This window comes from Haladaptatus pallidirubidus, assembly GCF_020700235.1.
Lineage (GTDB): Archaea > Halobacteriota > Halobacteria > Halobacteriales > Haladaptataceae > Haladaptatus > Haladaptatus pallidirubidus.
In genome coordinates, this window is record NZ_CP085302.1 from 55,541 (window position 1) to 516,913 (window position 461,373).

General features: G+C 53.2%; 451 protein-coding genes, 3 tRNA genes and 34 pseudogenes (2 of these 488 only partly in view). 245 read left to right on the top strand and 243 right to left on the bottom strand.

What is annotated here, in order from left to right:
• Positions 1-466 carry the final stretch of a zinc-dependent alcohol dehydrogenase gene (locus tag LIX15_RS21090; protein WP_227777325.1) on the top strand. Its footprint begins 572 nt before the window's first position, so only the last 466 of its 1,038 coding nucleotides appear in the window; its start codon lies off the left edge, out of view; it ends in the stop codon at positions 464-466.
• A 163-nt stretch (positions 467-629) separates the two neighbouring features.
• Here the strand turns inward: LIX15_RS21090 and LIX15_RS21095 are convergent, their stop codons facing one another.
• The gene (locus LIX15_RS21095; protein WP_227777326.1) at positions 630-1,547 is read right to left on the bottom strand and encodes an NAD-dependent epimerase/dehydratase family protein; all 918 of its coding nucleotides are present in this window, start codon (positions 1,545-1,547) and stop codon (positions 630-632) included.
• 356 nt (positions 1,548-1,903) lie between these two features.
• Positions 1,904-2,674, bottom strand: a complete 771-nt coding sequence (locus LIX15_RS21100; RefSeq protein ID WP_227777327.1) for an IclR family transcriptional regulator — start codon at positions 2,672-2,674, stop codon at positions 1,904-1,906.
• A 177-nt stretch (positions 2,675-2,851) separates the two neighbouring features.
• On the opposite strand from LIX15_RS21100, the gene LIX15_RS21105 reads away from it, so the two are divergent.
• A complete protein-coding gene (locus tag LIX15_RS21105; protein ID WP_227777328.1) occupies positions 2,852-3,496 on the top strand; it encodes an MBL fold metallo-hydrolase in 645 nt (214 codons plus the stop codon).
• Here LIX15_RS21105 and LIX15_RS21110 read toward each other — a convergent pair.
• The gene (locus tag LIX15_RS21110) at positions 3,486-3,926 is read right to left on the bottom strand and encodes a universal stress protein (RefSeq protein WP_227777329.1); all 441 of its coding nucleotides are present in this window, start codon (positions 3,924-3,926) and stop codon (positions 3,486-3,488) included. The genes LIX15_RS21105 and LIX15_RS21110 overlap by 11 nt on opposite strands.
• A 224-nt stretch (positions 3,927-4,150) precedes the next feature.
• Here LIX15_RS21110 and LIX15_RS21115 point away from each other — a divergent pair, with 224 nt between their 5' ends.
• The 5 genes from LIX15_RS21115 (at position 4,151) to LIX15_RS21135 (ending at position 9,568) form a co-directional block, all read left to right on the top strand.
• Positions 4,151-5,188 carry a Bug family tripartite tricarboxylate transporter substrate binding protein gene (locus LIX15_RS21115; protein WP_227777330.1) on the top strand — a complete coding sequence of 346 codons (1,038 nt, stop codon included), beginning with the start codon at positions 4,151-4,153 and terminating at the stop codon, positions 5,186-5,188.
• A gap of 325 nt (positions 5,189-5,513) precedes the next feature.
• Complete coding sequence (locus LIX15_RS21120; RefSeq protein ID WP_227777331.1) at positions 5,514-5,999, top strand: tripartite tricarboxylate transporter TctB family protein; 486 nt, start codon at positions 5,514-5,516, stop codon at positions 5,997-5,999.
• On the top strand, positions 5,996-7,495 hold the full coding sequence (locus LIX15_RS21125) for a tripartite tricarboxylate transporter permease (RefSeq protein WP_227777332.1): 1,500 nt from the start codon (positions 5,996-5,998) through the stop codon (positions 7,493-7,495). The genes LIX15_RS21120 and LIX15_RS21125 overlap by 4 nt, the downstream gene beginning before the upstream one ends.
• A gap of 520 nt (positions 7,496-8,015) precedes the next feature.
• Positions 8,016-8,351, top strand: a complete 336-nt coding sequence (locus LIX15_RS21130; RefSeq protein ID WP_227777333.1) for a hypothetical protein — start codon at positions 8,016-8,018, stop codon at positions 8,349-8,351.
• A gap of 104 nt (positions 8,352-8,455) precedes the next feature.
• On the top strand, positions 8,456-9,568 hold the full coding sequence (locus LIX15_RS21135) for a M24 family metallopeptidase (protein ID WP_227777334.1): 1,113 nt from the start codon (positions 8,456-8,458) through the stop codon (positions 9,566-9,568).
• An 11-nt stretch (positions 9,569-9,579) separates the two neighbouring features.
• Here LIX15_RS21135 and LIX15_RS21140 read toward each other — a convergent pair whose 3' ends face one another.
• The 3 genes from LIX15_RS21140 to LIX15_RS21150 are packed head-to-tail and all read right to left on the bottom strand — an operon-like array spanning position 9,580 to position 13,073.
• On the bottom strand, positions 9,580-10,740 hold the full coding sequence (locus LIX15_RS21140) for a metal-dependent hydrolase family protein (protein WP_227777335.1): 1,161 nt from the start codon (positions 10,738-10,740) through the stop codon (positions 9,580-9,582).
• Positions 10,733-11,899 carry a M24 family metallopeptidase gene (locus LIX15_RS21145; protein WP_227777336.1) on the bottom strand — a complete coding sequence of 389 codons (1,167 nt, stop codon included), beginning with the start codon at positions 11,897-11,899 and terminating at the stop codon, positions 10,733-10,735. Before LIX15_RS21145 ends, LIX15_RS21140 begins: the two co-directional genes overlap by 8 nt.
• Positions 11,892-13,073 (bottom strand): M24 family metallopeptidase, encoded by a 1,182-nt coding sequence (locus tag LIX15_RS21150; protein WP_227777337.1) that lies wholly within the window; start codon positions 13,071-13,073, stop codon positions 11,892-11,894. Before LIX15_RS21150 ends, LIX15_RS21145 begins: the two co-directional genes overlap by 8 nt.
• Positions 13,074-13,247: 174 nt before the next feature.
• Between LIX15_RS21150 and LIX15_RS21155 the strand changes: the two genes are divergently transcribed.
• The 4 genes from LIX15_RS21155 (at position 13,248) to LIX15_RS21170 (ending at position 17,243) form a co-directional block, all read left to right on the top strand.
• Positions 13,248-14,327, top strand: coding sequence for an ABC transporter substrate-binding protein (locus LIX15_RS21155; RefSeq protein WP_227777338.1), 1,080 nt, complete (start codon positions 13,248-13,250; stop codon positions 14,325-14,327).
• The gene (locus LIX15_RS21160) at positions 14,324-15,433 is read left to right on the top strand and encodes an ABC transporter ATP-binding protein (protein ID WP_227777339.1); all 1,110 of its coding nucleotides are present in this window, start codon (positions 14,324-14,326) and stop codon (positions 15,431-15,433) included. Before LIX15_RS21155 ends, LIX15_RS21160 begins: the two co-directional genes overlap by 4 nt.
• A gap of 185 nt (positions 15,434-15,618) precedes the next feature.
• On the top strand, positions 15,619-16,371 hold the full coding sequence (locus tag LIX15_RS21165) for an ABC transporter permease (RefSeq protein ID WP_227777340.1): 753 nt from the start codon (positions 15,619-15,621) through the stop codon (positions 16,369-16,371).
• Positions 16,368-17,243 carry an ABC transporter permease gene (locus LIX15_RS21170; RefSeq protein ID WP_227777341.1) on the top strand — a complete coding sequence of 292 codons (876 nt, stop codon included), beginning with the start codon at positions 16,368-16,370 and terminating at the stop codon, positions 17,241-17,243. Before LIX15_RS21165 ends, LIX15_RS21170 begins: the two co-directional genes overlap by 4 nt.
• A gap of 430 nt (positions 17,244-17,673) precedes the next feature.
• On the opposite strand, the gene LIX15_RS21175 is transcribed toward LIX15_RS21170, so the two are convergent.
• Both LIX15_RS21175 and LIX15_RS21180 read right to left on the bottom strand, forming a co-directional pair.
• The gene (locus LIX15_RS21175; RefSeq protein WP_227777342.1) at positions 17,674-17,820 is read right to left on the bottom strand and encodes a hypothetical protein; all 147 of its coding nucleotides are present in this window, start codon (positions 17,818-17,820) and stop codon (positions 17,674-17,676) included.
• Between the two features lie 47 nt (positions 17,821-17,867).
• Entirely contained in the window at positions 17,868-18,137 is a 270-nt protein-coding gene (locus LIX15_RS21180; RefSeq protein ID WP_227777343.1) for an SWIM zinc finger family protein, read from the bottom strand.
• Between the two features lie 181 nt (positions 18,138-18,318).
• Between LIX15_RS21180 and LIX15_RS21185 the strand changes: the two genes are divergently transcribed.
• The 5 genes from LIX15_RS21185 to LIX15_RS21205 all read left to right on the top strand — a co-directional run bounded on the left by LIX15_RS21185 (position 18,319) and on the right by LIX15_RS21205 (position 20,513).
• The gene (locus LIX15_RS21185; protein WP_227777344.1) at positions 18,319-18,672 is read left to right on the top strand and encodes an HTH domain-containing protein; all 354 of its coding nucleotides are present in this window, start codon (positions 18,319-18,321) and stop codon (positions 18,670-18,672) included.
• Positions 18,669-19,103: a type II toxin-antitoxin system VapC family toxin gene (locus LIX15_RS21190; RefSeq protein ID WP_227777345.1), complete on the top strand. Its 435-nt coding sequence runs from the start codon at positions 18,669-18,671 to the stop codon at positions 19,101-19,103. Before LIX15_RS21185 ends, LIX15_RS21190 begins: the two co-directional genes overlap by 4 nt.
• A gap of 181 nt (positions 19,104-19,284) precedes the next feature.
• On the top strand, positions 19,285-20,160 hold the full coding sequence (gene prf1, locus LIX15_RS21195) for a peptide chain release factor aRF-1 (protein ID WP_227777346.1): 876 nt from the start codon (positions 19,285-19,287) through the stop codon (positions 20,158-20,160).
• The gene (locus LIX15_RS21200) at positions 20,133-20,360 is read left to right on the top strand and encodes a hypothetical protein (protein WP_265338442.1); all 228 of its coding nucleotides are present in this window, start codon (positions 20,133-20,135) and stop codon (positions 20,358-20,360) included. The genes prf1 and LIX15_RS21200 overlap by 28 nt, the downstream gene beginning before the upstream one ends.
• A 79-nt stretch (positions 20,361-20,439) precedes the next feature.
• Positions 20,440-20,513: transfer RNA gene (locus tag LIX15_RS21205), tRNA-Thr, on the top strand.
• Positions 20,514-20,870: 357 nt separating this feature from the next.
• Here the strand turns inward: LIX15_RS21205 and LIX15_RS21210 are convergent.
• On the bottom strand, positions 20,871-21,374 hold the full coding sequence (locus tag LIX15_RS21210; RefSeq protein ID WP_227777347.1) for a GNAT family N-acetyltransferase: 504 nt from the start codon (positions 21,372-21,374) through the stop codon (positions 20,871-20,873).
• A gap of 388 nt (positions 21,375-21,762) precedes the next feature.
• Here LIX15_RS21210 and LIX15_RS21215 point away from each other — a divergent pair.
• The 5 genes and pseudogenes from LIX15_RS21215 (at position 21,763) to LIX15_RS21235 (ending at position 27,167) form a co-directional block, all read left to right on the top strand.
• Positions 21,763-22,125 (top strand): annotated as a pseudogene (locus LIX15_RS21215) (hypothetical protein).
• An 811-nt stretch (positions 22,126-22,936) separates the two neighbouring features.
• The gene (locus LIX15_RS21220) at positions 22,937-23,383 is read left to right on the top strand and encodes a hypothetical protein (protein WP_227777348.1); all 447 of its coding nucleotides are present in this window, start codon (positions 22,937-22,939) and stop codon (positions 23,381-23,383) included.
• A complete protein-coding gene (locus LIX15_RS21225) occupies positions 23,380-24,882 on the top strand; it encodes a UbiD family decarboxylase (RefSeq protein ID WP_227777349.1) in 1,503 nt (500 codons plus the stop codon). Before LIX15_RS21220 ends, LIX15_RS21225 begins: the two co-directional genes overlap by 4 nt.
• Positions 24,879-26,264, top strand: coding sequence for a UbiD family decarboxylase (locus LIX15_RS21230; protein WP_227777350.1), 1,386 nt, complete (start codon positions 24,879-24,881; stop codon positions 26,262-26,264). The genes LIX15_RS21225 and LIX15_RS21230 overlap by 4 nt, the downstream gene beginning before the upstream one ends.
• A gap of 3 nt (positions 26,265-26,267) precedes the next feature.
• Complete coding sequence (locus LIX15_RS21235) at positions 26,268-27,167, top strand: MBL fold metallo-hydrolase (RefSeq protein ID WP_227777351.1); 900 nt, start codon at positions 26,268-26,270, stop codon at positions 27,165-27,167.
• A gap of 21 nt (positions 27,168-27,188) precedes the next feature.
• Here LIX15_RS21235 and LIX15_RS21240 read toward each other — a convergent pair whose 3' ends face one another.
• Positions 27,189-28,604 carry a 3-hydroxy-3-methylglutaryl CoA synthase gene (locus LIX15_RS21240; RefSeq protein WP_227777352.1) on the bottom strand — a complete coding sequence of 472 codons (1,416 nt, stop codon included), beginning with the start codon at positions 28,602-28,604 and terminating at the stop codon, positions 27,189-27,191.
• The gene (locus LIX15_RS21245) at positions 28,601-29,776 is read right to left on the bottom strand and encodes a thiolase domain-containing protein (protein ID WP_227777353.1); all 1,176 of its coding nucleotides are present in this window, start codon (positions 29,774-29,776) and stop codon (positions 28,601-28,603) included. Before LIX15_RS21245 ends, LIX15_RS21240 begins: the two co-directional genes overlap by 4 nt.
• Before the next feature lie 222 nt (positions 29,777-29,998).
• Here LIX15_RS21245 and LIX15_RS21250 point away from each other — a divergent pair.
• Positions 29,999-30,829 (top strand): annotated as a pseudogene (locus LIX15_RS21250) (aldehyde dehydrogenase family protein); the annotation flags it as partial.
• 71 nt (positions 30,830-30,900) lie between these two features.
• On the top strand, positions 30,901-32,055 hold the full coding sequence (locus LIX15_RS21255) for an acyl-CoA dehydrogenase family protein (RefSeq protein WP_227777354.1): 1,155 nt from the start codon (positions 30,901-30,903) through the stop codon (positions 32,053-32,055).
• A gap of 319 nt (positions 32,056-32,374) precedes the next feature.
• Here the strand turns inward: LIX15_RS21255 and LIX15_RS21260 are convergent, their stop codons facing one another.
• The 6 genes from LIX15_RS21260 to LIX15_RS21285 all read right to left on the bottom strand — a co-directional run bounded on the left by LIX15_RS21260 (position 32,375) and on the right by LIX15_RS21285 (position 35,976).
• Positions 32,375-33,229 (bottom strand): enoyl-CoA hydratase/isomerase family protein, encoded by an 855-nt coding sequence (locus tag LIX15_RS21260; protein ID WP_227777355.1) that lies wholly within the window; start codon positions 33,227-33,229, stop codon positions 32,375-32,377.
• 300 nt (positions 33,230-33,529) lie between these two features.
• Positions 33,530-33,712 carry a PaaD-like zinc ribbon domain-containing protein gene (locus LIX15_RS21265; RefSeq protein ID WP_227777356.1) on the bottom strand — a complete coding sequence of 61 codons (183 nt, stop codon included), beginning with the start codon at positions 33,710-33,712 and terminating at the stop codon, positions 33,530-33,532.
• A 5-nt stretch (positions 33,713-33,717) separates the two neighbouring features.
• The gene (locus LIX15_RS21270) at positions 33,718-34,482 is read right to left on the bottom strand and encodes a Phenylacetic acid catabolic protein (protein ID WP_227777357.1); all 765 of its coding nucleotides are present in this window, start codon (positions 34,480-34,482) and stop codon (positions 33,718-33,720) included.
• Positions 34,479-34,688, bottom strand: a complete 210-nt coding sequence (locus tag LIX15_RS21275) for a phenylacetic acid degradation PaaB family protein (RefSeq protein WP_227777358.1) — start codon at positions 34,686-34,688, stop codon at positions 34,479-34,481. The genes LIX15_RS21270 and LIX15_RS21275 overlap by 4 nt, the downstream gene beginning before the upstream one ends.
• Positions 34,685-35,059, bottom strand: a complete 375-nt coding sequence (locus LIX15_RS21280; RefSeq protein ID WP_227777359.1) for a metal-sulfur cluster assembly factor — start codon at positions 35,057-35,059, stop codon at positions 34,685-34,687. Before LIX15_RS21280 ends, LIX15_RS21275 begins: the two co-directional genes overlap by 4 nt.
• The gene (locus LIX15_RS21285) at positions 35,056-35,976 is read right to left on the bottom strand and encodes a Phenylacetic acid catabolic protein (protein WP_227777360.1); all 921 of its coding nucleotides are present in this window, start codon (positions 35,974-35,976) and stop codon (positions 35,056-35,058) included. The genes LIX15_RS21280 and LIX15_RS21285 overlap by 4 nt, the downstream gene beginning before the upstream one ends.
• Positions 35,977-36,096: 120 nt before the next feature.
• On the opposite strand from LIX15_RS21285, the gene LIX15_RS21290 reads away from it, so the two are divergent.
• From LIX15_RS21290 to LIX15_RS21305, 4 genes are all read left to right on the top strand, one after another.
• Positions 36,097-36,393 carry a hypothetical protein gene (locus LIX15_RS21290; protein ID WP_227777361.1) on the top strand — a complete coding sequence of 99 codons (297 nt, stop codon included), beginning with the start codon at positions 36,097-36,099 and terminating at the stop codon, positions 36,391-36,393.
• A gap of 18 nt (positions 36,394-36,411) precedes the next feature.
• Positions 36,412-36,981 carry an amidohydrolase family protein gene (locus tag LIX15_RS21295; protein ID WP_227777362.1) on the top strand — a complete coding sequence of 190 codons (570 nt, stop codon included), beginning with the start codon at positions 36,412-36,414 and terminating at the stop codon, positions 36,979-36,981.
• A gap of 120 nt (positions 36,982-37,101) precedes the next feature.
• Positions 37,102-37,584 carry a GNAT family N-acetyltransferase gene (locus LIX15_RS21300; RefSeq protein WP_227777363.1) on the top strand — a complete coding sequence of 161 codons (483 nt, stop codon included), beginning with the start codon at positions 37,102-37,104 and terminating at the stop codon, positions 37,582-37,584.
• 2 nt (positions 37,585-37,586) lie between these two features.
• Positions 37,587-37,868 (top strand): 2Fe-2S iron-sulfur cluster-binding protein, encoded by a 282-nt coding sequence (locus LIX15_RS21305; protein ID WP_227777364.1) that lies wholly within the window; start codon positions 37,587-37,589, stop codon positions 37,866-37,868.
• Positions 37,869-38,303: 435 nt separating this feature from the next.
• Here the strand turns inward: LIX15_RS21305 and LIX15_RS21310 are convergent, their stop codons facing one another.
• Positions 38,304-39,956, bottom strand: a complete 1,653-nt coding sequence (locus LIX15_RS21310; RefSeq protein WP_227777365.1) for an acetate--CoA ligase — start codon at positions 39,954-39,956, stop codon at positions 38,304-38,306.
• A gap of 325 nt (positions 39,957-40,281) precedes the next feature.
• Positions 40,282-41,124 (bottom strand): acyl-CoA thioesterase, encoded by an 843-nt coding sequence (locus LIX15_RS21315; protein WP_227777366.1) that lies wholly within the window; start codon positions 41,122-41,124, stop codon positions 40,282-40,284.
• 223 nt (positions 41,125-41,347) lie between these two features.
• Here LIX15_RS21315 and LIX15_RS21320 point away from each other — a divergent pair, with 223 nt between their 5' ends.
• The 5 genes and pseudogenes from LIX15_RS21320 to LIX15_RS21340 all read left to right on the top strand — a co-directional run bounded on the left by LIX15_RS21320 (position 41,348) and on the right by LIX15_RS21340 (position 45,262).
• Positions 41,348-42,232: a 3-hydroxyacyl-CoA dehydrogenase family protein gene (locus LIX15_RS21320; RefSeq protein WP_227777367.1), complete on the top strand. Its 885-nt coding sequence runs from the start codon at positions 41,348-41,350 to the stop codon at positions 42,230-42,232.
• Positions 42,229-43,042: pseudogene (locus LIX15_RS21325) on the top strand (enoyl-CoA hydratase/isomerase family protein). Before LIX15_RS21320 ends, LIX15_RS21325 begins: the two are co-directional and overlap by 4 nt.
• Before the next feature lie 52 nt (positions 43,043-43,094).
• On the top strand, positions 43,095-43,880 hold the full coding sequence (locus LIX15_RS21330) for an enoyl-CoA hydratase/isomerase family protein (RefSeq protein ID WP_227777368.1): 786 nt from the start codon (positions 43,095-43,097) through the stop codon (positions 43,878-43,880).
• Positions 43,881-44,036: 156 nt separating this feature from the next.
• A complete protein-coding gene (locus tag LIX15_RS21335; RefSeq protein WP_227777369.1) occupies positions 44,037-44,621 on the top strand; it encodes a GPR1/FUN34/YaaH family transporter in 585 nt (194 codons plus the stop codon).
• Positions 44,622-44,755: 134 nt separating this feature from the next.
• Positions 44,756-45,262, top strand: a complete 507-nt coding sequence (locus tag LIX15_RS21340) for a gamma carbonic anhydrase family protein (protein ID WP_227777370.1) — start codon at positions 44,756-44,758, stop codon at positions 45,260-45,262.
• A 53-nt stretch (positions 45,263-45,315) separates the two neighbouring features.
• On the opposite strand, the gene LIX15_RS21345 is transcribed toward LIX15_RS21340, so the two are convergent.
• The 14 genes from LIX15_RS21345 to LIX15_RS21410 all read right to left on the bottom strand — a co-directional run bounded on the left by LIX15_RS21345 (position 45,316) and on the right by LIX15_RS21410 (position 60,727).
• On the bottom strand, positions 45,316-46,308 hold the full coding sequence (locus LIX15_RS21345) for an MBL fold metallo-hydrolase (RefSeq protein WP_227777371.1): 993 nt from the start codon (positions 46,306-46,308) through the stop codon (positions 45,316-45,318).
• Between the two features lie 1,221 nt (positions 46,309-47,529).
• A complete protein-coding gene (locus LIX15_RS21350; protein ID WP_227777372.1) occupies positions 47,530-48,483 on the bottom strand; it encodes an endonuclease/exonuclease/phosphatase family protein in 954 nt (317 codons plus the stop codon).
• Positions 48,484-48,774: 291 nt separating this feature from the next.
• Positions 48,775-50,157, bottom strand: coding sequence for a hypothetical protein (locus tag LIX15_RS21355; protein ID WP_227777373.1), 1,383 nt, complete (start codon positions 50,155-50,157; stop codon positions 48,775-48,777).
• 553 nt (positions 50,158-50,710) lie between these two features.
• Positions 50,711-50,917, bottom strand: coding sequence for an SWIM zinc finger family protein (locus LIX15_RS21360; protein WP_227777374.1), 207 nt, complete (start codon positions 50,915-50,917; stop codon positions 50,711-50,713).
• A 52-nt stretch (positions 50,918-50,969) separates the two neighbouring features.
• Positions 50,970-52,304 (bottom strand): S8 family peptidase, encoded by a 1,335-nt coding sequence (locus tag LIX15_RS21365; RefSeq protein WP_227777375.1) that lies wholly within the window; start codon positions 52,302-52,304, stop codon positions 50,970-50,972.
• A complete protein-coding gene (locus LIX15_RS21370) occupies positions 52,301-53,572 on the bottom strand; it encodes a M14 family zinc carboxypeptidase (RefSeq protein ID WP_227777376.1) in 1,272 nt (423 codons plus the stop codon). The genes LIX15_RS21365 and LIX15_RS21370 overlap by 4 nt, the downstream gene beginning before the upstream one ends.
• A gap of 161 nt (positions 53,573-53,733) precedes the next feature.
• Entirely contained in the window at positions 53,734-54,246 is a 513-nt protein-coding gene (locus LIX15_RS21375) for a SprT-like domain-containing protein (RefSeq protein WP_227777377.1), read from the bottom strand.
• 234 nt (positions 54,247-54,480) lie between these two features.
• Positions 54,481-55,200, bottom strand: coding sequence for a class I SAM-dependent methyltransferase (locus tag LIX15_RS21380; protein WP_227777378.1), 720 nt, complete (start codon positions 55,198-55,200; stop codon positions 54,481-54,483).
• Positions 55,201-55,228: 28 nt separating this feature from the next.
• Complete coding sequence (locus tag LIX15_RS21385) at positions 55,229-56,113, bottom strand: aldo/keto reductase (protein ID WP_227777379.1); 885 nt, start codon at positions 56,111-56,113, stop codon at positions 55,229-55,231.
• A gap of 843 nt (positions 56,114-56,956) precedes the next feature.
• Positions 56,957-57,583 (bottom strand): helix-turn-helix domain-containing protein, encoded by a 627-nt coding sequence (locus LIX15_RS21390; RefSeq protein ID WP_227777380.1) that lies wholly within the window; start codon positions 57,581-57,583, stop codon positions 56,957-56,959.
• A gap of 319 nt (positions 57,584-57,902) precedes the next feature.
• A complete protein-coding gene (locus tag LIX15_RS21395) occupies positions 57,903-58,301 on the bottom strand; it encodes a hypothetical protein (RefSeq protein WP_227777381.1) in 399 nt (132 codons plus the stop codon).
• 1 nt (position 58,302) lies between these two features.
• Positions 58,303-58,758, bottom strand: coding sequence for a multicopper oxidase domain-containing protein (locus tag LIX15_RS21400; protein WP_227777382.1), 456 nt, complete (start codon positions 58,756-58,758; stop codon positions 58,303-58,305).
• Positions 58,759-58,791: 33 nt separating this feature from the next.
• Positions 58,792-59,853 (bottom strand): multicopper oxidase family protein, encoded by a 1,062-nt coding sequence (locus LIX15_RS21405; protein ID WP_227777383.1) that lies wholly within the window; start codon positions 59,851-59,853, stop codon positions 58,792-58,794.
• Between the two features lie 295 nt (positions 59,854-60,148).
• The gene (locus tag LIX15_RS21410; RefSeq protein ID WP_227777384.1) at positions 60,149-60,727 is read right to left on the bottom strand and encodes an SgcJ/EcaC family oxidoreductase; all 579 of its coding nucleotides are present in this window, start codon (positions 60,725-60,727) and stop codon (positions 60,149-60,151) included.
• A gap of 697 nt (positions 60,728-61,424) precedes the next feature.
• Here LIX15_RS21410 and LIX15_RS21415 point away from each other — a divergent pair.
• Positions 61,425-61,498, top strand: a tRNA-Thr gene (locus LIX15_RS21415).
• Between the two features lie 197 nt (positions 61,499-61,695).
• Here LIX15_RS21415 and LIX15_RS21420 read toward each other — a convergent pair.
• Together LIX15_RS21420 and LIX15_RS21425 are read right to left on the bottom strand one after the other, a co-directional pair.
• Positions 61,696-62,121, bottom strand: coding sequence for a type I restriction enzyme HsdR N-terminal domain-containing protein (locus LIX15_RS21420; protein WP_227777385.1), 426 nt, complete (start codon positions 62,119-62,121; stop codon positions 61,696-61,698).
• Positions 62,122-62,344: 223 nt separating this feature from the next.
• Complete coding sequence (locus tag LIX15_RS21425; RefSeq protein ID WP_227777386.1) at positions 62,345-65,401, bottom strand: bacterio-opsin activator domain-containing protein; 3,057 nt, start codon at positions 65,399-65,401, stop codon at positions 62,345-62,347.
• 265 nt (positions 65,402-65,666) lie between these two features.
• On the opposite strand from LIX15_RS21425, the gene LIX15_RS21430 reads away from it, so the two are divergent.
• Positions 65,667-66,011, top strand: coding sequence for a DUF7344 domain-containing protein (locus LIX15_RS21430; RefSeq protein ID WP_227777387.1), 345 nt, complete (start codon positions 65,667-65,669; stop codon positions 66,009-66,011).
• 129 nt (positions 66,012-66,140) lie between these two features.
• Here LIX15_RS21430 and LIX15_RS21435 read toward each other — a convergent pair whose 3' ends face one another.
• Positions 66,141-66,308: a hypothetical protein gene (locus LIX15_RS21435; RefSeq protein ID WP_227777388.1), complete on the bottom strand. Its 168-nt coding sequence runs from the start codon at positions 66,306-66,308 to the stop codon at positions 66,141-66,143.
• Positions 66,309-66,378: 70 nt separating this feature from the next.
• On the opposite strand from LIX15_RS21435, the gene LIX15_RS21440 reads away from it, so the two are divergent.
• On the top strand, positions 66,379-66,654 hold the full coding sequence (locus tag LIX15_RS21440; RefSeq protein ID WP_227777389.1) for a hypothetical protein: 276 nt from the start codon (positions 66,379-66,381) through the stop codon (positions 66,652-66,654).
• Positions 66,651-67,091 carry a type II toxin-antitoxin system VapC family toxin gene (locus tag LIX15_RS21445; RefSeq protein ID WP_227777390.1) on the top strand — a complete coding sequence of 147 codons (441 nt, stop codon included), beginning with the start codon at positions 66,651-66,653 and terminating at the stop codon, positions 67,089-67,091. Before LIX15_RS21440 ends, LIX15_RS21445 begins: the two co-directional genes overlap by 4 nt.
• Before the next feature lie 15 nt (positions 67,092-67,106).
• Here the strand turns inward: LIX15_RS21445 and LIX15_RS21450 are convergent, their stop codons facing one another.
• A complete protein-coding gene (locus LIX15_RS21450; protein ID WP_227777391.1) occupies positions 67,107-67,331 on the bottom strand; it encodes an SWIM zinc finger family protein in 225 nt (74 codons plus the stop codon).
• 91 nt (positions 67,332-67,422) lie between these two features.
• On the opposite strand from LIX15_RS21450, the gene LIX15_RS21455 reads away from it, so the two are divergent.
• Both LIX15_RS21455 and LIX15_RS21460 read left to right on the top strand, forming a co-directional pair.
• Positions 67,423-67,803 carry a MarR family transcriptional regulator gene (locus LIX15_RS21455; RefSeq protein ID WP_227777392.1) on the top strand — a complete coding sequence of 127 codons (381 nt, stop codon included), beginning with the start codon at positions 67,423-67,425 and terminating at the stop codon, positions 67,801-67,803.
• Between the two features lie 17 nt (positions 67,804-67,820).
• Complete coding sequence (locus LIX15_RS21460; RefSeq protein ID WP_227777393.1) at positions 67,821-68,123, top strand: hypothetical protein; 303 nt, start codon at positions 67,821-67,823, stop codon at positions 68,121-68,123.
• Positions 68,124-68,315: 192 nt separating this feature from the next.
• Here the strand turns inward: LIX15_RS21460 and LIX15_RS34025 are convergent, their stop codons facing one another.
• The 5 genes from LIX15_RS34025 to LIX15_RS21475 all read right to left on the bottom strand — a co-directional run bounded on the left by LIX15_RS34025 (position 68,316) and on the right by LIX15_RS21475 (position 70,500).
• Complete coding sequence (locus LIX15_RS34025) at positions 68,316-68,417, bottom strand: hypothetical protein (RefSeq protein ID WP_486327113.1); 102 nt, start codon at positions 68,415-68,417, stop codon at positions 68,316-68,318.
• A gap of 60 nt (positions 68,418-68,477) precedes the next feature.
• Positions 68,478-68,567, bottom strand: coding sequence for a hypothetical protein (locus LIX15_RS33335; RefSeq protein WP_345411118.1), 90 nt, complete (start codon positions 68,565-68,567; stop codon positions 68,478-68,480).
• Positions 68,564-68,818, bottom strand: a complete 255-nt coding sequence (locus tag LIX15_RS21465) for a hypothetical protein (protein WP_227777394.1) — start codon at positions 68,816-68,818, stop codon at positions 68,564-68,566. Before LIX15_RS21465 ends, LIX15_RS33335 begins: the two co-directional genes overlap by 4 nt.
• Before the next feature lie 572 nt (positions 68,819-69,390).
• A complete protein-coding gene (locus LIX15_RS21470; protein WP_227777395.1) occupies positions 69,391-69,618 on the bottom strand; it encodes an SWIM zinc finger family protein in 228 nt (75 codons plus the stop codon).
• Positions 69,619-69,720: 102 nt separating this feature from the next.
• On the bottom strand, positions 69,721-70,500 hold the full coding sequence (locus tag LIX15_RS21475; RefSeq protein ID WP_227777396.1) for an IclR family transcriptional regulator: 780 nt from the start codon (positions 70,498-70,500) through the stop codon (positions 69,721-69,723).
• 363 nt (positions 70,501-70,863) lie between these two features.
• On the opposite strand from LIX15_RS21475, the gene LIX15_RS21480 reads away from it, so the two are divergent.
• The 3 genes from LIX15_RS21480 (at position 70,864) to LIX15_RS21490 (ending at position 74,135) form a co-directional block, all read left to right on the top strand.
• Complete coding sequence (locus LIX15_RS21480) at positions 70,864-72,066, top strand: YkvI family membrane protein (RefSeq protein WP_227777397.1); 1,203 nt, start codon at positions 70,864-70,866, stop codon at positions 72,064-72,066.
• Between the two features lie 110 nt (positions 72,067-72,176).
• Complete coding sequence (locus LIX15_RS21485) at positions 72,177-72,782, top strand: maleate cis-trans isomerase family protein (protein ID WP_227777398.1); 606 nt, start codon at positions 72,177-72,179, stop codon at positions 72,780-72,782.
• 171 nt (positions 72,783-72,953) lie between these two features.
• The gene (locus tag LIX15_RS21490) at positions 72,954-74,135 is read left to right on the top strand and encodes a M24 family metallopeptidase (RefSeq protein ID WP_227777399.1); all 1,182 of its coding nucleotides are present in this window, start codon (positions 72,954-72,956) and stop codon (positions 74,133-74,135) included.
• Between the two features lie 257 nt (positions 74,136-74,392).
• Here LIX15_RS21490 and LIX15_RS21495 read toward each other — a convergent pair whose 3' ends face one another.
• From LIX15_RS21495 to LIX15_RS21505, 3 genes are all read right to left on the bottom strand, one after another.
• Entirely contained in the window at positions 74,393-76,033 is a 1,641-nt protein-coding gene (locus tag LIX15_RS21495) for an aryl-sulfate sulfotransferase (protein WP_368410706.1), read from the bottom strand.
• A gap of 701 nt (positions 76,034-76,734) precedes the next feature.
• Entirely contained in the window at positions 76,735-78,030 is a 1,296-nt protein-coding gene (locus tag LIX15_RS21500) for an O-acetylhomoserine aminocarboxypropyltransferase/cysteine synthase family protein (protein WP_227777400.1), read from the bottom strand.
• A gap of 455 nt (positions 78,031-78,485) precedes the next feature.
• A complete protein-coding gene (locus LIX15_RS21505; RefSeq protein WP_227777401.1) occupies positions 78,486-80,240 on the bottom strand; it encodes an alkaline phosphatase D family protein in 1,755 nt (584 codons plus the stop codon).
• 677 nt (positions 80,241-80,917) lie between these two features.
• Between LIX15_RS21505 and LIX15_RS21510 the strand changes: the two genes are divergently transcribed.
• Positions 80,918-81,283, top strand: a complete 366-nt coding sequence (locus LIX15_RS21510) for a hypothetical protein (protein WP_227777402.1) — start codon at positions 80,918-80,920, stop codon at positions 81,281-81,283.
• A 2-nt stretch (positions 81,284-81,285) separates the two neighbouring features.
• Positions 81,286-82,071: pseudogene (locus LIX15_RS21515) on the top strand (RNA-guided endonuclease InsQ/TnpB family protein); the annotation flags it as partial.
• Positions 82,072-82,123: 52 nt separating this feature from the next.
• Here LIX15_RS21515 and LIX15_RS21520 read toward each other — a convergent pair.
• Together LIX15_RS21520 and LIX15_RS21525 are read right to left on the bottom strand one after the other, a co-directional pair.
• Positions 82,124-84,898 (bottom strand): nitric-oxide reductase large subunit, encoded by a 2,775-nt coding sequence (locus LIX15_RS21520; protein WP_227777403.1) that lies wholly within the window; start codon positions 84,896-84,898, stop codon positions 82,124-82,126.
• 636 nt (positions 84,899-85,534) lie between these two features.
• Positions 85,535-85,711: a hypothetical protein gene (locus LIX15_RS21525; RefSeq protein WP_227777404.1), complete on the bottom strand. Its 177-nt coding sequence runs from the start codon at positions 85,709-85,711 to the stop codon at positions 85,535-85,537.
• Between the two features lie 30 nt (positions 85,712-85,741).
• Between LIX15_RS21525 and LIX15_RS21530 the strand changes: the two genes are divergently transcribed.
• From LIX15_RS21530 to LIX15_RS33740, 3 genes and pseudogenes are all read left to right on the top strand, one after another.
• The gene (locus LIX15_RS21530; RefSeq protein WP_227777405.1) at positions 85,742-85,996 is read left to right on the top strand and encodes a hypothetical protein; all 255 of its coding nucleotides are present in this window, start codon (positions 85,742-85,744) and stop codon (positions 85,994-85,996) included.
• A 378-nt stretch (positions 85,997-86,374) separates the two neighbouring features.
• Positions 86,375-87,031, top strand: a pseudogene (locus LIX15_RS21535) (dihydrofolate reductase family protein).
• A 292-nt stretch (positions 87,032-87,323) separates the two neighbouring features.
• Complete coding sequence (locus LIX15_RS33740; protein ID WP_425556756.1) at positions 87,324-87,755, top strand: helix-turn-helix transcriptional regulator; 432 nt, start codon at positions 87,324-87,326, stop codon at positions 87,753-87,755.
• A 439-nt stretch (positions 87,756-88,194) separates the two neighbouring features.
• Here the strand turns inward: LIX15_RS33740 and LIX15_RS21540 are convergent, their stop codons facing one another.
• From LIX15_RS21540 to LIX15_RS21560, 5 genes are all read right to left on the bottom strand, one after another.
• Positions 88,195-89,109: an NAD(P)H-binding protein gene (locus tag LIX15_RS21540; RefSeq protein ID WP_227777406.1), complete on the bottom strand. Its 915-nt coding sequence runs from the start codon at positions 89,107-89,109 to the stop codon at positions 88,195-88,197.
• On the bottom strand, positions 89,106-90,209 hold the full coding sequence (locus tag LIX15_RS21545) for an SDR family oxidoreductase (RefSeq protein WP_227777407.1): 1,104 nt from the start codon (positions 90,207-90,209) through the stop codon (positions 89,106-89,108). The genes LIX15_RS21540 and LIX15_RS21545 overlap by 4 nt, the downstream gene beginning before the upstream one ends.
• Before the next feature lie 24 nt (positions 90,210-90,233).
• Positions 90,234-91,616 (bottom strand): vitamin K epoxide reductase family protein, encoded by a 1,383-nt coding sequence (locus LIX15_RS21550; RefSeq protein ID WP_227777408.1) that lies wholly within the window; start codon positions 91,614-91,616, stop codon positions 90,234-90,236.
• 2 nt (positions 91,617-91,618) lie between these two features.
• Positions 91,619-93,514 carry a glycoside hydrolase family 15 protein gene (locus LIX15_RS21555; protein WP_227777409.1) on the bottom strand — a complete coding sequence of 632 codons (1,896 nt, stop codon included), beginning with the start codon at positions 93,512-93,514 and terminating at the stop codon, positions 91,619-91,621.
• Between the two features lie 98 nt (positions 93,515-93,612).
• Positions 93,613-93,969, bottom strand: coding sequence for a four-helix bundle copper-binding protein (locus LIX15_RS21560; RefSeq protein ID WP_227777410.1), 357 nt, complete (start codon positions 93,967-93,969; stop codon positions 93,613-93,615).
• A gap of 541 nt (positions 93,970-94,510) precedes the next feature.
• On the opposite strand from LIX15_RS21560, the gene LIX15_RS21565 reads away from it, so the two are divergent.
• The gene (locus LIX15_RS21565; RefSeq protein ID WP_227777411.1) at positions 94,511-95,281 is read left to right on the top strand and encodes a hypothetical protein; all 771 of its coding nucleotides are present in this window, start codon (positions 94,511-94,513) and stop codon (positions 95,279-95,281) included.
• On the opposite strand, the gene LIX15_RS21570 is transcribed toward LIX15_RS21565, so the two are convergent.
• From LIX15_RS21570 to LIX15_RS21580, 3 genes are all read right to left on the bottom strand, one after another.
• Positions 95,278-95,796 carry a helix-turn-helix domain-containing protein gene (locus tag LIX15_RS21570; RefSeq protein ID WP_227777412.1) on the bottom strand — a complete coding sequence of 173 codons (519 nt, stop codon included), beginning with the start codon at positions 95,794-95,796 and terminating at the stop codon, positions 95,278-95,280. The genes LIX15_RS21565 and LIX15_RS21570 overlap by 4 nt on opposite strands.
• A 1,420-nt stretch (positions 95,797-97,216) precedes the next feature.
• Positions 97,217-97,513 carry a HalOD1 output domain-containing protein gene (locus LIX15_RS21575; protein WP_227777413.1) on the bottom strand — a complete coding sequence of 99 codons (297 nt, stop codon included), beginning with the start codon at positions 97,511-97,513 and terminating at the stop codon, positions 97,217-97,219.
• Between the two features lie 6 nt (positions 97,514-97,519).
• Positions 97,520-98,710, bottom strand: coding sequence for a DUF7344 domain-containing protein (locus LIX15_RS21580; protein ID WP_227777414.1), 1,191 nt, complete (start codon positions 98,708-98,710; stop codon positions 97,520-97,522).
• A gap of 552 nt (positions 98,711-99,262) precedes the next feature.
• On the opposite strand from LIX15_RS21580, the gene LIX15_RS21585 reads away from it, so the two are divergent.
• The 3 genes from LIX15_RS21585 to ddfA (LIX15_RS21595) all read left to right on the top strand — a co-directional run bounded on the left by LIX15_RS21585 (position 99,263) and on the right by ddfA (LIX15_RS21595) (position 100,812).
• Entirely contained in the window at positions 99,263-99,559 is a 297-nt protein-coding gene (locus tag LIX15_RS21585; RefSeq protein WP_227777415.1) for a HalOD1 output domain-containing protein, read from the top strand.
• A 158-nt stretch (positions 99,560-99,717) separates the two neighbouring features.
• Complete coding sequence (locus LIX15_RS21590; RefSeq protein ID WP_227777416.1) at positions 99,718-100,380, top strand: helix-turn-helix domain-containing protein; 663 nt, start codon at positions 99,718-99,720, stop codon at positions 100,378-100,380.
• A 156-nt stretch (positions 100,381-100,536) separates the two neighbouring features.
• Entirely contained in the window at positions 100,537-100,812 is a 276-nt protein-coding gene (gene ddfA, locus LIX15_RS21595; RefSeq protein WP_227777417.1) for a DdfA family disk-determining factor, read from the top strand.
• Between the two features lie 282 nt (positions 100,813-101,094).
• Here the strand turns inward: ddfA (LIX15_RS21595) and LIX15_RS32905 are convergent.
• Positions 101,095-101,307, bottom strand: a pseudogene (locus LIX15_RS32905) (SprT-like domain-containing protein); the annotation flags it as partial.
• Between the two features lie 132 nt (positions 101,308-101,439).
• Positions 101,440-101,649 (bottom strand): SWIM zinc finger family protein, encoded by a 210-nt coding sequence (locus LIX15_RS21605; protein ID WP_227777418.1) that lies wholly within the window; start codon positions 101,647-101,649, stop codon positions 101,440-101,442.
• A gap of 298 nt (positions 101,650-101,947) precedes the next feature.
• Between LIX15_RS21605 and LIX15_RS21610 the strand changes: the two genes are divergently transcribed.
• Positions 101,948-103,012: a zinc-dependent alcohol dehydrogenase family protein gene (locus LIX15_RS21610; protein WP_227777419.1), complete on the top strand. Its 1,065-nt coding sequence runs from the start codon at positions 101,948-101,950 to the stop codon at positions 103,010-103,012.
• A 458-nt stretch (positions 103,013-103,470) separates the two neighbouring features.
• The gene (locus tag LIX15_RS21615; protein WP_227777420.1) at positions 103,471-103,854 is read left to right on the top strand and encodes an ArsR/SmtB family transcription factor; all 384 of its coding nucleotides are present in this window, start codon (positions 103,471-103,473) and stop codon (positions 103,852-103,854) included.
• Positions 103,855-103,896: 42 nt separating this feature from the next.
• On the opposite strand, the gene LIX15_RS21620 is transcribed toward LIX15_RS21615, so the two are convergent.
• The 3 genes from LIX15_RS21620 to LIX15_RS21630 form a co-directional block, all read right to left on the bottom strand.
• Positions 103,897-104,256, bottom strand: coding sequence for a HalOD1 output domain-containing protein (locus tag LIX15_RS21620; protein WP_227777421.1), 360 nt, complete (start codon positions 104,254-104,256; stop codon positions 103,897-103,899).
• Positions 104,257-104,352: 96 nt separating this feature from the next.
• Positions 104,353-107,727: a bacterio-opsin activator domain-containing protein gene (locus LIX15_RS21625; RefSeq protein WP_227777422.1), complete on the bottom strand. Its 3,375-nt coding sequence runs from the start codon at positions 107,725-107,727 to the stop codon at positions 104,353-104,355.
• A gap of 208 nt (positions 107,728-107,935) precedes the next feature.
• Positions 107,936-108,193 carry a hypothetical protein gene (locus tag LIX15_RS21630; RefSeq protein WP_227777423.1) on the bottom strand — a complete coding sequence of 86 codons (258 nt, stop codon included), beginning with the start codon at positions 108,191-108,193 and terminating at the stop codon, positions 107,936-107,938.
• An 824-nt stretch (positions 108,194-109,017) separates the two neighbouring features.
• Here LIX15_RS21630 and LIX15_RS21635 point away from each other — a divergent pair.
• From LIX15_RS21635 to LIX15_RS21645, 3 genes are read left to right on the top strand one after another with little or no spacing between them, the layout of a single operon-like run.
• Positions 109,018-109,554, top strand: a complete 537-nt coding sequence (locus LIX15_RS21635) for a DUF7342 family protein (RefSeq protein ID WP_227777424.1) — start codon at positions 109,018-109,020, stop codon at positions 109,552-109,554.
• The gene (locus LIX15_RS21640; protein ID WP_227777425.1) at positions 109,551-110,006 is read left to right on the top strand and encodes a toxin-antitoxin system TumE family protein; all 456 of its coding nucleotides are present in this window, start codon (positions 109,551-109,553) and stop codon (positions 110,004-110,006) included. The genes LIX15_RS21635 and LIX15_RS21640 overlap by 4 nt, the downstream gene beginning before the upstream one ends.
• Positions 110,003-110,734, top strand: a complete 732-nt coding sequence (locus tag LIX15_RS21645; RefSeq protein WP_227777426.1) for a DUF8008 family protein — start codon at positions 110,003-110,005, stop codon at positions 110,732-110,734. The genes LIX15_RS21640 and LIX15_RS21645 overlap by 4 nt, the downstream gene beginning before the upstream one ends.
• A 385-nt stretch (positions 110,735-111,119) precedes the next feature.
• Here the strand turns inward: LIX15_RS21645 and LIX15_RS21650 are convergent, their stop codons facing one another.
• Positions 111,120-112,067 (bottom strand): diacylglycerol/lipid kinase family protein, encoded by a 948-nt coding sequence (locus LIX15_RS21650; RefSeq protein ID WP_227777427.1) that lies wholly within the window; start codon positions 112,065-112,067, stop codon positions 111,120-111,122.
• A 233-nt stretch (positions 112,068-112,300) separates the two neighbouring features.
• Here LIX15_RS21650 and LIX15_RS21655 point away from each other — a divergent pair, with 233 nt between their 5' ends.
• The 4 genes from LIX15_RS21655 to LIX15_RS21665 all read left to right on the top strand — a co-directional run bounded on the left by LIX15_RS21655 (position 112,301) and on the right by LIX15_RS21665 (position 115,519).
• The gene (locus LIX15_RS21655) at positions 112,301-112,984 is read left to right on the top strand and encodes a nucleotidyltransferase domain-containing protein (RefSeq protein WP_227777428.1); all 684 of its coding nucleotides are present in this window, start codon (positions 112,301-112,303) and stop codon (positions 112,982-112,984) included.
• Positions 112,985-112,987: 3 nt separating this feature from the next.
• Positions 112,988-113,482 (top strand): DUF8154 family protein, encoded by a 495-nt coding sequence (locus tag LIX15_RS21660; protein ID WP_227777429.1) that lies wholly within the window; start codon positions 112,988-112,990, stop codon positions 113,480-113,482.
• The gene (locus tag LIX15_RS32910; RefSeq protein WP_265338440.1) at positions 113,475-113,600 is read left to right on the top strand and encodes a hypothetical protein; all 126 of its coding nucleotides are present in this window, start codon (positions 113,475-113,477) and stop codon (positions 113,598-113,600) included. The genes LIX15_RS21660 and LIX15_RS32910 overlap by 8 nt, the downstream gene beginning before the upstream one ends.
• A 632-nt stretch (positions 113,601-114,232) precedes the next feature.
• Positions 114,233-115,519, top strand: coding sequence for an FAD-dependent monooxygenase (locus LIX15_RS21665; RefSeq protein ID WP_227777430.1), 1,287 nt, complete (start codon positions 114,233-114,235; stop codon positions 115,517-115,519).
• 162 nt (positions 115,520-115,681) lie between these two features.
• Here LIX15_RS21665 and LIX15_RS21670 read toward each other — a convergent pair whose 3' ends face one another.
• The 3 genes from LIX15_RS21670 to LIX15_RS21680 form a co-directional block, all read right to left on the bottom strand.
• Entirely contained in the window at positions 115,682-116,155 is a 474-nt protein-coding gene (locus tag LIX15_RS21670; RefSeq protein WP_227777549.1) for a hypothetical protein, read from the bottom strand.
• Positions 116,091-116,300, bottom strand: coding sequence for an ATP-binding protein (locus LIX15_RS21675; RefSeq protein WP_227777431.1), 210 nt, complete (start codon positions 116,298-116,300; stop codon positions 116,091-116,093). The genes LIX15_RS21670 and LIX15_RS21675 overlap by 65 nt, the downstream gene beginning before the upstream one ends.
• A gap of 197 nt (positions 116,301-116,497) precedes the next feature.
• Positions 116,498-116,725 (bottom strand): hypothetical protein, encoded by a 228-nt coding sequence (locus LIX15_RS21680; RefSeq protein ID WP_227777432.1) that lies wholly within the window; start codon positions 116,723-116,725, stop codon positions 116,498-116,500.
• A gap of 385 nt (positions 116,726-117,110) precedes the next feature.
• Between LIX15_RS21680 and LIX15_RS21685 the strand changes: the two genes are divergently transcribed.
• The gene (locus LIX15_RS21685; protein ID WP_227777433.1) at positions 117,111-117,476 is read left to right on the top strand and encodes a hypothetical protein; all 366 of its coding nucleotides are present in this window, start codon (positions 117,111-117,113) and stop codon (positions 117,474-117,476) included.
• A 430-nt stretch (positions 117,477-117,906) separates the two neighbouring features.
• Here the strand turns inward: LIX15_RS21685 and LIX15_RS21690 are convergent, their stop codons facing one another.
• Positions 117,907-119,193, bottom strand: coding sequence for a Cdc6/Cdc18 family protein (locus tag LIX15_RS21690; RefSeq protein WP_227777434.1), 1,287 nt, complete (start codon positions 119,191-119,193; stop codon positions 117,907-117,909).
• 2,020 nt (positions 119,194-121,213) lie between these two features.
• Between LIX15_RS21690 and LIX15_RS21695 the strand changes: the two genes are divergently transcribed.
• The 6 genes from LIX15_RS21695 (at position 121,214) to LIX15_RS21720 (ending at position 125,955) form a co-directional block, all read left to right on the top strand.
• On the top strand, positions 121,214-122,452 hold the full coding sequence (locus tag LIX15_RS21695) for an orc1/cdc6 family replication initiation protein (protein WP_227777435.1): 1,239 nt from the start codon (positions 121,214-121,216) through the stop codon (positions 122,450-122,452).
• A gap of 84 nt (positions 122,453-122,536) precedes the next feature.
• Positions 122,537-122,764, top strand: coding sequence for a hypothetical protein (locus LIX15_RS21700; RefSeq protein WP_227777436.1), 228 nt, complete (start codon positions 122,537-122,539; stop codon positions 122,762-122,764).
• A 651-nt stretch (positions 122,765-123,415) separates the two neighbouring features.
• Entirely contained in the window at positions 123,416-123,709 is a 294-nt protein-coding gene (locus tag LIX15_RS21705) for a nucleotidyl transferase AbiEii/AbiGii toxin family protein (RefSeq protein WP_227777522.1), read from the top strand.
• A gap of 318 nt (positions 123,710-124,027) precedes the next feature.
• Positions 124,028-124,240 carry a hypothetical protein gene (locus LIX15_RS21710; protein WP_227777437.1) on the top strand — a complete coding sequence of 71 codons (213 nt, stop codon included), beginning with the start codon at positions 124,028-124,030 and terminating at the stop codon, positions 124,238-124,240.
• A 361-nt stretch (positions 124,241-124,601) separates the two neighbouring features.
• Positions 124,602-125,540: a ParA family protein gene (locus LIX15_RS21715; RefSeq protein WP_227777438.1), complete on the top strand. Its 939-nt coding sequence runs from the start codon at positions 124,602-124,604 to the stop codon at positions 125,538-125,540.
• On the top strand, positions 125,533-125,955 hold the full coding sequence (locus LIX15_RS21720; protein ID WP_227777439.1) for a DUF7970 domain-containing protein: 423 nt from the start codon (positions 125,533-125,535) through the stop codon (positions 125,953-125,955). The genes LIX15_RS21715 and LIX15_RS21720 overlap by 8 nt, the downstream gene beginning before the upstream one ends.
• A 380-nt stretch (positions 125,956-126,335) precedes the next feature.
• On the opposite strand, the gene LIX15_RS21725 is transcribed toward LIX15_RS21720, so the two are convergent.
• The 6 genes and pseudogenes from LIX15_RS21725 to LIX15_RS21750 form a co-directional block, all read right to left on the bottom strand.
• The gene (locus tag LIX15_RS21725) at positions 126,336-126,653 is read right to left on the bottom strand and encodes a helix-turn-helix domain-containing protein (RefSeq protein WP_345412676.1); all 318 of its coding nucleotides are present in this window, start codon (positions 126,651-126,653) and stop codon (positions 126,336-126,338) included.
• Positions 126,654-127,052: 399 nt separating this feature from the next.
• Positions 127,053-127,331: pseudogene (locus LIX15_RS33340) on the bottom strand (arginase family protein); the annotation flags it as partial.
• Positions 127,332-127,538: 207 nt separating this feature from the next.
• Positions 127,539-127,727, bottom strand: coding sequence for a hypothetical protein (locus LIX15_RS21735; protein WP_227777440.1), 189 nt, complete (start codon positions 127,725-127,727; stop codon positions 127,539-127,541).
• A gap of 746 nt (positions 127,728-128,473) precedes the next feature.
• Positions 128,474-128,599: pseudogene (locus LIX15_RS21740) on the bottom strand (helix-turn-helix domain-containing protein); the annotation flags it as partial.
• A gap of 189 nt (positions 128,600-128,788) precedes the next feature.
• Positions 128,789-131,392 carry a heavy metal translocating P-type ATPase gene (locus LIX15_RS21745; RefSeq protein WP_227777441.1) on the bottom strand — a complete coding sequence of 868 codons (2,604 nt, stop codon included), beginning with the start codon at positions 131,390-131,392 and terminating at the stop codon, positions 128,789-128,791.
• A 104-nt stretch (positions 131,393-131,496) separates the two neighbouring features.
• Positions 131,497-132,096, bottom strand: a complete 600-nt coding sequence (locus tag LIX15_RS21750; protein ID WP_227777442.1) for a winged helix-turn-helix transcriptional regulator — start codon at positions 132,094-132,096, stop codon at positions 131,497-131,499.
• Between the two features lie 130 nt (positions 132,097-132,226).
• On the opposite strand from LIX15_RS21750, the gene LIX15_RS21755 reads away from it, so the two are divergent.
• The 7 genes and pseudogenes from LIX15_RS21755 to LIX15_RS21785 all read left to right on the top strand — a co-directional run bounded on the left by LIX15_RS21755 (position 132,227) and on the right by LIX15_RS21785 (position 139,631).
• The gene (locus tag LIX15_RS21755; protein WP_227777443.1) at positions 132,227-132,424 is read left to right on the top strand and encodes a heavy-metal-associated domain-containing protein; all 198 of its coding nucleotides are present in this window, start codon (positions 132,227-132,229) and stop codon (positions 132,422-132,424) included.
• Positions 132,425-132,589: 165 nt separating this feature from the next.
• Positions 132,590-134,875, top strand: coding sequence for a heavy metal translocating P-type ATPase (locus LIX15_RS21760; protein WP_227777444.1), 2,286 nt, complete (start codon positions 132,590-132,592; stop codon positions 134,873-134,875).
• 142 nt (positions 134,876-135,017) lie between these two features.
• Positions 135,018-135,329: pseudogene (locus LIX15_RS21765) on the top strand (heavy metal translocating P-type ATPase); the annotation flags it as partial.
• A 347-nt stretch (positions 135,330-135,676) separates the two neighbouring features.
• Positions 135,677-136,633 (top strand): prolyl aminopeptidase, encoded by a 957-nt coding sequence (gene pip, locus LIX15_RS21770; RefSeq protein WP_227777445.1) that lies wholly within the window; start codon positions 135,677-135,679, stop codon positions 136,631-136,633.
• 341 nt (positions 136,634-136,974) lie between these two features.
• Positions 136,975-137,406, top strand: a complete 432-nt coding sequence (locus tag LIX15_RS21775; protein WP_227777525.1) for an MOSC domain-containing protein — start codon at positions 136,975-136,977, stop codon at positions 137,404-137,406.
• A 2-nt stretch (positions 137,407-137,408) separates the two neighbouring features.
• Positions 137,409-137,678, top strand: coding sequence for a hypothetical protein (locus LIX15_RS21780; protein ID WP_227777446.1), 270 nt, complete (start codon positions 137,409-137,411; stop codon positions 137,676-137,678).
• Between the two features lie 282 nt (positions 137,679-137,960).
• Positions 137,961-139,631: pseudogene (locus tag LIX15_RS21785) on the top strand (transposase).
• Positions 139,632-140,244: 613 nt separating this feature from the next.
• Here LIX15_RS21785 and LIX15_RS21790 read toward each other — a convergent pair.
• The 4 genes from LIX15_RS21790 to LIX15_RS21805 all read right to left on the bottom strand — a co-directional run bounded on the left by LIX15_RS21790 (position 140,245) and on the right by LIX15_RS21805 (position 143,141).
• Positions 140,245-140,934 carry a helix-turn-helix domain-containing protein gene (locus LIX15_RS21790; protein ID WP_227777447.1) on the bottom strand — a complete coding sequence of 230 codons (690 nt, stop codon included), beginning with the start codon at positions 140,932-140,934 and terminating at the stop codon, positions 140,245-140,247.
• 803 nt (positions 140,935-141,737) lie between these two features.
• The gene (locus LIX15_RS21795) at positions 141,738-141,932 is read right to left on the bottom strand and encodes a DUF6199 family natural product biosynthesis protein (protein ID WP_227777448.1); all 195 of its coding nucleotides are present in this window, start codon (positions 141,930-141,932) and stop codon (positions 141,738-141,740) included.
• Positions 141,933-142,041: 109 nt separating this feature from the next.
• Complete coding sequence (locus LIX15_RS21800; RefSeq protein ID WP_227777449.1) at positions 142,042-142,416, bottom strand: hypothetical protein; 375 nt, start codon at positions 142,414-142,416, stop codon at positions 142,042-142,044.
• Between the two features lie 344 nt (positions 142,417-142,760).
• Positions 142,761-143,141, bottom strand: a complete 381-nt coding sequence (locus LIX15_RS21805) for a DUF1428 domain-containing protein (protein ID WP_227777450.1) — start codon at positions 143,139-143,141, stop codon at positions 142,761-142,763.
• A 501-nt stretch (positions 143,142-143,642) separates the two neighbouring features.
• Between LIX15_RS21805 and LIX15_RS21810 the strand changes: the two genes are divergently transcribed.
• On the top strand, positions 143,643-144,803 hold the full coding sequence (locus LIX15_RS21810; protein WP_227777451.1) for a site-2 protease family protein: 1,161 nt from the start codon (positions 143,643-143,645) through the stop codon (positions 144,801-144,803).
• A gap of 363 nt (positions 144,804-145,166) precedes the next feature.
• Here LIX15_RS21810 and LIX15_RS21820 read toward each other — a convergent pair whose 3' ends face one another.
• Positions 145,167-146,555 (bottom strand): outer membrane protein assembly factor BamB family protein, encoded by a 1,389-nt coding sequence (locus LIX15_RS21820; protein ID WP_227777452.1) that lies wholly within the window; start codon positions 146,553-146,555, stop codon positions 145,167-145,169.
• A 152-nt stretch (positions 146,556-146,707) separates the two neighbouring features.
• Between LIX15_RS21820 and LIX15_RS21825 the strand changes: the two are divergent.
• Positions 146,708-146,800: pseudogene (locus LIX15_RS21825) on the top strand (DUF1931 domain-containing protein); the annotation flags it as partial.
• Positions 146,801-147,041: 241 nt separating this feature from the next.
• Here the strand turns inward: LIX15_RS21825 and LIX15_RS21830 are convergent.
• The 6 genes from LIX15_RS21830 to LIX15_RS21855 all read right to left on the bottom strand — a co-directional run bounded on the left by LIX15_RS21830 (position 147,042) and on the right by LIX15_RS21855 (position 151,873).
• On the bottom strand, positions 147,042-147,278 hold the full coding sequence (locus tag LIX15_RS21830; protein ID WP_227777453.1) for a class I SAM-dependent methyltransferase: 237 nt from the start codon (positions 147,276-147,278) through the stop codon (positions 147,042-147,044).
• Positions 147,279-147,500: 222 nt separating this feature from the next.
• A complete protein-coding gene (locus tag LIX15_RS21835) occupies positions 147,501-147,935 on the bottom strand; it encodes a hypothetical protein (protein WP_227777454.1) in 435 nt (144 codons plus the stop codon).
• Between the two features lie 99 nt (positions 147,936-148,034).
• Positions 148,035-149,339: a TRAP transporter large permease gene (locus LIX15_RS21840; RefSeq protein WP_227777455.1), complete on the bottom strand. Its 1,305-nt coding sequence runs from the start codon at positions 149,337-149,339 to the stop codon at positions 148,035-148,037.
• Positions 149,332-149,898 carry a TRAP transporter small permease gene (locus LIX15_RS21845; RefSeq protein WP_227777456.1) on the bottom strand — a complete coding sequence of 189 codons (567 nt, stop codon included), beginning with the start codon at positions 149,896-149,898 and terminating at the stop codon, positions 149,332-149,334. Before LIX15_RS21845 ends, LIX15_RS21840 begins: the two co-directional genes overlap by 8 nt.
• Positions 149,899-149,942: 44 nt before the next feature.
• Entirely contained in the window at positions 149,943-150,992 is a 1,050-nt protein-coding gene (locus LIX15_RS21850) for a TRAP transporter substrate-binding protein (protein WP_227777457.1), read from the bottom strand.
• A gap of 92 nt (positions 150,993-151,084) precedes the next feature.
• On the bottom strand, positions 151,085-151,873 hold the full coding sequence (locus LIX15_RS21855; protein ID WP_227777458.1) for an SDR family NAD(P)-dependent oxidoreductase: 789 nt from the start codon (positions 151,871-151,873) through the stop codon (positions 151,085-151,087).
• 233 nt (positions 151,874-152,106) lie between these two features.
• Between LIX15_RS21855 and LIX15_RS21860 the strand changes: the two genes are divergently transcribed.
• Complete coding sequence (locus LIX15_RS21860) at positions 152,107-153,006, top strand: mannonate dehydratase (protein WP_497007441.1); 900 nt, start codon at positions 152,107-152,109, stop codon at positions 153,004-153,006.
• Between the two features lie 279 nt (positions 153,007-153,285).
• A complete protein-coding gene (locus LIX15_RS21865; RefSeq protein WP_227777460.1) occupies positions 153,286-154,047 on the top strand; it encodes an IclR family transcriptional regulator in 762 nt (253 codons plus the stop codon).
• A 12-nt stretch (positions 154,048-154,059) separates the two neighbouring features.
• On the opposite strand, the gene LIX15_RS21870 is transcribed toward LIX15_RS21865, so the two are convergent.
• On the bottom strand, positions 154,060-154,920 hold the full coding sequence (locus tag LIX15_RS21870; protein WP_227777461.1) for an SDR family NAD(P)-dependent oxidoreductase: 861 nt from the start codon (positions 154,918-154,920) through the stop codon (positions 154,060-154,062).
• Positions 154,921-156,171: 1,251 nt separating this feature from the next.
• Here LIX15_RS21870 and LIX15_RS21880 point away from each other — a divergent pair.
• Entirely contained in the window at positions 156,172-156,390 is a 219-nt protein-coding gene (locus tag LIX15_RS21880; protein WP_486327131.1) for a DUF7972 family membrane protein, read from the top strand.
• Between the two features lie 141 nt (positions 156,391-156,531).
• Positions 156,532-157,083 carry a YqaA family protein gene (locus LIX15_RS21885; RefSeq protein WP_227777463.1) on the top strand — a complete coding sequence of 184 codons (552 nt, stop codon included), beginning with the start codon at positions 156,532-156,534 and terminating at the stop codon, positions 157,081-157,083.
• 14 nt (positions 157,084-157,097) lie between these two features.
• Here the strand turns inward: LIX15_RS21885 and LIX15_RS21890 are convergent.
• Positions 157,098-157,388, bottom strand: a pseudogene (locus LIX15_RS21890) (transposase domain-containing protein); the annotation flags it as partial.
• Between the two features lie 217 nt (positions 157,389-157,605).
• On the opposite strand from LIX15_RS21890, the gene LIX15_RS21895 reads away from it, so the two are divergent.
• A complete protein-coding gene (locus tag LIX15_RS21895; protein WP_227777464.1) occupies positions 157,606-158,478 on the top strand; it encodes a universal stress protein in 873 nt (290 codons plus the stop codon).
• 694 nt (positions 158,479-159,172) lie between these two features.
• Entirely contained in the window at positions 159,173-159,535 is a 363-nt protein-coding gene (locus LIX15_RS21900; protein WP_227777465.1) for a hypothetical protein, read from the top strand.
• 308 nt (positions 159,536-159,843) lie between these two features.
• Here the strand turns inward: LIX15_RS21900 and LIX15_RS21905 are convergent, their stop codons facing one another.
• From LIX15_RS21905 to LIX15_RS21930, 6 genes are all read right to left on the bottom strand, one after another.
• Entirely contained in the window at positions 159,844-160,581 is a 738-nt protein-coding gene (locus LIX15_RS21905) for a hypothetical protein (protein WP_227777466.1), read from the bottom strand.
• A 1,567-nt stretch (positions 160,582-162,148) separates the two neighbouring features.
• Complete coding sequence (locus LIX15_RS21910) at positions 162,149-162,856, bottom strand: ABC transporter ATP-binding protein (protein WP_227777467.1); 708 nt, start codon at positions 162,854-162,856, stop codon at positions 162,149-162,151.
• The gene (locus tag LIX15_RS21915; RefSeq protein WP_227777468.1) at positions 162,853-163,656 is read right to left on the bottom strand and encodes an ABC transporter ATP-binding protein; all 804 of its coding nucleotides are present in this window, start codon (positions 163,654-163,656) and stop codon (positions 162,853-162,855) included. Before LIX15_RS21915 ends, LIX15_RS21910 begins: the two co-directional genes overlap by 4 nt.
• On the bottom strand, positions 163,653-164,768 hold the full coding sequence (locus tag LIX15_RS21920; protein ID WP_227777469.1) for a branched-chain amino acid ABC transporter permease: 1,116 nt from the start codon (positions 164,766-164,768) through the stop codon (positions 163,653-163,655). The genes LIX15_RS21915 and LIX15_RS21920 overlap by 4 nt, the downstream gene beginning before the upstream one ends.
• Positions 164,765-165,793 carry a branched-chain amino acid ABC transporter permease gene (locus tag LIX15_RS21925; protein ID WP_227777470.1) on the bottom strand — a complete coding sequence of 343 codons (1,029 nt, stop codon included), beginning with the start codon at positions 165,791-165,793 and terminating at the stop codon, positions 164,765-164,767. Before LIX15_RS21925 ends, LIX15_RS21920 begins: the two co-directional genes overlap by 4 nt.
• An 18-nt stretch (positions 165,794-165,811) precedes the next feature.
• Entirely contained in the window at positions 165,812-167,071 is a 1,260-nt protein-coding gene (locus LIX15_RS21930) for an ABC transporter substrate-binding protein (protein ID WP_227777471.1), read from the bottom strand.
• A 146-nt stretch (positions 167,072-167,217) separates the two neighbouring features.
• Here LIX15_RS21930 and LIX15_RS21935 point away from each other — a divergent pair, with 146 nt between their 5' ends.
• Genes LIX15_RS21935 through LIX15_RS21955 form a run of 5 tightly spaced genes read left to right on the top strand, consistent with a single transcriptional unit; the run spans position 167,218 to position 173,746 of the window.
• Positions 167,218-169,167 carry a 3-hydroxyacyl-CoA dehydrogenase/enoyl-CoA hydratase family protein gene (locus LIX15_RS21935; RefSeq protein ID WP_227777526.1) on the top strand — a complete coding sequence of 650 codons (1,950 nt, stop codon included), beginning with the start codon at positions 167,218-167,220 and terminating at the stop codon, positions 169,165-169,167.
• A 2-nt stretch (positions 169,168-169,169) separates the two neighbouring features.
• Positions 169,170-170,369, top strand: coding sequence for a thiolase C-terminal domain-containing protein (locus LIX15_RS21940; protein WP_227777472.1), 1,200 nt, complete (start codon positions 169,170-169,172; stop codon positions 170,367-170,369).
• Entirely contained in the window at positions 170,366-170,878 is a 513-nt protein-coding gene (locus tag LIX15_RS21945; protein ID WP_227777473.1) for a Zn-ribbon domain-containing OB-fold protein, read from the top strand. The genes LIX15_RS21940 and LIX15_RS21945 overlap by 4 nt, the downstream gene beginning before the upstream one ends.
• Positions 170,878-172,503 (top strand): long-chain-fatty-acid--CoA ligase, encoded by a 1,626-nt coding sequence (locus tag LIX15_RS21950; protein WP_227777474.1) that lies wholly within the window; start codon positions 170,878-170,880, stop codon positions 172,501-172,503. The genes LIX15_RS21945 and LIX15_RS21950 overlap by 1 nt, the downstream gene beginning before the upstream one ends.
• A 19-nt stretch (positions 172,504-172,522) precedes the next feature.
• The gene (locus LIX15_RS21955) at positions 172,523-173,746 is read left to right on the top strand and encodes an MFS transporter (RefSeq protein WP_227777475.1); all 1,224 of its coding nucleotides are present in this window, start codon (positions 172,523-172,525) and stop codon (positions 173,744-173,746) included.
• Between the two features lie 145 nt (positions 173,747-173,891).
• On the opposite strand, the gene LIX15_RS21960 is transcribed toward LIX15_RS21955, so the two are convergent.
• Complete coding sequence (locus LIX15_RS21960; RefSeq protein WP_345412705.1) at positions 173,892-174,239, bottom strand: GMC family oxidoreductase N-terminal domain-containing protein; 348 nt, start codon at positions 174,237-174,239, stop codon at positions 173,892-173,894.
• 304 nt (positions 174,240-174,543) lie between these two features.
• Here LIX15_RS21960 and LIX15_RS21965 point away from each other — a divergent pair, with 304 nt between their 5' ends.
• The gene (locus LIX15_RS21965) at positions 174,544-175,293 is read left to right on the top strand and encodes an IclR family transcriptional regulator (protein ID WP_227777477.1); all 750 of its coding nucleotides are present in this window, start codon (positions 174,544-174,546) and stop codon (positions 175,291-175,293) included.
• Between the two features lie 366 nt (positions 175,294-175,659).
• Here LIX15_RS21965 and LIX15_RS21970 read toward each other — a convergent pair whose 3' ends face one another.
• The gene (locus tag LIX15_RS21970; RefSeq protein ID WP_227777478.1) at positions 175,660-176,427 is read right to left on the bottom strand and encodes an IclR family transcriptional regulator; all 768 of its coding nucleotides are present in this window, start codon (positions 176,425-176,427) and stop codon (positions 175,660-175,662) included.
• A 526-nt stretch (positions 176,428-176,953) separates the two neighbouring features.
• A complete protein-coding gene (locus LIX15_RS21975; protein ID WP_227777479.1) occupies positions 176,954-177,853 on the bottom strand; it encodes a UbiA family prenyltransferase in 900 nt (299 codons plus the stop codon).
• Between the two features lie 216 nt (positions 177,854-178,069).
• Between LIX15_RS21975 and LIX15_RS21980 the strand changes: the two genes are divergently transcribed.
• Complete coding sequence (locus LIX15_RS21980; protein WP_227777480.1) at positions 178,070-179,611, top strand: class I adenylate-forming enzyme family protein; 1,542 nt, start codon at positions 178,070-178,072, stop codon at positions 179,609-179,611.
• 16 nt (positions 179,612-179,627) lie between these two features.
• Here LIX15_RS21980 and LIX15_RS21985 read toward each other — a convergent pair whose 3' ends face one another.
• Positions 179,628-181,040: an SLC13 family permease gene (locus tag LIX15_RS21985; RefSeq protein WP_227777481.1), complete on the bottom strand. Its 1,413-nt coding sequence runs from the start codon at positions 181,038-181,040 to the stop codon at positions 179,628-179,630.
• A 271-nt stretch (positions 181,041-181,311) separates the two neighbouring features.
• The gene (locus tag LIX15_RS21990; RefSeq protein WP_227777482.1) at positions 181,312-182,061 is read right to left on the bottom strand and encodes an ABC transporter ATP-binding protein; all 750 of its coding nucleotides are present in this window, start codon (positions 182,059-182,061) and stop codon (positions 181,312-181,314) included.
• Between the two features lie 142 nt (positions 182,062-182,203).
• Here LIX15_RS21990 and LIX15_RS21995 point away from each other — a divergent pair, with 142 nt between their 5' ends.
• The 8 genes from LIX15_RS21995 to LIX15_RS22030 all read left to right on the top strand — a co-directional run bounded on the left by LIX15_RS21995 (position 182,204) and on the right by LIX15_RS22030 (position 189,526).
• Positions 182,204-183,580 carry an acetate--CoA ligase family protein gene (locus LIX15_RS21995; RefSeq protein ID WP_345412712.1) on the top strand — a complete coding sequence of 459 codons (1,377 nt, stop codon included), beginning with the start codon at positions 182,204-182,206 and terminating at the stop codon, positions 183,578-183,580.
• The gene (locus LIX15_RS22000; protein WP_227777484.1) at positions 183,573-184,271 is read left to right on the top strand and encodes an acetate--CoA ligase family protein; all 699 of its coding nucleotides are present in this window, start codon (positions 183,573-183,575) and stop codon (positions 184,269-184,271) included. Before LIX15_RS21995 ends, LIX15_RS22000 begins: the two co-directional genes overlap by 8 nt.
• A complete protein-coding gene (locus tag LIX15_RS22005; protein ID WP_227777485.1) occupies positions 184,268-184,675 on the top strand; it encodes an acyl-CoA thioesterase in 408 nt (135 codons plus the stop codon). Before LIX15_RS22000 ends, LIX15_RS22005 begins: the two co-directional genes overlap by 4 nt.
• A gap of 99 nt (positions 184,676-184,774) precedes the next feature.
• On the top strand, positions 184,775-184,945 hold the full coding sequence (locus tag LIX15_RS22010) for a hypothetical protein (RefSeq protein WP_227777486.1): 171 nt from the start codon (positions 184,775-184,777) through the stop codon (positions 184,943-184,945).
• 115 nt (positions 184,946-185,060) lie between these two features.
• The gene (locus LIX15_RS22015) at positions 185,061-186,143 is read left to right on the top strand and encodes a cupin domain-containing protein (protein WP_227777487.1); all 1,083 of its coding nucleotides are present in this window, start codon (positions 185,061-185,063) and stop codon (positions 186,141-186,143) included.
• A 164-nt stretch (positions 186,144-186,307) separates the two neighbouring features.
• The gene (locus LIX15_RS22020) at positions 186,308-187,570 is read left to right on the top strand and encodes an ABC transporter substrate-binding protein (RefSeq protein WP_227777488.1); all 1,263 of its coding nucleotides are present in this window, start codon (positions 186,308-186,310) and stop codon (positions 187,568-187,570) included.
• 43 nt (positions 187,571-187,613) lie between these two features.
• On the top strand, positions 187,614-188,495 hold the full coding sequence (locus LIX15_RS22025; RefSeq protein WP_227777489.1) for a branched-chain amino acid ABC transporter permease: 882 nt from the start codon (positions 187,614-187,616) through the stop codon (positions 188,493-188,495).
• The gene (locus LIX15_RS22030; protein ID WP_227777490.1) at positions 188,492-189,526 is read left to right on the top strand and encodes a branched-chain amino acid ABC transporter permease; all 1,035 of its coding nucleotides are present in this window, start codon (positions 188,492-188,494) and stop codon (positions 189,524-189,526) included. The genes LIX15_RS22025 and LIX15_RS22030 overlap by 4 nt, the downstream gene beginning before the upstream one ends.
• A 65-nt stretch (positions 189,527-189,591) precedes the next feature.
• On the opposite strand, the gene LIX15_RS22035 is transcribed toward LIX15_RS22030, so the two are convergent.
• Positions 189,592-190,296, bottom strand: a complete 705-nt coding sequence (locus LIX15_RS22035) for an ABC transporter ATP-binding protein (RefSeq protein ID WP_227777491.1) — start codon at positions 190,294-190,296, stop codon at positions 189,592-189,594.
• A 107-nt stretch (positions 190,297-190,403) separates the two neighbouring features.
• Positions 190,404-191,282: a fumarylacetoacetate hydrolase family protein gene (locus tag LIX15_RS22040; RefSeq protein ID WP_227777492.1), complete on the bottom strand. Its 879-nt coding sequence runs from the start codon at positions 191,280-191,282 to the stop codon at positions 190,404-190,406.
• A gap of 215 nt (positions 191,283-191,497) precedes the next feature.
• Between LIX15_RS22040 and LIX15_RS22045 the strand changes: the two genes are divergently transcribed.
• Positions 191,498-192,649: a thiamine pyrophosphate-dependent enzyme gene (locus LIX15_RS22045; RefSeq protein ID WP_227777493.1), complete on the top strand. Its 1,152-nt coding sequence runs from the start codon at positions 191,498-191,500 to the stop codon at positions 192,647-192,649.
• 7 nt (positions 192,650-192,656) lie between these two features.
• Positions 192,657-193,622, top strand: a complete 966-nt coding sequence (locus LIX15_RS22050) for an alpha-ketoacid dehydrogenase subunit beta (protein ID WP_227777494.1) — start codon at positions 192,657-192,659, stop codon at positions 193,620-193,622.
• Positions 193,623-193,654: 32 nt separating this feature from the next.
• On the opposite strand, the gene LIX15_RS22055 is transcribed toward LIX15_RS22050, so the two are convergent.
• Together LIX15_RS22055 and LIX15_RS22060 are read right to left on the bottom strand one after the other, a co-directional pair.
• Positions 193,655-195,121 (bottom strand): YjiH family protein, encoded by a 1,467-nt coding sequence (locus LIX15_RS22055; RefSeq protein ID WP_227777495.1) that lies wholly within the window; start codon positions 195,119-195,121, stop codon positions 193,655-193,657.
• A 224-nt stretch (positions 195,122-195,345) separates the two neighbouring features.
• Positions 195,346-196,797 (bottom strand): aldehyde dehydrogenase family protein, encoded by a 1,452-nt coding sequence (locus tag LIX15_RS22060; protein ID WP_227777527.1) that lies wholly within the window; start codon positions 196,795-196,797, stop codon positions 195,346-195,348.
• A 484-nt stretch (positions 196,798-197,281) separates the two neighbouring features.
• Here LIX15_RS22060 and LIX15_RS22065 point away from each other — a divergent pair, with 484 nt between their 5' ends.
• The 3 genes from LIX15_RS22065 to LIX15_RS22075 all read left to right on the top strand — a co-directional run bounded on the left by LIX15_RS22065 (position 197,282) and on the right by LIX15_RS22075 (position 200,109).
• Complete coding sequence (locus LIX15_RS22065; RefSeq protein WP_227777496.1) at positions 197,282-198,697, top strand: DUF3179 domain-containing (seleno)protein; 1,416 nt, start codon at positions 197,282-197,284, stop codon at positions 198,695-198,697.
• A 366-nt stretch (positions 198,698-199,063) separates the two neighbouring features.
• The gene (locus LIX15_RS22070; RefSeq protein ID WP_227777497.1) at positions 199,064-199,549 is read left to right on the top strand and encodes a gamma carbonic anhydrase family protein; all 486 of its coding nucleotides are present in this window, start codon (positions 199,064-199,066) and stop codon (positions 199,547-199,549) included.
• A gap of 236 nt (positions 199,550-199,785) precedes the next feature.
• A complete protein-coding gene (locus tag LIX15_RS22075; RefSeq protein WP_227777498.1) occupies positions 199,786-200,109 on the top strand; it encodes a hypothetical protein in 324 nt (107 codons plus the stop codon).
• Between the two features lie 87 nt (positions 200,110-200,196).
• Here LIX15_RS22075 and LIX15_RS22080 read toward each other — a convergent pair whose 3' ends face one another.
• The gene (locus LIX15_RS22080) at positions 200,197-201,426 is read right to left on the bottom strand and encodes an FAD-dependent monooxygenase (RefSeq protein ID WP_227777499.1); all 1,230 of its coding nucleotides are present in this window, start codon (positions 201,424-201,426) and stop codon (positions 200,197-200,199) included.
• Positions 201,427-201,745: 319 nt separating this feature from the next.
• On the opposite strand from LIX15_RS22080, the gene LIX15_RS22085 reads away from it, so the two are divergent.
• Entirely contained in the window at positions 201,746-203,206 is a 1,461-nt protein-coding gene (locus LIX15_RS22085; RefSeq protein ID WP_227777500.1) for a YjiH family protein, read from the top strand.
• A 208-nt stretch (positions 203,207-203,414) separates the two neighbouring features.
• Here the strand turns inward: LIX15_RS22085 and LIX15_RS22090 are convergent, their stop codons facing one another.
• The gene (locus tag LIX15_RS22090) at positions 203,415-203,810 is read right to left on the bottom strand and encodes a universal stress protein (RefSeq protein ID WP_227777501.1); all 396 of its coding nucleotides are present in this window, start codon (positions 203,808-203,810) and stop codon (positions 203,415-203,417) included.
• A 492-nt stretch (positions 203,811-204,302) separates the two neighbouring features.
• Between LIX15_RS22090 and LIX15_RS22095 the strand changes: the two genes are divergently transcribed.
• From LIX15_RS22095 to LIX15_RS22115, 4 genes are all read left to right on the top strand, one after another.
• On the top strand, positions 204,303-207,380 hold the full coding sequence (locus LIX15_RS22095) for an FAD-binding and (Fe-S)-binding domain-containing protein (protein ID WP_227777502.1): 3,078 nt from the start codon (positions 204,303-204,305) through the stop codon (positions 207,378-207,380).
• A gap of 167 nt (positions 207,381-207,547) precedes the next feature.
• Positions 207,548-208,885 carry a CoA-binding protein gene (locus tag LIX15_RS22100; protein ID WP_227777503.1) on the top strand — a complete coding sequence of 446 codons (1,338 nt, stop codon included), beginning with the start codon at positions 207,548-207,550 and terminating at the stop codon, positions 208,883-208,885.
• Positions 208,886-209,533: 648 nt separating this feature from the next.
• On the top strand, positions 209,534-210,295 hold the full coding sequence (locus LIX15_RS22105) for an IclR family transcriptional regulator (RefSeq protein ID WP_227777504.1): 762 nt from the start codon (positions 209,534-209,536) through the stop codon (positions 210,293-210,295).
• Positions 210,296-211,102: 807 nt separating this feature from the next.
• Positions 211,103-211,552: a universal stress protein gene (locus LIX15_RS22115; protein WP_227777506.1), complete on the top strand. Its 450-nt coding sequence runs from the start codon at positions 211,103-211,105 to the stop codon at positions 211,550-211,552.
• Between the two features lie 1,596 nt (positions 211,553-213,148).
• Here LIX15_RS22115 and LIX15_RS22120 read toward each other — a convergent pair.
• The 16 genes from LIX15_RS22120 to LIX15_RS22200 form a co-directional block, all read right to left on the bottom strand.
• Entirely contained in the window at positions 213,149-213,952 is an 804-nt protein-coding gene (locus LIX15_RS22120) for an alpha/beta fold hydrolase (protein ID WP_227777507.1), read from the bottom strand.
• 388 nt (positions 213,953-214,340) lie between these two features.
• Positions 214,341-214,595, bottom strand: coding sequence for a hypothetical protein (locus tag LIX15_RS33745; protein WP_425556804.1), 255 nt, complete (start codon positions 214,593-214,595; stop codon positions 214,341-214,343).
• A 452-nt stretch (positions 214,596-215,047) separates the two neighbouring features.
• A complete protein-coding gene (locus LIX15_RS22130) occupies positions 215,048-216,112 on the bottom strand; it encodes a mannonate dehydratase (RefSeq protein ID WP_227777508.1) in 1,065 nt (354 codons plus the stop codon).
• Positions 216,113-216,508: 396 nt separating this feature from the next.
• The gene (locus LIX15_RS22135) at positions 216,509-216,739 is read right to left on the bottom strand and encodes an SDR family NAD(P)-dependent oxidoreductase (RefSeq protein WP_227777509.1); all 231 of its coding nucleotides are present in this window, start codon (positions 216,737-216,739) and stop codon (positions 216,509-216,511) included.
• A 496-nt stretch (positions 216,740-217,235) separates the two neighbouring features.
• Complete coding sequence (locus LIX15_RS22140; RefSeq protein WP_227777510.1) at positions 217,236-218,477, bottom strand: mandelate racemase/muconate lactonizing enzyme family protein; 1,242 nt, start codon at positions 218,475-218,477, stop codon at positions 217,236-217,238.
• Positions 218,478-218,500: 23 nt separating this feature from the next.
• Positions 218,501-219,061 carry a family 43 glycosylhydrolase gene (locus LIX15_RS22145; protein WP_345412737.1) on the bottom strand — a complete coding sequence of 187 codons (561 nt, stop codon included), beginning with the start codon at positions 219,059-219,061 and terminating at the stop codon, positions 218,501-218,503.
• Between the two features lie 130 nt (positions 219,062-219,191).
• Complete coding sequence (gene xacF, locus LIX15_RS22150; RefSeq protein ID WP_227777511.1) at positions 219,192-220,640, bottom strand: 2,5-dioxovalerate dehydrogenase; 1,449 nt, start codon at positions 220,638-220,640, stop codon at positions 219,192-219,194.
• A 96-nt stretch (positions 220,641-220,736) separates the two neighbouring features.
• Positions 220,737-223,055, bottom strand: a complete 2,319-nt coding sequence (locus LIX15_RS22155; RefSeq protein ID WP_227777512.1) for a glycoside hydrolase family 3 N-terminal domain-containing protein — start codon at positions 223,053-223,055, stop codon at positions 220,737-220,739.
• A gap of 332 nt (positions 223,056-223,387) precedes the next feature.
• A complete protein-coding gene (locus tag LIX15_RS22165) occupies positions 223,388-223,732 on the bottom strand; it encodes a hypothetical protein (protein ID WP_227777513.1) in 345 nt (114 codons plus the stop codon).
• Positions 223,733-223,813: 81 nt separating this feature from the next.
• Positions 223,814-226,030, bottom strand: coding sequence for an ABC transporter ATP-binding protein (locus LIX15_RS22170; protein WP_227777514.1), 2,217 nt, complete (start codon positions 226,028-226,030; stop codon positions 223,814-223,816).
• Positions 226,031-227,047 (bottom strand): ABC transporter permease, encoded by a 1,017-nt coding sequence (locus LIX15_RS22175; protein ID WP_227777515.1) that lies wholly within the window; start codon positions 227,045-227,047, stop codon positions 226,031-226,033.
• Complete coding sequence (locus LIX15_RS22180) at positions 227,037-228,035, bottom strand: ABC transporter permease (RefSeq protein WP_227777516.1); 999 nt, start codon at positions 228,033-228,035, stop codon at positions 227,037-227,039. Before LIX15_RS22180 ends, LIX15_RS22175 begins: the two co-directional genes overlap by 11 nt.
• 29 nt (positions 228,036-228,064) lie before the next feature.
• Positions 228,065-229,771, bottom strand: coding sequence for an ABC transporter substrate-binding protein (locus tag LIX15_RS22185; protein ID WP_227777528.1), 1,707 nt, complete (start codon positions 229,769-229,771; stop codon positions 228,065-228,067).
• 172 nt (positions 229,772-229,943) lie between these two features.
• Positions 229,944-231,038 carry a D-xylose 1-dehydrogenase Gfo6 gene (gene gfo6, locus LIX15_RS22190; RefSeq protein WP_227777517.1) on the bottom strand — a complete coding sequence of 365 codons (1,095 nt, stop codon included), beginning with the start codon at positions 231,036-231,038 and terminating at the stop codon, positions 229,944-229,946.
• Positions 231,039-231,442: 404 nt separating this feature from the next.
• Positions 231,443-233,671, bottom strand: a complete 2,229-nt coding sequence (locus tag LIX15_RS22195) for a glycoside hydrolase family 3 N-terminal domain-containing protein (RefSeq protein ID WP_227776992.1) — start codon at positions 233,669-233,671, stop codon at positions 231,443-231,445.
• Between the two features lie 154 nt (positions 233,672-233,825).
• Positions 233,826-234,710 (bottom strand): fumarylacetoacetate hydrolase family protein, encoded by an 885-nt coding sequence (locus tag LIX15_RS22200; RefSeq protein ID WP_227776993.1) that lies wholly within the window; start codon positions 234,708-234,710, stop codon positions 233,826-233,828.
• Between the two features lie 352 nt (positions 234,711-235,062).
• Here LIX15_RS22200 and LIX15_RS22205 point away from each other — a divergent pair, with 352 nt between their 5' ends.
• Positions 235,063-235,971 (top strand): HEAT repeat domain-containing protein, encoded by a 909-nt coding sequence (locus tag LIX15_RS22205; RefSeq protein WP_227776994.1) that lies wholly within the window; start codon positions 235,063-235,065, stop codon positions 235,969-235,971.
• 28 nt (positions 235,972-235,999) lie between these two features.
• Here LIX15_RS22205 and LIX15_RS22210 read toward each other — a convergent pair whose 3' ends face one another.
• Positions 236,000-236,233: a hypothetical protein gene (locus LIX15_RS22210; RefSeq protein WP_227776995.1), complete on the bottom strand. Its 234-nt coding sequence runs from the start codon at positions 236,231-236,233 to the stop codon at positions 236,000-236,002.
• 70 nt (positions 236,234-236,303) lie between these two features.
• Positions 236,304-238,394, bottom strand: a complete 2,091-nt coding sequence (locus LIX15_RS22215; protein WP_227776996.1) for an alpha-glucuronidase family glycosyl hydrolase — start codon at positions 238,392-238,394, stop codon at positions 236,304-236,306.
• Between the two features lie 169 nt (positions 238,395-238,563).
• Here LIX15_RS22215 and LIX15_RS22220 point away from each other — a divergent pair, with 169 nt between their 5' ends.
• Complete coding sequence (locus LIX15_RS22220) at positions 238,564-239,328, top strand: IclR family transcriptional regulator (RefSeq protein WP_227776997.1); 765 nt, start codon at positions 238,564-238,566, stop codon at positions 239,326-239,328.
• 1,197 nt (positions 239,329-240,525) lie between these two features.
• Here LIX15_RS22220 and LIX15_RS22225 read toward each other — a convergent pair.
• Positions 240,526-241,856, bottom strand: a pseudogene (locus LIX15_RS22225) (permease).
• A 371-nt stretch (positions 241,857-242,227) separates the two neighbouring features.
• Between LIX15_RS22225 and LIX15_RS22230 the strand changes: the two are divergent.
• Positions 242,228-242,584, top strand: coding sequence for a four-helix bundle copper-binding protein (locus LIX15_RS22230; protein ID WP_227777529.1), 357 nt, complete (start codon positions 242,228-242,230; stop codon positions 242,582-242,584).
• 131 nt (positions 242,585-242,715) lie between these two features.
• Here LIX15_RS22230 and LIX15_RS22235 read toward each other — a convergent pair.
• Positions 242,716-244,971, bottom strand: a pseudogene (locus LIX15_RS22235) (copper-translocating P-type ATPase).
• A 213-nt stretch (positions 244,972-245,184) separates the two neighbouring features.
• Between LIX15_RS22235 and LIX15_RS22240 the strand changes: the two are divergent.
• The 3 genes from LIX15_RS22240 (at position 245,185) to LIX15_RS22250 (ending at position 247,564) form a co-directional block, all read left to right on the top strand.
• Positions 245,185-245,676: a CBS domain-containing protein gene (locus tag LIX15_RS22240; protein WP_227776998.1), complete on the top strand. Its 492-nt coding sequence runs from the start codon at positions 245,185-245,187 to the stop codon at positions 245,674-245,676.
• A gap of 259 nt (positions 245,677-245,935) precedes the next feature.
• Positions 245,936-246,487, top strand: coding sequence for a hypothetical protein (locus LIX15_RS22245; protein WP_227776999.1), 552 nt, complete (start codon positions 245,936-245,938; stop codon positions 246,485-246,487).
• A gap of 75 nt (positions 246,488-246,562) precedes the next feature.
• Complete coding sequence (locus LIX15_RS22250; protein ID WP_227777000.1) at positions 246,563-247,564, top strand: sulfite exporter TauE/SafE family protein; 1,002 nt, start codon at positions 246,563-246,565, stop codon at positions 247,562-247,564.
• Between the two features lie 230 nt (positions 247,565-247,794).
• Here the strand turns inward: LIX15_RS22250 and LIX15_RS22255 are convergent, their stop codons facing one another.
• Positions 247,795-248,613: a DUF7972 family membrane protein gene (locus LIX15_RS22255; protein WP_227777001.1), complete on the bottom strand. Its 819-nt coding sequence runs from the start codon at positions 248,611-248,613 to the stop codon at positions 247,795-247,797.
• A gap of 284 nt (positions 248,614-248,897) precedes the next feature.
• Here LIX15_RS22255 and LIX15_RS22260 point away from each other — a divergent pair, with 284 nt between their 5' ends.
• On the top strand, positions 248,898-249,230 hold the full coding sequence (locus LIX15_RS22260) for an SHOCT domain-containing protein (protein ID WP_227777002.1): 333 nt from the start codon (positions 248,898-248,900) through the stop codon (positions 249,228-249,230).
• 122 nt (positions 249,231-249,352) lie between these two features.
• Here LIX15_RS22260 and LIX15_RS32920 read toward each other — a convergent pair whose 3' ends face one another.
• Positions 249,353-249,484, bottom strand: a complete 132-nt coding sequence (locus LIX15_RS32920) for a hypothetical protein (protein WP_265338428.1) — start codon at positions 249,482-249,484, stop codon at positions 249,353-249,355.
• Between the two features lie 163 nt (positions 249,485-249,647).
• Between LIX15_RS32920 and LIX15_RS22265 the strand changes: the two genes are divergently transcribed.
• From LIX15_RS22265 to LIX15_RS22275, 3 genes are all read left to right on the top strand, one after another.
• Entirely contained in the window at positions 249,648-249,845 is a 198-nt protein-coding gene (locus tag LIX15_RS22265; RefSeq protein WP_227777003.1) for a heavy-metal-associated domain-containing protein, read from the top strand.
• Between the two features lie 76 nt (positions 249,846-249,921).
• Positions 249,922-250,521: an AsnC family transcriptional regulator gene (locus tag LIX15_RS22270; RefSeq protein WP_227777004.1), complete on the top strand. Its 600-nt coding sequence runs from the start codon at positions 249,922-249,924 to the stop codon at positions 250,519-250,521.
• Positions 250,522-250,934: 413 nt separating this feature from the next.
• Entirely contained in the window at positions 250,935-251,288 is a 354-nt protein-coding gene (locus LIX15_RS22275) for a four-helix bundle copper-binding protein (RefSeq protein WP_227777530.1), read from the top strand.
• Positions 251,289-251,356: 68 nt separating this feature from the next.
• Here LIX15_RS22275 and LIX15_RS22280 read toward each other — a convergent pair whose 3' ends face one another.
• Together LIX15_RS22280 and LIX15_RS22285 are read right to left on the bottom strand one after the other, a co-directional pair.
• Positions 251,357-251,917, bottom strand: coding sequence for a DoxX family protein (locus LIX15_RS22280; RefSeq protein WP_227777005.1), 561 nt, complete (start codon positions 251,915-251,917; stop codon positions 251,357-251,359).
• A 133-nt stretch (positions 251,918-252,050) separates the two neighbouring features.
• Positions 252,051-253,454 carry a permease gene (locus LIX15_RS22285; protein WP_227777006.1) on the bottom strand — a complete coding sequence of 468 codons (1,404 nt, stop codon included), beginning with the start codon at positions 253,452-253,454 and terminating at the stop codon, positions 252,051-252,053.
• A 328-nt stretch (positions 253,455-253,782) separates the two neighbouring features.
• Between LIX15_RS22285 and LIX15_RS22290 the strand changes: the two genes are divergently transcribed.
• A complete protein-coding gene (locus LIX15_RS22290; protein WP_227777007.1) occupies positions 253,783-254,058 on the top strand; it encodes a hypothetical protein in 276 nt (91 codons plus the stop codon).
• Positions 254,059-254,208: 150 nt separating this feature from the next.
• The gene (locus LIX15_RS22295) at positions 254,209-254,976 is read left to right on the top strand and encodes a DUF8832 domain-containing protein (RefSeq protein ID WP_227777008.1); all 768 of its coding nucleotides are present in this window, start codon (positions 254,209-254,211) and stop codon (positions 254,974-254,976) included.
• 534 nt (positions 254,977-255,510) lie between these two features.
• Here the strand turns inward: LIX15_RS22295 and LIX15_RS22300 are convergent.
• Both LIX15_RS22300 and LIX15_RS22305 read right to left on the bottom strand, forming a co-directional pair.
• Positions 255,511-255,735 (bottom strand): annotated as a pseudogene (locus LIX15_RS22300) (transposase); the annotation flags it as partial.
• A 48-nt stretch (positions 255,736-255,783) separates the two neighbouring features.
• The gene (locus LIX15_RS22305) at positions 255,784-257,046 is read right to left on the bottom strand and encodes a hypothetical protein (protein ID WP_227777009.1); all 1,263 of its coding nucleotides are present in this window, start codon (positions 257,044-257,046) and stop codon (positions 255,784-255,786) included.
• Positions 257,047-257,243: 197 nt separating this feature from the next.
• On the opposite strand from LIX15_RS22305, the gene LIX15_RS22310 reads away from it, so the two are divergent.
• The gene (locus tag LIX15_RS22310) at positions 257,244-257,855 is read left to right on the top strand and encodes a TetR/AcrR family transcriptional regulator (protein ID WP_227777010.1); all 612 of its coding nucleotides are present in this window, start codon (positions 257,244-257,246) and stop codon (positions 257,853-257,855) included.
• 24 nt (positions 257,856-257,879) lie between these two features.
• On the opposite strand, the pseudogene LIX15_RS22315 reads toward LIX15_RS22310, so the two are convergent.
• Positions 257,880-258,058: pseudogene (locus LIX15_RS22315) on the bottom strand (transposase); the annotation flags it as partial.
• A gap of 20 nt (positions 258,059-258,078) precedes the next feature.
• Between LIX15_RS22315 and LIX15_RS22320 the strand changes: the two are divergent.
• The 8 genes and pseudogenes from LIX15_RS22320 (at position 258,079) to LIX15_RS22350 (ending at position 264,308) form a co-directional block, all read left to right on the top strand.
• Positions 258,079-258,333, top strand: a complete 255-nt coding sequence (locus tag LIX15_RS22320; protein WP_227777011.1) for an amino acid kinase family protein — start codon at positions 258,079-258,081, stop codon at positions 258,331-258,333.
• 35 nt (positions 258,334-258,368) lie between these two features.
• Entirely contained in the window at positions 258,369-258,608 is a 240-nt protein-coding gene (locus LIX15_RS22325; protein ID WP_227777012.1) for a hypothetical protein, read from the top strand.
• 206 nt (positions 258,609-258,814) lie between these two features.
• Positions 258,815-259,428 (top strand): annotated as a pseudogene (locus LIX15_RS32925) (CNNM domain-containing protein).
• Positions 259,425-260,030 carry a transporter associated domain-containing protein gene (locus LIX15_RS32930; protein ID WP_265338429.1) on the top strand — a complete coding sequence of 202 codons (606 nt, stop codon included), beginning with the start codon at positions 259,425-259,427 and terminating at the stop codon, positions 260,028-260,030. Before LIX15_RS32925 ends, LIX15_RS32930 begins: the two are co-directional and overlap by 4 nt.
• A gap of 248 nt (positions 260,031-260,278) precedes the next feature.
• Positions 260,279-262,087 (top strand): SLC13 family permease, encoded by a 1,809-nt coding sequence (locus tag LIX15_RS22335; RefSeq protein ID WP_227777531.1) that lies wholly within the window; start codon positions 260,279-260,281, stop codon positions 262,085-262,087.
• Between the two features lie 158 nt (positions 262,088-262,245).
• Positions 262,246-263,256, top strand: a pseudogene (locus tag LIX15_RS22340) (APC family permease); the annotation flags it as partial.
• 212 nt (positions 263,257-263,468) lie between these two features.
• Complete coding sequence (locus LIX15_RS22345) at positions 263,469-263,942, top strand: DUF7992 family protein (RefSeq protein ID WP_227777013.1); 474 nt, start codon at positions 263,469-263,471, stop codon at positions 263,940-263,942.
• A 249-nt stretch (positions 263,943-264,191) separates the two neighbouring features.
• Positions 264,192-264,308, top strand: a complete 117-nt coding sequence (locus LIX15_RS22350) for a universal stress protein (RefSeq protein WP_227777014.1) — start codon at positions 264,192-264,194, stop codon at positions 264,306-264,308.
• A gap of 170 nt (positions 264,309-264,478) precedes the next feature.
• On the opposite strand, the gene LIX15_RS22355 is transcribed toward LIX15_RS22350, so the two are convergent.
• From LIX15_RS22355 to LIX15_RS22370, 4 genes are all read right to left on the bottom strand, one after another.
• The gene (locus LIX15_RS22355) at positions 264,479-264,805 is read right to left on the bottom strand and encodes a hypothetical protein (RefSeq protein WP_227777015.1); all 327 of its coding nucleotides are present in this window, start codon (positions 264,803-264,805) and stop codon (positions 264,479-264,481) included.
• A 118-nt stretch (positions 264,806-264,923) separates the two neighbouring features.
• Entirely contained in the window at positions 264,924-267,200 is a 2,277-nt protein-coding gene (locus tag LIX15_RS22360) for an ATP-binding cassette domain-containing protein (protein WP_227777016.1), read from the bottom strand.
• 462 nt (positions 267,201-267,662) lie between these two features.
• Positions 267,663-268,388 (bottom strand): FkbM family methyltransferase, encoded by a 726-nt coding sequence (locus tag LIX15_RS22365; protein ID WP_227777017.1) that lies wholly within the window; start codon positions 268,386-268,388, stop codon positions 267,663-267,665.
• 519 nt (positions 268,389-268,907) lie between these two features.
• The gene (locus LIX15_RS22370) at positions 268,908-269,126 is read right to left on the bottom strand and encodes a hypothetical protein (protein WP_227777018.1); all 219 of its coding nucleotides are present in this window, start codon (positions 269,124-269,126) and stop codon (positions 268,908-268,910) included.
• A 243-nt stretch (positions 269,127-269,369) separates the two neighbouring features.
• Here LIX15_RS22370 and LIX15_RS22375 point away from each other — a divergent pair, with 243 nt between their 5' ends.
• Complete coding sequence (locus LIX15_RS22375) at positions 269,370-269,696, top strand: cytochrome P450 family protein (protein WP_227777019.1); 327 nt, start codon at positions 269,370-269,372, stop codon at positions 269,694-269,696.
• Positions 269,697-269,858: 162 nt separating this feature from the next.
• Complete coding sequence (locus LIX15_RS22380) at positions 269,859-270,095, top strand: hypothetical protein (RefSeq protein WP_227777020.1); 237 nt, start codon at positions 269,859-269,861, stop codon at positions 270,093-270,095.
• 474 nt (positions 270,096-270,569) lie between these two features.
• Here the strand turns inward: LIX15_RS22380 and LIX15_RS22385 are convergent, their stop codons facing one another.
• Entirely contained in the window at positions 270,570-270,935 is a 366-nt protein-coding gene (locus LIX15_RS22385; RefSeq protein WP_227777021.1) for a HalOD1 output domain-containing protein, read from the bottom strand.
• Positions 270,936-271,446: 511 nt separating this feature from the next.
• Here LIX15_RS22385 and LIX15_RS22390 point away from each other — a divergent pair.
• Positions 271,447-271,704: a hypothetical protein gene (locus tag LIX15_RS22390; RefSeq protein ID WP_227777022.1), complete on the top strand. Its 258-nt coding sequence runs from the start codon at positions 271,447-271,449 to the stop codon at positions 271,702-271,704.
• 45 nt (positions 271,705-271,749) lie between these two features.
• On the opposite strand, the gene LIX15_RS22395 is transcribed toward LIX15_RS22390, so the two are convergent.
• Positions 271,750-273,183: a C69 family dipeptidase gene (locus LIX15_RS22395; protein ID WP_227777023.1), complete on the bottom strand. Its 1,434-nt coding sequence runs from the start codon at positions 273,181-273,183 to the stop codon at positions 271,750-271,752.
• 309 nt (positions 273,184-273,492) lie between these two features.
• On the opposite strand from LIX15_RS22395, the gene LIX15_RS22400 reads away from it, so the two are divergent.
• The 4 genes from LIX15_RS22400 (at position 273,493) to LIX15_RS22415 (ending at position 276,073) form a co-directional block, all read left to right on the top strand.
• A complete protein-coding gene (locus tag LIX15_RS22400; protein WP_227777024.1) occupies positions 273,493-274,494 on the top strand; it encodes a Cdc6/Cdc18 family protein in 1,002 nt (333 codons plus the stop codon).
• Positions 274,495-274,566: 72 nt separating this feature from the next.
• Positions 274,567-275,241, top strand: coding sequence for a P-loop NTPase family protein (locus tag LIX15_RS22405; RefSeq protein WP_227777025.1), 675 nt, complete (start codon positions 274,567-274,569; stop codon positions 275,239-275,241).
• Positions 275,228-275,500 carry a DUF8156 family protein gene (locus tag LIX15_RS22410; protein WP_227777026.1) on the top strand — a complete coding sequence of 91 codons (273 nt, stop codon included), beginning with the start codon at positions 275,228-275,230 and terminating at the stop codon, positions 275,498-275,500. The genes LIX15_RS22405 and LIX15_RS22410 overlap by 14 nt, the downstream gene beginning before the upstream one ends.
• Before the next feature lie 192 nt (positions 275,501-275,692).
• On the top strand, positions 275,693-276,073 hold the full coding sequence (locus tag LIX15_RS22415; protein WP_227777027.1) for an AtzH-like domain-containing protein: 381 nt from the start codon (positions 275,693-275,695) through the stop codon (positions 276,071-276,073).
• 429 nt (positions 276,074-276,502) lie between these two features.
• Here LIX15_RS22415 and LIX15_RS22420 read toward each other — a convergent pair whose 3' ends face one another.
• The 5 genes and pseudogenes from LIX15_RS22420 to LIX15_RS22440 all read right to left on the bottom strand — a co-directional run.
• The gene (locus LIX15_RS22420; RefSeq protein ID WP_227777028.1) at positions 276,503-277,033 is read right to left on the bottom strand and encodes a DUF1697 domain-containing protein; all 531 of its coding nucleotides are present in this window, start codon (positions 277,031-277,033) and stop codon (positions 276,503-276,505) included.
• A 120-nt stretch (positions 277,034-277,153) separates the two neighbouring features.
• Positions 277,154-277,306, bottom strand: coding sequence for a hypothetical protein (locus LIX15_RS22425; RefSeq protein WP_227777029.1), 153 nt, complete (start codon positions 277,304-277,306; stop codon positions 277,154-277,156).
• A 133-nt stretch (positions 277,307-277,439) separates the two neighbouring features.
• Positions 277,440-277,619, bottom strand: coding sequence for a DUF4177 domain-containing protein (locus LIX15_RS22430; RefSeq protein ID WP_227777030.1), 180 nt, complete (start codon positions 277,617-277,619; stop codon positions 277,440-277,442).
• A gap of 98 nt (positions 277,620-277,717) precedes the next feature.
• Entirely contained in the window at positions 277,718-278,599 is an 882-nt protein-coding gene (epsC, locus tag LIX15_RS22435) for a serine O-acetyltransferase EpsC (protein WP_227777031.1), read from the bottom strand.
• Between the two features lie 139 nt (positions 278,600-278,738).
• Positions 278,739-278,858, bottom strand: a pseudogene (locus tag LIX15_RS22440) (DUF1801 domain-containing protein); the annotation flags it as partial.
• 120 nt (positions 278,859-278,978) lie between these two features.
• Here LIX15_RS22440 and LIX15_RS22445 point away from each other — a divergent pair.
• From LIX15_RS22445 to LIX15_RS22490, 9 genes are all read left to right on the top strand, one after another.
• Positions 278,979-279,344, top strand: coding sequence for a hypothetical protein (locus tag LIX15_RS22445; protein ID WP_227777032.1), 366 nt, complete (start codon positions 278,979-278,981; stop codon positions 279,342-279,344).
• A 206-nt stretch (positions 279,345-279,550) separates the two neighbouring features.
• Positions 279,551-281,179: a thermosome subunit beta gene (gene thsB / locus LIX15_RS22450; RefSeq protein WP_227777033.1), complete on the top strand. Its 1,629-nt coding sequence runs from the start codon at positions 279,551-279,553 to the stop codon at positions 281,177-281,179.
• 618 nt (positions 281,180-281,797) lie between these two features.
• On the top strand, positions 281,798-282,022 hold the full coding sequence (locus LIX15_RS22455) for a hypothetical protein (RefSeq protein ID WP_227777034.1): 225 nt from the start codon (positions 281,798-281,800) through the stop codon (positions 282,020-282,022).
• Entirely contained in the window at positions 282,019-282,171 is a 153-nt protein-coding gene (locus LIX15_RS22460; protein ID WP_227777546.1) for a hypothetical protein, read from the top strand. Before LIX15_RS22455 ends, LIX15_RS22460 begins: the two co-directional genes overlap by 4 nt.
• 283 nt (positions 282,172-282,454) lie before the next feature.
• Positions 282,455-283,963: an amidase gene (locus tag LIX15_RS22470; protein WP_227777035.1), complete on the top strand. Its 1,509-nt coding sequence runs from the start codon at positions 282,455-282,457 to the stop codon at positions 283,961-283,963.
• Between the two features lie 568 nt (positions 283,964-284,531).
• The gene (locus LIX15_RS22475; RefSeq protein WP_227777036.1) at positions 284,532-284,744 is read left to right on the top strand and encodes a hypothetical protein; all 213 of its coding nucleotides are present in this window, start codon (positions 284,532-284,534) and stop codon (positions 284,742-284,744) included.
• Positions 284,745-284,809: 65 nt separating this feature from the next.
• Complete coding sequence (locus tag LIX15_RS22480; RefSeq protein WP_227777037.1) at positions 284,810-285,184, top strand: helix-turn-helix domain-containing protein; 375 nt, start codon at positions 284,810-284,812, stop codon at positions 285,182-285,184.
• Positions 285,184-285,648 carry a type II toxin-antitoxin system VapC family toxin gene (locus LIX15_RS22485; protein WP_227777038.1) on the top strand — a complete coding sequence of 155 codons (465 nt, stop codon included), beginning with the start codon at positions 285,184-285,186 and terminating at the stop codon, positions 285,646-285,648. The genes LIX15_RS22480 and LIX15_RS22485 overlap by 1 nt, the downstream gene beginning before the upstream one ends.
• 63 nt (positions 285,649-285,711) lie before the next feature.
• Entirely contained in the window at positions 285,712-285,969 is a 258-nt protein-coding gene (locus LIX15_RS22490) for a DUF8118 domain-containing protein (RefSeq protein ID WP_227777039.1), read from the top strand.
• 329 nt (positions 285,970-286,298) lie between these two features.
• Here the strand turns inward: LIX15_RS22490 and LIX15_RS22495 are convergent, their stop codons facing one another.
• From LIX15_RS22495 to LIX15_RS33350, 5 genes are read right to left on the bottom strand one after another with little or no spacing between them, the layout of a single operon-like run.
• On the bottom strand, positions 286,299-287,501 hold the full coding sequence (locus LIX15_RS22495) for an ABC transporter ATP-binding protein (protein WP_227777040.1): 1,203 nt from the start codon (positions 287,499-287,501) through the stop codon (positions 286,299-286,301).
• A 2-nt stretch (positions 287,502-287,503) separates the two neighbouring features.
• Positions 287,504-288,418, bottom strand: coding sequence for a carbohydrate ABC transporter permease (locus tag LIX15_RS22500; protein WP_227777041.1), 915 nt, complete (start codon positions 288,416-288,418; stop codon positions 287,504-287,506).
• Positions 288,415-289,404: a carbohydrate ABC transporter permease gene (locus tag LIX15_RS22505; protein ID WP_227777042.1), complete on the bottom strand. Its 990-nt coding sequence runs from the start codon at positions 289,402-289,404 to the stop codon at positions 288,415-288,417. Before LIX15_RS22505 ends, LIX15_RS22500 begins: the two co-directional genes overlap by 4 nt.
• 27 nt (positions 289,405-289,431) lie before the next feature.
• Positions 289,432-290,442 (bottom strand): ABC transporter substrate-binding protein, encoded by a 1,011-nt coding sequence (locus tag LIX15_RS22510; protein WP_345412795.1) that lies wholly within the window; start codon positions 290,440-290,442, stop codon positions 289,432-289,434.
• Positions 290,439-290,648, bottom strand: a complete 210-nt coding sequence (locus LIX15_RS33350) for a hypothetical protein (RefSeq protein ID WP_345412797.1) — start codon at positions 290,646-290,648, stop codon at positions 290,439-290,441. The genes LIX15_RS22510 and LIX15_RS33350 overlap by 4 nt, the downstream gene beginning before the upstream one ends.
• Positions 290,649-291,123: 475 nt before the next feature.
• Here LIX15_RS33350 and LIX15_RS22515 point away from each other — a divergent pair, with 475 nt between their 5' ends.
• The 3 genes from LIX15_RS22515 (at position 291,124) to LIX15_RS34030 (ending at position 292,856) form a co-directional block, all read left to right on the top strand.
• Positions 291,124-291,294 (top strand): SWIM zinc finger family protein, encoded by a 171-nt coding sequence (locus tag LIX15_RS22515; protein WP_227777043.1) that lies wholly within the window; start codon positions 291,124-291,126, stop codon positions 291,292-291,294.
• 461 nt (positions 291,295-291,755) lie between these two features.
• On the top strand, positions 291,756-292,496 hold the full coding sequence (locus tag LIX15_RS22520; protein WP_227777044.1) for a mechanosensitive ion channel family protein: 741 nt from the start codon (positions 291,756-291,758) through the stop codon (positions 292,494-292,496).
• Positions 292,497-292,676: 180 nt separating this feature from the next.
• The gene (locus LIX15_RS34030; protein ID WP_486327133.1) at positions 292,677-292,856 is read left to right on the top strand and encodes a hypothetical protein; all 180 of its coding nucleotides are present in this window, start codon (positions 292,677-292,679) and stop codon (positions 292,854-292,856) included.
• 703 nt (positions 292,857-293,559) lie between these two features.
• On the opposite strand, the gene LIX15_RS22525 is transcribed toward LIX15_RS34030, so the two are convergent.
• From LIX15_RS22525 to LIX15_RS22535, 3 genes are all read right to left on the bottom strand, one after another.
• Entirely contained in the window at positions 293,560-294,414 is an 855-nt protein-coding gene (locus LIX15_RS22525; protein ID WP_227777045.1) for a ZIP family metal transporter, read from the bottom strand.
• Positions 294,415-294,897: 483 nt separating this feature from the next.
• The gene (locus tag LIX15_RS22530) at positions 294,898-295,341 is read right to left on the bottom strand and encodes a PIN domain-containing protein (RefSeq protein ID WP_227777046.1); all 444 of its coding nucleotides are present in this window, start codon (positions 295,339-295,341) and stop codon (positions 294,898-294,900) included.
• The gene (locus tag LIX15_RS22535) at positions 295,338-295,727 is read right to left on the bottom strand and encodes a hypothetical protein (protein ID WP_227777047.1); all 390 of its coding nucleotides are present in this window, start codon (positions 295,725-295,727) and stop codon (positions 295,338-295,340) included. Before LIX15_RS22535 ends, LIX15_RS22530 begins: the two co-directional genes overlap by 4 nt.
• Positions 295,728-296,038: 311 nt before the next feature.
• Between LIX15_RS22535 and LIX15_RS22540 the strand changes: the two genes are divergently transcribed.
• Positions 296,039-296,383 (top strand): SWIM zinc finger family protein, encoded by a 345-nt coding sequence (locus LIX15_RS22540; protein WP_227777048.1) that lies wholly within the window; start codon positions 296,039-296,041, stop codon positions 296,381-296,383.
• An 11-nt stretch (positions 296,384-296,394) separates the two neighbouring features.
• Here the strand turns inward: LIX15_RS22540 and LIX15_RS22545 are convergent, their stop codons facing one another.
• On the bottom strand, positions 296,395-297,489 hold the full coding sequence (locus LIX15_RS22545) for a S8 family peptidase (protein WP_227777049.1): 1,095 nt from the start codon (positions 297,487-297,489) through the stop codon (positions 296,395-296,397).
• 282 nt (positions 297,490-297,771) lie between these two features.
• Between LIX15_RS22545 and LIX15_RS22550 the strand changes: the two genes are divergently transcribed.
• The 3 genes from LIX15_RS22550 to LIX15_RS22560 all read left to right on the top strand — a co-directional run bounded on the left by LIX15_RS22550 (position 297,772) and on the right by LIX15_RS22560 (position 299,199).
• The gene (locus LIX15_RS22550; RefSeq protein WP_227777050.1) at positions 297,772-298,149 is read left to right on the top strand and encodes a DUF8118 domain-containing protein; all 378 of its coding nucleotides are present in this window, start codon (positions 297,772-297,774) and stop codon (positions 298,147-298,149) included.
• Positions 298,150-298,417: 268 nt separating this feature from the next.
• The gene (locus LIX15_RS22555; RefSeq protein ID WP_227777051.1) at positions 298,418-298,912 is read left to right on the top strand and encodes a helix-turn-helix domain-containing protein; all 495 of its coding nucleotides are present in this window, start codon (positions 298,418-298,420) and stop codon (positions 298,910-298,912) included.
• A gap of 26 nt (positions 298,913-298,938) precedes the next feature.
• Positions 298,939-299,199 (top strand): SprT-like domain-containing protein, encoded by a 261-nt coding sequence (locus LIX15_RS22560; protein WP_227777532.1) that lies wholly within the window; start codon positions 298,939-298,941, stop codon positions 299,197-299,199.
• Positions 299,200-299,481: 282 nt separating this feature from the next.
• Here LIX15_RS22560 and LIX15_RS33355 read toward each other — a convergent pair whose 3' ends face one another.
• Positions 299,482-299,712, bottom strand: coding sequence for a HalOD1 output domain-containing protein (locus LIX15_RS33355; RefSeq protein ID WP_227777052.1), 231 nt, complete (start codon positions 299,710-299,712; stop codon positions 299,482-299,484).
• A 277-nt stretch (positions 299,713-299,989) separates the two neighbouring features.
• Between LIX15_RS33355 and LIX15_RS33750 the strand changes: the two genes are divergently transcribed.
• The 4 genes from LIX15_RS33750 (at position 299,990) to ddfA (LIX15_RS22585) (ending at position 302,264) form a co-directional block, all read left to right on the top strand.
• A complete protein-coding gene (locus tag LIX15_RS33750; protein WP_265338430.1) occupies positions 299,990-300,337 on the top strand; it encodes a hypothetical protein in 348 nt (115 codons plus the stop codon).
• Positions 300,338-300,838: 501 nt separating this feature from the next.
• On the top strand, positions 300,839-301,201 hold the full coding sequence (locus LIX15_RS22575) for a DUF7344 domain-containing protein (RefSeq protein ID WP_227777053.1): 363 nt from the start codon (positions 300,839-300,841) through the stop codon (positions 301,199-301,201).
• 192 nt (positions 301,202-301,393) lie between these two features.
• Positions 301,394-301,741 carry a hypothetical protein gene (locus LIX15_RS22580; protein WP_227777054.1) on the top strand — a complete coding sequence of 116 codons (348 nt, stop codon included), beginning with the start codon at positions 301,394-301,396 and terminating at the stop codon, positions 301,739-301,741.
• Between the two features lie 223 nt (positions 301,742-301,964).
• On the top strand, positions 301,965-302,264 hold the full coding sequence (gene ddfA, locus LIX15_RS22585; protein ID WP_227777055.1) for a DdfA family disk-determining factor: 300 nt from the start codon (positions 301,965-301,967) through the stop codon (positions 302,262-302,264).
• Positions 302,265-302,430: 166 nt separating this feature from the next.
• Here the strand turns inward: ddfA (LIX15_RS22585) and LIX15_RS22590 are convergent, their stop codons facing one another.
• A complete protein-coding gene (locus LIX15_RS22590) occupies positions 302,431-303,009 on the bottom strand; it encodes a TrmB family transcriptional regulator (protein ID WP_227777534.1) in 579 nt (192 codons plus the stop codon).
• 26 nt (positions 303,010-303,035) lie between these two features.
• On the opposite strand from LIX15_RS22590, the pseudogene LIX15_RS22595 reads away from it, so the two are divergent.
• The 4 genes and pseudogenes from LIX15_RS22595 to LIX15_RS22610 all read left to right on the top strand — a co-directional run.
• A pseudogene (locus LIX15_RS22595) lies at positions 303,036-303,158 on the top strand (helix-turn-helix domain-containing protein); the annotation flags it as partial.
• 534 nt (positions 303,159-303,692) lie between these two features.
• Positions 303,693-303,905: an antitoxin VapB family protein gene (locus LIX15_RS22600; protein WP_227777056.1), complete on the top strand. Its 213-nt coding sequence runs from the start codon at positions 303,693-303,695 to the stop codon at positions 303,903-303,905.
• Positions 303,902-304,294, top strand: coding sequence for a PIN domain-containing protein (locus LIX15_RS22605; RefSeq protein ID WP_227777057.1), 393 nt, complete (start codon positions 303,902-303,904; stop codon positions 304,292-304,294). The genes LIX15_RS22600 and LIX15_RS22605 overlap by 4 nt, the downstream gene beginning before the upstream one ends.
• Positions 304,295-304,446: 152 nt before the next feature.
• Entirely contained in the window at positions 304,447-304,707 is a 261-nt protein-coding gene (locus LIX15_RS22610) for an SWIM zinc finger family protein (protein ID WP_227777058.1), read from the top strand.
• 192 nt (positions 304,708-304,899) lie between these two features.
• On the opposite strand, the gene LIX15_RS34035 is transcribed toward LIX15_RS22610, so the two are convergent.
• The gene (locus LIX15_RS34035) at positions 304,900-305,082 is read right to left on the bottom strand and encodes a DUF7987 family protein (protein ID WP_486327134.1); all 183 of its coding nucleotides are present in this window, start codon (positions 305,080-305,082) and stop codon (positions 304,900-304,902) included.
• A 189-nt stretch (positions 305,083-305,271) separates the two neighbouring features.
• Between LIX15_RS34035 and LIX15_RS22615 the strand changes: the two genes are divergently transcribed.
• From LIX15_RS22615 to LIX15_RS22635, 5 genes are all read left to right on the top strand, one after another.
• Entirely contained in the window at positions 305,272-305,451 is a 180-nt protein-coding gene (locus LIX15_RS22615) for a SprT family zinc-dependent metalloprotease (RefSeq protein WP_227777059.1), read from the top strand.
• Positions 305,452-305,852: 401 nt separating this feature from the next.
• A complete protein-coding gene (locus LIX15_RS22620) occupies positions 305,853-306,320 on the top strand; it encodes a VanZ family protein (protein WP_227777060.1) in 468 nt (155 codons plus the stop codon).
• Between the two features lie 235 nt (positions 306,321-306,555).
• Positions 306,556-307,065 carry a hypothetical protein gene (locus tag LIX15_RS22625; RefSeq protein WP_227777061.1) on the top strand — a complete coding sequence of 170 codons (510 nt, stop codon included), beginning with the start codon at positions 306,556-306,558 and terminating at the stop codon, positions 307,063-307,065.
• Between the two features lie 507 nt (positions 307,066-307,572).
• Positions 307,573-308,118, top strand: coding sequence for a hypothetical protein (locus tag LIX15_RS22630; RefSeq protein WP_227777062.1), 546 nt, complete (start codon positions 307,573-307,575; stop codon positions 308,116-308,118).
• Positions 308,119-308,246: 128 nt separating this feature from the next.
• Positions 308,247-308,528, top strand: a complete 282-nt coding sequence (locus LIX15_RS22635) for a hypothetical protein (RefSeq protein WP_227777063.1) — start codon at positions 308,247-308,249, stop codon at positions 308,526-308,528.
• Between the two features lie 891 nt (positions 308,529-309,419).
• Here the strand turns inward: LIX15_RS22635 and lrp (LIX15_RS22640) are convergent.
• Together lrp (LIX15_RS22640) and LIX15_RS22645 are read right to left on the bottom strand one after the other, a co-directional pair.
• Positions 309,420-309,878, bottom strand: a complete 459-nt coding sequence (lrp, locus tag LIX15_RS22640) for an HTH-type transcriptional regulator Lrp (protein ID WP_227777064.1) — start codon at positions 309,876-309,878, stop codon at positions 309,420-309,422.
• A 92-nt stretch (positions 309,879-309,970) separates the two neighbouring features.
• The gene (locus tag LIX15_RS22645; protein WP_227777065.1) at positions 309,971-310,153 is read right to left on the bottom strand and encodes a hypothetical protein; all 183 of its coding nucleotides are present in this window, start codon (positions 310,151-310,153) and stop codon (positions 309,971-309,973) included.
• Positions 310,154-310,295: 142 nt separating this feature from the next.
• On the opposite strand from LIX15_RS22645, the gene LIX15_RS22650 reads away from it, so the two are divergent.
• Positions 310,296-310,931, top strand: a complete 636-nt coding sequence (locus LIX15_RS22650; protein ID WP_227777066.1) for a dTMP kinase — start codon at positions 310,296-310,298, stop codon at positions 310,929-310,931.
• Between the two features lie 44 nt (positions 310,932-310,975).
• Here LIX15_RS22650 and LIX15_RS22655 read toward each other — a convergent pair whose 3' ends face one another.
• On the bottom strand, positions 310,976-311,212 hold the full coding sequence (locus LIX15_RS22655; protein ID WP_227777067.1) for an SWIM zinc finger family protein: 237 nt from the start codon (positions 311,210-311,212) through the stop codon (positions 310,976-310,978).
• Between the two features lie 293 nt (positions 311,213-311,505).
• Between LIX15_RS22655 and LIX15_RS22660 the strand changes: the two genes are divergently transcribed.
• The 5 genes from LIX15_RS22660 to LIX15_RS22680 all read left to right on the top strand — a co-directional run bounded on the left by LIX15_RS22660 (position 311,506) and on the right by LIX15_RS22680 (position 314,248).
• Entirely contained in the window at positions 311,506-311,859 is a 354-nt protein-coding gene (locus tag LIX15_RS22660; RefSeq protein ID WP_227777068.1) for an HTH domain-containing protein, read from the top strand.
• Entirely contained in the window at positions 311,852-312,301 is a 450-nt protein-coding gene (locus LIX15_RS22665; RefSeq protein WP_227777069.1) for a type II toxin-antitoxin system VapC family toxin, read from the top strand. The genes LIX15_RS22660 and LIX15_RS22665 overlap by 8 nt, the downstream gene beginning before the upstream one ends.
• Before the next feature lie 149 nt (positions 312,302-312,450).
• A complete protein-coding gene (locus tag LIX15_RS22670) occupies positions 312,451-312,657 on the top strand; it encodes a hypothetical protein (RefSeq protein ID WP_227777070.1) in 207 nt (68 codons plus the stop codon).
• Between the two features lie 114 nt (positions 312,658-312,771).
• Positions 312,772-313,065: a helix-turn-helix domain-containing protein gene (locus LIX15_RS22675; protein ID WP_227777071.1), complete on the top strand. Its 294-nt coding sequence runs from the start codon at positions 312,772-312,774 to the stop codon at positions 313,063-313,065.
• Between the two features lie 226 nt (positions 313,066-313,291).
• On the top strand, positions 313,292-314,248 hold the full coding sequence (locus tag LIX15_RS22680) for a WD40/YVTN/BNR-like repeat-containing protein (RefSeq protein ID WP_227777072.1): 957 nt from the start codon (positions 313,292-313,294) through the stop codon (positions 314,246-314,248).
• Between the two features lie 482 nt (positions 314,249-314,730).
• On the opposite strand, the gene LIX15_RS22685 is transcribed toward LIX15_RS22680, so the two are convergent.
• Both LIX15_RS22685 and LIX15_RS22690 read right to left on the bottom strand, forming a co-directional pair.
• Entirely contained in the window at positions 314,731-315,009 is a 279-nt protein-coding gene (locus LIX15_RS22685) for a helix-turn-helix transcriptional regulator (protein WP_227777073.1), read from the bottom strand.
• 109 nt (positions 315,010-315,118) lie between these two features.
• Positions 315,119-315,203 (bottom strand) — tRNA-Leu (locus tag LIX15_RS22690).
• Positions 315,204-315,567: 364 nt separating this feature from the next.
• On the opposite strand from LIX15_RS22690, the gene LIX15_RS22695 reads away from it, so the two are divergent.
• Complete coding sequence (locus LIX15_RS22695; RefSeq protein WP_227777074.1) at positions 315,568-317,004, top strand: S8 family peptidase; 1,437 nt, start codon at positions 315,568-315,570, stop codon at positions 317,002-317,004.
• Between the two features lie 13 nt (positions 317,005-317,017).
• On the opposite strand, the gene LIX15_RS22700 is transcribed toward LIX15_RS22695, so the two are convergent.
• Positions 317,018-317,251 (bottom strand): DUF2061 domain-containing protein, encoded by a 234-nt coding sequence (locus LIX15_RS22700; protein ID WP_265338431.1) that lies wholly within the window; start codon positions 317,249-317,251, stop codon positions 317,018-317,020.
• A 141-nt stretch (positions 317,252-317,392) separates the two neighbouring features.
• Entirely contained in the window at positions 317,393-318,700 is a 1,308-nt protein-coding gene (locus LIX15_RS22705; protein ID WP_227777075.1) for a cytochrome P450, read from the bottom strand.
• A gap of 163 nt (positions 318,701-318,863) precedes the next feature.
• Between LIX15_RS22705 and LIX15_RS33755 the strand changes: the two are divergent.
• Together LIX15_RS33755 and LIX15_RS33760 are read left to right on the top strand one after the other, a co-directional pair.
• A pseudogene (locus tag LIX15_RS33755) lies at positions 318,864-319,220 on the top strand (hypothetical protein); the annotation flags it as partial.
• Positions 319,221-319,436 (top strand): helix-turn-helix domain-containing protein, encoded by a 216-nt coding sequence (locus LIX15_RS33760; RefSeq protein ID WP_425556807.1) that lies wholly within the window; start codon positions 319,221-319,223, stop codon positions 319,434-319,436.
• 611 nt (positions 319,437-320,047) lie between these two features.
• On the opposite strand, the gene LIX15_RS22715 is transcribed toward LIX15_RS33760, so the two are convergent.
• Together LIX15_RS22715 and LIX15_RS22720 are read right to left on the bottom strand one after the other, a co-directional pair.
• Positions 320,048-320,215, bottom strand: coding sequence for a DUF1931 domain-containing protein (locus LIX15_RS22715; protein WP_227777077.1), 168 nt, complete (start codon positions 320,213-320,215; stop codon positions 320,048-320,050).
• 23 nt (positions 320,216-320,238) lie between these two features.
• Positions 320,239-320,412 (bottom strand): hypothetical protein, encoded by a 174-nt coding sequence (locus LIX15_RS22720; RefSeq protein WP_227777078.1) that lies wholly within the window; start codon positions 320,410-320,412, stop codon positions 320,239-320,241.
• Between the two features lie 281 nt (positions 320,413-320,693).
• Between LIX15_RS22720 and LIX15_RS22725 the strand changes: the two genes are divergently transcribed.
• Positions 320,694-320,960 (top strand): HalOD1 output domain-containing protein, encoded by a 267-nt coding sequence (locus tag LIX15_RS22725; RefSeq protein ID WP_227777079.1) that lies wholly within the window; start codon positions 320,694-320,696, stop codon positions 320,958-320,960.
• A 579-nt stretch (positions 320,961-321,539) separates the two neighbouring features.
• Here LIX15_RS22725 and LIX15_RS22730 read toward each other — a convergent pair.
• Positions 321,540-321,878, bottom strand: a complete 339-nt coding sequence (locus LIX15_RS22730) for a DUF7344 domain-containing protein (protein ID WP_227777080.1) — start codon at positions 321,876-321,878, stop codon at positions 321,540-321,542.
• A 478-nt stretch (positions 321,879-322,356) separates the two neighbouring features.
• On the opposite strand from LIX15_RS22730, the gene LIX15_RS22740 reads away from it, so the two are divergent.
• Together LIX15_RS22740 and LIX15_RS22745 are read left to right on the top strand one after the other, a co-directional pair.
• Positions 322,357-322,428, top strand: a complete 72-nt coding sequence (locus LIX15_RS22740; RefSeq protein WP_227777536.1) for a hypothetical protein — start codon at positions 322,357-322,359, stop codon at positions 322,426-322,428.
• A 243-nt stretch (positions 322,429-322,671) separates the two neighbouring features.
• A complete protein-coding gene (locus LIX15_RS22745) occupies positions 322,672-323,058 on the top strand; it encodes a hypothetical protein (protein ID WP_227777081.1) in 387 nt (128 codons plus the stop codon).
• A 57-nt stretch (positions 323,059-323,115) separates the two neighbouring features.
• Here the strand turns inward: LIX15_RS22745 and LIX15_RS22750 are convergent, their stop codons facing one another.
• The 4 genes from LIX15_RS22750 to LIX15_RS22765 form a co-directional block, all read right to left on the bottom strand.
• The gene (locus LIX15_RS22750) at positions 323,116-323,454 is read right to left on the bottom strand and encodes a hypothetical protein (protein ID WP_227777082.1); all 339 of its coding nucleotides are present in this window, start codon (positions 323,452-323,454) and stop codon (positions 323,116-323,118) included.
• A gap of 24 nt (positions 323,455-323,478) precedes the next feature.
• Positions 323,479-323,847 (bottom strand): DoxX family protein, encoded by a 369-nt coding sequence (locus LIX15_RS22755; RefSeq protein ID WP_227777083.1) that lies wholly within the window; start codon positions 323,845-323,847, stop codon positions 323,479-323,481.
• A gap of 147 nt (positions 323,848-323,994) precedes the next feature.
• Complete coding sequence (locus LIX15_RS22760; protein ID WP_227777084.1) at positions 323,995-324,645, bottom strand: helix-turn-helix domain-containing protein; 651 nt, start codon at positions 324,643-324,645, stop codon at positions 323,995-323,997.
• 120 nt (positions 324,646-324,765) lie between these two features.
• Positions 324,766-325,911 carry a hypothetical protein gene (locus LIX15_RS22765; protein ID WP_227777085.1) on the bottom strand — a complete coding sequence of 382 codons (1,146 nt, stop codon included), beginning with the start codon at positions 325,909-325,911 and terminating at the stop codon, positions 324,766-324,768.
• A 727-nt stretch (positions 325,912-326,638) separates the two neighbouring features.
• Here LIX15_RS22765 and LIX15_RS22770 point away from each other — a divergent pair.
• The 4 genes from LIX15_RS22770 to LIX15_RS22785 are packed head-to-tail and all read left to right on the top strand — an operon-like array spanning position 326,639 to position 330,997.
• Positions 326,639-327,931, top strand: coding sequence for an ABC transporter substrate-binding protein (locus LIX15_RS22770; protein ID WP_227777086.1), 1,293 nt, complete (start codon positions 326,639-326,641; stop codon positions 327,929-327,931).
• A gap of 5 nt (positions 327,932-327,936) precedes the next feature.
• Positions 327,937-329,118, top strand: a complete 1,182-nt coding sequence (locus tag LIX15_RS22775; protein WP_227777087.1) for an ABC transporter ATP-binding protein — start codon at positions 327,937-327,939, stop codon at positions 329,116-329,118.
• A gap of 44 nt (positions 329,119-329,162) precedes the next feature.
• Positions 329,163-330,137 (top strand): carbohydrate ABC transporter permease, encoded by a 975-nt coding sequence (locus LIX15_RS22780; protein ID WP_227777088.1) that lies wholly within the window; start codon positions 329,163-329,165, stop codon positions 330,135-330,137.
• Positions 330,137-330,997: a carbohydrate ABC transporter permease gene (locus LIX15_RS22785; RefSeq protein ID WP_227777089.1), complete on the top strand. Its 861-nt coding sequence runs from the start codon at positions 330,137-330,139 to the stop codon at positions 330,995-330,997. The genes LIX15_RS22780 and LIX15_RS22785 overlap by 1 nt, the downstream gene beginning before the upstream one ends.
• A 42-nt stretch (positions 330,998-331,039) precedes the next feature.
• Here the strand turns inward: LIX15_RS22785 and LIX15_RS22790 are convergent, their stop codons facing one another.
• The gene (locus LIX15_RS22790) at positions 331,040-331,771 is read right to left on the bottom strand and encodes a hypothetical protein (protein WP_227777090.1); all 732 of its coding nucleotides are present in this window, start codon (positions 331,769-331,771) and stop codon (positions 331,040-331,042) included.
• Positions 331,772-332,269: 498 nt separating this feature from the next.
• On the opposite strand from LIX15_RS22790, the gene melA reads away from it, so the two are divergent.
• The 5 genes from melA (at position 332,270) to LIX15_RS22815 (ending at position 334,983) form a co-directional block, all read left to right on the top strand.
• Positions 332,270-333,577, top strand: coding sequence for an alpha-galactosidase (melA, locus tag LIX15_RS22795; RefSeq protein ID WP_227777091.1), 1,308 nt, complete (start codon positions 332,270-332,272; stop codon positions 333,575-333,577).
• A gap of 114 nt (positions 333,578-333,691) precedes the next feature.
• The gene (locus LIX15_RS22800) at positions 333,692-333,934 is read left to right on the top strand and encodes an ester cyclase (protein WP_227777092.1); all 243 of its coding nucleotides are present in this window, start codon (positions 333,692-333,694) and stop codon (positions 333,932-333,934) included.
• Positions 333,922-334,077 (top strand): hypothetical protein, encoded by a 156-nt coding sequence (locus tag LIX15_RS22805; protein ID WP_227777093.1) that lies wholly within the window; start codon positions 333,922-333,924, stop codon positions 334,075-334,077. Before LIX15_RS22800 ends, LIX15_RS22805 begins: the two co-directional genes overlap by 13 nt.
• A gap of 167 nt (positions 334,078-334,244) precedes the next feature.
• The gene (locus LIX15_RS22810) at positions 334,245-334,529 is read left to right on the top strand and encodes an MFS transporter (RefSeq protein ID WP_227777094.1); all 285 of its coding nucleotides are present in this window, start codon (positions 334,245-334,247) and stop codon (positions 334,527-334,529) included.
• Between the two features lie 166 nt (positions 334,530-334,695).
• Positions 334,696-334,983, top strand: coding sequence for a hypothetical protein (locus tag LIX15_RS22815; protein WP_227777095.1), 288 nt, complete (start codon positions 334,696-334,698; stop codon positions 334,981-334,983).
• A 9-nt stretch (positions 334,984-334,992) separates the two neighbouring features.
• Here LIX15_RS22815 and LIX15_RS22820 read toward each other — a convergent pair whose 3' ends face one another.
• Both LIX15_RS22820 and LIX15_RS22825 read right to left on the bottom strand, forming a co-directional pair.
• Positions 334,993-335,220, bottom strand: a complete 228-nt coding sequence (locus LIX15_RS22820; protein ID WP_227777096.1) for a hypothetical protein — start codon at positions 335,218-335,220, stop codon at positions 334,993-334,995.
• A gap of 400 nt (positions 335,221-335,620) precedes the next feature.
• Positions 335,621-335,851: pseudogene (locus LIX15_RS22825) on the bottom strand (DUF7509 family protein); the annotation flags it as partial.
• A 692-nt stretch (positions 335,852-336,543) separates the two neighbouring features.
• On the opposite strand from LIX15_RS22825, the gene LIX15_RS22830 reads away from it, so the two are divergent.
• Both LIX15_RS22830 and LIX15_RS22835 read left to right on the top strand, forming a co-directional pair.
• A complete protein-coding gene (locus tag LIX15_RS22830; protein WP_227777098.1) occupies positions 336,544-336,768 on the top strand; it encodes a DUF8015 family protein in 225 nt (74 codons plus the stop codon).
• A 311-nt stretch (positions 336,769-337,079) separates the two neighbouring features.
• Positions 337,080-337,367, top strand: a complete 288-nt coding sequence (locus LIX15_RS22835; protein ID WP_227777537.1) for a hypothetical protein — start codon at positions 337,080-337,082, stop codon at positions 337,365-337,367.
• A 367-nt stretch (positions 337,368-337,734) separates the two neighbouring features.
• Here LIX15_RS22835 and LIX15_RS22840 read toward each other — a convergent pair whose 3' ends face one another.
• Positions 337,735-337,953: a hypothetical protein gene (locus tag LIX15_RS22840; RefSeq protein ID WP_227777099.1), complete on the bottom strand. Its 219-nt coding sequence runs from the start codon at positions 337,951-337,953 to the stop codon at positions 337,735-337,737.
• A gap of 341 nt (positions 337,954-338,294) precedes the next feature.
• Here LIX15_RS22840 and LIX15_RS22845 point away from each other — a divergent pair, with 341 nt between their 5' ends.
• Positions 338,295-338,714, top strand: coding sequence for a hypothetical protein (locus tag LIX15_RS22845; RefSeq protein ID WP_227777100.1), 420 nt, complete (start codon positions 338,295-338,297; stop codon positions 338,712-338,714).
• 635 nt (positions 338,715-339,349) lie between these two features.
• On the opposite strand, the gene LIX15_RS22850 is transcribed toward LIX15_RS22845, so the two are convergent.
• From LIX15_RS22850 to LIX15_RS33365, 3 genes are all read right to left on the bottom strand, one after another.
• Entirely contained in the window at positions 339,350-339,772 is a 423-nt protein-coding gene (locus LIX15_RS22850) for a hypothetical protein (protein ID WP_227777101.1), read from the bottom strand.
• Entirely contained in the window at positions 339,765-340,697 is a 933-nt protein-coding gene (locus LIX15_RS22855; RefSeq protein WP_227777102.1) for a ParA family protein, read from the bottom strand. Before LIX15_RS22855 ends, LIX15_RS22850 begins: the two co-directional genes overlap by 8 nt.
• An 870-nt stretch (positions 340,698-341,567) precedes the next feature.
• On the bottom strand, positions 341,568-341,780 hold the full coding sequence (locus LIX15_RS33365; protein WP_227777103.1) for a helix-turn-helix domain-containing protein: 213 nt from the start codon (positions 341,778-341,780) through the stop codon (positions 341,568-341,570).
• On the opposite strand from LIX15_RS33365, the pseudogene LIX15_RS22865 reads away from it, so the two are divergent.
• A pseudogene (locus LIX15_RS22865) lies at positions 341,710-341,946 on the top strand (transposase); the annotation flags it as partial. The gene LIX15_RS33365 and the pseudogene LIX15_RS22865 overlap by 71 nt on opposite strands.
• A 354-nt stretch (positions 341,947-342,300) precedes the next feature.
• Here LIX15_RS22865 and LIX15_RS22870 read toward each other — a convergent pair.
• Entirely contained in the window at positions 342,301-343,068 is a 768-nt protein-coding gene (locus tag LIX15_RS22870; RefSeq protein WP_227777104.1) for an IclR family transcriptional regulator, read from the bottom strand.
• 363 nt (positions 343,069-343,431) lie between these two features.
• Between LIX15_RS22870 and LIX15_RS32940 the strand changes: the two genes are divergently transcribed.
• Positions 343,432-343,557, top strand: coding sequence for a hypothetical protein (locus LIX15_RS32940; RefSeq protein WP_265338432.1), 126 nt, complete (start codon positions 343,432-343,434; stop codon positions 343,555-343,557).
• A 223-nt stretch (positions 343,558-343,780) separates the two neighbouring features.
• A pseudogene (locus LIX15_RS22875) lies at positions 343,781-343,951 on the top strand (methylmalonate-semialdehyde dehydrogenase (CoA acylating)); the annotation flags it as partial.
• Between the two features lie 84 nt (positions 343,952-344,035).
• Here the strand turns inward: LIX15_RS22875 and LIX15_RS22880 are convergent.
• Positions 344,036-344,848, bottom strand: coding sequence for an HpcH/HpaI aldolase family protein (locus tag LIX15_RS22880; protein WP_227777106.1), 813 nt, complete (start codon positions 344,846-344,848; stop codon positions 344,036-344,038).
• Between the two features lie 227 nt (positions 344,849-345,075).
• Here LIX15_RS22880 and LIX15_RS22885 point away from each other — a divergent pair, with 227 nt between their 5' ends.
• Positions 345,076-346,164, top strand: coding sequence for a Gfo/Idh/MocA family protein (locus LIX15_RS22885; protein ID WP_227777107.1), 1,089 nt, complete (start codon positions 345,076-345,078; stop codon positions 346,162-346,164).
• A 2-nt stretch (positions 346,165-346,166) separates the two neighbouring features.
• A complete protein-coding gene (locus tag LIX15_RS22890; RefSeq protein WP_227777108.1) occupies positions 346,167-347,396 on the top strand; it encodes a mandelate racemase/muconate lactonizing enzyme family protein in 1,230 nt (409 codons plus the stop codon).
• 12 nt (positions 347,397-347,408) lie between these two features.
• On the opposite strand, the gene LIX15_RS22895 is transcribed toward LIX15_RS22890, so the two are convergent.
• Positions 347,409-348,227 carry a sugar phosphate isomerase/epimerase family protein gene (locus LIX15_RS22895; RefSeq protein ID WP_227777109.1) on the bottom strand — a complete coding sequence of 273 codons (819 nt, stop codon included), beginning with the start codon at positions 348,225-348,227 and terminating at the stop codon, positions 347,409-347,411.
• 154 nt (positions 348,228-348,381) lie between these two features.
• Here LIX15_RS22895 and LIX15_RS22900 point away from each other — a divergent pair, with 154 nt between their 5' ends.
• From LIX15_RS22900 to LIX15_RS22930, 7 genes are all read left to right on the top strand, one after another.
• Positions 348,382-349,770, top strand: coding sequence for an extracellular solute-binding protein (locus LIX15_RS22900; protein ID WP_227777110.1), 1,389 nt, complete (start codon positions 348,382-348,384; stop codon positions 349,768-349,770).
• 47 nt (positions 349,771-349,817) lie between these two features.
• Positions 349,818-350,723: a carbohydrate ABC transporter permease gene (locus LIX15_RS22905; protein ID WP_227777111.1), complete on the top strand. Its 906-nt coding sequence runs from the start codon at positions 349,818-349,820 to the stop codon at positions 350,721-350,723.
• Positions 350,720-351,622: a carbohydrate ABC transporter permease gene (locus LIX15_RS22910; RefSeq protein WP_227777112.1), complete on the top strand. Its 903-nt coding sequence runs from the start codon at positions 350,720-350,722 to the stop codon at positions 351,620-351,622. The genes LIX15_RS22905 and LIX15_RS22910 overlap by 4 nt, the downstream gene beginning before the upstream one ends.
• A 52-nt stretch (positions 351,623-351,674) precedes the next feature.
• Positions 351,675-352,850 (top strand): ABC transporter ATP-binding protein, encoded by a 1,176-nt coding sequence (locus LIX15_RS22915; protein WP_227777113.1) that lies wholly within the window; start codon positions 351,675-351,677, stop codon positions 352,848-352,850.
• Positions 352,851-352,920: 70 nt separating this feature from the next.
• Positions 352,921-353,898, top strand: coding sequence for a TIGR03557 family F420-dependent LLM class oxidoreductase (locus tag LIX15_RS22920; protein ID WP_227777114.1), 978 nt, complete (start codon positions 352,921-352,923; stop codon positions 353,896-353,898).
• An 82-nt stretch (positions 353,899-353,980) separates the two neighbouring features.
• Entirely contained in the window at positions 353,981-355,723 is a 1,743-nt protein-coding gene (locus LIX15_RS22925) for a thiamine pyrophosphate-binding protein (RefSeq protein ID WP_227777115.1), read from the top strand.
• 5 nt (positions 355,724-355,728) lie between these two features.
• The gene (locus LIX15_RS22930) at positions 355,729-356,562 is read left to right on the top strand and encodes an aldo/keto reductase (RefSeq protein ID WP_227777116.1); all 834 of its coding nucleotides are present in this window, start codon (positions 355,729-355,731) and stop codon (positions 356,560-356,562) included.
• On the opposite strand, the pseudogene LIX15_RS22935 reads toward LIX15_RS22930, so the two are convergent.
• From LIX15_RS22935 to LIX15_RS22950, 4 genes and pseudogenes are all read right to left on the bottom strand, one after another.
• Positions 356,563-357,174, bottom strand: a pseudogene (locus LIX15_RS22935) (NAD(P)-dependent oxidoreductase); the annotation flags it as partial.
• Between the two features lie 18 nt (positions 357,175-357,192).
• Positions 357,193-357,453, bottom strand: a complete 261-nt coding sequence (locus LIX15_RS22940; RefSeq protein WP_227777538.1) for a Rossmann-fold NAD(P)-binding domain-containing protein — start codon at positions 357,451-357,453, stop codon at positions 357,193-357,195.
• A 119-nt stretch (positions 357,454-357,572) separates the two neighbouring features.
• On the bottom strand, positions 357,573-358,727 hold the full coding sequence (iolM, locus tag LIX15_RS22945) for a scyllo-inosose 3-dehydrogenase (RefSeq protein ID WP_227777117.1): 1,155 nt from the start codon (positions 358,725-358,727) through the stop codon (positions 357,573-357,575).
• A gap of 95 nt (positions 358,728-358,822) precedes the next feature.
• Positions 358,823-358,957 carry an SDR family oxidoreductase gene (locus LIX15_RS22950; protein WP_227777118.1) on the bottom strand — a complete coding sequence of 45 codons (135 nt, stop codon included), beginning with the start codon at positions 358,955-358,957 and terminating at the stop codon, positions 358,823-358,825.
• Positions 358,958-358,990: 33 nt separating this feature from the next.
• On the opposite strand from LIX15_RS22950, the pseudogene LIX15_RS22955 reads away from it, so the two are divergent.
• Positions 358,991-359,291: pseudogene (locus LIX15_RS22955) on the top strand (transposase); the annotation flags it as partial.
• Here the strand turns inward: LIX15_RS22955 and LIX15_RS33370 are convergent.
• The 5 genes from LIX15_RS33370 to LIX15_RS22970 form a co-directional block, all read right to left on the bottom strand.
• A complete protein-coding gene (locus LIX15_RS33370; RefSeq protein WP_345412873.1) occupies positions 359,225-359,707 on the bottom strand; it encodes a hypothetical protein in 483 nt (160 codons plus the stop codon). The pseudogene LIX15_RS22955 and the gene LIX15_RS33370 sit on opposite strands and share 67 nt — an antisense overlap.
• On the bottom strand, positions 359,626-359,838 hold the full coding sequence (locus LIX15_RS33375; protein ID WP_368410708.1) for a hypothetical protein: 213 nt from the start codon (positions 359,836-359,838) through the stop codon (positions 359,626-359,628). The genes LIX15_RS33370 and LIX15_RS33375 overlap by 82 nt, the downstream gene beginning before the upstream one ends.
• The gene (locus tag LIX15_RS33380; protein WP_368410701.1) at positions 359,816-360,424 is read right to left on the bottom strand and encodes a Cdc6/Cdc18 family protein; all 609 of its coding nucleotides are present in this window, start codon (positions 360,422-360,424) and stop codon (positions 359,816-359,818) included. The genes LIX15_RS33375 and LIX15_RS33380 overlap by 23 nt, the downstream gene beginning before the upstream one ends.
• Before the next feature lie 660 nt (positions 360,425-361,084).
• Positions 361,085-361,294, bottom strand: a complete 210-nt coding sequence (locus LIX15_RS33385; RefSeq protein WP_227777539.1) for a helix-turn-helix domain-containing protein — start codon at positions 361,292-361,294, stop codon at positions 361,085-361,087.
• A gap of 19 nt (positions 361,295-361,313) precedes the next feature.
• Complete coding sequence (locus tag LIX15_RS22970; protein WP_227777119.1) at positions 361,314-361,874, bottom strand: VOC family protein; 561 nt, start codon at positions 361,872-361,874, stop codon at positions 361,314-361,316.
• A gap of 37 nt (positions 361,875-361,911) precedes the next feature.
• On the opposite strand from LIX15_RS22970, the gene LIX15_RS22975 reads away from it, so the two are divergent.
• Positions 361,912-362,058, top strand: coding sequence for a hypothetical protein (locus LIX15_RS22975; RefSeq protein ID WP_227777120.1), 147 nt, complete (start codon positions 361,912-361,914; stop codon positions 362,056-362,058).
• Positions 362,059-362,133: 75 nt separating this feature from the next.
• Here the strand turns inward: LIX15_RS22975 and LIX15_RS22980 are convergent, their stop codons facing one another.
• On the bottom strand, positions 362,134-362,553 hold the full coding sequence (locus LIX15_RS22980; RefSeq protein WP_227777121.1) for a methyltransferase domain-containing protein: 420 nt from the start codon (positions 362,551-362,553) through the stop codon (positions 362,134-362,136).
• Positions 362,554-362,709: 156 nt separating this feature from the next.
• Between LIX15_RS22980 and LIX15_RS22985 the strand changes: the two genes are divergently transcribed.
• Entirely contained in the window at positions 362,710-364,032 is a 1,323-nt protein-coding gene (locus LIX15_RS22985; protein ID WP_227777122.1) for an RNA-guided endonuclease InsQ/TnpB family protein, read from the top strand.
• A 139-nt stretch (positions 364,033-364,171) separates the two neighbouring features.
• Here LIX15_RS22985 and LIX15_RS22990 read toward each other — a convergent pair whose 3' ends face one another.
• Positions 364,172-364,309, bottom strand: coding sequence for a hypothetical protein (locus LIX15_RS22990; RefSeq protein WP_227777123.1), 138 nt, complete (start codon positions 364,307-364,309; stop codon positions 364,172-364,174).
• Positions 364,310-364,466: 157 nt separating this feature from the next.
• Here LIX15_RS22990 and LIX15_RS22995 point away from each other — a divergent pair, with 157 nt between their 5' ends.
• Positions 364,467-365,762 carry a hypothetical protein gene (locus LIX15_RS22995; RefSeq protein ID WP_227777124.1) on the top strand — a complete coding sequence of 432 codons (1,296 nt, stop codon included), beginning with the start codon at positions 364,467-364,469 and terminating at the stop codon, positions 365,760-365,762.
• A 417-nt stretch (positions 365,763-366,179) separates the two neighbouring features.
• On the opposite strand, the gene LIX15_RS23000 is transcribed toward LIX15_RS22995, so the two are convergent.
• Positions 366,180-366,686 (bottom strand): hypothetical protein, encoded by a 507-nt coding sequence (locus LIX15_RS23000; protein ID WP_227777125.1) that lies wholly within the window; start codon positions 366,684-366,686, stop codon positions 366,180-366,182.
• Positions 366,687-366,752: 66 nt separating this feature from the next.
• Complete coding sequence (locus LIX15_RS23005) at positions 366,753-367,349, bottom strand: hypothetical protein (protein WP_227777126.1); 597 nt, start codon at positions 367,347-367,349, stop codon at positions 366,753-366,755.
• A 333-nt stretch (positions 367,350-367,682) separates the two neighbouring features.
• Between LIX15_RS23005 and LIX15_RS23010 the strand changes: the two genes are divergently transcribed.
• The gene (locus LIX15_RS23010) at positions 367,683-368,249 is read left to right on the top strand and encodes a peroxiredoxin (RefSeq protein ID WP_227777127.1); all 567 of its coding nucleotides are present in this window, start codon (positions 367,683-367,685) and stop codon (positions 368,247-368,249) included.
• Positions 368,250-368,332: 83 nt separating this feature from the next.
• On the opposite strand, the gene LIX15_RS23015 is transcribed toward LIX15_RS23010, so the two are convergent.
• Positions 368,333-368,653 (bottom strand): antibiotic biosynthesis monooxygenase family protein, encoded by a 321-nt coding sequence (locus tag LIX15_RS23015; protein ID WP_227777128.1) that lies wholly within the window; start codon positions 368,651-368,653, stop codon positions 368,333-368,335.
• 224 nt (positions 368,654-368,877) lie between these two features.
• On the opposite strand from LIX15_RS23015, the gene LIX15_RS23020 reads away from it, so the two are divergent.
• Positions 368,878-370,062 carry a trans-sulfuration enzyme family protein gene (locus LIX15_RS23020; protein WP_227777129.1) on the top strand — a complete coding sequence of 395 codons (1,185 nt, stop codon included), beginning with the start codon at positions 368,878-368,880 and terminating at the stop codon, positions 370,060-370,062.
• A gap of 114 nt (positions 370,063-370,176) precedes the next feature.
• Here the strand turns inward: LIX15_RS23020 and LIX15_RS23025 are convergent, their stop codons facing one another.
• Complete coding sequence (locus tag LIX15_RS23025; RefSeq protein WP_227777130.1) at positions 370,177-370,668, bottom strand: MOSC domain-containing protein; 492 nt, start codon at positions 370,666-370,668, stop codon at positions 370,177-370,179.
• A gap of 178 nt (positions 370,669-370,846) precedes the next feature.
• Here LIX15_RS23025 and sugE point away from each other — a divergent pair, with 178 nt between their 5' ends.
• Positions 370,847-371,167, top strand: coding sequence for a quaternary ammonium compound efflux SMR transporter SugE (sugE, locus tag LIX15_RS23030; RefSeq protein ID WP_227777131.1), 321 nt, complete (start codon positions 370,847-370,849; stop codon positions 371,165-371,167).
• A 5-nt stretch (positions 371,168-371,172) separates the two neighbouring features.
• Here the strand turns inward: sugE and LIX15_RS23035 are convergent, their stop codons facing one another.
• Positions 371,173-371,982, bottom strand: coding sequence for a TrmB family transcriptional regulator (locus tag LIX15_RS23035; protein WP_227777132.1), 810 nt, complete (start codon positions 371,980-371,982; stop codon positions 371,173-371,175).
• Between the two features lie 486 nt (positions 371,983-372,468).
• Between LIX15_RS23035 and LIX15_RS33390 the strand changes: the two genes are divergently transcribed.
• Positions 372,469-372,897 carry a PKD domain-containing protein gene (locus LIX15_RS33390; protein ID WP_227777133.1) on the top strand — a complete coding sequence of 143 codons (429 nt, stop codon included), beginning with the start codon at positions 372,469-372,471 and terminating at the stop codon, positions 372,895-372,897.
• A 391-nt stretch (positions 372,898-373,288) separates the two neighbouring features.
• Here the strand turns inward: LIX15_RS33390 and LIX15_RS23045 are convergent, their stop codons facing one another.
• Positions 373,289-375,034: a right-handed parallel beta-helix repeat-containing protein gene (locus LIX15_RS23045; RefSeq protein ID WP_227777134.1), complete on the bottom strand. Its 1,746-nt coding sequence runs from the start codon at positions 375,032-375,034 to the stop codon at positions 373,289-373,291.
• Positions 375,035-375,624: 590 nt separating this feature from the next.
• On the opposite strand from LIX15_RS23045, the gene LIX15_RS23050 reads away from it, so the two are divergent.
• Positions 375,625-376,770, top strand: a complete 1,146-nt coding sequence (locus tag LIX15_RS23050) for a S8 family peptidase (RefSeq protein WP_227777135.1) — start codon at positions 375,625-375,627, stop codon at positions 376,768-376,770.
• Positions 376,771-376,844: 74 nt separating this feature from the next.
• Here LIX15_RS23050 and LIX15_RS23055 read toward each other — a convergent pair whose 3' ends face one another.
• On the bottom strand, positions 376,845-377,357 hold the full coding sequence (locus tag LIX15_RS23055) for a hypothetical protein (protein WP_227777136.1): 513 nt from the start codon (positions 377,355-377,357) through the stop codon (positions 376,845-376,847).
• A gap of 1,846 nt (positions 377,358-379,203) precedes the next feature.
• On the opposite strand from LIX15_RS23055, the gene LIX15_RS32945 reads away from it, so the two are divergent.
• From LIX15_RS32945 to LIX15_RS23065, 3 genes are all read left to right on the top strand, one after another.
• Positions 379,204-379,329 carry a hypothetical protein gene (locus tag LIX15_RS32945; RefSeq protein ID WP_265338433.1) on the top strand — a complete coding sequence of 42 codons (126 nt, stop codon included), beginning with the start codon at positions 379,204-379,206 and terminating at the stop codon, positions 379,327-379,329.
• 9 nt (positions 379,330-379,338) lie between these two features.
• A complete protein-coding gene (locus LIX15_RS23060) occupies positions 379,339-379,575 on the top strand; it encodes a hypothetical protein (protein ID WP_227777137.1) in 237 nt (78 codons plus the stop codon).
• 578 nt (positions 379,576-380,153) lie between these two features.
• Complete coding sequence (locus tag LIX15_RS23065; protein WP_227777138.1) at positions 380,154-380,453, top strand: hypothetical protein; 300 nt, start codon at positions 380,154-380,156, stop codon at positions 380,451-380,453.
• A gap of 616 nt (positions 380,454-381,069) precedes the next feature.
• On the opposite strand, the gene LIX15_RS23070 is transcribed toward LIX15_RS23065, so the two are convergent.
• Complete coding sequence (locus LIX15_RS23070) at positions 381,070-381,288, bottom strand: hypothetical protein (RefSeq protein ID WP_227777139.1); 219 nt, start codon at positions 381,286-381,288, stop codon at positions 381,070-381,072.
• A 47-nt stretch (positions 381,289-381,335) separates the two neighbouring features.
• Here LIX15_RS23070 and LIX15_RS23075 point away from each other — a divergent pair, with 47 nt between their 5' ends.
• Positions 381,336-381,995 carry a thermonuclease family protein gene (locus LIX15_RS23075; RefSeq protein WP_227777140.1) on the top strand — a complete coding sequence of 220 codons (660 nt, stop codon included), beginning with the start codon at positions 381,336-381,338 and terminating at the stop codon, positions 381,993-381,995.
• A gap of 205 nt (positions 381,996-382,200) precedes the next feature.
• On the opposite strand, the gene LIX15_RS23080 is transcribed toward LIX15_RS23075, so the two are convergent.
• Positions 382,201-382,623 carry a CoA-binding protein gene (locus tag LIX15_RS23080; RefSeq protein ID WP_227777141.1) on the bottom strand — a complete coding sequence of 141 codons (423 nt, stop codon included), beginning with the start codon at positions 382,621-382,623 and terminating at the stop codon, positions 382,201-382,203.
• A gap of 83 nt (positions 382,624-382,706) precedes the next feature.
• Here LIX15_RS23080 and LIX15_RS23085 point away from each other — a divergent pair, with 83 nt between their 5' ends.
• Positions 382,707-383,420: an SDR family oxidoreductase gene (locus LIX15_RS23085; RefSeq protein WP_227777142.1), complete on the top strand. Its 714-nt coding sequence runs from the start codon at positions 382,707-382,709 to the stop codon at positions 383,418-383,420.
• Positions 383,421-383,570: 150 nt separating this feature from the next.
• Here LIX15_RS23085 and LIX15_RS23090 read toward each other — a convergent pair whose 3' ends face one another.
• From LIX15_RS23090 to LIX15_RS23100, 3 genes are all read right to left on the bottom strand, one after another.
• Entirely contained in the window at positions 383,571-384,515 is a 945-nt protein-coding gene (locus LIX15_RS23090) for a ring-cleaving dioxygenase (protein ID WP_227777143.1), read from the bottom strand.
• A 59-nt stretch (positions 384,516-384,574) separates the two neighbouring features.
• Positions 384,575-385,138: a VOC family protein gene (locus tag LIX15_RS23095; protein WP_227777144.1), complete on the bottom strand. Its 564-nt coding sequence runs from the start codon at positions 385,136-385,138 to the stop codon at positions 384,575-384,577.
• A 539-nt stretch (positions 385,139-385,677) separates the two neighbouring features.
• Entirely contained in the window at positions 385,678-386,046 is a 369-nt protein-coding gene (locus LIX15_RS23100) for a cupin domain-containing protein (protein ID WP_227777145.1), read from the bottom strand.
• A 119-nt stretch (positions 386,047-386,165) separates the two neighbouring features.
• On the opposite strand from LIX15_RS23100, the gene LIX15_RS23105 reads away from it, so the two are divergent.
• Entirely contained in the window at positions 386,166-387,329 is a 1,164-nt protein-coding gene (locus tag LIX15_RS23105; protein WP_227777146.1) for a low temperature requirement protein A, read from the top strand.
• Between the two features lie 174 nt (positions 387,330-387,503).
• Here LIX15_RS23105 and metG read toward each other — a convergent pair.
• A pseudogene (metG, locus tag LIX15_RS23110) lies at positions 387,504-389,168 on the bottom strand (methionine--tRNA ligase); the annotation flags it as partial.
• 160 nt (positions 389,169-389,328) lie between these two features.
• Here metG and LIX15_RS32950 point away from each other — a divergent pair.
• Positions 389,329-389,418: pseudogene (locus tag LIX15_RS32950) on the top strand (CDGSH iron-sulfur domain-containing protein); the annotation flags it as partial.
• Here LIX15_RS32950 and LIX15_RS23120 read toward each other — a convergent pair.
• Positions 389,412-389,660: pseudogene (locus LIX15_RS23120) on the bottom strand (dihydrofolate reductase); the annotation flags it as partial. The pseudogenes LIX15_RS32950 and LIX15_RS23120 overlap by 7 nt on opposite strands.
• A gap of 128 nt (positions 389,661-389,788) precedes the next feature.
• On the opposite strand from LIX15_RS23120, the gene LIX15_RS23125 reads away from it, so the two are divergent.
• From LIX15_RS23125 to LIX15_RS23135, 3 genes are all read left to right on the top strand, one after another.
• Positions 389,789-390,751, top strand: coding sequence for a ring-cleaving dioxygenase (locus LIX15_RS23125; RefSeq protein ID WP_227777147.1), 963 nt, complete (start codon positions 389,789-389,791; stop codon positions 390,749-390,751).
• A 436-nt stretch (positions 390,752-391,187) separates the two neighbouring features.
• A complete protein-coding gene (locus tag LIX15_RS23130) occupies positions 391,188-392,237 on the top strand; it encodes an enolase-like domain-containing protein (RefSeq protein WP_227777148.1) in 1,050 nt (349 codons plus the stop codon).
• Between the two features lie 437 nt (positions 392,238-392,674).
• Positions 392,675-393,877, top strand: a complete 1,203-nt coding sequence (locus LIX15_RS23135; protein WP_227777149.1) for an iron-containing alcohol dehydrogenase family protein — start codon at positions 392,675-392,677, stop codon at positions 393,875-393,877.
• A gap of 121 nt (positions 393,878-393,998) precedes the next feature.
• Here the strand turns inward: LIX15_RS23135 and LIX15_RS23140 are convergent, their stop codons facing one another.
• From LIX15_RS23140 to LIX15_RS23150, 3 genes are all read right to left on the bottom strand, one after another.
• Complete coding sequence (locus LIX15_RS23140; RefSeq protein WP_227777150.1) at positions 393,999-394,637, bottom strand: alpha/beta hydrolase; 639 nt, start codon at positions 394,635-394,637, stop codon at positions 393,999-394,001.
• A gap of 1 nt (position 394,638) precedes the next feature.
• Complete coding sequence (locus LIX15_RS23145) at positions 394,639-395,586, bottom strand: ring-cleaving dioxygenase (protein ID WP_227777151.1); 948 nt, start codon at positions 395,584-395,586, stop codon at positions 394,639-394,641.
• A gap of 62 nt (positions 395,587-395,648) precedes the next feature.
• On the bottom strand, positions 395,649-396,071 hold the full coding sequence (locus LIX15_RS23150; RefSeq protein WP_227777152.1) for a DoxX family protein: 423 nt from the start codon (positions 396,069-396,071) through the stop codon (positions 395,649-395,651).
• A 248-nt stretch (positions 396,072-396,319) separates the two neighbouring features.
• Between LIX15_RS23150 and LIX15_RS23155 the strand changes: the two genes are divergently transcribed.
• A complete protein-coding gene (locus LIX15_RS23155) occupies positions 396,320-396,658 on the top strand; it encodes a winged helix-turn-helix transcriptional regulator (RefSeq protein ID WP_227777153.1) in 339 nt (112 codons plus the stop codon).
• On the opposite strand, the gene LIX15_RS34040 is transcribed toward LIX15_RS23155, so the two are convergent.
• The 3 genes from LIX15_RS34040 to LIX15_RS23170 are packed head-to-tail and all read right to left on the bottom strand — an operon-like array spanning position 396,659 to position 398,092.
• Positions 396,659-396,817, bottom strand: coding sequence for an Rpo12/RPC10 RNA polymerase subunit family protein (locus tag LIX15_RS34040; protein ID WP_497007439.1), 159 nt, complete (start codon positions 396,815-396,817; stop codon positions 396,659-396,661). It lies immediately after the preceding gene.
• 55 nt (positions 396,818-396,872) lie between these two features.
• On the bottom strand, positions 396,873-397,070 hold the full coding sequence (gene spt4, locus LIX15_RS23165; protein WP_227777154.1) for a transcription elongation factor subunit Spt4: 198 nt from the start codon (positions 397,068-397,070) through the stop codon (positions 396,873-396,875).
• The gene (locus LIX15_RS23170; RefSeq protein WP_227777541.1) at positions 397,070-398,092 is read right to left on the bottom strand and encodes a transcription initiation factor IIB; all 1,023 of its coding nucleotides are present in this window, start codon (positions 398,090-398,092) and stop codon (positions 397,070-397,072) included. Before LIX15_RS23170 ends, spt4 begins: the two co-directional genes overlap by 1 nt.
• Before the next feature lie 214 nt (positions 398,093-398,306).
• Here LIX15_RS23170 and LIX15_RS23175 point away from each other — a divergent pair, with 214 nt between their 5' ends.
• Positions 398,307-399,029 (top strand): helix-turn-helix domain-containing protein, encoded by a 723-nt coding sequence (locus LIX15_RS23175; RefSeq protein WP_227777155.1) that lies wholly within the window; start codon positions 398,307-398,309, stop codon positions 399,027-399,029.
• 68 nt (positions 399,030-399,097) lie between these two features.
• Here the strand turns inward: LIX15_RS23175 and LIX15_RS23180 are convergent.
• The 4 genes and pseudogenes from LIX15_RS23180 to LIX15_RS32960 all read right to left on the bottom strand — a co-directional run bounded on the left by LIX15_RS23180 (position 399,098) and on the right by LIX15_RS32960 (position 401,890).
• Positions 399,098-399,775: pseudogene (locus tag LIX15_RS23180) on the bottom strand (IS6 family transposase).
• 196 nt (positions 399,776-399,971) lie between these two features.
• The gene (locus tag LIX15_RS23185; RefSeq protein ID WP_227777156.1) at positions 399,972-400,760 is read right to left on the bottom strand and encodes an HpcH/HpaI aldolase family protein; all 789 of its coding nucleotides are present in this window, start codon (positions 400,758-400,760) and stop codon (positions 399,972-399,974) included.
• Between the two features lie 120 nt (positions 400,761-400,880).
• The gene (locus tag LIX15_RS32955; protein WP_265338434.1) at positions 400,881-401,339 is read right to left on the bottom strand and encodes an alpha/beta hydrolase fold domain-containing protein; all 459 of its coding nucleotides are present in this window, start codon (positions 401,337-401,339) and stop codon (positions 400,881-400,883) included.
• 17 nt (positions 401,340-401,356) lie between these two features.
• Positions 401,357-401,890: an alpha/beta hydrolase gene (locus LIX15_RS32960; RefSeq protein ID WP_265338435.1), complete on the bottom strand. Its 534-nt coding sequence runs from the start codon at positions 401,888-401,890 to the stop codon at positions 401,357-401,359.
• A gap of 316 nt (positions 401,891-402,206) precedes the next feature.
• Here LIX15_RS32960 and LIX15_RS23195 point away from each other — a divergent pair, with 316 nt between their 5' ends.
• Complete coding sequence (locus LIX15_RS23195; RefSeq protein WP_227777157.1) at positions 402,207-402,350, top strand: hypothetical protein; 144 nt, start codon at positions 402,207-402,209, stop codon at positions 402,348-402,350.
• A gap of 514 nt (positions 402,351-402,864) precedes the next feature.
• Positions 402,865-403,233, top strand: a complete 369-nt coding sequence (locus LIX15_RS23200; protein ID WP_227777158.1) for a LysE family translocator — start codon at positions 402,865-402,867, stop codon at positions 403,231-403,233.
• An 87-nt stretch (positions 403,234-403,320) separates the two neighbouring features.
• Here LIX15_RS23200 and LIX15_RS23205 read toward each other — a convergent pair whose 3' ends face one another.
• The 3 genes from LIX15_RS23205 to LIX15_RS23215 all read right to left on the bottom strand — a co-directional run bounded on the left by LIX15_RS23205 (position 403,321) and on the right by LIX15_RS23215 (position 406,047).
• Positions 403,321-403,758 (bottom strand): SRPBCC domain-containing protein, encoded by a 438-nt coding sequence (locus LIX15_RS23205; protein WP_227777159.1) that lies wholly within the window; start codon positions 403,756-403,758, stop codon positions 403,321-403,323.
• Positions 403,759-404,517: 759 nt separating this feature from the next.
• Complete coding sequence (locus LIX15_RS33765) at positions 404,518-404,769, bottom strand: helix-turn-helix transcriptional regulator (RefSeq protein WP_425556826.1); 252 nt, start codon at positions 404,767-404,769, stop codon at positions 404,518-404,520.
• A gap of 474 nt (positions 404,770-405,243) precedes the next feature.
• Positions 405,244-406,047 carry an alpha/beta fold hydrolase gene (locus tag LIX15_RS23215; RefSeq protein WP_227777160.1) on the bottom strand — a complete coding sequence of 268 codons (804 nt, stop codon included), beginning with the start codon at positions 406,045-406,047 and terminating at the stop codon, positions 405,244-405,246.
• Positions 406,048-406,149: 102 nt separating this feature from the next.
• Here LIX15_RS23215 and LIX15_RS23220 point away from each other — a divergent pair, with 102 nt between their 5' ends.
• A complete protein-coding gene (locus tag LIX15_RS23220) occupies positions 406,150-406,344 on the top strand; it encodes an alpha/beta fold hydrolase (RefSeq protein WP_227777161.1) in 195 nt (64 codons plus the stop codon).
• A gap of 30 nt (positions 406,345-406,374) precedes the next feature.
• On the opposite strand, the gene LIX15_RS23225 is transcribed toward LIX15_RS23220, so the two are convergent.
• Positions 406,375-406,725 carry a DsrE family protein gene (locus LIX15_RS23225; protein WP_227777162.1) on the bottom strand — a complete coding sequence of 117 codons (351 nt, stop codon included), beginning with the start codon at positions 406,723-406,725 and terminating at the stop codon, positions 406,375-406,377.
• Between the two features lie 117 nt (positions 406,726-406,842).
• Between LIX15_RS23225 and LIX15_RS23230 the strand changes: the two genes are divergently transcribed.
• Entirely contained in the window at positions 406,843-407,178 is a 336-nt protein-coding gene (locus tag LIX15_RS23230; protein ID WP_227777163.1) for a cupin domain-containing protein, read from the top strand.
• 465 nt (positions 407,179-407,643) lie between these two features.
• Here the strand turns inward: LIX15_RS23230 and LIX15_RS23235 are convergent, their stop codons facing one another.
• Positions 407,644-407,862 carry a hypothetical protein gene (locus LIX15_RS23235; RefSeq protein ID WP_227777164.1) on the bottom strand — a complete coding sequence of 73 codons (219 nt, stop codon included), beginning with the start codon at positions 407,860-407,862 and terminating at the stop codon, positions 407,644-407,646.
• Positions 407,863-408,190: 328 nt separating this feature from the next.
• Complete coding sequence (locus LIX15_RS33395) at positions 408,191-408,469, bottom strand: hypothetical protein (protein ID WP_345413280.1); 279 nt, start codon at positions 408,467-408,469, stop codon at positions 408,191-408,193.
• A gap of 250 nt (positions 408,470-408,719) precedes the next feature.
• Between LIX15_RS33395 and LIX15_RS23240 the strand changes: the two genes are divergently transcribed.
• Positions 408,720-409,121: a PfkB family carbohydrate kinase gene (locus tag LIX15_RS23240; RefSeq protein WP_265338436.1), complete on the top strand. Its 402-nt coding sequence runs from the start codon at positions 408,720-408,722 to the stop codon at positions 409,119-409,121.
• 179 nt (positions 409,122-409,300) lie between these two features.
• Here the strand turns inward: LIX15_RS23240 and LIX15_RS23245 are convergent, their stop codons facing one another.
• The 5 genes from LIX15_RS23245 to LIX15_RS23265 form a co-directional block, all read right to left on the bottom strand.
• The gene (locus LIX15_RS23245; protein ID WP_227777166.1) at positions 409,301-411,001 is read right to left on the bottom strand and encodes an NAD+ synthase; all 1,701 of its coding nucleotides are present in this window, start codon (positions 410,999-411,001) and stop codon (positions 409,301-409,303) included.
• Positions 411,002-411,003: 2 nt separating this feature from the next.
• Positions 411,004-411,927 carry an adenine nucleotide alpha hydrolase family protein gene (locus tag LIX15_RS23250; RefSeq protein ID WP_227777167.1) on the bottom strand — a complete coding sequence of 308 codons (924 nt, stop codon included), beginning with the start codon at positions 411,925-411,927 and terminating at the stop codon, positions 411,004-411,006.
• A 121-nt stretch (positions 411,928-412,048) separates the two neighbouring features.
• Positions 412,049-412,408: a nitrogen regulatory protein GlnK1 gene (gene glnK1 / locus LIX15_RS23255; RefSeq protein WP_303657539.1), complete on the bottom strand. Its 360-nt coding sequence runs from the start codon at positions 412,406-412,408 to the stop codon at positions 412,049-412,051.
• Entirely contained in the window at positions 412,401-413,771 is a 1,371-nt protein-coding gene (locus tag LIX15_RS23260; RefSeq protein WP_227777168.1) for an ammonium transporter, read from the bottom strand. The genes glnK1 and LIX15_RS23260 overlap by 8 nt, the downstream gene beginning before the upstream one ends.
• Positions 413,764-414,024, bottom strand: a complete 261-nt coding sequence (locus LIX15_RS23265; RefSeq protein ID WP_227777169.1) for a hypothetical protein — start codon at positions 414,022-414,024, stop codon at positions 413,764-413,766. The genes LIX15_RS23260 and LIX15_RS23265 overlap by 8 nt, the downstream gene beginning before the upstream one ends.
• A gap of 554 nt (positions 414,025-414,578) precedes the next feature.
• Between LIX15_RS23265 and LIX15_RS23270 the strand changes: the two genes are divergently transcribed.
• The 6 genes from LIX15_RS23270 to LIX15_RS23295 all read left to right on the top strand — a co-directional run bounded on the left by LIX15_RS23270 (position 414,579) and on the right by LIX15_RS23295 (position 418,286).
• Positions 414,579-414,728, top strand: a complete 150-nt coding sequence (locus LIX15_RS23270; protein ID WP_227777170.1) for a rubrerythrin-like domain-containing protein — start codon at positions 414,579-414,581, stop codon at positions 414,726-414,728.
• 436 nt (positions 414,729-415,164) lie between these two features.
• Positions 415,165-415,515, top strand: a complete 351-nt coding sequence (locus tag LIX15_RS23275; RefSeq protein ID WP_227777171.1) for a universal stress protein — start codon at positions 415,165-415,167, stop codon at positions 415,513-415,515.
• A 117-nt stretch (positions 415,516-415,632) separates the two neighbouring features.
• Positions 415,633-416,106: a GNAT family N-acetyltransferase gene (locus tag LIX15_RS23280; RefSeq protein ID WP_227777172.1), complete on the top strand. Its 474-nt coding sequence runs from the start codon at positions 415,633-415,635 to the stop codon at positions 416,104-416,106.
• A 208-nt stretch (positions 416,107-416,314) separates the two neighbouring features.
• Entirely contained in the window at positions 416,315-416,563 is a 249-nt protein-coding gene (locus LIX15_RS23285) for a hypothetical protein (RefSeq protein WP_227777173.1), read from the top strand.
• 476 nt (positions 416,564-417,039) lie between these two features.
• Positions 417,040-417,465: an NUDIX hydrolase gene (locus LIX15_RS23290; RefSeq protein ID WP_227777174.1), complete on the top strand. Its 426-nt coding sequence runs from the start codon at positions 417,040-417,042 to the stop codon at positions 417,463-417,465.
• A 65-nt stretch (positions 417,466-417,530) separates the two neighbouring features.
• The gene (locus LIX15_RS23295) at positions 417,531-418,286 is read left to right on the top strand and encodes a potassium channel family protein (RefSeq protein ID WP_227777175.1); all 756 of its coding nucleotides are present in this window, start codon (positions 417,531-417,533) and stop codon (positions 418,284-418,286) included.
• A gap of 190 nt (positions 418,287-418,476) precedes the next feature.
• Here the strand turns inward: LIX15_RS23295 and LIX15_RS23300 are convergent, their stop codons facing one another.
• The 6 genes and pseudogenes from LIX15_RS23300 to LIX15_RS23325 form a co-directional block, all read right to left on the bottom strand.
• Entirely contained in the window at positions 418,477-419,076 is a 600-nt protein-coding gene (locus tag LIX15_RS23300) for a molybdenum cofactor guanylyltransferase (protein ID WP_227777176.1), read from the bottom strand.
• A 130-nt stretch (positions 419,077-419,206) separates the two neighbouring features.
• Entirely contained in the window at positions 419,207-420,544 is a 1,338-nt protein-coding gene (locus LIX15_RS23305; protein WP_227777177.1) for an MFS transporter, read from the bottom strand.
• The gene (gene nasA, locus LIX15_RS23310; protein WP_227777178.1) at positions 420,541-422,631 is read right to left on the bottom strand and encodes an assimilatory nitrate reductase NasA; all 2,091 of its coding nucleotides are present in this window, start codon (positions 422,629-422,631) and stop codon (positions 420,541-420,543) included. Before nasA ends, LIX15_RS23305 begins: the two co-directional genes overlap by 4 nt.
• A 117-nt stretch (positions 422,632-422,748) precedes the next feature.
• Positions 422,749-423,045 carry a DUF6360 family protein gene (locus tag LIX15_RS23315; protein WP_227777179.1) on the bottom strand — a complete coding sequence of 99 codons (297 nt, stop codon included), beginning with the start codon at positions 423,043-423,045 and terminating at the stop codon, positions 422,749-422,751.
• Positions 423,046-423,047: 2 nt separating this feature from the next.
• Positions 423,048-424,814, bottom strand: coding sequence for a nitrite/sulfite reductase (locus tag LIX15_RS23320; RefSeq protein ID WP_227777180.1), 1,767 nt, complete (start codon positions 424,812-424,814; stop codon positions 423,048-423,050).
• Positions 424,815-425,368: 554 nt separating this feature from the next.
• Positions 425,369-426,097, bottom strand: a pseudogene (locus LIX15_RS23325) (glutamine synthetase beta-grasp domain-containing protein).
• A gap of 125 nt (positions 426,098-426,222) precedes the next feature.
• Here LIX15_RS23325 and lrp (LIX15_RS23330) point away from each other — a divergent pair.
• The 3 genes and pseudogenes from lrp (LIX15_RS23330) (at position 426,223) to cobA (ending at position 428,282) form a co-directional block, all read left to right on the top strand.
• A complete protein-coding gene (gene lrp, locus LIX15_RS23330; RefSeq protein ID WP_227777181.1) occupies positions 426,223-426,681 on the top strand; it encodes an HTH-type transcriptional regulator Lrp in 459 nt (152 codons plus the stop codon).
• 245 nt (positions 426,682-426,926) lie between these two features.
• A pseudogene (gene fer / locus LIX15_RS23335) lies at positions 426,927-427,308 on the top strand (ferredoxin Fer).
• A gap of 131 nt (positions 427,309-427,439) precedes the next feature.
• Positions 427,440-428,282, top strand: a complete 843-nt coding sequence (gene cobA / locus LIX15_RS23340; protein WP_227777182.1) for a uroporphyrinogen-III C-methyltransferase — start codon at positions 427,440-427,442, stop codon at positions 428,280-428,282.
• 514 nt (positions 428,283-428,796) lie between these two features.
• On the opposite strand, the pseudogene LIX15_RS23345 reads toward cobA, so the two are convergent.
• Positions 428,797-429,787, bottom strand: a pseudogene (locus LIX15_RS23345) (ammonium transporter); the annotation flags it as partial.
• 457 nt (positions 429,788-430,244) lie between these two features.
• On the opposite strand from LIX15_RS23345, the gene gltB reads away from it, so the two are divergent.
• A complete protein-coding gene (gene gltB, locus LIX15_RS23350; RefSeq protein WP_227777183.1) occupies positions 430,245-434,765 on the top strand; it encodes a glutamate synthase large subunit in 4,521 nt (1,506 codons plus the stop codon).
• A 133-nt stretch (positions 434,766-434,898) separates the two neighbouring features.
• Here the strand turns inward: gltB and LIX15_RS23355 are convergent, their stop codons facing one another.
• Both LIX15_RS23355 and LIX15_RS23360 read right to left on the bottom strand, forming a co-directional pair.
• Positions 434,899-435,831, bottom strand: a complete 933-nt coding sequence (locus LIX15_RS23355; RefSeq protein ID WP_227777184.1) for an NAD+ synthase — start codon at positions 435,829-435,831, stop codon at positions 434,899-434,901.
• A 216-nt stretch (positions 435,832-436,047) separates the two neighbouring features.
• Positions 436,048-436,425 carry an SWIM zinc finger family protein gene (locus LIX15_RS23360; RefSeq protein ID WP_227777185.1) on the bottom strand — a complete coding sequence of 126 codons (378 nt, stop codon included), beginning with the start codon at positions 436,423-436,425 and terminating at the stop codon, positions 436,048-436,050.
• A 178-nt stretch (positions 436,426-436,603) separates the two neighbouring features.
• Here LIX15_RS23360 and LIX15_RS23365 point away from each other — a divergent pair, with 178 nt between their 5' ends.
• A complete protein-coding gene (locus LIX15_RS23365) occupies positions 436,604-436,846 on the top strand; it encodes a hypothetical protein (protein ID WP_227777186.1) in 243 nt (80 codons plus the stop codon).
• Between the two features lie 71 nt (positions 436,847-436,917).
• Here the strand turns inward: LIX15_RS23365 and LIX15_RS33770 are convergent, their stop codons facing one another.
• Positions 436,918-437,127, bottom strand: a complete 210-nt coding sequence (locus LIX15_RS33770; protein ID WP_390184790.1) for a serpin family protein — start codon at positions 437,125-437,127, stop codon at positions 436,918-436,920.
• Positions 437,128-437,243: 116 nt separating this feature from the next.
• Here LIX15_RS33770 and LIX15_RS23375 point away from each other — a divergent pair, with 116 nt between their 5' ends.
• Both LIX15_RS23375 and LIX15_RS23380 read left to right on the top strand, forming a co-directional pair.
• A complete protein-coding gene (locus LIX15_RS23375) occupies positions 437,244-438,386 on the top strand; it encodes an aminotransferase class V-fold PLP-dependent enzyme (protein WP_227777187.1) in 1,143 nt (380 codons plus the stop codon).
• 518 nt (positions 438,387-438,904) lie between these two features.
• Positions 438,905-439,078, top strand: a complete 174-nt coding sequence (locus tag LIX15_RS23380) for a flavodoxin domain-containing protein (RefSeq protein ID WP_227777188.1) — start codon at positions 438,905-438,907, stop codon at positions 439,076-439,078.
• Between the two features lie 53 nt (positions 439,079-439,131).
• Here the strand turns inward: LIX15_RS23380 and LIX15_RS32965 are convergent.
• Positions 439,132-439,326 (bottom strand): annotated as a pseudogene (locus LIX15_RS32965) (DUF8139 family protein); the annotation flags it as partial.
• 191 nt (positions 439,327-439,517) lie between these two features.
• Here LIX15_RS32965 and LIX15_RS23385 point away from each other — a divergent pair.
• Positions 439,518-440,324, top strand: coding sequence for a DUF8081 domain-containing protein (locus LIX15_RS23385; RefSeq protein ID WP_227777189.1), 807 nt, complete (start codon positions 439,518-439,520; stop codon positions 440,322-440,324).
• 679 nt (positions 440,325-441,003) lie between these two features.
• Here the strand turns inward: LIX15_RS23385 and LIX15_RS23390 are convergent.
• The 4 genes from LIX15_RS23390 to LIX15_RS34045 form a co-directional block, all read right to left on the bottom strand.
• The gene (locus LIX15_RS23390) at positions 441,004-441,531 is read right to left on the bottom strand and encodes a PIN domain-containing protein (protein WP_227777190.1); all 528 of its coding nucleotides are present in this window, start codon (positions 441,529-441,531) and stop codon (positions 441,004-441,006) included.
• Positions 441,528-442,061 (bottom strand): DUF7437 domain-containing protein, encoded by a 534-nt coding sequence (locus LIX15_RS23395; protein ID WP_227777191.1) that lies wholly within the window; start codon positions 442,059-442,061, stop codon positions 441,528-441,530. Before LIX15_RS23395 ends, LIX15_RS23390 begins: the two co-directional genes overlap by 4 nt.
• Positions 442,062-442,278: 217 nt before the next feature.
• Entirely contained in the window at positions 442,279-442,911 is a 633-nt protein-coding gene (locus tag LIX15_RS23400; RefSeq protein ID WP_227777192.1) for a SprT-like domain-containing protein, read from the bottom strand.
• A complete protein-coding gene (locus LIX15_RS34045) occupies positions 442,865-443,038 on the bottom strand; it encodes a DUF8118 domain-containing protein (protein WP_497007442.1) in 174 nt (57 codons plus the stop codon). The genes LIX15_RS23400 and LIX15_RS34045 overlap by 47 nt, the downstream gene beginning before the upstream one ends.
• A gap of 438 nt (positions 443,039-443,476) precedes the next feature.
• Here LIX15_RS34045 and LIX15_RS23405 point away from each other — a divergent pair, with 438 nt between their 5' ends.
• Positions 443,477-444,883 (top strand): FAD-binding oxidoreductase, encoded by a 1,407-nt coding sequence (locus LIX15_RS23405; protein WP_227777193.1) that lies wholly within the window; start codon positions 443,477-443,479, stop codon positions 444,881-444,883.
• An 83-nt stretch (positions 444,884-444,966) separates the two neighbouring features.
• Here LIX15_RS23405 and LIX15_RS23410 read toward each other — a convergent pair whose 3' ends face one another.
• The 7 genes from LIX15_RS23410 to LIX15_RS23445 all read right to left on the bottom strand — a co-directional run bounded on the left by LIX15_RS23410 (position 444,967) and on the right by LIX15_RS23445 (position 451,462).
• Entirely contained in the window at positions 444,967-445,425 is a 459-nt protein-coding gene (locus LIX15_RS23410; RefSeq protein WP_227777194.1) for a cupredoxin domain-containing protein, read from the bottom strand.
• 164 nt (positions 445,426-445,589) lie between these two features.
• Positions 445,590-445,952 (bottom strand): SHOCT domain-containing protein, encoded by a 363-nt coding sequence (locus tag LIX15_RS23415; protein WP_227777195.1) that lies wholly within the window; start codon positions 445,950-445,952, stop codon positions 445,590-445,592.
• Positions 445,953-446,259: 307 nt separating this feature from the next.
• Positions 446,260-446,490 carry a nuclear transport factor 2 family protein gene (locus LIX15_RS23420; protein WP_265338438.1) on the bottom strand — a complete coding sequence of 77 codons (231 nt, stop codon included), beginning with the start codon at positions 446,488-446,490 and terminating at the stop codon, positions 446,260-446,262.
• Positions 446,491-446,495: 5 nt separating this feature from the next.
• Entirely contained in the window at positions 446,496-446,666 is a 171-nt protein-coding gene (locus tag LIX15_RS23425) for a nuclear transport factor 2-like protein (protein ID WP_227777197.1), read from the bottom strand.
• Between the two features lie 553 nt (positions 446,667-447,219).
• Positions 447,220-447,462 carry an SWIM zinc finger family protein gene (locus tag LIX15_RS23435; RefSeq protein WP_227777199.1) on the bottom strand — a complete coding sequence of 81 codons (243 nt, stop codon included), beginning with the start codon at positions 447,460-447,462 and terminating at the stop codon, positions 447,220-447,222.
• Positions 447,463-447,900: 438 nt separating this feature from the next.
• Complete coding sequence (locus LIX15_RS23440) at positions 447,901-448,122, bottom strand: DUF2061 domain-containing protein (RefSeq protein ID WP_227777200.1); 222 nt, start codon at positions 448,120-448,122, stop codon at positions 447,901-447,903.
• A gap of 544 nt (positions 448,123-448,666) precedes the next feature.
• Positions 448,667-451,462: a PAS domain S-box protein gene (locus tag LIX15_RS23445; RefSeq protein WP_227777201.1), complete on the bottom strand. Its 2,796-nt coding sequence runs from the start codon at positions 451,460-451,462 to the stop codon at positions 448,667-448,669.
• 350 nt (positions 451,463-451,812) lie between these two features.
• On the opposite strand from LIX15_RS23445, the gene LIX15_RS23450 reads away from it, so the two are divergent.
• The 5 genes from LIX15_RS23450 to LIX15_RS23470 all read left to right on the top strand — a co-directional run.
• On the top strand, positions 451,813-454,119 hold the full coding sequence (locus LIX15_RS23450; protein ID WP_227777202.1) for a S8 family peptidase: 2,307 nt from the start codon (positions 451,813-451,815) through the stop codon (positions 454,117-454,119).
• A gap of 16 nt (positions 454,120-454,135) precedes the next feature.
• Complete coding sequence (locus tag LIX15_RS23455) at positions 454,136-456,358, top strand: S8 family serine peptidase (protein ID WP_227777203.1); 2,223 nt, start codon at positions 454,136-454,138, stop codon at positions 456,356-456,358.
• A 235-nt stretch (positions 456,359-456,593) separates the two neighbouring features.
• Entirely contained in the window at positions 456,594-459,914 is a 3,321-nt protein-coding gene (locus LIX15_RS23460) for a M14 family zinc carboxypeptidase (RefSeq protein ID WP_227777204.1), read from the top strand.
• 70 nt (positions 459,915-459,984) lie between these two features.
• Positions 459,985-460,422: a hypothetical protein gene (locus LIX15_RS23465; protein ID WP_227777205.1), complete on the top strand. Its 438-nt coding sequence runs from the start codon at positions 459,985-459,987 to the stop codon at positions 460,420-460,422.
• Positions 460,374-461,373: the 5' portion of an LVIVD repeat-containing protein gene (locus tag LIX15_RS23470; protein WP_227777206.1), read on the top strand. It continues 170 nt past the right edge of the window; only the first 1,000 of its 1,170 coding nucleotides appear in the window; the start codon lies at positions 460,374-460,376; its stop codon lies off the right edge, out of view. Before LIX15_RS23465 ends, LIX15_RS23470 begins: the two co-directional genes overlap by 49 nt.

A 461,373-nucleotide genomic window follows, 5' to 3' on the forward strand; every position in this document is an offset into this window, starting at 1 on the left:
AGTTGTGATTTCGGGAGTTGGTCGAGATGCAAACTACCGCTTGCCTCTTGCTCGGAAACTCGGCTTTGAGATCATCAACGCTGAAGATGATGATTTAGAAGCTGTTCGGAGAGACAAGACAGGCGGTGCTGGCTACGATGTCATATTTGATACTACAGGACATCCTTCTGGATTGACTACTGCTGTCGAAGAGGTGAGGAAAGGAGGACAAATCGTTCTGGTTGGTCAAACCGGTGAAACTACGATGGCCTACACACCCCTCGTACGTTCTGAAATCGACATCCAATGTACTTACGGAGCTCTATTCGATGATTTCGAGCGTGCTTTCCGTATGATCCAATCCGGAGACATTGATGCCGAGACTTTCATCGATGATCGGTTTTCACTTCTCAATGCTGAGGAAGCATTTGAGGCATTTCTCGCCAGCGAAACCGCAAAGCCCGTTTTCGATATCTCTGAACTCTAAATCGAGATCGACAAATCAGCGTAATAGATAGAGCCGATAACTGGTTGTGATTCTCGCGAGCTCTATTATTTTGCAAAGCCCACTAACTCAGTAAATCCATGAACCTCAAAATCGTTATAGATGCAAGACCGTCGAGCTCGGCTTCGTTAGATCGACAATGGTGCTACTCGGATGCGTGTTCGACCGCAGGCGGATGATCCCACTCAGAGGCATCATCCTTCGGGTCATAGCCGAGAACTGCCTGCGCATGTTCAATATCAAACCAGCGAGCAGCATTTCCGCTGACAGCATAGAATGTATCATAGACCACCGTCTCATCCTTGAGACAGCACTCGAGCAAATGTGCAAAGTCTCGCTGGGAAGTCCAAGAGGCTTTCAGACGTTTTACCATCTCTTCATACTCATCACTGCCACGTTCCCATGATCCTGTTTGTGATTGATCCCAGACTTCGTCTTCATCGGTCAATGTATGCTCATCAGTGCGATCAACGCCACGCTCAGCATCTCCGTATGGGTGATCATATTCCTCCGTTCGTACACTTGAAATACGGAGCGAATAGACCTGCTCTGGTGCTCCCTCACGTCGCGCATGTACTCGACAAATATTCTCACCGAATACTTTGGAAGCCCCATAATACCCATCCGGTTTCGGAAGCGTTTCGTGAGTGAGTCTGAGAGGATCAAATCGAGTTGGATAATCCTCTTCGAAGAGTTCTGGAGCATGATCTTCCTCATAGAGCCCCATCACCCGTTGTGAGGAGGCAAAGATGAGTTTCTGAACATTCGCATCTTTCATCGCTTTGAGGACGTTGTAAGTACCAATGATATTTGGATCGACGATACCTTCGAAGTCTGCACCAGCATCTGACTGCGCTGCTAGGTGAATTACTGCATCTTGGTCATCGAAGGCTGGGCGAATTGCGTCGTAGTCCGCGATATCAGCCACATGAGTCTCATATTCTGGATGATCACTACGATTGAGGAACGTAAACTCATACTGGTCCTCTTCCAGGAGATAGTTGAGAATTGCTTCCCCCGCTTCTCCAAACGGTCCCGTCACTAGGACTTTTTGCTTGCTCATCGACATGCTCAACGACGTACTTCTGTTATATATATTTTCGGTCGACGTGGGATTTCTTCGTACATATGCTGTCGGAGGGCATGTACCAGTTGTATACAAACCAGGCAATAAGGGCGCTGATAACCGAAAATACACCTTGAAACCAGTTATGATACTATAAGATGAGCACTATTGCGTCGTCAGGAGAAAGTGGTTAAAATCCCTATTTGGTGGCGGCTTCATTATTATTGAAGTGACCGACTGAGACTGATGGTCGATAACAGTCCATTACAAAGATAGTGTTGTAATGGATGCCGGGACTTGGATTACATTCATAGTTTTGTCATGGATTATGACGAGGAAGTTGTATAGGCTCTTTATTGTTTGATTTTTAATTCGATGAAATTCTGCTTATCGAAGAGTGCTGGTACGATTTCGTTCTCAATTCGTTCTTCACCCATTCGGCTAATTGGTCCGCTAGCGCTTATTCCACCGACTACCTCATTATTCTCCGATAATATTGGAACAGCTACTGCACATACTCCAGTAAAGTGCTCGCTACGGTTGACTGCGTATCCGCGATCTCGAATTTCTGCTAATTCTTTCTCAAGTGCTTGACGGTCTGTAATCGTTGTCTGGGTTAGTTGAGGCAGCCCGCGAAGGTCAAGAATCATATTTAATCTCTCTTCGGAAAGTCGAGAAAGCATTGCTTTGCCCAAGCCTGTTGAGTGCAAATACAGATGAGAGCCGAGAGAGGCATTATCGTCAATTGACGACGAGTTTCGTGACTTATACAGCTGAACCATATAACCATTCTCGATGGTACCAACATTCGCGTATTCTCCGATTGTATCAGACAGTTCGTCGACCTCGTCTTTTGCCGCTTGGAAAAGTGAAAGCTTGTCACGCAGTTCACCTCCGATACGAAGGAATCGAAGACTGCATCGGTATTCTCCATCTGATTTGATCACATATTCGTTCTCTACAAGAGTAGATAGATGAACGTGAGCAGTACTCATAGGAAGTTCTAAATCCTCCGTAAGTTCTGAAAGCGTTACCGGACCGTTCTCGCGAAGATATTCAATAATACGGAAAGATTGATCTACACTTTTGAGCCTTTGTCCGGACGTTTTCTCTTCATTGCCCATGCTCTATACTCGTGTATAGCCCTATTAAGCACACCGATTGTTTCAAGCATATTGAAGTGAACCTCGAAAAAAGATAAACTCTTCATTGCCTCAGACGACCGTACAACCACTTAGGATCGGGAGTTTCTACAATCTACCGGTAGTTTTATTTGATCCGGCAAGGCATGATTGCCTGTAATGAGTGCAGAACCAGTAATCGATGGGATTTACAAAATCCAGTTTGAACACGTTCGTGTTTACGTGCTAGAAGACGTTCCAAAAGGCAAGACGACACTTATCGATACAGCATTCGATGAAAACGGTGAAGAACTGGTTGATACACTTAAAGACGAGTTTGGGACAATTGATCGAGTGATCCTTACTCATGGCGACCATGGTCATCATGGTGGGCTTCCACACATTATGGAGGAATTTGACCCCGAATTGGTTGCAGCCGGTAATGAATCAAAACTCTATGAGGCAATCGACTATGAACCGGATGTACGCTTTGAAGACGGTGATATTCTCGAAGGGGATATCCAGGTGATCCAAGTACCGGGTCACACTGAAGCCACGTCCGCGCTACTATTGGCGAATCGAGATATTCTCATCTCTGGAGATTCGCTTGATGGTTCAGATCGAGCAGGGCTACCAGAGGGATATCTTCTCCCGCCGCCGGCGTTGTTCAACGATGATCACAAAGCGGCGGAGCTCAACCTTTATGATTTGCTCCAATATGACTTTGACACGGTGTTAGTGTTTCATGGCGCAAACGTCTTCGATAACCCAAAACAGAAACTAGATGATTTCCTCGTAGAACGTGAATGGGATCCTAGGCCTTAGTCGTGTTTTCTTTGATGCAAGTAACGACTGGACAGTTGGCCTCTAACAGCACCGATTGGGCAAAGCTCCCGAACAGTACTTTCCCAGTGGGCGATCTTTTTCGGGGGGTTACAACGATATACCGGGCATTTTGATCGTTAGCATACTCAACAATCTTATCCGCTGGATCACCAACTAACCCAACGGCTTCATACTGAATCGCTACATCTGATATTGCGTCTTGTACCATCTCTGCTGCTGCAGCGCGTATTTGATCCATGTCCAGTGGTTCGCCCGCTTGAGCATTGGTTTTACCCAAGTCCACAAACTCCGAACGAGTTAACGCGTGAACAACATGAAGCGATTCATCAAATGCTCGTGCTAATTGTGCTGCTTCTTCCACTGTATATGTTGCTCGAGTGGATCTATCCACTGCTGCAATGATTACCATATTCAGTGATATCCGTTATACCATATTACTGTTTCGCTAGATTGTGTTTTCGGCTAAACAAAGGAAGACTCGAGGGATCGAGATAAAATAGATTCCATTCTGATCACCAATCTCAAAGCTGTCAAATTAATATAAAACCAATATTGTCATTATTGGAATTCTGAATGAAATGTATCCTTTACGAAGAAAAAACTAAATAATAGTCCCTATACGATGGGAGTGAGATGGTTGGTAACCAGTCACCCCTTCGTGTAGAGAATGAAGAACCTCGCAAACACACAAGCGTGAGACGGCGTAATTTCATCAAAGCAGTTAGTGGAGTCGGAGTTGTAGGCACTGCGGGCTGTTTGGATAAGCTTTCGGAAGGTAGCGGTCAAAATTGGCCATCTGGACAGGTAGAGATCGTCGTTCCCTGGGCAGCCGGTGGAGGCTCGGATCGAACAAGTCGGGCTGTAGCTGATGCGGCTGAAAAGAACACAGAAGTCTCATGGAACGTAAAAAATCAAACGGGTGGATCCGGTTCAGTTGGGATGAGTTCAGTGGCTAATTCTCAACCCAATGGACTCACACTTGGGTGTACTGCACCCGAGATATGTCTGTTCGAACATCTAGAGATTGCTGAGTTATCTCCTAAAGATTTGACGCCAATTATGCAGTACACTCAGATGCCAGCAACTATTGTTGTACATGAGAATTCCAAATATAAATCACTAGATGAATTCCTTTCCTTTGCGAAATCAAATCCAGGGAAGATAAAGATGGCAAATTCGGGAACAGGATCCTCGTGGCATATGGCGGGTGCAGCATTTGTATCTGAAGCGGGGATTAACGTCCAACACGTTCCGTATGACGGAGCGAAACCAGCAATTACAGCTACACTAAATGGAGAAACTGACTGTGCGACTGTAGGAGCTGTTGAGGTAGCACCACAGGTTCGAGATGGGCCGCTTAAATCATTAGGTGTGATGTACGACGAAAAACTCGACTCACTTCCGCAAACTCCGACAATGAAACAGCAAGGTGTAGACATCGTAATTGGGTCTTGGCTTGCTCATTTCGGGCCAAAAGATCTACCAGAGGATGTCCGCGATTCTATCGTTGAAACATACAATACGGTGTATGAGGATCAGCAATTCAAGAAATTCATGGAAAATAATAATTTCCTGAGAGTCAAACGCGGTCCTGACGAATTGAAGAAATTCCTGGATCAAAAGTACAAATATTATGGTAAACTTGTTAAAGAGCTTAATATAAACAAGTGATGGAGTCGGAATACGTCGGTGGAATAGCGGATGATGTCTTTAGTGTAGTTTCTAAAATCACATGACATAATAATACAAGTTGATCAATTCAGATGATATCTGATTACCGGAAGACACCCCCTTACCAATACATTTATATAGTGCCCTGAGAGAGTTTGGCACGAAAGTACCTGAGACATGGCGAAGAGAGATACTCCGTTGAATACTCACCGTAACCAATCATCTGTGGCGTTAAGAGATGATACTGTACGAGATATTAACGAATTGATTTCCGACACCACAGTGTACTTGAGATGTGCAAATCGGGGAAAATTGAGGAATTCATATGATCATCAATAGAGACAAAATCAGGTCAAACCCGCTCGCATTAGTGTTTATAGTAATATCGATAGCAGTGATACTATTTGCTAGTCGATTTCCAGACAATGGTCAGGTAGGACCCGGTTTCTTCCCAATCATAATTTCAGCTGGAATAATTGTATTTGCAATTGTAGATCTGATCGTTGACGACGACACTGAACTTGAGATGATTGATTTCGATTTTAAATCTGCTGCTTTAGTCTTCGTACTTCTACTACTCTATTTGGGCTTAATGCCGGTATTAGGCTTTTTAATAGGGACAATGGTGTTTTTACCCATCGTACTCTACTATTCCGGCATTCGTTCAAAAATTACGATTATATCGATATCGATCTGCCTTCCAGTGGCATTGTTTTATATCTTTAGCCGGTTTTTCCTCGTTCGACTTCCTGAGGGAATCATACCGTTCTCAAGGTTACTACCCACTCTTCCCATTGGGGTGATCTTATGATAGATAATATCGTCCACGGTTTCATGACTATTCTGAACCCATTCACACTACTTCTGATGGTTTCAGGAATACTCCTTGGTATATTCATGGGCTCGATTCCAGGAATGACGGCAACAATGACTGTTGCAGTATTACTGTCGTTCACATTTACCATGGATCCCACAAATGGGATGATGCTACTGTTGGGAATTTACGGAGGTGCAGTGTATTCTGGATCTATCCCCGCAGTTTTGATTCGAACACCGGGAACCCCTTCAGCCGCAGCGACAATCTTTGATGGCTATCCCCTCTCTCAAAAAGGTGAAGCTGGAAGAGCAATCAGGATTAGTACGGTTGCCTCATTTGTGGGAGGAATCATTAGCGTACTCGGGTTGATGTTCTTTTCTCCTGTTATAGCAGATGCTGCTCTTCAATTTCGGTCACCAGAATTCTTCGCATTAGCTTTCTTTGGATTAACAATCATCGCCAGTGTGAGCGGTGATTCGCTCACGAAAGGAATGATGTCTGGATTGCTGGGAATGCTTGTTGCGACGATTGGTATCGATCCAATCACGGGATTTCAACGGTTCACGTTTGGGGTTCCAGAGCTACTCACCGGGATCCAATTCATTGCGGTAATGATCGGATTATTCGGGATTGCAGAAGGACTAAAATCATACTCTGAGGGGATTGACCGCGACGGCAAAAAGGTTGATCAAGAAATAGAGGGTGTCGTTCCGTCGCTCGCAGATCTAAAGTCGATCGCACCTGTATCGGTATTGTCTGGGATTGGGGGCGTCATTATCGGTGCTATTCCAGGTGCTGGCGGTGACATTGCAGCTTTCATCACCTATAACGAGGCAACGAGATGGATCAAAGACGCTACGCCATCATTTGGGGAAGGAAACATACGAGGAATTGCCGCAGCTGAGTCCGGAAACAACGCAAGCACTGGTGGTGCACTCATTCCAACACTCACGCTTGGAATTCCCGGTGATTCTGTTTCAGCGATTTTAATCGGTGCTCTTGCAGTGCATGATATCCAACCTGGGCCGGCTCTCTATCAAGACCAAACTGGGTTGTTGTATGAAATATTCATGGGATTCCTTCTCATCTATGTTTTTATACTAATATTCGGATTACTCGGCGCCCATTACTGGGTTCGTTTAATTAATGTTCGCGAATCCTTGCTTTGGCCAGCGATATTCGTACTCTGTGTAATCGGTGCAATCGCACTTCGAGGTAACGTCTTCGATGCGTGGGTAATGTTGGGTGCAGGTGCCATTGGATATGTTCTTCGACTGCGTGGATACCCCCTCGCACCGATGGTTCTTGGATTGATCCTTGCGCCGATCGCAGAAGAGAACCTCCGGCGCTCTCTCTCCCTGTCCGGTGGGTCGCTCGATATATTCTATCAGAGTCCAATCGCTCTCATCATTCTACTCTTGAGTGCCGGGACATTAATTCTACCAGTATTTAGAAAAGTGTCGCCAGAGCTGTCCGATATTATGAATTAATATAAATTCTATCGTTATGTAATTATCACGTTTATTGAAGTATACTCCTACTGTCCCATATATGTGGGAATTAAATAGTAATTTAGATAGCAGGGAAGTGATGTCACAATACTATTCAGTATATCAATCGTCCACTGAATAATATCATAGTAATTGAGCTTACCACATTCTGTTTAGATGCTAATAATAGAGTAAACTATTCGAAGATAGCTAAAGCAATACCATAATTGAATATTCTAAATTTTAATAGAATAGATGAGATAAAAATATCTACATATGGACAGTATGCAGATGGTTTTATATTGTATATAGACCACAATTCTAAGCGTGTATTTTATGTAAGATTATATCAAATTTGGATTCGAAGCTATCAGTGTAGTATTTCCTACTAGGGTGATCAAAAATGGCAAATTAATAGATTTCCGATCACTTTGCATCTGTCGGGAACACAAGCTCAGGGGAACCGCTAAACAATGAAAACGAGAATGAACGCGACGAGCAGGGACGATTTGCGGAAAGAATGAGTGATGACGATATTCTTCGGGTGATTCGTGCGTCCGAGTTTCCGGCAGTGACCGCTCGGTGGGTGGCGGATACGCTTGAGATGGAGCGGCGGCCAGTGCATCAGCGACTCGAGGAACTTCACGAGCGTGGCGAGTTGGAACGTGTGATTGAGTCCGCAGGTTGTTATCTGATGGATTCCGGAGGAATAGGTGCAATAGGTGCCCGAGTTAGTGATTGTCGGGTTTTCACCTTTCTGTTTTCAGCGTGGTTTCGAGCTGAGTCGATTACACAAATTGCAAACGACATTCTTTCTCCCCCTCAGGTGGCTCAAACAATTGACCTCCTTTTTTGATTGGTAACTTTTCTGCCGACCAAGTTCAGGTGAGTATGTGACTACTAGGGAGAACGGCTGCTCCGACACCCATATATACTAAACTATGTATACGTTATTTAATCATGGATGACATCCACTATCAAAGACAAGCTGCACTTTTTGAGCAGCTTCCCGAACAGATAGACACAGCAGTGCTCACTCCTAGTGAATCCCTACATTATCTAACGGGCCTAACGATGCATAAAAGCGAACGGCCAACGCTCCTGTTTTTCCGAAGGAAGAAACCACCGATAGCATTGTTACCCCGCCTAGAGGTGGGTCGTGTTCAAGATCGTCTTAGTTCTGAAGTACGGTATTTCACATACCAAGATTCAGACGATCCGATAGAAGCAGCGAGCAAAGCGTTCCAAGAAATTCAGACCGAACTAATGGAAAAAGGATCGGTTGCCGTCGAATATCGTGGTACGCGGCTAGTAGAATATCAACTTCTCGTCGACAAATGCCAATGGAGCCAATTACAGGATTTGGAACCAGCAATCTCCGCACTTCGGGCAGAAAAGGACGACAGTGAAATCGAACACATGCGCACCGCTGCGAAGATAATCGATGGTATTCTCGAAGAGACGATCGAACAAATCGAAATTGGAGATTCTGAAACAGAAATTGAACGTGAAATTCAAAAGCGGGTGCTCGATAGCAGTGCAGACAGGTATAGCGGTGGCATCGTCACCGTCGGTGAGCGGACTGCTCTGCCACACACCACGACCGGGACTCAAAAAGTAGCTGACGGTGATTTAGTGATGATCGATGCCGGTGTCGTGTACAACGGATATTATTCAGATATAACCCGGACCGTTGCAGTTGGTGAGATAGACGAAGAACTTCGATCGATCTATGAAACCGTTCAGCGTGCGGCGCAGGCCGCTCGTGAGGCAGTCTCTGCCGGTGTACCATATCAGGATCTTGACCGAGCTGCTCGGACAATGATCGGAGATGCAGGTTATGGAGATTTCTTCCCGCATCGGGTTGGCCATGGACTCGGGCTTGAGGGCCACGAGCCACCGTATCTAGCGGAGGGTAATGAATCGACCCTCTCTGTGGGGAACGCGTTCACGATTGAACCAGGGATCTATGTTGAGGGTCTCGGCGGCGTTCGCATCGAAGATGACGTCGTTCTAACCGATAATGGATCGGAGGTCTTGACACAGACAACTCGTGAACTCATTCACCTGTGACGGAAGAACAGTTAGACGAGTTCTCCATCTTTGACGACGACACTCGAGGAATTTGCTGAGATAATTCCTCGAAGCGGGTCATCATCGAATCCGACAATGTCTGCGGACGTTCCTGATTCGAGTGTTCCAATCTCCGGTCGGCTGAGCTCTTTCGCTGCATTGTATGTTGCAGCTGCTAAGGCCCTTTCCTCGTTCAGACCGTTTTCCACGAGGCATTGCAGCTCACGATGTAAGCTGGGATGTGGGGTACTTGGAGAACCAGCATCGCTTCCGGCAAGGAGTCGTGCATCTGCGTCGATGGCCCTCTTTGTAACTTCCCAGTGGTGATCGACAACGCGTTCAGCATTTGCACGAGCATACTCCGGGGCGGAACCAGTTGCGATCTCTCGATACACGAAGAGCGTGGGATCATACGCAATATCGTCTTCGACTAACTGCGAGAGTGTTTCCTCATCCATGAAGTTCCCATGTTCGAGAGTATCAACCCCAGCTTTTACGGCATTACGGATGCCTTCTATTCCAACTGCATGAGCAGCGACCGGAAGATCGAACCGAGATGCTTCATCCACTATCGCGGTAAGTTCATCGAGTGAAAGTTCGGCAGCACCCGGATCTTCACCGATAGCTTGGCCATACACGCCACCGGTTGCGCTTACTTTGATTACCTCGGCGCCAGCCCCGCGAAGCCGTCGGACAGCCTGCCGACATGCATCGACACCGTCACTCTCGATACCCCAGAATGGGTCATGGCCGTCCGAGATGATAATAGTCCGACCGCTGGCGATAGTTCGTGGTCCACTGACCTGTCCGGACTGAATCGCTCGCCCTACCGTAATGGCAATATCGTGTGGACTTCCAAGGTCACGAACAGTTGTCACTCCACTTCTGAGCTGTCGCTGAGCATTCTCGATCGCACGGATTGTCAGTTCACTTTCTGTTTCAGCAGTAAGCGTTGTTACTGGATCGTCAGTTCCATCCCAGACGAGATGAACGTGCATGTCGATAAGCCCGGGAGTGAACAGCGTCGCGGTCCGGATATCTCGCGCGTCTCCAGGCTGTTCTTCGAACTCACCGACAAGATCACCGTCGCGAATAGCTAACCATCGGTCATTCCGTCGGCCGCGTACTGCATCCCAGAGGTCACCATGGCAGAGGAGGTCGAACTCAGGCACGTCGAATCACATCTGCTTGTGAACGGGTAAGCCGCTCAGTACCGTTTTTAGTGATGACGAATGTGTCCGAGTGTCGAAGAGCCGCACCCTCGTCTTCGAAATAGAGCCCCGGTTCGATACTGATTACCATCCCTGGTTGCAGGTCGCCTGCTTCGCGAGCATTCAGTGCCGGCCCTTCGTGAATCGTAATTCCTTCTCCATGACCAGTTCGGTGGATAAGGTTTGAACCGTATCCTGCATCTCGAAGCACGTCTGCGGTCATCGAATCGATATCGGCGACCGATTCGCCCGGCCCGATCTGATCAATCGCGTCTTCTCGTACCGTAACCAACGTTTCCATTGCGGCTTCGATTTTTTCAGTGACGTCACCGGTCAAAACAGTTCGCTCCTCTTCACATATGTACCCCTGTATTGAGGGTAGCGCGATTCCGACGACGCTTTCGCCGTCTTCGATCTGACGTGCCGCAGAAATGCTGTGAGGTTCGAGGGCGTGTTCGCCGGTCAGCACGCTCGAAAACCCATATTGGCCGAGTTCGTTTGCCGTGCCGATATCGTACTCCGGATACAAATCGAGATACGTCTCGTAATAGGCGTCCTGAATTTCGTTTACAACCCGGAGTTCCGGCTTCTCAGCACGAACCGATTCGAGATATGCCTCCATTCCTGCACTGGCGAGGTCGCTAGCGCGTCGAATCATATCTAATTCCCAGTCCGTTTTCACCGCCCTGAGCTGCTGGAACTGCTCAGTTTCGTCGAGGAAGGAACAATCGGTGTTTTTGGCGACTGAATCGGGCCAGTGTGGCCGTGCAATCCTATAATCAGTGCCAACAGTCTCGATCGCCGTCTCTGAGATGGCTGTTGCGATAACCTCGAATGGATCGTCAGCGTCCTCATAGACGAGAAGCCGATCGACCCACGCAGTACGTTGTGCCTTTTGTAGCTCGAGATATGGCCCAACAAATATACTCTGTGTGTCAGTAACGAGGGCTGCAACCGGTCGGGAATACATACCAGCATACGCACCCGAGAGGTAGTACGAATTCGCGGGAGAGAGTGCTAGTAGCCCATCGACGTCGCGTTCCGAAATCACCCTTCGAATTCGGTCAAGTCGATCGTCATCGACGAATCGGGACCTCGGGTTCGGGGTTTGTTCACGCATGGGTTACCGTCACACTGTCGATATCGCGTGGATAGTAGGTGAGCGTCTCGACACCATCGTCGGTCACGACGACCGTATCAGAGTGGCGAAATCCGCCCACACCGTCGATGTAGAAGCCAGGCTCAACGGTATACAGTTCACCAACTCGAATTTCACCGTCGTAGTCGACATCGAGGAAGGGACGTTCGTGTCCCTCCATCCCGATATTGTGTCCGATATGATGCTGCGTCTTATTTGCAACACCCTGTTCTTGGTAGTAGCTCAGCACGGCGTCCTCCACGGCAGCGTACTCGACACCAGGTTCAATAGTGTCGATCGCAATTTCCTGTGATTCGCTCATTATCTCGTAATAGTCTCGCTGTTCGTCACTCGGTTCCCCAACGAACAATGTTCGTTCGAGTTCGGTCGTATACCCTCCGACGTTTGGTTTGACGATAGTAACGATGTTATCGCCATCTTCGATCGGGGTCGTTTGGTTGACGCTATGTGGTTGGCTCGTTATATCGCCCGTGGTGAATTTGCACTGCATCGGACTCTGCCAATCCATCATCTCGTATCGACTCCCGAGTGTATCGAGCATCAGTTTCGTCCCTTCCGCCTCAACTTCCGAACTGACGACGACCGGGCGACGTCCGACTTCGATTTTTTCCTGCAGAAGACGGTGACCGAGATTTGCCCAGACACTCGCTTCCCTGATGAGTTCGATCTCGTTTTCGCTCTTTACTTCCCGCATATCGGTGACATATCCTTCGACACCAACATCCGCATCAACGAGTTCGGAGAGCGTTGGACCAGTGTAGCCGTTCCGCCCGGGACTGCCGTCGTTATCCACAGCGATCGTACCGTTTGCAATATCCAACGACTCGCACATTTCGGCAACCCGTTCCATCGGTTTGCCCTGTGGATACTCGAAGTAGACAGTAACCTGGTCGATACAGAAATCAGAACGTTCGGCGTGTTCTTTTTCCAATCGAGGAACGACTATTTCGGTTCCGGTTTCTGAGATACCCAGCACACAGGGTCGTTCAGTGGGTAGATGATACATCCCACTGAGATAGTGGATGTTGAGTGCTGTGAATAGCACAACGCCATCGTACCCATCTGCATGGGCGCGCTCGAGAAGATTTACTTGCCGTTCGTCATATTCATCTGAAGGAATGTGAAGTGTTTGCATCCCTCATATAGGTATAGAGGATGGGTAATGAAATTTCCGCCGGGAGTATATTTTCTTTTATTTTATTACAATAATCATATAGTACACGAATTATTGCGTTCAGTCTGAGTAGATTAGGTGATTTATTCCTTATCCATTGGATTTATATGTACTAGTATGAATTGTTTCCTTGGTATGGATGAACAAAGCATACTCCGGCGTGAATATCTACGAAGGGCTGGTGCATTCGGTGCTACCGTTGGTGGGACAGGATTGGCGGGCTGTCTTGGTAGCGGTGGGAGTGGTGGCAAACCCAACGTCCTTCGGTTAGGTACGTGGGGTGGAACATGGCAAGATCTGATGATCAAAGCAGTGGTAAAGCCCTACAAAAAGGAAACAGGAATCAACGCTGAGTATGTGCTTGGGGATAATACAGACCGGCTGAACAAGATCATCGCCCAGAAAAAGAAACCCCCTGTCGACGTTTCTCAACAGGACGGGTCAGGTCTCGTTCGCGGGTCAAATGCAGGTCTTTGGAAGAGGTTGGACCCAGAACTCGTTCCAATGCTGGACAAAATCCCGGATAATTTTAAAAGCGATGACTGGGTAATGCAGATTTTCGCTGCAAGTGGTCTCCTATATAATCAAAAGAAGATAGATTCAAAACCGACATCTTGGGACGCGTATCTCGATCCTAAATACAAAGGGAAAGTAGGGCTGTTCACGGAAGATCCCACTCACGACCTGCTTGCGTTTTCGTTGGCGAAGACGCAGGGGGAATCATTCAAAGAGATCGACAAAGCGTTCGAGATGTACGAAAAAGTCGTCAAAGACATGAACCCCGAATTTATTACGTCAAGCGAAGAGTACGGCAAACTTTTCGCCCAGGAAAAGATCGTGCTTGGTCGCTACTGGTCGGCACGAGCAGCACAGTGGCAAAGCGAGGGCAAGCCCGTCACCAGTTCGATTCCGAAAAGCGGTGCGATGACTACTAATTTCGGTAATGCGATTCCAAAAAACATTCCGGACAATAAGGCAAAGTGGGCCGGAAAATTTATCGACTATACGCTTCGCGAACAGGCCGCAAAGGTCGTCGCAGAGGAGATGTACTATACGAATCCGAATCCAGACACAAGGTATCCGGATTCTGTTACAGATAAGCTTGTGAATTCTAGTGATCTCGAGAAGCTGAATGTACCTGATTTCGATTGGATTGCGAAAAACCGCTCTAGTTGGCGGGAACGTGCGAATAAAATCATCAATAAACACGGATGAATATGAATCAATCAGTTGTCAACCTGTCTGGCGTCACGAAACGTTTCCGCGATGTGACCGCTGTCAAAAATGTCGACCTCTCAATACGTGATGGTGAATTATTGACCTTACTTGGGCCATCTGGTTGTGGGAAAACGACGACGCTTCGGATGATCGCTGGGTTCGAGACGGCTTCCGAAGGCAGCATCGAGATCGATGGTCAAACGGTGACCGGAACACCGCCGTACAATCGTGATACGGGAATGGTGTTTCAGCAGTATGCGCTCTTTCCGCATATGACCGTCGCAGATAACGTCGCATTCGGCCTCGAAATGCAGGGGCGGCCACAAAGTGAGATTGATGATCGCGTCAGTGAAGTACTCCAAATGGTACGCCTCGAAGGATTAGAAGGACGATATCCGAAGGAGTTGTCCGGTGGACAACAGCAACGAGTGGCGCTCGCTCGAGCACTCGTCATTGAACCGTCTGTCCTCTTGCTCGACGAACCCCTGTCGAACCTCGACAAAAAGTTGCGAGAAGAGATGCAACTCGAAATCCTCCGATTACATCGTGAACTGGATGTGTCAATGGTTTATGTTACGCACAACCAGGAGGAAGCACTAACCATCTCAGACAGAATGGTGGTGATGAACGACGGGAAGATCCATCAAATCGGGACTCCAGAGGAAGTCTATCAGTCACCGAACGATGAATTCGTCGCCGATTTCATCGGCAATGCGAATCTTATCGATGGCACAGTCGATGCTGTCAATTCTGATGGCTATGCAGTTTCATTGGAAACAGGAGATAGAGTAGATTTGGGTCGACAGGCCAACGGCGACAGTATTGAACCTGGGCAATCAGTTACGTTATTGTTCCGGCCTGAGCGGTTCCATGTCGAACCTTCTGCAGATGGCGGCTCCATAGAGAACCAACTCTCCGGTACAGTTCTTGAGGCGACATATCTGGGCTCTCGTATGGAGTATTTTGTAGAAGTCGGGGATGATCAGCGACTTCACGTAGCACAGCAAAATTTGCAAGGAACGCACGAACATACGACAGGTGAGCGGATCAATCTCGGATTCGATCGTGAGTCGCCGTTTATCATACCACGAGGTGTCGCATGAGCGACCGATCAAATACTAGTACCCGATGGAAATTCGATACAAGACGGATACCCATACTCCACGAACAATTCCGCTCATTCATCCAACGACACAAAGACGAATCGTACGCGGGTTATCTACTTGCCGGGCCATATCTCCTGTATATGGCCTTTCTTTTTTTCATTCCTATTTTATATGTATTCGTCGTGAGCTTCTATCACAACGACCCCGTCGCGACAATGGTTCCAGGATTCACGCTCGATAATTATGCAACGTTTCTCTCTTCTGGACTGTATCGCGGAGCACTTCTGGTCACGGTGGAGATTAGTGTCGTCTCGACAGTGTTTACCATCCTCGTTAGCTATCCGATTGCGTATTTTATCGTCTTTTCAAAGTGGCGCTACTCACAGGTACTCGTTCTCCTCGTAATCGCGCCAATGCTCGTCGGGAACGTCGTTCGAGCATTCGGATGGTACGCGCTGATGGGCTCCAGCGGTATCATCAATCAAATACTCGGTGTGTTCGGCCTCCAGTACACACTGTTGAATACGAAACCCGGCGTCATCATCGCAATTTCATCTGTCCTCATGCCGTTCGCGATCCTCATTCTAATGAGTGTTCTCTATACCATCGACCAGGAACTCATCGAGGCAGCGTTCAATCTCGGCGGGAACCAGTTGCAAACGTTCCTTTACGTCACGCTACCGCTTTCCCTTCCGGGTGTGATTGGAGCAACGCTTATTTCGTTCGTATTGACGATGGGCACGTTCGCGACAGCAGTGTTCATCGGGATGCCAAAGGTTCCGATGATTGCCCCGTTCATTTACGACGCCGCAACGACTGACCTGAACTGGCCGCTCGCTTCGGCGATGTCGTTCATCCTACTGGCAGTCTCGCTCATTCTGGTCTACCTCTACACCCGAGTAACGGATATCCAAGTTGGCGGTGATGCTGTATGAGTAGCGACTCAGGCCGGTCACGGAAGTTCCATGGAACGAGTGTGCTCAACAAAATCGATCTCTCGAGAACCATCGGTGGCGTTTCATTGTCACAGCTGCTCTATGTGCTCTTGCTATCAGTCGTCTTTCTCTATTTGCTTTTACCCGTCATATTCGCGGTTCTCATCAGTTTCAATCCCTCTGATCTGTACGCTTTCCCACCGGATGGGTTGACCCTAAAGTGGTATCAAGCCGTATTCTCACGGTACACCTGGATATCGTCGTTCATGGTGAGCTTCCAATATTCGATTCTTGCAACGGTCATCGGTATTCTGCTCAGCTCGACAGCTGCCTATGCCATCGGTCGATTCGATTTCCGTTTCCGGAATTTACTCGACGCTGCGACGTTCCTTCCGTTGATGATTCCCCAGATCATCCTCGGTCTTGCATTGCTGCTTTTCCTGCAGCACTTCGGACTCGTCGGGAATCTCTTCGGTCTCTCGCTGGCGCTAGCGGTGTATACAACACCGTATGCGACACGCAGCATCCTCGCAGCAATGAATAACTTCGATCGAAGCACTGAGGAAGCAGCGATGAATCTCGGGGCAGATGAGATTCAGACATTCGTTCGGATTACATTCCCGTCCCTCTTGCCCGGCTTACTCACCGCTGCGATTTTCTCGTTTGTCGTGAGTTATTCAAATCTTCAGATTGCGGTGTTTCTGCAGGGTGCGGGTATGACTCCAATCCCAGTGCGAATCTTCGCGCAGATGCAATTCGGAGCAAGCCCAGTTATCGCGGCTGTGTCGACGATTAATATCGTCATTGTGTTACTCGCAATTCTCATCGTCGAACGCCTAGTTGGAGCGGCCGAGGCGCTCGGATACTCCTGATTTACTGTTCTTTCATTGTGACAGACTCTCTTGACATCGTGACTGATATGTCTCGAGCCTCTTTGCTAGTAAGGTTGTTTCATCGATTGTATGGGTAATTTTCGTGATATCACGCCACGTAGTCGTGTCAGAGACATTGACGAACGAGTGATTGGCAGTGAGCAGCACTCCCAGATTGTCCATCGGAAGTGAGAACAGCCACCCTGAGGTGGGACAAATGGACTCTGGACTGTCCGTTACCGACCAGCACAATAGATGTTGGTAGTGTTACAACCCGTGGGACTGTCATCCCTGCACTAACTGGAGATGGTCATATCCAACGATGACTGAAGGGACTGTCCAGTGTGCTGCGACGAGTTGTGAAGTGGACTGGTTTAGGCCAACGGACTGTCTTCCCTGAATCAGCAACGGGACTGTCATTGGGAGTGAGTCAATGGGACTGTCTGCAAGAACGAGAGTGAGTTAGAGTTGTATACATAGCTTTGTGGTCGAGCAGGGCGCGCTCAGTCGTCGGTGTGTCGTCGTCGCGTTCGGTCGGTGCATCTGCGCTTTCGGTGAGCGTTCGCTGGGCGGCCACATCGGATAGCGTTGTTTGGCGTGACATAAATGGAAAAAGTGAGTGGGTTAACAGCAGTCGGTGGTTGCGGTTTCGACGGCAGCCATGTGCTTACAGAACGCACTTTGGTGAACATGGTTTGGGCAGGTACACGCCATTGCGTCACCCGTCACGTCGTCCAGCGTCACGACGTAGTGGTGTTCAGCGGGCTTCTCGTGGCTCTGGTTGGTCACGTCGACCATTCCGGGGGATTCGACGCGGAAGCCGAATTGTTCCCACTGCGCGCGTTTCTGTGTCGTCTCATCAGATTCAAGTCCTGCGCTCGGTTTCGTACTCATGGTCTTTCAACGTAGGTTTCGGAAGACCGGTGCCGGGTGTTAGAGCACCCGGCGCGTTTCTACATGCCCGAGAGCACCGTTCTTCCCACCATATTGTATTCACCACATGGTCATAAGGGTTGGTATTCACCACATGGCATACACCAACAGGGCTATACTTCGGTAGTGTGTACTGTGGGGTATGTCCAAAGATCGCAGTGATTCAGGGCGGTACGTCGAGACAGTAACACTCGCCGACGTACTCGCTATCTTCGAGGAAGTAGAGGGGCCCGTTGTGACCTCTGGTGATGTAGCTGATGCCCTTGAGTGTTCACGAGAGACTGCTCGGCGGAAGCTTGGGCAACTCGAAGACCAAGGGCGAGTAAAGAGTCGTCAGACTGCCGGGCGAGTCGTCTGGTGGCTTGCCGATGAGGATTCAGTGCACGAGGTCGACCCGAGTGACCCAATCTTTTCACGGACGACCTACAGCTCTGGAGAACCGACTGATGCGTCCGAGCACGTGGATGACATCCTCTATGGAAATCGGTCGAAATGAGTCGTCCACTGCCGTTGTTCGTCGATACAGGCGGATTGTACGCTGCCTTTGACGAGGATGATGTGAATCACGAGCAGGCGAATACTGTGTTCGATGGAATAGAGGCCGGTGAGTATGGGCCGGTATTCACAAGTTGGTATGTACTCTCGGAGTTTTCGACGTTAATGTTGTACCAGATTGGGCATACAGCGGCAGTTGAGGCGCTTTCGACAGTTCGCCAATCACAGACGTTCAACATCCTGCCGGTGGGGAAGCAGACGTTTGACGCGGCGTGTGAGGAGTTCGAGCGTTTTGACGACCAGCAGATTTCCATTGTCGATCAAACGAGTGCAGTGCTTGCTCGAGAGCACGGGATCGAACATCTGTTCGCCTTCGACAGTGACTTTTCGACGATGGGATTCGAGCGGGTGCCAGTCGATACAGAAGCGTAACTCTCCAGAATTCTTTTAGCTGAGCAGTCCCTGTGTTGTGATATGCACCGCTCACATTCGTGCATCAACACGACCGTGCAGTCGATGAGCGGCATCTCTCTGTTTTCATAGCTGGTGGCAAGGGTCGTTGGATCGACCTCACGGAATTGCCAATCAACTACTCACAAGCCACCAGTATACAATGTCACAAACATACGATCTTCGCGAACAGATCGAGCAGCTCGAAGCGCTCACAGGGGATGGCACTGAACTCGTCACCGTTACCGTACCCAACAGCAAGTCGCTGGGTTCGATCCGAGAGCGAATTGCCCAGGAATACGCCAGTGCCGAGAATATCAAATCCGATCAGACACGAGACCACGTTCAGCAAGCGCTCAAGCGCGTCCAGCGGATTCTTCGTCGATACGAAAGGACACCGGAGAATGGACTCGTGGTCTATGCGGGTGTCGTTGGAGGTGAGTTAATCTCGACTACCTTCGACGACCTGCCTACTCCAGTTGCCGAGTCGACGTACCGATGTGACGATCACTTCGATCTCTCTCCACTGAATGAAGCAGTTACGCCGAATGAGACCTTTGGACTCATCGTCATCGAGCGTGGTGGTGCTGCCATTGGACGACTCGTTGGAGAGCGCATTATCCCGATTCGGACGTTCGAAAGCCAAGTGATGGGTAAATCCAGGGCAGGTGGACAATCTGCCCAGCGGTTCGAGCGCGATCGCGAACGACAAGTCCACGAGTTCTTCCAACAGGTCGGTGATATCGCTACCGACGCGTTCACTGGTGACGAGGGAACGGTCACTGGGCTTGTCGTTGGGGGAACACTTGCGACTGCGAAGCGGTTCGTCTCCGACGGCTACCTCGATCATCGGTTACGCAACCGTCTGCTCGGAACATACTCGGTTGAGTACGCGACCGTGCAAGGGTTGGACCAGCTTGTCAAGAAAGCAGATAAGCAACTGCTCGATGCCGAACAGCGGAAGGCCACAAGCGGCTTGATGAGTTCTACTCACGGCTTCGAGATGGCGATCTGGTTGCGTATGGATCCGATGATGTAGAGCGAGTACTTGAGTTCGGAGCGGTCGAATCGGTACTCATCGGATCGACAGTGCCACGAGACCAACGAGAAAAGTTGGAAGCAGCTGTCGAACAACAGGGTGGTGACGGGTATGTGGTCGCCAGTGACACCGAACGTGGATCGCAATTCGTGACTGCCTTCAGTGGTGTTGGAGCGCTACTTCGGTTCCCGGTAAAGTAAGGTGACCAGGCGAGTTCTAACCTCTTGGTTTTGAGATATGAACGAAAACCTTTGCCGGAGGTGAATCGATTCTAAGCGTGCCTTGGTAGCTCAGGCTGGCAAAGCAACTCCTTTGTAAGGAGTCGGTCGAGAGTTCAAATCTCTCCCGAGGCTTTCCGTTACGGTTTGGGCACTCGCATGTGAGAAACAAATTTCCTGAGATTGCTCGAAGTTAGTATATACTACTAACGATAGCATTTCTTAGTCGGTGTACTGTCTCCCTCGTCGTCGTTTTGCACGGTCGTTTCGGCTTTAACGTTCGTCATTTGTTTTAGGCAGATCTCAAGGGAAATCTGAGGTAGAAAAACATCTTTATTAGAATCCTTAGAGGAAATAGAGGATCTGATCTGGCAGCTCATGTGTACGATCGGACGACTCTTGTGGGACTGTAGGTTTCAATCCGACCGATGGGTTGCAAACCGATCCAAGTGGATGGCGTTCACTGTATTGCGTTCTGATACTGCTCTTGCGTTATAGTGTATCGGTGAGCATTTGCAATGTGCCGTTGTGTGGGCGGAAATTCCGAAAGAGCCCATCATACTGGCCATCGTATCGATCGATGTACTTTTCAATTGCACGCTGCGACCGCTGGTTTTCCTCGAGTGTGAAGACTGCAAGGAGGTCAAGATCGAGAGTTTCGAACACGAGTTCCGTAAGTACTGCCGCTCGCTCTTCAGAAAGCCCACGCCCCCAGTGGACATCTATTCCAGTTATTCCGACTATGGCAGGTTCTGAAGAGCCAGGTATACGGAGTATGTAGCAAAAATCTTCTTTGACTTCCCAGTTTGCTTCTGCCTCCTCGAGAAGGTCGTGCGTTTCCTTCGGTGTCGTATGTGGATCCCACGGAAGGTATTCTGTTACTTCCTCAATTCCGGGGTCGCTTGACCAGATTTCGTATAAGTCAAACAGATCAATTGTCTCGTGAGTGAGTCGTTCGAAGATGAGGTGGTCAGTCTCGATTCGTTCAGGGATCATAGCCTTATTTGATAGTGAATTACCAAGTATCTAAGGTTGCAATTGATATGAGTGAGTACGACGAGACCCGATTGCGAAGAAGGCAAATAACGATGATAGTATCAGAAAACTATAAGTGACCTAACCAAGCACTATTGTCTATGGTGTCTACTTCCCACTCTCGTTCTCGCCCACACCGTTGGGAAGTAGACAGTATTGCTGCTGTGAGCTGTCGGACATAACTTGGGAGAACTCACCCGCAATGCTCCCTCGCTTCCTCGCTTGTATTGGCTGAGAGCCATCATTCCACAAATCACCCCAACTTCGACGTATGCAGTACACTGAACGCAATACACCGAATCAACCCATAGACGACCAGTATCAACGTGGAGTGTTCCAGTGATACCCTATGCTTGATATTGCACTCTTCCGGGACGCACCAGACACGATCAAAGCAAGTGAAAAACAACGAGGCAAGGATCCCGGTCGTGTCGACACCGTTCGCGAACTCGATTAACAGTGGCGGGAGACACACCATCGATTGGACGGTCTTCGTCACGAGAAAAACAACCTAACAGATGAAATTGGAGCGAAGAAACAAGCCGGAGAGGATGCGTCCGATGTGATCGAACGAGTAGCAGAGTTGAACTCGACAATCGACGATTTCGAGGAACAAGAAGCAATACTCCGGTCGGAACGAAACGACCTCCGGTATGAGATTGGGAATCTCGTGCACGAATCGGTTTCCGAAGGTGCGAATGAAGTTCACTAGTCACGTACTGAGTATGGGAATTTACGTCCCATTCAAAGTCGAGATACCGGATTAGAACCTGACTCCGGAAAACTTCCAATTCAAAAATTGATGGTATAGATACGGTATAAGTGGCTAAATTGGCCACTATCTGCATCTTGACCAAGGTAATGAAATAAATCGGTTAAAGTATTTAATAATTAGATTCCAGTGGATGAGAGATATTTATTTATGCAAATAGACTGTTTCTGACTTCCAGAAATAGTGTATATTATGTACAATATCATAGAGAGGTTTAAAAAGACGTTTTGTAAATGAGATCCACAATATACAATTAGATATCCAAATCAACCGTAGGATTATGATAGGATTAGAAGTTTATTCCCGTATTAATATATAATAGGAGATAACTGATAGAGATGAAAATCGCTATCTTATCAATAGAACAGATCCCAAAGTATGAGCGATAAAACAGGTTCTTACGTCAAAAAACATTTTAAATAATCAGAAATTTTCCTGATGACCAGTAATAGTCTTGTACTTTAGATACAATATATAGAAGTTGTAAAAGTGTTATTTTCTATTGGCAATGGTAAGTGATACGGGGATCGCTTGTAACGGGTAGCTACATAACGGGTTTCGGGTTCTGATTATTCTTACCGTCTCGTCGTAGCTGTCAAGATCAACCTCCTGAGGAGTAGAAAGAACTTATATACTATCGCACGATGGTCATTGACATGGACTATATTTCTTCCAAAATCGCAAAAAGGTGGGAACGGTGACCGCTTACACTACCTCGGAGGAGTATCTCCCCGAGGATCCTAATGGGGAGGTGACTTTACAAGTCACAGATGGGGACACGAAAGAAATCTTCACAACACGAGCGCATATTGCACAAGATCCAGAAGAACTCGCCGATCCAGAGCCTCTTACCATCGTTCGAGGTCCACATGAGAGTGTCGAAGAGGAGTGGTTCATCGAGATTTTAGAAGCGGAAATCGATGAGATTGAAATCGACCAAGAAGTATTGAGTGAGTGCATTAAGCAAAGTCAGGAAAATTCAAATGTTGTCAACGCCCGATCGGATGAGCTTCGAGCGCTATTGCTCTATTTAGTCGAAACAGGTAGATACAACTCCGTCTCGGAAGCTGTCCGAGGTTTGTTAGAGGATCACCTAGCGGACAACTATCCGGATCTCGTGAAAGAATACGTCGACATCCGTACAGAGCTTGAGCGAGAAGAATTGTCATCTCAATTAGGAGGCGACAGAAACAAATGAGCGCAGATAGTTTCCGTGACTATCTCTCCCTCCTTGATACCACAAACGAGATGACGAGGATCTCCCAACCGGTGTCGTGGAATCTTGAGGCGAGCGCACTGACAATGATGGCAAATCTCACTGATGCCGAGATTCCGATTTTTGAGGCCATCGATGATCGAGAGTCAAGCGATGCACGGCTTGTTGGCGATCCATATCGTGGTCCAAGAGGCCGTCCATGGGACCGGGTAGCTGTCGCACTCGATTTGCCGACGGGACTAACCGGTGATCAGTACTACAAGACAGTTGTCGATCGTCTTCGATCACCGATTCCACCCACCACTGTTGATAGTGAATCAGCCCCTTGCAAGGAGGTCGTACGGACAGACTCTGAAGTCGACCTCTTTGACTTTCCATGGCCATATATTCACGAAGGTGATGGGGGACGCTATTCGAATCTACATACCGCGATTACAACCGATCCTGATTCGGAATGGACAGACTGGTCATACCACCGTGCGATGATCCATTCTCAAAAGAAAGCAAGTATTCTTCTCCTTGCTGGTGAACAAACGCCAAATCTCTATTATTACAAGTATGAACGACGCAACGAACCCATGCCAATCGCAATTGCTCTCGGATCAGAACCAGCGGTGTATTTCTCATCGGTGATGTGGATTCCAACTGGCCGTGACGAAGCAGACTTTGCAGGCGCGTTAAAACAGGAACCAGTTGAGCTCGTCAAATGTGAAACCAATGACCTCCGTGTCCCCGCCAGCGCAGAAGTCATCATCGAGGGGTCGGTGCAACCTGAAGAACGGTTAGACGAAGGACCGTTTGGAGATTATTTCGGATATATGAACGGTCCTCGACGATCAATGCCTGTATTGGAAGTCGACGCTATCACACACCGTAAACAACCGTATATCCCGTTTTGCGTGGAAGGGGCCGGTGTTGGTCATACACACAACTCAAGCTCAACGATGGAAGTGAGTTGTGTTGGGCCCGATGCAACGCTTGGGCTTCGAGCTGCGGGATTTGATGTGGAAAAATGTGTTCCCTGGCGATTCACTCCACGTACAGCGTATACCGTTTCCACTGAAAATCCACGGCCGGGCTATCTCCATGAACTCGCAAATTTCATCTTCACGACCTGGGGAATGCTCCACATCGACTTCTTTGTCTTCGTTGATTCTGACGTCGATCCACTAAATCAGCGTGCTGTTCTCGAAGCTATTGCTATTAATGCAGATCCAAATCAAGACTTCCACCAATTCGGAGTAGAAACAATGCCAAAGGTGCCGCTAAACATCTACCAAACACCTGAAGAAAAAGGAAACATCGAAACAGGAACTTCGAAGACGAAGACGGCAAAAGCATATATCGATGCTACCAGCGATCCTTCACAACCAACGTTACCGTATCTCGACGATGATCAGATCATAGATGAGGCACGAGAAACACTTAGCGAGGCAGGATTAGCGTTCAAAGCTGTATCCCCTCCGGAGACCTCACGATGAACGTTCGAAACCTAATTTCGATGCTCGAAGCAGAGGACGATCTTCTTCACATCGAACAGTCTGTTCACTGGGCCAATCAAGCACCGGCGATTGGGGCAGAAGCAGCAAAGGAAAACGGATCAGCAGTCCTTTTCGAAGAAGTCCCAGGAAAGACACGGTTGATGAGTGGCGTGTACGGCGGACCAGATCAAATGCTCCCAAGAAATCGAACCCCATGGTCACGACTCGCAATGGGGGTCGGATTGGATAATGATATACCGTATGATCAGTTCGCTCACTGGCTTACGAAGACACCAACCAACAATTCATTGCCCGACACCGAGTCTCTCAAGGCAAAGTCAGTGGATGTCGACCTTTACTCGCTTGGGTTACCGACACTTTCGGACGAAGCACCAACAATCACCCTTGGACTGTGTGCAGTAACTATAGACGAAAAAACGGAGTGGGCGCCAATCCACGCGTGCGTGGAGAGCCATGATAGTCTAATCGCCTCAATTCCTGCAGCACTCGAAAAGCAACTGCCTCACGGCACCGACGTTACTATTGCACTTGGCGTGCCCACCGCATGCCTCATCGCTGCGAAATTATCGTGGATGGGTGAGACAAAAACGGGGAATACCCTCGAAATGGCACGAGCATATAGCGATATAGCATTCGCCGATGAGCATGGTGACCTCATTCCTGCGAGTGCTGAGGGGGTCATTAGCGGAACAGTTGGTGAAATAACTGACCATCAACTACGCCCCAGAGAGGGATGGGAGAAAGCGATCGAAACTACGACGCTGAAAATTCGCGTTACCGATCTTGCGCTCCGTGAGAAAGCAATACTCCCCTTTTCACCGCTTGGCGCCCCTCTCGCAGACGATATTCATCTGGCAAGCATCGTAGAGTCAGTTCGTTTACTACGTCGACTGAATAACTACTGGGGAGTAAGTCCTGTAGAATGGATTCACCTACCAGCGGAAACACACCTTGGTATGTGTCTTGTAGCAACAGAGATTCTCTATGCAGGATTTGAATGGCAACTTGCTAATACCCTCTTTGCGTTTTCACGGTTGTTCGACAAAGTGCTCATTCTCGACGAAGATACACCTCCTGGAAACCTAGCGAGAGCATTTGACGATATGTGGATCAAAGCACATCCGTCTCATGACTGGGAATTCAGTGAACCACAAGCACCTGCCGCGACAGCAACTGCATACCGAAGTGATGGGACGACGGGATCAAGATTGTTTATTGACGCAACTTGGGATCCCCGATGGGATGACGAGTTCATCGCACCGCGGGTAGATTTCGAATCTTCGTATCCAGAAGACATTAGAGCGTTCGTACTCGATACCTGGGATGAGATGGGATTTTCAACGGATCCAGGAGGGCAATGACAGATGGAACGAATCGGTGTTGGAACGGGAAACCCTGAGGGAACGAATAGCTCATATGTCTTCCCAAAGCGCGAGGTGGTAATAGATCCAGGTCCACCCGGTGATACCCCGTGGCAACAGTTGAAAGACGGCCTTGCTAATGTCAGTTTGCAACCGACAGACGTCTCAACAATATTTGTCACTCATTGGCATATTGATCACGCTGGACTCGCTCCTCGGCTAGCCAAGGAAGCCAATGCTGACATTGCTATGCATAAAGCGGATGCACAACTCGTTGCAGAATATAGGGATGAACGAGAGCGCCGGCTTAACCGTGACATGCAGAGTCTTGAGCAGTGGGGAGTTCCAGAGGATATCATCCAGTCGGTGCGAAATCAAGATACACCTTCACCTCTTCCAGACCAAATTCCCGTTCGACAACTATCCGATGGGGACCAATTCAACGGGTTAGAGGTGATTCATACTCCAGGTCATACTAGTGGACACGCATCGGTGACAGTTGATGGGCAACTATTCGTTGGTGATGCTGTCCTCCCAACTTATACTCCGAATGTTGGTGGTAGCGATACACGAACTACACAACCCCTCCAAACATATTATCAGACACTCGAACGGCTCCGAACACGTGAAGAAATCGCTTATCCAGGACATGGGAAGAATGTCTCTCTTGGGGATCGGATTGACGAAATATTCGCCCACCACAAGAAACGATCAGAGCAAGTTTTAAGCCTTGTTCAGAAACGGGGTCCGGTGACTCCATGGGAAATCGCAACTATTCTCTTTGGCGAGATGAGTGGAATTCACGTTAAGCTCGGCGCTGGAGAAGCAGCTGCTCATCTTACCGCCTTAGCCGAAAAAGGAGATATTGATCTCGCTGCAGAGAATCCATATTCGTTCTCCTAACAAAGGTAGAAAACGGCAGTACTATGGTTCAACCGGACTGAATTTGACACCGTACCGGGGGACGCCTTCTTGTGAATAGATTCGCCGAATTAGCGCCTGAGCATTGTCACCAACAGCAACCGTAGCAGGATCAGTGTCCGTGAGCTGTGCTGGCAGTGTAATGCTATCTCCTTCTGCGAAACCAACTTCGACAATTGCAACCCCATATTCCCCATTTCGCCGCTGTTGTTCAGTAAACTCAGGTGGTGCCCCTCCTTGTCCAATGACCGTCACTGCTCGAACAGTACCTTCACGTGGGAGTTCGACCTGCTCGAATTCAACGCTACAGTGGCACTCTGGACAAGTTCCTTCCGGTGGAAACGCAAGCCCAGAACATTCTGGACATCGACCAGCTACAAGGCGATACCGTTGGTCGAGCGTTCGTCGCCATGAGGGAAGGCTAACGTGAGCACCCCCTCCAGAGACGTCGACAATTCCAATGTACCCCCGGTTTCGGAGATACCTCGAGTAAGAGATCTCTTCAGTATGGGATTTTTGCTCCCACTCATTGTCGATAGCTCCGCGGAACAGCATTGCAGTGACGCCACCACCACTCCCGAAAAATATGGCGAGAGTTCTCTCATCACCATCAATTGCAGAGAAACTCTCAGTCAGTGCGAGTGGTACACCGGCAGCACCAACATCGCCAAATTGATTCGCAATAATACCTCTACTTAGGGCTGTTTCGTCGATCGAGATACCACTCGTAATTTGAGAGGGAAAACGAGCATTGGGCTGATGAACCGCTGCTGCAGCTACGTTGCCAGGATCGTTATCGAATTGCGAGACGGCTTCTGTTACACACCGTTTGATCTCACTACGTTCATACGATGTTATCTCAAGCTCCTCGACTGATTCAGTACCTTGTTCACGATACCGAATGCCAGGAAGTTCATCGACAACAGTAGCTGTTTCGAGGTGCTCCACCTGTGCTGAGTCTGTGATGAGAAATGCCGCAGCACCGGCTCCGAACGGATGATCGATATCCGCTGGATCGCCGCGTGGTGCGTCTGCTGCAACGACGAGCGCAACTCCATCGGTTTGGAGCGCTGTGGATAGAGCTGATGCTCCCGAACGAGTACTTTGAGTAAACGTTCGTGTTGAAATAGTCTCGGAAAAGCCCAGCATATGAACGAACCGGGGGACAAGCTCTTCCTCTTCAAGAGGAGGAGAGGTCGTCGCAAAATGGACAGATGAGACAGTCTCAACATCAATCGAACTGTGATCAATTGCAGATTCAGCTGCGGCGACAGCCATTGTCAATACGTCCTCGTCCGCTGTTGGAACGCGCTTTGTCTTGATACCAGAACCATTGTATTGGCCCCACGAATCAGCGACGGTTTCGGAACTGATCTGGTAGCGAGGGAGATATCGGCCTACGGCTGTGATTCCTCTCATATTGCGTCCTCCTGCATTCGTTCAAAGACATGAACTGTCGCACTTCCCCCACTCCCTCCAACATTGTGAGCGAGCCCATAGCATGGCTCTTGGACTTGCGTGTGTGCCTCACCGCGGAGTTGTTCGAAGATCTCTACGATCTGGCCAGTACCAGTTGCACCAATGGGATGGCCTTTCGATTTTAGCCCCCCGCTTGTATTGACTGGCAATCGCCCAGTGGGATGCGTTACTTCTTCACGAAGGAGTCGTCCTCCCTCGCCACGGTCACAGAAGCCTAGATCTTCATACGCCATAATTTCTGCAATGGCAAAGCAGTCGTGAACCTCTGCAAGATCGATGTCATCAGGAGCAATTCCAGCATCATCGTATGCGCGTTCTGCCGCACGCCTGCTCGCGGGGATGTCTGTAAACGTATCCCGTTGGAACAGGCCAACTCGATCGCTCGAAGCACCCATACCTGAAACACGAACTGAAGCTTCATCGAGTTCGTTTGCTACCTCCTCGTTTGCAACCAGTACGGCACTTGCGCCGTCGGTCGTTGGGCAGCAGTGATACAGATTAAGTGGATCAGCGACGGTCGGCGCTCCCATAGCGTCTTCCAAGGTACACTCGAATCCCAGCTGCGCATTCGGATTTGCTGCTCCATTCCGATGGTTCTTGACTGCAACGCGTGAGAGATCCTCAATAGTTGTTCCATGCGCAGCCATGTGTACACTTGCCATCTGTGCATATACGCCAGCAAATGTTGTGCCAGAAAGACGTTCCCACTCAGTCTCGCCACTGACTCCGAGCCACCATTTTGTATGGTCTGAGCTCATATCGGTCATAATCTCGTATCCTCCTGCCAATACGAGATCTGCGATACCAGCTCGAACAGCGGTCACAGCATTTCTAAACGCATAGCCGCTGGCAGCGCAGGCATTCTCGACGCGTGTTGTTGGGATCCCATGAAGTCCGATATGTTCAGTAACCGCTGGACCGCTCAGACCAAGTTGTCGTCCACCTACTCCGAGCGTTCCAATAAACGCCTCATCAATACGATTTCGATCGATACCAGTACCGACGCTTGCAAGCGCACGATCAAATGCGGTTGCAAACAAGGATCGATAGCTCTCATTGGGGAAGGAGCCAAACGGTGATTGGCCTGCCCCGATAACATATGCCTCCGTCACACTCGTCTAAGGGGGATGAAAGGTAAAAAATATACTGGATAATCGCCCTGTTACAGTTGGTCACACAGGTTGATAATTAGATGGCATCTTGTTGAACACTGGTGGAAACGGGCAGTACTTGTCGATCGGATGGAATACTGTGTTTGTAAAAAAGCGAACAAGCGAACTTGGTCTTGAAGGATATATATCTGGAACCACAAGTGACTATAGAATCGAAGATCACCCGGTTCGGGTAGCGGCGCAGGTGCAGCTTTAGCATCACATCCTGACGTTGACTATGTTGCCTTCACTGGAAGTACCGGTGTCGGCAAAGGCGTGATGGAAAATGCAGCAGAAAACGTGACCGGAGTAACGCTCGAACTTGGTGGCAAAGGACCGAATATCGTGTTCTCGGATGCTGATTTCGAAGCTGCTGCAAAAGGCGTTCACAACGGGATTTTCATGAATGCGGGACAAATGTGCTGGGCAGGCTCGCGCTTGATTGTTCACGAGGATATCCATGACGAATTAGTCGATATTGTAGCGACCCGGGCAGAGGGAACGCCGCTCGGAAGCGGTATCGATGATGACGCTCGAATGGGTCCCGTTGTCAGCGATGACCAGCGCCAAGAAATCCTCGGATATATCGAAATTGGAAAGAAAGAAGGTGCAACACTTGTCACTGGCGGCGATGTTCCAGTCGAGAAAGAGCGGGGCTTTTTCGTCGAGCCAACCGTGTTCGATGATGTCACAAACGATATGACCATCGCTCGTGAGGAGATTTTCGGCCCAGTCCTCTCGGTAATAACGTTCGAAGATGAAAAAGAGGCACTTGAGATCGCGAACGATTCACCATACGGACTTCTGGCCGGGATCTGGACGTCTGATTTGACCCGCGCTCACACAGTCGCAGAGTATCTTGACTATGGGATGATAAGCGTCAATGAATATCCGGTGACGTTCCCACAGACTCCGTTTGGTGGATACAAGGAGAGTGGCTATGGTCGTGAACAAGGTCGTGAGGCAATCCACGAGTACACGCAGGTGAAAAATATCAACGTCAATCTCGGGTAAGCTAAAATCACACTTGAAAATCTTATTCTGAAAGGTGAGGTTTTATCCGCTGTACTGTACTATAGACGCGTATGGCTCTCATCGAGAGTGCATTATCAGCAGAGAACCGAGAGATACGTGCCCGAGCAGCGGAGTTTGCAACGGACGTCGTTGCCCCACGCGCAGAAGAGATTGAGGTGACTGACGAGTTCCCACGAGACGTGATGGAAGTCGCTGGAGACTACGACCTGCTTGGGATACTGTTACCGGAAGAATACGGCGGGTTGGACTCAGATTTCGTGTCATACTGCCTTGCTGTCGAAGAGATTGCCCAAGAGAGTGGTGCTGTTGCAGAGAGCATTCAGGGGCACACATTCGCCGCAGTCCCCATCGCGCAGTTTGGAACGGAACAACAATGCGACGAATATCTTCCTTCGATGATTGAAGGCGACACGATGGGGGCAATGCTATTGACCGAGCCAGGAGCAGGGAGCTCTCCATCTGAACTCTCCACTACTGCGGAAACACATGCCGGTGACTACATCATTTCCGGTGAGAAGGCGTTCGGGACAAACGCAGGGGTTGCTGACCTTCATCTCGTCGTTGCTCGTGTCCAACCGTCTCCCGATGACTCACACGGTGTGAGCGTCTTTCTCGTCCCGGGGACCAACAAAACATCCGGGTTCACATTCGATCGAACAGAATTCATGGGGATGCGTGGTCATGTGACGGGTGATTCGACGCTTGAAGGCGTTGTGGTACCGGACGATGGGCTCCTTGGCGAGATCGGGCAGGGCTTCCGTATTGCAATGGGAACAATAGATATGGCCCGAACAGGGCTCGGTGCCATTGGGAATGGAATTGCCAATGCAGCATTTGATCACGCAGTCGAGTATGCTGGTGAGCGTGAACAGGGTGGTCAACCTGTCGGGAGCTATCAGGCCGTTCAGGTTCTTATTGCCGAGATGGATGCTCGGCTCGACAGTGCTCGGCACCTTGTGTATAATTCCGCTGCAACGATCGCTTATGAATCGGGCGATACACGAACGTCGAGTAAGGCAAAATTCGTCGCTAGCGACGTCGCTGAGTTTGTCACGCGAAATGCCATGCAGGTTCATGGCGGGAAGGGCTACAGAAAGGATCTTCCACTTGAGCGCTATTATCGCGATGCGAAGATCCTTAGCATCATCGGAGGAACGACGGAAATCCAAAAGACGACTGTCGCTAGTGCCGCGCTTGGGCTTTAATGGTAAGCTAAAGGGATTCCGAGATGATGGTCCCTCTTACTTCCACAAAGGGCTACGACACTGGAGTAGGAATCGCGATTGTCATATTATTCTTTTTGATCTATGATTTTAGTGAGAATACTATCGAACGCCTACTCAGTGAATAATACGGTGTCTTAGCGTCCGATCGCGAGAAGAGGGACAAACACCCCAGGATAAGCTAGCTCTCCAATTATTCGCCAGTCGGAGAGCAGTTACTGAGCTACGATGTCCGGGAGCTTTTGACGGTATTTGATTGATGGATGATTACTGGGGTATTTGACTTCGTGGGATCACTGACTTAGCGTTCGGATTCAACCTGGGAAAGTTTCTTAACTTCTTTGTCACCGAGTTCAGCACCAACGAAATCCGGGTCGCGTTTTTCGAGGAATGCGGCAATTCCTTCTTTTGCACCCGGGGTGTCAAAGAGTTGGTTCTGGAGTTCGCGCTCGTGCGCTAGTGCGTCCCAGAGGGACAACTCCATACCTTCGTTGACAGCCAGCTTGTCGAATCCAACTGCCTTGTTCGGGAGTTGAGCGACCTCCTGCGCAAATTCGAGTGCTTCTTTTTCTGCGTCGCCTGCCGGAACCAATTCATCGAATAGTCCGATTTCGTGGCCTTCTTCTGGATTGAGTGTTTCACCACTGATCATCATTTTCAGCGCTTTCGAGCGACCAACATAGCGGGGAAGGAGTTGCGTACCTGCCTCTCCGGGGATAAGTCCGAGATCAACTTCGGGTACACCGATGTTGTACTCCTCATCGTTACCGATGTATCGCAAGTCGCATGCAAGTGCGAACTCGAGACCGCCACCCATACAGTGGCCATCAACGGCAGCGATGAACAGCGTGTCCGTCGTTCGCATCTTCATGATCGTCTCTTTGCTCGTCTGGCTCGCCTTCCCAATGTGGCTGGCACTTTCGTCCTGGAGCACATTAATGTCGAACCCGGTCGAGAAGAACCGGTCGTTCCCGCTGGCAAGAACGGCAACACGAACCGTTTCGTCGAATCGAACACTTTCAACAGCCGACTGCAACTCGATAATCATATCGAGGTCGTGTGCGTTTGCCGGCGGGCGGTCGATACGAAGGATACCAACGTGGCCATCCATTTCTGTGCTAAAGTTTTCTAGCTCTAAGTCTTCGAATGACTCCATACAATTATGCAGTTAACGCCCACCCACATATAGGTTTGGAAGGAAGATTGATGATGATTTCCAGTTCAAAAGATTAGCATCGAGGTGAGACAGCGAACAGGGCTCACTTGAGGGAAATCCAACCACGGTATGCGATCAACAACTCGGGATCTGAGTCGAAAATAGTACATCGGGAAACAATAACCCTGGGTCGACTAGTAGTGAGCATTATCAATTATCAAATGTAGAGGATGAATTCGAAGTAAAAGTGACAATATGTTACGTGCGCACGTGAGATTGGATGGGGGGTGTTGCGTTGTGTTATCGATTCGTATCCGGGCGCTTGCCGTCATACTTGAGCCGTTCAAACATCGTTTGGCAGTTTTTACAGTAGTACTGGGCTTTCGAGATCTCGGACCCAAACGCGGACTCTTGTTTGACGTCAGTTGACATACAGAAGGGGCAGGTCGGGGTGAACTCCTCCTGCGCCGTGGGGTCATTCATGATGCTCATTGCATGGCGAACTCATTATTTTGTTCCCCAGTTAGCGATTCGATAACGGACAAAGCGATCGCGTCGCTTCCCACGCGTCGTCGGGTCGAATCCCAATCATCTTGGGATGGACTCGTACTGTCGATAGCTGCAATCGACACTGCGGTATCGTTGAAAAGGTCTTCATAGTGTGAGAGGATGGCAGTCCGAAGTTCCACAGCAGACCGGTCAACAAACCCATTCTGTACCAGGGGATCTTGCTTATTAGTATACGACTCCGGACCAATGAACGATAAGACTGCTGGCAGTGTTTGTTCCAGGGCTTCTTGAAGTTCATCGGGTTGGCTCTCTGCAAGCGTCGTTAGACGCGCATCGTGGTAGTCGAGATGGAAGTATTCGTCTTCTCCAATCTTTTTGACGAGCCCGTTGAAATCATCTACGGTGATTGATTCGAGCATATACCATGCTGCGCGATCGGTAGTTGCAACGGCCACGATATACTCGAGCCAGGTTTCGTTCGATGAATCCAACGGTGGAGCGTTCTGAAATTCCTCTGGTTCACGAGCTCCTTCGAGCCAGTCAGAGTCTCGCCCTTGCTGTTCAAGCAGACGCATCAACTGTCGAATGTGCCCTGCTTCATCCTGGGCAGCACTGGCACCACCGATATTGTCCTCAAGAGACGGTCCCGCCAACATCCACTCGGCATAGCGGTGGGACAACAGGAGCTTCGTATCGGTGATTGATTGAACGTACTCCAGTGCTTCTGTAGACCATTCACTCACAGCTCTCCCTCCGGGGTTGGTATATCATGCTCGCCGGTAACCTCCAAGAGGTTCTCTTCCGCGACGACTGCCATGTAGTTCCAGTCCTCTTCATTGAACGTTGTTCTAGCGTACGATTTTGCCAAGCGACCGTTATCCGCTTCAACCCGACCAACGTGAATAATCTCGTCTCCTGGTTTGATCTGTGCAAACACTTCGTATCTCATAGACTGATTCCGGCGTTCCGCATTTTTTCTTGGACTTCTGGTTCGAGCATGTCTTTCGACCACACGGGATCCCAGACGATATCTATCGTAACGGATTCGACCCCTTCGACTGGACGAAGGATACTCTTGATATCAGTCTGGATGAACTCGTATGCCGGACAACCCATACAGGGGAACGTCATCTCGACTGTGACGTCACCATCTCTTTCGTTGACTTCGTAGATCATCCCCATCTCAACCAGACTAACCGGAATATGTGGATCGGGAATCTCGTCAATCAACGTCCAGAGTTCCTGCTCGAACGACGATGTTTCCGCATCTGGCCCAAGCGTGAATTCGTCAGTATTCGTCGGTGCGGTGTTTGTGCTCATGTGAGTGCCTCCAACTTCCCGGACTGGATCATATTGACGTACTTTTCGTTTGCTGGCCCACGAGACCGCCAGCGGTCGATGACATCAGACCACGAAATTGGCTCGTCAAACAGCCATTGTTTGTTTTCCTCGTCAAAGGCAACCGGAAAGTCGTACTCGAGGACGTATCTGCCTGCTTCATCGTCATAATGCGCTGGAACCTCGAGATCGAGTTCATTGCACAATGGAACCGTTCGTTCCATCCATGCTTGGCGGAGTTCGTCGTTGGTTAAGCCCTTGATTTGATAATCGATTTGATCGCTATGCTTTTTCTTGTCATCCGGGAGTCCAAACCATTCGATAGCGATCGGGAACATCCAGTCGACTGCTGACTGAAGTTTTTGTTTCGTCTTGTCGTTTTTCGTCGCAAGCCGGCGCATCCACGTTTCACCATGTCGGAGGTGGAATTGTTCTTCTTTGCTCACCTTGGTGAGGGCACGCTTCCACGGTGCATACGAGGTATTTTCGTGGATATCGCTGAGGAGCACGATCCCTGCTCGGTCAAACATCCCGTGTGCGGACACGAGTTCTGCGAAATTATCGATGTATTGGTCGAAGCCGTACGTATTGCGAAACTCATGGGGTTCGCGTCCGTAGACGAGCTCTTCACGGCTCATTCCGAGATCCTCGAGTAATCGGTAGGCGATATGACCATGGCCGAGCTCGTCCTGAATCACACTCACACAGGAGGTTCGAGCATTCAAACTCGGCGCATTCAATGACTGCTCGTAGTAGGCGGGAGCACTCATCAGTTCCGTGTCTCCGGACACTTTGAGGATCGTGATCAGCGCATCTCGATAACCATCCGTCATTTCGTCTGTCGATTCAATCATTCGGCCATTTTGCAGTTCTTCCTTGAACTGCCGTTCGCTAACCATCGTGATTACCTCGTATTCCCATTATTTACGGTAACATATAATACTTGCCATGCCATAGCATATTTCGACATATTTCTGTTCGACAATACATTTTTGAAGGAATGAGATGACGATCACAGTATGGTATCTGCTTCCCGGTCACCACCAAGTGGCACCATTGATACGCATGTTCACATGAATCCGTTCTGGTGGCTCAAAGACGGTGCACGAGCCACACTTAAAGAACACTCATCTAATTTCGAGCAAAAACCCACACTCGCCCGCAATCCGGACGAGTTTGTCGCGTATCTCGATTCACAGGATATCGCAATGGCAGCGACGATCAATTACGTCGCTCCAGGAATGGGCTATACGCATGCCGTGAACGAATGGGCTGCTGACTACCGCGATTTACATCTCGATCGGATTCTAGTATAAGGTGGATTCGACCCCCGGTTGACGGATGATCCGGACACAACGGTTGAACGTGCAACCGAGGATCTGGCATTGGATGGCATCAAAATCCATCTACCACAAGGCATCAACGCAAACGATTACCGCGAGGATCCAGATACACGCGGCCTCGCTGGGCTGCGAGTTCTCTATGAACGCTGTGAACAGGCTGGCATCCCGATAATGATACACACTGGAACCAGCATCATTCCAGACGCCCGTTCTCGATGTGCTGACCCGATGCCGATCGACGATATTGCAGTTGATTTCCCCAATCTTCCGATTGTGATGGCACATGGTGGGCGGCCAATGTATACGGATGAGGCGTGGTTTCTCCTATATCGCCATGAAAACGTGTTTCTCGACATCTCTTCGTTCCCTCCACAGAACTTGTTCGAGTATTTCCCTGAGATCAACCGTGTTGCAGACCGCGTCCTGTTCGGGAGCGATTGGCTAGGACAAATGGTTCCCGATATCGGAACCAATATCGAGGCGATTCAAAACCTCGAGCTGCCACAACATACTATCGATGCAATTCTGCGCGGCAATGCAGATCGACTATATGACCTATGAATGATCCCGCCCTGTTCAGCACCGTTTTGCATTGTCTGTGAGGGAGGAGTGTAACGCCTCATTTTACGCTTCGGTTTGAGGGGGATAACTTATTTACCCCACGTGTTCGATTTCATATTCATGGATGTAACAACCAGACATGCAGATGCTGAAGATGGTACAGCACTTCTCGACCTCTGGCACGGCTTTACCGACCATCTCTCGGAATACGATGATCGATATCGTCACAAGGAGAACGCAGACGAACGATGGCTCACCTACTTCGAGAATCAGTTAGTCGATTCGAAATACGGAACCGTCGTCGTTGCAGAATCTGACGATGAGCTTGTTGGTGTCGTCGAAGCCAGAATCATGGGCAACCACCCCATCTTCCGTCTCGAAGACCATGGCTATGTCAACGGTCTCTATGTGATTGAACCCTATCGGGATGAAGGGGTTGCAAAAGCAATGCTCGAGACTGCGGTGGAGTGGTTTCGCGCCTCGCCTCGGCATGTGAACTTCTATCGGATCAATGCGATCGAGGGCGATGAGATAGCACAAGAGACGTATGAAGCGCTTGGGTTCACGCCTGTCGAACACGTCTATGAAAAGCAACTGGAGTAATTATGGTAGAGAAACATGAAGTAGAATTCATTAACGAAGAGACCACCATCGAGGTTTCCGAGAACCAATCAATTCTGGAGGCCGCAGAGGAATCGGGCCTCGATCTCCCCTATCAGTGCCGCATGGGCGTTTGTGGTGTCTGTTCTGGGCTCGTCATTCAGGGCGAAGTTGATCAGACTGAAGCAATGTTTCTCTCTGACTCGGAGCAAGAAGAAGGATATGTGCTTACCTGCGTCGCTAAACCACGTTCCGATGTGAAAATAGAGACGAATACCGGTCCGTAGCAGCCTCATACGTAGAAAGTTTTGGTTTTTAGGTATCGTGGTGGAGAGGAGAGATTATGGCATATCCCTGTTTACAAAAAGTGTAAACATCAACTAAGGGCGTGATACTTTGTTTTGAGGGAGTTCCAAAGGCAGACATCCATTACATCATTAGTTTTGTAATGACAATATCGCAGTTCCATTACAAATCTAAGGCTGTAATTCAGAACAGTGGTAGAACCATTACAGAGAGGGGAGTGTGAAGAAGTGGTAAGTCGAAGTCCTTAGGAATAAGAAGATCCTTCCTTATTGAACACAATTTGCGTAAACAAGCTTGTAATCAAGGACTGTAAACACCAATGGGACCTTCAAAATCGGTACTATCCAGGTGTTTGAGAACGAACTACGGATGCTCTATTCGAAGAGTAAAATGGAACCGTGGAGTCGCTACTTCACTCAGACTGGATTTTCAGCGTGATCCTGTTCCTGTTCTCGGAGTTTTATTCGCTGTATCTTTCCCGTTTCAGTTCGGGGAAGTTTATCAACGAATTCGATTTCGCGGGGGTACTTGTACGGCGCTAACGTTTTCTTGACCGAATTTTGCAATTCGTCTATAAGGCCGCTATCCACGCTTATCTCATCGTTCGGCACGATAACTGCTTTAACGATCTGTCCCCGCTGTTCATGTGGACTTCCAATCACGGCAACTTCGCTCACCGCTTCGTGCTCTTCAAGAATTGCCTCAACTTCGGGACCAGGGATATTGTAGCCGCTAGAGATGATCAAGTCATCATGGCGGGATTTATACTCGAAACGACCATCCTCACGCTGAACGAAGATATCCCCTGGAAGGCTCCATCCATCATCGACAGCTTCTGTCTGCTTGTCTGGCCGATTCCAATATGTCATACCGGTTGGCCCACGTACAGCAAGTAACCCTGGTGTTCCTCGGGGGAGATCTTCACCCGTATCCGGATCGACAATCCTGCACTCATATCCTGGTACTGGGAACCCAGTAGCAGTCGGATCAATCTCATCAGTGTGGCGGTGGCTGACGAAGATATGCAGCATCTCAGTGGTTCCAATGCCATCGAGAATTTCGATTCCATACTCTTGCTTTATTTGCTCGAATGTATGCGGTGTGAGTGGCTCACCTGCGCTTACACCCAGTCTGAGAGAAGAGACATCGTACTTTTCTGGTCCATTCGGATGCTTCGATAAAATCTGATTGTACGCTGTTGGAATAGAACAGAATACGGTAATGCCGTGGTTTTCGATGGTTTCAAGCAGTGTTTGTGGGCTGGCATTCTCGACAAGACTCGTACTCGCACCGAACCGTAATGGGAACGTCACCAGATCGCCATACCCGTAGGCAAACGGAAGCGGTGGATTACCACCGAAAACGTCGTCCTCCGTTGGTTCAATACAATACCGAGCATATGTGTCGGCGGTTGCCAGTAGTTGTCGATGGGTATGGAACGTCCCTTTTGATTTGCCCGTCGTTCCACTCGTGTATAGCATGAGCGCAGGATCTCCCCGGTGTGTCTCGTGTCTACTGAGTTCAGGGGAAGTGTCGTTGATCAAGTCATTATAACTGTGAAAGTCATGACCGATACCATTGCGTTCGGCGACAATAATCTCCTCGAGCGTCTCGAGATCATCGTGGGCTGCCTCTATTTCATCCAAGAGGTCATCGTAGACAACGGCTGCGGTTGCTTCCGCATCGTTGATGATATAGGTGAGCTCTTTCGCTCGCAACAATTTCATCGATGGGAGTGGTACAGCGCCAATCTTCTGGGTCGCAAGGCAGGAGACGATCGCTTCTGGTCGGTTCGTAAATCGAACAACGACTCTATCACCTGGCTCAACCCCTAGTTCCAAGAGCGCATTTCCTAATCGATTAATTTGCTCTTGGAGTTCACTGTATGTGATTTTCTCGCTCTTAAAGTGGATTGCGACGTTATCCCCGCGTCCCTCGGTTACGTGTCGATCCACGAGTTCAGTTGCAGCGTTGATCGTCTCAGGGTAGTGAACCTCCGGTACTGCGTGTACCAAGTCAGGATGCTCCGCTTCATCCGGGAGATATGACTGTGGAATCTTGGCTTGCATAACGCTAGATTGATTATTATGGTTTCAGATAAAATACCTTCCGGTTGGAATCGTATTTTAATCCTGTGAAAACAACCATCTAGATCAAAACCTATCTGGATTAAACTCCCGAACCACAGTTTCCATACCGCCTGTAAGAACCTCGCTCCCGGCAAAACCCGTTTTGTACAGTGCACCCCAAGGGCGTTAGCTCATCCACATCGCGTCAAACACTGAGGATGTGGTTAAAGAAACGATAGCCATGAATCGCTTCAAGAATTATTTTCAATCTTAGGACATACCTGCAAACAGAAGATACACTCCTGGATTCAAGGTGCGAGAATTGTCACTCTTCAAATGGCGCGAGCATTGGCGCATCAAACAAAACTGGATGTCCCGACCGGTCGTAGCACCCATATTCGGTAATACCTTTGATATTCGTTTGACCACCGCTCGTAAACTCGTGCGCGATACAAATCGTTTCCTGATCAACTTCGAGGACATCAGACGAGACAGATAATGTCGACTCGAAATACACAGGCGACAAAAATTCCCAGCTCCAATTGCGAAGATGATACGGTTGCTTTTCACCTTGCAATTCGTTCTGGCTTGTTCCCTGCTCGCCGAGGAACTCTTCAAGCGAGATATCCGCAAACCGGGGATATTCTTCGAAATATGCTAACTCCGCTCCCTCAATATGGGGACTGCGGATCTCGAATGATGACGAAAACGAGGGCAGTTGTTCCCCGCTAGGAGTCTTTGTATGGACACCGACTGTGGCACTGCGATCAGCACAGGCCTCGATGAAATCCGAACGCGTCTTTTCAGGTAATGCCAAAGCAGTTCCAGCTGGTGAGATCGTGACGTGGATCATTTGGGCCGTTGCCAACCGCTCGCCATCACCGTCTACCATCTCATACAACAATTCAATACTCGAGTCGCCTACGCTTTGTGGCGTTGTTTCAACGGTTACTGTTTCACCGATCGTGGGATAACGGTCGACTGACGTATCGACAACCACTGGTGCGTATGGGATTCCATCAGCAGCAAGGATTTGTTCAAACGAATAGTCGAATGCCGCTGCAATTTTCTGAGTCGAGATCAGCTGCCAATCGAAAAACATTGCGCCATGGACGAGCGATCCTGCAAGTTCGCCGAATTGCACTGGATGATCAACGATAGTTTGCATGTTTCGAGACGTCGCGATCAATGATTATTAAGGTATGGATCCTGAAATTAGATATCAAGTTCTTGCTGTCGTTGGGACTTCTCTCCCGTGCGTGCAAAGGCCACCAGTACAACGGTACATACGCAGAGTACTGGAGCACGATCTGTGTCTCGATTCGGCCCGTTCTTGCAGGTGAGGCAGTGTAATATCAAAGGTTAAGTTGGCGGTAATACCTTTCATCGATATGCGAATGACAGTACTAGGCGCAGGTACAATGGGTCATGGCATTGCACAAGTCAGTGCAATGACTGGGCACGAAGTAGTCCTGCGGGACCTCGACGAGGAGTTAGTCTCAAAAGGGATCGACGCCATCCGGGTAAACCTAGAGGGTGGCGTCGAACGGGACAAAGTAACAAGAGAGGAGATGACATCGACACTAGACCGCATTGCCAGCAAAACAGATCTGCAGTCAGCAATTGAGGGTGCCGATCTCGTGGTTGAGGCGGTACCAGAGAAACTCTCCCTAAAAAAGAACGTCTTATCAGAGTCCGAGAAATTCCTCGACGAGGAAGCAGTACTCGCGACAAACACCTCATCGCTTTCTGTGACTGAATTGGCAAGCGCACTCGAACGCCCTGGCCAGTTCGTCGGGTTGCACTTCTTCAATCCAGTGCACATCATGGCGCTTGTCGAAGTTATTATCGCCGAACGAACAACCGACAAGACCCATACGCTCGTATTGGACTATGTTGCTAGTCTTGAGAAGACACCGGTCACTGTGCGAGACTCGCCAGGATTTGCCTCCTCTCGACTTGGAGTTGCTCTCGGTGTCGAGGCGATTCGAATGGTCGAAAAAGGAGTGGCATCACCGCAGGATATCGACACCGCGATGGAACTCGGATACAATCATCCGATGGGACCACTCGAACTGACGGATGTCGTGGGATTGGACGTGCGCCTCGATATTCTCGAATATCTTCGGGAGGAACTTGGAGAGCGGTTTAAGCCACCGCAATTGCTTAAACGGAAGGTGCGGGCTGGCAAAACCGGGAAGAAGTCCGGTGAGGGATTTTACGTTTGGGAAGATGGCGACCGCGTCGCGATGAGTGACGAATGGAGTATCCAATGACGAACAACACAGATATCGTATTGGCTGCGGACTATGAGTCGATTCAGGTAGAATGTTGTGCTGATGGCGGTATTACCACAATCACGATCAACCGCCCGCGCTCGCAATGCGTTAAATGGAACCGTTCGTGAGGAACTGGCAACCGTTTTGCCAGCCATCGAGACGTCTGGTAGTCGCGTCGTCGTCATTACGGGATCACCGGAGTGCAACGCCTTTGTCGCCGGCGCCGATGTGAGCGAACTTCGTGAACGAGGTATGTTCGAACAGCGGCGTGCAAGCGAGCGCCCACGAGTGTACGAAATCGTCGCAGAACTCACGACGCCAGTTATCGCCTCCATCAACGGGCATGCACTTGGCGGAGGACTGGAATTAGCCACTGCCTGTGATATTCGCATTGCTCAGTCCGGTGCAAAACTTGGGCAACCTGAAATCAATCTGGGTCTCATTCCTAGAGGCAGTGGGACACAGCGGTTGCCTCGACTCGTTGGTGAGGGGCAACCGCTGAAGCTTATTCTGTCGGGCGATCTTATCGATACCGAGGAGGCTGCCGAGATTGGTCTCGTTGATGAAGTCTGCACACAGGAGGATATCGAGCGTCGTGTAAACAGTCTCGCTGTGTCGATCGCGGAATAGGGTCCTGTTGCACTCGAATTTTCGAAAGAAAGTATTCGTGCGGCCTCACGAATGGGGCTCGATGCGGGTATTGATTATGAGACAGAACTGTTCGTCCAACTGTTTGCCACTGCTGATAAAGACAAAGGTATCGACGCCTTCTTCGAGGGACGTGAGCCACATTGGAAAGGGTGGTAGGGGCGATTTTCAGTAAGATCGTTCCCATAAAACCATATAGTTTGACTCTCGTATGACCACTATGCAGTTTGAAACGCTTGCTGTCGAGATATCCGATGGCATTGCAACGGTGGCGTTACGCAATGAGCCTGTGAATGCGATCAACCAGGATGTTCGCCATGAACTTGCAGACGTCCTCGAGATACTCCGCGAAGAACGAGTACGAGTCGTTGTTTTCCGTGGCGCTGAAGATGTCTTTTCTGTGGGTGCTGATATCGGACTCTTCGAAGAAGCCCAAAACTGGACAACACAGGAATTTCGGACAAACTCTCGCATCCTTGGCCGCGTATTTGAGGGTCTCAAACAACTCGAAAAACCAGTCATTGCAGCCATCGACGGCACCTGCGTTGGTGGCGGACTCGAGCTTGCATTATCCTGTGATGTACGAATTGCAGCACCCGATGCAACCTTTGGATTCCCCGAACACAATATTGGTCTGATTCCTGGACTCGGTGGCTGTTCTCGCTTTGTGCAATTCGTTGGCCCTGGCAAAGCAAAAGATTTCATCTTCACCGGAGAATTGTTTGATGGCGAACGTGCCCGTGAGTTGGGTGTCGTTGAACGGATCGCAGATGATCCGATGGATGCAGCCGACGACTATGCACGGGACCTTCTTCCGCAACCGCCACAGGCTCTCGGTTTAGCAAAGCGTGTGATTGATTCCAATGCGAATCAGAACCCACAAACAGCGAGTTTGCTCGAATCGCTTGCCCAGAGCACGCTTTTGCAAACCCAGGATCACGAAGAAGGAATCAAAGCGTTTCGAGAGAAGCGAGATCCCGAATTTACGGGGAAATAACAAGGAGTTCCATTTTTGGTCGGCTAGATGACGACAGTTGCGTAGTAGCTGTTGCGATCGAGGATAAACCATACTCCGTCGAAAGAGAACCAACAGATATTACCGTTACCACAATATATATTTACACTATTACCAATTATTGGGGCGTGTTGAATCATGACACAAAATAAGTCCGTCAATCCTGGAATCTTTCCCCTACTACTATTCGGGTATTCACTTGCCGTATTAGGGGCAGAACTACTCATCGCGCATGAAGCAGCAGGCGCATTAGTATTCGCTATCTTCATTGCAGCAGTTGGGGAAAGTATCGGTGGATTATGGGAAATTTCACAGGGCAAAACCTATCTCGGGTCAGTCGTCACGACATTTGGTATCTGGTTATTCGGCTTATTCATGCTTGAGACGGTCGGCCAAGTCTTGGGGTTAGTGACACCACAAGCATTGGCAACCTATTTTCTGGTTCTGCTCATTCCAATCGTTCTTCTGGGCTATCCAGCCTTCAAAAATCAACTGGGGTGGCAGATCCAAGGTGCGTTCGTGTTCTTGTTTCTGCTCGTGTTATTCGCTGGTGTAAACTTCATCCTCACGAGTTCGTTACTCAATCTTGCAGCCGGCGCGTCTGCATGGTTAGCGGCAATCTGCATCTGGTTGCTTGCCGCAGAAGACATCTTTGCCATTAATATCGGGTCAGATATCGAAACAACATCCGCAGAAATAGGTGAGACACAGCATCTCGAGTGAACAAACGATAGTTCCAACAAACACTGAACACGTTTTACACATAAAGCGTGGAGTAGGCGTTCGTCCTATTGAGAATAATAATACCGACTCTTTTCCCAATACTACTTTATTACTCGACCAATGTTACTCAGCATATGCAAGAATCTATCTTTGGTGTGAAACCAATTGTAGCAGAGTCTGCATTTGTTTCAAAGATGGCATACCTGATTGGCGATGTGACAGTGGGTGAACGATCCAGTCTGTGGCCGTTTGTGTGTTTGCGCGGCGGTGAACGGAGCAATCCGACAATAGTCGGCGAGGAGTGTAACGTACAAGAGTTTACGATGCTTCATGGGGCATCGATTGGAGATCAAGTCTCGATCGGGCATAATGCCGTTGTAGATTATGCAACCGTCGAAGATCATACACTCATTGGAATGCAAAGTACAGTCCTCGCCGGTGCAACCGTTGAGTCAAATTGTGTAGTTGCAGCAGGCAGTGTCGTTTTACAAGGTCAAACGGTTCCAAAAGGGCATTTAGCGTATGGAGCGCCCGCTCAAACACGACCGCTGACTGAGGATCAGCGAAACGAGATCTCACGAGTCTATCAACACTATGTGGATCTTGGACAGGAATATAAAGGCACTAATAGATATGAATAAGAGACATTTAACGTATGCGGATTATTTGTAGGATACAAAGCCCAGGTAATGGACTATAATTCAGCTGTATGATCGAAGAGATCGTCAAGTCGATCTGCTGCATTCGATTTTGTTGCATACATCCCTTCTCTCTCAGTCAGTAGGTTGTTATTGGTAAGATGGTTCAAATGGGCGTACGCCTCACCCGGACCATGGAGAATATGAATCCCTACCAGATCCCCGAATAGCTCTGCACTAACAGCCCATGCATCCATAGCAGAATTCTTAGATAAGATGTCGATAATGCGTTGACTCCGCTCATAGTGATGATTGATGATTTCCTGAGCACGAGCTGTGGGATCATTTATGACGTATCGATGTCCCGGGTAAGCACGTATGAAACCAGTATCTCGAATCCGGTAAAGTGTTGTAAGATATGATTCGAGCGGATCTGAAACGCGCACATCTGCCCCGCCAACGTTCGGTGTATAATGTGGTAAAAGTGAATCACCAGCAAACAGTGCCGTTCCATTATCGGTTTCGAATGCAAATCCAATATGACCAGCTGTATGTCCGGGCATATGGACGACAGTTAGCTGCTGATCTCCAAGCGTAATAATGTCGCCATCAGTGTGTGTTATTGGAGTAGGAGGTTCCCCACGAAGTTCATCATGGTGTTTCATGAAGTCAAGCAACTCGCGCTGTGCAGTCGTTGGCATTCCCCAGCAATTGAAAAATGCACGCTGTTGTTCGCGAAATTGGTCAACTGCTTCCGATTCTCGTGATATGAGTGGCGCATCAGTAGGATGAGCATGGACGACCGCCCCACTCTCTTGCTGGAAAGAGCCCGCAAGGCCAATATGATCCTCATGTAAGTGTGTCAATAGAATGTGGTCGAGATCGGCCACTTTCAGGCCGTGATCAGCGAGCCCTTTTCGAAGTGCCTCCTCTGTTCGAGGCATTGAGACGCCTGTATCAATGAGGGTGGTTTCGCTACCACGCAATAGGTAAGCATTGTTCTTTCCCTCGAACTCTGTATTGCTCAGCTGGATTGCGTCGATGTTCACGATTAGTGAGATGCCCTACTCCGTAATAATAGTCTGGGGATTACTAGGAATAGGTTGCCAGGTACAGTCTAATTAGATTACGTTGAGAAGTGAGCGATTTGTCGATTGGGTATTTGTAGATCTAAAACTACCTGTAATGTAGGAATTCTAATAGATGTTGAGAGCAGGGATTGATGACGAATTAAAATTCATTCAAAATGAAAATTCCGCATCCATATATAATAATTATTATTAAGATATATTTATAATCTGGTAGTACGTTAGATCATCATATGAAGGTCAATTGGAAATACGGATTAGATCACTACCATTGTCGCCCTTTATTATTGTATGTTAGTTACAATATCGACGGAGCAAGCTATTTCCCAATATTGTCGCTAAATTTTCAATTTGGCAATAATCCGGCGATCGGATTACCTAAGCAAACCGGGATAAAAATCAACGTTTAGTTGCGATATTTGTATTGAATTGCCAATATAATTGGTCAACCACCGATTCCTTCACTTGAAGATAACATCAGTTCATATATCAAAGAAAATAAATATTTTTACAAATATTTATATTAAGATATTAAATTTAGAATTAATTCATATATCTATGGATATTTTAAAGAATTGTTCTTCCTATGCACTACCACAGCCATTAAAGACGGCATTGATATTTATTTGAATATTTAAATAAATATTCTTTCAAATTTGAACTAACTCATTACGCATGTGCGCATTGAATTGCTCTAAACAATATTATTCGAATGCACTGATTCGATCCACACTCAGAAGCGCACGCTCACGGGCATTGTCTATCAGTGTGAGCATTCGGAAGCCGCACTCTCCTGTCGTGGCCCCGAACCCGGTGAGCACGTTCTGTACGTCGCCACGCCATCGAACGACCTGTACCGGCTGCAGTATAATTACTACGACGAGTACAAACACACCCACACAGAACTCGATCATTACGGACGTACCCCCTCCGGCAAGTATGCCTGGTTGCGCACGTACGCCTCTGTCGAGTGCATTGTCAATCCAACCGAAGTGAGCAGGCGTAAGTGGGTACGCACCCACGCAGTTGAACCCTCTCGACTACTGTGGGGTGTAACGAATCCTTCTTTTATCCTCGCAATTGCGAGGCGAAGAAGGATTCCTTTTGCGTTACACTGGTTGCGTGGAGTGCGTTACGACAGTGTAACGCTAGTGGCTTTCCAGAAGAGTAGTGCTAGTAGCTCTACTCTTGATGTCGATGTCGGGAGCTATATTCAAACTCTGTGACAACAGGTAAATGATCAGATCGATAGTTCCCTTCCTGCACGTCGAACGTTCGATACCAATCGACGGTGGCAGTACCGAGTGTGAAAATATAGTCAATCCGATCCTCAATATTGTTAGTAAATCCGTGATAGGTTCCCCATGGACCGTAAACAGTGTCTGTATCGGCTTCTCTTCGAGGATCGAATAGGAGATCCTCGGTATTACCATCCGTTCCAGTCATGATTTGGTACGGTTTCCGACTTGGTTTGGAATTGAAATCACCGGTGATCACGACATCTTCACCTGCTTCTACGCGATCACGTGCGCGCTTACGGATGAGTTTTGCAGACTCAGTCCGAGCGGTTTCTCCGACATGAGAGAAGTGAGTATTGCAAAACCACAGCCGTCCTCTAGTCTTCCGGTGGCGAAGACTCACCCACGTTGTCACACGGGGGAGATCGGCATCCCAACCGATACTTGGCTCATCAGGTGTTTCTGAGAGCCAAAACGCACCTCGCTCAATCGCTTCAAATAGGTCAGGATCCCATGCGACAGGCACCATCTCACCTTCTCGATCGCCATCTTCTCTCCCAACACCGTACCAATTGTATTCATCAACCTCTTCACGGAGGTCGTCGTATTGATTTGGCTGTGCCTCTTGTATGCCGAGAAGACCCGAATCGATATCAGTAATCGTCTTAGAAACGCGGCTTAACCGTTCGTCCCACGAATACTCATCGTCAGGATTATCATACCGAATGTTGAACGAGCATGCCTTAAGGAGAGTCGGGCGATTACTGGACGGGAATTGACTGTCGTATTGATTGGCCGTCTCAGTAGTTGCTGATCCAGTGCTTATTCCAAGTGCTGTTCCAATCGATGTGGCACCGATCCATTGAACGAACTTTCGCCGTGAGAAATCATTGAGCATAGCATCCTAATATATTTATTTAGTGATTAAATATTTTTATATTTGTTTTAAATATGTGTATTGTATCCCACAGACACGGTGCAACCGTATGAGGCTCCCGATAGGGCTTCCGATTGGCAAACGTTCTACGGGCGAGGGCATTAACACGATTATGAAGACTTCGTCCTGTCTCCCCAATGGACTCGAGCCCGGCGTGGTTAAGATATGCGACTCGATAGCGTCCTTCCTCGATTGATAGCAACGCGAAGTCATCCGACGTTAAGACCAAGTCAGCGAGACGCAGTAACGTCACTACCGATGATGAGATCTAACACTCGGGTGATGCCACCAACCTCGATCGTGTTCCGGAGTGAGTTCGTCGTTCACATGACCGTCAGTGGCGTAGACGATGAGGTTCGCGTCAGTGCCAGCACTATCACCGAGTGACGTCCAAATATCTGAGCTGGTATATTGTTGTTTGACCTTTCCGTTTGGATACTCACTAACAACTTTGTCACGGAGCGTCTTTACAAGTGCTTCCATGCCCTCATTACGGTACTCGCTTGGCATACTGATTGAAGTATCAGAGAGAATCAGCACGCGTGGAGCCTGTTCGTTCGCCGTCACCGCGACACCAACCGGGTCTTCCCCGTCTTCGACTTCGAACGCCATTGCAGGAAGTCCTTCCACTGGATCGCCTGCATCATCGAGTGCATGCACATTAAGCTGAATCTCGGGGAATCGTCCGCTATCAGCACTCACCCTGAGTTCAGAGACGGCACTCGCCCCGGTTCCTCCATCAGGCGCTACGAATGGCTCTCCATTACGGAGTACTGTGCCGTCCTCCTCAATGTGAAGCTGATCGCCAGCGCGAGTCACTGCGTCACCCATCACTGAGAGACCAGCCATCTCCTCTTGATTGAGATCCATTCCCTGCACCGTTAATGCGGGGATGAAAGTTTGGACGTCCTGGAAGGTAACAGTCGGTTGGTCAAACGGATCGATTCCTGGGAGGGTCTGGACAAGCAGTTGGCGGCCAACGAGTTCATCGGTACTCCACGAACCTGAAACGAGATCAACTGGTTCCTCGGGGTCATCAGCTGTCGCGGCCGAGAGCGTGACCTCGACTGGTAGCGTCTCGGACGCTTCAGGAGCCTCGTCTAGCCGTTCGATTGACTCACGAGTTTCGCCGAATGCTGCGTTGAGTGCAAACAGATCGGCGTAGTGTTCCGTTCCGTCAATGACGACACGTACGATTGGCAAATTTCCACTGTCCCAGTCAAACTCTTGCGGTGATAGATCCTCGTCTGGGAGTTGTTCGTAGAGTCGTTTGCCGAGGTGCTTGCTCTCATCACCATTTTTGTCGATTGCTTCGATAGCAGAATTCTCGTTTTTGGGTTGTTTCAGCCGCTCTTGCCATTCTTCGATCTGTGCGTTGTCAATATCCGGGGCAAAGCGTCGGTCAACGGGCCGCCATAACAGGCGCTTGACCTGGTCGGAGTCTGGTAGTCCGTCACCGGTTAGAATGTCGGCTTCCCAGCAGGCACGGCGATACAAAGTCGCTAACAGTTCGGCTTTTTCGCGAGGTGTCCCAGCTCCACCACGGAGTGTTCCACGAACGCCCCACCGAATTTGATCTCCGGAGTAGCTAAGCCGGTCGACCATGTCCGGATAGGTGACAATTTCGTCGCGCACAAACTGAAAGAGTGCTTCTGGATCACCCTTAGTGACCAAGTGGTTTGCGCGAGCGGGCAAATGATCCGGGCTTGTCCGAAGTGCTGTCTGAACTTCTTTCCAGATATCAAATGGGACGTGCTCATTATTGGCCCCACCTGTCGGATGAAGTATTTCATTACATCCTGCCACGCTTGTTGTGACACTTAACCCGAGCGTTTTCAAAAGCGTTCGTCTGTCGACTGGAAAAGTGTCGAAAGCTGTTGATTGACTGTCAACCGGTGTGTTTCTATCTGGTGTTAAAGTCATGATGTTGGTCTCTATGAACGTTAGATCCTATATATCGATATTCAAATAAGAACCAGGGCAAATTGTACTTATTGGTTGGGATAATTCCAACTATGGGAATATTTCAAACTGTGAAACGGAAATGAGAGTCGCCCAATAGCGCCAAGCTTGCTCACTTCCGCATTAAACCGAATTGGGAACAGAAGTTACCGAGAAAGACGATCGAACCGACGAGGTTAAGCAATTCGCTTTCACCATCATTGTAATCTCTCAGACCCGCCGATACTCACACTCGTCGCTTTCCCCGGTGGGAAGACATCGAACGACCATCACTCGACGGGGTTTCGACGGCGACCATGTGCTTACAGTAGGCATTACGGTGGACGTGGTGGGGGCAGGTGCAGGCCATCAGGTCTTCGGTCACGTCGTCCAGCGTGACGATGTATTGGTGGTCTGCGGGGTTGTCGTGGCACTCGTTGGTGACTTCAACCATTCCGGGGGCATCGACGCCGAAGAAAAATTGGTCCTACAAGCCCCGAGGAAACTCACTGCGATACTGCTGCGTACGTATCGAGATATCCCGAGCCGTAGTATTTCTTGTCGTATCCCTCGGGCACCTCGGCAACTTGTTTCAGGGTGCTTTTGAGTTGGTTCGCATTCATCTGTGGATTTACACTCTTCAGTAGTGCGACGGCGCCAGCGACCTGTGGTGCAGCCATTGAGGTACCTGCATACCAGTCATAGCCGTAGGTGGCTCCAAGATATTCACCAGCCTCATTGTATTCCGGTATGGCGACAGTGTTCAACACGAGATCATACTTCCAATTAACCCCGGTTCCGACCGCGTCTTCATCTACATTGCCACCGGGTGCCGCGAGATCCACAGCGTTCGTTCCGTAATTCGTGTAGTACGCGGGCGCATACGGCGGTTCTTCAAGTCCTTTGTCTCCCCACATGAATCCGATTGGGCCAGTCGCGCTCACAGTTAGGCCTCCGGCGGTCTCCGAGGAATCACGCTGGTCTTTGTCGAACTGGAGAGTTCCACCCCAGTTGCCACACGCATGGGTAAGGACCGTCCCCTGCCGGTTCGCGTAAGTGGTTGTTCGCTGCATCGATTTGCCCCAGAATTTGCCCCAGCCATCCTCGCGGAAGCGGAACGTCCACCCCAGGCTGAGATTCGCGGCGTCAGCACCAATTTCGGCACTGTAAACGATGGCCGCTAAGACGTCACCCATCCATGCGGAGAAACTAGCTGAATTGACTTCGGAGAATACACGCAGGTCAACGAGTTCTGTCGCTGGCGCAGAGCCGATGACGCCCGTATCGTTTTGATCGCTGGCTGCGATACTCCCGGCGACGTGTGTGCCGTGGGGGCCACCATATGGGCCGGGTGCGCCGAAGGAGTCTGGCGTGAAGTTCTTCGAGAGATCTGCGTTTACAGTGCCCTGTAATTCGGGGTGGCCTGCGCCAATGCCAGAATCGATTACGGCGACGCGAGTGCCTTCTCCGCGAGTGATTTCGTGGGTCGCCGGAATTTGCTGATCTTGCTTGTCCCACTGATACTCGTATAGGTCTTCCCCTTCTGGAGGATACACGACACGTTCTGACTGTCTGAAAACCGCGTCAGGTAGTCTGGGTGAGTACTGTTTGTCGCGGGCGTATTGTGCGCCGCTGAGTGCGTCTTCGGTTGCGTTCACGACAAGGAGATTCACCGGTGCAAGGTCGTGGATTATTTTGACGTTTCGTTCGCTGCTCAAGCTTTGTCGGTCGACGACGAATCGCTGGGTTGAGTCGGCTCCGACGAGTGATGATGTGAGCGCGAGCGTACCAAGGGTGGTTCCAGTTGTCTCGAGGAATTGTCGACGGTTGTAGTGTGTCATTGTTGTTGAATACCCTCCCCGTAAAGCGGAGTATCGAAGTAGGTTTCAGTGTCGTACTCGGCGAGTTCAGGGTTGTCGGCGAGTGCGGTGAACGATTCGAGGAATCCGACTTTCGTGAGTTCTAGCATTCGACCAAGGCCTTTCTGACCCAAGTCGTCTGTCTGGTAGGCAACTTCATACAGCATACCCGCGGCGCTGTCGCCTCCGTTCGCAATGTTCGGACAAAGCGCGTCGAGGTAGGAACCCCACAGTGGGTAGTACCCATAACGAGTGATGCTGTCGAAGATGCTGCTGCCACGTTCGGCTAATGCCTCGATTACGAGCGAGTTCAGCTTGATCGAGCGCGTGCTCGTTTCGTAATCGAGGAAGGGGTTGACGGCCTCCGTAATCGGTGTGTGGTCGTCCGGATAGAACGGTGAGCGATCGAGGTAGTCCTCACCATATGGCGCCATCACGCTCATCAATGTCTGTTTCTGGGGCTTGTTTCCGGTACCGGAGTCCGGATAGAGATTCCCGCCTTTATGATGATGTGTGATCGCATAGTCGGGGTTCGCCTCGTTGAACGACCTGGTCACTGCTCGGATTTCTGGTGTGAGCCGAAGTCCACTTGCAAACAGCGTGTGACCCTGGTAGGGCATATCGAGGTACCGTTGGTTGTACCACCACTCCTCCCGGTCATCTGTTCGAGGATTGAATTCTGACGGGGGCCGGATATTGAAGTCCCGGTTCATGTCATAGCCCGGGTCACCGGCTGGATAGGTGGAATGGTAATATGGCTTATATCTCGACTCCCCATTCCACGCTTGGGTGTTTTGTCGTCGGCCAACCCATTCAGCATCACCGTTGCCATCATAGTCGTAGTGGTACATCGCACCGTCTGGGTTGACTCGGGGAATGATGGTGAATGACAGATTCTCGAGAATGTGATCGACCTGCTGGGAGTTACTCATTCCAAGCGATTTGATCACTTTGAGCGCGACTTCTGTCCCGGTTGCTTCGTCGCCATGGATTTGTGTGATTAAGTGAACCTCTGTATCGCCATCACCGACTTTCACTTCCCAAAGTGGGTCGTTTCGTCCTGCGGAGCGGCCGATCTCGCGTAGTGAGACACGGTCGCTTTTTTGCTCGATCTTTGTGAGCTCTTTTGTAAGCTCAGCGTTGGTATGGAACGCATTGAGGTTGATCGATTTGGGGCTACCAAGTTTTGGCCCGCCGGGACGGTATTTCTCTCGATCGGTATTTGCGGTTGCTGTTCCAATTGTTGTCAAGCCAACTGTTAGGCTACCGGTTGTTTTAAGGAAATTTCTACGGTTCATTATGGTTGAGTGATGGGTGGGAAGAGAAGAGATGGTCTTGCGTACCACTTTCTCTTCACTAAATAATTAAAAATCATAACTACTTAATTCTATGTGAGTACATTTAAGCCTATTTAGTTAAGATAAAGCATAAGAAGGGTGAATTTAGATAGTTCAATGGCTAAAGTAGTCCTCTTCAACGGTCGTAGCAACTGGATCAAATTAGAGTGAGCGCAGTGCCGCGAGGTGTCGAGGGCGTCCGTCCAGCGGATGAATGTCGCTCCGTGATCCGCGTCGCCGAACTCGTGATACTGCCAGGCGTGGATGAGTTCGTGGCGCACGGTCGCACTGAACTGGTCCCAGCTGTGTTGTTCGTAGGCCGTCCGGGTCAGCGCAATCGTGATCTCCTCTGTTGCAGGGTCGTACTTCGTGACGCCTGCCTGTCGTTGAGCTCGGTGTGAGACCTCCCACTCAATCGCTTCAACCGGCAGATCTGGGAAATGCACAGCGGCGACGTTCGTTGCGTGCTGCTGTGCTCGGTCGAGGAGGGCTGTCGGTGTCTCGGGAGTATCGTCGGTCACTGCGTTCGCGCTTTCTGTGAGCGTTTGCTGGTCGGTGATCTCCGAGACCGTCAATTGGCGTGCCATGGAGAAAAAGGGCTGAAGCGGTGGTTAGTTCGGCAGTTCCTTCCGTCCCGTTCGCACGCACGGCCAGCACGGGAAGCCACCGAGTCATTACAGTCACAATTTTCTGGCTCAGCATCGTCCTACCATGAGTGTTAACCAAAGTCTCGACAAGATTGGCTATCAATGCTATCCTATGAGAAATTTTTATGCTAAACACGGCTATCGAGTAGCCGAGATTTCGGTCTTCAGGCTGATTCAAGCGAGCAATCGCAGCGCAACACAATACATCGTTCCGGCTGATTCTTCACCGATAACTGTTGCAATGCGTTCGGCTTCCGAAGCCAAGCACTCATCCAGTTCGTTTGGTAGTCGCGAACTCATAGAGAGTGTTGCACTAGTATGGGCCTCAATATGGCTCGCAGTCCATGGAACTGGTTCCAGTAAGATTTGTTTGCTGTCGAATTTCCAGCCGTACCCCATAAATAGTCGGCGAAGCACTACCTCTGGATAGAATGTTAGTGCCGGTCGACCCGTCGCTATCTCCGTCGCAGCATTCTCTAGGGCAAAGAGTTCACGGATGGCAGCGTCGTCAGGTGGTGGATTGTAGTCGTTGATTATGAGATGACAACCAGGAGCTGCGACCCGTGTCAACTCGGCTGCGACGAATTCAAGTGATGCAGGTTCAAGTACGTTGAAGAGTCCATGAGCGGTGATGATTTCGACCGAGTCATTATCGATCGGGAGGCGACAAAGGTCTGCTTCCAAAATGGCGGTACGCTCAGCTTCGTCGCTATCGATCCGCTCGTGGACAGCATTCGCGTGCTCAGGGTTATCTGTGACAGCGTAGACGTGACTGGCGTCGGCTGCGAGCAGACCGGCCGTCATGTTACCGAAACCCGCCCCGGCCTCGAGGCAGACTGCCCCCGTAACTGGCTGATCAGCAAGTGCAGACGTAACGGTCTGAGGGATATCCATGGTCGGGTCAGAAATGAACTTTCTGTGGTCAATGATGGAGCTGCTCAGGGACGGGACTTTGCTCGTGACGCACTTGCTCGATAAGTGAGCGCTGGGCAGCTTCTTCCATTCCGTCATAGCGCTCAGCCGCGTCCAGTACCATGGCGACTAGCTTTGGGTCACCTGGATTGATAACACTCGTTAATTCCTGTGCGGCGGCGAAGTCGAATCGCTTTTTGATTTCAGCAGGCGTATCAACCGGCTCGTACCAGTTAGCGTATGGACGGTCGTTTTCAGGAAGTTCAGCAGTCGAGGGCCATGGTCTCTTTGCGAAGGCTTTGATACCGAGCGTTCCGATGTCCGCATCGTTTGCACGATTGAGGACTGCTTCGTAGTCGTACTCGTCGTCGTCCTTGCCTGCGACCACTGGGTTCATTGGAAACATCACCGTTTCGAGATCATTGATGCGCTCGATGGCATCTTGGATGAGCTGTGGATTCCCATGACTTGTCAATCCAATGTGGTTAATGCGTCCCTCGTCCTTGGCCTCTCGAAACGCTTCGAGTGCGCCTCCATCGCCTAGTATCGTTTCCAATTCGTCGTCGTATTCGAGACCGTGAATTTGATACAGATCAATGTGCCCGACGCCAAGCCGGTTAAGCGACTGTTCGAGTTTGCGTTTCGCTCCCTCATATCCCCGTTCCTGTGTCTTACAGCCGAGAAATATCTTCTCGCGATGCTGGCGGAGTTTTGGTCCCAATTTGAGTTCTGCATCTCCGTAAGTCGGTGCGACATCGAAGTGGTTGACGCCATAGTCGAGCATGAGTTCGACCATCTGGTTCGCTCCCTCCTGCTCGAGCCAGTTGAGCGCGATGGCACCGAATGTCATGATGGAACTGTCGTGGCCAGTCGTACCCAAAGAACGCGTTTGCATAGTAGACGGTTGCTGCTAGTCCACAAAAGCGTATGGCTCGGAGAATTACTCGCCTTGTTTGGGTACGATCCTGATGATGGTAGATAGTGATTTGATGGTTGCGATGACAGACAAGAGAAACGCGATATTCGCAGCTAATATGCAAATAAAACGACTGATGATGATATTCTTCGGGTGGTTGGGAATTGAAGGCTCCAGCGATGACCGCTCGGTGGGTTGCGGATACAGTTGCAATGGAGCGGCGACCAGTGCATCGACGGCTCGAGGAGTTGCATGAGGATGGAGAGGTTGAGCGCGGGAAGTTGAGTCCGCGGGTTGTTATCTGGTGGGTTTCAGAGAACGAGTGAATAGATTCCCTAATTTATGAATTACGTCGAAAGGCATAGTGACAGACAGGACACTTTCGTTCAAGTTTATCAATCATGCAATCACTTGTCTTACCGGTCCATCCACAGTCAGGACATTGAGTGAGGCCAGTACCCATTTCATTACATAATGAACCCCCAGTATCAACTACTTTGGGAACGCAAGAAGTATCGTGATTCGACGACCAAATCGATGGGAATATCTCCTAAGATATAAGTACATATGAATATAATTGTAGAAATTTAACATCTCAGATCGAAGGCTGGATAGAGGCATTCTATTTTGCGATGAGTGTTCGACGAGATGACTCTCACCTATCTCGTTCAAGAGCCTAAGCCAGCGAATGTGGTTGCAATCATGGAATTGCTTGAATCCTCCAAGATGATCAAAATTATGAAACATTAAGTCTATAACCCTATTCAGTTGGAATTTTGGGATATAGCACGGTAGGTTCTCACTGTATGCGGGCGAACTAATCTACACGGGACCGTTCATGAATTCCTTAAGTATCGTGCCTTCTGCTCGGTGGAGGATACCGCTCGCTGTCGCTTTATTCACATTCAGGTCGGCCGCGAGGTCGGTTAGCGTACACCGGCGTGGCGAATCGTAATAGCCGCGATCGATCGCCGCCGTGACGAACTGGCGTTGTCGATCCGTGAGTAGTTCGTCCGGATCGGTCGACTGTAAAATCGAGACGATTTCGTACGAGATATCGGCGGCTTCGAGTTCGTCCGTAAATTGCGCCAGTTGGTCGTGTGTGGTCGTTGCTTCGGTGAGTACCCACCCGTTTCGGATGAGCATCGGAAACGGAGGCGGAGTAGCCGACTCACGTGCTGCACGACCGGGGGCAGGCTCTGACTGTTGGATGAATTGAACCAACAGTTCTCGGTCACTGTCGTGTAACACGTCATAGGATTGTACGTCCGGATCGGTCTCGAAGCATCGACGGGCGATCTCGTGATCAAGCCCGGTTATCTTGACGAGCGTCACGTGACCGTCCTCCGTAGAAAAGGAGGTCAAAAGCGTAAATTCGGCGGTCGGGTACTCGGTTGAGAGCGACGCAAGACTGCCGAACGCTTCTACTTTCATTCGAACAGTAGGCATAGTCTCTGCTACGCCGACCTCGCGTTTCAGCCTGCCGCAAACGTGGTTTCTAATGTTTATAGGATGCGATAGCTGCTCGGCTGTGAACGTGCAAAGGAGTTATCGAAGCACTGCTCCGATGTCGTCGGTGACTGGTCGATTCCCACGACGTTCGACTTGAGTGTCCCAACGGATACCTGTGGTCTCCTCAAACGAACGAAGGACGAGCTGATCAAGAACTACATATCAAGTATTGCTAGTGTTGTACCACACCCGGACGAATTGTTCGGACGCCGAAGCTCCGGCACGTCATCACGGCCCTGTATGCGATCATCTACGACTACTGCCGGACAGAGTGGACCAACAGGATCACGATACCGACTGCAGTGACCGCTGCTGTCAGTTCTATGACTCCTATCTGTGGATCCACTGCCCCGGTCACGTTCGGGAAGCTTACGAGCCGAGTAAGCACCCACGCAGACGCGATCAGGAGGTTGAACAGGATACCGAAACGAATCATCCACGTTCCAGGTCCAAACAGGAGTCTGACACCGAGCAGTCCCTGACCGATCGACACGACGAGGAAGAGTATTCCAGGGAGGAACGCGAACACGATTTTATCCGGCATCAGCCAGAGGTGAATCGCCTGGGAGGTGAACGCGAGTGCCGCTGCAGCGTACAGAATCATCGATTCGTTCTCGATAAGCGATATCTTACTAGTCTCCGTCATGGTCGCCATCTCAGCGCACCTCGAAGTTCGACATCATCATCATGTCCTCGTGCTCCAGGTTGTGACAGTGGAACACGTACTTCCCCCTGTACGGCCCGAATCGGGCGAGTACGCGAACGGTTCCGCCCTCGAGGAAGATGGTATCCTTCCACCCGGCGTCGTACGGACCAGGTGGGTCGCCGTCGCGAGAGAGTACCTTGAAATGAACAAGGTGAAGGTGGATCGGATGAGCGGGATCGCCGCTGAGCTCCCAGATCTCTGTCTCCCCGAGGCGCGGATTGGCATCGATGCGGTACGGATCAAACTCTTTGCCATTTATCGTCGACATTCCGCCGAACAGACCCGCGTTGAAATCGAACCGACGCGTGATCTCGGCATCGTCGGGGGTCTGCGATTCTCCCTTGGTCGCGAGCTGATCCGGAATCTCGCTTTCGTCGGCTTCCTCCCGCGTTACCTCGAAGCGCATCACGTCCGAGAGCCGACCATCACCACGGAGATTCTAGAGCGTCACCTCAGTTCCCACCGGATACTCCGAGAAGTCCACGATCACGTCGAAGCGTTCCCCCTGTGAGACGACGAGCGTGTCGTGGGAGATGGGTTCCGTGAGTAGTCCGCCATCGCTGCCGATTTGCACGATCGGCGCGCCGTTCGAGAGCGCCAGCTCGTACGCACGGGCGTTCGAAGCGTTCAGGATTCTGAATCGATACGCCGCATTGGCGACGTCCATCCGTGGCCACGGCGCGCCGTTCACGAGGTTCGTATCACCGAAGACGCCGCTGACCATCCGGAAACCAGTGCTCGCGAGCACACCAGGTTCGCCTAACAGAGTGGGGTCGATCGACGGGTAGTAGAGCTCACCGTCCTCTCTGAACGTTCGGTCGGCGATCATCAACGGGACGTCCCGCTCATCACTGGGCAACGGGAGGTCATCCTCGGCGTCGTCGCGGATGATGTAGAAGCCAGCAAGCCCCTTGTAGACCTGTGGCCCCGTGAAGTCCATTCGGTGATCGTGGTACCAGAGCGTCGCCGGCCGCTGGCCGTTGGGGTACCGGTACTCCTTCTCGCCGTGAGTAACGCCGCCGACGGTCCCAGCGACATGATGGTCGGGAATCTCATCATGATCGAGATCCGGCGGAAATATCAGATCCGTCGGGTAACCGTCGCTCTCGGGCGGCGTGACGCCGCCGTGGAGGTGCGTTGAGACCGGAACGGGGAGTTCGTTTTTCTGCGTAATCACGACCTCGCGGTCGCGTCTGGCCTCGATTGTCGGCCCGGGAAAGACGCCGTCGTAACCCCAGATCGTTGTCTCGTAGCCTGGGAGGATCTCGGTCGTCGCCGCTCGTTGCGTCAGCTCGTAGTAGTCGGTCGTCTCGTCGGTGTGCTCAGGTTTCAGAACCGGCGGCACCGGTAACGAAACCTGAAACCGCTCCACGTGCGGGCTCTTGATCCGCATCGGTTCGAGGACGCGACCCAACGGCCTCGAGGCCACCCCGAGTGGGAGACCGAATCCGACGCCGACCGTTGCTCCCGTTTTCAATATATCTCTACGGGTGAACGTCATCCGGTGCCTTCCTCGGTCCCTATCACAGTCGCCGGTATCTGGCGCGTTTGGTGGGATCGCTCCCCGCTCGAACTCAGTGTCATCAATCGTTCACAGGTCTCAAAAGCGATTCAACGTTTACGCAAACATGTTGCCGAACGCCGCGATTCTAGCGACAACATGCGTGTCGCACCGAGTTGTCGCTCCCTGAGTCGGTCGCACCGGTACCAAATACGTCTCGGCCACCAGTTGCCGTAATCAGACGATGACACTACATCCCTGGCAGTCCAAACGGATGGGCGATTCCAAAGCCAGCTTACCTCGTCGTCGGGTCGACCGAGTACCATGACGTCGAGTCCGTACCCAGCAGGGTCGCCTTCCAGAGCAAGTCCGAAAGCTTCCACGCGAGGACGGCAGCCAGGCCCTGTCCCATGCGTCGGATGCGCGTATTCTGAAATGCCGTAAAGTGCCAGTCGCCGTCTCGTTTCGTTGCGACGAGCGTCTGGATCGAATCGCGTTCCGAGACGGGAGTCGATTTGCCGGATGGTATCGTCCCCCCGACCGCGTGTAACACTGCCACGTCCGGCGCCGCGAACGCCACGTCCTCGACCTGTCCAACTAGTCGCGTTCCTTTGAGCCACCTGTCGAAGAGTTCCTGGTGGAACGAGTCGATCTCCTCGCGCCCATGGAGGTGAGTCCCGTCGAACCCGATGAGGTCGCCGTCTTCCGCGAAGACGCTCGCGAAGGCGGCACCGCTACCCTGATTCCAGCCGTCCATCAACTTCTGATACAATTTGCGGACGGCGGCTTCGTCGGCGCTCGCGGATTCCTCCTCTCCAGGGGTAGTTACGTTACTATTCGTCGAATCTCCGTCCGTGTCCGTTGATTTGATCATGTCGGTACCAGAAGTCCGGTTTGACGGTGAAGTTGAATCACGATGTCAGTGAACCCGGATCCTCAAGTGCCGTTGGTGCGACAGGGCTACCAGCGTTTCCGCAAACATGTTGCGCTCGCGGCGCACCAGCCTACCCCAGATTAACAGGCTGCAAACAGTTCATACTGCTCGATTACAAACCACACTCCGGGTATCGCTCTATGCACATCAGGGAGACAGTGCATATCGACCCGACAAGCTCGAAGAACTTCGTGAGATCGTTTGTGAGGGAGTCGACGAAGAGTAAGTAATTGCATTGAGATCGGAGTCAACATGACGAGCAGGGACGTTTAGGGTGAAAGCGAGTGAGGACGAGATTCTCAACAGTAGTATCAAGAATATTATTCGGGGCAATTTGTCGTAGAGAAGATCGAAAGGTGTGGGTTTTCTAAATCAACTCCGGGATCTCCGATCTGAAAGCTGAGACCAATACAGTCAGCATCTTGCTTAGAGAAATCAAAACTTCGCGCATCCTCTCGTGATTGGTTATCTTTCCAAGCAGAGACGATATACGGGGCGGGTTTCGACGAATAGCCTTCGAACATAATTCCAGTTGCTCCATTTGAGGGAGCGGCTTTCATCCGCTTTGAGGCTTACCAGACTCTGTGACCATCTTTTTCAATTAGTACATGAACTGTATGTGGTTGATACAAGTCGTGCCTTGATAGCTTAGGCTGGCAGACCAACTCCTTTGTAAGAAGTCGGTCGAGAGTTCAAATCTCTCCCGAGGCTTTCCACGAGTTCTGGATAACAGAGTACAAGAGGTGTCCGAAGTTAGTATGAGATACTAATCAAGTCCTGCCTGAATTCCGAAGCAAAAACCAGTAATTGAAATGTGTTGATATTTATCAGAGGGTGAATGGGATGAATTCGGATTGAGACGTGTAGATCCCGTTATTGCTCTTTCAAGCCGCCGAGTGAGATACTCTTCACACCATACTTCTGGCACGCACCCTGCGCACGCTCCGAGCATCAGGACGAGAGCTGTCTTTTCGACGGCGGAAAGTCTCAAATTGACTGCCGGTCGTTAGGAGTCCCCAATCCACTCCTTTCTGTCGCATGTAGCTCGTTAATTGGCAACGATCGGCATCAGTGAGTGTACTATCGCAACCTTTTGCTTCGATGAATACGACGGGGGCGGTTTCGATGAGCAGGGCGTGATCTGCGCGGGTGTTCCCTCGACCGATTTGCATCGGATATTCGAGTTCGACTTCTGGTGAAAACATATCCCACCCAAGCAGCTTGATGAGTGGCTGGATGAGTTTTACCTTCGTATTTTCCTCATCCATTTGCAGTGCTTGGTCGATTAGAGATTGGGACCGTTCGACGTACGCTGTGATCTCGGATTCACTCATCGATTAGTTAGTCCTCGCGTGCGTCAGCGACGAAGCGGTAGAGACCTCGATTGACCTTTTCAACCCATCCAGCATCGACAAGTCCGCGAAGATCCCGATTGATGTGCTGTCTACGGGTATCGAGCTGTTCTTCGAGGCGTTTTGGATTGGCATAGCCCCAAGGTTGTGTCTCGTCCAGTAAATTTGTCCACCATTTGGTGTTAACATGGTCACTTCCTTGCTTTTACTCGGTACTGTACGTCGTAGTTGAAAACACCAAGTCGAACACTTTCTGCTCAGCCTTCCGAAGATGCTGATGGAAGGTCGGTGGGGCCACACCCATCGATTCGGCAACATCCTCGCCAGACGTCTCACGAGGCCACTCAAAAAATCCCGCGTGATAGGCAACATCTAGGGTGGCATGCTGTCGGTCGGTGAGACCCGATACAAGATGTCGAAAGATGCGATGGGAATCGTCGTGCGACCGCGTAATCTGGCAGCGGCGGATCATCTTGGCCTGTGGATATGCCTCTTCAACGGCGTCGATGACTCGGTGGATGTCGACGCTCGGTGAGAGGTGTATCGTCATCTGGTAGTGACCATCTTCAATGACGGTCTGCTTGACGTGGCCACCGATGGACGCGACAACTGAGAGTACGGGTGGCTCAGTTAGCTTGAGTTCGAAGCTAGTGGGATTACCCTCCGAGTGTAAGGTAACCGTCTCCCAGTGAGGGAGCGTCTCGACGAGGCTGGTCAGGGCATCGATAGCAACCGGTGTTGCGGTGCCATACACGAGGAACTCGTCATTGCCGATCGGAACCGCGTTATCAAGTGTGATGGTGCCATTCATCTCGATCGGAACGTTAAGGACCGCGAACACATCCTGAAGCTGGAATTCCAGTTCGACAAGTTCATCGCTCATCAGCGCCCGCTTTCGATCGGTAGCAGCGATTGTATGGCCGATGATCTCACCGAGTTGAGCGATCTGCTCGCCTTCGCGTCCCTCGAACGCGAGTGGCCGCCCCGCATAGACACTCAGGACACCATAAACTGTATCCTCATGGACGATTGGGATTGCTACAGACGATCGGAAGCCGTACGATTCGATTTCGTCCCGCCAGGGGTCATACCGGGGGTCAGAATCGAGATCCTGTGTCGTTTGTATCTCGCCTGTCTGGAAGGCTCCGCCGATCGGACCCTTGCTCCGGTCATCGTCGGGATCGGCAGAGATAGTGATCCCGTCGAGGTCTTCCTCAACGCCAGCTTGAGCCCGCATATTCACTGTTTGGGTAGCGGGATCGATATCGCCGACCCAGGCAAATAGGTACGAATCGGAGTCGGCAAGGTGCTCACAGACTGTCGCCTCAATCTCCTTGCGCGTGGATTGGTTGATAACAGCGTCCGTGATCTCCCGAATTACTTCGTTGAGACTGTTCAGCGCTGCGAGTTCCTGGTTCCGGTGAATAAGTTCCTGTCTGCTGGCTACGCGTTCGTACGCAGCCTCGGCGTTGGTCGCCAACAACTTTACCAGACGACGAGTATTCCCGTCGAATCCATCGACATCGCGTGATCCAGCGACAAGAATCCCTTTTGTACCCAGTGGGACGAATAGCCCGGCACGCATTTCGGTCGCATCTGGGGGCACTTGGAGGTTCGGTGACTCAAGCACGTTCTCGTAGTATTGGGTGTCGCCACTACTGAAAACGCAGTCCGTGATACTACTGCCGTCGGACGGGAGCTCTGGAAACTTCTCACGCATGAAACCAGCCTCGTGAGACGTAGTCTCGGGAACGAGACGGTCATGTTCGGCATCGTAGTCATAGACCACGACACCAGGGAGATCAAGGACATCACTCGCCGTTTCGGTGAGAATTTGGCTGATTTCTGGTGTAGTGTCCGCTGTGAGGAATCCACGTGACGAGGTGTAGAGCGCCTGGAGCCGTTCTTGGTAATGGTTACGCTCAGTTATATCCTGTGACATCGCCATGGCAGCGAACACGTCACCATCGTCGGTAGTTAACGGGACCGTTCGAAAATCGAACGTTCGTCCTTGGACCTCCAACTCGAACGAGTTCGCCTTTCCATTGAGTGCAGCACGGTAGTTTGGTTCGATGAGCTCTAAAATGTCCTCAGGATACACCTCTTGCATCCGTTTGTCTTGAAGATCTTTAGCGTTGAAATCCAGTTTTTCAAAGCCCTGTCCTCCGACAATCGTATGTTGTAGATCATCGTTTAGGAGAGCGACTGCTCCGTTTGGGAAGTTCTCTACGAGCGTGCGGTAGCGCTGCTCAGATTCTTCGAGTGCCCGCTCACGTTCTTTGCGTTCAGTGATGTCTCGGAAGTAGACCGAGAGACCGCTCTCGGAAGGATAAGCCGTGACCTCAAGCCACGCTTCAGCTGCATCGGAATACTCCTCGAAGGTAACAGGGTTCTGGGTTTCCATTGTCTGTTCGTAGCGATCCCTAAATGAGCGATGGAGATCGCTAGAGAAGGCGTCCCAGACATATGTGCCCAGAAGCTCTTCTTCCGTCTTCCCGACGAGTTCTTCGGCGCGGTCGTTGAGGTACGTGAACCGCCAGTCCGCATCTAGTCCGCAAACAGCGTCGTTAATGCGGTCGAATACCTCGTTAAGTTCTGATCGTAACTCGGTCCGCTGGTGTTCGAGCTGCCGCTCCTTTTCCTTGAGGTCCGTCACGTCGTAATAGAGTTCGACCCGTCCGCCCGCATACTCCCCAGATTCGATGGGTTTACTTCGGTGTTCAAGGCAGCGCTCCTCGTGCTCGTCGCCCGCCATCACGTGGCATTCGAAGTGTTCAGTATACGTATTGTCGTCGTACGTTGCCAGAACCGTCTCCGTAAACACCTCTGAATCCTCGATGATCCATGTAATATGCTCGCCGATGAGTTCGCGTTTGTCTCTGCCAACGACCTGCTTGCGGTCAAGCCCAAAGTAACGTTCCGTCGTGCCATTGATCCAGGCGATATCAAAGTTCTCGTCGAGGACGAAGATGCCGACTTCGACGTCCCCGAGGACGTCGTCGATAAGGGACTCCGCAGCAGCCGACCAGTCAGGAGCCGTTTTGTCGACATTTATCGGCGATCGCCACCACACACGGGCGTTTGCGCCAGCCTTCTTCGTTTTGATCCTGTTTTGCTCGACAAGCCGTTCCAGCCGGGCATAGGTGCTCCGCCGACCGAGGTCGAGGACCTCAGCCACTTCCGGCGTCGTCCACGGTTCCCCGGAGTCGTCGAAGATTGCGAGTGTTTCCCGGAGACTATCGGTCAGTGATCCCGACTTCATCATCCTGTATAATGGACTACCAGTCTATGAAAGTTCCGTCGATGGAGTTACTCTGATGAGACAGTACCGATATCGACGGGTGAGCATCCTCAACAAATTCACAACAAAAATTACCATACTAATTCAGAAGCTGTTCCACCATCCTGATGAGAAGAACCTAATCACTTCTAGCGGTCCCTTACGGTAATCAAGTTCTTCCATCAAATACACACTGGCTGCAGCTGACCGAACCGGAATAATTCCAATGTGCCACAACTTAAACAACATGATGGATAAAAATTCGAGTACAGACGAATTGACTGCAAGCGATCTTCACAGCTTGCTTGCGGTGGAGCGACGCCGTCTGGTTCTCGATATTCTTACCGGGATCATCACCACTGTCGAACTCAGGGAACTAGCCACGGAGATCGCCGAGCGAGAAGACGGAACTGACGTCGCCGATGAGGACACCATAGAGCATGTGATAATCGAGCTTCATCACAACCATCTGCCCCGCCTCGACGATGCGGGCCTCGTCGACTACGATCCTGATAGCCATACTATCGATCCGACTAAGTTAAGCAATTATCAATTAGAAGATTATTTGACTGTCACCTCAGAGAAGGAGTAATACAGTAGCCACCTTCTGTGAGGACTGCCGCGATATACAGGAAGTCTCGATTTTCGAACGTTCGCTAGGCGGTAATATCCAAGAACGTCAATTGGTGTGCCATGGATAAAAAAAAGACTGAAGCAGTGGTTAGTTCGGCAGTTCTTTGCGTCCCGCTCTCACGCACGGCCAGCACGGGAAGCCATTCAGGCCGTCACAGTCGCACTCTACCGATTCAGTGTCGTCTTCGTCCGTCTCGTCGTCCGATGGGAACGCCGTGAGCGTTCCGTCATCAGTCGCATCTTCGACGGCGGCCATGTGTTTCCAATAGACAGTGCATACTCCTGAACAGAGTAGCATTTATTACTGAGTAGAAGAATCTACTAGCATGGCAACATCAGTGAAAATGGACGAGGGAACGAAGTCTGATTTGGAGGAACTCCAAGCAGAGATTCGTCTAAAAGTAGGAAAGCAAGTAACGCAGCAGGAAATCCTCGCCCGGATCGTTGCACACGCGGTTGACTCGAAAACTGATCTCATCGATTCGTTTCGCGATGAAATGCCAGCACTCGATCCAAGTGAGCGAGAAGCGTTCCACCAAGGAATGATCTCCTCTGGCGTAAAAACATCAGAATCGGATATCGACGAAGAGCTATACGGATGAGCATTCTTATCGACACTGGTGTTTTTTACGCACATCACGATGAAGACGCTGAACGCCATGATACTGCAGTTTCTGCAATGAATACAGTACTTACTGGTGAATACGGACAACCGTACACCAGTGACTATGTCTATGACGAAACAGTCACATTAACTCGAATGCGAACTGGTTCATTTGAGGCTGCAAAAACTGTCTCCGACCGAATTCTTGGATGCAAATCATTCCCAGAGATATTCGAGATGATCCAGATGGGGCACGACGACTTTAATGCGACAGTAGATACATGGATCCAATATCAAGACCACGATTTAAGCGTGACTGACGCAAGTCTCGTGACGCTCTGTGAACAATATGACATCGATTCTATCCTCAGTTTTGACTCAGACTTCGATGGAATTGTCCATCGAACAGATCCATCGAATATGTCTACGGAATAAGAAAAACGAGGAGAGTTAGCTCGGTAATTCTTTGCGACCCTCACGAACGCACGGCCAACACGGGAACCCACCGAGGCCGTCACAATCACAGTCTTCGGGGTCGGTATCGTCTTCGTCTGCAGACGGGAATGCGTCAAGCGTGCCGTCGTCAGTGGCGTTTTCGACTGCGGCCATGTGTTTGCAAAAGGCAGTGTGGTGGACGTGGTGCGGACAGGTGTAGGCCATCAGTTCGTCGGTCACGTCGTCGATGGAGACTGTGATTTGTGCAATGTTTCGTACCTGTGGTGTCCACTACAGCAGTCTTATTACGTTTGATTACATACTGTTACGTATGCCTGTCGACTTCGAAAGCTACCACCCAACAGAGCTACCGAATGAAAACACGAACGGACGGTACATCCTCGAGTTCCTTGCCGACGATCCAAACTTGGGATACCGTGCTGGTGAATTGGCCAAGGAACTTGATATCCCTCGTGGGAGTGTTGGAACCACATTGAGTCGACTTGAAACTCGGGGATTTGTCCGGCATAAGGGTGAGTACTGGGCAATCAACCCTGAAGCGTACGATGCTCACACGGCGAGCCTCATTGGATTAGAGACGATTTCGATGCAGTTCGAGGGCGACTATTACGACGAGAATCCGGACTGGGACGATGATCTTCCGGATCTTGACGAAGAGGAGCAAGAGAGTTCTTCGACGGAGGAGGAGTAATATATGACCGTGGTGCCGTGGTCGTTGCTTCTGACCCGTTTGGAAACACACCTCGACGGCCGTATCTGATTATTAGCGGTCAGGACCATCCGTTTACTGGGCAACAGTATATCGCGCTTGGAATCACCACGAAAGAGTATCCCGCAGGGCTCTCACTAGCGAACACATTCGAGGCAGGTACACTGAATCGAGAATCGTTTGTCTCTCCGTGGGCTGTTGTTTCGCTCATGGACATTGATATTGACCGTGCAGTTGCTCGACTTACAACGGAGTTTGTCGACACCGCAGTCGAAGCGATGATGGAGTACGTTTTCGCGTAATATTCACGGCCCTTTGTTGAGTGTCACTCGTCGTTGAAGTGGGCACCGCTTGTTAGTATGAACTACTAACCAAGGATTGCTCTAAAACTCGAAGTCAAAAGCGATAGCAAGAGCTTAAGCAGAAAGCAATAGCCTGCGAAAATTTTCCTCGTATCTATTGCTTATCGCGAGAACCACTTAAACGAGACTTGGTTAGTGATTCTCGCCCTCCTCAACGTATAGTGACCCACCGCACTTGCTACAGCTGTACTGCTCGGGGTTACGTACCGTCTTTGAGCGCCGATGCCGTGCAATCCGACCGCTGCAGTCCTCGCAAACAAGCCACCACTTGGGCGTAGTAAAGCGTTCGCAGTGTTACGAGGTATCGAGGGCATCCGTCCACTGGGCGAACGTTGCGTCGTGATCCGCCTCACCGAACTCGTGATACTGCCATGCGTGGATCAATTCGTGGCGTACGGTCGAACTGAATTGTTCCCACCCGTGTTGTTCGTAGGCCGTCCAGTCAACGCAATCGTGATCTCCTCTGTTGCAGGGTCGTACTTTGTGACGCCTGCCTGTCGCTGCGCTCGATGTGAAATTTCCCAGTCGATCGTGTCGACCGGCAGATCTGGGAAGTGCTCGGCGGCGACGTTCGTTGCGTGCTGTTGTGCTCGGCCGAGGAGGGCTGTCGGTGTCTCGAGGGAATCATCGGTCACAACAGTTAGATATCTCTAGAAAGAGAACGTGAGAGATTTTGGATTAACAACTGCCGAGGTTCCGGAAGTCGTTCTGGTTGCACTTTGAACAACGAGATGGTTTCGAGATAAAGGTGGTACCGCATTCTTCGCATTCAAAAATATCACCGGTCGCCCGTACCTGCTGTTCCGTCTGTCGAGAAGGTCTTTCTGAATTAAAGACACCGCGTAACCGATGTAGTATTTCCATAGCAATGCATAGACACTTGCTCCACATGCATAGGTTTTATCACCAAAATGCCATAATGGTCTCCATTATTACTGTATAGAATATTGTTAACGAAGTTGGCTCACTGATTATGAGATGCCGCTGAAACCCTCATAGTCGCACTCCTTAGATTTGTCATTCTCCACCCTCCAAGGAAAGCCCCACGCGTTCCAGGAAGTACTCGGCGACGATATCAGCCGCGTGCTGTTGGTGTCTCAGGAGTATCGTCGGTCGTTGCACCCGTATTTTCCGTGAGCGGTCGCTAGTCGGTGATCTCCGAGATCGTCAATTGGCGTACCACGGATAAAAAAGACTGAAACGGTGGTTAGTTCGGCAGTTCCTTCCGTCCTGTTCTCACGCACGGCCAGCACGGAAAATCACCGAGACCGTCGCAGTCGCAATCGTCTGGTTCGGCATCGTCTTCGCTGTCCTCCGACGGGAAGGCGTTGAGCGTCCCGTCGTCAGTGGCGGTTTCGACGGCGGCCATGTGTTTGCAGTAGGCGTTGCGGTGGATGTGATGCGGACACGTGCAGGCCATCAGTTCCTCGGTCACGTCGTCGATGGCAACGGTGTACTGGTGGGCTGCGGGGTTCTCGTGGCTCTTGTTGGTGACTTAGACGAGTTCGGGGATTTCGTCTTTGGGCCTTTTATTCCATCAAATGGAATAGGAACCATCATCAAGCTTCTGCTCAATGTTTTGGACTGTCTGATCGAGTTGTGAAGCAAACTCATTGATGGAATCATTGTTTATTCGATATTTAGGACTATCTAAACTAACCGCTCCACAAACGCGACCATCGGTATGCATGACTGGCTTTGCAACAGAAAAAAGGCCAGTAACAACTTCTTCATCGTTAATAGCATATCCTCGCTCTTGTGTCTCTTCAAGTTCCATATAAAGTTCATCAAGGGTTGAGATCGAGTACTCAGTTTCAGAAGGAAGTCCCCACCGGTCTATTACTTTCTCTACCTTTGATTTCGAAAACTCGGCGAGAATGGCCTTTCCAGACGCAGTGTTATGCATATAAAAAGTACGTCGATCACTAAGAAACGACGATTGAGTATTATAGAGTTCACTATAGAGTGAAAGTACTCGTCCGTGTTCCTCAACACTAAAATCAGCTATCTGATCAACTCGCTTATTAAGAGCATTAACCTCTTGCTCAGCAATTTCATAAATATCTTTACGAGAGATTACATACTCACCCAACTCAAAGAATTTTAGCCCCAAATGGTAGAATTCCCCTTCTTTAACGACATATCGATTGTTTCTAAGTGTGGTCAAATGGGCATGAACCGTACTTTTTGAGAGATCAAGTTCCTCAGTTAAGGTCCTCAATCGAATTCCATTATGAGCACGGATCTTCTCTACGATTGCTAAGGAAGTTTCGGTAGTAGATAGTGATGAAGGGGTTTTCCTATTTTGGTCGCCCATGGTCATGAGTAACATTGACCACCACTAATATGTTCGCTATACTCAAATCGACTTAAATAACGTAAATTGGTTGTGAGTATCTCATTCTTCGCATAGTCTTTCTCCTAGAAAACTGTGCTACCCTTATAGAAAGTTGCGTAGAGTTTTGCAGAGAGGAACTATTATATGGTTATTTCCTTAACGAACAAGAATTTCAGGCTCCAGTATTTAAGCGGGGGAATTAAATCGCGATTTTCCACTGGGTTAAAAAACGGCACGTATTTAGTTGTTCGACAGAGCAAAACCAAAATGGCGCTTTTTCCTAAGAATTTTCATAAAATGGGGATGAAAACTTTAATATCCAATACTCACGTGCTATGGGTTATGTTCGCACGCCTCACAGAGACCCGAATTGGACGAATTATAATCCCAGCAATTGTCTTCCAATCTGTAAGTATCGGTGGGGGATTTTCGACAGGGAGAGAAGTAGTAGAGTACGTAGCAAAATATGGTGCTCTGGGAAGTGTTTCGATACTTACCTATTTTACTGCCCTCGCTATTTGTGGAGCTCTGGTTTACGAGTTTTCGAGGAAATTCGATTTATACGACTATAAATCGTTGATGAAGAACCTCATTTGGCATGGCTGGCCTATCTTTGAGCTTATTTACGTAATCTTAGCAGTTGTCATCATCGCAGTTGTTGCCTCTGCAGGTGGCAATCTGATGAATCAAATCCTTGGTGTTCCAGTGTTTGTTGCAAATGTCCTTCTTATTGGGTTCATCTTCTTTGTTCTCTACTTTGGTCGAGGAGCTATTGAACGATTCAGTGTCGTTGGTACAACATTTATCTATGCGGTATATATTACGATGTTTGCCTACGTTCTCATAAACAATGGCGGACAGACCCTTGAGGTTCTGAGAAGCGGAAGTACAGCGTACGTGGACAACCCAAGTATTAGTGCTGCAATGAAATCTGCATTGATCTACGCCGGATATTCACTTATCGGTTTTATTCCACCACTGTTCTTAATTGATCGGATGGAAAGCCGTTCAGAAGCAGTTCTTTCGGGGGTACTAAGCGCATTCATGCTTGCCATCCCGCTCGCGCTATCCTACCTTTCTCTGTTGGCTTACTATCCCAGTGAGCGTGTTATGGGAGCGTCAGTTCCGTGGTTAGCAATGCTTGGTTCACCAGTTCTCTTAGTTCTCTATGGAGTGGCAATCGGTTGGACGCTGACCGAAAGCGGGGTGGGATTTGTGCACTCCATCACTGAGCGCATTGACGAAAATATCCGGGAGTCCGACTATCGATTCTTTGCAACAAGGGATGGGCTCTCAGCATTTGAGCGTGGATCGGTGGGGCTGCTTATCCTTCTCAGCGCAATATGGCTTTCTCGAATAGGTATTATCAGTCTTGTCAGTGAGGTGTACCCAATCTTGGCTGTCTTGTTCACCGCAGTTCTCGTTCTTCCGTTACTCACTGTTGGACTCTACCGACTCTCTAACCCAACGTGGAAACAGGAGTTTTGGCAAGGTTGGAGGAGTGACTCACAAAGTAAAGCAGCTGACATTGAACAGGTAGAATAATGTATGGGTGGAGGAATCGGCTTGGGGTCGTCGTGACGTCGTCTGATCGAACCAGTGAAGGAGAGTACTTCCGATACACGCCTGATGGCGTCTCTGTCCACGCCTCGCGAATGTTGCTCGAAGATGGGGTTGCTGATGCAGAAACATTGGAGCAGATGTCAAACGATGTTGAGCGATGTGCGAAGCTTCTGAAGACGACAAATGTTGATGTAATCGCCTACTCCTGTACTGCTGGCAGTCTGCTCAAAGGGGTGGGATTTGAAACGGAAATCGAACAGCGAATTGAAGACGTTGCAGGAGTGCCTGCTGTCGCGACTGCGGCGTCGATTAAGCGTGCATTTGATACGCTGAAGATGGAATCCATAGCACTTGCGACACCATATATTGAGGAACTTAACGAGTTAGAAGTAAACTTTCTTGAAGAATCCAACTATGAAGTGGTCGATATCCACGGATTAGGTTGCCGGACAGATGAGGAAATTTGCACTCACCGTCCAGAGACGGCGTATCAACAAGCGCGGAACATTAACTGCGAGAATGCTGATGGTATCTTCATTAGCTGTACTGGGTATCGGACGTTTGAGATTGTCGATCAATTAGAACGAGATCTTGACAAACCGGTCGTGACGAGTAATCAAGCGACACTTTGGGATGCACTTCGGACAATCGGCATCGATTACTCTGAGGTCGAACTAGGATCGTTATTTGAACACTAGTGTTGCTGTGTTGCTCTGGATCCGTGTTTCTGTAAATGCCGTTTTATTGAAAACCCATCGTCAAGGTCCACCACAACAATTCCAAGCACCATTCATACACAGAAATTGTTACCAACGTACTCAAAAAGTTTATACCGTTATTTACTGAATGCCTTTCTGTGTATCGTCATCATGGCGCAAACAATATTTGACCGCACCGAGTTCGACAGCCGTCTAGAGCGGACGAAAGAACGGATGCGCGAAGAGGATCTCGACGCCCTCGTCGTCTCCGATCCTGCGAACATGAATTACCTCGCAGGGTACGAAGGATGGTCGTTCTACGTCCACCAGGCCGTCGTGGTAACAACAAATCACGACGAACCAGTGTGGGTAGGTCGTGACCAAGACGCAAATGGAGCACGTGCAACTACCTGGCTCGACGAGGAGAGTATCCATGCATATAGTGATGATCACGTTCACTCGCCATACGACCTGCACCCAATGGACTACTTAGGGGAAGTTCTCGAGGACCTCGATGTGAAAGATGGTCACATTGGCGTGGAGATGGACGCGTACTACTTCACCGCAAAGGCCTATACACGCCTCCAAAAGAACCTCCCTGAGGCCACGTTTGAGGATGCGACGCTCCTCGTCAACTGGCTTCGAATCAAGAAGAGTGAGCGCGAACTTGAGTACATGCGAGAGGCCGCGCGGATCTCCGAAGAGGCAATGGTAGCCGCCCTCGATACCATCGAAGCAGGTGTCCCTGAGTACGAGGCTGCAGCCGCCATCTACGATGCCCTCATCCACGGCGCCGACGGCTTCGGCGGCGACTACCCTGCTATTGTCCCGCTAATGCCTTCCGGTGACCACACGGGAACGCCCCACCTAACGTGGACAGACCGTAAATTCGAAGAAGGTGACCCCATTATTATTGAGCTCTCGGGTTGTCGACACCGATACCACTCACCACTTGCCCGTACAACGTTTGTCGGTGACCCACCAAAGGCGGTACAGGAGACGGCAGACATCGTCGTAGAGGGGCTTGAGGCCGCTCTTGACACCGTCGAACCGGGAGTCACCTGCGAGGAAGTCGAGAAGGCGTGGCGAAATGTCATCCAACAATATGACATTGAGAAAGAGGATCGAATCGCCTATGCAATGGGACTTGGCTACCCACCGGATTGGGGTGAACACACTGCCAGCATGCGACCGGGCGATGAAACGATACTCGAAGAGAATATGACGTTTCATATGATCCCCGGTCTCTGGTTTGATGACTTCGGTGTCGAGATGAGCGAGACGTTCCGTGTCACTACCAACGGAGCCGAAGTACTCGCAGAGTTCCCGAGAGAGTTATTCACTGCGCGATAACACGGCCAATAAACGACCAGGAATAAAGCTGTAAGTTTTCGTGTAAAAGATGCAATTCAGAGAAAATGGACTGACGGCTACAATGACAGGAGAGAGTGCGCGATACTCGTGGTCAATTTGCAGAGGAAACGACTGACGACGATATTCTGACGGCGATGCGTGAGTCCGAGTTTCCGGCAGTGACCGCTCGGTGGGTCGCAGATACGATTGGAATGAAGCGGCGGCCAGTGCATCTGCGATTTGAGGACCTTCAATTATCAATGACGTAGATATTGAACACCCCCAATAAGAATCAAGGCGAGTGAGAGCAGTGACAAAGCTAACTGAGGAATACCGAACCAGAATGGTGTCGCTGGGACAATCGCTCGAAGGAGAACGAGGAGTGATGAGAGGACCGGGATGTCATTCCCTGGTGTAACGATTAATGACGTATCCGAACTGTATTGTGGTCCACCGACTGTTTCGCCCACCGGGAGTCGGTCCGCTTCATACGGGATCCGTGGTGTTCTTGTACTCCATACGACTTTGCCTTCGGAATTCACTTCGACGATCCGTCTGTTTAGCGTGTCGGTGATGAGCGTATTTCCATTTGGCAGTCGATCAGCGTCACGTGGCCAATTAAATTCGACGCCACTAGCACTTCCTACCGTCCAAACAGGACGCCATTCCCCACTCTCGGTACGGTGAAGTTCAACAATACGGTCATTGTCACTATCGGCAACGAGTACGGCACCGTCTCCTATCCACTGTGGATTGTGTTGATGATTAAGCACAGAGGGATCACCACAACGAACATCGCCATCATTGTCATAATCCGCTAACTGGCCCGATCGTCGACAGCTTTCATCAGAGCTTGTTGGAGTATCCTTGTTAATTACCTCGACAACACCTTTGCCTCGTTGAATGACCAATAATTGGTTTGTGTTCCGAATCGAAATCAGATATCGACCATCACCAATGACGTCGACATCGTTGATGTGCAGCCAGTCCGACTTTGTTGGATCACTTGGCGCATCGTAGAATGAACGCCCATTCCATTGCCACGTGACTGCCCCATTTTTTACCGTAAAGATGCGCTCGTGTTCCATATCGGTCATCAGGTATTCCCCTGACGGGAGGCGCTCGACATCGTGGACCTCACTATCCTTTTTGTCACGAACTGAGAAACTATATTCCGAGATGACATGGGGGGTGGGTGTGGGATCAATCACACGAAATCCGGAGCGTGAACATGGAGATTCATACGGAGCACATTTCTGATATCCCCCATCCATAAATCCTGCCAATACCGTTCCATTGCTCGTCTTCGTCACGTCGAAATAGCTACCTGCGCTGGCTTCGCGCCATGTCACATTCCGCCCAGTCAAAAGATACACACTTCCATACTCGTGCCAACCAGGCCCGCCACCTTGTGAACCTACTAAAGTTCGGCGGCTATCGCTATCACCGACGGAACCAATCTCTGGCGCAAGGGCCCCGCTGACTACTACAGTCAATACGAAAAGGATGACACCGATTACGACGAGCCAGGTACCTTGACGGCGGGGATTCATTATATTTCGTACTCTGAGATGTCGCAAAGGGTTTCCGATCCCTAATAGGTGATACAAAACCTGCAGGCAATAGGCCGATACCGAGCGATCATGACGGAGACCGATTGAGAGCACGTTCGTGATGAGAGCGACCCCTCGAACCAACAGCGTGATCAGGCCGTCTATCGGGTGAGTAAGCGAATCACCGAGAAACTCCCAAAGGACATTGCTGTGCTTGCTGAGCACCGACGCGACAAACTCGAAGAACTCCGTGAGATCGTTTGTGAGGAAGTCGACGAAGGGTAGATGGTCGTATCCAATGTGGGCACAGACATCTGTGACATCGTCCCCCAGAGTGAGCCCCATTGAAACGGGATAGACGAACTGAGGGGTAATTATCTACCAATAATAGTAGGAATTATTATTCTTATAGAGCGTCTCTTTGTCGTCAATGACGAACTTCGAATACCGATCACCACGAACCCCGCTTGGCCTACTCGTTGGAGCGTGGGCCATTTGGTCGCTTTTTGAGATTTAGACGAGCGGAATTGATTGACAGAGTGGTGGTGCTATCGCGACTGTTGGGGTATTCACAGCAGTCTGTCTCGGATGTCTCGTGTGGGCAATTGGTGCAACGACTGGTGATTCTTTGGAGCGACCGATCCCGTATCGGCGGCTTATGCAGCTCTTGGAATCGTGTTTCTCGGTGTACTCGCTCAATCACTACAATTAGACGTGGCACCGACTCGCAAACCAAAAATTCAGGCCCTCCTATACAGCAGAACTCCTTACCCCAAATCCACTGCCCGCTCTAATGCCGCCACACTCCGCGTCGATTACGAATAGTCCTCGCGTTACTTCGAAACACGATTTGTGATTACCAACTCACTCGGATCAACCGCTCCACGCTCAAGGCGATTAACCCACGACCGCAATTCCTCACAAACCGCCGCTGGATCTCGATACTCATCCACCGCTTGAATCAACGCTTTCTGTGTATCATCGATATTAAACCACTTGTCGATCCTTTCTGATTATCGGCTCGGTATCGGAACGACAAGAGCCGTCTATGTGGCGGCGTCAATAGCGTTCTCAAGATCAGCGATGATCTGTCCAGGGTCTTCAATACCCACCGAGAGCCGGACAAGATCATCTGTGACGCCGGAAGCGGCCTGTTCAGCGTTTGTAAGCTGTTGATGGGTTGTACTAGCTGGATGAATGATGAGTGTCTTTGCATCACCGACATTAGCGAGCAAGCTTGCCAGCTCTGTCGATTCAACGGTTTTTCGTGCAGCGTCGTATCCATCCGCGAGACCGAAAGTGATCATGCCACCATAGCCGCCCTCGAGGTATTCGGTAGCCGTATCGTGGGTTTTGTGGGAAGAGAGACCGGGGTAGTTCACCCACGCAACATCCTCATGATCCTGGAGGTACTCGGCTACTGCCATTGCGTTCTCGCAATGACGGTCCATCCGAAGGGAAAGTGTTTCGAGTCCCTGGAGAGTTTGCCAAGCGTCGAAGGGCGCTTGTTGGTTCCCAAGATCGCGGAGTCCACGGGCAATCGCAGCGTATGTGAACGCTTCATCCCCGAATGTTTCCGCGAAGTTGACACCGTGATATGCAGGGTTATCTTGAGCAATCTCACTGTATTTTTCTGGATAATCGCTCCAAGGGAATGTGCCACCATCAACAATCACGCCACCAATGGTGGTGCCAGAACCATGAAGCCATTTTGTAGTTGAATTCCAAACGAGATCCGCGCCATGTTCGAGTGGACGACAGAGGTAGGGTGTCGCAAAGGTATTGTCGACGAGTAAGGGAACGCCGTGGTCGTGAGCGATGTCGGCAATCTGCTGGATATCGGGTGTATCGAGGGCTGGATTCCCGATCGTCTCAAGATGGACGTAGGCAGTATTGTCGTCGATGGCTTCGTCGTATTCCTGATAGTCGAGTGTGTCAACGAATTTGGCTGTGACACCTCGGCGTTCGATTGAATGGGTGAAGTACGTGTAGGTGCCTCCATATAATGAGGAGGCCGTGACGATATTATCGCCAGCTTCAGTCAGCAGGAACGTTGCGAGGTTCAGCGCAGCCATCCCAGATGCAGTGGCAACGCCTCCTACACCGCCTTCAAGAGCGGCAAGCCGGTCTTGGAGTGTTTCAAGAGTCGGGTTCATTAACCGGGAATAAATGTAGCCAGGCTTCTCGAGCGCAAACTGGGTTGCTGCATCTTCACCATCTTCAAAAACGTATGAAGTGGTTTGATAGAGTGGCGGCGCTCGTGCCCCAGTCACAGGATCAGGATCTTGGCCTGCATGTAGTGAGTCAGTAGCGAATGAACTATCAGTAGGATCGTCGCTCATACATTCCCAGATGAAACCCGAGATATTATGTGAACGTATTAAGGGAAAGATTGCCGAGATCGTTGACAGCATTTTAGGCTGCCAATCGTAGTCACCAATTCGTTCAGATCAACCGCCCCACGCTCGAGTCGATCGACCCACGATCGTAGTTCCTCACAAACCGCTTCCGGATCGCGATACTCGTCTACCCCTCGAATCAACGCTTTCTGCGCATCATCGATGTACGACGGCAGACTGCACTGGCGACACTCGATGGCCCGATACTTGTACTCATCCTCACCAGCAACCTTCCCGAAGTACTTCGTCAACGCACCAGCATCGGAATCACGCAACGGAACAAACGCAATCACTCGGGTACTGTGAGGTGTAACGAATCCTTCTTTTGTGCATTACACTGACCGCTCGGAGTGCGTGACGACAGTGTAACGCTGGCTTTCACTGGACTGAGAACTCGCCTATTGACAGTACTCATCGGTCACGTCTTTGAGGTGCACAACCCCTTCCGGAACGCGGTAGGCCGCGACGACGGTTCGATCGGCGTCCGGCGAGTTCACGGTCTTGTCGACAGCGTAGCCGACGTACGTGCAGTCATCGCGGGTGAATTCGACGATCGAGTAGCCCCAGTTGTGGCTGTCAAAGAACTCGATATGTGGGTTCATCGCCGGAATAAGCCACGAAAACAACGGTTCGGTGAGCTTGTTTCGCCACCCGCGGGTCAGGTGAAGTGCCTCAGCAACGTTGAGCGAGGTGACCGCAGGCGTCATGAACTCGACGCCGCAACGCTCGCCTTGGGCGACGCCCTCGCCGCCCGTGACGCGACCAGGATAGGAGGTCTGCTGATACGCAGCAACGTAACAATGGAGGTCGCCGGTGAGCGTGACGAAGTTGTCCACGTCCGCAGCGGCAACCGTCTCCATGATACGCATGCGTTCGCGGGTATATCCGTCCCACCCGCCTTGAACCGGGTAGATCGAGAGCGGTCCAGACCCCAACCGAAATGGGACGGTCAGTACCTCGTCAGCCCACACCGTCCACGTTGTCTCTGATTCGGTAATTGTGTCAATGAGCCACTCGCGCTGCTCGATGCCGAGCATGGTTCGTCCGGGGGGTTCGCGGTGCGGGCCTACATTGTCGACTGTGGGGATGGCCTCGCGCGGTGGATCCCGGAAGAGTCGCTCGTCAGTCAAGATGAGCGTCATGAGATCACCAACTTTGAATGACCGCCAGAGCTGAAACCGGTCTTGAAGTTTCTCGCCGTTTGGGTCGTACTCGACGCGGGCAGGCATGAACTCCCACCACGCATGCATTGCGTCGGCGATAAGCGTGGTCATGAACTCCGGATCGTCACCACGTGGGTGGTCACCGGCAGGTGCGTCAGTCTCCTTGTCCCAGTAGAGATCGTTTATCATCTCATGGTCGTCCCATCCGGCGATAAGTGTGTGTGACTCCAATGCCTCCTGCAGGAACTGGTCGCTGCGATATGTGCGATACAGATATCGATAGTCCTCAAGATTCCAGACACGGTCGTTGCCACTCGGCAGCGACTTCTCGCGATTGGGGTAATCGGAGGAGCCAAGGCCTTTGAAATGGCCCGCATCAGACTCGTAGACGAAGTCACCGACGTGAATGAGGAAGTCCACGTCCTCTGAGGCAACATGGTGGTATGCGGGGAAGTAGCCGTTGAGGAAGTTCTGACAGGCAAGTACTGCAAACCGTATTGACTCCGGCGAGTCATCGGGATGTGGCAGCGTCCGACACCGGCCGATTCGGGAGGCGACGTCGCGGTAGATGAATCGATAATGATACTCGCGATCTGGTTCGAGGTACTCGTCGAGATCTACCTTCACCGTGTGATCGTGGGCTCGAATCCCTACTGTATCTGTGATCAGGCCGTTGTAGACGATATCATCCATCCCCTCGTCGTGCGCAACCTGCACGGCGAGTGATTCCTCGTCGGTGAACACATCGGGCGCGATACGTGTCCAGAGGATCACACCGGTCGAGGTCGGGCCGCCGCTCGCCACGGACTGTGGGAACGTTCTAGTCGGATCGACTTGGGAGTCGAACTCGAATTCGGGCCCGTTACCCGCGTCCATGGGGTTGGTCGCCACTGCCAAATCGTGCGAGTCAAGTTCGGAGAGCAGTTCTGAATGATCATCTTCCCCACGGGACGGCACATCCCGTCCGTCCAAGCCGATTCCGTCAGGCATGACTTCCGGTTTGCAATCGAGCGATTTCGTCGTTATGGCTATTATTTCGTCACAATTCGGAATGCCCATTTGTTTCAGTAGTATAAGAGTTACCTTACAGTCAGCCCGTGGTTTCGTTCGTAGTGTCGGTCACGACGGGTGTGACTACTCAGCGAGAAAATATTAACGGAGAAACTTGTTTCGAACCGACCGCACTCGTCGAGGAGGACTGGTACGTTGAGACGCTGGAAACTGCATCCAGCGTGGGGGGCGACCGAGAGAAGTGGAATCGGATTACTTCCACCCTACATTTGGCCAAGAAACATTGATTGCGACCGAGTCTGCATTGCTGGGTAATGGAAATAAATCTCGAATCATTCTCTGTGGAATGCACTGAGTGTGATATGGATGAGGATGCGGACGATTATTCGTCACTAGAGAAATTTGCCCGTAAACATGTCGAACACACTGGTCATAACATTCGATGGGTACAGGGTTCGGCAGTGCCAGAGGTCTCGGTATCAGAATCGACCGACTATCGCCTTCGATGTGAAACTTGCAACGAGTCGTGGTCATTCGACTCACGACATGAAGCTGAAGAGTTCCAATCGGACCACGCGGAGTATACCGACCATGAAACAGTTGATGAAATCGAGACAGAAGAATCTTGGACGGCCCACTGTGGCGATTGTAGGACAATGCAAGAGTTTGCAACCCAATCCGAGGCAAACGAGTGGCGAGACGACCATCGAACCGAAGACCATCGAACTGGAATCAGAACAGTATTTGGAACAATTCGTGAGCAACAGCCGGAGTCAGCACAGGCTGATCCAACTCTCGTCGAGACCGGACAGTCAAAATCGCAACGAGATCGAATAAAGAACATCAGAGAACTCATCTCCAAACTCGAAAATGAATGCGACGACGGAGCACCCGTGCCCTTCATCGTAATCGAAGCAGAGATGGTTGGGATGACACAATCTAAAGCACAAACAGAGCTTGAGAAGCTCAAACAGAAAGGAGAGGTCTACGAACCACGCTCAGGATTTGTACGAACGACATAGAGTCGATGGCTGAACGTAATCCAGACACTGTTCAATTGAAATTCGAGAATGGGAGCCTCGTTGAGCAGATGCCAGAAAAGTTCTACCTCCACGTCAGAACAAAGGCTGACGTGGACGCTCCCGAACCACGCGAGAACGGAACGGTTCTCGGTGTGGACCTCGGGATCGAAAACTTTGTCGTCACTTCGACCGGCGTGTTTTGGTCGGCCTCCGAACTTGACCACTGGCACCGTGAATACGAAAAGCGCCGTGCGTCGCTCCAACAGTGTGGGTCTCGCTATGCTCACGAGAATATGCAAGCGGTCGGTTTGAAAGAGACGGGCCGATTCAAACAGCTCTTGCACCGCGTTTCGAACGAACTGGTTGATGAAGCCGACGAACGCGGCTGTTCGCATATCGCGTTCGAGGACTTAACCGATATCCGTGACCGGATGCCCGGCGCGAAACGGCTTCACACATGGGCATTTCGGCGTCTGTTCTCCTACGTCGAGTACAAGGCCGAAGAACGCGGTATCACGGTTCAGCAGGTGAACCCGGCGAATACCTCGCGTCGGTGTTCGTCGTGTAGCTTCACTCACGAGGATAACCGTCCGTCGCAGGATACGTTTGAGTGTTTGAAGTGCGGCTATGCGAATCACGCGGACTACAACGCGGCGAAGAACATCGGTTACAGGCTCCTTGGCACGCAAACCGCTGGCGAAGGAGGCGCACCCGTAGGCGTGCGCTTGAACACCGGGATAGTGAACGCGAACGGCGTCACAGCCGTACCAACGTTGGTTAGAGCGTGAGTCCACGGTGAATTCCACGGCCGTTATGCCGTGGTAGCTTACTGCTTGTATCCTATTGGAGTAGCCGTCGTTCTATTCTTGCCGTTTCAATTGAATCCTTGCGTGCAGCATACAAGTGACGGACAGCACCAGCGGTGAACGCAAGCGCCCCCAGAATCATCGGCGTATCCCCGAATGTCCGCGCCCACAACAATGTCTGGATGTGTGGCTGCTCGTAGAATTCGAGGCTCCGCGCGGTGGCATAGCCATCCGTGTAGACCGCCCGAAGTTGGGCGAATCCGACCGGGAGCAACGATGCAACGACCATGATTGTGAGCCCAATGTTCATAAACCAGAATGATACCCGGAACCACGTCGGATCCCATACTGCCTCGGGCGTAACGACACGCAGAATGTACGTTCCAAGCCCAAGTGCAAGCAGACCGAACGCTCCGAATGTCGCCGCGTGGGCGTGAGCGACGGTGAGATAGGTTCCGTGTTCATAGTAGTTGATTACGGGGAGGTTGACGAAGAAGCCGAGTACACCGCCACCGATGAAGTTCCAGATACTACTACCCAGGATGAACAGAAGCGGGATTTTGTAGGGAAATGACTCACCCTGAGATTTTAACGACCGGTATTCGCCAATGCTTCGATACAGAACGAACACGAGTGGGACGAATTCAAGCGTTGAGAACGTCGTCCCAAGCGGCACCCAGAAATCAGGGAGGCCAACCCACCAGTAGTGATGCGAGACGCCGACGATACCCGCTGCCATGATCGCAAATACCTCAAAGACGATCGCTTTCTCAGCGTCCTCTTTTTCTAAGAGCTGCATCGATACGAGGGCAACAGAGATGATGGCGATTACGAAGAACTCGAAGATGCCCTCGACCCACATGTGGACGACCCACCAGCGCCAGAATTCCGTTACCGCCATGTTCGTCTCTGGAGTATAGAGCATGCTCGCGCCGAATAGCAGTCCGATCGAACCACCTGCATATACCAAGAAGTGTCCGAGCCCAGCGAGCGGTTCATCTAGTTGGCGAACACTCCGAAGTACTAATCCTGTCCAGCCAGCGAGCCCACCAAGCAACAGCAGTTTCCAGAGTCGACCCACCTCGAGATATTCAAGCCCTTCAGAACCAAGCCACCACCAGAGGTCGCCCTCTTCAGGTGAACCGAAGTTACCTCGTATTCCGAACCACACTCCTGCGAACGCGCCAACGGTCGTGGTTACGAGCAATCCAAGCAGCACCGACGCTCCCGTAGCCTGCCACGGCGGATCGCGATCGCTGAACAGCCCAGGGAGAAAGAGCCCCCCAGCAAGCCATAGGGTCGTTATCCAGAGAATTGCGAGGTTGAGATGCCACGTTCGAACTGTCGCAAATGGCAACAATGAAACGAGATCGATTCCGAGCATCTCTTCAATCCGGAAAAAGCCGGTTCGTTCGACGTAATAGTGCGCGAGAAGCGCCCCAGTAAGTACCTGCACGGCGAACAGCGCCCCAGCAACAGGGACGTACCACGCTGCAGCATACTGCGTTGGTGTGATCGACACCGAGTCAGGCGATGGAATGTCGATGATATCGGTCGTTGGTTCGGCGAAGTCAAGCGAGTGGTATGCCCACACCCCGAGACCACCGCCGAAGATAAGCAATAGGACGCTGATCGTGCTCCAGACCAACACCTGACCGGTGGGACGGTTCCCGACCGCAGGTTCATACGGCCAGTCGTTCGTATATGAGTGCGTTGAGTCTGGTCGGTTAGTGTGTGCGATCCACGCCGTCCAAACAGCGAAGTCGGCGATACGCTCGGCCTGTTCGGGCGTCTCAACGAATTCTGTCGGAATCCCCCGTTCGGGGTCACCTTCGTGGTACCGCTCGATGTACTGTTCACGAATTCGACGGTGGGCATACGCTTCAGCGGCTGAATATTGAATGGTCGATCCATCTGGAGCGTCGGCGTCAAGTTCTCGTTTGACGCGTTCTTCGATAGCGACTCTTTCAGCGTCATCGAGTGCCGTAACTGACTCCACTCCCTGTTTTCGTGCATAGTACTTCTGCATGAACTCAGCCTTGAGGTGCAGAGCGTCAGCTGTAAGATCGACTCCGAAATACGATCCGTTGCCGAGGATTGACCCCTGGTTCATTAGCCCATTGGCCTGGAACAGCTTCTTCCCCATCCGGACCTGTTCGACGGTGGCGACAATGTCTCCATTTTGGTCACGGATTTCATCGGGAATTGGCGGCGCATGCTGATAGGACTTCCACGCTCCCAGACCCATTCCTACGAGGTTGGCGATGAACAGTGCAATGAGCACTGTCGAACCAGTCAGCTTCGAGCTAAGTGTCTCGAAGTCAATATCCTCTTCTCGGATATCTCGTACGATCTCCGGAAAAGCACCGACGAGTCCCTTATCTGGAGATCCGTCTGCATCCTCACTTTGCATGGCAAGCAGGTGGGAGGCCAGTTTAACTAGGATGCGTTCGAAGGCAGGATCGATTCCTTCACCATTCGATAGTATAGCCATCACAGTAACTGCTACTGCCGTGGCGGGTGGAAGGTGTCGCTGCTCTGCGTTTACGTCGGTCGTCCGTGTTTCTTCCACCAATTGCGGTAGGTTCTCAACGAGCAGTTGTTCGACCTGCAGAGCCGTGTCAACAGCGTCTTGCTCTAGAAAGTCGTTGACAGAATGAACCCGATTCTCATTACCGTCAATCACGAACCGGGATAGCACCTCCGTCAGGGTACTCTCGACCGAACGATTGACGTCTGCCTTCGAATCTCCCGAGAGTTCGGCAGCGATACGTTCGAGCGATTGCGTCGTTTTCTCGGTGGTTCTCAAGGTTAATTGGTTTTGAACCTCCTCGAGGAGATGATCATTGAGACGGGATTTCTCTAAGTCATATCGACGCAAGAAGTTCTCAAGCGCACGATCATCCGAGAATTTGAGATCGTCACTCGGCTCGTACTGTTCTAAAAATTGGGTAACAGAGTACTCGATCGCATGAGACGTACGTTCGTTGATGAATTGATCAATCAGCGTTGGAATCTCGGCGACTGCTTCTGTCCTTGCACTGAATTTGTCCTTCAAATAGGTAGTTGTCTGTTCCCGTAGCGACGAGACTTGTTCTTGATCAGGGGTCAATACTTTACGTGAGAGACGTTTTTTGATGGACATGGTTTATAATATTATTTAATTTACCATTTTCCACAGACACTACTATGCAGCACCATGTAAACGTGTGGGTTGGATACAATCAGTACAACACTCAATTCAAACAGTTCCCACCCACGTCGGTGAACTAGTGGACTAACGAAAGGATGCGGCAAAGGCGCGTGCTCACGACCGACAACAACTCAGTAGGCTCGAAGACACGGTCGAGACTATGCAAGCCGACATCGACGACTTCACCGACGCAGAAGAGAAGAACAGTCGCGTGCGGGCGTCGGTCTCGCGACTGATCAATCTCGTGCGAGACTACGAGACTGAAGAGAGTGTTGACGGCGACTCGCCGAACCTTGTCGCAGAACCCTCGAATACAGCCAACTCTTCGAGACAGTCCAGCGCTCGGAACAGAATACTGACGTCAACTTCCGTGAGAAGCGCGCCGAGAGTCAACAAGTCGAGGACAAGTACCTCAATGTCCTTGAGCACGCGAAGAACGTCGCCAAGACGAATGACGTGATGGTTGCACGGTTGGGCTTTCGGGAAGTCATGACCCACTATGGATGTGCGTACAAGAACGACGGCTATCGGGTAATGGAGGAGATGGCCGAACGGGTGCCCGGCGTGTGTTACAAGGAATCTCGAACGTTGTCGATCGACGACGCCATGGGCGTTGGTGGTCATCACATTGAGATCACGTTCGCGCATCCTGATCTGGCGGGGTGGATGCGAGCCCACGAAGCTAACGCGGAAATAGAGAACAGAGGACGCTAATTATAGCGTTGTAATCACGGGGGTTCGCAGAACCCCCACTTGGGCGGAACCACCACACGAGATTCACACCGCACTGCCGGTGAAACATGGTGGTAGTAGTTGGTTGATTACGGTGGAGTGCGTCATTTTCTGCGAAACAGAGGGGGTCGCGTTCGCGATCCGCCTCTATTACAATGGTATAATTGACGACTCCCACTAGCTCGAGGACGGCCTGAGTGAGGACGTGCCGACATGGTCCGAGCCGACGAGTCAGCATCTGGATATCGTCCCCGTCATCTGTTAGGACGGGCGTGACAAATAGGAAGGATTGATTTGTCGGATAGACATTAACTTGATGAGCCAGAACGGTCTTTACTAGATTCAACGGTTTAGGTGCTTGTGGCGAGCGAGACAAACGCGAACGGGGAAACGGGGAAACTTGTCGTGGGAACATTCTTGACACTCGATGGAGTGATGCAGGCACCAAGAGGTCCGGACGAGGACCGTGACGGTGGCTTCGACCATGGTGGGTGGTCGGTCAACTACTGGGATGAAAAGATGGGCGAGGTCATGGACGGTCAGTTTGCAGAGACTGACGCGTTGCTGCTCGGCAGAAAAACGTACGAGATCTTCGCTGCGCATTGGCCTAATGTCGATGCGGAGGACGACCCCGCGGCGGAGAAACTGAACAGTATGCCCAAGTACGTCGCCTCCAGAACCCTCGACGGTGTGGAGTGGAGCAACTCATCGCTCCTCACAGGAGACGTCCGGAGGCTGTTGCTGATCTCAAGAAGGATCAAGGTGATACGATTCTGATACAGGCAGTCAAAATTTAATTCAGACACTGCTCGCCCACGATCTCATCGACGAGTTCTGGCTCTGGACATTCCCAGTGGTGTGGAGGAGGGGAAACGATTGTTCGAGGAGGGAACAATTCCTGCAGCCCTTGAACTGACGAAGGCGGAGACATCGAGTACAGGAGTTCAAATGCTTCGATACGAGCGATCGGGAGAGATTGAGCGTGGCTCATTCGCATTAGATGACGTACCGGAGTGAGTCTCGGTACTGACGCGAGCCCATCACCAGTATAACCGGAGCAAAATAGTAGCCCCCACGTGCTGTGTATTCAGTACAAGCTAGCCACTGCATTAGCCAGAGCGGCCAATTTCAAGTCTCATCATTCGTTACGAAGACCGATGATAGTCAGTGCGCTTGGAGTTTTCTTTTCGCTGACGCACGAGAAACTTTTGTGCACTATTTATAGGCACCAAGCAAGATGGCAGATATGTCAGTTTAGGATGGCCGATAGATTTGAGAAGGTTGCTCGTGTTACTCTGTCAAGACTGAAATGAGAGTGCTCGCGTTCTTACTGCTGTGGGTTGGGAGAGGAGTATTAGTCTGGGGACTCTGTTTGATTGGCAGTCTGTTTCTCATTGTCTGGTGGTTACAGGTTGATAGTCGAGTTCTCCGGAAAAAAGCCAATAAACAGTTAAGAACCGCATATCAAGATACTGAATTTACAAAGAGTGAGTTTATACAGATTACGGATCGGGAATACATTCGCCGGTTATTGAGGTCACATGATGGTGAGATGTACCAGACGGAAATCGTCGAATCAACCAATTGGTCAAAAACGAAAGTAAGCGTGAAACTTTCGGAGATGCAATCAGATGGGGAGATCACAAAGATTCGTCTTGGCCGTGAAAATCTAGTTGTGCTACCGGGAAGTGAGCCAGAGATCATCTCCGAGCAAAACAGTAGGACGGGACAGAATCATTAGCGGCGTCACATCACACTTGAGACGCCGTCACAAACTCAAAGAACCCTATCTTGGAAAATAAAATTTCTAACATGTATATGAATGACGAATCGACCTAATCGACCTCAGATAGCACGCAATTCTATCTCAAAAGCAAAAGCGTACTGGAGTTCCCCATGATAGATCAGCGCTCTCTCTCTCCAGCACGAAGCCGATTTTCTGCTGCCTAATAAGCGGAAGTGGAACGACTCCGGGACCCCGGATCAATCTGTGCGCATTTTGTGGTATTAGTCTTCCATACCCCAATGTTTCAGGACTTGCTCGGCCTGGACAAGGGTGCCGCGACCCGGCAGAGCCTTCTGGCCGTTGAAGTGACATGACGAGCGTCTCGGTGGAGATGATGACGATGATGTGGGTGTTGATAATGCTCAACCATATCATCCACAGTACTTCGTCGTGATCATGTGGATGTCTGGATCGAGCGACCTGTTTCCTTTTTTAGGTACGTCGAAAGGGAGAGTAAATCCGACTCATCTAGTCCGAACGCATCGACCTGGTTATGCTCGGTAACATTGGTCATCTCGAGCGCCCGTGCTTGGTTGATCCCAAAGGGTATCTGTGGGATAGGATCAACTGCGTACAACCCTATCCGAGTAAGGTGATCCGGTACTGAGAAAATTTTGACTGGCGTGCCCTCCGCTTGATAGAGCATCTGCGTCACTTCCCTAAACGTGAGGACTTCTGGCCCGCCGAGATTGTATGCCTTACCGACGTGCTTCTCATCTTCGAGCGCGTCAGCGGTTATCGTTGCGATGTCCCTGACCCAGATCGGTTGGAACGTTGGGTGGCTTCCCCCGTCCGGAAGAATCGTTACGTAAGGTGTTGTGTACTTTTTGACGAATGCGAATGTTTCACTTCCCTCGCCGAAAATAAACGAAGGACGGAGCACAACCCAATCGAGATTCGAATATTCGACGACCATATCACCGAGTCCTTGTGTTCGCCAGTAGGCAATCGGACTGTCTATTTCCGCCCCTAACGAACTCATTTCGACGTATCGATCGACATCGTGTTGGCTCGCCGCGTGGGCAGCGTTTACCGCACCACCGATACAAACTGTATCGTGAAATGTTCCGGGTCGAGGTTCGTTCAGTGGCGGAAGTGCAGTGAGGTTCACCGCGGCGTCTTTTCCCTCATATGCGTCGACGATTGAATTATAATCGGTCACGTCACCGGTCGTCGTCTCAACCTCATCGGGGAGAACCGTTGAGTCGGGAGAACGAGAGAGGGAGGTGACTGTGTGACCACGATCGACAAGTTCAGCACAGAGATGTCGTCCGACAAATCCGTCACCGCCGGTTACGAGAATATTCATTCTTCGTTCCCCCTGGAGGATATTGGTGAAGAGGTATCCTCCGCCACGTCTGATTTGGTCGATGAATTGGTTTTAGCATGAGCTCCTTTTGTATTTCGCCATCGCGAGAGGGCAGCGCTGATAAACGTGACCAGTGAAAGTCCGACGACGAGCAATTGTTTAGGATGCGTCGTCGCCCAGAGCAGGTAACTGCGACTCCGAGCGCGCTCGTCGAACTCCCCGTGCGCACCATAATCTTCCCCATCATCGACTGGTTCCCAGAGATTATACGCTCTGTCGGGGTTTTCGGTTTCATCAGTCATCTGTGAACCCCATCCGGATTGGGCTAACTTACGATCAAGTCGGCGAGGGATGATTCGATTCCCGAGTATTGCTTTCATAGTCGAACGTCCAACCCACAGTTCGTCGCGGTCGTGGTGGGCTGCCCAGACGATGGCGTCGGCCGCGACTTCGGGTTGATATATTGGAGGAACGGGCTGTGGTTTGTTCGGGAGATGACTCTTGACCCATTCGAACTGTGGCGTGTTGAGCGCTGGCATCTGAACCATCGACAATTGGATGTCGCTCTCCTCGTGAATCAGCTCTGTCCGTACTGACTCGGTGAATCCCTGGATGGCGTGTTTCGAGCCACAGTACGCCGACTGTAGCGGAATCCCGCGATAGGCGAGTGCCGATCCGACCTGGATGATCGTCCCTTCGTCGCGTGGAATCATTCGGTCGAGTGCGGTCTGTGTTCCGTACACACAGCCAAGATACGTGGTCTCGGTTACTCGTCGATACTCGTCGGCTTCCATGTCTTTCGCTGGCGAGAAAACCGAGGTCATCGCATTGTTCACCCAGATGTCGATCGAGCCGAATTCGTCCTCAACGGCGTCTGCTGCTGCTTCAACCTGCTCTGGGTCGGCGACATCGGTTGACACCACGAGCGCCTCGCTACCAGCATCCTCGACATCCTGACGGGCAGCCTCGAGCCCTGCTTCTCCGCGGGCGAGGAGTCCAATGTGTGCACCCTGTTCGGCGAACGCACGAGCAGTTGCTCGGCCAACGCCGGCCGATGCTCCTGTAATCACGACGACTTCCGGTTTGTTTTTCGTATTCATGTGGATTGTCTCCATATATTCGTATTAGACGATGTACTGTGGCCACCACTCCCCGTACTCGTCCCGAATCGTCCCCTGCGGGATACTGACGAGGATCAGCAACGCACCGACGACAACGCCGTTTAGTGCCGCGATCATCGGCGCGCCGAACAGCCACGGTGCTGCAATGGCCCATGCACCAAGTGGTATATTGATGAATCTGATTGCGCGTGCAGGTTCGGCCGTGGCGATCACAGCGAACGAGACAGCTAATGCACCCACGAGGTGACTGCTATCAGCGATTGATCCTTGCGTCCCGAAGATGGTCGGCGAAAGCATCAACCAGAATCCGAGCGCCATTCCCCCGAGGAGGTACCAGGGGATCGAGATGCCCCAGAACATTCCTGCGGGCCGATCACGATCCGCTCGTGTTTCACCCGAGATGCCAGCGTCGTCTTCGGAGAGATGGCCACCCATCCAGAACGCATGCCAGAGCGACACGCCCTCGGTCATACGGCGCTTGAGCAGCTGCATCATCGCGACCACTTCGTCGATAGAGAGCGAAATCATCCATAGCATGCCGAACGCCGAGAGTAGACACAGGGTGCACCACGTTCCGACGAGAATTGGTTGGAAGATGACTAACAGAATCTGCACGAATCCGAGCGGGATGACCACGATCCCGAAAAACGTCACCATCCACGGCATCGTCCGCCACCGGCTCTTATCACCCATGAACCCCATGAGCGACTCGAGCGCGTACGCGACAGCACCCAGACCAGCGTCTGATACGGGGAACGCCTCCGAGACGCGAGAATTGAGTATCTGCATGGTTCCGGTCCCGAAGACGGGGTCCCAGGCGAAGTTGATATACCCGAGTTGAAACGCTGCCATGTAGCGGGAGATGAAAAACCCGAAGAGACCCAGTGCAATGATTGGCGCGCGTTGGGCTGCCGTCGAAGGGTTGTATGACCAACCCGATGGGACAGCCGCGCCCTTCATTTCCATGCGCATCATGATGATGATCGAGAACGTGATCACCAGAATGCCCACCAAACTATCGTTTAGATACGCAGCAGCCGTTGGTGCGTGGAACACGAGTGGTGCCATCAACAGCCAGAGTCCTACGAAGCCATTCGCGTACGATGCCCAGGGGTTGTTCCGAACGAGCGTCAGCCCACTTAGTCCGATGAGCACGAGACCGGTGATGATGTCGCTCCAGGTCATCAATACACTCTCATATCCAAGAGAGAACGGACTGAAAATCAACCAGAGACCGAGCGAGATGACGCCGTATTGTATCCACGACTCTTTGAGTGGATGCCGGAGCATCATCTCTCCCGGCTCTTGCATCTCTTGGTCTGTCTTCTCGTCCTGCAGATCCTGTTCATCCGCTACGGCTGATTGATGGTCTTGATTGTCAGTCACGGTTACTCACGCTCGTTTTGTGATCGTGTCGTGGCATCGGTCGACAAATCGCGCTCAACAGTCGAATCTGTTCCAATGGCGTTTGGTTTCGGTTGATTTTCTCCCCTGGTCTCCCCGAGGTAGAGCGCGCTGGTAATAAGTCCGAGATGGCTGAACGCCTGTGGGTAATTGCCGAGAAGGATTCCTGTTTCTGGATCGACTTCTTCGGCGAGATGGCCGAGGGGACTTACATGTTGTAATACGTTCTGGAAGACCGTCGCTGCCTCCTCATCTCGGCCGGAGAGGGCAAGCGCATTAACTAACCAGAACGAACACAGGACGAACGTCCCTTCCTCACCGGGAAGTCCGTCATCGCCTTCGTAGCGATCAACTAGTCCATCGCTGATCATCAGTCGGTCGAGCGTCGCATCGATCGTCGCTTGAATGCGAGAATCGTCGGCCGGAAGGAAGCCCACGACGGGGATGAGAAGATTCGTCGCGTCGAGCGTGTCTTCGTCGCGAAACGCACGAACGAAACTGTTTGCTTTTTCGCTATAGCCCTTTTCTATAACGGCTTCTTTGATGGCTCGCCGACTCTCTTCCCAACGGTCGACAGGGCCATCGAGTTCTGTTTCCTCGACGATTTTGAGCCCCCGATCCACTGCAACCCAGCACATTACCTTCGAGTAAACAAAGTGGTGCTGGTCAGTTCGAACTTCCCAAATCCCAGCACCGGGTTCTTGCCATGCCTCACACACGTAGTTGATCAGTTTCTTTATCGCCTCCCAGTCCTGTTCGTCGATGGTTGCCCCGTAACGGGTAGTTTCGTAGATCCCGTAAATTAGCTCGCCATAAACGTCCAGTTGGGTCTGATCCGCCGCCGCGTTACCAATTCGGACGGGAGCAGAGCGGCGGTAGCCAGAGAGATGATCGAGCGTCCGCTCATCTGGGACGGATCCACCGTGCACTCCGTAGACCGGATGGATATCTCCGGGGTCACCACGCGAGCAGTGATCCAAACAGAGATCGAAATACGCTTTCGCTTCACTCAGGTGTCCCAGTTCAGTAAGTGCTCGCACCGTGGAGGCAGCGTCACGAATCCAGTTGTATCGATAGTCCCAGTTTCGTACGCCACCAATATCTTCAGGGAGTGAGGTCGTCGGAGCCGCACAGATCGCCCCAGTCTCGTGATTAATTAGTAATTTGAGAGTCAGTGCTGATCGCACGACGATCTGGTGCCACTGTTCAGCAACCGGACACGATTCAGTGGTCGAACATTCGTGTGCCCAGTCCCGCCAGGAGCGGATCAAGTCGTCCCGTATCTCCCGATGGTTCGCCGGCTCGATCGGGAGCTCGTGATCGTAACCGAGAATGAACCACTCTGTTTCTCCTTCGGTAAGCGTGACTGTAGCGCTCGCACCGTGGGTTGAGGCTTGTAGCGGAATCGTGCTTGAGAGAAACACTTCTTCGTCAGTTCCCGTAGCGACGACCCCGTGTCGTGCTGGTTCGACAGTCGGCACGAATCGAGCGTAATCGAGGCGCGGCTCGAAGTCAACCTGGAGGTCGATCTGCCCACTTTCGCATGTGATGTGCCGATAAATCGCTTGGTTGGGCGTTCGACTCGTCTGGGCAATCTTCGGAACAGGCATGAAATCGGTGACCGTTGCCTGACCTGACGCTGTTCGAAAGCGAGTTTGGAGGACATTCGTTCGGTCGATGTACTCCTGAACCGCCTCGAACGACGCCGTCGGTTGGATCGTGAAGTAACCACCTCGATGACTATCGAGAATTCGAGCAAAGATGCTCGGCGAATCGACGTACGGGAAACAACACCAGTCGATCGCCCCGTCTCGACCGACGAGAGCCACTGTTTCTAGATTGCCGATAATACCGTAGTCTTCGAGGGGTTTGTACTCCATAGGTGTTGTATAAATATTCTCGATTGTGTTCAAGCCAGTTTACTGATTCACTCGAATTGCCAGCGTTTCATGTGAGCTGGTAATAGTGGATAGTAGCGCTATGCCATCAGGTTTCGACAACTTTCGGCACACTCCCGGAGCACGTCGGCACAGACCTGGCAGTGGTCGGCATCGTGTTGGTCACATTCCTCTGCGCATTCTTCGGCCACACCCGCATTAATCTCCGCCAGCTCGGGACTGTAGCTGGAATCACGTGCCATGAAGCGGGCGTGCAGGGATGCGATGTCCGCGACGTCCCGACAGAGCCGAAGACAGCGAGCCATCGATTCGCCTTCGTCAGCGCACGCGTCAGCGCACCACTCGCACACTTCGGCGGCTTCGTTACAGAGTTCGATGCACTCGCGCTCTTCCTCGCTTAGGTGGTCGATCTTGGAAACGGTTTCTGAAAGCGACATTGCCTTCTTACATATGGTAGACTGGCTTTTGCCAGTGGTGGCTAACATTTCAAAGCCGGAAAGGCCGACCTCCTCTGTAATCGGTGATTGACCCCGTAGAGCCAAGCGACGGACAATCCGAATCGCGATCATTGATTTCCAGAGATCCCCTCAATCGAAAATTTGTGTCTTATCTACCTTGTATTCTAAATTTTCCCGCCAATTTTGTTTACGAGAGGTGGATCGATACCCACTAAGTTGACAGCCTCGAAGGAACAGTTTGCTCAGGCTCTTTACCGTGAGCGTCGAAGCATATGCTATTAGACGTGCTGGCGGTAGACATAAAAAACGCAGGAATACTGAGCAGGATCACTAATATTCTAAATGTTGCCAGCGCATACTTCACGTACGACGAGTTCCGGTAGCCAAAATACGTGACACCCGTTTTGAAGTAATACAATCACGTAGAACAAACTGCTCAAACTGTTCTAGCAGATCAATGTGTACCTGGGAGTGTTTCATTGCAATCAGTCAGATTTGCCTTCTTCGGCAATCTGTTTTTATGCCAGATGCACTCGCCAGCGTGGAGGACGCGTTAGACATCCCTGACGACGCAGACAATGAGGAAATCGCCGACGCTGTCGCACACTACCGAGAGCATCATCCCGTAATGAATCGATTGGCTGGTGCTCGCGAGGTCTACATCGAAAGTGAGCACACGACCGGCAATAGCCAACCCTCACAGACAGTCCGAAACGTCATGCAGGCGGTCAACGAAGGGAAACGATGCCTGCTCGTCTCGCGGGAACAGACAGCTAGACGTGTCCATACAACGCTCCTCAAGGAACCGAAGGGCTGTCACAAGAACCATTCCGTCGATGGCGAACAACGCTTCTACACGCTCACGGGAGACGTAGCGATCGACGGCGAGATCATAACTCGTCCTGGGAGCAGCGACAACGTCTGGGTGTATGAAGAGAGCAGTGGGGAGTATGTCCTCCGTGACGACAACAGAACAGAGCACGCTCGCTTCGAGAACGCTGAGGCGATCTTCGAGGATGCTACTGCCTACCCGATGGGCGGCGACCGATCGATAAAAGCGCCGATCATTCCCGACTATGACACGGACATGCTGGACATCATCGTCGTCAAAGAAGACGCAAAGACGCCAGCAGACTTGTTCCTCTACCGATCTGATGGCGACCATGTCCCGCTGGATATGCTTGCTACCGACGACGGGGAAGCTATCCAGACGATCGCTGACGACGAACACAGCCACGAGGAACCCGAGTCAGAAGATGACGGCGGAGATATCGTTGACGCCCTCCGTTAATTGACGTCGAGCAGGTCGCGCATCTTTGCGACGTTCTCGTCACTCACTGCATCACTTTTCGACGCCAGCAAGACGAGCGCTTTCTTGATTTTCTCCTGATCGTCCAACTGATTCTCGACTGTTTCAAGCCGATTCTCTACAGCTGCTACCCGCGCTGCTGTCTCGGTAGTTGGCGGTGGACTGAGCGCCGTGTCAGTCGTCTCGATGAACTCCTCGGCGAACTCGGTAAGTCGCCAGATCCGTGCTGGGCGGCCACCACCAGCGGGGTATTCTCGCTCCTCTGTGTCCTCGATCAGTCCCCACTCTTCCATCGTTACCAAGTGGTGATTAGCACTTCCTGTTGGCACGTCAGCACGCTCGCGAAGAATGGATGTGTTCAACTCGCTTTCATCTGCATTGGCGAACGCAGCAAGGATGCTCCGGCGGTGCTGGCTCCCCTGGTTGAGCTTCCGCTCGATAGTGTCCATCTGTGCACCCCTGTCCTCGTCGTCATGGTCAGATGTATCAGCTGGCATGAGTAGTCACAAGCAAGGATAACGGAGTGAGGAAACTATAATATTACGATTGTACCAAGTTGGTTTACCTAGGCCGAAGGAAGAGCTATGGGAACCAACCAATGGGCAAAAACTAGCGAAGCCGGGCTATCAGAGAGAATCATCAGAAACTGGAAACAAGTGTGTACGACACAACGCAGGGGGCTGGCACCCCCCGAATACAGAGTAGAATGAACCACCGAGAACCACAGACGAATCCAGGACAGCTGGAGCCAGTTGGCACCCCCAATCTATCACGAAGCAGATGATACTCAACACACGCGAAAAGGGGCACCCCAACAGACTACCAGCAGAGGTATCTGAGGTAATACGACGGAGCAGACAGCCAGGAGCAATAGCACCCGGACAGTCTACCAAAGTGAATCCTCGACGACAACCAGGACACGAAGAATGGGACAGTCCACTATCCAGAACAACCGGGAAGAAGAACATCGAAAGAGGAGACAGTCAGGCCGTGCCGAACCCAGAGAAGAACAGCAGAGTGACGAAAGGAGACAGTCCGACAGTGTGACGAGCAGAACCACGAAAAAGAGCGTACTGGCAGCAGGGACAGCTAGACAGCACTGGCGGCAAGCCGCCATGAGTAGTACTGGGCAGTGTACCGCACAGCGAGGAGACCGCAACAGCACAGCAATAGCACAATGACAGCCGAAGTGGAATGACGACCAACACAAGCGAGTGTGACCGTGATACCCTTGAGCCAGTGATAGCCGAGAAGAGTGGACAGTCTGGCCTGCCAGGATATACTGAGAAAGCCGCGAAGCGACTATGAGGGGTGCCAGTATCCGCACTGGAGTGGGGTGCCGATGAGCGACACGCAATCAACCAGTCTTGGTACACTAGTTGAGGTGCCAAGCAGCACGCACTTACGGAATGCCCGTGTGACGGCAGAGGTGGGGTGCCACATGGGCGCCATACTGGGGTGTCAACAGGAGAGCGACCGTCTTCCATAGAACGCACGAGGAGGCGGCAGTGAACAGCACTGCCAGACTGTCCACAGGACGTCAGGGGACCGCGCCTGAGCCGGTACAGGGCAGCATTTTGGACTGTCCAAGACTGAGCAGTACAGTAGAGATAAGCAGGCTAGAGCCCGGTGGACTGTCCTCTGAGTACTAGCAGGAGTAAGTCATATCTAGCGGCGGTGGGACTGTCAAGCGAGCGCTGTTACAACGGAACTCTGGTGTGTCACCAGCGGGACTGGCAGGAGCTTAGGCTGACTGTCTGTCCGGTGGAAAAGCAGAGGAAACCTGGTGTGTTTCAGCTGGGTGGGCACCCCTTCAGGTTTCATTCTATCGAGATAGAGTGAGCCTAGGTGGACGCCGAGTAATCTTAGAGACCTACCGATTGGGGAGTAGCGTGACTGTATTGGCGTACCGATACGTCAGTCATGGTCATCGCCGGTCAGTGGCTCGATCTGCAGACTATCTGGGGACACCGTCACCCGACAGCCAATGTATTCGAAAGTAACCGTTGGGCCAGAGATGGCTTCGGGGGTGTTTTCAAAGAGTGAATCCAACGCAACTGGATCAGTCCAGTTAGAGAGTGATTCTATCTTTGTGGCAGGCTGATGCAGTGCGTCGGCCATCGCCGACACCACGGCCATACTTGGCGGCTGACTGTAGTGTTGTTTGAAGACCGGTTCTATGTTGACGTCGGGTGGATATGAGTGGTCTTTCATTGATGATTAAAACAGCGATTGCGATTCAGAATCGTGATCTTCAGTCTGATCATCAAGTTTAGCGAATTGGGAGCGTATCATTTGCTGCAGCAAGATAACGAGTGTGTTATCAGCCCCTTCAGCGAAGATCGCTTGTTCTTTGTGGACGCCTGCATCGGACTTCTCCCCAAGTGTTCCGATCATAACGGCTTCACGGTCAGCGAATACGAGACGGCCAACGTTCTCCCCATCGACCGGAAGGTTAAGCCAGTTCGTCTGTGGTTCCCACAAGGTAACCTCTGGAGCATGTTCTCGAACGAATCCTTCGACAGTCGGATCAGCAGTCCCAAGGTAGACGTCTACACCGCGGTCGGCAGCTTGCTTGATACGGGAAAAACACCCGGCCTCAAGGAGACCAGTTGCCGTGAACATTAGGAAGAGTTCTTCGTCGGCCTCCTCACAAAGTGATTGGCCACACGAGACCGTCTTCTCTCGACCATCGATTGTCCAGATGTCTGCATCCTTTGGCGTGTCCGTCAGGGTCGCTCTGAAGTTTGAACCGAGCTCGGAGTGCATCCATGGAACACGAAGGAGTGGGTGACCCTCATAGACGACCGTTTCTTCGTCCGTATTATACTCGATGAGCCCTGCCTCCTGCAGATGTGGGAGATGAACGTGCTGGAGGGACTGGAGAACCTGCTCGACGTCCTCTGGTGGCCCGCCTCGTTGAGTCGAAGCGATGTCGTGTGCCAGCGTCTGGAGTTTGATCGGATGATATTGATGGCTGAGTACGTCGAGAATGGTTCGACGACGGGCATCTGCGAGCGCCCGAAAGAGTACATCGAGAGATGCGCTCTCCGCAGATACGTTATCCGTGATGGCTGCGAGGATATCGACATCCTGATAGGCTGGATGGTTGGTGAGTTCGACAGTGGTATCAGTGGTATTTTGCCGAATCAATCCCGCGGTGTCCAACTTCGGCAAATGGACGTGATGGATGGCGGTCAGTGTCTGCTTGCGTTCTTCGTTGGTCACTTGCTCCAGTGAGTGGTTTTTGTTGGCTGCCAGGCTGGTAGCGAGTTCATCTCGCGTTATAGACGCAGGAGCGTGGTCGTGAATGTATCCTAGAAGGTGGCGTCGCTCGCTACTTGCTAAGCATGAAAAGAGGGCGTTCAGGGAGCCGCCTCCCTTTTCAAGTCTGCCGTTCTTCTGACTCATTCTAAAGTAGGTTGCGAAGAGTATGAATAAACATTCGGGCTGAATAATCAGCTTGTATTTCGATACTGTACAAATTCGTCGGGAGTGGCGACCCGATGTCCGCACGGACTGAGAGAGACCCGCAACGGGCTAGACACCGTTATAGGCCCAACAACCCGCTGACAGTGGGGACACCGGTACTCAGCCATCATTGTTCGGTAGCCTCCTCGACGCGGAGCGACCCGCCGCAGTCGCCACAACTGTAGTTCTCAGGCTGTTTGACGACCTTCGAGCGCCAATAGCGTGCGAACCGTTCGTTACAATCCTCGCAAATCACCCACCAGTTTGGCGATTTGAACCGCTCACAGTACTGTGAGGTGTCGAGCGCCTCGGTTCACCGGTCGAACGTTCGCCCGTGGTTCGCCTCGCCGAACTCGTGGTATTGCTAGGCGTAGTTCAATTCGTGGCGCATGGTCGAACAGAACTGGTTCCAGCTGTAGTATCTGAGTGTTTCAGGAGGTTAGCCAGAGGATATTTGGGAACACCCTTCTGAGAGAGCAATAAGAGGAAATAATGGGGCAACCAGACGAAACCGAGCTGTACTATCCACACGAAGATCGATCACTGAGCCAAGCAGCCCTGAGTGCGTTGGACGAGACGCACGAGACAGCACTGAGAGACGCTGATTTCACTCTCTATGATCATATTGACCCTGACGCGCTCGATTCGTTGTTCCAAGCCGATGCCGATGCGCCAATCACTGTTACATTTGCGGTTGAAGAGTATGATGTGACGATTTGGGGCGATGTGGGAATTCACATCCACGTTCAAGATGACGGAGAGGATGCTCCCGGAAGAGATGAGACGTAACTCAGGCATTGATGGGAGAAATTAGATAGATTACGTGGGAGAGAATGATAATTCGTTTCAACGTGATTTTCTATTAAGTAGTCGCAGATAGGGTAGATCTAGAGGAACGATATTATGTTCGTGTCTCCATTCCTAAATCGGGGAAGGAGATCAAGGTAATGAGCGTGTTAGCAGAGTTCATCATTCCAGCAAACGAGTTTGTCTTGGCAGATACATTGTTGACTGTGCCGGAGATGTATATTGAAATCCAACGAGTCGTTACTGGAGAGCAGCATGTGACGCCGTATTTTTGGGCAAGTGGTGGAGATTTCACCACGTTTGAACGGGCGATCCGACAGGATTCGACGGTTCAAGAGGTACTCACCCTCGAAAATCATGACGATAACAAACGATTTTATCGTGTAGTGTGGCAGTCACAGTCTCCCAGTCTTCTCTCTGCACTTTCAGAAGCTAAAGCGACGATCATTGAAGCAGTGAGCGAAAAGGGCGAGATTTGGGAAATGAAGATACTGTTTCCGTCACATGAGACGCTTTCTCGATTTCATGACTTTTGTCTTGAACATGAGATTGACTTTGAGGTTGAACATATTTATCATGCAGAGAACCCGCAAGAAGCGGAATATGGAGTAACTGTTGATCAACAAGAAGCACTGGTGGCGGCGTTCCATGCTGGATTTTTCCGTGTACCTCGCGATAACTCACTGACGGAGCTAGCGGATGAACTTGGTATTTCTCGAAATGCACTGTCCGCGCGACTTCGTCGGGGGCAGCATAACCTTCTCTCACATACTTTGATTCACGACGAAGAGGCCGGTGAGTAGCCGGGTATATGCGCAAACGATTCTCTAGTACTCTACTTATAAACACTGGGAGAGCGACCACACTGGATACTTCTTTATGTGAACAGTAGCGCTGATGTCGGCTTCAATGGGACTATGACATCGAATACAAGAAAAACAGACACGGGAGAACAGAGAATGGAAGAGGACGATACTTTTGTTTACAATATAGAGGATGGAGAGTCAATTTCAGAAGCGATTCTGACCGCTGTCAGCTCTATTTCTGGTGTCGAAGTAACAAACTTAGAGCCGCTCTATACCGTTATTGATCCCGATGCGTTGAACGCACTCTTTGGCTCCTATAGCGATGGAACACCCCGAGATGGCAAGGGAATTGTTGTCTTTTCGTATGAATCGTACCAGGTGACGGTTCAGCCCGATCAAACCATTCTCGTGTCCGAGCCAAAAACGTAGACAGCTGGGGATTGATTTTACTACGTAGCGTACATCAGAGTCACTCGAAACCAGCCCGATCAGTGACCGTTGCCCTCCTCGACACGAATCGACCCACCGCACTCACTATAGTTGTACTGTTCGGGGTTGCGCGCGTTTTGAGCATCGATACCGGGCACCCCGACCACCGCAGTCCTCGCAGACGAGCCACCACTTGGGTACAGTGAATCGCTCACAGTGCTGCGAGGTGGCGAGAGTGTCCATCCATCGGGTGAACATTGCGCCGTGGTCAGCTTCGCCGAACTCGTGATACTGCCAGGCGTGAATGAGTTCGTGGCGCACGGTCGCACTGAATTGCTCCCACCCGTGTTGTTCGTAGGCCGCCCATGTGAGCGCAATCGTGATCGCCTCCGTTGTAGGGTCGTACTTCGTGACGCCTGCCTGTCGTTGCGCTCGGTGTGAGACCTCCAGTCGATTGTTTCGACCGGCAGATCGGGAAGTGCTCGGCGACGATATCGGCCGCGTGCTGTTGGTGTCTCAAGAGTATCGTCGGTCGTTGCAACCCGTATTTTCCGTGAGCGGTCGCTGGTCGGTGATCTCCGAGATCGTCAATTGGCGTACCACGGATAAAAAAGGCTGAAGCGGTGGTTAGTTCGGCAGTTCCTTCCGTCCTGTTCTCACGCACGGCCAGCACGGAAAACCACCGAGACCGTCGCAGTCGCAATCTTCTGGTTGGGCATTGTTGTCGTCCTCGGAGGGGAAGGTGTCGAGCGGCCCGTCGTCGGTTGCGGTTTCGACGGCGGCCATGTGTTTGCAAAAGGCGTTGCGGTGGACGTGATGCAGGCACGTACACGCCATCAGGTCCTCGGTTACGTCGTCGATGGAGACGGTGTACTGGTGGTCTGCGGGATTCTCGTGGCTCTCATTGGCGACTTCAACGAGTCCGGGGGCATCATATTGGCGGTGATCGAAATCGTACTTCCATCCTAATAGTTGATACTCTAGTCCAGGATTGAGTTTACTGGAGTCAACTGAACATTCCCATACTATGTTGCTGCAAACATAGATTGCGCACTAGCTCCACACCACGGTCCTCATCTCTCAATGTTCATTTAGTGAAAAGATTATTAAGAATGTCCGATGTGGTCTACTTGTTATGCGTGCAGCTGTCCTCGAAGAATATCAAGAACCGCTCGCGATTCACGACGTCGATGCCCCCAATCCAGAGGCCGAGGGTGTAGTCGTTGAGATGGAAGCATGTGGTATCTGTCGCAGTGACTGGCACGGATGGCAAGGTGATTGGGACTGGCTTGGCATCCAGCCCCCGAAGGGACAAATTCTCGGGCATGAACCTGCTGGTACAGTTGTGGAAGTTGGTGACGACGTTGAGAACATCACGGAAGGCGATCGAGTAACCATCCCGTTCAATATAGGTGATGGAACGTGTCATCAGTGTCGAACAGGGCACGGAAACACCTGTGAAAACGTGATGCCATTGGGATTTGCCGAGCCTGTCCAAGGAGCATTTGCAGAACAACTACATGTTCCAGCAGCTGATCATAACGTCGTCCAATTACCGGGTAGCGTTTCAGCAGTTGACATGGCAGGGCTCGGATGCCGATTTATGACCTCATTCCACGCGCTTGCCCACCAAGCAGATATTAATGCAGGAGACTGGGTCGCTGTTCACGGTTGTGGTGGGGTTGGCCTTTCAGCCGTTCACATCGCTGATGCACTCGGTGCAAATGTCGTTGCAGTTGATCTCGGTGATGAGAAGTTAGACAAAGCACGCGAACTCGGAGCGGTTGAAACGGTCAACGCAAGCGATGCTGACGATACTCCGGAAGCCGTGCAGGCGCTCGCTGGTGGTGGTGTTGACGTCTCGGTGGATGCGCTCGGTATTGAAACCACGTGTCGAAATTCCGTGATGAGTCTCGGTACCCGTGGTCAACATGTCCAAATCGGGTTGAGTACCCAAGATGAGCAGGGGACGGTTGCGCTGCCAACAGATATGATGGTCATGAATGAGATCGAATTTGTCGGGTCGCTTGGAATGCCTCCGACGCGGTATAATGAAATCTTCCGCATGGTGGAGACAGGGAAACTCGACCCAAGTGCTGTGGTTTCAGAAACTGTTTCACTCGACGATGTTTCTGATCGACTCGCATCAATGAGCGATTTCGAGACAATGGGTATTCCCGTCATCGATGAGTTTGCATGACTCGTTTCAAGTAATGAACTACCATTCTTTTTCTTAGCGCCACGAGCTGTCGTCCGGCAATAAGTCGTACCTCTTCCTGCTATTTTGGCCACTACCGCTACGGTGACAGCTTTAGTGGTACTTCGGTAGGATTGATGCCTTCAGTAGCGGCTTTGGTGGGTTCAGCGATTAGGTGTGGCTGCATATGGGCAAGTGGTGGCCGTCAGTACTTCAGTGTCGCACCAATTGCTACATTCACACTCTCTGTGAGCGTCCGCCCTATTACAACGTTGTAACTGACCATCCATTGACGACAAACGAGAATCGTATGATAGAACAGATGTCGATATCGACACTGGACTTGACGGGATACCGAGCCGATCCGTGTACGTGGCTTTCGTGATGCCCGTAAAAACACGCCAATTGCTTCCTGTGAGTTACCCAAGTAGTTTTGTAGAATCGGGTTAAGCTAGCAGATAATGACTGACTTTCCCACTGAAAACAACGATACGGGCCTACCATCCCAGAAGGAACAGACCGACCACCAGGACACCACATTCCACGACATCCTTGATTATTTCTTCGCGGCCCTCACTAACCGACGAAGACGCTGCGTGCTCGCCTATCTTTCCACCGAATCGTCCGACAGTGCGACGATGCAAGAACTGGTTGAGGATATCGCAGCGCGAGAACACGGCAATAAGACTGATTCTCTTGACGAGATTGAAATCACGCTCTTCCACCATCATCTTCCGAAACTTGCTGATTCGGGACTCATCGAGTTTGACAAACAGAGTAAAACAATCCGCTATCGTGATGACCCGCAGGTAGAATCGCTGTTGACGTATCTCGAGAAATACTAGCCCGAATAAGCTAAACGCTTATCCTTCGTTTGATGCCGGTGATTATACGTTCTGTGGCGGAGTGATTCGAATCTCGCCGTCCCAGCTAATTGCTAGTTCGCACGATGCGAATTTGAAGGTGACATACACCCCATCGTGGTCGGGTGCGTTGCGTCTGGGTTTGTCAAACAAATCTTCGAGCGCATCCGGATCGATCACATCGTATAATGGGCCGAACTCCCGAGGGGGATCTCCCGTGACTGCTGACACTGATCGAATAATCGTGGTCGTTAAATTCTCGACATTCTCTGTGTCGTATTGAGCGTAATAGGTCTCCGTCTCTGGATCATATCCAACCCGGTCTTCTCGGAGCGTCTGTTCAAAATCGACTGGCCTATTCTCACTGGAAACGTCCTCAGTCATTAGCACTATTTAGAGAGGGATGTTACAAGGACTTTCTACACCAATACTGAAATAGAAGTCAAAAGAGCACCTAAATACTGAAATAGAGAAATTGCGTCACTCCTCGTCGAATGTCAGCGCGAAGACCTTCTGCTGGGCTGCTCGGAGATGCTGTGTGAACGTCGGTGGAGAAACGTCCAGCATGTCCGCAATCTCTTGGCCTGTGTTTTCCCGCGGTGATTCGAAAAATCCGCTCAAATATGCAAGCTTGAGTACACCCACTTGGCGATCTGTAAGTGGTTCTTTGATCGCCATCTGTACATCCTGGACTGTTTCGGGCGACCGGTCACACGAGCGACGAGACGTGAGCTGTACCGAGGAATAGGTTCGCTGGAGATCATCAATGTAGCATCGAACGTCAGCGGCAGACGGGAGATCCACGACTGCAACCGCAGTATTTCTATCAAAAATGAGCGTACGTACTGCTCCCTTCTGCGTAGCAAGCTGTGATACAATCGTCGAAGTAGACACGGTTGCCTTGTACATGCATGCTTCATCGTCCTCGGCAACACACGTTAGCGCTGTAATCTCAGAGAGATCTGCTCCTGCATTCTGAATCTCGTTGCCCGACGTCTGATCTCCGGTGAAAAATATGTGTGAAAAACCATTCTTAGCGGGAACGATTCCCTTGAATTGGAGTTTCACATCAGCATCCCGAGCGAGTCGTGCGAGCACCGTTCCTGGCGCCTGAAACTGGAGCGTGAGCTCAACGACACTGTCCGTCTGTGCAGTCTCTTGTTTCTGGGCGGCATGAATTGCGTGGGCAACCGTTCGACCAAGTTCATCTAAGACATGCTGATTGCGTTCATTCGGCTGTGGCTGCGCAATATAGACAGTGAGAACGCCATATAGCGTTTCTTCATAGAGCAGTGGAATACTGATGCAGGAACGGGCACCTTCCTCGAGAATAGCCTCTCGACACGAACCAATTCGTCTATCGGTGGCGATATCCGCAACGACCTGTGGATCTCGAGTGGCGACTGTGGCAGCTACGGGATTCTGGTTTGTCGCACTGTCGTCGATGGTGATCGTACGATCCTCAACAATCCTACTATTGATACCAGCCCACTGTCGTGGTTCAATTGTTTCTCTGATCGCATCAAATTCGCCAATCCATGCAAACTCGAAGAGATCAGAGTCCGCTAGTCGCTCACAGACTGACTGATCGATCTCGGTGACCGTGTCAGCCCGCACGAGTGCTTGATCGATTTGCCGAATGAGGGTGTTGAGCTGATCGAGACGTTCTAATTCTTGGTTTTGCCGTTTCAACTCCTGTTCGCCTTCGGCGCGATCCCACGCCGTTTTGACGGTCGCGGCGATCGTTTCCACTAGGCCGATCGTTTGCTCGTCGAACGTTCCGGCCCGCGTCGAACCAGCACAGATGACACCGTGTCGTCCCAACGGCACGAGTACCCGACTTCGCAGTAGTGAGCCCGACGCATTCTCGGGTGTATCGAGGTCGTTATCGATGTCAATATCGTCGCCGATGAAGGTCTGCCAAACTTGCTCGGAGAACTGGTCAGGCAGTCGAATTGCAACGGGATCTATCTCTGAGTTCGTGTGACAGGCATTCTCTTGAAGCTCCCCAGTTGTCTCGTCGTAGTGCCAGAGTGCGGCGCATTCGACATTGAGGATATCTAGAACGAGTTCAGCGACGCGGTCGCTGATCGCCTCCGTATCAGCGTTAATGAGTTCTTGGTTCGCGGCATTGAGCCGTTCGAGGGAGGCGTTGGTCTGTTGCAACCGCTTTTCGCTCTCCTGGAGTGCTTGTTCTGCTTGGGTGCGCTGAACTGCCGCCCAAGTACGCTCGGCTGTTTCCTCAATCATCGCGATTTCGGTGTCTGTCCACTCTCGAGAAGTCGACTGGTTGACAATGAAGTATGCGGTGAGACGACCGTCCTTAATGAGAGGAACACCTATCCACGCACAGATGTCCATTTGCAGGTACCTAGTCTGTTCTTCGTCACCCAGCTCCGAAACAGTTGAAAAATCGTTTATCACCAGAGTTTCACCGGCCTGAAACCCTTCAGTGATGTACTGGCCATACTCATCGAGATAGTGTTTGCCGACTAAAGACGGAACATTACCGCGGTAATAGTCGGCGTGAACCAGATTCGTGTTTCCGTCCTCCAGCACTTCGCCGTATAGGGCGCGATCAACGTCCAGTTGCTCCCCGATGACGCGTGCAGCCTCGTGCTGCATCTCGACGGGATCAGCTATTGGGCGGAGTTCATCAATGAGTGTGACGCGGAATGCATCTAGTTCCGCCTGCTTACGCCGTTCCTTTTCTTGGTGCTTGCGCTCAGTGATGTCGAGGAGGGCGCCGTTCATCCGAATTTGATTGCCATTCGCGTCGTACTCAACTTCGCCACGTGCCAGAACCCACCGTTCGTTGCCGTTCACGTTCCGTACTCGGTATTCGGCCTCGAACTCGTCGGTTTCGTTGACAGCCGCCTCAAGTGCCTGTTGCATCTGATCCTTATCATCTTGGTGAATCGACGCGATGTAGTCATCAAGAGATGTGCCCGCAGCTGCTGTCTCGGAGTCAATACCAAATGTTTCCGCAACGGTTGTGTCGGCAGTAACCAGATCAGTCTCTAAGTCCCACACCCAGATCCCGACAGAACCTGCGGTGGTTGCGACCTCCAGTTGCTCTTTGGCCTCCCGCAGCTCCTTTTCAACTTCTTTACGCTCGGTAACTTCAATTACGATGTTAAAGACCCCCCCAATAGAGCCATCCGCAACCGGAATTGGATTGAAAGAATAGTCGAACCAGGCGTTTTCCATCTCTTCTCCGCGATCAAGGGGCAAGCGCTTTTCTTGTTCCTTGGCAACACTCTTTTCATCCATAACACGTTCAAACATCGGTTCAATCGACCCCCATATCTCCGGAAACACCTCTCGAGCAGGTTGTCCCAGTGCGTCCGGATGTTTGTCACCGATTAGCTCTCGCCATGCATCGTTGTACAGGAGTGTGTGCTCACACCCCCAGTAAATGCCGATCGCCTCGTTCGCACTCAACATAATGTTGACCGCTATTTGCAACTGTTGGGGCCAGTCGTCCATTGAGCCGAGTGCTGTCTCAGACCAGTCCTTTTTTCGGATTCGTTTGGCCATCTCACTACCGGACTGGAGAGCGATCAGTGGTTCGTCCACGTCTGGTGGGGTTTCAGTGATCCAGTCCTGGTTCAGTTTGCAGTTTGCTCGCTGTTCAGGGTCACGCGGAGGTTGCCACCACACCCGCCCGCGAGCACCAACTTTCTTCGTTTTAAGCAATCCGTCGTTGACAAGCGCGTCTAATTTGTTGTAGATTGTTCGGTCAGTACAGTTGAATTCCTCTGCAACCTCTGTGGTGGTCAACGGTGTGCCGGGTGGACCGAAGGTATCGAATACTTCAAGAACAGTGGCAGGAGAGGGTGCGGACGAACTCATACGACTACGTAACCATGGACGTGCAAAAATATTCTGCCAACAGAAATCAGTTAATACTGATTTGAAGATCAGCGAGTGAGAAACAGAAAGAGATGAATTCATGTACACCCAGAGGGTGAAGACCACGGTAATCGAATGCAGCTTCAGCAAAAGACGCCAAACTAGATTCAGTATACTGCCCTAGCTCATGCTCAATATCCGACTCATGCTATCCAAGTGATGACAACACATTCGCTGCCGCACGAACCACCAACTCCCGACAAAACTCGACATCATACTCGTTCAATTCCTCGCTGGCCAACATCACCCGCTCTCGCGAGTCCTTCGCATCATCAACAACCACATACGATACGCTCTGACCGGGCGCACGCGCCAACCCCAAATCAGCTGCCCGCTCTAGCGCCGCCACACTCCGTGTCGATTGCGTGTACTCCTCCCGCTTTTTCGAAACCCGATTCGTGAACACCAACTCACTCGGATCAACGCCCCACGCTCCAGTCGATCAACCCATGACCGCAATTCCTCACAAACCACCTCTGGGTCACGATACGCATCCATCGCTCGAATTAATGCTTTCTGTGCATCGTCGATATACGAGGATGTACTCCGCTGACGATACTCGATGACCACCGCTCTGCAAGCGACAGATGCACTGTAACGCTCTTCGAACATTGGGGAAGAGTGGTCAACGAAGACACCGCAAGGAAAGCTCCTCAAGACGAGTGACAACCTCAGGTCACTCCTCTCCACAGCCACAGACGAACATCTTGCCTGGAAACTGGTGTACCAGGCTTGCCGCCGTGTCGAACAATTGTCGAAAGGCCGTCTCACCTTCTTTCAGCACGACAAACACGGCTGGATGCTCAAGCAACACCGGCCGTTCTCGTCCACACAGGCTACGACCACAGAAGTGACAGCATCGCCAGGGATCACGTAGGTATTCCCGTCAATACACCCACCCCGAGAGAGATACACATCTACCACGAACCAAAACACCACGACACGAACCACTGCAAGCAACTATCGTCTACTGTGAAGCACGTCTTGTTTTGGGTTGATTTGCGGTTGGAGTGAGGACGGTGATGCGTGAAATGGTTCTGACGACGGTGCCAGTTGCTTCTGCTCGCGAGTGAATACGGGTGAGACTCACTTGCTGTACTCCGAAATAAAACTCGCCAGTGTTAGTATTCAATACTAGCTTCGTGGTCTTCGAGAAATTATCGATCCTCAACTATCACAGATATTTGCGAGTTCAAAACATATATTGTGAAACAGCACGTAACACTACCAATGACCGAGTTCGATCCCACTCCCAACACAGATGCCGTCGATACTGTCCGACAGCGGTGGCGGGAAAACACCGACACATTCGGGCGTGTTTACGATACGATTCTTGGAGTCACGACACCGACCCCCTATGCTGAAGTCGCAGAGACCGCAGAGTGCTCACCAAACGCCGCGAAAAAGCATCTCGAACGACTCGTCGAAATGGGTATCGCCCGTACTGACAACGAGAGTCGTCCAGCCCGATACGAGCGCAACGAAGGCTATCTCGAATGGCAGGAAGCCAGTCGTATCGCGACCGACCTCACGGTCGACGAGATCATCAAACGAGTTCAGCAACTGGAAGCCCACCGTGAGGAGTTTGAGGACAGATTCGAAACAACAGACCCATCCTCGGTCGAGGTCTTTGCACAGGACGACTACAATGCGATTCACGAACGAATGGAGGCGGTGAGCGAGTGGCATGCTGCTGAGCGAGATATTCGTCTCTACGAACTCGCCCGACAGCTGGCACAGAATGATGGCCATCTCGTACCAACATGAGTCCACCACCAACTGATAACGGTGGTGAGACAACAGGACCGCCAGATCGGCAGACGCTCCGGCTTCTAGAACGGATTCTGACCGACGAGCCGACCGTCGCAGCGACAGAGTTCACGCCAGATAGCTACGAACCACGATTACTTCGTTCACTACTCGATCCAGGTCGCTATCCGTCGACGGTCGACGCTGCTCGGCTGGATATTCGGTGGTTCACAACGGGTGACTTCTCGATCCACTACATCGAAACACACGATAACAAACACTGGGAATGTCGGTGGGATCGCCATCCCAACTCGCATAACGAGCGCCTCCACTTTCATCAGCCGCCAGACGGAGACGACGTTGAGGCTCTTTCACTCGAATCAGTGCATCCGTTAGATGTGCTCTCGACGGTACTTGCTGCCATCGAACAGCGTGTCACTCAGCAGTGGGAAGCGCAGTCGCAAGGGTGACTAAGCAAAAGGCAACCCCAATCGAAGAACTAGAAACGTCTACATCCGCAGCACAGGCCCATCAGGAGGCGATCACTCGCAAGACACAGGCCTGTAATGAACGCATCGACGAACTCCAAGCCCGGGAGTTCGAGAAAGGTGCCCACCTCCTCACCGACAACGTTGACGCTGACCGTATCTTCGTCGAAGGGAACAAACTCGAACGGATCACGAAAGACGACGGCAACACCTACTTCCGACTCCCTGGCGAGGAAGATGCGCTCGGTCGCGGTGGTGCAGTCGCCCATTCGACGGCTGATCTCCTGCCAATACAGCGGCTTGCTCGCTATGACGACGAAATGCTTGCGTCTGTGACGAATCGTAAGCCCGACGAACTCGCGGGGAAGGTGTGGGGCGAACGCGATGAGGCCGGTCGCTATTCACTCTGGTGGAGGGGCAGTGACGAGATCCGTGCCTATCTTGATGCCTCAGACCTTGCCGAGTGGATTCGGCTGAAAGAGTCTGGTGTGAGCAAGAAGTACAGCCAGGAACTTGCTCGCCGGACCATGGACGCAATGCATGAACTCTCGAATAGGCGCCTCGGGAAAATCAAACGCCAGCGATCAAAGAACGGATTGTGCTACCAGGAGACGCGGCTCGTCTTGAAAGCGGACGTCGAGCTTCCAGGAGAGGTCACGAGCAACGACACAGACGACAGTCCGACCACAGACGAGGTTGCTGGAGAGTAGCGTGGTCGGGATGAACTCACGCCCGAGAGGGACAACGAATCTAACACGAACCCCTACTCGAACGCAGTTGTGGACGTCCCGAATTGACACAGTTCGGGACAGACGCCGTACGGCTACTCGTAAGTACGGTAGTTGTATCGGCATCTATCGGCTAGAAGCCAGCGGGAGGGGGAGAGCTGGTACCGGCCACCGCGTCTATAGTCGGAACTGCGTGACCGGAGAATGAGCTAGCTTCAGCGGAAGTAGAGTACTGCAGGCGGTTCATAGCGTTCTTTGTGTTGGTTGTGCGGTTATCCCTACTGTTTGATGCTCCAAGTTCTTCGTCCATCATAGCAGAACAGCCAATGCATTCCCTGGTTTTCAGTACTGCCAATGAAAATAGATATCACTCTCTGGGAGCAGGCGTATACGTTGAACCAATACAGACTGTAAGTACTTGCGGATGAGTACGCAATAGCAGTTCGTCATGTGTCTGCTGTTCGCCATCGATACTGAACCGGATCGGCTCACGGTCTAACCGTCGGACCTCTACTTGATGCGCCTTTAGGTGATGCACATGCTCGGTGTCTTCACCGAGCAATCGATGACTCATTGCTTCGGCAGCGATATCGGTGGGTGGCATCTGCTCAATGATCACAACTTCAAAGAGACCATCTTCGACATTTGCCTGGCCTCCCTCTTTTGCAAAACGGCGGGTGTTCCCAATAAGGACGCACAACGCGTCTCCCGACCATGTCGCTTCTTTCTCATCCAAGACCGCCGTGAGGTTGAGATGGAGGCTCTCAAATTCTGTCGCTTCCCGAATGCCCGCAATAATAAATCCAAGCGAGCCAAAGCGCTCTTTCAATTCACTAGAGGTTGCTAAACTGGCTTCGGCAGTCAGACCAGCAATACACGACAGCACGAATGGTTCATCGTCGGCGAAACCAATATCGATAGAACGTCTCTTTCCTGTTTTGAGAACTTCGAACCCTTGTTCGAGATTTGTAATACCAATATTCGTCGCGAAGATATTTTTCGTTCCGACCGGGAGTACCCCAAGTGTGACTGAGTCAAGGGCATCTACTTCAGCGAGCCCTTGAACCACCTCATGAAGAGTTCCATCGCCTCCAGCAACAGCTAGCACCTCAACACCGTTTCCAACAGCTTCTTTTGTGAGAGAAACCGCATGACCTTCATGTTTTGTCTCGCGGATTGTATACCCGTGTTGTGCTCCCCGTTGTCGAATTGTATCGCGATGATCGGCTGTACCACTAGTGGGATTGAGAATAAGCCAGTGGTTAGTTGCGTTCAAGCATAGTGTGTCACTCGTCTCCTGGTCGTTTCCTGTCATTAGTGTCTGTTTTTATAGAACATCCTTGTGAATGGGTTCTCACGATCGGCGTGCGTACGCGAGGCGATTACAACAAGTCGAGACTTGATTGTTGGCATTGGGTGAGATAAAAACCCACTTATAGATGTACTTAAAGCACGCAGTTTGTAACGGGGTAGGAACGTGAACAGAGCAACCATCGAAGAGCAATTCGACCACAATGTTTTTGCATATTCTGCAAACACTTGTGAAGTATGCAAACACAGTCGGGAGTAATCCTCGATTTCCCGTTTCCAGAGGAGCGAGTATTCCGGTATCAAGCGATGCAGGACATTCTCCATCATCTCGTAAATGAACCTCACCAGGGCTTCACTCAGAAGGAACTCGCAGAGATAACAGAGACAGATATTTCAACGATTTCTCGGTCAGTCGATCTGCTCGATCAGTTGGGCGTCGTTACACAAGATACCGGCCGTCCTGCTCAGATCCAGATTGATCACGACCATCTTCAAAAACCGGATCCACTTCTCTCAGTCTCTCAGAGTGAGTTCCGGAAACCGATCGAAGCATTTCTTACCGAGTTACAGCAGCAGGTTACTGAATCAGATGACATTGAAACCCTCGTCGGTGTCATCCTTTTCGGCAGTGTTGCCCGCGGGACAGCCGACCGAAGCAGTGACATTGACCTCTTAGTCATTATTGACGGAAATCACACCTACGGACGACGGATTGCAAGCCAGATAGCACGCAGCCTCGAAGAGCAATCGTTCGCTGGTGATCGATATGAGTTCGAGGTACTTGTCGAAACACCGGAAAGCGCAACACAGTATGGCGCAAAACTTCGGGAGATCTTTGATGAAGGCCTCATATTGCACCAAAGTGAGGACTTTCGACATGTTCGAGCGGCGGTGTATGCTGATGAATCGGAGGAGATCTAACACATGCCGATTGAACTCGACGACATCGAACCATTGCTCACCGAGGCCGAAGAAGCGTTCCGGTGGGGAGGTCAGCAACCAGAAGACGGACTCGACATTTCTGATGCAGGTCTCATCCAGCTTCGCAAAGCATGTCGATCTCTCTCGGGTGCCTATCGACTGCTGTCGGATGGGTACTACACACTGACGATCGAAGCAGCATTCACATCGATCGAGAAGACGCTTCTCTTCTGGCTAATTCATGAAGGGCATCACGACCCTTCGAATCCACCGCAATCACATACAACCGCAATCCAGCGGAGCGCAGAAGTTGGATTTATCAGCGACGAAATTGCCACTCGATTGGTTGATCTCTGGCGAATGAATCGAGCGCAAACGTACTACCAGGATGGGCTGGCGACACAAGAACGAGCAACAGCGCTTCTCAAATTAGCAACCCACACACACAGCTATATTATTGACCTCGTCCGAGTTCGCCACGAGTGTGTCTGTGAGTGAGCTATCTGAAGTTCTAACCGCGGTCGGCGGGCATCATATCATCACGTTTGGGCATCCCGATTTAGCCGGGTGGAAGTGCGCCTACGAAGCGAACGCAGAACGAAACGGAGGGCGCTGATTAGAGCGTTGTAATCACGGGGTTCGTAGAACCCCCTCTCGAACCAAGCCACCACACGAGATTCACATCGCTTTGCCGGTGAAACACGGTGGTAACGGTTGTACGGTTACGGTGGAGTGCGTCTATTTCTGCGAAATGGAGGGGGTCGCATTTGCGATCCCCCTCTATTACAACGTTGTAACTGACGTCCTCCGTTGGCACCGAACGATGACAATGTGGTCAAAGAAGTATCGAGACGTGATCTGTGGCTATAAAGCGACTCTCGCTATCGATTGTATTGAAATCACCTATACAATCAGCTGCCGTTTTTTGTAGCCGTTCGCGACTGCTCTGGATAGTCAAAGCCGACAACAGTTCCGATGATAAATTAGAACTCACTAACAAACATCGAAATTGAACCCTGAGAAGACCGAACGAGTATAGTAATGACCGACTGTATTGATGATCGCCACCAGTAGAATCATCGGGACGGTCAATCAAGATACCAGAGACGAGATTCGAGAGTTCCTCCAGAAACATGAACAGATTTGATCTGATAAAATGATGTCGACAATCAGTTTCCACACCAACGAAACACGAGATCGAAGTGCATCTTCTTCTCTCCAAAAGATAGTACGAAAGAGGCTGCTTTGATGACTGATTCCACACCCGACGAATCAACTATCAAGACTGACATCGTCATCGTTGGCGCAGGACCAGCCGGGTGTGTCCTCAGCTATCTACTCGCGCGAAGTGGAGTCGAGACTGTCTTGCTCGAACGTCAGCGGAGTCTTGAGCGCGAGTTCCGTGGCTTTCTGTTCCAACCACTGGTATTGCGTGTGTTCGACCAAATGGGTGTGTTGGATCGCGTTCTCACACTGGAGCATACCAAAGTCCACGATATCGCAGTTGACGTCTATGATCGATCCTATCCGATTATGTCTCTCAAGGCAGCACCTGGTCCGTACAATTACGCGCTGTTAATGGAGCAACCACCGTTGCTTCAGGCGCTTATCGATGAGGTGTCACAGTTCAACTCGTTTACCTATTACAATGGAATGACAGCATCGGATCTGCTCCGTGAAGAGAATCAAGTCGTCGGCGTTGAAGCTACCGATCGGGAACATGACGAATCAATTAAAATTCATAGCCGTCTCGTCGTTGGTGCTGACGGCCGATATTCGACGGTTCGGAACGCGGCTGGCATCGACCCCGGACTGTTCGAGTCAACCCTCGAACTACTCTGGTTCAAACTCCCTGCGACGGCTATTGACGACCCGGTGTTGGCGAAAGTCGGCTCCGCCGGTGCACTGCTCTCCTTCGGGCTCGGGAGGGACGAGGCACAACTAGGCTGGCCTATTGAGAAGGGGTCATACCCTCAAGTAAGAGACCAAGGTATCGAGCGGTTACACGAACAACTTGTCGCCATCGATCCGAGTCTTGCCACTGTCCTTCCAGAACATCTCACTGACTTCCAGCAGTGTTCGCTGCTGCACATCGAACCAGGTATCAGCGACGAATGGAGACGTGATGGACTATTGCTCGTCGGTGATGCCGCCCACGTTGCATCCCCCGTGGGTGGCCAAGGGAATGGAATGGCGATCCAGGATGCAGTGATCGCCCATTCGGTGATCATGACCGCACTGAATCAGACTACGGGGTCGCTCCCTGCCGAAACACTCAGAAAGTACGAATCTATCCGACGACCGGCGGTTGAAAAGGTTGTGCAATTCCAGCGGCGAGCCGAGCGGCCGTTCTCCACATTCGTCAAATACGGCGACGTCGTCCCAGACGGGGCGAAACGCCCGCTGCTGCGGTCGCTCTTCTGGCTCATCTCCCGAACGCCGCTCCCGAAACGGGCACGAGACACATTCATGTGGGGTCCAGCGCCAGTCAGTGTCGATACGAGCTATTTGATGGAGGTTCCGCGAGAGGACTGAAGACAATCAACACTGACCACGACAAAGGTATCCTGACAGTCGTCATGCTTTCCAAAACACCAAACTAAGGATCTTCCGCAAACCAACAGCGATTCCTCTCGTTCGTTTCGCTTCAACCAACGTCCCGGTACCACGCTGTCTCGTTGTAATCATATGCCATCGTCAACCGAATGATGCCAAACTAGACTCGGTATACTGCCCTAACTCCTGCTCAATATCTGATTCACGCCATCCCAACGGCGACACCACACTCGCTGCCGTACGAACCAACAACTCCCGATAAAACCCAGCATCGTACTCACTCAGTCCCTCATTTGCCAACCTCACTTGCTCCCGCGATTTCTTCGAATCATCAACTACCACATACGACACACCCTGACCAGGCGCACGTCCCAATCCCAATTCAGCCGCCCGTTCCAACGCCCCCACACTCCGCGTGGACTGCGTGTAATCCCCCCGCTTCTTCGAAACTCGATTTGTGATTACCAACTCACTCGGATCGACCGCCTCACGTTCAAGCCGATCAACCCACGGCTGCAATTCCTCACAAACAACTTCTGGATCACGATGCTCATCCACTGCTCGAATCAAGCTGTTGCTCGGGGGTGCCATGTGCTGCTTGATGATAAACAGCATCCTCGCGGTCTTCGATAGATTTGACGACAAGAGCCGTTTTCCCCATCCGTCGACGACCGTATATCACACTCAAATTTGGAAATTTACTATTGTAGAGCTTCGTGAGTCGATCGAGCTCTGTTGTTCTGTTAACGAATGGTAGCATTGTTCGTCAATAGATTCGAGGGCAACATAAAGAGACCAATAAGGTAGCTAAAACTACGTTAGATGACGTCATCAATTTCGAATTGCCAAGTGCCGAGACGTCAAGTACCGATGAATCAATAGCAGCCATGTCGATATAGATCAATAATGTATACCACCATCATTAGCCCAGGTTAAACGAGAAAAAAGAGCGATCATTCAATAATCGGTCAGCCGGAGCTTTCCCTCAACCTCATAAAGATGGCCCTTCATGTAGAGTCGTTCGATGATATCCTCGGCAGCGGGCTGCTCAAGCCCCTCCTGTTCTTCGAGGATCGCGTACGCTTGCTCGTACGTGAGCTCTCCCTCGTCCGGGAGTGCGCGTGCGAGTGCATCGAGCGACTCTTGCGCAAGTGGGGAGAGTGGTGATTTCCCATTTGGAACCATTCGTACTCTCAAATTCGACCACCTCACGGGTAAACCCTCGGTCAGGTCTATTCGTGCCACTAGTTAGTTCATTGTGAGAAGGGGAATGAGCACGCGATATGGGGGAGGATGGGTTTTGGGATGAACACAAGGCCCCCACATCACTTACTGGGATACGCTCACTGCATTCCATTCTTTGGACGCCATGGATAAAGTCTTCAGCCAACCAGAGCGGAAGTGAAACTGAATACACAGAGGGGATTCACGGCCCCGACGTTTCTCACCAACCACGCCGATCCGAGAGCACATCTGCCAAGGCGAATATTCTTGAGTTAGTATTCTATACAAACCACTAATGCCCAATAACATCAAACGCTCCGGCGATGGCCTTGCTCTCTAGGTCACAATGCCCGCTCGAGCCGCTGGACTCGTTGAAGAGACCGACGAACCCACCCGTCTTGTAGATATCCGCGTGTTTCCCTTCGACGGTCTCCTCCTCGTCATCGACCTCGACCGAATCACTGATGAAAATATCGTCGAGCTCGCAACGTCAGCCGCGCTTGACACTGTCTTGATCCATCGTGTCGCAAACGCTTCCCTCCAAACCGCAGGCAATGGCTATCAGATCCAACTGCCGGGTGCTGCAGACGCTGGATTTCACGTTGGTGATCGAGCGCCTTGTACGCCAGCACCGAATCTGCTCGTGATTGCAGCGGAGGGATCTGAGCGAATCGCGGCGAATATGGCGACGATTCGGCGTGAGCAAGTGTGAAATCGTCCGCTCTTGGTTGGTATTATATACTAAGGAATAGACGGATCCAGCCGGTCAATCGAATTGACAATGGTGGCCGATCTCGAGAAAACACCCCGCATCGAATTACGAATGAAACTAGTTCCATGAAAAGAAGAGGATTCAAAGAATAGAGGGGATGATGTGAATATTCAAAGAAAATGCCGAATTTCGTAGCAGTTACGCCACCCGATACCGTCTCTTCCAAGTATATAAAGAGACACCCCCCACTACTTCCAGCATATGTCTGACGCACGTCAGACCTTCGTTTCCAACCCAACCATCTATTCCAAGTTTTAAGTTAGGCACCCCCCACCGTTTCCAGCTTCCGACTAAATAGCCAGGCATTCCACCATTTCGAACCTTTCCAAGACTTCAAGGTATATAAAGAAGACACCCCACCGTTTCCAACTCATTCACCGAGCGTCATTTGTCTATTCGCCTGTTCACGGAGATTATCTAAGTCGTTAATTTCACCGTCCTCTTCTTGTTCGAGCGCATCAATCACGGTTTCGAGTGGCGTGTCGAGCTTGTATTTATTTGGTCGGCCTCGACCGCGCTGATCTCGATTCACGTTTTTCAGTATCCCGTTATCACACATCTCAAGTAAGTGTTCGTGCGCTCCACGTCGAGTAAGGGGGTCACGACCGAATTCCTGAGCCACCGTTTTGTAGTACTCGTAGATGTCCCTCGTTTGTGCGGGCGTCTTTCCTTGGGCAGCGAGATTCGTTACAGCAAGCAAGACGTACTTTCGATGGGTGGTGAGCTTTCGAATACCAGTAGTTACCAGTTTTCGCTCGATAATCTCCTCAGCGTCACGGACGTGCTGCTCTTCGATACAATCGAGATCATCCGATTCTACGGCTTCGTTCTCTGCCAGTTCGGCTGCTTTACGCAGCAGTCGAATTGCTTGACGAGCAGACCCGCGATCACGAGATGCCAATGCTGCACACAGTTCGATAACCCCTGTCTCAGTCGTGTCCTCATAGAACGCTTGCTCGGCCCGGCGGGACAGAATCGAGATAAGATCGCTCTGTTCGTACGCGGGAAAGTGAAGCTCGGTTTCACAGAGCGTGTCCTTCACCCGAGCAGGAAGGTCATCTCTGAAATTGAAGTCGTTGCTGATGCCGATAATACAGAGTTCAGCCTCGAGTTTGTGCATTGTTTGCGCCCGAGTGAGCTGATAGAGGAGTTCGCTATCGCTGCCAAGCGTATTCACTTCGTCCAGCACGAGGATGATGTTGTCTGCAGCCTCATTGAGGTCATCGAAGAGTTCGTCGTAGACTTGTTCAGCAGGATAACCGGTCTTACTTAATTCGGGTTTATTGAGGTTGAGTGTCGTAAGTGGATATTCAGGATTGCGTGCCTCATTAATGAGTTCGATCGTCGACTGATACGATGTGTTTGCTGACGAGCAATTAACCTCGAGCAGATCAACGTCAATATCCTGATCCTCGGCAGTTTCTCGCAGATCGGGGAGGAGTGTCCGTGTCGCGACGGTCTTACCAACGCCAGAGTGCCCATACAGAAAGATATTATCGAGATCCCAACCCTTCAACAGTGGTCGAAGGAGTTTCACATACTCTTCGAGTTCTTCATCTCGTTCTTCCAGTTTCTTGGGTTTGTATTCCGGTTTCAGGACGCTTCGATCCTTAATAATGTATTCATCGAGAAATCCATCATCGTCAAAGTATCCCATGTGAGTTTTACTCACGGGAAGACGTAATAAAACCACCGCTTCCAACGTTTCCACCCCACACCACCACTTCCAACCCGTCCTCTACTTATAAAACACACTCCCCCCACTATTTCCAACTTCACCTTGAGAACAAACGGAGCTGTTTGATATTGAATGTATAAGAGGGCAAAGATTTATGTTTATTAAAAATAAACTATACCCGTACTGGGATCAAAATAGACGTTAGTGTAGCCACCGACTGTTGTTTGGGTTATAGCTCTCGCGGTCTCGTTGGATGTTGGTACTCGTTCTTTGCTGAAGTTGGAAGTAGTGGGGTGGGAGGGGATTATAAAAGATCCCGTGGTTGGAAACACTGGTACGGTTGGGGGTTCTTCACTTTGTGAGACCGGAATTCGACTTGAAATGGTGGTGGGATCCATACCATAGATTGCATTTTCCGAGATAACCGACGGGAGCCTGCGGTACTGCTCATACGTGAGCTCTCCTTGTTCGAGGTGTGGATATTGTGAGTTAGGATAGTATACTAATATCGGATTGCAGTATAATCATTGTCGGCAAAATACATACGATGGAGATGTGCGCTTGAATTGTATGACACTGAATGTGATTTAACAAGACATGCTTCCTGCACCTCCCCTAAACAGAGATACAGAACAAGAACCACATGAAAGTCCCATCTTCAACGGAATGAACGGACGGTAGCCTCGAGCGACTATGGACTGATAGTTAATAGCCTATACAACTCCCGTAGCGATATCACAACGAAAGAGAACTGATCAGATGGCTTTTCTCGAGTTGGAATATAATACTAATTAAATATCAATTTTATGATCGACCGACTATCCACTCGACGCAACAAATGGGAGGGAGAGAGCACTGGGAACAATGCTTTCGATTTTTGAGCTCCCCCCTAATGGTCGTCCAACCCTGAAGTCAGATAACATCCTCTAAAACCCCATTGTAATCAAAGTTACTAGTGGAATACGGATTAATTTGTAACATTTATGTTAAAACTTTTCCGGGTATGGTCTGGTATATCGCGCTCCAGTTGATAGAGGGGAAGCACTAGAAACGCCATTCTCTCTGTGGTCTTCATGTTCAAAGAACGACTTTCACGAAAACTTATCCCCGCCTCACAAAACCTATAATGATTGATATCGGATGTTAGAACTGGAATTGACAGTTGATCTTTCCACGGAAACCATTCATATCTATTTCTCGACGCTAAAAGGTCACGGGTTTGTCAGTCGCATGTCAGACCCCACCGTTTCCACTAATATGATTACATGACTCGACGAGCAATTTGAGGTTAGCACTCTCCCCCCACTGTTTCCAGTAAAACACGGAAGAAGCCGGAATCAATTTTTGCTATAAATAATTTCACGAGTGTATCTACTCTAGTAACTGGTTTTTCCGAGGCTACGGGGTAACTAGAAGACAAGGGATATAAAACTTTCCATTAATTTAGTGTTTTCTCAAAGAAGACAGACGCTTCTGGAACACTTTACTGGAAATAGTGGGGAGGGGGTGTTCCGAGTATCTTCACAATTTCACCTACTCGCCTGCTTTCGATTTCTTTTTCTCGGTTAATTAGTGGAAACGGTGGGGTGTGTCCCACTTATAAATAACCATTTACTGGAAATACTGGAACAAGGTGGTTCACGCTTCGATCTCTTGGCATCTTGTTTGCGCGGCTTTTTACTGGAAATTGTGGGATCAGTAGCCGCCTCGTGGCCTCAATTTTCACAGGAAATTATGGGGGTGTCTTGGTATCAGAAGTCAATAGACTACCGAAATGGCAGTTCCATTAACGTGAGAATTGCCGCTCAGAGGAAATGCAATCTACATTGAAGTTGCCAGTAGGAAGCTTCGCTTCTTAAGGCGAGCGAGGATCTCACTACTGGAAATGATGGGGTGTAAATCCATTAGTGGAACTCGCGCCCACCGGTGGTTATACTGGAAATAGCGGAAACGTCGGTAGAAACAATTATCATACATGGCTGACTTATTTGAGACCAGTATGGCTCCTCGATTCCAACCGGATGATACGCTCTACAAGCGACGGAATACACTAAAAGTAGAGTACGTTCCTGACGAGATCGTTGGGCGAGACAATGAAATTGAAGAGTACGAAGCCGCTCTACAGCCGATCATCAACGGGGAGTATCCCGACAATATCTTCATCTACGGTAAGACAGGCGTCGGAAAGACTGCGGTGACGAACTTTCTACTCAATGAATTGGAAGACTCCGCGGATCACTTTGATGTCGATATCTCAGTCGTCACTGTCAACTGTGACGGTCTCAGTACGAGTTATCAAGCTGCAATCACCCTCGTTAACAAATTCCGAGAACCCGAACATCATATCGCCGAAACCGGCCATCCACAATCCAAGGTTTACCGCCTTCTCTGGAACGAACTTAACAAACACTCAGGAACCGTTCTTATTATCCTTGACGAGATCGACCACATCACAGACGATACGTTCCTCTATCAGATTACTCGCGCCGATAACAACGGCTACATAAACAACATTCAACTCGGTCTTATCGGCATCAGTAATGACTCGACGTTCCGAGAGCATCTCGATGCAAAGGTGCAGTCATCGCTCTGTGAAACAGAGATTTCATTCCCACCGTACGGAACGGAAGAACTCCAAAAGGTGCTCGAGCAGCGAGCCAAAATTGCATTCCATCAAAACGCGCTCGAAGATGGGGTGATTCCACTCTGTGCAGCACTCGGTCGACAGGATGGTGGTGATGCTCGACGGGCAATTATGCTCCTTCGGAAAGCCGGTGATCTCGCTCGAACGGAGAATGCAGAAGCAGTCACGACCAACCACGTCGAACGTGCGCAGGAGAAACTCGAGGCCCAACAGAGCATGGACATCATGCGCGATCTTACCGAACATGAGCAACTCACCTTATACGCACTGATAACGCTCGCCGCCGAGAATGCAACCCCGGCCCGCTCACGTGTTGTGTACCAACGTTACAAGGAACTCTGTGAATTTCAAGGGCGTGATCCTCGCACGGCCCGTCGAATGCGGAGCTTCCTCTCCGATTTCGAGATTCTCAATCTTACTCTTTCCCAGATGGAACACCGTGGCCAAGATGGCGGCACGTATCGCGAACACGAGGTCAATCGCGACATCGCGACAGTCGTGGACGCACTGCAAACGGTTATCAGCGAGTTCGGTGCTCACCGGAGTATCATCGAGTATCTCCCTGATTCCGGTGAGGAATTTCCTGCGATGTAGCAATTTGTTTGAACACAGAACTGGCGAAGACAACTTGCATATCATCAGTCACGTTTTTTGGGCATACAGCTCTCCAACTCGGCGATGGAAAACTGGCATCTGTCGTCCACGACCGTCGATTGTTCGGATGCTGAGATTGATGGTTCATCGCTAAGCACTTCTCGGGAAATCGAGGGCGTCCCAGTCAGTGCAATTACGGATTTTCAAGCGCAAAACCTCGCCCTTCAGGGCAGGGATACGCGCGACAACAGGGCTACAACCGCAATCTACAGGTGGCCTAGCGTCGAACTGTGCGTCAAGCCAATCGCGTAAAGTATCATTTGGAAGACTCGGGGTCGCTTCCCGCTTATACGGACGGTTCCACGCTCATCACCGGCAAAGACGGTAGGGAGTGTGTGGTTGAGGTTTGTCCGCCGTCCTCACAGGACCCTTACCCGTTACTGGAGACGGGTGGCAACTCCCGCGCAAACGAGGGGGCGACAGCATACCAAAAAACACCGCGTTCGCGATTGCACCCCGCCATCTCCGGCGGGTTACGGTCGATGGCACGACCTGTGTCCGCCCACGTTCCAACTGTGGGTGGTCACCCGGTATTCGGACGCCTTCGGTTTGATAGGCGGTATCGGGTGCGGCATAAGCGGATACCGCGCTCCTTTCGGACGCCAAATACGCCTGACCCTCGGTTCAAGGGCCGACGTGTAGCGCACGAACCCAGTACTCCACGCAGGGAGAGGAAGTTGTCTTCGGGGGCAGACGGAACGCCCCGACGCCTCACGAAGGAATCTCGCCCCTTTAGGGCGGAAAGATATCAAAAATGTAATAAATCTGAAGGTGACGATGCCAGCCACACCAACGGAATTGACAACCAGTTCTGCAAGAACAGCGTCGTCTGCCATGGCGCAGGTGATGATGAGTCCTAAAACCTGTTAGACATATCCTGGAGTAGTACAGCAGCGAGAACAGATTCGGCGCGAACGACCCGTCTCGGCACCCTCATGGTACGAGGATGTTCCGGAGTTCGAAATTCTTGCGTACAATGTTGAGGAGATCTTCGCGGAGAAGCTCCGTGCGTTTTCCCAACGAGGCTCTGCTCGAGACCACTACGACTTTTATCAACTTTTGGAAACTGAATCAGTCGATATTGACTTCGACGCAGTCACTCCCGCCTTTGAGGCGAAGTGCGACCACTACGACCTTGTTGTCGATCTCGACATCGGGTTACTGACAAAACAGCGTGAGGATATTCTGCAACAGTAGAAAACCACACTCCCCGACTTGACGGGTGATCCACCACCGTTCGATATTGTCTGGGAGACGTTGGACTTGGTGGTCAGCAATGCATAATCGGATCCAATACGAGGATCCTTGACTAAAAAAATACAGCGAGAGTTCCACGGGTCAGGTAACCCATGGGTAAATCGCGTACCATTCCGCCATAAACCACACGTTCAAGAGTGTATAGCACGTTATTGCAACTGGAAGTCACCGTTAACAACCTCTCAAAACCGACTGCAACAAACTCGGTGAGACTGGTGGTGACGGGCGGTAAGTGAAGCCGCTGACCGTCTCGGTTCGGTGAGGTCGCTGTCAGACGGAAGTGCCGAGACGACCGAACACACCGAATCGGATGTTGTCGCTTCCACGCGACCGAAAGGGAGCGCGAAGGGAATTAAATTCGCCTGCGGCAGTCGGCCCCATTTTGGGACGACTCCCAAGATGGTGAAGCTACAGGAACCCGACCCGCGGTACTTCACCGTTCGTCAGTGCTGTCGATCAATCCTATTCTGAAATCGATTGATATTCGTAAATAGTGTTCTATTTCAGAATTGCTTACTATTTGCCAAATTTATACTTCCCTTGCTATCCTTTTCTATTTACGATCTTCTGATGCTCCGGGCTACCAATTCTATCTATGCTATTCTTGCTATTTTTGCTATTTTTGCTATTCTTGTGTATGTCTGCTGTTGTTACTATTCTCACTATTTCCACGGTGGATAGCAATTCCTATGCTTGGAACTATTCATGCTATTCATACTATTTTGTATATTTATGATATTTATAAATTCAAAAGAAAGTACGCTATTCGTATCGATTTGCCGATTCATTTCCCGTAGATATAAGTCATGAGAGGAATCTATTTCAGAATAGCATGGCTGAATCGAATAGTATGAATAGTACAGATAGGATAAATAGCCCAAATAGCCCGTACGAATCTGTGGATACGAGCGGGACGTCACGAGCCGTCTCAGTCTGTATGCTGAAGGGTGGCGTCGGGAAGTCGACCATCGCGGTGAACCTCGCGCGTCAGCTGGCTGCCCACGATCACGATGTCCTCCTCATTGATCTCGACCCGAATGGACATGCCTCGGTCGGTCTCGGGTTCGATGACCACTACCATGACACGGATGAGAGTATCGGTGAGGTCTTCTTCGACGATGCGGATCCTGCGTCAGTCATCTCCGATACCGACTACGAATTCGATATTCTTCCTTCAAGCGAGAATCTTGAGCAGGTTGAGCGAAAAATCGTCGTGGGCGATATCTTCCAGCCGTCTGCACTGTTGCAGCGCGAGGTCGTCGACCCACTGCTTGGTGACGATTACGACTATATCGTTACTGACTCGCCTGCCTATCGCTCGCGATTGACTGACAACGCACTCGTCGCGACATCCAATCTCGTTCTCCCACTTGCACCCGGCAACGAGGCCATGTCTGGACTAGAACGCACCATCGAGCGTCAGATTTCCCCGCTACGTCGACACATGGATGTCGACGTCCTTGCGCTCGTCCCGAATATGCTGAACAGTCGTATCGATCAGCAAACGCAGGATCGGCAGCTGCTCGAGCGATTGAACTCTCACGCCAGCCTGCAAGACCGCATTCCGAACTTTGCGCGAATCACGGACTGGGAGGCCGTTGACGCGGGCGACAGTAAGCCCACACCCGGTATCCGCGACCGAACTAACATCACGAAAGCATACGGCGAACGGCAACCGCTGTTGGACTACGACCCCGATTGTGACCAATTGACCTGTTTCAACGAACTTGCGCACATCGTCGAGGCTGGCAAGGTGATTCGCAATGAGTGACGATGACCCGTTTGCCGATCTTGGTGAGACGCTGGATGACGCAAACGACCAAGACGATTCTGTGTCATCACAGAAAATGGCCGAGTCGACGACTATCGATTCGACATCCGAGCAAAGCGTGACTCAGGACGAGGGCAACGACGAAGACCGAGATCCAATGGAGGACACTGCCTTTTCCTATGAGGCAGCTAGCCAGCGGCCGTTCTACGCGCGTGATGAAACCATCGAGGATTTTGACGCCTGGTTGAACTACGAACTAGAGCGTGAACTCAGTATCCGCGGCTATCAGAATATCGTTGTTCGTGAGATGACGGACGCGTTGCTACGCACGGTTGTTGAGGAAGACCTGGTTGAGGAAGTAGCCGAACGATTTGAGCAAGCACGAAATGATGCTATTTCAGAATCGGGTCAATAGCCTACTATTTTTAGCGCGAGGATGAGGGTTTCTAATCCGGATTATTGATCTTTATTGTGGTTATGAACGGACGAATAGTGTGACTCTCTTAAATAGCTTGAATAGCTTGAATAGTATGAATAGAATAGATAGCGTTTTCTCAAACCGCCATATACGTCCAGTATACTGAGAGACGTCGAGATGCTGCAGGTCAGCAGGCTTCCGAGCCCGCCCATGCATCCTCCTCGAAATCAGCAGTTGATTAGACACAACCAGAAGAACAATCGCCAGTGACTCCGTGCCCTCGAGTTAGTATCCCATACTAGCGTCAGTGTCGGCTTGAGTCACGCCGATGTATTATCGATTCACCACCAGCAGGTTGCTGTTTAGTGATTCGATAATTAGGTCACGTGAAGCTGTGTGAGTTGGGCAAGTACCGAGTCTGTCCATCTGTCCAGCTTCTGCTGTAGCCACTCCGTGGTTTCTGCGAGAGGTTGAGCAACATGAAGATACTTGACGCCACTACTAGTAACAGTGCGTGGATATCGAGTAACTAAGTCCTGATCATACAGTGGTTGCAGTTGCTTCCCAATTGTACTTTGATCACGGTCGAGACGTTCGGCGATTTCGGCTCTTGTGCTGTGTGGATGATCGAGTACAGTCAGATATACACGGAATGCTGCTTTATGAACTCCACAGACCGTGGCCATCGTCTCCATGAGCTCTAAATCGGATTTTTCATCTGAAACCGCACGGGACGACGATTACCCGTGTCAGGGAGAAGCTTGTCGAGCTTGGTGGCTCGGACGTGACCGAGAAAGAGCGCCTCGTGAGGCAGCCCCGACTGACCTCCGTCGTGAGTGTCCATCATGTGATCAGCGAACCCCCGTGATTGTTGATGAGAGCGATACTGAAGTGATCTTCTATTGTAAGGATTGTGGGACAGAGACGGGCCAGTATACCTGATTCGAGTTTCCGTCCATTGTCGAAATGCCTGTCCCCTGTCTGTAGCGATTTACACGATCCCAAATCGTGGTAGGATACCTTGATCGCCGTTCACTCGAAAGTGTTATAGATGGTTGTCAAGCGCGTCTACAACAACTTCTTCAGAACAAGCATCAGTTGTCTGCGTTATTTCTAAACGCCTTCCGTAGACACTCGACGATACGATCTGCACATTCACCCTTAGGGTCGAGATCCAGGTCGTAAATCGTGACCTCAAGCCCAATGCATGCTGGAGACGATAGCAATCTCGTGAGTAGTTCAGCAATATCATAAAAAGATGGACCGTCCTCCTCCGGACAATCCACAGCGGGCATCTCTCTCGCATCAACGACATCAACGTCTAAGTGAATCCAAAATCCGGTAGTATTCCGTGCTATAGTTCGCAGAACCTGATCTGCGAGTTGTGCTCAGTAGACGGAAAGCACTGGGAAGATCTGGATGTGCCTCAAGAAAAAGTGTATGCAGTCGGTGCGAAACCATCGAGTGGACGACTCTATGCCGGGACGCGACCCGCACACATCTACGTTACCGAATCCATTGAGACGTCCGAAACTACTTCTCCTGAATGGAGTGAACTAGATAAGTTTCAGGAACTGCCATCACGCAATAAGTGGCGGCTCCCTCGGCATGACAACCTCGCTCAAGTTCGGGACATCCATAGAGATCCAACAGATCCCAACCGAATCATTGCTGGTGTTGAAGTTGGCGGCGTCCATGTTAGTAATGACGGCGGAAGAATATGGATCGAACGAACAGACGGCGTTGACGAACATATCCACGAGCTCCATGTGGCCGGTCCGGAAGAATACGTCGCTGCTACGGGACACGGATTATATCGTACAAACGACGCTGGCCGGACGTGGATGCGATTAGATAAGGACGTCCCGCAGTCATATTTCAGAAGTGTGTTCTCAATCGGAGAAGATACGTACGCATCCGGAGCGCTCTCAAATTCGTCGACATGGGATGACGACGATGCTTCTCCTGTGCTATTTGCGTGTCGTGATGGCTCAATTGAACCGATCAGTATCCCTAATCCTGACGAAACCGTCACCGGGATGACCTCCGTTGACGGGAGTCTCCTGGTAGCGACACATCAAGGGAACCTATTCACGAAAAAACCAGGAAGTTGGGATAACGTAGGCAAGTTTTCTGTCCCCGGTTCACTCACTGGCAGGTACACTCCAATTACATCGTACTGTGGTTGAACAGTAGTCCGGTAGGTTGCAACGGTACGCAACTAGGATGGATCCAGACTATACAAATCCACGATTTCACGTGACCGACACTTTCTACTGATTTCGCCCGCGCACCATGCGACCCTCAACAGCACCGAGGGTTCGGATGGCTGGTAAGATTCGAATAAACGGTGTACAAATGCAGAGATGACTGTCGGTCGGGAGCGAACGTTTTTGGAGACAGTAAAGGAGGAATGGCGCCAACCCAAGCATCTCGACGCGAGGTCTTTCGAATGATCGTGGGGAAATCATACCACGACTGGCCAGCCTACGATTCAACAGCATTGTACGATCCCCCACACCGACTCGTCGGTTGCGTGAACCTCCATTGAGCTGGCGTGTAGGTCCGGATGCTCGATGAATAGGTCCATCACCTCGTTAACACCCTTGTCGTACTCGATGGTAAAGACAAATTCGCGCATGATCTCGAATATTCCCGCTCGACGCGTTTAATCTTGTTTGGGAGGGATCCCGTCCCCCGCATCAGTCTCGGGCAGGGCAGTTTCGACTCGTCGTGTGACGTTAGTATGTCGGCTCAGCACTCGTCGTCTCGACGGGAATGCGTGCACCGTTTGGCGGGAAATAGTGGACACCGTCGAGAGGGGGGACGTTCAGCGGAGGCGGCCGAGCAACTTGTAGTCGTGGTCAGGAGTATACCGGCGGAACAGCAGGCTGTTCGACAGCACCGACACGCTCGAGAACGCCATCGCAACGGCGGCGAGCACAGGCTGGAGCAGGCCGAGCGAGGCCAGCGGGATCATCGCCGTATTGTACCCCAGCGCCCATACGAGATTCTGCTTGATCTTCACGAGCGTCGCGTCCGAAATGCGGATTGCCTTCACGACGTCGACCGGATCGTCGCGCATCAGGGTGACGTCGGCGGCTTCGATGGCGACGTCCGTGCCCGAGCCAATGGCCGTGCCGACGTAGGCGACCGCGAGTGCGGGGGCGTCGTTGACGCCGTCGCCGACCATCATCGCTTTTCGACCGCCATCCTGAATAGCTTCCACAGCGTCCGATTTGTCCTCGAGCAGCACCTCCGCGCGAATGTTCTCGGGATCGATCCCGACCTGCTCAGCGACGGCGCGGGCGGTGCGCTCGTTGTCCCCGGTGATCATCATCACGTCGACGCCGCGCTCCTGAAGCTGGCTCACGGCGTCCTTCGCACTCGCCTTGACCGTGTCGGCGTCGGCGACCACGCCCACGAGTTCACCCTCGTAGGCGACCAGCATCGCCGTCTTGCCCTCGTTCTCGAGGCGCTCCATCGTCTCCTGAGCGGGCGCGGGGTCGATCCCGTTGTCACGGAGGAGCTTCCGATTGCCGACCAGCACCTCACTGTCGCCGACAGTCGCTTTGATGCCGTGGCCGGGGACGTTCTCGAAGTCGTCGGGGTCGGCCACGTCGATGTCGCGGGCTTTGGCACCATCGACAATCGCCCGGGCGAGCGGGTGTTCGCTCCCGCTCTCGGCGATCGCCGCGAACCGAAGCACGTCGTCCTCACTAAGCCGCTCAGCAGCAGTTAGTTGACCCCCATCAGTAGCGGAAGTTCCACCGTCTGCGACAGGCTGGCCGTCGCCGTCGAAGACGACGACGTCGGTTAGCTCCATCTCGCCTTTCGTGAGCGTCCCGGTCTTGTCGAAGACGACCGTGTTGACGTCCTTCGCGCGTTCGAGGACATCGCCGCCCTTGAACAGGACGCCATTCTGTGCACCGAGCGTCGTCCCGACCATCGTCGCGGCGGGCGTCGCCAGGCCCAGCGCACAGGGACAAGCGATCAGCACCGACGACGCGAACACGATGATCGCGAACTCGAAGACCGAGACGCCGCTAGCGGCGACGGGGCCACCTGTGACGAGGCCCCACAGCGGGAGCCACTCGACGAAGCCCGCGAGCGTCGCGGGAAAGAGGTACCAGACGACGCCCCAGAGGACGGCGTTCGCGATGACTGCAGGGACGAAGTACGCGGAGATGCGGTCGGCGAGGTTCTGGATGTCGGGCTGGCGGGACTGCGCCTCCTTCACCGTCTGCACGATCTGCTGGAGCGCCGTGTCCTTCCCGACCTTCGTCGCCTCGACGACGAGGACGCCGTTCTCGTTGATGGTCGACCCGACCACTTCGTCGCCCTCAGACTTTTCGACGGGGACGGATTCGCCGGTCACCATCGACTCGTCGACAGCTGACTGGCCGTCGACGACGACGCCGTCGGTGGGTATCTGTTCGCCGGGGCGGACCTTCATCCGGTCACCGATGTTGACGTCTTCGAGTGGAATCTCTTCCTTGTTCCCGTCCTCGTCGACGACGGTCGCGGTGTCGGCCTCTATCTCGAGGAGTTTCCGGAGTGCCTCGCCGGCCTGCCCCTTCGAGCGAGCCTCGAGGTAGTTGCCGAGCGTGATGAACACGAGGATGAACGCCGCCGTGTCGAAGTACAGCCCACCAGCGATTAGCTCAAGCAAGACCGCCACAGAGTAGACATACGCGGTCGTTGAACCCAGCGCGATTAGTACGTCCATGTTGGCGCGGCCGTTCGTGACGAGCGCCTTGTAGGAGTTCTTGTAGAACGGCTTGCCGAGCACCAGCTGCACGGGCGTCGCCAGTGCGAACATGATCCATCTAGACGGAAGGCCGAAGAGTTCGTCCCCTACGAACCCGAGTCCCAGCAGGTGGTCGGCCATGAACACCAGCAGGGGCAGGGACAGGACGGCGCCGAACAGCGTCAGCCGAAGTTGCCGACGGATCTCCTCTTGTCGGGCGGCCTCTCGGGCATCGTCTTCTGAGCCATCGTCGGTCTTAGTATCTCCTTGAGCGGACGAGTAGCCAGCGTCTTCGATGGCGTCGTAGAAGTCCCCTAGATTCGCCTCGGCCGGATTGTACGTGACCTGTGCCTCGTCGGTCGCGAAGTTGACGTTGGCGTTGACGACGCCCGGTGCCCGTTCGAGTGCGTCCTGTATCGTCTCCGAGCAGTTCGCACACGACATATCGGTGATCGCAATCGTGACTGAGTCGGTCACTGGCGTGTAGCCCGTCTCCTCAATCGCGTTGTATATCTCGCCGAGCGAGACCTCCTCGGGGTCGTACGCTGCCGATCCTTCGTCGGTAGCGAAGTTGATGTTCGCCTCTGAGACTCCGTCAAGTGAGCTGACGGCGTCGGAGATAGTTTGCGAACAGTTCGCGCAACTCATCCCCTGAATATTGATTTGGCTTTTTCGCTTACTCATTATCTATACATACGGGTCCCTTATTCAGTGGAGTTTCCCTTTCAGAGATTCAGCTATCGCGAGTCCAAAGTTTCGAATACAAAGTGTGGTGTGCCGTGCTCCACTTAATCAGCACCCTGTTGAAGTTGGTCGTATTTCTCCTCAAATCGGGTCGCACACGACGGGCAACAGAATTGATACAACTCTCCGTCGATATGGGTCGCTGTTCCCTCACTGTCGACCGTGTTCCCGCACTGGGCACAGGTGAGGGCAAACTCCGTTCCGCCCAAGTCGGGTGCCCAATCAGCCCCTGCCAGGAGTGTCACCCCGAAGTCGTCGAACGCTCCTTCGCCGAGGGTATCAGTAAGCCAGCTAGCGATGTCGTTATCCGGAACTCTGGCGTAGATGACCAGGTCGGCTTCGGCCGTGGTGAACACATGCTCGACTGCGCCGTCGTCCAAGAGTTGCTCTTTGATCGACGCAATGCCGGGGCCCGCTGAGGCGATATCGAGTGTAATCAGCACCGGAATTCCTCCCTGGAGTTGCGACCGATCGACATCGAGTGTGAACCGGTTGATGACACCCATCTCCTGTAATCTCTCTACTCGATCCGACACGGCCGGGGCCGAGAGACCGACGACATCGCAGATGTCACTGTACGGCCGACGAGCGTTCGACATCAGTAACTGGAGAATCTCAAGGTCGGTTTCGTCGAGGTTGCGCATGGTGGACCAACGATGGCAGGTAACTAAAGCACCACGCCATGACTCGCTTCGATTCCAAAGTTTGGCTACTTCCTCACCAGCCAATTCAAGGGGAAATCCGCAAAAAAGAGGGGGCCGTACGTATTCCTGTATGACGACGACTATCACCGTAGAGGGAATGACCTGTGGTCACTGTGAACAGACGGTAGAAGAGGCGATTCAAGGTGTGTCCGGCGTGACCGACGTGACCGTCGACCGGGCGGGCGAACAGGCGAGTGTCGATGGTGGCGCGGATTCCACGGCCCTCGTAGAGGCCGTCGAAGACGCCGGGTACACTGCTCATGTCTGAGAATAACACAGAACGTTCCCGGACAAAGGTTCCACTGTTCTCTTCCGAGTTCGCCCTCCCTGACCCTACCGTACAGTTTCAGGGCCCAGACAGACGATTGGGGGATGATAGTAATTACCAACCATTCAGGAAGCCGGCGAATCCACCTCAAGAGAGGGAATGATCATGGATGATCACAAAGATACAAATGAGAATCCCGCAGGAGGGGAAAACCATCAAGACAAAGGCAGTCATCACCAGCATGGACCCGGCGAGCACGATGAAGCGGTCAACGAGTCTGACGAGCAGCGGGTAGAACAGGAGTTATTGGAGGACAAAGCTCAAACTGCTGAGGAGGGTGAGGCAGCTCTACACGAGCAGCATGAGCACGCCGGACACGAGGGCGAAGTGGACACCCACGGTGCTCACGAGGGGCACGGCGAGGACCATGGTGGCATGCACGAGGGCCACGAGCAGATGTTCCGGTGGCGCTTCTTCGTCTCGACACTCCTGTCGATTCCTGTCCTCCTGTACAGCGAAATGCTGCAGGAGTGGCTCGGCTTTTCCGTCCCAGCGTTCCCGGGTAGCGAGTGGATCAACCCCGTCTTCGCCGTCGTCGTCTTCGCATACGGTGGGGTTCCGTTCCTCCAGATGTCGGTGCCAGAGCTGAAAGACCGCTCACCGGGGATGATGACGCTCATCTCGATGGCCATCACCGTCGCGTTCGTCTACAGCCTCGCCAGCGTGTTCTTCCCGACGCAGTCGGCGTTCTTCTGGGAGCTCGTGACGCTGATCGACATCATGCTGCTGGGCCATTGGATCGAGATGCGGTCTGTGCGGAGGGCTTCGAGCGCGGTCGACGAGCTGGCGAAACTGATGCCCGATACCGCTGAGCGGATCACCGACGACGGGGAGACCGAGGAAGTCCCTGTTAGTGAACTCTCCGAGGGGGACCTCGTGCTCGTCCGGCCGGGCGCGAGTGTCCCTGCTGACGGCATCGTTGAGGAGGGTGATTCGGACGTCGAGGAGTCGATGATTACGGGTGAGTCGAAACCAGTCTCGAAAGAACCCGGCGACGAGGTCATCGGCGGGACGATCAACGGCGATGGCAGTCTCCGCGTGCGCGTCGGTGCAACAGGCGAGGAGACGACGATCGCGGGCATCATGCGACTTGTCGAGGAAGCCCAGCAGAGCAAGTCTCAAACTCAAGTGTTGGCCGACCGCGCTGCTGGCTGGCTGTTCTACGTCGCCCTCGCGGCGGCAGTTGTGACAGCAATCGCGTGGACAATCGCGGTATCGTTCAATGCAACGGTTATCGAGCGCGTCGTCACGGTGCTCGTCATCGCGTGCCCGCACGCGCTCGGGCTCGCCATCCCGCTGGTGGTCGCGATTAACACGTCACTCGCCGCTCGTAATGGGATGCTCGTTCGCGACCGCATCGCGATGGAGGAAGCACGGAATCTGGACGCCATCATTTTCGACAAGACGGGGACGCTCACCGAAGGCGAGCACGGCGTCGTCGACATGGCGACCATCGACGGCGTCGCCGAGGACGAGGCGCTCGCGCTGGCGGCGGCCGTCGAGAGCGACTCCGAACACATGATCGCACGAGCCATCCGCGAGGCCGCCGAAGAGCGAAACCTCACCGCTCCTGACGCGACCGACTTCGAGGCGATCAAGGGCAGGGGTGTCCGAGCGAACGTCGACGGAAACGAGGTGTACGTCGGCGGGCCGAACCTGTTGACCCAACTCGATAGGGAGGTCCCCGACCACCTCCAGCGCTTCGCTGACGAAGCCGGCCAGAACGCCCAGACTGTGGTGTATCTCGTTCGCGAAGGAGAGTTGATCGCCGCATTCGCGATGGCCGACGTGATCCGCGAGGAGAGTTTCCGTGTCGTCGACGCCCTGCACGACTTGGGCATCGAAGTAGCGATGCTGACCGGTGACTCCCAGGACGTCGCCAACGCCGTCGCCGACGAACTGGGCATCAACACGGTGTTCGCGGAAGTACTTCCTGGGGACAAGGACAAGAAAGTCCAGGAACTCCAAGACCAAGGCAAGCTCGTGGGGATGGTTGGCGACGGCGTGAACGACGCGCCGGCGCTGACGCGGGCCGACGTCGGAATCGCAATCGGGAGCGGCACCGACGTCGCGGTCCAGTCGGCCGACGTCATTCTCGTCCAGAACAACCCGATGGACGTGGTTCGGCTTGTGAAACTCAGCAAGGCGAGCTACCGGAAGATGCAGGAGAACATCGTCTGGGCGGCCGGGTACAACGTCTTCGCACTCCCACTTGCAGCGGGCGTGTTGGCTCCGATTGGGATTCTGCTGTCGCCGGCCGTCGGCGCACTACTGATGTCGCTAAGTACGGTCATCGTCGCCATCAACGCGCAACTGCTCCGGCGCGTAGATCTGTCCCTCCCGGATCTTCCAGGAGTGACACCACCTACTGACGTTCAAACTGCAGACTGAAACTCTCCCGAATCGCTTCGGGAGGGCTTCTTTCGGTTGAGTCCGGTTGGTGGACAGGAATCGGCGAGTCTGTGTGATTTGGATGGATATCGCTATGCAGTCATCGATTCTACAGTTTCCAGATACTGACTTTCCCACTCCATTCGAGTCGGAGTCGCTGGCAATGGATCTCGTCGCGCTCGCGCTGGCCCTCAGAACGATGTTCGGCCCCGGCCGCTACATCAAGGAGAAGGCTTACCAGAGCCTCCGTCGGGACATTCTCAACCAGCACGTCCTGCTAGAGGCGGGTGCATTCGCCGGGTTGCTCGGCCTGTCCGTCTTCCCAGGGTTCCCGACCGTCCACTTCTTCGCGGTTTCCGTGTTCATCACCACCTACCACATTCTCTCGGAGTACACCAGCCTCATCGTCCGTACGCTGGCGTCGCAGACCGTCCAAAGCCTCCTCGACTTCCAACTCGTTTAAGAGATCGTCTGGGACAGTTCTTGCCCATGGATTCAGTCGAAACCACGCATTACAGCCATGTTAAACCCGCTGCAGTCTCAACTTCTAAATCCATACAGAAGTTGAGACTGGCGCTCCAAATGCATCAGAATTCTCCTCAAAATCAGGTCGGATCGTGATCGGAAGACCAGCAACGGTCAAAGCGAGAAAAATCACTCCCAGCTCGTCGTTCGCTTTGAGAGCTCCATCTTGAAAGCGAGTAAAAGTGACTGGCTACTTGCTGAATCTGACTTCACACTCGATTCAACCGAAGAAAGCGAGAGACATCTATATTCGGACTCAATTTGAAAATTCAGAGGATGGCCAATCTCTATTCACACGAAGAACCGTACGATCAGGGGATGTTAGATGTGGGCGCCGAAAATCAAATACATTGGGAAACCTATGGAAATCCAGATGGAAAGCCCGCTCTTGTCGTTCATGGAGGCCCCGGAGCAGGATGTAATCCTCGCTCTTGTCAGTATTTCGATCCAGACCGTTACAAGATAGTTCTTTTTGACCAGCGGGGATGTGGACAAAGCAAACCCCCTGCGAGCGACCCAGCTACGGATATGTGCTATAATACGACTAAATATTTACTCGCGGACATGGAACAACTTCGCCAACATTTGGATATTGATCGTTGGTTGCTTTTCGGAGGATCCTGGGGTTCCACGTTACTCTTAGCGTACGCTGAACAATATTCAGATCGTGTTTCTGAGATTGTTATCTCACCAGTCACTACTACCCGACAATCTGAGATCGATTGGCTTTATGATGGGTTGTCGCGCTTCCTACCGAAAGCGTGGGAGCAGTTCCGAGCAGGCGTTCCTGACAATAACAGCGACAACGACATCGTCGCCGCCTATGCACGTCTCATGGAGAATTCTGACTCGAAAGTGCGGATACAAGCCGCAAATAGATGGTGTGCATGGGAAGATGCAGTCGTTTCTCATGAGACGGATGAGGATGAACAACCCTTCAGCAGTGGCTCACTGAACTGGAGATTATCTTTCGTTCGTATCGCTTCGCATTATTTTTCGCATGGGGCTTGGCTCGATGAAAATCAATTATTACGCGATGCCAACCAGTTGATCGGTATCCCCGGCGTTCTGGTTCATGGTCGACTTGACCTTGCCGGACCGCTCAAAACTGCGTGGGAACTTGATCGTGTATGGTCCGATGCAGAATTAATTATTGTTGACAATTCTGGACACACTGGCGGCGAGAGTATGAGGATGCATGTACGCGAGGCGCTTGATTCATTCGCCGACTGATAGCTTATCTGGTGTGTAATAGATTACTATCGAAATAACGTAATGAAGGCAATCGACGTCCGGTTGCTACACAGGACTATTTCGACGCGGTGAATGCCAGTGGGTGTGCGCCAGTTCTGGCTTGAAGATGCATGCATTAGATGAGACCGTGAATCTCAATGCATACGATCGTGGTAGATGAGCCCTTGTTCGCTGGAGCCAGCTGTGGTTTGAATCGACTTCGCGAATCACGGATGCCTCATTTCTCCTTTCAAAATATATAACATCTATGTTCACGAAGCAAATTCATGGGAACTGGTAGAGTTACGCAGCTCCACATTGCTCCCGATAGTGGTGAGCCGATGCAAGCACGAGAAACCGTCGACGCAGTCGCCGAACGCGGACTCCGTGGCGACCGGTATTTCGAGGGGCGTGGTTTGTGGAACTTTCTCGACGAGGATCCGAACCGAGAAGTACAGGAAGCGAGCGATATCACCTTCATCGAAGCCGAAGCGCTGGCAGCAGTCGAACAGGATGCCGGAATTGAGCTCTCGATGGGCGCACACCGTCGAAACGTGACGACACAAAATGTCCCGCTCAACCACCTCGTGGGCCAAACATTCACGGTCGGTGACGCCATCTGCGAGGGAATCCAGCTGTGTGAACCATGTGGGTATATGCAGTCGCTCGTCGGAGAGGAGGGACTCTCGAATGCGCTCGTCCACCGTGGTGGGCTTGATGCGACTGTCGTCGAGTCTGGTCCGATCGCCATCGATGACGAGGTCCGGTGGTAACCATGGTTGTCATCGAGTTGGAGGAATCTATTTTCGTTGAAATGACGACGGGGGATTCTAAGCCGTGCAACTATACCATTATGCACGATGGAGAACAGGTCGCCCAGTACGAAACCAGCGCGGATCCGCGAACGGCGGGCGGTCGTGTTGGGCTTCGAAACATCGTCTGCAGGCATGTGTCCGATGTCGATAAAAACGCGATTGACGAGCGGCTATCAATTGAAATATCACAAAATGCTGAGGCTCTGTCGAACGAATTCGGGTCGAGATAATTCCCGTCCTCTTCGCGGTAGTGTTTGCAAGGCGTACTTTTTGCCCTCTTCTGATTCTATCCGTTGTTTGAGGGATAACGCTCCTCGAATAGTACTCAAGAGATTAGCACGAGCTCAGTACACCGTTTTTTCGGTAAGCCACCCTCTTCTTGGTACGCAACTTCATGCGCGTCGAATCTCGGTGGGCAAGTGACGGAGATGAATGAATCATTCCCTCTAGATCGGGTGTCTGACTGCGGATGAATAGTGTATTTTGGAACCCTCAAAAAGTATTTCGGGCGAATAGTCTCGACACGATTGTCACGGTGTGAGGTTTTCCGAACAATCGCGATGACATCGTACCGTGAGTGGCCAGCCTACGATTTGACACCATTGTATGACCGAAGTTCGCTTGGTGCTCTCGAAGAGGACGTTCGAACCGTCGCGAAGGTCTGGTTTGAGCACGACGCTCACAAGTCAGTCGAGCGCTTCGTGTCTGATCTTCCATTGGCGTACGTCGAGTTCCGGCCCCATGATCGGTATACTGGATCCACACGGTACAACATGGTATTACTGATGCGGCTATTTCTCCTCAAAGAACTCCATGGCTGGAATCACGAGACAGCACTCGTCGAGTATCTCCAGCAGCGACCATCGCTGTGCCATCGTCTCAATGTTGAATCGATACCCGACCAATCGACGTTGTGGCGAAGCTGGAAGTATCGATTTACCACGGACCTCAAAGACATGATGAAGACAGCCGCGAAGACGATCCTAATTAAGGCCGATCGAGCGGGCATAACAATTCCGCGAGAGCCACCGGACACCCAGACACGTCACGAATCAGACAAAGAACCAACACTTGATGGACGCACAGTTTTCGATCAAGTTCAGAAGATCACGGAGCACATCGGCCAAATCGTCTATCCGGGCTTTTCGTTGGATCGAGGCGAAGGCTGTGAGATTCACGAGCACGCGTTCTGGGACCTCCAGACCTATCTCAGTCTTCGAGAAAATCTGGCAGCGAATGAAGGCGCACGTAGCTTCGCTACGAGTCACAGCGTGACCGGACACCGCTGGGACACGCTCACCGCGAACATCTTCACAATCTCTCGATTGAGCGAATTCGTGAGATGTATCACCAGTCCCTCGACCGACTCTTAGAACGCGTGGCCGATACGAAGGAATTTCATCGAGCGGGAATCGTTGCGATCGATATCACTGAGGCCAATCCGTTTACTGGGGATCGCTCTGGCTACGAGAATGAGATCATCGGCACGAAGGAAGCAAGCGACGAGTACGCCTATCAGTGGGCAACAGTCCAGTTGGTCGGCAACGCGGTTCCACTGGTATTGGATGCACGACCAGTACGAAAAGGAGAGAACCGTTTGGAGATCGTTGAGGATCTGCTAGATTCCGCTGAGGAACTCGTCTTCGTCGATAACGTGCTGATGGACCGCGAGTTCGACAGCCAGCACGTTCTCGACGCGATCAGCAAGCGCGGGCTCACCTACGTCGTCCCAAAGCGGATGCAGACAAGCGATAAAGCGCAAGCGAAACGGCTCTGCCAGCGGGATCAAAACCGGTATGTAACCGACCGGAACCTCCATCTCGGGAGCAACGAGTGGCACAATACAACATTGATCTATCGCCGGAAAGAGGATGCCGAGTACACTGATCACCGCCAGTACTCGGTGTTCATGTCGAACGGAGGAGAGATATCTCAGCGAGTACGCGTATCGCTGGGAGATCGAACGTGGCTATCGGAGTATCAAGCGGTTCATGGCCGCAACAACGTCGAAGAACTTCGTCTTACGGTTTTTCTACTTCGTGTTTGCCTGTCTGTTGTACTCGATTTGGCGAGCGGTCGATTTGCTTGTGCAAGTCGCGTTAACCGGCGGGTACGAGCATTCGCCGGTGATAACGGCCGACAATACGCTCACGCTACTGAAGAAGGCGACGGGAATCGGGTAGAAAGTTACTCAGTCAGGCCGCACATTGCTTTTCCGAGTGGCGACACTGGTAGTAGTTTCGAGAAATTATTGAAATAGTTACTAACACAACAAGAATGGGTATTTGCGAGGCGATCTGAGGCAGTTTCTACGTACTGATTCGTCCAAAACCACGAATCACAGGCCTGCTAAGCACACTGTAGTCTCATCTATCCGACGTTTGTTCATTTGATGTAGCGGCATACGATCCATGAATCTGTGAATGGCTACTGCCGTACGTTAGAGGCCTTATACCCTTGATTTACATGGGAAGTGGTGGTGTCTGGATCACTGCTCCATAAAATTTAATAAGAAGTGAAATCGGCCAGGTCACCGCCTTCGGAAAAGCGTAAAACTTTGCTTGACACAGCAAAATGGGTTTCGGAGCCGATCTCACCTGCTCGAAGTGTTGGGCTTATCTGTGTGAAGCCTCCTATGGTTAGTATTCTATACTAATATCGAATCCAATTCGATTTGAGGTTGGCTAGGTCAATTTATCATGTATAGGTAAGTAAGAAATTTGTCTTTTGAAGTAGGATCCCCTCGGTTGCGCATGAAAACCCATCTTCCTGACTTCAGAGGGAATGGTGCTTGCTTTACAGAAGTATCGAACGGATAATTTTTGCTTCTGCCCGCCGAAGGTGATCCCCAATCGTTCCCCTTGAAAGTCCAAGTTCGGCGGCTAAGTCGCGTTGTGTTGCACGACGAGGGATATCATAGTAACCTGCGGTGAGTGCCGTTCGGAGGATTTCTTTCTGCCGATCGGTAAGTTGCCCCGCTGGGTCGCCCATGCGTGGTTGATACTCTCCTGCACGTTCGAGAGTCACGCCTACCTCCTCAGGAAAGCCAGCGATCAGTTGCCGGAGGGCTACATCCTCACCGAAGAGTGTGACTTCCAGCCCATCACTAGTCTCCTTCATTGGCCAGTCGATGCTGATGGCTTCGGTATTGATCCGTTCGAGAATGGTTGTTTCAGCTTCATCAGGCTCGTAGTGCATATATGCTAGCCACGTTTCACCACCTGTCACAGTGCAAGACTTGATCTCCGGGATCTCGTCTTCTATCGTTGCGAGACGATCAGCATCGCCTCTGAACCGTGCGACCCCAACGACGGTCCCATCGTCGAGAAGATTAAGATAGTGTATCGCTTCCTGTGTCGCGACGAGCGTGCCATCGATCCAGATCTCTCTCGGATCGTTGACGCCTCTCTGCATCTGTTGGTCGTTCTCCGACCGAATATATTCTTCTAAGACTATGACGACGGTTATGTATCTCATTTCTGCCATTGGTCATTTAATTGATCGGATTGGTCGGGTTGCCTCGAATCGTGTCTCAGGATGAAGCGCTCTTACCGCCATGATACATTGTAATAGTTCGGCTATTTATAAAGAGTGCGTGCATGCTCGGCGTTAAACCCGAGAATAACCGACCCCTTTCTCTCTCTGATGGAGACTCAAAATATCCGTACGTGGAATACGAAAACGGTTGTAATGACACTCCTCGGCGTCATCGTGACGCTTCTCGGAATGTTATGGTTGGTTCAAGGCCTCGGAATCATCCAGATAGACCCCATTTTGTGCGCCGGAGACTGTGAACCGATTACTGGAAGATCAGTAGAATGGACGGTCATCGGTGCAATAACATTGTTAGTGGGAAGCGTCCTTGTTCGGGCAGGGCTGAGAGGCGTAAATCGATGACGGTCCTCGAAGTGCTGACGAGGATAGTGAGTAATCAACCGGCAGAAGAATCCAAATCGCAAAGATCATCCTGACGGTACCGGAATCACCCAGATCGAACAAGTAGAAACTACTGGTGAGGCGATCAACTGATCAGTTCTCCCTGACTACAGTTTTTGGAAATATCGTCTAACCCACGATTAAACAGTCAACTTCTTAGGGATTCCGCCTTTTTCAAGATGCGTGATTGATTCTATAACCGAAGTAGAACGTTCGACGGCAGCGAGGTCGATTTCTCAAATTTGGCCGATGTAAGCGATTGACTGCTGCTGGGCAGTATAAGCGGCAGTGGAATTAGGAAACCAACGAATCGAGATTCAAGACAAACAGATCTCGAAGTGAACTTCACAATTTCATCGTATCGTCACAAACGCCATGATAAACCCGAGGAACACCAGAAGAGGCCCGCCGACATAGCGAACCATATTGATCGCTCCCTGTGTCGGTGTGGGATCCTTCGCACCTTGCAGTCGCTGGCGGGCAATCCGTTCCGGATACAGTATGAAAATAACGCCAATCGCGAAAAACACAAGACCCAGTGGATTCATATTTCTCTATATTTGCCTCCTGCAATAATACTGCTTCTAAAATCAACATTCATCGACTCAGTTGTGTATCCTGTTGCCACTGGATACCGAACGACTGTTGGACACTCCCTTAGTTCAGATTCACTTCGACCCCATCAGAAAACACCCGTATTATCGGTGTGTGTCGTTTTTTCCAATCTGCTGGGTTGAAAGTGGAAGCACTCGAAATACCGTCTACAGTTGCTTCGATCGTATATGTTTCTGCTTTTGTATTCGGCCATTTCTGCGAGAGTGATTTGTTTGCGGCGAGTGTGAACGTCTTCGAAAGCAATTGTTTGTGATCGCCTTCTATGGCTACTTCGACCTCAACCGAGGTGTGACGATCATTTTGGATTTTATATTTCTTTGGGATTCGTCCAAAAATCATTCCTTGTAGGCTTGCGCACCCAGCAAGCGTTCCGAGTCCGAGTCCACCTCCATATTTGAGTGCGTTTCTGCGGTTCATGGTAGTATATTTTATACTATTATAGAAGGAAATATTTTAGGATATGCGATACTCGTCCCCTGAAAGGCTATCTGTCTTGTAGTGAGTCCACGTCTGCTTAGTGCAACATAGGATAGTGAGACAAATGGGTTCCAACCAATCCACTCTTCATACACAGTGGACCAAGTTTACTGTCGCCTAATGTAAGCGGAAGTAGAACAATCCCGGGACCCCCGAATCAATCTGTGCGTACTTCGTGGTGCGTATCTCGCAACGCCAGTAGTTGCGAATATTTCGAAAACAGCAACCACATCGGTATTAGTATCAAGGTGTGGGCTGGTCTAATCCTCGAGTAGTCGCTTTCATCACTCCTCGTAGCTGACGATGGAGCGGAAGCCGCCGTACGCCATGCGCTCCTCGTCGAAGGGCATCTCCTCGTCGAAATGTTCTGGGTCCATCGCGGGATCATCCATCACCTTTGCGTTCACTTCGTCGCGGTGCTCCCGTGACTCGAACACAATGAACGAGAACACGACCGATTCATCGTCCCCGGTTTCAGTGAGCTGTGGGAACGTCCGCATCGACATGCCGTCCATATCTGGCTCCATGTCGTCTCCGACTCCTTCGACGTATTCGAGGGCACCATGTTTGATCCAAAGCTGTCCGGCCTCGTCAGCCATTTCGCGGTACGTATCGAGGTTATCAGTCGGAACCGGGAAGACGAATCCATCGACGTATCGTTCCATAACCTACGTACAAAGGACGCCAAAGAGCTTGAACGTTTGCTCGACTTACCGAGATATCTCGGTTGTAGATATCGCTCTGCTGGGTACACTCGCTCTAGTCAGGAGGAAGCCAGGCATTTACTCTCGTAAGTGGAAAGAGAGTCAGCCTCGGTAGCCCCGAATCGATCTGTATGCAGTTCGTATTGCGAGTGAGACACCAACCTATTTTGGAACGTCAGTCCCACTTATCGTCTGTTTCACTTAGACACCTAAATCGGCTGTCTAAGTAGGTATATACAATTTTCGATAAGAGACCAGAGATAAATCACCTCAATATCTTTTGCTTATTTTTGATTTAACGTTATCTGATTCAGAGAATGTTCGTTCCAAGCGTTAGAGACGATAGTGGCCGAGTATGGTGTTTTCACTGTCGAATAAAACTGCTGGAGGCGATACCGATCGAACCACCAACGTTCGATATTCGGGGGATTACCTGATAGGGCTTGAGCCCGTAGTAGATACATGGCGAGTCTCCGTCTCGGTTCGCTGTTCGGCATTCCGATTAGACTGGGCGTTTCGTTCTTGTTGGTCCTCCCACTGCTGGCTTACCTCATCGGTTCGCAGGTCGGTCTCACAGTGGATCTACTCAATGGGATCTTCGGGACGACGCTCGATCCTGCACCGCTCACCGCGGGGTTGTTCCCCTGGCTCTTGGGGGTGGGCGCTGCACTCGGCCTCTTCGCCAGCGTTCTCTTGCACGAACTAGGCCATTCACTTGTAGCACGCCGGTATGGCCTTGAGACTGAATCAATCACGCTGTGGTTCTTGGGCGGTCTTGCACAGTTTGCGGAGTTGCCTGACGACTGGCGACAGGAGTTCGCGATCGCCATCGCCGGCCCGGTCGTTAGCGTTGCACTCGGGGTCCTGTTCTACGGGTCGTTCGAACTGCTCGCTGGCAGGCTCCCCGCAGTTCGGTTCGTGATCGGCTACTTAGCGGTGCTCAATGTGGTGCTGGCGGCGTTCAATATGCTTCCGGGATTCCCGATGGATGGTGGGCGAGTCCTCCGCGCAGTGCTCTCGCGCAACCGGTCGCGCCTGCGGGCAACCCGCATCGCCGCTGCCGTCGGGAAGGGGTTCGCGTTCCTGCTCGGAATCGCTGGGGTCTTTACGCTTAACCTGTTCTGGATTCTCATCGCCTTCTTCATCTACGTCGCCGCAACGAGCGAGACCAGCCTGGAGGTTATGCAGGCGGCCTTCGAGGGACTGACCGTTCGGGAGATAATGACGCCGGCGGCCGAACTCGATACAGTGGCACCTGAGACGTCGGTCGATATCTTGCTTGACCGGATGATCCGCGAACGTCATACGGGGTATCCGGTCGTTGACAGTGATGACCTCGTCGGCATCGTCACGCTCGAAGACGTCCAAGAACGGGCATCCGAACACCGAGATGATGCGACAGTCAATGATATCATGTCGACGGATCTGGTGACGGTCCGACCCAACGGCGAGGCGGCGAATGCGCTCACGACCCTCCAGCAGGAGGATATCGGTCGGCTTCTCGTAACCGAAGGCGACGGCTCGCTCGCCGGTCTGATCTCGCGGACAGACCTGCTGACGGTCCTCGAAATCACCCAGACCAGTCAATCGACGGCCGCCACGCTACGGACGATCGAACGCTGAGTATGATTCCTCGGGCAGGTGTTTTAACCCGAGAGCGGAGGATCGACCTGGTTATTCAGGACTAACACGCAATAAGGACGGAACGGAACAAGGACGGAATGTTCAACGTCTGGCTCAGTCGGGAGGAATACCGCGCGATCCCCCGTGCCGCCGACTCGTTCGAACCCGAGATCGCCATCCGGTTGATGGGCGACTGTGGCCTGCGATTGACGGAAGTCCTCGGCGTCACGCCCTCGGATATATCGCGCATAGATGACGGCCGTCACTATGAGCTAGAGGTAACGAACGGCAAGGACACGACCGGGAGCTACGACGGTAGCAAGCAACGCGAGACGTGGCTGCCGGTCAAGGTCGAGGCGACGATCAATCGGACCCATGGTTGTCTGCGTCTCTCTGATCCGGCCTCTCTTCCGATGCCTTGTCGTTCTCGCCGTAATCATCACTGCACCCGATAACATAGAGAGCGCTATACTCGGTGTACTGATAATCCAGCGTTGATCCCTTGGGATAGGTGGCAGTGTACACTCGTCCATCCGCGACGATAGGCGCGTTCGCGGCAGGGCCGTACTCATCTAAGTCCCACTGCCCGAAGGTATAGCGCCACTTGCGCTCGCCGGCTTCCGCACTGAGCGCAACGACGACCGCATTACCAAGCTCTGACGCAGGGTCTGTCCGTCCGCCAGCATAGAGAACTCTATCGGCTACCGTGAGATCGCTCGTCAGCTCTGTCTCCGCCTCGTAGATCCATGCCTCCTCGCCAGTCTCTGCGTTGAGCGCTCGAATTGCATCAGCTCCATTGCTCGTTGTCCGGAAGAACACATGCCCATCACCGACGGTGAGTCGACCAGCCCAGAATCCGGAAGTACTGGTCGGGGAAGACCATTGTACCGACCCATCGCCCGGTGATCGCGCCTGAACGACGTTCTGATTAGAATCCCCTTCTTGGACAACACAATATACTAGCCTATTACTGACAGCCTGGATGAGGTGTTGTCTCGTCATACCGTCATTAGCTATCCTCCACAGTACTGTGCCATCGGCAGCGTTCAGCGCGGTTCCATCAGTGGTAAAGACGGTGCCATCTTTATAGCACACTTCACCCTGAACATCATCGGTCTGCCAGACGGTGGCGCCAGTGGTCGCATTGAGCGCCTGAACACTCGAGCCTGGATCCTCGGGTCTTTGCTCTTTTACTGTGTATACGCGGTCATTGACGACGATCGGGTTGGCCCACGCGACGTGATCATTTCGTTTCCACTTCGTCTCGCCAGTCTGTGTGTCGAGCGCGATAAGACCATCCTCATCTGAATCGGACTCCGGATTTACGTTCGTGGCAACGTAGAGCGTTCCAGCAGCCACTGTTGGCGTGTTCACTGCTGGAAGACCGTCTCGCATCCACTGGCGCTCACCCGTTTCCGGGTCGTACGCGGCAACATATCCTCCGCTCTGGCTGGGGCTGTTGTTTGTTGTCACGGCGAGATACAGTGTGCCGGCAGCAACAACTGGTTCAGCAGTTACCATTCCTCCATCCGGATCCATCTTCCACGCGGTCGCAACAGATGGTGATGGCCCGCTGTCTGCTGTAGATCCAGTTCGGCCAATGGTACCACGATATGTTGGCCACCCCGCGGAGGACTCTCCGTTGTTAGAGACGTCTGGTTCTTTAGAAAGTGCAAGACCACTTCCTGTGCAGAGCGCAAGCGCTGTGAGAGCAACTGTTTGGGAGAACGACCGTCGAGTGTTTGTGAGCATGGAGCAAGTACCAAAGTATTCGGTTAAATAATAAAACTTCTGCATTGAAGATATACTAGATACAGATGCTATTTACTCATCAAGAAAGTGTTGCGCTAGTCGAAATTCGGATTCGATTGATCTTCGTGGTATTATACTGTCTGGGTCACTGTATGGCCAATTTAATCGTTAAATCAGTAGTAAAAGAACATCTCGGAGACAAGAATGTTGCGAGCGACTTCTACGATGCACTTGACGACGAAGTCTGCACCAAAGATTGCGCATAGATTGAGTTGAGGGTCCCGGGGTGGTTCTACTTCCGCTTATTATGGAGTAGAAAATCGGCTTCATCCTGGATAGAGAACGCCTCGCTCATTGTCAGTTCGAGGGAAGTTCACTGCTTCGCCGCCCGTATACAGAGGAAAACCGGGTTTTGCTACTCCTTCTCGTACCGTTCTAGTCGCTGTTCCGCAAACATCTCCGTGAACTGGAGCCCTATGATTCTGTTTAGCTGGAACCCGTTATCAAACAACAGGTTGAGAGCACGAGAAAGCCGCCTAGTCTGAGAATGCGGGCGAACTTGGTGAATACCCTCTCCCAGTCCTCGACGTGATTAAGTGCGAGAGCGCTGACGACAAGATGGCGAGGATCCGCGAACGGCGCGGGAGCCTCGGCGTCCGGCTCCAGAACCGGTTCCGCGCTGATGCGTCGCCTGCCGGTGTGAGCGAGCGCTTCACGACTCATCACATCATATATCTTTATATCATAATATCTTTATATATTCATATTTGATAAGTATAGAAATCCAAAATTCGGTGTAGAACGGGGAGAAACGACCTCAAACATCGAAATATTCGAGATAATCGAAATTCGCCCGAACCGTCCGAAGTCGAGCAATAGTTGTTGAACCCGTTCAATCATCTGGTTATTCCATACGAAATGTTGTCCCGTTACACCGAATAGAAATCAGTAATCTATCTTTTCCAACTTATTAACATGAATTTGATATTTTTGACGAGAACGACTCGACTCGATTTCAGGCTTGGGTGCCGGGTCGAACCGGTTCGTCGCCTCGCGGTCGAGGAAGTCGACGACATAACTCGCCGCTTTGCCGAACGCTGACTCATAGTCGCCCTCCCACATCCACGCAGCCTCAATACCGGTTAGCAGCTCCTTTCGAAACTGACTCGACACCGAGTGGATACCGCTCAGCAGATCCTCCTCCTGGGCCAGTTCGTGGAGCCGCTGTCCCTCCAGCAGCGGACGAGTACGTCGTCGAGGAACCGCTTCGTTGCCGCGCCGCCGCGGTAGATGGTGTAGGTAAATCCGAAGCCGCGGCGGCCGTCCTCCGACTCTAGGTTCGCACCCCGGTGGGATCGCTCTCCCGTGGGTATCCGTCAAACGTTGCCATGATTGAATCTCGCCATCAACTGGAAAACCGTTTCCGTCAGCGCAGCCATCGCCGGGTAAAGGGACGAATGACCGAGCATAGTCGCCGCGTCAGCCACCCATCAGCTCAGTCGCCGGGTACATGACAATCTCTGGGAATAATATCGTAAAGAGCAGGGCGAGCAAGATTGGGACATAGTACGGGACGATCGCACGCATCACCTCTTCGAGGCTCGCATCGGTTACTTTCTCTAATACGAAGAGGATGACGCCGAACGGCGGTGTAAGAAGACCGAGCATCAGCGTCAGGATCATCACGATCCCGAAGTGGATCGGATCGATGTTCGCGATGTCGAGTATTGGGAGGAAGATCGGAACGAGAATCGTTATTGCGGCGATCGTCTCCATGAACGTTCCGACGATCAGCAGGACGCCGACCAAGAGCAGCATGACGACCGTGGGATCGGAAGAGAAGCCGGTGATCTGGTCGGCCATGAGGATGGGAAGCCGGAGTTGGAGTGCGACTAGCCCGTACATCGACGCGATGCCGACGATGAACGTCAGCGAAAACGTCTCGACCATGCTGTACTGGAGCTCCTCCAGCAGTTCGCCGAGCGTGAGTTCGTTGTAGATGAACGCGCCAAGGAGCACCGTGTAGACTACGGCGATCGCACCCGCCTCCGTCGCCGTAAAGAGGCCGGTCACGATCCCGCCCACGATCAGTACCGGGGCTAGCAGGGGGAAGACCGCGCTCTTGAGACACGACCAGAACCGCGCGAGGCTGAACGAGTCCTCGGTCTCGTACCCTCGCAGGTAGACGAAGACGAACACGAGCACCATGAGGAACAGCCCGATGAGGATCCCCGGTACCACGCCGCCCATGAAGAGCTGTCCAATGGACTCGCCGGCGAGCACCGCGTAGATGATGATCGGCACGCTCGGCGGGATAATCGGTCCGATGATCGCGGAGGAGCCGGTCACGCCAAGCGAGATGTCCTTCTCATACCCCTGATCGCGCATGGCCGCATACTCGACGCGGCCGAGGCCGGCCGCGTCGGCCACCGCCAGCCCGGACATCCCAGAGAAAATCATGCTAGCGATGATGTTGACGTGGGCGATCCCGCCGCGGAACTGGCCAACCATGGAGTTGGCCAAGTCGAAGATGCGTTGGGTCATCCCTATGCGGTTCATCAGCCGGCCCAAGAGCAGGTAGAATGGGATCGCCAACATCGTGAAACTGTTGAGCCCGTAGAGCAACTGCTGGGCGATGAGGCCGTAGTTAATGCCGTTGCCGTAGGGCGAGAGCATGACGATGACGACGGTGGATCCCATCGCGATCGCCACGGGGACGCCCAGCGCGTACAGTACGAGAAGCACCCCCAGCAGTAGCCCGCTGAGAACGAGCAGTTCACTCATCGATCGTCCCCTCCCTGAGTTCCGTTTCCGTCCCGTCTGTGCCGAGATCGGCGGCGATTCTTTTCATTGTGATTCCGAGGTCCGCGACGGCGTACAGTACAGTCAGCGCGATTCCGATGCTAATGCCGAGGTAGATGTAGCCGGATGTGACGAATCCGATACCCCCGATGGACGTCGACCAGGCGTCGACGGCCGTCACGGCTGTCGCTCGGAGGGCGACACCGAGAAATCCGATGATGACGAGGTCGCTGAAGATGCTGAGCGTCCTCCCGACGGTGGTGTTCCAGTCCTCGATCCGCTCCAGCATGAACCGTATCGAGATGTGTTCCCCGTTTCGGATGGCGACGGCCGCTCCGAAGTAAGTCGCGATGATGAACAGGAACTTTGCCGCCGGCTGCGTCCAATGGAGGAACCCCAGCGTCGGGATGTTGAACCATCGGACGAAGACCTGCACCGTGGTGAGAACGATAGTGAGAGTAAAAAAGACAGTAGCTGTGTACAATACAGCCCTATCGAAGAGGGTGTCTTTTCTCAGATCGAGTGATTGGTCAACTTCCATGATTGGTTGGTTTGGTCATCTCGGTGACGTTACGTTGCATGGCGCTACAGGTTCTGGATCGTCTTCCAGTCGAACTCCCAGGTGTTCTTGAACAGCCGGTTGACCGCGGGTTCGGCGGCCGACCGGAACGCCTCGTGATCGACATCCTTCACGACGGTCATCCCGTTCGATTTTAGTTCGTCGATGAGTTCCTCCTCGCGGTCCATCGCGGTCTTTGATGCCTCCTCCGTCGCCTTTCCCCCGAGTTCGAGGATCATGTCCCGGTAGGTCTGGTCGAGACCCTTGAAAAATTGTTCATTCATGTACATGTTTCCATTGGCCACTAGGTGCTGGGTGAGGCTGAGGTGGCTCTGCACCTCATTGAGGTTGAACGAGGAGATTTGCGAGGCACCGCCCTCAGAGGCGTCGGCTGTCCCCGTTTCGAGGGCACTGTACAATTCATCGAGGGCGATGGGAGTCGGCGACGCGCCGACTCCCTTCCAGATCGTCACCCACGGATCGAGTTCGGGTAGACGGAGATTCAGCCCCTTCACGTCTTTGGGGCCCTTTATCGGCTTGTTGGACGTAAAATTCCGGTTCCCGCGATAGATCTGCTGGCCGATGGGACGCTGATTCCCCTTCTTTTTCAAAGCGTCGTGAGCATCCTGCATCTTGTCGCTGTCCAGCACCGAGAGGAGCTGGTCGTAGTCCGAGATGACGAACGGACAGCCGAAGAACCAGTACGCGGGCGCGTACTGGAAGTATGGGAAACTCCCGGCAGCGTGGGCTTCAACGCCACCCTGATTGACGAGCTCGCCGATCTCGTCCTCGGAACCGTACGAACCGCCGGCACTGATCTCGACCGAGACGTCACCGTCTGACTCGGATTCGATCTTCTTCTTGAAGTTCTTCGCAGCCTTGACCAGGACGTGTTCGGGTTCGAACGTACTGGCGATGGTGAAATTCACGTTGGCGTCACCGCCGCCGCTGCCGCCAGAGTTATTTCCCGCGGATCCGCCGCTGTCGCCCGAGCAGCCTGCCATCGCGGCGATAGCGCCTGTGCTGAGTCCCTTGACTAACGATCGTCTACTGACACCGGAAACTCCATTTGACATGGTTCATCACACAGGTTCCGCCTTAATAATAAAAACCTTTTCCCTGTGGAAAATATCGCCACTGTTCTCCTGGGATGGCGCGTTCGACTCCACTACGCGCGGTTCTCGCGGTACCGCCACGCGTCCGAGACCCATCCACCGTCGGCCCGGAGCACCTCGCCGGTGACATAGTTGTCGTCCCGCGCCAAGAAACTCACGCAGTTGGCCATCTCCTCGACAGTGCCGTACCGCGCCATCGGCGTTCGCCTATGGATGTCGATGTCGGTGTACCCCGCCGAGTCCTGCGTCTGGTCCGTGATGTCCGTCTGGATGAACCCCGGCGCAAGCGCATTCACGCTAACGCCATCCTCCGCCCACTCCACAGCGAGGGTCCGGGTGAGGTTGATGACGCCCGCCTTCGCCGCGCAGTAAGGCGCTCGCATGTGGAAGCCCATCTCGCCCATCATCGACGCGACGTTGACGATCGCCCCGCTGTCGTCCTGGGAGAGCATCTGTCGCCCTGCGGCACGGCTGCCGATGAACACACCCGTCAGATCGACGTCGACCACCCGCCGCCAGTCCTCGATGTCGATCTCCTCCGCCGGGCCAAGCGTCGTCATGCCCGCGTTGTTCACCATCACGTCTAGCGAGCCGAAGTAGTCGACGGTCGCCTCGACCATCGCCGCAACATCATCCTCGTCGCTTACGTCGGCCTGCACCGCGACAGCCTCGCCACCCCGGTCAACGATCTCATCGACGACCGACTCCGCCCGTTTCTCCGAGGAGCGGTAGTTGACCACCACCGACGCCCCTTGTTCTGCGAGCTTGGTTGCAATCCCGCTTCCAATGCCCTTCGATGCGCCCGTGACGATAGCTGCGTCTCCTGCGAACGTGTCGCTCATTCGTGGTTCATCAAGGGCTTGCATGACGGGGTATTTCTATTTTTTCATCGTCCGGAGCGTTACGTTTGCATACCGAGGCCCCACACGCCCCCACCGCTGAACGAGCGAAGGCTTCGGCAGAAATCCGTCCAAAACAAAACTATTTAACCGTGGTTCCAATTCGTCACGCTATGGTCGACTTAGCGGTAGTCCTACCGCCACAGCCGGACGAGAGATGGCAGCTCGCTAAACAGATGGGCGTAGAAAACGCCGTCATACACACCCTGGAGATCGGCGACGGCAAGACCTCCTGGTCGTATCACGACTTGCTACATCTCAAGAACTGGTACGAGGACGCCGGGCTAAACATCAGTGTCATCGAGGGGAGCGTCCCATTGACTGACCGCGTCAGGCTCGGGCAGGAGGGGCGCGACGAGGACATCGAGGAGTTCAAGGAGTTTATCCGGTACTGTGGACAGCTCGACATCCCGGTCGTCTGCTACGACTGGATGGTCGGGATCCGCTGGGCACGCACGGAGGCCCACGTCGAGGCCCGCGGTGGCTCGGTGGTGACCGCGTACTCGAACGACCGGATGCACAGAGGCGAGGCGGAACCGACGGTCGACGTCTCGCGCGAGGAGATCTGGGACGCGCTGGAGTACTTCTTGCGAGAGGTGACGCCAGTCGCGGAGGCTGCTGGGGTGAAGCTCGGCCTCCATCCGGACGACCCGCCCCGGGAGTCGTTGGGCGGGATTCCCCGAATCGTCAACAGCCCCGAGGCGTACCAGCGTGTCCTCGACAGCTACGACAGCGAGCACAACGGCATCACGTTCTGCCAGGGCAACTTCGCCGCGATGGGTGTCGACCTTCCGGAGACGATCCGGCGGTTCGGCGACCGCATCAACTTTGTCCACTTCCGGGACGTCGAAGGCGACGCCGACAACTTCGTCGAGACGTGGCACGACGAGGGCCCCCACGATATGCTCGCGGCGATGGAGGCCTATCAGGACGCCGTCGACGACGACGTAGTGATGCGCCCCGACCACGTCCCCACGATGGTCGGCGAAGATAACACCAACCCCGGCTACCACACGAAGGGACGGCTGTTTGCAGTCGGCTACATGCGGGGCCTGCTGGAAAAGGCCCAACGGTAGACCGACTGACGCATTGTTTACCCATCGCGTCGACGCGCAGGCACGCCGTTTCTTTCCTCCCATTAACTGTGACGACTGTTCGTCGTTCCGCCGGAGTGGCCTCTCTCCTGTCCCCGGCCAGTGTTCACGCTCGTACGCCGCTTTGGTGACTGCCCTACGGCAGCCGCTGGCGGCCCGAAAAGTGACGAATATTAATTATTGACTCTGGGAGCGCGAGTCCATTATTGTTGGACAGCTTTCGAAAGTAATATTGAAGCTTTGGTACGTGATACATACACAATGACGAACGACCCGAACCGGATCAAGGCGGTCGAGAACATGTTCGAGATCGTCGAGAACGTGGGGAAGCTCGACGGCTGCGGGGTCCGGGAGCTGGCGAACCACATGGACCTCCCGAAGAGCACGGCCCACGTATACCTCAAGACACTGGAGGACGCTGGGTACGCGGTCAAGCGGAACGGGGAGTACCAGCTTAGCCTCCGGTTTCTAAACGTAGGGGGGCAGATCCGACACAACAACAGCCTCTACCAGGTAGGCCGCAACGAGATCGACGACCTGGCCCGGACGACGGGTGAAGTCGCCACCATCGGATGCGAGGAGAGGGGTTATCGGGTGATGTTGTACCGGACCGAGCCGACCGGTGCCATCTTCAACAACGCGCCGACCGGCGAATACACCCGGATGCACTGGACGGCGCTCGGCAAGGCGATACTGTCACAGAAGTCCGATAGGGAGATCACCGATATCGCCGACCGCCACGGGCTCCCGCGGGCGACTGAGCACACGATCGTCGACCGTGATACCCTGCTCGGCGAGATTGAGACCATCAGGTCGCAGGGATACGCCGTCGAGAACGAGGAGCGCGTCAAGGGCGTCAAGTCCATCGCCGTCCTGATCGAGAGCGACGGTGAGACTCCCGACGCCGCCATCTCCGTCGCCGGACCAAAACACGAGTACACCCCCGAGCGTATCCAGGAGGAGCTGCTCCCGGCACTCCAGAACACCGCAAACGTGGTCGAGCTCAAGACCAAACATTACTAAGTCCCACCACCCTCACGCGGTCGATCCGCCATCAACGTGTATCACCTCGCCGGTTAAGTAGTCAGACCGGTCCTGCGCGAGAAACGCCGCGAGATCGCTGACGTCCTCCGGCGTCCCGAGGCGGCCGTACGGGACGTTCTCGGCCCGATCCTTGACCCACGATGGATCCTCCGCCCTAACCTCCTCGTTCATCGACGTCTTCGTGGTTCCCGGGGCTATCGCCACTACCGAGACGCCATCGGGTCCGTAGTTGACTGCGAGTTGCCTGACCGCTGCGTCAAGGCCGCCCTTACTGGCGCAGTACGAGGGGAGTTCCGGGACGCCGACCGACCCTGCTTCGGAGGTAACGTGGAGGAGCGTCCCCTCCGTCTCCATCAGCGCCGGCAGGACGTGCTTGCTGACCCGGAGCGCGCCGAGGAGGTTCACGTCGAGCACCATAGTCAGATCCGTCTCGTCTGCTTCGTGAAGTCGTCCTCGCGCGATCGTTCCTGCGCTATTGACAGCCACGTCGATTGCTCCAAAGCAGTTGACCGCGGTTGTGACGGCTCGCTCGACGGTCTCGTCGTCCCGGACGTCGCACTCGATAGGCACGCACTCAGTCGGCAGCGACGCGGCGAGAGCCTCCAGATCGTCTGAGGACCGGGAGACTGCAGCCACGTTAGCCCCCCGGTCGGCATACTCCTCGACGATTGCCTTCCCGATCCCGCGGCTTGCTCCGACGACGAACGCGCTCTTTTCGTATAGGTTTCTCGACATCGTCCCCACGTCCGTCCGCCTTTGGAATAATCCCTCGGGTCGGACGGAATCGAGCCGCGGAGTCAGCCACGTCCAATAGCGCTGGACACGGCTAGCTCTGCGATCAAATCGGTCCAACCATGGCCGCCGAGGAAAGGAATTTGTACGCGCTCGTTCAGGGACACCATACGTCCCATGAGTACTATCGACGTGCTGGTTCTGCGAAGCGGAACCCACAGGATGCCCGCAGCGGACTACGCCGCCGCGCTGCGTGACCGGCTATCCGATCACCACATCGAGTAGCGAACCCCTATCGGGCGGAATGCGGACGCGGCCAGCGGTAACGTCGGCAGGGTACCGTTGAATCTCTTGTTGTCCACTATCGGTGGACATCGGGCTCTGCTACTGTCCTTGCCCCGTTCGCTTTAGTAGTGCGTACCGATGTGCTCTCCCGACAAGACTGTGTTTCGGTGACCCTCAACGGAAGGCCGGACGACCCTCTTCCATACATTACAAAAGTAGTAATGTAATATCTAAGCTGTAAGCCATTGCCGCCACCGATGGAGATTCGGTAGCTATAGAGGATCATATAATTAATTAAAATTGATAATTTTGGATTAATATTTGATATTTTACATACATGCACAATTCGTTTCCGTTAATTTACCAATGAAGAAACTGACTTTCAAATGCAGCCCGGTTGCGGCCGCTGTGAAGGGCAAAACACGGTTGTCTCGATCAGTTCAAGAACGGCGATAGAAGCGTCTATGGGCTAATTTAACCGACCTACGCGGATTGCGTCGCATTCGTCCGACGGACTCGGTGGTTAGACCGGGTTTGGTCGCCTTGCAACGCCGATCACGTCCGCTACTCGTAACCGAGTATACCACCAAGGACATGACGCGAGTAGTTATACCCGAAATTCGGCCTCAAGATCCTCGATTTGGCTGGTTTCCCGCTGGGAGTGGCAAGTTTTCGACGGTCGAACGTATCGGTTACTGATCGGGTTCCGAGATCGGTGATCGACCGACAATTTCGGACCACATTATAGAATTACAAAATATATGAATATATGATGTTTAGGTGCTACATGATGTCTCTATTATACTTCCCCTAATGGCTCTAGTCGTCACTACTCGGATGTGACCGTGGTTCGGGGTGTCGACACGTTGCCAACGGGATCAGTAGCTGTCAGGACTACCAATGGTATTAATCCCCATTTGCCGAACGACGATTACGGACTACCAGACCTGGCTACGGACATGACGTGCATTGAACTATCGACGACGACGACCACGTACTCGTTGATATCGATGCTAATGCGTCAGTTCTCTCGGAGCGCTCGGTGACTGGGGAATTATTCCATTCATATTCATCGCGCTCGCTAGCGTGCTGATGATAATCTACTTCGACGCGAGGGCGCTTCCCGGTGCGACCGTCGGCATCAGCAACGACGTATTGGTGGTGAGTCTGGCGACAACCATCGCAGTCGTTCCATTCGTCATCCTACTCGCGTATATCATCCGCATCGCGACGGTGGCGAAGCGGACACTCTCCATCGGGCCGTTCATCCTGCGAGAGACGAAGCGGAGCGACGACCTCAACTAACTTACCATCCTGTGTTCTATGATAAATATTGTCCAATTTAAACACCAGTGATTCTCTAAACAGAAAGATCCGGCAAGCGAGCGTCAAAGGGTAAACATTTATTATTTGTTCTCCGGCATAGTGTTTTGTGACCCTATTTTGATGAGCAATGAATTAGGTCGACATAGTATATTGAGCAGCTTTATTGATGGACTTGATATTGCTATTGAAACGGCAACGGGATGGCCAGGGATCGGGCTTGTATTCCTCTACTCATTCTTAATTGCTTTTCTATTACCAGGCCCCAGTGAAGTTGTATTGGCTGCACCGCTAGACCTTGGATTTCCGTACTGGACTCGCATAGGAATCATCATGCTCTCCAGTGCTTTTGGCAAGGCTCTTGGGAGCCTATTAGCATTTCATATTGGCCAGGAGGCCAAAAAAGCGGGGCCAATTGTTCGATGGTTGCGTCGTTCTCGGTTTGATATCATAGAATGGTCTGAAAAGCGGACGGTCAAGTTGGCACAAACCTACGGCTATTGGGGATTGGCAGGTGCTTTGTGTATCCCCTTTTTCCCAGATACAGTCTCGATCTATGCCTTCGCCATACTCGAAGAAGATTATTTTAAATTCGCTCTCGCTACGTTTCTCGGCAGTCTTGGCCGACTCTTGGTCACTGTTCTCTTTGTTGGAAGCGCATTTACAATACTTTGATCATGAGATCAAGTATCTATTGCGTCGTACACCCCAGACCACTCGCTATTAACATTTGATAGCGGTTTCGTTCACGGCGATCCGCGTCGACGGCGCCGACAGCAGGTTCGAGACGCTGTCAACCATCCGATGCACCCACTGAAAGATCGCTTGATGTGACCGTTTCACGACGAAGAGAGTGAGAATCGTTTTTATTTTCTGAGTGATCAATCAGTCGGGTGAAGCCGGACAACGAACGCCCTAACGAGCGTCACCGTCCGCTCTCAACATTCAAGGTTTGCCGTCTCCAATGTCTCGCTGAGCAGTTCTCAGTTAAGCGAAGCACTAGATCGACAGACTACTCGCTTCTCAAGCTGGCTTAGCTAGACAGTGCGGCGTATGTATCGTGTTGTCTTCCAAAGCACGACTGATAGCTTACAATGGGATACTTCGCCGTTGTCTTGACGCCAAACGCCGCGTAGAATGGGTTTCAGATCAGAGGGATGCAAACGCATTAGCGCTTACATCCCTTCTTATAGCAACATGTACAATGACATCCTTCTTCCCTTCGACGGAAGTGACGGCGCTATAGACCTGCTTCATCACAGCAGTGCTATTGCACAATGGGCAGATGCGACTATCCACGTACTCTTCGTTGCAGACACGACTCGCGACAGCATTGTCACAATCGAAGGTCAGGTAGTTGATGCACTGGAGGAGCAAGGCGAAGACGTCGTTGAAGAAGCAGCGGAGATCCTCAAGGAACTCGGCGTTGATCACGAAACCGATGTCGTTCAAGGTAATCCGGCACCATCGATCGCCAATTATGCTGCGCAGTACGGTCATGATTTGATTATCATGCCAACACACGGCCGCACAGGGGTCTCTCGCTACCTCCTCGGAAGTGTGACTGAAAAAGTTGTCCGGCTCTCTGCGATCCCAGTCCTGACATCACGAATACGTTTTGATGAACGGCTCGCATTCCCGTATGAAAACATTCTCATTCCTACAGACGGGAGTCGCGGTGCAACCCTCGCTGCTCGACACGGCCTCTCGCTCGCGGTGGCCCTTAATGCGACCGTGCATGCGCTTTCAGTAGTGGACGATACCTCGTTCGGCTTCGACGTTCGCTCTACAGCTTCCGAGCGGAGTGGTGAGAAGGCTGCGAACAATGCCGTTGACGATCTTCTCTCCGAAGCAGAGTCACATGGTGTCACAAACACCGTTTCCCACGTCGAGTCCGGGTCGCCGTTCGAGGAGATCCTCAGCTGTCTCGAATCGAATGATATCGACGCTGTCGTAATGGGAACCACGGGTCGGCGCGGAACGGATCGAATATTGTTTGGCAGTGTTGCCGAAAAGACGGTCAGATCTGCCCCCGTCCCGGTTATTACGGTCGGAGAAGGTGTCCAGTAGACAAAGATACGGACGGTAGGGCTATACCTACTTAAGGGAGATTATATCGCTAGAATGGACAAAATTCCTCGTTGAGGAACAGTTTCGGAATTAGTCGAGTAAATCGTATTGTGAATCATATGCAAGTCAGTATAGGGGTTCCGGGTGGTTTTACTACTACTTATAGATTTAGTAGAAGTGTAGAAACGAGAGTAACTATATGGGGGCCTCCTAATTCATAATATTTAAGAATAATATTTATGGTGGTGTAGAATCGATAGAAGATTGTCGAAGGCAAAGACTCAGCGGTCGCCTGTCTTCGATATTATCCAAAGGTAACTCACAGACGTGGATCACTGTTTATGACGGCACCAACCTGACTCTCCACGTCCTTTCCAAGAAGGCGAATTGTCGTACCAGCCATTATCAAAACAGGTGAATACTCCACCTATCTCTTGCCGTTACCTTATTGATATAATGCCGATTATTGTGTGAGTAAATGATATTTAACAGTTAATCTCCGTGCAGGAACTACTCGTCTTCTCAGCGGCCCCAGGCGTTACCCTGCTGCAGACCATTACGTGGATGGCGGGAGACAACGAATGAATGACGAAAACCGTTACACGCGACGAAGCTTCCTCGCGGGAGCAGGCGGCATACTTTGGGGTTGGTGGTAACAGATTCGGTGTTAGCACAGAACCAAATAAGGCGAACGATGATAGCGCGAAAGTCCGAGCTGTTCAAAGGAAAATACGTTGGACAGTTCATCATCGTCGCCGTTGCAAAGGAAAGACAGGTCAGACCAGAGGTAGTATCGACCTGCAATACCGCCAACTGGAGGCCGAAGAAGACGAGGGTCTATGACAGCGTCTTCGTCGATCATCTCGGGAACTCGACGCAATCCATCAGAACCGATATCTTCACGGATGGAACGAAATCGAAGATCGAAGTCGGACAACCATTCATCATTAATGAGGCTCGTTCCTGTACGGACAAGTATATCGTTCTGGAAGCGGAGTCAGTTCCAACGTATGCGGCAACTGGCGAACCTCGGGGACCGACAGCGACTCCACGCTAGATCCCATCTCGTGAAATCCCTTGGTGAACAGCTCTCGTTTGATGAGAGTCGTCTATCAGTAAAGGGCAATAGGGATTTTTGTGTGTCCATGGGCGTTCGAGAATATCAGTTATATTTGCAAATGTGCTCTCACTACTCTAATAACCATTATATATGCATTACGGTTTGCGCATAGATCAAAGAGGGGGTGTCAGGCATAATTTTCTTCCACTTATTACGGAGTAGAAAATCGGCTTCGTACTAATTAGAGAGCGTGTATTCAGCAGAAACGCTCTCCCCAGTACTAGTTCGAAAAAGTACTTCCCAAATTACTGGTTGGGCAAATCTACACGAATCGACTCATAGAGGGCCGGTTCTAACCCGCTGTCCCGGTACCCTGCGGCGAGATTGACGTCTACGGCCCAGAACCGGTCCTTGTCATCTTTGACGAAGTCAATCCCGACGCCACGAAGATTGAGTCGGGTGACGAGGCGGCGAAGACGTCGCGTAAGCGTCGGTCTGGGACGTATCTGATTCAGAAATCGTTTGGGGCCGTGGAGCTTCGAGGTGACACGCTTGGCCGCCGTTTGGACTCGCGCTCCATCGTTGACGGCGTAGTACTTGTAATCGATGGGCTCCGTGTGGATCCGCTCTTGATAGAATCCTCCCTCACCGTTCAGTTCGGGGTCGCCGTGCCAGATGTAGCAGGGCTTTGCAACGTACTCAAACTCGGGTTTTTCGAATGTTATTCGAGGAGTACGAAACCCGACCGTCTCAAGTGCTCGTAGCCCGATTAGCCGCGAACTCAATGCAATCGTTGCGACGAGGTTATTCCACAAGGGCGTCCCGGTTCGCCGTGCATACCTGAGAACGGGGAGATTAAGTGGAAACACCTGCTTGTTGACGAGCAGAGCGAGATCATCGATGTGGGTCGGAGAGAGTTCGGATCGCGGATCGAAGAATCGAACTGTCTGTCCTGCGTCCCGAAGTTGGCTGGCAACAGCAGTGAACACCGGCTGATCATCAGCACAGAGGATCCCGATTTGCTTCGCGTCGGCTGTCTTCATAGATAACAGATGTCTGTGTGGCAGGGAAGATAATCCTTTGACATAGTCTTGCACCAACGGATTCGAACGCACGCCACGACCGATTTTCAATAGTGACAGAGCCGTACAACGTGCAAAATATGCGCTCTCTATTCAGCACGCCATTTCTATCACCCTCTGAGAATTTCAACAGAGCCGTTACAGAGTAATCCACCACATTCGAAGAGGAAAGGGATAGGGCGAGACGATCAACTGTGTTTAGTAGGACTATTGTCTAGATATGATTCAGGCTAATTGACGAAAGCTCTTTTGTGGGGGTGTTTATCTCTCGATCCAACATATATTTGTAATATTGATTTATATTTGATATAGATAAATATACGATAGATAGTACCAACGATAGTGTCACAGACCGATTCACAATGACGCATAAAAAGGCATGAAGTCGGTTAGTAAGTGTTCGATATTCGCTGGCCAGAAATGCTATGTATCTGCTCGCGAAATACCTATGTGGTCTACTATGAGTGGGAAATTACCGAATCCAGATAACATCAGTGTCAATGAGATAATCAACTTGATTGAAAATATCCCCGAAAAGAAGCGCAAAAAGATGCTTTCCCAGATCAGCGGCGATGTCGGTAATAACCAGGAAATGTAGTTAGTATTGAGCGAAACCCGCTTTTTTCACTGAAGTTCCAAGCCAGAAATCCTATCCTTCCCGAGGTAAGCGGAAGCTGATAACTCCTCAACTTTGTTCAAGAATGGAAGCAACTGGCTAAACAAGCATTGAGGAAACACGTCGTAACCGACTGTATCTGGCTCGAAAATAACTACACCTACTGCGGGGTGACCGCCCGACGCTCGCTGATGACTGCAGTGTGTAACGTCTTAGACCGTGATCTAGACGGTCTTTCCAGCCATCCGTTGTTGGGTGACTGAGACATGCTTGTCAGTAATGAAGCGCTCGCACTTTGCGACCGTGCGAACCCAGACGTGAAACCGTGAATTTTGAGAATACGTTCTGATGTTGCCATCTCCAACGTCAAACGTACCTCCACAGCATTATGATCCCGACGCTGTACCCTATTCAACAAAGCACTGTGAACGGATTCCAGGGACGACTTTCCGCGAAAGATTTCTTTTCAATCGTCGTCGCTTGGTTGCGGACTCGGCATACCCTGTCGTGCGCTACTCATCCAACCCTCGATGTGTTCGGCGACGTAATCTCGTCCACCCACTCGAATGCACTGAGCGACGCATTTAGTTTCGAAACGACATCTTCCGGCTTTTTGTCTGGTCGCGCGCCATGTAGTAGTCGGTTCACTCGGCTTATGGTCTTCAAAAATACGAAGTGAATAGCGAACCGGATGAGTCGGACTGCTTTGCAAGCTTTTAAATCCTGATCGGTTTGTGGATTAGATTGTGCTTATAGACGCATAGATAGTTCAACAATATTCCAACGTGATCAGCGGTTTTGTCTTGCATCTAAAACCGGCGCGCTGTCATACGGCAACAACCGAATTGAACGTCCTCGATACATCGAAACAGAACGAACTCAAATCGACGCTCACACCTCTCGAACAGCGGTTTAGATGCCAAGGTACTTTTGACGGAGGGTATCATCCTCATGGAGGCGCTCGCTCGTGACTTCTTTGACAATGCGCCCCTCATCGAGAATGTAGTGACGGTCAGCGACCGCAAGCGCAACTGCCACGTTCTGTTCGACTAGTAGTACTGTGACGTTCTGTTCAGCATTGATATTCTCAATAATGGATTCGATGCGCCGGACGATGTACGGTGCAAGACCCTCACAGGGTTCGTCGAGGAGCATCATCTGTGGATTGGTGACGAGACTCCGGGCAATTGCGAGCATTTGCTGTTCACCGCCGCTCATATTTTTCGTCTGTCGGTTTTGCATCTCGTTCAATTCGGGGAATTGTTCCAACACTGTTTCGATACGAAGCGGGTTCAATGCGTAGTTGGCTGCAAGCTCAAGGTTTTCGATGACAGTTAATTCTCGAAAGCAGCGTCGTCCTTCCGGAACAAAGCTAAGTCCCAGCTTAGAAATCTCGTAGTTACGTCGTTCAAGTAGGTTCTGTCCATCGAATAGGATCGCTCCGCCGCTGATATACGGTTCATCAGCCCCCACGATGGAGCGCATCGTCGTCGTCTTTCCGGCTCCGTTACGTCCAAGCAGTGAGACGACCTCGTCTTCTTCGACGACCAGATCGATCCCAAAGAGAATCTGTCCTGTTTCGTAGCCGGCCGTGAGGTTGCGAAGTTCCAATAACGTCATAGCTCCTCCTTCATACCACCTAAGTACGCATTCTGAACGTCCTCGTTCCCCCGTATTTCAGCGGGAGAGCCGGTGGCGATGATGGCTCCCTGGTTAAGAACCGAGATTCGATCACTCATCGAGAGGACGATGCTCATGTCGTGTTCGATGAGCAGTACTGTGAGGTCAAGTTCAGATTGGAGCGAGGCGATGAGATCCGCCGTCGCCTGTGTTTCGTTCGGCCCCATTCCACTGGTCGGCTCGTCAAGCAGGAGAACGTTTGGCTCGGTTGCGAGCGCCATCGCGATACCGAGTCGTCGCTGATCCCCATGCGATAGGTTCCTCGCCTTTTCCTCACGGATATTGTCGATATTGACGCGTTCGAGGATAGAAAGTGCACTATCCTCGCAGAGCTGTTCGCCATCCCGGAATAGATCGAGACGGAATGTACCGGTTCGAGTAGTTTGTGCGACAACGCGGACGTTCTCGATAACCGTAAGGTCGTTGAACAGCTGATTCGACTGGAATGATCGTGCGAGTCCTAAGTGTGGGCGGCGCTCCTGTTGGAAATCGGTGATATCCCGTCCTTCAAGCCAGACTGACCCTTCGCTCGGGGCGAGGACGTGGGTGATCAGGTTGAACAATGTTGTTTTCCCGGCACCGTTTGGGCCGATAATAGCATGCAGTTCCCCGGGCTCAACGACGAGGTTGACCTCGTCGACGGCAGTCACACCGCCAAACCGTCGAGTGAGATTGACCGTTCCGAGAACTGCGTCGCGCGGGTCGAGTTCAGCCGTGGTGTCGATGGTGATATTTGTCATTGGAAGCTCCTGAGCCAGTTGTACGCTGATTCGATAACGCTCTTTGTCAGCCCCCATAATCCCTCACGAGGGGAGACGAGAACCGCGATGACGAACAGAAACCCAAGTAAGAATCGCCAGTAAGCCAGCACGCCTGAAAGTTCAACGCCTACGACCGGGAATTCCGCTAGCGGTAAGTAGAGCGTCTCGAAGTTGGTAAGATAGTCCTCAGCAAATAGCCACATGAACACGCCTGCGAGAGGTCCAAAAAAGTAGTTTGCACCTCCGAGGACGGTCATTAGTATGGCGTCGCCACTAGTCTGAACGGAGAGTAACGACAGCGTCGCACCTTGGTCGTTGATCTCAATGAGTGCGCCTGCAAGACCGGCGAACACCCCACTGAGCGTGAACGCCCACACCTTGTACCGCCGTGTGTTCATCCCCATTGCCCGCGCAAGTTCCTCGTTTTCGCGGATTGCGACCAACGATCGGCCGAATGGCGATCGGACGACCTGCCAGAGTGCGAGCATACTGACGAAGAAGACGAGTCCAACTACGTAGTACCAGTTGACGGAAAATCCCCCGAGGTTCACGAGCATCTGGCCTCGGTAGGTCTGGATGAAAGCAGGGAGCGTATCCCCCGAAAGACCCTGTGCACCACCGGTGAGATCCTCAGGATTGTAGTTAGCAATGAAATGAACGGATTTCGCAAACGCGAGCGTCAGCATGGCGAAGTAAATTTCGCCTTTGTGGACGATGAGTCGTGCGATGAGGTAGGCGATCACGCCAGCGACGGCGATGGCAACCGGCGCAGCGATGGCATACGGAGCGCTGAACTTGGCGATTCCAATGGCCACTCCGTAGGCACCGGCACCAAGGAAAATAGCGTGACCGAACGAGAGTATCCCCGTGTATCCCAACAGGAGATTGAACGAGGCAACGAACAGCATCCAGATGAGCATCGTGGTGGCGATCTGTCCGTAACCCAGTACCAACGGATGGCTCACCAACGGACGCAAAAGAACCACGATGAGAAAGAGTCCGATTGGAACCGAAAACCGTCTGATCGAAGATACGTCGAAGCGGTTTTCTGTTCGCTTGATCGTCTCGTTCGTCCGTGGTTCGTCGGTCATTCGAGGAATCCCTCCTGACCGAAGAGTCCGCGCGGACGCACGAGCAGGACGACGATCATCACGAGATATGGGACGAGGCCGTCGATACCGGGAACGGCGAGCCATTGAATTCCGGTCACAGTCGCCAAGGTTCGAAGGACGACTGGAGTCAGGTACTGAGCCTCTCCGATGAGGAGTCCGGCGAAGACGCTCCCAAATAGACTTCCTATGCCACCGACGGCGACGACGACGAACGCGAGGATGATGAAGTGTTCACCCATTCCAAGATCCATGCCGACCTCCGCTCCTCGAAGAACGCCTCCGAGACCGGCAATAAACGATCCTAGGAAGAACATCGCCATGAACCGAATCGGCATATTAATACCGAGGAACTCCGCCATTTCTCGGTCTAGCACTCCTGCCCGGATCGAGAGTCCGAAGGACGTTCGTTTGATGAAGAGGTACACGGCGAGGACGGTGAGTGCACCGACGATAACGGTAAAAAGCCGGAAGCGTGCGACAGTCGTTACTCCGAGGTCGGCGCTCGCACTCAACGCCTGTGGCAGTGGAACACCTTTCGGCCCGCCGCCCCAGAAGGCACGAACCAGCTCGGTGAACATCAGCGAGAGACCAAACGTGGCCAAGAGGCCGACGAGAGGATCTTCATCGTAGACGAACTGCAACACACCCCGCTCGATGATGATACCGACGAGTCCGATGATGATGGGGGCGATGACGAGGGCAACCCAGAAGGATAACCCTATTTGAGTCATGATTTCGAAGGTGACGTACGCCCCGAGCATCACTAATGCTCCGTGTGCGAAGTTGACAATTCCGAGGAGGCCGAGGATAATCGACAGTCCCAGCGCGATGAGTACGAGAATCATCCCGTAAACGAGACCGCCGATGGCCTGGTCGACGAACAGTCCGGGGTGGTCGACGAATGATAGTACGAGAAGCCCTCCGATGACGACGCTGGCAACTACTCCGAGAGGAGAGGCTTCGATCCCGGACAAACTCTGGCCGTTGAGCGATCTACGATTCATGATGGATCAAACACAGGACTAGAACGAACATCCGGTCGCCTCACAATCTCGTGCGAGTTTGTCTCCAGGCGTCGTCGACTTGATGTCAAACCAAAGCTTGTACGGATCGTCTTGCATCTTCTTGACCGACCGTCCAGTGACAGTGTGTACTGGCTGGATGAGCTGATGATCACAGGCGCGCCAGTAACACTTCCCCGGCTGAAGCTCGGCAGCGGAACTAGAAATCTCGTGACCTTCCAGTTCTTTGCGGATCGATTCTGCATCTTTTGCGCCTGCGCGAATAGCGGCCCGCACATGCTGATCGAGTGACGTGTATCCCATGTAGTGGCGGACAAAGGGACCCGTCTTGCTTTCTTTTGTAATGCGCTTGTTAAACTCGTCGGCCCCTTCGATGCCCGCGTACCATCCCATCGGCGAGACATCGAGCGCGGCCGCCGCATCCTTGTTGAGACCCCAAAGGACAAGATCTTCGAACTGATGGGCCATTATCTTCAAATCTTGGTGCATTCCCTTGTTCATCAATTGTTTTATCGCCAACCGTGCGTCTAGACCGGGATTGATGAGAGCGACACTAGACGCATCGGAGTTAGCGACGTTGTTGAGATACTGCGTGAAATCGTCGGCGGGGAACGGAACGGCGTCTTTTCCGACGACCGAGGCACCATTCTCTTCGAGGGCTTTCGTCAACACCTCTTGACCCGTGTGGCCCCATGTGTAATCCGAATAGAGGACGTACCAGCCGTCGGCTTCTTTGGCCATCTCCGGTGCTGCCGCTTGAACCTGCATCGTGTTAGAGGAATAAACACTGTACATGTATTTCTTGCACGCGGATCCGGTAAGGGTGTCTGAAGCACCCGAGGCGATGTACGAAACGCCGTTGTCGGAAGCCCATGTGCCCATCTTCGTACAAACTGCGGAGGAGACGCCGCCCTGCACGAAGTCGGCGTTATCCCTCGTCACGAGGCTCTTTATTCGCTTCAGTCCAGCACTTGGATCCGTTTCGGTGTCTCCTTTCACCAATTTAATGCTGACGTCAAATTCAGATTCGAGATCTGATTTTGCCAGTTTGGCACCCGCGATTTCGGCCTGACCCCACCCAGCAAATGGGCCACTGAGCGGCCCCATAACGCCGACGGTGAACGACGATGGGCCGTCGGATCCCCCGCCGTTGGAACCGCTGTTCGAGGAGTTCTCGGAACAGCCCGCGAGTCCAGCGATACCTATCGAACCTGCTGCTCCGACACGCTTGAGGACGTGCCGTCTGCTAGTATGTGGCATCCTAACGGTTAACGGGATGAGATGGAATATATATCTTACGGAATTGTTATAGAGTGTCTGACATCCATTGCAAGGAGAGTAATCTTCGCCGAAACGAACCACTCTAACCACAATATTCAAAAGTACCGTGAACAATCTCTTGAATGATGTTATCGGAGACCATAGACCGTGTCACCGTCCTCGGTGCCGGAAGCATGGGACACGGAATCGCAGAAGTATCGGCCATGGCCGGGTACGAAGTAGTGTTGCGCGACATTGAGGAGGAACTAGTCCAAGACGGATACGAGGAAATCGAGTGGTCACTCGGGAAACTCGAAGAGAAGGGACGACTTGACGAAGATGCCGAGACGATCCTCGACCGAGTGTCGACGTCGGTCAGCCTCGAAGAGTCCGTTTCCGACACGGATCTAGTCATCGAGGCAGTTCCCGAACAACTAGAGATCAAAGAAGAAACGTTCTCGACGGTCGACAAGCATGCGCCCGACCACGCGATTCTCGCGTCGAACACCTCGAGCCTCTCGATATCGGACATCGCCTCGGCGACTGATCGGTCGGAGCAAGTCGTCGGGCTACACTTCTTCAACCCGCCGGTAAAAATGGATCTCGTCGAGGTGACCTACGGCGAAGCGACGACCGACGAGACGGCCGAACTCACCTACAAGTGGGTCGAGTCGGTCGGCAAGACGCCGATCTACGTCCGCAAAGACGTCCATGGCTTCGTCGTCAACACCGTCCTCGTCCCCTTCATGGAGGAGGCGGCGTGGATGCTCTCGAACGGCGAGACGACGGTTCGCGAAGCCGACGCGACGATGGTCTATGAACGTGGCTACCCGATGGGTCCGTTCGAACTCAATGACTTCGGCGGCATCGATATCGCCTACCACTTCCGCGATGAGTCTGACCAACCCGCCCCGCCAGCCATCGAGGAAAAAGTCGAAAACGAGGACCTCGGCAAGAAGAGCGGAAAGGGGTTCTACGACTACGAGGACGGTAACGGCGTCGACTACGAGCCGGAGGACGTCGGGGGCTACGACGCGCTCCGCACTGAGGCGGTGATGATCAACAAGGCCGCCTGGCTCGTCGGTAACGACGTCGCGACGCCCGAGGAGATCGACATCGGTCTTCGGCTGGGTGGCAGCTTCCCCGAGGGGATGTGCAGGCGCGGCGACCGTATCGGCCTCGACATTGTCCTCAGGAAACTCGAGTCGTTGCACGAGGAATACGGCGAGAAGCGCTACGAGCCCGCCGATTACCTCGTCGAGCTCGTCGATGAGGGCTTTACCGGTGAGGACGCTGGAAAGGGTTTCTTCGACTACCGCGTCGATCCACCTTACCACTATCTCGAATGGGAGCTCGGCGACGACGGCGTCCTCAGTGTCACTCTCGACCGTCAAGAGCGAATGAACTCGATGTCCGAGGACATGTTCATGGAAATCGATCGCCTCCTGACCGACGTCAAGGTCGACGAGGTCTCGTGCGTCATTTTCACCGGTGCTGGCGAACGCGCGTTCAGTTCGGGTGCCGACATCACCGGCTTCACCGCCGGCGAACCCGCGGAGATCATGGACGTCGACGAGATGTTCCAGACCGTCTACGAGTTCCCCCGGCCGACGGTCGCGAAGATCGACGGCTTCTGCCTGGGAGCCGGCCTCGAACTCGCCCTCGCATGCGATATCCGCGTCGCGACCGAGGACTCGACGATCGGGACGCCGGAGACGACCCTTGGCGTGATCCCCGGCGGCGGCGCCACTCAGCGTCTCGTCCGCCTCATCGGTGAGGCCAGGACGAAGGAGATGGTGTATAGAGGGATGCAGTTCGATGCCGAACGGGCTGAGGAGTGGGGCGTCGTCAACCATGCCGTCTCCGACGAGGAGTTTGAGAATTTCGTTGACAAGATTGTCGACGACCTGGTCTCGGGGCCGCCGGTCGCACTCAAGGCCGCCAAGCGGGTCATTCAGGACGGCCAAGAGGCCAGCCTCGAGGCCGCCCTCGCGATGGAGAAACAGTCATTTGCCGTGCTGGCGACGACCGACGACATGCTCGAGGGTGTGAAGGCGTTCAGACAGAACCGCAAGCCGCAGTTCGAGGGTGAGTGATCATGCCCGTGACGACACGTAACGTCGCAATCGTCGGCGGCGGCACCACGGAGTGGGGCGAGCGCGACGCGACGTGGAAGGATCTCGCCCAAGAGGGTGGAAAGGCGACATTCGACGGCGTTCCGGATGTCGATCCTGAGGATATAGAGGGGCTGTTCGTCGGAACCGTCCAGCCCGAGCGGTTCTCCTACCAGTCGCACGTCGCACCGATGGTAGCTGAACTACTCGGGATCGAAGTCACCGAAATGACCGCCCGAACCGAACTGGCCTGTGCCAGTGGCCAAGCTGCGTTGCGCTACGCCTGGCTCGCGATCGCGGCCGGTCAGCTCGACACCGCGCTCGTGCTCGGGGTCGAGAAGATGAACCTCGGCCGCGACTACGTGCCGGAAATGCAATCGTCGATGGCCAACGTACTCGATCGGGAGTTCGACGGCGTCAACGGGCTCTCCGCGCCGCCGTTCTTCGCGTGGTACGCCCAGCGCCACATGCACGAATACGGGACGACCCGCGATCAGCTGTCGCTGGTCGCGGCGAAGAACAAGAGCAACGCCGCCAAGACCGACTTCGCCCAGTTCCGTTCCGAGATCGAACCCGAGGAGATCACCGAGTCGGCCAAGATCGCGCCGCCGCTACACCTCTTCGACTGCAGCGGTATCACCGACGGCGCTGCGGGCGTGATCCTGATGAATGAGGAGAAAGCCCGGGAAGTCACCGATACCGCAGCCTGGATCACCGGTAGCGGCCAGTCGTCGATGGCGGGCAACTCGATCAACAATCTGCCGTCATTCAGCGGCTGGCCCCAAGCCCGAAAGGCCTCACAGAACGCCTATGGGCAGGCTGGAATCGAAGATCCGCTCGAGGAAATAGACGTCGCCGAGATCCACGACTGCTTCTCTATCAGTGAGATCATCGAGTACGAAGAACTCGGCTTCGCCGAGCGCGGCGAAGGCGGCCAGTTCATCGAGGACGGCCGCAGTTACATCGACGGCGACATCGCGGTCAATCCCCGCGGCGGCTTGCTCGGCTGTGGCCACCCATTGGGCGCGACCGGCGTCTCGCAAGCCCTCGAGGTCACCCGACAGTTCCAGGGCGAGGTCGAGCGTGAGCGACAGGTAGACGACCCGACGACCGGACTCATCCACAATCTGAGCGGCAGCGGCTCGGTTCACAGTGTGATGATCCTAGACAGTGATCCACGATGACTAATACAGACACCAGCGATTTCGATGACGGCGAGCGAGAGCGCGTTTCGGTTCCCGACCGGATCGAGTTCCCGCGACTGCTCGACTTCTACGAGCTCCAGACCGAAGACCAGACGAAGATTCACAAGTTCTACGACAACCTCCGTGACGGGCAGCTGACAACGACGCAGTGTCGCGACTGCGACGAGATGCACTTCCCACCCCGGATCGTCTGTCCCGAGTGTACGAGCGACGACCTTGAGTACATGGACCTCCCCCACGAGGGCGAGCTGTTCGCCTTCTCCGAGGTTCGGGGCGGCCTCCCGCTGGGGCTACGCGAACACGACGTTCCCTACGTGGTGGCCGTCGTCGATCTCGGGCCCGTCAAGCTCTCGGGACGCGTTGACGACGCCTCGTACGGCGACCTCGAGATCGGCGACTCTGTCTCACTGAAGATCGTTGAGATCAACGGCCCGACGGACGAGGAACGCGTCTTCTACCGTTTCGAACCCACGGACGGCGATTCGTGATGAAGGACTACGAACTCACGCTGCAGGTCATGCTCGAGCGGGCCACTGACCTGTTCGGTCACAAGGAAATCGTTTCGGAACTGCCTGACGGAACGATCCACAGGTACATGTACGAAGAAGCGTACGACCGGATCGGGCAGCTGGCGAACGCGCTCGACGACCTCGGGGTAGAGCCCGGCTCGCGCGTGTCGGTAATGGCGATCAACCACTACCGCCACTACGAACTGTACTTCGGCCCCGCGTGTAGCGGCCGGAGTATCCACATGACCAACCACATGCTTCCGGACAAGCACTTAATCGAGATCGTCACCGAGGCCGAAGATGAGGTCATCTTCGTCGATCCCCAGTTCGTTGAAACCGTTGAGAACGTCGCCGACGAGCTCGAGACAGTCGAACAGTACGTGATCCTGGACAACGAGGTTCCCGAGACGGACCTTGAGCCCGCAATAGCCTACGAGGATCTGCTCGAGGGGCAAGATACTGAGTACAACTGGCCTGATCTCGACGAGGACGACGAGGCGGGGATCTGCTACACCTCGGGGACGACGGGACTGCCGAAGGGCGCAGCGTACTCTCACCGTGACCTCTACCTGCACTCGCTGACCCACGGCCACGTCGACGTCTTCGAGATCTGCGAAAACGACGCCGTGATGCCGGTCGTCCCAATGTACCACGTCAACGGCTGGGGGCTACCCTACTCGGCGACACTCTCCGGCTCAAAACTCGTCCTGCCGGGCGAAAACACCGACGCCGAGGGAATCGCCCGTCTCATCGACCGTGAGGATGTAACCGTCACCGCCGCCGTGACGACAGTCTGGCTCGACATGGCTCAGTACTACGATGAGAACGAGGACATCGAACTCGAGAGCCTCGATCGGGTTCTCATCGGCGGCACCTCACCGCCGGAGTGGCTCATGGAGAAGTTCGACAAGGAGATCGATGCGCCTATCCACCAAGGTTACGGCATGACAGAGGCGGCACCCCACCTCGTCAACACGATGACGACGACCGAAGTCCGGGAATTGTCGGAGAGCGAACGCTACCAGCAGCAGATGAAACCCGGGGTTTCGGCGCCCGGCGTGCGAATCCGCCTGCGGACGCCTGACGGTGAATCCGTCCCCCACGACGGCGAGTCGACCGGCGAGATCCAGGCGCGGGCGCCGTGGCTCATTGACGAGTATTATGCGCGTCCCGAGGAGACGAAGACGTCGTTCACCGATGACGGCTGGTTCAAGACCGGCGACGTCGGCGTAGTGGACAAGTACGGCTACCTCGAGGTCGTTGACCGCCTCGACGATGTCATTAAGAGTGGCGGCGAGTGGATCTCCTCGCTCGAACTTGAGAACGAGTTGATGGCTCACGACGATGTCGAGGAGGCGACAGTGATCAACATGGAACACAATAAGTGGGACGAGCGCCCGGTCGCCTACGTCGTCCAACGCAGCGAAATCACCGAGGACAAACTTAGAGAGCACCTCCTCGAGAGGTTCCCGAAGTGGTGGCTCCCCGATCAGATCGTCTTCATTGAGTCAATCCCGAAGACGACGACAGGGAAGTTCGACAAGAAGGTGCTGCGCGACGAGTTCGTGGCCGAACATGGATCGCTCCCAATCGACGAGGAGTGATCCATTATCTGGATTCCAAATGACGGCGTCTACCGAATCCCGTGACGAATCCGCGTATCCCCGCCGAGACGCTTCACCTCTCCGCCTTCTCGATCGTCCTGTATTCGTTATCGCACTCCTCGCAATCTCGGTGCTGGCGTCGGCCTACGAGATCTTTCCCGCTAGCATAGCGCCACTGATCAGTTCCGGCATGGGGATAGACAGGTCGATCGTAAGCTGGCTCGTGAGCGCCATGTTCGCCGTTGCGATCCCATTGAGCCTCCCGGCCGGGCGTTACATCGATCAAATTGGTTCACGTCGAGCGATTGTGATGGCGACAAGTCTCTTCGGTCTCGCCGGTGTCGGGAGCTGGTACTTCGCGTCGATCGGCGCGTACGCGCCGCTGCTCATCGCCAGAATAGTCGCCGGTGGGGGCTACATCTTGCTCTGGAATGCCGGTCTCAACGCGTTCGGCGAGTTCGAAAATCGGGCCACTTCGATGAGTTTGTTCGCTGCGAGCGGACCATTCGGGTTCGCCGTCGGCCAATTGACTGCGCCGTTACTGGCCGTCGGTGCGGGCTGGTCGAGCCCGTTTCTCGTTTATCCAGCGCTAATGATCGTCCCGGGACTTACGCTGCTCTCGACCACTGTCCCGAACTCGAAGAACCCCGACACTCCGCGATTCGATGAAGTCCATCGACTCCTCGCAAACGGCCCATTACTGCTTATCTGTGTCATGGGGTTCGTCTCGTACTCGCTGTACCTGTTCGTTAACACATGGCTTCCCAGCTACCTCGACACTGAACTCGGTTACACCGTCGTACAAAGCGGAGCACTCGTCGCCGTCTTCCCGCTCCTAGGAGCTTTCTCCCGAGTCTCTGGCGGGGTCATCGCCGACCGCCTCTTCGGTGGACGACGCCGGCCTATACTTCTCTGCTCGTTCCTGGTTTCCGGGCCACTCGTGGCGAGTTTCCTCGTCGTACGACGGATGGCTCTCCTCCTGGTGGTGCTATTCGTCACTGGCTACCTCATTCAGCTCAGCATTGGACTGTTCTACAGTTACGTTCCCGAACTGGTCGACGCACGATTCGTCACCGCGGCAATCGCCTTCCTCTCGGCAATCGGCCTTAGCGGCGCGTTCTTGACTCCGATCGTCGCGAGTCTGCTCGTCCAACACTTCGACCGCTACACGATCGCGTTCGCTTACGCCATCTGTCTGGCTGCGCTCGGGACGATCCTAGTTGTGATGTTCAACGAACATTAGTCCGTCTTTGCTATTCTAGAATATGATAATTCGGCGAGAAACGACGACTGATCTGCCTATCGATCCTCCCTATTCATGTCCGACGCCTTCTCGGCGATAGCGATTATGGACGCGTTGGTATTCCGCTCGTGATTCTTGAGATGATCTATGCGCCGACCGAACGTCGCTGACCTGCTTTCGAGTATTCGACGCCCATTGTCCGATCACCATCGAACAGTACGTGGGTCATTCGCGCATCGGTCTCCGCGGATAGGCTCGACCGGCCAGAGACGGGTTTCAGGTACGCTGCCGCAGCGCTGTGTCGCTGGCCGTCCTTCGGCGTGAGGTGAAAGGATCCGATCCCTGCTTGCCGTTCACCGTTAAAATCCGTGTTCCGTTCGAAGTGGACTTCCTCGCCCGCCTTGACACGCACCTGGGTCACGTCCGTGGACTCTGTTTTTCGAGGTTGAGCGGCTCGTCGGTACCGTGATACTCGGACGCATATGACGCACAAAGTACTTTTCTTCTAATCGTGGACAAACGAGAGGTATTCAGTTGCACGAAAATAGGGTAATCAACCGGTTTACGTCGGAAATTCGAAGAACACAATCTATCCGAAATATTCGAACGGTGCCGATGAGACATCCCTCATCAGGTTATAAAATCGGAATCCTCGTGATTACCCAATTATCGTTGAATTATCCCAGTTCTCATCGACGATCTCTCGTTACAATACTATGCTTGTAAAGTCAAACAGTCTTATCTGAATTCGTCCGAAATAACCGAACGATTATAAGAGCGAAAGCGGTAGTGATAGTATGGAACGAACATCCGCTCCGCTTCAAACGGTCGTCCGAGCCTTCGAAATCATTGAGCTACTGTGGGAGGAAAACATAACTGGGCCGTCAGATCTGGCCAGACAGATGGATATGCCTCGGAGTACGGCACACGACTACCTTCGAACGCTAGAGTCGACAGGGTACGTGATTAGAAGAGATGGACAATATCACGTAGGATACCGGTTCCTCGCCATGGGTAGTCGATTGAAACACAGAAACCGCCTATTCCATATCGCGAAACCGGTATTAGAACAGATAGCTTCCGAAACGGGTGAACTCGCGACCGTCAGCGTCGAGGAACGTGGTCGATGGGTTGTTCTCCACAATGAAAGCGGGTCACGGTCGTTGAACCTAGGCACATATCCGGGCCGACGGACGCCACTCCACTCACACGCTGCCGGAAAGGTCATACTGGCCCACCTTCCCGACGAAAATGTCGAGGAGATACTCGATACACACGGATTAGATCCGGTGACCGAAAACACGGTCACCGACGCCGAAACCCTGCGAGAAGAACTACAAACGATTCAGGACGACGGCTACGCTTTGGACTGCAACCAACAAATTCCTGGAATGTGCGTCGTTGCAGTACCCCTTCTCAACGACGCTAATGTACTCGGTTCCCTTTCTGTAGCGACCTCAACGGACAGGCTGAAAGATTCGGTCTATCGCTCTGAATTGATAGAACACGTTCGCCAGGGTGCGAACACGATCACCAACGAATACTAGCGGATCGCTGTAAAAGGACGTCGAAGTGATCAGAATATTCGCACTGCACCCGTTGGTCGGTCCATATGACGGAGTTTCTCAACTGAGATTTAGTCGGGATATTTCACGATGGCCGCTCTTCCTGATCTGGTAGAATTTCTTATTGTTACTTGTAGGAAACATACCGCCAGGAAATTCAACCGTTTTGTACTCTCTGTCCCCCGCAAATTCCCTAATTCATCTGCGGATTGCCACTACTGACCCGTTACGCATGGCTTCCTTCCAGGTAGCATTTGAAATACAATGGTTCGCTAATGGCGAACGATAGTAGATGCATCGAATTTCACCAGCCGTTGACACGGGTCAACCAACGAGATTGGACGGGAGTTACTGATACGCGAGATTAACCTCGATGTCATCCGCAGCTGTGATGAGATACTCTGCGAGTTTCTGCTCACGTTGATCCCGTTTGAAACGGTGTGCAGCGCCCGCTATCGATAAGGCTCCTTGGATTTCTCCATCGGAAATTAGTGGAACTCCGACCGCGTGAATTCCTGCGATGTCTTCGCCTTGGTTTACCGCATACCCTCGCTCGCGGATGTTTTCAAGTTCCGTCCGTAACGTATTAAGATCGGTGATAGTATTCTCCGTTTTCGTTGGGAGTCCGTGCTGATCGATGATATTGTCAATCTGTTCTGAAGGGAGGTTTGCCAGAATAGCCTTTCCACCTGAGTTATTGTGAAGATAGGTCCATGATCCAACAATGGATTCTTCACTAATCCCGGAGTCTCCCTTCTCCCCGTATAGGAACCAGCCGAGACCATTCTCTGGAATGATGAGCCAAACCATCTCGCCCGTTCTCTCCGCGAGTTCATGGATTTTCGACTTTGAAGCATGATAAATATCGTAGCTATCTCTGACGTACTCGCCGAAGTTTAGAAACTGGAGTCCGATGTGGTACGTGTCATTCCGTTTTACCACGTACCCGTGCTTGACCATCGTGTGGAGATGCTTGTGAATGGAACTTTTCGCCATATCTAGTTGCTTGGCGAGTTCAGTGACACCCGCACCGTCGGATTCCCTAAGCTGTTCAATTATAGCGAACAGCGTTTCGTCCGACTTGACCAAATTCGTTTCATTGGCGTTATTACCCATCGCCCAATGAATGGAGCGTTTTACACTTAAACGTTGGTGGCATCCACCGATTTTCGCAACGGGGGTTTTTGACGAACTGCCGACATTCTCGTTTTTCGTTTTGGAATTCAAATACGTGTTACTCTTGGGAGAATAATACAACGACCCACCTCATCTAGCGTTCGCTGACAGCGAATATTTGACGACTGTTGTCGAGGCACGCCCTGGAAATCAACTTGGCGATGGATTACAAACATAGCTCTGTAACGCCGTGTGTATGTCTCTCAAACTACCGAAAACCGAAAATCACGCCTTGAACTGAACACCCTGAAAAGGACAAAATTCGGTGGAATGGTAACACAGGTGTTCGCTGTGAGAGAACACATCAATCGATTTGTGAACTGGCTTCCGAAATCGCCGTAGTCAAACGATATTCTAAGAGAAAACAACCGAGTCGAGAGTTGAGCTGTGAGAAAAAAGGCATCAGTTAAGCTTCGCCAAACGGTAGTTGCAGTAAGACGTAGCAGCGGAACGATCCCCGCAGGTATCACACCCACAGGAGGGGGAGCTCGATGAGAGTGAATCGCAGAAGATCGAGAACCTGAATCACGCTACAATGTGTCGACCAGCAGTAGGTCGAAAAGAGGATCGCCGCGAATGGATACGTGAGAAACATTTGGACTCTGACTGTGCCGCGTCTCGACCCGACGAACCCTACACTAGCGGCGAACAGCGGGAGTACGCCAGCAACGGCCGTGATAGGCGGAAACAAGCCCGCGTTGACAAGCCCGACTACGAGCAATGAAGTCGAGAAGAAAAACGTAGCTGCAACCACATTCGCCGCATCGTTTCCGAGAAGAACGGGAACGGTGCGCTTTCCGATCGACTGATCGAATGTGTAATCGAGTCGGTCTGTGGATACCTTCACCCCCGAGAGAAGAACGACGAACATGACCGAAACACCAAGAATTCTAGCGGGTAGCTGCCCCGTTTGGACGAAATAGCCACCGACGACGGCCAGTCCTATACCGATTGGGTAATCGACGGTGACCGTGACCGGGTGCATATCGAGGTACGGCGCGTGCAGTAGGGCCAGTATCCACAACGGAGCCGTCACCAGTACAGCGGCGAGACTCGCATACCACCACAAGGCGACCATCGTTATTAGGAAACTAGCGCTCGTCATCCTTATCGCGACCTGATTTTCCCGAGGAGACAGGGTCGGTTGCTCTTCACCACGAACGTGGCCGTCGACGTATCCGTCTTTCAGGTGGGCCGTATACAGTGCGAGTCCAACGGCCCACCCGTGAAGTATCCCCGGAATGAGAGCGAACTCCTGGGCGAGCAAGCCCCCGAATAGGGATGTCGCGACAGCGGGAATCAGGAACACCGGCTTGACCTGCGACAAAAGCCCCCGACCGCTCGTACGGATGCGTTCAGTGTACATGGGAATCGTTGCGCGGCGCTGCACAAAAATCTGATCGTGATTGTTCGAGAATCCAGGTAGCGAATGGGGAAGATAGAGTCACCGATTTGCCGATTGCTCGGGTTGTATAAGAATGGCCCAGAATGGTGACGTTCGGTGGAAATAGACTGCCGTCACCGAAACGACCGTAACCATTAAGAGTAGAGATGGGCATGCTATAACATATCGTCTCATACCATGAAATACCTAGAGGCGTTCGAACGAACTGTTCGGACGCACGCTAACGATACGGCCATCGTCACTGACGACGGCGAGGAGTTCACTTATGACGAATTCGACCGGCGAAGCACCCAGCTGGCAAACGCTCTCGACGAGCGTATTCCCTCCGAGCAATGTGCGGTTCTTGCGGTCAACGGATTGCCCGCCGTAGAATCGATGATCGCCGGGCAGAAGCGCGGTGAAGCCACCGTACAACTACCCTTTAGGGGGAGTACTCTCGAACTGATTTCGATGGCGGAGACAGCAGACGCGGCAGGCTTGGTCTTCGACGATGCCAACGCGGATATTGGACTCGAGATGCTTGAGCAGGGTGAATTCGAGGTAGCCATTCACGCCGGGAAGCGGAATATCTCTCATGACGCTGTCGAATCGTACGAGGCGGTGCTCTCGGGAGTGGCCGAGGAGTTACGGGACGGGTTACCCGACGGTGACGAGTGTGCCGTCTTCTACACGAGCGGGACAACGAGCGAACCAAAGGCGGTCTGCTTCGACCAAGAGCAGATGTGGCTCGGAGCAACCCAGGTCGTCATGGAACACGGCATCGACATGACCGACATCGCAATCGTGACGACACCCTGGTACCACATGGTCACATCCGACGCGTGGCTCTACCCTCACCTCCTCGCGGGAGCGACGGTCGTTCTTCATTCGAGCTTCGAGCCAACGGAGGCACTCGAACTGATCGAGAAACACGATATCACGGGATTGCTCGCTGTCCCAACGCAATTAAACGGACTCAACGATGTCCAGGCCAAATTGGACTACGACGTCGATTCACTTTCGTATATTAGGACTGGTGGGTCGGTCGTCACCGAGGAGCTGATCGAGCGCACTGCTGCGCTACTTACCGAAAACGTCTACAACACGTACGGGATGACGGAAGGCGGGCCGAACTTGACATTTGCTCATCCGTCGGTTCAGGACGATCATCCAGGAACAATCGGCAAGGGGTCGTTCGTCTGGGAACTACGAGTGGTGGAGACGGCACCGTTGGATGAGCATCCGGATCCAACAGCAACTGTCAAGCCGGGTGAGTTGGGGGAAATCATCGTACGAGGTTCCGGACGGTCAGAGGGATACATCGATAACAAACGCGCCGAACGGAGGTCGTATTTTGGCGACTGGCTCAGGACGCGCGACGTCGCCCGAATCGACGAAGACGGGTTCCTCTACATCGTCGACCGCGTTGACAACATGGTCATCAGCGGTGGGGAGAACATCTACCCGACCGAAGTCGAACGAGCGTTGGGCTCTCACGACGACGTCCGGGAGGTTTGCGTTGTCGGACTAGACGACGACCACTGGGGACAGATCGTTACCGCCGTGGTTGTCACCAACGTCCCCGTCAATGAAGACGAACTTGACGCGTTCTGCAAGAATCACGAGTCGCTGGCCGACTTCAAGCGTCCGCGTCAGTACGCTATCATCACTGAGACGCTGCCGCGATCCGATACCGGAACGATACAGCGAGAGCGCGTCATCGAGCAACACTTCGGCTGACTGCACGCTATCGGCTTCAGAAGACGAGCGCAAACGCGACAGCTTGAATCGGGAGAAGGATGCCGAACGTGAGGAGCGATCCCAGCGCCGCCATCCGGATCACTTCTCCAGAGTCCGCCATATCGAGTCCGAGGATGGCGATGAGAACCGCCGATTGGTACGGGAAGAAGTAGCTGTTCAAGACGACGGCTTCGACCATCACGACCGGGAGGAGGGGAATGCCAGCGCCGGAAGTGAACGCCGTCAGTATCGGAGTCAGCACGCTCGCCGCCGCGAGCCCTTCCATCATGAAGACGAGGACGACCGATGCGATCGAGACGACCGTCAGCACGACGACGAGCGACGCGTCGCCTGAGAGATTCGATAGAATGGCCTTGGCCGCGAGGTCGGTGAACGCCGTTCGTTGCAACCCTTCGGCGATGGCGAAGATAGCCCCGAGAAAGAAAATGATGGAGAAGTCGGCCTCTGCTAGCGTCTCGGATTCGACGACGCCGATTTTGGGGGCAAACGTCAGGAGTGCGACGAGGAGTGCGCCGTACAGCGGGTGGAGGCCGTGGAAGGAGTCGGTTGCCCAGACGGCGACGCCCAGAAGGAGAAATCCCAGCATCCGTCTCTCGTCGGACGTCATCTCAAACGCGTCTTCGGACTCGGCAGGTCGAGCGATCGAGCGCGAGTTCCGCGGTCGATACAAGAAATAAGCGATGGCGATAATCGCAACGGTACGACCGACGCCCATTATCGGCCCCATCCACAGCAGCCATTCGGTCCAGCTAATGGAGACGCCCACGTTCGCCTCGACTATACCGGTGATGATGATGTTAGCGAGCGATCCCGTGAGGACGCCCGACGATCCGTAGAAGGTGGCGAAAAGCGGTCCCAAGAAGATGCCCACTTTCGCCCGACGTTCCTCGAACAGTTCACCGATGGAGATGAGGACGGGGCCGAGGATGAGCACGCGCACAACCGACGATGGAATCAGGACGGTGAGTAGTAAACTGGCGAACGACAGTGTAACGAGCAGATATCGATACGCGGCGACATTCTTGTCGAATCGGGCCGCCGGCATCCGCCTTAGCACCCACCGTTCGATGAGGTCCGCTAATCCGCTCGTTCGCGTCGCTTCCCCGATGAGGATGCCGAGTACGATAAGCCAAGTGGCGGGTGACCGGAAGCCGACAAGGGCAACCTCCGTCGAGAACGTAACGCCGATGAGACCGATACAGACGAGCCCAGTGAACCAGGGCTTGACGGGAGATCCGATCCAGAGGCTGACGCAGAGGACGGTGATGGCGACCATCCCCGCCGTGTCGCCGGAAACTGGCGCGTAGAGAAGGACGGCAACGGACACACCGAGTCCTACCGGAAGTGAGACCCACGACCGGTCGATGTCCGGTATCGAGAGTGCGGAGAGAGTGGACGAGTGATCCATGGTGGAAACCGATTACGTATCATCTCGCACCCAATCACAATTATCTTTCTGAAAGTAGCGACCCATGTGATCGGAACCCGTCGAAAAAAGTTCTAGTCGGAGTGCTCCTACACCTGATGGATATGATAACTGAGATCCAATCCGGATTGTAGGACGTGACCGTTCGACAGAGTGGCAACTCCCGCTACCGCGTGTTCCTGTTCGACGGTGCGCGACCGACGTTCGTCGAATTCAACGGCAAGCCGTAGTGAACTGGTTGGGTGACACACTATCAGTCGCCGCTAATTGGATTCGAGGCGTCACGGTTCCCGCTCTCGCCGAGATACGCCTCGATAACGCGGTCATTGTTCTGGATCTTGTCCGGGGTATCCTCCGCGATGAGCCGACCGTTGTCCAGCACGAAGATACGTTCACTAACGGTCATCAATGCGCGCATGACATGGTCGATGAGGAAGATGGTCTTTCCTCGCGCTTTGATATCGTAGATGAGGTCGATAATCTCCTCGGTCTCGTCCGAATCGAGTCCCCCCGCGACCTCGTCGAATAGGAGCACGTCGGGATCTGTGGCGAGGACGCGAGCGATCTCGAGGCGTTTGAGTGCACCGACGCTGAGGGTGTCGGGTGGATCATGGGCTGCGTCCGCAAGTCTGACAAACTCTAGCGCCTTGTAGGCGCGCTCCTCTGGATCGTCGGGGTCGCGACCGCCGAACTGCGCCCCGACGGTGGCGTTCTCGAGCAGCGTTAGATTCTCGAACGGTCGAACGATCTGGTGAGTCTTGACCAGACCCCGGTGACAGATTCGGTGGGGCGACATTCCGGTGATGTCGTCGCCGTTGAAGACGACTCGACCCTCCGTCGGTTCGTGGATGCCAGTGAGTAGCCGAAAGAGCGTTGTCTTCCCGGCCCCGTTCGGGCCGATGAGTCCGACGGACTCGCCGCGTTCGACGGAGAATGTCACGTCGTCCACGGCGACGACGCCACCGAATCGTTTCGTGAGTCCCTGTCCTTCAAGTAGCGCCATTCTGTGGGCGATTGGCGACCCATTCGCATAAACTTACTCCCGAATCGGGGCAGACGAGAACGATCAGTTCAGGTCGCAGATGGAAACGTTACGTCTGAGAATCGGGGAAAACGATATGGTGGTCATCCGAATAGAGGTAGCTGTGAATCTCCAGAGACTGTTCAACCCCGACAGTATTGCGGTCATCGGGGCCTCACAGACCGAGGGAAAGATCGGCTACGAGGCGATGGCGAACGTGACTGCGTTCAGTGGTTCCATCTACCCCGTCAATCCGTCTTCGTCGGGAATGGTATTTGGCGAATCGTTCGTCGCCTCCGTCACGGAAGTCGATGATACCATCGACCTCGCCTTGCTGTGCGTTCCCGGGCCTGTTGTTCCGGACGTACTCGAAGAGTGTGGCGAAGCCAACGTCGGAGGTGCCGTCATCTACGCCGGCGGCTTCGCCGAGGCCGGCGAGGAGGGTGAACGCCTCCAGGAACGCGTCGTCGAGATCGCAACTGAGCACGATATATCGCTTCTCGGGCCGAATACGAGCGGATTCGTCGTCCCGAGCGAGGAACTGTTTGCCTCGTTCGCGAGTGGCGTCGAGCGGATACGAGCAGGGAATGTCGCGGTCGTCGCTCAAAGTGGCGGCGTCGCTCACGTTCTCGCCTTCCAGGCTCGTCGCGAGAACTACGGGTTGTCGGCGATGGTCGGGCTCGGAAATCGTGCCAACGTCGATTTTCGGGAGGTCGTCTCGTACTTCGATGCGGATGAGCGAACTGACGCGATACTTCTGCACGTCGAGGGCACAGATGACGGTCGTGGATTACTCGAAACGTGTCGTGACGCCGAGACGCCGGTGGTCTCCTACAAGGTGGGAAAGACCGATGTCGGCGACTTCGCCGAGTCACACACCGGAGCGCTTACGGGGGAGCACGAACTGTACATGGCGGGATTCGAGCAGTATGGCGTCCTGACGGTCGAATCGACGAGCGAACTAATCGATGCGGGCGTCGCACTCGGACGTTCGCCCACCCCTTCCGGACTGAACGTCGGCGTCGTGACGGCACAAGCCGGCCCCGGAATCATCATTGCCGACCGCATTCAGCGGGCTGGCGGTAACCTCCCAGAACTGACGGCGGCGACCCAAGAGCGTCTTGAAGAACTCCTCCCCGGAATCACGTACTCCGGAAATCCCGTCGACACCGGGCGGCCCATGCCGGAGTTTGGCGAGGTCGTGTCCGCCGTCGCGGAGGACGAACAGGTCGATATCGTCCTCGTATATGAACTATTCGAGGAGGCGTTGGGCTTCCCGCTCAACAAACTCGACGGCTTAGCCGAAGGTGTCGACAAACCGGTTCTGTTCGCCACGGACGGCATGGAGGAAGATATGACAGACGACCTCGCATCGCTCCGTGCGGCAAACATCCCTGTGTTTACCTCGCCCGAGCGCGGCGCGGAAGCTGCTGCCCTGCTCGCTGAGTACGCCGTACTCTCCGATGCCGCCGATCGAACGGAGGTGAACGCGAATGTCTGATCCCATCGCAACGGCGCGGGCGGACGGGCGGACGATCCTGACCGAGGCGGAAAGCAAGTCGCTGCTCGCGAACGCTGACGTAATGACTCCTGCGTTCCGCATCGCGGAAGACGCAGAGGCGGCCGTCGAGTCTGCCGAAGCCATCGGCTATCCCGTCGTCGTAAAAGTCTCCGCTCCGTCGATCGTCCACAAGAGTGAGTGGGCCGACAGCGTCGGCGTAGCGCTCGGACTGGAGACCGGAGACGCAGTCCACGAGGCCGCTCAAACGATCCTCGATGCTGCGACAGCGGCGGAAATCGAGGCGAATGTCCTCGTCGAAGCGGCGCACGATACGGATTCAAGTACCGAGGTCATCGTCGGCGCCCTGCGAGATCCGTCGTTTGGTCCCGTCGTGCTGGTAGGGCTCGGTGGCGTCTTTACGGAAGTGTTTGCGGATACCAGTCACCGTCTCGCGCCGATCGACCGAGCGGAAGCTCGGTCGGCGATCGAAGAACTACAGGCAATACGCATCCTCGACGGCTACCGTGGAAGGCCGCCAGCCGATGTATCGGCACTCGCGGATGTCATCAAGCGCGTCGGGGATCTTGTTGTTGACTACAAAGCGATCGCGGAGGTGGACGTCAATCCTGTGCTGGCGACCGACACCGGCGCCGTAGCATTGGACGCCGCCGTCGTTCTTCAGGAGGAATGACCATGTACGAGCGAACTTGGACAGTGCGATTTTCGGACACCGATCCCTTCGGTATTGCCCACTACCCCCGCATCGTTGACGCCATCCACGAGACGTCCGATATGTTCATGGAAGCGATAGGCTGGCCGTTCTGGGAGATATCTCAGGAGTACGGATTCGGCCTCCCGCTCGTAGAGATGAACTTCGAGTTCGAGAACCCTGTCGAAGCCGGCGATGACGTCACCATCGAACTGACGCCAACGCTCGGGAACCGGAGCGTGAAGTTCGAGTACGTCGCACGCTGCGGCGGCAAAGTGGCGTTCTCCGGGTACGAACAGCGCGTCTGCGCTCGCACCGGCGGTGAGGGCGCGATCGAACTCCCCGAGGATCTCCGTGAAGCGATGGATGCGTACACCGACGACTGACCGCCGCTTCGACCACTCGGGTTCTCCCCACGTCGGACGGCCGATACAATCACAGCCGCGGACGATGCGCTTTTAGTACTTCCACCGTAATGGAATCACATGGCCGAATTCGACAACATCTACGCCGAGGAAAATCCGTTCGTCCAAGCGCACTTTGACTGCTTGAGCTGCGGCGGGAAGCTCTGGGAGTATGCAATCCAGGGGCAGATGGTCTGCGAAGACTGTCGGGCGGTCTTCCCTTCCGGGGAAATTTTCGATGCACAGACGTAGCTCTGCGGGAAGGCAACTTTCGACCTGCCGGCCGTCACACTCGCAGGCGAATGGGGTATCCCGACCGGTAGATGCGTCCACTACACTTATGGTGAATCTGCGATAATCATTGACTATGGCTCAGCAAGAACCAGAGGAACTCTTGGAGCTGAGTTCCGACACACAGAACATCCTAGAAGACCACGGTCTCCGCCCGCTCTGGGAGGTGGAGGACGACTTCGGAAACGTCTACGACGACCTCGAGGCCGACATCTGGAAGTGGCAGGACATCCAGACCGCCATCGATAGCATCGAGGAAGACGTCCCGATTGCCGACCTGCCACCAGGCTTCCAGCGGCGGGTCGCCGTTCCGATTAATACTGCGATCGGGAACGCGATCTCGAACACGATCTACGTCGGCGTCCAGACGGTCTCGCCGGGAGAAACCGCTCCCTCCCATCGGCACTCGGCCAACGCCCTTCGGTTCGCCATCGACGGCAACGAGGAGATGAAGACGGTCGTCGCCGGCGAGGAGTTCCCGATGGAAGACAACGACCTCATCACGACGCCCCAGTGGGAGTGGCACGACCACGTCAACGACTCCGACGAGACGGCCGCGTGGCTTGACGTCCTCGATCTACCGCTCTTCTTGGACTCGCTGAACAAGCGACAGGCTTTCGAGAACCACGAACTCGAACGCCAACCCGTCACGAAGACCCAGGGGTACTGGGACTCCCAGTACGGTCGCGGCCGTCCCGCGAATGAGAAGACGAATGGTTCAATCCCGGGGCCGTTCGAGGGCATCCGCGAGGCGACGCCGCCGTACCGTTTCGGCTGGGACGAGATGCTTGCGACACTCCGCCAGCGAGCGGACAACGACGACCCCGACCCGCACGACGGGTACAGCCTCGCCTATGTCAATCCGGCGACGGGGAAGGAGCCGCTGTTCCCGACGATGTCGTTTCGCGCGCAGTTGCTCAACGAGGGGCCGACGGATCCGCACTTCCACAACTCGACGGAAGTGTACTTCGTCATCGAAGGGGAAGGAGCGACCCATGTCGGCGACGAGGCGTTGGAGTGGAGCAAGTGGGATATCTTCGTCGTGCCGCCGGACGAGATCCATCACCACGAACCAGACGACGAGGCGATCCTCCTCGGTATGAGTGACCGTCCGGTGTTCGAGGCATTCAACTTCTATGCCGAGGCCCAACCGTCCTGACAACCTCCGCTGTGAGAAAACTGCTCTTCTTTGATTTCACGGGTTTGCACGGCGAGTAACTTAGGACTTGACTGGAGCGGTTCCACGGATCATATTACTCGTCGTTCCTTCGCGAGAGATTCATATACATTTATAACCGACTATTCGAATTGGAATAGCATAGCATGGCAGACACTACCAGGCAGAGTAGACGGAGCTATATCAAAGCGACCACCGCTACCGGGGCTGTCACATTCGGTGGCCTCGCAGGGTGCCTCGAAAGTATCGGGAACGGTGGCGGCGGCCAGGGCGGCTCTGATTCGATCGTCATCGCAGCCACCATCCCCGAAAGCGGCCAATTCTCGTCGCTCGGTCAAGATCTCAAGCGTGGCTACAACCTCGGTGTCAAGCAGATGAACGAGCAGGTGGATCAAGAAGTCAAACTCATCCTCAAAGATGACAAAAGCGACCCCGTGGAGGTTCGCAAGCAGCTCCAGCAAATCACGAGTAACAATGACGTAACTATGATCTGGGGAAGCTTCTCCAGCCTGCTCGTGACCGCCGGGAGCGCATACGCCGAGAATCAGAACGTCCCTTTCCTCGGCGCGTTCTTCGCCTACGAGCAACCGCACCGCAACGAAGGTTACGAGTGGACATTCTCCCCGTTCCCGAAATCGCGTGACGTAGCGCGGTCAACGAAGGGAATTCTCGGACTCATCCCAGAGAACGAACGGCCGACCAAAGTCGGAATTTGGGAGCCGAACTCGGGATGGGGTAACGAGCAGTCCAATGCCTGGGAAGAGACGCTTACCGAGGAAGGCTACGAGGTCGTTCTGCGGAATAAGTTCGAGATCGGGGCCAAGGACTTCTCGACGTTAATCTCCCAATCAAAGAGTAACGGGGTTGAGATCCTGCTCTCCGTCCCGACGCCTCCAGGTGGTATCACAGCCGTCAAACAGATGCGAGATAATGGATGGTCACCGAAAGTCCTGAAATTCGTTCGTGGCGCGGATCCGTCTGCCTGGTGGTCATCTCTCGGAAAAGACGGAGCCTACGCACTAATGTGTCCCGGCTGGGTGCCAGGATTGACGGGTAACGGCAACGAGGAACTGTGGAATTCGTACAGCGATGCGCACAACCTCGGCGAGAACGAACTTATCCCCGTCGCCGTCGGCGGTTCGTACAACGTCGCCCAAGTGGCCTCTCAGGCCGTTCAAGCCGCCAGTTCGACCTCCCCGAAGGACATCCAGAGAGCGCTACGGCAGGAGACGTTCAAGACGGTTATCGGCAATTTCAGCTTCGAGAAGAACGGCCTGCCGACAGAGGGTGAACTCACTGCGCCGACGGGGCAGTGGTGGAAGGGCGGCCAACGCTTGGCGTACCCGAAAGCGGATTCGGAGCGAGCGATCGACTTCAAGCGACCGATTCCGGCCTGGAACCAGAGATGAACTCGCTCTCTAATCATGTCCACAACATCCCTAACTCCAAACTATGCCGACAAATGAATTAATACTACAGACGTTCGTCAACGGTCTCCTCCTTGGAGGAATCTACGCCGTTGCAGCCCTCGGTCTGTCGCTCGTATTTGGTATCATGGATATCGTGAATCTCGCTCACGGACACATGCTCATGATCGGCGGTTACGTCGCAATCGTTCTGTTTACGGCGGTCGGTATCACCCCACTCGTCGGTATGGTCGTCGCGATCGGACTTATGTTCGTCCTTGGGATGGCACTCCAAAAAGTTCTGCTCGAGCACGTCGTCGATAAGGGACTCGAACAGCCAATCATCGTGCTGTTCGGACTGGCCCTCATGTTGCAGAACCTTGGGCAGTATTTCCTCGGCGGTGATTCCCAATCAACGAATCTCGGGATTCCCGGGAGCGGCTTAGAGATCGGCTCCGTGTTCCTCTCGTTTCCGAGGACAGTGACCTTCGTCATTGCGCTGATTCTCATCTTCGGGACGTGGATCTTCCTTCGATACTCCACAACAGGAGCGGCAATTCGAGCCACCGCACAGAACCGTACCGCTGCAAAGTACATGGGCATCGACACGAATCGCATCTACATCGTTACGCTGGGAATCGGGACGGCACTCGCGGGTGCAGCTGGGGCACTGCTCTCGATGCTGTTCCCCATCGATCCGTACGTCGGCTGGTCGTACCTGCTGAAAGCGTTCGCGGTCGTCGTCCTCGGTGGCGTTGGGAGTGTCATCGGGACACTTGTAGGAGGCCTTATACTAGGCATCTCGGAAAACCTCGGCGCGCTCTACCTCGGCGGCGGCTATCGGGACGTCATCAGTTTCTCTATCTTCCTTGCGGTGCTACTCTTGCGGCCCCAAGGGTTGTTCGGCTCGGGCGGGGGTGACACATGAACGCCCCGGAACGCCGTTCCGACGAACCGAAGTTCGGCTATCGACGAATACTTGCGGTGAGCGTACTCGTTGTGTTGCTGCTCGCTGTCGTGCCATTCGTCACGAACGCATCCATCACCGAGATCGCGTTCACCGGGCTGGTGTTCGTCATGCTCGGCGTTTCGTGGAATCTCCTCGCCGGCTACGCAGGACAGATCTCGCTGGGCCATGCGGCGTTCTTCGGTATGGGTGCGTTTGTCTCGGCCTGGGTGACGACACCCGCAAGAGCGGGCCTTCCCACGAGCCTCGAGATGCCGATTCTGGTCTCGCTACCCGTCGGTGGGCTTGCGGCGGCGATCATCGCGCTCGTCATCGGACCGATCATGTTCCGGTTACGCGGCCACTACTTCGCAATCGGAACGCTTGCACTCGCCGCCATTATACAGCTCCTCATGCTCGACCAGCGCCAGTTCACCGGTGGGTCGACCGGCTACTACATCGATAGCGATGTTCTTCCCGAGGTGATGTTTATCGTTGCATTATTCGCAACCGTCCTAACGGTGGCGGTCACGTACCAGATCACCCGGAGTTCCCCCGGACTCGCAATGAAGGCGATCCACAGCGACGAATCGGCAGCGAGTAGCCTCGGGGTCAACCCACTTAAATACAAAATGTATGCGTTCGTGGTATCATCGTTCTTCGCCGGGCTCACTGGGGCCCTCTACGCACAGTACACGCTGTACGTTAACCCCGAAACCACACTCGGTGTCGTCTGGACGATCGATACGTTAGTGATCGTCATCCTTGGTGGGATGGGGTCGATGGCGGGTCCTATCTTTGGTGCTTTTCTGTTCCTAGGGCTCGACAATGCTCTGACCCCGCTCGTCGGCGGACTCGCGACCAGCGTGGAGGGGTTCCTAATCATCCTGATTATAATCTTCCTCCCGAACGGCCTCTACGGGGTTATCCGCAAGCGATTCCTCGAAAAGTCGGACGAGGCGACTTCACTCAGTTCCGATCAGCCGACGGCAGGACATTCCGAGGAGCAATAACCGTCCGAGGTTCATTTCGACCCCACCGAGTTTCGACCACCTACCGTACGAGTGTCAATTTTCAATCAAGCACCGAGGTACGATGCTTCGACGCGTTCGTCAGTGGCGAGTTCCTCTGCAGTTCCGGACAAAGAGATACGACCCGATTCGAGGACGTATCCTCTATCCGCAACGCGGAGCGCATTGTAGAGGTCTTGTTCGACCAACAGCACGGTTGTTCCCTCGTCGTTAATGCGTTCGATGGCATCGAACACGTCATCCACGAGAACCGGCGCGAGACCCAGGCTCGCTTCGTCGAGTAAAAGCAGCTTCGGATCGCTCATTAGTCCGCGGCCAATAGCGAGCATCTGCTGTTCACCGCCGGATAGGGTTCCAGCACGTTGATTCGAACGTTCTTCGAGCCGCGGGAAAATATCGTAGATTCGTTCCCGTCGCTCTGCCAATCCGTCCCGATTGACGTAGGCGCCGAGTTTAAGGTTCTCTTCGACGGTACTATCGTTGAAAATCTCTCGGCCCTCCGGGACATGGGCGACCCCTTCCGGAACGACCACCTCCTGGTCAAGGTGGCCGATCGGCTCGCCTTCGAACCGCACTTCGCCGGCCAATGGCGAGCGGTCACCGCAGATGGTCTTCAACACTGTTGTTTTGCCGGCGCCGTTCGCACCGAGTAAGGCGACCGTCTCACCTTCCTCGACGGAGAGGCTCACGTCCCAGAGTACCTGTATGTTTCCGTACGCGACGTCGATTGCATCGATTTCGAGGAGCGACATCGATTGATAGTAGTATGTGGGTTCTGTCGTATAAGCCTACCTTCCGAGTGCAGAGACGCGAACGGAGCGCGAATCTGATCCCGAACGATCCCCGACGAGCGACGCCGTCAGTGCTGACCGCCCTTCTGAACGTTCACGTCCTCGAAGTGAACGTCGCGCGCCGTTACGTCGACGGTCATGGAGCCAACGTTCTCGATCTCAGCGTCGATGGTGTCGCCGTCCGACAGGGCGCTCACACCCTCGGGTGTCCCAGTTGTGATGACGTCTCCGGCTTCGATGGTGGTTCCGAGTGAGGCGTACTGCACGACGTCGGCACATGTATACACCATGTCGCTGGTGCTATCCCGCTGTTTGGTTTCGCCGTTGAGTTGGAGTTTCATGTCGAGGTTCTGCGGGTCGCCGACCTCGTCTGGTGTCACAACACACGGTCCGACGACCGTGAACGTGTCGTAGGACTTCCGGTTGGAGCGGTCTTGATCGCCGCGAACCGAGATGTCGAGCAGGATGGTGTATCCAAAGATCTCGTCCCAGACTTCGTCGGCGTCCACATCCTTGACGTCCGATCCCATCACGAACGCCAATTCAATCTCGTGATCCACGCGTCGATCTGAGAACGGGAGTTCGACGCCGTGGTCGGGACCGACGACGCTGGAGGGTGCTTTCAAGAAATATCCCTTATCCTCGATAGAGAACCACTCCTCCGTCGTGATGTCCTTGTCGGCGATAGCCTCCTCGATGTGGTTTTCATAGTTGAGAGGGGCAGCGATGACCTTCCCCGGCCGCTTTACGGGAGCCTCGACGGATATGTCTTCCAGATCGTAGTCGGGATCTGCGTCGGCATACTCGCTCGCATCGTAGTCGCCGTGAATGTACTCCAAGAGCGGGTCGCGGGCATCGAGTCCCAGCCTGTCGGTAAGGTTAACGACTCCGGTGCCGTCGTCGGTCAGCAGTCCTAGCCGGTTCTCGTCGAATCGAACGAATCGCATAGTTATCCGTGTGTATAGCACTGTTATAAATCTTGGCGGTATGCGCCGCCGTCGTCCGCTCGTCTCTGCTTCGAAAGGCGAATCGGCGTCTCGGCGGCGAAGCGTGGTGATCGGTACAGGACAATCGCCGAGCGCGAGCGTGTCGAGTTTAGGGGTGTTCCCGATGGATTTATCTCTTAGCCACTTGATTCCCGAACAAAGGTGGTCGACAAGCCATGGATGACGACAGTAGATTCGAAGTATCGGCCGGAGCGAAACGAGGGCGAGTCTCGCAGGGCGATATCGACGTGGGACTGTTCCAGATTCTAGCTCCTGACGGCTCGTACGACGCCAGGGCGGTTCCGAACCTCGACCATGACGCGTTCCAAGAGCTCTACCGATGGATGCTCCTGGAGCGAACGTTCGACGAACGGATGGTGAAACTTCAGCGACGTGGCCAGATCGGAACCTTCGGATCCGGCCGCGGGCAAGAGGCGAGCATCATCGGATCCGGGTACGCACTCGCGGACGGCGACTGGCTCCTCGGGATGGGGCGCGAAGCTGGTGCGATGTTCCTCCAGGGGCTGCCGATGCGAGATTTGATATTGTTCTGGCGCGGTGTTGAGGATGCGAACCGGGAGATGGCCAAACACGACCAGATGATAGCCATCTCTATCGGGTCGCACCTCCCGCTCGTCACTGGCGCCGCGTGGGGAATGAAGCTCGCCGACGCAGATTCCGTCGTGGCGGCGTACTTCGGTGATGGAGCGAGCAGTACCGGCGCGGTGCACGAGGCAGTGAACTTCGCTGGCGTCCTCGACGCGCCGGCGGTGTTTTTCTGTCAGAACAACCAGTATGCCATCTCGACCCCATTCGAGAAGCAGACGAATGCCTGCTCGATAGCGCAACGGGCCGTCGGATACGGAATCGATGGCATCCGCGTCGACGGAAACGACGTGCTGGCCGTGTACGAGGCCGTCTCCGAAGCGCGCAAAGCTGCCTGCGCCGGGAATCCGACGCTCGTGGAGTCGGTGACGTACCGTCGCGACGCCCACACGACCAGCGACGACCCGGGTCGGTATCGCGACGAATCGGAGGTAAAGCAGTGGCAGGAGCGCGATCCGCTTGTACGGTACGAGTCGTTCCTCCGCTCGGAAGGGCTTTGGAACGACATCGACCGGGAGGCACTCGTCGAAGGGATCAACGAGGAGTTCGACGACGCACTGGCAGCCGCAGACGAGTACGAAGAGCGGAGCGTAGACGAGATATTCGAGTATCTATACGACGACCTACCGCCGTACCTCCAGCGACAACTGGTCGAATTCAAGGTGTTCCTCGAGGAGCGGCCGGACGCGTACGATCACATTCAACAGAGGGTAAAGGGGTGACGTAGCCGTGCAAGAAACCATCGTTGGAGCGATCAACGACGCGCTGCACGCCGAGATGGCGACGGACGACAAGGTGGTGGTTTTCGGCGAGGACGTCGCCGAAAGCGGCGGCGTCTTCCGGGCAACCGACGGGCTGAAAGATCGATTCGGCAAGGAGCGAGTCACCGACACGCCCCTCTCGGAGATCGCCATCGTCGGCGGCGCGGTCGGCCTCGCGATGTACGGCTATCGCCCCGTGGCCGAGATCCAGTTCTCGGGGTTCCTCACCCCGGCGTTCGACCAACTCGTCACGCAGGCGAGTCGAATTCGCTGGCGGACGCGCGGCGAATGGACCGCACCGCTCGTCGTTCGGACACCCTACGGTGCAGGGGTCAAAGCGCTCGAACACCACTCTGAAAGCCTGGAGGGGGCGTACGGCCACGTCCCCGGACTGAAGGTGGTCGTCCCGAGCACGCCGCACGACGCGAAGGGACTCCTGATCGCGGCCATCCGCGACCCCGATCCGGTGCTCTTCCTAGAACCGAAGCACATCTACCGGTCGTTCAACGGGGAACTCCCCGAAGAGTCCTACAAAGTACCGATTGGAGAGGCCGCCGTCCGGCGCGAGGGAACAGAACTGACTGTCGTCTCATGGGGAGCCATGATGGAACCGACGATGGCGGCCGTAGAGAATCACGGCGTCGACGCCGAGGTGATCGACCTCCGTACCGTCTCACCGCTCGACCACGAAACGATCGTCGAGTCGGTGAAGCGGACGGGACGAGCGTTGGTGGTGCACGAAGCGGCGCGGACGGGCGGATTCGGTTCAGAACTCGTCGCTCGCATCAACGACGACGCGCTGTACTATCTGGAAGCGCCCGTCGAACGCGTTACTGGCTTCGACATTCCCGTCCCTCTACTCTCGATGGAAGACTACTACCTCCCCAATCCGCCTCGTATCGAAGAAGGGATTCGTAGAGTTCTCGAGCACTGAGTCGAGGCGGATAATTAGACTCCGACTCTACTCTAAGGAAGGAGATCGAGATAGTTCGCAGCGTGTGCGAGCGCTGCGACGATGGGGATCAAGAGCGCTGTGCGGAGCGCGAATATGACGATGAGATCGCGGAATCGGATGGGGATGTCGTTGAACATGTCCATCATCATCGGGGCTGATGCAGCGAAGAAGATTATCTGTGAGATTGCTACGATGGTGACGAAAAACCGGGCTATCGCGCTCGTCTCCGCAACAACCGCCGCCGCGGAGACCTGCTCGATGCCACTGATGAGTATTGCTGACGCGACCAGGTTCGAATTCGGAATCCCGAAGGCGGCGATGACGGGAGAAAGCGGCGCCGAAATGAGTTGAAACACGTCGGTCTGGGCGACGAGGAGGAGCGTAACGGTGCTGATCGCGACGACGGTGCCGAGGGTGATCGCCGTAACTTTCAGTCCGTCTATCAGTCCTATTATCGCCGTCGAACCGATGCCTTCGTCCTCCGCCTCATCCAACGCCTGTCTGATGGCGAATCGGACGTAGTCGGTCGGAGAGCCGGTGAAGGAGTCTTCCGGCGACGGTTCGACGATGTACTCATCGGGAATGTTGTTGAGTGGCGGAACGCGGACGAGGACGATTCCGCAGAGGATCACGGCGACGGCCCACGAAAGGAGGATGAGCGGGAATATCTGGAGGAGACCGACCGTCGAGACGATGACTCCGACGAATCCGATACTCACCGGCGCGAAGCAGGTTGCGATAATGAACACATCACGTTTGTGATAGCCGCCGCGGTGGAAGACGTTGTACGTCACGTAATAACCAACTGTGAACGCGCCGATCCAGGATGCGAGAGAGTCGAGCGCCGCGCGGCCGGGGAGTCGGAACAGCGGGCGCATGAAGGGACGGGCCAGCGTCCCGATGAACTCCAGCCCCCCAAGTTCGACGAGCAGGTTTACGAACACTGCCCCGAGCGGGATGATGACGACGATACTCAGGACGATCGTCCCCCACACGAGACCGCCGACGAGGTCGGCGTGCAGGACGGCCGGACCGAGTTCGAAGAACAGGAGCGCTGCGAAGAAAACCCCGAATATTCGGAGGAACAAGAAAAGCGGCGTCGTCTTCCAGTACTGGAGATCGATTCGTTCGGCGAAACGGTCGTCCAGCGAGATAACGCCTCGATTCCGTAGTTCCGCGACGGTCGACAAGATGCCGCCGGCTGTAACTAGCATGAGACCGGCGACGCTGGTAAGGGTGGGGAAGGTATCGGTAATCAACCCGGCGGCGATGTCGAATGGGACAGTAATCTGTCCCTCCCACGTGACGGGTACGAGGAAGAAGACCACTCCGAGACCGAAAGCGAACAGGAATCGTAACGCGGGAACCCACTCGAAGTCCGTCGTGTCGACGTCGTGTATCGTCTTCGCCTCCTCTCGATTTTCGTCTCGGTTCCATGTTCGCTGGTCGGAGGTCTGCCACGGCTTCTGACTGAACATGGTCGGATATCGCCACGGACATAGAAAAATGTTATATATTATCATGCAACATTTTACGGAGAGCTGTCGAAACGGTGTCTGGTGGAACCGGTCGAACAAAGGGATGATAGAGGAAAGCGATGCAGGCCGTAGTGTGTTCGAAGAGCGTTAAATTTTCTAACCACTCATTGGCTTATTACTCCACGATTGCTATAAGTAGGATCCACGAGAAAGGGTGGTTTCCGTCAGATGGGGTACTCTCGGCGCTCGCGCTGCACCGAAACCCACCGTTCTTCGGTGAACTCGCGGAGGATAGCTTCGCCGTTGTATCGACCGAGCCCCGAACTCTTCACGCCGCCGAACGGGACATGCGGTTCGTCGTTGATGGGCTGGTCATTGATGTGAACCATCCCAGCCTCGATTTGGTCTGCGACAGCTTTTGCCCAGGCGAGGTCGGTCGAGAGCACTGACGCAGTGAGGCCATATTCGGTATCGTTGGCGAGTTCGATCGCCTCGTCGTCGTCCGTGAAGGGAATGACCGGCGCGATGGGGCCGAAGTGCTCGTTGCAGGAGACGGCCATGTCGTTCGTGACGTTGGCCAACACGGTCGGCTCGACGAAGAGATCTTCGTGATTGCCCCCGGCAACGACATCCGCACCTGCTTCGACACTCGCTTCCACGTACTCGACCATCGCATCGCGCTGAGACTCGTTGATGATTGGACCGACGTCGCTCCCTTCCGCCGGGTCGCCTACGGTGAGTTCTTCGGCTCGCTCGGCCAGTCGCTCAACGTACTCGTCGTACAGCGAATCGTGGACGAGGTGGCGGTTGATGGAGATGCAGATCTGCCCCTGGTGGAAGAACGAACCGAAGACCGCGGCGTCGACGGCCAGATCGAAGTCGGCGTCCTCGAGGACGACGTACGGGTTGTTGCCGCCGAGTTCGAGCGCCGGCAGCGCGAGGTTCTCTCCCGCGTTCTGAGCGACTAGTTTGCCGACTTCGGACGAACCAGTGAACGAGACGACATCGGCATTCGGGTGCGACGCAACCGCGTCGCCGGCGTCTTGGCCGTGGCCGGGGACAACGTTGAGGACGCCCGGCTGGAGGCCGGCCTCTTCGAACAGGCGTGCGATGGCCAATCCCCCACCGATCGGCGTCTCTGGCGCGGGTTTCAGTACCACCGCGTTGCCGAGCGCGATCACGGGTGCCACGGCGCGCATCGAGAGGTGGAATGGTACGTTCCACGGCGTAATGATTCCGACAACACCGACGGGGTTGCGATGTACCTCATTGTCCCGACCCGGGATGGTGGAGTTGGCCATCGTACCCTGCGCGCGGGTTGGAAAGCTTGCCGCTTCCGCCATCATTCCCGGGGAGAGCATATCTAGTTCGATGTGCGCCTTCATCTGGGTGCTGCCACCCTCTCGAACGAGTATATCGCCGAGTTCCTCCTCATGTTCGCCGATGAGATGCATCGCTTTCTGGATAACTTCGGCGCGTGCTTGCGGCGCCGTCGCCGCCCAACGAGAGTGGGCGGCGACGGCGGCTTCGAACGCCTCGTTCACGTCGTCCGGGTTCCCAGCCGGTACCGTTGCAATCTCCCCCCGGGTCGCGGAATTTTCCACCGCGATGGAGTCGCCGCCACTCGCCGGACGGCGATTCCCGTCGATGTAGAGGTGGTTCCAGTCGGTTTCGATACTGAATGGCGAAACGTTCTATTGTGCCATGATAGCTCAGTCTTGTTAGGTGATATTGAATCCTTAGGATGGGTTAGCATAGGAGTGCGATACAAGCAATCGCACCGTATCGGCGTCGATTCGACTGATTTTGCCTCGACTGAGGTTCGCTTGGGTAGCAGAAACAAACGAACGGGGTAGAGGTAGGCCGTTGATCACGGAGGAAAGGTCGTTTTTCCGACCGAAGTGTCCGAGATTTCGCAGCGCGCATTGGCCAACTCAAATCCGACTTCACCACGCTCAGCGAACTCAGGACGAGAGAGGGGCTTTCGGTTGTGGAGCGAACCGCGAATCGAATGGAAGGAACGCTGGAGACGCTCGATCAATACGTTCCGCGGTACTGGACGAGTGAAGTCCGTCCGATTACTCGGATCACCTGCAGCGAACCAGCAAAACACCCCCGTACGAACACAAGTTTAAGCCGACTCCCGGCGCAACATAGCGCATGGCTTCGAATTCGACCGCGACAGACGAGGATCGACTTCGAGAACTAATCGACCAGCTGTTGGTTCGGGATGCCGACGCGCATAAATCGGCGCTCTCCGAATTGGCTGAGGTCGGCGATTCACGCGTCGTCCCGCACCTCGTCGAGGTGTTGGTGATCCACGAAATCGGAAGTAACTGGTCAGCATTCGGCTTTCCAGAAGTGCTGCGCGACCGCTCGCCGCCTCGCTACCTCGAACTTCCGGAGGCGTGCTGGCCCGGCGTCCGCGAGGCGCTTCAGTCGATCGCAGACCCAAATTTCGATTCGCAGTACGCATGGGTGGAGTGGGAGACCTGGTATTCTCAGCAGGATATTGAACCGCTCACGGGGTTCGACGAGTGGAAGCTTCGGCTCTACCGTTCGTTCCTTCCGCCGGTGGGTCGCCTCTTGGACGCGACACCCCGAGCGTTCGACCTACAGGATATTCGCTGGGGGAACTGCGACCAGTCGTTCCTCGCGGCGTGTAACGAACCAAAGTTCGTCCCCAGCGAGGCGGCGGCCGCAGACGAGTCCGACTCTGGAGGGTACCTCGATCCGGACGACGTCGTCTTCGGATTTGAGGTTGCCGGAACCACATATGCCGTGCCTCGATGGATTCTATTCCCACACGAGATGCTGAACGCAACCGTGGAAGGCGTTCCGTTGACGCTGACGTACTGTACGCTTTGCAATGCACCGATCTGTTACGACCGCCGCGTCGGCGATCGAACGCTTACATTCGGTAGCACAGGGATGCTACTCAGCGGCAACAAGGTCATGTTCGACGAGGAGACCGAGAGCCTCTGGAGCCAGCACCGCGGAACGGCAATCGCTGGCGAGTTCCTCGCCGACGGTACAGAACTCGATTTTAAACCGGTCACGCAGACGACATGGGAGGCATGGCGCGACTCCTACCCTGACTCGCTTGCGCTGTCACTCGACACGGGGTACGACTACGACTATCGACACTACGAGGGCAACGTCGGATTCTTCCGTCACTACTGGAACGACCCCGACGCCATCCAACCCGGAGTGCAAACCGACGATGGCGAACTGCCCGAAAAGGAGTCGGTGTACGGTGTGACCGTGGACGACGGAGCCGCCGTCCATGTCTATCCCCTCGACGCAATTCCCGACGACGGTGTTCTCATGGACGAAATAGCCGGTTGCGACGTCGTGGTTCTCGGCGATGTCGTCGGTGATATCGCGGTTTACGAGTCCCCACCAACACCCGTCGAGCGCGACGTTGACGAAATCGTCGATACGAACGGGACCCGTTGGCGAATCAGCCCCGAACGTCTCCATTCGAAACGGGGTGAGCGCGATCGAATTCCCGGGCGGCACGGCCTGTTCTTCGCCTTCCGGACGCAGTACGAGCGCGTCGAAGTCCGTCCGTGATTTCCCTCGACAAGTGATCGAGGACTCGACCGTCCATCAGTACTTGGCACCGCTCGCGATCGGCGGTCCGGATCGCAATCCGTAGGGGCCGTGTCGAGCCTCTCATCCGCAGGCACCCACTAGTCAGGAGTCTTCGCCGCAAGCCATTTTTTCGTCTTGGGGATCGGACTATCATCCTGGAGAAACTCGAGGGTCTGTCCGGCAGCGTTTTTGTTCCACTCCACCGCTGTCTCGCGCTGTGCCGCCTATGCCACGATATCCGCTTTCGCGACCACTTCCTTCGATTGAACCGCGACCGTGATGGTGGTTTCAGTGAAATGTAGACAGTCGGTGAAGTTAGGTCGCTGGATAGTCATTTGGACGACCATGCAAGAGGAATTCGAGGGGATGACCCCGACGATTGCCGAGAGCGCGTTCGTTTCGAAGATGGCCTACCTCGTCGGCGAGGTATTTGTCGCCGACCGAGCTAGCCTCTGGCCCTTCGTCTGCTTACGCGGTGACCGTGCTCCCGTCCACGTCGGAAAAGAGACGAACGTCCAAGAGTTCACGATGCTCCACGGAGCGGAGTTGGGAGACGAGGTCACGGTTGGTCACGATGCGGTCATTGATTTCGCGACGGTTCAGAACCATGCGCTCGTAGGGATGCAAAGCGCCATTCTTCGCGGGGCGATTGTGGAATCCAACTGCATCGTCGCTGCGAACACCGTCGTTTTGCAGGATCAAGTCATCCCTGAGGGACACATGGCGTATGGGACACCCGCAGAAACGAAGCCGCTTACTGAAGATCAGTTGGAACAAATATATCGGACTCATGAACATTACGTGAATCTCAGTCGGCGGTTCAAATCGTGATTGACAGTCAATTCGACGATTTCCGACAAGATGACGTTCACTCTCGTACCGATGAGAATCCCCAAACTACCGTAGTACGTCGCGAAAAGTAACCGAGAACGAGACCGGTATTGCATCCGACAAACGAGAAAGTGCGATTAGGGAAATGTATCTGCTCTTCGGATACCCTCGCCTCGTCACAGTCCTGACGACCGGGAAGGGGGTGGATTTACAAGGTCGCGACATCGAATGAGATCATGGTGCCAGAAACGGACATCGAAGCGGCCGTTGAGCAGCATGACGACCTCCCAGGCGCTGACGATGTGTACGATCACGATGAAGAGATTCCCATCACCGAACTTTTCGACGCCGCGTTCGTACAGACCCACACCGAGTTCGAATTGTTCGACGAATTAGTCGCAGCAAGTCCCAGTGATGCCGATTCCGCCGACGAACTCGAAACGATCCCCCATAGGGCATGGGACGAGTTCGTCGCCCAAACGACCGACTTCGAGGACGAAAAAGCGCTAGTAATGGCTGCCCGAGATCACTGGGTCGCCAAGAAATTAGATCTGGCCTGAACTGGGTACTCTTTTCGCCGTATCTTCGTCGACGTGCCTATTGGCTCACTGGCTGGAGCGTGAGAAAAAGCAGTCGCCAAACGGAGTTCAGTAGTTCCCGGTTGAGACGATTGGCGGGGTGCCGTGAGGACCGTACGGCGCATCGTCAAGCCACTCGCCAGCGGTTTCGAAGTGATCCGCCAGCGCGGCAGCTGCTTCCTTCCGCAATATCGTCACAGGGTTGCCGCCTTGGAGATACTCCAGCGCCTGACCGGCCGCGTTGAGATTGAACTCGGCGGCCTTTTCGCGGCGAGCCGCGTACAGCTCTATCTCGTCGCGGATGACGGCGTCGGTTTGGGCGTTGATCGCGGCCGCGATAGCCGAGGCCGCCTCATCCGCATCGGCAATACCGGAGTTCATACCGCGAGCGCCAAATGGCGCTAGCAGATGGGCCGCTTCTCCGGCTAGTAACACACGACGGTGTTCGTCCACGAAGGTATCCGCCATCACCTGGAGGAAGTAATAGCTCGAGACCCACTGCAGGTTATCCTCATAGCGCTCGCCCATGATATCGCGGACGAACTCACGCATCCGCTCGTCGCTGCTGAGTTCATCGGGGTCGTCGCCCTCAATACACTGGATGTCGAGCCGCCAGCCGCCGGTGAACGGGACGAGCAGCACGTTCCGACCGTCGGCCTCTGGGGCATCGTAGTGGAACACTCGCTCGAGTGGTAGCGGGTCATCGCCGACCTCTCCGACGTCTGCAATGATGAATGCATTCTCAGATTGATCTCCTTCAAAGTTCGCGCCGATCTCCTTGCGGACGGTCGATCCACCACCATCGGCACCGACCAAGAATTCGCCTACCCACTCGCGACCGTCAGCCGTTTCCACATGGACGCCAGTGGGAGATGTTTCCAATGTATCGACCTCGGCGTCCCAGTGAATATCGATCCCGGCCTCGTCCAGCGCGTCATGCATGTACTCTTCGGTCACGACTTGCGGGATGCTGGTGAAGTGAGGGATATCGCCTGAGCCGCCGGGCGAATCGTACGTCCGATCGAACACTTCCTTCCCTCTGAAAAGCGTTCGTCGCGTCGGCCAGACGAGCCCCTCGTCGACGAGGTCGGTGCCGAGCCCTGGATGAATTCGCTCGAGCGTCCGGAGCGTTGAGCCATGAACATAGATGGCGCGACTTCCGGATCGGTCGCGATCTTCAGACTCAGCCTCGAGGATTGTCGCCTCCACTCCGCGCGCGTGCAATGCTAATGCCGTTGTCATCCCAACCGGGCCAGCACCGGCTATCAGTACAGGCTCTCCTGTCGTATCGCCGCTCATAGGCGTATCGTTGGAGTAAATCGTGATAACAGTTGTGGTCATATCATCCACTCGGATCTGCCATTTATCGGTGAACCGTCTCGGGATTCAACCCCGAGTCACTCGACCTGCTCCGCCTATAGAAGTTCCTTCGCACAATAGCCTGTGAACGTGATTTCAGGTTCGTCTAGATCAACACAATTTGGATTTACTTCGTTCAAGCTACAAGCACTCAGCCATACATATAATATGTTTTATGATTCAATACGGGAGAACTTAAATTGTCTAAACTGGTTACTTGGCCGGTGATTTTATTACCTATGAAAAATACGGTCGAATCATGTTTGGTAGCTCCGCGTGGGAGAATGACGAGCATACGTCCGGCGATAGCGCTGAAGCAGACACGGAGACTATTAAGGATGTTAGTCTGATAAAAAAACGTCCGAAGCCAGTGTTGAAATTCATATTTGCGTTCGGCATCGGTTCGTTCTTCTTTCTGTTCCCGATACAGTGGAATGGTCAAACTACGATTCCGCTCGACGTGGTAGTCAGCATCATTCTGGAATCATTCCCAACCCTCATCGAGTACTTTACGTTCGGTTTGATACTTACTGGCGGTGTCCTGACAACCGTCTCAATGGCCAACTATCATGGAATCCTGTCCGTTGACGAAGGAACAGCCAATCGATTCGAGTTGAATTACTGGCGGACGTCGAATATTTTTTGGGTATTTCGAATTATCGGAATTTTCCTCGCGCTACCTATCCTTATCGGGAGTGGTCCCGAATGGCTACTCAGCGAGAAGACATCAGGTGTTGTCTGGGGAGGTCTCCTGTTGACGATTGCACTTGTGATTCCAATCGGCGCAGTGTTCGTCAACTTACTCGCCGAACTCGGCGGACTGCAATTCGTCGGCACGCTCTCCCAGCCGGTGATGAGGCCGGTATTCAATTTGCCCGGCCGTGCAGCGCTTGACAGCGCGGCGTCGTGGCTCGGCTCGTTCAGTATCGGCTACTACCTCACGCGAAACGTGTTCGACCGTGGCGGATACAACAAACGAGAGGTCTTCGTCATTTGCACCTGCTTCGCTACCGCGAACTTAGGCACGATTGGAGCGATCGCCGCTGTACTTGAGATTCTTCATGTCTTCCCGATCGTCGTCCTCCTGTACCTGCTCAGCGTGATTTTTACGGCGATCATTCTCGTTCGAGTCCCACCGCTTTCGACCGTCCCCGATGAATTCGTTGCGGAACCTGATCCGGAACCGGAGTTCAACGGACCTGTCGTTGACTACTTCCGATTTGCGTTCAACGAGGCTGTCAGAACTGCCGAAGAAGGCGCCTCAATACCACGATCTGCGATAGAAGGCCTCATTGACGGGCTGAAACTGACCGGAATGATGGTTGGTACGATTCTCACGATTGGGATGACTGCTGTGATTATCAACGAGTATACGTCGGTATTTGAGGTACTGGCGACACCACTTGTTCCCGTTCTATCAGCGTTTGGTATTCCTGACCCACAGATGGCCGCTACGTCGCTGATCCTCGGTGGTGCGGAGATGTTCATTGGCGCCACGTTTGCCGTCGGAACTGACCTGATTACGAGGGTCTACGTCGTAATTGTGGTAAGTGCGCAAGCGATCTTCTTCGCCGCATCGGCTCCGATGATGGTGGATATGTTCGACGATATCCCAATTCGATTCCGGGATCTCTTCGTCTTATTCGTGATGCGGACTGCTCTTCTCATCCCAATCACTGCAGCTCTCGTCCATGCTGCAGTGTTCGTCGGACTCTTGTGATCCAAACGTGAATGACTCTCAGTTCGGTTTGAGCGTGATCTGAGTTAACTGTACGAGCAGTTAGTCGAGTACAGGAAATATCAGTGACGATTGGTTATTTGACGACAGGAACGAACGGCACTCTGCGTCGCTTATGCCGTGAAAATCGCGACAAACAAACATCGTCGGTATACAGTCGGTAACAGCGTAAAGAATCTGTTTCTTTAATCTATTCGCTTGCAGAGCAGAACAGCACCGGCAGCTCCGAACGGAGTGTAACTTGCTGTGCAATGCTACCGAAAAGTGCTTTCCCGGTCGGAGATCGTTTTCGACCGGCGATGCTAATCATGTCGGCTTCGACGTCAACAACTGTATCGAGGATGTTCTGTACGGCATCGCCGCTTGACTGGATTACCTCCACGTCGAATCCTGCTTCCACAAGTGTCTCGGTTGCATAGGTGACAGATTTGAGATTACTGGCGTCTAAGTCGTTCCCATCGGCACGAAAGACGTGATAGACGAAAATTCGAACCTCATCCGTCTCAAGCGGCAGCGTAGTGATCGACGCTACCTGATCCGATACCCGTTCGACGTCAGTGTCGGCGCATAGTAGTATCGTTGTCATTGGTCGTCAAGTTGACGTTCGTATACGAACTCCATTATCGACCGATCGGCTCGTTTGGTCGACAGGAGCAGTACGCTGAACGTCGTTCATATACATGGTACCAACAGGTTTCAGCCATATAGTAGTTCGCATCGTGTGCCACCACATCGCCGAGAGTTATCTAAAAAATAATAGGTGGACAAAGTCTCGCTCAAACGAACCCCAACCTATCGTCGCGAACATTCACTACGACGTCAATATCGCAAATTCATTCCTCCAAGCTAAGTTGGTTTGCAACATGAAGTCGTCCTACACGAACACGCTAACTACTAACCCAAGCAGTTATCGTGACGATTTAGTGGAGCATCAGGTGCTCGCAGCCAATTGGGACAATCCAAATTTATGACAATCATATTTACTCCCCATGTAATGAATAATAATAATGGTCGCAACTCTGTCGAACGCTTTATTGTCGTGAAACGTGTGACGAACTATTTGAGTGCTTATCCGAGGATGACTACGAACTTTAATTCCGTACTCAACGCGAGAGACGATACCACCGATCAACGGGCTACGCACGATTTTGTCTCAGACGATGTAAATCGACCAGCACTCGTGAACGATATTCGCGAACGCATAGACGGTGACGCTCGGTTCGATACCTACACGCGGCAACTGTATGCGACCGATGCGAGTGCGTACAAGGTAACACCAATCGGCGTCGTTTTCCCAAAGTCGACCAATGACGTCGCCATGACCGTCACATACTGTGCAAAGCGCGAGATTCCGATTCTTCCGCGCGGCGGTGGGACGAGCCTCGCAGGACAGGCCGTCAACGAAGCCGTCGTGCTCGATTTCACTCGTTATATGGGCGGAATCAAAACAATCAAACCCGACAAACAGCTGGCCCGTGTTGAAGCGGGAACGGTTCTCGGCAAGCTGAACGAGGCACTCGCGCCATACGACTTGAAGTTCGCACCCGACCCGGCCGCTAGCAACCGGAGCGTAATTGGCGGTGCGATCGGAAACAATTCGTCGGGCGCACACTCGCTCGTCTATGGCAAGACCGATGCCTACGTCGAGGAATGTGAGGTCGTATTGGCCGACGGAACGGTCGCCACGCTCGGCGAGATAGCCGTCGAGGAACTCCGAGAATCTGCGGATTCTGACGGATCTCTTCTCGAGCAGGTGTACGCGGAAGTCGTTCGAATCATCGACAGCGAGAGCGAGAAAGTGCGAGACCGCTTCCCCGATATGAAACGCAACGTTTCGGGTTACAACTTCGACGTGCTCGTCGAGGAAGCCGAAACGGGAATGGTCAATCTCGCTCGCTTGCTCGCGGGAAGCGAAGGCACTCTCGCCGTCGTCACCGAAGCCGAAGTTTCACTTGAACCGGTTCCGGAGACGAAGGCGGTCTCGCTACTATTCTATGAGACCGTCCTTGACGCCGTGACCGACGTCCAGCACGTGCTCGAACACGACCCTGACGCGGTCGAACTTATCGATGACGTACTCCTCGGACTGGCACGGGAGACGACAGAGTTCGAAGAAGCGGCGTCTCTCGCCCCGAACGAGGCCGAAGCGGGGCTGCTCGTCGAGTTCTACGCCGATGATGACGATCACGGCCGCGAGCAGACTGCCGACCTCCTCGCAGACAGAATTCCAGGAACCGACACAGAAGTGATGCCGTCCGACGATCGACCAGCTATCGACGAGACGATCGCATTCGCTGGATTAGAGGCTCATGACGAGGACGAGCGCGAGATGTTCTGGACACTCCGAAAGGCTGGCTTGCCAATCCTCCTTTCCCGTACATCTGACGAGAAGCATATCAGCTTCATCGAAGACTGTGCGATTCCGCCGGAACATCTCCCAGAATTCGTCGAGCGGTTCCAATCGCTGCTCACCGAGATGGGGCGCGACGTCGATGCGGCGTTTTACGCTCATGCTGGCCCTGGTGTCCTGCACGTTCGCCCGCTCGTGAACACGAAAGCCGCCTCCGACCGCGAGGAGATGATCGAAATCGCCGACAGGGTGACTGATATGGTCGTGGAGTTCGGTGGTAGCGTCTCCGGCGAGCACGGCGACGGCCGGGCTCGCACCCAATGGAACCGAAAACTCTACGGTGACGACCTCTGGCAAGCCTTCCGCGACCTGAAGACCGCGTTTGATCCGGACTGGTTGCTTAATCCGGGGAACGTCTGCGGCGACCACGATCTGACCGAGCATCTCCGGTACGATGACGAATATGTCCATGACGCTGGGTTTGACCCATCGCTGAACTGGGACAATGAGAACGGTATGCAAGGGATGGTCGAACTCTGTCATGGCTGCGGCGGCTGTCGTGGCTCACAGGAAACCACTGGCGGTGTGATGTGTCCGACCTATAGAGCCGCAGACGAGGAAATCACGGCAACTCGCGGTCGAGCGAACCTCCTCAGACAAGCAATGAGCGGCGACCTTCCCGACGACCCCACCAATGACGAGTTCGTCACAAAGGTACTCGACCTCTGTATCGGATGTAAGGGCTGCAAGCGAGACTGCCCAAGCGGCGTTGACGTCGCGAAGCTCAAAACCGAAGTCATGCACGAGCGACACCAAGAACACGGGCCAAGCCTCCGCGATAAGCTCTTCGCCAACTTCGATATTCTAGCGTCAATCGGAAGCACATTAGCACCGGTGTCGAATCTTGTGCAATCACTTCCGGGATCGGGTACGATCGCTGAAAAGACAGTTGGGATCGCGAGAGAGCGGTCGCTCCCAGAGTTCCATCGTGAGACGCTCCAGGACTGGTTCGACGCACGAGGTGGATCGCGTGTCCTAGAGGGAGACGCCAGGCGGAAGGCCGTCCTCTTTGCGGACACATATACCAATTTCAGTCACCCCGAAGTCGGCAAAGCAGCGGTGCGCGTCCTCGAAGCAGCAGGAGTCCACGTCGACGTGGCCAACCGAACCGACAGCGGCCGTCCGGCGCTCTCGAAGGGGTTCGTCGATGCTGCTCGTGATACTATCGAGAAGAACGTGGCAGAACTTGAACCGCGCATTTGCGATGGCTGGGATATCGTCGTCGCTGAACCGTCTGACGCAGTGATGTTCCAGTCCGATGCACTCGACCTGTGCTCTAGCAAGGCGATCGAATTGGTCGCCGCGAACTCGTATGGCCTCTGTGAGTATCTGGACGCGTTCCGACTCGACGAGAACGTGGCGTGGGAATCACCTGCCGACTCGCTCGTCTACCATGGCCACTGCCACCAAAAGGCGGAGAAGAAAGACCATCACGCGGTCGGCGTCCTCCGTCGGGCCGGTTATACCGTTGATCCGCTTGACTCGGGGTGCTGCGGCATGGCTGGAACGTTCGGGTATGAGGCGGAGCACTACTCGCTAAGTCGTTCAATCGGCGAAATTCTGTTCAGTCAAATTGAATCGAGCGATGCCACGGTCGTCACCGCGCCAGGTACGTCCTGTCGAACCCAGCTTGGCGATAGTTCGATCGATCCTATCCCCTCCGATAGTTCACTCGCAGGCACATCGCTCGATAGCGACGAACCCCCGACACCAATAGAACTGCTCGCGTACGCACTTCCACGGTGATCGCTCTGTGATTCATCACGAGAACGGTCGACTGGCTATCGGGCGGGTAGTCCAGTATCATTTGATGAGACAAGTGTCAGGAGACCAACGCTCGATGAATACGGTGGCGCGGAGAGCAGTACGGCAAAACCCGGAAACTTAAGATACAACGTTCGGTTTAACCCAGTATGGGCGTGTCAACTCTCTTCGACCCAGACGGCATCGCCGTCATCGGAGCATCGAAAACACCGGGGAAGCTTGGGAACGACGCGATGTCAAACATCGAAGTGTACGATACCGAGATTTACCCCGTAAATCCGTCGAGTTCGGGGACCGTTTTCGGATACGAATTCGTCGACTCGGTCCAAGAAACGGACGCGGACTTAGCCTTCTGTTGTGTCCCTGGACCGTTGCAGCCAGAGGTGCTTGAAGAATGTGGCGAAGCAGGCGTCGATGCTGCCGTGATCTTTGCTGGTGGATTTGCCGAAGCCGGCGATGAGGGGAAAGAACTCCAAGAGGCAGTCGCGACGATCGCAGACGAGTACGATATTACGGTTCTCGGACCGAATACGGCTGGATATGCGATCCCACACAACGATCTTTATGGATCGTTTGTCCCACGCATCCGTGATGTCAACTCCGGGAATATCGGACTCGTTACGCAGAGTGCTGGCGTCGGCATTACCATGTCGTTTCAACTCACTCGTGAAGGATACGGTGTCTCAGCGATGTTCGGTCTTGGAAATCGGATGAATACGGAATTCGCCGACGTTATCCCGCTGCTCGACGCAGATCCGAGGACTGATGCAATCGTTATGCATGTTGAAGGGACGGAGGACGTTGATGCACTTCTTGATGCCTGTCAAAGCTCAGAGACCCCAATTGTCGCATACAAAGTCGGCAAGCATGACATCGCGGATCTCGCCCAAGCACACACGGCAGCTCCAGCACAGGAGAACGCAATTTATGAGGATGGATTCAATCATCCCGGTTTGGTCACCGTGTCTTCGACTACTGAGCTGATCGATGCTGGTAGAGTCTTGGCCGACTCGCCGACACCGAATGGAACAAACGTGGGAATTGTGACGGCTCAGGCCGGCCCCGGGATCATCATCACGGATTACCTCAAAGGTACAGATGCCACCTTCCCGAATCTGACCAATGAAACACGAGAACGGTTAGATGACATCCTTCCCGGAATCACGTATACGGAGAACCCTGTCGATACGGGTCGACCGATGCCGGAGTTTGGGGAGGTTGTCGACACAGTTACACGTGATGACCGAATCGATATCGTCCTTGTCTACGAGATATACGAAGATTCATTGGGCTACCCAGTTGATGAACTGTCGAAACTTTCAACAGAGGTTGACAAGCCGATTCTTTTTACCGTTGCTGGCCCCGATCACGCGCTTGAGGACGAACGACGAGAGATGGAGAATCTTGGAATACCGACGTTCAACACGCCTGAACGTGGGGCACAGGCTGTCGGAGCACTAATCGACTCAACCACAAAATCTGATTAGTGCAACTGCGACGTGAGCAGATCGTGAAACCGAAATGAAACGTATCGATCTGCTCAGAATGACGCTTGGATGATCTCGAGATGAATTTCATACTTGTTCTAACCAGTTTCAGGTACGTATGTACGCATTTAGCAAAATATTGGTGGGTTAATTGTTTGTGGGATTTCCAACTATTTCTCCTTACACTAATTTTGCGAGATACTCGCAATTAGGATCCGGCATGAGTACAGGAGTAAGTCTTCTACTGACTGGCTGTTCTACCAGGTCATTCGCTTATAAACTATGGCTTTACAGAGCTAGTATTGTAACATATCATCGGGTAAAATCGATAACCAGTAGAGTCAGCAAGAAGCAGCAATGACAGTATTGGGAGTATAATACCCCCACTCGTGGATGAGCAGCCTTCAACGGATGACTGAATCTTCATTTGCGATATAATCGAAATACCGATCCACTAATCAACACCATCAATCATGGTATACTACTAGGGTTTTACTGAACCCCTGTTCGTGGAGTTATTGATTCGTCTATCCTCATCCTCCACAATCCGACAATTCGGACGACTGCATTTATTGAAGGCAAATGGATGAGAGAAGTGATTGCGAAATAATCGCAAATTACAAGTAGACTTTGCAACTATTGCTGTATATGTCTGGTGATCCTATACCACTCAAAACAGTTCATAGGGCGTTCGAGATTATCGAGATACTCTGGGAACAAACCAGTGCTACTACATCCGAGCTTGCGGAACAGGTGGACATCCCAGAAAGCACCATCTATGACTATCTTCAAACTCTACAGTTGATAGGATACGTTACACGGACACAAGGTGAATATCGACTGAGTTACAAACCACTTACTATTGGAGGGCGGGTCAAGTATCGGAGTCGCTTGTTTAGAGTTGCACAAAGCGAACTCCAGCAGGTAGTTACAGCGACTGGAGAAGTGGCAGACATCAATATCGAAGATAATGGACAGGCAGTTATTCTCCACTATGAACGCGGAGATCAAGCGTTGGATCTTGGGATGTATCCTGGCATGCGGACACCGCTTCATACGCACGCTTCTGGAAAAGCTATCCTGGCACATCTTTCCGAAGCACGCGTTAACGAAATCATTGATAGACATGGATTGAAGTCAATGACTGATCAGACAGTCACTAATATTGACACCCTAAAGGATGAGCTAGAACGAATCCGGGAAAAAGGATATGCGGTCGACTGGGACCAGCAAGTCACCGGCATGGGCATTATTGCTGCTCCAATTCTTGTTAATGATGATATTTTAGGTGCTGTCGGCATAATTGCGCCAAGCGATCGTGTACGAGACGAATCATATCAGAGTCAGCTGCAACAAAGAATTCGTGAAGCATCAAGTTCGATCTCGGTAAATTATCAATATGGTCAATAATTTATAAAATAGCATTGTCTAGTTTGACTCCTTGTCGACAGATGTCAGATCGTTGAATAATTGATACAGTGGCTGCGGATTACAATAATGCACAAGTTGTTCAATCCATCATTGCTATTCGGCTGAGTACCGACTTGTGACAAATGGGACAATCAATCTGCACTTTGAGCGCGTGAGACCACCTTTTGGACAGAATACTCCATTTATAGTTGGGTTGGCCGATCAATCGAATTCCAAAGATTTCTGTTCGATAACCGTAGCCATAAACGAGAAACACAATGCCATAAAGATAGTGTTTCTGGGCTAGATCGGCCAGAAACGTATCTGCCGACTCAGTACTGTGCCAATCAGATACTTTGATGTCGAGAAGTAGTTTTGTTTCAACGTATATTGGAGAGTATACACAATACCATCCGCCATTGACTTTGACAGCGGTCTCATCGACCGCGACCTGCTCGCTTCTCAAGCTGGCTAAATTAGACAGTACCCTGCGTACAAATTTCTCACTGAAACGGTTGAGTAACTTTCACACATAGTTTCTTGGAAACCCCCGTCCCCTGTCCACTTTCGCTTACGGATTTAGGCGGAAGATATTAGTCTCCTCTGCTAAATACCGAGCGTTGACTGAGTAATTTAATGAAAAGTTTGAACAGACACAAACATGTTGACAACGTGGGTGCAGCGAGTCGAGGAACGCTCCCCAGTATCTGACAACGTGAAAATTAGCGGGCAGTTCAACTGAATTTTGCTGCGAACGCGTTGATCCGCCAGCAGCTATTTTCCGTGTGATCTCGTAATGGAACAACAATGTACGACCAAATACTGATCCCAACAGACGGGAGCGATGGGACAAAGACTGCAGTTAAACAGGCAATCACACATGCTCAAACCTATGATGCGGAGTTACATGTTCTGCATGTGATTGACCAGTCAGCAGTCGAGATCACTGCACCACCAACAATTGAGGGTATTTCGGCGGATGTCGTTCATGAGCAGCTTGATGAGCAAGGACAGTCGCTTATAAACGAGGTCACAGAAGAAGCGAACAAATCCGGTGTTTCCACAACAACAGAAATTGTCGAATATGGCCGTCCTCACGAAGAGATTCAGTCGTATGCAGCCGAGCAGGACATCGATCTTATCGTCATCGGTACGCACGGCCGATCTGGGCTCAATCGGCAACTCCTCGGAAGCGTTGCTGAAAAAGTTATTCGGACCGCAGAGGTTCCGATACTGGCTGTGCAGCTTGATGAATAATCGACTGGAGAATAGCTGCTGTGGATGGACGGTATTTGTGCTTTGTAGAGAGGCAAGTAGGTCGATTCCACTGCCCCTTAGATCTAAGGAGCAGTGAGTACCACCGCATTCGAATTCATACAGGCTTCAATTTGTGATACCACGTGGAAAAGACGAATGACGTATCTTCCCCGAGAATATGACAGGCTCAATGAATCACACCCCATTATTCCGCTAGTAATTCTCTGCACGTTAGAAGTTGCACCCGATGATGTAGTGTTCCCCAACGCATCACGCTCGAGAGCCGTCACATGTTCAGGTAGCTCCTCGCAAAACGTGATTTTCGCTTTGTAGGCATTTGAACTCCTTGCGTCATCGCATCCTCCTGAGCCGAATAACTGATTATCAGGATGCGCATCACTTTTGTCGTCGGTGATCACGATAGACAGGCGATTCTCAGATTCTTTGTACTTGGCACTCTCTACTGTTGCTACTTTACAAGTCCTCGATCCTACGAAGAGACGGCCAGTTATGAGCACTTGCTTCTTTTCGGCATTGAAGCTCACGGTCGGTGGTTTCTCTGGATCTCCCTAATGTTCCCTTGTCTCTGAGAATCTGAGACGACGTATATGTGATCACGCTACTACTCGACACGGGAGACGAGGTTTTGCTTCGTCCCTTACTGAGGCACCCACGAGTTGTGAAGGAGATCCCAGCTGTGAGAAGTGAAAGGACAGCTCAGCGTTTCATACTTTAATATTCATAGAATAGGGATAAGCTTCTCGATGAGTGAAATATTTTTTTAGATATGATTCCAGTAGATAATTTGGCGTGGTTTTGTGGAGTTACATAGCAATAACGCGATTTTGGATTATAATTCACGCTGAGAGAAATCACTACTCAATCGTGGTATGATATTCTAATAGATTGCCAAAATACCATTACAGCGAGGAGAATATATCAGAATATGATTAGTTCTCAAAAAACGATTGTTGCTCGAGGTTTTAGTTAATGATAAATAAGAGAACTCAATCTAGAACTCCCACAAATGATTTTTGTTTTTGAAGAGCGGTTGATCTGCACTACAAAATGCACACCGATTGATCTGGGAATCCCGAGATGTGTCTACTTCCGCTTGACCTTTTAGTAACAATAGATCGAGATCCGTTCTCAAGAGAGAAGTTATCTCTCAAAAACACCCATCAGATGCAGTATAATCACTCCGAGTCCAATCAAGGCAAACCAAATGAACGCATCAAGGCCAAAGAGATCTGGAAGTGGCGACCCACTGAGCTGAATCACGACTGCAGAAAGTAAGATCGACACGATACCAATCACAATGCCACGGAGACGGCGATGTTCAGTACTCATTGTTCCTATAATTCTTCCCAAGCTATATTATTTCCCTGTGTGTATTGCACTACGAACTGCACCGTGATCGAGAGAAGGGTACCGGGGGCGGTCTACTCCTGCTTATGAGGTTAGGGAGTAAAAATCGGATTCCTGCTGATTAGAGAGCGTGTATCTCTCTCCCTCTGTTTTCGGATGGTTGGCATGTTTACGTCGGTATAAAAATACGACGAGGCTGATTGCGACGCGACCACCGTCCATTTTGTGTTATTTGCTGAATTCAGTCAGTTCTTGGTTGAGTTTCTCTTTTTCCTCATAGAAGAGGGCATGACTACTCTCTTCGAAGGGAACGAGTTCTGAGTTTTCGATTCCGTCGTGGAGCTTCTCTGCTGTTAGCTCGAACGGACAGGCCTCGTCGTGAACGCCGTGACAGATGAGTGTCGGAACAGAGATGTCCGCGAGGTCGGACCGAAGATCTATTTCGCCGACTGCTTCGATAGAATCGGCCATGGCTTGCGGCGACGATTCCATGCTCATATTCTGGAGCCAATCTTTCAGCTCGGGGCTCGGTGCAGAGTGAAACATCGAGTCGCCGAAGTCACTACTTACCTTCGCCCGGTCCTCATAGCATCCCTGGGCAAGGTCCATGAAGGCGGCTTCATCGATGCCTTCCGGAAAGTCCGGTTTTTTGGCTAGAACAGGACTCGCAGCACCAAGCAGCGCCAATTTTGCCACGTGTTCCTCGTTATGTCGGCTCATATACCGGGTGACGACCCCACCGCCCATCGAAAAACCTGCGAGTGTCACATCCTCGACGTCGAGTTCGTCGAGAACTGCTTTGAGATCGTCAGCGAACATGTCGAAGTCGTATTCGCTCCACGGTTTACTTGACTGTCCGTAGCCACGGAGATCGATACCGATACACCGGATGTCCTCCCTCGGAAGTTGGATGTACTGATATTCGAACATCCTGTGGCTCAGTGGCCACCCGTGTACGAACACGACCGGAGTACCTGATCCCCAATCCTGAACGAACAAGTCCACCCCTTCCTCGACTTCAATTCGGGTCATGCTGACTAATATCTGGTCAACTGACGAGTATATATGTACTTTGGCAATGTTTATGACTAATTGACTGGCTTCTTTCCACAGAGAACATATATCTAGTTAATTGCGGTTGAAATTCCGCGTCTTAGGAGTACACGGGGGGTTGAACAATCAGTTTGCACTTAGAAGTGCTTCCAGCCACTCTCAACATGGAAGGGGGGTGCGAAATACGCCCTTCGAATTGCGCACTGATTTACTCGAGGGTATCGGGGGTTGAGCAACTTCCACTTAATAAATCATCGGCGTTGAATTAGACCTATTAAATACGTAGGTTGAAGAGGTGAGGTCTGATTGTATCACTGCCAGTTGTTGCACTATGGTACACTGCGGCCATCGTGTGGCGAAAAGATTGTTAACAGCAGTGAGGCTTGTGTTCCTCAATGAACGTCAGCCGCAGGTGGTCGTCGCTCAGAAACTCTATCGGCATCGCCATGTAGACCTCAGATTGCTGGACTGCCGAGAGGAGGGCCGTAAGGGACTCGTTCATCTCACAGTGAAGGTACACAAGGCCGTCTTCCTGGTTGGGGATATCGTAATGGAGAATGTTCGGGTTTCCTTGGAAACCCGGACGTTCGTGATCGTGGTCATTAAACCTCCCTTCTATCACTCAGTATTTTAATAATTATATTATCTACAATATACAATATCGGAGTAAGTGATAGGGGCCAGGTACGCCGTCAGCCAGCCGATATATCCATAAAATTTCGCTCGATACGAGCGATTTATGCCGAAAACCGCGAGAATCCGTTTATCTCCCTGAATAAGTATGTGGTTGTGTAGAGTCGGACGGCGACGCCCGTTAGGACGTTCACCGTCCGCTTATCATTGTGTTTGGTTAAGGCTGAAAGGCGAGGATAAGCAAATTTCGACTGGTCCAATGGCTGAAATCGTCCGCCTCAGCGGCCGTAGTGACTGTATTAAGTTTAGTAGAGAAGAGCAGACTCCGAGCAAGTTAATGAAGTTCGGTATTCGGTCCTGTCTTGCCAAATTATCGATTTAAAACACAATATATAGGGATGAGACAAAATTGGTTATTAGAATATAATTAGCAGTTGATCGTTATTCGTACCGAATGGTGTCAACGACGCCACGAAGGTAGCCGACAGTGAACCCACGTGCACGATGACGCCAATCGTCGTCTCCTTCTATCTTTGGGACATGGTCAGGAATGATTGCACCCTCAAAACCAACGTCGTCGAGGGTCTTGATCACTTCGACGGTGTTAAAATTACCTTCGTCGACGAAGGTCTCGTGGAACTTCGGGACAGTGCCGACGACATCACGGAAGTGAATGAATACGATTTGGTCGCGTTCAGCGAACCGGCGTACCACTTCGTTGGCGTTCTCCCCCATCTGAGAGAAACAACCCAGACAAAGCTTCAAACCGTGGTTATCGCTCGGAACAAGGTTCATAGCCCGTTCGAAATTTTCGACATTACGGAACAAGCGCGGGATGCCACCCATCGACTCAAATACCGGTGGATCGACTGGATGGAGCGCCATTTGGATCCCCGCCTCTTCGGTGACAGGGATTACTTCTTCTAAGAACGCTTCGTAGTTGGCCCAGAATTCCTCTTCTTCGTACGTTCGGTCAAGAGCCGGTGCAAGCGCGTCAGGATTATCGATTTCGTTGAGGTCGAACGCAGTCCCTGCCGCACCACCGCGCAGTTCAACCGGGGTGGTTCGCATTGGAACCACTCCTCGAGGGTTCCACTGGTAACCTAAGATGGGAATTTTTACTTCACCAAGATTATGAATTAATCGCTGTATTTGCTCGAGGGCTTCCTTTTTGCCTTCACGTCCAAACATGATATCGCCGTACAGAGAGTACGGAAGTGACTGAATTCCAGTGAGGGACAATCCGTGGGATTCGACTCGCTCACGAGCGGCCTCCAATTCTTCGACCGAGGGAATGGAATTGCGGCCTACGGCGACTGTATTTGCACCGTCTCGGTCATTGAACTCGTCTGGCTCTTCCTCCGTGTCGACGTGGTCGACGAAAATGTCCGTTGCGCCTAATTGGCGGATGTACCGGAGTCGGGATTCTGAAAGCGAACGCGTTCGAACACCGACTCGAATGTCACTGTCGGTAGCGGCACTGACGCGGGGAGAGCCTGCAACCATACGTGTAGTATCCAGTGGAGGGGGCATAAAAATCCAGGGTCCAGCCGGTACCGTCCGCTTCGTCACCAATCTACGGTAGAGTGGCAGTATTTGCTGAATGGTGGCACGAAGCCCTCTTCCCTAGCAAGTGTCCTTGATACGTGCAGGAGAATACAGCGATAATAACAATCACGTGGCGTATGATCTTAGTTGAACCTACCGATGACATGGCCTGCAGGATTGTAGAACCACACGAAAGATACAACGGTACTGTCTCCTCTTGTGTAAAGAAATCAAACAGAACGCCAGCACCGTCGCCGCAGCCAGTGGAGAACTCTTCATCATTTGTGGGAATACTGGTGAATGCGTAGTATTGACCGATGAGGTGCAGTCGCGACGCGCTCCATCAGCGTCCGTTCATCGGTCGTCGCTCGGAACTCGGAGCCGTTTTCGAGTTTTTCGCCCGCGAGCGGGGGTCTTGACGAACCCGGGAGCGACCGCGTTGACGCGAATCTCCGGAGCCAAATCTGCGGTGGCAGCGCGCGTGAGGCTGTTGAGACCGCTTTTGGCGGCGCAGTACGCGGCCCAGTTCTCGCGTGCTTGGTCGGCGGACATGGACGAGATGTTGACGATGCTACCCTCTTCCATCGTCTGCCCGATAAATCTGACGCGCGCGGAAGACCCCAGTGAGACAAACGTCGATATCTCGTTCCCACTCCTCAGTCATCTCGACCACCGACGCCTGTGCGACTGGCCCGGCGGAGTTTATGAGGATACTGACCAACTCGAGGGTCTCTCGGGCGACCGTATGGAGGTGCTCGATGGACGCTCAGTCGCGTACGTCGCAGGTGACTGCCGTCGTCACACCTCGGTCTCGAAGTTCCGTTGTGACGCTCTCAACGGCGTCTTCCGACCGACTCGTTCGACGATATCCGCACCCTCGTCGGCGAACTCAAGGGCGATTGCTCGTCAGATTCCGGTCGTACCGCCGATGACGACCGCGGTCTCACCGTCGAGTCTTCTACGTGGAGCAGGCTCGCTATCCATAGACGTAGGGTACCAATTCACAATGAAATTTATACTTGCCGAAAAATATACCTAACAGTGCGCTCGGACGGCACGACACGACAACTCAGGAGTTCGGTTACGCTTCGTCGAACAGGGTTTCTCCGTCGACCATGTGTTCTTCAACCGCATTGAGGTTGAGCGTGAGACCGATACCCGGCTTCTCCGGCACCGCCATCCGACCCTGTTGGATGAGGTCGTCTTCCTCGACCAAATCCTCCCACCAACCGAGTTGGTAGGAGTGGTACTCGACGGCAAGGGAGTTCGGGATGGCCGCCGCGACCTGCGCGGAGGCCATCGTGCCGATCGGCGAGGAGACGTTGTGCATCGCAACCGGGATGTAGTACATGTCCGCCATGTCAGCAATTTTTTGCGTCTCGCGCATGCCGCCAACGCGCGGGAGGTCGGGCGCGAGGATGTCGATGGCCTGTTCTTCGATGAGTTGGCGCTGGCCGTGTTTGCGGTAGACGTTCTCACCGACCGTAATCGGCGTCGTCGGTGCCGACTGCGTGACCTCGCGCTGAACGTCGTGATTCTCCGGCGGAATGGGATCTTCGAGCCACCACACGTCGTAGTCTGCAATGGCCGCCGCCAGCCGCTTCGCGCTCCCGGCCGTGAACGACCAATGACAGTCGAAAGCTACATCCGCGCGATCGCCGACCACGTCGGTGACGGCCTCGACGATGTCCACTTTGTGTTGGATTTCCGGCCCCCGGAGATGTCGATTCGCGCGGTCTTTCTCATGTCCGGAGGGAACGTCGAGGTCGAACTTCAGGGCGTCGTACCCGAGTTCGTCCACGACGCGCTCTGCTTCGCGGGCGTTGGATTCAGGTTCGGATTCGTCGCCGGCGTGGCAGTCACAGTAGATACGGACTTCGTCGCGGTACTTCCCGCCGAGCAGTTGGTAGGCGGGAACGTCGAGAATCTTTCCGGCTGCATCATGCAATGCAATCTCGATACCGGAGATGGCGGAGATGACTTTCCCCGAGATGGAACCCTCTCCGGACATCTTTTGGACGAGGTGTTCGTACAGGCGGTCTATATCGAGTGGACTCTCGCCGATGATGAACGGTGCCATGCGGTCGATGATTTCAGCGTCGCCACCGCCCCAGTAGGATTCGCCGGTGCCGACGATGCCGGCGTCGGTGTAGACGCGGACGAGAATCCACGGGTAGTTTCCGTCGACGATGGTCGTCTGCACGTCGGTTATCTCCACGTCTCGCGGGCCACTGCGTTCGGACGAGAGGCCCATCGTTTCCGCGGAGAGGTCGCGCATCGTATACTCTGCATTCGGGTCGCGAAGCTTGCGAAGGTTCGCCATGCATTCCACTTATTATGACCCGACTATTTCACGTTTGGCATAGATGCGAAGGTGTAGACACTGTCGCGCTCGTACAGGTGGGGTGCTTCGCAGAACGACCCCTCGATTCCGCACGTGTCGCCGACCGCTTCCATGACGAGATTGAGCGCCGTCCGCTGGATAGTTGTCTCGGCGAGCGTCGGGCCTGCGGCGTAGGTGAAGTAGGCGGTGCCGTCGTCGAAGAACAGGTCGGGGTCGAATCCCGGCGCGCCGATGTCGATCGGGTCGGACCATTCACCTGCGGGGTCGTCGGCGCTCACGACGAAGTGGCCGCCGCCATCGACGTGCGTCGTGACAAGGTAGAACGTGCCGTCGTGATGGCGGAGCGTCGGCGCGAAAATTCCGCCCGACGACCGCGTGTCACCGAGCACGAGTTGGCTCTCGCGCATGAGACAGTGCCCGAGGCGTTCCCCCAAGATGAGGTTGTCGCTGTGATAGAGCGGGACGCCGGGGAAGTAGTTGAACGAACTCGTCACGAGGTAGTAGTCGTCGCCAACCCGACTGTCGGGGTGACTACCCGGAAGGACTGGATTCTCGTAGGTCACGGCCGGGCGTACGCATCGGACCTGAGTAAAGATTCGGGGCCTGCAGTGCGAATCGAGCGGGCGAGCCGCTCCTCCCTGACGCACCGAGTAACAGTCGTGCGCGCGTGAGACGGTGTCCTATTGTCCTATCTCAGAAATTGTCGTAGACCGTTCGCTCGATGGTGTAGAAGTCGAGCCCGGCGTCGCCCTGCTCTCGCCACGTCTCGCTCGACGATTGCTTGAAGCCGCCGAACGGAACGTGGAGTTCGAGTCCGGTCGTTTTCGCGTTGATTTTCGAGACGCCCGCTTCGACCTCTCGAACGAATCGCTCGGCCTCAGTGTGGTCGTTTGTGACGATGCTGGCCGACAACCCGTACTTGGAGTCGTTCGCTGCGGCGATTGCCTCCTCGAAGTCGCTCACTGCGATAACCGCGAGAACTGGGCCAAACACCTCTTCTTGCGCGATGCGGAAGTCTCGCTCGACACCGCTGAACACGGTCGGCTCGACGTAGTAGCCGTCGCCGAAGCGGTCGCCGTCGGGCTGGCCGCCGCCGATTTCGAGCGTCGCGCCTTCGTTCTGTGCGACGTCGATGTAGTTGAGGGAGCCCTCCAATTCGGACTCGCTGACCTGCGGTCCCATGTCGTACTCGTCGCCGGGGCCGATTTCGATGTCCTTGGCGCGGGCGACCACGGCCTCCACGAACTCGTCGTGAATCGACTCGTGGACGATGGCACGCGAGCAGGCAGTACACGCCTGTCCGGTGACGCCGAAGGCACCTGCCGCGACGATGTCGGCAGCCTCGTCCACATCGGCGCCCTCGGTGACGACCGTTGGATTCTTGCCCCCAAGTTCGGTCTGCACGCGCTTGCCGTCGTCGGTGGCGCGGTCGTACACGAGGTGGCCGACTTCACCGCTCCCAGTGAAAGAGACGGCGTCGACGGCGTCGTGGGTGACGATCGCGTCGCCGACTTCGCTACCAGGGCCGGTGACGATGTTCCCGACGCCTGCCGGAAGACCGGCCTCGTCAAGCGCTTCGAGAATCGCGACTGCGACGCCCGGTGCCTCCGACGCGGGGTTAATGACAAACGTGTTCCCCGCCGCGAGTGCCGGCGCAATCTTCCAGGCGGGAATGGCGATGGGGTAGTTCCACGGCGTCACCAACGCGGCGACGCCGACCGGTTCGTTGACGGTGTAGAGGTTCGTCCCCTCGCTACTCGCGGATTTTACGCGACCGCCGATGTCGCGGGTCTTCTCCGCGTAGTAGTAGAAGATGTCAATCGCACGCTGTACCTCGCCGCCCGCTTCGGCGTGCGTCTTCCCTTCCTCGCGGGTGAGCAGCCGCGTCAGCTCGTCTTTCCGACTAGCGAGGTTCGCCGCGGCCTGTCGAAGAATCGCTCCTCGCTGGGGTGCGGGTGTGGTCGCCCACTCTGCTTGTGCCGCCGCTGCCGCTTCGACGGCCTCTCCCGCATCTCTCGCGTCGGACTGCTGGTACTCTGCGACGATCTCGGCCGGTTCAGCCGGGTCGGTGCACTCGAACGACGCTTCTGTCGAGGATTCGATCCATTCTCCGTTCACGTAGTTGTGAACTATCTGCGTCACGTATACTACGTCTCAGTAGAGGTACGAGATTCTTACGGTAGCGTCAAAGAGGCTGTTAAACAGGGATTCCTTCCGCCCAGCGCACTTCTCGGAGGATTACTCGACCTCGGTTTCAGAGAAGTATGTCCGTCCAGTCCGTGGGACGCGCTTCGAATCGCTCACCTCGACCGTCGCCGTCTCCGCAATCTCTGTCGCGGAGTGACCCACACGAAGTTCGAACGATCCCTCGGAAACGACGAGGTTCATGTCCGCGTCATGGTAGGCGAGTTGCGTGGCGTCCACCTCAAACGAGACGCGTTTGGACGCGCCAGCGTCGAGCGAGACTCGTTCGAACCCTTTCAGTTCCTGCACTGGTCGCGCTTGGTCGGGCGACTCCGCGTGGATGTACAGTTGGACGATGTCGTGACCGCTCCGGTCGCCGGTGTTCGTCACCGTAACCGTCGCCGTAACTGATCCCGACGGCGCGACCGTGTCGCTGGAGAGCGTCAGGTCGTCGTATGCGAAGTCGGTGTAACTCAGGCCGTGTCCGAACGGGTATAGCGGCGCGCTTTCGGTGTAGACGTGGTCGTTAGTCGCCGTGTTAGGTCGGCGGTTGTAATGTACCGGAAGCTGTCCGACCGACTGCGGGAACGAGACTGGAAGATGGCCACTCGGGTTGTAATCGCCGTAGAGCACGTCGGCGATTCCCGTACCGCCTTCCTCGCCCGGAAGCCACGCCTGCACTACGGCGGAGGCCGCATCGGCAGTCCACTCCAGCGCGTGGGGTTTCCCGCTGACCACGACGACGACGAGCGGTGTCCCCGTCTCGTGGAGCGCTTCGAGGAGTTCCTGCTGGACGCCGGGGAGGACGAGGTCGGTTACGTCCGATCCCTCGCCGCTCGTAGGGAGCGCGGGGTTCTCGACGTCCTTCTCGTCGGTGTCCGAGAAATCGACGGCAGACCGCGCACCGACGAACGCGAGGGTTACGTCCGCCGCCGCCGCAACCGCTGTGGCTGACTCGAAGCCGTCCGTACTCGGCCCGGTCGTCGTGCATCCTTCCTCGTATGCGACGTCTGCGTCGGCTCGTGCTCGGATAGCGTCGAGCGGCGTCGTTGCGTCCACCGTCACTTCCTCCGAGGGATAATGCGCCGGATAGGCGTAATCCCCCATCATTTCCTGGATGTCGTCCGCCTTTGGCCCAACCACGGCGAGCGAATCGAGATTCTCGAGCGGTAACAGGTCGTCTTCGTTCTTCAGGAGGACGATGGACTCGCGTGCGGCACGTTTGGTGAGCTCGGTAGCCGCCTGCGTACCGAACGCGGCGGCGACCGCCTCGACATCGACGGTCGGAGCGTCGAAGACACCTTTCTCGAACTTCATCTGGAGGACTCGCCGGACGGCGGTGTCAAGCGTCTCCTCGGCGAGTTCGCCGTTCTCGACGGCCGTCACGAGGTGGTCGCCGTAGCAGTCGGTGTAGGGAAGTTCCACGTCGATGCCCGCCTCCAACGCTTTCACGCCGGATTCGCGGTCAGAGTCCGAAATGCCGTGTTCCGCCTTGAGGAAGTCGATGCTGTAGTAGTCGGAGACCACTGTCCCGTCGAATCCCAACTCGCCGCGCAGCACATTGGTCAACAGCCACTCCGAACTCGCGCACGGGATGCCGTCGATGTCGTGGTAGGCGTTCATCACCGACTCCGCACCGGCCTCCTGGATGGCGGCCTCGTAGGGAAACATGTGTGTCTCTCGCAACACGCGGGAGCCGAGGTTGACCGAGGCCCGGTTCTTCCCGCCCTCTGAGGCACCGTGCGCGACGAAATGTTTCAACGTCGCGGAGATGCCCTCCGCAACCGACTCTCCTTGCAGTCCGGAGACGTACGCACAGGCCATCGCCGCGACGAGGTAGGGGTCTTCGCCGAACGTCTCCTCGACCCGTCCCCACCGCAGGTCGCGCGCTACGTCCAAGACCGGCGAGAGCGCGTGGACGGTTCCGATGGCTTCCATCTCGGAACGAATCGTCTTCGTAACATCAGACATCAGTGTCGGATTCCACGTGCTCGCCATCCCGATACCCTGCGGAAACGTAGTTCCTTCCGGCCCCATATATCCGCTTAGACACTCCTCGTGGGGGATCGCGGGGACGCCGAGGCGCGTCTCGCCGAGGATTTCCTGTAGCCCGTTCGTGATTCGCGCGGCGTCCGTCGGCGCGAGACTTCCTTCGCCGCCGAGGCGTGTCAGGTGGCCGATTCCGTCAGCCAGCAACTCCTCGGCGGTCTCGCGATCGAGCGCGCCGTCTTCGTCGAGTATCTTCTTCGCGTTGACGGAGCCGAGTTGGGCCGCTTTCTCGGTGAGTGTCATCCGCGAGAGCAAATCTTCGATTCGTCGGTCGGTTGGCATCGATGTGTCTTGGTACACGGCGGTCTCCGAACTCTCTTGCATCACACCTCGCGGATTTAGCGTGGTACGCCTTAACAATTCGGTACATCGTTACACGGTCGTGCCAACTCGGAGAAACGATTCGACCACGTCGAGCGAGAAGCCGTGGTCGACGAACCGATTGTACGTCTGCAGGAGCGAGTCGTACGCCCACCATTCGGTTCGCCCCAAAAGCGGACGACGGCAGTCGAAAGGCCGAGCTGTTTAGCGATTTGCCACCGTCAATCGGGATGAGGGGGAAGCATCCCCGTCGTGTCCATACCGACAGCTTCGGAAAACACGGTCAAATAGCTTGTGTGCCGCGAGCGAGTCAGCAGAGGGTGCAACCGCGGGAATCAGGTGCTCCCCTGCTGTTCGAGAATGTCCACGAACTCGTCCGCGAACTTGACCGTCCGCGTCGGTATCCCGTACCGTTCGGTTCCCATATCGTACTCTCGGAGTTTCGAAACCGTCGATTCCGTGTGATACATCGTCGTGACCGTCTCGCGCACGTCGATTCCGACCTTGCCGTCGTTGGTGTCGAGCCACGGCTGGGTTCGCTGCTTCTGGTCGTAGGTGATAGCGTACGTCTCACCGCTGACGGCGGCGACGATGTCGTCTACCGTGCCGATTTTGACCCTGTCGTCATCGGTGACAAGAAAGAGCGTTCCGTCCTCACATTCAGGCACGTATCGTTTCATCGGCTCGGTGTACTTCTCCTCGGGTAATAATACTCCTGTTACTCAGCGTGGGCTTTCCGAAAACGTGGAAACGGATCGCTGTCAGTTCTCTACAATGTCCTTTCGCTCTTCGTCCCCGCCGTCGAGCGGTTCGCTGTCCCAGTAGGCGTGATTCGGGTCTTCCCGGAAGCACGCCGCCTTCCCGTCCGCATCGTCGATGTTCTGTAATTCCGGCCGTTGCTCGCGACACGCTTCTCGGGCGACGGGACAACGCGTGTGGAATCGACATCCTGAGGGTGGATCGACGGGGTCGGGCACGTCTATCTCCCTGATCGGCGGGTCTTCGGCCTCCATTTCGTCGAGGTCGAGGTTCGGCGTCGCCCAGCGGAGCACCTCCGTGTAGGGGTGGCGCGGGTCGTGGATGAGCCGCTCGGCAGAGCCGATTTCGACGATTTCGCCGAGGTACATGACCGCGATGCGTCCGTCCCCGTGCTCGGCGAAGTACCGCGCGTTCGAGAGGTCGTGGGAGATAAACAGGAACGAGGTGTCGAACTCCGTCTGGAGTTCCAGCATCAAGTCCATAATCTCGATTCGGAGCGAGACGTCCACCGCGCTAATGGCTTCGTCGGCCAGTATTGTGTCCGGATCCATCAACAACGCCCTGGCAAGTGCGACGCGTTGTTTTTCGCCGCCCGAGAGCTGATGCGGGTATCGGTCGAGGAAGTCACCCGGTGGCGTCATGCCGACTCGCTCGATAAGCGAGTGAATCCGTGCTCGGCGTTCGTTGCTGCTGATGTTCGAATGCGTGTGCCGAAGCGGTTCCGAGAGGATATCTACGATGCGCCGATTCGGATTGAGCGCGCTTCCCGGGTCTTGATGGATTATCTGGAGTGCAGACCGAACGTCCTCGAACGGAATGTCCGCGTTGCCTGCCTTCGCCTCCCAGATATCGTGTCCGCGGTACTCTATCGAACCGCCGGTCGGTCGCTGGAGTCCGATCATCGTCTTCCCGAGCGTCGTCTTTCCGCAGCCGCTCTCGCCGAGGAGACAGACGAGGTCTTGCTCCTCGATATCGAGCGAGATGCCATCGACCGCCTGGACGACGTCCAGGTCTTTCGTGAACCGGTCGAACAGCCCTTGCTCCTTCTCGAAGTGGACTTCGACATCGTCCAGCGACAGCAGCGGCGGACCGTCGGTGTCAAGGCTCCAGCCGGACGTGGTCAGTTCGTCCTCGGCCGATTCGAGACGTTCTACCTCGGCACTCGTGTTACCGAAGTTGAGGGGTATCTCCTCGCGGGCTCGCTCCCAGTGGTGACAAGCCGAACGGTGGCGCCCACCGTCCTGAATCGGCGCGAACGGCGGGTCGTCACCCCGACACTCCTCGGTTGCGAGCGGACATCGCGGGTGGAATCGGCATCCGGATGGGACGTTCACCGGGGCCGGTCCTTCGCCTTCGATGGGTTGCATCTCCTTTAACGGTGCGTCCAGATTCGGCGTCGCGTTCAGCAACGCCCGCGTGTACGGGTGCGCCGAGTTGCCGATTACCTCGTCCCGCGGGCCGATCTCTGCGAACTGGAACGCGTAGATGATGGCCATCCTGTCGGCGAGCGACGCGACCAGCGGCAGGTCGTGCGTGATGAAGATAATCGTTAGGTCGTACGTCTCTTGGAGGTCGGCGAGCAGTTGCAGGATTGACCGCTGCATCAGCAGGTCGAGCGCGGCCGTCGGCTCGTCCATCACCAACACCTCCGGGTTGAGAACCATGCTCAACGCGATGAGCGCCCGTTGTTGCATCCCGCCGGAGAGTTCGTGGGGGTACGAATCGAGCACTCGCTCGGGTTCTAAGTAGAGGTTTTCGAGGAGTTCCCGGGCGAACTCCATTCCCTCGGAAACGTCCTTTTCGTGGGTCATAAGCGTCTCCTTGAAATGCGCCCCAATCTTCATCGTCGGGTTGAACGAACTCATCGCGCCTTGGAACACCATCGATATCTCCTCCCAGCGGAACTGTCGGAGTTCCTCGTCACTCAGTTTCAGCACGTCGATGGTCGAACCGTCCTCCCGGTGGTAGAGAATTCGCCCCGTGAGGACACCGGGGTCGGGGACGGCGTCGAGCAGTGCGGACGCGAACATCGACTTTCCGCTTCCGCTCTCGCCGACGATGCCGAGCACTTCCTCTCGCTCGATAGTGACATTCACGTCCTCCAAGACGTAATTCTCGCCGCCGCTGTAGGTGACGTTCGTGTCCTTGATTTCGAGAATCGGGTCGCTGACGTTGCTGTTCGACGCTGTTCTGTCGCTGGATAATCTGTTGGTAGCCATTTACATTATCTCCGTAGTCGATGTACTGCTCTCCTCCTCGATGGACTCTGACTCGCCCGTGAGTCGGGTTCGAACCCGTGGATTGAAGATTCGATCCATCCCCTGACTCACCAGAACGAGTCCGAAGGACAACCCGACGATGGCGATAATCGGAACGAGGAGCCAGTGGAGTGCCTGCATGGTGAACAGGCCACCTTGGTTGTAGGCGTTGTTCAACGTGACGCCCCAGTTCTGCCCGGTGTAGGGGAGCACACCGATGAAGTACAGCCCGACTGAGGCGAAGATGGTGTAGCGCGCGGCGAGCACGAAGTTCACCATCACGTACGGCATGATGTTTGGAAGCACGTCCTTGGCGATAATGCGCGGCGTACTCGTCCCCATCGTTCGCGAAGCTTCGACGTAGCTCGCCTCCCGGATAGAGAGCACCTGCGACCGTATCGAACGGCCCAGTCCTGCCCAGTAGTTGATGGTCAGGATGAGCCCGAGGAGAATCGGATTTTCGGGACTCAGCGTTATCGCCAGCACGATGACCAGTGGAAGTCCCGGAATCGCCATGAAGAAGTCGGAAATCGACGTGATGACGGTATCGACCGTCCCACCCTTGTATCCCGAGACGGTTCCAACGAGGATGGCGACGCCCGTCGCCCAGACTCCGCCTGCGACCACCATCAGAAGGATGAACGGCGTAGAGTCGATGATGAGCGCGAGCAAGTCAACGCCCGATAGGGTCGTCCCAAGCGGGTACGACCAGTTCTGGAACGGTTTGATGAGCCGACCTGCCTGATTGGGATTCGGTTCGCGCCAGAGTCCGAGCACTGCCACGGCCGCCATCAGGAGGTAGACGCTCAGGATGAGGATGCCGAGTCGCGTTCGCGTGTCTGACCACGCGACCACGGTTGGCTCGTACACCAACCGCCGGTACTTCTCTTTCAGTCGGTCGCGTCGGCTCATCTCGACCGACGAGGAACCGGAGCGCCAGTCGATGTCGTCCGACGTGGTGTCCGTCTCAGTAGCCATCGGAATCACCTGCGCTGATGCGGGGGTCGATGAATCCGTAGGTCATGTCCGCGATGAACACCGCGACGACCAGCGTCACCGTGATAACGAGGAAACATCCCATCATGAGCGGATAGTCGTTTGCATTGACCGCAGCTATCAGGTAGTCGCCCAGCCCCGGGTACGAGAATATCTCTTCAAGCACGACGGTTCCGCCGAGTCGGAACCCGACCAACAGGAGCAGCCCCGTGTACATCGGGAGGATGGCGTTCTTGGCGACATATCGCGTAGCGATTCTGGTGTCGGAGAGTCCCCGCAGTCTGGCGACTTCGACGTACTCCTCGCCAAGGACCTGTATTCCGTTACCTCGCATGTTGAGCGCCGTCGAGCCGATGCCGCCGATGGTGAACGCAAGGATAGGGAGCGTCGCGTGACGAAGGACGCTCACGTAGTAGTCCACTCCGATGGACGGAGTGAGTCCCCGCGTATGCGCACCGCCGGTGGGGAAGTATCCCCATTGAAACGCCAGCACGAACAGGAAGATAACGGCGAAGATATAGTACGGAACTGACATTAGGAATATCGATCCGCCCGAAATCCATTTGTCGAACATCGATCCTTCCCAGTACGCTTGAACTGCACCGATGAGGATGCCGACGACAAACATCAACACCGTCGAGGTCACGACAAGGAAGACCGTCCACGGGAGTGCCCGTGCGAGAACGTCCACGACCGGTTCGTTGAGCGAAATCGACTGCCCAAGGTCGAACTGGAGAACACCAGCCATGTAGTCGAAGTACTGTACGTAGAGCGGCGCGTCGGGCCTGATGTTCTGAAGCGCCTCGATACGAGCGTTGACTTGCTCGACCGGAATGCCCTGACGGATGAGTTGAACTCGGAGTTGCGTGAACGGCCCCCCGGGGAGCAGCCGAATCAACCCGAACGTGAGCGTTGCGACTGCGAAGATGGTCAGCGGGATTCGAGCTGCCCGTCTGAGGTAGTATTTCATTGTTGTAGCTTAGTAGCGAGGTACGCGGACTATCCTTTGTACTGCAGTTCACCCTCGTGAAGCCACCAGAACTGTGGCCACTTAACGCGCCGATTCGGACTGTTTTCGCTAGCCTCCGTCCAATCGTCGTTCGTCGTCCACGACTGCTCGAACTTGGACACCAACCCCAGGAACGGCAGTTCGATGTGGTTGTGCCACGCCGACTGCTGGACGAACTGTCGAGCCTTGTCGTCGTTCGGCTGTTGTGCGATTTTCTCCGTCACTTTCAGCGGATTGAGCGTCATTTCCCCGCCGTTTCGGCCGGGAACCGTCTGCTCGGTGTCCGCTTTCTTGCGGTAGCCGTGGCCGCCTCCGATGTCGGTCGCCCACAGCTGGTAGTACAACGGGAAGTACGGGAACGCCGACCGAGCTCCACCCGGAAGCCAGTAGAAGCTTCCCATCTTGAAGTTGCTCTTGGAGTACTGGCCGAACCAGTCGTTCGTCGGCTTCGTCGTCACCGAGAAGTCGAAGCCGAATTCGTTCAACTGGCTGACGACTGTCTGGGTCATCGTCGTCCAGTCGGTCCACCCGGCGGGCGAGTAGTACTGTCCACCGAGTTTGTTGCCATTGTCATCCGTCCACGTGCCACCCTGCTTGGAGTATCCGGCGTCTTTGAGGAGTTGAGCGGCTTTGTTTGTCTGTTTCGACTCGGGACCGTAGGTTTCGAAGTCGTCGTACCAGTCGCCGAGCCACGATTTCTGGTCTTTCGGCGCGATACCACACGGAATCGGTGCCACGAACTTCGTCCGCGGCCCGGCGTTGTCCACGAGCGCCTGTCTGTTGATGACGTGCGCGACCGCCTGCCGGACGGCCCGCTCTCCAAACTGCGGGTCGTTGTGGTTGAAGACGATGCCGTATCCCCACTTAGCGGGTATGTTGACTTCCACGACGTTCTTCGGGAATTTCTTGGCAATCTCAGGCGGCGTGAACAGGCTCGTCGCCGCATCGACCTTCGTCCCCGACATGAGCGCCTGATGCTGGGCGGTGTTTCCGCCGTAGCTCTCGATGAGGTACGTGCTGAAGTTGACGTTGTCCGCGTTGTAGAACTCGGGGTTCCGCTCGAACTCGAACGCCTGTTGGTCTTTGCTGACGAACGACATCGCTCCGCTGGCGACCGGGTCTTCCCACGCCCACCGCAAGAACTCCGCTTCGGACTTATTGAGCCACTTCTCGTGGGTTTCTTTCTTCGTGTCGACGAAGAAGTTCGTGAGTTCGAACTTGATAATCTGTGGATTGGTCGGCCCGGACAGCATCAACTTGGCCTTCTTTTTACCAAGGATTTCGAAGTCGTCGAGGTAGCCCCAGAGGGAGCTACCGGTCTTTTTCGCCAACTTTAGTTGGACTTCGAGGTCCTCGGTCGTCCAATCGTCTCCGTTGTCCCACTTCAAATCGTTTCGGAAGGTGAGCGTGACTTCCTGACCTTCTATCTGAAGGTCGTCGAGCGCACCGAGCAGGAACTTGCTTTTGTTGAACGAATATTTGACAAAAGGAGCGAAGACGGCTCTTCCGGCCGGCCAACTGAAGTTCTGACTCCCCGACGAGTTGAAGTGAAGGTCGACTGGGTTGCCGGTGTAGGCGTTGACGTACGTCGCGTTGTGAACCGAATCCGAATTCGGCCCGTCGTTGCCGTTATTATTGTTTCCACCAGAACAACCGGCGAGCGCCGCGATTCCCGACACTCCTGCCGCTGCTAACATCTGCCGACGACTGATTACGTCGGGATACGCATCCCGACGGTTGTCAGATGACATAACATGGAACACATTGACAAAGATAGGATATAAACATTATGGATAATAATTCAAACATCCCGACTAAAACCGGTAAGCGGGCGGATTCGCGCCGATTCGGATTTTTCCTGTCTCCGCTTCACTCGTCAGTTGCGGGTTCAACACCGACCGTTTCGCCGGTCTCGCCCGCTTCGTAGATAGCCGCTATCGCGCGCATGTCCGTCAGGGCGTGCGCTCCGTCCGCGTACGGCGACGCATCACTGAGTAGGCAGTCGGCGAAGTAGTCGAACTCCTCGGTCATTTGGTTCACCGGGGGTACCTGCACCTCGGCCGTCGTCTCCCCGCGCCGAACGGTCATAAACCGCGTCTGGTCGGGGTAGAAGACAGGTTCGAGTAGTATCTCGCCCTCGGTTCCGACGATTCGGAAGTGACTTGCTCGCTGGGCGTTCTGACTGGCGGTAGCACTGACGACCGTCCCATCGTCGCAGACGAGTTCGAAACTGGCGTGTTCGTCCGGCACGTCGCCGAACCCCGTGGACTCCGAGCGGAGGTGCGCTCTGACCGATACCGGGTCGGCGTCGAGGACGAACCGGGCGGTGTTGAGCGGGTAGATGCCGAGATCCATCACGGTCGCGCCGTATCCCGTCAAATCGGGGTCGAGCCGCCATTGGTCGGGATTCGGGATGACGTCGAGCAGTGGCTGTGACATGTGGCCGTGAATCTGCACCGGGTCGCCGATGTCGCCCGCCTCGATTATCTCTCGCGTCCGGCGGACGGCAGGGTCGGTCTGCATCCGATAGGCGACCATCAGCGGCGTACCGGTGTCGGTACAGCAGTTGACGACCTGCTCCGCACGCTCGACGGACGCTTCCATCGGTTTCTCGCAGAGCACGGGTTTGCCGAACTCCGCGGCGGCTTCCACGTAGGGAAGGTGGAGCGCGTTTGGCGTGACGATGTAAACGGCGTCATAGGCGTCCTGCGCCGTACCATCGAGGAACTCCTCGTAGGTCAGTGCGTGCGTGACGCCGTCGTGGTCGTCGGCGACGCTGGCGGCCTTCTCGCTCGACCCGCTCACGACTACCGCGTTCTCACAGAATGTCGATGACGCTATCGCGGGCATCGCTTCCTCTCTCGTCCACCACCCGAGTCCAATCAGCGCGAATCGAACCGTCCCTTCACTGGAGCGTCGCCAGTCGCGCCGAGTAAACTCATCTATCGGTAGCTCGAACGTCATATACAGTCCTGTGCGGGACACCTACAAATATCCTTGTACTGTGCCATCAGTTCGCGTCACCGGACATTGTCTGTCGACTCTCACGCCCGGACGAGGCCAGCGTCGCTCGCATTTCGACAAACGTCGTAGTAAGATACAAATACTGTCGAACTCTCGGTCGAGTCGATGCAATCAACCTGTCCCAGATGTCACAGTCGAGTCGAGCGCACGAGTCACGGCAGTGTCGTCTGCTCAGACTGTGGATACGCGCCTCGCCACGGTTCGGACTGACACCTCAACGCGACCGACGACCGGGACTGCTCTTCTCCGGGTAGCGACTGCTCTTTGCGTCTTCCCATCAGCACGGTTTCCAAAGTCCGCCCACTGTATCGGGCGTGCAAGTCTGTCGAACCCGCCGAATTCGACTACGCCGACTGATTGTCGATCCGAACCGACGACTCGTGCTCCTCGACAAACACGCGATACTCCCCGGGTTCGACAACGTGGCCGTCCGGCGGTCGGTAGTAGCCGAACGCCGACGCGGGAACTGACACGGTTTGCTCGACCGACTCGCCGGGGTCGAGTTCGACGCGCTCGAATCCCACCAGCGTCCGCTCGGGCCTGACGCGCGCACTCGTCTGCTGTCGGGCGTACACCTGTATCGTCTCGGTGCCGGTTCTGTTGCCGACGTTCGACAGGGAGACGGTTACGCCGACAGTTCCCTCGGTACCAACCGGGTCGGCGGGAAGCGTCACGGTCTCGTACTCGAACGCGGTGTAACTCAGCCCGTGGCCAAAGGGATACAACGGGTCGTACGAGGCCGGGTGTTCGTCCTCGCCAATCGGACGAGGATGGGCGAGGTAGTCGTGATGTTGGGGCAGGTCACCCATCGACTGTGGGATCGAGACGGGTAACCGGCCACTCGGGTCGTTTTCGCCGAACAGCGTTTCCGCCACGGCCACCCCGCCTTCGCTCCCCGGATAGTATGCCATAAGAATTGCCGATACGTGCTCGGCCATCCAGTCTACGATGAGTGGGCGACCCGTCACGAGGACGCCGACGACCGGAACACCGGTCGCCTGGACGCGCTGGACGAGTTCCCGCTGTGCGTCCGGGAGATGAAGTTCGGAACGGGTTGGCCACTCGCCAGTATCGACGCCTGCTTGCGCGGACGGCCCGAACTCGTGGAGATACCACCCTTCGCCGACCGCGAGCACCGCGACGTCCGCCGCGGCCGCCTTTTCGACTGCGGCATCGATGTCTCGCTCCTCGTTGAGAGTCGTCCCTTTCTCGTAGGTGAGCGAGCCACCGAGTCGTGATTCCAGCGCCTCCCGAATTGTCTTCCCCGGGACGCCGTCCGGACTTTGAACGCTCCAGCCTCCGAGTTGGTGGACGAGGTCGTCGGCGTTCGGTCCACCCACGAACACGTCCTCCTCGCCGGTGAGCGGGAGTAGTCCATCGTTTTTCAGAAGCGTCATCGACTGCCGGGAGACGTCGCGGGCTACCCGCCGGTGGTCTTCGTGTCCGAGTGTCTCGTGAGCGGTATCGAGTTCGACGTATGGGTCTTCGAACAGTCCCAGTTCGAACTTCAACCGAAGAATCCGTCGAACGCTCTCGTCAAGCGTTGCTTCGCCCACCGCTCCTTCCTCAACGAGGGAAACGAGGTGTTCGGCCGCCTCGACGTGACCGACCGACTCGACGTCGAGCCCGGCAACGCGCGACTGACGAACTCCGTCGCGGCGATTCGACGCAGTGCGGTGGTCGTCGTGCAGATGCCTGACACCGTTCCAGTCCGAAACGACGTGTCCCTCGAAGCCCAGTTCGTCACGGAGCAGTTCCCGGAGCAATCGTGAAGACCCGTGCGTCGGTTCGCCGTTTATTGAGTTGTACGACGGCATGACGGACGCCACGCCGGCGTCGAGCGCGCTCTCGAACGGGCCAAGGAATACGTTCCGGAGTTTGTACTCCGAGACGTCGACCGGTGAGGCGTCCTCCCCGCGGTCGGGTTCGCTGTAAGCGGGGAAGTGTTTGGCCGTGGCGACGACGCCGTCTGGGTCGCCGATGCCGTCACCTTGGTATCCCCGCACCTTCGCCTCGGCCATCGCCGCACAGAGTCGCGGACTCTCGCCGAACGTCTCGAAGATTCGCCCCCAGCGCGGGTCGCGGCCAACATCGCACGTCGGCGAGTAGTTTTGGTGGGCACCCACGCGACGTGTCTCGACGGCGGTTATCGCAGCGGCGTCCTCGACAAGTTCTGGATTCCACGTCGCCGCAGTACCCAAGTTGTTCGGGAAGACCGTGGCCCCAGCGACGTAGGCGTTGCCGTGGACGGCATCGGCGTTCAGGAGGAGCGGAATCCCTAACCGAGTCTCCTCGGTCGCAATCCGCTGGAGTTCGGTAGCCGCTGCGACGGCATCGTCTATGTCCTGTGCGTGCGCCCCGGCCCAACCAAACGGGGCCGCGAGGCCGAGATGATGGTCGCGGATGGCTCGCTTGATGTCGCCTACGTCCTGTTCCAAGCCTAACTTTCCGGCCCACGTCCCCACCAGCTGTCCAGCCTTCTCCGCCGTCGTCATGCTGTCGAGCAAGTTTTCGACCCTCTCTTCGGTCGGGCGGTCTGGCTGTCGATACGAATCGTCCGGTGGTTGTGTCATCGACTATTCAATCGGTAGTAAATAATAAAAAGGTTCGTCCGCGTTTTTCGCGGCGGTTCAACCCGCTTCTAATTCACTGGATACACTACTTTGAACGGCAGCGTCAATCTCGTGTTCATCGAAGCGTCATGCGGTACCGTCCTCAAGTCGGTCATCAGACCACGATGGTGTCGTTGACGAGCGTTCCGATTCCGTCGATTGTGATGGAGACGCGGTCTCCTTCGGTGAGGGTGAATGTCTCCGGAGGAACGAGTCCCGTTCCCGTGAGGAGGATGACCGTATCCGGCAGGTTGTTGTGTCGGTAGAGGTACTCGACCAGTGTTTCACAGGTCGTTGCCATCTCGTTCGTAGACGTCGAATCCTCGTGAACGAGTTCGCCGTCGCGTTCGATGGAGAGCGACATAGCGAGGTCGTGGGGGTCGCTGACCGTCCCCTCCGTGGCGACGCACGGCCCGACCGCGCAACTGCGGTCGTACACTTTCGCCTGCGGGAGGTAGAGGGGATTTTCCCCCTCGATGTCGCGGCTCGATACGTCGTTCCCGACGGTATATCCGACGATCTCGCCTCGGTGAAGGACGACGCCCAGTTCGGGTTCCGGAACATTCCATTCGGAGTCACCTCGAACGCCGATGGAGTCGCGCGGGCCGACCGTTCGAGAGGGTGTCGCCTTCAAAAACAGTTCGGGACGCTCGCCTTCGTACACGTCGAGGTAGACTTCTGGTTTGCCACTCTCCGCTTCGCGGGCCTTCTCGCTGATATAGTACGTGACGCCCGCGGCCCACACCTCGTCTGCGACGACCGGGAGACCAGCGGACTGTTCGACCTCGCCCGGGGGAACGGACTCGGCATCCGGAATCCGGTCGCGTGCAAGATCGTCGATCGAACGGCCGCTGACGTTCGCGGCACGCGCGAGGTCAGTGAAAGACCCCAAGTCGGCCGAGGTAGTCGTCAAGTCGTACGCGTCACCGTGGTCGTCCACGACGACGAGGGAGTCCATGGCTGGACACCGTTCTCCACTAGGGAGCCGGTAATAGCGCATACACACTCATTGTGGAAGGTGCCTAAGAGAGTATCGGCATTTGATGTTTAGTCTAGAAGTACTGAGTTTTTTTGCTCTCCTCGTCGCTTTCGACCGCCATCAGTCCGTCTTTCGTCGTCCTCCACCTCCTCCAGCGGTAGGAAGATGTCCGCCGTTCACGTCGGCTTTCTCGAGGCCATGCCGTTGTGAGAGGTGTTGCCGCGTAGGGTTCGCTCCGTGAAGATGCCATTGTCGGCGGTTATTCAGTGTCAGTTCCTGTCTACCACCAAGATATTTATTCTTTATATATGGACAATAGCGTCATCCGAACCGAACCCGCACGTATTTACGACACTGTCCGCATCTTCTCACCATGACTTCGGACTCACCGAGTCCACTCGATGAAATCACTCCTGCATCGGTCACATCCAACGATGTCGACGAAACTTCGGTTCGCACCGCACTCTCGTCTCTGAATCCGACGGTTCGACAGCGTGGCGTCGAAGTCTGTGAAACCCTCGCAACGGTGGACGTCAATGCAGTGCGACCGGTCCTCGACGACGTCGCAGCGCTCGCCGCCGACGACAACGTGGCAGTATCGTTGCGCGCATTCGCCGTTCTCGACGCCGTTGCGGAGCGCGAGCCGTCAGCACTGGACGGGAAGCTAGTCGGCACCGTTAGCGCGCTCGACTCCGAAATCGTCGACGCCCAACTAGCCGGAGCAACGCTCCTCGGGACACTCGTCGTGAAACGACCTGACCTCGTCGCCCCGTACGCTCGCCAGCTAATCGAGGCCATTCGAGCGACGGAACCAGAGCCCGAAGTCCGGGATTTCGGCGACGTCGTCGACGACGAGGTGACACGGCGAACGCTCCAAGAGCACGAAGCGGCCGAACGCGGACGGCGTATCTTCGGCCGTCGGACACTAATCAACGTCGTGGTCGCCATCACCGAGCAGGAACCGTCGTCGTCGTTCGACGTCGTTGACAACCTCGTCGTACTGTTCGAGGACGTAGACCCCAGTGTCGTCGGCGGTGCTATCGACGCGCTCGGTGAACTGGCGGCAGCGAATCCGAGCGTCGTCGCTCCTGTTGGTGACCGACTGCGCGACTGTCTCGACCACGACCACCGCGTCGTCCGAGCGCGGTCCGTCCGCGCGCTCGGCCGCCTCGGGGACGACGCAGCGGTCGAAAAACTGCGAGCCCTCGCGGAAACCGACGACGACGAAAATGTCCGAACGATAGCCGCAGAGACGGCAGATTTTCTCGTAAACGGACTGTAGGACGGTACGTTGGTGCGTCGGTGGTATCTCAGCTCTCCATCGCTCGCTGGGTACAGTACCAATAGGTCACGCTGAAGAAGACGAACGCACCGACAACCAGCACCGCATCGAGGACGAGGATTGGGAACGTGTTGTCACCCGGTTCGACGTACAGTGCCGACAGCCCAAGGAAGAGACCCATAGCGATGAGGAGGGCGAGTATCAGTTTCATCTGTCTCCGTTGTGCGCAGACGAGATCCAACAGCGCCGACGTTTTCGGCATGGTTCGAGGATAGTAGACGGGCGTCAAAAGTGCAGTGGTCGGTCGCGGGGGTACTCGAGTTTAGATAGCACTACGCACCCGATTCGTCCGAGGCGTCGGCAGACGGTACGCGACCGCGCTGGTCGGGAACGCTCGAGCGTTCGTAGAAGAACGCGACCAGCGTGTCGCGCCACCGCTCCGCCTGCACTACCTGCTCGTCGAATCGTTCTGCGATGTGGCGGAACCGTTCGTCGTCTATTTTTCCGTCGAGCGAATTCCACTCATCGCGGAGACGTTCGGCCTCCGCGGCCCCGGCGAAGCAGTTGTCGTAGAGCGTCTGTACTACCGTTCGTCCATCTTCGAGCTCGTACTCCCATGGCAGGTGGTGAAAGAACAGGAGCAGCTCGTTCGGGCATGTCTCGGGGTCGTCGTACCCCGCCGCGAGTGCGGCGGGGTACTGTTGGGTGTAGCCGTTCCCCTTCGAATTGCGGTCTTTGCCAATACCGTCCTCGGTAGCACCGTGGTAGCCGGGCCATTCCTCTGGACTTGGGTCGTAGTGGTTCTCCAAGCGAGCTTCCCCATTGTACATCATGTGCAGAAGACCGAGTCCGCCGGTGGTGTAGTCGATGACCGCTGGCCAACTGTCGTGCATGATGTCCGTAACCGTCTCGATCACCGCGGGATCGTCACCGAACGTCTGTCGAACCCACTCGTCGGTGATGGTTTCATCGTCGAGGTCGGGATTCCAAGCGAGACGACCGTAACCGTAGAGATTGGCCTGTGCAAGGTAGTGGCCCGTCCAGTTTGGATCATCTCCTGGGCCACTAACCCCCGCGATGCCGGTGCCCTCCTCGGTGAACAGGTTCTTGACCCGCCTGCCCCGTCCCTCGGGGTCAGTGTCGAACTCCAGTACTTCCTTCCACATCGGGACGTGATAGCAGGCGTGGACGTGCTGGCCTGTGTACTCGCCAGTTATCTGTAGCTCCAACCCGAGATTCGTCTCCGGCATCTGCCCGAAGACCGGCGAGACGGGTTCGCGAGGCTGAAAATCGATGGGGCCGTTTTTGACTTGGACGGTGACGTTCTCGTGGAACTCGCCGTCGAGCGGTTCGAAGGTGTTGTACTGCTGGACTGCCCGGTCTTCGTGCGAGTCGTAGACGAACGCGCGCCACCAGACGCGACCACTATGAGGTTCGAGTGCCCGCGCGAGCACGTTCGCTCCGTTGACGTGGTCGGCGTCGTAGTTGTACGGTCCCGGCTGACCCTCGGAGTCGGCCTTGACCAGAAATCCGCCGAAGTCGGGAATGCATTCGTGGATTTCGTCCGCTTTCGCGGCCCACCACTGCTCGATCCGATCGTCGCACGGGTCGGCAGTGTCGAGATCGCCGAACTTCTCAGGGGCACCGAAATTCACCGAGAGGTAGAGACGGATACCGTAGCGCCGAAACAGTGCGGCGAGACCGGTTAGTTTTTCCAGATACCGTGTTTCGAGGAGTTGCCACCCGCCTAACTCGTTCGTCGCTTCGTTGGCACCGTCGCGGTTCGGAATCTGCGTGTTGACGTTATTGACAACGATACCGTTGATGCCGACGGACGCGAGTAAGCGGGCGTAGTCGACGTAGCGTTCGCGGAGGTCGGGCAGTCGCTCGAAGTCGAATATCGACGGCCCGGCGTATCCGCGTTCGACCGACCGACGGAACGGGTTGTCCCAATGGTTGACAATTCGCTCGGCGTTCGTCGGTTCTCTGACTACGTCGAGACTGTCGAGGGGACGTCCGAGCGACATGTGCCGGAGGAGGTAAAACGTCCCGTACACCAGTCCTCGGTCGGTGGACGCCGTGACGACCACGATTTCGGCACCCTCCCAGTCGGCGGTACGGATGAGAAAGCCTTCGTCATCGAGCGATTCGACAGCCTCGGACGACACGCAGTCACTGACCACTTCCATCTCGGCGGGCGTGCCGACCGCCAGAAAACCGTCCGCCGACCGCGGTGGATGTTGCCAGAAGTGGGGTTCGCGTCCGAGCAACCCTCGAAATCCACGCCGCAGTTCGTCCCGAACGGCACCGAGTTCCGGTGCCTCGACGGATGCGTAAACGTTCGAACAGCGCTCTCGATATGACTTCGAGGTCCCGTTTTCGGCGTACCGGAGCCAACAGTCGTCGTACTTCCCTCCAGACATCTCGTGGACGTTGCGCACCCGCCTGTAAATCGTTGACGGTTATCATGCCATGTCTTCGCGCCTCCCATCTCTGATCGCCACTGTACTCTGGATGTGATTCAGTAATACTGAATCAATTGTTATATTTTGGAACAAATGTTTCAATAGCCGGTAACGAGAATGCTGTGGCATGGGAAAGCAGGCAAAACACGCCGTAAAGTCGGTGGAGAACGCATTCGAGATACTTGATGCGCTGAAAGAACTCAACGGCGCAGGGGTTTCGACGCTCTCCGACCACTTGGAGCTGCCAAAGAGCACGATACACAACTACCTGAGTACTCTCCTGCAGGAGGAGTACGTCGTCAAAGACGGTTCGACGTATCACGTCGGAATCCGGTTTCTGGAGTACGGTGCCTTCGCTCGCGTCCAGATGGACATCTACGACATTGCGAAAAAGGAGATTGATACGCTGGCGGAAACGACGGGGGAGTTGGCGAACTTGATGGTCGAACAGCACGGACGCGGGTCGTATCTTCATCGCGCCCGCGGAGATCGGGCAGTTCAGGTCGAAGCCCATGTCGGAACGCGCGTTCCACTCCACGGAACCGGCTTGGGAAAGGCGATACTCGCCCACCTTTCCGAAGAGCGGGTCAACGAAATAATCGAGATGCACGGTCTCACCGGCTTTACCCCCGCGACTATTACCGACAAGGCGGAACTGAAGTCCGAATTGGAAGAGATACGTGAAACGGGCGTCGCGTTCGACGACGAAGAGCGCCTCTCGGGTCTGCGATGCGTCGCCGCCCCGATTCTGAGCAACAACGGGCGAGTCCTCGGCTCGATTAGCGTCGCCGGTCCCTCGAATCGGATCCGCGACCAGCGTTTCTCTGAAGAACTCCCAAATCAGGTGCTCGAAGCCGTCAACGTTATCGAACTAAACGTCACTTACTCGTAGAGCGCCAATTGAGGTCTCTTATCCTGCAAATCGGTCGTACCGTGCGTGGTTCTCATCGGTAATCCTGCTCTGTTGCTGAACAGACGGATCACATTGTCGTACTACTGTTCAGCTAATATGAAAACCGTATTTTCAGTTCCACCACTTCAAACTTAAAGCATCAGATGTATCATTTACTACCCGCTTGCCCAAATTTTCCGATAATTATACACAAAACGCCCATTGGGGATCAATATGACGAGCGAATCCTCGACTTCGGCGTTCATAATCCTAGAATCCGATATCGTGCGTCTTCACTAGTGTCTGACTCCAATACGCAGTATCCATTCCTACGACTGAGTCATGCATCCTTTTATTTTGGTGGCTCCAAATTTCTTTACATAGCCAGTTTTGTAACGCCTCGAATTAGTGTTGTTCCACCGAGAAGTGAGATAGTGAGTAACAGTAGTTACTCATCTGTTGGAGGGAGATTACAGTACTACGACTGTAATGGATATCTATTCCATAACTATCTTACTTATGTGTTTATTGTCATTCTTAATTATATATGTATAATTAGTTATGTCTGATGTGTCGCAGTTTGTATCCACAATGCGTTGCGGGTCGTATCACTCGATTCCAGCGCTGTCACGGATTTTTATTATGAATTCGATTGTCTAGTAACACACAAGTTACTTGATCTCTAAAGATAAATTATCTTATATTATCTCTATTATAACAACCTTCTGATATGTTATAGTATTATCTGTTATTTTTTATTCTACTATTTATATAAAAATATAATTTCCAAATTTATAATTTATACTTTAATATATTATTAGTTATTGAGGTCACGAGAGATTTCGTCTTTCGATAGAGGCTCGTTACCCCATCAAGAATGCCATCTACCCTACCACCTTTATTGAAGTCAACCACTTGATGCAGCAGTATTCCGTTTGGTGGGAGGTACTGCCAACTACCGTCTAGTTCCTATTCGCCTAAAGTCATGTGAATCAAGGGGCACTAGTAGTTGCACATAAATCGGTTCTGAAGTACCGGGGGCATTGCATTTCCGCTTAGTATATTAGTAAACACTACCGCTTCCTACCGTAGCCAATAGTATACTCTTTTTATGGTCTACCAAATTACAGTCTATTACGATACAGAAAGGGGGCTATCGACTGAGGTTTCGATCATTCTCAATAGGAATCTGTGGGGTTAGTCCGCCGTATGTGGATGCTCGTCGTGACCGCTCTCGTCGCCGACCGATTCCGAGCGGTGCAGCCAGTAGAGGAAGATGAAGAACACGGTCGCCAGTACGTTCAAGACCATCTTGTAGTTCATCTCGATTTTCACCTCTGCGATCTTCACGCTCGAGGCGGGGGGGATGACCCCGGCACCGAGGAAGATGAAGTGGATGACGAACCCTGTGAGGACTGCGGAGACGAAGATCATCCCCGAGAGGATGGCTGCAAACGTCATCCCGTAGTACTCCCGATAGGCCTCCATGATCGGTGGGACGATGAGATCTGCGTAGATGTAGCTCAGCACCGACCCGAATGGGAGGCCATTCGAGAAGAGGATGGCGCCGAACGGTACATTACCAACCGAGCAGACGAACGTGGCGACGCCGACGATAGCGCCGAGCACTGCGGTCCAGAAAACATAGACGGGTAGACCGAACGTCGCGCCCGAGAACACCGATGTCCAGACTTGTTCGGGAATAAAGCCGGCGATGAGTCCCGCGAAGATGAACCCGATGGCGATCTCGTCCCAGAGCATCCCCCACTCTTTCCACTGCTTGTCGGCGAGTGCCTTCCACCCTGAGAGTGACGTCGATTGTTCTCGGATAGTCGTGTTGGCTTCTTCGGGGTCAAAGCTTTCCTTGCAGGACTGCGAGCAGAAGTAGTACGTCTGGCCGTCGTGTTCGGTGGAATAATCAGCTTCCTCGGGGTTTACTTCCATCCCACAGACCGGGTCCTGGACTGTTGGAGTGCCTTCGTTGAGGACGTTCTGGCGAGCCTGTTCGACGACGTCGTCGGGGACGATGTAAACGAACCCGAGCGCCATCAAGCCGATGAGCATGAACCCGCCGATGATATCCGCGAGCAGGAACTGCCAGCCCAATAGAATCCAAATCACGGCACCGATCTCGATGACGAGGTTCGTACTCGCGAACATGAACGCACCGATGGTCGCCGCCGCCGATCCACCTTTCTTGAAGAGGTTCTTCGCGGTCGCAATGGCGCTGTACGAACACGACGAGGAGACGAATCCGAACAGCGATCCGTAGCCGATCTCCCGCACACCGTGTCCATCGAGGAGGTCTGCGACTTCCTGGTTGGACGTCCATGCTTCGACGCCGCCCGCGATGGCAAACCCGATGACGAGTGCCCACCACGTAATCCACGCCATCGCCGCCGTCGTCGTCACGACTGGCGTGTGCTCTCGACAAAGAACGTTGCCAGTGGCTTCGACGTGGTGAAGACGCCGATTCCGACAGTTGCGAGCGCAATGAATGCGAGGATTGCGTACTCTCTTCGGTCCATACATACAACTTATGGGATAGTCCCCTTACGGAGTTTCGGCTAACAGAGTGTAATTGAGAGGCGGCCTGTGTTTTGGTTCATTAAACTCGTTGCCGTCGAGAGTCTAGTTTCTAGATCGAAGAAGTACATTTATTTATTATATCAAATATTTCTCGACTCGTATAAACAGATGCGTAAGGAGGGCTTTTTGTTTACATATAATTGATAATAGAGATATTGTCCAGTTTACCATGCACAGTACCGTTACATGGCATATTTTCCCTCAATACTTGACCGGATCACATGTCGCTTTTAGAACTTTGCTTACCGAACAGTCCTTTACAACTGAAGCCAGAAACGGGGAAAACGTGCCTGCTGTAGTACGGAGTGCAATGTCCCTTGCAGAAACGACGTCCAAGATCGACCACCTGAGCGAAGAACAACAAGAGTGTATCGAGATCTGCACCGAAGCAAGCGAAGTCTGTGAGTGGTGTGCCGATGAGTGTACTAGTAGCGAGGAGATGGCAGAGTGCCTGCGGCTCTGCCGTGATGTAGCCGATGTCGCGTCGCTACACGCTCGCTTTATGGCGCGCGACTCGAACTACAGCAGCCAGCTCGCCGAAACCTGTGCGGGCGTCTGCGAGGAATGTGCCGAAGAGTGCGAGCGCCATGACGCCGAGCACTGCCAGGTCTGTGCCGACGTTCTCAAAAAGTGCGCCGAGAGCTGCCGCAACATGATGAGCGCCTGAATGACCGAGCGCTCGGCATCGATCCACACAGCTGCTTTGTGCCAGTCTAATAGATCGGCCACTGATCGGAGCAAACCGTATCAATACGAGCTTTGGGGTGCGAAGGAGTCGAAGAGTGATGTAGTCTTCAATTAGTCGGCCGGTCGTGGACTCCCAGAAGGAGAAGTTCCTGGAAGCGATGGAAGATCGAGATCGACGCGACGGAGGAACTGGGCATTGATGGCGACGATGATCGTACTGAGTGACATCAAAAGTGCCCCGACGGCAGGTGAAAGGAGGATTCCAATCGGTGCGAGCACGCCCGCTGCAAGCGGAATCGCGAAGACGTTGTAGCCCGCAGCCCAGACGATGTTTTCCTGCATTTTCCGGTAGCTCGCCTTACTTAGCTTCACGAGTCGGACCACATCCATCGGATTGTTCTGGACGAGGATGACGTCAGCTGACTGGACGGCGACGTCCGTCCCACTTCCGATTGCGATGCCGACGTCGGCCCGCGCCAGTGCGGGTGCGTCGTTGACACCGTCGCCGACCATTCCGACAAGTTTACCCTGGTCCTGGAGTTCCTGTACCTTCTTGTACTTGTCTTCGGGCAAGACCTCGGCGAACACCGTGTCGATACCTAGTTCGTCCGCGACGGCGTTTGCGACATCTCGGGCGTCACCAGTTAGCATTGCGACCTCGATGTCCAGGTCGTGGAGCGCGTCAACGACTCGGTAGCTTTTCTCGCGGATGACGTCGGCCATCGCGAACGCAGCTATTAGTTCTCCTTCCTGCACGAGATAGACGACCGTCCGGGCGTTTTCGCCCGCTTTGTCGGCGAAATCCCGTAGATTAGCCGGAGCATCTCTGTCGAGATGCTCTAAGAGGTTCGGTCCTCCGACATAGACCTCTTGGCTCTCGACGGTTGCGCGAACGCCACGGCCCTTCATCGCCTCAAAGTCGTCCGCAGCAGGCGCGTCGATTCCCCGCTCGGCGGCGGCCTCCCTGATAGCCCCAGCGATCATGTGCTCGGAATCTCTCTCGACGGCGGCAGCGAGGCGGAGTGCATCCGCTTCATCAACGCTGTCGGCAGTTGCCGTCCCGACGACGCCATGTTCCCCCTCGGTGAGCGTTCCAGTCTTATCGAAGATGATTGCATCGAGATTCCGTGCCTCCTCCATGGCGATGCGGTCGCGGACGAGCATCCCGTTGCGAGCTGCTAGCGAGGTGTTGATTGCAACCACTAGGGGAATCGCAAGACCGAGTGCATGTGGGCAGGCGATGACGAGGACGGTGACCACCCGTTCGATCACGGTCGCATCGAACGTCGTCGCGACTGTCCACGCGACTGCGGTGAGTAGTGCGGCCCCGACGGCGACGTAGAATAGCCATCCCGCTGCGCGGTCGGCGAGTACCTGTGTCTTCGATTGACTCGACTGCGCCTCCTCGACTAGGCGCATGATCCCGGCAAGGGTCGTCTCGTCGCCGGTCGCGTCGATCCGTACCCGTAGGCTCCCATCACCGTTGACCGTACCGCCGATTACCTCGTCGCTGGGTTCCCTGGCGACGGGGTTGGGCTCGCCGGTGATCATTGCCTCGTTTACGTCCGACTCGCCGTCCTCGACGATGCCGTCCGCGGGAACGCTGGCGCCCGGGCGTACGAGAACGAGGTTGTCCTCCGAAAGTTCATTCACCGGTACCTCCTCGATGTCACCTGACCCAGTGATCCGCTCTGCAGTGTCGGGCATCAGTTTCGCGAGTTCGTCTAAGGCACTGGACGCCCGTCGGACTGACCGCATCTCGATCCAGTGGCCCAGCAACATGATGTCGATCAGTGTCACGAGTTCCCAGAAGAACGCAGACTGTGTCGGGAAGACGACGCTCGCCAAGCTATAGATGAACGCGACAGTGATCGCCATCGAAATGAGTGTCATCATCCCTGGCGAGCGATCTTTCAGTTCGGGGCTGGCCATCTGGAGGAACGGCATACCGCCGTAGGCGAAGACGATCACCGCGAAGATGGTATTTATCCACTGGCTCCCCGGAAATACCGGAACGGAAAAGCCGAGGGTCTCCTGGAGGAACGGACTTTAGAGAAGAACAGGAATCGAAAGGAGGGTCGAAACGAAGAATCGTCGACGGAACATCTGTTCGTGTCCTTCGTGCACCCCCTCATGATCACCGTGATCGTTGCCACCGTTGCCGTGACCCATCCCATGCCCATCGTGTTCTGCAATCTCTCGCTCGGCCTCGTCATCGTCATTGGCCTCTTCCTCAAGCATGGATTGCTCTACGCGGTCTTCCTCATTGGTTCCGACTGGCTCATCGTCATCTACGCTGTTGCGACCATGGTGAGAATTGGCCCCTGATGGAGGATCTCCGTTCTGTGAGTGTTCGTGGTCGTCCATGGCGAACTTATGGACGTACGATCCAGAGGTTGATGGATGTGTGGGCTTTACATCGAGTCGATCACAGTATATCGCAATGACCTCGTCAACCGTGAGTACGATCATCGTTGCGTTTGCCGACGACAGCGTAGACCAGTAGTGTGAACGCCGACTCGGCATGGCCTTTGAAGTCAGCCGAATAGTTTACTGTATTGCTAGCGTATGGCTGGTGCTATGGCCACCGAACGCACTGATCTCGGGATGACCGCCCGACGACTCGCACGGACGGACGTGGTCAGCGTCACGCCAGACACGCCCATCACCAAGACTGCCCAAATAATGCGCGACCGAACGGTCGGAAGCGTCCTCGTCATCGAAGGCGACGAATTAATCGGCGTCGTCACCGACCGGGACATCGCCGTAGAAGTCGTCGCCGACGGCTCAGCCAGTCTAACCCACGAAGTCACCGATCTCGAAATGCTCACTGCACAGGACGTGATGACCGCGGATCCCCAGTCCGTTGACGCAGACGCGAAAATCCAGCGTGTCCTGCGGGCGATGAATGACGCTCACGCACGCCGGATTCCAGTCGTTGACGACGACCACGTTGTCGGTATCATCGCGTTTGACGACCTAGTGCTCCACCTTGCCGGGGAATGCACGCACGTTTCCGCGCAACTCGACAGTCTGGCCGAAGTCATCCACGCCGAATCGCCATCGAACTGAGATTGCGACTCGACGTTCTCGTAGAAACGTTCGTGCAAACAAGATGGGTGGAATGATATGATTAGATACTCGTGTCCGATATTAGTTTGATTTATTGTCAGCTCTGGCGTAGTCATGAGGGGGGAATACTATGTTCGAGACACCACGACAAACAAAACAGACACGAAGACGATTCATCGCGACTGTGGGAGGGACTGTAATTGGGTTGGCATCCGGTGTGAGCGCACAAGAAACGACATCTCGTGACCATCAGCGAGGTATGTGTTGTTTCCGCTTCGGCGGCCGCGTCTCCGGATGGCAAGGACAGGGGCCACAGTCGATTACTGGACAACAAAATCCGACGCTCCAGCTTAAACCAGGAAGGACGTATGGAGTCATGTGGCAAAACCTCGATGGGCAGCCGCACACGTTCGCGCTGAGAGACTCGAATGGTGAGAACCTTCCCGTGATATTGCCAACTGTGCGAACCATGCAGAACGGCGGGCCGATGATGGGTGGTCAGAACGGGACGATGGTGGGCGGAGCGAATGGCACCATGATGGACAGGATGATGGGCGAACATCAAGGAAGGAGGCAACCACCCGAAGATGCGATTCGAGTTACGCCGCAGGTCGCTGAAGAAGGATCGGTACAAATGCTCGCATTCGTCGCGACGCGTGACATTGCTCAGTATATTTGTACCGTGCATCCATCGACGATGGTTGGTGACGTGACTCTGAGACCCGATCAAGGTAATTCCGGTGGACAACATGGTGGTAATGGCAATCACGGCGACAAGAGTGACAATACGGGAAGTCACGCACACGACTGACGATCCGAGCGTGTGTCGTCAGTCCACACCCTCGGAGTAAGACCCAATACCGTTGTGCTCGTAACTGATAGCGACATGGGGGGAATGAGCCTGTGGTCGTTCGAACCGGGAATCGCGTTCTTCGTTTTCTTCGGATTCACGGTTGGAATCCTCTTCGGCTTTTTCGGTCTCGGTGGGAGTTTCTTCGTCACGCCAGCACTGCTCGTTCTCGGCCATCCGGTCGAAGCGGCGGTTGGCTCCGGGCTGGTGTTCGTCTTCGGAACGTCGATTACGGCCGTCGTAACACACCGCCGTCTCGGCCACATAGACTACAAATTGGGAGGGCTCCTCGTCGCGGGGATGACGATGGGGTTAGAGGTCGGGAAGCGGGTGTTGTTCGAGCTTTCAGCCATCGGACTCGCAGACCTCATCGTTAGCACCGCATACGTCGGGTTGTTAGCGGCAGTCGGACTATTTGTGCTATTCGACGCTCGTAACAGAACTTCCGTGCAGGGAACAGTCGTAGATGCGAACGTCCTGCGACAAATTGGAACCGTCCACGTTCCGCCGATGCTATCGATTCGTGAAGAGGTTACCGTTTCCATATGGATAATGTTGGCAATTGCGTTCACGACGGGGATACTGGCGGGCGTTCTCGGTGTCGGCGGCGGGTTTCTCATTCTGCCAATCCTAATGTACGGGCTGAGTCTACCGGAAACGGTAGCGGTGGGGACTGACATCTTTCAGATCGCGATTTCGAGTGGATACGGGTCGTTTATGTACGCCAGAGCGGATGCGGTCCACCTCTCGGTCGTCGTCCCGTTACTCGGCGGGAGCGTCTTCGGCGCGTATCTTGGATCTCAGTTAACGGAGTTCGTTGAGGAGGCGAAGTTCAAGCAGTACTTCGCGCTCATTCTACTCGTCGACAGTGTGGCAGTGGCGAGCAAAACGATCAGTCACACCTACGGTGTCGTCGCCCTGCACGTCCTGAGTCTCGTTCTGCTCTTCGGAACTGCAGTGGTCATGAGTTCCATCGTTGTCTCGTTCGGAACTCGAAACGCCCTTCGAGAAGGCGATACTCTGTCGAAAAATAACTGAATAAACGAGGCGTTTTAGTTCTCGTTTCGACGTCGGACGTTTCGAACCGCATAGACCAAGATGGTCAATTGGACGACGACCAGCACTACCGTGAATCCCCAAAATGCGATGGCAGTAAATATCGAAGCACTGCCTAACCAGAGGCTAACCAGCACGAGCGTCACGAGGACGTATGCGAGTTCACGTATTTGTGAAGTCCATCTCGTATTGAATCGAGCTCAAAGCACTAATCAGAACTGGTGTTCTTCGTCTGACGCGGTGAACGGCGCAACCGACGCGTTGTGTTGGGCGACCAACGAGAGTCGGAGGACGAACGAGAAGAGGACGGCGAACGGCCTGAACCCTGCGGTAAGTACAATAGGGACGAGAACGTCGAGCCACCCGGCGACGAGTGGCGTCGTCTTCACGCCGCCATAAACAACGAGGACAACGGCTGAGAGGAGTTCTGCAGGTACGCCGACGTACAAGATGATTCGCGATAGATGTGAGAGTTCCTTTTTGACGTAGACGGTTCGGAAGTACTTGCGGGCGACGTCGATTTGTATGAAGTTCGTTCGAATCTCTCCGAACAAGTTTCGCTGGTCGTCAGTCAAGTATTCGTCGAATTCGACCTCTATTCGGTTGATTTCACGGAGTTGCTGGGCGTGATTTGTCCCGAGTGTCACCTTGATGACTGCGAAGATTTGCACTGGTTCTGTGTCGAGCGTCCGAAGAACCGTCTTTACATCCGTTAGAACATTGTCGGCGAACGTCTCGACACGTTCCTGTAAGCGGTCGTCTGTATTGTTTGCCACGCTCTCACGGAGTTCTTCGGTCCGCGCTTCGGTCGTTTCGTGCAGAAACCGCAAGAAGCTCCCCGGCAGTACCGGAGCTACCGATTGGTCGGCACGTTCTTGAGCGTCCTCACGGTATTCGAGCGCGTCTTCGATACGCCGACGTAACTCACCGGGTGCACTCAGTTCACGCGACAGGACGAGCTGGTTGATTGAGAGCACGACCGGAATCATCGTGAAATTCCCGCCGAGGAACGCACTGAATAGAAAGTACATCGGACTGGACGGCCGACCAGAGAGGATATCAACGGACGTCAGCAAAGAAGAGGAAAACTCCACCGAGAAACACACCGGCGAGAGTCACGCGGTTGCCGTCCACGAGCAGCCACCGGAGCGGTCGGTTGGACAAGCCATTACTAGGTCGTTGTTCTTCAGACATCAGTGGATGCTTTCACATTCGGCGCGGCCGACTAATCCATTCTGGCATTCTAATTTCACGGTTTTAGAGCGATTGCAGAACAGTCGATACCTCTTTTTGACTCTGAATGCTAGTGTTCCATATGACCGCGGCACACCAGAACAACTCGTGGTTTCGACTGATCGTCGTCATACTGGCTGTCATCTTGTTCGCGCCGATGCTGATGATGGTGTTCGCGTTCCCGATGATGGGTGGCTGGATGATGGGGCCGGGATACGGCGGTCAAGCGCCAGTCTGGGGCTGGGTGATGATGCTTGTCTCGCTATTGGTCGTGCTTGCACTCGGGTACGTCCTCTACCGCGCGCTCGCTGGCGGTGATGCAGCGCTCGAAGAACTGCGACTCGCCTACGCCCGCGGCGACATCTCCGAAGAAGAGTTCGATACGCGCCGGGAACGTCTCCGACGCGAACAATAGCGGCGACGACTCGCATCGTCCAGTTATTCGGCGACCAAGAGGTGCGTCAGGACGACGATCAACAGCGTCTGGTTAGCTTTGTCGAATAAACCGTAACTCTGGAAGTGTGGCATGCCGCTTGCCTACCAGCGGACAAGTTGCGCCGTGACGTACAGAATGTCGCCCATGTAGAGAAGTCGTCGGTTCACGTCGAGGAAGAGCAAGACGACTGAGCCGGTGGAGGGCGAGGAGTTCGCGTGGACAACAATCCTCACACACGGTCACAGATGATTGTAATCGGAATAAAGCATTTCGGGTTTTCTTTCTGGCTGAAAAGGCCTTCGAATCGCTTAGTTTTGAAACCTCGAATTTATCGACCGATGATGCACGGATTCGAAGCCGAAACGAGAAAAAGACGTTCGCCCGTATTATCGCGGTATGACGACCGAGCTTACCGTCGAAGGGATGAGCTGTAGCGGATGCGAACAGACAGTCGAATCGACACTCGAAGAATTAGACGACGTTGAGAACGCCGCCGCAGATAACGAGTCCAACCAGGTCAGGGTTAGCGGAAACGCAGACACAGATACCATTGCACAAGCCATCGAGAACGCAGGGTATACCGTGAAACGCTAACCATGAAATATCACACTGTTCCAAAGAAGCGACAAGCAATTGTACGAATTACCCCGAACCTCTCCCGATCTCATTAATGACCGAATTGGACTCCACCGATATTGAAATCCTGCAATTGTTGCTTGAAGACGCCCGTCGCCCGTATCGGGAGATTGCCGGCGTCGTCGGTCTGTCACCCCCGTCGGTGTCTAACCGGGTCGAACGACTCCAAGACCTCGGTATCGTTCGACGATTTACCGTCGAGATGGATCAAACTCAGCTTTCGAGAGCCGACGAACTGCTGCTGGTTCTCGACGTTCAAGCCAGTAAGGCAGAGAATATCCGGTCACAGTTGGTATCCATCGAAGGTGTCGAACACGTGTTTCAGACGGTCGAATCGCGTATCATAGCTAAAGTGATTCTCGACACGTCGGAAGTTCACGAGTTGTTCACCGACATCTTAGACGAGGCGGCAGTCGAGGACTACGAGGTCGAATCGGTGCTACACTCGTCGTGGCAACCAGCGCTCCGGAGCGGCGACGTTGGCATCCAATGTTCAATCTGTGGAAACCAGGTCAGTGGCGACGGTGAGACGGTCGAAGTCGATTCCGGCGACACGTATCATGTCTGTTGCTCGTCTTGTGCAGAAGAGATCGTTGAACAGTACGAATCACTGCAGGAAGCTGCCGACGAGTAATAGCTTCACGCTTTTTGTCTCCTCATCAGTTCGTGTATCTGCGATACGCCTCATAGGGGCGAGGATTTTGAGCGGAAACGCGAGGACGCCGAAGAGAGTCAGTTCATGCTTCGAAGTGGACACACCGCGGTATAAACGATGGAAATCAACGTCGCCGTTAACAAACCACCGAATATCTGTCCGCGGATTTCGGTTTGTAAACCTCCGGTCGGACTGCTTACTCCATGAAGGATGAAAATTCTCCACCGAGGCGAGTTTCGTTCCACGGTTTACGATCAATCTCGAGATTTGGCGCTCGTCGGTTGCGAATACGGCATCTCCACGAACCCGTCGACGGTCTGGATTACAGTCGCTGTTCCTTTACAATCGAAGCCACAATCCCGGAAAAGCAGCACCCCATAGTAATGGATGCAATGTCGCTTTCAGACACCGTCTCCGAAATCGATCATCTGAGCGAAGAACAGCGCGACTGCATCGAAATCTGTACCGAGGCCGCCGAAACCTGCGAGTGGTGTGCCGACGCGTGTGCCGACCACGGCGAAGACATGGCCGAGTGCATCCGCCTCTGCCGTGACGTCGCGGACGTCGCGTCGCTGCACGCACGGTTCATGGCCCGCGATTCGGACTACAGCAACCAGCTGGGTGAGCTGTGTGCCGATGTCTGTGAGGCGTGTGCCGACGAATGCGAGCAACACGACCACGACCACTGCCAACTCTGTGCGGACGTTCTCAGCGAGTGCGCCGAGAGCTGCCGCAGCATGCATTAATCACGCGGAGCCAGCCGAGCGACGAACGTCCGAATTCGAACACCGTTTTTTCGCGTCAAATATGAGATTCAGCCGAGAACGTATTCCAACTGAGGGTATCGGTCGAGCAAGGCTTGTCCATCAATTTCGTACTGTTCAACGATGGCGTCGAGACCGAGAATACGACCAGCACCGAACGCAGCGACCGAGAGGAACACCAGCAGGTACATGAAATCAGCGTTGATAAACCCGTGTTCGAGGTCCCAGTTGCCGAAATAGAACATGAGCATCAGGAAGGCACCGAAGAACGCCGCGAGACGGGTCAGAAGTCCGACCATCAAGCCGAGGCCGATAGCCAGTTCTCCCCACGGAACAGCGACGTTCACAAAATCGACGAACCACGGCGTCTTCCCCATCCACAGGAACAGCCCTGCAAGGGGGTTCCCGTTCGTCGCGGCGACGTTTACGAGGTAGCTCTGTGCGTCGAATCCGGCAAAAATCTTCTCAATGCCCGTGTAGAAGAACGCGAAGCCGATGACGAGGCGAAGTGCGAGAACGAACCACGCACTCAGCGAGTGGGCACGTCCTTCGACAGTAACGCCAGCAATCGTAGACCGGAACTCGTTGTACCGTGGTTGCGTATCAACCATTGCCAATACCTCTGGAGTACAGTAGTCTTGCAAGGAGTGTATAACTACCGTCGCACAGGGTGAACCGCCCCGAGGTCACGACCCGAGGCATTTGGCCTGCTCCGCCTGTAGAGATACAACCGGGATGTACCGTTCAATGATGTTCGTGGCTTTGAGAAGATCCCGCGCCAGAATTCTGTGGCTGTAGATGCGAGAACTCGGCTGGGTTGCGCTCAAACGACTGCTTACATCGATTCGAGCAGAAGTAGTACGTTTCCCCATCGTGGGTAACACTCGGGCCGCTATCATCGATCCGCATCCCGCAGACTGGGTCCCGGTATTGGCCGGGTGCGCCGAGCCCCCGGCGGTAGACGTAGAAGAGGAACCCCGAGAGCGCGAACGCGACGACATTGAGATAGAACGTGTAGTTGAGTTCGAAATATGTCTGTTCGGTGGCCGTCTCCCCGCCAGCGAGGTTCGGTACGATACCCAGGGCAGTGAACAACTCCTCCATGAGAAACCCGGTGAACGCCATCGTGACGAAGAACACGCCGAGGATGTACAGCATTACCTTCCAGCCGTAATACTTGCGGTAAACGTTCAGCACTGGAATCGTGATGAGGTCGGCGTAGACGAACGCGATGACGCCCGCGAAGCTGATGCCGCCACCCCAGAGTGCGACCGCAAACGGAACGTTGCCGATGCTGCCGACGAAGCTGATGACGGCGATCGTCACACCCATGATTGCATTTTCGGCGCTCACGAGCAGGTTATCCCCCTGTAGAAAGAGACTGTTCCAAACCCACTGCGGGACGAAAACGATGACGAAGCCGGAGATGAGGAAACCTGCGACGACGTCTTTCCATATCATCGACCACTCCTTGCGGTACTGATTCCCGAGTTTGTACCAGCCACCCCACGTCAACAGTTCCTCGCGCCAACCGCCACTACTGGCGGCCTCTTGTTGGTAGGTCTCCAGACAGCCAGCCGAACAGAATTTCAGCGTTTCACCGCCGTTGGTAACGAGTGAGTATTCGTCTTTTCCCTCCATTCCGCACGTCGGGTCCTCGGTGATACCGTGGTCGTGGTCGCGTTGATTCAGTTCCTCCCGAACGTCCTCGAAGAGGTTCTCCGGGAGCGTCAGGTGAACGATGAGAGCCATCACCGCGATAAGAATGAGTCCTCCGAGGAGTTCCGCCAAGAGAAACTCCCAACCGAGAAGGATCAAGATCATCAAGCCGAGTTCGATGATGAGGTTCGTCGATGCAAACATGAACGCGAGAACGTTGACCACGTGTGCCCCCTTCTTGAACAGTCCCTTCGCGATAGCGACGGCACCGAAGCTACAACCGCTACTGGCGGCACCGAAGACGGTTGCCTTCGCGAGTCCGGCGAGATCATCGTCGCCGAGTAGGCGTGCCATCCGCTCTTTCGAGACGTAGACCTGCACAAGACTCGTAATCATCAGCCCCATGGTGATCGCCCATGCAGCGGTCCAGAGGAAACCAATCCCGATTCGTAGCGATTCGAGGATTCCGTTGACGACAGTAGTCTCCATACATGGAGTATCACTGGCTTCGTTCTTCCTGGTTTCTCTTAAAAGTGTGATGTAAAAGGCAATCCACATAGCTGCTTTGTAAGATAATATCTAGCAAGACTGTCGATGCTGCGAGTGTTCGGCCAGAACATTTCCTCGCGAGTGACTGAACCCATTACTCTACTCGATGCAACCATATTCATCTAGAAACATTTGTACTGGACTATTACTTAGACCCGTTACTGCCTTTCATTTGGCTTCGAAGGGAGCAATGCCGAATCGGTGTTACGACGTGTGACTTCGAATATAAGCAAAAATGCAATTGAACTAGCTTGACGTATCTTCACCCATGAGCACCACGACTTCCAACCGCGGAGAGTATGAAATGGAAACCGCTCACGAAACGATAGAACTTGATGCGCTGGCACACAGTGGCGCCGCAGCAGTCGTTTCTGCCGTCGTCATGTTCCTTCCCGGTGTATTCGGAGCGGTCAGCGTCTACGAGGGAGTGGTCGAGATGATGGAGCAGTGGCACCTCTTCTTTGAACCAACCGTCGTCGGGACGGTGGCGGGCATGATTGAAGCAGCTATCATTAGCTTCGTCTTCATTTACGCCTTTGCATAGCTGTACAACATGCTTGTTCGGTAAGATGAAACATGGATCACGTTCCAGATACATCACCGACATAGCGGAATCGACATCGACGCGACTCCAGGAGGAGGGACGAGTAGACTCGAAGAAACCGGTAAACCAGTGGCAATCGAAGGGTGGGCCATGGAAGACCACACTAATCACGACGATACCGATTCTCCACGAGGCTACGGGTCAGGTGGACACGCTACGTTGGGGGGGTTATCAGTACACGCGGATGGATTTCGATTTGTACCGGTGACCACGCGCTTCAGTCCTGGTGAACCGTCAGACTGGAAGTTCCACATCGTCGCTCCAGATGGGACGATCAGAACCGAGTTCGATGAAGCACATGGGCAGCGGGGTCATCTGATCGTTGTCCGTCGAGACCTGACTCGATTCCAGCATCTCCATCCGACGCTCGAAAACGATGGAACGTGGCGTGTCGAAGCGTTCACTCTCCCTGACCCTGGCATCTACCGTGCATTTCTCGATCTGATGATCGACGGTCGACCGATAACACTTGGATTCGATATCTTCGCTCCAGGACCACTAGAAGTCGCGGCGCGCCCGGAAACCGCGCGCCACGCAACGACCGCTGAATACCATGTCGAACTCTCGTCTGACGAGGTTTCAGCTGGTGAAACTACAGAGCTAACATTCGAAATACGCCGTAATGGCGACCACGTTTCACGGCTGGATTCGTATTTAGGTGCACTCGGCCATCTCGTCGCCCTTCGAGAAGGTGACCTCGCCTATCTGCATGTCCACCCCGAAGAGACAAGTCCAGACAGCGGCCGTGTCAAATTTGGTGCTAAATTCCCGACTCCTGGGAGGTACCGCCTGTTCCTTCAATCAAAACCCGAGGGAACCCTCATTATAACCCAACATGATGTCCGTATCGATAACTGACAGCGATCATTCTGTTACGACTTCTAGATCAGAAGATTCGTCGTCAGATGGAGATGGAAGTTCGGCTCCGATTCAGGGTTCGGGCGATTACGAGTCGAGTGCAGACGACGAGCAAAGCTGCTGTTTGGTTTCATTCTTTTTTCAGCGGATTTGGAGAGTAGTGTTCGCGCATCGTTTCGTGGGATACCCCCGTCTCCTGTGCACTTCCGCTTAGGGCTAAATGGGGAAGTGATCCACACACCACCACGTCCAGTGTAAAACCTCACTTGAAGGCCTATAAACGTTGAATTCGACTGTTTTGAAAAACATACATTGTATGTTGCTATATTAAATTCTTGGTTTCGAAGATGAGACTACGCAGGCAATAGCAACCCCAGAATGCACGATTTGGGACAATCCATCCCTCTACAAGCGTCTCAAACTGAACCACAGACGCCGTCTCTAGTCATATTTCTAATGATTGGACGAATTAACGATGATTCGAACCAGAGCTGCCGCTGCTCACCCAGCGTTCATTGCCTTGAAACAGGGTTCCTAGCCGATTCCAGTCCGCTTTAGCAGCGTGAGCACCGTATTCGCCGTCACAACAGGTGACCGCTTGTACTCGCTAGTCAACTCGACCTGGACGAGTAAATCGACTGCACGACAGATCGAGTACAAGCGGCATGCGAATGCGAAGTAGTAGAATCGTAAAACGAAGTTCTTCGAGGTTGTGGCGGCCATGAGCCGCTTGATCGCTTTGTAGCCACTTTCGTATTGTGTTCATCATATCTAAATCCGCGCCACCATTCATTTCTAAGCTCGATGTCATTCCAGCTTACGCACCCTGTTACCAGTAGCGATCAACAGTCCAATGGCGACCAGTGCAAAAATCACGTTACCAATCCACGCAAGCGTATCCTGTGGTCGAATAAGGGACGTCAGTACAAAACCAGCGAAGATATAAGTCGGCAGTGTCCCCGCCACTAGCGCGAACTCGTGGCGGACGCTCCACTCTCGCCGCCTTGAGAGACGGAAAAGGACCAGTGCTCCCGCGAGGAGAAATACAGCACCGAATAGCACTCCGGCCCAGCTCTCCGGTCGCAGGAAGAACGCGTTTATCCAAACGAACGTGCCCGTGCCCAAGATCCATGGCTTCGGCACCCATCCATCGGCATCCTTCGGGCGTTTCTCGAAAAAGAACGCGGTGACGATAAGCGCGAGCGCCACAGTTCCAGCGCCGATCATCTGTGCGGGTGTTGCCAGGAATTCCTCAGTAACCTGTAGGTCTTGGAAAATGATCCAACAACCCAGGAGATATAAGAGGCCAGTTAGAGCCAGGCCGACGTTGCCTAGCCACGGCGTCGTCCTTCTTCTCGGTGTCAACATCTCTACAATAGCTATCGGGATACTGATACTCCAGATCGCATGGCCGACGATAAAGGCCATCGCGTTGTAGGCACTGATGCCGAGACTCGGGATGGGCGTGACACCCAATGATGGTACGTCAGTAAAAGTTTGATTGAAGAGCGACTGGTCAACCAGGCCTGCCTCGATCACGCCGTACGCTACGCCCAGCAGCACTATCGTCGGCCATCCGCGACTGGTTCGGCGCGTTACCTCCCGGATCAATAGCGCACCGCCGCCATAGAGGGGCACCAGAAATGGGAGGGCAACGAGTATGCCGAGTGGGATGTTGCCGAGCAGATACTCCCCGACCCACGGCGCGAGAACGAGCAAACCGAGAACTGGTGCGATGCGTTTCGTGCTCTGCCGGAGCGCCTTATATATGAACAATGGTCGTATTTTTCCTGCACCAGTGCGTTTCGCCCGATGAATCGCTTGGAGGTTCTTGATCGCCGAAGTGACGAGTAGCCCCCCAAGTACTATTCGGACGAGTACTACTATCCAAGCGACGGTCAGTGCTGCTGGTACCCCGATTTTTTCGAGCGTTTCTATTCCACGCTGACTCGGACCGAATGGCGGAGTGAATACCCCCCAGACTGCGAGGAGAAGAAATCCTCCAATCAGGAACTTGATGAGGCCGTTGATAACCTGTTTTCCCCATGCCGATTGATTTCTGCACTCCATCTGGAGGTGATTCAGTCATACATTACCCAGATTGTGTTTTGGCATGTAGTTTTCCATTTGGAAAACACCGTTCATGGCGGCATATTCAACTAGAATCTATTATATACTGGATGAAAATTAGCCAATATATTCGCTTCCGAGGAAACACGAACTACTCAATAGGAATCGACTCTTAGGTAGGAACAATCGGATACACGATGACAGCCCACCCTCCTGAATCGATTCCAGAAGAAACCTACGTAGACCTCGTTCAGGCGACGCTTGCTGCGTTAGCGAAGAAGGGATATGCGAATCTCCGAGTCCGTGACATCGACGCCGAATCGAACAAGAGTCGGCAACTCATCAATCACTATTTCAGCGGTAAGGATGAGCTGGTTACGGAGACGCTATCAGTTCTTATCGAAGCCGTCAAAGAAGAGTTGGACAGTACCAGCAACGGCGACCCAACAAAAAAACTGAACGAGGAAATCGACCGTGCATTACTCGGGACTGGAGAGGAGGATGAAGAGTTTTGGACCACCACAGCTGCGCTCTACGAACTACAGTCGCAAGCGCAGCACAACCCGCACCACCGAGAGATGTTCAACGAGTTCCTTGACTTGCAGGTTAATCACTTCAGTACGATAATACAAGAAGGGATCGACCAGGGAGTGTTCAATGAAGTTGACTCGTATCGGATGGCGAACGCAATAGATGACCTCATCGTCGGTGCGACAGTCAAAAAAATCCATCTCGGTCGGGACGATGCTCCTCTCGAAACACGAGAGATGATTGACGAACTCGTTATGTCGGAACTGAATCCGAAATAGTGGACGTCGTACACTGAAACACCTGCCGGTGAAGGGGTCGTCTTCAGTGATGTCGATCGCGACGATCCCTGCTCTGTCTCCGCAACTTCGTTCAGCAGCCTGTCGATAGTATGTCGATACATATCACGGATCTCCATGATAGTAAGGTTACGAATCTGGTCACGATGAGCGTGGCCTAACGGCGTCCGGTCTCGAGTCGACTGTTTAGTGCTGATTCGAACACTTGCCGAACGCAGAACCGTTCGACGAACTGACTCCGAGTCAATTGGTCTTCCTCATTCTCGATATCGACATGACCGTTGGAAGCAGTGTACCGATCGGCCTCCACGCTGCGAAGATGCTTCAACGGGCGCAATGCAGAACGATCGTTCTCAATGGAGGCGACCCCGAGTATATTCTTACTGCAGTCCGAACTGATGAGTTTGATGGGACGAAAATCATCCCGGATCAAGAGAACGATCCCCCACCATGGACATGAAGGGAAGTTATTCCAGTGGAGCACCAACTACAAGCATGTCCCACTATGAAGCGTCTTTCGAGATAGACTCGAAGACCGATTCGTACGCCGCTCGACGCATTCTGGAGCGGGTATATGATACGATTCGAGAAGAATCGCAGAATGTTCGAGAAAGGACGGACGACGCCGATGAACTCATGCGAGAGTTCCAGGTGCTTCGAGACGCAGCGAAGCGGCCCACGCCAGGACGGCTGACCATCACCTACGAACAATACGACGGCGAATTCGAGGACTGAGATCGCGAACTGCCTGCGGCAATCGGTCCGTCTCACTGTTGGATGCCTGCGTGTAGACATGTCGTGCTGACAGGACGAACACGGCCGATGCTCATCCGCTGCCTTTACTGGATGTCCACCTCCTACAAGTGTCCACACGTCCGTAATTGACTATGGTAGATCTGATTTCCCTGGGCGGACTGCTTCTCGCCTTCTTCCTCGTCGTCATGAACGGGGTCTTCGTAGCTGCGGAGTTCGCGTTCGTCAAAGTCCGGCCCACGCAGGTGAACGCGCTCGTCGAACGCGGCAAACCGGGGGCAGCACTCGTGCAGACGTCATCCAGAATCTGGATGACTATCTGGCTGTCAGTCAACTCGGCATCACGCTCTCCTCGCTTGGTCTCGGCTGGATCGGCGAGCCGGCCGTGGCAGCACTCATCGACCCCGTTCTCGGCCAAGTGCTTCCTGTGGGAGCGGTCCACCTCGTCGCGTTTGTCATTGGATTCGGCTTCATCACGTTCCTCCACGTGTTGTTCGGCGAACTCGCGCCGAAGACGTTCGCCATTCAGGAGGCCACGCGTGTCGCGCTCCTCCTCTCCCTGCTCATGAAGTTCTTCTACTACGTGTTCGTGCCCAGCATTATCGTCTTCAACGGAACAGCCAACTACTTCACCCGCCTCGCCGATGTCTCGCCGGCATCCGAAAGCGAGGAAACACACACCGAAGAGGAGATTCGAATGATCCTTACACGGTCTGAGGAGGCAGGACACATCGACGTCGACGAGATCGAGATAATAGAAAGAGTCTTCGAACGCGGGATACGATCGCTCGCGAGGTCATGATTCCGCGCCCGGACGTCGAGACCGTACCCGCCTCGATGTCGCTCCCGGACCTCCGGTCGGTTGCCGCGACGGGAATCTACACGCGCTATCTCGTGCTCGACGAGGAGGACCAGTCGCTCGGGTTCGTTCACGCGAAGGACATCCTGCGAGCGAGTGAAACCGAGACCGACTCGGACGATCCGATCACCGCGCGTGACCTCGCCCGAGCAGTCCTTACGGTCCCGGAAACGCGTCAGATCGACGCGATTCTCGCCGATTTTCAGACGCGTGGGGAAGGTCAAATGGCCGTCGTCGTCGACGAGTGGGGCGTCTTCGAGGGCATTGTGACCATCGAGGATATCCTCGAAGAGATCGTGGGCGATATCCAAGATGAATTCGATACCGCTGCGCAGGAGCCGTCCATCGAGAAGCGAGACGACGGAGCGTACGTCGTCGATGGAAGGGTCCCTATTCAGGACGTGAACGATCGGCTCGACACTTGGTTCGAGAGCGATGACGTCGAGACGATGGGTGGACTAGTCTTTAGTCGCCTCGGCAGAGTTCCTTCAATGGGCGATCAGATTGATGCGAACGGGTACGTCCTTCAGGTCGAGGCTGTCTGATGACACCCGAATCGAACAGCTCGTGATTCGAGCGGCACAGGCAGTACGGGAGACGGACGACGAGTAGGGAAAACCACCCACACCCTCCCAGCAGTCTCCGGCTCCCGCGAAACGGACATCTGAAAGAGATGCAGGTGTCTGTGTGGAAAACCAGTCCTTTTCCCTCCGGGGCACCTCCGTTCGGTATGAAGTTCTTTTCAGCATCTCTGTTCGTTCAGGGCTTAGCTTCCACGCCCGTAACGGCCGAGATGCTCGTCGTCTTCGCCCTCATTATCCTCGCGCTCGTGCTCTTTGCGACTGAACGGTTTCCAATCGACGTCACCGCCATCTTGGTGATGGTTCTGTTGATGGTGCTCGAACCGTGGACGCAGATCTCGCCTCGGGAGGGCATCTCCGGGTTCGCGAACCCGGCAACGATCACGGTCCTGGCGATGCTCATTCTGAGTACGGGTATCAACCGAACTGGCCTCGTCCAGTTGATCGGCCGGAAGATGGCTGCCTTCGCCGGGACCGACCGACGCAAGCAACTCGCCGCGACGGTCGGGGTCACTGGCCCAGTCTCGGGATTCATCAATAACACGCCGGTCGTCGCGATTCTGGTTCCCGTAATCGCCGATCTCGCACACGAAGGGAAAACGTCGCCGTCGAAGCTACTGATGCCGCTATCGTTCGCATCGATGCTCGGGGGGACGCTCACACTCATCGGGACATCGACGAACATCCTCGCGAGTGATATCGCGGCCCAGCTCGGTGCGGAGTCGCCCGGGCTCGGATTACATGCATTTGGAATGTTCGAGTTCACCAAACTCGGTGTCATCGTCTTCGCCGTCGGTGCCCTCTATCTCATGACGATCGGCGTTCGACTCCTTCCCAAACGGATTCCGGCTGACGAGGACCTCGTCGAGGAGTACGCTCTCCAGGAGTACCTCGCTGACGTCGTCGTCCCGGCGAACTCACCACTGATCGGCCAGACTGTCCGGGAGGCGCTCGGCGACGACGACCTGGATATCGACGTGTTACAGCTGATTCGCTACGGCGAGCAGTTCGACGAACCGCTCGCTCGAAAAGAGATCCACGAAAACGATACGCTCCGACTCAGGACGAACCGAGAGACACTCGAGTACATCATAGATGCGGAAGGGCTCACACTATCAGGCGGTCCGCGAACCGAGGACGACCTGCATCCGGAGGAGGAAGAACCTGTGCTCGTCGAAGTCGTCATCCCGTCGGGATCGTTTCTCGTTGGCGAAACGCTGGCGAGTTCATCGTTTCGACAGCGCTACGACGCGAACGTTCTGGCCTTTCGCACCCGTGGAGACATCGTCCGGGATCGGTTCGAGGACATCCGTATTCGCGTCGGCGACACGTTCTTGGTTCAGGCACCGCCTGATAGCCTTACGCGACTCGTCGAGAACGAGGATTTCATTGTCGCCCACGAGTTCGACGAGGTGACCTACCGAACCGAAAAGATCCCGTTCGCGGTTGGAATCATTGCCAGCGTGGTCGCACTGCCGGCACTGAACATTCTCCCGATCGTCGTCTCAGCACTTGCCGGCGTCGTGGCAATGATCTTCACCGGCGTCCTCAAGCCGACAGAACTCTATTCATCCGTCGAATGGAACGTGATCTTCCTCCTCGCCGGCGTCATCCCGCTTGGTATCGCCCTGCAACAGACGGGGGCTGCGGCGCTGCTCGGCGATGCCGTTGCTTCCACGGGGGAGTTCTTGCCCGTAATCGGTGTCCTGTGGGTCTTCTACCTCGCGACCGGGCTGTTGACGAGCGTCATCAGCAACAACGCGAGTGTCGTGTTAATGATTCCGGTGGCTGCCAACACCGCCCAGTCGATCGGGGCGAACGCGTTCGCGTTCGTCCTGGCGGTCACATTCGCAGCCTCGACGGCGTTCATGACGCCGGTGGGATACCAGACAAATCTCTTCGTCTACGGGCCCGGTGGGTACACGTTTTCTGACTTCCTTCGGGTCGGCGCGCCGTTGCAGTTCCTCCTGTCGATCGTCACTGTCCTCGGGATCGCGTTCTTCTGGGGCGTCCGTGTATGAGCTGGGTCCCCGGTTCGAAGACCACTCCCGAGCGCCTAACAGCGAAGCTGCCGTGAACGGCCGGAGGCTTTCGGGGCAGTCTCACTTCTCGTCTCTCGTCCGTACGGAACCGTCGATCCAGCCTGCGGTTTTATCCGACGACTGTGACAACTGTTCCTATGGCCGATCAGTCAGTCGACGCCGAACCCGCTGGCCGGAACATCGCTGGTGAGGCTCCCGTCGAAGAGCCGGAAGCTGTCACCGACGACACGACGGTCCACGACGACGTCGAGCTCGAACGGACCATTGGGCTGGTCGGCGGATTAGCGATCGGGATCGGTACCATGATCGGTGCGGGTATCTTCGTCTTCCCGGGGCTGGCGGCCGCCAACGCCGGTCTCGCAGCCACCCTCTCGTTCGCGATAGGCGGGTTGATCGCGTTGCTCGTGGCGCTACCGACCTCGGAACTCGCCACGGCGATGCCCCGGAGCGGTGGCGGCTACTACTTCGTCTCGCGGGGGATGGGGTCAGCCTACGGTGCGATCGTCGGGCTGGGGTTGTGGCTAAGCCTGATGTTCGCCGCCGCGTTCTATCTCGTCGGGCTCGGTCACTACGCGAGCGCCGTATTCGCCGAACTCGGTGTCGGACTCCCGTTCAGTCCCGTCATCGGGATTGGACTGCTGTTCGGGGCAGCTCTGACGGCGGTGAGCATCGGCGGCACGGAGAACACCTCGAAGATTCAGAACGTGGTGGTTGGAATCCTCCTCGTGGTGCTCACGGGCTTTCTTTCGTACGATGCTCTCGACGCTATGGGCGTGTTCGGAGGTGGAACCGTTCCGGAGCAGTTCTTTTCCAGAGGATACTTTCCGGTGTTGACGACCGCGGTGCTCGTGTTCACGTCGTATTTGGGGTTCGCCCAGGTCGTGACCGTCGCGGGCGAGATCAAACAGCCGGGTCGATACCTCCCGCTGGCGATGGTCGGCTCGGTCCTGATCGTCACCGTCTTCTACGTCGTGACGATCTTTGTCGCGACCAGCGCGTTCGGTGCCGACCGGCTCGGGCAGTTCGGGGAGACGGCAATGGTCGAGGTCGCCTGTGACTTGCTCGGCTTGCCTGGCGCGGTCGCGATCTTGGGTGCTGGGCTGTTGACGACGTTCTCAAGCGCAAACGCGTCGATTCTCAACGGCAGCACTAGGACAGTGAGACGCCACCCTCAACCTCATCCATTCTCTTGGCGAACAGGCGTACGGCGTCAGGACCGAAGCGCTGTGACGGAGTGTACAACGATGTGAGAGTCGCCCCGTCACGTGACAGGAACTTCCGGGAGTTCGACACCAGCGCAGACGCGGGGAATCAGGGAATCGTTACCCGACATTATTGTTCTGCTGGTGGAACGGTTCGTATGGCACTTGATGTAGAGGTACCGGAACCACCAGACCTCTCGAACCGAGGGATGCCGCGCGAGTTCGAGTTGCAGGAGGAGACGCTCGGATCAGAGGACTTCTACCGCGAGGATCTCGAAGACCTGCTCCAGGAGGGCGCATGGAAGGAAGGGTTCAACGAATGGGCCGAATACACGGACCTCGACGAAGGGCAGGTTCGGATCGTCAGCGATCTCGGGCTGTTTCAGGCGTTCGACTTCTACTGGGACCCGACCGAAGACCGGCTTCGCTTCGACGCTCCGACGATACCGGATGACTGGTGGGAGCGGGACACGACCGAGCCGCTCGATTCGAGCACGGTTTCGATGATCAACGCCGCGTTACAGGATCTCGGTCGAGCCGTATACGAGACGCTGGAGGACTACCTCGAGCGGAACGAGGAAGCCTCCGATTTTGGTTGGGGGAAAGACACGTACAGCAAACGAGGCGAGTGACCTCCCACGTGATTAATTGATGCCGCTAATTGAAGATGCCACTAGAGGAGCCCATGTACGACGATATTCTATCCCGACGGACGGAAGTATCGAGACCGATTAGGGCATCGACATCGCCGAGATGTACAATGCAACGGTTCACGCCTTCTACGTCGTGGACACGAACACCTACACCTACGAGGACGTTCTGCGGAGCATCGTCGGACTACTCAAGAGAGCGGGAACACCGCCCTAGACGAGATTGCAGAGATGGCCCGAGAACTCCTCGACTACGTTGACGAGAACGACGTGGACCTCGTCACGCTGGGCGCACATGGTCGCACGAGCGAGGTCCATCTCGGGAGTACCACTGAACGCGTGATTTGAACGTCTAGGAAACCAACGCTCTCGATCTGATGAGGGGGCCCGCGTACTGTTGTGAACGATCTGCTACATAGAACATCTCAATACACCGCTCCAAATTTCGCTGTCAGATTTCAGTTCCTTGTTTCACCAAATCACATCGGTCGCGTCACCTTGCATTTCTAAGCTCGATGTCATTCCAGCTTACGCACCCTGTTACCAGTAGCGATCAACAGTCCAATGGCGACCAGTGCAAAAATCACGTTGCCAATCCACGCAAGCGTATCCTGTGGTCGAATAAGGGACGTCAGTACAAAACCAGCGAAGATATAAGTCGGCAGTGTCCCCGCCTCCCCACCATGCAAAGGCTCACCGAACCCGAGCAATTCGACTGCGTCACCGAGTTCCGCGATGGTCTCGTCTATCGCTGCATCAAGGCTCGCGGATGAATCGAGGTCGAACGGGATTGACTCACCGGTTATCCATTCATCAATACTTATGTTGGAAGTGTTGTCGGACATGTGAACTTGATATGAGGTATCGTCTGTGTCTATATTTCGGACGAGTGATTATCTTAGTCTGTGGCGGATGGCACACTTACTGTGGCTTTCAGCATCGTGAGGGGTGATCCGGCCTGTATTACTGCACTGTTTTTCGTAGATACTCTGCTGTGAATGAGTGTTCTTCGTCGAGGAGTTGTTCTGGAGTTCCTTCGAAGACGACCTTCCCTCCACGTTTACCACCGTCCGGACCGATATCGATCACCCAATCGGCGTTCTTCACGATATCTAGGTTGTGTTCGATCACGATGACAGTATTTCCTTCATCCACTAATCGATTCAAAACTGAGAGTATTTGCTCTAAATCAGCCATATGGAGTCCAGTCGTTGGTTCGTCCAGTACGTAGACGCTCCCTGTCTTGTGCAATTCATTCGAGAGCTTGATGCGTTGGCATTCACCTCCCGACAACGTTGGAAGCGATCTCCCTAACGTGAGATAGCCTAAGCCGACATCGTTGAGCGCTTCGAGAATTCCCCGAATCGCCGTGTTCTCGAAGAATTCCAGCGCTTCGCTCACTGTCATTTCAAGGACATCGGCGATGGATTGGCCGCGTACGGTGTATTGAAACACCTCGTCTTTGTACCGCCGCCCTTCACATGCTTCACAGGTCGATTCGACGGTATCCATGAGGGCTAAGTCGGTCTCGACGACCCCCAGCCCATCACATTCGGGACATGCCCCGTCCGAATTGAAACTGAAGAGGGACTCGTCTGCCCCAGTCGCCGCCGCGAAGTGTTCTCGAATCTTATCCATCATTCCAGTATATGTCGCGACCACCGACCGCGTAGTGGTGCTAACCGCCTTTTGGTCCACACTGACGGCGTCTGGATGCTCCTCTAAGAAGAGGTCGAGAAGGGTGCTTTTCCCCGCCCCAGCTACCCCAGTGACAGCGGTGAGAACACCTTCTGGGACGTCGACCGAAATATCACGCAGATTATGCCGTGACGCATTGGATATCGTCAGTTGCCCAGTTGGTTCGCGGAACACCGATTTGACCGGCATCCGCTGATTCAGATGCCGTCCTGTGAGGGTATCTGCTTCGTAGAGACCATCCACATCACCTTGGTAGACGATCTCCCCACCGTTCTCACCGGCCTCAGGACCAATATCGACGATATGATCGGCGATATCGATGACATCAGGGTCGTGTTCGACGACCAGAACCGTGTTACCGTCCTCTCGTAGCTCTTTAAGCAACTCGTTGATTCCGTGAACGTCGCGAGGATGGAGCCCAATCGTCGGCTCGTCGAAAATATAGGTCAAGTCGGTGAGACTACTATTGAGGAACTTCACCATCTTGACCCGCTGGGATTCGCCACCAGAGAGTGTCCGAGTTTCCCGGTCAAGCGTGATATATTCAAGACTGACCGTTTGGAGATGCTGGAGCCTGTCCAATATCTCGGTTACTACCTTTTCGGATCCAGGTTCTTCGATCTTGGAGACGACGCCCATGAGTTCCTCAACGTCCATCGCGGCGAGTTCAGCGATATTGTATCCGTTAATCTCGCTGCTGCGAGCTCTTTCATTGAGGCGGGTTCCGTTGCACGCAGGGCAGACACCTTCTGATGTGACCTGCTCAATTGCTTCATGGGTCTGTTCGCTCAGTGAACTTGTGTCCCGATTGATGTAGCGACGGACAAACGTGTCGATTAGCCCCTCGTAACTGACGTCGACGGTCTCTCCGTTTGCAGTGGACTCAAACGTCGTCTCGCCGTGCAGAAGCAGTTCCAACTCATCATCGAAGTAGTTGGCTACTAGCTTGTCGCCGTCGAAGAGGCCCGCATCGACGTACCGCTGCCATTGTTGGCTCAGCAGGGAGAACTGGATGGCTCCTTCATTGAGGGACTTCGATGTGTCGAGGAACTTCTCAAGATCGGGAGTCACCGTTTTTCCGAGCCCGTCACATTCCGGACACATGCCTGTGGAGACGTTATATGCTCTTGGAACGTTAAATGAAAAGGCATAGGTGGGTCCGATATCAGGCTCGCCGAATCGTGAATAGAGGACCCTGAGGAGATCGAAAATATCGGTGAAGGTCCCGACTGTAGACCGCGAGTTCGCCTGAATTGGTTTCTGCTCGACGACAACGGCTGTGGAGAGGTTCTCGATCGAATCTGCATCCGGATAGCCGTACTTCGCCAGACCGTACTGGGTGAACGTAGAGAACAGTTCGTTGAGTTGGCGCTGTGACTCCGCAGCGATTGTATCGAATACGAGCGAGGACTTGCCTGCTCCAGAGACGCCTGTGAAGACCGTGATCTCCTTTTTCGGTATCTTGAGTGACACGTCTCGAAGATTGTTCTCCCGAATCCGTGTCAACTCGATATAATCAGTTCGAGTGTTGTTTCGCTCCATACCCACCTCTTCAACCCCGATACAATTAATGTTTACTATCGATCATGTTACGGGATTACCATGGTACCGTAATACCATGATAGACGGCAGCTACAAACTCTCTAAGCGTCGAATACCGAGTTCCAAAATAATGGTAATAAATCAGATAGGTAGTGGTTCGAAGAACGTCGCTTAGTACTCTATGCATTGAGGGCCACAGTCTCAAGTTTTAAGCAACACTCGGAAGTTCCAGAGGTTCAGAGTATGGATTCCTACAAATCATCCTGATTCTGCACGATGACGGGGTACCCCACAAATTCCGTCGTTAGTCCAACCTTGAGACGAACGGCGTTTCGGACTCAAAGGAGCTCGTTGCCAACTAGTGATTCGTCAGAGATGATAGATAGAAACGAAGTAGATATCACAACTGCATGAACGCCCGCTCTCATCCTACTGATGGCTTTCCTTGGTAATTATTGCATCCTATAGTGACCCAGTCTGACCCGACTTCTTGGCCTTGAGGAAGTTATCTCGGAGGTATTCCAACTCATCGAACCCATAACTTCTTAGAAGCTCCTCAACTTCCTGCTTACTACTTCCAAGACGTTCTAATGGTCGGTCATGGGTTACGATATATGCCAACCGCGTCGACGGCGACGAGAAGGTCGTCGAGGCGCCACGGAGTAGGTTGATTTCCTCGCCCACGATGTCCGACATGATCACCGTCGGCGATGGGACACCATCATCCGAGACGATCCCATCGAGCGTTCGAACGGGCGTTTCCGTCCCCCGCCCTGAATGGCGAACTTCGCCCATCCCACTAGGTGTGTCGTGTCGAGTATCGAACGCTATTGTCCCATCCGAATTTGAGATGGCGCAATCCATAATGATGGCGTCGATCCCATTCAACTCAAGGTTCGTCTTTAGGCTCTCCCGTGTCTGGGAATGGGGCTCAAAACAGACGATGCCGATCCTAGGGTACTTTCGACCGATTACACAGCTAGTGATGCCAATGTGAGCTCCAATATCGAAAAAGACCTCGTCCTCGTGCATTTCGGAAAACATATCCTCAAACATTTGATCATGTCCTTCGGCACCGTCGGGAAGGAATCGGTGTTCTCTCGCTGATGCCACACGGAACTGCACGTCGACCCCGCAGATCGTAGCGTGGATGGGGTCTTTGAACGAACGCTCTTCATCTCGGTCCATGATCGTGATGAGACGATACTAGAGGGTTCACGATATACCAATAAGGTTTCGCCACCATCTACGCAATAACTTCGCAGATCTATTAATCGGCTGGTTGGAGAGGTGTGGATATAAAATAAAACCACGCAACAATTCCATCCTCCGAGGTTGTGAGAAGGTGAGACTGCACAGCCAGTATAGAGGCCCCAAAATACACGATTTCGACTGAACCATGTAGTGAGATCGTCACCCGTTCCACAGAAGACCGGCAGGAACACCTCGATCACACGAACGTGGCTACATTCAAAGACTCATCACGAGAGTGAGAAGTCACACCTGTTGTGACCGGACACCAGAGCGAAACCACGAGGGAGCTGTAACATACCGTTACACTACTGAATAAAAAGGGCCTTTTTCCTGAGTTGTGACTCAAGTACGAAACGTTGGAGACGTGAGGAAGCGCCCTAAGACGCGGCCAGGGGCGGTCTACACGTCACGTCCCGTTCAACATATCATCGTTGTTCTGTTTTCTTCTCGTTCTCACACCCCGCTCCCGTCACGTCCGGTCACAACGGGTGTGACGCCACCCATGACCACGCTACCCTCGAAAAGATCGAACTTGTGATACCGCATTTCAGTCAGCCCTTTCGCTGTGTCCATGTCCATCGCCACGATCTCGACTTTCTCTTGTTTCTGACTCACGCGGCGCTCTTTGACCGTTATGTCCGAGCCACCGAGTTCGACGAGCGCGTCCCACACGCGAGTGATTGTCGTCCCGTGCGGTTTCTCGCCATCAATGGCGGTGATCGCTTCCTTCAGATCCGCCCGCGTCCAGAAGACGCCTGAGCCGTTTTTCCGCCGCGTGGCGAATTCGTCTCATCGCCGAACGGCTGTCACCGCACGCCATGAGTTCTTTTTGTTCTTCTCGTCTACGAGCCGCTTTTTCACTTGGTACGGCGAACAGTTTGCGTACAGGACCAGTGAGGACGTGGCTGGATCTATGTGGCTCATCCGGACTACTTTACACAGGCACTTGTGACCGAAATCAATGCCTTTGAAAAAAGCGATGATTTTCAGACTGCATTCGGGAATGGGATAATTGCGACGGAAGGTGACCAGTGGCGTCGGCAGCGGGACGTCCTTCAACCGTTTTTCACCCGAAAGCAGGTCGCAGAATACAGTGACCAGATGGTCGAAGCGACACAGCGACGCGTCGATACATGGTTGGATAGAGAGATTCTCGACATTGAAGACTCAAGTTTATCGCAGGTGCGTTCAGTTTCACTTCCGCTCTGGTTGGCTGAAGACTTTATCTACCGTTCTCCATGAATAGAATGCAGTCAGCGTTCCCAGCAGGCGATGTGGGTTCTTGTGCTCAACCCATCCTCCCATACCGTCTGCTCTTCCCCCTTGTCACAATGAGCTAGGTAGTGTCACAAGTAGACTCTGTCCGAGGGTTTACCTGTGAAGTGGTTGAATTTGAGAGTACGAATGGTTCCAAATGGGAAATCACCACTCTCCCCACTTGCGCAAGATGCGCTCGACGCGCTCGCAAGGAGACTCCCAGATGAGAGAGAACTCACCTACGAGCATGCCTATACGATTTTGAACGAAGAAGAGGATCTGGGACAACCTGCTGCCGAGGATATCATCGAACAACTCTACATGAAGGGCCATGTTTACGAAGTCGAAGGCAAACTCCGACTCACTGATTACGGATCTGAATAGCAAGGGCGGTCTCTAAGCAGTACTTTACGCCGGTTTATTTCTTCCCATAAGATCCAAATTCATCGAGAACATATTATTGTATGATTTAGGATGATGGAATCACTTCGCAACCAACTGCAAACTCTCCATGAGAGGGCACCAGCCCAGTATGGGCTTTTGAAATCGCACGCACAAGAGGTCGAACAGGTGCTTGCAACGAGTTCACACAATTACCCGACTGTGAAGCAATTGCTCGCAACCACCAAGACAGCAGAGATCACACCCCAGATGCTCGGAATCTTCTCTCACTTTGTGTTCAGCTTGGTATCCTTTCCACCTACAGCGAACGGAACAATAGCAACCGATATGATCTCACGCAGTACGATCATGGGCGAATGCACGAACTGACGCGGGTTCTCGCCCAGGATCCCTTCTCGTGATTTGTTTATCGATGCTTTCAGGATTGTGGGGAGAATCCAATACGTAATCTTCTGACTACTGTGGTGCATCGAGCGATTCGTGGATGAGTATGGTGTAGTCGCTCCGAACGGTTACAAGATAGTCCTTGATTGTGAATCGCACCTCAACGTCACTCTTTTTCGACGCGCTTGCTCCGATGATGTCTTCGAGCGCATCTGGGTTCACGTATTCGTACAGCGAGAGTGTTGTCTGGCCAGTCGCCGGCTCTATCACATCCATGAGTACATCGATAACGCTTGTAACAAACTCCAAGTTCGATGCTTCGAGGTTGATCGTCGCAGAGGCGACCAGTGCGTATTGAGGGGGTGAACGGGGGCCAGACTGTTCGGTCGTGGAGCCAAACCAGCTCGTTGTTTGCGTCGTCATTGATTCACTTGCCATACTTTCTGTTAGTTCTCCAGATAGTTGAGTAACCGCCGATTACTGTCATATTTTGCTACTTGCGAGAAAAAACCAACAATAATACCAGACCCTCATAAGTTAATTAATATATTTAATAAATATGTAATATATATGATCTATATCTAACAAAATTATTTTATTCTCGATAACGTTGGTGAAAATACGCTCTCACAACGGCCAGTACGACGCCATACTCTGACGCCATTACCTGACACTATCGCTGTGGCTGGTTGTGAGAGCTGACATTCCCTCCCTAACCTCCTTTCCCACGAGTTGAGTACATTTTGTTGTTCAGTGCCTTGTCTGTCGAGAGCCAGCAATTGAGTTAGTTCCAAACCCTCTATTTTCCCCTTTATTTTCAAATGACTAGGTTGCATTCCGCGTAACGGCGACGACGAATGACAATAGCTGTGACGGCTTGCTGAGTGACTCTCACTCATCGTATTGCCGCTTGTCAAACTCATGGAGAGTGGATTCCATTGACTCGTAATTGTCTGCCGTCGATGAGCCCGCGTCGTGGCCCGACACGCCATTCGCATTCGAGGAATTCGTGGACCGCGAGGAGCGACGACAGATGCGACTCGCAGGCGAACTTCACGAATCAAACGACTCCGAAGAGGAACGACTGTCGGACGAAGATATGTTGATGCTCACCGCGCTCCACGAACGAGGGGAACCGCCGGTGGTAACGTTGGCACGTAAGTGGTACTGTCTGGGTCCGAGTCGTCCCATATTCTCATTTCAATGAGTCACACCTGGAATGAGTTACCAATGAGTGGTTTCAGATGATTATTTATCTGAGCATCTGTAGTAGTCGATCTATCTCACCACGAACTTCTGAGACACAGGCTTCAGTGAACGATGCCAGTACTTCACTTCCCGCTTCATTTTGTCCATTGTCATAGAATTCACGAGCTTTCTCCTCTCTGTCAACAGCTTGATGGCGGAACTTTGATTCTAACTTGTCAAAACGACTGCGGACGATTCCGCGGTTCGTTTCAAAGTCCCGGCCGTATTCGTCTCCCTTCATGGCCATTAGTAGTTGTTTGAACTCCCACCAATACGACTCTTCTTTGGCCTCATCTTTGCTAACCTTGGTTGGATGCGCTACCTGGCGGGTTGCCGTTCCAGCGTTCGAAACTACTGACGGGACGGTTCCACTCTCGACGTAAAATGGGATATAGACACCAATGCAGGGGGGTCCAGGTGTCCACCACAGTTTCGCAAATTTTTCATCGGTTGGTGGCAACTCAAAAACAGCTGAGCTGACGCTATCTCCCCACGTAAATTCTGCCGGAGATGCGTGCATACAAATTGTCAGAAAATCTGGCAGTGTCGCGTTGAATTTCGGTCCATCGAGAAATGTTTCTTCGTAATGATCTCTAAGAATTTGTTGCATTAATTCGATATTGAACTCATTGTCGTCGGTGAGGGTATCTAGCAACTGCTGAGAACGTTTATACCTGATACGAGAGACTTGCAGAGCGGTCTCATGGTCGGTGTATGCGTCGGCGAAATCAAATGGTTCACGTCCTTCTGGCCACCAATCCTGTGCGATTGCGTTCGCGATCAAATCGTCCGATCCTCTCGTCCAGGAATGTCGAATCGACAGTTCGTTCGATATCGAATCCGATCCAGTCGAAATTCGTTTTGCTGCCCATCGCCGGCCAGCCGTTTCGAGAATCCATGCCTCATTCGGGTCAGCGATGAGATACGAATTGTCGTATGTACCGTCCTCAAGACCCTCTCCCGCGACCGCTGAACCGAACTGCCCGTATTCTTCGAGGAGATTGCTGATAACATCGACTGCTCCCTCGGCCGTTGTCGCTCGCTCCAGACCAAGGCGTACATACTCCATTCCTAAAATCCCCTTTTTCGGAGGTTCACCGTGATCCGCAGCGTCGAGTGCCGCCTTCCAAGGCTTCGTAAAGACAGCTTCATTTCCGATGACAACATGATGCTCATTGATTCCTAATTCATAGCCCCAGCACCAGTATGGAGCACTTCCAAGTGTCGCATACGTTTCTGATGGCTGTGAGAGGATACAGTTTGTGAGCTGTAACGTCGCATCTGAAGGTGGACTCTTCGCATCTCCGTAGACAATCGGCTGACACTCGAACGCAGGTCGATCGCTGTTTTTTCCAAAAATCAGGTTTCCGGAGCTTGTTACGTCGGATAGTGCGACTGCGTTATCACAGCTCAGTGGTCTCTTTATGGATTGAGTCATCGATGCAGCGTAGACTACTGGAAAGGCAGTATAAATTCTTGTTCTATGAGCACTTTTCACACAGTTCATTGATTCGACTGATTTCATCATAGTGAAAATCGCGTCTTTGGCCAAACACAATTCTACAGGCAGGCCGAGTGCCTCGGGGTCAAGCCCTGAGGTTTCCCGTTTCCACGATGCGCTTTGCAGATTCCGAGTGGGTATCCGTAGGGAGCGCAATTTCCACAGGCGTTGATTTGAGTCATATGTATCGGAAGAATCGGAAATTGCCCACTTCCGTTTATTATATCGGGCAGAATAGACACGAGCATGATTCACGATGCTCGTGTCCTGCAGCCACAATTCATTCCTGACGAAGTTGAGCATCGAAACCCGGAGGTCAACGCGCTCTCAAACACACTGAAACCCATCATGGACGGGCAGACCGGAGAAACCTCACTCTTGCTTGGGCCATCCGGCGTGGGGAAAACCTGTATCGCCAACTACACCGTCGAACGCCTGCGCGAGAACGTCCTTGACATCAACACCCAATACGTCAACTGCTGGCAAGATCACACCCGATTCCAAGTGCTTTACCGCATTCTCGAAGGTATCAGCAAGACCGTCGATATCCATCGCCGTTCCACGCCCAAAGACGAACTGCTCGATCGCCTTCAGGGGTACGACGGCCCACAATTCGTCGTCATTCTTGACGAAGTCGACCAACTCGAAGACAAGAGTGTGCTATATGACCTCTATCGGATGCGGAACATCTCGATGATTCTCATCGCCAATCGCGAAAAAGAACTATTCAGCCAGCTCGATGGGCGCTTGACCAGTCGTTTACAGACATGCGTCAGGATTCCGTTCGAGAAGTATCACCTCGACGAACTCGTTGCGATCCTCCACACTCGCGCTCGATGGGGACTTTCGGAAAATGCTATTGGAAACGAGAAATTGGCCCTGATCGCTGACGCCGCAGCGGGGGACGCACGGGTCGCTATCGGCATTCTCAGAAATGCCGCACGTCGTGCCGACCAGGCAAGTACCGATCAAATCACGACCGACATTGTGCGGGAAGCAGTCCCTGATGGTCGTCACGAAGTGCGCCAGAAAACCATCGATCAACTCAACACCCATCAGCGTGCCCTCTACGAGATTTTAGATGAAAAGGGTGAACTCAACCCTGGGGAACTCTACGAACTCTATCAGGAGCGCGTCGACGACCCGAAAACGAATCGAACCGTCAGAAACCATCTGCAGAAAATGGAACACTACCGACTCGTCATCGCCGAGGGAAAGAATCGCGCCCGTACCTACCGACTCCGTTGATTGTTTCTTTCGGAAGGATTGGAAACGACCCTGTCTTGCCTATGTACGATTCCAACGATATGTCTATCTGTGATGATACGCCACGTTCAATCAGAACTCCCAACCCTCGATAGTGGAATCACACTGCTCGAAACGGACGAGCGAGCAACCGGGGCGTTACAATCGCTTGTTCTCGACCAGTTACTTCTCGAAGATGGCTCAGCCGTCTGGGTGGACGCCCATGGCCACGGGACAACAGAACCACTGTCACGAATCGCCCCGTCGATGCGCGTTCTTGACCGCATCCGAATTGCGCGTGCGTTTACGCCGTGGCAACACCAGAGTCTCTGTCAAGATCTTGCGCCTGAACTCACGGACGAGACTACGATTGCCGTCCTCCCCGCGTTCGACTGGTTTTATCGGTCAGAGGATTTGTCTCGTGGTAACAGTGAACGGATGCTCGCGACGGCTGTCGATCTCATCAGCGAAATTGCGGAGACGTACGACATCTTTGTACTCGTGACCCAGCACACAAATGATACACTGACGGCACCGATTAGAGAGCGAGCAGACAACACCATCCGCTGTGAACAGACGCCGTACGGGCCACGTTTCACGGGCGAGGAGTACGAGACGTTGGTGTATCCACTTGAGAATGGGTTAGTGCAAACGACACTCGCGTATTGGAAGCGTATTCTCGCCAATCGGCATCCGGCGATGGTTGATGCTGACGTTTCTCCGGAGGTGAGCGCGAATGGGGCGTACTAATATGACGTATCGTGATTTGCTTCGGGCGATGGAGTCGCGGTGGCAAGAGTATCGGCGGGCACTCCGACACGCTGACCAGGTAGTATTCGATCGGCTCTTCGAATATGCTCGTGCCCATGCTGACGCGAGTGGCCTCCAGAATCACCGGTTCGTTGAGATTCCAGCGCTGATTTCGATGCTCATCGAGCAGCAAAAACAACTGGAGGATTTAGAAGATCGGCTTGATCACATCGAGGACGATTTGAACGATTGGGGATGAAGTTATGGTGTACAAAATCGACTACGTTGATGGCGACGTACTCACTTGGTTGTTAGATGATTCGGGTATGACCTGCAAGGTCGATGAATCATCGAGAGCATGGATTTCAATGATCTCTGTGGTCCATGAGGAAACTCAACGCTTGGATTGTACAGAAGAGATTTCAATCTGCGGCAGTATATTTCGTACAACATGTGTGCCAGAAATGCTGAAACGGTTGTTGAAGACTATTACGAAGCGCTTCGGCAAGGTGACCAGTTGTCTGTGTATTTCGCACCAGATGACTCATTAGTCAAATTTGGCATTTCTGAGCAACTTACTGGCTACGAAGAAGTAGCCGAGGGTCTTCGTGAGCAAACCTGCCACTCTAAAGAATGGAGAATAACGAGCCACGACTTGCGAGTAACTGAACGAGATGATTACGCTTGGTTTAGCGATACCGTGGATATGGCATGGACGGATACCACGACCGGTATCCGTCGTAGTTTTAGTTCTCGTTGGAGCGGCACACTAGAGAATCAAGATGGCTGGAAATTCGTTGCAATGCACGTGAGTGCTCCTCATACGCTCTGACCAACCTAAATCGACAAGCTCGAGACAAGCACAGAACGCTTTTTCTCCGGATGGGAGCTACTACACCACGAATCAGGTGATCCGTGGTTGTTGACTCTATATTCCACCTTGACCAGTCACACCCGTTGTGACCGGCACTACGAATGAAATCACGGTTCCGATGTAAAATACTATTACACTGCTACTGAAATAAAAGGGTCCTCTTCCGTAGTTGTGACTGAGACAGAGTGCGTCAGGAACGTGAAAAATGCAGTTCAGCCGCAACCAATCCGCGGTTTCCCATCACGTCCATCCAAACCAGCGACTATCGAGACGTTCTTAAACCGTGGATCCTTCACCCTTAGTCACAACGGGCGTGACACCACCCGTGAATGCTTTCTCACCGACGATACCGTCCACATAGTCTTGAGACTAGTGTCGCTTATGCTGTTAGTCTTGGAGTTCCAAGACCGCCGTTACCACGTTCCAGGCTCGACGCGTAACTGGCATTCCTAACTTCTTACCCGTGTCGGTGAACCGGCCGTCTCCCAATTTCGCCTTGTTAAGCTGGCTATAGACATTGCGACCGCGGATTTCGAATGATTCCGCTTCGCTCTGGGCATCTAGTAGTTTCTCGCGCTGTTTGTCTGTCGGTTCCTCGTTCAGGAACGTGACATAGCGTTTGATGAAATCGTTATCGGGCTCATCGAACGGCTGATTGTCAACAACGTCCGCGAGCTCAGCAGATGTCCTGACCATGACGGCGATATCATAGCCGAACGTATCGGCAATGGCATCCGAGACGTCGGAGCGGATCGTCTCCTTGTTAACATCCGTTTCGAATACGACATTTCCACTCTGAATATACGTCTGGACGTTTTCGTAGTTGAGCGACTCGAACAGTGCCCGCAGATCGGTCATTTTCATACGGTTATGAGCACCGACATTGATGCCGCGAAGGAAGACTATGTACGTCGTCATGGGGTGATTCCTCAGGATAAATCGGTACGCTTAGGTGATAATCGTATGGCTGAACGATTCAGGCACCGTCGGTCCGGGACACCCGAGAATCCTATGTACTCTCATGGACAGCCACTAACGTTATACTGTCGTAACGCCCCCCGTGTCTGGGGTGTCCTCCGACATCCCGACCGTGTTGTCTGCTGCTCTCGTGAGTTGAGTTGCGTCCGACTGGGCGTCCTTGGCTGCAACCGAGTCCAATCGATCGTCCTGCCGGGCGCGTTTCTTTTCCAACCATATCTGCGACCCACCGAGCGGTCACTGCCGGAAACTCGGACTCACGAATCACACAAAGAATATCGTCAACACTCATTTTCTATCCATCTGGCTGCAGTTGACAACGCTACTGGCAGCTTGAAACGGTGTGTTACCGAGATCGACGTAGAATCAGGTCCGTACTGCCACTCCAATTGATCGTCGCCTGATCGAGTTCCCACCCCTCCTGCGCAAGGTGGTTAAGATATGCTTCAGTCGCTCGTCGATCGGCTGCCATTCCAAACCATTTAGTTGACGATTTGATCACTTTGTATTCATAGCGAGTAGTCATAGTAACCAAATGATGAAAAGCAATCGTCTATCTTGAGCCTATCTGTTTCCGCTCTCGGGTCGATCTTCCATGTGTAGATGGGTTGTCGAAGAGATTGGTTAGTCCTTGGTCTCGCGGCCGTTCGATTTGCGTTCTTGGTCGGGATGGTTAGAGACGTACACCGTGGTGTTCGCAGGGATATCCTCGGTAATCCAGGAGTTTGCGCCGATGCTGACGTGATTGCCGACGGAGATGGCGCCGAGGACGTTCGTCCCGGCACCGATGACGACATGGTCGCCAATGTCCGGGTGGCGCTTATACCCTTTCTTGAGTGCGTGGTCGGTATCCTCCTCTTCTTCGAAGTGGAGGGCACCGAGGGTGACGTTCTGGTAGAGCCGGCACCAGTCACCGATAGTGGCGGTCTCGCCGATGACGACGCCGGTGCCGTGGTCGATGAAGAAGTAGTCTCCGATCTCGGCGCCAGGATGGATGTCGATGCCTGTGTCGCTTTTCGCGGCTTCGGTGAGTTCACGGGCGTACTCTTGCCTGCTCTCCTTGTACAGTTCATGAGCGACACGCTGAGCAACGATGGCGTGGAATCCTGGATACGCTCGGATAACCTCAAGGTAGGACTTCGCAGCAGGGTCGCCTTTATATGCGGCTTCGACGTCGCGTTTGAGGCGCTCTCTGATATTGGGAAGATCGTCGATGACGGCACTAATGCAGTCCTGGGAGTGAGTGTGGGGAGCATACAATTGGCAGCCTCGCATGAGCTGCTCGCCGAGCTCGGTGAGGATCTCTTGAACGTCATCGGGGTCAGTGTGGCCTGCGTAGGCGTTCCAGCAGCTTGGGAAGAGGAGGCGGTGAAGGAGGGAGAGTTCAGTGCGCGCGTGCGAGGTCTCAGGGGCGGCCCGTGGCTCGTGGACCGGAAAGGGAGGCTTGTCGGCCTCGTAGGCGGCGACTAAGCTGTGGTGAGCGTTGCCGGTGTAGCGATACTCCATCACTCTTTTTGTACGGAGCTAGCTGGGAAGAAGCTGTGGGAGAGGAGGAGTCACTGAAGTTGGTCGCCTTGGGCGCGAACAGAACGAGCATCTCGCCAGAGACTGCCGTGGGCAGGGGCGCCACGGTCAGCCGTGGGGTCTAGGACTCGTTTAGGACCGCAGTGGCGCGGACAAGGGACTTGAACGCTTTCTCGTCGATTTCGTCTCCTTCGTGGATGTCAATGGCGCGCCTGACGTTGCCGTCGAGGCTAGCGTTGAAGACTGGATTCTCGTTCAATAGATCTGCAGCGCTAGACACAATACATAATGATGACAGCAATCCTCTTGAAATGATCATCAGTCGTTATTCTTTTATGACAGAGGGATCAGAACCAGACGTATGGTTGACGACAATACTGAAACAAGTGACGAACGCACACAAGAAACTCCAGATCCGAAAGACAATTCCGAGGAACAATCGTTCCGGAAGCGTGTCGAAGAAATGCGTGAACAACGCGCTGAAGAGGGAGAAGGCGAGCGACCTGACAGCCCCTTCGGTGGTAGTGGAGGCCCTGGTATGGGCGGCGGCAATCCAATGGCACAGATGATGGGTGGAATGATGGGCGGCGGCCCCGGAAACCCACCTAGTGAGAGCGAAAGTGGCGGTAATGAGGAACTCGTCAAGGAAGCTCGCCAACTCCGCGATGAGGTCCGTGATGTCACTCGACAACTCCAGCGTATCGCCGATGCAGTCGAAGATAGCTAGATTGAGACTAGATTCAATCGGGGCTAAGAACAGTAGGACGCAGGGCTGACGACAAATCGACACCCCCGGTGGTTCCCAGTGTTGGAGTTCCGCTGTCCCAGTGGACGTTTTTGTGATAATTTCAGGGTTAAGAACGTGAAACCGGTGCTAGTTCTACTCGACCAAAACTTTTATTTGGAATTGCATTCAGTCACCAAAACGTATCTATGAGTGATCGAATGCAAGGGCAGCCGATGATCGTCATGTCTGAGGATTCTCAGCGCGTCAAAGACAAAGACGCTCAAGAGCATAACATTAGTGCGGCCCGTGCGGTCGCTGACGCAGTCCGTTCAACCCTCGGTCCAAAGGGCATGGACAAGATGCTTGTCTCTGACACGGGCGATGTCACCATCACAAATGATGGTGTGACCATCCTCAAAGAGATGGATATTGATAACCCGACAGCTGAGATGATCATCGAAGTCGCCGAAACCCAAGAGAATGAAGCCGGTGATGGCACCACAACAGCAGTTGCCATCGCAGGAGAACTCCTCAACAACGCTGAAGACCTTCTGGGCCAGGATGTCCATCCTACCGCCATTACCAAGGGCTTTCACCTCGCCAGCGAGATGGCCTGCGAGGAGATTGACAATGTTGCCGAGAGCGTCGACTCGGGTGACGAAACCCTTCTGCGACACGTGGCCGAAACATCGATGACTGGTAAGGGTGCCGAACTCGATAAGGAAGCACTCGCTAAACTCGTTGTTGACGCAGTCCAACAAGTCACTGTCGACAACACGGTGGACCTCGAATACATTAAAATCGAGACACAGACCGGGCGAACGGCCAGCGAATCCGAGCTACTGACAGGGGGTGCCATTGACAAAGATCCCGTCCACAACTCCATGCCGACAAGCGTCGAAGATGCGCAAATTCTCCTGCTCAACGATGCCATCGAAATCGAGGAGGCCGAGGCTGACACGGAAGTCTCCGTTACTGATCCCGACCAACTCCAGAGTTTCCTGGACCAAGAAGAACAACAACTCAAAGAGAAAGTTCAGCAGATCAAAGAGACCGGTGCAAACGTTGTGCTCTGCCAGGACGGTATCGATGCCATGGCCCAGCACTATCTCGCCAAGGAAGACATCCTAGCAGTGCAGCAGGCGAAACAGAGCGATCTGGGCTTCCTCAAAGAGGTGCTAAGCGCGACCATCGTTACCGACCTTGCGAATGTGACTGCGACCGATCTCGGCGCTGGCAGTATTACACGGAATACAAGCGATGACTTGTTCTATATTGAAGGCGATGACGCTCATGGTGTGACTCTGCTATTGCGTGGCTCTACCGATCACGTGGTTGACGAACTCGAGCGGGGCATCACAGACGCTCTTGATGTGGTGGCTCAAACCGTCTCCGACGGTCGAGCCGTTGCAGGTGGCAGTGCCATCGAGATCGAAGTTGCGCGACGCCTTCGTAACTCTGCTGAGAGTGTTTCGGGACGCGAACAACTGGCAGTTGAAACGTTTGCCGACGCGCTCGAACTCATCCCGCGTGTGCTTGCGGGGAATGCAGGCCTCGATAGTATCGATACGCTGGTTGAGCTTCGGAGTGCGCATGAGGATGGCGAGACATATGCGGGCTTCGATGTCGAGAGTGGCGAGGTTACTAATACGTACGAAACAGGGGTTGTCGAACCTGCGCATGTGAAAGAGCAAGCCATTTCAAGTGCGACGGAAGCTGCCAATCTTGTCCTCCAAATTGACGACATTATATCCGCTGGCGATTTATCAACCAACAAGGGTGACGATGGAGCTGGCGGTATGGGTGGCATGGGCGGTATGGGCGGCGCAATGTAGGCTATATGCTAAACCTGCCGCATACGTCAAATATATGGATTTTTACTAGAAACTGTCTCGGTCGATTGCAAACGGTACATGATTGTCGATTGGCGAATCAAGCATCAACTCAATTCGGTTTCTGTGAAAGTTTGTAGTTCTTCGAAAGGGACGCCCCATGTGTCGAACCGAAGATGGAATCACATTTAATTGATATATATCGAAATCCTAGCGAGTGAACCAACTAACGCTAGTATAATATCTTATCCAGCATTGTCCATTGGACTCTCTCTCCTTTTGGAATAATAGATAGGACGGATGCTGTGTATTAGCACTCCAACTCATATCGTCACTTCCGGTCTCATCGTGTCGTACCTGCTGGTATACTTAGAGTGGTTTATAGACGAGGATCGTCTCGTTGCTGCGGATGACGGTGAGATACTCCTCGAACGTGAACCGAACCTCGACGTGACTCCGCTTCTCTGCACTCGTCGTAAGCAGGTTACCGAGGGTGTGCCAAAACGCGCCGGGTGCTTAGGACCACCCAGCACCGGTCTTCCGAAACCTACGTTGAAAGACCATGAGTACGAAACTATCCACGGAACTTGAATCTGACGAGACGGCACAGCAACGCGCACAGTGGGACAATTTACCTTCGATGTCGAAGCCCCCGGAATGGTCGACGTGATCAATGAAAGCCACGAGAACCCCGCTAACCACCACTACGTCGTCACAATAGACGACATGACGGGCGACGCAATGGCGTGCACCTGCCCGCATCACACTTACCACACCGCCGACTGTAAGCACATGGCCGCGTCACGACCGCCACTGCCGATAAGTCACTCAGCGCCTTCCCTATGACAGACACCACAAGTAACAGCACCGACCAGCGAACGCTGACGGAAAGCGCGGATGCAACGACCGAAGTACTCCTAAGACATCGACAGCCCTCCTCAATTGAGCACAACAGCATGCAACGAACGGCCCTCCTCGACCGCCGAGGAGGGTGAGTTCGTGCAGTTGTAGTCAGTCGCGAAGAACTGGGACGAGGGACGCGTTTCGGTGACCGTGACTGGGTGGAGCGGTATTTACGTTCTCGAACGCGGTCGCTGGTGGGAGTAGTTGGGTAGCGTGAGTCTTATAATGTGTGCCGAACCGATCCAAGCCCCGCCGTGCTCGCTTTCCTGCGTGCAGCCAAGTCTGAAGTAAGAGAGTGTTTTTCTGCCTTCAAGGAGTGGGAGCAAAAAACTGACTGTTAAGATGCTTGATCACTATCTACTCTCGTGGTAGAAAATGACAATCGATAATTTTGAACCAGAAGAGGCGACTATCGCTCAAATTCATCGTGGATTCGAATCTGGCACTATTACAAGCCGAGACCTCGTCGAGCATTATCATCAACGCATCGATGCCTACGACCAGAATGGACCTGAACTAAATTCAATTATAGAGATCAACAACGCTGCAGTTGATCGGGCTGAGGAACTCGATAAGAAGTTCAGTGAAGAAGGGGAATTCACAGGACCACTTCATGGCATTCCCGTTCTCGTAAAAGATGCCTTAGAAACTACTGACATGCCGACTACATTCGGCTCAGATGCTTTCAAGGGATATATGGCCGAGAAAGATGCAGAAGTCATTCAGCGTCTCCGAGAAGCTGGTGCAATTATACTTGCTAAGACAAATCTTCCAGACTGGGCCACATCTTGGTTTGGTTTTTCATCTGTTATCGGACGAACAAAAAATCCATATGACCTTGACCGTGACCCAGGCGGATCAAGTAGCGGGACCGGAGCAGCTATTGCCGCAAATCTTGGAGCAGTAGGAATCGGAACGGACTGTGGCGGGTCGATTCGAGTACCAGCCTCATTCGACAATCTCGTTGGGATCCGAATGACTCCTGGATTGATCAGTCGTTCAGGTGTAAATCCGCTTGTCTCACATCAAGATACCGCTGGCCCAATGACGCGAAGCGTTCGAGAGACAGCGCAGCTTCTTGATGTGATTGTCGGCTATGATGAAGAAGATAAACTCAGCGCAAACAATGAGCTCACCGAGATTGATGGCTCGTATCTCAATCATCTCAAAGCAGATGCATTGAACGGTGCACGGATTGGAGTACTTCGAGGTAGTTTCGGGGACGAGAACAATCCAGATGCTGCTCCAGTAAATACTGTCATTGATGATGCGATCGTAACGATGCGTAATTCAGGTGCTGTAATCGTTGATCCGGTTGACATACCGAGACTAGCTGATTATCTTGAAGAAACTATGCTATATATTCTTCAGTCAAAACGCGATCTGGATGAGTTTCTGGGAGAAATAGACGGTCCGGTTGACTCGGTTGACGAATTATACGAAAACGGTGAGTATCATGAACTGCTAGATTTGTTCATTGGATTTGCGGAGGATGGACCAGATGATCTCAAAGATCATACAGAATACTGGCGGCGGCTCAATGCACAACAAACGTTTCAACAAGAGATTCTGAACGTCTATGCCGAATATGATCTTGATGTAATAGTGTACCCTGATGTCCAAGTCGTGCCTCCAACAGAAAGTGAGATTCGCGAGGAAAAATACGAGACCATGACATTCTCCACGAACACAGTCATCGCTTCACAATCGTTGTGTTGTGCAATGTCAGTGCCTGCAGGGTTCACCGATGATGGACTACCCATCGGCATGGAAATCCTCGGAAAGCCCTTCGACGAATCAACGCTGCTCGAACTCGGCTACGCATTCGAACAAGCTACCGATCACCGACGACCGCCAGAAACGACGCCACCACTATCAGATTGAGCTAACCCCGGCAAAAGCCACTAGATTCAGCGTTGATCCACAGTTTTCTCTTCTGAAAATTCACTCGAATCTAATTTTCATCTTATAATTGAACTTCCGACGCCCACTACTTGAGCGTGTCCGACTCGATTGAGCTACCCATGGTTAAAGCCATGAGATTTAACCGGGACTTCCTCGTTGCTCTGCCAGCTTGAGCTACCACGTCGCCGTTTTCATCTAGTCGTCCGACAGATGAAACCTGGAGACGCGAGTGGTCAGATTCGACAGAAACCAAAGAAATATCAAATACTGATACCTGGAAACGGATGTCGAGCACCACTCGTTGTAGCAGTTGCGAGCATGTTCGACGAAACGTGGGTACCCATCCACCATAGGGTTGCTTTCCTTATCGGCCCACGTTTTCCTGAGACGAAGCGATGATGCTATACTAAGTACAGAAACTCGCACAGGCCGACCAATTTTCCTTCCACGTTGATGCCCCGGACTCATCAAAGTCACCAACGAGAGCCACGAGACTCCCGCAGACCACAAATACACAGTCTCAATCGACGATGTAACCGGCGAACTGATGCCCTGCACGTGCCCGCTCCATGTTCACCGGGACGCCTGCCGCAAACATCTGGCTGCCGTCGAAAACGCAACTGACGACGGGACGCTCGACGCCTTCCCTCCAGAGGACGACAAAGAGGATGCCGAACCCGAAGACTATGACTGCGATGGTCTAGACGGCTTTCCATGCTGGCCGTGCGTGCAAACGGGACGGAAGGAACTACCGAACTAACCTGCTTCAACTACCATTTGCGTATTCCAATACGGTTAAGGCAATCGGAGCACTATCAACCGGATATGAGCGACCAATCACGTACAGATTCCGGCCACTATGCCGAAACAATTACGCTTGAACGCGTATTCCGTGTCTTCGATCAAATCGAGGGTCCGACAATCACTTCGCGTGACGTTGCCGACGTTCTCGACTGTTCAACGGAGGCCGCTCGACAAAAACTCGGCCAGCTACATGAACAAGGGCGTATCCATCGACGCAAATCAGGACGAACCGTCCTGTGGTGGCGGGCGGATGATGCCCAAGCAGCGACCGAATTCGATCCCGATGATCCACTCTTTGCAGAGCCACCATCCTTTGCAAGTGAGGAACCAACGGATGCTGCAAACGTCGACGAATATCTCTATGGTCCAATCGAAGCGAACTCTGACGACGAATAATGCCGCCAAGTACATCTACCGCTGACTCTGCTCGTTCTCTCTTTGTTGATACCGGCGCGCTCTTTGCCGTCTTCAATCCAAACGACGAGCGACATAATGCTGCTCGCATCGTCATGCAGAAGATTCGAACAGGTGAGGCTCCATACCGTCCGCTCTATATTAGTAGCTTTGCGGTCGGCGAACTCGCAACACTGATGCTTCGGAAACTGGGCCACATTGCAGCTGTTGAGGGAATTCAACGCATTCGTGAATCACCAAATTTGACAATTCTCTATCCTGGGCCAGCTGCGTTCGCAAACACGTGTGCGGAATTTAGTCGATATGATGATCAGCAAATATCCTTTGTGGATCACATGACTGGTGTGTTGGCAGATGAACGAGATGCTACTCATGTATTCGCCTTCGATAGTGATTTCCGAACCCTCGGGCTCACAGTTGTCCCTGAGGATGTTGGTATCTTGTGAACTGTACTAGCTCACAGAGCGAATTCACAGTTGCTCATCACAATCGGTGATTTTCTAGTTTACATGACCAACGGGTCGTTGGCTTGCACGTGCCCGCATCCTGTTTACTCCCAATCCTCCTACAAGCACACGGCTGTCGCCAAAAATGCAACTAACGACGGGACGCTTGAGACCTTCTCATCGGACGACAACGACGACGAGCGTGTCAGTGGCCCGTACACCGGCTACGACAAGTACGGCACCGTCGATCACACCTACTGGACGTGTGAGGACTGTGGCGCGGAAGCCACTTGGAAAGGTGCACTCACCGACTGCTACTAACCTACTCACTTTTTCCTATTTATGTCACGCCAAACGACGCTGACCGATGTTGCCCAGCGAACGCTGACCGAGTGCGTAGATGCGCCCGATGAGGACGGCAATCAACCAACAACCGAGCCACACCGGGCACACAGGTGGTCTGTGGACGCCATACAAATTCTGCATAGATAGAGTGTGTGGATTGCTATCATTCTTCGGGCGAATGGGATTCTAAGCCCCTATTCTCGCTTCAGTGTAAGCGCGTTCTGCACACAGATGACTGCTCAATGACGCTTTGGAATATCACCGAGAGCCACCGGCAACTGTCCTACCAGTGAACACGGTTCGCGTCATTGACTGTCGGATTCATCCCCGCCCCGAAGTGCGGGACTTTTGCCTCGAACGTTCGCCATCGGCAGATCGTCCGTCAAAACCCTGTATCTGAGCGTTTCACCCGTTTTCGCGTCAAAGATACTGATGTCGTCCTCCGGCATCTGGACGATGACTGGCTCACCGGCGCTGATCTGCTTGAATCCATCAACAGCGGCGATAAACGTATCAGGGCTCATAGTATCGCTATCGAACGTGAGATAGACAATATTCTCGTTACCCATTGGTTCGACAACATCCACAACGGCTTCGAATGTGTGTTCTCCACCGCGGTCCTCGGATACGATGATGTCCTCCGGACGGATTCCGAGTACGACGGTAGCTCTGTCACCGATAGCATCTCTCGTTTCCTCCGAGATGGGATATTCGAATCGGCCATTAGCAGTCATTGAGATGAGTCGTGACCCTTGTACTTCCAGCTCGAAAAAATTCATCGATGGACTGCCAATGAACTCGGCGACAAACTGGTTTGCGGGCGTATGGTAACACTCAAGCGGTGTTCCGATTTGTTGAAGTTCACCATCATTTAGCACAGCGATACGATCGCCCATCGTCATCGCTTCCGTCTGATCGTGGGTGACGAACACGGCCGTCACGTGGAGTTCTTCTTGAATACGTTGCAGCTCCGTGCGCATGTGGGCACGGAGTTTCGCGTCGAGGTTCGAGAGTGGTTCATCGAGTAAAAACACTGCAGGATCGCGGACGATAGCACGTCCGAGTGCAACCCGCTGTTGTTGTCCGCCGGAGAGTTCCTTGGGTTTTCGATCGAGCAACTCGCTAATATCGAGCAGTTCCGCAGTCTCTCGTACCTTCCGTTCGATTTCAGTGTCCGAACTGTTCGTTGACTCCTCAAGACCGAACCGCATGTTCTCTCGGACAGTCATATGGGGGTACAGCGCATAATTCTGGAACACCATCGCGATTTTCCGATTCTTTGGAGATTCATCATTGATGACGTCGCCATCAAGGCGAATCTCCCCGCTGGTGAGCGATTCTAACCCGGCGACCATCCGTAGAATCGTCGTTTTTCCGCACCCCGACGGGCCGACGAGGACGAGAAACTCGCCGTCAGCGATGTCGATGGACACGTCGTTGACAGCGATAACGTCTTTCCTGCTATCTGTGAACGTTTTCGTGATGTGGTCGAGTGTAAGTCCTGCCATGATTACGTTTCTCCCGTAACACCTTCTGCAAACTGTTCGCCAAACAAGATGTAGATGAGCAACGTCGGAAACGCGGCAATGAACGCGCCGGCCATCTGGAGATTGTACTGTTGTACCATCGACCCCTGGAACGTATTCAGTGCGAGGGTAATGACTTCGTTTTGTGGATTTGAAACGAGCACTAACGCAAACAGTAGATCGTTCCAGATCTGCGTGAACTGATAGATGAACACGACGGCGAACATCGGTTTCGAGAGCGGGAGGATAATCCGCTGGTAGATTCTGAACACAGAAGCACCGTCCAATCGAGCCGCCTCCAGCATTCCCTCGTCGAAGTTTGAGTAGTACGATCGAAACAGGATGGTACAGATAGGAATGCCATACGCTGTGTGGGTAACGATGAGTTCGATCAGCTCCACTCGGCTGGCGAACAGGGGAACCGCGGAGAGGAACGCCGCTAAGTCAACGATCGTCCAAAATCTCGTCAGCGGTACGAGTACCGATTGATACGGAATGAAGACGCCGGCGACGAACAGCAGGAATACCATTGTCTGACCACGCCAGTCGAGATTCGTCAAGCCGTATCCCGCAAGCGAGCCGAGCAATCCCGAAAACACCGTCGCTGGAACGACGAGAATGAGGCTGTTCACTATCGCCCCACGCATGTTACCGAGTGGTCCCTGTAGCCGCCCCCAGGCCTGAAACCACGGTTCGAGGGTGATACTGGTGGGCGCTGGCGGTACGAACGGCGTCGACGCGAAGAACGCTGATTGCGTCTTAAACGCGGTTACGAATCCGCTTTCCAGCGGTGCCAGATAAAACACCACCATCCCGGCCAGTACCACGTACAGGACGGCGCGCCACGAGGTGATAAACGCGATCCACTCGCGAAGCTGTGGGCCTTCTCTGAAGCTCATAACTCACCTCGCTGATGTTGATAGAGCAGGTACGGGCCGATAATAACGAGCGCCATGACGAAGAGAACGGTTGCAATGGCGGAGCCGTAAGCCCAATTCGTTGAGCTGAACGCTTCCCGAAACATCATCACGGCCAAGATGTCGGCCGACGGCCCCGGCGTATCTCCGAACATGACGAACAGGAAGTCGAACGCTTTGAGCGCGAACACCATCAACACGATTGCCCCACTCAGTGTCGACGTTCGAAGTTGCGGAATAATCACCCGCCGATACATTCGAACCGTACTTGCCCCGTCGATTCTAGCGGCTTCGAATTGTTCGGTCGGAATCGCTCGAAGACCAGCCAGATAGACGACCATACAGTAGCCACTGAACTGCCACATGAGAGCAAAGATAACCGCCGCAAGTTTCGTTCGTGGATCGCTAATCCAATCGGTGGCGAAAAACCCGAGTCCGACCGACCGGAGCAGGACGTTGATCATTCCGTCCGTCGGATTGTACATCCACGCCCAGAAGATGGCGGTGACCACGAACGAGAGGCTCATCGGCAACAAGTAGATCGTCCGGACGGTGTTTTTACCACGGATGTCCTGGTCGACGAGGATTGCGAGAACGAGTCCTACTGCCAACGATACGGCCGTGAACCCAACGAGCAGTACGAACGTATTGCGCGCGGCACTGATGAACGAACCGTCCGAAACCATCCGACCGTACATCTCGAAATCGAGTGAGCTGTAGTTGGGCGATCCGAAGCCCGCCCAGTCCGTCAGCGAGATAAGCGCGTTCCAGCTCACCGCACCGTATACGAACAGGCCCACCAGCAGAGCCGGTGGGAGCCAGAACGCGAGTCCGCGAACGAAATCGCCCTCAGTCGCTCCTCGCAGGTTCGAGATTCGCGTCGACTCCGCAGGGAACGCCCCGCCGTCAGGTCGAGCGTCGTCACAGTCGGAAAGCCGACCACGAAGTCGATTAAGTGCGTTCTTCATGGTGTGATCGAATTGAGGGAATCGGAGTTACGCCTGAAACGCGTTTCTGATGCGCGTAGCGGTAGCGTTGACGTTCCAACTCTCGGTGAAGCTCGCGAATGCCTCTTCCATATTGCTTTTCACCTCGGGGACCACGGCCGACCCGTGGGCGATGGTCGTCGGCTGGTTCTCGGAATTCCTGAAGTCCCGAATCTGCGACTGGAGAAACGGTCCGAATGGATCCGTTGGAACGTCCGTTCGAGCTGGAATCGATCCCTTGATCGGATTGAAGCGTCGCTGTGCGTCGACGGTCGCACAGTAGGTAAGAAACTTCTCGGTCGCATCCGGTGACGGATTGTTCTTGGGGTACACGAACGAATCCATCACCATCGAGTACACCCCGTTCGTCCCAGGGAACGGCACGTGGTTCCACTGTTGTCGGTATCCAAAGTTTTCGGCAGCTTCGTACTGGCCGGCCGCCCAATCTCCTTGCTGGTGGAACGCAGCCTCCCCGTTTATCACCTTGCTGTTCGCCTGATCCCATGAGATGGAACCGGCGTCCGCGTTGAAGTGCTGGCGATACTGCTTTACCTGCTGGAGCGATTGCCTGATTTGATCCTGATGCTGACCGGCGTTTCCGCCAGTGAGGTTGAGGAACGCTTCGCTTCCATGCTGACCAATGAAAACGGTCTCCCAGAGTTGGAGCGTCGTCCACGCTTCCTGGGTCGAGTGAGCCAGCGGCGTCGCGTTTGTTTCCGAAGCGACCGTATTGAACGCGTCGTTCAGCGCCGCCGGATTGTTGAGCGATTGTGGATTGACGCCCGCCTGCTCAAGGACATCTGCGTTGTAAAACAAGTTGTTCAGGCGGTGGATGTTCAGTGGGACTGAGACGTAATTACCCGCTGGCTTGGCAGCGTTCCTGACGCTCTCAAGATACGCATTTTGAACCTGTTGTGTCCACACACTATCGCTGATGTCATTGAGGACGTTTCCTTGAACGTATGGGGCGAGCGACTGCCCCGGCCAAATCTGGAACGTGCTTGGTGGATTTTGATTCAATACCCGTTTTGAATTACCGTGTCGAGAGCGCTCCCCGCTCCTCCTGGCGCAGGATTGTTCCGAACTTGAATATTCGGATATCGTTGTTGGTATCCATCGAGCAGTGCCTGTATCGCTTGCTTTTCTCCGCCAGCCGTCCACCAATGGACGATTTCCAGTGTGTTGGAACCGCCCTGTTGTCCGCGCGCCGTACAGCCGGCAAGCATAGAACACCCAATGGCGCTCGTGCTCCCTACACCTTTTAGATACGTTCGACGTGAAATTCTGTTTCTCTCTTTAGTCGATCGACCCATTTTCGAACCCCCCTTCCCCACCGCGTTTGGGGAATGATAACACATAAAATCCCCCATGTGCAAATACCTTACGGCTATCAGTTTAAAACAGACAAAGCTGCGCCAAGCGATGTTTTTATTTCTAATCTTAAATTAAAATACATATCTACAATTCATATGATAAATAGAAAAGCAGATATGCATGTTTTAAGGTCACACCCGCATTTTTAGGTTTGCCGGAAGCGAGATGATACGAATGTTTCGCTGAACACAGGGTGCTTAACTATAAATCGACGGTCACTACGTAAACCGCCTTGGGGCGCAACCCCAAGGTGGTTAGGGTCTGTTTCATCAACTTTACCCACACTTCTAGTAGAGACGACGAAACCATCGGCCTAATGACCTGTACTTGCCTGCACCACGTTACCGAAGTACGTTCTGCAAGCACATGGCCGCCGTCGAGGACACAACCGAGGACGGGACGCTCGAGGCCTTCCCCTCGGCGGATGACGAGAAGGACGAGGACGAGAGTGAGACGGCAGAGTGTGATTGTGATGGCCTCGGCGGCTTCCCGTGCTAGAAGTGCGTAAAAACGGGTGGGAAGGAACTGCCAGCCTAATCTCATCTCCCGGTTCTCATTTATATCACGCAACCGATTATTTCCGACGTAGCTGCCCAGCGAACGCTCACTGAATGCGCGGATGGTTCGAGCGTCATGCTGTATGTGCTTCGAAAGAGCTGCAAACGCGACAAATTTTATCAACAACTTTCCAATTGAGGGTAATGGTTCGTATCTCAACGCGGAAACAGGGCAGTAGTCTCCAGAATAACTGGCTTTTCCGGCTACTTCAATCTGGGTTTTCACTATCTGTAATCTACAACAAACTAAAACTCTCTGTCCATTCTCCGACAATACCATCCGTGAAACAACCACAGATCCATTCCTCATTACTCGTTCGCTGCCACGATTTAGGTAGCCAACAACAAACCGGCTGTAGCCCCACTCATTAGTGAACCACGCGATTGCGTGGGGGCTAAACAATGACACATCACGACATCTTCACTAGTACGATCTTACAAGTCAGTGGGCTTCCAGGATGGCTGCAAGACCCTATTTCGGGGTTTATCGCATTGCTTCCGCGCCTCGTCGGTGCGCTCGTCATCTTGCTCATCGGCTGGGTGATCGGACGCGCCGTGGCAGCGGTCGTTCGCAGAATCGCAAATAGAATCGAACTCGACAGAATGGTGCTCGATACGCCGCTCGGACGAATGATGGGTGGCACCGAAAGTGCGGTATCCGGGACGTTCGGTAAACTCGCGGCGTGGTTCATCTATGCGCTAGCGATCCTCGCCGCGGCGAACGTATTAGCGATCGCGACGCTTTCGCAATGGGTTGCCACCGCCGTCTCGTACCTTCCGGCGCTGATTGCCGGACTGCTCGTCATCGTGCTGGGATTCGTGGTCGCTGATTTCATCGGTGACACGATCATGCGAACTCGGGCGGCGACACACACTGCGTACACACAGTGGTTTGCGACAGGAACCCGAGTGTTCCTATACTTCACCGCCATCGTCATCGGCCTCGACACAATGGGTATCGACGTGGGTATTCTCTACCTGTTCGCTCGAGCTCTTGCGTGGGGCCTCGCGGCCGCCATCGCCATCGGCGCGGGTGTCGCGTTCGGTTGGGGTGGACGGGACTACGTTGCCGAGCACATCGACGGATGGATGAGCAGCGCGAGTCAGGGAACTCCGAGTCCGCAACCGGGCGACGACGATTGAAGAGAAGCCCTTCGCTGATGGATTTCGGCGGATCTGTCACGGAACCCACCACAAGGAGTACGATCCTCGCGGATATCTTTGTCGATCTCCACACCGCTGCTCGCGCCAACCCGCTTTGTTTCAGCGTCGGAAATGGATTTCAATTAACTATCCCTCTGGCACTGACTCCACTCAGAAACGGTGGACGCGGGGCAGAGCGATCGGTTGAGAGCTAACAAAACACACCCATCGACAGCTGGTGTCACAAAATACGACTCTGCGACGGATGAGATTACGATCTCGCTGACGTGGAACGCCTATGAACAACACGGGTGGGAACAATTCAGTTCGACGGTGCGCCACGAACTCATTCACGCATGACAGTATCACGAGTTCGGGAAGGCGAATCACGGGCAAACGTTCGACCGGTGGACCGTTATGCTCGACACAACGCAATACTGTGAGCGGTTCACATCGCCGAATTGGTGGGTAATCTGTGAGGAGTGCGGTGGGACACTCGCGCTACCAACGCTCGAAAGTCGTGAAACACCCCGAGAAGTACAGTTGCAGCGACTGTGGCGGGTCGTTGCGTGTCGAGGAGGCTGCCGGACAATGAGGACTGATTACCGTTGTCCCCGCTGTCTGCGGGTTATTGGAACCATAACGGTGTCTGGCCCGTCGCTGGTTCATCTAAGTCCGTGCGGGCATCAGATTGCTGCCCCTGACGAAGTGCTTGAGATGGATGATCTGCACCCACCACGCCCTGATGTGTGGGTGATGGATTTCCTCGCTGAATCTCACTGACTCCTGCTGACGTTTTCGGCTCTCCTTCACTCTTTCATTCGTTTCTGGTTGGTACAGTCGCTAACACAGGTTAGTAAATTATACTAACCTACACAGTTCTGCTGAATCTCTCAGAGCGTGACAGGAATGGTGTGCTGAATGAAGAGGATGTCTTCAGCACAGAGATGGACGCCGATATGTCTAGACCTGTATTTAATGCCTGACTCCTATCAATTGAAATCATTTCTACAGAACCGCCTGCAGCGATCCTGATAGGTGAATCTCTGCGACCGTGATGCCGTTATCCAGCCAATGCAATGTCCAAGTATAGCATGACGATGACGCCAGTCATGAGTCCGAGCGTGGCCACGCGTTCGTATCCGCTCCTGTGTGTTTCCGGGATTATCTCGTCGGAGATGACGAACAACATCGCACCGGCGGCAAAGCCCATGGCGTACGGCAAGAGGGGTTTGACAGTCGCGACTGCGACAGCGCCAAGGACTGCTAACGGGATTTCGACGATACCCGCCCGAATGCCGGCGACGACGGCGTACAGCCGGCGATCGAGACCAGCATTGATGGCCGCAACCGACACCGCCAGCCCCTCCGGAACGTTCTGGAGGCCGATGGCAACCATCAGGGAAAGTGCACCGCCGAGCTGGGCCGGGTCTGCGGCGGCTGCACCGAAGCCAACGCCGACGGCCAGTCCCTCTGGCATGTTATGCAGCGTAATAGCGAGAATGAACAAAACTACCCCGGCGAGCCGTTCGTCGGTAACTGGGAGTGTTTCGACGGATCCCGACGCGTCCGCCCGCCGGCTCCCCGTCAGCAGGTAATGGGCGTGGGGAACCACCATATCCGCCCGATCGAGAAACAGCGCACCCAGGCCAACGCCGATCAGCGTCGGGATCGGATTCCCACCGGAGTAGTCCTCGATGCCGGGAATGATGAGACTCGTGAATGCAGCCGCTAACATCACGCCGGCGGCGAAACCGAGCATACTGTCCAGTACTCGCTCAGACGGGTTTCGCCAGACGAGAACGAGTGACGCACCAAAGAGGTTCATTGTGGCAATGATAATACCGCCTGCAAGGGCCTGTATCACCGGGGATGTCCCTACAATTCGGATAAAAATCTCTGTGAACCCAGATTGCATTGTTCAACTAGTGCGAGTGTTATGATTTGTAGCTATCCCTGCTGCCATTCTAAGTCTTCTTACGTAGGGGTTCCGCAACTCGGTGGATAATCGCGGCAGCAACCTGCCAATGTATCGTATGTACTTCGACCAGCAGGAGATCTTCGAACAACTCGGACTCGTGGACGAATGAGACCGACTCTCTGACACATACCCTCTACTTACGGATTTCAGCTCAATTCGAACGGGCTCGAGATAGATTAACATTAGTGATGAATATGCGCCCTGTATTCAGTCCAACCGCTAGAATCTATCACCTATTAAGGGTTTCAACAAGGCCAGGTATCTCTAATAGACAGTTAAACCGCACAAAATTGAGGGGTGGCTGACTGCTAGGCTGATGCGTTTGTCGCGAACTTTTTGCACGCCATTACCAATAAACTGAAATCCATCGAAGTATTGAGGATATATAAGTGAGGACGAGAAAGAACCAGCTTGCGTAAACTACAGCTGCTCAACGTCGTCCGTCCGGTGGTTGAACACGGCGAGGCCATTGATTTCGTCAAAATGATTGTCTGCAGTGATGAGACACTGGTTCCGATTCCGGGCGATGCCTGCGAGAAGTACATCAGTCGAGCCAATTTTTCGCCCTTGTCCTGTCAGTTCGGCCTGGATTCTCCCCGCTTCTTCAGCATCGGCAGGATCAAATCCGATACGATTCGCCCACTCAAGTTCGCTGTTCACTCGTTCAACGCTGTCATGCGGAGAATCGGAGAGAATAGCGCCGTGATACAACTCGTACAGAACAATTGTCGGAATTTCAACCGTCCCTTCGCTGTCATCTACAGAGTGGTTGAGAAGTGTCTGTGTAGCTGGCAGCGCCTCGAAGTAATCAACAATAAAACTTGTATCGAGAATTGCTGGTCCCTCTGTCTGGCGTGTGTTCATTCGTCACCCTCATCGCCGAGCTCATGCCGTTCGCGACGCTCCCGAAATCCTGCGTCAAGTTCTTCGCCCGCTTGCTGCACAGCCTCGGCGAATCCTGTTCCTTTGAACGCGCCGAACCCTTTCATGTAATCTGATTGCTTTTCAGGTTCGTCATCTTCGTCTGGGAGCCACCAGACCTGTGCTCTCGCGCCAACCTGCATATTCTCGATAACACCCCGTGCATGGAGCGATTCAAGGCGATCAAGGACAGTTCGTTTGCCGATTGGGATTTCGTCGGCGACCATCCGAGTTGTGAGAACTGGCGTCTCGGCGCGCCGGAAGACGCGTAAAATTTCTTCTTCTGTGACCCGTGGCTTTCGTCCGGGGCCGTCAGTACTTTCGCCCATGTCATGAGATACCCCTTCCTCCACTATAAAACCACTCATGGTGAGAGGAAACACCCGTAAGTAAGCATAATAACTTCAATAGGCAGTATTAAGCTATCTCCTATCATAGGAGTTAATGAGGAAGAACGGTGCCTCTCAGGGCGTGACGGTCAGAGAAACGCGCCGGGTGCTGGAACACCAGGCACCGGTCTTCCAAATACCACTCTGGAAAGACCATGTGTACAAATCAATCCACAGCCTGTGACGCTGACGAGACGGCACACAAGCACGCATAGACCGAACAGTTCTCCTACAGCATTGAAGCCCCCGGAATGGTCGAAGTGACCAACCAGAGCCACGAGAAGCCTGTAGAACACCAGTACACAGTCTCCATCGACGATGGAACCGACGACCTAATGACCTGCACGTGTCCGCATCACGTCCACCGCGCCGCCTACTGCAAACACATGGCCGCCGTCGAAAACGCAACCGACGACGGAACGCTCGACGCATTCCCGTCGGACGACGATGAAACAGACAAGCGTGAGACGGCAGAGTGCGACTGTGACGGCCTCGTGTGGCTTCGTGTGCTGGCCGTGCGTGCGGGCAGGCCGCAAGAAACTGCCGAACTAACCACCGCTTCAGCCCGTAACTTCAATTCTGTCAGTGACTATTAAATATGGATATTTTATAGTACTTTATCTACTTCTTGCTCAGATGTATCTGCTGTTTCTTTACCGACTGTTGCTTGATAGTCAACAATTCCGGCACCATCTTTCGGTTGATCCTCAATGTCTCGAGCCCCTGATTCGAATGATTCGAGGACACCCTTGGGAGACCAGTCGTCTTTTGTGTCTATGTACTTCGCAACCATTCCGGCGACCTCTGGCGAGGCAAACGACGTTCCGGAAGCTTTCACCCACCGTCCATCCAGCTGTTTTCCCATGTTTGTTCCACTGGCTTGTGCGAGACGATTGTCTTTCCCTATTGCAGTAACATCTGGATTATCACCATTTGGATTGTACGAGGAGAATTCGGCCATTTTTCCGTCCTTCGTACATGCACCGATACTAAATGCTCCTTTTGCTGTTGCTGGGCTGCCACTCTTTGCCCCCGAATTTCCTGCGGCAACAACATCTCTTACTCCTTTCTCTATGAGTTTCGAATGAATCTGATCAAGTTGCTTTGACTGTTTTTGAGCGCCCCACGACATATTGACGACATTGTATCGATCATGGTTCTTATGGAGCCACTCATATGCTCGAAGAATAATGTTCATCTTCGTTTTCCCTTCACTCCCAAATATTCGGAGTGCAATGAGATCCGCTGCAGGTGCAAGGCGTGTTACTTGCCCAGCAACCGCTGTCCCATGACCAACTGCATCATCACTTCCTCCAGTTTCTGTCACATCGACTTGCGTTACTGCCGTGTCTTCGAACACTGGATGGCTCGTATCGATCCCTGAATCCATGATTGTGATAGTCTGTTGTTCACCAGGAGCCGCTGATTCTGGGATATTGTGGAGCTTGCGTACATCTTCGATGGTCGCTACGTCCGTCGGCTCTTCACTGATGAAATCTGGTTCGTATCGAAGTGTTGCGCTAATGTTGTCTTCAATGCCGACGATCTGTTCATCCGCTTGTAATTTTGATTCATGCTTTTCATCAAATTCCACATACGCTGCTGATGTAATGCATTCCCCGAAATCGTACGTTTCAATGATCTCGCAGTTCGTTTTGACTGTTTTTGGTTCGTCTTCGTAGAATATGATCTTTTCTGGCATCTCCTCTCTCCATCATGGTAATTGGCAACGTTACATAAAATATCTTTCCCATGGGGTGAAATTAATAGAAACGTTAATAATCGATGAACCATCATCCGTAACAATAGTTGAACGTGCAAATGGAGTAGATGGATACTGAGCGGCGCTTTTCAGACTGGAGATTTCCGTGTAGTGGATGCGATGATCCTTACTGCTCAGGAAAAGTGGTGTCTTTGAGCGTTTGAAAACGTGCCGGGGTGGTGGCACATCCCGGCACTGATCTTCCAATTGGACCAGAACACCATGAGTCCAAAGCTATCCGCAGCCCGTGACGCTGACGAGACGGCACAGAAACGCGCACAGGCCAAACAGTTCGGCTTCCGCGTCGAAGCCCCCGGAATGGTCGAAGCCACCAATGAAATCCACGAGAACCCCGCTGACCACCACTACGTCGTGACGCTGGATGACGTAATGGGTGATGCGATGGCTTGCACCTGTCCGCACCACGTCCACCGGAGCGCGTTCTGCAAGCACATGGCTGCGGTCGAGAACGCGACTGATGACGGTTCGCTCGACGCATTCTCATCGGACGAAGACAAAGACGAGCGTATCAGTGGCCCGTACACCGGCTACGACAAGTACGGTGACGTCGATCACACATTCTGGAATACGCAAATATGAGTGGACACTACTCAGTGACCTTCTTTCGCACGATTAACTTTCGAATCTCCCACTGACTGTCGATTACTGCCCACATATCAGCATACTCAGTGTGAATTCGGAGCCGGAGTCTCGATCTCGATAACCGTAGCAGTCATGCTTCTCCTAAAGAAGATGAAGAAAAGATACCCGTTGACTTTATCTCACCACTATTGACACTGTTGACAGTCAGCTCAGAAAACAAGTAACGCCCAGATAGTTTTTCCGACATAGCTGTTTAGAGTGACCTATGGACGAACAGAATGGGCCCGATCAGACCAGTGATCAAGAAACGCTTGACCGCACACACAAGGCTGTGCTTAATGCAGACAGTCCTGCGATCACGACTGAAGAGATTGCTGACCACACTAATGAAAGTACCGAGGCTACTCGTGTGACCCTCACAGAACTTCACGATCAGGGCCGTATCGAGCGACTGGAGATTCACAACTTGGGAGTCATCTGGTGGGCCCCACGACCACTGGATGAGGTATTAAAATCAGTCGATACGGACACGATCCTCAAACGATTGAGCGACGAATTGGAGACTGCAATCTCGCTGGGTGATGGTACTGTCTACGAAAACGGTGATAAGCATCCGTCAGAGGACTTAGACCGTGAAACGGATAAAACAACATCCTCGACGGAAAAGAACACGGCCGGATTGGTTCCGAGTAGTGAGGAATCCGGCGAGAAACGTCAACAGTTGAAAGACGGTGATGATCTTGACGATGTTTCGGAATAGCGTACGCGACTGCGCACTTCGGGGATCTGCCAGTCGACGCACTTGAGTGGGATGTATCGCACCGCGCGAAACGGCAGACAGACGTCACCAAGTACGACCCTGCGACGGATGAGATTACGATCTCGCTGACGTGGGATACCTACGACTCGCACGGCTGGGAGCAATTCAGTTCGACGGTGCGCCATGAACTGATTCACGCATGGCAGTATCATGAGGTCAACGAGGCGGACCACGGGCAAACGTTCACCCGTTGGACCGACGCCCTCGACACAACGCAGTTACTGTGAACGGTTCACATCGCCGAACTGGTGGGTGATCTGTGAGGACTGTGACGGGCGACTTGCACGCTACCAACGCTCGAAAGACGTGAAACACCCCGAGAAGTACAGTTGCGGGGAGGTGGTGGTTCACTCCGAATTGAGGCGGGTGACGATCAATGACCGGCGAACACTGCTATCATTGTTGCTCTTGCTTTGAAATCGAATAGATGCCTAAGGTTAGTATTATATACTAACTACAGCGATTCCTCTTTCTGCTCTTGACCCGCCTGCGAGACCTGATTCTGACACTTATGGTTCGACGCGAATTCTACGATCGGACGTGATTTCGACCGAATACCCACAGTACCGAAATGCAACCGATTCCCGATCACTCGGCGGATCAAGAACCCGAACGAGCTCGTTAATATCGACTACTGCACTCAGTGTTCCAAGCTGATCAGGCTGACACTCCTCTAATGTAGCCACTGCTTGCTTTACACTCATAGTCGGCTGTTGGGATGGATCTGCGTATGTTTCCATATTCTTTCTACGCTGTCTAGCGGTAACTACCCCCAAGATTTTCACGCCAAGTTATCGTCTCAGTGAATTCTGAAGGGAAGGACATGCTGTAAAACAAACCTGTGTGATTGTGAGCCAACGCCGCTTTTAACCGGAGTGAGCACCTATGAGATACTCCGAGCCAGCACACACTGTGCGTCCACTGTCGTTTACGATAGTGGTATTCCACTAATGGCGTATTTACACGTGATTAGCACCCATGTGGGGCGCATCACAGAGTCTCACTCGCCCACACATCATGACCGATCACACCAAGAGCGATACGTCCAACCAGCACCGAGAACACGCTGACCAAACAACGCATCAATTTACCTTCGATCCCAAGACAGACTCGGTCAGCGGAACACTCGTCAGCGCCATCGCCACGCTGAATAACGCCGACCCAAGCGAATTGGCGATTCTGTCGACTTTGTTGACCCAGAAGCTCTTGATAGACTCTTTGAGCCCCGCCATGACGGGACTCTCCGGAACACCAATAGGCAAGTACAATTCAGGTATGAAGACTATACTGTTCGTGTCCAGACTGGCGGTGCCATCATCCTTTCACATCCTACTGAATCCAGCAGTAACTGACGGTGATGGCTGATGGCTCACGATACACTTGAGTTGTCGGTTATATCACAGTGGCACTATTTTGGCTTGTAATATTTCGCCACGTTCCAAGACGACTGATTAATCCTATAACCGACGTGGAACATACGGCGGCGGCGAGATCGACTTTCCGAATTCACCAGATTTGAGGCAGTTGACTGCCTGTGAGCAGTATATGCGGCAGTGAAATAACTCCAGTTTTTTCCGCTAAACGCGTCGGTGTTCATGGCACAGAGCTTATCTTTGGCTCACTATGATCCGTCTCGCGCTGTGGTGCACTCTCAAACGGAAAGTTCCTCATCCGTAGTAACAACCACCACCACCCTTTTCCGTCCACGCCGTGTTAAACATTAACACAGTCATCAAGGTGCTCTGTGTGTTCATCTCCCACGAACGGAGGGAGTGCTGAACGCAGGTCGTTGTGTCACTGGGACACGGTTCATTCGCGTAGCGGGTACGCGGAACATGACATCATCATGCGTTCCGCCATCCAACCATGACCAACTCACCAAACGTCAGCGATGACACTACTGCACAGCTCGATCAGATATTCGATATCCTCGCCCATAACCACCGTCGCCACGCTCTCTCGTATCTTATCGCGAGGGACGATGGTGTAGCGTCTATCACCGAACTCTTGGAGTGCGTGGGAGAGAGTGCTCCCGACGGAGTCACTGGCGACACCGACTCCGAATCGACGAAGAACCTGCAGCTGAGCTTGACACACATCCATCTCCCGAAGATGGATGCCGCTGGCATCATTGACTACGATACCCGAAGTGAGACCGCCCACTATCACGAAACCCGGCGTCTTGAACAGTATCTTGCTCTCGCCGAGAAAATCGGAGTACAGGGCTGATGTACTATGGGAGACCGTCAAGCCGACAAGACGGATATTGACATCATCCCACAGTGTACCAGCTGTTATTGTACCGAGAACCCTCGACGTCAACCAACTGATTCAGCCACAAACCACTAGTCCATCTCCGAACTCTCCGATACCAATGACAGTCACCGTGGGTCGATTATCGTGGCTAATCGCTCAAATATAATGTACGATCTCAGTTCTGGCATTCAGGGGTGTGTCCGTACACCGAAATCCAGCCATCATTACCGACTTCAACTCGATACTGCCAACCGCATCACGACGCTCTCCGGCAACCGTCGACCCGAAGAACGAATCTTCCAAGGCGGCGATATCAACATATTCGTAGAGTATCGGCTCTTTCAGCGCGACCTTGACATCCTGTACGGGGCTGGTGTTGTCGAATATAAGCAAAACGGTCGTGCAAAGCGGCCAGTACTTGCTCACAAGAACGTATTCGTCAAACCCGTCGTGTTCGAAGGTGAGCCAATGGAGGACATAAACAACCACACTGACGAGATAGCTGCTGACTAAGACAAATTTGAATTTTTACTGTCGAACGGATTTGAGGAATCGAATACTTCCGCTAACCACCATAAGCGGTAGTGAATATCACCTAGTATTTCCGATTTACCCGATTAGTATGTGCTCCGTTAGCCGAGAATGCTGAATTTCCGATTCAGATATCAGCTGCAAATCTCTTGTTACCCAGATTATCACAGAATGTTTTTAATAACCGCTCCCAAAGTGCTCACGCATGAGTGATGAGGAGTCGCCGAGTTCTGATGCTATCCCACACGAAGCAATTCAAACCCAGTATGAATGGTCAGCAATTGAACCGAGCACCGCTGTCGTCGAAACCGTTGCCCAGGTAGCACACTGCGACCAGCAGGAGCTCAGTCCACTTTACGAGTGTATTGATCCCGACGCCTTAGATGCGATTATTGCACCACCGCTGGCACAGAACACCGATACGACTGTATCGATCTCCTTCACCTACACTGGCTACTCCGTCACTGTCCACAGCACTGGCGCCGTTCACGTTGCTCCCAGCTAATAACTCTCGATGCTGTCGCACCGAAGACTAATCGTTCACAGTCGTATCGGGATCTTGTCGCGGTGGTAATCCCGTCGCCATCAATCGCCGAGCAATCACCACGATTCCATTGTCGAACCCTCTCTCAAACACTGCCTTTTCCGTCTCAATCCCGCCAGTGTCCGTTTCATGCACCGAACTCACGAGAATCGTGTTCTTGTCGATTAACAGCAGGCGACTGATCGTCGTGTCGTCGTTGGCCGAGTGGCGAGCTGTGCAACCACTCTAACCCGGAGACGAACACTTCTGCATCGGGCAATGGCTCTGCAAGCTGCTCTCGAACGCTTTTAGTTTGCGCGCCAATCAGCACATCAAGACCGGTGTCCAACGCTTCTTGGAGCTGTTCGAGTAACTCCTCGGTAACGATCTCGTCACGACCGATAATGAGCACGATCTCTCTCCCAGCGGCATCAATGAGTTGTTGAGTACGATTCGTAATCGCAGTGGTCCCCGAGAGCGCCCAGACTTCGTGTGTGAGTTCCTCATCACCGCCGTTCGATTCTGCAGGTTCGATCGCGGTCACTGCCTCGATAAGTGTGTCCGTTCGCGTTTCGTATTCTTGGCGCAGTGTCTCGGCGGCCTCCTCGATTGGCACAGCGCGGAATTGCTGGGGATTCGAATGCTGGATTTCGACAAGCCCTTTGGATTCTAACACTCGAATCGCATCATAGACGCGTGTTCGCGGTACGTCGGAAGTCTCGCTGATCTCTTTGGCCGTGTGGGTACTTCGAGTCCCCGCGCGTCCAAACCGGCAGGGACCTCTCGGAAGCGCTCGACATCACGCAGTCGACGTTCTCCCACCACCTCCGAGAGGGCGAACGGCGGCTCTGTGAGCTGGTATTCGACTCGGCCTAACCATCTACTTCCGACTGTAAATCGGTCTGGCAACGCCGTTCCAGAACTCTCGGTGACCAGCGTCACTCGGGTGTCTTCTAGATAATACCCGTCGAGTCACGACGTGACCGAAGAGGTTCGAGTACACCCTTTCCCTTCCGTGGCTTCAACAGGCGCCCATGGTTCACCGAAGCGGAGGAATCGTGAACGCTGAACGTCTCTCGTCAGAACACTCACTGGACGACGTACTGGACGTGCTCGCGAACAGGACAGAAGGAACTGCCATAACTACTGCTTCAGCCCTCTTTATCTATGTCTCGCCAATTGACGTTCTCGGACATCAGCGACCAGTAAACGCGCACGAAATTCACAGATGCGACAATTCACAATACCCTCGACACATCAGTGCTCTACTTGATCCTGTGCAACGCATTTGGTAGATCCCCCGGTATCCGAGGAGTGAGCGATGTCCGTTCCCATCGATTCCTTCCTTGGATTTCATTGATGTCGGTTTCACCGAAACATCCTTGTATACTGTGACGTATACAAACTTGTATGAGTAAAAGTATCCGTGTCGATGAGACCACACATGCTGCTCTTGCAGCATTAAAAGGTGAAGATGAGACGTTTGACGACTTGCTCTCGCGTCTCGTCAGAGAACGACGTGAAACCATCAGCGAGGGCGCCGGCCTCTGGGAAGGAACTGACGCAGCTAGTAAAGCTCGCGAGGCACGTAAAGAGATGAAACAGAGTGTTGGTCAGAAATGACGCTATACGACAGCAGTCTGCTCATCAATTATCTCGATGGCGATGAGGTGACGGTGCAGTATATCAATGATCACCTTGATGAACGTGCAGTTGCGCCGCCCTTAGTGATGTTTGAGGTTTACCAAGGAGAGGTTTTCAAGGCGGGATCACCAGACTTTGACGCCGTTGAGAGTGCCCTTGAGTGGGTAACGATCATCGATGAGACGCCACAATTGGCACGTGCTGCTGCTGAACTCCAAGCAGACCTTCAACAGCATGGAGAGACGCTCGCAGCACGCGATGCATTCATCGCAGGGGCCGCAAAAGGCCTCAATGAAGGACTCGCAGTGGCTGATTCCGATTTTGATGTAGAGGGGATTACCCGACTAGTGAACGTCGATTTTATCTAACTCAGGCAGTAGTGATCCTCTGTCAGTACTCCTCAACACCAAGTGGTGTACAATGGTCTCTCATCAAGCGAATTTTACTACTACTGGTATAAACAGATTCGTTCAATGCATTCATATTTGTCTTCGACGTCAATGCTCCCGGACTTATCAAAGTGACCACCGAGAGCCACGAGAATCCCGCAGCCCACCACTATTTGGTCTCCATCGACAACGTGACTCACGAACTGATGGCCTGCACCTGCCCGCATCACGTCCACCGCAACGCGTTCTGCAAGCACATGGCTGCCGTCGAAAACGCAACCGACGACGGCACACTTGCGTTCCCGTCGAAGGACGACAACGATGCCGAACCCGAAGACTGCGACTGCGATGGCCTCGATGGCTTCTCGTGCTGGCCGTGCGTGCACACGTGACGAAAGGAACTGCCGAACGAATCACTGCTTCAGCTGTTTTTATCCATGGCACGCCAATTGATGTTCTCGGATATCACCGACCAGCGAACACTGACTGAAAGCGCGGATGCATGACCAATAGATACGACGTAATTCCGATGACGGAGACAGTACTCCTTGATGTCGCCAAGTACAGCTAATGCGCGACTGAGGTCATCCACTGTGCGTCGCAAATCTTGGGAGGCCAACGCCGACAACAAGCAGTACAAAAAACGAGATCATGAATGCTGTATCTTGAGCGATCCCGTTCGATTCCAGTAAGACGTTGACCGCGTACGCTGCAGGGAGGGCTACGACAACAAAGGCAATTGTTATCCAATTTTCACGGCTTACCATCTATATATCCGAGTATTCTACTCAATAATAATAATAATAATTTTCGGTTAGTAACGATCTCATCACAGAACTGGCTATTCCCTGTCCTACTCAAATAGCGACCAAGTAATAGGTTCAACAGCACTGTCTTTCAGTACCACGAGTTCGGCGAGGCGGATCACGGACGAACGTTCTACCCGCTGGACGGACATGCCCGACACCTCACAGTACTGCGAGCGGTTCAAATTGCCAAACTGGTGGGTGATTTGCGAGGAGTGCGGTGGACGATTCTCGCGCTACCAGCGCTCGAAGGTCGTCAAACAGCCCGAGAAGTACAGCTGTGGCGACTGTGGTGGTGCGCTGCGCGTCGAGGAGGCTGCTGACGAATGACGAGCGAACGCTGCCCGGAGTGCGGACAGGAGATAATGGCGACGACGATTCGTGGTCCATTGTCCATCTTGCTATCGCCGTGTAGCCATGAGATTGCCAACGAATCGTAGTTACTCGAAGACAGCAAGCTTGATCCGCTGGCACCCGGCGAGTGGCTCGTGCGGCTGCTCGCCATCGCTGACGACTGACGACGCCAGAAATAGTAGTAGCCCTGCCCTAACTGTCGGATTCTTGGACGTATTTTGTTTTCGGCCACCGAATTATCTGCAGTCCAATCGTATCTGTTGAGAGGAGTCCCTTCGTGGGAATTGTGCTTACTGAACAAAGCCTCGGTAGGAGTGTCGGATGCTTTGGAACGAGATCAATGCATTATTACATATACGATTGTGATGGGTAGCGTAATGTCCCCTGTCCGTATCCCGCTTGCGTCCAACTGGATCCGGTACGGTATGGTGTTGCTCGTCGCAGTAACGATCGTTTCATTGTCCGTTGCAAATCCTGATGACATTGGAATGGAATCTACTGACGGAACACAGTCCTACGGTCCATTCGGCATCGACTACGGTCCACTCGGCTGGATTGAAAGCGACACATGGGCGCACGGCATGGGATACGCGCTGTTCACCGCAACACTCGCATATGCATTTGTTGCCCCTGTCCAACCCAACCATCGACGACTCGCACTAGCTGTCTGTCTCGCCATCGCTCTCGGCGTCTGCATGGAACTTGTTCAGGCAATCCTCCCATATCGAGATGCTAGTGGGATTGAGGCCCTCATGAATACTATTAGTGCCTGTCTCGTGGCCGGTGTCTGGTGGCAACTGCCAGATACAATCCAATTCGGAAGCAACAATCGAGTACCGAACTGAGAAATCTTCCCATCTATCTCACGCCAAACGAAGCGATCCAGCGAATACATATCGAACCTTCAAATACACCAACAGTGAAAAGCGAACATAGCGGCTCAGTGCATGTCGTGGATAGAAGTGGTCCATAGCGTTCTGACTGTGTTCGTATTGCAGAGCGACGGTGTCCGTAATTACGGACCAACTGACGATTGTTCTTATGGTAACAATTAAATGGATTTGTGGTTACTATCTTGATATGCCTCTGACGCCCTACCATCTCGGTGTAGGTGTGTTTCTTGGTGTCGCGCTCTTGCGCTGGCTCGACTTCCCAACGCTCTGCATTGCAACGATGATCGTGGATATCAGAGCAATCGCTATCTATTTCGGCCTGTTTACTGGAAATCTCCATGGTCCCCTCCATACTGTGCTTGGCGGCACGCTCTTAGCTGGCCTCCTTGCTGCGATTATGTTTAAAACCAAGCCACTCTGGAACCGACTCAGTGCACTCTTCGGCCTCGCACAAAAGCGGTCTCTCTATCGAATCGTGACCGCGAGTCTCATTGGGATTTACAGCCATCTCATTCTCGATGCAATCATGCATGCAGATATGCAGCCGCTCTATCCACTCACAGGAAATCCCTTACTGGGTGTCCTACATCTCTCTGATGTCTATATCATCTGTGTTGCTGGATTCTTTTTTGGAGGGATTTTCTATCTGATTCATCTATATCGCTGGAAAACGGGCAGATTCCATATGAGCTATTAGCACCTACTTGACTGACTGATGTGCCGCATATCGTTACTCAAATTCTATCGAGCCAAGGATCGAGCAAATATCTCGTAACGTACAGTTGCAGCGTCCTCCGCGCTGTCCCATCGACATGGCGATTCGCGCTCGTTGGCGCACTCGCTTCACTTCTCGTCACCGTTTTTGTGAACTGGCTTCCGAATTCCAAGGCAGATATGGCGGGTGGCATCATGATTTTTAGTGCGTTTATCGCGGAAGTTCTAACTGGACTACGTTCGACAGACCCAGATGCCGCTGGATTTCGTGCTGGTGGTGTGTTAAATATATATCAAGGGTATCTTGGCAACTCAGGCTGGTAGAACACCTCCTTTGTACGGAGTCGGTCGAGAGTTCAAATCTCTTCCAAGGCTTTCGCTACGAGGTTTGGACTGCCATGCAAAAAGGCGTTCATGCATGAGTGGATAGCTGGTGTTAAGTCAGTTGAATCACAAAATATTTAACATCTTATTCCTGATAAGTACTGTAATGGCTGTCTCTCAACTCCGTACGCCGTTGCAAATCGATCCCCGGTTCGTGAAAGCAGCAACAATACTTGGTGGACTGATGTTGCTACTCATTCCACTGGCAAATACGATCTTTGCTCACTATCCACCATATCTTCACGTCGTTGGCCCACTACTGCTTCTGCCTGGCGTAGAACAATTGTACACCCAAAGTAAGAATAGTTATACCACCGTGGAGAAGGCTGGATTTTGTCTATTAGCACTTGGTCTTATCATCGGGGCAGTTGCGATGGGAGTATTCGGGTACATGTTCGTGATTGAAGTCGGGTACATGATCATCTTGCTCTTAACAGCCATGGCACTGATTGGGATCGCCCTCGTCGTACTTGGGTCTGGCATTGTTGGCCGGACGCTATGGCGCGCTCAAACCGTCCCACAATGGCTGGCAGCGTTTTTCGCGGTTGCTCTGCTCTGTGATTTACTTATTAGTGCGTATATTACGCTCTCATTTGGGAGTGGAATCGCATTCTATGGGCTTGCTTGGGTCTCTCTCGGCTGTTATCTATAACTTGCCCTCTCAACAGGCTACTAATCGGTGAATTAGCCATCACAACCAAACGAGGAACCACTACAAAGGCTTTGTATGTCGCTCGAGATACCAAGTCGCAATCTTTTTTAAATGAATACACTGCAATCATGAGCCCTCCAGAAGTTGAGGCGAATAGCCGTGGATCTGACGGACTTAACGGACAAGAACTCTATGTCGTAATTCGCAAGGCAGTCGAGGATGCGATTCTGGAAATAATCGGCACGCTTCTGTTACTCGGTGTCGCACTTGCTCTCGTCTGGGCAGGGATCGCGATTGCATTTTCTGGAACAACCTTCGGACTAGTGGCAGGGATTGTTGCTATCGGTTGTGGGGTCTATTTCGGTGCTGCAACACTAAGGATCATTCTACCGATACAAAAGTGGTTCTGAACAGATTGCACTGGTCAGATACTTCCCGATTTACGTTAGTACGAGATACTAACCACAGTCTCCGTTCTAAACCGAGAAGAGTAATGATGAAGGGTGAGACAGAGAGCAACGGTCCGCGAAAATCTTCCTTATATCACCACGTTATCGCGAGAACTACTTAGACAAGGATAGACCAGCAATCGTTCATTTACGGTTTGATCTCACAAACCTGAAGCATGAATTCTCATAGCACTGCTGATACCTTTAGGGTAATTTTCGTAGATCGGAACACCTACTATCTTGTATTCCGTTGGTCAAGTTATGAGTCTGCTTTTTCGATATTTTCTATCTAGTATTCTGTTCATGCTTTTCGCCTATTTTAGCATCGTCATCTTTGAGGCGATCATTAGAGGAAAGATTCGGTGGGTAAAGTACGTTGTGCCAGCAGTCGGCTGTGGAATCGGTTTATACATCGCCCATCGATCTGACTTTCGCCTTGAATTCTAAGATCTTTCGAGTTAGATCCTCGACGTGATCAGACATCGTATCATTTTCCGATTCATCGTTGCGCTTGTTATCCTCCGAAGAAAAGACATTGAGCGTACTATCGTCAGTCGCCTTCTCGACGGCGGTGGGTGGCAGATACGCTTGGGATCGAGCGGCCCTCCGCACATCGACGGCTTGAAGCGTTGCATGAGGATGGCGAGGTTGAGCATGGGAAATTGAGTCCGCGGGTTGTTATCTGGTGGATTCCAGAGGAACAATAAAATGGATTGCCGCGCTCATCGTTCTCGTGGGAATCGGGATCGACGACGACATACAAGATTGCCACACGAGCGCGTGTTTAGAATGGACATAGACAACAATGTCCATCTGCTTGAGTGACCTCTTCCCTCGAGTGGCTTTACAATCTTATCTCTCCTTTCCAATTTTGAACTGGTCGTGTTCGCTAGCCGTGTTCAGAACCACGCTAGTGTTGCTTTCATTAATGTCTGCATCACTAAGGAGCGTTTTGATCTGTTGATTCATTTCATCGGTATCTGTATATTTGCCGATCGCAACGATGTCATGGTCACCGGTGACTTCGTAAACGCTGATCATCTGCGGTTGATTTTGCAGACGAGCAGTGACGTCCGGAAGTGCTGTCCCTTCCACTTTGAGTTGAATAACAGCTGTTACATCGTAGCCTAACGAATCATAATCAAGCGTCGGGGTGTAGCCAGTAATGATGTCCGTGTCCTGTAAGTCTTCGAGGTGATTTGAGACCGTTGCTACCGAGACATCCAAATCTTTGGCAATACCACGGAGACTCGCTCGACCGTCATTCAGTAAGACATTGATTAATTCTGAATCTAAATTTTCGTAGGTCATTACACGTGTGATATCGTTCCAGACGCTTACTTCTTGACTAATGTCTAAATACTGCCGGTTGAAAATCAACTCGGTAAGAGAGAGGACAGAGATTAGTTCGGCAGTTCCGTCCGTCCTGTTTGCATGCATGGCCAGCACGGAAAATCACCGAGACCGTCACAGTCGCAGTCTTCCGGTTCGGCATCGTCGTCGTCCTCCGATGGGAACGCAGTCAGTGTGCCGTCGTCCGTCGCGGTTTCGACAGCGGCCAACGCGAGATGAGTCATGAGCGCCATTAAGCGATAACACAGAATTCCAATGAGACGAAAGAAATCGAGGTCTTCAGCACTGATGAAATAGAATATAGCGGTGAAACCTATTCATAGGCTACAAATGGTTATTGCTCACTAGAGCGACAATCATACGTAGGAATGAGAAATGCAGCGGAAAGCACTCATCGTTGCGATAGTTGGGCCTGATGGCAGTGGGAAAACTACCCAGGCACAATTGCTTACCACAAGACTACAAGCAGCGGGATACGATGCCGATTACGTCCATGCTCTCTACTATTTTTCTGACCGTATTCCATATGCTAATCGACTCCGTAAGCAAGTAGGACCACGAACAGCACGGACAAAAAGACAGACCACTTGGAGCCCCCTCTATCTCCTTCAACGACTCTCATTTGCTACATTCGGTTATCTATTTGCAGTAGGGACAATCGCGCTGGTCTCACGGTTTTCATCTAACCAGATTGTAGTTTTTGACCGATATTACCACCAATTCCTCTACGACGTGTATGGGCAAGCGAGTCGTCCACTATCACAATGCCTTCCACAGCCATGGCGAATCATCTATTTACAAGCAGACATAGAGACATTGAGATCTCGCCAAGATACTGAAGATCGGATGGTCAACGAGCAATATTACGAAACAGTAAATGAGCTATACGCGACGTTAATGACAGATACATGGATGCAAATGCCCGCCAATCTGCCGATTGTTATGCTCCACGATCAAATCTTCGACGCCGTTCACCACGATCTCGACTGTAATGGCGTTCGGCTTGCCTGAACTATAGTAGACACCAACCGTCTCGTCAATTCGCGCACGCACTCCTAGCAGGGGAAACCATTAACGCCATCGCGATCGCACTCTGCTGGCTCACCATCGTCTTCGTCCTCTGAGGGGAATGCGTCGAGCATCCCGTCGTCAGTCGCGTTCTCGACGGCGGCCATGTGCTTGCAAAACGCACTTCGGTGAACGTGGTGCGGACAGGTGCAGGCCATCGCATCGCCCATTACGTCGTCCAGTGTCACGACGTAGTGATGCTCAGCGGGGGGTTGTCGTAGCACTCGTTGGTCACGTCGACCATTCCGGGGGCTTCGACGCGGAAGCCGAACTGTTCGGCCTGCGCGCGTTTCTGGGGCCGTCTCGGCAGATTCAAGGGCTACGGGCGATTTCGTACTCATGGTCTTCTAGCCGTGGCATTAGGAAGACCGGTGCCGGGTGCTACAACACCCGGCGCGTTTCCACACGCCCGAGGGCACCATTCTTCCTGCCAATTGCTACGTACCAAATGGTTATAAAGCGTGTCCTCTTGCTTCGCACCAATAGGCTTACATCGGTCAATATCCTACAGGTAGATATGAGCCGAGAGCGGAATCGAGATACTGGGCGGTTCGTCCAGACTCTCACCCTGGACGCCGTTCTTCGAGCGATGCGTGAAGCCAGTGACCCAGTTGTGACGGCGAAAGAACTGAGTGAGCGACTGGATTGCTCGTCAGAAGCCGTCCGACAGAAACTAGTCCAGCTTCACGATCAAGGATTAATCGAACGCCGGAAGGTTGGGGCGGGGGCAGTCATTTGGTGGATCGACGATGATGCGGCGGAACCGAGCGGTATCAATGTAGACGATCCATTTTGGTCGCTGAAATCAGCTGCTGGTGAGCCGGTCGCGGAAGACGAGATTGACGATATCCTCTACGGTGGGGATGAGTGAGCAGCCACAGCCGCTGTTTATCGATACAGGGGCATTCTTTGCGTGGGTAAACACCCGTGCTGGACGCCACGAGACTGCGCAGTCTGTGTTCGATGCGCTTCGCTGCGAAGCGATTCCGTATCAGCCGTTGTTTACGAGTCGGTACGTACTCTCGGAGCTAGTCACACTCACCAGTCGAAAGGTCAATCATAAGATAACTGCCGATGCCCTCCAGACGATTCGACGCTCGGAGAGTTTCAATATTCTTCCCGTTGGAGAGGGTGTGTTTGCTGCGGCGTGTGATGAGTTCGAGCGCTATGACGACCAGCAGATCTCATTTATTGATCACACAAGTACGGTGCTTGCTCATGAATACGACATTGAGCATATCTTCACCTTTGATCGGGGTTTCACCACCCTCGGGCTGACTTGTGGTCCTGCAGATATCCATTTCTCAGAGTGATTTTGGTCTGAAGTCCGAGAGGGGCTCTAGATACAAGTGATTTGGAACTATAGCCTACGCAGTAACGACTCGAAGAACAGCAATTCCAAGAGAGTTGGTGTAGGGGCATAGCCTCTAACACTGATAGAGATCTCATGCCACGAGCTCGCGTGAAAATCAAACCTCCAGATGATGTGATCGCAGAGTATTCGACGCAGCATCCAGACGAGGAGTATTGGATACTAACTGGTCATCCAATAGAAGACAATCTAGCTTTCATAATAGCAGCAGAAACAGCGGATATCGCGGGGTTCGTCCAGTACTTCGCTGATAGTTCAAAGGTGATCTCGTATAACGTACACGATATTGAACACTAAGGAGGAATAATCGAATTCACTGTGCCTGAGCCAGCACTTCATAAAGCAATATTATCTTCCGGAAATCTCCCAACATATCCACTCGTCGTTCGCAATGGATGGGTGATCAGCGAAATGATCACCTCGCATGACCGCCTTTCTGACCTCAAACAGGCCTTCGAGCAGAATGATCTCCCGTATGAAATCACCTCACTTACCCAATCGCTTGAGCCGACCGCCCTGCTAACAGACAAACAACGGGAATTCGTTGTTGCAGCGATTACACAGGGCTATTACGAACAACCTCGCCGCTGCTCACTCACCGATCTCGCGGAATCAATGGATGTCAGCAAATCCACAGCGAGTCGGATACTACACCGTGCCGAGGGGAAGATTATCAGCCAGTTCATTGGCGACCCCGCGATGTAACGAAACCAGAACGGTACCAATGAGGTCTCTTCTGCGATCTGAAGGTGTTTCGGGCATCGATGGATCGCCATTGAACCCGATAACCCATGTATTGGAGTCGAACATGTTTCACCTAGTTCCACATGTTCGCCGTTGTTCCCATCTCATTGTGCTGTAAACTGAGTACTGTTCATGACGACGTACTTCGCGACGATGGAAAACTGTGTGATCGACATTTCTGAACAGGATGGGCAATGGCAAATCGAGCGCTATCTTGAGGACATTCCGTATTGTCTCTACATCCAACGAACACGATACAGTTTATGTCGGTACTCTCGACGATGGTCTCTTCCGGAGTATTAATGACGGAATGTCCTGGGATACAGTGGGCGGAGAGATCGATTCGAACCGAATTACCGCACTTGCAACCGACCCGAACGGTCGTATCTGGGCAGGAACGGAGCCAAGCAATATCTATCGGTCCGACGACGGTGGTGAAACATGGACAAAGAAGTCTGGTATTTCGGAGTTGGCATCGGAATCGGACTGGAGCTATCCACCACGACCAGAGACACACAATATTCGATGGATCGAACCAGATCCAACCGATTCGGACCGAGTGTCTGTTTGTATTGAACAAGGCGCACTAGTGCATACCACTGATGGTGGTGAGACGTGGCTTGATCGAGTGGCAGAGGCACCGCGAGATATCCATCAACTTCGAATGCATTCAGCGGTACCTGGGCGGCTCTATGCGGCAACTGGAGATGGGGCTGAACGGCACGGAAGAGGATATGCTGAAAGCCATGATCACGGTGAAACGTGGTACTATCCGAACGACGGGATGGAAAAGCAGTATCTGACGAGTGTTGCAGTAGACGCTGCGAATCCAGATCGAGTGCTTGTATCCGCGTCGACACCTCCAAAGCAAATGGATGATTTTGAGGGGCTCTCATCTGCAGTGTATCGTCGTATGTCAGATGGTTCGTGGGAAAAATGTATGTCGGGAATGCCGGACGAAGCAGGTCTTACACCGCCAATGATCGCCGCAAATGGGCCGATATCCGGTCGATTTGTCGCAATCGCTAATCGGGGTATTTTCAGAACAATTGACTACGGCGATTCGTGGAAGAAGATCACGATAAATTGGCCAGACGAATTTACGGAGCAGCATCCTCGAGCCATTGCCCTTATCGAGAGATGACAGTTGTGGTGGTTCTATCCCCGCACTAATCTCGTGGTCGACACAGGGACGTTGCTGAAAAGGGAATGTTTCAGATTGTCAAAGCGGCAATCAGTGAAATTCGGTATATTCGCTTCGACACACGGGAGATAGTGAACTGATGGCTACGATGACAGACGAAAGAGAGCGTGATACGAGTGGGCAATTTGCAGAGGAAACGACTGACGACGATATTCCTGAGTCTGTGTTTCTAGTAATGACCGCTCGGTAGGTTGCAGATACGGTTAGAATGGAGCAATGGCCAGTGCATCAGCGGCTCGAGGAGTTGCATGAACGTGGTGAGTTGGAACGGGGGAAATTGGGCCCGCGGGTGGTTATCTGGTGGATTCCAGAGGCAATAGATACAGTAGGTGCCTGAGTTAGTAATCGCGATTTTCCACCCTTCCAGCTTGGTTCTGATTTAATTACTTAGATTTATCATATTTCTCGTCTATTGTACGTGATTAGTCGAAGGTGAGAGAATAGCAGCGTTTTCGTGCATCGGCAAATGAGAAGCGTGAGTCGACGAGATCGTGTTCTTCGAGTCGAGTGAGTGCGTAGCGAACCGTTCGTGGTGGAAGCAAGGTTTTGTCGGTGAGTTCAGCCTGCGTGAGCGTATCGTCGTTGTATTCGAGTACTTTCACAACCAGTTTCGCACTTGGTGGGAGCTCAGAAAGCACGTCGGTCGGTGGTTTTATATCTGGATTGTCTGTGTCTTCTGACGTTTGTACACGTTGTTGCATTGGACAACAAATGTGACCAACAACTCAAGACACCTTTGATATGGCAGAGACGTCTGTCGGGTTGAAACTGATTTCCCATAGATATCGTTCGGATTGAGTGTAATGGGAATGCGAGGGATGGGATTCGAACCCATGGACGTCTACACGAGCGGGTCTTAAGCCCACCGCCGTTGGCCTGGCTTAGCAACCCTCGCGCGTCAGTCGACTACGTCGGTCAGAATAAGTGATTTACTAATTATGGGAGAGCGCTAAGAGATGGCTTTGTGCCAGGAGCAGTCAATTAATCTCTTTGTGACGAGCGAAATTGCGGAAGAGCTCGGGTGGTCACGTCGGTCAACGGAGACCACGTATTGATGCTCAGCGGGGTTCTCGTGGCTCTTGTTAATCACGTTGATTATACCAAGTGGTCTGTTAAGCGATATCCAGTGAGATTATGTTTCGCCACCAATATTATGTAAAAGTTAAAATAAATAGAGAAATTTATATAGAAGGAAAAGTAAGAATCTATTTTCCTTAATGCTAACATTTATTGTATTAGATTTCTATATGACGAAGGCTATGATAAAAAATAGTCGGAGGAAATTCCTCAAACTAGTGGGTACAACTTTCGGTGTGAGCATTGTAGGAACAAACACTACAGCAGGAAAAACAAAAAAGGATTCACGATTTCTCATCGATCTACGCGAGATATCGCGTTCTGAGGTGCCAAGTGACGTCAAAATCATTCACGATATCTCCCAAATCGACCTATTAGCCGCCCGCGGCGACGCAAGTTCGGTCGGCGACGCAGCAGCAACAACCCCGGATATCACTGTTTACCAAGACACCTCCGGTCCAATAGTCGAACGTAACGGGCCGACAGTCGATGGGAAGGGTCGAAGTCACAACCACGATGGTCCACCTAAAAATAGCGAATATCAGTGGGACAAACGTGTCCAGGATGTGGATGATCTAACTGATAAACCCGGCGGTGGGAAATTCATTCACGATACAACGAAAGGAGCAGGAACTCGCGTGGCTGTTGTCGATACTGGCGTCTATGACGCTCATCCTGACCTCACCGGAGTGGTTAACGACGAATTATCGGAGAATTTCACTACGGACCAATACGATTGGCGGCCGAACGGAGCAGGCGACCATGGCACGCACGTTGCTGGAATTATTGCGGCAACAAATAGCAACAGCGGGCCTGACGGTGGCGTTCTTGGCACCGCGCCGAAAACCGAAATCATTTCACATCGAGTGTTTTCCGGCGTTGAAGAGGAAGGCGCAACGACTGGGGATACCGTTGCGGCGCTTGCTGCCGCCGCAGATAAGGGGTGTGACGCTGCGAATTTCAGCGTCGGCTACATCAACTACAATGTTGAGGAACATCCCGAACTTCTCGATATTAAGGAAATCTATCACCGACTTACGAAGTATGTCCGTGCGAAGGGCATGGTCTTCGTGAATTCTGCAGGCAACGACTCGATTGACATGAGCAAAGAGAAGTTGCTGAGTCTCCCGACTGAGGTTGAGGGGATCTTTGGTGTTTCTGCAACTGGTCCAATCGGCTGTGGGTGGGATGGCAAACATAGCGACAACGAGGAGAAATGGCTCACGGGCAATCGGCTGGAAGAGCCAACAACCGAACCCGCATTCTACACGAACTACGGGAATGCAGTCGATGTCAGCGCTGCTGGCGGAAACGCCGACCTCGAAGCGCTCGATGGCGGTGTCAAGGGAGCGGAACGGGATCTCGTTTACTCAACTATCTACGAGACTGACGAGAGCGGAAACACTGTTGCAGGCTATGGGTGGAAAGCAGGAACTTCAATGGCTGCGCCGCAGGTTACAGGTGCCGTCGCATTAGTCCGTTCGCTTCGACCGGACGCCAGTGTCGAAGAGGTCGAAACTCTCATCCAGGCGACCGCGAGTGATGCGCCTGGCGGTAAGACTTACCATGGGGCAGGGCACCTTAATCTGAAGCGTCTCGTCAAGCGCGCCCAAATGTAACAGGTAGTCGTTTTTATTTTGTGCAGAATTTATTTAAATCATTTATTGTATAATGAGTTAGTGACTGGTCTCTTCTCGAGATGAAGCGATTCACCTTACCTTTCTGCCCGGATTTGCTTCCTTTCCTACGACGGCATGCCGAGAGTGATGTGATCCAGGCTCTTTCGTATACGTAGTAGATAATTGTCTTGACTGCGCTAATTGCAATGCCGATGTTGAGTGCTTCATTTATATTACCAACAAGCACCCACGTGATTCCAATCGTGAGCGCAAGAATGAGTAGTCGATAAATAACTATTTTAATGGCAAAAATTAAATAATTCTGGTGGGGGAGTACGGTAAATCATTAGTTCGTTCTTCGGAATTCAATAAGTGAGGGAATGAAATGTCATGATTTATGTACTATTGCACCGATATCTGCTTCAGGTTGTAAGGAGATTTTAGGAGCAAACGTCAGCGGCTCTGTGACGGAGACATCTAAGTCAACGTGGTGTACCATCGTCGCTAAGGACACAACCAGTTCCAGGCGGGCAAACCGCATCCCGATACAGTGACGTGGCCCTCCACTAAAGGGAAAGTATGCGTACTCTGGACGATTCGATTCGCGCTTCCATCGTGACGGGTCGAACGTCTCTGGCTGCTCCCAGAAGCGGTCATCACGGTGAACTACCCACTGTGGCATCATCACCTGTGTTCCTGCAGGAAGCTCATAGCCGCCAAGTGTGACCGTTTCAATCGCCTCTCGGTTGACACCCCACGTCGGTGGATACAATCGGAGCGTTTCCTTGATCACATTTCGTGTCCGTTCAAGCGCATCAAAGTCGTCACCGCTAAGACTCCCATTCCTGATTACGTTTTCAGTCTCCTCGGCAAGCGATTCCCGAATCTCGGGATGACGACTTAGTTCATACCAGGCATAGGTAAGCGCCACTGCCGACGTATCGTGTCCTGCTAGCAGTAACGCCGTCATATTATCCCGAACCTCTGCCATCGTAAGGTCACCTCGCTCGTGAGCCTCCAACAGGACCGAACCGACATCATCACCGGGAGAGCGGTCGGCGATCACACCCGCAATATACGCATCTAAGTCCTCGACGGCATGATTAATGCGCCGTTGTGTGGGTGTGGGTACCCATTTCGGGAGGAGCCGCCCGAACCGACGGGGATCCGTTTGATCGAGGAACGCATCCGCAGCATTCCGTACTATTTCCTCATCGCCTTCGATATCGATACCTAGTAACGTATCGCCAAGGATTCGAAGCGTCAGAAGCCGCATTTCGTGCAACACGTCGATTCGGTCGTCCGCCTCCCACCGATCAACGTGATTTACAGTTCGTTCAGCCATCTGTGAGCCATATCTCTGAATATTCTCCCACGCGAATGCTGGCTGGAGGCCGTTCCGAAGCCGCTTCCAACGATCGCCTGAATTCGCTGTCACAGCCTGGTCCTCAATTCCGTTAAACGTCTCCCGTTGCTGACGACCAATGGTGAATACCTCTTTGTTCTGCATCAGCACGTATTCGATGAGTTCCGGTTCAGTCACCATCCACAAAGACTGCCCCGGGAAATTCAACCGAACGACATTCCCTTTCTTCGCCCACTCCCTCATTGCACCGAAGGGGTCGCGCGAAAATGCAAGACCGTTTCCAAGCAATGGTACACCATTGGGAGTCGGTGGGTCCCTCGTACCGTCCATAGATAGAGATACACTACCCGCACCTATCAACGTAAACTGCCACATCTAAGCCGGCTTTTTATATCCATTCATGCTTTGACTCTAAGTAATGCGATCTGTAACTGTCAATATGCGGGCGGCGGGCGGGATGATCCACCCTCTTGGCAAATGATTAGCCGACGACGAGCGGATTACGCGCGAAGCACTCCACGCTATTGAGTCACTAGATGACGGCACGATTGTGATGTTGATTGAAATCAGGGGGGATCTCGATCGATACCGAGAGATCATGACGGAGACACAATCAGTCCACGAATACTCGATTTCCGGCGACAACTCGGGGTACTGTTACTGTCGCGTCGAGATGTCTCCTTTGATTGAGCTACTTGTCGAGCGCCAACGAACCGAGGAGTTCATCGTCGAATTTCCGATTCCGATAACCGACGATGGAGGATATCAAATCACGATGGTTGGTCGTGCAGAAGCCTTTGCGAACGCTCCATCCACGCCGCCTGATGGTATTGAAATGGAACTTGTCTCGATGAGCCCGTACCAGTCCCACCCAAAACACGTTTTCTCAGAATTGACTGAACGACAGCACGAAGTTCTAAAGATAGCGATTCAACTGGGATATTATCAAAATCCCAGACAGACGTCATTACAGCAAATTGCTGATGACATCGGGATTACTGCAAGCACCGTTGGCAAACACCTCCGAAGTATCGAGAAACAGGTCTTCTCAACGTACGTTCAATAGATGAACAATACGACGAGATACTCGAAAGTCGAGCCAATCCTTTCAGGAGGAACCAAGTATAAGGATCGCCAATCGAGTGACTTCGACCTGCAGATCGAGACGAAGCAACTGGCAGAGTAGCGGAACCGCACCAGTCTCAGCCTTTCATATCCGCAAACTCTTCGATAAGTTCGCACATCTACTTAACGGCTTTTTTGTCTTGGCTATCAAAAACTAACAATGCTCATCTGCTGAGTCCATCCTCTGTATTCAGCGCGCGATTCGTATCATCTGTTAAGGATTTCAACAGAACCAGATATCTTCCGTGTCCCTCTCTCACTTCGCAGAAAATCAGTTCTTGGTGCCGTCTTTGTTGGGGTCGAGCACCTCGAGGTCGTCTTTGAAATATTACCGGCGAGCAGTTCAAGTCAAATGGCTGAATTCACACATGTGAAGTTCACCACCAGATGGGATTGTGCTCGCGAGTGCATCATGACAAACGAAATTCGAACGAAGAAGACCGAGGCTCGTCGGGTGATATGACTTCGAACGGGATAGCGGTTCCTAGAGAAATGAGTTCTGTGTAGCGACGAACTAAAAACAGGTTGATGCTACGTTAAGGCGATGAGTAGCTACAAGTCGCGCGGTTGGACGGTTTTGCGATCATTTTCGTCAGCCCGGCGGGCGGCGTTTTCGAGGACTGATGCGACTTCGTCATCGAGTGCATCGTAGAAGTCACTCGCCACATTGTGTCCTTCAAGCTGTTCTTTCACTGCCGCTTTGACAATCAAATCGACCATACAAGCGCCCAGACGGGATAATACTACAAAAGACCAGTGGCGGAATAGTTGAAAAAGGACCAGTAAGTCGGATCACTGATGGCGATATTCTGCGGGAGATTCGTGAGTCCAAGTTTCAGGCTATGACCGCTCGGTGGGTTGCGGATACGGTTGAGATAAAGCGGTTGCCAGTTCATCAGCACCTCGAAGAGCTTCATGCCCAGAGTGAGTTGGAACGGGAGAAATTGAGTCCGCAAGTGGTTATCTGGTGGATTCCCAAGGAAGAATAAGATAACATCTTTAAAGATAAACTTGATGAGGAGGCATTGACAACCACCGAAGTGAAGAACTAGTTGTGGAGATTGAAGCTGACTCTGCCACCACGGATCGCGAGATGAGCGACGGACCCACCCGACAAGTAGAAGTTTTGACATTTCATCTCGTGACCGTGCTAGCCATATAATTATTATATCCACCACAAGAGTCCTCCCAGTAGTGTATGACTATGTGGGTGTCAACTAGACCCGAAAGACGTTCCGATGGGGGTATAACACCAGTCCATGAAATCGTCATCAAAGCTCTCGAACAACATGACGGAATTGACTTAGACTCGGGAGAGTGGACACTGTATGATTACATCGACCCCGACTCCCTTGACGATCTCTTCAGCAAGGAAGGGAATACCGTTACGTCAGTGGAGTTCACGGTTAAAGGGGCGACCGTTACAGTCTGGCAAGATGGCGAGGTGCACGCGAAGGTGGAGTAGAAGACCCCCTGTTCGATGTTGATTTCCCCACGAAGGGAAAGTTTGACCGAGCAATATCTCTCAGAGAGTTCTCTCTGCAGACAGTCGCGAAAGGGAGGAAAGCCGTATGGAAATGGTGTGCGAATCGTTCGTTTCGGGCCGGTATCAGTGTAGTCTTCGTGAAAAACCAACGTACACCGAATAATATCAATCCCACAGGAATAGTTCGATGTTTACCAAGGATACCCGAATATGCCCGACTGAAATCCATTCTCAGACTCAGAATGATAATGAACTACCGTCTACGATGACAGACGAGAGAGCGCAATACTTGCGGCCAGTTTGCAGAGGTTACGACTGATGATGATATTCTCAGTGCAAGAGGTGAGTCGGAGTTGCCCGCTGTGACCGCTGAATGTGTGGCAGATACGCTCGATATTAAGCGGCTATCCGCGCATCAATGCCGTGATTCGGGTAAACGAAGTCAGATTGTCTGCGATTTCGACGAGAGGTAACCAAACTAGTCACCGATGGATGAGTCGATTATGTTTGTATAATGCGTCGTCGAAACTGGAAGCTCCGCCTGTTAGGGTGGGAAAATCACGGATACCGTTCAGGACGTTCGATGGCCTTGGCGACGGAGATAATGGCGCTCACTTCCGGGGGAGTTCCCGTTACCTCAATCTCCTCTACTTCGGGATCATACCTGATATACTCCGCGCCAGATGCTTTTGGCAGGTGGTTATGACGGAGATCAACTTCGATTCGATCGAATTTTTCCTCGGGAATAGATACGGTTCCAGGATTCGATTCCCACTCTGCGACTTGCTCGGCAACCTCATCAATGGAAACCGGTCTCGTTTGTTGTTCAAGATAATATAATGTGTACCGTCGCCGTTCTTCACTGAGTAGGCCAAAGACTCGGTCTAATGCTACCATGACTCACAGTAGCTTACTCAGAGCGATAAACATTCTGTTATTGTTACTTTCGGAATAGAACAGATGAAAGCCATTATTACCGTATCTCCAGGTTCGTCGGCCTATACGGAATCTGTCTCAGTGGTAAACTTCGTATCTCAGGTAATGACGGGAGCGAAAATAACTGAAAGATGAAATGTATCCCGGATTTACTGTCGAGTGACCGAATTGCCAGTGGTGGAAGCCGACGACATTCATCCTCAGGCGAAAACCACTCTCAAACGACAGCAGTACCAGCCACTCCCGCATAGCAACCGTGGCCTTCGCCTCTTTCGCTTGGTCACCCAATCGCGAAGCTGTAGAATCGTAATCCACCGCCAGTAGGCGCGACAGTCGATCGAACGATTCCCGGGCCTGACGGCTCCCTCGCAACGCGGTTATATTGTCCAGACGAGTCGGGGCCATTTCCAACCGTCGTGTTCTTCCACGGAAAGCCGGTGTGACGGTTCTCGCCGAGGAATTAGATATCTCCCACCAGTCCATCTCCGAATGCTTACGGCGTGGGCATTGAATTCTCGTCGAAAATGTACTTATTCTTGGCGAAGGAGAGGATGACTCGAATTAAAACTAAGGATATTCTTACAACGATCTGTGAGTCGTGTTTCCGGCTGTTTCTGCTAGGTGGTAGCGGAGACACTTGGGATTGAGCGACCGTCGCCAGATCATTATCGTAAGAAGTATGCAAATATATGGAACTCGATGTGAGAAACGAAGCGACCTATAGTACTATACTTAATGTTGACGTAAGAGATGTATGCCAGAACTTGATGTCGAATTTGAGAAGAACAGAGCAGAAGTAGCAGCATACCTGCGAGATATCGCTAATAAATTGGAGACAACTGACTCCGATAGTGCTGAGGTTAACCGCGAGCGCACTGAATCCTCACACTCTCCTTCTTCGGAGCCGAATACCGAAACGACAACATCTACTTCGACAGCAACGAACGAACGGAACCAGAAAGTCACGATTATAGCAGGGAATGACAGTGCAACCGTCAATCCGCCAGAAACATTGAATTTCGGTATAATTGTTGACTCGGATTCTTCATTGATGGAGTCGGGTGTCGAAGAAAGCATTACACTTAGCATGAAATGGGCAAGTGAAGAGGTTAAAGCGGATCAAGATTTAAGCGTTCACTGATCTGAGCAGTTCTTCGGATAAGGCAACTATAGCGGTCGTTTTGTCCGAAAAGAGATTTCAACCGGTTTTTCTGGTAGCTGTGGAAATGCCAAGAATTCGGCTTGTAATAGTTGTCTTTGATATTGTTAACATGGACGAGAGAGGAATTCGGGCTTTAAACTCGGGCAATGGAGTATAGATTGAGGGTTCATGCAGTTTTGAAATCGTTTTCGAGAATTGATAGCGACCGGTTTCGAACTCATGATCTTTCCAGGTTGGAATGACATGTGCTGGGTGTACCAGCACCCGGCGCGTTTCCATACGCCCGAGGGCACCGTTCTTTTTACCAAGTACTATATGAAATACGTCAGTAAAAATATCAATATGCAATGTAGTGAGGCTGCGGTCAACCACCATCTCGCAGGTGCCCGTGCTCTCGTGCTATAATGCGAGTAACCTGGGAATCGTGACGACGAGTCCGGCTACGAGGAAGATCGCTGCTGGGACAGATGCCGAAGGTGGATCGTCGACCCGGACGAGGTGTGTCAAGATGGCCCCGATCATTGTCACGGCGATCAAGAGGCCACCGAAAACACCGAGTATAGGTGCAAACACGAGCCCAACGAGTAGCCCGAGACCGCCGATAACTTCGACACCTCCAGTCACAACGAGGAACCACTGTGGGTACCTGAATTGATTGAATTGCGTTGTATGGAAGTCAGTACGGAGGAACTTCACGCCACCAGAACCCAGCATGATGAGTCCAAGTAGTCCTTGTACGACGAGGATGGCTGTTTCAATTGTGCTCATAGGCATTTGTGACTAAGGCAGCAGCGGGAATCAGGATGCTCCACCATATATGGGGTAAGCTATATACGGAGAGTCAACTCGTATAGCGAGTTGAGGCCGAATAATAGAGTCTCTAACACCGAGTGAGGACTACTCTCGTGAGATAGTTCACGGGACGAGTTCAGCAAATATCGTCGCCTGTGCTTTTCGGAGGTGTTCGCCCACCGTTTCAGGCCTACATCCGAGTTCTTTGCCGATATCTTTGTATGTGGCTGTTCGTGGATCTCGAAAGTAGCCTAGTTTGAGTGCAACCGTTACCGCCTCCTGTTGGCGTTCGGTCAATTGTTCGAACAGATATGTCGTTGATGGATTATACTCACCGATGGCTTCGACAGTGAAGTCGAAAGTCTCGGGTATCTCTGTGAGCACCGTCTGAATCGTCTGTTGCTCTCCCAGCAGCGTTACCCGTAGGTCGTCGTCTTCGGTATATGTTATCGGAGTATCGACGACGAGTCCGTGTGTCTGCACAATGGAATGGAACGTTGTAGCAGTCTCGCTCCATTTCTGGTGAACGTACGCATAGAGGCTGTTATCCACCTCGGAGAGATCATACGCCAGAACATCAGAATGAGCATCCAATAGGGCTTCCGCTCGCTCGCGCTCTCCGTCAAATTGGACGAGAAGCACACCGGTTCCGTCGTCGAGCATCCGTATGTGATCCAGTGCTCGCCGTTTCACTGCCGAATCGTCGACAAACGCTTGCACGGTAGGATCAAATGCAGACTCCGTTGGCGTGAGAAGTATTGTCACAAATCTCATGCTAAAGAGAATGATCTGCAGCAGCAAATGGTTTTAGTGAGGCCACTGTGCCTCGATTCTGTCGTCGATCCCGTGGCATTCGATGTCTTGGTAAATGTCCCTATCCAACAGGCCCTGAGATCAGTTTCCTCCCGTTATCGTCCTACCCAGCCCGCAGTGCCGACACCGGCCGCGTCTGCGGTAGTAGTACGCGAGCGTTGCCGCCCCGAGTGCAACTCCCCAGATAGGCCACAACAGTACCGGCCCAATGGCTGCCCAGCCATCAGTAAGCGTGAAGAAGGAATTACCGAGCACCGTTTTGCGTACGAACATTAGGCCGGCCATAGCCACTAAAACGGAGACCAACGAGGCAGGAACGACGGCCAACCAAATGGAAACCCGCTTTCCACCCAAAAGTGGGAGCCAGCGGGGGAAGATCTCGCCCCATGGCTGGATGAGTCCAAGTGTGAAAATCGCGCCGCCAACAGCTACCGTGCTAAGTGCTACCCCTGACCAGAGCCCCCCACCGGCCTGGCCCGTGCGAAGGATTTCCTCGGAGATACCTAACGGGATGCCCAGTTCCCACGCTAAACGTGTTGTGGCATACACGAGGGGCACAATGGCTGCGACGGCGGTAGCCCATCTTCCCCACCGGGCCGCCGCGGCTGGCGTCGTCCAACCGGTGTCAGTGTCGCTGCGGCCGCAATTCATACAAGCGTTTCTGCTCCGACGCTGGTAGGCGACGGCCGCTGCAACCCACAAGAACCCACCGCCAGTGAGGACGAACTGGTTCATCACGGGCCAGGGTATGGCGTCGAAGAAGTTCTCTGACGGCCAGCCGAAGGGCGCGCCGATCAGCACAATCGGTACGAGGGCCGTGACGAGGAGTCCGCGGGCATCCGGCACCACCAGCAATAGCACGGCAGCGAAACTCCACGCGATGCCGAGCAGCACTGTCCGCGAGAATCCGCGCCCCCACGTCCAGGCCATCGCAAGACCCACCACCGCACCGACCAGCCCCATCGCAGCGATCACTGGCGCAGCAGTCTCGACCTGTACACCCGCAAGGATAGACAACGCAGCCCCTTCCGGATCGTTCGCAGCCCCGAATGGAAATCCACTACCACCGAACGTCCAGTATATTCCGAGCGCGCCGTATATCAACGACCAAGCGCTGGCTGCATATGCGGCCCACGCTGGCCACCGTAGTAGTGTGTGAGAGACCCTTCTCGCGCTGTTTGCCATCTTGTCGCGGAAGAGGTCAGTCATCAATCGTTTCCTTGTCATCTCTTATCAAAGCTGATCTGGTTTGCACAGCGTCAACCGTGCCTGTGTAGAGATAATGAACAGTTTCATTCATTATGGTTAGCTCTCTTGTAGACACAAAGAAATCTGGAAAGAGCAAGAAGATGATGCCGAAGTTCTTCGGCAGTTTTTAAGTAATTAACGTTGTTTGTCTTTCTAAGAGATGGTAATCGGAGGATAGAGACCGAGCTTCTTCGCAGAATAATGATTTACCGACAAGCAGAATTCCGCGTATCGACGCCCATCCGTACGAGAAATTACCCATGAGATACGTGACTGTTTTAATAGATCCGAGCGAGCAGAGATTTGTCTCTGCTTTTGCTACTCTGAGTAGAGATGTCGTAGCGGTGCTCGACCGTCCATTCCCTGGAATATTTGGAGGGAGAAGATGATCGGTATCGTGTGCGGCTGACGGAACTCGTTTAGTAGCAACATGAGTCGGTGAACACGGTGTGGCATACGCTGTACTCGTTCCTATACTCGGGGGAGGTCACTCGCTTAAACTCAACTAAATTCTTTAAGATTGTCTTCTTTCCGAAGTTTTATTTTATATCACATTCAATCGGTCATGAATCATGCTAATTGGTGGCAGTAACCTCCTCGGTTCTCGCTATCGGCTCACCGAGAGGGGAGCAGAGTGGGGAAACAGAAAGTATTCGAGAAATTATGAATCAGCGTCTTTGTTGCGCACTAGAGCGTGCCCAGGTCAATGAGCGACGGTAGACGGATCAGCAGGCGGCAATTCACCGCGGTGACCGGCACGGGCATTGCGAGTGCCCTCGCTGGCTGTTCAGCGGGCGTATTTGGCCAGTCTAACACCGTCGGGCCTCCGACGCTCACCGTTTCCAGCTGGGGCGAAGGGGTCGAACGGGAGATTGTCGAAAGAATTCTCGACAACTACGACCAGGGCCACCAGAACGTAAACGTCGCGTACCAGAGCATTCCCAACGATCAGTACAGCCAGACGCTGAAGACACGGTACGCGGGTGACACCGAACCGGACGTGTTCTACATGGCTACGGAGCGAGCGCCCCAGTACATGGAGAGCGACGCAGTACTGGATCTCACTCCCTACCTCGAAGACGACCCAAACTACGCGGTCGACGACCTGCTGGACAACCTGATTTCGGCGTTTCAGCACAACGGGAAGACGTATGGTATTCCGAAAGACTTCACTTCCATTGGGATGTACTACAACGCCGCCCACCTGAAGCAGGCTGGCGTCGGGTTACCGAAGACCTGGGATGACCTGCGATCGGCGTTCGAGGCCATCAAACGAAAGACCGACGTCGAGTACCCGCTCGGGTTTTCCGACCAGCCAGGGAACACGCTGTACCCGCTCATCCTACAGAACGGTGGGGCGGTGCTCAACGAGGCCGGAACACGGTGCGTTGTCGGTTCGACCGAGGCGGTCGAGGCTTTAGAGTTCCTCGTCGGTCTCCACGACGACGGGCTCGGGGGAAGATACAGCAACGAGATCAGTGCCACGTGGACCGCGCCGTCCATGGGCGAGGAGCTCTCGACGGCCGGAATGGCGGGAGCGTGGTGTATCCCGACCTTCGAAGAAGAGTACACGAAGACGTTCGAGTCAATCGATATGTTCGATCCGACACCGACCCCACAGGGTGGCCAGCAGGCCACTACTCTACTCACGGTCGCCTGGGCGGCCTCGGCAACGCCAACAAACAAGCAGGCGGCGGCTCAACTCGTCAAAGCACTTACGAGCAAGCAGGGGATGTGGGACTGGTCAAAGACCAATATCGCACTCCCTTCACGTCAATCGTTGCTCGACAGACCATATTACAACGACCAGCCGATCCTCCGCAAGCTCGCGTCCTTTACCGACGGCGGGAAACCCTTCCGGTTCGGGTTGCACCACGAGCGGCTCCACAACACGATCATGTCGGAAGTCGAGGGCGCTCTCGCCGGCGTTAAATCGCCTGACAGCGCGCTGAAATCGGCTGAACGACTCGTCAACAACAACGTTCTCGAATCAAACTAACACCAATGGCAAACGCACAACTCGCACACGTAACGAAACGCTTCGGAGACGGCGGCGACACTGTCGTCGCGGTCGACGATATCTCACTCGATATCGAAGACGGGGAGTTCCTCGTGCTCGTCGGACCTTCAGGGTGTGGCAAGAGTACTACCTTGCGGCTCATCGCCGGGCTCGAAACCGTCTCGGAGGGAGAGATCCGCATCAGCGATCGCGTCGTCAACGACGTCAAACCCAAGGATCGGGACATCGCGATGGTCTTTCAGAATTATGCCCTCTATCCCCAACGCACAGTTCGCGGGAACATGTCCTTCGGGCTGAAGATGACGACCGACCTCTCGGAAAGAGAGATCACGGACCGCGTCGACCAGACCGCGGAGATGCTCTCGATCTCCGATCTGCTGGATCGGAAGCCGGGAGCACTCTCGGGAGGGCAACAACAACGGGTCGCGCTCGGGCGTGCGATCGTCCGTGACCCGGCACTTTTTCTGATGGACGAGCCACTGTCGAACCTCGACGCGAAGCTCCGGACGCAGATGCGAACCGAACTCCAGGAGCTCCATCAGGAACTCGGTACTGCAACTGTGTACGTGACCCACGACCAGACCGAAGCCATGACGATGGGCGACCGCATCGCCGTGCTCGACGGCGGCGAACTCCAACAGATCGGAACGCCACTGGAGTGTTACTACGAACCGGCCAACCGGTTCGTCGCTGGGTTCATCGGCAGTCCTTCGATGAACCAGGTAGGGGGACGTTTCACTGGCGACGCGATCGACGTGGGTGCGTTCGAATATCCGCTCACCGACGAGCAACGAGAGGCCGTCGAGGAGGGGATCACCGGCGATACGGTGACGCTCGGGATCAGGCCCGAGGACGTGACGCTCACCGATGACCACGATTCACGAACGATTGAGATCGCGGTCAGCGTCGTTGAGCCAATGGGAAGCGAAAACCTCCTGCACCTCGAAAAAGACGGCATCGAACTCAGTGTGTCGGTGTCGGGCAACCAACTCGTCACCGGCGGCGACACGGTACGGGTCCAGTTCCCCCCTGATCACGTCCACGCATTCGACGGTGAATCCGGGAAAGCGCTCTTCAATCGTGAACGGAGCGAACAGCGGCCCCCAGGTATCCTTGGCAATGAGGAGCAAGGCGGGGACGCAGTTGCAGACGGGGGGGAGCGCTGATGGCGACCGAAGACGAGCGTACGGGTTCAGGGTTCGGGGGAGCATTGTCCTCCGTTCGGGAGGCAATTCCGAGTATCGGCTCGGACGATCAGAACAACCTCGCGGGGTATCTGTTCTTGCTGCCGAATATTGTAGTATTTAGCGTGTTCCTGCTTGGGCCTGTCGCGTTTGCGTTTTACCTGGCGTTTCTCGACTGGAACATCTTCTTAGGTCGCGGCGAGTGGGCCTGGACCACCGTACTGGGCATTCGGCTTCCACTCGGGAACTTTATCGAGGTTCTGACACCATGGCCGTGGGAAAACAACTGGGCATCGCTGCGCAGTCCTTCCTATAATCTCTGGTGGTTCTCGCTTCGCAATACCTTCATCTACGTGATCGTGGTAGTCCCGACGCAGATCATTGGAGCCTTCTTCCTGGCGCTGGCGCTTGACTCGCGAATCCGCGGCAAGAAGGCCTTTCGTGCGGCGTACTTCATGCCGGTTATGCTCACCTCCGCGGCCAGTGGCGTCATCTGGCGCTGGCTGCTCGCGACGAACGGCGTCGCCAACCAGATCCTCCGCCCGCTCGGACTCGCCCACGGGTGGGCAAGCGATCCCGGAACAGCGCTTTGGGCGCTGACGCTCATCGGCATCTGGGGCGGCATCGGCTTCAATATGATCTTCTATCTCGCCGGCCTCCAGAATATTCCCGAGGAATTGTACGAGGCCGCCCGCATCGACGGCGCGAGTGGGTGGGACCGAATTCGCCAGGTGACCTGGCCGAACCTCAGGAACACCCACTTCTTTGTGATCGTTCTCTCAATCATCGGTACTTTCCAGGTCTTCGGCATCGCGCTCGTGTTCGCGGAGGGCGGTCCGTACTACGCAACGACGACGGCCGTCGTCCACATCTACAACACCGCGTTTGTCTACACCGAGTACGGCAAGGGCGCGGCGATGGCCTTCATCCTCTTTTGTATCCTGTTCGTCTTCAGCTACTATCAGTATCGGTTCAACCAACAGGAGGAGGTGGACTACTGATGGCGCGTTCCAACTACGACTATCCGGGTCACTCACGGTCGGGGACGGCCTACTGGACGAAGACGACGCTGCTGTACGCGGGCGTTATCGCCACAGCGTTACTCTGGTCGCTCCCCTTCTGGTGGACGCTCGCCACCTCCCTCACGTCTGATCCGAGTACGACCTCAGTCGCACTCGCGCCGAAAGACCTGACGTTCGAGCACTTCAGTGCACTGTTCGAAACCCAACCGGTCGGGAAGTGGTTCTTCAATACAATCATCTTCGCTGGATCGGTCACGGCCTTCAACCTCGTATTTGACAGCTTGGCGGGATACGCGCTGGCGAAAGTCGACTTCATTGGTCGAGACAAACTCTTTCTCTTATTCGTCTCGACAATGATGATCCCGGGAATGGTAACGTTGATTCCTGTCTACGTGCTGCTCTCGGAACTCGGCTGGGTGAACACGTACCAGGGTCTCATCGCGCCGTTGATCGCCCAGCCGATCGGCATCTTCTTATTGCGCCAGCACTTCAAGAGTATGCCCTCGGCGCTTGGCGAGGCGGCACAGATCGATGGCTGCAATGAATTCCAGATCTTCTACAAGGTGTATCTCCCGTTAGCGAAACCCGCGCTCGCGACGCTTGGTATCTACACGTTCATCACGACATGGAACAACTTCGAGTGGCCGCTGATTATCGCAAGCGATAGTTCGATGTATACGCTTCCGATCGCGCTCTTTTCGGTGCGAAACGAGTACTTCACCGAATGGGGCATTGTCATGGCTGCGGCGGTCGTGGTGGTAATGCCCGTCATCCTCGTGTTCCTTTCCGCACAGCGGTACTTCATCGAGGGCATGACGCTCTCGGGCATGAAGGGCTGAGGAACGACCGACCGGTTTCTTACTTCGCATACGACTCACCGACTATCTCGCGTACGCTGCACGGATCGTCTCGGCGCCGTCGCCGAACAGTTCCTCGAACCCGATCGTTTCCGAGACAGCGAGTACGGCGGGACCGAGGACGATGAATGCCGGCGGAAAAACTCGGAGGAGAAACAATACGACGGCGAACCACGCAAGCTGAAGGATCGTGTACCATGGGTTTTCGATGAGGCTGTACGCGGCGCGTTCCATGGTTTCCCTGAACCCCGGGAGGTTCATCGTGGATGAACGCATACGGATGCTCGCTGCACGGAACTCCCATCCGAGAACTATAACGATGACATAGAAACTAACGAGCGTCCACAAAAGAAAAATTCCCGAACCACTTGCTGTACCAAGAGCCAAATACACGAAACTCCCGACCCCTACAAGCAGGAGTGCGAGACTGTACGGTATTCCCACGAGAATATTGTCAAACCACGTCTCGGCAAACAGGTCAAGAAGCTCTCGTTCATTGATTGTCTTTCCACTAGATTCGGTACTGACAACGGTGATCCATATCTCTACGAGCGCAATCAGAGATGCGCCAATGGTGACCAGCGGCAGAGAGCCGAGAACGAAGAGGACGCTCGACCATCCGAGAGTAAGCGCTTCCGAATAACAGATACGGCAGACAGCACGAACCACGGTCCCTGGGTGGACATCTCCATCAGCCATTGCATTGAATTTTTGATGAAGAGTCTTATAGCCCCTCGATCCTGTGAAGAGAAACAATTTCTCGGTTCAGGAGCAAGATCGGTCGAGTCTTTCCTCATTTTCGGCAATTTTATTTGTTCAATATATGGTACTATAGCGCTAGAAAATATCATGCTCTCGATCGGACCAAGACGCCAACCGAACAGACCGATTAGCGGAGGTAACAATCAATATCGCTGGGCTATCGAATGAAATTGTCGTATTGAGTCACATTTTCACTAGGGATGAGTATGCCGAAATGCTAGATCGACCCGATTACGATACAGGGACCAAGAAGGTGTCTCCGAACAACGTAGCCAGTCGCTATGGTTTTGTTCGAGAACTCGCCATAAACTTGACAGCGCCGGAATCGACCACATCATCGGTGGATTAGTACAGGAGACCAACCCCAACCTCGTCATCATAGGTAGCAACCCACCATCAACGAACGCGTTTCCCATCTAGTTCATACAGAATCTTATTTGAAATACTTCACTTCCCGAGAGTTTATTACCCTGAGCCTGACTACATAGGTTGATGCCTAAAATAGTCTTTCTCGGAGCAGGTAGTATGGTCTTTGCAACCAAGCTCGTAGGAGATATTCTTTCGTTTGACGAATTAAACGATAGTACAATCTCTCTGATGGACATCGACGACCAGCGTCTCGAACAGACCACAAGAGTGGCTAAAGCGATGGTTCATAACGAAGGTCTCAATGCCACTATCGAAGCAACGACAGACCGTGTTGAAGCACTGGAGGGGGCAGATTACGTCCTGAATATGGTAAATGTCGGTGGGACCGAACCGTTCGAAAATGAAATCCGTATCCCCGAGACGTACGGTGTCAAACAATCTATCGGCGATACTATCGGTCCTGGGGGTGTCTTCCGTGGTCTCCGGACAATTCCGACAATGCTTGACATCGCTAACGATATGGAGGCTGTTTGTCCCGACGCGCTTCTTTTGAATTATACGAATCCGATGTCGATCCTCTGTGGAACAATGTTCAAAGCGACAGATATAGAAACCGTTGGGTTGTGTCATAGTGTTCCTCACACCGCAAAAGCGATTGCTGATTATATCGATATTCCCCAGACAGAAATCGATTATTGGGTTGCTGGCGTCAACCACGTCGCGTGGTTTCTCGAAGCCACACATCAAGGACAATCGATCTATCCTGCTCTCCGGGAAGCAATGAAAGACCCCGATATCTATGAGCGTGACACTGTTCGCTTCGAAATGATGAAACATTTTGATTACTTCCCAACAGAGTCCTCCCATCATATGTCCGAGTACGTCCCGTACTTTCGGACCGATGAGGATGTGATCAAGAGAATGAGGGGAACGGATTCCGCCGAACGGATGGCTACAGGAACATATCTCGAAGGTTGGAAAAGACGCTCTGCCGAGCGTGACGACCCAAATCTCTCTGTTGATTTAGAAAACGTCAGTGTCGACCGCTCCGAGGAGTATGCATCACGACTCATCCACTCTATTGAAACCGATACCCAACGAAGACTTAACCTCAATGTCAGCAACAAGACTGCAGCTATACAGAACCTACCGGAAGACGCGTGTGTTGAGGTCCCTGTTCTTGTTGATAGTACTGGACTTAGACCGTGTTCAGTTGGTGAACTCCCAATCCAGATAGCAGCCTTTTGCCAGCAACACACTACGGTCCACCGATTAACAATCGAAGGGGCTCTAGAAAATGATCGCACAAAGGTTCACCAAGCGATTAAACACGACCCGTTGACAGCAGCTGAATGTACGTTGGACGAGATCCACGAAATGACTAACGAATTGATCGTAGCCAACACTGATTATCTGCCTGAACTCAGCTGACTCAGTACGCTGAGGTTCGTCAAGTTCAATCTCTTGAATCTGTCTATCAAGACAGTCGGTGAGAGAATAACGGGGTGGTCAGACAGCACCAGAGATCCCGTCATCTCATCTTCGGTGGTTCGGGGCCACGATGACACTCGTGTACCGGAAAACATCGCGACGGAGCGGAACATTGAATTGATCGATGACCTATTTGCCGAGCATTTCGTTGAGCACGGGCCATTCAGCCAGCGAACAGAAGGACAAGAGGCAGCGAAAGAGGACATGGACACATTCCTTGATGCGTTTTCCGACTTCGAAGCAATCGTCGAGGATGTTGTTGCTGAGGGTGATACAGTGGCCATGTGGTTGCAGTAGGCGTTGCAGTGAATGTGATGCAGGCAGGTGCAAGTCATCAGTTCTTCAATCACGTCGTCTCCGTCGATGACGTACTGTTGATCGGCGGGCGTCTCGTGGATCTGATTGGTGACTTGTTTTCGCTGATGTCCCTCTCATGCTAATCGGGGTTTGATAGGTTCTTGTCTCCCGTTATTTATTAACGTAAAATAAGCAACTTGTAAAGTAGGACAATAGCATATACCCGGCAAATACTCCCGCCACCCGAATGTCTATTCGGCCATCTAGGATGGATTAGTTGCAGATGCCTTGGGATCGAGAACAGTCTCGAATGCTTGTTGTTGCAAGTATTTCTATATTACTCTCGATCCTAGTCTGGTTCAACTATTCTGCAGTCCTCCCCCTTATCGTGGAGGAATGGAACCTTTCGGGTATCAACGCTGGGATCATTTTCGGCGCGTTCCAAGCCGGGTACCTTATCGCGATTATCCCTGCTGGAGTGTTTGTTGATCGCTATTCGCCGCGCTGGATAATTGCAATTGGTGCAACAACAACAGGTGTCGCGGGTCTCGATTTTGCTATTATGGCAACGGGATTTTGTCACCGTCCGCAGTAACGACACCATCCTCATCTACGAACCACTTAAGGCATTACAGTAGCTCAAGACAGCAAATGCTGAATCCGCGCTCCAATTCTTCGAGATCGAATTTCCATCGTTCTTGAGCTCAAGGACTGCCGGGGCAGGAAAGCATAATCCACCACACTTCCAGAGATACTACACGATGATCAATAGTGTTGGGCAAGAAGTCGACATGCTTGAACGCCATCTACACGTCCTTCAGATGGTTGTCGATAACGAACCAATTGGGATTGTGAAAATGTCGAACGAATCTGGTCATGCCCATCATGAAATCCGCTATTCCCTCCGGATACTCGAGGAAGAGAACCTAATCAACCCAACACAGCAAGGAGCCGTAAGCACTGATCAGACACCCTCGTTTATTGAAAACCTCGATGAGCAAATCGACGAGATGCAAGCGAGGATCGCTGCAATGAAACCCGGCGAGTAAACACTGAATTTAGTAATCAGTGAGTCGGAGTTTGCCTTCGACTTCGTAAACATGGCCCTTCATGTAGAGTTGTTCGATGATATCCTCGGCAGCAGGTTGTCCCAGATCCTCTTCTTCGTTCAAAATCGTATAGGCATGCTCGTAGGTGAGTTCTCTCTCATCTGGGAGTCTCCTTGCGAGCGCCTCAAGAGCGTCTTGGGCAAGTGGGGAGAGTGGTGATTTCCCATTTGGAACCATTCGTACTCTCAAATTCAACCACTTCACAGGTAAATCCTCGGTCGGGGTTTATACGTGCCGCTATCTCGTGCGTTGTAGTAAGGGGAATGAGCACGCGATATGGGGGAGGATGGGTTTTGGGATGAACACAAGACCCCCACATCACTTACTGGGATATGCTCACTGTATCCCATTCTTTGGACGCCATAGATAAAGTCTTCAGCCAACCAGAGCAAAAGTGAAAGTAACGGCGGGCGTACGTCTACCCTCGATAAACATAATTGATTTTCTCATCCACGGTTCGAATTATCTGATAATTATTTCCCAACCACAATTGACGAGACGAACGACCGGAGGTTAGAATACAATACTAACCAATAACGACCAACGAAATCAAACGCTTCGATGAAGGTCTCACCCTTTAATTGAGTTGGTCAAGCGATCCATAGAGTTCCTCGTTCTGGACATGAGTACAGAATTGCGCACAAAGTCGGCAGCAGTCTTCAGCATCTGTGAACGTCCGGACGCTGGTGTCCCACCGAGCGTGCACCGATCCAAGCATCGCACTCCGAACCGTCGGTTCAGTCGCGACTATGAGCCGACGTGTTCGTTCTGGTGGCACCGCGTCGGACGCTGAACCTTGCATCGTATCAGAAGGCATTAGAGTACGCGATCCGGTTCGGTTCGTTAGTGATTCATATCGAGAATATAAGTCTGTGAATCGGGCAGGTTGTTGTTCCTCTGCAAGGAGTGTTGCAAGAGCGTAGGCAGCATATCGTGCCTGTTCACCACGATCGGCAAGGCCCTTAACAATCGTCTGGCGTTCAACTATCTCGTATTCCGCTCCGTCAACTAAGCAATGCTACCTACCAGGTGTTCATCCAAAGGTACGTACCTTATTACCGACAGATAATCAACAACGAGTGTATTCCAATTGTTGTTTCGCGTTGCGTCTTCTTGGACACTCTACAATTGGTGTGGGGGAAGAAATAGCCGAGTTAACTTACATCGTCTCACAACGGACTATCGCAGTTCTATGTATAAAATTATGAGCGCATTGAAAGCAGACGATAGGACGACGTCTGCCATTGGCGTGGATGACAGGTGAACTAACCTGAACCGGCTTGTTTACAAGACTATACGACGACAATATCACGTGGTATGGTAGCATACTTAACCGTTGCTATCAGACAGCATCCCTTCTGACTGAAAGATGCAACAAAACTAGCTGCCATTCATAAGTTATTAGTTTCTTCTATAGATGTTATATAGCAATAGTTGAGAACTTCTATAGTAGCTATGCAGAACATTTATGTACCTATATCCTATTTTCTAGAATAAATTATGACTGGATATTGTGATCTCATTCTCGGCCTGATTCCACTCGCATTGATTGGTGTCACCGGCGCAGTCAGCACTGCTGGACTTTCGCTGACAGCAGCCGTCCCAGTCGGTGCAACCGTTTCTGTCCTCCTTATCGGACATGCACTCTTTGTCAATGGACCCGTTGCTTCGGCGCCTGAATCGACACCGGCTACTCCCTCTCTTCAGACGAACCAGGCAGAATAAGTTCGCATCTCTGCGGTCTGGGTTTCAGTATGTGTATTCGAAGGTCCAAATGGCGATATCTGAAACCAAATCCACTCGATCGCAGTCGACCTACCGGTGGCTAGTTCGAGCAAAAACCGACGATGAGATTCGATTCACTGTCGAGGATTATTTCGTCGTTGTCCACAGCAATAACAGTATCCTCGTCTACGAGCCATTTGATGTCCGAAGTAACGAGGTGGTTTCGGGCTGAATCATTACGACAGCTTTCTCGAGCCAGATACAGACAGGTGAGAAGGGTTAACCCACAGGACTCCATGAGACCAGGTATGATGATTGATAAAATCATACAAGAGGTAGATATGCTCGACCGACATCTGGATGTCTTCCAGATGGTTGTTGACAACGAACCGATCGGGATTGTAAAAATGTCTAACGAGTTGGGCTATGACCACCATGAAATACGCTATTCACTTCGACTACTTGAAGAGGAAAGTCTGATCGATCCCACGCAACAGGGTGCAACCACGACTGATGAGACAGAGCCGTTCATCGGAAATCTTGATGAGCAAATCGACGAAACTAGAGCAAGACTCATCGCAATGAAGAGTGGTGAGTGAAGAGACCAATCGTGCGTTGATCATCCATCGGGTTCTAAAAGCCGCCGGTCACCCGACCCGCGGTCGTTTACTCAGAATCAAGTATCTCTGCTAGATGATAACATGGCCAATAATTATTATATATAGATTATCGAAGTTACACCTGTGGGGAAGGAGAATGTCCATATTCGACACGATCATCAAGCGGTACCGGTCGCCAACAGTGGAAGAGCCACTTTATGAATGCATTTTGTGTAGTGAAACAGCTACTGCGGCAACGCCGCATATTGTCTGTCCCGAGTGCGGGGGAAAACTCGAACGAATCGACCTTCTACATCAAGCATAACTCCGAGTCTCGATTCGCGGAAATTTTCCATCGATCGCATCATTAAAAATCCGTGAGTCGGAACTTCCCCTCAACCTCGTAGAGATAATCCTTCATGTAGAGTCGCTCGACGATATCCTCGGTAGCGGGTTGTCCCAGATCCTTTTCCTCATTCAAAATCGGATAGGCATGCTCGTAGGTGAGCTCTCTCTCATCTGGGAGTCTCCTTGCGAGCGCCTCAAGGGCGTCTAGCGCAAAATAAGGTGAGTGATGATTTCCCATTTGGACCCACTCGTACTCTCAAATTCAACCACTTCACAGGTAAACCCTCGGGCAGGGCCTATTCGTGCCACTCGCTAGTTCATTATGATGAGGGGAATAAGCAGATGACGGGGGATGCTGGGTTGGGATGAGTATTAAGCCCCCACATCGTCTGCTGAGAACGCTGACTGCATTCTATTCATGGAGAGCGATATATAAAGTCTTCAGCCAACCAGAGCAAAAGTGAAACTGAAGGCAGGCAATAGAATTCATGTCCCCACAGTTCTCACCAACAATGTTGCACCAAGAGCGTTGGCTGATAAGGCAAACACTCTTAGGTTAGTTTACTATACTAATCAGTAATGCCCAACACAATCAAACGCTCCGGCGATGGCCTTGCCCTCCAGGTCACAAAGCCTGCTCGAGCAGCGGGACTCGTTGAAGAGACTGACGACGAGACACCCCGCCGTGCTAATATTCGTGTGTTCGCATTCGACGGTCTCCTCCTCGTTATCGATGTTGACCGTGTTAAAAACGAAAACATCGTTGAGCTCGCGACATCAGCGGCGCTCGACACTGTCTCGATCCATCGTGTCGCAAACGCTTCACTCCAGATCGCAGGGAATGGTTATCAAGTCCAACTGCCGGGTGCTGCAGATGCTGGATTTCAGGTCGGTGATCGAGCACCCTGTACGACAGCGCCAAATATGCTCGTGATTGCAGCGGAGGGATCCAAACGCGTGGCGGCAGATATCGTGACGATTCGAAAAGAACAGGTCTGAAAGAGGGTGCATCGTAGGTTAGTATGTAATACTAACCACGTCGCAACCATTTTCCCTTTTGTCTTCCTGCGATGCACTCTGTTTCCACACAGTAAAACTAACAGCAGGCGTCTGCATATAGAGAAGTCACGCCCTCAAGCTGCGCACTAACCATACGGACTACTGGATAACACTGTAGCAAGTATACAACTGATGAGGTGAACAGCCTTGGGTTAGTATATTATTCTAACTCTGTTGCTAAACTGATTCAGCAATCGATAGACTCCTCTTCGAAGTATGGAGAAACCTCTTGTTCGGCTCAAATCGCGTCATAGTTGGATAGGAACCTCTCAAAAGGCGGTTTATTAGAAAGAATAAACAAGTTTCGCGGACTGGAAAGGAGGAGGGACGGGGGGTGTCTGCAATTCCCAGGCGGTATATTGGCCACATTAGGGGGAAGGGAATAAACGTTCATACGTTAGGAAGACACGTTACCATCAACCAAAATAGAGAATCACCTTCTATGAAAGATTCTCTTCTTCTAGTCTAGAAAAAGGGCTAGTAATGTAGCATTATATCTTTGGGTAGCGGCCATATACTCCTATATCTGAGAGTGGCGTCATAATAAAAATGTGACTAATCGGAAGGTAAGCTTCTTAGAGATCGAATCCACGATTTTCGATCAGACGCTCTGCGAGGTCTTCTGAGCTGATCCGCTCGAGTGCTAACTCGATAAATGCCTGATCGATCTCGTACCGTTTGTCGTTTCTAACATTATACTCTCTCTTTAGATCCCCCTTCGCGTCGTACATAAGATCCTCATACCCAAAGACCTCTGCTTCTTTGAAGAACATTGCAAACTGTTCGCGATTCCAAGTTTTTGAATTACTATTTGCGATTTCCTTTTTTTGGTCTTGTGTAGCCTCCGGCTCTTCAGCTATTCCAGACATTTCTGTCTTCGAGACTTGGGATTCTTTTTTATCCACAGCACGAGTCTCTGATTCACGCTTTGATTTTTTTGGTTGATGCCTTTTTTCCTCTTTTTCATCTTGAGTGACAAAGTCGTCAAATTCACTCATCGGTAACTCCCCCTCGCTCAATAATCCAAGCTAGCTCGTCCAAATGTTTGAGCGTTAGTCCGTCATTCTGACTTATCGAATCTTGTGTTTCGATATATCGTCCGAATGGCATATTTTCCTCTTCGAGTGCATTCTCAAGATTCGAATTTTTCCGCAGTCCAGGTTTTGGAACGTCCATCTTACCAGAATCGATAGCATCCCAATCTTCTGGTGGGATACGAGCAAATGAGGGAAGATATTTAGAGAACGTTTCTGACCGATTTAAGTTTTCGAGTAGTCGTCTATCGGCTTTATCATGTTTAATGTACTCCGTTATCATGTTCGGTACGATTGCGAGAATTTTGAAGTCTAACTCGTCAGGCATCTCACTAATAACCCGATCATAGGTTCGTTTAAACCCTGATCGATTCATATCACCTGGTGGAATTGGAATTATAGTGCGGGCAGCTGCTCCGTATGCTGCCTTCGCAATATGACTCCACTCTCCTCCACCGTCCATGATAATATAATCGTATTTTTCATTCTCGAGGAGCGGTTGGACAAAGTTCCTTTTGAGGAGTGTAATGCTGTTATCGCTCAATTCACTCTCGAGAGTACTCAGTTTAACCGAGGCAGGGACAAAGTCCCATTCCCAGTCTGTAGGGTAAATGTACTCCTCGAATTCGCCGTATTCGTGAATAATTATATTCGTAAGATCGTGGGTTGGATCGGCGAATACGTCTTCGTACCCAAGACTTTCTGTTATATGGCCGTTTGGGTCAAGATCAATAAACAGAACATCGTGACCACGGACAGACAACCGATCAGCGATATTCAGTGCGAGAATGGACTTCCCAACACCTCCTTTCAGCATATTCACGCTTACTGCTTGTCCGGTAATTGGTTCTCTTTCCACATCTTTAACTTCAACTGTTTCACTGTTCATATTGGTAAGTTGATGGATTGATGGTTGTCGAACTTCAGATTTTAACAACTCGCGTGCGAGATGCGCCAGGTCTGTTTCTTAGCGCTACCATATTCTCATACAACTCGTTGGGATCAGATGATAAAACTTCGTCAGACATAAGTCAGCAAAATGAGCTGTGTTCGTAGAATTAGCAACCTCTGCACACATCTCTAACTCCGTGAACACTGCAATGTTTGTAAAGTCAATACCGTCTGCTAAGCTTACTGAGCTTACTGAGTCTACTTAGTTGGCTGTCTTAGTAAAGTCAACTAAGTAGACTCAGCTGTCATCCCTGTTTTGAGTAATTCCGTCGCGCGGTCAATAATTCACCATTCACACTCAAATTGACATCTGATCGTTTTCATCATTCTCTTTTAAAACCCGCTGTATTCTCTACCCGACTCTTGTTTAATTTGATCAGGTTCTCGCTCGAAGTTCCTACTTGAGAATTACATACGTCTGCTATGCCAACTTAGTAGACTTCGTCTACTGTGCTCAGTTAGCTGACTCAGCAATTTACTAAAGTGGTCACACTTTTAACTATGTGTTCTCTCCTCGATGCTTTATACTTGATATATTCCATAGTGCTATATGATATTCGATCAAAGGATGTTTTGATGCGTGCCTTTTATACAGATAATGGAACGAAAATTGCCGAACCCTATGCAGCTGTTGAGGAAAGAGTCACGAAGATGGCCCGTTCACCAATCTAGTGGCTCTCAGCATGTCTCCACAGCACAGTTGGCAATCAATGTTTGAAGATTTTGGTACCACAATAGGTAGCGGATTACAAGTTCGACGAGAAGAAATGCTTGATGACGCGTTCTCCTACGCGGTGAAGAACGCCACTCAGGGGAACTTACTAACACCTAACTCATCTGCGAGTGTGGTGAGCGAACACTCACGGGGGTCATAGTATCCTGGTTCAATAGCGTTAGTCATAACTGTCCGTTGATGGTCACTCAAGAGCGCACTTGGCTCGAGTAACTGGATCGAAATGGTACTGTGCGACCGTGAGTTCGATTCGATACTAGTGTTCCAGACGCTTTCGAACCACAACATGAATTACCTCATCTCGAAGCGAATCTACAGTACGGAACGAGAGATGATCGAGAGGATGGAAGAGAATGGACAGAAGGTAGTTGTTGAGTCGGCGTCGGTACATGTTGAAACTGGCTCAAACTCAATGCAGTTCTTGTACGCCCCGTCTACAAGTGGTGAGGGTACAACAAGCGAATTCGAGCCATTATCTACTCTCTAAATGGCCGAAAACTGGCTATCATCAGAGGTTATGGGTGATTATATGGACAGTGCAGAATTTCATCTGTGTCAAAGCATTCGAAGTGGTGCTCGGCACACTCTTCTTTCGGAAACTTGGAAAGCCCTCACATGGAATTACAAATTTAGTTCTGTAATGTCTTCTTGGAGAACCCAACCAATTAACATCACTTGTTCCGTTTCTCCATATCCACTCGAAATACAACGTGGTTAGTCATTCTCGTTCGCAAGAAACGAACGGGGTCGAGGCGTCGGAATCGAATTTCCGGAACGAACGAAATGACGTTCGTACGAGACGAACGAGTTAGGAGAATTTGCTGTTGATCTCGATGACGTTGGCGGACCGTTGGACCATTTGGGGAAGTTCCTCTTCAAATCGTTCACCGGTCATCCGACGAGAGGGCGCTGAAACACTGACTGCACCTAGAACATCGTCGCCAGACCCCAATACTGGGGCAGAGACGCACTTCAATCCACGAATTTTCTCTCCGTCGTCTATTGCGTATCCACGCTCCCGAATGGCTCCTAACTCCTCGAATAAATCCGCCCGATCCGTGATGGTTTTCTGCGTGTACGCATGCATCCCGTGCATGTCGAGAACTTCGTGTACTCGCTCGTCCGGGAACTGTGAGAGTATCGCTTTGCCGAGCGAAATGCAGTGGAGGTACTCGCGCCTCCCGATAGTCGATGCTGATTCAATTGCATTCTCACCGCGGACTTTGTAGAGGTAGACCGCTTTACCGTGTTCTTCGGTAGCGAACTGAGCAAGTTCGCCACTATCGGCCGCGAGATCGTTGAGTTCGTCTGTGATCACGCTGTAAATTCCGAGGCGGTCTTTGACTGTCTCACCAAAGTCGATGTATCGCAGACTGAGGCTGTACTCACCATTTTTAGAGACGAGGTATTCGTTCTGTTTGAGTGTCGTGAGATGGCTGTGTACTGTCCCTTTCGAATGACCGAGTTCGTTTGCAATTTCTGTAACCCCTGCTCGCTCCGTCTCCTGGAGATACTCGATGATGTCCAATGTCGTTTGAACTGCTTGAACGGTTCGTGGCTCAGTTTTTTTTGACATAGCAACCCATTTGGGATAATCATATATATTCGTTCGGGCATGCCGAACTACTCACTATCGATCACATCTGAGTGGTTCCCAGTCCTTGATTCTACGGACCCTCAATCAGTAGAGATGGTGGGTCGAAAGGCCTGAACTCGGTCAACTTTCACTATATTAGGAGACATTTCACGTCGATGTTGTCGTCTCCTGTTCGTAAGATCCAAACGAGTTTACTCTGTCAATTGTTGACTAGGATCATAAATTATTTCGATACGACTCGTGACTGCCACCCCGTATGTCTGGTAAGCAAGAGCAGTCACTAGAGATGCACCAATCCCAAGTATCGTTCGAAATTTTGTCGACGGTGGATAGAGCGATAAAATGGAGGGCGAACAACATAGCGTTCGCAACCCTGCGACAGGGGAAGAACTCGCATTAGTTCGATTCTCAACCTCATCAGACGTAGAGCAAGTTGTCGAAGTCGCCGCAGAGGCGTTTAACGACTGACGTCGAACGCCACCAATCGAACGCACTCAATATTTATTCGACCTCAAATCTGAACTCGAAGCGAGATAAGAAAATATCGCGCAGGCGCTGTCGTGCGAACATGGTAAGACACTCGCAGAGGCGCGTGGTGAGATTCGTCGAGGGATCGAGAACGTTGAAGTTACCGTTGGTATCCCCGAATATGGTCCGCGAACAGTCCGGTGTGGTTGAGGACGTGGCGACCGAGGTCGACGCTGGAAATATCGGCGTCAACGTCGGCGTATTCGCACCGATGGGATTCTTCCACTTCGGTGGACGGAAGGACTTATTCTTCGGTGACCTCCATGCACAGGGTGAAGACGCTATCAACTTCTATACTGAAAAGACGGATACCATCGAACGCTGGTATAACTGACTTTCACAAACCTGTTCCCTTGCTCACTCTTTTCTTCGACGAGTCACGGTCTGAACTTGTGTGAGCTTCAACGGACGAATTAGTCTAGTTTTCGAAACTATCTGCTGCTTGTGATTGTGTTGTATTCTCCGAGATGACATTGTCATATTCCGCCCGTGCCGCGGAAATCGCATTTGTGAGTGAAGAGGTATCTTTTCCAACGATCAAGAAGTCGAATCCTTGCTGAATTCGAAGTTCCACTTGGTCGACGTTCACGGTGAGTGTCCCGATTGGAATGTCTGCCTCGTGAGCGGCGTCCACGACTCGTTCGAGAACCTTGTTGAATTTCTTTGAGTCCCACTGACCAAACCGTCCGATCGCAGCTGAGAGGTCGGCAGGTCCGACGAAGAGTGCATCGACACCGTCAACAGCTGCAATCGATGGTGCATTTTCAACGGCCTGTTCGGATTCGATCTGTACGATGGTGACATGACTGCCGTTTGCGCTCTTTACGTAATCTTCGAAAGAGTCACCCTCGTCAGCAGCACGGCCGGAGGCGATGCCGCGGATTCCGTCTGGAGGATACCGCATCGCAGTGACGAGGTCTCTCGCTTCTGTAACCGTATCGATCATTGGTACCATGATTCCGTCAACACCGATGTCCAGCACACGCTTTATCCGAACTGGGTCGTTCCAGGGGACACGGACGACTGTCTCAGTGGGCGAGGAGGTTGACTCAATCGCTCGAGACATGTTCTCTACAGTTTCCAGTCCGATTGTCGTGTGTTCGGTGTCGATAAGAATGAAGTCGGTTTCGTTCGCTGCGGAAACCTCCGCTACCCGGGGATGCCCGATAGAGAGCCAGGTTCCCATCGGATACGTTCGATCTTCGAATTTCGATTTGAGGGCGCAATTCATTGTGATCTATGAGGGGGGATTGTGCTTGGTGTGGACGTGTTGATGCTCGTCTTCTGTCGGCACCGTAACCTCTGGATACCGGCTTGTCTGCAACAGTGGCTCATACATTGGCTCAATCATCCATTGCCAGTGGTTGAACATAAAAACACGGGTAATTAACAGATAAATGAGGTGAATTACGGATGAACCCCATGCATTAATAAGTAATGTTAACATATGCCGAAACGATGCGATTCGGAGTTATCGGCTGTGGGACAATTGCTCAGGTGATGCATCTACCTTACCTGGCAGAACTTCCCGAAACCACGATTCACGCTCTCGTAGATCCCGCCGAGAATCGGGTCGAGGAACTGGGAGAGCGATACAACGTCCCACATCGCTACCAGACAGTCGATGAATTGCTTACGAACGCCAGTGATCAAGTGGACGCAGTCATCGTCCTCACGCCAGCACACGCACACGCAGACGCGGTGGTAAAAACACTTGAAGCCGAAATACACACGCTTGTCGAGAAACCCCTTGCAGCGACTCTCGAGGACGCGAACCGGATGATTGAAGCTGCGAATGCATCTGATGCAGTTTCGATGGTCGCATACATGAAACGGTTTGACCCCGCATACGAACAGGCCCACGAACGCCTCAAAGCGTTCGATGACGTCGACGTCGTCACGGCATACGATGTGGACCCAGATCATGGCCGGATTATCCACGAAGTGTACAATATCGTTGGTGCTGACCTCCCCGACGGATTCGTCGAGGAAAGTGTGACCGAGCGTCGAAACCAAATTGCGCAGGCTATCGGTACCGACGGCGACGAGCTCATCGATGCATACGATTTCCAGCTCGACCACGTCTGTCACGACATCAACGCGCTTCGAGGGCTGTTCGGTGAGGTTACAGATATCTCGCACGTCGACATCTTCTCCGAAGGACGATACGCAATAGCCCACCTCGAATATGAAAACAACGTTCGCTGTGTCCTCGAGACGGGTGATTCGGACCGAAAGTGGTTTGAACAGTTCATCCGCGTTGATGGTCCAGAGGGGATGTTGAAACTTGATTTCTCGAACCCGTTCATCCAGAATACGCCGACAGAGCTCCGTTTAAAACGTGGGGTGGAGGAACTGGAAGACACGACGCTCACACCCTCGTACGACGAACCGTTCAAGCAAGAACTCGAACACTTCCTCGAGTGCTCACAAAGCGGTGACCCGGTTCGAACACCTTTCGAGGAGGCTCGTGACGACCTACGAGTCATTATCAATCTCTTTGATACGTATCAGCAAACCGAACTCGAATCTAGACACGCACACTAATCATGTACGAAGACTTCGCCGCCGACCTTGCCGTGACAATGTGGGCGGATTTCGACGAAACACCTACTCGGACGACCGACTCACCAACAATCACCAACCTCGACACCGTTGTCATCGACGGAAACTTCCCGTGGACCATCGTGACTATCGAAGCCGAGGACGGGACCACCGGAATCGGTGAGTGCTATCCGTCCCCTGGTGTCCACGAGGTAATTACTGACTACCTCAAACCGGTCCTTAAGGACGAGAACCCACTCGACGTCGAACGGCTGTACTACCTGATGAGAGAGAGTCTTTCGGGTCGTGGTTCGCAATGGGGAATCGGTACTATCGCGATCAGTGGTGTGGAGATTGCACTCTGGGACCTCGCAGGCAAGATTCTTGACCAACCAGTATACCAACTTCTCGGTGGAAAGATGCGTGAGTCAGTGGAGGTCTACGCCGACTGCCACGCAGGAGAGGCAATGGTTTCCTCTGCACAGGAGGGTCAATCGGCTGAAACGTACGAACCAGATGCATACGCTCGTGCCGCCCGTGCGACTGTCAACGACGGGTTCGGGATCGTCAAATTTGACCTCGACGTTCCGTCGGGCCGCCGTGTCAATCGTAAGTCCCGACACCTCGACGGACCAGAGATCGAACACAAACAACAAATCGTGGAAGCGGTGACCAACGAAATCGGCCACGACGCCGAAGTCGCCGTCGACCTGCACTGGAACTTCAGTCCTGAGACGGCCACCCGTCTCTGTCAAGCAATCGATGGGTACGGTCTCGCTTGGGTCGAAGACCCACTCCCACCCGAAAACGCTGACGCGACGACCATGGTCGCAGAGCAGGTCAACGTCCCGATATTAACGGGTGAGAATCTGTATGGCCGCCATGGGTTCAGAGAATTGATTGCCCAACAGGGTGTGAGCTTCCTCGCCCCCGACGTTCCGAAGACTGGTGGTATCGCCGAGACGAAGAAGATTGCAGAGATGGCCGAGGCGTACTACCAGACGCTTGTTCCACACAACATTGGAAGTCCAGTCGCGACGATGGCGACAGTCCATGTCGGTGCGACGGTGCCAAACTTCCACGCTCTCGAGTACCATGCTCGGGAGATCGAGTGGTGGGACGACCTCGTGGATCAGGACGAGCCACTTATCGAGGATGGTCACATCGAGGTACCCGACAGTCCAGGGATGGGCATCGAACTGGACTGGGACGTCGTCGAACAGTATAAAAAATAAGCGTCTTCCCGGTCAGTCGTTCGTGACGTCCCGCCAGTAATCGAGGTTCTTTTTTGCGTGGATAAGAGGGTCAGTGGTCTGATTTTCTATTTCAATAGTGATGTGACCGTCGAATCCGATGTCGTCGAGGGTGTCACGGACCGCACTGAAGTCCAGCCGGCCTTTACCGAGGTCGGTGAACGCCCTGAAGTAATTGATCACATTATCGAGGTGGAACTCTGCATTGGAGAGCGCCTCGATATGGGAATCAAAGTCTGCCGGCGGTGCAACGTCTTTGAGGTGCACGTATTCAATGTCGTCTGCAAAGCGTTCGATTCCATCTGTAACATCACCGGACGGATAGTGTTCGCCGTATGGGTAGTGGTGTGCGGTGTCCCAGACGAGCTTGAGGTTTGAGGGACTTCGCTTGAGCCACGCCGAAATCTCGTCAGGTTGCTCGATATGTGTCGCACCGTGGTGGTGTAAAAGGGGTGTCACACCTGCATCATCGGCGGCGTAACAGATCCGGGTTATCCACTCATCGAGTGTTTCGTCGTCGACGTGGCCCCGCTGTGGTGGAAGAATACCAATGAATTCCGCATCGAGTCTCGACGCAGTATACGCGCCATCGACGACACGTTCACATGTCGCGTCTGATTCGAGCCACTCGCCCATGATGAGATAGAGGTCGAGTTCTTTCTCGTCGAGCAGGTCGCGGACAGACTCGTAGCCAACTGCACGAACTTTCTCGAGTCCGATCTCAATGCCGTCGTACTGACAGGCACCGATATCACCAATTCCACATGAAAGCGATTCCTCATCGTACAGGATTGTCGTGTAACCGATTCCCATACTATGCAGAGACTGATTAGGGAAATTTATAGATTTGGGGGACCGATTCAATGATTTTTATACGGTAAGAAGAAATAATGATATTTCGACACCAACAGATTGGTTCGTAATGGCTACACAAATTTTATTACTATAGAATATGACAACCATATGCATGACTTCGAAAGACCCCTCTGATTATTCAGGGGACCAGATAGCGTTTCGTACGAAATCCCATACCAATCGTGCTTCTCGACGTGCATTCCTTAGTGCGGCAGGAGCGTCTGGACTCGCTGGACTCGCTGGGTGTACTGGATTCCTTCCCGGTGGTTCGTCGAACTCGGATAGCGGTCCGAATAAGATATCCGTTGCAGCAGTCGAAGGATCAGGACGACTCTTCAAACGACTTGTCGACAAGTACGTCAGAGACGACACAGGCGTCCAGGTTGACGTCTCGTTGTTCCCATACGCAAACCTCTTCGAGAAGACGAGCAGTGTGCTCACCACGCAGGGAGACTCGTTCGACCTGGTCTTCATGGACGATCCCTGGTTCCCACAGCTAGCACAACACCTCGAACCTATCCAGCAATGGCTTCCAGAGGATATCCCGAAAGATAAGTATATCCAAACCACCCTCGACATCGCGACGTGGCCAGCACCAAAGGGCCCGGTCGTTCCGTCTGCGCAGGGCATGGAGGAGAAACTCCGTGGACTCGTGGTCGTGGGCAACACCCAATTGTTCGCCTACAACGCGAAGTACTATAAACGGGTCGGAGAGCGTGAACCGAAGACGTGGGATGACGTCTACCGTGCAGGGAAGAAGATTTCCGAGCAGATCGACGGTGTAAATGGGTACATCATCCGTGGAAAGCGCGGAAATCCTATCAATGCGAACTTCTTCGGACTCGGTAACTCACGCGTAGGCGATATGTTTGACAAGAACTGGCGTTACCAGTGGGACGGGTCGAAAGGCGTGGACACACTCGACTTCTACGTCAATAACCTGAAGTCCATCAGCCCAGAGGGTGTGTCGTCGTTCGATAGCGACCGAGTTCTCAGTAGTCTCAGCGACGGGAGTGCCGCACAGGCACCAGCTTGGCCTTCGGCAGCGTCTCTCTTGCTCGACCCTGAAAAGGCAGAGGAAGCTAAGAACATTAAGTTCACACCGATTCCAAAGGGAATGCGACAGGCACCACAGCAGGGCAACTGGATCGCTGGCATCAACAAATATATCAGTGATGACAAGAAGAAGGCCGTCGGCAAGGTTATACGGTCGGCAGTGTCGAAGGAGGCTCAGGCCAAATACGTCGGTCTCGGTGGTGTCCCCTTCCGACACGATACATTTAAAAACAACATGGATGCTCAACCGTGGTTCAACGCACTGTATACGAGCCTACAAAATGCTAAGTGGCGGCCCCGAACCCCGCTCTGGAACCGTATCGCCGTTACGCAAGGGAAAAACCTGAATAGTGCTCTGACCGGTGACGTGAGTCCAAAGAAGGCACTTACGAGCATCAACGATGGAGTAGAGTCCATCCTCAATGATGCCGGATACTACGAATAAGACAAGAGTGATCCATAATGGCAACCGATACATCAAACCAAACTAACATGCAGTCCGACGTTGAGGGTGTACTGCAGTCGGATGATAGTACTTCCGAGCGTGTGCTCCTCTGGGTCGACGAGCAACTCAAGTGGTTGTTAACCCTTCCTGCAGTAGCCATCCTTTTTGCGCTCACGTTCTACCCCCTGTTGCGAGCGCTGCAGATGTCGACGCAGCAGTTTCTTCCGACAGGGACGACGTTCGTCGGGGCAGAGAACTTCGTTAAATTGCTTTCCAACGAAACATACCACACGTCGTTACTTGTGACGGGCAAATTCATCCTACTGGCGGTCGGAATCGAGTTTTTGCTCGGTTTCGCGATTGCCCTACTTCTGAACAAGAGGCTGAAGTTCCGTGGGCTCTGGCAGACGTTGATTCTCATCCCGATGATCCTCTCTCCGACGGTCATCGGACTCATCTGGCGGCTACTATACACGCCCGACGGGTTACTCGACTTCCTTGCTGGTGGAAACGTCGGCTGGATTAGTGAGCCATCGATGGCGCTCTACTCGGTAATTCTCACCGACGTCTGGCAGTGGACACCGCTCGTCGTACTCGTTATCTTTGCAGGCCTCCAGTCGATTCCCAGTCACGTAAAAGAAGCAGCGATAATGGACGGCGCATCTCCTTTCCAGCGGTTCCGTGACATCACGTTACCGTACCTGAGTTCGCTTATCGTCCTAGTGCTGATCATCCGTATTGTCGACGCACTTCGTGTCTTCGCGAAGGTGTACATCTTGACGCGTGGTGGTCCCGGCGACTCGACGAACGTCATCAGCATGGAAATGTACCGGACTGCATTCCGGTTTAGCAGCTTCGGGGAAGCGTCGGCAATGGCCATTTCGCTGCTGGTCATTGTACTGGCCCTCGCGATGACATTCGTGAAGACAGCAAACATTGAGTTCTCGTCATGAGTACCGAACAATCCAAACCGTACCAGGAGAAGTCGCAGCTTGCACAGATCAGAGAGCAGCTAGTGGAATCAGGACTTGCAACAGTCCTCAAGTACACTGCACTCGCAATATTTCTTGTATGGACGCTTTTTCCGGTGTATTGGCTCGTCACTGCCTCGCTGAAGACGCGCGAGTCACTTCTCGCGTTCCCACCACACTGGGTCCCGACCCAACTGGCCTTCGCCAACTACATCGACCTCTTCGTCTCACGTCCAGCATTCGTTCAATTCATCTTCAACAGTGTCATTATAACTATGGTCACGACAGTTATCGCGACGCTAGTCGGTGCGTTCGCCTCTTACGGGTTTGTCACCTTCGAGTTCCCGTACAATCTGGACTTCCATCTGCCGTTTTATATCCTCTCGACGCGGTTTATGCCGCCGATCGTCACGATCATTCCATTGTTCATCATTTACCGGAACATAGGGCTCGTGAATTCGATTCACGCGCTTATCCTCACGTACGTGATGTTCAACATCCCGTTTGCCGTGTGGATGATGAAGGGATTCTTTGAGGAGATTCCAGACAGCATCGTTGAGTCTGCAATGATCGACGGACATACCCATGCCGGAGCGTTCTTGAAGATTGTCCTTCCACTGGTGAAACCAGGTCTGATTGCCTCTGCAATCTTCACCATGATTATCACGTGGAACGAATTGTTATTCGCGATTATCCTCACTCACGATGAGCGTGCGATGACTATCCCGGTCGGACTGGCGTCATTCATCACGAAGTACTCCGTCCAGTGGGTGCACATGAGCGTTGCGGCGACGATCGCACTGGTTCCAGTGCTCGTCTTCTCATTCGTCGCGCGGGATCAACTCATTCGGGGATTCAGTATGGGTGCAGTCGAAAAATGAATCGAATAGGCGAAACACTGATACCAATCAAACGTACACATAACGATAGACAATGGTTAGCGTAACGTACGAATCCGTCGAAAAGCGATACGGAGAGACCCTCGCTGTCGATAACGTCGACATCGACGTCGAAGATGGCGAATTCGCGGTATTGCTCGGCCCATCCGGGTGTGGAAAAACGACCACCCTTCGCTGTCTGGCAGGATTGACGACCCCGACTGCTGGCAGCATCTATCTTGGAGACTATGACGTCACGGACGTCCACCTGAAGAATCGGGACATTGCGATGGTGTTCCAGAACTTCGCACTTTACCCCCACATGAACGTTCAGGAGAACATTGGATATCCGCTGAAGGTCGCTGGTCAAGACGAGAAAACCCGAAACGAACGCGCCAGAGAAGTCGCCGAGATGGTCGAAATCGAAGAGCTCCTTGACCGCGATGTCGACCAACTGAGCGGGGGGCAACGACAGCGTGTCGCTCTCGCTAGAGCGATGATTCGACGTCCGTCTGTCTTCTTGATGGACGAACCGCTGGCTAGCCTTGACGCGAAGCTGAAGATTAGCATGCGGAGTCGAATCAAGGTGTTACAGCGCGAATTGGGTATCACAACGTTGTATGTCACGCACGATCAGGAGGAGGCGATGACGCTTGGTGACAAACTCATTATTATGGACGGTGGGGAGATCCAGCAGATTGGAACCCCCGACGATGTCTACCACGAACCCAACAACCAGTTCGTCGCTGGCTTCATTGGTTCGCCCTCGATGAACTTCATCGACGTTGAGTGGAGTGACGAACAAACTATTGCGCACTCCGGGGGAATAAGCGATTTCCAGGCCGAACTGGACCAAACGGTGGCCGCTCGATACGACGAGTATGATTCGTTCAGATTAGGTATTCGACCACAGTACTTCGCTGCCCACACGACGCCGACAGAAAACGCTGTTCCCGGTCGTGTACGAGTTACCGAACCACTCGGCGACGAACAACTCATCGACGTCGTCGTCGGGTTAGCGGACGGTGAGTCACTCGACATCACCGCGAAGATTCCAAACAACATCACCGTCAGTCGGAACGACGACATCTGGCTGTCGATACAAGATGCGCTAGTTCACGGATTCGATATCGAATCAGGTGACCGAATCGAAGAGGCTGATGACGCGCGGTACAGGGTTGCAGATTCGCCCTCCACCGATGGACGGCGCTCAGAGACGGTCCATGACTAATAGTTGGGTCGTCTTAAGGGCATAGATCCTCAATTATTAACGTGACAAGACATTATCACAGGACGAGACAATGGTCGAAATCGATTTCATGGCACATCAAGAGCAGTATAGCCCAAGGCAGCTATTGGACTTTGCAGAACTGGCTGAGGACGCTGGATTCGATATGGTTTGGACGTCAGATCATTTCCATCCGTGGTTCCATACGGACGCCGAGGCGGGCTTCGCGTGGTCATGGATGGGTGCAGCAGGAGAGCGTATTGACATTCCTGTCGGTACATGTGTCACACCTGCGACCGGGCACTACCATCCAGGCGTCATCGCACAAGCGTTCGCAACCCTCCAAGAGATGAACGACGACAAGGTCGTCCTCGGTCTGAGTACAGGTGAAGCAATGAATGAAACTCCGTTGGGCTTCGACTGGCCAAAATACCCTGAGCGGCGAGACAGACTCGAAGAGTCGCTCGAAATCATACGCGGTCTCTGGGAGAATGACAACTTTGTAGATTACGATGGTGACCGTTTCGAACTGGATGATGCGAAACTGTACACGAAACCCGAGACGGACCCGGAGATACATATCGCAGCGAACGGCCCCTCGACAGCAGCGCTGACCGCCGAGTACGGTGACGGTCTCATAACAGTCAAGAAGGGTTCGGAGTTCACTGATCGGATGTACCCTGCTGTGAGACGGTACACCGAGGAGGCTGGACGGGATCCAGACCAAATCGAGACAACCCTACTCGTGATTGCATCGTACGGCGAGACGTACGAAGACGCCGTCGAGAGCACTCGTCCATGGTGGGCGACGACTCAAAACGTCTTCGACCGCGCTATCGCCAACCCGCTCACTATCGAAAAAGAAGGCGACAAGGCGACTCGAGAACAAGTCGAGTCGAAATTCTTGATTGCCGATAGTGCTGAAGCGATCGTGGATCAACTCGAAGAGTACGCAGAGATGGGATTCGACAGAATCGCGGTTGCAAATACGAGCCCCGACCCGGAAGCATTCTTCGAGGTGATGGGGGACGAAGTCGTGCCGTCTCTCTAAATTCAATATCATGGTTTTTCTCCTCAGTTAGCATCGACAGACCGAATATTTATGTGAACTGCTCTCAATCTGCAAGTTAGGTATGCCCCAGCTGAATGGTGGCGAGATTATCGCCAAATATCTCGAGAAAGAAGGTGTAGAGTACCTCGTTGGAATCCCGGGCCACGGCAGTACAAACCTGCTTGATGCGTTCAACGACTCCGATGTAGAGGTAATCCAACCACGGCACGAGCAGGGTGCGACACACCTTGCAGACGGATACGCGCGAACGAGTGGAAAACCACTTGCTGTCTTCACCTCGATTGGTCCCGGTGCGACGAACACAGTGACAGGTGCGGCAACCGCCTACGTGGACTCTATCCCGATGGTCATCTTTACTGGTGCCCCACAGACACACGAGTACGGTCAGGGCATCCTCCAAGAAATCGACCGACAGAAACCGGGTGACTTCCCGAGTGTGATGGAACCGGTTACGAAGCAGAGTTTTGTCGTCGACAACGTCGAGCAACTCCCACGGGTTCTCAGACGTGCGTTCCAGATCGCCGTCACCGGTCGACCAGGCCCAGTTCACGTCGACGTCCCGATGGACGTTCAAGGAGCGGTCGCAGAAGTCGAGATTCCCAACCCCGCGACAAGTCGAACACACAGTCGTCCCGGCGGCGACCCTGAGTCGGTCTCTGAAGCCGCAGATCTCCTTGCAGAGGCAGAGCGTCCAGTCATCGTCCCGGGAGGTGGAACGATGATTTCCGGAGCCTGGAACGAGGTGCAGAAACTTGCAGAGCATCTCCAAGCCCCAATCATTCCCACGTTCCAGGGGAAAGGGATCATCCCTGAAGACCACGACCTTTTCGTTGGGTACGCGGGATGGATCGGAAGCACTGCCGGTAACGAACTCGCCAGTAATGCTGATGTTATCCTCGCTATCGGGTGTCGGTTTTCTGACCTCCACACCTCTTCGTTCGAAGCGGGCGTGAGCTTCGAGATTCCTCCGAGCAAATTGATCCACGTCGACATTGATCCGAACGAGATCGGAAAAAACTACCCAGTCAAGGTTGGTATCCAGGGCGATGCGACGGTCGTCACGAATCAAGTGTACGATGCTCTTCGTAACCGAATTGACCCTATCGAGAACGAAGATAACGATTACTACAGAGAGATTCAATCTCTGTGGGACGAGTGGCAGCAACAGGTTGAGCAACACTTGACGGATGACGTCCCGATGAGTATCTCTCGTGTTCTTGCGAGTCTCAGGGATTCCCTCGACCGAGACGGAATAGTTGTCTCGTCCGCAGGTCAGCCACAGGAGACGACGAATCCCCAGTTCCCGGTGTACGAGCCACGGACGAACATCTCGTGTGGTGGCTTCTCGACGATGGGCTTCGGAGTATCGGCTGCGATCGGTGCGAAGCTAGCGGCGCCAGACCGAGACGTCGTCGACATCGAAGGCGACGGTTCGTTCTTGATGTGCAACCAGGAAATCGCCTGTGCGGTCGAACATGATGTCGACGTCACGTATCTCGTCCTCAATAATCATGGCTGGAAATCCATTCGAAATCTCCAAGTCAACAAGTACGGGTGGGACCGTGTACTCGACACTGAATTCGATGAGGAGTCGGATGTTGACTTTATGAAGTTCGCTGACGCGTTTAACGTCGGATTTGCAGAGCGCGTTATCAAACCAGAGAATTTGGACAATGCCCTCTCAGATGCGGTTGCGTATGACGGTCCTGCACTCGTCGAAGCCATCGTCGAACCAGACAATCCTAACTCTGGAGCAATAGTTACCGGTGAATGGGATCTCGCCGACCTCGAATCGGAGGAGTGATCAGGATGGTTGTCTCGAGAACTGACCAGCACCTATTCGAGAACGCAGCGTTCCAAATCGGGTTGGGTACGTATAGTTTGACTGGAGACAAAGGGACAGAAACTATTCAGTCGGCACTTGAATACGGGTATCGACATGTCGATACGGCACGCCTCTACGAAAACGAACGAAATGTGGGTGATGCCCTCACCAGAGCAGACGTCGATCGAGAAGACGTCCTCGTGGCGACGAAGGTCGGTCACTTCGAAGAACCCGAGAAGACACCGACATACATTCAGGAAGCCGTAACAGCAAGTCTCGACCGACTTGGTGTCGATACCATCGACCTCCTGTATCACCACTGGCCACATGACGAGTCAGAGGTCGAGACGGTGTTACCAGTCTTCGACGAACTCGTTGACGAGGGTCTAGTTGCAAGCGTGGGAGTCAGTAACTATCCAATTCGGTACCTCGAGATGATACCAACGCTTATCGATGCGCCCCTCGTCGCTAACCAGGTCGAGATGCACCCATTGCTCCAGCAGCAGGAACTCTACGCGTACCTTCATGATCAAGATATTACTCTCGTCGCGTACTCTCCACTCGCGCAGGGGAAGGTGTTCGACGTCCCAGAACTCGTGAGGATCGCGGAGAAGCACGAAACCACCGCTGCGGCTGTGAGCCTCGCATGGCTTGCACAGAAGGAGGGAGTCGTCCCGATTCCCCGGTCGAGCAAGGACGCTCACATCCAACAAAACCTAGACACGCGCACGCTGTCGCTGGACGCAGAAGACTTCGAGACCATCGAATCTCTGAATAAGAATGAGCGACTCGAAGACCCATCGTGGATGGACTGGTAATTAGACAGGTCGTTGACCCCGCGCTTTGGCGATTCCCCCTTGAAGTACCCGCTTGACATCCCTTGCAGCCTTCCGTCGTCGTTCTTCGTCTGCTTGTTTCGAGTACCAGGCTACGCGGGGGGTAAGAATTACGTTATCTAAACTGCAAAGTGGACTATCGAACATTAATTCATCAGACTGGTCGGCAGGTTCGTACTGGAACACGTCTAGTCCCGTATCCCCGACTTCGCCACGCTTGAGTGCTTCTGAAAGCGTTTCCTCATCGACGAGCTCTCCACGAGCGACGTTCAAGAGTACTGCGTTAGACCGGAATCGACCGAATGAATTTGTATCGATTAGATTTGTTGTCTCTTCGGTTAGGGGTGTATGGAGTGAGACGACCGCTGCTTTTTCGATGAGATCTTCGAACGTCGTCTTCGAGACGCCAACGGATTCCATTTCTTCAGTATCCACTTACCTGTCTGCGGTGGCAACGTCCATTCCGAACGCCTGAGTTCTGGTTGCAACGCGGCGTGCGATGGTTCTAAACCTAACTAGACCAAGTGTACTTCCACGCAAACGCGAGATGTTCTCTGTCGAAAGTTTCCAGTCCCACAGCCCATCATGCAAGCCGTCGTTGTAATCGACGACTCATCGCTTCGTCGCAAGCATGAGTGCCATGGTGCGGTCGGCGACATCATTCTGACAGTACTCGGATGTATGGACGACGTGGATGCCGTATTCTGCAGCATATGCACTGTTGACAGCGTCTAGTCCGATCCCAAAGCGAGCAATCACGGTACAGTTTTTGAGTCGGTCGATTGCATCACTTGAATACGGAATCGCCAATAGTCGATCGATGACGATGTGCACGTCACCCAGTTGTTCTTCGAACTCGAATTCACTGTCGATGTCGACGGGGAGTAAGTCGACGTCTGTCCCTTGAAATACCGATTTTTCGACAGAGAGGTCGAATGTACTTCCGCGGTGATACCGACGACAGGAGAACTAGTACTACTATTTGACATTTTTCAGACCTCGATGAGTACTTTCCCGTCCACTCGTTTCGATGCCTGTTCGATAGCTGTGTCGGCTTCTTCGAGGTCGAAGATCGACGTGACGAGCGGGAGATTGTCAAGTTTTCCCGCAGCCATTAACCGGATTACACCAGTAAAGATTCGGTCCCCTGTGTGACCTTCTGCACCGTAAACCTGGGCTGCATTCGCCTGATATTGTCTAAGGTCGACTGATGCTGGCTCCCCTGCATTGCTGATATGGACGACGTTTGCAGTCTCAGCAAGCGTCTCATCGATTGCGGGGTAGGTCTGGGCGACGGCACCTGCCGTCTCTACGTGAACGTCGACCCCCATCCCGTCCGTCACCTGTGCAACTGCCTGTGTAGGGTCGGTCTCGACCGGGTTGAACACGTATTCGAATCCGAGTTCACGAGCGAGGTCACGCCGTTCATCGGAGGGTTCGAATGCGATGACAGCACCCGCTCCTGCCGCACGGGCGACATTCATTCCGGTGAGGCCAATCGGTCCGACACCGTGGAAGGCATAGTAGTCACCGGGCCGGATTCCTTCAGCACGGCCAAACAAACCGTTATAGGTAATAGTGGTCGGTTCGATGGTCGCAGCGGCCTTCAAGATGTCATCTTTTGATTTGTACGCTTTTTCAAGGGGCGACACGTCCCACAACAATATCTCTGGCACCGCGACGTACTCTGCAAACGCACCAGGAATGGTGAATCCCAGTTGCTCGAAGTTCTCACAGTGTCCGTTGAATCCGTTTCGACACATGTGACACCGGCCACAATATGAAGTTACCTCGGACGTGACGAGGTCACCTTTTGAGAAGGACTGAACATCTTCTCCCGTCTCGACGACCTCCCCCGAGAACTCGTGACCGATGACGTTTGGGAGATTTACGTATGCAGAGTAATGCATGTACCTGTCGCCGTCAGCATGCGTCATCGAGATGTCGCTCCCACAGACACCGGTATATCGAACTTTCACCAGTACTTCGTCTGATTCGGGTGTCGGCTTCTCTCTGTTTTCGATGTGAAGGGCTGGGTGCTTCCACGTCTGTGACCCGTTGTTTGATTTGTGCGTATCTGCCTCTGTCTCTGAACATTCGTACTCAGGACGTGGGTCCCACTCGCCGTCGAGAATTACAGCTTTCATTGTGATGTATGCAACAGAGTCCCATAGTGGTATAATTGTTACTGTCGCTTCAAGGATGTCCGATGAAAACATTTTCACCAAACTCAACGCCCCGGTTAGAACAGCTGCCACCCGCCGTCGACGTAGACTATCTCACCAGTGATGTAATCTGCCTTGTCAGTGGCAAAGAAGAGCGCCGTTCCCGCGATATCAGATGGTCGTTCTGCGCGACCGAGTGGGACCGGCTTCATCAGACCTTCATCTTTAACCGTCTGTATCTTTTCTCTATCAACGAAATCCGCCAAATGCACCGCAAGGCGGTTGGTTAATTACTTGTCCGTGTTGCCGAGACGGATGCATATTATCGGGCTGGAATCGTCGCGATCGATACGACAGAGTATGAGCCATTCACTGGAGACCGCACAGGGCATGAAGAGGAGATCATCGGGACGAAAAACGGTGAGTACGCCTACCAGTGGGCGACGATCCAACTCGTCGGCAATGCATTACCGATTGTCTTAGAAGCTCGGCCGGTTCGGAAAGGCAATTCTCGGGTGGAGATCGTCCAAGATCTCCTGCCGAATATCCAGACTATACAGATAGTAACTACCGCCGTGGATACCGTCGTTCCGCTCATCGTGCTTGATGAATCCTTTCAGTCGAAGCTGACTGATACGGTCATGAATCGTTCGGTTAGAGACGATATCCGTGTCGATAAGATTTACAACGAGTTGGTACCGTTCGTAGATATCCGACCGTTTGCATGGTGTTTTGCCTTCTGCCTCGGGCTGGAGTAAACTGAATAACGTCAGTTGGCTTTGCGTCGGAGGGATTCGAGTTCGTCCTGCACTTTTCCCTTCTCGATGAAATCTCGAGCCTCGCGAACGTAGCTTTCGCCAACCTCTGAATCGTCTCTCGTTCACGCCAAATCTCCCGCTTTGTATAGCAACTTCAGTGCTTGTCGTGCACTCCCCGATTCTTCCGCCGAGAACGCCGAACACAATGGAATCGTATCACCGTCTAAAATACCATCACGAAATGCTTTTTCTGCACGCTGCTTGAGGATATTCCGAAGTTGGTTCGCATCATATGGCGGGAAGTGGATCTCTTCATCGCACAGGCTGTCCTTCACACGCGCATTCAATATCACGAAACGTGAAATCATTCGAAATCCCGACAACACCGACTAACGTATCCTCAACACTCTCATTATCGTTCGCTCGTGGCAGTTCGTAGAGGATATCATCGTCACTGCCGATCGAATCAATCTCGTCTAGAACGACTAGCAAGTGGGTTGCATCTAAGTCGTTGATGTGATTCCACAGCATTTGGTACACTTGACTGGCGGCATACCCTGTTGATGGAATTTTCTCAGATGTATCTCGGAATTGGTTCACGAGATCAACCGAGACCTGATAACTGCTGGACGCAGATTTGCAGTTCAAGTTAACCACCTTGATATTGAGATCGTCATAGTTCTCTTGGTCGGATAGCAATTGGTTCAATACGAGTCGTGTTGCGAGAGTCTTCCCGACGCCAGTCTGCCCGTATAAGAAGATATTTTTCGGCGGGGCAGCGTTGATGACGGGACGAAGTGCTTCTTGGTACTCGGACAATTCCTCGTCACGCTCGACCAGTTCTTCAGGACGGTAGTTATCACGGAGAACGGCTTCGTTGACGAAGATTGGGTCATCCCGCGTGAATTCCTTCAACCCCATTGGTTCTGATTTGATACTATGACAGAACAGTATATAAAACCCGGCGTTCACGAGCATCATGAGCTTCACCAGCTTCACGAGCCACTACTCTATTTAAATACAGTCCCTCTCCGATTTTCACGAGAAGGTCTCCAAAAACCACTGGGGTGCTACTACAGGAATCTGTTACCCTCGATTTTGGTTGGAGACGATTCGAGGAGTAGCCATAGAAAGAGTATTGGAAAAGGAAAGATTTAAGCATTTATTTGTTATACTAGTCCGTAGTAGATCTAGTCTAACGGAGGATGGACTAACGAAACAAGTGTTTTCAGCACCATCGGACATTCTCAAGGGAGAGCTCGTGAAAAGTGGTGTGTGGGTGTCCAGACAATCATGCTAGAATGTGGCATGGGCTCGTGAAATCCGGAGTGTCAGACACGCTGCTGTCTGCTACATTTACCATATACACCGGTATGATTCACGTTAGGACACTATACTAACGTTGAACTACCAACCTGATCTGACCAGTATTTTGGAATGATAGTAGTGATTTACCGCTTCGAGGAGCTATTCAGCTGAAGAATTAGCTACCGTGAAGTTGCCTAATCTGGTTCACAACTGCGGCTGTCCACTCGTCTACTTCATGCTGTAGCCACTCCGTAGTTTCTGCGAGTGGTTGCGTTATATGAAGATATTTGACGCCCCCACTAGAGATGGTGTATGATACCGCGTCACTAATTCTTGGTCATAGAGCGGTTGCAGTTGCTTCCCGATCGTGCTCTGATCACGGTCGAGACGTTCGGCGATTTCGGCTCTTGTGCTGTGTGGATGATCGAGTACAGTCAGATATACATGGAATGCTGCTTTATGGACTCCACAGACCGTGGCCATCGTCGTCGTGAGTTCCAAATCAGTCTGAGTGATCGGGTCTGTGTGTCCACGAGGGCGCGGGACCGTATAATCGCTCGTCAGTATCGTCAGCGTACGGCATTCTCTCGGGCGCTTCGAGGAGTTCGAGATACAATCCCCAGTTCACTCGACAAAATATGTAGGTCAAGCCCTCCGTTGGTCCGTCGTCATTTGTTTGCGGGCCATCAAGCATCGTAACGTCGTCTCGGTCAGCCAATCCATCTATTGCCACATCGATATCCTCTACCTGGAGGCCGAGATGCGTCGCGCCGATGTCGGCGTTGTTCGGTGGCGTATCGTCCTGGTCGGGAGCATCCCACTCGAACAGCTCAAGATTCATTGTTGGGCCGCATCGCAACATTGCAAGCGAGGCTGTCGCGTCAGGATGCACATCCAATCGTCGCTCCATTGAATCACCATCGGAATCTCCGAACGGCCCTTTCCGATAGAGCAAGTCACACCCGATGGCATCAACAAAGAAGTTAACTGCCTCATCGAGATCGGGAACGGTGATTCCAACGTGATGGACGTTTTGTACCGTCAACGGATGGTCGTTTGTCATAGTATGTGTCTCAGATGGTGGAGAGTATCGGTTACTTTTGAAGGAGAACGATCCCGTCACCGACTGCATTCACTGGCTCTGCGAGGAGGACATCGAAGCCAACGCTTTGGGCATGGTCAACGAGCCATTTTCTACTAATCAAGTATTCGTCATCACGAGTGAGGACATTATCACCGGCTTCTAACTCATGCTCTCGGGAGAACTCGCCGTCCTCCTGGGCGTGTTCGATGGCAGCCGGGTCGATACCGTCGAGTGCGGATCAAAACGTGGACGCAAACGCCTCGACGCCCCGATTTGCCCACCGTATCTGAGTCTCGCGGTTGGCCGCTGTATCACGAGCGTCGTTCTTCAAGAACGTCTCAGCGATGCAAATATGACCGCCCTCAGGTAAGGCCGTAAAGCAATCTTCGAGAAAGTCAACTTTCTGGTCGAGTGGATCGGGGATGTGGTGGAAGGAATACAACAGCACCACCATTTCCGGGAGTGAGGTGACTGTTTTCACGTACTCGGTCATATCGGCTGTTTCAAACGATAGGTTTGACACCCCGAGTTTTTTCGCGTTATTCCGTGAAACCTCGGTGACTGTCGCTCGATTATCGATTCCGAGTATCTCTGTTGTTGGCATTTCTTCAGCCAATCGGACAGAGGTTTGCCCTGTTCCAGATCCCATTTCGATCATACGAAATCGAGGAGAATACCTGCCCCTTGAGGGTCAGGATGAATCCGACACTACTCTACACCAACCACCGTTCGATTGCCCGGCATGATATTCTACGTTCTAATCCAAACTTTCACAACACGACGCTCCATAACCTGTTATGAAGACGTTTCACGAATGCATATTCATCGTACTTACCGTGCGAAAATCCGCAACCACTCACAAGTGGAGCGGATGCTCGACCTGCACGGATGGAGTGCATCGAAACTGTGGAACGTTGCGAACTATCACTCCCGCCAAGTGTGGGATGACACGGGCGAGATTCTCGATGATTCTGACTTGAAACGCGAGTTGAAGACTCATACAACCTACAAAGGACTCCATTCACAGTCCAGTCAGCGCGTTCTGGAGGAACTCGCTGAAGCCTTCAACTCGTGGTACGGTAAACGCAAGAACGACTCTCGTGCGAATCCGCCCGGCTACCGCAAGAAAAACTACTACGACAACGCTGGAAACCGCGTCCACCAAGAACACCCGCGTTCCACCGTAACGTGGAAACAGAAAGGTATCCGTCACGACACCAAGCACAACCACGTCAGGCTCTCGAAAGGCGCGAACCACAAAGACCACCCGAGAGACTGGGACTACATCCTTGTTGAATATGAGACACGTCCCGAAGTCACGGTTGAAAACCTACAACAGGTTCGGGCCGTCTACAGCAAGTCGAAGGAGCGTTGGGAACTTCACCTCGTGTGCAAACACGAAGTCGAGATCCCCGACTCTCCCGGTAATGAGACTGCTGGCATCGACCTCGGCATCTGTAACTTCGCGGCGGTTGCGTACAGCACCGAGGAAGCCGACTTGTACCCCGGCAACCAACTGAAACAGGACGGATACTACTTTCCGAAAGAAATCGCTAAATGCGACGATTCAGGCGGTTCTGAGGCCACCAGACTTCACCAGAAATGGTCGGAGCGCCGAACCCACTTCTTCCACAGCCTCACCAAACACATCGTAGAGAAGTGTATCGAGCGTGGCGTGGGCCGCATCAACATCGGGAAGCTCGCGGGTGTCCGTGAGGATGAGAACGGCGACTCGAAGAACTGGGGTCGCCACGGAAACCTTGACCTGCATGGATGGGCGTTCGACCGTCTCACCAGCATCCTCACGTACAAGGCGAAAGTCAAGGGTATCGAGGTCGTGGAAGTGTCTGAGCGCGACACCAGTAAGACGTGTTGCGTGTGCGGTAGGGAAGATGATAGTCAGCGTGTTGAACGTGGCCTGTACGTGTGCGAGGATTGTGATGCGGCGTTTAACGCGGACGTGAACGGAGCGGAGAACATCCGCCTCAACATCAACGAAACAGAAAGTAACTCCGAGTCTGCGCCCGATTCGGGTGAAGATAGGAGTACCGGCTGGTTGGCACAGCCCGGAGTCTACCTTCACGACTTGTCCTACGGATTCTCACCGAGGGAACAAGTGGTGGACTGCAAACCCTAATCTCCCAACGCTCGGGATTCCCGCATCTTCAGACGTGGGAGGATGTCAATTCTTGCTCAGTGGACAAAATTGTCCGCCTGAGTGACTCTGAGACGGGTCAGCGTGCGACGTATGCACGATGACACACCACACGCAATATCTACAATACGACGACATTGAGGCCAAAACTAACCAGCAGTGCATCACGCCGGACGATTTGAAAACGAACGGCGTTATTTTTCTCCGTCGTCATCCCCACGAAGGTGTCGGCAGCCGTGAGAAGGACATGCTGTACCATAAAACCACACGAGGGCGTCGGCTTTCCGACGCCCTAAGCCGGGTCCATGGACCCGGCTACCCTGATACTACTAGTACTGTACTCACACTAGTGAGTGTGAGTGAGGGGGCTGCTCCCACTGGCCAGTGGGAGCAGCCCCCTTCATGAGGTGGTTTTGATGAATGGCACGGGACACATCGATTTGTTTGTGTTCAAACGAGCAATCGAAAGAGTCCACGAATACATTCAAAACAGATACGACGTAGGAACGTCTGAGTCGGACTATTACGTACGTATCGTGGTCGAAAATGCGATTGAAGAGTGGTGCGACGAAGATCCGAACGCGGAGATTGAAGATCTCATCCACAATGCTATGGACGCACTCGGTGGCGACGACAGCGAAGAAAAAGATCGTTTGTTTTCGAACCTGTCGGTGGCGCCCGACGAGAAGACGCGCCTCGATCGCGACGTGCGAGAATCAATTGAGACCCTGTTTAACGAGGATTATGCGAAACGTGCGCCTGAGACAGACACGAAAGGCGAGTATCTCTCGCGTATTCTTTTAGAGTTCGTTACCGACGGTCGGCGTGATCGTTTGCGGCGGAAGATGAATCAGATCGATCTGTTCGCGCGGTGTGAGAGTGGTGATGCGAGTTCGGTCGAGCAAAAGGTGGCTAGTATCCGTTCGGAGCTTTCGGATAAATTCGATAATGGGTATCCGGCACAGCGTGACGACCTCGTTGCGGCCGTGAAAATGCAGCCACAAACGAAGACGAAAAAGACCCGTGAGAAGTTAGTCCGGAGAGTCCTCGATCATGACACGGTTGAGTATGTGGAGAGTCCGACGACAAAGGACGTGTTCATGCCGCGTGAACAGGCTATCCAGGGGATGGAAAACCTTGGGCTGCCCGGCATCTTAGATGGACCGAAGTATGACCGTCTTCAGGCAGGGTACGAGTTCGCGGACCTCTCAAAGGATGACAAAATAGAGGGAATCAAAGTCGCACTCGTGCGGCTCGCGATGCACGCTGATTTGGGTGGGACATTTCGTCTGACCGCAGAACAGATTCGACAGCGTGTCTTTGGTATTGCCGAGTCTGTGCGCGTCGATACGATTCGTCGGTACATGAACGAAATAACCGATGAAGAAGGGTTCACAGAAACTCAGACGGAAGAGAATAGTACGAAAGCCGTTCGGGTACACGTTCCAACGATCATCAAAACAGATGTCGATCTTCTCGAGAAGGCCAATCTCGCGAAGGAATATGATTACGAAGACGCACCGGATACGGGATTAGTTGTGAACATTTCGTCTCTGTTCGACGCCGAGAACGGTGAGAGTAACACCGAGAGCAAGTCTCTCTCTGATGAGCCCCATCCATCGGAACAGTCCGATGACAGGCAGAGTGCGGTGCGTGAGGTAGATGCACGCTTTGATGAACTCATGCAGGGAGTCTCGGTAGACTGTAGTTAAATGGAACCCCCGAAGGGTTATTGGCCAAGAAGCCGTGCCAGCGGGCCGCGAGAGTCGCTCTCACCGGATTCTTCGGGTCACAATGCAGTTTCCTCCCGTGCCTTGTTTGCGTACTTCTGTGCTCCCTGCGCTTCGGAGAGACGTGCATTTAGGGTTTGTTTGTCAGCTTGGAGTTCTTCGATCCGCTCATCTTAATAACTCTCTCTAGAGGGTTATTAAAAACAACCAGAACGGCGGGTTTTCCGGGGGACTGTCCACACTTTTCCGCAGCAATTCCCGCCAAGCAGATTCTCCGCGCTTCTAGTACCACTCGCCAGCCGTCGAAGAGTGGTAGGTTACTTGAGTTCGATTAGAGGAGAACGTGAAATATATTTAGAACAGACGTGAGAAGAGGTGAACGATGAGTGTTGACTGAGACTACGTCGCTCGGAGGTGACCAGTAGAGGGTTCGTAGACCTCGCCATTCTGTTTCAATTCATCGACTTTTGCGTTTATCTGGCGCTTGGATAAACCGAGATCGCCCGTAACTGCGTAGATAAGTGCTTCTGGGATTCCATCTGGAGTCACATTATCAAACTCCCTAATCAACTCTATCAAATCATCAGTAGCGACTGTGGTCTTCTCGTCGGTCACTATCTCGGTGGCTTCGTGGTCTGTATATGTTGCGTGTTCGGCCATGAACACTTCCACTTCGGATTCCGAACTGAACTCCCACGTCTCCGCACACTCATCACAAAATACGCTCCATTGCGTACGCTCGGCGAGATTGACGGCAAGATCGGCGCGTTCCCATTCCGGTTCGTGGCTAGTATGTTCTCGATGCTTGCTGTAAAAGAGTGAGGCGGCAGATACATCCTCAAATTCTCCATCCATATCACACTCAGGACAATTAATTACGAACGCTGGCTCACTGTTTTCCGACATGTGACTATCCTATCCCGGTTTCGGTATAATTGTTCTTTTTGTCGTTTGATTGGAATTAGTGGACGGTTATCGTCCGAGGAGACGAGCGAGAAAACCGCGTGAGTCATCGTCTTGGCCGTCTGAGGAGTTGCGAACTTTCAATTTCCCTTGAGCCTCATTATATCGCGCCTTTGCACTGTCTCGCTCCTCACGCACTCGCTTAAGATCACGCTCCAACTGGTCAACCCGCGCCTCTAACCGAATCTTCTCCTCACGATCCTCACGAAGCGCGTCGATGCGGTCGCGGAGTTCCGAGACCTCCTGCTCGTGTTCCGTCTCTAGTTCGTTCACCTTCTGTTCGTGTTCTGCTTGAAGTTCACGGACCTTCTCCTCCAATCGATTCACCTCCTGCTCGTGTTCGGCTTTTAGTTCACTTAGCTTCTGTTCGTGTTGTGACTCCAATTCATTTACCTTCTGTTCGTGTTCTCTCCGAAGGCTGTCTAATTGCTCCTCGTAGCTGTCTCGGATTTTTTTGCCTTCGTTTCGTGATTCAACCACATCACGGAGGTATTCTGTTCGTGTTGTATCTGACTCCTCTGCCTCTTCTTCAACGGATGCAAGGACATCCTCAGCGAGACGGAGCGTGATCTGATCCATGTCACAGAGAACACGCACGACCTGCATCAAAGCGCGTCAGACATGTGACAGCTGATGAGAAGAACACATCCGCTTCGAGCCGAGATGATCGACGATCAACGGAGGTTCGTTAGTAGATTATTCTAATCTGATCATGTGGTGGTGTCGCCAGAAGTTGAGACTACTGTTCTCAATGCATAGAGAACCGGTTTGGTATCGAATTGTTGATACAAACCACTATGATTTGTACAAGTGCTGGCCTCCCGCTTATTGCGAGCCGGCAATTAAACCATGTCCATATAGACTCCAAAATATTGGACTAGGTTCGACATTTATAGAAACTACAAACATTTATCTATGTGATGTGATTTTTATAGAACGATGTCCAGTGACTTCCCACTTCCGGACGATTTACCAGTACCGGATGACGACGGAGCGGCCGACCATCTCCAGGGGATGGAGATGCCCAACGTATCCCTCCCAGCGACCGACAGCACGACGATTAACCTCCAAGAACTGCCTCCTCGAACGGTTATCTACATTTATCCACTGACCGGGCGGCCAGACAAGGACGTGATCCCAGACGGGTGGGAAGACGTCCCGGGTGCCCGTGGCTGTACTCCTGAGTCATGCGGGTTTCGCAGTCATTACGATGCACTTCGAGATAATGGAGTTGGGGAGGTATTCGGACTGTCTACGCAGTCAAGTAAGTACCAACGTGAAGCTCATGACCGTCTGAACCTCCCCTTCGAGATGCTGAGCGATGCCGAGTGGAAGCTGACAAACGAACTTGACTTGCCGATGTTCACAATCGAGGGAGACGAGTATCTGAAGCGATTGACACTGGTGATCTCTGATGGACGTATTGAACACGTCTTCTATCCGATTTTCCCACCAGACGAACATGCGAACGAAGTGCTAGAGTGGGTAACGGATAATCCCCGCTAAGAGGCCAGTAGAACTGTTGCTTCCGTTTAGCCAACCGATTCAAACCGATAGCAATCTTAGGCTCCCAACAGAGCCTCGGTTTACTATTTGGGTGGGTCTGCGTCGTCACCGAAGCCACTCCCGTACGTTTCGAGCACTTCTGTAACGGTGACCTCGTACGCGTCGTACCACTCAGTCCACCGCTGTTTCGCCCGTTTGTGGTCTGAATCCACTCCAAATGACTCGAGCGCACCCAGTGACTCCCAGTAATACACAACGAGAATCTCCTCACTTTCCGGGGCGTTCCACGTGCGTTTACCGAGATATCCATCTGTATCTTCAGCAGCCGCTTGTATCGCGTCGTTCAACTTCTGAAACTCCTCATCGTACTCTCCCGGGTCAAGGCGGAACGTAACAAGATACATCACTACTTATTCTCACCCACGCCGATAAGATGATTCCCTTCCGTGGACACACACTTTCGCCATTGGATATTCGCTGACCTACCGTCCTTCTCGCGTTTTCGTCTCTGGCCAGTCTCGCCTGGAACCCCACAACTATCCAGTGCTTCAGAGAATACTCTTATGGACAACCCAACCATATCGAAGGCCTGTACCACCCTCCGAGTGAATCCTGTGGTGAATTGCCTATGACACAACACAATAACCAGTCAATCGAGAACCGATTCGCAACCATTGCTGTCGGCGCCGCTGAGTCTGAGAAGCGCCCCCACAGAGGTGACACGAACGACGTCGTCCCGCCAATCAACCTCTCGACCACGTTCGAGTGGGGTAGCGGGGACAATGCCAACGAACACGACTACTCACGTGAGAGCAACCCGACACGGGCGGCCCTCGAAGAGCAATTAGCTCGCCTCGAAGGCGGCGAACATGCATTGGCGTTCGCCTCAGGGATGGCCGCTACTTCGACGACGATACTGTCGCTGGTCCCGCCGGGTGGCCACCTCGTCTCCTCGGACTCCATCTATAGCGGCACCGAAAAACTGCTCACGGAACTCGCTGCCGGACACCTTAACGTTGATGTAGACTTCGTTGATGCTCGCGACCCCGAAAACGTTGCGGCAGCAGTCGATTCAGAGACCGACTTGATTTGGGCAGAGACACCGACCAACCCGCTGATACGGCTGTGTGACATTCAGGCGATCGCTGATATCGCCGATGATCACGGCATCCCGTTCGGAGTTGACAGTACTTTTGCGAGTCCGTATTTCCAAGCACCGCTCGAGCTAGGTGCCGACATTGTCGTCCACAGCACCACCAAGTACCTCAACGGACATTCCGACTCGATCGGCGGTGCTATCATCACCAACGACGAAGTGGCCTTTGAGCAGTTAGCGTTCGCGCAGCGGGTCGGACTTGGAAATATGCTCTCGCCGTTTGACTGCTATCTGGTCGCGCGAGGGGTGAAGACGCTGCCGGCGCGGATGGACCACCACGAGGCCAACGCGATGGCGGTTGCGCAGTTCCTCGAGAGCCACGATCGGGTGGCGCGTGTCTATTATCCGGGGCTGGAGAGTCACCCACAACACAACCTTGCGAGTGAGCAGATGTCGGGGTACAGCGGGATGTTATCGTTCGAGTTTGACGGGACGCTCGTCGAGCTTGAAGCATTTATTGAGGGGCTCGAGGTGTTTACACCGGGGGCGAGTCTTGGTGGAACAGAGAGTTTGATTGAGGTGCCGTCATTGATGATTCCCGACGAAATTGGCCATGGGGAGGCAACGGCGGAAATTCCGGAGACGCTGGTCCGGGTGTCGGTTGGCCTCGAAGACGCCGATGACCTTTGTGAGGACCTCCGGACAGCGCTGCCGTAGGCGCGCATTCTCTTTTCTACTCAACTATCCCGATCCGCAAGGGAGTCGATCGTCTACTGGTCGTGGCAGCCGTGAAGCGGGAATACGAATCGTTTTCACCCGAAAAAGTACGGATTACTCAAGCGGTTCGATGATGTCTCCGGGACGAATTATCCCATTGTCAAGAATATCCGCTCGGAGTCCTCCACGGTGTGTGAGTGCCTGCAATACGCCATCGTGAGTGATGCGCTGAAGATGATTACATGGTTCACACAAGCGATCCCCTCGACAGATGGCCTCACCGATACGGAATCGTTGCCCAACGAGATGATTGAGCGCCACATCCCGAGTCTCGATGTTCCGTCGGTGTTCTCCTGGTGCGAGTTCGATTCCCGCTTCACGTTCGATTGCTGTAACAGCCTCCTGCTCGATCAACGTAAGGTCGTATCCATCGTGTCGTGCCTCATCTGGCTCCCAGTCGACGAAAGTTCCCGTTTCAATCTCGCTAAAGTAGCGATCACCTCGGAGACCTTTCTTGGCAATTGCTTCAACGTTGGTCTGTTCTTCCATCTCAACTTCGGCTTCAGGTGCAGTAAAAATCCGTTCGACGGTGCCACTTCCGGTCATGTGTGCTATGCTGTTTGACAAGAATATAAGCGTACGGGTGGAGGTATTGTTGGCCAGGTAAATGGCAACAAGTCACTTTACTGGTGTTGGTGGACGTATTCTGGATCTCTCAATAAACACACAACAAGATGCGATAAAATTGACAATGATTATTCTCTTGTCCTCCAAGTTTTTAGCCATGTCATGGACGTATCTCCTCATCGCTGCCATCTTTGAGGTTGGCTGGGCGGTCGGTCTTGAGTACACTGAAGGGTTCACTCGCCCTGTTCCGAGTGTATTGACTATTCTCGCGATGATTATCAGTATGGGACTGCTTGCACAAGCGGTCAAAACGCTCCCGATTGGAACGTCCTATGCTGTTTGGACGGGCATCGGAGCGGTTGGGACTGCCATCGCCGGGATTCTCCTCTTCGGAGAGCCACGAAATGTGGCCCGGTTTCTCTTCATTGGGTTCATTATCACTGGTGTTGCCGGACTGAAACTCACTGGCGGTCACTGACCAGTTCAGCTACTTTCAGTACTGGAGGCAGCTTCCCATTGGGGTTGCCATTGATTCTGGACGAACTGGACGATGTTCTCATTGGTCACTTGGACCGTCCCAAGAATCGAATTTTGGTCAAATGGATTCGCGACGTATACACAGATATTTTCCATATCTATAGCATCATAGGTATTGTAAAGCGTGGTGGTCGTCCGAAGCTCAAAGTTTTCGTGCGCATTGAGCAGCTGGTCTAGTTCTGCAACGAGTGAGGGAGGCATTTCCTCAGCAAGTTGGTTCGTAAATAGAAACCGAACGCTGACACCACGTTCGAGCGTATCGGCGAGGCGGTCAATCGTCTGTGTATATACTTCCTCGAAGCCGAAGAGTCCACCAGCGGTCGTGGTTGCGGTGATTATGAGGCTATTGGTAGCGGCATCCAATCGATCAGCCAATAGCTCTGCAATTTCATCCTGACCAACGGTCGCAGGCCAGAAATGACCTTCTACCGGAGCGATGGTTTCCAATTCGGTAAGAACTTCTGCTGCGACCGTTTCGTACTGCGTTTGTTGTCGGTGAAGATCACGGCGACGAGCCGTGAGCAAGCGGTCAACAGTGCGGTCAGGTTCGACAGCAACGTATGTTCGTGGGTGGCGGTCTGGTTGCCGACGGATAACGTTCTGTGACTCAAGACTGGAAAGAACGTCATAAATCCGGCCCATCGGGACCTCACTTGCCTCTGAGACTTCTTCTGCGGTACCAGATCTGAGCGTCAACAGCCCTCGATATGCTTTTTCCTCATAACTTGAGAGTCCGAGATCACGAAGTGAAGTCATATCCTGTTCTCGATTCTACGATGTGATAAACTCTGATATTATGGGCCGGATTTTGATATCGCGGCATATAATTTATCAACAGCTGGGTGGCTGATTCTGGCAGATAGAGCGGTTCTATCGGGGAATTACACTGGAAGTAGTGGTGTGTGGTGTACTTCCTAATATTCTATAATAGGAAGTAGAGTACCCCCGGGACCCCCGAATCGATCTGTGCGGAGTACGTGGTGCGGATCTTTCATATGGGGGAGTAGGAGCGCGGTTTTAGCGTTTTCTCAGGGTTGCTTACCCAGTTTATCTCTATAGCATATAAAGGATCGGCACCGAATCGCTCGAAAACGTCGGAGTGCAGTGGTGGTAGCTGGAAATCAGCAATCATCGTTAAGATGTGGAACGTTGTCGTATAGCATTGGGAAAGGGAGAATGAGCAACCAAGAATGACTCTCACGGCGAAAAGTACTCAGAACACTCGGTGGAGCCAGTGCAGGAGTGGTCGGACTAACTGCAGCAACTGGAACTACTTCAGCACAATCGATAACGGGCTCGGTTTCTCCAACTGAAGTTCAGGTTGGGGAGACCGTTACAGGGACTATCAACTATCCCCACCCAGATACTATTCGTGTTGAAATTATATGGGGTGACGGAACCATAGACGGAGCAGGTGGAGATAGTGCAACTTTCACCCACTCCTACAGTTCACCTGGTACGTATACTGTTGTTGGTCGTGCTTTGGGTCGGGAGATTCGTGTCGAAAAAGTCCTCGGTACAGTAACGGTCACACCGGGCCGAAGTGGTGATGCCCCGGGCCAGAACAGGGTCGAAGTCTGCCACAGGGGAAGAACAATAGAAGTTCCATCGACAACTCTGGATCAACATCTGGCGCATGGGGACACAGAAGGTCCGTGCCCAGAGGAGTAAGTCTCGTTTTATAACTGCTACATTCACGCTCTATATCCGTCGGTAAAATCATGCCGCTACCGGCCACTGACGACACCAGACGGCAAAAGCAAGGAACCGGCATTTGATTACAATATTGCGTTTTCGAGGCTTCACGACGAATTGCGGCAAGAATCACAGTGCTCGCAATCGCGGTTAGATCGCCATATCTTGAATCATCGCCATGCGATCATCGATAATCGCCATGTGGTTCTCATTGATACTCTCGTCTGAAAGTGGAAAGTCTACCAATTCAGTACTACTGTAATATGAGCAATTCCCGCCGACCGCGACCGCAATCCAGCCAGCGCGCGGCACGCTACGCGTCTGGGAGCACAAAAAGGCTGTTAGTTACTTCGTCAGTATTGATCGATTAGCTGATCGTCGTCCCATCAACGAGAGACACCCACGCCGATGCGCTCCCATCGTAGAACGCAGGACCGACCGTGTTTGAGTTGGTTCCATCGTGATAGGCTTCGTTTCCTGCTTCGGCTTTGAGCCCTCGCACGTCCACAGGGCTCTCTGGAGTGTTGTCGTAGATGTAGTCCGCGACTAGATGGGCGTCATACCACTCCTCCCCGCCAACACCCTTGATGTAATTACCCCGAATTTCCACATCCGTGTAAGTCCCCGCTGTAGATTCTGTCACAAACACACCTCGCTGATGCTTGGGGGAATCTGAAGCGGAGACAATATTATTGTCGCAGAGGCGGAGTCGCTTCAAGGACTTCCCGTCGATGGGGATGAACACACCAGAATGAAAGTTACCATCTCTCTGATTGTTGTTCTTGATGAGATTGTCGTGGAGGTACACGTCGGTCAGCGAGTCGAAATTCGTCCGAAGTTCAATCCCCGAATTGTATCCTTTTTTTACCGAACAATTGGCAAACTCGACAACACTCGCTCCATTGATAATAACGTTTGATTCCCCGTCAGCCACCCCATTTCCAACAATAGCGCAGTCTTTCACTGAAACATCTTCGGAGAATCTCCCGTCGATGAACACCCCTGCACCTCCATTATCTGCGATCAAACAATCAGACACGGAGAATCGACGAGAGCGGAACTGTGTGCCATCAACTGTTTGGTCTTGGTCGGCGCGGATTTCGATGCCCCGATGGCTACCGTTGATGATCTGACATCCGTCAATTGTGATATCTCGGATGTCGGTTTTGTTGGTGAATGTGCTAATATTCGTCGCTTGTCTCTCACCGTCAAGGATGCAATTCGATATTGTAACGTTCTGAGCCCCGTGAATGTGGATATTATGCTCGTTACTGTCTTGGAAATGGCAATTGACAACTTCGATGTTGTGCGTGACAGACGGGTCTTGTTTACTGGTTAGCTCAAGTCCGTCACCCGTTGCGTTGAACGACCAGAGGTTCGAGAACTTGTGGTCCGTCCCGATAGCTTCGATATTGTGCATATCGGAGAGGTCGGATATCTGATCGGGACTCTGATTCTGCATATTGCCATCAACCATGAAGTTCGTGAGATGACACCCATGAACCACATTGGGGTTATCCATGATCGCCTTCTTCCCAATGTCTATAATCGCCTTCCCTTTGTCAGAGTCTGTTATTCCATCAGGGAGGTAAATGACAGTGGACTTCCCTTGACCTTCGAGAGTGATGTTGTCCTTATTTAGATATATCGCAGGGTCCCCCGCCGTCCCATCTAATACCTCATACACACCCTCTTCCAACACAACCTTCCCACCACTGCTTGGGAGTGCGTCGATGGCGGCCTGAATCCCCGGACAATCGTCTTCGGGGTCGGCGTGCTGGACATTGTTTAGTTCGTCTGTATATATCGAGTTCACACCGAAATCGATTAGTGACCATGAGTCACCGTCATCAAGGAATAAATCTCCAGTGTCATAGGCGTGGTAGTACCGGCCATCGACTCCCGCATCTGGCCTTTCAGTCAGCTGACCAGAGTAGAACTGCGTCCACAAGTCCGATTCTGATTCTACCTCCTGAGCGGACGCAGGCATCGAAGCGGTAAGCAAGCTACCTACGCCGAGAGCACCGAGTAACATCCGGCGAGAAATCCCCATGTCCGCGCTTAGATTCTCATTCTGTTCATCTGTTTTATCTTTACCGTTGTCTGCCGTCATGCATATTTATTATTCTAATATTGGTGTAAAATAGTTCCTGTTACAAAATCTACAAAACTATTCTAAGCTTGTGTTAAGTTGTTATTTATTGATATTTACCCCACCTTGCCGTCACGATAATACCGATAACCACGACATTCTGGCATAAGCGAATTAGTGTCAGAAAATTCATATAGAGGATTGGCTAACAGACAGTCAGAGAGGTAATTGTTGTTATTGCTGCCCGCGACCGCCACTGCCCTGCCGTCGCGCCTCCGGCGCTCTGGCAGGATAAGATAATACAGCCCCTGTAACGTGGGTGTCAATATCCACTTAGAAGACGTTCTTTAGGAGAGAATCAGGGGGCTCTCTCATCAATGTATCTGGAATCGATCTCCCTCCTCGAGAATGAGAATAAGGCCACCCATCACCGAGACCGAGATGCGGAAACAGAAAATGTCGTACACACTAGGGGGAGTTGATAACGTAGCTGTGGTTCTTACGCAGTGGATTGACATCCAAAAAACCATTAGCAAAAACAATATTATACGCTTTAATACCAGCAGTTGATGAAATAACTTCTTAATCTAGTAGCTAATCCTAAGATATGGATGCTCAGGAAAGTTAATGGTGTTTCGAGACGGAACATACTCAAAGGAGCCGGCAGTTCCCTTTCAGCACTCAGCATAGGAGGGTTTGCAACGGCGAAACTAGACGAGACTGTCGAAGTAAATATCGGCTACAAGTCACAAGCGGGCCGGCAAGCTGCACAGAACGCAGCCAGCGACGTTGTTCGTGAGTTTAAGTTTGACGCACTCACAATTCGCGCCCAAAAACAAGCAGTAACAGGGCTCCAACAACGCGATGACCTCCGCTACGTTGAAGAGAATGGAACAGTCAAGGCACTCGCACAGACACTCCCATGGGGTGTTGACAGAGTTGACGCAGAAGTCGCTCATTCTAACGGTGAGACGGGCAGCGGTGCCGACATCGCCATCATTGATACTGGTATCGATAGCACTCATCCCGATCTGCAGGCAAACCTTGGCACCGGTCAATCTTTCGTGACGACAGGAGGGTATCCAGCGTGGCAAGATGATCATGGGCACGGTACGCATTGTGCAGGGATTGCAGATGCAGTAAACAACAGTCAAGGAGTCGTCGGCATCTCCACGGAGGCGACACTCCACGCAGTCAAAGTGCTCACCGCCGCTGGATCTGGGACGACTTCTGATGTCGCTGCAGGGATCGAATACACGGCTGACCAAGGGTGGGATGTCGGCAGTCTGAGCCTCGGTTCTGATTCTAGTTCCCAGACGCTCAAAGACGCGTGTCAGTACGCACAGAACAAGGGTGTTCTACTTGTTGCGGCAGCAGGTAATTCCGGGCCATGTACTGACTGCGTTGGCTATCCGGCTGCAAACTCATCAGTTATGGCCGTTAGCTCAGCGAATAAAAATGACGGCCTCTCGTCGTTCTCCAGTCAGGGTTCAGAAGTCGAGATTGCTGCCCCAGGAAGTAACATCTATTCGACGTATGTCGGAGGAACATACTCGACACTCTCAGGGACCTCAATGGCGTGTCCACACGTCTCCGGCGCCGCTGGGCAGCTCATGGCAAACGGCTACACCAACGACGAGGCCCGACAACAGCTGAAAAGCACTGCTGAGGATATTGGTCTCTCCACGAATGAAAGTGGCGCAGGTCTCTTGGACGTGGCCGCCGCACTTGGCTTTGACTCCAGCGATAGCACCTAAGCTCCTATCCATTTTCGCCGTAAGCGGAAGTAGAACCACCCCGGCAATGGTATCAAAATCCTTGCGTGAAACCTTCAGAGCTGCGCTTGGTCAAGGATATCGATACCACGTTTTCCGGCAACCATCACCAATTTGAGCGCAACATCCTTGCTGTATTCACGAGCATCACCGATCAAGCCACGTATACGAGACTCATCTGGATCTTCGGATTCTGCTTCTTCCTCGAATTCGTGAACGATTTCACGTAGTTTCTCTTTATTCGAGTCTGGCATCGCCAAATGGTTCACCAGATCCAGAGTTGTTTGTACATCTACCTCCTGGTTAGCTTCCTGCTGCTGTGAGATATTGATGACTTGCATTCCACTATTCCCTGCTTCCTCAAACTCTCCTGTATCTATATTGAGCGCATCAGCCAGAGTGAGAGTATTCATTTTAATTGTTTGGAGCAGTTTAGGCGCCCGCCCCATTGAACGTGGATTGAAATTGGCGGATCCAACCAGCTCTACGGGTTCCATTTGTTGGATGGTTTCGTTGTTCGGATGCTGTTCTTTAAAATCGGGGAGCAGACTATTGAACCGCTCAGCCATGGAATCGGCACCCGCAAATGACCCACGTTCCTGCTGTTTGTCGCATTCATCGTACAACCGCTTCAATTATTTAATTAGGAATTTATCATCCATAATATTCCAATATGTAATGGGAATATTAATAATTTCCGGGACGTTGTTAGATGACTGTCCGGTAGTCAGCTTCACACACCCAGCGGTACCGTGGATGCATGGCTTCCGCATTCGGATCTATGCGCATGCATGAAGACGGGAAAAACTGATGTGCATTCGCGTGCAAACGTCTACTGTCGAGCGTCGCACTGCTCGACGGCGGTAACAAGAAAAGTGTGACGTTGGGGGTGAGTGATGTGGGTGGAAGCGTGTCACTCACCCCGTTTCCTTCGCGCAAACCACACGCCAACAGCGACGAGTATCCAGCCAGCTTATTGCTGACTGGCAATGATCGTCGCCCCAGCGGTGATGAGCGCGACGGAAACACCAGTGGGTGGTGTGCCGTCCTGCATTTCTTTCGTCCGCCGTTTCCGACGGACACGCGGGGATTCTCACGGATAGAGCATAAAACACCGGCAGACGGAGGTTAGTATAGTATACTAGCTTTCTATCGGCTTTTAGAGAGATTGGCCACTTTCAAAACTGTCGAGTTCATTTGACATCTGTATAAACATGGCGATGACGTCGGGGTCGGTTTCTGGATTCATCGGACATTCGGTGTGTTCACTACTCCATTGTTTTCTAAGCGAAAGTGGATGAGAATGGGTGACAACGGAGGCTAGTATAGCATGCTAACTTTCTTGAGCCACCGTCTGCTACCGATGGTATGGCTACCGCCAACCACGCGGCAAGTGTGTGTCAGCGGATTCGACAACTTTCTGACGACGGCTTTTCAACAGGTGAGATTGCCGATAGAGTCGAACGGTCAAAGGGGATAGTTCGGTATCACCGACGTGGCGCATGTGATTGTGAGACGACGCGTGCGTGCCCTTTCTGCGATGAACCCGTGTACCGGTTCGGGGACCACCTCCCGTGTGATGAATCGTCGCGACTGAGTTAGGATATCATACTAACCTTCGAACGCGCTACTTATCTTCTCTTCCAGTTCTTCTTGTCACAGTACCCGCTGAATCTCAAGGAGTGTTGCAACGGGGGGTGTCCGCTTTCGATATGGTCTCAAATTTGGTATCAAATTGGTATCAAACCGTGAGAAGCGAATACTAGAGGGGGAAATTAGCCCTGTCATGGTAGTGGTTCATGCTGCCGCTGGGGGCGTCAGCACGTTCTCGGATTTGTGACGTGTTGAGCGCGTTGCTGTCAGCGCTAGCGAGCGCGCTCAGGATGTTGCGGCGATGCTCATTGCCACGATCTAATTTCTCTTGAATCTCATCGGCTTCTGCGGGGGGCAGGGTGACGGATGTATCAGATGGCATAATCAACTACATGCAAGGCTAATGAACTTCACCAACAATAATATTCTGGTTGAATTCAATTGAACTAAGAAACACCGATTGCTGTGCATGGAGCAGTGAAAGACACCAAAAAATAACGCCATGGGGCTGTCCCACAGTTCTATCAGAAAATGGAAATGAGAGTGCGCGACACAACGCGGGGCAAGGACGCCCCCGAGAAGAGTGGGAAATTCTGGCGGCGCAATAGAGAAAATGACGAGTGCGACAGCAGCGAAGGGCACCCCAACTTATCACGAAAGTGATGCTGGAGAATATGACGTGAACAGGGGCACCCCAGCAGGCACAGAACAGACGAGAACCCGACGAGCGAACAGCCGTCAGCAGCGAGCGAACAGAGGGGACAGTCCACCCGAGAACACGAGGTGAAAAAGAGCAGAGTGAGGCCGTGGGACAGTCAGGCCATGCCGGACCCAGAAGAAACAGAGAGAAACAGAAAGGGGACAGTCCAGCAGCGCGACCAGCAGAGCAAGCAACGGAGTGCACCGACTGAAGACAGGACGACAACAGAGAGGACGAAGGCAAATTGAGGAGCAGCGGTGAACAGGGACCGAGAGCGCTGGCGTCCAGGACAGCACGAAGACCGTAGCAACCGCGGCAGGCGAGAGGCAGTGAGTCACGGCCTGAACAGCACGGAGAGCGACGAGACAGCCGACAGTGAGAGTGCAACCACACCGGAATTCCTGAGAAACATCGCGAGCAGCAGCACCCCGAGACAGAGTGATGACCACGAGAAAGAACGTAGCACGACCATACAGGACAGTCACTGGGCATGACAACGCCGGACAGTCCACTTCTGGCCGGAACAGGCCCGACAGAACGCTGTGCGTCTAGTGTGGGGTGCCACCTCTGCACCCGAACAGAGGGGTGCCGACGAGCGACACATCTCTACTCACAGCCTGAGGCATGGCCGGGTGCCAACACCAGCACGCTCCATCTGGGTGCCGGTATGGCGGCCTAATCTGGGTGCCAGCTTAAGCGCACCAGTGGGGTGCCAGCGTGGGTAACACACCACAGTTTCAGTGAGCACACCACACGAGAATAACAGCGACGACAGTGGGCAGCACCGTCAGCATGTGGGACTGTCCACGAGCGACACAGCCGGGTGTCTGCACCGGCCACCACGCGACGGGGGACTGTCAGATCTGGCGACCAGCACACCAAGACTCTAGCTCTAGCTGCGACGTCGACGGCACAATGCACTAAGTAAGAACCATCACGCACAGTAGAACCAACTGTCCGTCGGGCAGGGCACCAATAAAGATAGCTATTAACTAAACGCTGCTAAGCTTGCAAAACTATCTTGTAGACACCAATCAGAAAGCTCATTTTTAGCCGTCTATTGTATTATTCTATGAAAAGCCGAATTGCGGATATATTTCGAAGAGAAAAAGAACATAATGAAGAGTTATCCGAAGAAGTTGAAGAAGTCATGAATCATGCTCTCCAAGACACAGAAGTTTCTGTTTCAGATTCTAGTGTTTATAACAATAGAATTTCTGTTGATATAGACTTGACAAAAATTACGGAAAGATTGAATGAATGCGATGAATTTGATGGAATGGTAGTAGCTCAGAAAATTCCACCCAAATTTGACATTAAAAAAGACTACAGACCTGATGGAGGCCAAGAAGGAAATGGGCACCCCAACTAAATATTAGCAAGATCACAAATCCAATAGGCCGTTCTCTTATATGGGGGATTTTTTCTCCAAGTAATGAGAGGCCAAACGAAAATACAGGGTCTGATACTGAGAGACGGATCCTATATGCAGAGAGAGACTTCCTCCACCATTTTGAACGGGCAACCAAATATTATGGATTCCTTGGTTTGCTTATTCCGTTTTTATTATTTATTCTAGATATAATTCTTTGTGGCCCGATTCCAAATATACTACCAGCACTAATAATGGAATTAGTCGGAGCATGGGTATTAGCACGGGCTGTACTCTTGGGACCCAGTCAGATGCGGAACATATCATCGTCAGCATATGGAGGGTCCTCACCTTCCTTCCGAAAGGCTCTGGCAACCGACGCAGCTGATGGGATATGGGGCGTGAGTCTATTAGTATCTGGAATAATTCTTCAATCCATTATATCGGTTGGAATTATTGTACCACAGGCATGGTTTTGTTAATATATTAATATGAATGGGAGAAATATAAGTCAGTTATCCATATATCAGGGCGCAGTGGATGCAGATTTCCCATTTCGAGGAAGGCCCTGGGAACAGCGCTGGACTGTCAGCCCAGCACGTTCCACAAGGGACTGTCACCCGGAGCGAACCAAGATGGAGGGGAGAAGCACGAGTGCGACTGAATACGTCCAGATTACTCCGGAAATCTGGTGTCCTCCACTGGGAAAACGGGCTGTCCATCGGCTATTGTAGCCTGACTGTCCCACCCGCGATAGCAGGAGCGGTTCATTCGACGCGATGCTGACCGGTCGGCGGAGCGTTCGGCACACTTCCAGTCGCTCGCCGTCGAACATTGTTCGCCACCCCCAACGTTGAACTAAATACAGAGACGACCTCCAGTATGCATCGCTCCCTCCCCATTCTCGGCCTTGCCCTGCTCATCGTCTGTGCGGGCTGTCTCGGTGGGCTTGCCTTCGGTGACAGTAGCAACGACACTACAACCACGACCACCAGGCCACAGACACAGACAGAAGCTCCAGCAACGACCACAGCGCCGATGACGACCAGTACCACCCGCACGACAGCACTGACACAGACGACCAGCACGGCAACTCAAGCAACGACAGTGCCAACACAGACCACCGCACGAGTCGAGACACCCACGGGGAGCCAGCGCTTTGAAGCGCGGGTGACGAAAATCGTCGATCCGACGACCGTCAAAATCGAACGCAACGGTAAGACCCAGACCGTCGATTTGATCGGCGTGCGCGTCCCGAAGAATGGAACGATCCACAAACGGGCGATGCAGACGACCAAATCACAGTTAGACTACAGCGTTGTGACTGTCGTCACTGATCCAAAGGTCGCGAAGGACAGTGACGGCCACCTACAGGCGTATGTCTATACCGGCAATTGGCTCTACAACACCCAACTACTCCGGACTGGATACGCACGGGTGGCAGACGGCCAGTTCAGCAAGCGAGCGGAGTTTGAGCGAAAACAGCAGGAGGCCAAGCACGGTGGCTACGGCCTGTGGAACATAACTACGACAACAGCCTAACCCCTCTCATTCGACCATATACTCTGCATCGAATACTCACTACCGCCTGTTGCACTAAGCAGAACTAAGAGATTTTGACAAGCGTAGCGAAGTTGTGCACTTCCGTCTCTATTTTGGGCGGTAGGAGATCGATCACCTAAGAAAGGAGAGCAGATATTCAATCGAATCTCCATAGTTGCTGACGAGATATGACACATATCTCTGATTAATCCATCGGATGACGAATGAGTTGACCGTGCTCAACCTTCATACAGTGGTCTTGCACGACGTCCAGTCCAGCTGCTTCCGCCTTTCGTGCAACCTCATCGTTCCGAATTCCAAGCTGCATCCAGATCGCTTTCACGTCATCGCGAGCCAGTGCCTGCTCGACGATCCCTGGGATTTCTTCGCTCGGACGGAAAATCTCGACAGTATCAATGGTCTCCTCGACGTCGGCGAGTGAATCGTACGCTCGCTCGTCGAAAATATGGTCTGCGGTCGGATTCACTGGTATTATTTCGTACCCGTGGCGCTGGAGATACGCCGGGACGATGTGCGCGGCTTTCTCGTACGACGTCGACGCGCCGACAACTGCAACACGATTGTATTCAAGAATCTGCCGAAGGCCGTCATTGTCCTCGACTGGCATACGCAGACTACTGGATGTCGGGAAATCAGTGTGTCGCCCGAGACCGCCTCACTTTATTCGGCGCAGTCGTGTAGCCTGAGCTGATGTTGACACAATTCGACTTTACTGACCAAGTTATTCTCGTGACGGGAGCAAGTGGCTCGCTTGGTACGGCGACTGTCAAAGCATTCCATGATGCTGGTGCAACCGTCTGTATGAGTGCTCGCCATCCCCCGGAAGAGGACGATGCTGCCGCACTCCTCGATACTGATCACGTTCACTTCTATAGTGGTAACTTCACGGATGAAGACGAGGTTCAGAGGGTCGTAAATTCGGTTATCGACGATCACGGTCGGTTTGATGCACTCTGTACGCTCATCGGGTCGTGGCGAGGTGGAACCCCGCTCGATCAGACCGGGGTCGACGAGTTCGACTTTCTTATGGACGTTAATCTCAAGTCTATGTTTCTGGCCTCGAAGCATGCTGTCCCCTATTTGCGTGACTCTAACGGGAATCTCGTAAGCGTGAGTGCCCGTTCCTCGCTAGAAGGTGGTGAAGGAGATGGTCCGTATCGGGCAGCGAAGGCCGGCATCCGTCTCCTGACAGAAACGATTGCGGAGGAAAATCGTGGAAGCATCCGTGCGAACGCAATCATGCCCAGTATCATTAATACACCGGCAAATCGGGAGATGCTACCGGATGCAAACCACGACGACTGGCCAACACCGGGCGAAATTGCTAAAATGATCTTGTTTCTTTGCAGTGATGCTGCGAGTGTCACGAGCGGGGCTGCTGTCCCCGTGTATGGTGATGTCTGAATTTCGTCGTCGTTAATCGCGTGTCCCAAATCCTCATCACGCCGACTGGTGACGACATCATCGGGCTATTCAAACACGCGCACCGGTTCAAGAATCCGAGCAGCAACATATGATTCCTCATTGCGACACCCACGGAAGATCGGTGTTCCCTCACTTTGTCTCCGAAACAGGAGACAAATCGAGTGGCTGGAGTTGACTTTCAATCATCTCGCGGTCTTCTTCGAGCCACGGAGGGAGAAACAGCGACTGCCCGAGTGTGTCGAGATCGGCATCGGCTGTGAGTCCCGGCTGTTCCGTTGCGAGTTCGAACAGGATCCCACCAGGCTCACGGACATACAGCGAGTGGAAGAAATGGCGATCCTTCACCCGTGAAACGTCGTATCCACGCTCCCGAAAGAGGTCGTGCCACTCATAGAGTTGATCCTCATCCGGGACACGCACAGCGACGTGATGAATCGAGCCTGCACCTTCGCGGCCGAATTCGGCGTCTTGGTTAAGAAGGTCGACGACCGTTGCACGGTCACCCGGTGCCCGATACCGGACCCGGTCGTCCTCTTGCTCAATAAGTTCGAACCCAAGCGTGTCGAGAACGCTTGCGGTAGCGTAGACGCTCGCCGAGAGCAGTGTCACGCCGTAAATACCCCGAATGGTGTGTTGTGGTGGGACTGTCTCATCTGCCCACGGTTCTACGGATGACTCGCTGGTGACCAGTTCCAAGTTCGTCCCGTCCGGGTCTGAAAATCGAAGGACCGTCTCGTTGAATCGTTCGGACGGCCCCTCGACGGGGGCATCGTGTGCTGTGAGTCGGTCGTGCCAGTAGGATACCGAATTCGGTGGAATCGCCAGTGCAGCGGTACTAATTTGTGGCTTTCCGAGGCGTCCATCGTCTTCAGCTGGATACGGAAAGAACGTTAACGCAGTGCCGGGTGACCCGGTTTCGTCACCGTAGAACAGATGGCGCGTAAACTTCTCGTTGAAGTTCACCGTTTGCTTGATGAAACGGAGACCAAGCACGTCTCTGTAGAAGGTGAGATTCTCCTGTGCGTTACGAACGATGCCTGTGATATGATGAATTCCGGGCGTATCTGTGAGCATGGATAGGTGGTAGTTCGTGTGCTGTCGTAAAACGAATTAGTTCTGCGGTGACCGTATGCCTACTCGAGTCCGCCGGTACTGGACTGGGCCTCAGGGAGTGATCTCCGTTCGATGGGAAGACCAAGTTCCTCGAGTGCAGCCTTGAGGTGTTCTGGCTTGGCGTACTCCGCGCCGGCTTGGAGACGTTTCTGCTGGGTGAGTGCGAGAGCCTCACCGCGTCGGTCGTCAGGAATCTCGAATTTGTCGGTCGCGAGTTCAATGACGAGGCCGTTGTGGTCGCTCGTATACCGCGAGTGGAAGATGCCTCTGTCGAATTCGTTGTAGTGATGGCTATGTTCTTCGAGTCCAGTACGAACCTCTTCGAGGTGTTCAGGCTCGTACCGGAACACGAGGTGGTGGATACCACCAATTGGCGTTCGTAACCGTTCGGTGTTCGACTCACGACCTTCTTCGACGAAGAACGTGAGCATCTGGCCGTCACCGGTATCGAAGAACAGGTGGGTGACGTTTGGAGCATCGAGGTTTGGCTGTTTGAGGACGAATGACATGTCGAGCACGTCACGGTAGAACGCGATCGTGGCCTCGATGATCGATGATCTTCCACGTAACGAATACACTGCCATGTATCGGTGGTTCAATACGAATGACAGTAATTTTGATATCGCCGCATTTGAGACGACGCATGGAGTCCAGTGCACCTTGCTTGAATCCTATCTACGTCAGCATGGCTGGACACAATCATAGCTCATTTGAAGATCTATGTGAGACGGAGATTGGATTGGGATAAGCATACACGGAGATTATTCCGCAGCCCGAGTGGAGACAGATTGTTCGACGTTCCGCTATTCGGCTTGGAGGATCGTGGAGGACCATCAGCCGCCAGAAATCCCGAGTTAAATCATTGAATTGGATGCAGATACGTCGCTATGTCGTGCTGTATGTAGGACTCCCATATGTTCCACACTAACAACAATGTTACCTGGTATCCACGTTGCCTCCAAGCATTTTACCTATTCGACGGTGAACGTTCCATGGGAGTCCAGCTATGACAGATGATCAATCCACGACCGAAAATTTGAGAGAGGAGATACCGTGGTAGATACAACCCCGAGTGAACAGTTACTCACGCGAGAGAACTGTGCGATTACGTTCATCGATCAATTCAGACTTCGTCAGGTTTGGTAATTTCATGTCCACCAGACGGTCCTTGATCCTCGGGTGACCGAGCTGGGGCAATCAAACACAATGTTTTCGACGGTTCGTCGCCGACAACTTCGAATTTGTGTTCGGTGTTAGCCGGTGTAACGATGGTATCGCCGGGTGTAGCGTGATACTCTTCGTCGCCGATCTCCCAGTGCATCTCTCCAGTACGCATGAAAATAATATGGGTTTCATCGTGCGTGTGTGGTTCGCTGGCCTTATCTGGGCCATGAGTTCGTGCGTCGATCTCACAGTCTTCGAGTATGATGTGCTCGTCCCCCTCTTCAATCGCAATGAACGGGTGGTACTCTGTTGTGTCGGATTCAGTCATTGATGTCCTCCGGGTTCATAAACTGCTTCGTAGAGCACGTGACGTGTCTCATTAGGTCTTCTGGCAAGGCGACTAGGCTGCCAAGCGTTGAAGTCACAGTCTCACACATTAGAGAGTAGATGGGTACAAACGGAGCGATTGATACCGAGTCAAGCGACAATGCTGCTATCCAAGAGCAAGACGTCACCCCGCTGGAGTTATTTTTCGATCTGGTGTTCGTGTTTGCATTTACGCAGGTCACTGGATTTCTCGTCGACCATCTCACCTGGGGCGGTATGGTACGCGGCGCAGCGTTACTCGCGGCACTGTGGTGGGCGTGGGTCACCTATTCGTGGCTCACTGGAGCTGTTCCTGCTGAAGAGAGACTCCCCGCTCGGCTGGTGATTCTCACTGCGATGAGTGCGATGCTCCTCGTCGCGCTCTCCGTACCTGGTGCGTTCGGCGATGATGGAGTGCTCTTTGGTGTCGCCTACTTTGTCGTCCGGGCGCTACACGTCGTCCTCTATGCAGTTGCCACCCCACCCGAAACGCGCAATGCAGTTCTCCGGGCTGCGCCGGGGTTTCTCGGTGGACCGGCATTACTCGTGGTGGCTGGTTTGTTCGACGGTGTTCTCGTAGGTGTCCTCTGGGCCATGGCACTCGCGATTGACTACGGAATTGTGTTCGTCCGCGGTGTCGAGGGATTCCACGTCAACGTGGGCCACTTCGTCGAACGTCACCGGCTTGTCCTCATCATCGCACTGGGTGAGTCGCTCGTGGCGATCGGTGTCGGAGCGGAAGGGATACCTCTCGGTACCGATGTTGTCCTCGCAGCCCTATTTGGAATCATTCTTGTCATCGCGCTATGGTGGCTCTACTTCGACTATGTCGTCCTGGCTGCAGAGCAAACACTCGCTGCGGCCAGCGGCCACGATCAAACACGGATGGCACGTGATTCGTATAGCTATATCCACCTCCTGATGGTGGGAAGCATCATTTTCATCGCGCTTGGCATCGAACAGACGCTCGCACACGTCAGTGAGCCGCTCGGGACAATTGCGACTGTCGCTCTCTTTGGGGGTGGTGCCCTCTATCTGTTGGGGCACAACGCCTTCCGATATCGTGACCACGGGAACATTAGCCTCGAACGGCTCGTCGGGGCGATCATCGCCCTCGTGTTGATTCCTGTCGCGGTGCAAATTCCCGCGCTCGTGGCCCTCGGGAGCATCACTGCGTTGTTCGTCGGAGTTGCAGCGTACGAGACGGTACGGAATGAACACCGGAACAGGCTCCGTACAGGCTGAAACAATTTCCACCACGGAAAGTACATTTAGTAGGATAAGACAACCTACTTCTAATTGCCTGCCCCAATATACTTGAGTTCAACGAGAGTAAATGTGCGAACATCGCTCCTCTGAGTAGCTCTCGGGAGTGATTAGCCTTCATAGCATGACGATATAAACCTACTTCTCGGTACGCTGTGCTCGGAGCTGTTCATTGAGGGCTGCAATCCTATCGTCACTGATCGGTTCGAACAGTTCGTTTAACTCTCCAAATTCAGAGGATGGTGGTTCTAACACGGTGTCGAGCGTGGCAGTATGAACGGAATTGGTCTCGCCTAACTGTTCCCAGAGCTGGGCGGATTTCTCTGGCATCACTGGCTCAAGAAGAATTGCGATCGCCTTGACGAGCTGGACGCACCCACGGATTACCTGCATTGCTCGCTCAGGATCGCTGTCAGTGAGCGTCCATGGTTCGTGACGTTGGAGATATTGATTGCCGAAGCGAGCGAGCCTGATACCTGCGTTCATCGCTTCGCGCGTCGAATACGCGTTGATGCCATCCTGAAACTCCGAGCAAGCTTCCTCGATTCGGTCACGGATTTCGATCCCAAGTGCCTCGTCGGGTGTCCCGCCGTAGTTCCGAGCGGCGAACAAAAGCGTTCGGTAGCAGAAGTTGCCGACCGTCCCGATTAGCTCATCGTTGACTCGTTCTTGGAAATGCTCCCACGAGAAGTTCAGATCTTGCTGGAAGCCAGTACCTGTCGTGATGTAGTATCGGTACAGATCGGGATCAAGTCCAGCATCGAGATAGTCATCGACCCAGACCGCGTACTGCCGACTGGTCGAGAAGGCTTCCCCATCGAGGGTCATGAAGCCACTCGCCATCACCGCTCGTGGTTCGGTGTAGTCTACGCCGTGCAGCATCGCCGGCCAGAAGACGGTGTGGTGTTGGATGATGTCGCGGCCAATAACATGGATGAGTTCACCGTCACCCTGCTTCCACGCCTGTTCCCAATCGAAGGTTGCTGTCCCTACGCGGTCGGAATACTGCTTGGTGCTGGCGATGTACTCGATAGGGGCATCAACCCAGACGTAGAGAACGAGGTCGTCGTTTCCGTCACTAGGATAGTCGATTCCCCAGTCCAAATCACGGGTGATATTCCAATCTTTGAGTTCGTGCTCGATCCACTCGCGAGGCTGATTTTTCGCGTTACTTGTTCCCTCAAGTCGATCGATGAATTCGCGGAGATAGTCTTCGAACTCCGTGAGTCGGAAGAACTTGTGTTGACGAGTTCGGTACGTTGCTGGATTGTCGGTAAGGATACTGTGCGGTTGTTCGAGTTCTCCGGGCTCGAGATGACGCCCACAGTTTTCGCATTCGTCGCCACGTGCGGTGGCCCCGCAGTACGGACACGTCCCTTCGATATACCGATCGAGCAGCGGTTGATCGAGTTCGGCATCCCACGCGACATCGATTTCCGTCTCATAGATGTATCCGCGTGCATCGAGGTCTCTGACGATCTCTCGTGTGAGTGCTGTGTTCACCTCGTCGTGTGTGTGGCCGTAGTTATCGAACTCGATATGGAACCGTGGGAATGTGGTCTGATACGTTTCGTGCCATCGCAGCGCAAATGTTTCAGGAGAGATACCCTCTTGTTGTGCGTTCACGGCAATTGGTGTGCCATGCATGTCCGACCCCGACACAAACGCTGTCTGTTGACCGAGTGTCCGGAGTGCACGGGCCAGGACGTCTCCGCCGACGTAGGTGCGGAGGTGACCAAGATGTATATTCCCGTTCGCGTACGGTAAGCCGCAGGTCACGACCGCTGGCGTTTCGGTGGGAAAGGGTTCGTGACTCATATTCTTGACCGAGCTGTATATCGCAAGATTTCCGTATTAATCATGGGGCGTTACACCAATCCGTTGTGATTTCCTCGGACATCGCAATTCGGTGTGATGGACACCAAGATTGACATCGACTCCAATACTACAGATAGACAGAATCGACGGGAGGCTCAACATGGAGGAAGATATCCACTACTATTCCGGGGAAACGATCGAGGTGAGCTACGACGTGAATCGATGCATTCACGCCAGAGAGTGTGTTCGTGGGCTTCCAGATGTGTTCGACCCTGATAAACGACCGTGGATTGACCCTGGAAGGTCTTCGAGCATCGATTCGAACGTGATCCGTCCGAGAATAACGGGATCATCGGCGATTCGAGACCGATATTGCGGTCTATCTTCGGAGATACTCCACGGAAGTTCACCATCTTTTCCAATGACACGATTCTCAGCAAGAGCAGCAACTGATACTAGTTCCCGGGATTTCTCGTTGCAATAACCCGTGATTAGACTTACCCATTGTGTCTATCATGACCGTCACACGTAGCATCGCAACGGGTAGAGACGTTACTGTCACCTACTGCTTCGAGTGTTAGCGGAGATATAAACAGTCTCACCACGACAAAGAGAGCACAATGCCACCAACTACACCAGGACTGCATCACGTAACCGGAATCGCTGGTGATCCCGAGCGCAACGCTGAGTTCTACGTGAAAACGCTCGGGCTGCGCTTCGTCAAACAAACCGTCAATCATGACGACAAGTACACCTATCATTTCTACTTTGGTGATGGCGAGGGAACACCAGGGACGAACATCACATTCTTTCCATGGGGTGATCGAGGACGACAAGGGAAGTTCGGTGCAGGACAAACACTGACCACAACATACTCTATTCATTTAGAGTGTCTTGACTACTGGCTCGACCGACTGGAATCCCAGGACATCGACGTTTCTGGTCCGACCGAACGATTTGGTCAGACAGTCATTGAGTTCGATGATCCAGACGGGATTACGCTCGAGCTCGTTGCATCTACCGACGCTCCTCATGGCCATCAATGGGAGGCGAGTCCCATTCCAGCTTCTCACCAACTCCAAGGCTTCCACAGTGTTACACTCGCCGTCAGTGACATCGACCCGACTGCCGAGGTCTTGACCACGGGGCTCGGCTACGAGTTCGAAGCCGAAGATGGACGCTATCGGTACCGCTCAGCTAGTGGTGGTCCAGGATCGATCATTGACCTTGTTGAAACGGATCAACCGCGTGGCCAGATGGGAACCGGCACCATTCACCATATAGCCTACAAAGCCGAAGATACTGCTGAACAAGAGCAATGGCGTGACCACCTCGCTGATCAGAATCTGCACGTCACCGAAATTATCGACCGTAAGTACTTCCACTCGATCTACTTCCGTGAGCCAGGTGGTGTCCTCTTCGAGATCGCAACAATGGGACCTGGATTCACCATTGATCAGAACCAGGATGAGCTCGGCAAGGAGCTTGCACTTCCGGAGTGGTTGGAGGATGAACGAAACGAGATCGAATCTCGTCTTCCGTCGTTCGACAACCCATCCATCGGTATTGACTCCGAAAATTAGAATCACCCTCGGAACCACTTCTCGAACGTACAGCTGTTATATTCATCTTCTGTTCGAGCAACGGTCGCACGCTATGCGTGGACACCACTGGATTACGATGTTTGTGACAGCAAACACTACATCGACCTCATCGACTGAGTCCTGGTAAGCCCCTTTATCATCAAGTATTCTCTCTACAACAGCGATACTACGATCCACGAGTGCCTATGCCTTCTCGCAAAGTGCAGCATGGGTCACCCCGTGAATATCGAATTATAACCAGTTGGATGTGAGCAGTCCATCGACGAGAGAGCATGTGAACACGGAATAGCGGTTGAATGCCGAAACTCTTTGGCGTACTGGAGACCTGAAAACAAGTAGATGGCATGCATGTTATCAGGTTCGGCAACTGTCCGTCTTACCTTTTAATGAGCCGAAGTCGTAGTGTGGCTCGACGATGCTATACGACAATGTCGCCGATCTCGATCTCCAGATCGATGAGTATAAGCTCGAACAACACGAGCGAGACACGTCTAGCGGGTTCGTCCGGGCGACAACTGTCGTCTCGTTGCACGGCGATGGTGAGACCGGGCGGGGTGAAGACGTTACGTACGACAACGATGCCCATGACACACTGCACAAGTCTTCCAAGGAATTCCCTCTTGCGGGGAAATACACGCTCGATGAGTTCTCGACACAACTTTCCGAAATCGATTTCTTCCTCGGAAACGATCCAAACCAATCGATTTTCCGAAATTATCGTCAGTGGGCATTTGAAAGTGCAGCGCTGGACCTCGCACTGAAACAGGCCGACACTAATCTCGCTACCCAACTCGACTACGAATATAATCCAGTTCGATTCGTCGTGAGTACGCGACTCGACGACCCACCAACTGGTGACCGTATCATCGATTGGCTCGACCGGAACCCCGAGCTAGAGTTCAAACTTGATCCCACATCTGACTGGACCGACGACGTCGTCGATCGGTTGGCCGCAACTGGTGCCGTTCTGACGCTCGATCTGAAAGGCCAGTACCACGGGACGACTGTCGATCAACCGGCTGACCCCGCCCTCTACGAACGGGTCGTCAAGGGCTTCCCGGACGCGCTCATCGAAGATCCAGAACTGAACGATGAAACACGGCCGTTGTTCGAGGGACAGGAAGGACGCGTGACGTGGGACTATCCCATCCGCAGCGTGGAGACAGTTGAGGAACTGCCGTGGGATCCCGAATGGCTCAACATCAAACCGTCTCGGTTCGGATCGGTGCAGTCGCTGTTCGATACAATCGATTATTGTCAAGATCACGATATTCAGATGTTTGGAGGGGGGCAGTTCGAACTCGATATCGGCCGTGAGCACATTCATGCGGTTGCATCACTGTTCTACCCGGATGCACCGAACGACGTCGCTCCGAAAGCGTACAACGATCCGAACCCGAGTGGTGACCTTCCCTCGAGTCCGCTCGCGCCCCCCATGAATACTCGGGGGCTCTCTTGGAAGTAGTGAGTATCAGGAGGCAACTCGAACAACGAGTACGGGAATAGTTGGAAAATACTGGCTGAGCGTCAGTGTCTGGGAGGTGGGTTTAAAGGCCGAGGATGTCTCTCGCCTGCGTGGGCATTCGGTTGGACGAACCGTTCGGCAGCCATATAGTATGCTTGCCGTTCATCGAACTACTGATCGTTTGAGGCTTGGCGATATTCTAATTACGGACACTCAGATAAGAGCATACTCCTGTGAACACGAAACAGTTTGATGGCGTTGGAGATATGTGATATCACGGACGCCACGTCGTAGCTTCTGGGCCCGTAGAACCCATACGTTGTCAGAATCGTAGTATCGCATACTATGGCATTAGCACACACTGATGACAATTGGCCGACTCTGATCTCGGGTATACAACAGTACAACGCTGCGACTCTCGAACAGGAGGACCTCTAATGAGGGATCAAAAGAGGTTCCGCTTCGAGTACACACCGAGTGTGCTCAGATATGGGACCGGCTGTGTCGACGACCTCGCAGCAGAACTCGATATCCAGGGGTCCAACCGCGCACTCGTCGTGTGTGGGTCAACGGTCGGATCCACACCCGAAGTAATCAACCCAGTGAGGGACGGTCTGGGAGAGAAGCTGGCGGGTGTGTTCGCCGAGACAACACCGGAAAAGCGACTCGAAACCGCATACGATGGCCTCGAAGCTATGGAGGCCCACGACGCTGATGTTCTCGTTAGCCTCGGCGGTGGGAGCAGTCTCGACATCGCGAAAGTTATCAGTGTCCTCGCTGCTGATGACCGCAAACCCCAAGATATCGGCCGGGAACTCGGCGAGACCGGGACGATTTCTATCCCGTCAGATCCGTTACTACCAATCGTCGCAATCCCGACGACTCTAGCGGGTGCAGATTTGTCCATCGGGGGCGGTGTGACTGCCGCACCGACGTCCGGGCTCGTAGACTCGTCGACAAGTGGAGGGATTTCTGATCCCCAACTGATGCCGAAATCCGTCTTCTACGACCCGGAGATGTTCGCTACGACCCCCAAACGGATTCTCGCGGCGTCCGCGATGAACGGATTCGATAAGGGACTTGAGACAGTGTACGCTCGGAATGCGACGCCGATAACGGACGCAACAGCCACCCGAGGACTCCGACTACTCGATGAGGGCCTCCGCCAACTCGGTAACCAAACCGTGACCGAAGAAGTCCTCGAACCGGTCGTGGAGGGGACTCTCTTGGTTCAGTACGGCATTTCGAGACCCGAGGAATCAACGCTCTCGATCATCCACGCGTTCGGACACGGGCTGACTCGCACCTACGACGTCCAGCAGGGGACCGCACACGGTATCGTTGCCCCGCATATACTCGAATACCTCTTCGAAAACGTCGATGGCCGGCGGGAGTTACTTGCTGAAGCGTTCGCTGTCGATGACCATCCAGATACGGCAGCTGCGATTGTCGAGTCCGTAGAGCAGATTCGTGACGCACTCGGGCTCCCTGCGCAACTTAGGGATATCGACGGTTCCGACCCGGCTGAATTCCCCGAGGTGGCAGAAGCGATTCGTACCGATCCCATCATAGCGAACGTGCCGCGTGGACTAGATCCGACGACGGAGGAGATCGAGGGTGTGTTGGAGGCCGCGTACTGATGTGAGTCAAGAGTACAGACAAAACGTAGCCATTCGTCTAGTGCGTTGGGTCCAAGGAAACAACTGGACGAGGGACAGAAACCCAGAGACATGACAACTCGTTCTGGAGAAAGCGGTTGTCCTACTCGACGAGTTCCGCAACCATCGTAGAGACGTGATCGACCTCGTCTTGGTTGATGCCATGACCCATCCCCTTGTAGAGTCGCTTGCTCACGTCACCATGTAGCTGCTCGAAGATCTCAGCCGATTCGTGGACCCGTTCTTGGGGAATGTGCGGATCAACGTCGCTGCAGCCGAGGAATACTGGCATCTCTTCTAGATTACCGTCGTAGTCATCAGGATCAACAGCCTCGCCGATGAGCCCACCGCTCAACACGGCGAGTCCACCGTAGCGTGTTGGGTTACGCACGACGAACTCGCTGGCGAGACACGCACCTTGGGAGAACCCGAGTACCATGATTCGATCCGTCTGAATTCCCGCCTCATTGGCTTTGCTCACAGCATCATCGATGGCCTGTAAGCCAGACGTTCGTCCTGGCTCGTTCGACTCGACAGGGGCAGTGAACGCGTTCGGATACCATGTATTTCGGGCTGCCTGTGGCGCGAGATACGCGACCCCGTGCTGGTGGAACTCATCACCCATCTGAACGATGCTCTGTGCGGTCGCACCGCGTCCATGAACGAGGACTAGCGCGGCCCCGGCGGCATCGAAAGGGGCCCCAGCCGTCACGAGAGGTTGGTTCTGGTGTGGTCCAGTCATCTTAGTTCGCTCCTATCGGAGTGGCGGTTTCAATCTCTGGAAGACGTTCTTCGAGCATCGTCCTATCACTCTCTAACCACGGCGGCAACTTTAGCTCCGTTCCCAGGTCCGAGACGGACTCGTCGCGAGTGAAGCCCGGCCCTTCCGTCGCGATCTCGAACAGGATGCCACCGGGCTCTCGGAAGTAGATCGACTTGAAGTACTGCCGATCCTTCTGTGACGTCACGCGGAGCCCGATTTCCGAGAGTGGCTCACGCCATTCCTCTTGGGTCTGCGTATTGGGAGTCCGAAATGCGACGTGGTGAACGGTGCCGACGCCTGGTTGGCCTCGTAGTGCATCCGGCCGATCGAGAACGTCGATGACCGAGACGCGAGAACCGGCTGTCTCGTATCGTGTCCGGTCTCCATCCTGTGCAGTTGATTCGTATCCTAACGTCTCGAGCACTGTGCTCGTCTGCTCGGGGTTGAGGGAATCCAGCGTCACACTGTGAAACCCACGGATAGCCTTGTCTGCAGGAACCGGCCCATCGGCCCACGGTTCGATGTTACTCGTGCCAGTCACGAGTTTCAACGGCTGCCCGTCGTGATCGAAGAATGGAATGACAGTTTCGTCGAACCGAGTATGTGGGGACTCGACGTCGACATCCTTCGATTCGAGCCGGTCGACCCAGTAGTCGACTGAGCCCTCGGGAATAACGAACGCGGTCGCGCTCGTCTGTCCACGGCCGACGCGGCCCCACCGAGCACCCTCGAACGGGAAGAATGTCAGCACGGTACCTGGGGTGCCGACTTCATCACCGTAGTAGAGGTGATACGTGTATTTGTCGTCGAAGTTGACTGTTCGCTTGATGAGGCGCAGTCCGAGGACTTCGGTGTAGAAGTCCACGTTCCGCTGTGGATTGCTCGAGATGGACGTTACGTGGTGGAGTCCGGATGTTTTGGTCGTCATGTATTGTTTGAGTGTTTGCGTTCGAAAACCTATTCTCGGAGGTCGAGCGTTTTCGGGAGCGATTAGAGCCCGAGACTGACGTTCAGTGCGTACGCCCAGGGGTCACTGCTGAGGACGAGGAAGACCAGCGCCGCGCCGAGGAGTTCGACGTTCTTGATGAAGTTGGTCATCTCGGCCTGCTGCTGGTCCTCGGGCACTGCCCAGAAGTCGTGCATCATCGGTGTCGTAACGAGGAGGAAGACCGCGACCGCCCCGGCGGTAATCGCAGGGAACACTCCGAGTACGATTCCAAGTCCGCCGAAGATGAGCATGCCGCCGGAAAGCAGGACGCTTGCCCGGGCTGCGGGGACGCCCTTCGATTGGGCATACCCGCTCATTGTGTCGGCGTTCTGGAAGTGGTTGAGGCCTTGGAATGCGAGCAAACCGCCGAAGAGTATCCGTGCGACAAGGAAGCCGATTGCGCCGAGTCCTGCATCGATTGCCATTATCGGCTCATCTCCTGCGTCGCCGACTGGTTGGCGTACGGTGCGAGCTGTGGTGTGTTCGTATCTAGTATCACTACGTTATCTAGTTCGTTCTAGAACCTACTTATATCTAATCTGACATCGGTGATACTAGGAGGAGTCAATGTTAGCTGGTTACAGTGGTGTTACTCCAGGTTTCATAACGAAACCAGGTTCGGAAGAGAACCTATTAGGGAATCCAGCACGAATAGATGACCAAGCGCAGACCAATGGACCAAGCAAACAGACTGTCCCAAGATGAAGAACAGTACGACGAGGGAGCGTGCTCAGTGATCGATTCACTGGACCAAATCGGCTCTCAATGGCGGCTCATCGTCCTTCACGACCTCCAAGATGGTGAGAAACGCTTTAACGAGCTTAAACGCTCGACTGAGGCAAGTTCACGAACCCTCTCTCGTGTCCTCGACTATCTCCAGGAAACCGAGTTCGTCACACGCCGGGTTGAAGAAGACGCACCTATCGCCACGTATTACACACTCACCGAAAAGGGGCAATCGCTTTGTCCTGTCTTCGATGAAATCGAAGCTTGGTCGGATGAGTGGCTGTAGTTATTCTGAACTAATTTGGTTAGCGTGACTGAGGCTACGGACGGCGCGTGATCGCTCCTTTCGAAGCGCTCGATGACCGCAATACTGGCAGCGGACACCGTTCTCGCTCGGTACAACATATCTGCGACAGCGTATACAGGTGTACTTGATTGAATTCATCGTATTGCTGGTGAGTGTACGTTCAATAATATCATAGCTGGTCAGCAGCGGTAGGTTACCGAACCTTGAGCGCGTATCGACCAGAATCGGAGATGTTCGATGAGTGGGCGAGTTCACTCTGCTCCGGGTGTGCAATTGTCACATATCCCGCCCAGTCTTCTGTAAGTCTGGACGAACCGCACACTCGGCACTGTTGGATCGCTGCGTCAAAGACAGCGTGACAGTCTCGGCACGCGAGTGGTTTTGTCGTCATCAGTTCGGTGTGACACCTTTGGACTTCTGGTCTGCGGTCTCCAAGAGCTCTTGGTAGCGATTTCGAATTGTGACTTCGCTCACATCCGTTACCTCGGAGATCTCGCTCTGCGTCATCTTTTCGTTGGTGAGCACTCCAGCAGCGTAAAGCGCAGCTCCAGCGAGCCCGATCGGACTTTTTCCACTATGGACATTCGCCGACTTCGCCGTCTGGAGAAGTTCGTGGGCGCGTGCCTCAAGTTCGTCGCTGACGTCGAGTGTGGAGGCATATTTCGCAATGTAATCTTCCGGGTCTGGCGGTTGAATTTCGAGACCAAGTTGCTGACCAAGATACCGGTAGGCACGCTTGAACTCCATTTTGTCGACCCGGCTCACAGTGGCAACCTCATCAATTGACCGGGGAAGGGCTGCTTGGCGCACGGCTGCGTAGATCGCGGCAGTCGCGACACCCTCGATAGAACGTCCAGGGAGGAGATCCTCCTTCAATGCGCGACGATAGATCACGCTCGCCGTTTCACGAGTAGTTTTCGGCACGCCAAGGGCAGATCCCATCCGTTCGATTTCGCCGAGCGCTTGCTTCAGATTGCGTTCTTTGGAGTTGCGCGTCCGGAAGCGTTCGTCCCATGTCCGCAAACGCTGCATCTTCTGACGCTGGCGCGATGAGAGCGATTTGCCGTGGGTATCACGGTTCTGCCACCCAATCTTGGTTGACAGTCCCTTATCGTGCATTAGCTTCGTTGTTGGTGCCCCAACGCGTGCCTTCTGATCGCGTTCTTCGCTATTGAATGCCCGCCAGTCTGGACCGTGGTCGATTTCAGCCTCGTCAACAACAAGACCACATTCCCCGCAAACAGTCTCACCGTGAGCGGTATCATGAGTAAGCGATCCGCCACACTCCGGACAGACGCGTTGCTTCTCGGTCGATGTTGTTGCTTCCTCACGTTCCCGTTCGTTCTCGGTCGATACGTTCGATTTGGTGGTGAATTGCGTAGTTGTGCTGGTATCCGTCGGACAGGGGGTGATGGGTGATCGGGAGGATGGCCCGAGTCACTTTCCTGTACTCAGTAATACGGGTGCCACGAATATCAGTCTTTAGTTGGCATGAGCCAAAATTTCAATTCCATCAGATTAGACACTATGAATTACACCCGTATGAATGGGTTGTATCGTGTGTTTCTACTAGAATTCCATCTCTCAAATCCGAAGTTTATTACTTTGGTATGAGCCAATACAGGCTATGCGCGAGTTCATATTCACGATTGAGTACGATTCGGGGGTCGACCCGATTACGGACGTGTTCATCGACTATCCATCGACCATGGCAGCCTCTCTGGCCTGCTGTGTGACCACCCAGAGCATGTGGCGAGTTGACCGAATCACAGGCTCGGAAAACGCATTAGATGAATTAGATACAGTGTATCTTGATCCGCAACACTGCAATGAGTGTCTCGGGACGGAGAACTGCCATACGCCTAGTGAATATTCGGTGTTAGACCGAGAGGCTAGACAGCGGACGATCTATACATACCGCCCTGAAATCGAAAACTGTCATTCAATTCCCTATCGCGCAGCACAACAGCTCGGTGATGGGCTGCTCTTCCAGACGATACGTTACGGATCCCAGTACGAGTGGCGCGTCCTCGTGCGTGATGAGGCCGCAATCGGCGAACTTTATGATACAATCCAACAGAATCTCCATGACGGCGTTCGAATCGAACTCAACCAGCTTGGAACGCCCGGTCACTGGAGTGAAGAGGCGGTCACCATTGCGGATCTGCCACACGAACAACGAGAGGCACTTACCGCTGCCGTCGAGCACGGCTACTACGAAACACCGAGAGAGACGTCGGTCGCAGAAATTGCTGACGGTGTTGGTGTCCCGCGTTCAACACTACAGTACCGATTGCAACGGGCCGAAGCATGGCTCGCCTCGCGTTTCGTGGATGCATCGTACTCGTGATTATCCAAATTGTTAGAAGACAACTCAGTCATGTCGAGGATAGAACCTGTAGCGATTACAGGCACTATCTAGTTTAGCTCCTCCTCGACAGGTGTTCGATTGTCGATCGATTGGTGTGGTCTCTGGCGGTTATAATAATGCACAAACTGTTCAAGCCACTGCTGGACGCTCGGCCGACTGCCCACCCACGAGGTATGAAAGCGGTCGATGCGCTGTTTGAGCGTGTGAAACCACTTCTGGATCAGGTTTCGTTCGGTGTAGTTGAGCTGACCGCTCAATCCAATTCGAAAGAGGGCAGTCCAATATCCGTAGCCATCAACGAGAAACACCGCATCCGAGAGATCGTGTTTCTCGGCTAAATGGCCGAGAACCTCAGCCGCTTGATCTGTGCCATGCCGATCGAATACGTCAATATCGAGCAGCAGTTTTGTTTCTGTGTCTATTGCAGCGTACACCCAAGACCACTCGCCGTTAATCTTGACAGCGGTTTCGTCAACCGCGACCCGTGTCGGCGACGCCGACGGCGGGTCGGAAGCGCTGTCAGCCAGCCGATGTACTCACTGAAAAATCGCTTGATGTGTCCGTTCGACGCCAAAAAGCGATAAAATTGCTTTTGTCTCCCTGAGAGAACACCCGATCGCATGAAGGCGGACGGCGAACGCCCTGACGGGCGTCGCCGTCCGCTCGTTCTCCCAAGTTCCTTCTAAATCCACGTCTAAGCCTTCCTTGAGCAGGTTTGCGAGCATCTCTAGGCAAGTTACTCAACAACCTGCTCATTCCTCAAGCTGGCTCAACTAGACAGTGCCTGTTGGACATATCTTTCGTCTCCCTTACTTGGCAGAGGCTCTCCGTCGGGATACTGTAGTCACGCCATATAAGGGAGACGCCAACACCTTATCGAGGAAAAACTAATTTGTAGCAGATTTCCCACGATCGGCGTACTCAGCTTCCGTCGTACTCGTTCAACCACTCCGTGACGATTTCTTGAATCGCAAGGAGTGACGTGCCGATGTTCAGCATCTGATATCCGTTCCGAGCCTTTTCGTTGACGTCATCCATCCCGAAACCAAGATTGGCCACGGGAACTCCCTGATCGACGCTGGCCGAACGAACGGTCTCAACGGCGTCCTGGACGTCTGGATGGTCGAGTTCACCAGGATGCCCGACTGCGACTGACAGGTCGAACGGACCGACGAAGACGAAGCCGAGGTTTGGAACATCCAAGATCGCGTCGATATTCTTGACTGCCTCGAGCGACTCAATTGTCACCCCGATGAGCACTTGTTCGTCTTCAGTCGCCACATAGTCGTCTTTCTGCCCCCACCGGCTCGCTCGTGGCACGGCGAGACCACGTTCGCCCGGCTCGCCATCGTAATGGAAGTACGCTGCACGCACGATGTCTCGGACTTCCTCCGCTGTATCGACATGCGAGAGGAACACGTTTCTCACCCCAGCGTCCAATGCTTTTCGGACAAGTGCTGGTTCCGTCACTGGAACTCGAACCAACAGCTCTGTTCCTGAAAGTTCACTCGCACGAAGTAACTGTTCTACTGCCGTGGCGTCCCACGGACTCGGCCCGGCGTGTTCGAAATCAATCCAGATAAAATCGAGTCCGAGATCACCATATAATTCGACAACCGTCGGAGAGTATGTGTCGTCGGCTATTCCAAGCATAACTTCGTCATTCTCAAGGCGCTCACGCAAACTGGTCGTGTTTCTTGCTTGTGTCATTCGTATTTCCCTGGAAACCCAATCGGAATGGTTTCCGTCTGTTATTGTAGTGTTCCAACACCCGCAGTTGGAATCATGTGGCGACTCTGAGGAAGAACCGTCGAGTTCCTCCAAAGATGTTTATTCGAACGCCTCTCGGAGTGCTCTGCCAGCCCGCTCTTGCACGTCGTTCGCAGCTTCGATCCCCTGGAATGGCTCCGAGAGCTGGCTCATGTTGGCGAAGTCGTGGATCATGTCGTCGTAGTGGGTGTGCTCGACGGGGACGCCCGCATCCACCAATGCGTCAGCGTATGCGAACTGCTCGTCGCGGAGCGGATCATAGCCGCAGCTGTACAGGGTCACCGGCGGGAGTTCAGCGAGGGTTTCCTCGCGTGCGCGAAGTGGCGACGCCAAAATGTTCGCCCCGTCGATGTCGTCCCGAAGGTAGTGGTTCCAGAACCACACCATCCCTCGCCCCGTCAGGAAGAACTTGTCCGCATTCTCATCGTACGATTTCGTGTCGTACGCGTGGTTGGTCACTGGGTACAACAGCAGCTGGTGATCGATCTCCGGCACGCCGATGTCCTTCTCGGCGACCATCAGAGCGGCGGCGGCCGCTAGGGTCCCACCTGCACTCTCACCTGCGACGGCAAGTCCGCCGCCTGCCCCGACTCCTCGGCGTTATCGTTAGCCCACTTCGTCGCGAGGTAAGCATCTTCCACAGCCGCCGGGAAGGGGTGTTCTGGGGCTTTCCGGTAATCAACGGAGACGACGACGCACTCGCCCTCGGTCGCTAGCGCCCGTGCGACTTTGTCGTGAGAATCCAGGTTGCCGACGACCCAGCCCCCACCGTGGAAATAGACGACGGCCGGAAGCGCCCGATCTGGATCGGGATCGTATACCCGCACCCGAATGTCGCGGGCGTACGCCGGGATCTTGCGTTCATCTACTGCAGCAATCGGCTGAGGTTCGACATCAGGGGTGAACAAATCGCCGAGCAGTGTCCGGGCCTGTTCGGGAGATAAGTGTGTGAGGTCGGGTGCACCCGCTTCCACTAATGCGTCTAACAGTGCTTGTGCATCTGAATCAAGGGTATCAGCACGGCGTTCACTCGAATCGTTCTCTGATTGCGTGTGGTCAATCTGTATCATGTTTCTCTCACCGTTTTAAACTCCAAGTCGTACAAGTGACCGTATGATCTGTCGTTCAGACATGGCAGTAACTTGAACAGGAGGGTAGTCTCTGCCATTATAAATAGTTATTCACTATTGTCATATGAGGTAATGATCAATATACTATTAAATACTTGAGAAATGTCTCAATTCAGCGAAGGAATTATCGATTTCCTGCCATATAAGGTGATTCTTTTGCACTTCTGGATATGGAGTCCAGCATCTGATTCCATCTCCGCTCAGAGAGTAACCGTTGGACCATAGTGCAATAACAGCATAGTAGCGTGAGGACGGTGTGCTCGTTCGTACCGAAGAGTCTTGGGAGGGAGAGCCGGTTCGCGCACAGACCGAAACGTTGCAGGTAGCTCTCGACGAGTCGCTGCGCGACTGGCTACAGAACCTGAAACACGAGGCCGAGACCCGATCGAACCTGGAGTAGAGCTATAACTGAAACAAGCGCCATAGTACACACCACAGGGACTGTCGTATAATGGGGGTCCCGTGACTACGCTCCTATGACCCCCAAGAACGGTTTCAGTATATCCTGTAGACACGACGTTTTCGCCACCAATGTTGACCCAATACCCAAGGAAATTCAACGTATGGGTATCGTCCTTCTATTAGTGTGTTCTATTCGTTGAGAATACTTGTTTCAACTTCTGGAATGGTAGACTGGCCAATTCCTAGGGCAGAGCTGAAAGATCCAGTCGAAACTTTGCGTCAGGATATCCGTGTAGAAGGTATTGCAGAGAACTAGCGACTCTTGTCTATGAAAGTTGCTCAACCGTCCACTGAAGACAAGTATACTGGTATATAACAGTTGAATCTACAACTGGATATGAAAAGAAAGGAGGCAACCTATGACGGCAGTCCCGTTGTTTTACCCCACTTGTCTATAATTTTGATTTGTACTAGAACTTAACGTCATTCTCACATTCATCCCAACCACTTTGGTGCTGATAATTTCACCGGTGCCTGACAGCATCTATACGCTGACTCGAAGCATCAGTGATGGCCGGACCGTCGGCGTTACTGCTGCATTGGGATCCTCAACTGGAAGCATCGTCCATACGACAGCGGCGGTTCTCGGACTCTCGGCTATTTTTCAAACATCAGCTGTTGCGTACACCATCGTCAAATTGGTCGGTGCAGCGTACTTGGTCTACCTTGGCGTCCAAACGTTCAGAACCACCCCATCGATATCGACGTGCGGTGGTTGGGTTACGGCGTACAGCACGAGTGAGCGATATCTTCACTCTCCAATGCGGAAATCGTCTCTAGAATCTCACGAATTTGTTCTCGCGAAGAACAAGAGCACGTAGAGCCAGAGCGACCCATCGAGATGAAGGTACGCTGTGGTCGCTCCGGAAAAACAGCGATCCCCTCAAGTCGGAGGATTCGATCAGGTCTCAAGCGCGGGTCAGTGCTTCAGCTCGCTCTTTGAGCGCTTCGTTCATCTCCCTGAATCCCTGCGCAGTGGCTTCCTCGTTCAAGAACACCGGAACCAGCAGGCCAGAAAACTCCTCACGCTGGGCGAATCGTACGCGATCGGTGTCAAGCGGGTGAATACGAAGTTGATGGTGGCCATCAAAAATCTTCGGAACGAGCAACCGGCCGAGCCACTCCAAGCGCCTGCCACGCTCGGCAGTGAGCACTGTTGGACGGAACGTCATGCCTCTTGCTCCTGGTGGTTCGATGTGAATTTTCAGTTGTTCGCCGCGGCGGATTTCCCCGCTCGCTTCGGTGATAAACGGGTTCCATTCGGTGTACTTTCCGAAATCGGTGAGAACGTCCCAGACGACCTCTACTGAAGCATGGATTTCGATATCCGTCTCGATTACTTTCATTCTATGAGCTTCCTGCCGGCGTATTTTAAGCGCTGTCTCAACGTTGTTACCCCTTTATAGTCTCATAGTAGTATATAGATGGTGGCACCCATACCATTCATTTTATATTTTCTAGAATCAGCTACCTACGATCGGTGGATTAAACTTCGACAATCGTACTGCTATCGCTTGGTTTTCCTCATCTAGGCAGTGCCATTAGTAGGAGTACTAACCGATGCGTGTCATTCATATATAGCCCTAACACTTCAGGCAGCCGAAGCCGAGTTCTGAAGCTTTCTCGTCGTGGCGAGTAAGATTTCACACTTCCCCGAGGGCGGCGACCTGCCCGAATCCACTTCCGCTTATGGAAGTCATGAGTAGTAATTCTCAGACCCATTAGCCGCTCACAGCTCAACGGCGCTCATCGACTCGATGATGTTCACTTCGGTTGGCGCAGCGAGATACGACTCGATCGCGTCATAAATCGACCAGCTACCGAGCGCCATCACGATTCGCGCTGAGACGTTCTCTTCAACCAGTAGATGAAGTGTTGATTTGCGAATTAAAACCAAGTATTTATTTACTGCCATTTATATTCTAATCAGCAGTGATTGGACGCCGATGCGGCGATTCGATTGTGTGAGAAATTCGATGCCTGTGATCGGCGAATTCATGTGGCCAGTACGTATGAATCTCCATTACGCTTCTCGCAGAGAGTTCCGTTCCGTAAAGACGGAATCATTGAATTTGTGACGGCATCCCGAGCGTGATGTGATCCCGCTAATGATTCTGTCCCGTCGTACTGTTTTGCTCGGAGATGATTTCTGGCTCATTTCCCGGTAGCACAACTAGATTTTCACGGCCAAGAGGAATCTTTGTGATCTCTCCATCTGATTGCATCTCCGAAAGTTTCACGCTTACTTTCGTTTTTGACCAATTGGTTGATTCAACGATTTCCGTCTGGTACATCTCACCATCATGTGACCTCAATAACTGGCGAATGTATTCCTGATCCGTAATATATATAGACACTCTCTCTTTGTAAATTCAGTATCTTGATATACGGTTCTTGGCTGTTTATTGGTTTTTTGCCGGAGAACTCGACTATCAACCTGCAACCACCAGACAATGAGAAATAGACTGCCAATCAAACAGAGTCCCCAGACTAATACTCCTCTCCCAACCCACAGCAGTAAGAACGCGGGCACTCTCATTCCAATCTTGACAGAGTAACACGAGCAGTGTTCTCAAATCTATCGGCCATCCTAAAATGACATATTTGTCATCTTGCTCGCTGCCTATAAATAGTGCAGAAAGGTTTATCGTGCGTCAGCGAAAATAGAATTTCAATCGTGCTGACTATCCTTGACCATAGTTCAGAGATTATGGGCAAGTAGGAAAAAGAACGTGTACTTTCCACACCCTTGTTTTCGATGGGTTGGTAGGTGTATATCGGTGTGAAAATACGACGAGGCTTATTCCGACGCGACCACCGTTTATTTGGAGCTATTTGCTGAATTCGGTCAGTTGTTGGTTGAGTTTCTCTCTTTCCTCGTAGAAGAGTGCATGACCACTCTCCTCGAAGCGAACGAGCTCCGTGTCTTCGATCCCCTCGTGGAGCTTCTCTGCCGTCAACTCGAACGGACAGGCCTCGTCGTGCACACCATGACAGATGAGCGTTGGAACCGAGATATCTGCGAGGTCGGACCGAAGATCCATCTCGCCGACCGCCTCGATCGAATCGGCCATGGCTTGTGGTGACGATTCCATGCTCATATTCTGGAGCCAATCTTTCAGCTCGGGGCTCGGTGCAGAGTGAAACATCGAGTCGGCGAAGTCACTACTGACCTTCGCTCGGTCCTCATAGCATCCCTGCGCAAGGTCCATGAATGCAGCTCCATCGACGCCTTCCGGAAAGTCCGGTTTTTCGGCCAATACAGGACTCGCGGCACCAAGCAGCGCCAATTTTGCCACGTGTTCTTCGTTATGGCGGCCCATATACCGGGTGACAACACCCCCACCCATTGAAAAGCCCGCGAGTGTTACATCATCGACATCGAGTTCATCAAGAACCGCCTTCAGGTCGTCAGCGAACATGTCGAAGTCGTACTCGCTCCACGGTTTGCTCGACTGACCGTAGCCCCGGAGGTCGATACCGATACATCGGATATCATCCCTGGGGAGTTGGATGTACTGGTATTCGAACATCCTGTGGCTCAATGGCCACCCGTGTACGAATACGACCGGTGTACCTGATCCCCAATCCTGAACGAACAATTCCACCCCGTCCTCAACTTCGATTCGAGTCATGCTGACCATTGGCTGGTCAACCGATGAGTATATATGTACTTTGGCAGTGTTACTTGCTGGTTGACTTGTGGATTTTCATATAAAAAATTCATCAAATCAATTGTGGACGACATTACAGTTCCAACACTGATTTGCCATGGCGTACAGGATCAAGTCGCGCCATTTGAGGTCACCGCCGAAGTTCTAGAGGATGGTATTGCAAACACGGAACTGGTTCGTTTTGAGGAGAGTGGGCATTCCCTCTTTTACGAAGAGAAAGAAAAACACAACAAAGAGCTAATGGATTTTGCCAATTAGGAGAGAACTGGAGGTTGACTCAACCTTTTATTAAGGTGCTTTGATATATCCATATCCTTCATTCTGCAACCGTGCTAGTTCACCAGAACCTGATGGAACTCCTTCCACACCAGTCAACAACTCTTCATCAGTGACCCCCATCCCGCGGAGAGCATTCTGACATGCACGGAGTGAGACATCTTGATCAAGAAGATTATTGACCATCTCTGGGTTCGCTGCTGTCGCGCTCACGAACATTCGAACCCCAGCTGAATTTGCGACAATAACAACCTCATCATCTGGCGACGAAACGCTCTCATCTGTAAGGAGATTCAGCGCGTTCACCATTGCCTCTTGATAGTCTGATGGCTGGGCACTTGATACGTGAAATACGGTCTTCATACCTGTAACAGCACGTCTTAGAGGATCTTAGTGATTGGCGTTTTTCTCACTTCTCTACCTTCTGAACCTCATGTTAATGATTAACATTGTTCGGGATGTTTGCCTGAAAGGGAAAGCATGACTGACCCAACACCAGAAGAATACACAGCGTTTGTTACTCCAGAGAGTTCCGGTGAACGAACAACTTTCAACGGCTGCGAAATCCACGTTGTCCACCATGATGCGGGTACAGAGCGAGAAGCCCATACACATGGAGAGGAACACATCATCTTCATCCGATCTGGAACAATGCGGTGGGGAGTCGATGGAGAGACACACGAAACGACGCAAGGAGATACAATTGTGACGCCAGCCAATGTGCCGCATAGTTGGGAAGTGATTGGTGACGATCCGGCCCGGGTTGTCTGCGTTACTGCTCCACCAGAACCAGACAGTGAGCCAGGTGAAACCTAGATATTAAGCGCAAAGCACTCCGCAGCACGAACGAGAACAAGCATCCTCCGTCGTGGTGAGCAGATTCACGTCTTTTGTCGTTGGGTTCATCCTCCCGATGAACTAAAGTCCGGACTTGAAACTGGTGAGACAGTCTTTTCTCGCGAGTTTTTGAGGATAAATAACTGTGGAATGGAGCAACTAGTGTCGTCCTGTCCGTTTCCACTGCCGCTTATACTGCCCACAGGAAGTTAACCACCCAAAATCGCCGATTTTGAAAAATCGACCTCGCTGCCGTCGCACGTTCTACTTCCATTATAGAATCAATCACGCATTTAGAAGCGGGCCGAATTCCCACATCTCAGACAATAAAGACGTATCTGAAATCGATGCTATCGAGGAGAGGATACCTCGAGAGTTACCAGTAGTTGGATCACACATTCAGTTTCTGTGCTGGAAATAAGGCTTTAAAACGCAGTGAGAGCACTATCGTTGCTCGTCTTGAAGGTGCTCAACGTGTGCTTCTAACCGACCGATCTTCCGTTCCATGCGGTCGAGGCGTTCGTCGACACTACCGCCCGACCGAACTCGAAGAATGAAGTATCCGAGGCCACCGAGAACTCCAAAAAAGATAGACGCATACACGACAAGCATCAAGGCTATAAATAGGAGTCCAAAACCATCAACAAGCTGAAGCGGTATCATTAATTTAGATATAGTAACAAAACAATATAATAGTTGGCTCTGCTCTCATCACTGTCGTTAAGCTCTTCACCACCCGAGTCGGAGCGTCTGAAACGACTCAACCGTTTTGTACTACCCGTGTCCGAAGACAGTTCCAGGTGATTATCCTAACCAGTCCTGTCACAACTGTTTGGAATCACACGATAGACAAGAAGAGAAAACTTGGTACGAGAAACAGACGTTAGTATGGAATACTAACGCTGGTCGATCAAACTTAAACCTCAGAGATCGATGCGCTACTCTGCAAGCCGTAATGGTATCGCGTGAAAATCTTCCTCGTATCTAATCCTTATCGCGAGAAGTACTTAAACGAAATTCGGTTTGTAGTTGTTACCTTCCTCAACACGGAGCAACCCGCCGTAATCGGAGCAACTGTACTTCTCAGGTGTTTGACGACCTTCGAGTGCTGATAGCGTGCGAGTCGTCCACCGCAATCTTCGCAAATCACCCACCAGTTCGGCGATGTGAACCGCTCGCAGTGCTGGGTTGTGTCGAGAGTATCGGTCCAACGGGCGAACGTTCGCCCGTGATCCGCTTTCCCGAACTCGTGGTACTGCCAGGCGTGAATGAGTTCGTGGCGGTCGGTTTTGCTGAATTGTTCCCACCTATGTTGTTCGTAGGCTTTCTAGGCCAGCGAGAATATGATCTCCTCTATTGTAAGATCATACTTCGTGACACCCGCTTGCCGTTGGGCTCGGTGTGAGATTTCCCAATCGATCGCTTCGACCGACAGGTTAGGGAAATGCTCGGCGGCGACGTCTGCCGCGTGCTGCTGTGCTCGGTCGAGTAGGCCGCGCTCAGTCGTCGGTGAAACACTGGTGGATTTCGTGCCCGATCGACCAGGTCAACTGAAGACGGTAGGTTCGTTCACCCGCCGAGCAGGTGGTGCGCCAACAAACGTTACTGTTCGTTTATCCGTCCTCGACCAAACACTATGGTTTTGGACGCGATTGAGTGACGACACATTTGGCGAGTTCCTGTACGAGACCCTAATGCAGTTCGAAATTCCTGATCGGTTCATCACTCGTGACGACAAGGCTGCAACGACACTCGCCTTCACCGGTCACGATAAGCAATCCGACCGATCATTCAGCTTTTATCGCGATCAAACTGCTGATACCCGGTTTCAGACATGTGTTGTCCCCAACGAGGTGTTGCAGCAAATTACGTGTGTGTATGTGGCGTCGTACTTGCAAGTGAACCGTCTCGAAGTGCAGTAATCAATTTAATCGAGAGGGCTGACGAGTGTGGCTGTACGTTTTATCTCGGTCCAAATTTTCGACCAGAACGTAACTCTCGTCAATATTTCACACACCATATTCCTTGATGTTTTCACAGGTAGACTCCAGATGCCAAATTTCAATAACAGAAATAATGTCGTCGTAGTTACTTCCAGCTCCTAATAGAAGTTTAGTTCAATTTCGTGGAAAAACGTCGATTGATCCGCCGTGGCCTGGGATTTCGGCGTTGGCGGTACGTCCCGTTTGTGCTGTGTTTTAATGTTCCACTCTGCGTACTGTTTCACCGTCTCGATATCGAGATCGAGTAGAGACGCAGTTCGATCCATTCCGAGATTCCCGTCGACCAAACACGCCAGTACCTCATCGAGCGTTCCGTACGGTGCACCGAGATCGTCCTCGTCGGTCTGCCCAGCTCGGAACCCCGCCGTGGCGGGTTGGTCGATAACTGCCTCGGGGAGACCCAAATACCGGGCAAGCGCCCACACTTCCGTTTTGTAGAGTTTTCCTAACGGTTGCAGGTCAACACCACCGTCACCATACTTGGTAAAGTATCCGAGCCACCGTTCCGTCTGATTTGAGGTTCCAAGAACCAGCCGTGACATCGTGTTGGCCGCGTAGTACGCACACGCCATCCGAACGCGTGCGACGAGATTTCCGAGTTCTCTCGTCCCGGCGGTTTGGGTCAAGTGATGCGGGAGCTGTTTCTCAATCTCTGAGACCAGCGGATGGATATTCACGTGGGTGTAGTCAATCCCGAGATCAATGACGAGTGAGCAGGGATCGACCGTCCCAACGTCAGTCCCCTTGTGACAGGGGAGGTGAAGGCCATAGACGTTCTCCGAACCAAGTGCTTCGACCGCGAGCACAGTTGCCACACTCGAATCCAATCCGCCACTCATGTTGACGACCACTCCCTTAGCTCCAGTCGTCCTCACGTACTCCCGAATGTACGTCGTCAACCGGTCAGCGAGGGCCGCAATCTCGTCTCGGGTCGTCGTGAACGTTGGCTGTGGGTCGGAGTCCGGCACGTACCGGGTCGGTGTCGGTGGGCGAGACCGCTTATGTGCCGTTTGGATGACCTGCCAAGCGTATTTCTGAACACGGTCTGGATCGATATCTAGAATTCTGGCCGTTGCCGAGACATCGTGTTTTTCATCCACAAGCGTTTCAAGAATACGGTCGAGCGTCTCGTACGACGCGCCGAGGTCGTATTCGTCCGTCTGGCCAGCCCAGAATCCCGCCGTCGGGGGTTTTTCAATAATTGCCGACGGGACACCGAGATCGGTAGCCAGCGTTCGGACTTCCGTTTTATAGTAATCGCCGAGCGGGAGGACATCTGCACCCCCATCGCCGTACTTCGTGAAATAGCCGAGAAGGCGCTCCGACCGGTTGCTTGTCCCGACGACAAGCTGTGACGTCGCGTTAGCGGCAAAGTACGCACATGCCATCCGAAGACGGGCTGCTAGATTCCCAACCGCGTATTTATCACCGCCGGGAGCGATCTCCGATGCAAGTTTCTGTTCGAAGACCCCGAGGATTGGTTGGAGTGAAATCATCTCGTGATCGATACCGAGATCAGACGCTAATTGTTTCGCATCCAGGGTATTTACGGACTGATTCTCGACAGTTGGCATGAGGAGGCCGAAAACGTGCTCTGTTCCGAGTGCGTCGGCAGCGAGCGCCGCAGTTGTCGATGAATCGACACCGCCACTCATCGCAACAATGACACCATCAGCATCGGCGTCGCTGACCGTGTCCTGAAGGAGGGTCGCTGCGTGCTCGTGCATATTGTCGGATGTTAGTTGTTCATGGTTGCGATTCGTAGTGAGTTCAGTGTGTCGAGATTGATGTATTGCCATTCTCAGATACCTCCCACTGGTGGCGAGTCTCTCTTCGGTATCGGTGGTGTTTCGTGATGCTGTACTCGTCGTGCGTATCGGACGGCAACATGCCCGACGAAAGTGGGTTCCACGCCAAGTGTTTCGGCTGTTTGTTCGATTCCGGCCCCGTTATCGACTAACTTCCATAAAATCATATCGATAGTTTCAGTCGTGATCCGACAGTCGGACTCCCCAACCTGCGTGAACCAGGGGATGTTACTGGTAGTAGACTCGTTACGCTTCGTTGGAACATCGAGATATTGGGCGATGTCTCGGACTTCTGTTCGATACAGATCACCGAACGGGAGGAGATCGACACTCCTTCCCCTAGCAAATATAGTGGAATCGCGCAACATCGTTGTCCGATTCTCTGCTCCAAGTGCGAGTCGTGACGTTGCCTTTGCCTCGACAAATGCCGCCAACTTCCCGACGCGTCTCGCGACAGTTCCACGGAACACCGTGGAGTTCTCACAATTGTCACTTGTTTGTACGCGTTCTCTCTGTGGACACAAGTTCGAGAGCGTTTCTGACGAGGCGAACCGCCGTACTTCTGTGAAAATGGTCTGCGTGAGTGCCTCAACGAACGGCGTGATATCCAATGTTCGATGCGTGATGTCGAGATCAGCCGCCACGTGGTGTGTAGCCGAGAGGTTTCCGTCAAGATTTGAACCGGTTGACAGGACGAGGCCATACACTGACTCAGGATTGAGCGCTTTCACGGCGAGCGTGGCAGCAACCGTCGAATCGACATCTCCGGACAAGGTCACGACGACGCCGTCAACATCGGTATCAGCAATAACCTGTTTAATGAAGGTTAGCCGTTCACGGACGGTTGTTTGGGGATCGATGAGTGCGGGTTGGGCGAAATTAGTAGGGTATTCGCAGGATTGGACTGTACGGGACATATTGGTGAATTGGTTATTGGATTGCATTTCGTCTGGTCTTCTAATGTAACGACTCAGTGGCGATCTGGATGGGGATTTTGATGGTCATACTTTGCGGTTCGTCTTCCCCAGTAGTGGCGTGTCAGACGGCTTCTGTTCCGCTCTTTCCGGTGCGGACTTGGATCGCATCCGTAACGGGGAGCACGAAGATTTTACCATCGCCTGGTTCGCCAGTGTAGGCCGCCTCACGGAGGGCCTCTACCATGTCTTCGACTGGCGTGTCTGCAACGACACATTCGATCTTCACCTTCTGATGGAGGTCGACCGTATACTCTTCACCACGCCACTGTTCAGTTTTCGCTGGTTGGCTTCCCCGCCCACTCACGTGTGTAACTGTGAGACTTGGTGCACCGACCTCGGCAAGAGCTAGTTTCACATCAGTTAGTTTGTCTGGCCGGACGATTGCCATCACGAGTTTGATGTCGGTGTCCATGTCAGTCATCGTCAGTTACCTCCACGTCGTTCGCGCCACCATCGGTGGTGATCGCCCCTCTTTCGCTGGCTCCAGACCGGGTTGTCCCCGTCTCACCAGTTGTTCCCTCAATGAATTCGGGATAGGCAGTGTACCCGTGCTCACTACGGTCGAGACCGAGTGCCTCGACGTCGTCATCGACACGGAGTCCAACCGTCACATCGGCGAGCTTGAAGACGAACCAGGTCGTGACGATGGTCCAGAGTGCAATGACACCGATTCCGATTGTCTGCATTGTAAGTTGGATCACTGAGAACCCACTGACCGCAAACACTGGAATCAACCAGGTGCCGATCGCACCAGCACTTCCGTGCACGGCAAACACACCACAGACATCGTCAATTTTGAGCGAATCGACCACCCAGCGATACACAAGGGGGGTCTGGACGCCGCCGATCACCCCGAGGATGAGTCCACCGTACCACGTGACGTGGGGAACTGCCCCGGTGACGGCGACCAAGCCGGCAAGGAGGCCGTTGGCCGTGAACAGCGGATCGGGCTTCCCCTCGGTATACGTCGTCGTGAGCGCAGCAGCAACCGCGCCGGCACCCATGCCAAGCGTGGTGTTCAAGGCAACACGGCCCAGCGCTGCTCCCATGAAGGAGAGCGTGCCATCTTCGACCGCGAGTACCGTTGCTTGCGTCCCAACGTTGAAGCCGTACCAGCCGAAAGCGAGGATGAACGTCCCTAGGACGGCGAACGTGATCGAGTGACCGGGTATCGGTTCGCTCTCTCCGTCGTCATTGAACCGACCGCGACGCGGCCCAACCATCCACGCGCCCACTAGCCCGGCGATGCCGCCCAGCATGTGGACGACCGTGGCGCCCGCGAAGTCAAGGTAGCCGACGCCAAGAGCTTGGCCGATATAGCCGCTCGACGAAAGCAACCCGCCACCCCATGCGAATCCTTGGATGACGGGATAGATGACCGCGGTTAACCCGATCGAGTAGAACACGTACGCTTTGAATTTAATTCGCTCAGCGACTGCTCCACTGACGATGGTCGCGGCAGTCATCGCGAAGACTGCCCCGAAGAGCCAATCGATCCACGCATTCGCATCTGAAATGTAGCCGAACGACTCCGCGAGCGACATCGAACCCGGTGCGGTGAGTCCGCCGGCGATGCCAGCGATGCCAAGTCCGACGAGGAAGTACACGATGACACCCATTCCCCAGTCCATGAGATTCTTCATGAGTACGTTGGCGACGTTCTTGGCACGAACCTGGCCAGCTTCGAGCAGTGCGAAGCCAGGCTGCATGAAGAAGATGAGAAACGACACGGTCAGTACCCAGACGGTGTTGATACCACTGGACAATGTACTCAGATCAACCATCTGTATCTCCTCCAGTAATGGGCCGTTCGGCGTACATGGCGGCGAGCTGTCGCTCGTAGTGTCGTTCTACCTCCGATGCGGTTGATTCGCCGATCGTGATTTCAGTCGAGACGGTGGTATCCGACTGGATCCATCCGTTCGTCTGCTCACGATCGTAAATTATGACCGTGTCTTCGGCAAGTTCGAGCTGGGCGTATCTGTTCAAGGCTCCAAGGTTAGTTGAAGCAATGTCCGTCGATGGTTCGTTGTTCATTTGGCGATCGACTCCGTGAGAAGGAGATCGGTAATCTTGTCCCCAGCTCCTCTGTTTTCTGGAGCTCCATTTGTCTGCTCTTTCATGATTTTAAACACTGATTGTTGTTTTAATAGGGTTATTAGCCCATTTTCATCCTATTTTACTCGGATTTATTCGACATTCGTCCGCTCATGTCTACAAAGGATTGCAACTGCTGTTATTGACTAAAAGCTTTCGCACGAATGCCTAAGCTATGATGATATAGTTAACTGTATATGGACTATATAAGGATATTCTATCCGTATTCGTGCAAAAATATGGCTAAAGTACTACTTATTAAAAATAAGGTGTTCGGGGATGACGACGGCGGACCCTCACTCGTGACGATACGCGAGGATGCCCACGATCGTAGACGTGAGAGGTGATCGAGTCCCCCTCAATCGAATTTTTATCTTTTGCTATGATAACCAATAGATCGCCGTGAATATGCGACTTTTAGCGATTTAATGAAAATACATCTAGGTAATTCTAGGAAAAGGTTTACAATCATGGTCCTCTACGATTCAACCGCCATGATTCAACATACCCCACCCAACACGGGGGCGGAAGCGAGGAAGTACGAGTGTCAAGCGTGCTTGTACAGAGTCAACGCGATGGAATACAGGGCAATCTGTCCGGAATGTCAAGGGAAACTCCGCAATATCACCGTCCCACGTGAGTGAAAGAAATCCCCTTTGCGGTTCTCGATGGGAACCTCCGAACGATCGTGACGGTGAACAACTGTGGGGTCAAGCCCCGAGACACTATCGCTGTAATACTGTAGATACAGCGTGTACGATAGCCACTGCCGACGAGTCGAACGCAGTCGTTGCAATCCGTCAGCCGGAAATTTCGGCGATAGGACAACTCCAGTTGGACGTACCGAAATGGAATCCTCGAAACGATGACTCACAATCAGCGCAACAAACGGATGATGGAATACGGACAGGGGACTGATCGCAGCCACGACGGGCGACGGCAACGACGACCTGAGAGTGAAGCGAAGAGAACAGGTACAGCGGTCGTCCTCGGCGTGAGTGGAACTGATACGGACCGGCTCGACGTGCTCGCTGACACCGCGATGGACATCGCTGGGCCACGTACGCAACTGTCTACCTTGTGCACGTTCACTCAGTTGCCGGGTTTGAGCAAACGCTTGATCACCTCAATTATGATGCTGAGTCGCCACCCGATCCGGACGAAGTCGCAGAACGGAGTGAGTCCGTTCGCGAACTCACAACGCGGCTGAAAGACCCAGGTCGGAACTATGGGGTGACGGTTGCAATTCACGGACGTGTGGCGAACAATGTCGGGGAAGCTTTGGTGGATGTTGCCAATGAGGTTGCCGCCAACCGTGTTATTGTCGGCGGGCGCAAACGGTCACCATCAGGAAAAGCGCTCTTCGGGAGCACTGCCCAATACGTCCTCCTCAATGCCCCATGTCCAGTCACATTCGTCCGTGGTGAGTGACACCCCATCAATGTTCCATCTACAGATAAACAGATGACTACAATACTATCACGGTGCCTTAAGACTGTCCGAAGCCTGCATTCTCGTCTTACCCATCCCCCAACCTCTAACTTTCCGTTGCCACCACATTCCGTTACTGATGCAACCGATCAGGAGATTTGGCTTCATCCCTACGACGATGCTGCATTTGAATCGCTCATCGCTATGTATACCACATTTGATCCGTCACAGCGTGCCCAGGGGACACCCCCGTTCGGTGAACCAGCGATTCGTGAATGGTTAGAAACCATCCTCAACGGGATTTCGGTTGTGGCATGGCACGGTGACGATGTCATCGGACACGTCATGTTTGTTCCTGACGGTGTTGGTCGCCACGAACTCGCCATCTTCGTTCACCAAGACTACCAGCGGGCAGGTATCGGCTTCGAACTCCTCCAAACCGGACTTGGCTACGCCAAGAAGCAAGACGTCACCGAAGTCTGGTTGACTGTCGAATCACGGAAGATTGGTGTCCAGAAACTGTACAACGCTGTCGGCTTCACCGTCGATAATCCAGTCGGCCAGACGCGTCGAATGTCACGATATCTGTAATATGGCGGCATTTCGGTTTCCTGAGTATGTTGATATTCCGTTGTTGCTTCGTCGAAACTATTTAAAAATTCCTCAGATTTATACTCCACCAATATTTCATTCGCTTGTAGCAATATTTAACTATTATTGGAACAAACAGACGACTATAACGGTAAAAGTCATCCAAATATCGATAAATGATGGAAAATGGTTGACAGTTCGTGATTTCATGGAGAATGAGACTGGATGCACACTGGCGAAGTATGAAGCAAAGTTCGTAGAGGATGGAGAAATGGAATATATTGATAAGGAGATTGTGCTCGTGAAGAAAACAAATTCGTTCGGTGGTGAAAAGATGTATTTCGTCCCCAAAGAGGTTATTGAGACAGTTCCTCATCTCCTCCCCCAACTAACGTACCTGGGGATGAGAGCTCTCGTTATAGAGATTCATAGAGGAAATCAACAACTGAAGTCGTAAGAGTAGTGACCTCCTCCGCGCCGTAACCAGCGTGGCATCCCACCAAGGGATATCGGCCAGAGCCTTCGAGGTTGCAACGCACTCTCACAAGAACTAGTAACATGCTGGAGGAACCTCTCGGTTTGACTCCTGTGATAGGGCTGTGGCCTGGTTACTGAGGCCCTATCTCCGATCGAGTCATCGATATACGTGTTTTCTCTGGTATGATTCTCTCCATCAGAATAGCGTACAAAAGCAAGGCACACAGAGGCTTAACCGTATTGGCTAACTGATTTCCGGCAGGCCCATCGACGGTAGTGTGTCGGCCGAGCCTCTCGGTCGAACCGCGCCTGAAGACGCGGGGATGTACGCAAAACCTTTATCACTAAGACATACCAACCGGGCCAAAACGAACTCGATATACGATTGTATTCCTTTAATCCCTAAAACCATCCTACCGGAAACCTTTTGAGATCTATAGTTGTTATACGAAGTAAATGGAACCGCAAAGAGTAACGTATGTCCAAAAATCCTGCGCGTATATCACACGTAATGGGCGCGAACTGCTAGTATTTGAAGGCCCTGAATACGACGGGTTACAGGTGCCAAAAGGAACGATCGAATCCAATGAAAACCCTCGTGCCGCGATGCTGCGAGAAATTACTGAGGAAAGCGGTCTTGGCGCAATCGGTACAACGCAGCATCTAACGACTGACGTGTGGACACGCCGCCAATCACCGCCCAAACGGTATGTCCGGCATTTTTTCCACACAACCGTCCACGAGCCACGTGACCACTGGACGCATACCGTCACCGGCGACGGCGATGAAAAAGGTCTCGAGTTCAAATTCTCGTGGATCGAACTTCCATCGTCATCCGAATTCGCGTTGGCACTAGATGACTACGTTCATCTCCTTGAATAAATGTCGTGGAGACCTCTCGATTGGCGGCCATCATCGAATCCACAAATACTGTACGAGGAAGGAGTATGAACAGACCGAGCACTCTCGTTGGCGCCGTCGCCCATCGACCTCTCCTCCGCCGGATGTTACGACCCGTTGTGGTGTTTGCACTCATTGTTGTCGCGGGTATGGTCGGATTTAGCACACTCGACGGCGTTGGAATCGTGGATGCACTGTTCTGGCTGCTCGATCCCACGAGCATCGAACTCCACTTTCAGAACCACGATGGACCGGCGACATTCATCAAAGCCTATGCAATCGTGATCCTCTCCGGGCTAATTGTTGCAAGTCTCTGGATCGGTGAAACACTGTTTTCGGCAGCATTTGGCGGACAGATACAGACGGAACTCAAACAGATGCAACTCGAACGTAACATCAAAGAACTCGATGACCACATCATTATCTGTGGGTACGGGACATTTGGGAAAACCATCGCGGCCCGGCTCCGTGACGCAGATCGCGAGGTGGTTATCGTCGAACAACAGGACGCACAGTACCAACGGGCGATTGACGATGGGGTACTCGCAGTAAGTGGTGACGCCCGCCGTGAAGAGACGCTCACTGACGCGGGCGTCAAGCGGGCGGACACAGTCATCGGAGCGATCGACGACTCGAACGCAAACATCCAAATTTCCATCGCAGCGAGCCAGCTTGCACCGACGGTCACGCTCGTCGTCCGGGCGGGCGACCAACGGGATGAGGCGCTCGCTCGTCGCGCGGGTGCAGACGAGGTCGTCATCCCGGAAGTCGTGAGCGGTGAACAAGTATGCACGAATCTCTGAGTGACATCTCCATCCACCCTGAGGGATGGCGATTCTAACTCAGAACGCCTCATCCACGATTCGGCCGAACAGGCCGTCACTCGTCCACGAATACGCACTGCTGCACTTCGATATTGATTAGGCAAAACCCGAGGTTGAGACCGAGGCGGTGGCGTACATTGTTTGTCGTTTGCTCTTCACCCAGGATGAGTTATGAAGTCGATGATTTGAGATCGATTTGTGTATTCACGTTTCTGAACGTAGTGGCGTCTGTTCGCTCACGCACTTCTTCTTCCAAGATGACGACCGGATCGAGACGATCCAGCACATCGTGGAATCCGTCTTTCTTCGTGGAAAGGGCGGCGTAGCAAGTCTCAATTGCTGATTTCACATGATAGACTGCACAGAGAGGCTGTCTGTAGCCATCGAAGATCGGGACGGCTCCTGCATGATTACGGGCATCGTCGAACAGCAATTCGAGAAAGTTCGGATCGAGGGTTGGCATATCACAGGCCGTTACAACGGCGACAGGTGCATTCGCGACCTCGAGCCCCTTTGCCATCCCTGCGACCGGACCGCGATCGGGAACCTCGTCGATTGCAAAGCACAGGTCGGTTGCCACATCGTCGAAGGCGCGCCGGATTGCCCCAACTTGCTCCGTTCTACAGTTTACTACGAGTTCATCAACGACCTCGACCACGCTTTCGGCAACCTGACACACCAGCGGCTCTCCGTCGAATTCAGCCAGAGCCTTGTCCTGCTCGCCAAAGCGCTCCGAACGCCCGCCGGCTACGATGATTCCCGATCGCATGGTTACGTGAGGAACCCAGCCTGTCCGGAGAACGCCATGTATAGTGCAAAGACCGTCAGGAGTACCGCGATTACCATTTCGGCGTAGAGGACAATCTGTCCCCACATATACCATGAATCATACCCCGCCATTAGTCGTCACCTCCAAGAGGGGGAGTCGGTTTGCTGTCATCGCTGAGCCACCGATGTGCGGAACCAATACCGTGCTCGCGGGGGTCGCCCTTGTAGCGCATTGCCCACACATAGAACAGAATGAACGGCACGAAGAAAACGAGCGCGACGGTCACGTAGCCAAGATGGATGTTCGGCATGTAGCCAAACACGAGGGGATACACGATGCCACCACTGGTGGAGATCCCACCAATGAATCCGGAGGCCGTACCGGGGCGATCCTTGAAGAGAACGGGTACAATGGCGAAGACGCCGCCGGTTCCGAAGCTGACGGTGACACCGAAGATTGCGAGTACGACGACGGACGCCGGCAGGATTCCCGCTAATCCAATGAGGGTGAGCGCGATCATGGTGAGTGTGATGAGGATTAGCGCAGTCATCAACCAGTGGACGCGTGGCGAGTAGTTCTGGGTCTTTGAAAGGAATGGATAGGGCGTCCATCCCTTGCGCTGCCAGAGGTCAGACATGTATCCCGAGAACGGTCGAAAGAGCGATGCGTTGAACGACTGAACCGCGGCGAAGGTACCGGCCGCGGTCTGAATCGCTGCCGTTCCCGTGAAGCCAAGGTTACCGAGCGCCCCTCTGAAGCCTCGGGTATAGTAGCTTGGAAGCCACGAGTTCATGGCGATTTCCAGGCCGAATGACATGGCGTAGGCCAGCATGAGGCCAATCGCGGCGTAGCGCGTCCAGACGAACAAAGTATCGCCAAGCGAGGCATTCTGTTTCGCCGTCTGGGCAGTTTCGATATCTCGTGCCGGTTCGCCGCGCCACTTGTAGACGATGGCAATGAGGAGCGCCCCAATTCCGAGGTGGAGGAAGGCATCCGAGAAATTTGTCTTGTAGAGACGCGGAAGGAGGAGCGCACCGACACCTGCGCCGGCATTTCCGGTTCCAGCGTATAGCCCTTCTGCAGTCCCGATTTCGTGCTCATCGAACCATTGGGCGACGTGCTGGATGCCAACGACAAAGCTAATCCCCGCAGAGGCAACGATTAGGCGCTCGACGAAGAGCACATTATAGGACGCGGCGAAGGAGGAGGCGATACTCATGATACCCGAGTACGCGAGAATGATCGCAAAGACGTTGTGCGCGCCAATTCGGTCGGCAGCCCACCCTGCGAGTACCCTCCCAGGGGGTGCAAGCCAGATGGCCGAACTCGCGAGCAGGGCAAGCTGGCCGGTCGTCAGGCCGTAGAACTCGCCAATGCTCGGGCTGAAGGCTGCTGTCGAGAACCACATGAGAAAGGCCCAGAAGAAGCCGACGGTAGCAATGACCAGTTGTTCAATCTTGTTCGTCACACGTGCTCACCTCCGGCGACTTTCATCACGGTACGGTCGGCTGTGAGTTGAACCGCACATTGCTTGAGATTTGGTTCATCCGACCGTGGATCGGTCTCGGGAATCGTCAATTTGTTCGTCGCCGGATGATGGATCGGCAGCCACACGAGCCCGGGCTGAATTGTGTCGTCCGATTCAATTCGCGCCCGGACGCTGCTCCGCCGTGACTTGATGCAAACCAGAGTGTTCTCGTCATCTCTTTCTCCATCGACGTGTTCATTAATCGTTTCGGGATGAACGCGGGCAACGAGCGGCCCAGGGTCGTCAGGTGACTCCCGCGATCGCACGCCCGTGTTGTAGCCGTCAGCCTCGCGAGCGGTCGTGAGCGTGAGCGGGTAGTCCGTGTCTGTCGGCTCAGGTAACCTCCTCCCCGTGCCGCCGACAAACCGAGCTTTGCCTGAGGGTGTTGGAAATGACCAGTCGCCGTCCTCGTAGTACCGATACCCCCCGCTCGTCTCGGTGTCAGGCGCTGGCCAACGGATGGCGAGATCTTCCTCTAGACGGTCATAACTGATGCCTGAACAGTCTGCGAGGGTGCCCTCGGTCAGGGCAGCGAACTCTGCGAAGATTGATTCAGGGGCTGTGGCGTCGCCAAACAGGTCGTCAGCCAGCGCGTTCCCGAGGGTGGTGATGATGTCGAGATCCGTCCAGACGCCACTGGGGAGAGCAGTCGCTGGGCGAACTCTCGACACCGTTCGCTCCATGTTGATTGCAGTTCCGTTCGATTCTCCCCAAGTCGCTGCCGGAAGGACGATGTCTGCGAACTCGGTTGTCTCTGTCCGGAAGGCGTCCTGAACCACGAGAAAGGCATCCTCCAGATTCTGGGCTGTGTCTGAGGCATCGGGCATGCCTGCCACGGGATTTGTCGCCACCGCATAAACCACCTCAACGGAACCGTCTTCAATTGCTTCGATAGTTCCAACGGGCCCCGGCCCCGAGTCCTCTGGCAGGCGTTCTACGGGTATCTCCCATGTCTCCGCAACCGTCTCTCGCTCTTCGGGATCTTCGAAGTCGCGGTGGCCGGGCCACGACCCCTTTGAGGAGCAAACCCGCGTCCCCATCGAGTTTGCCTGCCCCGTAAGTGAGAACGGACCGCTCCCTGGTCCCATGTTTCCAGTTGCGAGACACAAGTCGATGAGTGCACCAGCGGTGTCAGTACCCTGGTTGCTCTGGTTGACGCCCATCCCCCAGTAAATTAGCGTTCGCTCCCCCAACGCCGCCGTCAGCGTCTCCACGGTCTCGAAGGAGACGCCCGCGCGGTCGGCCGCCGTCTTGGGGTCGGGCAAGCCGGCGCACAGTTCATCGAAGCCGATTGTCGCCTCACCAACGAAGTCTTCGTCGACGCGACCAATTTCGACCGCGTAGGCGAGGATCGCACGAGCGAGGTCGAGATCGCCGCCCGGATCGAGGCTGATGTGGACGTCGGCTACCTCCGCAGTCTCCGTCTCGACCGGATCGACGACGAGCATTGTACTGTCCTCGTCGTCAGCACTGTCGACGATCCATCGGAACATCACGGGGTGGGCGACGGCTGGATTCGCGCCCCAGACGACGTGGCGTTTCGCGTCGGGGATGTCGTCGTAGGTCGGGGGCGGTGCGTCGCTGCCGAACGCGTCGTAGTAAGCAGTCACCGCACTCGCCATGCAGAGGGTGGTGTTGGCGTCGTAATACTGAGTTCCGATGCCGCCACGGGCGAGTTTGCCCAGCGCGTACGCGGCCTCGTTAGTCTGCTGGCCGCTCCCTAGGACGGCGATCCCGTCCCGGTCTCTGCTCAAAACATCATCGAACTTCTCGATGATCGTGGCGAGTGCGAGATCCCAGGTCGTCTTCTGAAGCTCGCCGTTCTGACGGATTAAGGGCTGGGTGAGCCACTTGCCCTTGGGATTGGCTGTCTCATTGACACCGCGCTGGCAGGCAAGGCCACGGTTTACTGGATGAGCCGGATCACCCCGTACTGTGTCGAGGCCGTACCCCACGTCAACAGCGCGCTGGACATGTCCACACCCGACTGCACATCGCATACACGTCGTCGAAATCCAGTCAGTCACGCCAGACGTCCCTCCCGTTCAGCGTCGATTTGATCCGATTTTCTGAGGCCGGAAGACAGTACTCCAGTCGCTGGTGCGGTTGTGTCGCGTAATCGCTCGTTCATTTCTTTTCTCCGACTATCCCCGCAACCGAGCAGGACGCTTGTTTCTGTCACCCTCGATAGCCTCCTCCGGTGCCTTCACCAACCTCCACGGCTGCTCGTTCGTGAGGGAGACGCTTTGGGCGTGAGGTTTGACGTGCGCTACGGCCGTCGAATCGAGTTCAAGGTCGAGCGCCACGGTATCGGGGTCGTCTTTCGACGTCCGCACATCAAGTACGGTCGTTCCCTCTTCACTCCAGTTAGAACCGTGAACTGATACCTCGACATAATCGAGGGTCGTGTACGCGGTCACGTCGAGCACGCGTCCAGGCATCGTCAGTCGTCCTCCTCGACCGGTATTCCATCGGGTGTGGTCGGTGCAGGACTTGGTTCATCATCGAACGGATACCACGACTGTTTGGCATCGTTCAAGCAAGGATCTTCATAGCCCTCGACCTCTTCCGGCATGGCGAGTTCGACAATCGTCTCGTGGCCGGTGGCATCAACCCATTCGCGGAAGGTCTGTCCTTGTTCCCGAAGGGCGGCGAAGGCCTCGACGAGGTTGCGAATCATGCCCGGTACCTCGTCGGCTGGGACGCGTTGACGAACCCATTCAATGAATGTGGGATTCTCGCTAATCCCCCCGCCGACGCCGATATCGAGCGCCTCAACCATCTCACCGTCCTTCCGACCACGCATCCCTTGGATACCGATATCTGCTGTCATCGCTTGTCCACAGTCCGCTGTGCAGCCGGAGTAGTGGATCTTGATTCTGGAAACATCTTTGGGGAGATCAGTGTTGTCCCGAAGCCAACGCAGCAAACGGGCCATCCGTGCCTTCGTCTCCGTTAACGCGAGAGAGCAGAACTCTGTGCCTGTACAGGCTATCGCCCCACGGGTGAAGGGATTCGGTTCGGGCTTGTGTTTCTCCAGCAGCGGTTCGTCAAGTAGGGCCGCGATGTTTCTGTCGGGGACATCCATAATCAGCGGATTCTGCCGACGAGAGAGCCTGACTTCCCCGGAACCATATGTTTCGGCAAGGTTAGCCAATTCAATCGCCTCCTCTGCAGGGAGCCGACCGACCGGCACCGAGAGACCAACATAATTTATCCCGTCTTTCTGGTCGTAGACGCCGACGTGATCATGTGCGCCACGCTGTGTGGGACGGCCGGCGTTGTAAGTATACTCTCCCCGGAAGTTCGTACCGGCGTGTTCGAGGTCGAAGTCAAGACGCTCGTCAAGTGCCTTGCGGACTGCGTCAGTACCCCACTCATCGACGAAGAAGCGAGCACGGTTCTTTGAGCGGTTCTGACGATTCCCTTCCGTGTGATACAGTTCGACGAAGGCCCTGACCGTCTCGTATGCTCTCTCCGGGCGGACGAACAGGTCGAGTGACCGAGCGCGACGTGGCTCGCGTCCGCCAAGGCCACCACCGACACGAACGTTGAATCCCTTGACTTCCTCGTCGCCAATGAACTTGTGAGCGGGTTCGAGTCCGATATCATTGATTGAGTCTTGGGCGCAGCCTTGGCGACATCCAGTGACGGAGATATTGAACTTCCGAGGCATGTTACAGAGCTCATCGTCATCACGGATGCCTGCCTGAATTTCATCGAGTAACTCTCGACTTTCGGCGTACTCATCAGCCTTTCCTGCAACTGGACAGCCGGATATATTGCGCATAGTGTCCCCTCCTGAGGAACGCGTACTGACACCGACTGCTTCGAGCTGCTCCCAGATCTCTGGGATATCTTCGAGATTAATCCAGTGGAGTTGAATGGATTGGCGCGTGGTGAAGTCGATCCATGCGTCACCGAACTCTGGGTTCTCAACGGGGCCGGTGGCATATTCGTTCGCTACCTTTCCGATAGTCCGCAACTGACTGGGTTCGAGCACGCCACCGCAGTTGGTCAGGCGCATCATGAAGTAGCTTTCCTGACCGCTCCGTTGGTGAAAAATTCCCCAGAATTTGAACCGTGTGAACCACTTCTCCTGCTCTTCGTTGGGGATAGTGTCCCAGCCATGCTCGGCGAACTCGAGAATTTTCTTGCGAACCTCATCACCGTACATCTCGGCTTTGTAATTTTCCTTTGTATGTATCATTTTCGATTTTTAGTTTATGAATGTCCATCTACTATTCTACTAATTGGTTGTTTGTAGCCCATATAGCGTATATCGATGAAAGTGAACTGTTTCAAAAGGCTATTGCTTATATGCCCTAATATTCTCACAATTATAACCGATATCAAAGATAGTAGCGGAAATATAGCCCAAATGGCTGTAGTAGTGCGAGAGAAATTTAATATATAATCTATACATAGGTACTGTATGGCAGCAAGGGATCTCTAAATAAATACTGTTTGAATCAATTATCCAGGTAATTAATCCCGGTTTCGACGTTTTCCCTGGATAACTAACTTTAAAATATGATTCTATGTTATCATATAGATGACGCAACTTATCGGAATGCGTGGACTCGCACTGGAACGCCAGTTTCGGCACAAGCGTGCTCATTCGAGAGTCTACTGCGAACTGATAGACGGATGGATAGCTAACCATAGCAGAGCCTGCGACACCGCCAGTACGAGTCCGACATGTCGGAGTAATATCTCATGGTTGAAAACATAATTTATATTAGAGTAGTAAAGCTCCCTCGGTCAAAATTTTTCGAGATACCGCCGTTCTTCCAGATACTGACGTGGGTCTTGTAATCAGCCCAGTCCGCCCGCTTGGCCTCGACAATCTTTTCGGTGACGTGTTCTCCCAGTGCCTCCGTAATCACTCCATCGCACTCGAACTCGTCAACCGCCTTGCCGAGACTGCCGGGGAGAGTCGTGATCCCGTACTCCTCGCGCTTCTCATCGTCGAACTCATAGATATCTTCACGAACAGGATCGCCGGGATCGTGTGGCGTGGTAGTCGCCCGACCCTCCTCATCCGTCTCAAACAGGAAAATTCGGGTTCGAGACCGAAGCTGACGGTGTAACCCATGCTCTGCTTCCGCGAGAACGCTCTTTAACACTTGCCGTCACCCTTGAATGGGGTGCCGTCGGTGTTTACAACGTCACAAATAAGGTGGGTGCTCGTAGAATCGCCGTTTGATTGCCACGCGGTACTGCAAGTGTCTCTGGGCGGGTTCGAGCCGCATGTCGCTCTCCTGGATTCGGATGAATCTCTCGATTGAGGAACCGCCGAACCAGATTTTTCTCTTTGAATGCTTTTTCGACTTGTGACGCTGGGATACTGACATTCTTGTCCGTTCCTGTGATGTCCGTAAATTGGAGCCGAATGATGTCGGCGTTGTGTGTATCGATGGCATCAACGATATCCTGTTCCGCTGTTGTAAGCTCGGTTTCTCTAACTGATGTTAGCTTCCCGTTCGTCATCTTTCTTGATAGTCACTGCTAAATCATCTACTATAAAAGCTCAATGGGTTTGTGCAATTCTTATTCTATGGATTACTCCTGGACATCCGTAAAATTCTATAGTAAGGAGATTCTTGAGGGACACGATGACGTACGAAAATCTCGACTTGAAGCTCGTAAATGGTCTACTTGACGACGGACGGATCAGCCTCCGGAATCTCGCCGAGGATCTCGACGTGTCGGTGACAACAGTCTCGAACCATCTTAGCGACTTGGAGGACACCGGTGTTATTCAGGGATACTCACCAAAAGTGGATTACAATGCAGTGGGCTACGATGTGACCGCCATTATTCAACTCAAAGTGGAAGGGAACGCACTCCCGGACATTACAAACCGACTCCGGGAGCATACTCAGATGATCAGTGTCTACGAGGTGACTGGCAACTATGACATCATCACTATCGGAAAATTCACTAACACCGATGGGATGAACAACCAGATCAAGACTCTACTCAGCGATCAAGATATTAAAGAGAGCAATACGAGCGTCGTCCTCAATGCTGCTAGCGAACATGAACAGTTCACTCTTGACATCAACGACTAAATCCCATACGTGAAGATTTGCGGGGTGACCATAGTCACCTTCACAGATTAGCCGTCAATCAGTACTGTATGATAGATGTCGCTGCAGAACTAAAGCATCGTAGCCGATTTTTAATTTCCTCTTTTCCCCGGTATAAGTGGCAATAATTACAGAAATATAGCTAGTATGTGGGTAGATAGAATCCATTCCTTGCGATATATGCTCATATGAGTAATTTTATACTGATGAGGGGAGATATTAGAACGATGCCGACTATAGGATACCTCAACTACGACGTGCTGGACGACCAGGGCTGGGATATGAACGACGATGACCTGTTCGACAAGGCCGCCGCCGCCGACTTCGACGACGAGGATTATGGCTCGCTCGACGTCAACGAGGGCGAGTACATCCTCGAGGCCGCTGAGGCGCAAGGGGCCCTTCTCGTGCCGCGCCGGTGCCTGCGCGAATTGCGCAGCCATCCTCTTCGAGGGTGAAATCGACATGGACATGCAGCAGATCCTCAGTGAGGAGGAGGTCGAGGAGAAGAACGTTCGTCTGACCTGCATCGGTAGCGCGGCTACCGACGAAGTGCGGATCGTCTACAACGCGAAGCACCTCGATCACCTGCAAAATCGTGTCATTTAATGTTCTGGTTGTAACTCTAGAGACAAATGAATTTCAGAATGGATCAAGTTCTGACGTTCAAACTACACCCCGTCGTTCAATGAGTAGATCAGAAAGGGCTCGCGAAACAACCTCGAAAGGGAACTGATAACGTGAAAATAGAGACAGGAACTGTTTACCTGGTTGGCGCCGGGCCAGGTGATCCAGATCTTTTAACAATGAAAGCAGCACGGCTTTTGGGAGACACCGACGTGGTGTTACACGACACACTTGCAAGCGAGGAGATCGTCGATCGAGCGGCGGCCAGCGCGGAAGTCATCGATGTCGGGAAGAGGCCGGGGTCGGACGGGGAACGGACGACTCAGACCTCCATTAACAACCTCATGGTTCAGAAAGCCGAGGAAGGGAAGGACGTCGTCCGGCTCAAAGGTGGTGATCCAGCAGTGTTCGCTCGCGGTGGTGAAGAGATTGAGCATCTCACTGCCGCGGGAATTGCCTGTGAGTTCGTCCCAGGGATCACGAGTGCTATCGCGGCACCGAGTATCGCAGGTATCCCTGTAACCCACCGCGAATACGCATCCAGTCTCACAATCGTAACTGGGCACGAAGATCCGACAAAGGATAAAAGCGCCCTCAATTGGAGTGCCATCGCTGACAATATTGTGGCTGGTGGCACGCTCGTCATCCTGATGGGCGTGAGTCATCTAGCCGACAATATTGACAGATTGCGTACAGAAGGCGTCCCTACTCAGACATCCGTTGCAATCGTTGAGAACGCAACCCGGCCAACTGAGTTCACGGTAAGCGGGACGCTCGACACAATCGTTAAGCAAAGTCGCGACGTCGGTGTTGACCCACCTGCAGTCACTATTGTTGGTGATGTCGTTTCGATTCGTGAGCAGATCGCAGATTGCAGACAAGACGAATCCGTCCCCCAGTCAATGCACTATCGTAACCAGATATATTCTCTAGTCTGGAGTGGAAATAAGAAGTAATGGAGTATATGATGAGAAAGTCCAGTACAGTCAACGATTAATTCGGCAGCGGGCTGCTCAACCACAACAAGTAGTTGTTCCATAGTACAGAGTACGGATCAAAATCTGATGATTTTTCATCCGAATTGGAACATAAATAGAAATTTTTATTAAATATATTGATATTACTGAGCGCATACGTACAATTCTCCCCAACGTAGTTAATGAAGCCATCCGATCTTCGATAATCCCTGTTTCGTGGCGTTTGCACGGATCGTAACTTCATTAACTAGCTACTGCCATCGGTAGACTTGCTCAATCACCCAAAAGGCATCCACCTAGTTGAATGTCGATACATCCGTCGTGTGGTGTTTCCTTTCCAGTAGAGGCGGCCGGGTTAGTGACTTGTCACGGAGGTCAGCTTCAATCGTCTTGAAGGAGTTACCCTTCCGTTTCTGGCGAAATTCAGGTGAACGTGAATGCCGTAAAACTACTGATGCTCATAGTCGTCATTTAGTTTGACAGAGGTCGGAAATCAGACGGCTTCCCGTCCTCTGTTGCCTGTCCGAACCTGATACGTATCCGATACTGGCGAGGTGAATATTTACCGTCGCCTGGTTTATCTGTATATGCGGCATCGCTGATTACATCGACGACGTCGTCAGCTGGTATATCAGCCACAATACATTCGATCTTCACCTTTTGATGGAGATCGACAGTGAATTACTCGCCACTGTCCTTTTTTGCAGACTGACTACCCCGACTATTTACATCCGTTACTGTGAGACTTGGGGCGCCAGCTTGAGACAGCGCCTCCTTTGCTTCACCGAGTTTGTCTGGGCGTACGATGGCGGTGACCAGTTTAATACCGCCGTCGTTCGGCAAACCGCCGTCCGTTCGGAATGAACCTCCATCCGTGATTGGATCTGTCCACCGAACTCGGGATAAGTATCGATGCCGTGTTCAGAGACATCGAGTCCGTCTCGTTCGTGTTTAGGTGTAACTCGTGCCTGACCAAGTATCTTCGCGATGGTGAATACGAGATGGGTCGCGACAACGGTCCAAATTGTAATTACGAGAACACCAAGCATCTGCGCAGCGAGCGCGTCAACAGTGAATCCCTCTGTCGAAACGAAGGAGAATGTGAGTATTCCCAATACACCAGCTGATCCGTGAACTGGAAAGACCGCACATACGTCGTCAAATTTCAGCCGATTTTCGACGAATTCAAAAACGAGTGGAAGTTGTATACCTGCGAGGAGACCGACGACGATACCGCCTGGCCAAGTGATAGCATCGGCGATCCCAGTAATACCGACAAGCCCTGCGAGTAGGCCATTAGCAACGTAGAGTGTGTCGACTTTTCCCGTTCTAAATAAGGCGATTCCACCAGCACCAAGCGTCCCAGCGGCCATTTCGAGCGTCGTAATGAGAGCCATGCGATCAACGTAGCTGAAATCGCCAAGCATGAGCGTATCACCTTCGGTAGCAAAAACCGTCGCGGCGGTTCCGACATTAAACCCGTACAGCCGTTGGCTACCTAGAGGACGTACTCGCTGCGCGCCAAACTGTGGAGTCTCACTGTATCGAACGGAAGGTCGAAATATCGGGCAAACGGGCCAGAAGGGCCTCCTCATCGAAAAGATTAGTGCCAATTCGTAGACAGTCAACAATATACGCTGCGAACAAGCTCAGAAAAGCATTCGCGCAGCCTCGTCGACGATCTTGCTTTGGAGACGCTTGCTCAGCGCGAAACTTAGCCAGCTGATCGAGCCAACTCAAAGTTATCTTGTACTGCAGTAGGAACAATAGCTTTCTTGTGTTGTCTTTTGCCAGGTTGTACAGAACACTATTGTTCATAAAACTGCAGTCCTCTTCGACCATACTATGAGTATAAGGTTAATCTATTTTCCTATAATGGCATTAATATACATTTAGCAATTCAGGGTTAGCCTCTTGTAGTCGCTTGGAAATGATTCACTCATGACCGATTACATACAGGACTCCGAGGATCAACACCTACTTGCTTCCCCAAACGATCAGCAATCCAACTGTGGTGTCGGCGTGGTCATGGATCTCGCTGGGAGTGAGAGTCATGATATACTAGCTGATGGACTTAATCTCCTCGAAAATCTCGAACATCGGGGTACAACCGGCGCGGAAGAGAACACCGGGGATGGCGCAGGGGTCTTATTTCAGATACCACATGAATTCTTCGCCGATGAGATACCAGTAGAACTCCCCCCGTCTGACGAATATGCAGTCGGAACTGTTTTCTTACCGAAATCAGAGACTAAGCGAATTGAACTTCAGCGCCTCGCTGAGGAAATGCTGGCAAATGAAGGGTTCAATATATTCCACTGGCGCCCCGTACCAACAAATAATGACGATCTCGGACGAACAGCACTTGAATCTGAACCAGCCATCTGGCAGTGTTTCGTCCAAGCCAACGATCATCTTGACTCACAGGTCTTCGACCGGAGGCTCTACGTTGCCCGCCGTACGTTGGAACAAGCGATTAAAGAGGCTAAAAACGACGGCACTGAGCGGTTTTACGTCTGCTCGCTCAATCGCCAAACCGTCGTCTACAAGGGACTGCTCAAAGGCGAGCAACTGTCGAATTACTTTCCTGATCTCCGCGACGACCGCCTCACGACGACGTTTGCTATGGTTCATGCCCGATTCTCAACCAACACCCTCGGCGCGTGGCACCTCGCACACCCATACCGCCGAGTGATTCATAACGGAGAGTTCAACACCATTCAGGGCAACATCAATTGGATGCGGGCTCGGGAGACTGACCTCGACACCGACGAGTTTGATCCCCAGCGTGTCACACCTGTGATCGCCGACCCTGAGGGAAGTGATACTGCCGTGGTAGACAACACTCTCGAACTCCTTTTACAGAGCGGTCGGGAACTCCCCCACGCACTTCGGATGATGGTTCCTGAAGCATGGCGAAAAGACAACCATATGAGTGCAACACGCAAGGAATTTTATAACTTCCACGCCTCACTGCTTGAACCATGGGATGGTCCGGCACTCGTGGCAGCGACCGACGGCGAGCGTGTCGGCGCAGTACTAGATAGGAATGGCCTCCGTCCATGCCGATATGACTTAACAACCGACAACCGTCTTGTAATGGCCAGCGAGGTCGGGGCACTCGACATTCCTGAGAACGAGGTTCGCGAACGAGGTAGACTGGAACCCGGCCAACTCTTTTTGGCCGATCCCGAGGAGGGCCGCATCATCCCTGATGCCGAGATTTTTGACGACCTCACTGATGAGCAGTACGGCAAGTGGGTTGAAGCTGAGCAGATCGAACTTGAGACTATCTCAGGTTCCACAATTCGAGATAAAGACAAAGATCTCCGAGCACTGCAGACCACTTTCGGCTATACGCACGATGAGTTGGATAACTTACTCGAACCGATGGCTAAGCAGGGAAAAGATCCAGTCGGGTCGATGGGTGACGATACGCCTCTCTCAGTTCTTTCGGCGTTTAACCGCCCGCTATTCTCATACTTCAAGCAGTTATTCGCACAGGTGTCGAATCCGCCAATCGACTATCTCCGCGAAGACTGTGTGACGAGCTTGGAAAGCCGTCTCGGCAGACAACGTAACCTCCTCTCTGAGTCGCCTGCTCACGCCCGTCAACTCGTCCTTGACTCACCGGTACTGACCGACGCCGAGATCGCTATAGTGAAAGACCAGAACGAGATTCCCGTTGAAACTGTGGATCTCACCTATCCTGCCGGCTCCGATCTCGAAATCGCAATTAAACGCATTCGGCGGGAGGCTCGCAAAGCAGTTGAGAGTGGAGCCGAAATCCTAGTTCTCTCAGATCGCCAAGTTGACGAAGGTCACCTCGCTATCCCAAGTCTACTCGCTACAGGCGCAGTTCACCACTATCTCGTCCGCGAAGGCCTACGAACTCATACTGGACTTGTAGTAGAATCGGGCGCACCTCGGACAGTTCATCAGCTTGCCTGTCTTATGGGCTACGGCGCAGGTGCAGTTAATCCCTACCTCGCGTTTCAAAGTATCGCAGACCTCGTAGCTGGGTCGGATGGAGCAGATGAGGAGAAAACCATCGAGGCATACATCCATGCGCTCGAAGATGGCCTGCTCAAGACCATGTCCAAGATTGGTATCTCGACGGTCGAGAGTTACCAGGGAGCTCAAATTTTCGAGGCAGTAGGACTCAACTCTGACTTTGTGGCTGAATACTTCGAAGGCACTCCTGCGCGTACGGAGGGCGTCGGCATTGAGGAATTAGAGACGGAGCTGCGTGAGCGCCACGCACAAGCCTACGCCGACGACCCTGAACCTGAACGGCAGGGAGAGTTCGAACATCGTTCAGATGGCCGACTTCACCAGTGGAATCCTAAGACTGTTGGCACGCTCCAGCAAGCAGTCCGCCAAGACGATTATGACACATACGGCGAGTTCGCCGACGCCATAAACGACCAAAACGGCAACCTCCAGACGCTTCGAGGCCTGCTCGAATTCAATATCGAAGAACAACAGTCGATTCCCATTGAAGAGGTAGAGCCTGTCAAGAGTATCGTAAAGCGGTTCTCGACTGCCGCGATGAGTCTCGGGTCGCTCTCCCCAGAAGCTCATGAGAATAATGCCATCGCGATGAATCGACTCGGCGCGAAGTCTAATACAGGAGAGGGTGGTGAACCCCCCGAACGATTCGGGACTGAGAAGGAATGCAACGTCAAACAAGTTGCCTCCGGACGATTCGGGGTCACCAGCACCTATCTCTCGAGTGCTGAGGAGCTTCAAATCAAGATGGCCCAGGGGTCGAAGCCTGGCGAGGGGGGCCATCTCCCCGGCAAAAAAGTAAACGAGATGATCGCACATGTCCGGTGTTCGACGCCCGGCGTGGGTCTCATCTCACCGCCTCCCCAGCACGATATCTACTCCATTGAGGATCTCAAACAACTTATTCACGACCTCAAAACTGTGAATCCCGATGCCGACATCAACGTCAAGTTGGTCTCGGAAGACGGCATCGGAACTATTGCGGCGGGGGTAGCAAAGGCCAATGCGGATGTCGTTCACATCTCAGGGCATTCTGGTGGAACCGGTGCGAGTCCGCGCACCTCTATCAAGCACGCGGGTCTACCGTGGGAACTTGGCCTTGCGGAAGCCAACCAAATGCTCCGAAAGACTGATCTTCGTTCGCGAATCCGGGTGAGTGTCGATGGTGGTTTGAAAACTGGCCGGGACGTGGCAGTCGCGGCCCTACTCGGCGCAGAAGAATATGTGTTTGGTACCGTCAGCCTTGTCACTTCGGGGTGTGTGATGGCTCGCCAATGCCACAAAAACACATGTCCAGTCGGTGTTGCTACCCAGGACGAGGATCTTAGAGCTAGGTTCCCTGGCACACCTGACCACGTTGTCAATTACATGACGTTCATTGCGCAAGAACTTCGAGAGATCATGGCCGACCTCGGCTTCAGTACAGTCGAGGAAATGATCGGACAGGTCGAGTACCTCAGACAGCGCAAAACTGATCACCCGAAAGCCCGTGGACTTGACCTTTCGGCGATCCTCACTGATCCCAACCCCGAAGGAGACGCCCGAACTAAGACCTGCGAACAAACCCACGAAATAGACGACCATCTTGACCGAGACCTGCTTAAAGCCGCTGAGCCAGCGATCGTGGATGATACCCCGGTGGAACTCGAGATCGAAATTAGCAACAAGGATCGTGCAGTGGGGGCAATGCTCTCTGGTCGGATCTCCGAGAAGTACGGTGAGCCAGGGCTGTCAGATGGAACCCTCTCATGCTCATTCCAAGGCACAGCTGGCCAGAGTTTCGCTGCCTTTCTTCAGTCGGGCGTAGACTTCTACCTCTCCGGTGCGGCCAACGATTATCTCGGCAAGGGATTATCCGGTGGACGCGTTGCCATTTCGACCCCTGAATCCGCAGGCTATAACCCCGCAGAAAACAGTATCGTGGGTAATGTCGCGCTCTACGGTGCGACCAGTGGTGAAGCCTATGTCAATGGTGTTGCGGGTGAACGATTCGCGGTTCGCAACTCCGGTGTGAAGGCAGTTGTCGAGGGTGTTGGCGACCACGGCTGCGAATATATGACCGGCGGTGTCGTCGCAGTACTAGGCCAAACAGGTATTAACTTCGCTGCAGGGATGAGCGGAGGCATCGCATACGTCTGGGACGAACACGGAGACTTCACGAGTAAGGTCAACAAGGGAATAGTACGGCTAACTGACGATCTGTCAGAGCGTGATGAACGCATCCTCCGCAGGCTTATAGAGAACCATGCAGCGTACACCGACAGTGCTCGGGCCGCAGAATTGCTAGCGAATTGGGAATCCGCGTTGACATCGTTTATGAAAGTGATGCCGGAGGCATACGAGCGGGCTGTGACCGAAGAGGGTCGTGAGGATGTACGGGACTCCCCACCACCGCGGGCGAGCGATCGAAAGAGTGAGAGGACAGTCATGACGATAAGCGGAACAGATTAATTGAAATTACCTTAGAGATTCCCCTGTGATCTTTTAACTCAATAGGGAAGGGGTTGGAGTCCGTCGATTTCCATAATCAGGTTTTTCCTAAGATTTCACGTCTGCTTGATCAACCGATTATTGACCATTACCATTACTGTTCTTCGTACAAGTAGCGCTCTTCTTCGGGTTGTTGAGTTGGATATGACGAGCGGTTGCCCCAAGGTGTACTGATTCCAGGGGATGGTGGGACAGTCCGTTTGTGCACCGTCTCAATGAATAGTGATGCGATGCGCTCAGCGGTATTCATATCAACATTGAGGGCATTAGCAGCAGTTCTAACTCGTTCACCTCGATCAACTATCCGCTGTAAGAGAGGATCAATAATACGGTAGGTGGCACCGAGATCCTCTGCATCAGTTTGTCCGGGGCGTAATCCTGCTGTCGGAGCTTTGTTGATGATCCGCCGAGGAAGTCCAATATGACTGGCTAACGCTCGAACCTCTGTTTTGTACAGATCACCGAGTGGATATAGATCGGCGCCACCATCTCCATATTTAGTAAAGTATCCAAGCAAGAGTTCAGATCGATTCGCCGTCCCACAGACAAGCCGAGACTGTGCATTTGCCGCATAGTACGTACAGACCATCCGTAACCGTGCGACTACGTTTCCAATTGAATCACTTCTATCGTTAGTTTCAATTGTAGGAATTGTAGGAGTAACGATGTCCTCGAATACTTCGAGAATTGGTTGAAGTGGTATTTCATGAAACTCAATTCCTAGTCCATCCGCCATCGTTTGAGCCTCAGTCTGATGAAACCCATCAGTTTTCGTCCACGGAAGTCCCAGTCCAAGTACGCGGTCGCTTCCGAGCGCTTCAACCGCCAAGATTGTAGTGAGCGTCGAGTCAATACCCCCACTCATCGGTACGATCACTCCTTGTACATCCACGTCAGCGACTCTGGTTCTAATGAACGAGAGAATCTCGGAACGAACGACCTCTAGCTCGCTAGAACTGTACAAAAATTTCCCATCACCAACGCGAGGTCTTTTTTCATTGTTTGTGTCAATTTTGCTTGAAAGCATGGCCAAACGATCACTGTATTATGTTTTTTCTGTTTATTGACCTGCTATTTAGGAGTTCCCCTTTAATAAATAATATTACCTATGTCGATCGTCTGCGTATTAATCGATCAGTGCTATCATCCGAACCTTTCCACAAACCTATAAATTTATATATCATTATAAATAAAACTGTGTTCAAGCATCAGTGTTTTAGTTCGAAAGGATCTAACGTGGTGATTAGTTCGGCAGTTCTTTACGCCCTATTCTCACGCATGGCCAGCATGGGAACCCCTTAAGGCCGTCACAGTCGCAGTCTTCTGGGTCGGCATCTTTGTCGTCCTCCGAGGGGAAGGCCTCAAGCGTGCCGTCGTTGGTTGCGTTTTCGACGGCAGCCATGTGTTTGCAGAATACGTGGTGCGGGCAGGTGCAGGCCATCAGTTCGTTGGTTACGTCGTCGATGGAGACGGTGTATTGGTGGTTTGCGGGGTTCTCATGGCTCTCGGTGGTGACGTCGACCATTCCGGGGGCATCGACGTCGAAGGAGAACTGTTCGGCCTGTGCGCGTTTCTGTGCCGTCTCGTCAGCTTCAAGTTCACTAGGCGATTTCGTACTCATGGTCTTTCCAGACTGCATTTTGGAAGACCGGTGCCGGGTGCTGGTACACCCGGTGCGTTTCAACACGCCCGAGGGCACCGTTCTTCCTCCAAGTATTATGTAATACATGGCAATAAAACCATCGATGTACTATGTAGTGTATGGATTTAAGATGATGGATAATGAACTGACGACTACGATGACAAACGAGAGAGAACGCGATACTCGTGGTCAATTTGCTGAGGAAACGACTGACGATGATATTCTGACGGCGATGCGTGAGTCGGAGTTTCCGGCGGTGACCGCTCGGTGGGTCGCAGATACGGTTGAGATTGAGCGACCGTCCGCTCATCGACGGCTTGAAGAGTTACAGGAGAATGGAGAGGTTGAGCGTGGGAAGTTGAGTCCGCGGGTTGTTATCTGGTGGATTCCGGAGGAATAGCGGACGCTCTAATGTGTTTCCGCAGCAACGATCGTGAATCCCAGGGCAGTGGTTTCCTCCCTATCGGTTCATCAGTCGGGCCGAGCGGCGTTCGCATCGACGACACGTCCGAGGAAGAGCACGGGGTCAGTGGGTCGGTTGCGAATCAAAAAGCAGAATGGCCGATCAACGGTCATCTCGAATGGATGGAGTGCTGCCGATGACGCTCGTACCTCTGAGGTAGCCGCGCTCACAGATGTTATACACGCCATTTCATTCCTTTTCAAGCGTCCACTTGCCATCTTTTCAAACTACGCCCATTCGTATCTGTTGTAATTCTTGGATGGTGAGAGAACAATATCCTAGGCGAAACTATATACTCTTCCTTCTCGGTATAGGTTCCGAACAGGGACTGAGGATGAGAGACGATTTCAAAGAGGATTTTGCCCTCACGGAGGACGTTGCGTACCTCGATGCAGCGAATATCGGGCTCGTCTCGGAACCAGTCATCGAAACGGCGACGGAGATCTTCGCGGACATCGCCCGCGGGGGCACGAGGGAACTAAACGAACAACGGGAGGCGATGGTCTACGACAATCTGCGAGAGGAAAGTGCAGCCCTGTTCGGCTGCGCTCCTGACGACGTTGCCGTTTTCAGTAGTACGACGGAGGCGCTCAACGTAATCGCGTGGAGTCTCGATTTGGGGAATGGGACGATTATCTCGACAGACGTCGAATTCCCCAGTGTCACCTATCCCTGGATACGTATTGCCCGAACCCAGGATTTAGACGTGGTACTCGTCGAATCCGAAAACTGGATTGTTCCAGAGGAAACGTTGCTCAGTCGAATTACCGCAGACACTGCGGTCGTCGTCTTGAGTCATGTGGAGTACCTCACGGGTCAGCGGTTCGACCTCCAACGCATCATCGAACACGCGCATGAGATGGGGGCGATTGTAGTCGTCGATGGCATTCAGGCTGCAGGATACCTCCCGTTAGACCTCCAGGAGATGGGCGTGGACGTCTATATCACTGGGAGTTACAAATGGTTGCTCGCTCCCTTCGGTGCGGCAGTAGCATATATCGATGAAGATCTTCGGACAGACCTTGAGCCCGCCTTCGTGGGCTGGCGGTCAGTCGAGGAGATGTGGAATCTTGATGCCACGACCCTCACGTATGCACCCGCAGCACGAAAGTTCGAGTACAGCACGAGTGCCTACGACGTCAAACTCGCCATGGCAGAATCAATCAAGTACTTGCGAACGATTGGGATCGAGAACATCTACGATCACAATCGGGAGTTGGTCACAATGTTGCGCCAGGAAGTACGCAACATCGAAGGGACAGAAATCATTACGCCGGGAACTGAAGGATCTCGCCTTACGTTCTCCGTCGATGATATGGAGGGTGCTGAGATCGAACGGCGCCTCCAGAATCTGTCCAGGCCAATCGAGGTCAGCATCCGATCGGGGTTGATTCGGGTCTCACCCCATATTTACAACACGGAAGCCGACATCCAGTACGCAATTGAGCAATTCAAGGAGATTCTGGAAGGTCGCTGATAGCCACCGAGCGCAAACGAATCGCTATCGAGATAGTGACCTGACTATTGGTAGTGACGTGCGGCATCATCCTCAGTACTAATGCTGTGGTAATATCTATTGAGAATTGCAAAAATTATCGAATTTACCTAAACTACTGTACTTGCGATCATCCAGACAAAGAAGAGAATTCCTATCCAGAAAAGCAACTGGAGTAGTAGAAATAGTCGAATTTTGTATGCTGAATTGCTTGGCCCCATGGTACCAATGCACATTTATAGAGTATTTGTTATATACTACCACATACCAGTAGTAGGCAGCGACTACTCAGAGGCTTCGGGGTATGCTGATGATGGCGGGTTTTCAGGCTTCCACACGTTTTTGTGTCGATTCATCTGCTCAACTCGCTACCGAAAATGAAAAAAAGCTCATTAGAAAATTCTTGGAGGACATTTACCAGTTCACGTTCTATTTCTGATGTCTGTAGAAAGACCTTACGGGGTTATCGATGCCGCAATCTTATGTGGAACTGAGCAACCATGGCTTCCATCCTCGTCTGCTACGCCACTGGTGAAGGACAAACCGCGAAAGTAGCTGACCACATCGCCAACAGGCTCACCGCGAATGGTCGCGAAACAACGACGGTCAATGTGAAGGAGATCAGCACTGAGAAGGCGGTCCTCGCTGACTTCGAGTGCATCTCGGATTTCTAGCCACGTTGGTTTGGGTTCGTTATCGCCCATTGCAGTGGAGTATCGGTAATTGATTACTGTGATACCGGTACCAAATCACGATGCCGGAACCAGACATCAATTTCCCCACCATCGGTTTCGATGCGGTAGCTATAGGAGTCTAGTTCGCGCCCAGTCTCGTCTCCGAGATTGTCCTGCAGGATGTCCATGATGATGCCTTCTTTCCCATGGTGTTCGCTATCGGGATCAGTCTCTGAGACGTAGACCTGTACGTATCGCCCAGTTGGTAGGGGTCACTCGCAGAATTGAACGTATCTCCAACTATCATTGTCCCTCGGAGGTCTCGTCTGTAACCGTCAAGTTTCGTCTCGGGATGTGTGATGATGAGGTCAACCCAACAAGGATACTTCTGAAACCATCGACGAATTTCTTTAGATGAAGAGGTGACAAAATCGACCCAATGCCCGATCCTGAGCCAGACACGGTGCAACTACAATTCGACAAGGGGAGTCTCGTGAATCGGTCATCGGAGGATGAGACAACAAGTGACGAATACACCGCTGAACCAATCACGCCGGGTGACCGAACGGGGTTCACTGTCGAAGTGAAAGACAATGCCATCGAGGTAAACACCACGATCTCGGAAATCATCACGACACATGGTCGTACTCTCGACTTTGGATCAAGGGCCCATGCCGGAGCGTATGCAAGTCAGCTATCGGCAGGCGATGGGTCACTGCGGATTCAGGCTGCACCGGCAAACGACCCGCGCGATGTGGATGCCTATCTTCTTGCTGATCACACGCCATCGATTACGAAACCAGCTGCAACTGATGGTGAGACATGGACGTTCGATGTTGGTGCGAATCTCTACGGGGCGCTTGGCGAGGCTATTTTGACGAGCGCTCCGAAACCCCACGCTCTCTACTACTTTGTTCGGCAAGATCTGGAGGTCGATGATCGTGAGCTAGAGTCTGGGCTAGCCCTGGAGATCAAGAGTGGGAGGCCGATCTCGGTTGACCATCCAGACGGCGAAAAACGGTGGACACCCGACTGTATCGTTCGGGCAGCGGATGGGTGGGATGGCTGTGTGCTGGCGAGGTACTACTGTGAGATCAAGACCGGTAATGCGTCGTTCGAGCGGTCTCAGGGTGTGGTGATGGAGGAATTGACAGCACAAGAGCGAGTGCTGAAGATCCGGGTGAGGATTGAGGATTTGCCCGAGCAGTATTCACTTCGGATCAACGAGGTAACACCAGCGGAATGACTTTCTGGTTGTAAGACAGCACAGGACAGTCACCAAGAGCAACGAGTTCTGACAGTCCAGCTACCTGGACAGGAAGAAAAAAGCCGATGAGCCACGATAGTGGGGTGCCAACACGGGTGCTATACTGGGGGTGCCAATCGGAGAGACACCGAGGTATCAATGAATGTGCGAATGGAAGTAGTAAAACACTACCAGACTGTCCACGGGAGATGAGCGCAGCCAACCTTGAGGTGGAACAGAGGGATTCTGGACTGTCCATTACCGACCAGCACAACAGAATGTAGTAATGTCGCAGCCTGTGGGACTGTCATCCAGGTCCCAGCGGGAGATGGTCATATCCGGTAACGACGGGAGGGACTGTCCAGTGTGCTGTGACAAGTTGTGAAGTGGATGGGCATAGGCCAATGGACTGTCTTCCGTGAATCAGCAATGGGACTGTCACTGAGAGTGAGTCAATGGGACTGTCTATGGGGGCAAGAGTGATTGTGGAAGGAGAAAGCGACTCCCGGTAGTGTCCTGATGATTTACTCCGGAAATGTGGTGTGCTAGTAGTGGACTGTCAGGGTGGCTGGTGTAGACTGTTTGTGAGGCTTAATTTCACTTGAAAGACGGGGTGTTTCACGTCAGGGTGGGCACTGTTTCTGCCGGCCGACTGTCCACTTGGTAAATGGTCTATTCCTTAGTCGTTGAACTCGTCTGCAGTGATTGTCTCAAGGAATTCGACACTGGCATACCGATATTCAACGTCGTTTGTGAACCCATGGCTGGGAAGCAGTGATTCTGCAGCCCGTCCTGCTGGTTTGTCCGTGGTCAGCAAGACAACGGAGCTTGCTTGACCTGTGTCAAAGAGCTGTGCTACGAGGCCAATAAGTGCAGTATCCGTCTTTTCGATTGTATCCTCAGGGCGGTCCGTGTCGTTCGCAATAAACCGTCGAGCCGCATCCATCACCCGCGATACTCGTGAATTGGTGTAGTCTAGTTCATCGGCAATTTGGATCCATCCCTCCTCAACTCCCTCTTGCCAACGACTGTTGCTCGATGGATACGCTTCGTCGTCAGGATCGCCACCGAGTTCCTCATACACGCGACGAGGGACGAGCAGCGAGACACCAGCTTGTCGGACAGCGCGGCGAAGCCGTTGATACTTCTCGTTGTCTGGGCCACCACACCGAACGAAGACACCCGTGTCTGCGATGTACGTCGTCATTCGTCGTCAGAGTGGGCACGGATGACTGGTTCGAGAGCTTGTAAGATAATCTCGGCTTCGAGTGGCGAAAGATCCAGTTCGCGAGCCATGATTCGATGATTGACAGTGCCATCCACGAACTCACGAGCATACTCCAGGGCAGTTGCGAGGCCATCGATACCATGCCGGTCAATGTAGACGTCGATATCCTCGTTTTCTGTGCGGCGTGCGGCGGCGTCTACAAGTTCGTCTGTGATGGTTCGCGTCTCGCCGTCTGTCGTCAGTGTGAGTGAGAGTGATTCGGCTTCGAATTCGTAGGGGCGGTCGTCTTCCCGCTTCATCAGTAGTCCTGCAGCCTCGAGTTTTCGGACGTAGTCGTAGGCGGTGCCCTGCGGAATGTCGAGTTCGGTGACGAAGTCCGCGACAGTAGCACCGTCAGACCGGAGTGCATAGGTATAGATTCGCGCCAGTGTTGAATTCTCCAGTAGTTCGACCACTGTTTGGAGTTGCGCAATTGGTATCGAATTGGTGGAGGCAGCAGACTGTGCCATCGTAGTTATGAATTATGCATAACTCATAATAGCTCTTCCGCTTGGGTTGCGTTACAGTGGAAGATGACGTTATAGGGCGTTAGTATGAGCTACTAACCTACGCAGGATTTATACGCGAAGTAGGAACGATGGAACTCACTCACGCAGAAAGTAGTAGTCCGTGAAAATCTTCCTCGTATCTATTCCTTATCGCGAGAACCACTTAAACGAGAATTAGTTAATGACCATCGTCCTCCTCAACGTGGATTGACCCACCGCACTCACCACAGCTGTACTGTTCCGGGTTGCGGACGATTTTCGAGCGTCGATAGCGGGCAATCCGACCGCCGCAGTTCTCGCAAACAAGCCACCACTTTGGTGTCGTGAAGCGTTCGCAGTGCTGCGAAGTGTTGAGGCGGTCTGTCCAGCGGGTGAACGTTGCGCCGTGATCTGCCTTGCCGAACTCGTGGTACTGCCAGGCGTGAATGAGTTCGTGGCACACCGTCGAACTGAATTGCTCCCACCCGTGGTGTTCGTCGGGAGTCCAGGTCAGCGCAATCGTGATTGCCTCTGTTGTCGGGTCGTACTTCGTGCCTGCCTGCCGTTTCGCCCGGTGGGACACCTTCCACGTAATCGCCTCAACCGGCAGGTTGGAGGAATGCTCAGCCGCGACGTCCGCCGCGTGTACTTGCGCCCGGTCGAGCAGGTTGCGGTCAGTCGTCGGTGTCTCTGCGAGTTCGGTCGTATCTGCACACTTGGTTAGCGTTCGCTGGATAACATCGGCCAGCGTCGTTTGGCATGACACAAATGAAAAAGTGAGTGGGTTACCAGCAGTCGGTGAGTGCGCCCTTCCGGGTGGCTCCCGCGCCACAGTCCTCACACGTCCAGTAGGTATGGTCGACGCTGCCGTACTTGTCGTAGCCAGTGTACGGGCCACAGATATGCTCGTCGTCCGATGGGAAAGGCGTTGAGCGTCCTGTCGTCAGGTCCCCGTCGATGTAGACCGCTAGTTGTACCCCATGCTGTAGTCCGACATCAAGTTGCCATCAAACGCCGCGTAGAGCTGTTGTTCTGTGCATCAGTGAAGGGTGACACAGTAACTAGTCCCGTTGAGAGCGTGTCATAGAACGGTTCCCACACCTCTACCGCAATCGGGGAGTGCGTCAACGATTGGTGGACAACTAACGTTCGGAGATAGTGTATAGAATAGCGCGGTGACTTCTCTTCGGGGCTGGGGGGACGGAGATATCTTGTCTACCAACTCATCAGACACCACTCCTGCGACCGCCACCGAACGATACGTGCAGAGAATATATCCAGCATTCTTTGGTCCATGGTGTCATTTAACACTGTTGGGGTAGTAGATCAGGTAACGCTCTCTGTGTTCGGAGTTGGAACCGAAGGGGTGTCGAGAGAGATACGAGACGGAGGCTATAATGACCCCAACGGAAGGTTACGCTGATCGAACAGCCATCAAAGACTTCCGAGAAACGCTCCGGGGCAACCTGATCCAGCCCGACGACGAGGGCTATGACGAGGCTCGTACGGTCTGGAACGGAATGATCGACAAGTACCCGGCCCTCATCGTCGAGTGTTCCGGTGCCGCCGATGTTGCGAATGCGGTCCGCTTCGCCCGCGAATATGACCTCGAAATCGCGGTGCGCGGCGGCGGCCACAACGTCGCCGGCACCGCCGTCTGCGACGACGGCATCGTCATAGACCTCTCATCGATGCGGGCCATATGGGTCGATCCACGCGCGCGCACCGCCCGGGTAGAGGGCGGTGCCCTGTGGAGTGACGTCGACCACGAGACCCAGGCCCACGGACTTGCGACCCCGGGCGGCATCGTCAGCCACACCGGCGTCGCCGGGCTTACCCTCGGCGGCGGAATCGGCTGGCTGATGCGCAAGCATGGCCTTACTGTCGACAACCTGCTCTCCGCCGATATGGTGACCGTCGATGGCGAGCTCATCCGCGCCTCGGAAGACGAACACTCCGAGCTGTTTTGGGCGTTGCGGGGCGGTGGTGGAAACTTCGGAATCGTGACCTCCTTCGAGTTTGCCCTCCACCCTGTCGGTCCCACTGTGCTCGCCGGCCCCGTGTTCTGGGCGGCGGACGACACCGCCGCCACGCTGCGCTTCTACCGCGACTTCGTTCGGGATGCTCCCGACGAGCTTGGCACCGTCGTCAGGTTGGGAACCATCCCTCCCCTCTCGGTCGTCCCCGAGGAGCTTCACTGGCGACCCGGCGTGGCCATCAACGCCTGCTACGCGGGTCCGGTTGGGGAGGGTAAAAGCGTCCTCCGACCGCTGCGCGAGCACGGCACACCGCTTCTCGACTTGGTCTCCTCCAAGCCGTATGTGGCGCACCAGAGCGGGCTCGACAGCACCGTTCTCCATGGGTGGCACTACTACTGGAAGTCGACCGATCTACCTGAGCTGTCCGACGATTTGATTGAAGTTCTCGTCGACCACGCTTTCTCGACGGAGTCACCCCGCTCATACGCGGTGCTATTTCACCAGGGCGGAGCGGTGAGCCGCGTCCCTGGCGACGCTACCGCCTACGCCGGTCGGAACGCACCACACAACATCAACATCAATGGCGTGTGGCGTCCCGACGAAGATTTCTCCGAGTCGGAGACTGTGTGGGCCCGTCGATTCTTTAATGCCCTCAGACCCTATCGAGAGGGCGTCTACGTAAACTTCCTTGATGTCGACGACGACGCACGACGGGTCCGCGAAGCTTATGATGAGCACACCTACCAGCGACTTGCCGAGATCAAAGCCGAATACGACCCCGACAACATCTTTCACCTCAACCAGAACATCGAGCCGACAGGCTGAACATCTCTCGTTATTTGTTGAGATGGTAGTTTATGAACGGCGAGAACGCGAAGTTACGATCTATTCAAAAGAGTGTGGGGTGTTCAGATGAATCTGACGACAAGCGCGCCGTCGAGATCCATATAAGGGTGCCCGTAGCCACAGTAGGTCAGGCAAGAAAGAGTATAATCTCCTCGCCGAGAAGCCCTCATGGTGGCTGCTGTCGGCTTCGTCGCATTGTGTGGGAGTGCGAGCGGATGCATCATTATCCCACTCCCCATACCACCTCCCATGTGGTTTCCACCGGACGGCATCACAACGACGCAGTGGTTTGGATATCGCTCATTTGCCTCCTCCAGCAACGTGTGTAGATTACCGCTCTTTGGAGGCGGGATCCGCTGTTTGTTGCGTTCTTCTAGTTCATGGTGTTCTGGAATCGTGTTCTGAACAGTCGAGGGAAGTTTGTCAAGTGCCTGCTCTGCGTTGGTATTGAACGCAACAAGCCGAACCGCGGTTTCGCGGTCAAGGACGACCTGGTCATGTTCGTTTCCATCGGCGTCCAATAGAACGAACCCCCAGTGATAGGAACCGATATAGAGTCCGGTCTACGTCTCTATCACTTCCAAGCAGACCGCCGGATAGACATCCAGAAAAACCTGTAAGCCCTGTCGTTGCACCGATGGCGGCTAAAAAACTCCGACGGTTCGACGTGGGCGTCATCGTACCCTCACTCTCTCATTTGGAGCCGTTCATGGCGCTCCATGTACTCCTCTTCTGAGAGTTCACCGCGGGCATACGCCGTCCGGAGCTCTTCGAGTGCTGGATCGGCAGTGTGACCTGTGGTACCGCGACCACCGAGACCGCGGTAGAAGAAGTAGCCAATACCCACAATAATGACCAACCAGACGAGCATCATTCCAATCCCCCACAGAGGCGAGAATCTACCTCCGAACATGCCACCACCCCACCAGCCCATCATCCCCATCATAGGCATGGCGAACACCATCATCAACATTGGGGACAGAAGGATGACAGCAAGAACTATGAGACCGATCCGAAGAAGACCATCTTCTGTATCCGTAGTAGCCATAGTGTAGAGTTAACTGTCCGAATTTATCTTGATTGTGGTTTGCTATCATTTGACAAGTATTGGAAATTCTGAATTTGTTCAGCATACACCCGCCGAGTCGTTATTTTCGAAATCGAAGGGTTTCAGAGCATCCTTCTACAGTAGTACTCTGCGGTACCGCGGCCCAAACCCATCCTACGAAACGATGGTGACACCGAAATCAACATGACGGGGATCATCTGTACGCGTGGAAACGTAAAACGGGAGAAAAGTAATTCAGTGGGTTGTTCTCTGGTGGATACGAGGTTTAAGCCACCCTGTGCCCCGATTACGCCTCGTACGTCTCCTGCCAGAGGACTGTGTCTAAGTAGTCGATGAACCGGGTCATCCGACCGTCTTCCAGTTCACAAACATGCGCAAAGGGGACATCAAGAGGCTTGCCCGACGTTCTGTGCATCCCACGGAAGGTACCGAGGACAACGATCGTGTCACCACCATCAATGAACTTGTCGGTGTCGACCTGGAAATCCTCGAAGTCCTCAAGACATGGGGTAAACACGTTCGCTAGGACTTCCTCAGGACCGTGGTACGTTCCCCGTAGATGTCGCCTTCTGGCTCGATCCACTCGATCTCCTCGGCCATTGTTGCCATCGGTGTGTCGATGTCGCCCTCGTTGAACGCGTCGTAGACGCGCTGCACCCGTTCGACATTGCTCTTAGCAGCGGCTCTTGCCATGGCTCTTCACCAAGTAGTGTGTACGTCGCTCAAAAGCATAAAGATAGATCTGTGCTAACATACCACTCCTACGATTTGACACCGTTCTTACTCTATCAAATGTACTTATTATGATCTACAATCTTAGTTGAGTCAGTATATCGTGAAATGAAACCAAAGGTCCTGTTTTGTAGTGGCTTGTGTTCGCGCCTGGTCGAGCAAGGCCATAGGTACTAGGGATACCGTCGATCACTGGAAGAAAACACAGAATCAGTCGTCAAGAGAGATCGAGTTGGCAGCATGCGCCCGTCTCGAGTTCATTCTCCTCGATGTACTGGGCCAAACACGCATAATTACAGAACTTTCCGATAGTGGTCCGCTCTCCGCTTTGTTCTTCCTCGACAAAGACAGGCTCGTGCACATGCACATCAGTCCCACAATATGTACAGCCTTCGCTCATATGCTGTGAGAACGAACTGCAGAACAAAAAGAGTAGTCTCAACGAGTCTGGTTCCTGATTACTGAGGCGATCAGAAATCGAAGTCAAAGAAATAATACCGGGCTGAAGCAGTGGTTAGTTCGACAGTCCTCTGCGTCCCGTTCGCACGCATGGCCAGCACGGGAAGTCACCGAGGCCGTCACAGTCGCAGTCTTCGGGTTCGGCATCGTCGTCGTCCCTGGATGGGAAGGCCTCGAGCGTCCCGTCGTCGGTTGCGGTTTCGACGGCGGCCATGTGTTTGCAGTAGGCGTTCCGATGGACGTGATGCGGGCACGTGCAGGCCAGCAGTTCCTCGGTTATGTTGTCGATGAAGACCACGTACTGGTGGTCTGCAGGCTTGTCGTGGCTCTCGTTGATGATGTTGATGAGTCTAGGGGCATCAACATTGAAGGAAAATCCATTCAGTATTGGATGACTTGGAGAAGGAACAGCGGTATTGAGCCATCCATAGGAAGATATAACCAAAGTAGTTGAAAATATAAATGACTACAATATACTGATTCTTTCACTCGATTGCCCTTCCCGTGAAGGGCGAACCAGCCAGGATCGATTCAAGAGGTTCGAGTCCTGAGTGCAATATCATACCGCTCATTCCGTAGAAAACTTGGTCTCCCGCCAGGAGTTTCCTAGCTCCCCTTCCTGTTCAAACATTTATGAGCTGCTATGCATCTGGTGAGTTTTACTATAAAATCCGACAACCGCAGTCCTCGTAGACGAGCCACCACTTGGGTGTAGTAAATCGCTTTTAGTCTCGTCTTATGGTGGCATGCTCAGGGTGATGTGATCCCACGTCCGCTCGTATAGATAGTAGATTACCGTCTTGACTGCGCTAATGGCGATGCCGATATTGAGTGCTTTATTTACATTCCCGACAAGCAGCCAGGTAATTCCGGTTGTCAATGCAAGCATGAGCACTCGGTAAATAATCATCTTCAGAATGACGCGCCAGCGATTTTGGTGAGGATTTCGGCAAATCATTGAGGCATACTCTATTACACATATACCATTTATAAATACCTACGATGGATTAGTATGAATTCATCTTCTACTGAGTAAACAGCTCTTTGCTGAGTTTAGGATACCAAACTCAGTGAAAGAGAGAAACAGAGATTAGTTCGGCAATACTTTGCGACCCGTTTGTACATACACCCTACCTTGGAAGCCCTCAATGCCGTCACAATCGCAGTTCTCTGAGTCACCATCGTTTTGTTCTCGGAAGGGCAGAAAGCGTTCAGTGTTCTGAATTCAGTTGCGCGTGTTTGAGTGCGAGCTCACCAAATAATGGGAACATAGAGAGAGAGATATCGGTTGTCGTCAAAGCAATATTAAACTCCTGCCAGTCGTAGCTAGTGTGCCTCAGGCAACTGGGGGGAGGGGGTGGAACGATGCCAACATACATCTGTTTGTTCAAACTCTGATCTGTTTATGAATTTATACTTCGTTGAGTTCGTTCACGAAAGCCAAAATCCATCTGAACTCGGCGTACTGTTTCCGTCGGCTAATAGCCGAAGTTTGTATAGGGCTACGATCCACCTGTTGACGCGCTCTCGTAGAACGATTCGAGTAATTTTCGCTGACCAGTACGGATATGCTCGTGGAACGTCGCCCCTGAGATATCGAGGGAGGCGGCGATCTCGTCGCCCTTTTTATCGCGTGGCCATTCGAAGAAGCCTGAGAGGTAGGCGGTCTTGAGTACCTCGTTCTGGCGGTCAGTGAGTGCATTATCAAGCATAGCCCGGAACTCTGCACCACGGGTGCTCGTACGCTCACGTTCACGCTGAGCGAGAAGTTCTGTGTCGGGATACCGGTCTGTGATCGCTTCAACAATAGCTCGTACGTTGGCATCCTGAGGGAGTTCAAAAACGAGTCGACCTTCACCGTTCTCCGCGATGCCTTCGCGGATGATTCCACCCATGTCGGCAAGTGACACCGTACTCGACGATTCTTCGGAGACTAATTGGAAGACGCTCTCGTTCTCATTTTTACTTACGAGCGAAGCTTCAAGATCCCCGCGATCGGCCGCAAGTTCGAGGACAGTTTCAGGATTGGTTCCAGTGATGGTGACAAATTCGACGAGCGAGCCATCCGATCGCTCGACGATACCGTCGAGGGTGACCTGGCAATCTGATCGAGCAGTGAGGTCGATGGTGAAGATATCGCGATCATGCAGAGCAAACTCGAGTTCAATCACTGTGTCGGAGATCAGTGCACGCCGCCGCTCAGCTGAACTGAAGGCGTAGGCGATGGTTTCGCCGAATTCTGTCAGGACTTCGCGCTCAGTCTCGTCGAACCCGTTTGGACGCGGCGAGTAGACACAAAGTACGCCGTAGGGCCGTTCTTGGTAGACAAGTGGGATGGCGACCGCCGACTCGTAGCCGCGCTTGAGAGCCGCCTCGCGCCAAGATAGAGAAGCAGGGTTCTCGGCGATGGACTGGACGACCTGTATTTCACCCGTTTCGAGGGCTGTCTCAGCAGTTACATCGTCGTCGTTTCGCACCTTAGAACTGGGGCGAGAGTCAAGATAGCCATCTTCGATTCCTGCCCATTCTTGTGGGTCAACCCTTTCCTCAGCGATGTTCTGCTTGCCGATCCATGCGAATCGGTAGGCGCCCTCACCGGCGAGATTTGCACAGACTGCCTGCTCGATCTCCTCACGGGTCGAAGCGCGCACGAGCGCCTGGTTAACGTCGCGAATGATCTCATTGATGCGATTCGTCGTTTGCAGCTGTTCGGCCTGTCGTTGAAGTGCACGCTCGCGCTGCTTTCGTTCGGTGATGTCCTGGAACACGCCAACGGTCCCACGGAACTCCTCCTCATAGGGAAGCAGCGAAATGTGCGCCAAGTAGGTCTTAGTCTGGCCATCGGCAGACGTGATTGTCGCTTCAATGGCCCCCGTCTCTCGGTCGGTCTCTGAGGACAGCAGATTGCGAACCAATTCGACATATTCTTCGACTTCTTTCTCGTTTACAATCCCGGCCTCGACAAGCGTGAGAAACGGCTCATCGACCAGTTTATCGGCAGTATATCCGACCATTGTCCAGGCGTTGTCGTTACCAGCGAGAATGGTTCCGTCTTCGCTCAGCACGAATACGCCGACGGGAACAGTTTCGACGATGGTCTCATAACGTTCCAACTCTTCGTTCCGTGCGTTTCGGTCGGTAACATCCCGAACAACTCCCATGGTTCCGCTGAACGTACCAATCTCGTCGAAGCGCAGCGTGAGGGCGATCTCGCATGGAAACTGCACATCAGCGGCGGTGTGCACGGTAATCTCGTATGTCGCAATCGTGCGTTTGTCGCTGTGTAACAGCTCCCTGACCACTGCCCGGCCGTTTTCGATGTCCGCCTCCTCAGTGAGCAGCGAAATGTGCTCACCGAGGAGTTCTTCCCGCGAATAGCCCGTCATCGAGACGAACGCGTCGTTGACCATCTCGAAACGTTCGTCTGCGTCAAGTGCATATACACCGTCGCCCATCGCTTCGACGATCTGCTTATGACGATTGGGTACTTCTTCCCGGTGATTTCTATCGGTGACGTCGCGGGCGATACCACAAATGCCGATGGCATTACCGTTGTCTTCGAGCAGTTTGAACGCGAACCCGAATGGACAGTACTCGCCCGATTTCGTGACGAGGTCGGCGTCCTCCTTCGCCTGCCCCTCCGAGATGGTTCGCCCAATCGCTGCTGCGACAGATTCGGTATCTTTCTCGGCCACGAATTCGAGCGGGGTCATATTCGCGATCTCTTCGTCGGTGTAACCCGATATCTCAGTGAGGTTCCCATTCCAGTGGACGATCTCGCCAGTAAGGTCGAACACAAAAGAGACGTCATCGAGGGCATCAAGGGCGCCGCGAACGAACACAGTTTTGTTCTCGGCTGTTCGTTCGGCATGCCGGCGTTGGAGTTCTCTGCGAAGTACGGCGGCGACGTGGGAAGCTTGTGCTGTTGTCTGACCTTCGTCACGACGAATGCAGTGGTCGGCTCCCGCTTGCAGCGCCGCCGCAGCACTCGTCTCGTTCTCGTGGAAGAACACAATCGTCAAGTCTGGATACGCCGCCCGAATCGCTTCAAGCGAGGATAGTCCGCCCGAGTCAGTGGCGTGGTGATCAACGATGACGCAATCGACTTGGTCGTTGAGGTAGGTTAGCGCGTCTACCGTGTCAGAGACAGTGGTTGTTAGAATGTCGTGCTCACGTTCGAGCACCTGTGTCAAGTTGTTGAACGCAGTTGCCGTATCGGCGATGATGAGTGCTTGAATTGTCTCCGTGGCTTCCAAGAACGATTCTCTCAGCGGTTTGTCCGTAGGTTTGACTGTCATATCACTCCACCGCCGCCGCTGAGGCATATACGAGCACAGTGAGAAGTTGTACCCGTCTTATCTTGCGTTTCCCGCAGTGGTCGAGTGACCGACCTTCTTGCCGTCGATCGAGCCCCGTATGTTCCAAGTATCATTGTGAGACAGTAACTCCCAAAGAGCCTAATCAGTTAGGATTTTTGTTTTTATTTTTGATATCTGTACACCGAAATACATTAAGTAATACCGACGGTTGTCCCGTCGATAAATCGTCAAAGAGAGTCTCGAATATGGTGGCGTTTGCGTTGCTCAATCATCGTTTCCCTGTCCAATTAGGCCCCTTGTTTTTTGCTACGACTTTCTTGAGTATTGTCATGGTGCAGGAACGAAAGAATGATGTGAACCATCTAACAGACGCCAACACTCAGCGGGAGACTGGCGAAGAAAAGCAGTTCGATTCTGTCGACGACCAAGAGACATGGGAACTCGGTATCACTCGGCGAAGCCTGTTGAAGACAACCGGCGCGGTCAGTGTGGCCGGCTTACTCAGTGCGGTTGCACCTGCGACGGCAGCCGAGACCCTGACGGTTGATAATGCGCTCGATACGTCAGGCGGCCTTCAACAAACCCTGGTGGTGTTCGAGTCTAATGCTGCTGTGGACCACCTTCGCCACCTCAATCTTTCGGAAGGCTATTATAAGTTCTCAGTGCTGCCGATTGGCTACGCGCTCTTGACGGGCGATCAAATCGAAACGGTCGCTGAGTGGAGCGACGTTCGATATGTCGAAGCCAACCACAGCGTCGAACTGCTCAATGACGACGCCCGCGACGTGACGGGCGTCGAGACCGTCCAAAACGACCAGCACTACACCGGCGAGTCAGTCCACGTCGTCGTTATCGACTCCGGTGTGGACGGCGACCACCCGGATCTAAAAGAGAACCTAAAGGGACACTACCGGTTCGTCGACCCGCTCGACGCTGAGTCGATGTGGGTGGACGCTGGATCGGCCGACACCGCTAGCGGCGGGCACGGCACCCACGTCACGGGATCCATCGCGGGCAATGGGAGCGCCAGCGATGGGCGATACAAGGGAATGGCTCCCGACGCCGATGTCTCCGTCTACTCGACGGACGCCGCTGCTGCGCTGTTGAACGTCGTCGGTGCGTACGACGACATGCTCGACAAGCAGCACGCTGGGAAACACGACGTGCAGCTGGTCAACAATTCCTTTGGTGCGAACATCGGCGGCGACTACAACCCGAACGGGGCGCTGGAGACGGCAACGTGGAGGGCGGCCGAACTCGGCATCCTGCCGGTTTTCGCCGCCGGGAATAGCGGTCCTGACACGAACACCTTCTCAAACTACGCCGCCGGGCCCCACCTTCTCGCTGCGGCCGCGACCGATGACGACATGAACGTGACCAACTTTTCCTCACGAGGGCGCTCGCCCGACTACTCGGACGGCGGCGAAGGTGCACATTGGGATCGCGCGACGGCTTACCAGAACCTTGTGGGATTCTACACGAGCGACTACAGCAACCAGCCGAAAGTCGGAACCATCACCCGCGAAGGCACCGTCGGGCCGGGTTCGTCCGACGCGGGCGTCGGTGAGAGCGCCTATGAGGAGTGGACGGTTCCGTCTGACGCAGGCTACGTTGATGGAACCGTTTCGTGGACACCGCAGGGGGAGGACATCGATGTTTATCTCCACGAAGGGGCGAAAGACGGTCCGGTCGTCGCTAGTGGTGCGAGCCTACAGAATCCCGAGAAGTTATCTGGACAGGTCGACGGCGGGACGGTGTACTTCCTCGAAGTTAGGCCGTACGCAAACGTCACTGCGACGTACACGGCAGAGTTAACCGCCCGGAAGGAGCTCGCCAACCAGCCGAGTGGACCGTACGGCATTTACCGGCCATCCGCGGGGACGCCCGGCGACTACGTGATGAGCACGCTGTCGGAGAACGATGCCTACCAGACGTACCCGACCATCACCGAACACCCCGAGAAACAGGGAACCGAGGTGTGGTATGGTCGCCTCTCGGGCACCTCAATGGCCAGTCCCGTGCTTTGTGGCATTTCGACACTTGTCTACGACGCCTACTACCAGAACCATGGTGAATTTCCCGACCCGATCGATGTGGTGAAACTTGTGGAGGCGACCGCGAACGACGCGCGAACAAGCCACAACGCGTGGAACATCGGGTCGGGATTTGCCGACGCGACAACTGCCGTCAAGCGTGCCGAATCCGGCGACCTCGCAACGTTCGACGAGACGAGCCTCGCGGTGGACGGCGAAGTGACCGAACCCGTTTTCCACGCGCAGGGCACCCGTGCCGACGACGGGTCGACGTTCACAGCGGGCCAAACAAATCAGGTCGACATAACGCTGGATGAGGCGACCGAGATCGCAACGGTCCGCGATGAGATCCCATGGGACTGGCAAGTCGTCGGCGGCGACGACCACGTGGTATACACGGATGACGGCCATCGCTACGTCGAGTTCACAATGGACGCGAATGAGGGCGATACGCTCTCGTACTTCATCGAAGCACCGAGCGGCGCGGGCGCGACCGGCCAGTACGAATTCGGCTCGGTAGAGGCTGCGCCCGCTGACGGTGCAGGGGCATTCATCACCATCACCGGGACGGAAACGAACACCGTAGTCGGAGAGAGCAGCTAATCCAACGGAAGCTACCATGACTGCACATACACACACGACGCGGCGTACGGTGCTGAAGATGGCCGGCGCGGCAGGACTGCTCGGTGCGGCGAGTGCTGGGAGGACAGCGGCGGACACGTCCGTCGTCGATGACCGCATCGACACCTCGGCAGCGGAACCACACGAGGTCGTGGTCGTGTTCGACTCTCAGGAGTCGATGAAACGGCTGACCGATCTCGACCTGCCGAACAGCAAACATGAGTACGCAGTCCTGCCGATGACCTACACTGTGCTCTCCGGAGATCAGGTCCGCACCGTCGCGGGCTGGGACGGCGTTCGGCGAGTCCAGAAGGCGGTCGAACTGGAGTTCTTCAACGACGATTCCCGGGCGGTGACGGGCGCGGATGTCGTCCAGAACGAAATGGGGTACGATGGATCCAGCGTAGACGCGGTCATCATTGACTCCGGGTTCTCCGGTCCACATCCAGACTTTGATGGCCGACTGGAGTCAAACTGGCAGTGGGTCGATAACCCGCTCGGCGAGCGCGACGCCGACTGGGTGAACCTCGGATCTGAGGGTGACACCGACGACCTCGGCCACGGCACTCACTGCGCAGGTATCGTCGCGGGCGACGGATCCGCAAGCGATGGCCAGTACAAAGGGATGGCCCCCGGCGCACGAATCTCGGTCTACTCGACGAATCAAGCTGTCTATCTGCCGTACGCCATCGGTGCGTGGGACCATATGCTCGCCCGTGCGGACGACCCAAATGTCGACTTCGACCCAGACGTGGTGTCGAACTCCTACGGCGTCGCCCGAGACGTCCGTTACAACCCGAACGACCCTCTGAACGTCGCGACGTGGGAAGCGTTCATTCGGGGCATCATCCCCGTCTTCGCGGCGGGCAACGAGGGGCCGGAAGCCGACACCCTCTCGCGGTTCGCTAAGGCTCCCCACGTCCTTTGCATTGGCGCGACCCGCGACGACAAACACGTGACGAACTTCTCCTCACGCGGGCGCACCCCCGACGAGAATCGAGAGACGAACTACGATCGTAAGAAAGCGCTCGGCAACCTCGGCCGATTCCATGCTGCAATGACGAACGGACAGTATGTCGTGGACATGGGGATGTGGGCGGGCACGGTCGGGCCGGCAGCGGACAACTCGACCACTGGAACTGACGCTTCAACGGAGAGTGAATTCCACGAGTGGCGCGCGCCGCCGAACGCTGATACCCTGGAGATGATGCTCGATTTCTCGCCAGACGGCCAGCAGGTTCGGGTGTCGATTCGCCGTGGAAGCAAGGACGGCACCGTCGTCGCCCAAATGGGCGAGGAACCGGTTCACCAGCACCGCACGCTCACGACGGACGTCGATGGCGGGACGACCTACTGGGTCGAGGTTGAGCCGATGGTGTCGGTGGCCGTGGACTACACGCTCGATTACGAGTCCCACGAGAAGATTCGTGGCGAACCCGAAAAACAGCGGCCAGTCGGCGTCTACCGACCCAGTATAGGCACACCAGGCAACCACATCATGAGCGCGCTTGGACCGACCGACCCGCTTGACGCCTACGCGGCTGATACCGAGATGTTTTATGGCTACATGAGCGGCACGTCGATGGCGTGTCCGGCGGCAGCGGGCATCTGTGCACTCGTCATAGACGCCGCGCGGCAGAACGGCCACAATCCGTATCCCATCGAAATCATCAATACCGTCGAGGCGACCGCTCGGGATATCCACAAAGCGTACACTCCATGGAACGTCGGCGCGGGGTTCGCCGACGCAGCAGCGGCCGTCCGGCGGGCGGAGATAGGCGACTTCGCCCGCTTCGGTGAGGTATCGCTGGCCGACCCAGATACGCCGACATCACTTGCGGTGAGCGGGCGACGTTCAGACGATGGGTCGGCGTTCACGGGCGGGCAGACGAACCAGGTAGACGTGACCATCGCCTCGGTATCCCACACTGCGGAAGTCCGGGACACGATCCCCATCGAGTGGACCGTCAAAACCGAGTACGGCGACGTGAAACGCGTCGAGCAGGTGGATGACGTCCAACATGTCTACCTCGGTACTGTCGTGCCGAGTGACGGCGAGACGATGCGTACCTATTTTGCCGAAGCGCCGAACGACCCCGCGAAGACGGATGAGTACACGTTCGGCTCGGCAGCAGCAAACGCGGCGAAGACCGACGATGACTGGGTCGCCTTTGGCGGGACGGAGACGAACGCCGTTATCGGCGAGGATACAAATACCTAAGCAGATTGGACGATCCTCATTGTTTCGATTCTTGATTTTGTGGTATCGGAGTCGTTGTTTCGAGCAAGAGCGACGCAATCGAATGCGCGAACATTACGGTAGTACACGGTGATCCGCCCGATCGGCAGACTGCCGTTGTAACTGGTGGAAGAACGGACGGTTCAGCTGATCCTAATTGATTAGGACCATTGCTTTTTATCAATCATTCATAGCCATTGGTATGAACAGGAGTAACATGACTGACGAAGCGACCAAAACAGGCGCTGATGACCGATTCTGCGACAGTTCAATTGATCGTCGAACTTTCATGCGTCTGGCGGCAGCCACGACTGGGGCTGCTCTCGCGTTCCCCGGCAACGTGAGCGCCGACGTTTCGGCAGTGGAGATGACGACTGAGTATGAGTACGTCCTCAATCACACGCTTGCAGACTACGCTGCGCCGACGCTTGTGGAATTTTCGAGCGCCGCGGGGCTCGACGCCATCTCGTCGATCGCTCCCAACGCGAAAACGACGACCACGCCGAAGCCCGCTGCCTACGCACAGTTGACGACGACACAGGCCGAGAGCGTTGCCGACCTCCCGACTGCGGAGACGCTCTCCTTCTCGCCCGGGTCGAACCCGTTCTGGCGGCTTGGCTACTATCCCCTCGGCGTGTTCCCCGAACCGATGCGCTCGGTGGACTTCATCAACTACGAGCAGATGAAAGACGGGCTCCGCCACCTCGAACGCGAGTACCAAAGCAAGGTGAATGTCAAGGAGATCGGTCAGTCGCCGGGGCATTACAACAACGTGACCGCCCGCGACGACCCGAAGGGGATGTTCGTCGCGGAGGTAACCAACGACGCCGGCGACGAACAAAGCTTCCGCGAGAAGGAGAAAGTATTCTATTCGCTGTCGCTCCACGGACTCGAACGAGCGGGTGCGGAAGCGGGCGCACGTATTATCGAGAATATCCTGCGTGGGGATGACAAGGCCGGCGAGATTTCCTCGCTATTGGACGACATCGTCCTCGTCTTCGGCTTCACGAATCCTGACGGCTGGGTGGCACGCAACCCACAATATGACTCCGGTCACCAGACTGGCGGCCCCGGCGCCTCGCACCCACGCATCCCCGCTGCGCCGTTGTACGAGCGCGGGAACGCCGAGATCTACGATACCAACCGTCAGTATCCCACCGTGGGGTACATCACTCCGGCTCACTACCCCGGTGAACCCCGCAATCCCGCCGACCGTTCGAAAGAGCGCGTGACTGATGCGCTAGCCATCGTCGAGCACTTCCGGGGCTACGAGAACTTGAACTACGGCGCGGATCTCCACGGCGGGCCGATCTTCAACGAGTTCGTGCTGGGACTCATCTCGCAGGATCAGTACGACACCCGCGAGATGCACGAGGTCTACGAGATGTGCCGGGTCATCGACGACGTTCTCGAAGAGGAACTCGACGTCTGGACGACGGCGGGCGATGCGAAACAAGCAGTACTCGGCGACACCAAGACGGGACTCCTGTTCGGTGTGCTCCCCGAGGAGGCGTTCGACTACGCAACCATCTACGACACAATCGACTACACCGTCTCGGGTGCGATGCTCGACTGGATGAGTCACCCGGAGGATCTCGGGGGGCTTGGAATGACAACCCTCGACTTCGAGATGGCCTTCTCGCACCTCACCGGCGGCAACGTCTACAATCCTGAATTATTGGACATGGAGGTACGGGGCTACCGAACGGCGATGCGAACCATCACGAAGTTCGCCGTCGAGAACTCCGATACGCCCACGACAAGCGACCAATTTTCAGCGACGACGAAGACCCGATTCGACGCCGACGCAGCTCCCCAACGCGTCGCCTATGTCACGACTGGTGCGGTCGGTACAAGCGAGGATGCTCTCCGCCGCCACTCTGGCGCGCTCGACTTCGGTGACACGAATCACACCCAGAGCAGTACAGAGGGGGCGGTCACCGGACTGAGCACCACAACCGTCTCGAAGACCGTCTCGGCGTCGAGCCTCCATAGCTTGGACGTCCACACGCATTCACAGCAGGGCATATTCGACCTCCAATTGTTCTCACCGTCAGGAGAGGTCATTCGCTCGCATGATGCCGTCACCGACGAGCGCGCTGGCGGGAAGTGCTGTGGCCATCCCATGTGGGTCATTTCGGATCCCGAACCGGGAGAGTGGACGGTCGAGATTTCGAATGTCCAGCAGGATACGCAGGGGTACGAGGTACGCTTTGGCACCCTCGCCGCTTCCGGAACGAACCCCGATCCTGACCCCGCAGTCGGATACGAGCAGTACGACTACGACGTGACGCCGCTGCGGTTCTTCGAGGACTACGCTGACTCCATCGCTGACGATGGCGTGATGGAACCCCTGACTGTCGAGAACGTGGCGAATGGTGCACTTGCCGACTATGACCACGCCGTCATCTGCCATGACTATGGCGCGAACGCCGATGCCGACTACATCGGTGGGTCGGTTCCAGGCTACACCGTTGCCGACCACCCCACCGCTGGCTACGACGTGCCGGGGTACGTTGCAGCGCTCAATGCGTTCGTGAACGACGGGGGCAACCTCGTCTTGACCGATATGGGCGTGAACCTCCTCGCGTCGATGGACAACGACCTCGTCGGCGCGGATCGGTTCGCGGCGGGCGACTTCACGGTCGACACCTACAACGTGGCCCGGTACACCGAGAAGAACGGCGACCACCCGCTGTTGACCGACGTGCGACCGATCCAGGAGCAACTCTGGAAGGTCGCCCCCCTCGGCTACGCGGTAACCGGAGAGGCACCGATGCGACTGCTCGACGAGGGGGCGTTCACCGGCGCGAGCGCCGAACCGGGCGACGACCTCGGCGACGGCATTCCCTCGGTTGCGGCCTGCACAGACGGCTTCGTCGCCACCGGGTCGCTCACCCGGACGGCCGACGATGGCACCGGCGTCCACGTCGTCTCCTCGCTGGTGCCGCCAGCCACCCAACAGAACCTGCACCCCTTCGGCTTGCTCGATTATACGCCGACGTTCCTCGGCTATCTCGTGCTCACCTCGACCTTCGGCTTTCAGCAGATCCGCCGGACTGCCGACAACCCTACAGGCGATACCTACGGGGCCGGTCCAACCTTCGCCGTGGACGCGACCGCCCCCGAAGCCCCCGGCCAGACGTTTACCGCCGGTGGCACCCGCGCCGACGACGGGTCTGTGTTCACGGGTGGGCAGACGAACCAAGTCGACATTACGGTGTCCTCGCTGAGTCATGACGCGACCATCACTGATGCGGTGCCAGACGGTTGGACAGTAAAAGAGGGCTACGGCGACGTGACAGGTGTCAAATCCAACACCGTCGAACTCGGGACTGTCAGTGCTGACGAAGTTGCCGACGGCACGGTAACGCGAACGTACTTCGTGGAGGCGCCCTCAGACGTGACAAAAACTGGACAGGACATATTCGGTCCTGCAACAGCGACTGTGCTTGATCCGAGTGGGCTCGAAAATGCAGAAGATCAGGTTGCTGGCACCGATTCGAACACTGTTCTTAGTGCATCGACGAACACCTGAGTTCACCGAAAGCGATCAACCCAATCAAACAGCAGCACTACCAACAAAAATGAGACACAATTACGAATTCATGAAACGAACTCACAGGAGGAAATTCCTCAAGGCAGTTGCAGGCGCATCGGCATTCTCGACCGCCGTGGACGCGGCCAGCGCCCACGACATGGGTAGCTCGAAGTCATCGAGCACCTCGGAACACGACCACACTGACGCAAGTATCCATGGGAAGACGAGCGATGTCGAACTCCTAGACTATCATAGCCTCGGCCAGCGAGGGCCGTCAAGTACTAACTCGGCCGACAGCCCGCACTACGGTGGTATCTCCGAGATGCGCGTTGTCGGGGACTACGCGTACGTCTGTTTCTTCTCTTCGAAGGATCCAACCAACAACCGAGGCATCGGTGTGACGATATCTCGGCGTTCAACGCCGCCAACAATACCAGCGACCTTCGGGACGCCGAGATGGACTTCGTCGCGTTCGTCCGCAATGACAATGACGCCGCGGCAGTGATGGATCTTAAAACGAGCGCTGACGGGGACTACGTGTTCTATACGAAACAGCCCATCTCAGCGCTGTTCGACGACCCTGACCCGACGCCGAGTACGAAAGAAAATTCGACTGGACCGCTGGCGGGCGCGATCACAGCCGTCAATGTAACTGATCCCGAGAACCCGACAATTGCCGGTACCTTCGCCCACGACACCGGCTTCCATAATTGTTGGCACCACGAAATCGGCGGCACCGACTACCTCTTCGCGATCAAGGATATCGAATTGGATGGCACCTCTGGGGTGTATGTTTTCGAATTCGACCAGACGACAGGTGTCCTCGAATTGGTTAACACGTGGAATCAGCAAGGAAACTTCGCGGGCGGCAACGTCACAGGTGGTGACACATACATACACGATATCGTTGTCCAGGACGACTCACGGCTGGAGAAGCCCGTCGGCTACCTCTCGTACTGGAACGCCGGCGTGTATGCGCTCGACCTCTCGACCCCGACGAACATCTCCGTACTCGGGCATTTCACGATGTCGAACGCTCACTATGCCGAACCAGCGCCGACCTACTTCGATGGCAAACGGATACTCGTGGCCGGCCATGAGTACCCGAGCGACCAGTATGGCCATTCCGGCCACGTGAAACTCCTGGACGCAGACGGCCTCGACGATGGGTACACGAAGGGTGAGGACAACATCGTCGAACTCGACCACTGGGAGTGGCGCGACGACGTGTCCTACGACGGCACCTACACGTTCAGCCCGCACAACTTCACCGTCACCGAGGGACAGTGGGTTCACGTCGGTCACTACCACGGCGGGACGCGCTTCCTGCGCATCGACACCGAGAACTGGTCGCTCACTGAGAAGGGCTACTTCCAGGCCGCTAAGGACGTCCCCGAGGAATCGAAGGTGGTCGGACTGAACCACGCCGCACCGTTTACCTGGACGGCCGTGACCC

Excerpts from the sequence above, each read along its gene's own strand:
- LIX15_RS23000 (WP_227777125.1), bottom strand. The coding sequence starts at position 366,686 with ATGTCGGAAAACAGTGAGCCAGCGTTCGTAATTAATTGTCCTGAGTGT.
- LIX15_RS23135 (WP_227777149.1), top strand. The coding sequence starts at position 392,675 with ATGAGGGATCAAAAGAGGTTCCGCTTCGAGTACACACCGAGTGTGCTC.
- LIX15_RS21260 (WP_227777355.1), bottom strand. The coding sequence starts at position 33,229 with ATGGAGTCATTCGAAGACTTAGAGCTAGAAAACTTTAGCACAGAAATG.
- LIX15_RS21350 (WP_227777372.1), bottom strand. The coding sequence starts at position 48,483 with ATGCTCAATGATTTCTCACGGCGAAAGTTCGTTCAATGGATCGGTGCC.
- LIX15_RS21135 (WP_227777334.1), top strand. The coding sequence starts at position 8,456 with ATGGATGACATCCACTATCAAAGACAAGCTGCACTTTTTGAGCAGCTT.
- LIX15_RS23440 (WP_227777200.1), bottom strand. The coding sequence starts at position 448,122 with ATGATTTGCCGAAATCCTCACCAAAATCGCTGGCGCGTCATTCTGAAG.
- LIX15_RS22890 (WP_227777108.1), top strand. The coding sequence starts at position 346,167 with ATGTACGAAGACTTCGCCGCCGACCTTGCCGTGACAATGTGGGCGGAT.
- LIX15_RS22355 (WP_227777015.1), bottom strand. The coding sequence starts at position 264,805 with ATGTCCGACAACACTTCCAACATAAGTATTGATGAATGGATAACCGGT.
- LIX15_RS22820 (WP_227777096.1), bottom strand. The coding sequence starts at position 335,220 with ATGGTTCCAAATGGGAAATCACCACTCTCCCCACTTGCCCAAGACGCT.
- LIX15_RS21650 (WP_227777427.1), bottom strand. The coding sequence starts at position 112,067 with ATGACAGGAAACGACCAGGAGACGAGTGACACACTATGCTTGAACGCA.
- LIX15_RS22005 (WP_227777485.1), top strand. The coding sequence starts at position 184,268 with ATGACCATGTACGAGCGAACTTGGACAGTGCGATTTTCGGACACCGAT.
- LIX15_RS33750 (WP_265338430.1), top strand. The coding sequence starts at position 299,990 with ATGACCGATCACACCAAGAGCGATACGTCCAACCAGCACCGAGAACAC.
- LIX15_RS23055 (WP_227777136.1), bottom strand. The coding sequence starts at position 377,357 with ATGGCTGAGCGGTTCAATAGTCTGCTCCCCGATTTTAAAGAACAGCAT.
- LIX15_RS21095 (WP_227777326.1), bottom strand. The coding sequence starts at position 1,547 with ATGAGCAAGCAAAAAGTCCTAGTGACGGGACCGTTTGGAGAAGCGGGG.
- LIX15_RS21935 (WP_227777526.1), top strand. The coding sequence starts at position 167,218 with ATGTTATCGGAGACCATAGACCGTGTCACCGTCCTCGGTGCCGGAAGC.
- LIX15_RS21610 (WP_227777419.1), top strand. The coding sequence starts at position 101,948 with ATGCGTGCAGCTGTCCTCGAAGAATATCAAGAACCGCTCGCGATTCAC.
- LIX15_RS22480 (WP_227777037.1), top strand. The coding sequence starts at position 284,810 with ATGAGCGACCAATCACGTACAGATTCCGGCCACTATGCCGAAACAATT.
- LIX15_RS21230 (WP_227777350.1), top strand. The coding sequence starts at position 24,879 with ATGAACGTTCGAAACCTAATTTCGATGCTCGAAGCAGAGGACGATCTT.
- LIX15_RS22775 (WP_227777087.1), top strand. The coding sequence starts at position 327,937 with ATGGCAAACGCACAACTCGCACACGTAACGAAACGCTTCGGAGACGGC.
- LIX15_RS21865 (WP_227777460.1), top strand. The coding sequence starts at position 153,286 with ATGACGAACGACCCGAACCGGATCAAGGCGGTCGAGAACATGTTCGAG.
- LIX15_RS22750 (WP_227777082.1), bottom strand. The coding sequence starts at position 323,454 with ATGGTGGTTGACCGCAGCCTCACTACATTGCATATTGATATTTTTACT.
- LIX15_RS22995 (WP_227777124.1), top strand. The coding sequence starts at position 364,467 with ATGAATGGCACGGGACACATCGATTTGTTTGTGTTCAAACGAGCAATC.
- LIX15_RS22685 (WP_227777073.1), bottom strand. The coding sequence starts at position 315,009 with ATGCAACAACGTGTACAAACGTCAGAAGACACAGACAATCCAGATATA.
- LIX15_RS23085 (WP_227777142.1), top strand. The coding sequence starts at position 382,707 with ATGTTGACACAATTCGACTTTACTGACCAAGTTATTCTCGTGACGGGA.
- LIX15_RS21700 (WP_227777436.1), top strand. The coding sequence starts at position 122,537 with ATGGAAAACTGGCATCTGTCGTCCACGACCGTCGATTGTTCGGATGCT.
- LIX15_RS21490 (WP_227777399.1), top strand. The coding sequence starts at position 72,954 with ATGGCGCAAACAATATTTGACCGCACCGAGTTCGACAGCCGTCTAGAG.
- LIX15_RS21810 (WP_227777451.1), top strand. The coding sequence starts at position 143,643 with ATGGCGAGTCTCCGTCTCGGTTCGCTGTTCGGCATTCCGATTAGACTG.
- LIX15_RS22870 (WP_227777104.1), bottom strand. The coding sequence starts at position 343,068 with ATGTCAAAAAAAACTGAGCCACGAACCGTTCAAGCAGTTCAAACGACA.
- LIX15_RS21235 (WP_227777351.1), top strand. The coding sequence starts at position 26,268 with ATGGAACGAATCGGTGTTGGAACGGGAAACCCTGAGGGAACGAATAGC.
- LIX15_RS22650 (WP_227777066.1), top strand. The coding sequence starts at position 310,296 with ATGCAGCGGAAAGCACTCATCGTTGCGATAGTTGGGCCTGATGGCAGT.
- LIX15_RS22980 (WP_227777121.1), bottom strand. The coding sequence starts at position 362,553 with ATGATCGAAATGGGATCTGGAACAGGGCAAACCTCTGTCCGATTGGCT.
- LIX15_RS21265 (WP_227777356.1), bottom strand. The coding sequence starts at position 33,712 with ATGAATGACCCCACGGCGCAGGAGGAGTTCACCCCGACCTGCCCCTTC.
- LIX15_RS22985 (WP_227777122.1), top strand. The coding sequence starts at position 362,710 with ATGCATATTCATCGTACTTACCGTGCGAAAATCCGCAACCACTCACAA.
- LIX15_RS21150 (WP_227777337.1), bottom strand. The coding sequence starts at position 13,073 with ATGCAAACACTTCACATTCCTTCAGATGAATATGACGAACGGCAAGTA.
- LIX15_RS21925 (WP_227777470.1), bottom strand. The coding sequence starts at position 165,793 with ATGAATCGTAGATCGCTCAACGGCCAGAGTTTGTCCGGGATCGAAGCC.
- LIX15_RS22830 (WP_227777098.1), top strand. The coding sequence starts at position 336,544 with ATGACTGGATATTGTGATCTCATTCTCGGCCTGATTCCACTCGCATTG.
- LIX15_RS21340 (WP_227777370.1), top strand. The coding sequence starts at position 44,756 with ATGCAAGAATCTATCTTTGGTGTGAAACCAATTGTAGCAGAGTCTGCA.
- LIX15_RS23185 (WP_227777156.1), bottom strand. The coding sequence starts at position 400,760 with ATGACACAAGCAAGAAACACGACCAGTTTGCGTGAGCGCCTTGAGAAT.
- LIX15_RS23075 (WP_227777140.1), top strand. The coding sequence starts at position 381,336 with ATGCATCGCTCCCTCCCCATTCTCGGCCTTGCCCTGCTCATCGTCTGT.
- LIX15_RS21500 (WP_227777400.1), bottom strand. The coding sequence starts at position 78,030 with ATGAGCGACGATCCTACTGATAGTTCATTCGCTACTGACTCACTACAT.
- LIX15_RS22025 (WP_227777489.1), top strand. The coding sequence starts at position 187,614 with ATGCCGACAAATGAATTAATACTACAGACGTTCGTCAACGGTCTCCTC.
- LIX15_RS22215 (WP_227776996.1), bottom strand. The coding sequence starts at position 238,394 with ATGTCTGGAGGGAAGTACGACGACTGTTGGCTCCGGTACGCCGAAAAC.
- LIX15_RS23250 (WP_227777167.1), bottom strand. The coding sequence starts at position 411,927 with ATGTCCCGTACAGTCCAATCCTGCGAATACCCTACTAATTTCGCCCAA.
- LIX15_RS21125 (WP_227777332.1), top strand. The coding sequence starts at position 5,996 with ATGATAGATAATATCGTCCACGGTTTCATGACTATTCTGAACCCATTC.
- LIX15_RS22345 (WP_227777013.1), top strand. The coding sequence starts at position 263,469 with ATGGCACTTGATGTAGAGGTACCGGAACCACCAGACCTCTCGAACCGA.
- LIX15_RS23265 (WP_227777169.1), bottom strand. The coding sequence starts at position 414,024 with ATGAACAACGAACCATCGACGGACATTGCTTCAACTAACCTTGGAGCC.
- LIX15_RS22460 (WP_227777546.1), top strand. The coding sequence starts at position 282,019 with ATGACAGACACCACAAGTAACAGCACCGACCAGCGAACGCTGACGGAA.
- LIX15_RS22220 (WP_227776997.1), top strand. The coding sequence starts at position 238,564 with ATGGGAAAGCAGGCAAAACACGCCGTAAAGTCGGTGGAGAACGCATTC.
- LIX15_RS21210 (WP_227777347.1), bottom strand. The coding sequence starts at position 21,374 with ATGATCCCTGAACGAATCGAGACTGACCACCTCATCTTCGAACGACTC.
- LIX15_RS21820 (WP_227777452.1), bottom strand. The coding sequence starts at position 146,555 with ATGCTCACAAACACTCGACGGTCGTTCTCCCAAACAGTTGCTCTCACA.
- LIX15_RS22015 (WP_227777487.1), top strand. The coding sequence starts at position 185,061 with ATGGCTCAGCAAGAACCAGAGGAACTCTTGGAGCTGAGTTCCGACACA.
- LIX15_RS21885 (WP_227777463.1), top strand. The coding sequence starts at position 156,532 with ATGAGCAATGAATTAGGTCGACATAGTATATTGAGCAGCTTTATTGAT.
- LIX15_RS21735 (WP_227777440.1), bottom strand. The coding sequence starts at position 127,727 with ATGGAGCTCGTGGATATGTTCGTCAACGCCGTCTGTTCGTTCGATCCA.
- LIX15_RS22010 (WP_227777486.1), top strand. The coding sequence starts at position 184,775 with ATGGCCGAATTCGACAACATCTACGCCGAGGAAAATCCGTTCGTCCAA.
- LIX15_RS22135 (WP_227777509.1), bottom strand. The coding sequence starts at position 216,739 with ATGGAAGAGGGTAGCATCGTCAACATCTCGTCCATGTCCGCCGACCAA.
- LIX15_RS23045 (WP_227777134.1), bottom strand. The coding sequence starts at position 375,034 with ATGACGGCAGACAACGGTAAAGATAAAACAGATGAACAGAATGAGAAT.
- lrp (WP_227777064.1), bottom strand. The coding sequence starts at position 309,878 with ATGACCTACGAAAATTTAGATTCAGAATTAATCAATGTCTTACTGAAT.
- LIX15_RS22100 (WP_227777503.1), top strand. The coding sequence starts at position 207,548 with ATGGGCGTGTCAACTCTCTTCGACCCAGACGGCATCGCCGTCATCGGA.
- LIX15_RS22305 (WP_227777009.1), bottom strand. The coding sequence starts at position 257,046 with ATGGAGTGCAGAAATCAATCGGCATGGGGAAAACAGGTTATCAACGGC.
- gfo6 (WP_227777517.1), bottom strand. The coding sequence starts at position 231,038 with ATGACGTTCGAGCTACCGATAGATGAGTTTACTCGGCGCGACTGGCGA.
- LIX15_RS22785 (WP_227777089.1), top strand. The coding sequence starts at position 330,137 with ATGGCGCGTTCCAACTACGACTATCCGGGTCACTCACGGTCGGGGACG.
- LIX15_RS22350 (WP_227777014.1), top strand. The coding sequence starts at position 264,192 with ATGGCCCGAGAACTCCTCGACTACGTTGACGAGAACGACGTGGACCTC.
- LIX15_RS22065 (WP_227777496.1), top strand. The coding sequence starts at position 197,282 with ATGGCTTCGAATTCGACCGCGACAGACGAGGATCGACTTCGAGAACTA.
- LIX15_RS22185 (WP_227777528.1), bottom strand. The coding sequence starts at position 229,771 with ATGTTAGCAGCGGCAGGAGTGTCGGGAATCGCGGCGCTCGCCGGTTGT.
- LIX15_RS21690 (WP_227777434.1), bottom strand. The coding sequence starts at position 119,193 with ATGGGATACTTTGACGATGATGGATTTCTCGATGAATACATTATTAAG.
- LIX15_RS21660 (WP_227777429.1), top strand. The coding sequence starts at position 112,988 with ATGCCGATTGAACTCGACGACATCGAACCATTGCTCACCGAGGCCGAA.
- LIX15_RS33355 (WP_227777052.1), bottom strand. The coding sequence starts at position 299,712 with ATGGAAACATACGCAGATCCATCCCAACAGCCGACTATGAGTGTAAAG.
- LIX15_RS23450 (WP_227777202.1), top strand. The coding sequence starts at position 451,813 with ATGGTGCAGGAACGAAAGAATGATGTGAACCATCTAACAGACGCCAAC.
- LIX15_RS21965 (WP_227777477.1), top strand. The coding sequence starts at position 174,544 with ATGGAACGAACATCCGCTCCGCTTCAAACGGTCGTCCGAGCCTTCGAA.
- LIX15_RS22695 (WP_227777074.1), top strand. The coding sequence starts at position 315,568 with ATGATAAAAAATAGTCGGAGGAAATTCCTCAAACTAGTGGGTACAACT.
- LIX15_RS23300 (WP_227777176.1), bottom strand. The coding sequence starts at position 419,076 with ATGCGATCGGGAATCATCGTAGCCGGCGGGCGTTCGGAGCGCTTTGGC.
- LIX15_RS22970 (WP_227777119.1), bottom strand. The coding sequence starts at position 361,874 with ATGACAAACGACCATCCGTTGACGGTACAAAACGTCCATCACGTTGGA.
- LIX15_RS23320 (WP_227777180.1), bottom strand. The coding sequence starts at position 424,814 with ATGATACATACAAAGGAAAATTACAAAGCCGAGATGTACGGTGATGAG.
- LIX15_RS21160 (WP_227777339.1), top strand. The coding sequence starts at position 14,324 with ATGAATATGAATCAATCAGTTGTCAACCTGTCTGGCGTCACGAAACGT.
- LIX15_RS33385 (WP_227777539.1), bottom strand. The coding sequence starts at position 361,294 with ATGGCCACGGTCTGTGGAGTCCATAAAGCAGCATTCCATGTATATCTG.
- LIX15_RS23130 (WP_227777148.1), top strand. The coding sequence starts at position 391,188 with ATGCTATACGACAATGTCGCCGATCTCGATCTCCAGATCGATGAGTAT.
- LIX15_RS22605 (WP_227777057.1), top strand. The coding sequence starts at position 303,902 with ATGACGCTATACGACAGCAGTCTGCTCATCAATTATCTCGATGGCGAT.
- LIX15_RS22850 (WP_227777101.1), bottom strand. The coding sequence starts at position 339,772 with ATGAGTGAATTTGACGACTTTGTCACTCAAGATGAAAAAGAGGAAAAA.
- LIX15_RS22550 (WP_227777050.1), top strand. The coding sequence starts at position 297,772 with ATGAGTCCAAAGCTATCCGCAGCCCGTGACGCTGACGAGACGGCACAG.
- LIX15_RS22045 (WP_227777493.1), top strand. The coding sequence starts at position 191,498 with ATGGATGACGACAGTAGATTCGAAGTATCGGCCGGAGCGAAACGAGGG.
- LIX15_RS22365 (WP_227777017.1), bottom strand. The coding sequence starts at position 268,388 with ATGGACCGAGATGAAGAGCGTTCGTTCAAAGACCCCATCCACGCTACG.
- LIX15_RS22540 (WP_227777048.1), top strand. The coding sequence starts at position 296,039 with ATGGTCGAAGTGACCAACCAGAGCCACGAGAAGCCTGTAGAACACCAG.
- LIX15_RS22115 (WP_227777506.1), top strand. The coding sequence starts at position 211,103 with ATGTACGACCAAATACTGATCCCAACAGACGGGAGCGATGGGACAAAG.
- LIX15_RS21775 (WP_227777525.1), top strand. The coding sequence starts at position 136,975 with ATGCAAGCACGAGAAACCGTCGACGCAGTCGCCGAACGCGGACTCCGT.
- LIX15_RS22535 (WP_227777047.1), bottom strand. The coding sequence starts at position 295,727 with ATGGGCGAAAGTACTGACGGCCCCGGACGAAAGCCACGGGTCACAGAA.
- LIX15_RS21570 (WP_227777412.1), bottom strand. The coding sequence starts at position 95,796 with ATGCCAGCTGATACATCTGACCATGACGACGAGGACAGGGGTGCACAG.
- LIX15_RS22415 (WP_227777027.1), top strand. The coding sequence starts at position 275,693 with ATGTGTGCCAGAAATGCTGAAACGGTTGTTGAAGACTATTACGAAGCG.
- LIX15_RS21665 (WP_227777430.1), top strand. The coding sequence starts at position 114,233 with ATGACTGATTCCACACCCGACGAATCAACTATCAAGACTGACATCGTC.
- LIX15_RS22240 (WP_227776998.1), top strand. The coding sequence starts at position 245,185 with ATGGCCACCGAACGCACTGATCTCGGGATGACCGCCCGACGACTCGCA.
- LIX15_RS21685 (WP_227777433.1), top strand. The coding sequence starts at position 117,111 with ATGCCCGCTCGAGCCGCTGGACTCGTTGAAGAGACCGACGAACCCACC.
- LIX15_RS22470 (WP_227777035.1), top strand. The coding sequence starts at position 282,455 with ATGACAATCGATAATTTTGAACCAGAAGAGGCGACTATCGCTCAAATT.
- LIX15_RS22485 (WP_227777038.1), top strand. The coding sequence starts at position 285,184 with ATGCCGCCAAGTACATCTACCGCTGACTCTGCTCGTTCTCTCTTTGTT.
- LIX15_RS21605 (WP_227777418.1), bottom strand. The coding sequence starts at position 101,649 with ATGGCGTGTACGTGCCTGCATCACGTCCACCGCAACGCCTTTTGCAAA.
- LIX15_RS21905 (WP_227777466.1), bottom strand. The coding sequence starts at position 160,581 with ATGAAGACAGCCGACGCGAAGCAAATCGGGATCCTCTGTGCTGATGAT.
- LIX15_RS21915 (WP_227777468.1), bottom strand. The coding sequence starts at position 163,656 with ATGACAAATATCACCATCGACACCACGGCTGAACTCGACCCGCGCGAC.
- LIX15_RS21545 (WP_227777407.1), bottom strand. The coding sequence starts at position 90,209 with ATGAATACGAAAAACAAACCGGAAGTCGTCGTGATTACAGGAGCATCG.
- LIX15_RS22075 (WP_227777498.1), top strand. The coding sequence starts at position 199,786 with ATGGTGCCAGAAACGGACATCGAAGCGGCCGTTGAGCAGCATGACGAC.
- LIX15_RS22880 (WP_227777106.1), bottom strand. The coding sequence starts at position 344,848 with ATGAATTGCGCCCTCAAATCGAAATTCGAAGATCGAACGTATCCGATG.
- LIX15_RS22990 (WP_227777123.1), bottom strand. The coding sequence starts at position 364,309 with ATGGTACAGCATGTCCTTCTCACGGCTGCCGACACCTTCGTGGGGATG.
- LIX15_RS22680 (WP_227777072.1), top strand. The coding sequence starts at position 313,292 with ATGGGCAATGGCAAATCGAGCGCTATCTTGAGGACATTCCGTATTGTC.
- LIX15_RS22040 (WP_227777492.1), bottom strand. The coding sequence starts at position 191,282 with ATGCGATTCGTTCGATTCGACGAGAACCGGCTAGGACTGCTGACCGAC.
- LIX15_RS21590 (WP_227777416.1), top strand. The coding sequence starts at position 99,718 with ATGAGCGTGTTAGCAGAGTTCATCATTCCAGCAAACGAGTTTGTCTTG.
- LIX15_RS23270 (WP_227777170.1), top strand. The coding sequence starts at position 414,579 with ATGATTCAACATACCCCACCCAACACGGGGGCGGAAGCGAGGAAGTAC.
- LIX15_RS21910 (WP_227777467.1), bottom strand. The coding sequence starts at position 162,856 with ATGACGTTATTGGAACTTCGCAACCTCACGGCCGGCTACGAAACAGGA.
- LIX15_RS21580 (WP_227777414.1), bottom strand. The coding sequence starts at position 98,710 with ATGAGTCAGAAGAACGGCAGACTTGAAAAGGGAGGCGGCTCCCTGAAC.
- LIX15_RS22520 (WP_227777044.1), top strand. The coding sequence starts at position 291,756 with ATGACACATCACGACATCTTCACTAGTACGATCTTACAAGTCAGTGGG.
- LIX15_RS23025 (WP_227777130.1), bottom strand. The coding sequence starts at position 370,668 with ATGACCGGAAGTGGCACCGTCGAACGGATTTTTACTGCACCTGAAGCC.
- LIX15_RS21860 (WP_497007441.1), top strand. The coding sequence starts at position 152,107 with ATGGGCGTAGAAAACGCCGTCATACACACCCTGGAGATCGGCGACGGC.
- LIX15_RS23405 (WP_227777193.1), top strand. The coding sequence starts at position 443,477 with ATGACCCCAACGGAAGGTTACGCTGATCGAACAGCCATCAAAGACTTC.
- LIX15_RS23070 (WP_227777139.1), bottom strand. The coding sequence starts at position 381,288 with ATGTTCGACGGCGAGCGACTGGAAGTGTGCCGAACGCTCCGCCGACCG.
- LIX15_RS23230 (WP_227777163.1), top strand. The coding sequence starts at position 406,843 with ATGACTGACCCAACACCAGAAGAATACACAGCGTTTGTTACTCCAGAG.
- LIX15_RS22720 (WP_227777078.1), bottom strand. The coding sequence starts at position 320,412 with ATGAAGCTCTTCGAGGTGCTGATGAACTGGCAACCGCTTTATCTCAAC.
- LIX15_RS22715 (WP_227777077.1), bottom strand. The coding sequence starts at position 320,215 with ATGGTCGATTTGATTGTCAAAGCGGCAGTGAAAGAACAGCTTGAAGGA.
- LIX15_RS21385 (WP_227777379.1), bottom strand. The coding sequence starts at position 56,113 with ATGCAAACGCGTTCTTTGGGTACGACTGGCCACGACAGTTCCATCATG.
- LIX15_RS22270 (WP_227777004.1), top strand. The coding sequence starts at position 249,922 with ATGACCGAATTGGACTCCACCGATATTGAAATCCTGCAATTGTTGCTT.
- LIX15_RS22925 (WP_227777115.1), top strand. The coding sequence starts at position 353,981 with ATGCCCCAGCTGAATGGTGGCGAGATTATCGCCAAATATCTCGAGAAA.
- LIX15_RS22140 (WP_227777510.1), bottom strand. The coding sequence starts at position 218,477 with ATGGCGAACCTTCGCAAGCTTCGCGACCCGAATGCAGAGTATACGATG.
- LIX15_RS23015 (WP_227777128.1), bottom strand. The coding sequence starts at position 368,653 with ATGTATCTTGTTACGTTCCGCCTTGACCCGGGAGAGTACGATGAGGAG.
- LIX15_RS23175 (WP_227777155.1), top strand. The coding sequence starts at position 398,307 with ATGCGCGAGTTCATATTCACGATTGAGTACGATTCGGGGGTCGACCCG.
- LIX15_RS21475 (WP_227777396.1), bottom strand. The coding sequence starts at position 70,500 with ATGGGCGACCAAAATAGGAAAACCCCTTCATCACTATCTACTACCGAA.
- LIX15_RS34035 (WP_486327134.1), bottom strand. The coding sequence starts at position 305,082 with ATGGTAAGCCGTGAAAATTGGATAACAATTGCCTTTGTTGTCGTAGCC.
- LIX15_RS21145 (WP_227777336.1), bottom strand. The coding sequence starts at position 11,899 with ATGCGTGAACAAACCCCGAACCCGAGGTCCCGATTCGTCGATGACGAT.
- LIX15_RS21565 (WP_227777411.1), top strand. The coding sequence starts at position 94,511 with ATGCCAGATGCACTCGCCAGCGTGGAGGACGCGTTAGACATCCCTGAC.
- LIX15_RS21280 (WP_227777359.1), bottom strand. The coding sequence starts at position 35,059 with ATGAGCACAAACACCGCACCGACGAATACTGACGAATTCACGCTTGGG.
- LIX15_RS21305 (WP_227777364.1), top strand. The coding sequence starts at position 37,587 with ATGGTAGAGAAACATGAAGTAGAATTCATTAACGAAGAGACCACCATC.
- LIX15_RS21780 (WP_227777446.1), top strand. The coding sequence starts at position 137,409 with ATGGTTGTCATCGAGTTGGAGGAATCTATTTTCGTTGAAATGACGACG.
- spt4 (WP_227777154.1), bottom strand. The coding sequence starts at position 397,070 with ATGACGACAAAACCACTCGCGTGCCGAGACTGTCACGCTGTCTTTGAC.
- LIX15_RS22600 (WP_227777056.1), top strand. The coding sequence starts at position 303,693 with ATGAGTAAAAGTATCCGTGTCGATGAGACCACACATGCTGCTCTTGCA.
- LIX15_RS22770 (WP_227777086.1), top strand. The coding sequence starts at position 326,639 with ATGAGCGACGGTAGACGGATCAGCAGGCGGCAATTCACCGCGGTGACC.
- LIX15_RS23020 (WP_227777129.1), top strand. The coding sequence starts at position 368,878 with ATGACACAACACAATAACCAGTCAATCGAGAACCGATTCGCAACCATT.
- LIX15_RS22505 (WP_227777042.1), bottom strand. The coding sequence starts at position 289,404 with ATGAAGAACGCACTTAATCGACTTCGTGGTCGGCTTTCCGACTGTGAC.
- LIX15_RS23065 (WP_227777138.1), top strand. The coding sequence starts at position 380,154 with ATGAAAAGCCGAATTGCGGATATATTTCGAAGAGAAAAAGAACATAAT.
- LIX15_RS21900 (WP_227777465.1), top strand. The coding sequence starts at position 159,173 with ATGATAGCGCGAAAGTCCGAGCTGTTCAAAGGAAAATACGTTGGACAG.
- LIX15_RS23360 (WP_227777185.1), bottom strand. The coding sequence starts at position 436,425 with ATGAGTACGAAATCGCCTAGTGAACTTGAAGCTGACGAGACGGCACAG.
- LIX15_RS22840 (WP_227777099.1), bottom strand. The coding sequence starts at position 337,953 with ATGGGAAATCATCACTCACCTTATTTTGCGCTAGACGCCCTTGAGGCG.
- LIX15_RS21190 (WP_227777345.1), top strand. The coding sequence starts at position 18,669 with ATGAGTCGTCCACTGCCGTTGTTCGTCGATACAGGCGGATTGTACGCT.
- LIX15_RS22265 (WP_227777003.1), top strand. The coding sequence starts at position 249,648 with ATGACGACCGAGCTTACCGTCGAAGGGATGAGCTGTAGCGGATGCGAA.
- LIX15_RS21320 (WP_227777367.1), top strand. The coding sequence starts at position 41,348 with ATGCGAATGACAGTACTAGGCGCAGGTACAATGGGTCATGGCATTGCA.
- LIX15_RS22495 (WP_227777040.1), bottom strand. The coding sequence starts at position 287,501 with ATGGCAGGACTTACACTCGACCACATCACGAAAACGTTCACAGATAGC.
- LIX15_RS21975 (WP_227777479.1), bottom strand. The coding sequence starts at position 177,853 with ATGTACACTGAACGCATCCGTACGAGCGGTCGGGGGCTTTTGTCGCAG.
- LIX15_RS32930 (WP_265338429.1), top strand. The coding sequence starts at position 259,425 with ATGATTCCGCGCCCGGACGTCGAGACCGTACCCGCCTCGATGTCGCTC.
- LIX15_RS22280 (WP_227777005.1), bottom strand. The coding sequence starts at position 251,917 with ATGGTTGATACGCAACCACGGTACAACGAGTTCCGGTCTACGATTGCT.
- LIX15_RS22255 (WP_227777001.1), bottom strand. The coding sequence starts at position 248,613 with ATGTACTTTCTATTCAGTGCGTTCCTCGGCGGGAATTTCACGATGATT.
- LIX15_RS21840 (WP_227777455.1), bottom strand. The coding sequence starts at position 149,339 with ATGAGTGAACTGCTCGTTCTCAGCGGGCTACTGCTGGGGGTGCTTCTC.
- LIX15_RS23105 (WP_227777146.1), top strand. The coding sequence starts at position 386,166 with ATGGGTACAAACGGAGCGATTGATACCGAGTCAAGCGACAATGCTGCT.
- LIX15_RS21420 (WP_227777385.1), bottom strand. The coding sequence starts at position 62,121 with ATGAGTGAATCCGAGATCACAGCGTACGTCGAACGGTCCCAATCTCTA.
- gltB (WP_227777183.1), top strand. The coding sequence starts at position 430,245 with ATGACCGATTACATACAGGACTCCGAGGATCAACACCTACTTGCTTCC.
- LIX15_RS32960 (WP_265338435.1), bottom strand. The coding sequence starts at position 401,890 with ATGATACAGATTGACCACACGCAATCAGAGAACGATTCGAGTGAACGC.
- LIX15_RS21335 (WP_227777369.1), top strand. The coding sequence starts at position 44,037 with ATGACACAAAATAAGTCCGTCAATCCTGGAATCTTTCCCCTACTACTA.
- LIX15_RS22405 (WP_227777025.1), top strand. The coding sequence starts at position 274,567 with ATGATACGCCACGTTCAATCAGAACTCCCAACCCTCGATAGTGGAATC.
- LIX15_RS21830 (WP_227777453.1), bottom strand. The coding sequence starts at position 147,278 with ATGAGTCGTGAAGCGCTCGCTCACACCGGCAGGCGACGCATCAGCGCG.
- LIX15_RS21980 (WP_227777480.1), top strand. The coding sequence starts at position 178,070 with ATGAAATACCTAGAGGCGTTCGAACGAACTGTTCGGACGCACGCTAAC.
- LIX15_RS21110 (WP_227777329.1), bottom strand. The coding sequence starts at position 3,926 with ATGGTAATCATTGCAGCAGTGGATAGATCCACTCGAGCAACATATACA.
- LIX15_RS22210 (WP_227776995.1), bottom strand. The coding sequence starts at position 236,233 with ATGCCGAAAACGTCGGCGCTGTTGGATCTCGTCTGCGCACAACGGAGA.
- LIX15_RS21480 (WP_227777397.1), top strand. The coding sequence starts at position 70,864 with ATGTTCGCACGCCTCACAGAGACCCGAATTGGACGAATTATAATCCCA.
- LIX15_RS22915 (WP_227777113.1), top strand. The coding sequence starts at position 351,675 with ATGGTTAGCGTAACGTACGAATCCGTCGAAAAGCGATACGGAGAGACC.
- LIX15_RS21945 (WP_227777473.1), top strand. The coding sequence starts at position 170,366 with ATGACTAATACAGACACCAGCGATTTCGATGACGGCGAGCGAGAGCGC.
- LIX15_RS22920 (WP_227777114.1), top strand. The coding sequence starts at position 352,921 with ATGGTCGAAATCGATTTCATGGCACATCAAGAGCAGTATAGCCCAAGG.
- LIX15_RS22835 (WP_227777537.1), top strand. The coding sequence starts at position 337,080 with ATGATTGATAAAATCATACAAGAGGTAGATATGCTCGACCGACATCTG.
- LIX15_RS22895 (WP_227777109.1), bottom strand. The coding sequence starts at position 348,227 with ATGGGAATCGGTTACACGACAATCCTGTACGATGAGGAATCGCTTTCA.
- LIX15_RS21540 (WP_227777406.1), bottom strand. The coding sequence starts at position 89,109 with ATGAATATTCTCGTAACCGGCGGTGACGGATTTGTCGGACGACATCTC.
- LIX15_RS23290 (WP_227777174.1), top strand. The coding sequence starts at position 417,040 with ATGGAACCGCAAAGAGTAACGTATGTCCAAAAATCCTGCGCGTATATC.
- LIX15_RS21800 (WP_227777449.1), bottom strand. The coding sequence starts at position 142,416 with ATGAACCGCAGAAACGCACTCAAATATGGAGGTGGACTCGGACTCGGA.
- LIX15_RS21795 (WP_227777448.1), bottom strand. The coding sequence starts at position 141,932 with ATGAATCCACTGGGTCTTGTGTTTTTCGCGATTGGCGTTATTTTCATA.
- LIX15_RS21315 (WP_227777366.1), bottom strand. The coding sequence starts at position 41,124 with ATGCAAACTATCGTTGATCATCCAGTGCAATTCGGCGAACTTGCAGGA.
- LIX15_RS21410 (WP_227777384.1), bottom strand. The coding sequence starts at position 60,727 with ATGATCAAATCAACGGACACGGACGGAGATTCGACGAATAGTAACGTA.
- melA (WP_227777091.1), top strand. The coding sequence starts at position 332,270 with ATGCCTAAAATAGTCTTTCTCGGAGCAGGTAGTATGGTCTTTGCAACC.
- LIX15_RS23455 (WP_227777203.1), top strand. The coding sequence starts at position 454,136 with ATGACTGCACATACACACACGACGCGGCGTACGGTGCTGAAGATGGCC.
- LIX15_RS33770 (WP_390184790.1), bottom strand. The coding sequence starts at position 437,127 with ATGGCAAGTGGACGCTTGAAAAGGAATGAAATGGCGTGTATAACATCT.
- LIX15_RS21715 (WP_227777438.1), top strand. The coding sequence starts at position 124,602 with ATGGCTGAATCGAATAGTATGAATAGTACAGATAGGATAAATAGCCCA.
- LIX15_RS21255 (WP_227777354.1), top strand. The coding sequence starts at position 30,901 with ATGGCTCTCATCGAGAGTGCATTATCAGCAGAGAACCGAGAGATACGT.
- LIX15_RS21895 (WP_227777464.1), top strand. The coding sequence starts at position 157,606 with ATGTACAATGACATCCTTCTTCCCTTCGACGGAAGTGACGGCGCTATA.
- LIX15_RS22500 (WP_227777041.1), bottom strand. The coding sequence starts at position 288,418 with ATGAGCTTCAGAGAAGGCCCACAGCTTCGCGAGTGGATCGCGTTTATC.
- LIX15_RS21185 (WP_227777344.1), top strand. The coding sequence starts at position 18,319 with ATGTCCAAAGATCGCAGTGATTCAGGGCGGTACGTCGAGACAGTAACA.
- LIX15_RS22275 (WP_227777530.1), top strand. The coding sequence starts at position 250,935 with ATGTCGCTTTCAGACACCGTCTCCGAAATCGATCATCTGAGCGAAGAA.
- LIX15_RS23050 (WP_227777135.1), top strand. The coding sequence starts at position 375,625 with ATGCTCAGGAAAGTTAATGGTGTTTCGAGACGGAACATACTCAAAGGA.
- LIX15_RS22030 (WP_227777490.1), top strand. The coding sequence starts at position 188,492 with ATGAACGCCCCGGAACGCCGTTCCGACGAACCGAAGTTCGGCTATCGA.
- LIX15_RS22180 (WP_227777516.1), bottom strand. The coding sequence starts at position 228,035 with ATGAAATACTACCTCAGACGGGCAGCTCGAATCCCGCTGACCATCTTC.
- LIX15_RS23145 (WP_227777151.1), bottom strand. The coding sequence starts at position 395,586 with ATGACGACCAAAACATCCGGACTCCACCACGTAACGTCCATCTCGAGC.
- LIX15_RS21285 (WP_227777360.1), bottom strand. The coding sequence starts at position 35,976 with ATGGTTAGCGAACGGCAGTTCAAGGAAGAACTGCAAAATGGCCGAATG.
- LIX15_RS21495 (WP_368410706.1), bottom strand. The coding sequence starts at position 76,033 with ATGGGGCTCACTCTGGGGGACGATGTCACAGATGTCTGTGCCCACATT.
- LIX15_RS23355 (WP_227777184.1), bottom strand. The coding sequence starts at position 435,831 with ATGCTTTCAAGCAAAATTGACACAAACAATGAAAAAAGACCTCGCGTT.
- LIX15_RS23100 (WP_227777145.1), bottom strand. The coding sequence starts at position 386,046 with ATGACTGAATCCGACACAACAGAGTACCACCCGTTCATTGCGATTGAA.
- LIX15_RS21275 (WP_227777358.1), bottom strand. The coding sequence starts at position 34,688 with ATGAGATACGAAGTGTTTGCACAGATCAAACCAGGAGACGAGATTATT.
- LIX15_RS22725 (WP_227777079.1), top strand. The coding sequence starts at position 320,694 with ATGACTATGTGGGTGTCAACTAGACCCGAAAGACGTTCCGATGGGGGT.
- LIX15_RS21970 (WP_227777478.1), bottom strand. The coding sequence starts at position 176,427 with ATGGGTAATAACGCCAATGAAACGAATTTGGTCAAGTCGGACGAAACG.
- LIX15_RS22385 (WP_227777021.1), bottom strand. The coding sequence starts at position 270,935 with ATGGCAAGTGAATCAATGACGACGCAAACAACGAGCTGGTTTGGCTCC.
- glnK1 (WP_303657539.1), bottom strand. The coding sequence starts at position 412,408 with ATGACTGACATGGACACCGACATCAAACTCGTGATGGCAATCGTCCGG.
- LIX15_RS21615 (WP_227777420.1), top strand. The coding sequence starts at position 103,471 with ATGACTGACTTTCCCACTGAAAACAACGATACGGGCCTACCATCCCAG.
- LIX15_RS23445 (WP_227777201.1), bottom strand. The coding sequence starts at position 451,462 with ATGACAGTCAAACCTACGGACAAACCGCTGAGAGAATCGTTCTTGGAA.
- LIX15_RS21695 (WP_227777435.1), top strand. The coding sequence starts at position 121,214 with ATGGCTCCTCGATTCCAACCGGATGATACGCTCTACAAGCGACGGAAT.
- LIX15_RS22090 (WP_227777501.1), bottom strand. The coding sequence starts at position 203,810 with ATGACAACGATACTACTATGCGCCGACACTGACGTCGAACGGGTATCG.
- LIX15_RS22625 (WP_227777061.1), top strand. The coding sequence starts at position 306,556 with ATGCCTCTGACGCCCTACCATCTCGGTGTAGGTGTGTTTCTTGGTGTC.
- LIX15_RS21755 (WP_227777443.1), top strand. The coding sequence starts at position 132,227 with ATGACGACGACTATCACCGTAGAGGGAATGACCTGTGGTCACTGTGAA.
- LIX15_RS21940 (WP_227777472.1), top strand. The coding sequence starts at position 169,170 with ATGCCCGTGACGACACGTAACGTCGCAATCGTCGGCGGCGGCACCACG.
- LIX15_RS22055 (WP_227777495.1), bottom strand. The coding sequence starts at position 195,121 with ATGTTCAGTCAGAAGCCGTGGCAGACCTCCGACCAGCGAACATGGAAC.
- LIX15_RS22730 (WP_227777080.1), bottom strand. The coding sequence starts at position 321,878 with ATGGTAGCATTAGACCGAGTCTTTGGCCTACTCAGTGAAGAACGGCGA.
- LIX15_RS22380 (WP_227777020.1), top strand. The coding sequence starts at position 269,859 with ATGGTTCCAAATGGGAAATCACCACTCTCCCCACTTGCGCAAGATGCG.
- LIX15_RS21510 (WP_227777402.1), top strand. The coding sequence starts at position 80,918 with ATGCAAGAGTTTGCAACCCAATCCGAGGCAAACGAGTGGCGAGACGAC.
- LIX15_RS21675 (WP_227777431.1), bottom strand. The coding sequence starts at position 116,300 with ATGCTACCATTCGTTAACAGAACAACAGAGCTCGATCGACTCACGAAG.
- LIX15_RS22290 (WP_227777007.1), top strand. The coding sequence starts at position 253,783 with ATGAGCACCACGACTTCCAACCGCGGAGAGTATGAAATGGAAACCGCT.
- LIX15_RS22285 (WP_227777006.1), bottom strand. The coding sequence starts at position 253,454 with ATGGAGACTACTGTCGTCAACGGAATCCTCGAATCGCTACGAATCGGG.
- LIX15_RS23205 (WP_227777159.1), bottom strand. The coding sequence starts at position 403,758 with ATGAAAGTAATCGAGACGGATATCGAAATCCATGCTTCAGTAGAGGTC.
- LIX15_RS22155 (WP_227777512.1), bottom strand. The coding sequence starts at position 223,055 with ATGCAAGAGAGTTCGGAGACCGCCGTGTACCAAGACACATCGATGCCA.
- LIX15_RS22635 (WP_227777063.1), top strand. The coding sequence starts at position 308,247 with ATGAGCCCTCCAGAAGTTGAGGCGAATAGCCGTGGATCTGACGGACTT.
- LIX15_RS23150 (WP_227777152.1), bottom strand. The coding sequence starts at position 396,071 with ATGGCAATCGATGCAGGACTCGGCGCAATCGGCTTCCTTGTCGCACGG.
- LIX15_RS23460 (WP_227777204.1), top strand. The coding sequence starts at position 456,594 with ATGACTGACGAAGCGACCAAAACAGGCGCTGATGACCGATTCTGCGAC.
- LIX15_RS22490 (WP_227777039.1), top strand. The coding sequence starts at position 285,712 with ATGACCAACGGGTCGTTGGCTTGCACGTGCCCGCATCCTGTTTACTCC.
- LIX15_RS22230 (WP_227777529.1), top strand. The coding sequence starts at position 242,228 with ATGTCCCTTGCAGAAACGACGTCCAAGATCGACCACCTGAGCGAAGAA.
- LIX15_RS21505 (WP_227777401.1), bottom strand. The coding sequence starts at position 80,240 with ATGCCTGACGGAATCGGCTTGGACGGACGGGATGTGCCGTCCCGTGGG.
- LIX15_RS22950 (WP_227777118.1), bottom strand. The coding sequence starts at position 358,957 with ATGAAGCCGGTCCCACTCGGTCGCGCAGAACGACCATCTGATATCGCG.
- LIX15_RS23385 (WP_227777189.1), top strand. The coding sequence starts at position 439,518 with ATGCCCGATCCTGAGCCAGACACGGTGCAACTACAATTCGACAAGGGG.
- LIX15_RS22665 (WP_227777069.1), top strand. The coding sequence starts at position 311,852 with ATGAGTGAGCAGCCACAGCCGCTGTTTATCGATACAGGGGCATTCTTT.
- LIX15_RS22430 (WP_227777030.1), bottom strand. The coding sequence starts at position 277,619 with ATGACTACTCGCTATGAATACAAAGTGATCAAATCGTCAACTAAATGG.
- LIX15_RS23260 (WP_227777168.1), bottom strand. The coding sequence starts at position 413,771 with ATGGTTGATCTGAGTACATTGTCCAGTGGTATCAACACCGTCTGGGTA.
- LIX15_RS21575 (WP_227777413.1), bottom strand. The coding sequence starts at position 97,513 with ATGAAAGACCACTCATATCCACCCGACGTCAACATAGAACCGGTCTTC.
- LIX15_RS22910 (WP_227777112.1), top strand. The coding sequence starts at position 350,720 with ATGAGTACCGAACAATCCAAACCGTACCAGGAGAAGTCGCAGCTTGCA.
- LIX15_RS21225 (WP_227777349.1), top strand. The coding sequence starts at position 23,380 with ATGAGCGCAGATAGTTTCCGTGACTATCTCTCCCTCCTTGATACCACA.
- LIX15_RS22575 (WP_227777053.1), top strand. The coding sequence starts at position 300,839 with ATGACCAACTCACCAAACGTCAGCGATGACACTACTGCACAGCTCGAT.
- LIX15_RS23465 (WP_227777205.1), top strand. The coding sequence starts at position 459,985 with ATGAAACGAACTCACAGGAGGAAATTCCTCAAGGCAGTTGCAGGCGCA.
- LIX15_RS22410 (WP_227777026.1), top strand. The coding sequence starts at position 275,228 with ATGGGGCGTACTAATATGACGTATCGTGATTTGCTTCGGGCGATGGAG.
- LIX15_RS21555 (WP_227777409.1), bottom strand. The coding sequence starts at position 93,514 with ATGGAGTACAAACCCCTCGAAGACTACGGTATTATCGGCAATCTAGAA.
- LIX15_RS22885 (WP_227777107.1), top strand. The coding sequence starts at position 345,076 with ATGCGATTCGGAGTTATCGGCTGTGGGACAATTGCTCAGGTGATGCAT.
- LIX15_RS23285 (WP_227777173.1), top strand. The coding sequence starts at position 416,315 with ATGGAGAATGAGACTGGATGCACACTGGCGAAGTATGAAGCAAAGTTC.
- LIX15_RS21955 (WP_227777475.1), top strand. The coding sequence starts at position 172,523 with ATGACGGCGTCTACCGAATCCCGTGACGAATCCGCGTATCCCCGCCGA.
- LIX15_RS21435 (WP_227777388.1), bottom strand. The coding sequence starts at position 66,308 with ATGGCCGCCGTCGAAGATGCGACTGATGACGGAACGCTCACGGCGTTC.
- pip (WP_227777445.1), top strand. The coding sequence starts at position 135,677 with ATGGCCAATCTCTATTCACACGAAGAACCGTACGATCAGGGGATGTTA.
- LIX15_RS21300 (WP_227777363.1), top strand. The coding sequence starts at position 37,102 with ATGGATGTAACAACCAGACATGCAGATGCTGAAGATGGTACAGCACTT.
- LIX15_RS22475 (WP_227777036.1), top strand. The coding sequence starts at position 284,532 with ATGCCCTGCACGTGCCCGCTCCATGTTCACCGGGACGCCTGCCGCAAA.
- LIX15_RS21625 (WP_227777422.1), bottom strand. The coding sequence starts at position 107,727 with ATGAGTTCGTCCGCACCCTCTCCTGCCACTGTTCTTGAAGTATTCGAT.
- LIX15_RS22310 (WP_227777010.1), top strand. The coding sequence starts at position 257,244 with ATGACAGCCCACCCTCCTGAATCGATTCCAGAAGAAACCTACGTAGAC.
- LIX15_RS23375 (WP_227777187.1), top strand. The coding sequence starts at position 437,244 with ATGAGAGACGATTTCAAAGAGGATTTTGCCCTCACGGAGGACGTTGCG.
- LIX15_RS21170 (WP_227777341.1), top strand. The coding sequence starts at position 16,368 with ATGAGTAGCGACTCAGGCCGGTCACGGAAGTTCCATGGAACGAGTGTG.
- LIX15_RS22035 (WP_227777491.1), bottom strand. The coding sequence starts at position 190,296 with ATGTCGCTCCTCGAAATCGATGCAATCGACGTCGCGTACGGAAACATA.
- LIX15_RS33365 (WP_227777103.1), bottom strand. The coding sequence starts at position 341,780 with ATGTTGTGGTTCGAAAGCGTCTGGAACACTAGTATCGAATCGAACTCA.
- lrp (WP_227777181.1), top strand. The coding sequence starts at position 426,223 with ATGACGTACGAAAATCTCGACTTGAAGCTCGTAAATGGTCTACTTGAC.
- LIX15_RS22165 (WP_227777513.1), bottom strand. The coding sequence starts at position 223,732 with ATGAAACGATACGTGCCTGAATGTGAGGACGGAACGCTCTTTCTTGTC.
- LIX15_RS23010 (WP_227777127.1), top strand. The coding sequence starts at position 367,683 with ATGTCCAGTGACTTCCCACTTCCGGACGATTTACCAGTACCGGATGAC.
- LIX15_RS21115 (WP_227777330.1), top strand. The coding sequence starts at position 4,151 with ATGGTTGGTAACCAGTCACCCCTTCGTGTAGAGAATGAAGAACCTCGC.
- LIX15_RS22845 (WP_227777100.1), top strand. The coding sequence starts at position 338,295 with ATGCCCAACACAATCAAACGCTCCGGCGATGGCCTTGCCCTCCAGGTC.
- LIX15_RS21920 (WP_227777469.1), bottom strand. The coding sequence starts at position 164,768 with ATGACCGACGAACCACGGACGAACGAGACGATCAAGCGAACAGAAAAC.
- LIX15_RS22930 (WP_227777116.1), top strand. The coding sequence starts at position 355,729 with ATGGTTGTCTCGAGAACTGACCAGCACCTATTCGAGAACGCAGCGTTC.
- LIX15_RS22905 (WP_227777111.1), top strand. The coding sequence starts at position 349,818 with ATGCAGTCCGACGTTGAGGGTGTACTGCAGTCGGATGATAGTACTTCC.
- LIX15_RS21445 (WP_227777390.1), top strand. The coding sequence starts at position 66,651 with ATGAGCATTCTTATCGACACTGGTGTTTTTTACGCACATCACGATGAA.
- LIX15_RS21360 (WP_227777374.1), bottom strand. The coding sequence starts at position 50,917 with ATGGTTGAAGTCACCAACGAGTGCCACGACAACCCCGCAGACCACCAA.
- LIX15_RS21850 (WP_227777457.1), bottom strand. The coding sequence starts at position 150,992 with ATGTCAAATGGAGTTTCCGGTGTCAGTAGACGATCGTTAGTCAAGGGA.
- LIX15_RS22545 (WP_227777049.1), bottom strand. The coding sequence starts at position 297,489 with ATGCCAGAAAAGATCATATTCTACGAAGACGAACCAAAAACAGTCAAA.
- LIX15_RS21855 (WP_227777458.1), bottom strand. The coding sequence starts at position 151,873 with ATGAGCGACACGTTCGCAGGAGACGCAGCTATCGTCACGGGCGCATCG.
- LIX15_RS23380 (WP_227777188.1), top strand. The coding sequence starts at position 438,905 with ATGGCTTCCATCCTCGTCTGCTACGCCACTGGTGAAGGACAAACCGCG.
- LIX15_RS21365 (WP_227777375.1), bottom strand. The coding sequence starts at position 52,304 with ATGACACACTACAACCGTCGACAATTCCTCGAGACAACTGGAACCACC.
- LIX15_RS21455 (WP_227777392.1), top strand. The coding sequence starts at position 67,423 with ATGCCTGTCGACTTCGAAAGCTACCACCCAACAGAGCTACCGAATGAA.
- LIX15_RS22765 (WP_227777085.1), bottom strand. The coding sequence starts at position 325,911 with ATGACAAGGAAACGATTGATGACTGACCTCTTCCGCGACAAGATGGCA.
- LIX15_RS22675 (WP_227777071.1), top strand. The coding sequence starts at position 312,772 with ATGATCACCTCGCATGACCGCCTTTCTGACCTCAAACAGGCCTTCGAG.
- LIX15_RS22080 (WP_227777499.1), bottom strand. The coding sequence starts at position 201,426 with ATGAGCGGCGATACGACAGGAGAGCCTGTACTGATAGCCGGTGCTGGC.
- LIX15_RS33740 (WP_425556756.1), top strand. The coding sequence starts at position 87,324 with ATGAGAGTGCTCGCGTTCTTACTGCTGTGGGTTGGGAGAGGAGTATTA.
- LIX15_RS23090 (WP_227777143.1), bottom strand. The coding sequence starts at position 384,515 with ATGCTCACAGATACGCCCGGAATTCATCATATCACAGGCATCGTTCGT.
- LIX15_RS22395 (WP_227777023.1), bottom strand. The coding sequence starts at position 273,183 with ATGACTCAATCCATAAAGAGACCACTGAGCTGTGATAACGCAGTCGCA.
- LIX15_RS22360 (WP_227777016.1), bottom strand. The coding sequence starts at position 267,200 with ATGGAGCGAAACAACACTCGAACTGATTATATCGAGTTGACACGGATT.
- LIX15_RS23125 (WP_227777147.1), top strand. The coding sequence starts at position 389,789 with ATGCCACCAACTACACCAGGACTGCATCACGTAACCGGAATCGCTGGT.
- LIX15_RS23035 (WP_227777132.1), bottom strand. The coding sequence starts at position 371,982 with ATGACTTCACTTCGTGATCTCGGACTCTCAAGTTATGAGGAAAAAGCA.
- LIX15_RS21240 (WP_227777352.1), bottom strand. The coding sequence starts at position 28,604 with ATGAGAGGAATCACAGCCGTAGGCCGATATCTCCCTCGCTACCAGATC.
- LIX15_RS22855 (WP_227777102.1), bottom strand. The coding sequence starts at position 340,697 with ATGAACAGTGAAACAGTTGAAGTTAAAGATGTGGAAAGAGAACCAATT.
- LIX15_RS22085 (WP_227777500.1), top strand. The coding sequence starts at position 201,746 with ATGTTTGGTAGCTCCGCGTGGGAGAATGACGAGCATACGTCCGGCGAT.
- LIX15_RS23155 (WP_227777153.1), top strand. The coding sequence starts at position 396,320 with ATGGACCAAGCAAACAGACTGTCCCAAGATGAAGAACAGTACGACGAG.
- LIX15_RS21635 (WP_227777424.1), top strand. The coding sequence starts at position 109,018 with ATGACCGAGTTCGATCCCACTCCCAACACAGATGCCGTCGATACTGTC.
- LIX15_RS23080 (WP_227777141.1), bottom strand. The coding sequence starts at position 382,623 with ATGCCAGTCGAGGACAATGACGGCCTTCGGCAGATTCTTGAATACAAT.
- LIX15_RS23315 (WP_227777179.1), bottom strand. The coding sequence starts at position 423,045 with ATGCCTGGACGCGTGCTCGACGTGACCGCGTACACGACCCTCGATTAT.
- LIX15_RS21400 (WP_227777382.1), bottom strand. The coding sequence starts at position 58,758 with ATGCGCTTCGAGGTAACGCGGGAGGAAGCCGACGAAAGCGAGATTCCG.
- LIX15_RS21180 (WP_227777343.1), bottom strand. The coding sequence starts at position 18,137 with ATGAGTACGAAACCGAGCGCAGGACTTGAATCTGATGAGACGACACAG.
- LIX15_RS23415 (WP_227777195.1), bottom strand. The coding sequence starts at position 445,952 with ATGGCTACTACGGATACAGAAGATGGTCTTCTTCGGATCGGTCTCATA.
- LIX15_RS21725 (WP_345412676.1), bottom strand. The coding sequence starts at position 126,653 with ATGGAGACGATGGCCACGGTCTGTGGAGTTCATAAAGCAGCATTCCGT.
- LIX15_RS21485 (WP_227777398.1), top strand. The coding sequence starts at position 72,177 with ATGTTGCTCGAAGATGGGGTTGCTGATGCAGAAACATTGGAGCAGATG.
- LIX15_RS22445 (WP_227777032.1), top strand. The coding sequence starts at position 278,979 with ATGGTTGACGACAATACTGAAACAAGTGACGAACGCACACAAGAAACT.
- LIX15_RS21760 (WP_227777444.1), top strand. The coding sequence starts at position 132,590 with ATGGATGATCACAAAGATACAAATGAGAATCCCGCAGGAGGGGAAAAC.
- LIX15_RS23390 (WP_227777190.1), bottom strand. The coding sequence starts at position 441,531 with ATGACGACGTACATCGCAGACACGGGTGTCTTCGTTCGGTGTGGTGGC.
- LIX15_RS33760 (WP_425556807.1), top strand. The coding sequence starts at position 319,221 with ATGAGCCCGTACCAGTCCCACCCAAAACACGTTTTCTCAGAATTGACT.
- LIX15_RS22530 (WP_227777046.1), bottom strand. The coding sequence starts at position 295,341 with ATGAACACACGCCAGACAGAGGGACCAGCAATTCTCGATACAAGTTTT.
- LIX15_RS21290 (WP_227777361.1), top strand. The coding sequence starts at position 36,097 with ATGGTATCTGCTTCCCGGTCACCACCAAGTGGCACCATTGATACGCAT.
- LIX15_RS23245 (WP_227777166.1), bottom strand. The coding sequence starts at position 411,001 with ATGGCAATACATCAATCTCGACACACTGAACTCACTACGAATCGCAAC.
- LIX15_RS21440 (WP_227777389.1), top strand. The coding sequence starts at position 66,379 with ATGGCAACATCAGTGAAAATGGACGAGGGAACGAAGTCTGATTTGGAG.
- LIX15_RS22900 (WP_227777110.1), top strand. The coding sequence starts at position 348,382 with ATGACTTCGAAAGACCCCTCTGATTATTCAGGGGACCAGATAGCGTTT.
- LIX15_RS21405 (WP_227777383.1), bottom strand. The coding sequence starts at position 59,853 with ATGACGTTCACCCGTAGAGATATATTGAAAACGGGAGCAACGGTCGGC.
- LIX15_RS21100 (WP_227777327.1), bottom strand. The coding sequence starts at position 2,674 with ATGGGCAATGAAGAGAAAACGTCCGGACAAAGGCTCAAAAGTGTAGAT.
- LIX15_RS22335 (WP_227777531.1), top strand. The coding sequence starts at position 260,279 with ATGCTCGTCGTCTTCGCCCTCATTATCCTCGCGCTCGTGCTCTTTGCG.
- LIX15_RS33350 (WP_345412797.1), bottom strand. The coding sequence starts at position 290,648 with ATGCTTGCCGGCTGTACGGCGCGCGGACAACAGGGCGGTTCCAACACA.
- ddfA (WP_227777055.1), top strand. The coding sequence starts at position 301,965 with ATGAGTGATGAGGAGTCGCCGAGTTCTGATGCTATCCCACACGAAGCA.
- epsC (WP_227777031.1), bottom strand. The coding sequence starts at position 278,599 with ATGGAGTATCGCTACACCGGCAACGCTCACCACAGCTTAGTCGCCGCC.
- LIX15_RS34040 (WP_497007439.1), bottom strand. The coding sequence starts at position 396,817 with ATGAATTCAATCAAGTACACCTGTATACGCTGTCGCAGATATGTTGTA.
- LIX15_RS21530 (WP_227777405.1), top strand. The coding sequence starts at position 85,742 with ATGGTTGCACGGTTGGGCTTTCGGGAAGTCATGACCCACTATGGATGT.
- iolM (WP_227777117.1), bottom strand. The coding sequence starts at position 358,727 with ATGAAAGCTGTAATTCTCGACGGCGAGTGGGACCCACGTCCTGAGTAC.
- LIX15_RS21375 (WP_227777377.1), bottom strand. The coding sequence starts at position 54,246 with ATGGCACGCCAATTGACGGTCTCGGAGATCACCGACCAGCAAACGCTC.
- LIX15_RS22760 (WP_227777084.1), bottom strand. The coding sequence starts at position 324,645 with ATGAGATTTGTGACAATACTTCTCACGCCAACGGAGTCTGCATTTGAT.
- LIX15_RS22195 (WP_227776992.1), bottom strand. The coding sequence starts at position 233,671 with ATGACACAACCACCGGACGATTCGTATCGACAGCCAGACCGCCCGACC.
- LIX15_RS21990 (WP_227777482.1), bottom strand. The coding sequence starts at position 182,061 with ATGGCGCTACTTGAAGGACAGGGACTCACGAAACGATTCGGTGGCGTC.
- LIX15_RS22170 (WP_227777514.1), bottom strand. The coding sequence starts at position 226,030 with ATGGCTACCAACAGATTATCCAGCGACAGAACAGCGTCGAACAGCAAC.
- LIX15_RS22630 (WP_227777062.1), top strand. The coding sequence starts at position 307,573 with ATGGCTGTCTCTCAACTCCGTACGCCGTTGCAAATCGATCCCCGGTTC.
- LIX15_RS22620 (WP_227777060.1), top strand. The coding sequence starts at position 305,853 with ATGTCCCCTGTCCGTATCCCGCTTGCGTCCAACTGGATCCGGTACGGT.
- LIX15_RS21680 (WP_227777432.1), bottom strand. The coding sequence starts at position 116,725 with ATGGTTCCAAATGGGAAATCACCACTCTCCCCACTTGCGCAAGAGTCG.
- LIX15_RS23005 (WP_227777126.1), bottom strand. The coding sequence starts at position 367,349 with ATGCAGGTCGTGCGTGTTCTCTGTGACATGGATCAGATCACGCTCCGT.
- LIX15_RS21390 (WP_227777380.1), bottom strand. The coding sequence starts at position 57,583 with ATGCCTACTGTTCGAATGAAAGTAGAAGCGTTCGGCAGTCTTGCGTCG.
- LIX15_RS21425 (WP_227777386.1), bottom strand. The coding sequence starts at position 65,401 with ATGAAGTCGGGATCACTGACCGATAGTCTCCGGGAAACACTCGCAATC.
- LIX15_RS22250 (WP_227777000.1), top strand. The coding sequence starts at position 246,563 with ATGGGGGGAATGAGCCTGTGGTCGTTCGAACCGGGAATCGCGTTCTTC.
- LIX15_RS22555 (WP_227777051.1), top strand. The coding sequence starts at position 298,418 with ATGGACGAACAGAATGGGCCCGATCAGACCAGTGATCAAGAAACGCTT.
- LIX15_RS22245 (WP_227776999.1), top strand. The coding sequence starts at position 245,936 with ATGTGTTGTTTCCGCTTCGGCGGCCGCGTCTCCGGATGGCAAGGACAG.
- sugE (WP_227777131.1), top strand. The coding sequence starts at position 370,847 with ATGTCATGGACGTATCTCCTCATCGCTGCCATCTTTGAGGTTGGCTGG.
- LIX15_RS21395 (WP_227777381.1), bottom strand. The coding sequence starts at position 58,301 with ATGGCGACCATGACGGAGACTAGTAAGATATCGCTTATCGAGAACGAA.
- LIX15_RS21670 (WP_227777549.1), bottom strand. The coding sequence starts at position 116,155 with ATGCTGTTTATCATCAAGCAGCACATGGCACCCCCGAGCAACAGCTTG.
- prf1 (WP_227777346.1), top strand. The coding sequence starts at position 19,285 with ATGTCACAAACATACGATCTTCGCGAACAGATCGAGCAGCTCGAAGCG.
- LIX15_RS21845 (WP_227777456.1), bottom strand. The coding sequence starts at position 149,898 with ATGGAAGTTGACCAATCACTCGATCTGAGAAAAGACACCCTCTTCGAT.
- LIX15_RS23095 (WP_227777144.1), bottom strand. The coding sequence starts at position 385,138 with ATGGCAGTGTATTCGTTACGTGGAAGATCATCGATCATCGAGGCCACG.
- LIX15_RS21720 (WP_227777439.1), top strand. The coding sequence starts at position 125,533 with ATGAGTGACGATGACCCGTTTGCCGATCTTGGTGAGACGCTGGATGAC.
- LIX15_RS21380 (WP_227777378.1), bottom strand. The coding sequence starts at position 55,200 with ATGGATATCCCTCAGACCGTTACGTCTGCACTTGCTGATCAGCCAGTT.
- LIX15_RS32940 (WP_265338432.1), top strand. The coding sequence starts at position 343,432 with ATGGAGGGCGAACAACATAGCGTTCGCAACCCTGCGACAGGGGAAGAA.
- LIX15_RS23225 (WP_227777162.1), bottom strand. The coding sequence starts at position 406,725 with ATGAAGACCGTATTTCACGTATCAAGTGCCCAGCCATCAGACTATCAA.
- LIX15_RS21430 (WP_227777387.1), top strand. The coding sequence starts at position 65,667 with ATGATGGATAAAAATTCGAGTACAGACGAATTGACTGCAAGCGATCTT.
- thsB (WP_227777033.1), top strand. The coding sequence starts at position 279,551 with ATGAGTGATCGAATGCAAGGGCAGCCGATGATCGTCATGTCTGAGGAT.
- LIX15_RS22095 (WP_227777502.1), top strand. The coding sequence starts at position 204,303 with ATGACTACGAACTTTAATTCCGTACTCAACGCGAGAGACGATACCACC.
- LIX15_RS23365 (WP_227777186.1), top strand. The coding sequence starts at position 436,604 with ATGACAAACGAGAGAGAACGCGATACTCGTGGTCAATTTGCTGAGGAA.
- LIX15_RS21640 (WP_227777425.1), top strand. The coding sequence starts at position 109,551 with ATGAGTCCACCACCAACTGATAACGGTGGTGAGACAACAGGACCGCCA.
- LIX15_RS22020 (WP_227777488.1), top strand. The coding sequence starts at position 186,308 with ATGGCAGACACTACCAGGCAGAGTAGACGGAGCTATATCAAAGCGACC.
- LIX15_RS21120 (WP_227777331.1), top strand. The coding sequence starts at position 5,514 with ATGATCATCAATAGAGACAAAATCAGGTCAAACCCGCTCGCATTAGTG.
- LIX15_RS22525 (WP_227777045.1), bottom strand. The coding sequence starts at position 294,414 with ATGCAATCTGGGTTCACAGAGATTTTTATCCGAATTGTAGGGACATCC.
- LIX15_RS21985 (WP_227777481.1), bottom strand. The coding sequence starts at position 181,040 with ATGGATCACTCGTCCACTCTCTCCGCACTCTCGATACCGGACATCGAC.
- LIX15_RS22325 (WP_227777012.1), top strand. The coding sequence starts at position 258,369 with ATGTCCCACTATGAAGCGTCTTTCGAGATAGACTCGAAGACCGATTCG.
- LIX15_RS23395 (WP_227777191.1), bottom strand. The coding sequence starts at position 442,061 with ATGGCACAGTCTGCTGCCTCCACCAATTCGATACCAATTGCGCAACTC.
- LIX15_RS23140 (WP_227777150.1), bottom strand. The coding sequence starts at position 394,637 with ATGACTGGACCACACCAGAACCAACCTCTCGTGACGGCTGGGGCCCCT.
- LIX15_RS22755 (WP_227777083.1), bottom strand. The coding sequence starts at position 323,847 with ATGAGCACAATTGAAACAGCCATCCTCGTCGTACAAGGACTACTTGGA.
- LIX15_RS22120 (WP_227777507.1), bottom strand. The coding sequence starts at position 213,952 with ATGACCCGAATTGAAGTCGAGGAAGGGGTGGACTTGTTCGTTCAGGAT.
- LIX15_RS21805 (WP_227777450.1), bottom strand. The coding sequence starts at position 143,141 with ATGGAACGATACGTCGATGGATTCGTCTTCCCGGTTCCGACTGATAAC.
- LIX15_RS22705 (WP_227777075.1), bottom strand. The coding sequence starts at position 318,700 with ATGGACGGTACGAGGGACCCACCGACTCCCAATGGTGTACCATTGCTT.
- LIX15_RS21585 (WP_227777415.1), top strand. The coding sequence starts at position 99,263 with ATGGGGCAACCAGACGAAACCGAGCTGTACTATCCACACGAAGATCGA.
- LIX15_RS22260 (WP_227777002.1), top strand. The coding sequence starts at position 248,898 with ATGACCGCGGCACACCAGAACAACTCGTGGTTTCGACTGATCGTCGTC.
- LIX15_RS23295 (WP_227777175.1), top strand. The coding sequence starts at position 417,531 with ATGAACAGACCGAGCACTCTCGTTGGCGCCGTCGCCCATCGACCTCTC.
- LIX15_RS21950 (WP_227777474.1), top strand. The coding sequence starts at position 170,878 with ATGAAGGACTACGAACTCACGCTGCAGGTCATGCTCGAGCGGGCCACT.
- LIX15_RS21620 (WP_227777421.1), bottom strand. The coding sequence starts at position 104,256 with ATGACTGAGGACGTTTCCAGTGAGAATAGGCCAGTCGATTTTGAACAG.
- LIX15_RS22175 (WP_227777515.1), bottom strand. The coding sequence starts at position 227,047 with ATGGCTACTGAGACGGACACCACGTCGGACGACATCGACTGGCGCTCC.
- LIX15_RS22745 (WP_227777081.1), top strand. The coding sequence starts at position 322,672 with ATGCCAGAACTTGATGTCGAATTTGAGAAGAACAGAGCAGAAGTAGCA.
- LIX15_RS23235 (WP_227777164.1), bottom strand. The coding sequence starts at position 407,862 with ATGATACCGCTTCAGCTTGTTGATGGTTTTGGACTCCTATTTATAGCC.
- LIX15_RS22130 (WP_227777508.1), bottom strand. The coding sequence starts at position 216,112 with ATGGTTGCAGGCTCTCCCCGCGTCAGTGCCGCTACCGACAGTGACATT.
- LIX15_RS21130 (WP_227777333.1), top strand. The coding sequence starts at position 8,016 with ATGAGTGATGACGATATTCTTCGGGTGATTCGTGCGTCCGAGTTTCCG.
- LIX15_RS22400 (WP_227777024.1), top strand. The coding sequence starts at position 273,493 with ATGATTCACGATGCTCGTGTCCTGCAGCCACAATTCATTCCTGACGAA.
- LIX15_RS32955 (WP_265338434.1), bottom strand. The coding sequence starts at position 401,339 with ATGGTCGCCGAGAAGGACATCGGCGTGCCGGAGATCGATCACCAGCTG.
- LIX15_RS22810 (WP_227777094.1), top strand. The coding sequence starts at position 334,245 with ATGCTTGTTGTTGCAAGTATTTCTATATTACTCTCGATCCTAGTCTGG.
- LIX15_RS22420 (WP_227777028.1), bottom strand. The coding sequence starts at position 277,033 with ATGACGACGTACATAGTCTTCCTTCGCGGCATCAATGTCGGTGCTCAT.
- LIX15_RS22070 (WP_227777497.1), top strand. The coding sequence starts at position 199,064 with ATGCAAGAGGAATTCGAGGGGATGACCCCGACGATTGCCGAGAGCGCG.
- LIX15_RS21745 (WP_227777441.1), bottom strand. The coding sequence starts at position 131,392 with ATGAGTAAGCGAAAAAGCCAAATCAATATTCAGGGGATGAGTTGCGCG.
- LIX15_RS22105 (WP_227777504.1), top strand. The coding sequence starts at position 209,534 with ATGTCTGGTGATCCTATACCACTCAAAACAGTTCATAGGGCGTTCGAG.
- LIX15_RS22615 (WP_227777059.1), top strand. The coding sequence starts at position 305,272 with ATGCCCGACACCTCACAGTACTGCGAGCGGTTCAAATTGCCAAACTGG.
- LIX15_RS21655 (WP_227777428.1), top strand. The coding sequence starts at position 112,301 with ATGCAAACACAGTCGGGAGTAATCCTCGATTTCCCGTTTCCAGAGGAG.
- LIX15_RS22660 (WP_227777068.1), top strand. The coding sequence starts at position 311,506 with ATGAGCCGAGAGCGGAATCGAGATACTGGGCGGTTCGTCCAGACTCTC.
- LIX15_RS22645 (WP_227777065.1), bottom strand. The coding sequence starts at position 310,153 with ATGGCGCTCATGACTCATCTCGCGTTGGCCGCTGTCGAAACCGCGACG.
- LIX15_RS32945 (WP_265338433.1), top strand. The coding sequence starts at position 379,204 with ATGCCGGACCCAGAAGAAACAGAGAGAAACAGAAAGGGGACAGTCCAG.
- LIX15_RS22295 (WP_227777008.1), top strand. The coding sequence starts at position 254,209 with ATGGAAGACCACACTAATCACGACGATACCGATTCTCCACGAGGCTAC.
- LIX15_RS33380 (WP_368410701.1), bottom strand. The coding sequence starts at position 360,424 with ATGGGGTTGAAGGAATTCACGCGGGATGACCCAATCTTCGTCAACGAA.
- LIX15_RS22580 (WP_227777054.1), top strand. The coding sequence starts at position 301,394 with ATGTACGATCTCAGTTCTGGCATTCAGGGGTGTGTCCGTACACCGAAA.
- LIX15_RS22200 (WP_227776993.1), bottom strand. The coding sequence starts at position 234,710 with ATGCGCTATTACCGGCTCCCTAGTGGAGAACGGTGTCCAGCCATGGAC.
- LIX15_RS22815 (WP_227777095.1), top strand. The coding sequence starts at position 334,696 with ATGATCAATAGTGTTGGGCAAGAAGTCGACATGCTTGAACGCCATCTA.
- LIX15_RS21105 (WP_227777328.1), top strand. The coding sequence starts at position 2,852 with ATGAGTGCAGAACCAGTAATCGATGGGATTTACAAAATCCAGTTTGAA.
- ddfA (WP_227777417.1), top strand. The coding sequence starts at position 100,537 with ATGGAAGAGGACGATACTTTTGTTTACAATATAGAGGATGGAGAGTCA.
- LIX15_RS22000 (WP_227777484.1), top strand. The coding sequence starts at position 183,573 with ATGTCTGATCCCATCGCAACGGCGCGGGCGGACGGGCGGACGATCCTG.
- LIX15_RS21930 (WP_227777471.1), bottom strand. The coding sequence starts at position 167,071 with ATGCCACATACTAGCAGACGGCACGTCCTCAAGCGTGTCGGAGCAGCA.
- LIX15_RS21560 (WP_227777410.1), bottom strand. The coding sequence starts at position 93,969 with ATGTCGCTTTCAGAAACCGTTTCCAAGATCGACCACCTAAGCGAGGAA.
- LIX15_RS21310 (WP_227777365.1), bottom strand. The coding sequence starts at position 39,956 with ATGCAAGCCAAGATTCCACAGTCATATCTCCCGGATGAAGCGGAGCAT.
- LIX15_RS22205 (WP_227776994.1), top strand. The coding sequence starts at position 235,063 with ATGACTTCGGACTCACCGAGTCCACTCGATGAAATCACTCCTGCATCG.
- LIX15_RS21750 (WP_227777442.1), bottom strand. The coding sequence starts at position 132,096 with ATGCGCAACCTCGACGAAACCGACCTTGAGATTCTCCAGTTACTGATG.
- LIX15_RS21330 (WP_227777368.1), top strand. The coding sequence starts at position 43,095 with ATGACCACTATGCAGTTTGAAACGCTTGCTGTCGAGATATCCGATGGC.
- LIX15_RS21155 (WP_227777338.1), top strand. The coding sequence starts at position 13,248 with ATGGATGAACAAAGCATACTCCGGCGTGAATATCTACGAAGGGCTGGT.
- LIX15_RS23215 (WP_227777160.1), bottom strand. The coding sequence starts at position 406,047 with ATGACTCGAATCGAAGTTGAGGACGGGGTGGAATTGTTCGTTCAGGAT.
- LIX15_RS23425 (WP_227777197.1), bottom strand. The coding sequence starts at position 446,666 with ATGGCAAGAGCCGCTGCTAAGAGCAATGTCGAACGGGTGCAGCGCGTC.
- LIX15_RS21790 (WP_227777447.1), bottom strand. The coding sequence starts at position 140,934 with ATGGCAGAAATGAGATACATAACCGTCGTCATAGTCTTAGAAGAATAT.